The sequence below is a fragment of the Mycobacterium sp. ITM-2016-00318 genome, from assembly GCF_002968285.2.
GTDB lineage: Bacteria > Actinomycetota > Actinomycetes > Mycobacteriales > Mycobacteriaceae > Mycobacterium.
Map to the genome: position 1 here is coordinate 3,872,573 of NZ_CP134400.1, position 455,712 is coordinate 4,328,284.

Annotated in this window: 428 protein-coding genes, 3 tRNA genes, 3 rRNA genes and 16 pseudogenes (1 of these 450 running past the window's edge); 184 read left to right on the forward strand and 266 right to left on the reverse strand. The window is 66.0% G+C overall.

Annotated features, from left to right (window positions below; all coding sequences use genetic code 11):
- Both C6A82_RS18915 and C6A82_RS18920 read right to left on the reverse strand, forming a co-directional pair.
- Nucleotides 1-200, reverse strand: the 5' portion of a protein-coding gene (locus tag C6A82_RS18915) for an AMP-binding protein (RefSeq protein WP_396836824.1). It extends 1,408 nt beyond the left edge of the window; the window shows 200 of its 1,608 coding nt (coding positions 1-200); it begins with the start codon at nucleotides 198-200; its stop codon lies off the left edge, out of view.
- The gene (locus C6A82_RS18920; protein ID WP_105349434.1) at nucleotides 193-1,308 is read right to left on the reverse strand and encodes an aromatic ring-hydroxylating dioxygenase subunit alpha; all 1,116 of its coding nucleotides are present in this window, start codon (nucleotides 1,306-1,308) and stop codon (nucleotides 193-195) included. Before C6A82_RS18920 ends, C6A82_RS18915 begins: the two co-directional genes overlap by 8 nt.
- Before the next feature lie 104 nt (nucleotides 1,309-1,412).
- Between C6A82_RS18920 and C6A82_RS18925 the strand changes: the two genes are divergently transcribed.
- Nucleotides 1,413-2,651, forward strand: coding sequence for a cytochrome P450 (locus C6A82_RS18925; RefSeq protein ID WP_105349420.1), 1,239 nt, complete (start codon nucleotides 1,413-1,415; stop codon nucleotides 2,649-2,651).
- Between the two features lie 97 nt (nucleotides 2,652-2,748).
- Here C6A82_RS18925 and C6A82_RS18930 read toward each other — a convergent pair whose 3' ends face one another.
- The gene (locus tag C6A82_RS18930) at nucleotides 2,749-5,082 is read right to left on the reverse strand and encodes a CoA transferase (protein ID WP_105349419.1); all 2,334 of its coding nucleotides are present in this window, start codon (nucleotides 5,080-5,082) and stop codon (nucleotides 2,749-2,751) included.
- A gap of 74 nt (nucleotides 5,083-5,156) precedes the next feature.
- Between C6A82_RS18930 and C6A82_RS18935 the strand changes: the two genes are divergently transcribed.
- On the forward strand, nucleotides 5,157-5,966 hold the full coding sequence (locus C6A82_RS18935) for a FadR/GntR family transcriptional regulator (RefSeq protein ID WP_105349418.1): 810 nt from the start codon (nucleotides 5,157-5,159) through the stop codon (nucleotides 5,964-5,966).
- Nucleotides 5,967-5,976: 10 nt separating this feature from the next.
- Nucleotides 5,977-6,696, forward strand: coding sequence for an SDR family oxidoreductase (locus C6A82_RS18940; protein ID WP_105349417.1), 720 nt, complete (start codon nucleotides 5,977-5,979; stop codon nucleotides 6,694-6,696).
- 48 nt (nucleotides 6,697-6,744) lie between these two features.
- On the opposite strand, the gene C6A82_RS18945 is transcribed toward C6A82_RS18940, so the two are convergent.
- From C6A82_RS18945 to C6A82_RS18955, 3 genes are all read right to left on the reverse strand, one after another.
- Nucleotides 6,745-7,875, reverse strand: a complete 1,131-nt coding sequence (locus tag C6A82_RS18945; protein ID WP_105349416.1) for an amidohydrolase family protein — start codon at nucleotides 7,873-7,875, stop codon at nucleotides 6,745-6,747.
- Entirely contained in the window at nucleotides 7,872-8,927 is a 1,056-nt protein-coding gene (locus C6A82_RS18950) for an amidohydrolase family protein (protein WP_105349415.1), read from the reverse strand. The genes C6A82_RS18945 and C6A82_RS18950 overlap by 4 nt, the downstream gene beginning before the upstream one ends.
- 61 nt (nucleotides 8,928-8,988) lie before the next feature.
- Nucleotides 8,989-9,345: a Rieske (2Fe-2S) protein gene (locus C6A82_RS18955; protein WP_105349414.1), complete on the reverse strand. Its 357-nt coding sequence runs from the start codon at nucleotides 9,343-9,345 to the stop codon at nucleotides 8,989-8,991.
- A 90-nt stretch (nucleotides 9,346-9,435) separates the two neighbouring features.
- On the opposite strand from C6A82_RS18955, the gene C6A82_RS18960 reads away from it, so the two are divergent.
- Both C6A82_RS18960 and C6A82_RS18965 read left to right on the forward strand, forming a co-directional pair.
- Entirely contained in the window at nucleotides 9,436-10,641 is a 1,206-nt protein-coding gene (locus C6A82_RS18960) for a cytochrome P450 (protein ID WP_105349413.1), read from the forward strand.
- Nucleotides 10,638-11,792 carry an NDMA-dependent alcohol dehydrogenase gene (locus tag C6A82_RS18965; RefSeq protein WP_105349412.1) on the forward strand — a complete coding sequence of 385 codons (1,155 nt, stop codon included), beginning with the start codon at nucleotides 10,638-10,640 and terminating at the stop codon, nucleotides 11,790-11,792. Before C6A82_RS18960 ends, C6A82_RS18965 begins: the two co-directional genes overlap by 4 nt.
- On the opposite strand, the gene C6A82_RS18970 is transcribed toward C6A82_RS18965, so the two are convergent.
- The 8 genes from C6A82_RS18970 to C6A82_RS19005 all read right to left on the reverse strand — a co-directional run bounded on the left by C6A82_RS18970 (nucleotide 11,773) and on the right by C6A82_RS19005 (nucleotide 19,264).
- A complete protein-coding gene (locus tag C6A82_RS18970; RefSeq protein ID WP_105349411.1) occupies nucleotides 11,773-13,329 on the reverse strand; it encodes an adenylate/guanylate cyclase domain-containing protein in 1,557 nt (518 codons plus the stop codon). The two genes, C6A82_RS18965 and C6A82_RS18970, sit on opposite strands and share 20 nt — an antisense overlap.
- Nucleotides 13,330-13,431: 102 nt before the next feature.
- Nucleotides 13,432-14,967: an acyl-CoA synthetase gene (locus C6A82_RS18975; protein WP_105349410.1), complete on the reverse strand. Its 1,536-nt coding sequence runs from the start codon at nucleotides 14,965-14,967 to the stop codon at nucleotides 13,432-13,434.
- Nucleotides 14,968-15,837, reverse strand: a complete 870-nt coding sequence (locus C6A82_RS18980; RefSeq protein WP_105349409.1) for an enoyl-CoA hydratase-related protein — start codon at nucleotides 15,835-15,837, stop codon at nucleotides 14,968-14,970.
- A 16-nt stretch (nucleotides 15,838-15,853) separates the two neighbouring features.
- Nucleotides 15,854-16,090: a biotin/lipoyl-containing protein gene (locus C6A82_RS18985; protein WP_105349433.1), complete on the reverse strand. Its 237-nt coding sequence runs from the start codon at nucleotides 16,088-16,090 to the stop codon at nucleotides 15,854-15,856.
- On the reverse strand, nucleotides 16,083-17,081 hold the full coding sequence (locus tag C6A82_RS18990) for an alpha-ketoacid dehydrogenase subunit beta (protein ID WP_105349408.1): 999 nt from the start codon (nucleotides 17,079-17,081) through the stop codon (nucleotides 16,083-16,085). Before C6A82_RS18990 ends, C6A82_RS18985 begins: the two co-directional genes overlap by 8 nt.
- A gap of 8 nt (nucleotides 17,082-17,089) precedes the next feature.
- Nucleotides 17,090-18,070: a thiamine pyrophosphate-dependent dehydrogenase E1 component subunit alpha gene (locus C6A82_RS18995; RefSeq protein WP_105349407.1), complete on the reverse strand. Its 981-nt coding sequence runs from the start codon at nucleotides 18,068-18,070 to the stop codon at nucleotides 17,090-17,092.
- Nucleotides 18,067-18,387, reverse strand: a complete 321-nt coding sequence (locus C6A82_RS19000; RefSeq protein WP_105349406.1) for a DUF4286 family protein — start codon at nucleotides 18,385-18,387, stop codon at nucleotides 18,067-18,069. The genes C6A82_RS18995 and C6A82_RS19000 overlap by 4 nt, the downstream gene beginning before the upstream one ends.
- A gap of 10 nt (nucleotides 18,388-18,397) precedes the next feature.
- Complete coding sequence (locus C6A82_RS19005) at nucleotides 18,398-19,264, reverse strand: mycofactocin-coupled SDR family oxidoreductase (protein WP_105349405.1); 867 nt, start codon at nucleotides 19,262-19,264, stop codon at nucleotides 18,398-18,400.
- Between the two features lie 124 nt (nucleotides 19,265-19,388).
- On the opposite strand from C6A82_RS19005, the gene C6A82_RS19010 reads away from it, so the two are divergent.
- Genes C6A82_RS19010 through C6A82_RS19025 form a run of 4 tightly spaced genes read left to right on the forward strand, consistent with a single transcriptional unit; the run spans nucleotide 19,389 to nucleotide 23,704 of the window.
- Nucleotides 19,389-20,546, forward strand: a complete 1,158-nt coding sequence (locus C6A82_RS19010; protein ID WP_105349404.1) for an acyl-CoA dehydrogenase family protein — start codon at nucleotides 19,389-19,391, stop codon at nucleotides 20,544-20,546.
- Complete coding sequence (locus C6A82_RS19015; RefSeq protein ID WP_105349403.1) at nucleotides 20,543-21,631, forward strand: acyl-CoA dehydrogenase family protein; 1,089 nt, start codon at nucleotides 20,543-20,545, stop codon at nucleotides 21,629-21,631. Before C6A82_RS19010 ends, C6A82_RS19015 begins: the two co-directional genes overlap by 4 nt.
- On the forward strand, nucleotides 21,628-22,848 hold the full coding sequence (locus tag C6A82_RS19020) for a CaiB/BaiF CoA-transferase family protein (protein WP_105349402.1): 1,221 nt from the start codon (nucleotides 21,628-21,630) through the stop codon (nucleotides 22,846-22,848). The genes C6A82_RS19015 and C6A82_RS19020 overlap by 4 nt, the downstream gene beginning before the upstream one ends.
- 13 nt (nucleotides 22,849-22,861) lie before the next feature.
- Nucleotides 22,862-23,704 carry an enoyl-CoA hydratase/isomerase family protein gene (locus C6A82_RS19025; protein WP_199193995.1) on the forward strand — a complete coding sequence of 281 codons (843 nt, stop codon included), beginning with the start codon at nucleotides 22,862-22,864 and terminating at the stop codon, nucleotides 23,702-23,704.
- Here C6A82_RS19025 and C6A82_RS19030 read toward each other — a convergent pair.
- The 3 genes from C6A82_RS19030 to C6A82_RS19040 form a co-directional block, all read right to left on the reverse strand.
- Nucleotides 23,701-25,359, reverse strand: a complete 1,659-nt coding sequence (locus C6A82_RS19030) for an FAD-binding protein (RefSeq protein WP_105349401.1) — start codon at nucleotides 25,357-25,359, stop codon at nucleotides 23,701-23,703. The genes C6A82_RS19025 and C6A82_RS19030 overlap by 4 nt on opposite strands.
- On the reverse strand, nucleotides 25,356-26,717 hold the full coding sequence (locus C6A82_RS19035; RefSeq protein WP_105349431.1) for a Rieske 2Fe-2S domain-containing protein: 1,362 nt from the start codon (nucleotides 26,715-26,717) through the stop codon (nucleotides 25,356-25,358). The genes C6A82_RS19030 and C6A82_RS19035 overlap by 4 nt, the downstream gene beginning before the upstream one ends.
- A 106-nt stretch (nucleotides 26,718-26,823) precedes the next feature.
- A complete protein-coding gene (locus C6A82_RS19040; protein ID WP_105349400.1) occupies nucleotides 26,824-27,888 on the reverse strand; it encodes an amidohydrolase family protein in 1,065 nt (354 codons plus the stop codon).
- A gap of 46 nt (nucleotides 27,889-27,934) precedes the next feature.
- Here C6A82_RS19040 and yaaA point away from each other — a divergent pair.
- Nucleotides 27,935-28,678, forward strand: a pseudogene (yaaA, locus tag C6A82_RS19045) (peroxide stress protein YaaA).
- A 4-nt stretch (nucleotides 28,679-28,682) separates the two neighbouring features.
- Here yaaA and C6A82_RS19050 read toward each other — a convergent pair.
- Nucleotides 28,683-29,948, reverse strand: coding sequence for an amidohydrolase family protein (locus tag C6A82_RS19050; RefSeq protein ID WP_105349399.1), 1,266 nt, complete (start codon nucleotides 29,946-29,948; stop codon nucleotides 28,683-28,685).
- A 24-nt stretch (nucleotides 29,949-29,972) separates the two neighbouring features.
- On the opposite strand from C6A82_RS19050, the gene C6A82_RS19055 reads away from it, so the two are divergent.
- Nucleotides 29,973-30,839 carry a helix-turn-helix transcriptional regulator gene (locus tag C6A82_RS19055; protein ID WP_105349398.1) on the forward strand — a complete coding sequence of 289 codons (867 nt, stop codon included), beginning with the start codon at nucleotides 29,973-29,975 and terminating at the stop codon, nucleotides 30,837-30,839.
- Nucleotides 30,840-30,842: 3 nt separating this feature from the next.
- Here C6A82_RS19055 and C6A82_RS19060 read toward each other — a convergent pair whose 3' ends face one another.
- Nucleotides 30,843-31,466: a TetR/AcrR family transcriptional regulator gene (locus tag C6A82_RS19060; RefSeq protein WP_255419283.1), complete on the reverse strand. Its 624-nt coding sequence runs from the start codon at nucleotides 31,464-31,466 to the stop codon at nucleotides 30,843-30,845.
- Between the two features lie 132 nt (nucleotides 31,467-31,598).
- Here C6A82_RS19060 and C6A82_RS19065 point away from each other — a divergent pair, with 132 nt between their 5' ends.
- From C6A82_RS19065 to C6A82_RS19075, 3 genes are all read left to right on the forward strand, one after another.
- Complete coding sequence (locus C6A82_RS19065) at nucleotides 31,599-31,868, forward strand: WhiB family transcriptional regulator (protein ID WP_142406069.1); 270 nt, start codon at nucleotides 31,599-31,601, stop codon at nucleotides 31,866-31,868.
- A 112-nt stretch (nucleotides 31,869-31,980) separates the two neighbouring features.
- Nucleotides 31,981-32,214, forward strand: a complete 234-nt coding sequence (locus C6A82_RS19070; RefSeq protein WP_105349397.1) for a hypothetical protein — start codon at nucleotides 31,981-31,983, stop codon at nucleotides 32,212-32,214.
- 3 nt (nucleotides 32,215-32,217) lie between these two features.
- Nucleotides 32,218-32,541 carry a putative quinol monooxygenase gene (locus tag C6A82_RS19075; protein WP_105349396.1) on the forward strand — a complete coding sequence of 108 codons (324 nt, stop codon included), beginning with the start codon at nucleotides 32,218-32,220 and terminating at the stop codon, nucleotides 32,539-32,541.
- On the opposite strand, the gene C6A82_RS19080 is transcribed toward C6A82_RS19075, so the two are convergent.
- From C6A82_RS19080 to C6A82_RS19095, 4 genes are all read right to left on the reverse strand, one after another.
- Entirely contained in the window at nucleotides 32,538-33,965 is a 1,428-nt protein-coding gene (locus C6A82_RS19080) for a wax ester/triacylglycerol synthase family O-acyltransferase (RefSeq protein ID WP_105349428.1), read from the reverse strand. The two genes, C6A82_RS19075 and C6A82_RS19080, sit on opposite strands and share 4 nt — an antisense overlap.
- A gap of 10 nt (nucleotides 33,966-33,975) precedes the next feature.
- Nucleotides 33,976-35,199: an alpha/beta hydrolase gene (locus tag C6A82_RS19085; RefSeq protein ID WP_105349395.1), complete on the reverse strand. Its 1,224-nt coding sequence runs from the start codon at nucleotides 35,197-35,199 to the stop codon at nucleotides 33,976-33,978.
- A gap of 82 nt (nucleotides 35,200-35,281) precedes the next feature.
- On the reverse strand, nucleotides 35,282-35,506 hold the full coding sequence (locus C6A82_RS19090; RefSeq protein ID WP_105349394.1) for a hypothetical protein: 225 nt from the start codon (nucleotides 35,504-35,506) through the stop codon (nucleotides 35,282-35,284).
- 132 nt (nucleotides 35,507-35,638) lie between these two features.
- Nucleotides 35,639-35,720, reverse strand: a tRNA-Leu gene (locus C6A82_RS19095).
- 36 nt (nucleotides 35,721-35,756) lie between these two features.
- Between C6A82_RS19095 and C6A82_RS19100 the strand changes: the two genes are divergently transcribed.
- From C6A82_RS19100 to C6A82_RS19110, 3 genes and pseudogenes are all read left to right on the forward strand, one after another.
- Nucleotides 35,757-36,119 carry a hypothetical protein gene (locus C6A82_RS19100; protein WP_105349427.1) on the forward strand — a complete coding sequence of 121 codons (363 nt, stop codon included), beginning with the start codon at nucleotides 35,757-35,759 and terminating at the stop codon, nucleotides 36,117-36,119.
- Nucleotides 36,120-36,184: 65 nt separating this feature from the next.
- Nucleotides 36,185-36,454 (forward strand): DUF3817 domain-containing protein, encoded by a 270-nt coding sequence (locus C6A82_RS19105; protein ID WP_105349426.1) that lies wholly within the window; start codon nucleotides 36,185-36,187, stop codon nucleotides 36,452-36,454.
- 95 nt (nucleotides 36,455-36,549) lie between these two features.
- Nucleotides 36,550-37,560: pseudogene (locus C6A82_RS19110) on the forward strand (acyltransferase family protein); the annotation flags it as partial.
- A 14-nt stretch (nucleotides 37,561-37,574) separates the two neighbouring features.
- Here C6A82_RS19110 and rdgB read toward each other — a convergent pair.
- The 11 genes from rdgB to clpS form a co-directional block, all read right to left on the reverse strand.
- Nucleotides 37,575-38,174 carry an RdgB/HAM1 family non-canonical purine NTP pyrophosphatase gene (gene rdgB, locus C6A82_RS19115; RefSeq protein WP_105349393.1) on the reverse strand — a complete coding sequence of 200 codons (600 nt, stop codon included), beginning with the start codon at nucleotides 38,172-38,174 and terminating at the stop codon, nucleotides 37,575-37,577.
- Nucleotides 38,171-38,953 (reverse strand): ribonuclease PH, encoded by a 783-nt coding sequence (rph, locus tag C6A82_RS19120; RefSeq protein WP_105349392.1) that lies wholly within the window; start codon nucleotides 38,951-38,953, stop codon nucleotides 38,171-38,173. The genes rdgB and rph overlap by 4 nt, the downstream gene beginning before the upstream one ends.
- Nucleotides 38,954-38,981: 28 nt before the next feature.
- Nucleotides 38,982-39,755, reverse strand: a complete 774-nt coding sequence (locus tag C6A82_RS19125; RefSeq protein WP_105349391.1) for a cyclic nucleotide-degrading phosphodiesterase — start codon at nucleotides 39,753-39,755, stop codon at nucleotides 38,982-38,984.
- Between the two features lie 61 nt (nucleotides 39,756-39,816).
- Entirely contained in the window at nucleotides 39,817-40,638 is an 822-nt protein-coding gene (gene murI / locus C6A82_RS19130) for a glutamate racemase (RefSeq protein ID WP_105349390.1), read from the reverse strand.
- Nucleotides 40,635-41,318, reverse strand: coding sequence for a rhomboid family intramembrane serine protease (locus C6A82_RS19135; protein WP_105349389.1), 684 nt, complete (start codon nucleotides 41,316-41,318; stop codon nucleotides 40,635-40,637). Before C6A82_RS19135 ends, murI begins: the two co-directional genes overlap by 4 nt.
- On the reverse strand, nucleotides 41,309-42,280 hold the full coding sequence (locus tag C6A82_RS19140) for a cysteine synthase (protein ID WP_105349388.1): 972 nt from the start codon (nucleotides 42,278-42,280) through the stop codon (nucleotides 41,309-41,311). The genes C6A82_RS19135 and C6A82_RS19140 overlap by 10 nt, the downstream gene beginning before the upstream one ends.
- A gap of 2 nt (nucleotides 42,281-42,282) precedes the next feature.
- A complete protein-coding gene (locus tag C6A82_RS19145) occupies nucleotides 42,283-42,555 on the reverse strand; it encodes a MoaD/ThiS family protein (protein WP_105349387.1) in 273 nt (90 codons plus the stop codon).
- Nucleotides 42,552-42,983 carry a Mov34/MPN/PAD-1 family protein gene (locus tag C6A82_RS19150; RefSeq protein ID WP_105349386.1) on the reverse strand — a complete coding sequence of 144 codons (432 nt, stop codon included), beginning with the start codon at nucleotides 42,981-42,983 and terminating at the stop codon, nucleotides 42,552-42,554. The genes C6A82_RS19145 and C6A82_RS19150 overlap by 4 nt, the downstream gene beginning before the upstream one ends.
- 19 nt (nucleotides 42,984-43,002) lie before the next feature.
- Nucleotides 43,003-44,034, reverse strand: coding sequence for a P1 family peptidase (locus C6A82_RS19155; protein WP_105349385.1), 1,032 nt, complete (start codon nucleotides 44,032-44,034; stop codon nucleotides 43,003-43,005).
- Nucleotides 44,035-44,062: 28 nt separating this feature from the next.
- Complete coding sequence (locus C6A82_RS19160; RefSeq protein WP_105349384.1) at nucleotides 44,063-44,644, reverse strand: DUF2017 domain-containing protein; 582 nt, start codon at nucleotides 44,642-44,644, stop codon at nucleotides 44,063-44,065.
- 21 nt (nucleotides 44,645-44,665) lie between these two features.
- Nucleotides 44,666-44,968, reverse strand: a complete 303-nt coding sequence (gene clpS / locus C6A82_RS19165) for an ATP-dependent Clp protease adapter ClpS (RefSeq protein ID WP_105349383.1) — start codon at nucleotides 44,966-44,968, stop codon at nucleotides 44,666-44,668.
- A 53-nt stretch (nucleotides 44,969-45,021) separates the two neighbouring features.
- On the opposite strand from clpS, the gene C6A82_RS19170 reads away from it, so the two are divergent.
- From C6A82_RS19170 to C6A82_RS19180, 3 genes are read left to right on the forward strand one after another with little or no spacing between them, the layout of a single operon-like run.
- Complete coding sequence (locus C6A82_RS19170) at nucleotides 45,022-46,326, forward strand: nicotinate phosphoribosyltransferase (RefSeq protein WP_105349382.1); 1,305 nt, start codon at nucleotides 45,022-45,024, stop codon at nucleotides 46,324-46,326.
- Complete coding sequence (locus tag C6A82_RS19175; protein ID WP_105349425.1) at nucleotides 46,323-48,329, forward strand: ATP-dependent DNA helicase; 2,007 nt, start codon at nucleotides 46,323-46,325, stop codon at nucleotides 48,327-48,329. Before C6A82_RS19170 ends, C6A82_RS19175 begins: the two co-directional genes overlap by 4 nt.
- 2 nt (nucleotides 48,330-48,331) lie before the next feature.
- Entirely contained in the window at nucleotides 48,332-49,792 is a 1,461-nt protein-coding gene (locus C6A82_RS19180; protein WP_105349424.1) for a neutral zinc metallopeptidase, read from the forward strand.
- Here C6A82_RS19180 and C6A82_RS19185 read toward each other — a convergent pair whose 3' ends face one another.
- Nucleotides 49,793-50,515: an MspA family porin gene (locus tag C6A82_RS19185; protein WP_199193993.1), complete on the reverse strand. Its 723-nt coding sequence runs from the start codon at nucleotides 50,513-50,515 to the stop codon at nucleotides 49,793-49,795.
- A gap of 59 nt (nucleotides 50,516-50,574) precedes the next feature.
- Nucleotides 50,575-53,196 carry an alpha-glucan family phosphorylase gene (gene glgP / locus C6A82_RS19190; RefSeq protein ID WP_105349422.1) on the reverse strand — a complete coding sequence of 874 codons (2,622 nt, stop codon included), beginning with the start codon at nucleotides 53,194-53,196 and terminating at the stop codon, nucleotides 50,575-50,577.
- Between the two features lie 181 nt (nucleotides 53,197-53,377).
- Here glgP and C6A82_RS19195 point away from each other — a divergent pair, with 181 nt between their 5' ends.
- Together C6A82_RS19195 and glgB are read left to right on the forward strand one after the other, a co-directional pair.
- The gene (locus C6A82_RS19195; protein ID WP_105349381.1) at nucleotides 53,378-55,462 is read left to right on the forward strand and encodes an alpha-1,4-glucan--maltose-1-phosphate maltosyltransferase; all 2,085 of its coding nucleotides are present in this window, start codon (nucleotides 53,378-53,380) and stop codon (nucleotides 55,460-55,462) included.
- A gap of 15 nt (nucleotides 55,463-55,477) precedes the next feature.
- Nucleotides 55,478-57,685 (forward strand): 1,4-alpha-glucan branching protein GlgB, encoded by a 2,208-nt coding sequence (gene glgB / locus C6A82_RS19200; RefSeq protein WP_105349380.1) that lies wholly within the window; start codon nucleotides 55,478-55,480, stop codon nucleotides 57,683-57,685.
- Nucleotide 57,686: 1 nt separating this feature from the next.
- Here the strand turns inward: glgB and C6A82_RS19205 are convergent, their stop codons facing one another.
- From C6A82_RS19205 to C6A82_RS19215, 3 genes are read right to left on the reverse strand one after another with little or no spacing between them, the layout of a single operon-like run.
- Nucleotides 57,687-58,595: a tetratricopeptide repeat protein gene (locus tag C6A82_RS19205; RefSeq protein ID WP_199193992.1), complete on the reverse strand. Its 909-nt coding sequence runs from the start codon at nucleotides 58,593-58,595 to the stop codon at nucleotides 57,687-57,689.
- Between the two features lie 13 nt (nucleotides 58,596-58,608).
- Nucleotides 58,609-58,992, reverse strand: coding sequence for a DUF3817 domain-containing protein (locus C6A82_RS19210; RefSeq protein ID WP_199193991.1), 384 nt, complete (start codon nucleotides 58,990-58,992; stop codon nucleotides 58,609-58,611).
- Nucleotides 58,993-59,036: 44 nt separating this feature from the next.
- On the reverse strand, nucleotides 59,037-60,218 hold the full coding sequence (locus C6A82_RS19215; RefSeq protein WP_105349378.1) for an acetyl-CoA C-acetyltransferase: 1,182 nt from the start codon (nucleotides 60,216-60,218) through the stop codon (nucleotides 59,037-59,039).
- An 83-nt stretch (nucleotides 60,219-60,301) separates the two neighbouring features.
- Here C6A82_RS19215 and mce point away from each other — a divergent pair, with 83 nt between their 5' ends.
- Nucleotides 60,302-60,763 (forward strand): methylmalonyl-CoA epimerase, encoded by a 462-nt coding sequence (mce, locus tag C6A82_RS19220; RefSeq protein WP_105342214.1) that lies wholly within the window; start codon nucleotides 60,302-60,304, stop codon nucleotides 60,761-60,763.
- A 38-nt stretch (nucleotides 60,764-60,801) separates the two neighbouring features.
- On the opposite strand, the gene C6A82_RS19225 is transcribed toward mce, so the two are convergent.
- Together C6A82_RS19225 and nucS are read right to left on the reverse strand one after the other, a co-directional pair.
- The gene (locus tag C6A82_RS19225; protein WP_105342212.1) at nucleotides 60,802-61,089 is read right to left on the reverse strand and encodes a hypothetical protein; all 288 of its coding nucleotides are present in this window, start codon (nucleotides 61,087-61,089) and stop codon (nucleotides 60,802-60,804) included.
- On the reverse strand, nucleotides 61,089-61,760 hold the full coding sequence (gene nucS, locus C6A82_RS19230) for an endonuclease NucS (protein WP_105342211.1): 672 nt from the start codon (nucleotides 61,758-61,760) through the stop codon (nucleotides 61,089-61,091). Before nucS ends, C6A82_RS19225 begins: the two co-directional genes overlap by 1 nt.
- Nucleotides 61,761-61,806: 46 nt before the next feature.
- Between nucS and C6A82_RS19235 the strand changes: the two genes are divergently transcribed.
- Nucleotides 61,807-63,411 (forward strand): adenylate/guanylate cyclase domain-containing protein, encoded by a 1,605-nt coding sequence (locus C6A82_RS19235; RefSeq protein WP_105342209.1) that lies wholly within the window; start codon nucleotides 61,807-61,809, stop codon nucleotides 63,409-63,411.
- Nucleotides 63,412-63,427: 16 nt separating this feature from the next.
- Nucleotides 63,428-64,381 carry a phosphotransferase gene (locus C6A82_RS19240; RefSeq protein WP_233216749.1) on the forward strand — a complete coding sequence of 318 codons (954 nt, stop codon included), beginning with the start codon at nucleotides 63,428-63,430 and terminating at the stop codon, nucleotides 64,379-64,381.
- On the opposite strand, the gene C6A82_RS19245 is transcribed toward C6A82_RS19240, so the two are convergent.
- The gene (locus C6A82_RS19245; RefSeq protein ID WP_105342217.1) at nucleotides 64,363-64,977 is read right to left on the reverse strand and encodes a dihydrofolate reductase family protein; all 615 of its coding nucleotides are present in this window, start codon (nucleotides 64,975-64,977) and stop codon (nucleotides 64,363-64,365) included. The two genes, C6A82_RS19240 and C6A82_RS19245, sit on opposite strands and share 19 nt — an antisense overlap.
- Nucleotides 64,978-65,137: 160 nt before the next feature.
- Between C6A82_RS19245 and C6A82_RS19250 the strand changes: the two genes are divergently transcribed.
- Both C6A82_RS19250 and C6A82_RS19255 read left to right on the forward strand, forming a co-directional pair.
- On the forward strand, nucleotides 65,138-66,655 hold the full coding sequence (locus C6A82_RS19250) for a DNA-3-methyladenine glycosylase 2 family protein (protein WP_105342207.1): 1,518 nt from the start codon (nucleotides 65,138-65,140) through the stop codon (nucleotides 66,653-66,655).
- The gene (locus C6A82_RS19255) at nucleotides 66,655-67,158 is read left to right on the forward strand and encodes a methylated-DNA--[protein]-cysteine S-methyltransferase (RefSeq protein WP_199193608.1); all 504 of its coding nucleotides are present in this window, start codon (nucleotides 66,655-66,657) and stop codon (nucleotides 67,156-67,158) included. The genes C6A82_RS19250 and C6A82_RS19255 overlap by 1 nt, the downstream gene beginning before the upstream one ends.
- Nucleotides 67,159-67,207: 49 nt before the next feature.
- Here C6A82_RS19255 and rrf read toward each other — a convergent pair.
- The 4 genes from rrf to murA all read right to left on the reverse strand — a co-directional run bounded on the left by rrf (nucleotide 67,208) and on the right by murA (nucleotide 73,999).
- Nucleotides 67,208-67,321, reverse strand: a 5S ribosomal RNA gene (gene rrf / locus C6A82_RS19260).
- Between the two features lie 86 nt (nucleotides 67,322-67,407).
- A 23S ribosomal RNA gene (locus C6A82_RS19265) occupies nucleotides 67,408-70,525 on the reverse strand.
- A gap of 373 nt (nucleotides 70,526-70,898) precedes the next feature.
- Nucleotides 70,899-72,420: ribosomal RNA gene (locus C6A82_RS19270) — 16S ribosomal RNA — on the reverse strand.
- Together the 16S, 23S and 5S rRNA genes form the textbook arrangement of a ribosomal RNA operon.
- Nucleotides 72,421-72,745: 325 nt before the next feature.
- A complete protein-coding gene (gene murA, locus C6A82_RS19275) occupies nucleotides 72,746-73,999 on the reverse strand; it encodes a UDP-N-acetylglucosamine 1-carboxyvinyltransferase (protein WP_105343206.1) in 1,254 nt (417 codons plus the stop codon).
- A 72-nt stretch (nucleotides 74,000-74,071) separates the two neighbouring features.
- Between murA and C6A82_RS19280 the strand changes: the two genes are divergently transcribed.
- Complete coding sequence (locus tag C6A82_RS19280) at nucleotides 74,072-74,647, forward strand: cob(I)yrinic acid a,c-diamide adenosyltransferase (RefSeq protein WP_105343204.1); 576 nt, start codon at nucleotides 74,072-74,074, stop codon at nucleotides 74,645-74,647.
- Here the strand turns inward: C6A82_RS19280 and C6A82_RS19285 are convergent.
- From C6A82_RS19285 to C6A82_RS19360, 16 genes and pseudogenes are all read right to left on the reverse strand, one after another.
- The gene (locus C6A82_RS19285) at nucleotides 74,644-75,090 is read right to left on the reverse strand and encodes a DUF2550 domain-containing protein (protein ID WP_199193654.1); all 447 of its coding nucleotides are present in this window, start codon (nucleotides 75,088-75,090) and stop codon (nucleotides 74,644-74,646) included. The genes C6A82_RS19280 and C6A82_RS19285 overlap by 4 nt on opposite strands.
- A gap of 8 nt (nucleotides 75,091-75,098) precedes the next feature.
- Nucleotides 75,099-75,464 carry a F0F1 ATP synthase subunit epsilon gene (locus C6A82_RS19290; protein WP_105343203.1) on the reverse strand — a complete coding sequence of 122 codons (366 nt, stop codon included), beginning with the start codon at nucleotides 75,462-75,464 and terminating at the stop codon, nucleotides 75,099-75,101.
- 197 nt (nucleotides 75,465-75,661) lie between these two features.
- Nucleotides 75,662-77,101, reverse strand: a pseudogene (gene atpD / locus C6A82_RS19295) (F0F1 ATP synthase subunit beta); the annotation flags it as partial.
- 20 nt (nucleotides 77,102-77,121) lie between these two features.
- A complete protein-coding gene (locus tag C6A82_RS19300; protein ID WP_105343201.1) occupies nucleotides 77,122-78,048 on the reverse strand; it encodes a F0F1 ATP synthase subunit gamma in 927 nt (308 codons plus the stop codon).
- 12 nt (nucleotides 78,049-78,060) lie between these two features.
- Nucleotides 78,061-79,707, reverse strand: a complete 1,647-nt coding sequence (gene atpA / locus C6A82_RS19305; RefSeq protein WP_105343200.1) for a F0F1 ATP synthase subunit alpha — start codon at nucleotides 79,705-79,707, stop codon at nucleotides 78,061-78,063.
- Nucleotides 79,708-79,750: 43 nt separating this feature from the next.
- Nucleotides 79,751-81,082 carry a F0F1 ATP synthase subunit B/delta gene (locus C6A82_RS19310; protein ID WP_105343198.1) on the reverse strand — a complete coding sequence of 444 codons (1,332 nt, stop codon included), beginning with the start codon at nucleotides 81,080-81,082 and terminating at the stop codon, nucleotides 79,751-79,753.
- A 5-nt stretch (nucleotides 81,083-81,087) separates the two neighbouring features.
- A complete protein-coding gene (locus C6A82_RS19315) occupies nucleotides 81,088-81,609 on the reverse strand; it encodes a F0F1 ATP synthase subunit B (protein WP_105343196.1) in 522 nt (173 codons plus the stop codon).
- Nucleotides 81,610-81,622: 13 nt separating this feature from the next.
- Nucleotides 81,623-81,868, reverse strand: coding sequence for a F0F1 ATP synthase subunit C (locus C6A82_RS19320; protein ID WP_105343194.1), 246 nt, complete (start codon nucleotides 81,866-81,868; stop codon nucleotides 81,623-81,625).
- Between the two features lie 64 nt (nucleotides 81,869-81,932).
- The gene (gene atpB / locus C6A82_RS19325; protein ID WP_105343192.1) at nucleotides 81,933-82,721 is read right to left on the reverse strand and encodes a F0F1 ATP synthase subunit A; all 789 of its coding nucleotides are present in this window, start codon (nucleotides 82,719-82,721) and stop codon (nucleotides 81,933-81,935) included.
- A complete protein-coding gene (locus C6A82_RS19330; protein ID WP_105343191.1) occupies nucleotides 82,718-83,164 on the reverse strand; it encodes an ATP synthase subunit I in 447 nt (148 codons plus the stop codon). Before C6A82_RS19330 ends, atpB begins: the two co-directional genes overlap by 4 nt.
- Before the next feature lie 236 nt (nucleotides 83,165-83,400).
- Entirely contained in the window at nucleotides 83,401-84,603 is a 1,203-nt protein-coding gene (locus tag C6A82_RS19335; protein WP_199193773.1) for a glycosyltransferase family 4 protein, read from the reverse strand.
- Between the two features lie 46 nt (nucleotides 84,604-84,649).
- A complete protein-coding gene (locus C6A82_RS19340) occupies nucleotides 84,650-85,309 on the reverse strand; it encodes an L-threonylcarbamoyladenylate synthase (RefSeq protein ID WP_105345314.1) in 660 nt (219 codons plus the stop codon).
- Nucleotides 85,302-86,189 (reverse strand): peptide chain release factor N(5)-glutamine methyltransferase, encoded by an 888-nt coding sequence (prmC, locus tag C6A82_RS19345; protein WP_105345312.1) that lies wholly within the window; start codon nucleotides 86,187-86,189, stop codon nucleotides 85,302-85,304. The genes C6A82_RS19340 and prmC overlap by 8 nt, the downstream gene beginning before the upstream one ends.
- Nucleotides 86,190-86,316: 127 nt before the next feature.
- Nucleotides 86,317-87,390, reverse strand: a complete 1,074-nt coding sequence (gene prfA / locus C6A82_RS19350; protein ID WP_105345310.1) for a peptide chain release factor 1 — start codon at nucleotides 87,388-87,390, stop codon at nucleotides 86,317-86,319.
- A 113-nt stretch (nucleotides 87,391-87,503) separates the two neighbouring features.
- Nucleotides 87,504-87,743: a 50S ribosomal protein L31 gene (gene rpmE, locus C6A82_RS19355; RefSeq protein WP_105345317.1), complete on the reverse strand. Its 240-nt coding sequence runs from the start codon at nucleotides 87,741-87,743 to the stop codon at nucleotides 87,504-87,506.
- A gap of 136 nt (nucleotides 87,744-87,879) precedes the next feature.
- Nucleotides 87,880-88,467, reverse strand: coding sequence for a maleylpyruvate isomerase family mycothiol-dependent enzyme (locus tag C6A82_RS19360; protein WP_105345309.1), 588 nt, complete (start codon nucleotides 88,465-88,467; stop codon nucleotides 87,880-87,882).
- A 76-nt stretch (nucleotides 88,468-88,543) separates the two neighbouring features.
- On the opposite strand from C6A82_RS19360, the gene C6A82_RS19365 reads away from it, so the two are divergent.
- Nucleotides 88,544-88,978: a MarR family winged helix-turn-helix transcriptional regulator gene (locus C6A82_RS19365; RefSeq protein WP_105345307.1), complete on the forward strand. Its 435-nt coding sequence runs from the start codon at nucleotides 88,544-88,546 to the stop codon at nucleotides 88,976-88,978.
- On the opposite strand, the gene fadD1 is transcribed toward C6A82_RS19365, so the two are convergent.
- Complete coding sequence (gene fadD1 / locus C6A82_RS19370; RefSeq protein WP_105345306.1) at nucleotides 88,918-90,525, reverse strand: fatty-acid--CoA ligase FadD1; 1,608 nt, start codon at nucleotides 90,523-90,525, stop codon at nucleotides 88,918-88,920. The genes C6A82_RS19365 and fadD1 overlap by 61 nt on opposite strands.
- A gap of 144 nt (nucleotides 90,526-90,669) precedes the next feature.
- Here fadD1 and C6A82_RS19375 point away from each other — a divergent pair, with 144 nt between their 5' ends.
- On the forward strand, nucleotides 90,670-91,281 hold the full coding sequence (locus C6A82_RS19375; protein ID WP_105345304.1) for a TetR/AcrR family transcriptional regulator: 612 nt from the start codon (nucleotides 90,670-90,672) through the stop codon (nucleotides 91,279-91,281).
- On the opposite strand, the gene rho is transcribed toward C6A82_RS19375, so the two are convergent.
- From rho to argS, 6 genes are all read right to left on the reverse strand, one after another.
- Nucleotides 91,282-93,198, reverse strand: coding sequence for a transcription termination factor Rho (rho, locus tag C6A82_RS19380; protein ID WP_105345303.1), 1,917 nt, complete (start codon nucleotides 93,196-93,198; stop codon nucleotides 91,282-91,284). It lies immediately after the preceding gene.
- A 276-nt stretch (nucleotides 93,199-93,474) separates the two neighbouring features.
- Nucleotides 93,475-94,419 carry a homoserine kinase gene (thrB, locus tag C6A82_RS19385; protein WP_105345301.1) on the reverse strand — a complete coding sequence of 315 codons (945 nt, stop codon included), beginning with the start codon at nucleotides 94,417-94,419 and terminating at the stop codon, nucleotides 93,475-93,477.
- A 6-nt stretch (nucleotides 94,420-94,425) separates the two neighbouring features.
- Nucleotides 94,426-95,511 (reverse strand): threonine synthase, encoded by a 1,086-nt coding sequence (gene thrC, locus C6A82_RS19390; RefSeq protein ID WP_105345300.1) that lies wholly within the window; start codon nucleotides 95,509-95,511, stop codon nucleotides 94,426-94,428.
- Entirely contained in the window at nucleotides 95,508-96,827 is a 1,320-nt protein-coding gene (locus tag C6A82_RS19395) for a homoserine dehydrogenase (RefSeq protein ID WP_105345298.1), read from the reverse strand. The genes thrC and C6A82_RS19395 overlap by 4 nt, the downstream gene beginning before the upstream one ends.
- 5 nt (nucleotides 96,828-96,832) lie before the next feature.
- On the reverse strand, nucleotides 96,833-98,248 hold the full coding sequence (gene lysA / locus C6A82_RS19400) for a diaminopimelate decarboxylase (protein WP_105345296.1): 1,416 nt from the start codon (nucleotides 98,246-98,248) through the stop codon (nucleotides 96,833-96,835).
- Nucleotides 98,248-99,900: an arginine--tRNA ligase gene (gene argS, locus C6A82_RS19405; RefSeq protein ID WP_105345294.1), complete on the reverse strand. Its 1,653-nt coding sequence runs from the start codon at nucleotides 99,898-99,900 to the stop codon at nucleotides 98,248-98,250. The genes lysA and argS overlap by 1 nt, the downstream gene beginning before the upstream one ends.
- Nucleotides 99,901-100,005: 105 nt before the next feature.
- On the opposite strand from argS, the gene C6A82_RS19410 reads away from it, so the two are divergent.
- Nucleotides 100,006-100,078: transfer RNA gene (locus C6A82_RS19410), tRNA-Arg, on the forward strand.
- 43 nt (nucleotides 100,079-100,121) lie between these two features.
- Here C6A82_RS19410 and C6A82_RS19415 read toward each other — a convergent pair.
- Nucleotides 100,122-101,312: an IS481 family transposase gene (locus C6A82_RS19415; protein WP_105345293.1), complete on the reverse strand. Its 1,191-nt coding sequence runs from the start codon at nucleotides 101,310-101,312 to the stop codon at nucleotides 100,122-100,124.
- Between the two features lie 798 nt (nucleotides 101,313-102,110).
- Here C6A82_RS19415 and C6A82_RS19420 point away from each other — a divergent pair.
- Nucleotides 102,111-104,879, forward strand: coding sequence for a hypothetical protein (locus C6A82_RS19420; protein WP_311101413.1), 2,769 nt, complete (start codon nucleotides 102,111-102,113; stop codon nucleotides 104,877-104,879).
- Between the two features lie 17 nt (nucleotides 104,880-104,896).
- Here C6A82_RS19420 and C6A82_RS19425 read toward each other — a convergent pair whose 3' ends face one another.
- The 3 genes from C6A82_RS19425 to C6A82_RS19435 form a co-directional block, all read right to left on the reverse strand.
- The gene (locus C6A82_RS19425; RefSeq protein WP_105342995.1) at nucleotides 104,897-105,775 is read right to left on the reverse strand and encodes a class I SAM-dependent methyltransferase; all 879 of its coding nucleotides are present in this window, start codon (nucleotides 105,773-105,775) and stop codon (nucleotides 104,897-104,899) included.
- A 241-nt stretch (nucleotides 105,776-106,016) separates the two neighbouring features.
- Nucleotides 106,017-107,486, reverse strand: coding sequence for an amidase (locus C6A82_RS19430; RefSeq protein ID WP_105342997.1), 1,470 nt, complete (start codon nucleotides 107,484-107,486; stop codon nucleotides 106,017-106,019).
- A gap of 47 nt (nucleotides 107,487-107,533) precedes the next feature.
- Nucleotides 107,534-109,000, reverse strand: a complete 1,467-nt coding sequence (locus tag C6A82_RS19435) for a peptide MFS transporter (RefSeq protein WP_105342999.1) — start codon at nucleotides 108,998-109,000, stop codon at nucleotides 107,534-107,536.
- On the opposite strand from C6A82_RS19435, the gene C6A82_RS19440 reads away from it, so the two are divergent.
- On the forward strand, nucleotides 108,999-109,184 hold the full coding sequence (locus C6A82_RS19440) for a hypothetical protein (RefSeq protein WP_142405894.1): 186 nt from the start codon (nucleotides 108,999-109,001) through the stop codon (nucleotides 109,182-109,184). The genes C6A82_RS19435 and C6A82_RS19440 overlap by 2 nt on opposite strands.
- Here C6A82_RS19440 and C6A82_RS19445 read toward each other — a convergent pair.
- Complete coding sequence (locus tag C6A82_RS19445; RefSeq protein ID WP_105343001.1) at nucleotides 109,181-109,396, reverse strand: hypothetical protein; 216 nt, start codon at nucleotides 109,394-109,396, stop codon at nucleotides 109,181-109,183. The genes C6A82_RS19440 and C6A82_RS19445 overlap by 4 nt on opposite strands.
- 195 nt (nucleotides 109,397-109,591) lie before the next feature.
- Nucleotides 109,592-110,263 carry a DUF899 domain-containing protein gene (locus C6A82_RS19450; protein WP_105343002.1) on the reverse strand — a complete coding sequence of 224 codons (672 nt, stop codon included), beginning with the start codon at nucleotides 110,261-110,263 and terminating at the stop codon, nucleotides 109,592-109,594.
- Between the two features lie 46 nt (nucleotides 110,264-110,309).
- On the opposite strand from C6A82_RS19450, the gene C6A82_RS19455 reads away from it, so the two are divergent.
- Entirely contained in the window at nucleotides 110,310-110,768 is a 459-nt protein-coding gene (locus C6A82_RS19455) for a hypothetical protein (RefSeq protein WP_105343004.1), read from the forward strand.
- Here the strand turns inward: C6A82_RS19455 and C6A82_RS19460 are convergent.
- A complete protein-coding gene (locus tag C6A82_RS19460; RefSeq protein WP_105343006.1) occupies nucleotides 110,752-111,633 on the reverse strand; it encodes an LLM class flavin-dependent oxidoreductase in 882 nt (293 codons plus the stop codon). The genes C6A82_RS19455 and C6A82_RS19460 overlap by 17 nt on opposite strands.
- A gap of 104 nt (nucleotides 111,634-111,737) precedes the next feature.
- Between C6A82_RS19460 and C6A82_RS19465 the strand changes: the two genes are divergently transcribed.
- From C6A82_RS19465 to C6A82_RS19480, 4 genes are all read left to right on the forward strand, one after another.
- Nucleotides 111,738-112,151, forward strand: a complete 414-nt coding sequence (locus tag C6A82_RS19465; RefSeq protein WP_105343008.1) for a VOC family protein — start codon at nucleotides 111,738-111,740, stop codon at nucleotides 112,149-112,151.
- Nucleotides 112,152-112,283: 132 nt separating this feature from the next.
- Nucleotides 112,284-113,606, forward strand: coding sequence for a histidine kinase (locus C6A82_RS19470; protein ID WP_311101414.1), 1,323 nt, complete (start codon nucleotides 112,284-112,286; stop codon nucleotides 113,604-113,606).
- Complete coding sequence (locus tag C6A82_RS19475; protein WP_105342511.1) at nucleotides 113,594-114,238, forward strand: response regulator transcription factor; 645 nt, start codon at nucleotides 113,594-113,596, stop codon at nucleotides 114,236-114,238. The genes C6A82_RS19470 and C6A82_RS19475 overlap by 13 nt, the downstream gene beginning before the upstream one ends.
- A 21-nt stretch (nucleotides 114,239-114,259) precedes the next feature.
- Nucleotides 114,260-115,159, forward strand: a complete 900-nt coding sequence (locus C6A82_RS19480; RefSeq protein ID WP_105342509.1) for a DUF4097 family beta strand repeat-containing protein — start codon at nucleotides 114,260-114,262, stop codon at nucleotides 115,157-115,159.
- A 21-nt stretch (nucleotides 115,160-115,180) separates the two neighbouring features.
- Here the strand turns inward: C6A82_RS19480 and C6A82_RS19485 are convergent, their stop codons facing one another.
- Both C6A82_RS19485 and C6A82_RS19490 read right to left on the reverse strand, forming a co-directional pair.
- On the reverse strand, nucleotides 115,181-116,200 hold the full coding sequence (locus tag C6A82_RS19485; protein WP_105342514.1) for a nitronate monooxygenase: 1,020 nt from the start codon (nucleotides 116,198-116,200) through the stop codon (nucleotides 115,181-115,183).
- Between the two features lie 53 nt (nucleotides 116,201-116,253).
- Nucleotides 116,254-116,637, reverse strand: a complete 384-nt coding sequence (locus C6A82_RS19490; RefSeq protein ID WP_311101415.1) for a GNAT family N-acetyltransferase — start codon at nucleotides 116,635-116,637, stop codon at nucleotides 116,254-116,256.
- 88 nt (nucleotides 116,638-116,725) lie between these two features.
- Between C6A82_RS19490 and C6A82_RS19495 the strand changes: the two genes are divergently transcribed.
- Nucleotides 116,726-117,115 (forward strand): VOC family protein, encoded by a 390-nt coding sequence (locus C6A82_RS19495; protein ID WP_105342512.1) that lies wholly within the window; start codon nucleotides 116,726-116,728, stop codon nucleotides 117,113-117,115.
- Here the strand turns inward: C6A82_RS19495 and C6A82_RS19500 are convergent.
- Both C6A82_RS19500 and C6A82_RS19505 read right to left on the reverse strand, forming a co-directional pair.
- Entirely contained in the window at nucleotides 117,087-117,743 is a 657-nt protein-coding gene (locus C6A82_RS19500) for a maleylpyruvate isomerase family mycothiol-dependent enzyme (protein WP_105342505.1), read from the reverse strand. The genes C6A82_RS19495 and C6A82_RS19500 overlap by 29 nt on opposite strands.
- Entirely contained in the window at nucleotides 117,730-118,791 is a 1,062-nt protein-coding gene (locus C6A82_RS19505) for an alpha/beta hydrolase (RefSeq protein ID WP_142405877.1), read from the reverse strand. Before C6A82_RS19505 ends, C6A82_RS19500 begins: the two co-directional genes overlap by 14 nt.
- Between C6A82_RS19505 and C6A82_RS19510 the strand changes: the two genes are divergently transcribed.
- A complete protein-coding gene (locus C6A82_RS19510; RefSeq protein WP_105342501.1) occupies nucleotides 118,709-119,326 on the forward strand; it encodes a TetR/AcrR family transcriptional regulator in 618 nt (205 codons plus the stop codon). The genes C6A82_RS19505 and C6A82_RS19510 overlap by 83 nt on opposite strands.
- On the opposite strand, the gene C6A82_RS19515 is transcribed toward C6A82_RS19510, so the two are convergent.
- Nucleotides 119,323-119,832 (reverse strand): RrF2 family transcriptional regulator, encoded by a 510-nt coding sequence (locus C6A82_RS19515; RefSeq protein WP_105342499.1) that lies wholly within the window; start codon nucleotides 119,830-119,832, stop codon nucleotides 119,323-119,325. The two genes, C6A82_RS19510 and C6A82_RS19515, sit on opposite strands and share 4 nt — an antisense overlap.
- A 60-nt stretch (nucleotides 119,833-119,892) precedes the next feature.
- Between C6A82_RS19515 and C6A82_RS19520 the strand changes: the two genes are divergently transcribed.
- Nucleotides 119,893-120,720, forward strand: a complete 828-nt coding sequence (locus tag C6A82_RS19520) for a nitrilase-related carbon-nitrogen hydrolase (protein ID WP_199193624.1) — start codon at nucleotides 119,893-119,895, stop codon at nucleotides 120,718-120,720.
- On the opposite strand, the gene C6A82_RS19525 is transcribed toward C6A82_RS19520, so the two are convergent.
- The 5 genes from C6A82_RS19525 to cysD all read right to left on the reverse strand — a co-directional run bounded on the left by C6A82_RS19525 (nucleotide 120,709) and on the right by cysD (nucleotide 125,661).
- The gene (locus C6A82_RS19525) at nucleotides 120,709-121,368 is read right to left on the reverse strand and encodes a pyridoxamine 5'-phosphate oxidase family protein (RefSeq protein WP_105342496.1); all 660 of its coding nucleotides are present in this window, start codon (nucleotides 121,366-121,368) and stop codon (nucleotides 120,709-120,711) included. The genes C6A82_RS19520 and C6A82_RS19525 overlap by 12 nt on opposite strands.
- 11 nt (nucleotides 121,369-121,379) lie before the next feature.
- The gene (locus C6A82_RS19530) at nucleotides 121,380-121,979 is read right to left on the reverse strand and encodes a cysteine hydrolase family protein (protein ID WP_311101416.1); all 600 of its coding nucleotides are present in this window, start codon (nucleotides 121,977-121,979) and stop codon (nucleotides 121,380-121,382) included.
- 174 nt (nucleotides 121,980-122,153) lie between these two features.
- A complete protein-coding gene (locus C6A82_RS19535; protein ID WP_105341271.1) occupies nucleotides 122,154-122,891 on the reverse strand; it encodes a 3'(2'),5'-bisphosphate nucleotidase CysQ in 738 nt (245 codons plus the stop codon).
- On the reverse strand, nucleotides 122,888-124,732 hold the full coding sequence (gene cysN / locus C6A82_RS19540; RefSeq protein ID WP_311101417.1) for a sulfate adenylyltransferase subunit CysN: 1,845 nt from the start codon (nucleotides 124,730-124,732) through the stop codon (nucleotides 122,888-122,890). The genes C6A82_RS19535 and cysN overlap by 4 nt, the downstream gene beginning before the upstream one ends.
- Nucleotides 124,732-125,661 carry a sulfate adenylyltransferase subunit CysD gene (gene cysD / locus C6A82_RS19545; protein ID WP_105341610.1) on the reverse strand — a complete coding sequence of 310 codons (930 nt, stop codon included), beginning with the start codon at nucleotides 125,659-125,661 and terminating at the stop codon, nucleotides 124,732-124,734. Before cysD ends, cysN begins: the two co-directional genes overlap by 1 nt.
- Before the next feature lie 233 nt (nucleotides 125,662-125,894).
- On the opposite strand from cysD, the pseudogene C6A82_RS19550 reads away from it, so the two are divergent.
- Nucleotides 125,895-126,316 (forward strand): annotated as a pseudogene (locus C6A82_RS19550) (PaaI family thioesterase).
- Nucleotides 126,317-126,439: 123 nt separating this feature from the next.
- On the opposite strand, the gene C6A82_RS19555 reads toward C6A82_RS19550, so the two are convergent.
- From C6A82_RS19555 to C6A82_RS19570, 4 genes and pseudogenes are all read right to left on the reverse strand, one after another.
- The gene (locus C6A82_RS19555) at nucleotides 126,440-126,931 is read right to left on the reverse strand and encodes a carbonic anhydrase (protein WP_105341612.1); all 492 of its coding nucleotides are present in this window, start codon (nucleotides 126,929-126,931) and stop codon (nucleotides 126,440-126,442) included.
- A gap of 105 nt (nucleotides 126,932-127,036) precedes the next feature.
- Nucleotides 127,037-127,410 (reverse strand): annotated as a pseudogene (locus C6A82_RS19560) (glycosyl transferase); the annotation flags it as partial.
- A 14-nt stretch (nucleotides 127,411-127,424) separates the two neighbouring features.
- Nucleotides 127,425-129,050, reverse strand: a complete 1,626-nt coding sequence (locus C6A82_RS19565; protein WP_311101419.1) for a HAMP domain-containing sensor histidine kinase — start codon at nucleotides 129,048-129,050, stop codon at nucleotides 127,425-127,427.
- Nucleotides 129,028-129,732 carry a response regulator transcription factor gene (locus tag C6A82_RS19570; protein ID WP_105343822.1) on the reverse strand — a complete coding sequence of 235 codons (705 nt, stop codon included), beginning with the start codon at nucleotides 129,730-129,732 and terminating at the stop codon, nucleotides 129,028-129,030. The genes C6A82_RS19565 and C6A82_RS19570 overlap by 23 nt, the downstream gene beginning before the upstream one ends.
- A 477-nt stretch (nucleotides 129,733-130,209) precedes the next feature.
- Between C6A82_RS19570 and C6A82_RS19575 the strand changes: the two genes are divergently transcribed.
- Nucleotides 130,210-130,431, forward strand: coding sequence for a hypothetical protein (locus C6A82_RS19575; RefSeq protein ID WP_105343803.1), 222 nt, complete (start codon nucleotides 130,210-130,212; stop codon nucleotides 130,429-130,431).
- A gap of 17 nt (nucleotides 130,432-130,448) precedes the next feature.
- Here C6A82_RS19575 and C6A82_RS19580 read toward each other — a convergent pair whose 3' ends face one another.
- The gene (locus C6A82_RS19580) at nucleotides 130,449-130,631 is read right to left on the reverse strand and encodes a hypothetical protein (RefSeq protein WP_233216851.1); all 183 of its coding nucleotides are present in this window, start codon (nucleotides 130,629-130,631) and stop codon (nucleotides 130,449-130,451) included.
- A 211-nt stretch (nucleotides 130,632-130,842) separates the two neighbouring features.
- Nucleotides 130,843-131,085: a hypothetical protein gene (locus C6A82_RS19585; RefSeq protein ID WP_105343808.1), complete on the reverse strand. Its 243-nt coding sequence runs from the start codon at nucleotides 131,083-131,085 to the stop codon at nucleotides 130,843-130,845.
- 209 nt (nucleotides 131,086-131,294) lie between these two features.
- Between C6A82_RS19585 and C6A82_RS19590 the strand changes: the two genes are divergently transcribed.
- Genes C6A82_RS19590 through C6A82_RS19605 form a run of 4 tightly spaced genes read left to right on the forward strand, consistent with a single transcriptional unit; the run spans nucleotide 131,295 to nucleotide 136,711 of the window.
- A complete protein-coding gene (locus C6A82_RS19590; RefSeq protein WP_105343810.1) occupies nucleotides 131,295-132,272 on the forward strand; it encodes an ABC transporter permease in 978 nt (325 codons plus the stop codon).
- Nucleotides 132,269-133,198, forward strand: a complete 930-nt coding sequence (locus C6A82_RS19595) for an ABC transporter permease (RefSeq protein ID WP_199193680.1) — start codon at nucleotides 132,269-132,271, stop codon at nucleotides 133,196-133,198. The genes C6A82_RS19590 and C6A82_RS19595 overlap by 4 nt, the downstream gene beginning before the upstream one ends.
- Nucleotides 133,195-135,033 (forward strand): ABC transporter ATP-binding protein, encoded by a 1,839-nt coding sequence (locus C6A82_RS19600; protein WP_105343812.1) that lies wholly within the window; start codon nucleotides 133,195-133,197, stop codon nucleotides 135,031-135,033. Before C6A82_RS19595 ends, C6A82_RS19600 begins: the two co-directional genes overlap by 4 nt.
- A 10-nt stretch (nucleotides 135,034-135,043) precedes the next feature.
- Entirely contained in the window at nucleotides 135,044-136,711 is a 1,668-nt protein-coding gene (locus C6A82_RS19605; protein WP_105343814.1) for an ABC transporter family substrate-binding protein, read from the forward strand.
- A 16-nt stretch (nucleotides 136,712-136,727) separates the two neighbouring features.
- On the opposite strand, the gene C6A82_RS19610 is transcribed toward C6A82_RS19605, so the two are convergent.
- The 3 genes from C6A82_RS19610 to C6A82_RS19620 form a co-directional block, all read right to left on the reverse strand.
- Nucleotides 136,728-138,086, reverse strand: coding sequence for a hypothetical protein (locus C6A82_RS19610; protein ID WP_105343816.1), 1,359 nt, complete (start codon nucleotides 138,084-138,086; stop codon nucleotides 136,728-136,730).
- Nucleotides 138,083-138,697, reverse strand: coding sequence for a hypothetical protein (locus C6A82_RS19615; protein ID WP_142405912.1), 615 nt, complete (start codon nucleotides 138,695-138,697; stop codon nucleotides 138,083-138,085). The genes C6A82_RS19610 and C6A82_RS19615 overlap by 4 nt, the downstream gene beginning before the upstream one ends.
- 63 nt (nucleotides 138,698-138,760) lie before the next feature.
- A complete protein-coding gene (locus C6A82_RS19620) occupies nucleotides 138,761-140,014 on the reverse strand; it encodes an alpha/beta fold hydrolase (protein WP_105343820.1) in 1,254 nt (417 codons plus the stop codon).
- A 73-nt stretch (nucleotides 140,015-140,087) separates the two neighbouring features.
- Between C6A82_RS19620 and C6A82_RS19625 the strand changes: the two genes are divergently transcribed.
- Nucleotides 140,088-140,492 (forward strand): DUF1622 domain-containing protein, encoded by a 405-nt coding sequence (locus C6A82_RS19625; RefSeq protein ID WP_311101420.1) that lies wholly within the window; start codon nucleotides 140,088-140,090, stop codon nucleotides 140,490-140,492.
- Between the two features lie 14 nt (nucleotides 140,493-140,506).
- On the opposite strand, the pseudogene C6A82_RS19630 reads toward C6A82_RS19625, so the two are convergent.
- Nucleotides 140,507-141,895 (reverse strand): annotated as a pseudogene (locus C6A82_RS19630) (GMC family oxidoreductase); the annotation flags it as partial.
- Nucleotides 141,894-143,480, reverse strand: a complete 1,587-nt coding sequence (locus tag C6A82_RS19635) for an MFS transporter (protein ID WP_105348648.1) — start codon at nucleotides 143,478-143,480, stop codon at nucleotides 141,894-141,896. The pseudogene C6A82_RS19630 and the gene C6A82_RS19635, both read right to left, overlap by 2 nt.
- Nucleotides 143,481-143,557: 77 nt before the next feature.
- Between C6A82_RS19635 and C6A82_RS19640 the strand changes: the two genes are divergently transcribed.
- Complete coding sequence (locus tag C6A82_RS19640; RefSeq protein WP_105348647.1) at nucleotides 143,558-144,226, forward strand: helix-turn-helix domain-containing protein; 669 nt, start codon at nucleotides 143,558-143,560, stop codon at nucleotides 144,224-144,226.
- Here the strand turns inward: C6A82_RS19640 and C6A82_RS19645 are convergent.
- Together C6A82_RS19645 and C6A82_RS19650 are read right to left on the reverse strand one after the other, a co-directional pair.
- Nucleotides 144,223-146,850: an ATP-binding protein gene (locus C6A82_RS19645; RefSeq protein ID WP_105348645.1), complete on the reverse strand. Its 2,628-nt coding sequence runs from the start codon at nucleotides 146,848-146,850 to the stop codon at nucleotides 144,223-144,225. The two genes, C6A82_RS19640 and C6A82_RS19645, sit on opposite strands and share 4 nt — an antisense overlap.
- Nucleotides 146,847-148,004, reverse strand: coding sequence for an exonuclease SbcCD subunit D (locus C6A82_RS19650; protein ID WP_105348644.1), 1,158 nt, complete (start codon nucleotides 148,002-148,004; stop codon nucleotides 146,847-146,849). Before C6A82_RS19650 ends, C6A82_RS19645 begins: the two co-directional genes overlap by 4 nt.
- A 250-nt stretch (nucleotides 148,005-148,254) precedes the next feature.
- On the opposite strand from C6A82_RS19650, the gene C6A82_RS19655 reads away from it, so the two are divergent.
- Nucleotides 148,255-148,731, forward strand: coding sequence for a SixA phosphatase family protein (locus C6A82_RS19655; protein ID WP_396836825.1), 477 nt, complete (start codon nucleotides 148,255-148,257; stop codon nucleotides 148,729-148,731).
- Here C6A82_RS19655 and C6A82_RS19660 read toward each other — a convergent pair.
- Nucleotides 148,728-149,285 carry a DUF3558 domain-containing protein gene (locus C6A82_RS19660; RefSeq protein WP_105348640.1) on the reverse strand — a complete coding sequence of 186 codons (558 nt, stop codon included), beginning with the start codon at nucleotides 149,283-149,285 and terminating at the stop codon, nucleotides 148,728-148,730. The two genes, C6A82_RS19655 and C6A82_RS19660, sit on opposite strands and share 4 nt — an antisense overlap.
- Nucleotides 149,282-149,797 carry a DUF3558 domain-containing protein gene (locus C6A82_RS19665; protein WP_105348659.1) on the reverse strand — a complete coding sequence of 172 codons (516 nt, stop codon included), beginning with the start codon at nucleotides 149,795-149,797 and terminating at the stop codon, nucleotides 149,282-149,284. Before C6A82_RS19665 ends, C6A82_RS19660 begins: the two co-directional genes overlap by 4 nt.
- A 160-nt stretch (nucleotides 149,798-149,957) precedes the next feature.
- Between C6A82_RS19665 and C6A82_RS19670 the strand changes: the two genes are divergently transcribed.
- From C6A82_RS19670 to C6A82_RS19685, 4 genes are all read left to right on the forward strand, one after another.
- Nucleotides 149,958-151,700: an ABC transporter ATP-binding protein gene (locus C6A82_RS19670; protein WP_105348639.1), complete on the forward strand. Its 1,743-nt coding sequence runs from the start codon at nucleotides 149,958-149,960 to the stop codon at nucleotides 151,698-151,700.
- Nucleotides 151,701-151,708: 8 nt separating this feature from the next.
- Nucleotides 151,709-153,634, forward strand: coding sequence for an ABC transporter ATP-binding protein (locus tag C6A82_RS19675; protein WP_105348637.1), 1,926 nt, complete (start codon nucleotides 151,709-151,711; stop codon nucleotides 153,632-153,634).
- A 124-nt stretch (nucleotides 153,635-153,758) separates the two neighbouring features.
- Entirely contained in the window at nucleotides 153,759-155,924 is a 2,166-nt protein-coding gene (locus C6A82_RS19680) for a molybdopterin-dependent oxidoreductase (protein WP_105348635.1), read from the forward strand.
- A 94-nt stretch (nucleotides 155,925-156,018) separates the two neighbouring features.
- Nucleotides 156,019-157,545: an adenylate/guanylate cyclase domain-containing protein gene (locus C6A82_RS19685; RefSeq protein WP_105348634.1), complete on the forward strand. Its 1,527-nt coding sequence runs from the start codon at nucleotides 156,019-156,021 to the stop codon at nucleotides 157,543-157,545.
- 39 nt (nucleotides 157,546-157,584) lie between these two features.
- Here the strand turns inward: C6A82_RS19685 and C6A82_RS19690 are convergent, their stop codons facing one another.
- The gene (locus C6A82_RS19690) at nucleotides 157,585-158,154 is read right to left on the reverse strand and encodes a hypothetical protein (RefSeq protein ID WP_105348632.1); all 570 of its coding nucleotides are present in this window, start codon (nucleotides 158,152-158,154) and stop codon (nucleotides 157,585-157,587) included.
- Between the two features lie 180 nt (nucleotides 158,155-158,334).
- The gene (locus C6A82_RS19695; protein WP_105348631.1) at nucleotides 158,335-158,535 is read right to left on the reverse strand and encodes a hypothetical protein; all 201 of its coding nucleotides are present in this window, start codon (nucleotides 158,533-158,535) and stop codon (nucleotides 158,335-158,337) included.
- A gap of 71 nt (nucleotides 158,536-158,606) precedes the next feature.
- Between C6A82_RS19695 and C6A82_RS19700 the strand changes: the two genes are divergently transcribed.
- The gene (locus C6A82_RS19700) at nucleotides 158,607-159,515 is read left to right on the forward strand and encodes an AIM24 family protein (protein WP_105348629.1); all 909 of its coding nucleotides are present in this window, start codon (nucleotides 158,607-158,609) and stop codon (nucleotides 159,513-159,515) included.
- A 1-nt stretch (nucleotide 159,516) separates the two neighbouring features.
- Here the strand turns inward: C6A82_RS19700 and dtd are convergent, their stop codons facing one another.
- Entirely contained in the window at nucleotides 159,517-159,948 is a 432-nt protein-coding gene (gene dtd, locus C6A82_RS19705) for a D-aminoacyl-tRNA deacylase (protein ID WP_105348627.1), read from the reverse strand.
- A 10-nt stretch (nucleotides 159,949-159,958) separates the two neighbouring features.
- On the reverse strand, nucleotides 159,959-160,603 hold the full coding sequence (locus C6A82_RS19710) for a DUF305 domain-containing protein (protein ID WP_105348626.1): 645 nt from the start codon (nucleotides 160,601-160,603) through the stop codon (nucleotides 159,959-159,961).
- 63 nt (nucleotides 160,604-160,666) lie between these two features.
- On the opposite strand from C6A82_RS19710, the gene C6A82_RS19715 reads away from it, so the two are divergent.
- Nucleotides 160,667-162,910, forward strand: coding sequence for a cation-translocating P-type ATPase (locus tag C6A82_RS19715; protein WP_199193952.1), 2,244 nt, complete (start codon nucleotides 160,667-160,669; stop codon nucleotides 162,908-162,910).
- A 316-nt stretch (nucleotides 162,911-163,226) separates the two neighbouring features.
- Here the strand turns inward: C6A82_RS19715 and C6A82_RS19720 are convergent, their stop codons facing one another.
- Complete coding sequence (locus C6A82_RS19720) at nucleotides 163,227-164,351, reverse strand: adenylate/guanylate cyclase domain-containing protein (RefSeq protein ID WP_105348624.1); 1,125 nt, start codon at nucleotides 164,349-164,351, stop codon at nucleotides 163,227-163,229.
- A gap of 23 nt (nucleotides 164,352-164,374) precedes the next feature.
- Between C6A82_RS19720 and C6A82_RS19725 the strand changes: the two genes are divergently transcribed.
- On the forward strand, nucleotides 164,375-164,866 hold the full coding sequence (locus tag C6A82_RS19725; protein WP_233217147.1) for a DNA-deoxyinosine glycosylase: 492 nt from the start codon (nucleotides 164,375-164,377) through the stop codon (nucleotides 164,864-164,866).
- Here C6A82_RS19725 and C6A82_RS19730 read toward each other — a convergent pair.
- Both C6A82_RS19730 and C6A82_RS19735 read right to left on the reverse strand, forming a co-directional pair.
- Nucleotides 164,863-166,254, reverse strand: a complete 1,392-nt coding sequence (locus C6A82_RS19730; RefSeq protein ID WP_105348621.1) for an amidase — start codon at nucleotides 166,252-166,254, stop codon at nucleotides 164,863-164,865. The genes C6A82_RS19725 and C6A82_RS19730 overlap by 4 nt on opposite strands.
- 17 nt (nucleotides 166,255-166,271) lie before the next feature.
- Nucleotides 166,272-166,391: pseudogene (locus C6A82_RS19735) on the reverse strand (AraC family transcriptional regulator); the annotation flags it as partial.
- A 133-nt stretch (nucleotides 166,392-166,524) separates the two neighbouring features.
- Here C6A82_RS19735 and C6A82_RS19740 point away from each other — a divergent pair.
- Nucleotides 166,525-167,025: a hypothetical protein gene (locus C6A82_RS19740; protein ID WP_105348619.1), complete on the forward strand. Its 501-nt coding sequence runs from the start codon at nucleotides 166,525-166,527 to the stop codon at nucleotides 167,023-167,025.
- Nucleotides 167,026-167,080: 55 nt separating this feature from the next.
- Here C6A82_RS19740 and C6A82_RS19745 read toward each other — a convergent pair whose 3' ends face one another.
- Entirely contained in the window at nucleotides 167,081-167,239 is a 159-nt protein-coding gene (locus C6A82_RS19745) for a hypothetical protein (protein WP_199193951.1), read from the reverse strand.
- Between the two features lie 135 nt (nucleotides 167,240-167,374).
- Here C6A82_RS19745 and C6A82_RS19750 point away from each other — a divergent pair, with 135 nt between their 5' ends.
- Both C6A82_RS19750 and C6A82_RS19755 read left to right on the forward strand, forming a co-directional pair.
- The gene (locus C6A82_RS19750) at nucleotides 167,375-167,806 is read left to right on the forward strand and encodes an SRPBCC family protein (RefSeq protein ID WP_105348617.1); all 432 of its coding nucleotides are present in this window, start codon (nucleotides 167,375-167,377) and stop codon (nucleotides 167,804-167,806) included.
- A 68-nt stretch (nucleotides 167,807-167,874) separates the two neighbouring features.
- On the forward strand, nucleotides 167,875-168,342 hold the full coding sequence (locus C6A82_RS19755) for a glyoxalase/bleomycin resistance/extradiol dioxygenase family protein (protein ID WP_105348656.1): 468 nt from the start codon (nucleotides 167,875-167,877) through the stop codon (nucleotides 168,340-168,342).
- Nucleotides 168,343-168,361: 19 nt separating this feature from the next.
- On the opposite strand, the pseudogene C6A82_RS19760 reads toward C6A82_RS19755, so the two are convergent.
- Nucleotides 168,362-169,806: pseudogene (locus tag C6A82_RS19760) on the reverse strand (S1C family serine protease).
- Between the two features lie 151 nt (nucleotides 169,807-169,957).
- Between C6A82_RS19760 and C6A82_RS19765 the strand changes: the two are divergent.
- Both C6A82_RS19765 and C6A82_RS19770 read left to right on the forward strand, forming a co-directional pair.
- A complete protein-coding gene (locus tag C6A82_RS19765) occupies nucleotides 169,958-170,404 on the forward strand; it encodes an HIT family protein (RefSeq protein WP_105348652.1) in 447 nt (148 codons plus the stop codon).
- Nucleotides 170,401-170,835, forward strand: coding sequence for a nitroreductase family deazaflavin-dependent oxidoreductase (locus C6A82_RS19770; RefSeq protein ID WP_105348615.1), 435 nt, complete (start codon nucleotides 170,401-170,403; stop codon nucleotides 170,833-170,835). The genes C6A82_RS19765 and C6A82_RS19770 overlap by 4 nt, the downstream gene beginning before the upstream one ends.
- Here C6A82_RS19770 and C6A82_RS19775 read toward each other — a convergent pair whose 3' ends face one another.
- Both C6A82_RS19775 and C6A82_RS19780 read right to left on the reverse strand, forming a co-directional pair.
- Nucleotides 170,836-171,873 (reverse strand): LLM class flavin-dependent oxidoreductase, encoded by a 1,038-nt coding sequence (locus C6A82_RS19775; RefSeq protein ID WP_105348613.1) that lies wholly within the window; start codon nucleotides 171,871-171,873, stop codon nucleotides 170,836-170,838.
- Between the two features lie 85 nt (nucleotides 171,874-171,958).
- Nucleotides 171,959-172,795 carry a uracil-DNA glycosylase gene (locus C6A82_RS19780; protein ID WP_105348612.1) on the reverse strand — a complete coding sequence of 279 codons (837 nt, stop codon included), beginning with the start codon at nucleotides 172,793-172,795 and terminating at the stop codon, nucleotides 171,959-171,961.
- 76 nt (nucleotides 172,796-172,871) lie between these two features.
- Here C6A82_RS19780 and C6A82_RS19785 point away from each other — a divergent pair, with 76 nt between their 5' ends.
- The 5 genes and pseudogenes from C6A82_RS19785 to C6A82_RS19805 all read left to right on the forward strand — a co-directional run bounded on the left by C6A82_RS19785 (nucleotide 172,872) and on the right by C6A82_RS19805 (nucleotide 178,325).
- Nucleotides 172,872-174,107 (forward strand): MFS transporter, encoded by a 1,236-nt coding sequence (locus tag C6A82_RS19785; RefSeq protein ID WP_105348610.1) that lies wholly within the window; start codon nucleotides 172,872-172,874, stop codon nucleotides 174,105-174,107.
- A 75-nt stretch (nucleotides 174,108-174,182) separates the two neighbouring features.
- Nucleotides 174,183-175,035: pseudogene (locus C6A82_RS19790) on the forward strand (L-lactate permease).
- Between the two features lie 88 nt (nucleotides 175,036-175,123).
- Nucleotides 175,124-176,443, forward strand: coding sequence for an FAD-binding oxidoreductase (locus C6A82_RS19795; protein ID WP_105348650.1), 1,320 nt, complete (start codon nucleotides 175,124-175,126; stop codon nucleotides 176,441-176,443).
- Between the two features lie 56 nt (nucleotides 176,444-176,499).
- Nucleotides 176,500-177,741, forward strand: coding sequence for a cytochrome P450 (locus C6A82_RS19800; RefSeq protein ID WP_105348608.1), 1,242 nt, complete (start codon nucleotides 176,500-176,502; stop codon nucleotides 177,739-177,741).
- The gene (locus tag C6A82_RS19805) at nucleotides 177,741-178,325 is read left to right on the forward strand and encodes a TetR/AcrR family transcriptional regulator (RefSeq protein WP_105348606.1); all 585 of its coding nucleotides are present in this window, start codon (nucleotides 177,741-177,743) and stop codon (nucleotides 178,323-178,325) included. The genes C6A82_RS19800 and C6A82_RS19805 overlap by 1 nt, the downstream gene beginning before the upstream one ends.
- Before the next feature lie 7 nt (nucleotides 178,326-178,332).
- Here the strand turns inward: C6A82_RS19805 and C6A82_RS19810 are convergent, their stop codons facing one another.
- The 4 genes from C6A82_RS19810 to C6A82_RS19825 all read right to left on the reverse strand — a co-directional run bounded on the left by C6A82_RS19810 (nucleotide 178,333) and on the right by C6A82_RS19825 (nucleotide 184,520).
- Nucleotides 178,333-180,738, reverse strand: coding sequence for an arylsulfatase (locus C6A82_RS19810; RefSeq protein ID WP_311101422.1), 2,406 nt, complete (start codon nucleotides 180,736-180,738; stop codon nucleotides 178,333-178,335).
- A gap of 117 nt (nucleotides 180,739-180,855) precedes the next feature.
- Nucleotides 180,856-181,572 carry a siderophore-interacting protein gene (locus C6A82_RS19815; protein ID WP_105344163.1) on the reverse strand — a complete coding sequence of 239 codons (717 nt, stop codon included), beginning with the start codon at nucleotides 181,570-181,572 and terminating at the stop codon, nucleotides 180,856-180,858.
- A 117-nt stretch (nucleotides 181,573-181,689) separates the two neighbouring features.
- The gene (locus C6A82_RS19820; protein ID WP_105344162.1) at nucleotides 181,690-182,841 is read right to left on the reverse strand and encodes an acyltransferase; all 1,152 of its coding nucleotides are present in this window, start codon (nucleotides 182,839-182,841) and stop codon (nucleotides 181,690-181,692) included.
- Nucleotides 182,838-184,520 (reverse strand): DEAD/DEAH box helicase, encoded by a 1,683-nt coding sequence (locus C6A82_RS19825; RefSeq protein WP_105344161.1) that lies wholly within the window; start codon nucleotides 184,518-184,520, stop codon nucleotides 182,838-182,840. Before C6A82_RS19825 ends, C6A82_RS19820 begins: the two co-directional genes overlap by 4 nt.
- 130 nt (nucleotides 184,521-184,650) lie before the next feature.
- Between C6A82_RS19825 and C6A82_RS19830 the strand changes: the two genes are divergently transcribed.
- The 4 genes from C6A82_RS19830 to C6A82_RS19845 all read left to right on the forward strand — a co-directional run bounded on the left by C6A82_RS19830 (nucleotide 184,651) and on the right by C6A82_RS19845 (nucleotide 190,989).
- Complete coding sequence (locus C6A82_RS19830; RefSeq protein ID WP_105344164.1) at nucleotides 184,651-185,196, forward strand: LppP/LprE family lipoprotein; 546 nt, start codon at nucleotides 184,651-184,653, stop codon at nucleotides 185,194-185,196.
- A 93-nt stretch (nucleotides 185,197-185,289) separates the two neighbouring features.
- Nucleotides 185,290-186,108, forward strand: a complete 819-nt coding sequence (locus C6A82_RS19835; protein ID WP_233216873.1) for a mechanosensitive ion channel family protein — start codon at nucleotides 185,290-185,292, stop codon at nucleotides 186,106-186,108.
- Between the two features lie 115 nt (nucleotides 186,109-186,223).
- On the forward strand, nucleotides 186,224-189,634 hold the full coding sequence (locus C6A82_RS19840; protein ID WP_105344159.1) for a TM0106 family RecB-like putative nuclease: 3,411 nt from the start codon (nucleotides 186,224-186,226) through the stop codon (nucleotides 189,632-189,634).
- Nucleotides 189,631-190,989, forward strand: a complete 1,359-nt coding sequence (locus tag C6A82_RS19845) for an FAD-binding oxidoreductase (RefSeq protein ID WP_105344158.1) — start codon at nucleotides 189,631-189,633, stop codon at nucleotides 190,987-190,989. The genes C6A82_RS19840 and C6A82_RS19845 overlap by 4 nt, the downstream gene beginning before the upstream one ends.
- Here the strand turns inward: C6A82_RS19845 and C6A82_RS19850 are convergent.
- Together C6A82_RS19850 and C6A82_RS19855 are read right to left on the reverse strand one after the other, a co-directional pair.
- Nucleotides 190,986-193,253: an MFS transporter gene (locus C6A82_RS19850; RefSeq protein ID WP_105344156.1), complete on the reverse strand. Its 2,268-nt coding sequence runs from the start codon at nucleotides 193,251-193,253 to the stop codon at nucleotides 190,986-190,988. The two genes, C6A82_RS19845 and C6A82_RS19850, sit on opposite strands and share 4 nt — an antisense overlap.
- 197 nt (nucleotides 193,254-193,450) lie before the next feature.
- Nucleotides 193,451-194,704 (reverse strand): multidrug effflux MFS transporter, encoded by a 1,254-nt coding sequence (locus C6A82_RS19855; RefSeq protein ID WP_105341380.1) that lies wholly within the window; start codon nucleotides 194,702-194,704, stop codon nucleotides 193,451-193,453.
- 158 nt (nucleotides 194,705-194,862) lie between these two features.
- Here C6A82_RS19855 and C6A82_RS19860 point away from each other — a divergent pair, with 158 nt between their 5' ends.
- The 4 genes from C6A82_RS19860 to C6A82_RS19875 all read left to right on the forward strand — a co-directional run bounded on the left by C6A82_RS19860 (nucleotide 194,863) and on the right by C6A82_RS19875 (nucleotide 201,796).
- Nucleotides 194,863-195,627, forward strand: a complete 765-nt coding sequence (locus tag C6A82_RS19860; protein ID WP_105341378.1) for a hypothetical protein — start codon at nucleotides 194,863-194,865, stop codon at nucleotides 195,625-195,627.
- 195 nt (nucleotides 195,628-195,822) lie between these two features.
- Entirely contained in the window at nucleotides 195,823-199,626 is a 3,804-nt protein-coding gene (locus tag C6A82_RS19865; protein WP_396836826.1) for a multifunctional oxoglutarate decarboxylase/oxoglutarate dehydrogenase thiamine pyrophosphate-binding subunit/dihydrolipoyllysine-residue succinyltransferase subunit, read from the forward strand.
- 117 nt (nucleotides 199,627-199,743) lie between these two features.
- Nucleotides 199,744-200,889 (forward strand): LLM class flavin-dependent oxidoreductase, encoded by a 1,146-nt coding sequence (locus C6A82_RS19870; RefSeq protein ID WP_105342693.1) that lies wholly within the window; start codon nucleotides 199,744-199,746, stop codon nucleotides 200,887-200,889.
- Between the two features lie 70 nt (nucleotides 200,890-200,959).
- Nucleotides 200,960-201,796, forward strand: a complete 837-nt coding sequence (locus C6A82_RS19875) for an SDR family oxidoreductase (protein ID WP_105342695.1) — start codon at nucleotides 200,960-200,962, stop codon at nucleotides 201,794-201,796.
- A gap of 18 nt (nucleotides 201,797-201,814) precedes the next feature.
- On the opposite strand, the gene C6A82_RS19880 is transcribed toward C6A82_RS19875, so the two are convergent.
- Genes C6A82_RS19880 through C6A82_RS19890 form a run of 3 tightly spaced genes read right to left on the reverse strand, consistent with a single transcriptional unit; the run spans nucleotide 201,815 to nucleotide 204,877 of the window.
- On the reverse strand, nucleotides 201,815-202,660 hold the full coding sequence (locus tag C6A82_RS19880; protein WP_105342697.1) for a glycine betaine ABC transporter substrate-binding protein: 846 nt from the start codon (nucleotides 202,658-202,660) through the stop codon (nucleotides 201,815-201,817).
- Nucleotides 202,661-202,668: 8 nt separating this feature from the next.
- Entirely contained in the window at nucleotides 202,669-203,850 is a 1,182-nt protein-coding gene (locus C6A82_RS19885; RefSeq protein ID WP_105342698.1) for an NADP-dependent malic enzyme, read from the reverse strand.
- Between the two features lie 37 nt (nucleotides 203,851-203,887).
- Nucleotides 203,888-204,877 (reverse strand): malate dehydrogenase, encoded by a 990-nt coding sequence (locus tag C6A82_RS19890; RefSeq protein WP_105342700.1) that lies wholly within the window; start codon nucleotides 204,875-204,877, stop codon nucleotides 203,888-203,890.
- Between the two features lie 145 nt (nucleotides 204,878-205,022).
- On the opposite strand from C6A82_RS19890, the gene corA reads away from it, so the two are divergent.
- Complete coding sequence (gene corA / locus C6A82_RS19895; RefSeq protein WP_105349289.1) at nucleotides 205,023-206,123, forward strand: magnesium/cobalt transporter CorA; 1,101 nt, start codon at nucleotides 205,023-205,025, stop codon at nucleotides 206,121-206,123.
- A 72-nt stretch (nucleotides 206,124-206,195) separates the two neighbouring features.
- On the opposite strand, the gene C6A82_RS19900 is transcribed toward corA, so the two are convergent.
- From C6A82_RS19900 to C6A82_RS19925, 6 genes are all read right to left on the reverse strand, one after another.
- Nucleotides 206,196-206,777, reverse strand: coding sequence for a suppressor of fused domain protein (locus C6A82_RS19900; RefSeq protein WP_105349288.1), 582 nt, complete (start codon nucleotides 206,775-206,777; stop codon nucleotides 206,196-206,198).
- Nucleotides 206,774-208,045, reverse strand: a complete 1,272-nt coding sequence (locus C6A82_RS19905) for an ABC transporter ATP-binding protein (RefSeq protein WP_105349287.1) — start codon at nucleotides 208,043-208,045, stop codon at nucleotides 206,774-206,776. Before C6A82_RS19905 ends, C6A82_RS19900 begins: the two co-directional genes overlap by 4 nt.
- A gap of 4 nt (nucleotides 208,046-208,049) precedes the next feature.
- Complete coding sequence (locus C6A82_RS19910) at nucleotides 208,050-208,886, reverse strand: carbohydrate ABC transporter permease (protein ID WP_105349286.1); 837 nt, start codon at nucleotides 208,884-208,886, stop codon at nucleotides 208,050-208,052.
- A 1-nt stretch (nucleotide 208,887) separates the two neighbouring features.
- Nucleotides 208,888-209,829 carry a carbohydrate ABC transporter permease gene (locus C6A82_RS19915; protein WP_105349285.1) on the reverse strand — a complete coding sequence of 314 codons (942 nt, stop codon included), beginning with the start codon at nucleotides 209,827-209,829 and terminating at the stop codon, nucleotides 208,888-208,890.
- A complete protein-coding gene (locus C6A82_RS19920) occupies nucleotides 209,826-211,223 on the reverse strand; it encodes an ABC transporter substrate-binding protein (RefSeq protein WP_105349284.1) in 1,398 nt (465 codons plus the stop codon). Before C6A82_RS19920 ends, C6A82_RS19915 begins: the two co-directional genes overlap by 4 nt.
- Nucleotides 211,224-211,388: 165 nt before the next feature.
- Nucleotides 211,389-211,916, reverse strand: a complete 528-nt coding sequence (locus C6A82_RS19925; RefSeq protein WP_105349283.1) for a general stress protein — start codon at nucleotides 211,914-211,916, stop codon at nucleotides 211,389-211,391.
- 108 nt (nucleotides 211,917-212,024) lie between these two features.
- Between C6A82_RS19925 and C6A82_RS19930 the strand changes: the two genes are divergently transcribed.
- Both C6A82_RS19930 and C6A82_RS19935 read left to right on the forward strand, forming a co-directional pair.
- On the forward strand, nucleotides 212,025-212,837 hold the full coding sequence (locus tag C6A82_RS19930; protein WP_396836382.1) for a DUF4190 domain-containing protein: 813 nt from the start codon (nucleotides 212,025-212,027) through the stop codon (nucleotides 212,835-212,837).
- 1 nt (nucleotide 212,838) lies between these two features.
- Complete coding sequence (locus C6A82_RS19935) at nucleotides 212,839-213,291, forward strand: DUF4190 domain-containing protein (RefSeq protein WP_105349281.1); 453 nt, start codon at nucleotides 212,839-212,841, stop codon at nucleotides 213,289-213,291.
- A gap of 10 nt (nucleotides 213,292-213,301) precedes the next feature.
- On the opposite strand, the gene C6A82_RS19940 is transcribed toward C6A82_RS19935, so the two are convergent.
- On the reverse strand, nucleotides 213,302-214,258 hold the full coding sequence (locus C6A82_RS19940; protein WP_105349280.1) for a CoA ester lyase: 957 nt from the start codon (nucleotides 214,256-214,258) through the stop codon (nucleotides 213,302-213,304).
- Between the two features lie 25 nt (nucleotides 214,259-214,283).
- Here C6A82_RS19940 and C6A82_RS19945 point away from each other — a divergent pair, with 25 nt between their 5' ends.
- The 5 genes from C6A82_RS19945 (at nucleotide 214,284) to C6A82_RS19965 (ending at nucleotide 219,739) form a co-directional block, all read left to right on the forward strand.
- Nucleotides 214,284-215,573: a magnesium transporter MgtE N-terminal domain-containing protein gene (locus C6A82_RS19945; protein ID WP_105349279.1), complete on the forward strand. Its 1,290-nt coding sequence runs from the start codon at nucleotides 214,284-214,286 to the stop codon at nucleotides 215,571-215,573.
- A complete protein-coding gene (locus tag C6A82_RS19950; protein WP_105349278.1) occupies nucleotides 215,570-216,124 on the forward strand; it encodes a DUF1003 domain-containing protein in 555 nt (184 codons plus the stop codon). Before C6A82_RS19945 ends, C6A82_RS19950 begins: the two co-directional genes overlap by 4 nt.
- A gap of 145 nt (nucleotides 216,125-216,269) precedes the next feature.
- Nucleotides 216,270-217,607: a lytic transglycosylase domain-containing protein gene (locus tag C6A82_RS19955; protein ID WP_105349277.1), complete on the forward strand. Its 1,338-nt coding sequence runs from the start codon at nucleotides 216,270-216,272 to the stop codon at nucleotides 217,605-217,607.
- A gap of 51 nt (nucleotides 217,608-217,658) precedes the next feature.
- Nucleotides 217,659-218,801, forward strand: coding sequence for an Mrp/NBP35 family ATP-binding protein (locus C6A82_RS19960; RefSeq protein ID WP_199193981.1), 1,143 nt, complete (start codon nucleotides 217,659-217,661; stop codon nucleotides 218,799-218,801).
- A gap of 86 nt (nucleotides 218,802-218,887) precedes the next feature.
- Nucleotides 218,888-219,739, forward strand: a complete 852-nt coding sequence (locus C6A82_RS19965; RefSeq protein ID WP_105349275.1) for a hypothetical protein — start codon at nucleotides 218,888-218,890, stop codon at nucleotides 219,737-219,739.
- Here C6A82_RS19965 and tatB read toward each other — a convergent pair.
- From tatB to sigE, 4 genes are all read right to left on the reverse strand, one after another.
- Nucleotides 219,736-220,128 (reverse strand): Sec-independent protein translocase protein TatB, encoded by a 393-nt coding sequence (gene tatB, locus C6A82_RS19970; RefSeq protein ID WP_105349274.1) that lies wholly within the window; start codon nucleotides 220,126-220,128, stop codon nucleotides 219,736-219,738. The genes C6A82_RS19965 and tatB overlap by 4 nt on opposite strands.
- The gene (locus tag C6A82_RS19975; RefSeq protein ID WP_233217186.1) at nucleotides 220,128-221,618 is read right to left on the reverse strand and encodes a S1C family serine protease; all 1,491 of its coding nucleotides are present in this window, start codon (nucleotides 221,616-221,618) and stop codon (nucleotides 220,128-220,130) included. Before C6A82_RS19975 ends, tatB begins: the two co-directional genes overlap by 1 nt.
- A 70-nt stretch (nucleotides 221,619-221,688) precedes the next feature.
- Nucleotides 221,689-222,084 (reverse strand): anti-sigma E factor RseA, encoded by a 396-nt coding sequence (gene rseA / locus C6A82_RS19980; protein ID WP_105349273.1) that lies wholly within the window; start codon nucleotides 222,082-222,084, stop codon nucleotides 221,689-221,691.
- 89 nt (nucleotides 222,085-222,173) lie between these two features.
- Nucleotides 222,174-222,938, reverse strand: coding sequence for an RNA polymerase sigma factor SigE (gene sigE / locus C6A82_RS19985; protein WP_105349272.1), 765 nt, complete (start codon nucleotides 222,936-222,938; stop codon nucleotides 222,174-222,176).
- A gap of 190 nt (nucleotides 222,939-223,128) precedes the next feature.
- Here sigE and C6A82_RS19990 point away from each other — a divergent pair, with 190 nt between their 5' ends.
- The 6 genes from C6A82_RS19990 to C6A82_RS20015 all read left to right on the forward strand — a co-directional run bounded on the left by C6A82_RS19990 (nucleotide 223,129) and on the right by C6A82_RS20015 (nucleotide 228,501).
- Complete coding sequence (locus C6A82_RS19990) at nucleotides 223,129-223,809, forward strand: O-methyltransferase (RefSeq protein ID WP_105349292.1); 681 nt, start codon at nucleotides 223,129-223,131, stop codon at nucleotides 223,807-223,809.
- A 108-nt stretch (nucleotides 223,810-223,917) separates the two neighbouring features.
- A complete protein-coding gene (locus C6A82_RS19995; protein ID WP_105349271.1) occupies nucleotides 223,918-224,604 on the forward strand; it encodes a TetR/AcrR family transcriptional regulator in 687 nt (228 codons plus the stop codon).
- Nucleotides 224,576-225,514 (forward strand): ABC transporter ATP-binding protein, encoded by a 939-nt coding sequence (locus C6A82_RS20000; RefSeq protein ID WP_105349270.1) that lies wholly within the window; start codon nucleotides 224,576-224,578, stop codon nucleotides 225,512-225,514. Before C6A82_RS19995 ends, C6A82_RS20000 begins: the two co-directional genes overlap by 29 nt.
- Nucleotides 225,511-227,133 (forward strand): ABC transporter permease, encoded by a 1,623-nt coding sequence (locus tag C6A82_RS20005; RefSeq protein ID WP_105349269.1) that lies wholly within the window; start codon nucleotides 225,511-225,513, stop codon nucleotides 227,131-227,133. Before C6A82_RS20000 ends, C6A82_RS20005 begins: the two co-directional genes overlap by 4 nt.
- Nucleotides 227,134-227,149: 16 nt before the next feature.
- Nucleotides 227,150-227,824 (forward strand): isoprenylcysteine carboxylmethyltransferase family protein, encoded by a 675-nt coding sequence (locus C6A82_RS20010; RefSeq protein ID WP_199193979.1) that lies wholly within the window; start codon nucleotides 227,150-227,152, stop codon nucleotides 227,822-227,824.
- Between the two features lie 2 nt (nucleotides 227,825-227,826).
- On the forward strand, nucleotides 227,827-228,501 hold the full coding sequence (locus tag C6A82_RS20015; RefSeq protein WP_105349268.1) for an isoprenylcysteine carboxylmethyltransferase family protein: 675 nt from the start codon (nucleotides 227,827-227,829) through the stop codon (nucleotides 228,499-228,501).
- Here the strand turns inward: C6A82_RS20015 and C6A82_RS20020 are convergent.
- Nucleotides 228,489-228,878 (reverse strand): hypothetical protein, encoded by a 390-nt coding sequence (locus C6A82_RS20020; protein ID WP_105349267.1) that lies wholly within the window; start codon nucleotides 228,876-228,878, stop codon nucleotides 228,489-228,491. The two genes, C6A82_RS20015 and C6A82_RS20020, sit on opposite strands and share 13 nt — an antisense overlap.
- A 136-nt stretch (nucleotides 228,879-229,014) precedes the next feature.
- Between C6A82_RS20020 and C6A82_RS20025 the strand changes: the two are divergent.
- From C6A82_RS20025 to C6A82_RS27005, 3 genes and pseudogenes are all read left to right on the forward strand, one after another.
- A pseudogene (locus C6A82_RS20025) lies at nucleotides 229,015-229,104 on the forward strand (RNA polymerase subunit sigma-70); the annotation flags it as partial.
- Between the two features lie 32 nt (nucleotides 229,105-229,136).
- Entirely contained in the window at nucleotides 229,137-229,460 is a 324-nt protein-coding gene (locus tag C6A82_RS20030; protein ID WP_311101944.1) for a hypothetical protein, read from the forward strand.
- A gap of 20 nt (nucleotides 229,461-229,480) precedes the next feature.
- A pseudogene (locus C6A82_RS27005) lies at nucleotides 229,481-229,651 on the forward strand (DUF4126 family protein); the annotation flags it as partial.
- Nucleotides 229,652-229,735: 84 nt separating this feature from the next.
- Here the strand turns inward: C6A82_RS27005 and glgC are convergent.
- The gene (glgC, locus tag C6A82_RS20040; RefSeq protein ID WP_105349265.1) at nucleotides 229,736-230,950 is read right to left on the reverse strand and encodes a glucose-1-phosphate adenylyltransferase; all 1,215 of its coding nucleotides are present in this window, start codon (nucleotides 230,948-230,950) and stop codon (nucleotides 229,736-229,738) included.
- Nucleotides 230,951-231,099: 149 nt separating this feature from the next.
- Between glgC and glgA the strand changes: the two genes are divergently transcribed.
- Nucleotides 231,100-232,269: a glycogen synthase gene (glgA, locus tag C6A82_RS20045; protein WP_105349264.1), complete on the forward strand. Its 1,170-nt coding sequence runs from the start codon at nucleotides 231,100-231,102 to the stop codon at nucleotides 232,267-232,269.
- On the opposite strand, the gene C6A82_RS20050 is transcribed toward glgA, so the two are convergent.
- The 7 genes from C6A82_RS20050 to C6A82_RS20080 all read right to left on the reverse strand — a co-directional run bounded on the left by C6A82_RS20050 (nucleotide 232,266) and on the right by C6A82_RS20080 (nucleotide 237,891).
- A complete protein-coding gene (locus tag C6A82_RS20050) occupies nucleotides 232,266-232,433 on the reverse strand; it encodes a DUF3117 domain-containing protein (protein WP_199193978.1) in 168 nt (55 codons plus the stop codon). The two genes, glgA and C6A82_RS20050, sit on opposite strands and share 4 nt — an antisense overlap.
- A gap of 139 nt (nucleotides 232,434-232,572) precedes the next feature.
- A complete protein-coding gene (locus tag C6A82_RS20055; RefSeq protein WP_105349263.1) occupies nucleotides 232,573-233,163 on the reverse strand; it encodes a DNA-3-methyladenine glycosylase I in 591 nt (196 codons plus the stop codon).
- Entirely contained in the window at nucleotides 233,160-233,531 is a 372-nt protein-coding gene (locus C6A82_RS20060; protein ID WP_105349262.1) for a DivIVA domain-containing protein, read from the reverse strand. Before C6A82_RS20060 ends, C6A82_RS20055 begins: the two co-directional genes overlap by 4 nt.
- Before the next feature lie 46 nt (nucleotides 233,532-233,577).
- Nucleotides 233,578-234,522 carry a glucosyl-3-phosphoglycerate synthase gene (locus tag C6A82_RS20065; RefSeq protein WP_105349261.1) on the reverse strand — a complete coding sequence of 315 codons (945 nt, stop codon included), beginning with the start codon at nucleotides 234,520-234,522 and terminating at the stop codon, nucleotides 233,578-233,580.
- Nucleotides 234,519-235,343, reverse strand: a complete 825-nt coding sequence (gene folP / locus C6A82_RS20070) for a dihydropteroate synthase (protein WP_233217188.1) — start codon at nucleotides 235,341-235,343, stop codon at nucleotides 234,519-234,521. The genes C6A82_RS20065 and folP overlap by 4 nt, the downstream gene beginning before the upstream one ends.
- 121 nt (nucleotides 235,344-235,464) lie before the next feature.
- Nucleotides 235,465-237,273: a long-chain-acyl-CoA synthetase FadD6 gene (gene fadD6, locus C6A82_RS20075; protein ID WP_105349259.1), complete on the reverse strand. Its 1,809-nt coding sequence runs from the start codon at nucleotides 237,271-237,273 to the stop codon at nucleotides 235,465-235,467.
- 57 nt (nucleotides 237,274-237,330) lie between these two features.
- Nucleotides 237,331-237,891 carry a TIGR00730 family Rossman fold protein gene (locus C6A82_RS20080; protein WP_105349258.1) on the reverse strand — a complete coding sequence of 187 codons (561 nt, stop codon included), beginning with the start codon at nucleotides 237,889-237,891 and terminating at the stop codon, nucleotides 237,331-237,333.
- 58 nt (nucleotides 237,892-237,949) lie between these two features.
- Between C6A82_RS20080 and C6A82_RS20085 the strand changes: the two genes are divergently transcribed.
- The gene (locus C6A82_RS20085; protein ID WP_105349257.1) at nucleotides 237,950-240,031 is read left to right on the forward strand and encodes an AAA family ATPase; all 2,082 of its coding nucleotides are present in this window, start codon (nucleotides 237,950-237,952) and stop codon (nucleotides 240,029-240,031) included.
- Nucleotides 240,032-240,102: 71 nt separating this feature from the next.
- On the opposite strand, the pseudogene C6A82_RS20090 reads toward C6A82_RS20085, so the two are convergent.
- The 3 genes and pseudogenes from C6A82_RS20090 to dapE form a co-directional block, all read right to left on the reverse strand.
- Nucleotides 240,103-241,697, reverse strand: a pseudogene (locus C6A82_RS20090) (ABC-F family ATP-binding cassette domain-containing protein).
- A gap of 127 nt (nucleotides 241,698-241,824) precedes the next feature.
- Nucleotides 241,825-242,109 carry a hypothetical protein gene (locus tag C6A82_RS20095; RefSeq protein ID WP_105349256.1) on the reverse strand — a complete coding sequence of 95 codons (285 nt, stop codon included), beginning with the start codon at nucleotides 242,107-242,109 and terminating at the stop codon, nucleotides 241,825-241,827.
- A gap of 204 nt (nucleotides 242,110-242,313) precedes the next feature.
- Nucleotides 242,314-243,387: a succinyl-diaminopimelate desuccinylase gene (gene dapE, locus C6A82_RS20100; RefSeq protein WP_105349255.1), complete on the reverse strand. Its 1,074-nt coding sequence runs from the start codon at nucleotides 243,385-243,387 to the stop codon at nucleotides 242,314-242,316.
- A 34-nt stretch (nucleotides 243,388-243,421) separates the two neighbouring features.
- On the opposite strand from dapE, the gene dapD reads away from it, so the two are divergent.
- On the forward strand, nucleotides 243,422-244,366 hold the full coding sequence (gene dapD / locus C6A82_RS20105; protein ID WP_105349254.1) for a 2,3,4,5-tetrahydropyridine-2,6-dicarboxylate N-succinyltransferase: 945 nt from the start codon (nucleotides 243,422-243,424) through the stop codon (nucleotides 244,364-244,366).
- A 13-nt stretch (nucleotides 244,367-244,379) separates the two neighbouring features.
- Here dapD and C6A82_RS20110 read toward each other — a convergent pair whose 3' ends face one another.
- The 5 genes from C6A82_RS20110 to C6A82_RS20130 all read right to left on the reverse strand — a co-directional run bounded on the left by C6A82_RS20110 (nucleotide 244,380) and on the right by C6A82_RS20130 (nucleotide 250,682).
- Nucleotides 244,380-245,465, reverse strand: coding sequence for an L-serine ammonia-lyase, iron-sulfur-dependent, subunit alpha (locus C6A82_RS20110; RefSeq protein WP_105349253.1), 1,086 nt, complete (start codon nucleotides 245,463-245,465; stop codon nucleotides 244,380-244,382).
- A gap of 1 nt (nucleotide 245,466) precedes the next feature.
- A complete protein-coding gene (locus tag C6A82_RS20115; RefSeq protein WP_233217185.1) occupies nucleotides 245,467-247,923 on the reverse strand; it encodes an FAD-dependent oxidoreductase in 2,457 nt (818 codons plus the stop codon).
- The gene (locus C6A82_RS20120; RefSeq protein ID WP_105349251.1) at nucleotides 247,923-248,846 is read right to left on the reverse strand and encodes a choline kinase family protein; all 924 of its coding nucleotides are present in this window, start codon (nucleotides 248,844-248,846) and stop codon (nucleotides 247,923-247,925) included. Before C6A82_RS20120 ends, C6A82_RS20115 begins: the two co-directional genes overlap by 1 nt.
- Nucleotides 248,847-248,934: 88 nt before the next feature.
- A complete protein-coding gene (locus C6A82_RS20125; RefSeq protein WP_105349250.1) occupies nucleotides 248,935-249,285 on the reverse strand; it encodes a VOC family protein in 351 nt (116 codons plus the stop codon).
- Entirely contained in the window at nucleotides 249,282-250,682 is a 1,401-nt protein-coding gene (locus C6A82_RS20130; RefSeq protein WP_311101425.1) for an acyl-CoA synthetase, read from the reverse strand. Before C6A82_RS20130 ends, C6A82_RS20125 begins: the two co-directional genes overlap by 4 nt.
- A gap of 91 nt (nucleotides 250,683-250,773) precedes the next feature.
- On the opposite strand from C6A82_RS20130, the gene C6A82_RS20135 reads away from it, so the two are divergent.
- The 3 genes from C6A82_RS20135 to C6A82_RS20145 all read left to right on the forward strand — a co-directional run bounded on the left by C6A82_RS20135 (nucleotide 250,774) and on the right by C6A82_RS20145 (nucleotide 252,373).
- Entirely contained in the window at nucleotides 250,774-251,256 is a 483-nt protein-coding gene (locus C6A82_RS20135) for an NUDIX domain-containing protein (RefSeq protein WP_396836827.1), read from the forward strand.
- A 163-nt stretch (nucleotides 251,257-251,419) separates the two neighbouring features.
- Nucleotides 251,420-251,824 (forward strand): nuclear transport factor 2 family protein, encoded by a 405-nt coding sequence (locus C6A82_RS20140; protein ID WP_105344702.1) that lies wholly within the window; start codon nucleotides 251,420-251,422, stop codon nucleotides 251,822-251,824.
- 66 nt (nucleotides 251,825-251,890) lie between these two features.
- Nucleotides 251,891-252,373: a hypothetical protein gene (locus tag C6A82_RS20145; RefSeq protein WP_396836828.1), complete on the forward strand. Its 483-nt coding sequence runs from the start codon at nucleotides 251,891-251,893 to the stop codon at nucleotides 252,371-252,373.
- A 68-nt stretch (nucleotides 252,374-252,441) separates the two neighbouring features.
- On the opposite strand, the gene C6A82_RS20150 is transcribed toward C6A82_RS20145, so the two are convergent.
- Nucleotides 252,442-253,407, reverse strand: a complete 966-nt coding sequence (locus C6A82_RS20150) for a proline dehydrogenase family protein (RefSeq protein ID WP_105344703.1) — start codon at nucleotides 253,405-253,407, stop codon at nucleotides 252,442-252,444.
- Nucleotide 253,408: 1 nt separating this feature from the next.
- Entirely contained in the window at nucleotides 253,409-255,037 is a 1,629-nt protein-coding gene (gene pruA, locus C6A82_RS20155; RefSeq protein ID WP_105344705.1) for an L-glutamate gamma-semialdehyde dehydrogenase, read from the reverse strand.
- Nucleotides 255,038-255,131: 94 nt separating this feature from the next.
- Here pruA and C6A82_RS20160 point away from each other — a divergent pair, with 94 nt between their 5' ends.
- Nucleotides 255,132-256,751, forward strand: coding sequence for a CdaR family transcriptional regulator (locus C6A82_RS20160; RefSeq protein WP_105344706.1), 1,620 nt, complete (start codon nucleotides 255,132-255,134; stop codon nucleotides 256,749-256,751).
- Here C6A82_RS20160 and C6A82_RS20165 read toward each other — a convergent pair.
- Nucleotides 256,748-258,520 (reverse strand): acyl-CoA dehydrogenase family protein, encoded by a 1,773-nt coding sequence (locus C6A82_RS20165; RefSeq protein ID WP_105344708.1) that lies wholly within the window; start codon nucleotides 258,518-258,520, stop codon nucleotides 256,748-256,750. The genes C6A82_RS20160 and C6A82_RS20165 overlap by 4 nt on opposite strands.
- A 271-nt stretch (nucleotides 258,521-258,791) precedes the next feature.
- Between C6A82_RS20165 and C6A82_RS20170 the strand changes: the two genes are divergently transcribed.
- Entirely contained in the window at nucleotides 258,792-259,094 is a 303-nt protein-coding gene (locus C6A82_RS20170) for a hypothetical protein (protein ID WP_142405938.1), read from the forward strand.
- Nucleotides 259,095-259,169: 75 nt separating this feature from the next.
- Here C6A82_RS20170 and dapC read toward each other — a convergent pair whose 3' ends face one another.
- Together dapC and fdxA are read right to left on the reverse strand one after the other, a co-directional pair.
- Nucleotides 259,170-260,258, reverse strand: a complete 1,089-nt coding sequence (gene dapC / locus C6A82_RS20175; protein ID WP_105344724.1) for a succinyldiaminopimelate transaminase — start codon at nucleotides 260,256-260,258, stop codon at nucleotides 259,170-259,172.
- A 32-nt stretch (nucleotides 260,259-260,290) separates the two neighbouring features.
- Complete coding sequence (gene fdxA / locus C6A82_RS20180) at nucleotides 260,291-260,614, reverse strand: ferredoxin (protein WP_105344711.1); 324 nt, start codon at nucleotides 260,612-260,614, stop codon at nucleotides 260,291-260,293.
- Nucleotides 260,615-260,880: 266 nt separating this feature from the next.
- On the opposite strand from fdxA, the gene C6A82_RS20185 reads away from it, so the two are divergent.
- Together C6A82_RS20185 and C6A82_RS20190 are read left to right on the forward strand one after the other, a co-directional pair.
- Nucleotides 260,881-261,438, forward strand: coding sequence for a PadR family transcriptional regulator (locus C6A82_RS20185; RefSeq protein WP_105344712.1), 558 nt, complete (start codon nucleotides 260,881-260,883; stop codon nucleotides 261,436-261,438).
- Nucleotides 261,435-263,450: an NADPH-dependent 2,4-dienoyl-CoA reductase gene (locus C6A82_RS20190; RefSeq protein WP_105344714.1), complete on the forward strand. Its 2,016-nt coding sequence runs from the start codon at nucleotides 261,435-261,437 to the stop codon at nucleotides 263,448-263,450. The genes C6A82_RS20185 and C6A82_RS20190 overlap by 4 nt, the downstream gene beginning before the upstream one ends.
- A 71-nt stretch (nucleotides 263,451-263,521) precedes the next feature.
- Here the strand turns inward: C6A82_RS20190 and C6A82_RS20195 are convergent, their stop codons facing one another.
- From C6A82_RS20195 to C6A82_RS20205, 3 genes are all read right to left on the reverse strand, one after another.
- On the reverse strand, nucleotides 263,522-264,073 hold the full coding sequence (locus tag C6A82_RS20195) for a YceI family protein (protein ID WP_105344716.1): 552 nt from the start codon (nucleotides 264,071-264,073) through the stop codon (nucleotides 263,522-263,524).
- A 69-nt stretch (nucleotides 264,074-264,142) separates the two neighbouring features.
- Nucleotides 264,143-264,604 (reverse strand): DUF2231 domain-containing protein, encoded by a 462-nt coding sequence (locus tag C6A82_RS20200; protein ID WP_105344717.1) that lies wholly within the window; start codon nucleotides 264,602-264,604, stop codon nucleotides 264,143-264,145.
- Between the two features lie 111 nt (nucleotides 264,605-264,715).
- Nucleotides 264,716-267,295 (reverse strand): bifunctional FO biosynthesis protein CofGH, encoded by a 2,580-nt coding sequence (locus C6A82_RS20205; protein ID WP_311101426.1) that lies wholly within the window; start codon nucleotides 267,293-267,295, stop codon nucleotides 264,716-264,718.
- Between the two features lie 230 nt (nucleotides 267,296-267,525).
- On the opposite strand from C6A82_RS20205, the gene C6A82_RS20210 reads away from it, so the two are divergent.
- Complete coding sequence (locus C6A82_RS20210) at nucleotides 267,526-268,764, forward strand: hypothetical protein (protein WP_142406022.1); 1,239 nt, start codon at nucleotides 267,526-267,528, stop codon at nucleotides 268,762-268,764.
- A 12-nt stretch (nucleotides 268,765-268,776) separates the two neighbouring features.
- Here the strand turns inward: C6A82_RS20210 and C6A82_RS20215 are convergent, their stop codons facing one another.
- Nucleotides 268,777-269,187: a hypothetical protein gene (locus tag C6A82_RS20215; RefSeq protein WP_105347396.1), complete on the reverse strand. Its 411-nt coding sequence runs from the start codon at nucleotides 269,185-269,187 to the stop codon at nucleotides 268,777-268,779.
- A 113-nt stretch (nucleotides 269,188-269,300) separates the two neighbouring features.
- Entirely contained in the window at nucleotides 269,301-270,182 is an 882-nt protein-coding gene (gene mshB / locus C6A82_RS20220) for an N-acetyl-1-D-myo-inositol-2-amino-2-deoxy-alpha-D-glucopyranoside deacetylase (protein ID WP_105347395.1), read from the reverse strand.
- Here mshB and C6A82_RS20225 point away from each other — a divergent pair.
- On the forward strand, nucleotides 270,147-271,064 hold the full coding sequence (locus C6A82_RS20225) for a glutaminyl-peptide cyclotransferase (RefSeq protein ID WP_105347393.1): 918 nt from the start codon (nucleotides 270,147-270,149) through the stop codon (nucleotides 271,062-271,064). The genes mshB and C6A82_RS20225 overlap by 36 nt on opposite strands.
- A 416-nt stretch (nucleotides 271,065-271,480) precedes the next feature.
- Here the strand turns inward: C6A82_RS20225 and C6A82_RS20230 are convergent.
- Nucleotides 271,481-271,814 (reverse strand): annotated as a pseudogene (locus C6A82_RS20230) (PIG-L family deacetylase); the annotation flags it as partial.
- A gap of 587 nt (nucleotides 271,815-272,401) precedes the next feature.
- Here C6A82_RS20230 and C6A82_RS20235 point away from each other — a divergent pair.
- Both C6A82_RS20235 and C6A82_RS20240 read left to right on the forward strand, forming a co-directional pair.
- Nucleotides 272,402-273,658, forward strand: a complete 1,257-nt coding sequence (locus C6A82_RS20235; protein WP_142406021.1) for a hypothetical protein — start codon at nucleotides 272,402-272,404, stop codon at nucleotides 273,656-273,658.
- 151 nt (nucleotides 273,659-273,809) lie between these two features.
- The gene (locus C6A82_RS20240) at nucleotides 273,810-275,084 is read left to right on the forward strand and encodes a chloride channel protein (RefSeq protein ID WP_105347409.1); all 1,275 of its coding nucleotides are present in this window, start codon (nucleotides 273,810-273,812) and stop codon (nucleotides 275,082-275,084) included.
- 240 nt (nucleotides 275,085-275,324) lie between these two features.
- On the opposite strand, the gene C6A82_RS20245 is transcribed toward C6A82_RS20240, so the two are convergent.
- Nucleotides 275,325-277,184 carry an ABC transporter family substrate-binding protein gene (locus C6A82_RS20245; protein WP_396836829.1) on the reverse strand — a complete coding sequence of 620 codons (1,860 nt, stop codon included), beginning with the start codon at nucleotides 277,182-277,184 and terminating at the stop codon, nucleotides 275,325-275,327.
- Between the two features lie 475 nt (nucleotides 277,185-277,659).
- On the opposite strand from C6A82_RS20245, the gene C6A82_RS20250 reads away from it, so the two are divergent.
- Nucleotides 277,660-278,820 (forward strand): hypothetical protein, encoded by a 1,161-nt coding sequence (locus C6A82_RS20250; RefSeq protein ID WP_142406020.1) that lies wholly within the window; start codon nucleotides 277,660-277,662, stop codon nucleotides 278,818-278,820.
- 57 nt (nucleotides 278,821-278,877) lie between these two features.
- Here the strand turns inward: C6A82_RS20250 and typA are convergent, their stop codons facing one another.
- Nucleotides 278,878-280,767, reverse strand: coding sequence for a translational GTPase TypA (gene typA / locus C6A82_RS20255; RefSeq protein ID WP_105347385.1), 1,890 nt, complete (start codon nucleotides 280,765-280,767; stop codon nucleotides 278,878-278,880).
- Between the two features lie 285 nt (nucleotides 280,768-281,052).
- Here typA and C6A82_RS20260 point away from each other — a divergent pair, with 285 nt between their 5' ends.
- A complete protein-coding gene (locus C6A82_RS20260; RefSeq protein WP_105347408.1) occupies nucleotides 281,053-281,325 on the forward strand; it encodes a hypothetical protein in 273 nt (90 codons plus the stop codon).
- Between the two features lie 126 nt (nucleotides 281,326-281,451).
- Here the strand turns inward: C6A82_RS20260 and C6A82_RS20265 are convergent, their stop codons facing one another.
- On the reverse strand, nucleotides 281,452-281,847 hold the full coding sequence (locus tag C6A82_RS20265; RefSeq protein WP_105347383.1) for a (deoxy)nucleoside triphosphate pyrophosphohydrolase: 396 nt from the start codon (nucleotides 281,845-281,847) through the stop codon (nucleotides 281,452-281,454).
- Between the two features lie 183 nt (nucleotides 281,848-282,030).
- Between C6A82_RS20265 and C6A82_RS20270 the strand changes: the two genes are divergently transcribed.
- The gene (locus tag C6A82_RS20270) at nucleotides 282,031-282,315 is read left to right on the forward strand and encodes a 4a-hydroxytetrahydrobiopterin dehydratase (protein WP_105347381.1); all 285 of its coding nucleotides are present in this window, start codon (nucleotides 282,031-282,033) and stop codon (nucleotides 282,313-282,315) included.
- Here the strand turns inward: C6A82_RS20270 and C6A82_RS20275 are convergent.
- Nucleotides 282,284-283,555 carry a mannosyltransferase gene (locus tag C6A82_RS20275; protein ID WP_105347406.1) on the reverse strand — a complete coding sequence of 424 codons (1,272 nt, stop codon included), beginning with the start codon at nucleotides 283,553-283,555 and terminating at the stop codon, nucleotides 282,284-282,286. The genes C6A82_RS20270 and C6A82_RS20275 overlap by 32 nt on opposite strands.
- Nucleotides 283,556-283,668: 113 nt before the next feature.
- On the opposite strand from C6A82_RS20275, the gene C6A82_RS20280 reads away from it, so the two are divergent.
- Nucleotides 283,669-284,286, forward strand: coding sequence for a hypothetical protein (locus C6A82_RS20280; RefSeq protein ID WP_233217075.1), 618 nt, complete (start codon nucleotides 283,669-283,671; stop codon nucleotides 284,284-284,286).
- A 40-nt stretch (nucleotides 284,287-284,326) separates the two neighbouring features.
- Nucleotides 284,327-285,280: a hypothetical protein gene (locus tag C6A82_RS20285; protein WP_105347378.1), complete on the forward strand. Its 954-nt coding sequence runs from the start codon at nucleotides 284,327-284,329 to the stop codon at nucleotides 285,278-285,280.
- A gap of 13 nt (nucleotides 285,281-285,293) precedes the next feature.
- On the opposite strand, the gene C6A82_RS20290 is transcribed toward C6A82_RS20285, so the two are convergent.
- Nucleotides 285,294-285,440 carry a DUF1059 domain-containing protein gene (locus C6A82_RS20290; RefSeq protein ID WP_105347376.1) on the reverse strand — a complete coding sequence of 49 codons (147 nt, stop codon included), beginning with the start codon at nucleotides 285,438-285,440 and terminating at the stop codon, nucleotides 285,294-285,296.
- A gap of 32 nt (nucleotides 285,441-285,472) precedes the next feature.
- On the opposite strand from C6A82_RS20290, the gene C6A82_RS20295 reads away from it, so the two are divergent.
- Nucleotides 285,473-286,132: a nitroreductase family protein gene (locus C6A82_RS20295; RefSeq protein WP_105347374.1), complete on the forward strand. Its 660-nt coding sequence runs from the start codon at nucleotides 285,473-285,475 to the stop codon at nucleotides 286,130-286,132.
- A 4-nt stretch (nucleotides 286,133-286,136) separates the two neighbouring features.
- On the opposite strand, the gene C6A82_RS20300 is transcribed toward C6A82_RS20295, so the two are convergent.
- Nucleotides 286,137-286,715 carry an HhH-GPD-type base excision DNA repair protein gene (locus C6A82_RS20300; RefSeq protein WP_105347373.1) on the reverse strand — a complete coding sequence of 193 codons (579 nt, stop codon included), beginning with the start codon at nucleotides 286,713-286,715 and terminating at the stop codon, nucleotides 286,137-286,139.
- 195 nt (nucleotides 286,716-286,910) lie between these two features.
- Between C6A82_RS20300 and C6A82_RS20305 the strand changes: the two genes are divergently transcribed.
- The 3 genes from C6A82_RS20305 to C6A82_RS20315 are packed head-to-tail and all read left to right on the forward strand — an operon-like array spanning nucleotide 286,911 to nucleotide 290,140.
- Entirely contained in the window at nucleotides 286,911-287,267 is a 357-nt protein-coding gene (locus C6A82_RS20305; protein ID WP_105347405.1) for a DUF485 domain-containing protein, read from the forward strand.
- Complete coding sequence (locus C6A82_RS20310; protein ID WP_199193893.1) at nucleotides 287,264-288,904, forward strand: cation acetate symporter; 1,641 nt, start codon at nucleotides 287,264-287,266, stop codon at nucleotides 288,902-288,904. Before C6A82_RS20305 ends, C6A82_RS20310 begins: the two co-directional genes overlap by 4 nt.
- Nucleotides 288,905-288,946: 42 nt before the next feature.
- A complete protein-coding gene (locus C6A82_RS20315) occupies nucleotides 288,947-290,140 on the forward strand; it encodes an MFS transporter (protein ID WP_105347401.1) in 1,194 nt (397 codons plus the stop codon).
- 101 nt (nucleotides 290,141-290,241) lie between these two features.
- Here the strand turns inward: C6A82_RS20315 and C6A82_RS20320 are convergent, their stop codons facing one another.
- Nucleotides 290,242-290,409 carry a DUF5302 domain-containing protein gene (locus C6A82_RS20320; protein ID WP_105347371.1) on the reverse strand — a complete coding sequence of 56 codons (168 nt, stop codon included), beginning with the start codon at nucleotides 290,407-290,409 and terminating at the stop codon, nucleotides 290,242-290,244.
- A 65-nt stretch (nucleotides 290,410-290,474) separates the two neighbouring features.
- Nucleotides 290,475-290,918 carry a PPOX class F420-dependent oxidoreductase gene (locus C6A82_RS20325; protein WP_105347369.1) on the reverse strand — a complete coding sequence of 148 codons (444 nt, stop codon included), beginning with the start codon at nucleotides 290,916-290,918 and terminating at the stop codon, nucleotides 290,475-290,477.
- A 67-nt stretch (nucleotides 290,919-290,985) separates the two neighbouring features.
- On the opposite strand from C6A82_RS20325, the gene C6A82_RS20330 reads away from it, so the two are divergent.
- The 3 genes from C6A82_RS20330 to C6A82_RS20340 are packed head-to-tail and all read left to right on the forward strand — an operon-like array spanning nucleotide 290,986 to nucleotide 293,157.
- A complete protein-coding gene (locus C6A82_RS20330) occupies nucleotides 290,986-291,804 on the forward strand; it encodes a class I SAM-dependent methyltransferase (RefSeq protein ID WP_105347368.1) in 819 nt (272 codons plus the stop codon).
- Nucleotides 291,801-292,322: a DUF1697 domain-containing protein gene (locus C6A82_RS20335; protein ID WP_105347366.1), complete on the forward strand. Its 522-nt coding sequence runs from the start codon at nucleotides 291,801-291,803 to the stop codon at nucleotides 292,320-292,322. Before C6A82_RS20330 ends, C6A82_RS20335 begins: the two co-directional genes overlap by 4 nt.
- A gap of 10 nt (nucleotides 292,323-292,332) precedes the next feature.
- The gene (locus tag C6A82_RS20340) at nucleotides 292,333-293,157 is read left to right on the forward strand and encodes a class I SAM-dependent methyltransferase (RefSeq protein WP_105347364.1); all 825 of its coding nucleotides are present in this window, start codon (nucleotides 292,333-292,335) and stop codon (nucleotides 293,155-293,157) included.
- On the opposite strand, the gene C6A82_RS20345 is transcribed toward C6A82_RS20340, so the two are convergent.
- Complete coding sequence (locus C6A82_RS20345; RefSeq protein WP_105347400.1) at nucleotides 293,154-293,519, reverse strand: GntR family transcriptional regulator; 366 nt, start codon at nucleotides 293,517-293,519, stop codon at nucleotides 293,154-293,156. The genes C6A82_RS20340 and C6A82_RS20345 overlap by 4 nt on opposite strands.
- A 36-nt stretch (nucleotides 293,520-293,555) precedes the next feature.
- On the opposite strand from C6A82_RS20345, the gene C6A82_RS20350 reads away from it, so the two are divergent.
- Nucleotides 293,556-294,269 (forward strand): NAD-dependent deacylase, encoded by a 714-nt coding sequence (locus tag C6A82_RS20350; RefSeq protein WP_105347362.1) that lies wholly within the window; start codon nucleotides 293,556-293,558, stop codon nucleotides 294,267-294,269.
- Between the two features lie 66 nt (nucleotides 294,270-294,335).
- Here C6A82_RS20350 and C6A82_RS20355 read toward each other — a convergent pair whose 3' ends face one another.
- The 3 genes from C6A82_RS20355 to C6A82_RS20365 are packed head-to-tail and all read right to left on the reverse strand — an operon-like array spanning nucleotide 294,336 to nucleotide 297,963.
- Nucleotides 294,336-294,986 carry a class I SAM-dependent methyltransferase gene (locus C6A82_RS20355; RefSeq protein WP_105347361.1) on the reverse strand — a complete coding sequence of 217 codons (651 nt, stop codon included), beginning with the start codon at nucleotides 294,984-294,986 and terminating at the stop codon, nucleotides 294,336-294,338.
- The gene (locus C6A82_RS20360; RefSeq protein WP_105347359.1) at nucleotides 294,983-295,678 is read right to left on the reverse strand and encodes a TetR/AcrR family transcriptional regulator; all 696 of its coding nucleotides are present in this window, start codon (nucleotides 295,676-295,678) and stop codon (nucleotides 294,983-294,985) included. The genes C6A82_RS20355 and C6A82_RS20360 overlap by 4 nt, the downstream gene beginning before the upstream one ends.
- Before the next feature lie 2 nt (nucleotides 295,679-295,680).
- A complete protein-coding gene (locus tag C6A82_RS20365) occupies nucleotides 295,681-297,963 on the reverse strand; it encodes an MMPL family transporter (protein ID WP_311101428.1) in 2,283 nt (760 codons plus the stop codon).
- Between the two features lie 206 nt (nucleotides 297,964-298,169).
- Between C6A82_RS20365 and C6A82_RS20370 the strand changes: the two genes are divergently transcribed.
- On the forward strand, nucleotides 298,170-298,700 hold the full coding sequence (locus C6A82_RS20370) for a DoxX family protein (RefSeq protein WP_105341423.1): 531 nt from the start codon (nucleotides 298,170-298,172) through the stop codon (nucleotides 298,698-298,700).
- Between the two features lie 114 nt (nucleotides 298,701-298,814).
- Nucleotides 298,815-298,946 carry a hypothetical protein gene (locus C6A82_RS20375; protein ID WP_105341424.1) on the forward strand — a complete coding sequence of 44 codons (132 nt, stop codon included), beginning with the start codon at nucleotides 298,815-298,817 and terminating at the stop codon, nucleotides 298,944-298,946.
- Nucleotides 298,947-299,039: 93 nt separating this feature from the next.
- On the opposite strand, the gene C6A82_RS20380 is transcribed toward C6A82_RS20375, so the two are convergent.
- The 3 genes from C6A82_RS20380 to C6A82_RS20390 all read right to left on the reverse strand — a co-directional run bounded on the left by C6A82_RS20380 (nucleotide 299,040) and on the right by C6A82_RS20390 (nucleotide 301,999).
- Nucleotides 299,040-300,038, reverse strand: a complete 999-nt coding sequence (locus tag C6A82_RS20380) for a nitronate monooxygenase family protein (RefSeq protein WP_105341421.1) — start codon at nucleotides 300,036-300,038, stop codon at nucleotides 299,040-299,042.
- A complete protein-coding gene (locus C6A82_RS20385; protein ID WP_105341419.1) occupies nucleotides 300,035-300,787 on the reverse strand; it encodes a 3-hydroxyacyl-CoA dehydrogenase in 753 nt (250 codons plus the stop codon). Before C6A82_RS20385 ends, C6A82_RS20380 begins: the two co-directional genes overlap by 4 nt.
- 120 nt (nucleotides 300,788-300,907) lie before the next feature.
- Nucleotides 300,908-301,999, reverse strand: coding sequence for a CaiB/BaiF CoA-transferase family protein (locus C6A82_RS20390; protein ID WP_105341529.1), 1,092 nt, complete (start codon nucleotides 301,997-301,999; stop codon nucleotides 300,908-300,910).
- Nucleotides 302,000-302,122: 123 nt separating this feature from the next.
- On the opposite strand from C6A82_RS20390, the gene C6A82_RS20395 reads away from it, so the two are divergent.
- Both C6A82_RS20395 and tet(V) read left to right on the forward strand, forming a co-directional pair.
- Nucleotides 302,123-302,935 (forward strand): enoyl-CoA hydratase, encoded by an 813-nt coding sequence (locus C6A82_RS20395; protein ID WP_105341527.1) that lies wholly within the window; start codon nucleotides 302,123-302,125, stop codon nucleotides 302,933-302,935.
- A 140-nt stretch (nucleotides 302,936-303,075) separates the two neighbouring features.
- A complete protein-coding gene (tet(V), locus tag C6A82_RS20400) occupies nucleotides 303,076-304,338 on the forward strand; it encodes a tetracycline efflux MFS transporter Tet(V) (RefSeq protein WP_199193570.1) in 1,263 nt (420 codons plus the stop codon).
- On the opposite strand, the gene C6A82_RS20405 is transcribed toward tet(V), so the two are convergent.
- The 4 genes from C6A82_RS20405 to C6A82_RS20420 are packed head-to-tail and all read right to left on the reverse strand — an operon-like array spanning nucleotide 304,335 to nucleotide 307,920.
- On the reverse strand, nucleotides 304,335-305,420 hold the full coding sequence (locus C6A82_RS20405) for an IS630 family transposase (protein WP_311101430.1): 1,086 nt from the start codon (nucleotides 305,418-305,420) through the stop codon (nucleotides 304,335-304,337). The two genes, tet(V) and C6A82_RS20405, sit on opposite strands and share 4 nt — an antisense overlap.
- Nucleotides 305,421-305,463: 43 nt before the next feature.
- Entirely contained in the window at nucleotides 305,464-306,186 is a 723-nt protein-coding gene (locus tag C6A82_RS20410) for a lysostaphin resistance A-like protein (protein ID WP_396836830.1), read from the reverse strand.
- An 11-nt stretch (nucleotides 306,187-306,197) separates the two neighbouring features.
- Entirely contained in the window at nucleotides 306,198-307,343 is a 1,146-nt protein-coding gene (locus C6A82_RS20415; protein WP_311101431.1) for an NAD(P)H-binding protein, read from the reverse strand.
- 43 nt (nucleotides 307,344-307,386) lie between these two features.
- The gene (locus C6A82_RS20420; RefSeq protein ID WP_105341536.1) at nucleotides 307,387-307,920 is read right to left on the reverse strand and encodes a gamma carbonic anhydrase family protein; all 534 of its coding nucleotides are present in this window, start codon (nucleotides 307,918-307,920) and stop codon (nucleotides 307,387-307,389) included.
- 95 nt (nucleotides 307,921-308,015) lie between these two features.
- Here C6A82_RS20420 and C6A82_RS20425 point away from each other — a divergent pair.
- Nucleotides 308,016-308,248, forward strand: a pseudogene (locus C6A82_RS20425) (MFS transporter); the annotation flags it as partial.
- 81 nt (nucleotides 308,249-308,329) lie between these two features.
- Entirely contained in the window at nucleotides 308,330-309,064 is a 735-nt protein-coding gene (locus C6A82_RS20430; protein WP_105341534.1) for a fasciclin domain-containing protein, read from the forward strand.
- Here the strand turns inward: C6A82_RS20430 and C6A82_RS20435 are convergent.
- From C6A82_RS20435 to C6A82_RS20450, 4 genes are all read right to left on the reverse strand, one after another.
- Complete coding sequence (locus tag C6A82_RS20435; protein ID WP_105341532.1) at nucleotides 309,061-309,855, reverse strand: crotonase/enoyl-CoA hydratase family protein; 795 nt, start codon at nucleotides 309,853-309,855, stop codon at nucleotides 309,061-309,063. The genes C6A82_RS20430 and C6A82_RS20435 overlap by 4 nt on opposite strands.
- Nucleotides 309,852-310,997 carry a thiolase family protein gene (locus tag C6A82_RS20440; protein ID WP_311101432.1) on the reverse strand — a complete coding sequence of 382 codons (1,146 nt, stop codon included), beginning with the start codon at nucleotides 310,995-310,997 and terminating at the stop codon, nucleotides 309,852-309,854. Before C6A82_RS20440 ends, C6A82_RS20435 begins: the two co-directional genes overlap by 4 nt.
- A 97-nt stretch (nucleotides 310,998-311,094) precedes the next feature.
- A complete protein-coding gene (locus tag C6A82_RS20445; protein ID WP_105342073.1) occupies nucleotides 311,095-314,244 on the reverse strand; it encodes an AAA family ATPase in 3,150 nt (1,049 codons plus the stop codon).
- 27 nt (nucleotides 314,245-314,271) lie between these two features.
- On the reverse strand, nucleotides 314,272-315,039 hold the full coding sequence (locus tag C6A82_RS20450) for a class I SAM-dependent methyltransferase (RefSeq protein ID WP_105342077.1): 768 nt from the start codon (nucleotides 315,037-315,039) through the stop codon (nucleotides 314,272-314,274).
- 191 nt (nucleotides 315,040-315,230) lie between these two features.
- Here C6A82_RS20450 and C6A82_RS20455 point away from each other — a divergent pair, with 191 nt between their 5' ends.
- Nucleotides 315,231-316,028 (forward strand): FadR/GntR family transcriptional regulator, encoded by a 798-nt coding sequence (locus C6A82_RS20455; RefSeq protein WP_105342079.1) that lies wholly within the window; start codon nucleotides 315,231-315,233, stop codon nucleotides 316,026-316,028.
- 26 nt (nucleotides 316,029-316,054) lie between these two features.
- Here the strand turns inward: C6A82_RS20455 and C6A82_RS20460 are convergent, their stop codons facing one another.
- The 5 genes from C6A82_RS20460 to C6A82_RS20480 all read right to left on the reverse strand — a co-directional run bounded on the left by C6A82_RS20460 (nucleotide 316,055) and on the right by C6A82_RS20480 (nucleotide 321,457).
- Nucleotides 316,055-317,827: a DUF3556 domain-containing protein gene (locus C6A82_RS20460; protein WP_311101433.1), complete on the reverse strand. Its 1,773-nt coding sequence runs from the start codon at nucleotides 317,825-317,827 to the stop codon at nucleotides 316,055-316,057.
- A 158-nt stretch (nucleotides 317,828-317,985) separates the two neighbouring features.
- Nucleotides 317,986-319,248 (reverse strand): WS/DGAT domain-containing protein, encoded by a 1,263-nt coding sequence (locus C6A82_RS20465; RefSeq protein WP_105344944.1) that lies wholly within the window; start codon nucleotides 319,246-319,248, stop codon nucleotides 317,986-317,988.
- A 9-nt stretch (nucleotides 319,249-319,257) separates the two neighbouring features.
- A complete protein-coding gene (locus C6A82_RS20470; RefSeq protein ID WP_105344942.1) occupies nucleotides 319,258-320,163 on the reverse strand; it encodes an alpha/beta fold hydrolase in 906 nt (301 codons plus the stop codon).
- A gap of 8 nt (nucleotides 320,164-320,171) precedes the next feature.
- Nucleotides 320,172-320,825, reverse strand: coding sequence for a hypothetical protein (locus tag C6A82_RS20475; protein WP_233216914.1), 654 nt, complete (start codon nucleotides 320,823-320,825; stop codon nucleotides 320,172-320,174).
- Entirely contained in the window at nucleotides 320,822-321,457 is a 636-nt protein-coding gene (locus C6A82_RS20480) for an Mce protein (protein ID WP_105344941.1), read from the reverse strand. The genes C6A82_RS20475 and C6A82_RS20480 overlap by 4 nt, the downstream gene beginning before the upstream one ends.
- Nucleotides 321,458-321,644: 187 nt before the next feature.
- On the opposite strand from C6A82_RS20480, the gene C6A82_RS20485 reads away from it, so the two are divergent.
- The gene (locus C6A82_RS20485) at nucleotides 321,645-322,223 is read left to right on the forward strand and encodes a TetR/AcrR family transcriptional regulator (protein WP_105344939.1); all 579 of its coding nucleotides are present in this window, start codon (nucleotides 321,645-321,647) and stop codon (nucleotides 322,221-322,223) included.
- 6 nt (nucleotides 322,224-322,229) lie between these two features.
- Here C6A82_RS20485 and C6A82_RS20490 read toward each other — a convergent pair whose 3' ends face one another.
- Both C6A82_RS20490 and C6A82_RS20495 read right to left on the reverse strand, forming a co-directional pair.
- Entirely contained in the window at nucleotides 322,230-322,703 is a 474-nt protein-coding gene (locus C6A82_RS20490; RefSeq protein ID WP_105344938.1) for a VOC family protein, read from the reverse strand.
- Nucleotides 322,704-322,768: 65 nt separating this feature from the next.
- Nucleotides 322,769-323,374 (reverse strand): TetR/AcrR family transcriptional regulator, encoded by a 606-nt coding sequence (locus C6A82_RS20495; RefSeq protein WP_199193760.1) that lies wholly within the window; start codon nucleotides 323,372-323,374, stop codon nucleotides 322,769-322,771.
- Between the two features lie 106 nt (nucleotides 323,375-323,480).
- Between C6A82_RS20495 and C6A82_RS20500 the strand changes: the two genes are divergently transcribed.
- Entirely contained in the window at nucleotides 323,481-324,341 is an 861-nt protein-coding gene (locus tag C6A82_RS20500) for an alpha/beta fold hydrolase (RefSeq protein WP_105344950.1), read from the forward strand.
- On the forward strand, nucleotides 324,338-327,292 hold the full coding sequence (locus tag C6A82_RS20505) for an aminotransferase (protein WP_105344936.1): 2,955 nt from the start codon (nucleotides 324,338-324,340) through the stop codon (nucleotides 327,290-327,292). Before C6A82_RS20500 ends, C6A82_RS20505 begins: the two co-directional genes overlap by 4 nt.
- Here C6A82_RS20505 and C6A82_RS20510 read toward each other — a convergent pair.
- The 3 genes from C6A82_RS20510 to C6A82_RS20520 form a co-directional block, all read right to left on the reverse strand.
- A complete protein-coding gene (locus tag C6A82_RS20510; protein WP_105344934.1) occupies nucleotides 327,276-328,013 on the reverse strand; it encodes a TMEM165/GDT1 family protein in 738 nt (245 codons plus the stop codon). The genes C6A82_RS20505 and C6A82_RS20510 overlap by 17 nt on opposite strands.
- A gap of 341 nt (nucleotides 328,014-328,354) precedes the next feature.
- Entirely contained in the window at nucleotides 328,355-330,973 is a 2,619-nt protein-coding gene (locus C6A82_RS20515; protein WP_105344933.1) for a LuxR C-terminal-related transcriptional regulator, read from the reverse strand.
- A 224-nt stretch (nucleotides 330,974-331,197) separates the two neighbouring features.
- Nucleotides 331,198-332,151, reverse strand: a complete 954-nt coding sequence (locus C6A82_RS20520) for a hypothetical protein (protein WP_105344931.1) — start codon at nucleotides 332,149-332,151, stop codon at nucleotides 331,198-331,200.
- Nucleotides 332,152-332,185: 34 nt separating this feature from the next.
- On the opposite strand from C6A82_RS20520, the gene C6A82_RS20525 reads away from it, so the two are divergent.
- Nucleotides 332,186-332,959, forward strand: coding sequence for an adenylate/guanylate cyclase domain-containing protein (locus C6A82_RS20525; RefSeq protein WP_105344946.1), 774 nt, complete (start codon nucleotides 332,186-332,188; stop codon nucleotides 332,957-332,959).
- Here C6A82_RS20525 and C6A82_RS20530 read toward each other — a convergent pair.
- Entirely contained in the window at nucleotides 332,956-333,126 is a 171-nt protein-coding gene (locus C6A82_RS20530) for a hypothetical protein (RefSeq protein WP_105344948.1), read from the reverse strand. The two genes, C6A82_RS20525 and C6A82_RS20530, sit on opposite strands and share 4 nt — an antisense overlap.
- 27 nt (nucleotides 333,127-333,153) lie before the next feature.
- Here C6A82_RS20530 and C6A82_RS20535 point away from each other — a divergent pair, with 27 nt between their 5' ends.
- Both C6A82_RS20535 and C6A82_RS20540 read left to right on the forward strand, forming a co-directional pair.
- Entirely contained in the window at nucleotides 333,154-333,846 is a 693-nt protein-coding gene (locus tag C6A82_RS20535; RefSeq protein ID WP_105344929.1) for a guanylate cyclase, read from the forward strand.
- Nucleotides 333,847-333,880: 34 nt separating this feature from the next.
- A complete protein-coding gene (locus C6A82_RS20540) occupies nucleotides 333,881-334,285 on the forward strand; it encodes a hypothetical protein (protein WP_105344928.1) in 405 nt (134 codons plus the stop codon).
- A gap of 230 nt (nucleotides 334,286-334,515) precedes the next feature.
- Here C6A82_RS20540 and C6A82_RS20550 read toward each other — a convergent pair whose 3' ends face one another.
- A complete protein-coding gene (locus C6A82_RS20550; protein ID WP_311101914.1) occupies nucleotides 334,516-335,589 on the reverse strand; it encodes a DUF2993 domain-containing protein in 1,074 nt (357 codons plus the stop codon).
- Nucleotides 335,590-335,900: 311 nt separating this feature from the next.
- Here C6A82_RS20550 and C6A82_RS20555 point away from each other — a divergent pair, with 311 nt between their 5' ends.
- On the forward strand, nucleotides 335,901-336,254 hold the full coding sequence (locus C6A82_RS20555) for an HNH endonuclease (protein WP_105341405.1): 354 nt from the start codon (nucleotides 335,901-335,903) through the stop codon (nucleotides 336,252-336,254).
- Nucleotides 336,255-336,579: 325 nt separating this feature from the next.
- Here C6A82_RS20555 and C6A82_RS20560 read toward each other — a convergent pair whose 3' ends face one another.
- The 4 genes and pseudogenes from C6A82_RS20560 to C6A82_RS20575 all read right to left on the reverse strand — a co-directional run bounded on the left by C6A82_RS20560 (nucleotide 336,580) and on the right by C6A82_RS20575 (nucleotide 338,660).
- Complete coding sequence (locus C6A82_RS20560) at nucleotides 336,580-337,326, reverse strand: class I SAM-dependent methyltransferase (protein WP_105341409.1); 747 nt, start codon at nucleotides 337,324-337,326, stop codon at nucleotides 336,580-336,582.
- Nucleotides 337,327-337,406: 80 nt separating this feature from the next.
- Nucleotides 337,407-337,568, reverse strand: a pseudogene (locus tag C6A82_RS20565) (ester cyclase); the annotation flags it as partial.
- 61 nt (nucleotides 337,569-337,629) lie between these two features.
- On the reverse strand, nucleotides 337,630-338,064 hold the full coding sequence (locus tag C6A82_RS20570) for a VOC family protein (RefSeq protein ID WP_105341412.1): 435 nt from the start codon (nucleotides 338,062-338,064) through the stop codon (nucleotides 337,630-337,632).
- A 200-nt stretch (nucleotides 338,065-338,264) separates the two neighbouring features.
- A complete protein-coding gene (locus C6A82_RS20575; protein ID WP_311101435.1) occupies nucleotides 338,265-338,660 on the reverse strand; it encodes a hypothetical protein in 396 nt (131 codons plus the stop codon).
- Nucleotides 338,661-338,941: 281 nt separating this feature from the next.
- On the opposite strand from C6A82_RS20575, the gene C6A82_RS20580 reads away from it, so the two are divergent.
- Nucleotides 338,942-340,477, forward strand: a complete 1,536-nt coding sequence (locus C6A82_RS20580; protein WP_199193576.1) for an MFS transporter — start codon at nucleotides 338,942-338,944, stop codon at nucleotides 340,475-340,477.
- A 159-nt stretch (nucleotides 340,478-340,636) separates the two neighbouring features.
- Nucleotides 340,637-340,966, forward strand: a complete 330-nt coding sequence (locus tag C6A82_RS20585) for a carboxymuconolactone decarboxylase family protein (protein ID WP_199193577.1) — start codon at nucleotides 340,637-340,639, stop codon at nucleotides 340,964-340,966.
- A gap of 118 nt (nucleotides 340,967-341,084) precedes the next feature.
- On the opposite strand, the gene C6A82_RS20590 is transcribed toward C6A82_RS20585, so the two are convergent.
- Nucleotides 341,085-341,462, reverse strand: coding sequence for a hypothetical protein (locus C6A82_RS20590; protein ID WP_142405833.1), 378 nt, complete (start codon nucleotides 341,460-341,462; stop codon nucleotides 341,085-341,087).
- Nucleotides 341,463-341,672: 210 nt separating this feature from the next.
- The gene (ychF, locus tag C6A82_RS20595; protein WP_105341712.1) at nucleotides 341,673-342,752 is read right to left on the reverse strand and encodes a redox-regulated ATPase YchF; all 1,080 of its coding nucleotides are present in this window, start codon (nucleotides 342,750-342,752) and stop codon (nucleotides 341,673-341,675) included.
- A gap of 131 nt (nucleotides 342,753-342,883) precedes the next feature.
- Between ychF and C6A82_RS20600 the strand changes: the two genes are divergently transcribed.
- Nucleotides 342,884-343,933, forward strand: coding sequence for a DUF6542 domain-containing protein (locus tag C6A82_RS20600; RefSeq protein ID WP_311101438.1), 1,050 nt, complete (start codon nucleotides 342,884-342,886; stop codon nucleotides 343,931-343,933).
- Nucleotides 343,934-343,939: 6 nt separating this feature from the next.
- On the opposite strand, the gene C6A82_RS20605 is transcribed toward C6A82_RS20600, so the two are convergent.
- The gene (locus tag C6A82_RS20605) at nucleotides 343,940-344,941 is read right to left on the reverse strand and encodes a 4-hydroxy-3-methylbut-2-enyl diphosphate reductase (protein ID WP_105341941.1); all 1,002 of its coding nucleotides are present in this window, start codon (nucleotides 344,939-344,941) and stop codon (nucleotides 343,940-343,942) included.
- 54 nt (nucleotides 344,942-344,995) lie between these two features.
- On the opposite strand from C6A82_RS20605, the gene C6A82_RS20610 reads away from it, so the two are divergent.
- From C6A82_RS20610 to C6A82_RS20625, 4 genes are read left to right on the forward strand one after another with little or no spacing between them, the layout of a single operon-like run.
- On the forward strand, nucleotides 344,996-345,550 hold the full coding sequence (locus C6A82_RS20610) for a lipid droplet-associated protein (protein WP_105341939.1): 555 nt from the start codon (nucleotides 344,996-344,998) through the stop codon (nucleotides 345,548-345,550).
- A 21-nt stretch (nucleotides 345,551-345,571) separates the two neighbouring features.
- Nucleotides 345,572-346,807, forward strand: a complete 1,236-nt coding sequence (gene xseA, locus C6A82_RS20615) for an exodeoxyribonuclease VII large subunit (protein WP_105341938.1) — start codon at nucleotides 345,572-345,574, stop codon at nucleotides 346,805-346,807.
- Entirely contained in the window at nucleotides 346,804-347,025 is a 222-nt protein-coding gene (locus C6A82_RS20620) for an exodeoxyribonuclease VII small subunit (RefSeq protein ID WP_105341936.1), read from the forward strand. The genes xseA and C6A82_RS20620 overlap by 4 nt, the downstream gene beginning before the upstream one ends.
- A gap of 51 nt (nucleotides 347,026-347,076) precedes the next feature.
- Nucleotides 347,077-348,201: an NAD-dependent epimerase/dehydratase family protein gene (locus tag C6A82_RS20625; protein ID WP_105341934.1), complete on the forward strand. Its 1,125-nt coding sequence runs from the start codon at nucleotides 347,077-347,079 to the stop codon at nucleotides 348,199-348,201.
- On the opposite strand, the gene C6A82_RS20630 is transcribed toward C6A82_RS20625, so the two are convergent.
- Nucleotides 348,198-348,575 (reverse strand): dsRBD fold-containing protein, encoded by a 378-nt coding sequence (locus C6A82_RS20630; RefSeq protein ID WP_311101439.1) that lies wholly within the window; start codon nucleotides 348,573-348,575, stop codon nucleotides 348,198-348,200. The two genes, C6A82_RS20625 and C6A82_RS20630, sit on opposite strands and share 4 nt — an antisense overlap.
- A gap of 161 nt (nucleotides 348,576-348,736) precedes the next feature.
- Here C6A82_RS20630 and C6A82_RS20635 point away from each other — a divergent pair, with 161 nt between their 5' ends.
- The 3 genes from C6A82_RS20635 (at nucleotide 348,737) to C6A82_RS20645 (ending at nucleotide 352,167) form a co-directional block, all read left to right on the forward strand.
- Entirely contained in the window at nucleotides 348,737-350,281 is a 1,545-nt protein-coding gene (locus tag C6A82_RS20635) for an arylsulfatase (RefSeq protein WP_311101440.1), read from the forward strand.
- Nucleotides 350,282-350,283: 2 nt separating this feature from the next.
- Complete coding sequence (locus tag C6A82_RS20640) at nucleotides 350,284-351,213, forward strand: HAD family phosphatase (RefSeq protein ID WP_105342409.1); 930 nt, start codon at nucleotides 350,284-350,286, stop codon at nucleotides 351,211-351,213.
- A gap of 69 nt (nucleotides 351,214-351,282) precedes the next feature.
- The gene (locus C6A82_RS20645) at nucleotides 351,283-352,167 is read left to right on the forward strand and encodes a formylglycine-generating enzyme family protein (protein ID WP_105342411.1); all 885 of its coding nucleotides are present in this window, start codon (nucleotides 351,283-351,285) and stop codon (nucleotides 352,165-352,167) included.
- Between the two features lie 40 nt (nucleotides 352,168-352,207).
- On the opposite strand, the gene C6A82_RS20650 is transcribed toward C6A82_RS20645, so the two are convergent.
- Nucleotides 352,208-352,657 carry an SRPBCC family protein gene (locus tag C6A82_RS20650; RefSeq protein WP_199193618.1) on the reverse strand — a complete coding sequence of 150 codons (450 nt, stop codon included), beginning with the start codon at nucleotides 352,655-352,657 and terminating at the stop codon, nucleotides 352,208-352,210.
- Nucleotides 352,658-352,734: 77 nt separating this feature from the next.
- Here C6A82_RS20650 and C6A82_RS20655 point away from each other — a divergent pair, with 77 nt between their 5' ends.
- From C6A82_RS20655 to C6A82_RS20665, 3 genes are read left to right on the forward strand one after another with little or no spacing between them, the layout of a single operon-like run.
- Nucleotides 352,735-353,508 carry an SDR family NAD(P)-dependent oxidoreductase gene (locus C6A82_RS20655; protein ID WP_105342403.1) on the forward strand — a complete coding sequence of 258 codons (774 nt, stop codon included), beginning with the start codon at nucleotides 352,735-352,737 and terminating at the stop codon, nucleotides 353,506-353,508.
- A 25-nt stretch (nucleotides 353,509-353,533) separates the two neighbouring features.
- Complete coding sequence (locus tag C6A82_RS20660; RefSeq protein WP_105342405.1) at nucleotides 353,534-354,367, forward strand: SDR family oxidoreductase; 834 nt, start codon at nucleotides 353,534-353,536, stop codon at nucleotides 354,365-354,367.
- 51 nt (nucleotides 354,368-354,418) lie between these two features.
- Nucleotides 354,419-355,672, forward strand: coding sequence for an AI-2E family transporter (locus C6A82_RS20665; protein WP_105342414.1), 1,254 nt, complete (start codon nucleotides 354,419-354,421; stop codon nucleotides 355,670-355,672).
- Here C6A82_RS20665 and C6A82_RS20670 read toward each other — a convergent pair.
- Nucleotides 355,653-356,480: a dienelactone hydrolase family protein gene (locus C6A82_RS20670; protein ID WP_105342407.1), complete on the reverse strand. Its 828-nt coding sequence runs from the start codon at nucleotides 356,478-356,480 to the stop codon at nucleotides 355,653-355,655. The genes C6A82_RS20665 and C6A82_RS20670 overlap by 20 nt on opposite strands.
- A 35-nt stretch (nucleotides 356,481-356,515) precedes the next feature.
- Nucleotides 356,516-357,148: a DUF4245 domain-containing protein gene (locus tag C6A82_RS20675; protein WP_311101442.1), complete on the reverse strand. Its 633-nt coding sequence runs from the start codon at nucleotides 357,146-357,148 to the stop codon at nucleotides 356,516-356,518.
- 54 nt (nucleotides 357,149-357,202) lie between these two features.
- Between C6A82_RS20675 and glpX the strand changes: the two genes are divergently transcribed.
- From glpX to C6A82_RS20695, 4 genes are all read left to right on the forward strand, one after another.
- The gene (gene glpX / locus C6A82_RS20680; RefSeq protein WP_105341555.1) at nucleotides 357,203-358,231 is read left to right on the forward strand and encodes a class II fructose-bisphosphatase; all 1,029 of its coding nucleotides are present in this window, start codon (nucleotides 357,203-357,205) and stop codon (nucleotides 358,229-358,231) included.
- Nucleotides 358,232-358,254: 23 nt separating this feature from the next.
- Nucleotides 358,255-359,667 (forward strand): class II fumarate hydratase, encoded by a 1,413-nt coding sequence (locus C6A82_RS20685; protein WP_105341557.1) that lies wholly within the window; start codon nucleotides 358,255-358,257, stop codon nucleotides 359,665-359,667.
- Between the two features lie 162 nt (nucleotides 359,668-359,829).
- Entirely contained in the window at nucleotides 359,830-360,696 is an 867-nt protein-coding gene (locus tag C6A82_RS20690) for a universal stress protein (RefSeq protein ID WP_311101443.1), read from the forward strand.
- A 41-nt stretch (nucleotides 360,697-360,737) separates the two neighbouring features.
- The gene (locus C6A82_RS20695) at nucleotides 360,738-361,718 is read left to right on the forward strand and encodes an Acg family FMN-binding oxidoreductase (protein WP_105341255.1); all 981 of its coding nucleotides are present in this window, start codon (nucleotides 360,738-360,740) and stop codon (nucleotides 361,716-361,718) included.
- A gap of 25 nt (nucleotides 361,719-361,743) precedes the next feature.
- Here the strand turns inward: C6A82_RS20695 and C6A82_RS20700 are convergent, their stop codons facing one another.
- The 6 genes from C6A82_RS20700 to C6A82_RS20725 all read right to left on the reverse strand — a co-directional run bounded on the left by C6A82_RS20700 (nucleotide 361,744) and on the right by C6A82_RS20725 (nucleotide 368,304).
- A complete protein-coding gene (locus C6A82_RS20700; RefSeq protein ID WP_311101444.1) occupies nucleotides 361,744-362,625 on the reverse strand; it encodes a polysaccharide deacetylase family protein in 882 nt (293 codons plus the stop codon).
- A 48-nt stretch (nucleotides 362,626-362,673) separates the two neighbouring features.
- Nucleotides 362,674-363,090: a PaaI family thioesterase gene (locus tag C6A82_RS20705; RefSeq protein WP_105341195.1), complete on the reverse strand. Its 417-nt coding sequence runs from the start codon at nucleotides 363,088-363,090 to the stop codon at nucleotides 362,674-362,676.
- A 77-nt stretch (nucleotides 363,091-363,167) separates the two neighbouring features.
- The gene (locus tag C6A82_RS20710) at nucleotides 363,168-364,481 is read right to left on the reverse strand and encodes a PhoH family protein (RefSeq protein WP_311101445.1); all 1,314 of its coding nucleotides are present in this window, start codon (nucleotides 364,479-364,481) and stop codon (nucleotides 363,168-363,170) included.
- Between the two features lie 207 nt (nucleotides 364,482-364,688).
- Nucleotides 364,689-365,516: an acyl-ACP desaturase gene (locus C6A82_RS20715; protein ID WP_105341915.1), complete on the reverse strand. Its 828-nt coding sequence runs from the start codon at nucleotides 365,514-365,516 to the stop codon at nucleotides 364,689-364,691.
- Nucleotides 365,517-365,574: 58 nt separating this feature from the next.
- Nucleotides 365,575-367,050: a glycine hydroxymethyltransferase gene (locus C6A82_RS20720; protein WP_105341917.1), complete on the reverse strand. Its 1,476-nt coding sequence runs from the start codon at nucleotides 367,048-367,050 to the stop codon at nucleotides 365,575-365,577.
- 24 nt (nucleotides 367,051-367,074) lie between these two features.
- Entirely contained in the window at nucleotides 367,075-368,304 is a 1,230-nt protein-coding gene (locus C6A82_RS20725; RefSeq protein WP_105341919.1) for a DUF885 domain-containing protein, read from the reverse strand.
- A gap of 30 nt (nucleotides 368,305-368,334) precedes the next feature.
- Here C6A82_RS20725 and coaA point away from each other — a divergent pair, with 30 nt between their 5' ends.
- Nucleotides 368,335-369,273, forward strand: a complete 939-nt coding sequence (coaA, locus tag C6A82_RS20730) for a type I pantothenate kinase (protein ID WP_311101446.1) — start codon at nucleotides 368,335-368,337, stop codon at nucleotides 369,271-369,273.
- A gap of 71 nt (nucleotides 369,274-369,344) precedes the next feature.
- On the opposite strand, the gene C6A82_RS20735 is transcribed toward coaA, so the two are convergent.
- The 5 genes from C6A82_RS20735 to C6A82_RS20755 form a co-directional block, all read right to left on the reverse strand.
- Nucleotides 369,345-369,758 (reverse strand): hypothetical protein, encoded by a 414-nt coding sequence (locus C6A82_RS20735; RefSeq protein ID WP_105344796.1) that lies wholly within the window; start codon nucleotides 369,756-369,758, stop codon nucleotides 369,345-369,347.
- The gene (locus C6A82_RS20740) at nucleotides 369,755-370,168 is read right to left on the reverse strand and encodes a hypothetical protein (protein WP_105344798.1); all 414 of its coding nucleotides are present in this window, start codon (nucleotides 370,166-370,168) and stop codon (nucleotides 369,755-369,757) included. The genes C6A82_RS20735 and C6A82_RS20740 overlap by 4 nt, the downstream gene beginning before the upstream one ends.
- Before the next feature lie 176 nt (nucleotides 370,169-370,344).
- Complete coding sequence (locus C6A82_RS20745) at nucleotides 370,345-370,752, reverse strand: hypothetical protein (protein WP_105344800.1); 408 nt, start codon at nucleotides 370,750-370,752, stop codon at nucleotides 370,345-370,347.
- 79 nt (nucleotides 370,753-370,831) lie between these two features.
- The gene (locus tag C6A82_RS20750) at nucleotides 370,832-372,187 is read right to left on the reverse strand and encodes a hypothetical protein (protein WP_105344801.1); all 1,356 of its coding nucleotides are present in this window, start codon (nucleotides 372,185-372,187) and stop codon (nucleotides 370,832-370,834) included.
- Between the two features lie 46 nt (nucleotides 372,188-372,233).
- Nucleotides 372,234-373,031, reverse strand: coding sequence for a (2Z,6E)-farnesyl diphosphate synthase (locus C6A82_RS20755; RefSeq protein WP_105344803.1), 798 nt, complete (start codon nucleotides 373,029-373,031; stop codon nucleotides 372,234-372,236).
- A 55-nt stretch (nucleotides 373,032-373,086) separates the two neighbouring features.
- Here C6A82_RS20755 and C6A82_RS20760 point away from each other — a divergent pair, with 55 nt between their 5' ends.
- The gene (locus tag C6A82_RS20760) at nucleotides 373,087-373,833 is read left to right on the forward strand and encodes a hemolysin III family protein (protein WP_233216908.1); all 747 of its coding nucleotides are present in this window, start codon (nucleotides 373,087-373,089) and stop codon (nucleotides 373,831-373,833) included.
- A 53-nt stretch (nucleotides 373,834-373,886) separates the two neighbouring features.
- Here C6A82_RS20760 and C6A82_RS20765 read toward each other — a convergent pair whose 3' ends face one another.
- From C6A82_RS20765 to mca, 4 genes are read right to left on the reverse strand one after another with little or no spacing between them, the layout of a single operon-like run.
- On the reverse strand, nucleotides 373,887-374,258 hold the full coding sequence (locus C6A82_RS20765; protein ID WP_105344806.1) for a nuclear transport factor 2 family protein: 372 nt from the start codon (nucleotides 374,256-374,258) through the stop codon (nucleotides 373,887-373,889).
- A gap of 10 nt (nucleotides 374,259-374,268) precedes the next feature.
- Nucleotides 374,269-376,269: a thioredoxin domain-containing protein gene (locus C6A82_RS20770; RefSeq protein WP_105344807.1), complete on the reverse strand. Its 2,001-nt coding sequence runs from the start codon at nucleotides 376,267-376,269 to the stop codon at nucleotides 374,269-374,271.
- The gene (locus C6A82_RS20775; protein ID WP_105344809.1) at nucleotides 376,269-376,553 is read right to left on the reverse strand and encodes a hypothetical protein; all 285 of its coding nucleotides are present in this window, start codon (nucleotides 376,551-376,553) and stop codon (nucleotides 376,269-376,271) included. Before C6A82_RS20775 ends, C6A82_RS20770 begins: the two co-directional genes overlap by 1 nt.
- Nucleotides 376,546-377,424, reverse strand: a complete 879-nt coding sequence (mca, locus tag C6A82_RS20780; protein WP_105344819.1) for a mycothiol conjugate amidase Mca — start codon at nucleotides 377,422-377,424, stop codon at nucleotides 376,546-376,548. Before mca ends, C6A82_RS20775 begins: the two co-directional genes overlap by 8 nt.
- Before the next feature lie 99 nt (nucleotides 377,425-377,523).
- Here mca and C6A82_RS20785 point away from each other — a divergent pair, with 99 nt between their 5' ends.
- The 3 genes from C6A82_RS20785 (at nucleotide 377,524) to C6A82_RS20795 (ending at nucleotide 379,370) form a co-directional block, all read left to right on the forward strand.
- Complete coding sequence (locus tag C6A82_RS20785) at nucleotides 377,524-377,946, forward strand: DUF4307 domain-containing protein (protein WP_105344820.1); 423 nt, start codon at nucleotides 377,524-377,526, stop codon at nucleotides 377,944-377,946.
- 229 nt (nucleotides 377,947-378,175) lie between these two features.
- On the forward strand, nucleotides 378,176-378,670 hold the full coding sequence (gene greA / locus C6A82_RS20790) for a transcription elongation factor GreA (protein WP_067072922.1): 495 nt from the start codon (nucleotides 378,176-378,178) through the stop codon (nucleotides 378,668-378,670).
- Between the two features lie 37 nt (nucleotides 378,671-378,707).
- A complete protein-coding gene (locus C6A82_RS20795; RefSeq protein ID WP_105344810.1) occupies nucleotides 378,708-379,370 on the forward strand; it encodes a GPP34 family phosphoprotein in 663 nt (220 codons plus the stop codon).
- On the opposite strand, the gene C6A82_RS20800 is transcribed toward C6A82_RS20795, so the two are convergent.
- Nucleotides 379,362-380,516: a cystathionine gamma-synthase gene (locus C6A82_RS20800; protein ID WP_105344812.1), complete on the reverse strand. Its 1,155-nt coding sequence runs from the start codon at nucleotides 380,514-380,516 to the stop codon at nucleotides 379,362-379,364. The genes C6A82_RS20795 and C6A82_RS20800 overlap by 9 nt on opposite strands.
- Nucleotides 380,517-380,571: 55 nt before the next feature.
- Between C6A82_RS20800 and C6A82_RS20805 the strand changes: the two genes are divergently transcribed.
- Entirely contained in the window at nucleotides 380,572-381,411 is an 840-nt protein-coding gene (locus tag C6A82_RS20805) for an alpha/beta fold hydrolase (RefSeq protein WP_105344814.1), read from the forward strand.
- Here C6A82_RS20805 and C6A82_RS20810 read toward each other — a convergent pair.
- Nucleotides 381,373-382,842, reverse strand: a complete 1,470-nt coding sequence (locus C6A82_RS20810) for an FAD-dependent oxidoreductase (RefSeq protein WP_105344822.1) — start codon at nucleotides 382,840-382,842, stop codon at nucleotides 381,373-381,375. The genes C6A82_RS20805 and C6A82_RS20810 overlap by 39 nt on opposite strands.
- Before the next feature lie 133 nt (nucleotides 382,843-382,975).
- Between C6A82_RS20810 and C6A82_RS20815 the strand changes: the two genes are divergently transcribed.
- The gene (locus C6A82_RS20815; RefSeq protein WP_105344815.1) at nucleotides 382,976-384,148 is read left to right on the forward strand and encodes an acyl-CoA dehydrogenase family protein; all 1,173 of its coding nucleotides are present in this window, start codon (nucleotides 382,976-382,978) and stop codon (nucleotides 384,146-384,148) included.
- 6 nt (nucleotides 384,149-384,154) lie between these two features.
- On the opposite strand, the gene C6A82_RS20820 is transcribed toward C6A82_RS20815, so the two are convergent.
- The 4 genes from C6A82_RS20820 to C6A82_RS20835 all read right to left on the reverse strand — a co-directional run bounded on the left by C6A82_RS20820 (nucleotide 384,155) and on the right by C6A82_RS20835 (nucleotide 388,503).
- A complete protein-coding gene (locus tag C6A82_RS20820) occupies nucleotides 384,155-385,174 on the reverse strand; it encodes a hypothetical protein (protein WP_105344817.1) in 1,020 nt (339 codons plus the stop codon).
- On the reverse strand, nucleotides 385,171-385,869 hold the full coding sequence (locus C6A82_RS20825; protein ID WP_311101448.1) for an RDD family protein: 699 nt from the start codon (nucleotides 385,867-385,869) through the stop codon (nucleotides 385,171-385,173). The genes C6A82_RS20820 and C6A82_RS20825 overlap by 4 nt, the downstream gene beginning before the upstream one ends.
- Nucleotides 385,870-386,005: 136 nt before the next feature.
- Nucleotides 386,006-387,412 carry a cystathionine beta-synthase gene (locus tag C6A82_RS20830; RefSeq protein WP_105342197.1) on the reverse strand — a complete coding sequence of 469 codons (1,407 nt, stop codon included), beginning with the start codon at nucleotides 387,410-387,412 and terminating at the stop codon, nucleotides 386,006-386,008.
- Between the two features lie 29 nt (nucleotides 387,413-387,441).
- Nucleotides 387,442-388,503 carry an alpha/beta hydrolase gene (locus C6A82_RS20835; RefSeq protein ID WP_105342205.1) on the reverse strand — a complete coding sequence of 354 codons (1,062 nt, stop codon included), beginning with the start codon at nucleotides 388,501-388,503 and terminating at the stop codon, nucleotides 387,442-387,444.
- A 195-nt stretch (nucleotides 388,504-388,698) separates the two neighbouring features.
- Between C6A82_RS20835 and C6A82_RS20840 the strand changes: the two genes are divergently transcribed.
- Nucleotides 388,699-389,658: an SGNH/GDSL hydrolase family protein gene (locus tag C6A82_RS20840; RefSeq protein ID WP_105342198.1), complete on the forward strand. Its 960-nt coding sequence runs from the start codon at nucleotides 388,699-388,701 to the stop codon at nucleotides 389,656-389,658.
- Nucleotides 389,659-389,692: 34 nt separating this feature from the next.
- Nucleotides 389,693-390,910: an acetyl-CoA C-acetyltransferase gene (locus tag C6A82_RS20845; protein ID WP_105342200.1), complete on the forward strand. Its 1,218-nt coding sequence runs from the start codon at nucleotides 389,693-389,695 to the stop codon at nucleotides 390,908-390,910.
- A 51-nt stretch (nucleotides 390,911-390,961) separates the two neighbouring features.
- Here C6A82_RS20845 and C6A82_RS20850 read toward each other — a convergent pair whose 3' ends face one another.
- The gene (locus tag C6A82_RS20850) at nucleotides 390,962-391,831 is read right to left on the reverse strand and encodes an endonuclease domain-containing protein (RefSeq protein WP_105342202.1); all 870 of its coding nucleotides are present in this window, start codon (nucleotides 391,829-391,831) and stop codon (nucleotides 390,962-390,964) included.
- Nucleotides 391,832-391,976: 145 nt separating this feature from the next.
- On the reverse strand, nucleotides 391,977-392,831 hold the full coding sequence (locus tag C6A82_RS20855; protein ID WP_105342204.1) for a Bax inhibitor-1/YccA family protein: 855 nt from the start codon (nucleotides 392,829-392,831) through the stop codon (nucleotides 391,977-391,979).
- Between the two features lie 155 nt (nucleotides 392,832-392,986).
- On the opposite strand from C6A82_RS20855, the gene C6A82_RS20860 reads away from it, so the two are divergent.
- From C6A82_RS20860 to C6A82_RS20870, 3 genes are all read left to right on the forward strand, one after another.
- Nucleotides 392,987-394,060, forward strand: coding sequence for an enoyl-CoA hydratase/isomerase family protein (locus C6A82_RS20860; RefSeq protein ID WP_105342481.1), 1,074 nt, complete (start codon nucleotides 392,987-392,989; stop codon nucleotides 394,058-394,060).
- Between the two features lie 97 nt (nucleotides 394,061-394,157).
- Nucleotides 394,158-394,937, forward strand: coding sequence for an enoyl-CoA hydratase (locus C6A82_RS20865; protein ID WP_105342479.1), 780 nt, complete (start codon nucleotides 394,158-394,160; stop codon nucleotides 394,935-394,937).
- 9 nt (nucleotides 394,938-394,946) lie between these two features.
- The gene (locus C6A82_RS20870; protein ID WP_105342477.1) at nucleotides 394,947-396,647 is read left to right on the forward strand and encodes an alpha/beta-hydrolase family protein; all 1,701 of its coding nucleotides are present in this window, start codon (nucleotides 394,947-394,949) and stop codon (nucleotides 396,645-396,647) included.
- Between the two features lie 2 nt (nucleotides 396,648-396,649).
- Here the strand turns inward: C6A82_RS20870 and C6A82_RS20875 are convergent, their stop codons facing one another.
- A complete protein-coding gene (locus C6A82_RS20875; RefSeq protein ID WP_105342476.1) occupies nucleotides 396,650-397,033 on the reverse strand; it encodes a rhodanese-like domain-containing protein in 384 nt (127 codons plus the stop codon).
- A 7-nt stretch (nucleotides 397,034-397,040) separates the two neighbouring features.
- Nucleotides 397,041-397,586, reverse strand: coding sequence for a cysteine dioxygenase family protein (locus C6A82_RS20880; RefSeq protein ID WP_105342474.1), 546 nt, complete (start codon nucleotides 397,584-397,586; stop codon nucleotides 397,041-397,043).
- Nucleotides 397,587-397,714: 128 nt separating this feature from the next.
- Between C6A82_RS20880 and lpqV the strand changes: the two genes are divergently transcribed.
- Nucleotides 397,715-398,140, forward strand: a complete 426-nt coding sequence (lpqV, locus tag C6A82_RS20885) for a lipoprotein LpqV (RefSeq protein WP_105342472.1) — start codon at nucleotides 397,715-397,717, stop codon at nucleotides 398,138-398,140.
- A gap of 28 nt (nucleotides 398,141-398,168) precedes the next feature.
- On the opposite strand, the gene C6A82_RS20890 is transcribed toward lpqV, so the two are convergent.
- Nucleotides 398,169-399,857: a SulP family inorganic anion transporter gene (locus tag C6A82_RS20890; protein WP_233216773.1), complete on the reverse strand. Its 1,689-nt coding sequence runs from the start codon at nucleotides 399,855-399,857 to the stop codon at nucleotides 398,169-398,171.
- 48 nt (nucleotides 399,858-399,905) lie between these two features.
- On the opposite strand from C6A82_RS20890, the gene C6A82_RS20895 reads away from it, so the two are divergent.
- Nucleotides 399,906-400,877, forward strand: a complete 972-nt coding sequence (locus tag C6A82_RS20895) for a patatin-like phospholipase family protein (protein WP_105342471.1) — start codon at nucleotides 399,906-399,908, stop codon at nucleotides 400,875-400,877.
- Between the two features lie 61 nt (nucleotides 400,878-400,938).
- Here C6A82_RS20895 and C6A82_RS20900 read toward each other — a convergent pair whose 3' ends face one another.
- Complete coding sequence (locus C6A82_RS20900) at nucleotides 400,939-401,625, reverse strand: hypothetical protein (protein WP_311101449.1); 687 nt, start codon at nucleotides 401,623-401,625, stop codon at nucleotides 400,939-400,941.
- A 147-nt stretch (nucleotides 401,626-401,772) separates the two neighbouring features.
- The gene (locus C6A82_RS20905; RefSeq protein WP_105343998.1) at nucleotides 401,773-402,630 is read right to left on the reverse strand and encodes a patatin-like phospholipase family protein; all 858 of its coding nucleotides are present in this window, start codon (nucleotides 402,628-402,630) and stop codon (nucleotides 401,773-401,775) included.
- A 64-nt stretch (nucleotides 402,631-402,694) separates the two neighbouring features.
- Between C6A82_RS20905 and C6A82_RS20910 the strand changes: the two genes are divergently transcribed.
- Nucleotides 402,695-403,801, forward strand: a complete 1,107-nt coding sequence (locus C6A82_RS20910; RefSeq protein ID WP_105343995.1) for an NDMA-dependent alcohol dehydrogenase — start codon at nucleotides 402,695-402,697, stop codon at nucleotides 403,799-403,801.
- A gap of 2 nt (nucleotides 403,802-403,803) precedes the next feature.
- A complete protein-coding gene (locus C6A82_RS20915) occupies nucleotides 403,804-404,523 on the forward strand; it encodes an HAD family acid phosphatase (RefSeq protein WP_105343992.1) in 720 nt (239 codons plus the stop codon).
- Nucleotides 404,524-404,594: 71 nt separating this feature from the next.
- Here C6A82_RS20915 and C6A82_RS20920 read toward each other — a convergent pair whose 3' ends face one another.
- On the reverse strand, nucleotides 404,595-405,068 hold the full coding sequence (locus tag C6A82_RS20920; protein ID WP_105343990.1) for an SRPBCC family protein: 474 nt from the start codon (nucleotides 405,066-405,068) through the stop codon (nucleotides 404,595-404,597).
- A gap of 10 nt (nucleotides 405,069-405,078) precedes the next feature.
- Nucleotides 405,079-406,131: a dihydrodipicolinate reductase gene (locus tag C6A82_RS20925; protein ID WP_105343988.1), complete on the reverse strand. Its 1,053-nt coding sequence runs from the start codon at nucleotides 406,129-406,131 to the stop codon at nucleotides 405,079-405,081.
- 187 nt (nucleotides 406,132-406,318) lie between these two features.
- On the opposite strand from C6A82_RS20925, the gene C6A82_RS20930 reads away from it, so the two are divergent.
- Nucleotides 406,319-407,509, forward strand: coding sequence for a lipid-transfer protein (locus C6A82_RS20930; protein WP_105343986.1), 1,191 nt, complete (start codon nucleotides 406,319-406,321; stop codon nucleotides 407,507-407,509).
- A gap of 76 nt (nucleotides 407,510-407,585) precedes the next feature.
- Here C6A82_RS20930 and C6A82_RS20935 read toward each other — a convergent pair whose 3' ends face one another.
- Together C6A82_RS20935 and C6A82_RS20940 are read right to left on the reverse strand one after the other, a co-directional pair.
- Nucleotides 407,586-409,217 (reverse strand): long-chain fatty acid--CoA ligase, encoded by a 1,632-nt coding sequence (locus C6A82_RS20935; RefSeq protein WP_105343984.1) that lies wholly within the window; start codon nucleotides 409,215-409,217, stop codon nucleotides 407,586-407,588.
- Nucleotides 409,218-409,275: 58 nt separating this feature from the next.
- The gene (locus tag C6A82_RS20940; protein WP_311101450.1) at nucleotides 409,276-410,424 is read right to left on the reverse strand and encodes an alpha/beta fold hydrolase; all 1,149 of its coding nucleotides are present in this window, start codon (nucleotides 410,422-410,424) and stop codon (nucleotides 409,276-409,278) included.
- Nucleotides 410,425-410,629: 205 nt separating this feature from the next.
- Here C6A82_RS20940 and C6A82_RS20945 point away from each other — a divergent pair, with 205 nt between their 5' ends.
- Entirely contained in the window at nucleotides 410,630-410,956 is a 327-nt protein-coding gene (locus C6A82_RS20945) for a hypothetical protein (protein WP_105343980.1), read from the forward strand.
- A 57-nt stretch (nucleotides 410,957-411,013) separates the two neighbouring features.
- Here C6A82_RS20945 and C6A82_RS20950 read toward each other — a convergent pair whose 3' ends face one another.
- Complete coding sequence (locus C6A82_RS20950; protein WP_105343977.1) at nucleotides 411,014-412,387, reverse strand: cation:dicarboxylate symporter family transporter; 1,374 nt, start codon at nucleotides 412,385-412,387, stop codon at nucleotides 411,014-411,016.
- Between the two features lie 105 nt (nucleotides 412,388-412,492).
- Here C6A82_RS20950 and C6A82_RS20955 point away from each other — a divergent pair, with 105 nt between their 5' ends.
- From C6A82_RS20955 to C6A82_RS20970, 4 genes are read left to right on the forward strand one after another with little or no spacing between them, the layout of a single operon-like run.
- Complete coding sequence (locus C6A82_RS20955; RefSeq protein ID WP_158261620.1) at nucleotides 412,493-412,654, forward strand: hypothetical protein; 162 nt, start codon at nucleotides 412,493-412,495, stop codon at nucleotides 412,652-412,654.
- Nucleotides 412,651-413,559 (forward strand): alpha/beta fold hydrolase, encoded by a 909-nt coding sequence (locus C6A82_RS20960; RefSeq protein ID WP_105343975.1) that lies wholly within the window; start codon nucleotides 412,651-412,653, stop codon nucleotides 413,557-413,559. The genes C6A82_RS20955 and C6A82_RS20960 overlap by 4 nt, the downstream gene beginning before the upstream one ends.
- Complete coding sequence (locus C6A82_RS20965; RefSeq protein ID WP_311101452.1) at nucleotides 413,556-415,112, forward strand: sensor histidine kinase; 1,557 nt, start codon at nucleotides 413,556-413,558, stop codon at nucleotides 415,110-415,112. The genes C6A82_RS20960 and C6A82_RS20965 overlap by 4 nt, the downstream gene beginning before the upstream one ends.
- Complete coding sequence (locus C6A82_RS20970) at nucleotides 415,109-415,798, forward strand: response regulator (protein WP_105347725.1); 690 nt, start codon at nucleotides 415,109-415,111, stop codon at nucleotides 415,796-415,798. Before C6A82_RS20965 ends, C6A82_RS20970 begins: the two co-directional genes overlap by 4 nt.
- Here the strand turns inward: C6A82_RS20970 and C6A82_RS20975 are convergent.
- Together C6A82_RS20975 and C6A82_RS20980 are read right to left on the reverse strand one after the other, a co-directional pair.
- Nucleotides 415,795-416,841, reverse strand: coding sequence for a YncE family protein (locus tag C6A82_RS20975; RefSeq protein ID WP_105347726.1), 1,047 nt, complete (start codon nucleotides 416,839-416,841; stop codon nucleotides 415,795-415,797). The genes C6A82_RS20970 and C6A82_RS20975 overlap by 4 nt on opposite strands.
- A 520-nt stretch (nucleotides 416,842-417,361) precedes the next feature.
- The gene (locus tag C6A82_RS20980; RefSeq protein ID WP_142406028.1) at nucleotides 417,362-419,113 is read right to left on the reverse strand and encodes a PE-PPE domain-containing protein; all 1,752 of its coding nucleotides are present in this window, start codon (nucleotides 419,111-419,113) and stop codon (nucleotides 417,362-417,364) included.
- Nucleotides 419,114-419,371: 258 nt separating this feature from the next.
- On the opposite strand from C6A82_RS20980, the gene C6A82_RS20985 reads away from it, so the two are divergent.
- Nucleotides 419,372-420,391 (forward strand): NADP-dependent oxidoreductase, encoded by a 1,020-nt coding sequence (locus tag C6A82_RS20985; RefSeq protein WP_105347731.1) that lies wholly within the window; start codon nucleotides 419,372-419,374, stop codon nucleotides 420,389-420,391.
- Between the two features lie 10 nt (nucleotides 420,392-420,401).
- Nucleotides 420,402-421,157: a trypsin-like peptidase domain-containing protein gene (locus C6A82_RS20990; RefSeq protein ID WP_311101453.1), complete on the forward strand. Its 756-nt coding sequence runs from the start codon at nucleotides 420,402-420,404 to the stop codon at nucleotides 421,155-421,157.
- Between the two features lie 36 nt (nucleotides 421,158-421,193).
- Here C6A82_RS20990 and C6A82_RS20995 read toward each other — a convergent pair whose 3' ends face one another.
- From C6A82_RS20995 to sodC, 5 genes are all read right to left on the reverse strand, one after another.
- Nucleotides 421,194-422,042 (reverse strand): peptidoglycan-binding domain-containing protein, encoded by an 849-nt coding sequence (locus C6A82_RS20995; protein WP_105347735.1) that lies wholly within the window; start codon nucleotides 422,040-422,042, stop codon nucleotides 421,194-421,196.
- 207 nt (nucleotides 422,043-422,249) lie between these two features.
- A complete protein-coding gene (locus C6A82_RS21000; protein ID WP_105347766.1) occupies nucleotides 422,250-423,182 on the reverse strand; it encodes an esterase family protein in 933 nt (310 codons plus the stop codon).
- 191 nt (nucleotides 423,183-423,373) lie between these two features.
- Complete coding sequence (locus C6A82_RS21005) at nucleotides 423,374-423,673, reverse strand: hypothetical protein (protein ID WP_105347736.1); 300 nt, start codon at nucleotides 423,671-423,673, stop codon at nucleotides 423,374-423,376.
- A 322-nt stretch (nucleotides 423,674-423,995) separates the two neighbouring features.
- The gene (locus C6A82_RS21010; RefSeq protein WP_105347738.1) at nucleotides 423,996-424,580 is read right to left on the reverse strand and encodes a carboxymuconolactone decarboxylase family protein; all 585 of its coding nucleotides are present in this window, start codon (nucleotides 424,578-424,580) and stop codon (nucleotides 423,996-423,998) included.
- Between the two features lie 292 nt (nucleotides 424,581-424,872).
- Nucleotides 424,873-425,709 (reverse strand): superoxide dismutase[Cu-Zn], encoded by an 837-nt coding sequence (gene sodC / locus C6A82_RS21015; RefSeq protein ID WP_105347739.1) that lies wholly within the window; start codon nucleotides 425,707-425,709, stop codon nucleotides 424,873-424,875.
- Nucleotides 425,710-426,028: 319 nt separating this feature from the next.
- Here sodC and C6A82_RS21020 point away from each other — a divergent pair, with 319 nt between their 5' ends.
- A complete protein-coding gene (locus C6A82_RS21020) occupies nucleotides 426,029-426,322 on the forward strand; it encodes a DUF4193 domain-containing protein (protein WP_105347741.1) in 294 nt (97 codons plus the stop codon).
- 51 nt (nucleotides 426,323-426,373) lie between these two features.
- Here C6A82_RS21020 and C6A82_RS21025 read toward each other — a convergent pair whose 3' ends face one another.
- From C6A82_RS21025 to fucP, 10 genes are all read right to left on the reverse strand, one after another.
- A complete protein-coding gene (locus C6A82_RS21025) occupies nucleotides 426,374-426,796 on the reverse strand; it encodes a nitroreductase family deazaflavin-dependent oxidoreductase (protein WP_105347767.1) in 423 nt (140 codons plus the stop codon).
- Between the two features lie 55 nt (nucleotides 426,797-426,851).
- A complete protein-coding gene (locus C6A82_RS21030) occupies nucleotides 426,852-428,069 on the reverse strand; it encodes an ABC transporter permease (protein WP_233217091.1) in 1,218 nt (405 codons plus the stop codon).
- On the reverse strand, nucleotides 428,066-428,680 hold the full coding sequence (locus tag C6A82_RS21035) for an ATP-binding cassette domain-containing protein (protein ID WP_233217092.1): 615 nt from the start codon (nucleotides 428,678-428,680) through the stop codon (nucleotides 428,066-428,068). The genes C6A82_RS21030 and C6A82_RS21035 overlap by 4 nt, the downstream gene beginning before the upstream one ends.
- A 12-nt stretch (nucleotides 428,681-428,692) precedes the next feature.
- A complete protein-coding gene (locus C6A82_RS21040) occupies nucleotides 428,693-429,601 on the reverse strand; it encodes a phosphatidate cytidylyltransferase (RefSeq protein ID WP_105347742.1) in 909 nt (302 codons plus the stop codon).
- Nucleotides 429,602-429,616: 15 nt separating this feature from the next.
- The gene (locus tag C6A82_RS21045; RefSeq protein WP_105347744.1) at nucleotides 429,617-430,246 is read right to left on the reverse strand and encodes a 1-acyl-sn-glycerol-3-phosphate acyltransferase; all 630 of its coding nucleotides are present in this window, start codon (nucleotides 430,244-430,246) and stop codon (nucleotides 429,617-429,619) included.
- Nucleotides 430,243-431,088 carry a CDP-alcohol phosphatidyltransferase family protein gene (locus tag C6A82_RS21050; RefSeq protein WP_233217093.1) on the reverse strand — a complete coding sequence of 282 codons (846 nt, stop codon included), beginning with the start codon at nucleotides 431,086-431,088 and terminating at the stop codon, nucleotides 430,243-430,245. The genes C6A82_RS21045 and C6A82_RS21050 overlap by 4 nt, the downstream gene beginning before the upstream one ends.
- A gap of 362 nt (nucleotides 431,089-431,450) precedes the next feature.
- Nucleotides 431,451-432,941 (reverse strand): mannitol dehydrogenase family protein, encoded by a 1,491-nt coding sequence (locus C6A82_RS21055; RefSeq protein ID WP_105347745.1) that lies wholly within the window; start codon nucleotides 432,939-432,941, stop codon nucleotides 431,451-431,453.
- Between the two features lie 22 nt (nucleotides 432,942-432,963).
- A complete protein-coding gene (locus tag C6A82_RS21060) occupies nucleotides 432,964-433,281 on the reverse strand; it encodes a putative quinol monooxygenase (protein ID WP_199193906.1) in 318 nt (105 codons plus the stop codon).
- Complete coding sequence (locus C6A82_RS21065) at nucleotides 433,268-434,539, reverse strand: ABC transporter substrate-binding protein (RefSeq protein WP_105347749.1); 1,272 nt, start codon at nucleotides 434,537-434,539, stop codon at nucleotides 433,268-433,270. Before C6A82_RS21065 ends, C6A82_RS21060 begins: the two co-directional genes overlap by 14 nt.
- Nucleotides 434,536-435,867 carry an L-fucose:H+ symporter permease gene (gene fucP / locus C6A82_RS21070; RefSeq protein ID WP_105347751.1) on the reverse strand — a complete coding sequence of 444 codons (1,332 nt, stop codon included), beginning with the start codon at nucleotides 435,865-435,867 and terminating at the stop codon, nucleotides 434,536-434,538. Before fucP ends, C6A82_RS21065 begins: the two co-directional genes overlap by 4 nt.
- A 645-nt stretch (nucleotides 435,868-436,512) precedes the next feature.
- Between fucP and C6A82_RS21075 the strand changes: the two genes are divergently transcribed.
- Nucleotides 436,513-437,400, forward strand: a complete 888-nt coding sequence (locus C6A82_RS21075) for an Ig-like domain-containing protein (RefSeq protein WP_105347753.1) — start codon at nucleotides 436,513-436,515, stop codon at nucleotides 437,398-437,400.
- Nucleotides 437,401-437,517: 117 nt separating this feature from the next.
- Nucleotides 437,518-438,156 carry a cutinase family protein gene (locus tag C6A82_RS21080; protein WP_105347754.1) on the forward strand — a complete coding sequence of 213 codons (639 nt, stop codon included), beginning with the start codon at nucleotides 437,518-437,520 and terminating at the stop codon, nucleotides 438,154-438,156.
- 183 nt (nucleotides 438,157-438,339) lie between these two features.
- Here C6A82_RS21080 and C6A82_RS21085 read toward each other — a convergent pair.
- Nucleotides 438,340-438,413 (reverse strand) — tRNA-Leu (locus tag C6A82_RS21085).
- 142 nt (nucleotides 438,414-438,555) lie between these two features.
- Here C6A82_RS21085 and C6A82_RS21090 point away from each other — a divergent pair.
- Both C6A82_RS21090 and C6A82_RS21095 read left to right on the forward strand, forming a co-directional pair.
- Nucleotides 438,556-439,233, forward strand: a complete 678-nt coding sequence (locus tag C6A82_RS21090; RefSeq protein WP_199193907.1) for a hypothetical protein — start codon at nucleotides 438,556-438,558, stop codon at nucleotides 439,231-439,233.
- A gap of 192 nt (nucleotides 439,234-439,425) precedes the next feature.
- Nucleotides 439,426-440,433: a diphosphate--fructose-6-phosphate 1-phosphotransferase gene (locus tag C6A82_RS21095; protein ID WP_105347756.1), complete on the forward strand. Its 1,008-nt coding sequence runs from the start codon at nucleotides 439,426-439,428 to the stop codon at nucleotides 440,431-440,433.
- 122 nt (nucleotides 440,434-440,555) lie between these two features.
- Here the strand turns inward: C6A82_RS21095 and C6A82_RS21100 are convergent, their stop codons facing one another.
- From C6A82_RS21100 to C6A82_RS21115, 4 genes are read right to left on the reverse strand one after another with little or no spacing between them, the layout of a single operon-like run.
- Nucleotides 440,556-441,413, reverse strand: coding sequence for an alpha/beta fold hydrolase (locus tag C6A82_RS21100; RefSeq protein WP_105347757.1), 858 nt, complete (start codon nucleotides 441,411-441,413; stop codon nucleotides 440,556-440,558).
- A 14-nt stretch (nucleotides 441,414-441,427) separates the two neighbouring features.
- The gene (locus tag C6A82_RS21105) at nucleotides 441,428-443,041 is read right to left on the reverse strand and encodes an ATP-dependent DNA helicase RecQ (protein WP_105347759.1); all 1,614 of its coding nucleotides are present in this window, start codon (nucleotides 443,039-443,041) and stop codon (nucleotides 441,428-441,430) included.
- 20 nt (nucleotides 443,042-443,061) lie between these two features.
- Nucleotides 443,062-444,654: an NAD(P)/FAD-dependent oxidoreductase gene (locus C6A82_RS21110; protein ID WP_105347761.1), complete on the reverse strand. Its 1,593-nt coding sequence runs from the start codon at nucleotides 444,652-444,654 to the stop codon at nucleotides 443,062-443,064.
- Entirely contained in the window at nucleotides 444,651-445,436 is a 786-nt protein-coding gene (locus tag C6A82_RS21115; RefSeq protein ID WP_105347762.1) for an SDR family oxidoreductase, read from the reverse strand. The genes C6A82_RS21110 and C6A82_RS21115 overlap by 4 nt, the downstream gene beginning before the upstream one ends.
- Before the next feature lie 60 nt (nucleotides 445,437-445,496).
- On the opposite strand from C6A82_RS21115, the gene C6A82_RS21120 reads away from it, so the two are divergent.
- The 5 genes and pseudogenes from C6A82_RS21120 (at nucleotide 445,497) to C6A82_RS21140 (ending at nucleotide 451,370) form a co-directional block, all read left to right on the forward strand.
- Nucleotides 445,497-447,389, forward strand: coding sequence for a propionyl-CoA synthetase (locus tag C6A82_RS21120; protein ID WP_311101916.1), 1,893 nt, complete (start codon nucleotides 445,497-445,499; stop codon nucleotides 447,387-447,389).
- Between the two features lie 109 nt (nucleotides 447,390-447,498).
- Nucleotides 447,499-448,843, forward strand: a pseudogene (locus C6A82_RS21125) (hemolysin family protein).
- The gene (locus tag C6A82_RS21130) at nucleotides 448,836-449,852 is read left to right on the forward strand and encodes a hemolysin family protein (RefSeq protein ID WP_105347715.1); all 1,017 of its coding nucleotides are present in this window, start codon (nucleotides 448,836-448,838) and stop codon (nucleotides 449,850-449,852) included. Before C6A82_RS21125 ends, C6A82_RS21130 begins: the two are co-directional and overlap by 8 nt.
- Before the next feature lie 475 nt (nucleotides 449,853-450,327).
- Complete coding sequence (locus tag C6A82_RS21135; protein WP_105347711.1) at nucleotides 450,328-450,810, forward strand: DUF4383 domain-containing protein; 483 nt, start codon at nucleotides 450,328-450,330, stop codon at nucleotides 450,808-450,810.
- Nucleotides 450,811-450,908: 98 nt separating this feature from the next.
- The gene (locus C6A82_RS21140; protein WP_105347709.1) at nucleotides 450,909-451,370 is read left to right on the forward strand and encodes a DUF4383 domain-containing protein; all 462 of its coding nucleotides are present in this window, start codon (nucleotides 450,909-450,911) and stop codon (nucleotides 451,368-451,370) included.
- On the opposite strand, the gene C6A82_RS21145 is transcribed toward C6A82_RS21140, so the two are convergent.
- The 5 genes from C6A82_RS21145 to C6A82_RS21165 form a co-directional block, all read right to left on the reverse strand.
- Nucleotides 451,367-452,329: an exopolyphosphatase gene (locus C6A82_RS21145; protein ID WP_396836448.1), complete on the reverse strand. Its 963-nt coding sequence runs from the start codon at nucleotides 452,327-452,329 to the stop codon at nucleotides 451,367-451,369. The genes C6A82_RS21140 and C6A82_RS21145 overlap by 4 nt on opposite strands.
- Nucleotides 452,326-452,820: a DUF501 domain-containing protein gene (locus tag C6A82_RS21150; protein WP_105347706.1), complete on the reverse strand. Its 495-nt coding sequence runs from the start codon at nucleotides 452,818-452,820 to the stop codon at nucleotides 452,326-452,328. Before C6A82_RS21150 ends, C6A82_RS21145 begins: the two co-directional genes overlap by 4 nt.
- Entirely contained in the window at nucleotides 452,813-453,508 is a 696-nt protein-coding gene (locus C6A82_RS21155) for a septum formation initiator family protein (RefSeq protein ID WP_105347704.1), read from the reverse strand. Before C6A82_RS21155 ends, C6A82_RS21150 begins: the two co-directional genes overlap by 8 nt.
- Nucleotides 453,509-453,511: 3 nt before the next feature.
- A complete protein-coding gene (gene eno, locus C6A82_RS21160; protein ID WP_105347702.1) occupies nucleotides 453,512-454,831 on the reverse strand; it encodes a phosphopyruvate hydratase in 1,320 nt (439 codons plus the stop codon).
- Between the two features lie 67 nt (nucleotides 454,832-454,898).
- Nucleotides 454,899-455,630: a lytic transglycosylase domain-containing protein gene (locus C6A82_RS21165; RefSeq protein ID WP_105347701.1), complete on the reverse strand. Its 732-nt coding sequence runs from the start codon at nucleotides 455,628-455,630 to the stop codon at nucleotides 454,899-454,901.
- Nucleotides 455,631-455,712: the final 82 nt, after the last annotated feature.

A 455,712-nucleotide genomic window follows, 5' to 3' on the forward strand; every position in this document is an offset into this window, starting at 1 on the left:
CCGTTGTCTGCCAACACATGCGCCGCCGCACACGATCGGTCACGCATCTGCGCGAATGTCACCGGCGTCCCGGCGATGGACATCATCATGCGGTCACCGAACTGCTCAGCGCGCAGGTCGAGCACGTCCGGGATCGTGAAGCGCTCGACACCGAACTGCGACGGGCCGATCGGCCCGTCGCGCCTACGCCCTTCAGGCACCCGCCGCCGCCGGGTCGGGTTCACCGGTGGCGGTGTACCCGAAGTCGATCGGCGACGGCTCCTCACCTGGATAGAACCGATGCGCCCACCGCCGTAGGGCCGCGTAGTCGCGGGCTTCCTCGGGGGCCAGGTTGGGCTTCTCCAGATACTTCATATTCTCCCACGTGAAGAAGTCCTGTTTGATGACCTCCTGCTGCAGCGCAAGGAATTTCGCCGCGCGGCCTGCCGGCTTGTCGCCGGTGTCGCCGGGCTCGCGAACCGAGGCCTGCGTGTAGAAGTAGTCGGTGTAGTCCTCGTCGACCGGAGTCTGGCCCGTGACCTCGATGGTCGCGACGAGCTCCTCGGGGAACCGCACGATGCCGAGCCCGAGCGAGTAGTTGTCGTAGATGATGTTGGCGTCGACGGGGCCGTCGGGCGTGAGCCATGTCGACGCGCGGCCGCCGCCGAAGTTGGCCGTCACGGTCGCATGCAGGTGGTATCCGTCGGCGTTGAACGACGTGGTGTTGGCGGCGCTGTCGGCCTTGTGCACGAACTGCACGTGGTACGGGTCGGCGGCGTTCTCGATGATCATCTGCGCATGCACCTTCACCCGGTTGAGCATCCGGGAATGCGGGTGCAGCGGGTAGTAGTCGTCGGTTTCCAACTCGGGCAGCACCGGCGGCTGCCAGTACGGTGCCCGGCCATGGCGCTCGTGCCACACGAGGATGAAGCCGTACCACTCCCGCGCCGGGTAGCTCTTGATCTTCACGTTCTGCTTGCAGCCGATCTTGCTGTACGGGATCAGCGCGTTGGTGCCGTCGCCGCGCCACTCCCAGCCGTGCCACGGGCAGACGATGTGTTCGCCCTCGACGGTGCCTCCGACACCCATGTTCGCGCCGAGGTGCAGGCAGTACGCGTCGAGCACGTTCACCGTGCCGGATGTGGTGCGGAAGATGACCAATTCCTCGCCGAAGTAGTGCGCCCGCTTGACCTGGCCGGCTTCCAATTCAGACGCGAAGCCGACGATGAACCAACCGGTCGGGAAACGGTACTTCGAGAGGCTGATACCGCTAGGGCCGAATTCACGTTCCGACGGATCGATGGTGGGATCGTCGATCGTGTTCGTCATGCCGTCTCCGTCCACACAATATCTGGCCAGGTCAGACCCTGTCCGTCGTCTATTGTTACTATTTTAAACATTCTAGGTCAAGGACAGCCGAACCAGGAGCCTGCATGCCCACGACCACGCCAGTCGATCTGTCGGATTCCACGTTGTGGCGGAACGGATTTCCCGACGAGTTGTTCGCCGACCTGCGGCGGGATCGGCCGCTGTTTCACCACGAACTGACCGACGGCGTGGCCAAGACCGTCAAGCGGGACTTCTGGATGGCCACCAAGCACCGCCACGCCCAACGCATTCACCGCGACACCGACTCCTTCACCGCGACCGACGGCCCGCTCATCCAGGGCGTCGGAGTCATCGGATCGGCGCCGACCATCATCAACATGGACCCTCCCGAACTGCTCAAGCGACGCCGGGTGTTGTCGCACGCGTTCACGCCGAAGGCCATCGGCAAACTCGAGGACGGCATCCGCAGGCGCGCCGCCGTCATGGTCGACGGACTGCTCTCGGCGGGCGGCGGTGACTGGATCGACGATGTCGCCGACGTGCTGCCGATGTCGGTCATCGGCGACATCATCGGCATTCCCGAGGACGATCGGCCCGAAGTCTTCGACACGCTCGACCGCATCCTCAAGGTCGCCTCATCAGAAGACGAGGTAGCCCAGCAGAACGCGATGGAGTTGTTCGGCAAGATCTTCACCTACGCGCTCGAACTCACCGCGGAGAAGCGGCGCGATCCCACCGACGACATCTGGAGCACACTCACGACCGCCAGCGTCACCGACGAGAACGGCGAAAAGCTGTCGATCCCGACGAACGAGTTGGAGATCTTCTTCTTCGTCATCGCGTTCGCAGGCAGTGACACCACCAAGAATGCTCTCGCATCCGGACTTCAGGCGTTCGTCGCCAATCCCGAGCAGATCGATCGGTACCGCGAGGACGAGGCCGTCCGGTCGAGCGCCGTCGAAGAGGTGCTGCGCTGGTCGTCGCCGGTGACATTCTGGACGCGCAGCACGAAGGTCGACGTGGAGATGGACGGGATCACGATCCCGAAGGGCGAACGGGTGGTGGCGATGTTGCGCTCGGCCAATCGCGACGAGGAGGTCTTCGACGACCCGTTCGCCTTCGATATCGGCAGGGCGGAGAACCCGCATGTGACGTTCGGCGGCGGCGGCCCGCACCATTGCCTCGGCGCGATGCTTGCGCGCGCCGAGATCCGCGCCGTCCTCGACGAATTGCTCTGCCGCGCAAGCGATATCACCCTCGGCGCGCCGGAGGTCACCTATCCGAACCTGACGAACAACATGACGATCTTCGACGGGATGCCGATATCGCTGACGCGGCGCTGACCGCCCCTCAAAACCCGCCAACCAAGCAACGCCGAAACCAACATTTGGGCGCGAATTTGGGCTGTTTTCGCGCCCAAACCGACAAATGGGCGCGTAGTTACAGGCCTTTGGGACGGGTGCCGATGACGCCGTCGGTGGCGAGCCGGTCCAGTTCGGTCGCGGTCAGCCCGCACAAATCCGTCAGCACTTCCTCGTTGTGCTGCCCGAGCGTCGGCGGAGTGCGCCGCAGCCACCTTGCCATCCCGTCGAGGCGGGTGAACGGAGGACACGGATACAGTCCTTCGCCGGTGCGCGGATGCTCGAGCCGTTCGAAGAAGCCGCGGTGGATCAGTTGCTGGTTTCCGGTCACCAGTGACGGCGAGACGACCACCGCGGCCGGAATACCGGCTTGGGCAAGCCTTTCCGCGGCCACTTGGGGGTCTTGACCGGCTAGCCACTGTTCGAGGCCGACGTCATGGCCGCCGATGAGTTCGGCCAGCGCCGCGCGGTGTTCGTCGCTTCCTACGCTCACCGCGACCCACTCGTCTTCGCCCGCGCACCGGTAGACGTCCTGATCCGCCGTGGTGTGGCCCCGATTTCCGTGACGCTCCATGACCGTTCCGAAAACCTCGAATTCGATTGTCTGGATGGCTGTGACGTTGAGTACCGTCTCGATCATCGGCACCTCGACGAGCTGGCCTCGGCCCGTCCGGTCGGCGAACTCGAGCGCCGTCAGCGTCGCGAACGCCGCATGGGCGCCGGCGAGCGGATCGCACGCACCCCGCGGCGCGACGGGAGGACCGTCGGGCAGACCGGTCACCCATGCCAGCCCGGCGATCTGTTCCATCGTCGGCGCGAACCCCACGCGATCGCGCCACGGACCGGACAAGCCGAACGCGGGCATGCGCACGACGACAGCGGTCGGGTTGATTTCGAGCAGCGCGTCCGAGCCGAGGCCGAACTGATCCATCACCCGCGGTGAGAAGTTCTCGATGACGACGTCGGCCTGCCGCACCAGTTCCCGGACCAGTCGAAGGCCGTCCTCGGACTGAAGATCGAGGGTGACCGACCACTTGTTGGTGTTCATCGCGTGGAAGACCCAGCCGTACTCCCACCAGTCGTCGACGTCTTTGCGCATACCGCCGGAGTAGCGGATGCCGTCCGGACGCTGAATCGACTCGATCTTGATGACGTCGGCGCCGAACGCCGCAAGCGCGTTGGACGCGGCGGGACCGGCCCAGAACGCCGTGAAATCCAGCACTCGCACACCCGCAAGTGGCGCTGCAGCAGGCGTGGTCTGGGTTCCGGATTCCCTTGGCTCCCAGACGCGGACGTCGTCGGCCTCCCCTACCCCTGGAGCGGCGCGAACCGGCGCCTGGGCGGCGAGCGACATGAGCCATGGTGCGCGTGGTTGCCGGAAGCCCGCCGGGTTGTGGATGTAGACACCCCTGGCTCGCAGGTGGTCCATGTCGGGGATGGTCGAGCCGTTGCCGAGCGGAGCCAGTGGCAGCCGGAAGAGCTGGCCGAGTTCGACGACTTCGTCGACGGTGCGCTCGCGCAGCCACGGGTCGATTCGCTCGCGGATCCAGTCGCGGTAGTCCCACCGGCCGATCTGGAACCGAAGCTGTTCGATCTCGGTGAACTCCTGGCAGTCGACCATCGCCGCGAAGTCCAGCCACTGCTGGCCGGTCACCATGCTGATGCCGACGTAGCCGTCCTTGGCCGGTTCGATCGACGGCACCTCGACCGAACGCCGCACGGGCGGGCGTTGCAGCAGCTGCGAGTGCAGCCATTCGCTGCTCTGCATCAACGTGATCGCTTCGAGCATGGACATGTCGAGGTGGCCGCCCGGTCCGCCGGCTGCGACGCGGCGGCGCAGCGTCATTGCGCCGTAGGCGGCCCACGTTCCGCCCATGTACTCGCCCAGCTCGCCGCCGATCGAGATCGGTGGACCTGCCGGGTCGCCCCGGAAGCCGGTCAGCCCGGATGCAGCCTGCAGGGTGAACTCGGTGGCGGGCCGATGCGACCACGGACCGGTCCAGCCGAAATCGGAGATCGTCACCACGATGCACCCCGGCCTGGCCTCGGCCAACCGTGTCGGATCGATTCCCAGAGCGGCGGCAGCGGCGCGGCCCGCGGTCACGACCACGATGTCGGCCCAGGCCAGCAGCTCGCCGGAAACGGCTGTCACGCTGCGCTTCCCGGCCGACAGATAGCTGAAGAGCGGCGATTCCGAGCCTTCGGCGAGCTCTCCTGCGGTTGCGGTGTAGCGGCGCAACGGATCTCCCGACACGGGCTCGACCTTCACCACATCGGCCCCTGCGTCGACAAGCAGCTTGCCGCAGTAACCGCCCGCGATACGGTCGCTGACCTCGACGACGCGCAGGTCATCGAGAGGAGTGGACGCTCCGTCGCTCACGCGCACAACCTCCCGCGGCCGTTTCTTTGTCATCTTAGTAACTTTTGTCAGATAGCCGGTCGGTACACCCCAGGTAGCACGCCTATCGCTGTTAACATTGCCATGCAATGACAACACTGGGAATCGGCCCTGAAGCGCGGCGCCGGCTGGGGGCCCGCAGGACGGCCGAGATCGTCGCCGACGAGCTCCGTCGTCAGATCATCGACGGAGAGCTGTCCGACGGCGACCTACTGCCGCGCCAGGAAGTGCTCGTCGAGCAGTTCAACGTCAGCCTGGTGTCGCTGCGGGAAGCCCTGCGAATCCTCGAGACAGAGGGCCTGGTCTCGGTGCGCCGTGGTAACCGCGGCGGCGCTGTGGTGCACGCTCCGGCCAAGGCGAGCGCCGCCTACATGCTGGGTCTGCTGCTGCAGAGCGACACCGTGCCGCTGGCCGACCTCGCAACCGCGTTACAGGAGCTCGACCCCATGTGTACCGCGCTCGCCGCGAAGCGACCGGATCGCGTGGAGACGCTGGTGCCCAGGCTCAAAGAGATCAATGACTTGATGGCCGAGCACATCGAGGACGGCGCGAAGTTCACCGAGATCGGCGGCCAGTTCCACGATGAGATCATTCGGGGCTGCGGAAATCACACGATGATCGCCGTGGTCGGCAGCCTCGAGACGCTGTGGTCCGGCCACCTGAACATGTGGGCCAAGGAAACCGCCGCACGCGGCGAGTATCCGTCGATGAGCAAGCGCCGCATCGCATTGTCTATCCACACCAAACTGACGGATGCGATCGAAGCCGGTGACGCCGATCGCGCGCGCAAGATCGCCGCCCGCCACATCGCTGACACGCAGACCTACTTCAGCGCAGGCGATCCCGAGCAGCGGATCGTGGCCCTGTCGCCTCAGGCGCTCGCCCGCCGCCAGCGCTGAAAGGTGCTGTGTGCGTACGGCGTTGATCACCGGTGGCAGCGGCGGTATCGGCAAGGAATGCGGACGCAAGCTCGCTGAACTCGGCTACGACGTCGTGCTGACCGCCCGGCGCGAGGAGCCACTGCGCGCCGCCGCCACCGAGATGGGTGCGCGTTACGCCGTCGCCGATGCCAGCGATCCGGAGAAGTTCGTGCCCGCGGTCGAGGCGGCGGGAGATATCGACCTGCTCGTGCACGCCTCGGGGGTGCTCGGCGGGACTTATGCCCGCAAGCAGACTTTCGAGCAGTGGCGAGAGACCATGGCAGCCAACCTCGACTCCTGTTTCGTCGTCACTTCGACGGCGCTACCGCGGATGAAGTCGGGTTCGCGGTTCGTGTTCATCTCGTCGTCGGCCGCGCACGAACCGATGATGGCCAGGACGGCGTACTCCGCGTCGAAGGCGGGCATGAACGCGTTCGCCGGCGCGCTGGCACAGGAGGTCGACCGCGACGGCATCAACGTCCACATCGTGACACCGGGGCCGGTGGAAACCGAGATGTTGCAGGATGTTCCGTTCGAGATGTGGGCGATCCGCGCTAGCGACGTCGCCGACGCCGTCGCCTGGCTGGACACCCTCGACCCGTCGGTCGACATCCCGGAGATCAGGCTGCACGCAATCACGCGCGGTCCGTCAGCGCGGGCGCCGATCGTGCCTCTCGGCGCCGAGCGTCGCGCGGCCCGCACCAAGTGATTTCGGCGCGCTAACCGACGCTGAGCGCACGTCAGCGCGCCGAAATCGCTAAAGCGACTTGACCATCGACGGAAGCCCGTAAAGCGCGGTCGCATTCCCGCGCATGATTCGCTCGCGCTGATCGGCGGGAAACCGGCGGATCGCCCAGTCCGGTGCGTCGTAGCTCCAATGCGGATAATCCGTCGAGAACATGATGTTGTCGCCGAGGTCCATCATCTCGATGTACTCGCGGTACTCCGTGACGTTGACCTCCTCGAGCGGTTGGGTGGTGAACCGCACGTGCTCGCGGACATAGTCGGACGGCTTGCGCCGCACATGCGGGAGATCGGACTTGCGGTGCTCCCAGATCCGGTCCATTCGCGACATCACTCCCATCGCCCAGGTGAAGCCGCCCTCGACGAACACCACCCTCAGGTCGGGGTGCCGGTCGAATGCGCCGTCGAACACCAGGCTCATGAGATGTGAGACGTAGAGCAGCGGCCAGGCGGCGAAGAAGTCGTGCCAGTGCGCGGGGTTGCCGACGGGGAATATCGGTATCAACTCGTACGGCGTCTGCCCCATCAGGTGGGTCGCGACCGGCAGTCCGTTACGCGACGCAGCCTCGTACATCGGGTCGAAATGCGGGCTGCCGAAGGGTATTCCGCGGGTCTGTGGCGTGATCAGCACCTCGGCCATATAGGGATGGCCCGCCCACCGCTCGATCTCCCGCGCAGCCTGGATCGGGTCCTGCGCGGTCACGCTGACAGCGCCGCGCCAGCGTCCGTGCCAGTTGTTGTCGCCGAGCCACACGTCGGCCAACCAGTCGTTGTAGGTCGACTTGAGCACGTGCTCGGCCTGCGGCAGCTGCGCATCGCACATCGGCTCCAGCACCGCGATGCTGACCCCGGCTTCGACGAGCAGTTGCTGGGCGGCGAAGTCCGGATCGCTGCCTGCGGCGCCCCCGCTGGGCGGTGACGCGTCGACGCGCAGCGAACTCGTCTTGTACGCATCGGGCGTGTCGTAGAAGTACGACAGCGGCGATACGGCGTTGCCCGTCGGCCAGAGCTTGTCCTTCCACTCCGGCGGCGCATAGGACTTCAGCACCTCCGCCGACACCGGCAGCGGGTGCACATCGGTGTCGACGATGGTCACCGCGATGTCCTTGCCGACAGCTTCGTCAACGCGTTCGACGATCGTCATGTGAAGCTTCCTTCCAGAGTGGCCGCGATCCCGTAGAGGTCGCTTCCATTGCGCCACAACAGCTTTTCCCGCTTGCCGGCTGACAGTCCCGCTGCGGCGGCGGCCGGACCGGTTGCCGACCAGTGCGGGTAGGCGGACCCGTACATCAACAGGTCCGCCTTGTCGGTGAAGTCCATCCACCGCTCGGCCTGCCTCTCGTCCGTCGGCCCGTCGAGGGCGGAGGTGCAGTAGCGCACGTGGTCGGGCAGGTACTCGCTCGGATATCTGTCGACCCACGGCGTCTGGTCGCGCATCGACATCCAGAACGTGTCGAGCCGCCACATCAACGGGGTGAGTAGGTCGTAGCCGCCGTCGGCGAAGACGAATCGCAGATCGGGATGCCTGCCGAAAACGCCCTCGATGATCAGCGTCGCGAGATGGACGAAGGAGTTCAGCGGCATGAACGCCGCATACCCGGGGTAGGTGAAGGCGTGGCCCGCGAACGTCGGCGCGTAGTCGACGCCGTTGCCCCCGTTGATGTGGACCGCGACCGGCAACCCGTGGGCGGCGGCGGCTTCCCAGATCGGCTCGAACACCGGCTTGCCGTAGGGCTCGCGCGACTGCAGCGGAACACCGACCTGCACCATCTTAGGATGGCCGGCCAGCCGTTCGATCTCGGCGACCGCACCGTTCACGTCCTCGGGGTTCACCCGGATCGTGCCGTAGAAGCGGTTGGTGGCGTCGGGTTCGAGCCAGCGGTCGATCAACCAGTCGTTGACCGCCGCACAGATCCGGCTGTTGAGCAGGTAGTCGGCGATGTTGCCACGCGTCGGCGGATTGAGGATCGCGTAGTCGACGCCACCCTCCGCGAACAAGTGGCGGGTCACGGTGTCGGGATCCGAGCCCGGATACCCGTCGCCGTACAGGTCCCGGCGGTAGTCGCCGCCGGGCGCCTGGTACCACTGCAGTTCGACATCCGGAATGGCCCGCAGCTTGTGTGCGGGCGAGATGTAGCGCCGGATCTCGGCGTTGTAGCGGAAATTCGGCTGCACATTGGCGTCGATGACACTCATGCGCCGACCTCGCAGGCTCCGCCGGCGCATTCTGTCCCGTTGATTCGCTCGCAAGCTTCGCTCATGCGGTGAGATACACCTGCCCCTCGGCCACATCCACCTCGTACGTGCGGACCCGCTTGCTCGGGTCAGCGAGGTTCGCACCCGTAGTGATGTCGAACTCCCAGTTGTGCCACGGGCAGCGCGCGATCTGCCCTTCGCGCACGTACCGCACCCCGCCCGGTGCGTCCGGCGCGAACTCCGTGGTGCCGCCCACGTAACCGGCGCACAGCGGTGCGCCTTCGTGCGAGCAGTAATTGGCGATCGCGTACAGCGAGCCGTCGATGTTGTAGACGCCCACGCCGAATGCGCCCGCCTCGACCAGCTTCATCGTTCCGGGAGGCAGGTCCTCGATCGCACACACCGGACGGCGCTGCATCTACGTCCCCTTCAGATTTCCTTGACCTAGAATACTAAAATAGTAAAGATAGAGCGAACGACTAGCTAGACGCTGCTGTCTGGAGGCACTGTGACGCTCAGCACGGAACCGCACGACCAGCCAGCCCCCGACATCGAGACCGACCCTTACGGCTTCTTCCAACACATGCGCAAGACAGCGCCGGTTTGGCGCGGGACGCTCATGGAGAGCGACCTGATGCCGGAAGAGCTGAAGAATCCGGAAAACTGGACGCTGTTCGACTTCGAGAGTGTCTTCACTGCCTTCCGCGAGGACACAGTGTTCGCCTCGGAGATGTACAACCAGACAATCGGACTGGTCTTTGGGCCGACGATTCTCGGCATGGCGGGCAAGCAGCATCACGACCACCGCAGCCTGGTGAGCAAGGCGTTCAAGCAGAGCACGCTGGCGGCTTGGGAACCCGAGGTGATCGACCCGATCTGCGATCAGCTCGTCGATGAGTTCAAGCACGCGGGGGAAGTCGATCTGGTCAAGGCGGTGACGTTCGAGTTCCCGACCCGCGTGACCGCTGCACTGCTCGGCCTGCCGCAGGAGGATCTGGAGATGTTCCGGCGGCTGTCGCTGGACCTGATTTCGATCACCCAGGACATCGAGGCAGGACTGAACGCGTCGGTCGAGCTGGGCACCTACTTTCAAGAGCAGGTGGACCAGCGCCGCAGCGCGATGACCAAGGATGTCATCGGCGATCTGGTGGCCGCAGAGGTCGACGGCGAGAAACTCAGCGACGAAGCAATCATCTCGTTTCTGCGCCTGCTGCTGCCGGCCGGATTGGAGACCACCTACCGATCGTCGGGGAATCTGCTCTACTTGCTCCTCACCCACCCTGAACAGCTCGCGGCGGTGCAGCGAGACCGCGACCTCATTCCCGCAGCGATCGAGGAGGGGATCCGCTTCGAGACGCCGCTGGTCCTGGTGGCGCGCAACACGACTCGCGATGTCGAGATGCACGGTATGACGATCCCAGAGGGCGCGTCGATCACGCTCTGTATGGGTTCGGCCAACCGCGACGAAAAGCGTTGGGAGAATCCGGATGTGTTCGACATCCACCGACCGCGCCGCGCGCACATCTCGTTCGCGGGCGGCATCCACAGCTGCCTCGGCATGCACCTGGCCAGGGTGGAGACGACGGCGATGCTCAACAGCCTCTTTGATCGAGTGACCGATCTGCAGCTCCTCGAGGACGAGGACGCCAAGATCGTCGGTATGCCCTTTCGCTCGCCGAAGCACTTGCCGGTGACCTTCCGGTCCATCGCATGAAGACTCGCGCGGCCATCCTGCACGACATGGGTCAGCAGTGGTCGGTCGAGGAGTTCGAGCTTGATCCGCCGAAGGCCGGTGAGGTGCTCGTCGAGATGGCCGCCGCCGGGCTGTGCCACTCCGACGAGCACATCCGCAACGGCGACATGTCTGTGCCCAATGAGGTGATGGAGTCCTACGGACTTCCGGGCATGTTCCCGATGATCGGCGGCCACGAAGGCGCAGGCGTGGTGCTCGACGTGGGTGAGGGCGTCACCGAGTTCGGGCCGGGCGATCACGTGGTGACGTCCTTCGTCGCGGTGTGCGGCACGTGTCGGTGGTGCAGCTCGGGTATGGAGTACATCTGCGACATGGGTGCGCAGGTGATGATCCCCGGAATGCCGACCGACGGCACCTTCCGCCATCACACCGCCGACGGCCGCAACCTCGGCCACTTGTCGAAGGTCGGCGCATTCTCGAAACACACTGTGGTGTCCACGGACTCGATCGTCAAGATCGACTCGCATCTGCCGTTGTTGCCGATGGCCCTGTTGTCGTGCGGGATTCCGACCGGCTACGGCTCCGCGGAGAACAGGGCGAAGGTCAAGACGGGCGACACGGTCGTCGTCATCGGCGTCGGCGGCATCGGTACCGGCGCGCTGCAAGGTGCGCGCATCAACGGCGCCGCGCAGATCATCGCCGTCGACCCGGTCGAGTTCAAGCAGAAGTCAGCCCTGGGATTCGGTGCCACACACAGTGTTTCGAATACCGAAGAAGCCGCCGAGCTGGTCCGCGACCTGACGCACGGTGTGATGGCCGACAGCGTCGTGGTGTCACCGTCGTTGATCACCGGAGACGACGTGCAGGCCGCCCTGAGCCTGACACGCAAGGGTGGGACCTGTGTGCTGACCGGCATGACGGCCACCACGACGAACTCCATCGCGATCAACCTGCAGGAGTTCATCCTGTGGAACAAGAGCCTGGTGGGTACGGTGCTCGGCTCGTGCAATCCGCGGGTCGACGTCGCGAGATTCGCCAAGCTCTACGAGGCGGGTCTATTGCAGCTCGACGAGATGATCACCCGGCGCTACCGGCTCGACGACATCAACGAGGGTTACCGCGATCAGCTCAACGGCGAGATCATCCGCGGCGTCATCGATTTCGGGCTGTGATCTCGTTCCGAGTCAGACGAGCCATGCCGCGAAGCATCCACGGCGCCCGCCTGGCCACCACCTCGACGGCACAGTCGGACCGTCGCATTGCCGTCCGCGGGCCGGGGGTGGGCGTTGACGCAAGTTCCGCCTCGGGCGATCCGGTGTGTGCACCCGCCCGATCGACCGCCAGGAGCTCCCACGTTCCGGGCACGCCACGCAAATCGACTATGCCGCGATCCTTGAAACCCGTACCCGATCCGACAACCAGATCCCGAACCGTGCTCGACACGAGGATTTCGCCTGGGCCGGCCTGGCCGAGAATCCGCGCGGCGATGTGCACGGCTATCCCCCCGATGTCGGCCTCCAGCAATTCGCATTCACCCGTGTGGATGCCTTGGCGGATCTCGATTCCCAGCTTCTCGGCGTCATCGCGCAGTGCCTCGGCGCAGCGGATAGCCTGCGTCGGGCCGTCGAACGTGACGAGGTGGCCGTCCCCGGTGCTCTTCACCACCGCGCCGCCGAATCGTTCGACGAGATCGGCCGTGATTTCGCCGAGACGCACCAGGACGGCCCGCCAGCGCTCATCGCCTGAATCCGCGGCGCGTTGCGTCGACTCAACCATGTCGGTGAACAAGACAGTGCGCAGGGCGCGATGCGACTGCGATGGTGCCGCATGGCTACCCGTGAGGAACTCCTCGATCCGGTTCAGAATCGCATCGGGGTCGGTGAACCAGGGCGCGTGGTCGGTGCCGTCCACCTCGAGCATCTGCGCGCCGGGAATGTGGTCGGCCAGGTATCGACCACCCGCCTTCAGCGGAATGCCGACGTCGTTACGGGCATGGATCACGAGCGTGGGCATGCTGATTGTCGGCAGGATCGACCGGACGTCGATCCGGAACATCGCTTCGAGTGTCGCGCGCGCCATCCCGGGGCTCGCACTCATGCGCTCCAACATGCCCAGCTGACGGGTTGACCGGACTGACGGAATCAGTAGCTTGAGCGCGGCGCCGCTGCCCCACTCCGAGCGGACGGACTCGGCAAGCTTCTGCAGGCGCGCGATCTGCTCGATTGAGGGCGTGTATTGCTCACCCAGCTCGGACAGGAAGCGGGCCCGAAGCTCGCCCGGGTCGCGGCGGACTTCGTCCCAGCCGGCCGCTCCCACATAGGCGAACGTGCTGGCCAGGATCAATGCGCGCGTCCGATGCGGTCGGGTAGCGGCAAAGACGATCGCGGCCGGTCCGCCCTCGCTGAGCGCGAGGATCGCGGCACTGGAAAACCCGGCGGCGTCCATGACGGCCTCGATCTCGGCCGCCCGATCATCGAGGTTACGGACTTGCGGGACCGGGTCCGACAGCCCGACACCGGCCTTGTCGAAGAGCGCAATGCGACAGAAGGTGCGGAGCTGATCGAAGAACGCCTTGAACTCGGGTTGGGTCCAGAACAGCTCGACGTGGCTGGCGAACGGCCCGGCGACGACCAACTCGACAGGCCCGTCGCCCACCACCTGGTACGCCAGACTGAGATCGCCGCAGGATGCGTAAGACGTCTCCGCCACCGCCCGAGCGTACCGACGCCCGGCAGCACGGCGCCCAGATCGACGAAATGGCGCGATCTACCCGCACTTTTTCGCCCAAGTGTCGGTTTGGGCGAAAGAGAATCACAGTATGCGGGATTCGCGGCCCTGCCAGTAGCGGTCGCGGATACGCCGCTTGTAGAGCTTTCCGTTCGGGTCCCTCGGCAGTTCGGCATCGAATTCGACGGTGCGGGGGCATTTGTAGTTGGCGAGGTTCGCACGGCAGTACTCGATGAGTTCGGCCTCCAGATCGGGTCCGGTGGCCACCCCGTCGACCGGTTGCACGACGGCCTTGACCTCCTCGCCGAATTCGTCGTTCGGTACCCCGAACACCGCCGCGTCGACAAGCTTCGGATGCATGACGAGAAGGTTCTCGGCCTCCTGCGGATAGATGTTGACACCGCCCGAGACGATCATGAACGTGGAGCGGTCGGTGAGGTACAGGTAGCCGTCCTTGTCGACGTAACCCATGTCTCCCAGCGAGCGCCAGCCGCGGTCGTTGGACACCGATGCCGTCTTCGCGGGGTCCTTGAAGTACTCGAACGCCGGGCCGCCCTCGAAGTACAACTCGCCGGGCTCCCCTGCAGGCAGTTCGGCGCCGTCCTCGCCGACGACGTGCACCGGGCTGAAGGGCTTGCCGACGGAACCCGGATGCGCGAGCCACTCGTCGGGGCCGATGATCGTGCCCGCGAATCCCTCCGTGCCTCCGTAATATTCGTGGATGATAGGGCCGAACCAGTCCATCATTCGACGTTTGACGTCGACCGGGCACGGCGCCGCCGCGTGGATGACGCACCGCAGGCTCGACACGTCATACTTCTCGCGCACGGCCGCGGGCAGCTTGAGCATTCGCACGAACATGGTCGGCACGAACTGCGCGTGCGTGACGCGATGCTCTGCGATCATCCGCAACACGGTTTCGGCGTCGAACTTCGCCATCATGACCGAGGCGGCCCCGACCCGGTGCACGGCCATCGTGTAGTTGATTCCCGCGGCGTGGTAGAGCGGAGCAGGCGAGAGGTACACGCTCTCAGGTGTCATGTCGTACCGCTGGCCGAGCGAGTACTCCAGCACCTTCTGTGCCCACGAACCCTGACCGTCCTCGGGTAACGGTCGCCGAACAGCCTTGGGTCGCCCGGTGGTTCCCGACGAGTAGAGCATCTCCGATCCGTCCGAGATCTCGGGTGCAGCGCCGGTCTCGGCCAGGACGTTCTCGTACCGCCGCCACCCCGCTAGTGCTCCGCCGACGACGATGTGGACCTCGACACCGCCGTTGACTTCGGCGATCCGGCTCCCGAGTTCTGCCATCGACGCGTCGATGAATACGGCCTTGGCGTCGGAGTCGTCGACAACGTAGGCCACGTCGTGCGGCGTGAAGTGGGTGTTCACCGCGCTGTAGTACAGGCCGGAAAGTTGGCAGCCCCAGGTGATCTCGAAGAACTCGGGGCGATTCGGTAGCACCAGGGCGACGCCGTCACCACGTCGCAACCCCGCCGAGTGCAGCAGGGCCGCGACGCGCTGACTCCGTCCGTACAACTCGCCGTAGGTGATCGTCGGGCCGTCGGCGACGATCAGGGCGGGTGCGCCCGGATTTCCGTCCGCGTGGTCTGCGACGTTCACCTACGTGGCAGAACCATTCTCGGATGCGGACGCGGCCGCTTGGCGCTTGGCCATCTCGGACGGCAGCACCTTGTCCTTGAACACCCGCTGGATCAGTTCCTGCACGTCTTTGCTGATCGATGCTAGCGCAACGAGGTCGTTGGAGCTCTGCCAGTGCACCCGCATGCCCATCAGCTCCCACGCCCGCTTGAGATTGGCCTTGGTGAGCATCAGCGTCGTCAACGGGGCTTGCGCAATGTGACGGGCGATCGCGTCGACGCGCGCGTCGAGATCCTCGCGCTTGACCACCTCGTTGACGAGGCCCACTTCGAGGGCCTTCTTGGCGTCGATCACCTCGGCGGTGAAGAGATAGTAGGCGGCGCGGCGCCAGTTCATGAACACCCATGGCTCGATGGAACATTCGCCCGACGGCATACCGAAGCCCTGCAGTGGTGGGTAGGAGAAGTACGCATCATCAGAAGCGATCACGATGTCGGTGGTCAGCCCCATATGTGTGCCGCCGCCCACGCAGTAGCCGTGCACCTGCGCGATGGTCGGTTTGGAGAACTCCCACAGGTTCAGCGTCGGCTTGACGAACAAATCCGACTGCGCCTTCCATGGGTGCCCGGTGACCATGGCGTTCTCCACGAACGCCGGGTAGTCGGTCGCGTTGTCGCCGATGGCATGTCCCGAGCAGAACCCCTTGCCGTTGGCCTTGAGAACCAGCACCTTGATGTCGTAATCCCGATCCGCGTCCAGCAGCGCCGCGTCGACCTCCTCGGCGAGCTTCTGGTCTTGCGCGTTTGCCTTCTCAGGCCAGTTCAACGTGATCTTCGCGATAGGCCCATCCTTCTGGTAGATGATTCTTTCGCGGGTCTCGTTGAGATCCATCCGTCGTCCTCCTTGGTTATGACGTGATGACGCCGATTTCGGCGCCGATGTCGTAGGTGGTCCCGACCGTGCCCGTCCACTGCACGGTGCCCGACGCGCCGGCTTCGATTTCCTGTTCCACCTTCTCCGTGGCGATCGTGTAGATCGGGGTGCCCTCCTGCACATGCTCGCCCGCTTGGACCAGGAATTCGGTCAGTTCGGCCTCCGAGACGGCGACAGAAACCCGCGGAATGCGGATGATGAAGTCAGCCACCGGCATCCGCCCTGTCGAACGCACGCTGTGTGGCGTCGACGATGCGCGCCGCCGACGGATAGATCTGGGCTTCCAGGGCTGCCGCGGCCGGAGTCGGTATGAACCTCGCCGCCACACGTTCGATCGGAGCGGCGAGATCACCGAAGCATTCGGCCTGCAGGACGGCAACGATCTCGGCGCCGGGCCCCGCGAATTGGACGGCGTCGTGCACGACCACCGCGCGCCCGGTGCGTCGCACCGACTCGACCATGGTGTCCACGTCGAGCGGCACAAGCGTGCGCAGGTCGATGACTTCCGCGCTGATGCCCTGTTCCTCCAGTGTCTTCGCGGCGGCGAGCGACTCCAGCACACTGCGGCCGTAGCTGATCAGCGTGACGTCCGAGCCGGGGCGCTTGACGTCGGCCTGGCCGAGCGGGATCCGGAAGCCGGGATCGGTTGGCACCAAACCCTTCTGGGCTTGCAGCCGGATCGTCTCGACGAACAGGCACGGATCCTCGTCGAAGATCGCCGACGCCAACAGGCCCTTACCGTCGCGGGGGGTGGACGGCACGATCACCTTCATTCCCGGGATGTGCATGAACCAGGCTTCCAGCGTCTGCGAGTGCGTCGCACCTGTCGCCAGACCGCCGTAGACCTGGGTGCGCACGGTAATGGGCGCGGTCGTGCGGCCCGCGGTCATGAATCGCAGCTTGGCGGCGTTGTTGATCAGCTGGTCGGCGGCGATACCGATGAAGTCCATGATCATGATCTCGGCTACCGGCAGCATCCCGTCGATCGCGGCGCCGATCGCAGCGCCGACGATGGCCGCTTCGGAGATCGGAGTGTCCAGCACGCGGTCGTGGCCGTACTTCGTCGACAGCCCGGCGGTGGGGCCGGAAGCGCCGGGATCGGCGATGTCCTCGCCGAGCAGAAAGACCCGGTCGTCGGCGGCCATCGCCTGATCGAGCGCGAGGTTGAGCGCTTCGCGCATCGACATTTCTTTCTCGTCCATGGCCTTCCTCAGACGGGGAACTTGATCGGGGTGGCGTACACGTCCTTTTCGAGCTCGTCGAGGTTCGGCGGCGGCGCGGCGAGGACCTTACGCAACGCCTCCTCGACCGCGGTCAATGCACCCTCGTCGATGCCATTGAGCTCGTCATCGGAGGCCACGCCGCCGTCGATGAGGCTGCGGCGGAACGCGGGCACCGGATCGGCGGCCATCGCCGCCTCCAGCTGCTCTTTCGGGATATACGGCATCCGATCGCCGAAGTAGTGACCGCGAAAACGGAACGTCACACATTCGATGAAGGTCGGCCCAGCGCCGCTGCGCGCCTTGCCAATCGCCTCGGCGAGCGCGTCGACGACCGCCAGCGGATCGTTGCCGTCGACGCGGACGCCGGGCATTCCGTAGCCGGCCGCCCGGTCGGCGACCTGCTCGAGTTTCATGGTGTCGGCGGTGGGGGTCATCTCGGCGTACAGATTGTTCTGGCAGAGAAAGACGATCGGAAGGTCCCACAGCGCGGCCATGTTCGCCGCCTCGTGAAACGATCCGGTGTTAGTCGCGCCGTCGCCGAAGCTGACCACCGTGACCCGGTCCAACCCCTTGCGCTTGGCGGACATCGCGAGCCCGACGCCGACCGGCGGGCCCGCGCCGACGATGCCCGTCGACAGCATCACGCCCTTGTCCGGTTTGGCGATGTGCATGGTGCCGCCCTTGCCGCGGCTGGCGCCCACGGTGCGGCCCATCATCTCGCCGTAGATCTCCTCCAGCGGAACGCCTTTGCCGATCAGATCGTGTAGTCCGCGATAGGTGGTCACCAGCTGGTCGTCATCGCGCAGGGTCACACCCATCGCCGCGGCGATGGCCTCCTGCCCCCGCGACGGCCAGTACACACACATGAACTCCCCGGTGCCGATGCCCTTCGACAGCCGGTCGTCGGCGGCCTTCATCAAGACCATCAACTCATAGATGCGTTTCTTGGTCGCGGGCGACGGGGTCATTTCGGGTATGACCCGATCTCGCGGTAGACCTTCGGAACCGGAGGCGTCTCCATGTTGAGCAGTTCCAACGACGACATCTTGCCGCTCCTGCCGAGCTCGCCGAGGCGATCGACGACCGCGTCGAGGTCGTCGCACTCGAGTTCGTAGATGGCGATGAACGGTCCCTCGCCGTTGGTCGGTGCGAACCGGCGAGCGGAGATGATGCCGTCGACCGAACAGATCTCAGCGAGGTGAGTGTCGTTGTACCACTTGTGATAGTCGTCCTCGCGGTCCGGTGACACCGGCCTGGTTTCCAGGTAGATGATTCCTCTGGCCATGTCCGCCCCCCTAAACGCCTGCCCACGGCTTGATCTTGAGGAAGCCTCCGGCGTCAACGCGCAACTGTTGTCCGGTCACGTAGCGCGCCGCGTCGCTGGCGAGAAACAAAACCGCCTCACTGATGTCTTCGGGCTCGACGTACGGAATCGGGAAGCCCTGGATCACCGGGAAGACGACTTCCGCGTCCTCGCGGGTCGGGTTCTGCAGGTCGGGCCGGAACGCGCGATACATCGGCGGACTGTGCAGCATGTCGGTGTTCACGTTGGTCGGATGAATGGCATTGACTCGGATCTGCTCGCGGCCGAGCGCATTCGCGAGATCGTTGACGTAGTGTGCGACAACCTGTTTGGCGAACGCGTAGCCCGCCCCACCGGGACCACCGTCCATTCCCGCGGTGTTGACCGCGGTGGCCATGAACGCGGCGACCGAACCGGTCGCGATGATGGACGCGCCCGCGGTCAGATGCTTCATGCTGGCGTGCACCAGGTTCATGACCCCGACGAGGTCGACATCCACGGCGTCGACGAACGCCTGCGGCGGCAGTCCGGCGGTCAGCGGGCAGATGCCCGCGTTGGCGACGACGATGTCGAGCTTTCCGAAGTCGGTGACGCCGCGGTCGATCGCGGCAGAAAGCGCCACGCGGTCGCGGACGTCGGCGATCTCGGCGTGAACCCGCCTGCCTTCCTTCTCCACCAACCGCACGGTCTCGTCGAGGTCCTCCGGCCTCGCGAGCGGATACTCGTTCGTCTCGATGTCCTCGCAGATGTCGACGGCGATGATGTCGGCACCTTCAGCGGCGAGCAGCTGCGCATGCGATCGGCCCTGACCCCTGGCGGCTCCGCTGATCAGCGCCACCTTGCCGTCGACTCTGCCCATCGCCGCCCTCCTTCTCGACCGGCACCGCACGCGAGCCCGCCGGATCCCTCGAGTCACTTAACGGAAATCGCTATACTACCTAAAATTATAAAGATGCCAATCGGCCCGATCTGGACAGGACAGCGTGGACTTCTCATATCCGGCGGAGGTGGAGCAGTTCCGCAAGGAGCTGCGCACGTGGCTGTCGGCCAATATGACCGAGGACGTGAAGGAGGCCGACCGGCACCGCGGACGTGACCCCGACGCCTTCGACACGCTGCGCGCGTGGGACGCCGCGGTGGCCGACGCGGGCTGGGGTGCGGTGTCCTGGCCGGACGAATACGGCGGCCGCGGCGCGACGGTCCTCGAGCAACTTGTCTACGCCGAGGAAACGACACGCGCGCGAGCTCCTATGCCGCTCAACGTGATCGGCATGAACAACATCGCGCCCGCGATCATGCACTACGGCACCGATACGCAGAAGCGCACGCTGCTCCCGCGCATGGTGCGTGCCGACGACATCTGGTGCCAAGGCATGTCGGAGCCCGAGGCCGGCTCCGATCTGGCGTCACTGCGCACGCGCGCAATTCGCGACGGCGACGATTTCGTGGTCAACGGTCAGAAGATCTGGACGTCACTCGGACACCGCGCCGATTGGTGTCAGCTGTATGTGCGCACCGACGCCGAGGCACCCAAGCACAAAGGCATCTCCTGCCTCATCGTGGACATGCGGCTGCCCGGCATCGAAGCTCGCCCGCTGGTCACGCTCAACGGCGCGGCCGATTTCGCCGAGGTGTTCTTCAACGATGTGCGAGTGCCCGCCGACGCCCTGCTCGGTCCGCTCGACGCGGGATGGCAGGTCGCCACCACCACGCTCAGCCATGAACGCGCGGGTGCGGCGCGGCTGTACGCGCAGGTCGAGGTCCAGTTGACCGACCTCGTCGCCGATCTCGCGGGACACGCCGTCGACGGCAGGCCGGTACTGGAGGACCGCGCCACCTTGCGCAGGCTCGGCGAGCTCGCAGTCCGGATCAACTATCTCGAGCTCCTGTGCAAGCGATCCATCTCGGCGACCCTGCACGGCGGCGACGCGCTCGGGTCGGCGAGCCTGGCCAAGAGCGTTTGGGCCGAGCTCGGTCAGGATCTCGCGGCGCTGGCGTACGACGTCCTCGGCTCGGATCCCTCTGGTCAGCGATGGATCGACCGTCGGCTGTCGTCCCGCTCGTTGACGATCGCGGGCGGCACGACGCAGATCAACAAGGGCATCACCGCCACCCGCGTCCTCGGGTTGCCGCGCAAATGAATCTCGAACTCACCGACGAGCAGCTCGCGCTGCGCGACACCGTGCGGCAGTACCTCGCCGAGAAGGCAAGTGTGCCAGGACATGTACGCCCCATGCTCGATGACCCGACGGGCAGCACCGACGATGTCTGGCACGGGCTGGCGAGGCTGGGCGCGACGGGTGTGCTCGTCCCCCACGAGCACGGGGGCGCGGGCATGACGATGGTGGACGCCGGCGTCGTCGCCGAGGAGCTGGGCGCGGCGCTGTACCCCGGGCCGTGGTTGTCGAGTGCCGTCGCCGCAACCCGTGCGCTGACGCGGACCGGCGCCGGCGGCGAGCTGCTGGCCGGAATCGCCGACGGTACAGTCGTCGCCACGGTCGGCGGGGTGACCGGGTCGCGGCCTTCTGCCGATCGTAGGACTCTGCACGGCGAGCTGACTGCCGTGCCTGATGTCGCCGCGGCGACGGTCTTGTTGGTGTTCGCAGACGGGGCGGACGGCCCCGCACTCTATTCCGTCGACCCCGCCTCGCGCGGTGTCACCGTGTCGGCACGAGCCCACGTCGACCCGACGCGAAAGCTGTTCGACGTCACGCTCGACGGCGTGGCCGCGCGCCGGTTGGCCGATGCACCCGCCGATGCGGTCGAAGCGCTCGTCGACGACATCCTCATCGCCCTGGCCGCCGATGCGGTCGGTGTCGCGAACGCGGTGATGCAGCTGGCCGTCGATTACGCAAAGGTGCGAAAGCAATTCGACCAGCCGATCGGCAGCTTTCAGGCCGTCCAGCATCTGTGCGTCGACATGTACGAGTCGGTCGAACTCGCTCGCAGCGGCGTCATCCACGCGTTGTGGGCGGCCGACTGCGCCGAGCCGGCCGAGCGACACCTCGCCGCGATACGCGCCAAAGCCTTCGCGGGCCGGCTGGCCGCCGTCGGAGACACCGCGATCCAGGTGTTCGGCGGCATCGGCTTCACCTGGGAGCACGACGCCCACCTGTATCTCAAGCGCCTGCTCGGCTGGAGCGCTTTGTTCGGCCCACCCGACCGCTACCTGGAAGAGGTCGGCGCGATTCTCGCCAGTCAACTCGACCGAAAGGTATTGCTATGAGCCAGGTTCTGAGCGGCGTACGTGTCGTCGAGCTCGCCTCGTGGACCTACGTGCCGTCTGCGGGTGCCGCGCTGGCCGATTGGGGCGCCGACGTCATCAAGGTGGAGGACGTCAACGCGGGTGACCCGGGACGCGCACTGGTGATCGGCGGCTTCACCCGCCAGAACGCCCGCGCCGACGTCGACTTCATTCTCGAGATCGGCAACCGCGGCAAACGCAGCGTCGGCATCGACATCAAGACCGACACGGGCCGCGAGCTGTTCGGTCGGCTGCTGGCCACCGCCGATGTGTTCCTGACCAACTGGCGTCCCGGCGCGCTGGAGCGGGCACGGCTGACGGTCGACGACATCCGCTCGTTCAATCCGAACATCATCATCGCCCGCGGCACCGGCGCCGGTGTACGCGGACCGGACCGCGAGAAGGGCGGCTTCGACGCCGCGACCTACCTGTCGCGCGGCGGAGTGTCCTACACCATGACACCGTTCGGCACCGAGACGCCCGCCGTGCAGGGGCCGGGGTTCGGCGACCTGCAGGGCGGGATCACACTCGCAGGCGGTGTCTGCGCCGCACTGTTCCGCCGCGAACGCACCGGCGAGCCGTCCGTCGTCGATTCGTCATTGCTGGCCCAGGCGATGTGGACGATCGCCCCGTCGATCTCGGTCGCCGACCTGTTCGGCATCGACGGGATCCCCGGTGCACCACCGGGACTGGCGATCAACCCGCTGGTGAATCGCTACAAGACCCGCGATGGCAGGTGGCTGCAGATGGTGTTCCTGCAGCCGGACCGGTTCTGGGCGGGATTCTGCGAGCGGATCGGCCTGCCCGAGCTGGCCACCGACGAGCGCTTCGTCCCGTCGAGCAATCTCATCGCCAATGCCGAGGAGGCGTGCAAGCTCGTCGGCGAGAGGCTCGCCAGCGAGGATCTCGATTACTGGCGCGAGGCACTTGCCGACGAGCCGGGGGTGTGGGCGGCGCTGGCGACGCCGAAGGAGACGCTCAACGACCCGCAGGTGATTCCGAACGGCTACGTCATCCCCAACGTCGACGACCACGGTGTCGAGTATCAGATCGTCGCCGCACCAGTACAATTCGACGAGACACCTCCGCGTGCGGCCCGTGCTCCAGAACATGGACAGCACACCGAGGAGATCCTGCTGGAGCTCGACCTCGACTGGGATGACATCTCGGCGGCCAAGGACAGCGGCGCGATTCTGTAGAGGAGGTACGCCAATGACGTTGGAGCGGCGCGAGCTGGAGTCGGTGATCTATGAGCGTGAGCCGCCGATCGCCCGGATCATCCTCAACCGTCCGGACAAGGCGAACACGAAGGATGCCAGTCTGGTGCAGGAAGTCGACGCCTGCCTTCGTGAAGCCGACCGCGACAAAGGAATCAAGGTCGTGATTCTCAAGGCGAACGGCAAGGGCTTCTGCGGCGGTCACGTCGCCAGGTGGGGACCCGACGAGAATCCCTACCCCGACTTCGGCGACACGTTCGAGGATCTGTACAAGGGCACGGCCGACCTGTTCCTGTGGCCGACGTTGTACCTGTGGGAGTTCCCCAAGCCGACAATCAGCCAGATCCACGGCTATTGCATGGGCGGTGGAATCTATCTCGGGCTCCTGACGGATTTCTGCGTCGCGTCCGAGGATGCGTACTTCCAAATGCCGCTTGCGCAGAGCCTCGGCGAGCCCGGCGGACACACGATGATCGAACCGTGGTTGCTGATGAACTGGCACCGCACGATGGACTGGCTGCTCCTGGCCCCGACGCTGTCCGCACAGGAGGCGCTGGAATGGGGTCTGCTCAACAAGGTCGTGCCGCGCGATGAGCTCGAGGACACCGTCGAGGAGATGGCACGAAAGGTCTCCCAGATCCCGCTCACCACGCTGATGGCGGTGAAGAGCAACGTCAAGCGTGCCTATGAGCTGATGGGTATGCGCGTGCACCTGCAGATGAGCCACGTCATGACGAACATGGTCGGGGCGGCGTCGGATGTTCAGGAGCGGCGAGCCGAGCTCATCCAGTCAGGCTTGAAGCCAAAGGATTTCATCGAGCGCGAGCAGGAAACCTAGCGAGCCGCGGCGTGCAGCGCGGCCACATAGCCGAACACCATTGTGTTGGCGATGCTGCCACCCGCGCCCAGATAGTTACGTCCCATCACGGTCGCGGTGATGTTGCCCGTCGCATAAAGGCCGTCGATCACCTCGTCGCGTTCGTTGAGCACCTGAGCGTGCTCATTGGTGATCAGCCCACCGCAGGTGCCGACATCGGCGGGAAACACGCGCGTCGCGTAGTACGGCGCCTTGTCGAGCGGACCGACCGCCGCATTGGGCTTGAACCCAGGATCGCCAAGGCAGTGGTTGTAGGCCGACTGACCCCGGCCGAAATCGGGATCCTGTCCCTGCAACGCAAACTCGTTGAAACGCTTGACCGTTTCCTCCAGCGCATCGGGTGAGACATCGATCTGTCGCGCGAGGTCGGCAACCGTCTCGGCACGCTTGACGGCACCCTGCTCGATCAGCGCCGGAGACAGCGTGCGCTTCTTCAGCGGGTTGGCACCCGAGACGTACCGGCTCACGTAACCCTCGTCGAAGACCTGCCAGCACGGCACCGCCTTGTTCGCATACATCGCCTTGCCGACCTCGACGTAGGAATTCGACTCGTTGCAAAACCGCTTGCCCGACCCGTCGACGTAGATCGCACCCGGGCGCTGCCGTCCCGAACCGAGTGAGGCGGCGCCGGGGTCCGCGAGGAAAACCATCGGCAGCCACCACGCCTCGTCCAGCAGGTCGGTCTTGGCGCCCAGGTTCATCGCAGTCTGCAGCACCTCCCCTGTGTCGCCGGCGTTTGCTATCGACCAGCTCCCGTCGTTGGGCTGGTCACCGCTGTACCGGCGACGCATATCGGCGTTACGGCTGAAGCCGCCCGCCGCAAGCAGAACTCCTTTGCGCGCCTGCACATTCACCGGCGAGCCGTTGTGGGTGATCCGGGCACCCGCCACCCGGCCGTTCTCGACGATGAGGTCCTCCATCGCGGCGTTCGTCCACACCGGCGGTTCGCCCGTTGCATCGATCAGCACCTCGAGGATCTGGCCGATCATGGACGCACCGTTGGTCATCAGGTCGCGTCGCCGGAGCTTGGCGAGGTGGGTCCGCAGGAACACCCGCATCGCCACGGCGAACGCGCGCGGCGACCGGTTGAAGTACTGCACCGAGCGCAGCTCGTTGGTCTTGACCACGAACCCGTAGTTCTTGGCCATCGAGGGTTGGACTTTGTCGCTCCACACACCGAGCGCAGCCGAGTCCCATGGAATTCCCTCTACGGATCTGCCTGCCGAGTTGCCGCCCTTGTGGTCCGGGTAGTAGTCGCTCCAGCCCGGGCAGCGAACCATCCGAACACCTTCACGCAGCAGGAAGTCGATCATCTGGTAGCCGGCGGTGAGGAAGGTCTCGCGCCGGGCGGGCGACGATGCCTCACCGATGTCACCGACGACGGCGTCGAAGTAGGCCAGCCCGTCCTCGTGTGAATCCGCAATGCCGTCAGCGCGCATCAGCGGGTTGTCCGGTAGCCACACCATGCCGCCCGACATTCCGGTGGAACCGCCTAGCAGGTCCTGCTTTTCGACAACCAGCGGCTCGATTCCGGCGTCGACGGCGGCCAGCGCGGCGACCATTCCGCCGCCGCCGCTGCCCGCGATCAGCAGGTCGACAGATTTGTCCCAGTTCATGAGGCGGGAACCGTCTCGGTAAGACCGAGGTCGGCGACGGGTACGTCGATGGTCGTGTTCGTCTTCTGAATCGCAGGCACCAGCCGCTCATACGGCAGACCGGCGAGAAAGCCGTCGATGACCCGCTCGTAATTGGAGATCAGCCCTTCGATGCGGTCGGAAAGCCGCATGTATTCGAAGCCCTTGGCGTGCAGCCCTTTCTGCTGCTTGGGCAGATTCGAGAAGTCCTGCGCAGGAATCATCGGCCAACTCGGGTCATCAGGTGCCAGCGGCTCCGGCGCGGTCGGCTTACCTTGCGATTGGTCGTTCGGGTAGCGGGTCAGTGACCACACCTCGAACAACGTCTGCTCGGGCCCGAGCGGGCGGATCCGGTAGGAGGACGCGCTGCTGTACTGGGGCAGAAGGAAGTAGTGCGGGAAGCAGAAGCCGATGGGCTCGAGCACACCGCGCCGCTCGAGGTCGTTGAGGTCGGGAAAGTCGCAGCCTCGCGCACGGTGCCACGTGGTGACGGCATCGTTGACCGCGCACCGCCAGATTCCCATCGCCTCGGTCGGATCGTTCGGCAGCGACATGTTCTGCAGCCCCTCGGCGATGCGCACATCGTTCTCGTGGGTCATGCCGGCCATTCCGGAGCCGAGGGTCCGCATGAAGTACAGGCTCGTCTCGATCAGCGGGTGCACCCCCGAAGCTTCCGGGTGGTGCGACGAGGGAAGCAGTTGCGGATGAGTCTGGGGCACGTGGTAGCCCTCCATGAACGCCGCCGTCGCCAGCTTCCAGTTCACCGGCAGCAGGCAGGATTTCCACCACTCCACGCGCAGGGCCGAGACTTTCCATTCGTCGTGTTTGGAGGCGAAGGGTTCGACGCAGTCGCGCAGCGGCGGAGCATCGTCATCGAGGTTGATCCATGCGCAGCCGCCCCACAGCTCGCATCGCACCGAAGCAAGCGCGAGATCCTCCGCACCCAAATTGCTTTCGTCGAACTCCTCGGACCGCAGGACGAATGTGCTCCTACCGTCGAGGCCCCAGCACCATCCGTGGAACGGGCACACCAGATTACGCCGAGACCCGCTGCCTTCCACCAGTTTCATGCCGCGGTGGCGACAGGAGTTGTAATAGGCGCGCACAGTGGATGCGTCGACCCGGACCACGACGACCGACTGATCGAGAATCTCGTACTCGACGAAGTCGCCGGGTTTCGGGATCTCCTCCAACCGGCATGCCATCTGCCAGACGCGGGGCCAGAAGAGCTCTGACTCCAGCGCATAGAACTCCGGGTCGTAGTAGCGCTGCTTCGGGATCCTGTCCACGGACTGAACCGCCCACGGCACCGGAAGTGGCGTCCAGTCCGTCTTGGCCAATCTGCTCACCCCTCATCGGCAGTCCGGCCTCTAAAATAGCAAAAATAGCGAGACGGGCGAAGGGGGGCGGCATCCAGGCATGCTCGGGGTGCCGGTCACGTGGTGACTAGTTGAGGCCGTAGAAGCGTTGCGCGTTCAGCCCGCCGATCTTCGCGCGCGTGTCCTCGGTGATGTCGGGTCGCGTTCGCAGATGCTTCGTGCTCTCCGGCCATTCGCCGTCCCAGTGCGGATAGTCGCTGGCGAACATGATGAAGTCGTCGCCAAGGACGTCGATGACGCCCGGGAGAATGGGTTCCTCGGGCTCGCACGTCGCCCAGATGTTGCCCGCCTCCAGATACTCCTGCGGATCGCGTTGCCAGCCGCCTTCGATCCAGTCGCCACGCTTCTCGAAGTGCTCATGCAGCCGGTCGATGAAGAACGGCACCCAGCCCACACCCGCTTCGAGGAACGCCACCCGGAGTTCGGGGTGGCGATCGAAAACACCCCCTGATACCAGTGCGGTCATCGCCGTCATCTGGTCGAACGGAAAGCTGATGCAGTGCACCTGAATGTAGTTGGTAAACCGGTCGACGCCGATTTTCGGTAGATGCACGCCCGGTGCGCCGTGGATCCCGAGCGGCATTTCCAGTTCGACCGCCGCCGCATAAAACGGGTCGAGGTCAGGATGGTCGAGGTTGCGCATTCTCAGTGCGGGTGGGACGTGGGTGGCGACCAGCCCGAGATCCTTGGCCTCACGCATGATGTCGACAGCCACTTCGCCGTGCTCGATCGGGGTGACGGCTATACCGTGCAGACGGCCGCCCGATGATCCGCAGTAGTCCGCGATCCACTCGTTGTAGAGCCGCGCGAAGCCCGCGGCGAACTCGGGGTCTTCGAGCGTCGGCGTGCAGAGCCCGAGGCTTGGATAGAGCACCATCGTGTCGATCTGGTCGCGGTCGGCGTCGCCAAGGACACCCTCGGCCGACCGGCAGTTGATGCCCTCCGCAGCGGAGATGCCGTGTTGTGTCGGGCAGCCCGCGCCGGGCCCGCTGGATTCCGGATAGTTGCGGCCCTCGATCACCAGGCCGGGCGAGTCGGTCCGCACGACTATGTGGTTCGGCCAGCGCCGCAAAGCCTCGAGCGCCAACGATGCCCCTTCGGCGACGTGTCCGTCAGCGTCGATGATCCGCATCTTTGTAAAGATACGACCCGGGCGGTTACCGCTAGCCTTTTCGCTCGTGATCGTGTTGCTGCCGCCGTCGGAGACCAAGCGAGCCGGAGGCGAGGGGCCGCCGCTGAGGCTTGACACTCTGAGTTTCGCCGAGCTGAATCCGGTCCGCGCCGCGCTCGTCGACTAATTGGTCGCCCTGGCCGGCGATCCCCCGGCATGCAGGCGCGCGCTCGGGATCTCGGCGTCGCAGGATCACGAGATCGAGCGCAACACGGCCCTCAACGACGCGCCGACGCTGCCGGCGATCAACCGGTATACGGGAGTGCTGTACGACGCGCTCGACGTCGAATCTCTCACTTACACAGCATATTCTCGTGCCCGCGCGCGACTGGCGGTGGGATCGGCACTGTTCGGGCTGCTGCGCGCCGACGACCCCATCCCCGCCTACCGACTTTCGGCGTCGTCGAAGCTGCCAGGCAGGGGAACGCTCGCCGCGCGCTGGCGCCCCGGCCTCGAGGCGGTGCTGGCCGATATCGCCGAGGAACTCGTCGTAGATCTGCGGTCGGGTTCCTACGCGGCTTTGGGCAGGCTGCCCGCCGCGGTGGACGTGGACGTCGTCTCCGAGAACGCCGACGGTGAGCGCACAGTGGTCAGCCACTTCAACAAGGCGCACAAGGGCAGGCTCGCGCGGGCGCTCGTCACCAGCAGGGCTGAACCCGACAGCGCGGCGAAGGTCGCAGCGGTCGCTCGCAAAGCGGGCATGCGGGTCGAGCGCGACGGCAACGCGCTGACCGTCGTCATCGACGCCTAGCCGATCACGTGGTGTTGGCGAGCTGCTTCTGCGCGTAAAGCCGCGCCCACTCCTTGCGGGGCCGGATCGAGACGTCGACGTCGGCAGCCTTGGCGCGCAGCGCGCCCGTCGTCGCCTGCTCCTTCGGGGTCAGCTTGAACGGATCCCAACCGAAGAACCGGCACGAGTTCTGCCAGGTGATCTTGTTGATGTCGGTGTCGTCGGCACCCGCGGCGGTCAACTCGGCCAGCACCTGTTCGGGCGCATCGGGCCAGAAGCAGTCGGAGTGCGGATAGTCGCACTCCCACGCGATGATGTCGATGCCGATCTCATGGCGCAGCTTCAACGACGTCTTGTCGGTGACATAGCAGGCCAGCGAGTGCTCGCGGAACACGTCGCTCGGCAGCTTGTCGCCGAAGTCTCGCCGCAACCACTTCTGGTTCGTGTAATGCCGGTCGCTGCGGTCGAGGTAGAACGGAATCCAGCCGATGCCCCCCTCGGAGAACGCGAACTTCAGATCCGGATAGTTGCGCATCGCCGGTCCCCACAGCAGATCCTGTGCGCACATCGCCGACACCTGGGTGGCGAGGATGATCAGGTTGTCGATCGGTGCGTTGGGCGCCATGCTGATCGCCCCGAAGCCGGTGCCGATGTGCAGGCACATCACCACGTTCTCCTCGGACAGGGTACGAAACACCGGTCCCCAGTATTCGTCGTCGTGATAGCTGGGAAGGCCTTCCAGGTGAGGCAGTTCCGGCATCGTGACGGCACGGCAGCCCTTGGCGGCGACGCGGCGGATCTCGGTGCACATCGCCTCGGGGTTCCATGTCGGCAGCACCGCGATCGGGATGAATCGGTCGGGGTAGCTGCCCGCCCACTCGTCGATGTGCCAGTCGTTGTAGGCCGACACCATCACCAGCGTGACGTCCTCGCGGTGCATGTTGAGATGACGCGCGGAGAATCCGGTGAACGTCGGGAAGCACATCGACGCGAGGATGCCGTTGCGGTTCATGTCGCGGACACGCTCGTGGACGTCGTAGACGCCCGGCCGCATCTCGGCGAAGCCGGCGGGGTCGCGGCCCCACTCCTCTGCCGGCCATGACACCACGGCGTTGAGGCCGCTGACGCCCTGTGGCCTGCCCTGATACATCCACTGGTCGACGCCCTTGTCGTCGGTAACGACGATCGGCGCCTCTGCTTTGTACTTGGCAGGCACATGGTTGAGGAACATGTCGGGCGGTTCGACGACGTGGTCGTCGATGCTCACCAGGATCAGGTCATCGGTCCGCATAACCTAGTAGTACCGTCTACGGGCATGACCGGCTCTGCGCTTTCGGACAGAGATTTGCCCGGAACGGCCAACAGCGATCTGGGCACCGTAACGGCCAACCGCCCCGGACGGGTCATCGAGCTGCGTCGCGGGGGGCGGGCGCTCGGCGGAAGCTACCTGTATCAGGGCGAAGGCCTGATCACCGGCTGGCATTCGCACGAAGTGCACCAGATCGAGTACGCGATCGGCGGTGTCGTCGAGGTCGAGACCGCCTCGGCGCACTACCTCCTGCCACCCCAGCAGGCGGCCTGGATCCCCGCCGGGCTCGAACACCAGGCGACGATGTCTCCCGATGTGCGGACCATCGCGGTGATGTTCGACGGTCAGATGATCCCGACCGGCCGCGACCGCGCCCGAATACTCGCGGTCTCGCCGCTCATCCGCGAGATGATGATCTATGCGCTGCGCTGGCCGATCGATCGCCCACACGGTGACGACATCTCCGACGCCTTCTTCCGGACCCTTGCCGACCTGGTGACCGAGGCGCTGGACCATGAAGCGCCGCTGAGCCTTCCGACGTCCGAGCATCCCATCGTCGCCGCGGCGATGAACTACACCAAGAAGCACCTGCAGTCGGCGACAGCGGATCAGGTGAGCCGCGCGGTCGCGGTGTCCGAACGCACTCTCCGCCGCCTCTTCCACGATCAACTCGGGCTCTCATGGCGCACCTACCTGCTGCACGCCCGCATGCTGCGCGCGATGGCACTCCTGGCCTCACCAGGGCAGGCGGTGCAGGAGACGTCGACTGCGGTCGGTTTCGACAGCCTGAGCTCGTTCACCCGCGCGTTCACCCAGTTCAGCGGTGAGACGCCGTCGACATACCGGAAACGGATTGTCGGCGAGCGGGTTTGACGACTACTCGGGGCGACGGAACAACCCTTCGCGCAGCAGCATGGTGACCGAAGCATGCCACCGTTGCAATTGAGCGGGACTGGTCAGCGGCTCGGGCAGATTGCGTTCGATGTGGCCGCGCAGGATGAAAGTGCCGAGAGCCAGCACGAGTGAGTTGACCGCAGCCCACGTCAGATCGAGATCTGGTCGGGTCTCGCCGCGTTCGCCGCGTTGATTCCAGCGAGCGGTGCCGGAATTCAGCAGGGCGTCGAAGATCGTGTAGCCGACTGGTCGGCCGTCGATCAACGCACGTCCGACATAGTCGACGATGTCCGGCAGCTCGGAGATCATCCGGGTCACTCGATCGCCGATTTCGGCGACAGAGTCCGATGTGCTGGCCGGTATCTCCTGTGTGATCTGGGTTATCACCACGGTGAGGACGTAGTCGTCCACCGCCTTGATCAAACCCTCTTTCGTGGCGAAATGGTGTTGCACCAAACCAAGTGACACACCGGCTGCCGACGCAACCGCGCGCAGGGATGTGTTGGTGAAGCCATGTGTCGCGAAGCTCTTCATCGCCGCATTGCGGATTCGTTCTGCGGGAGAGGTACCCGGGCGGACGCGCTGGGCGTCCGGAAGCACGGTCACGGTCCCTCATTCTCGGTGGTCACAGGCCCAACAGTAGACAATACAACCGTATGGTGTCTACAGTACGGTCATATTGCAACCGCAATACACCCGTATTGTGGGCCACAGCCCGAGGGGAAGGCGAAGAAGTCCATGCACCCCATGCTTTTGGAAGACGAGTCGACGTTCGCCTGCACGAGCGACCCCGACCGTTGGACGACAATCGCCGACGACGGCGCCAAAGCGCTCTGCCGTGCGTGCCCGCGCCGATGGGCATGCGCTCGGGAGGCTTGCAAGACGCCAGGAGCCGAGGGCCTCTGGGCAGGCATCTTCGTGCCCGAGGCCGGCCGCGGCCGCCGCCACGCCCTCAAGCAGCTACGCGAGTTGGCTGAACAGCATGGATTTCCTGTGCACGACAAGTGACGAGCCGGGTGCAGTGACAGCGAACCTGCCTCTGGACTGTTAGGTTTCGATGCCGCCGATACGGGGCAAATCAGTGCCGTCCCGATCGTTGGTCATTAGCTAGGAGATCGTCATGGGTGAGCGCCCTGCATCCGCCGACGCGCCCGTGTCCGAGGCACTTGCCACCACCGGACTGTTCTTGAACCTGGCCTCGGTTATCGCAATCGCGGTATGCCTCGCGAGTTGGGGTGCGTCGGATGCCGTGTGGCCGGCCGCCGCAGGCGTCGCGGCGCTGTTGACGTTCGCAGCCAGTCTCGTGTGCTTCAGCAAGCAGGCCGAGGACCGCGAGGTTCAGCAGATCGCCTGACCGATGATCTTCATCGTCGTCAAGTTCAAGCCGAAGCCCGAATACATCGAGAGCTTCCTGGACAGGGTGGCCGGGTTCACCGCAGCCACCCGTAACGAGGCGGGCAATCTGTTCTTCGACTGGTCACGCAGCGTCGAGGATCCCTCGGAATACGTTCTCGTGGAGGGCTTCCGCGACGGCGACGCCGGCAACCAGCACGTCACGAGCGAGCACTTCGAGAATTTCGTCGCCGAGGCGCCCGCGCTCCTGACGTCGACGCCTCTCATCATCAGTCATGAGATCGACGCGAACGGTTGGGGCGAGATGGGTGAGATAACGGTCGACTAGCCGGACGACGGCGCCGCGAGTTCCATGGCGGTGGGCACCGAAGTCAGAGTGGGCGAAAAGCCTGCGGCCCGGCGGATCTCACCGAATGAGCGGACCAGTGCGTCGGTGACTTCATGGGGATCGCGCACGGTTCGGTCGTCGGCGAGCACAGAGATGTTGAACTGGTCGACATAGCTCCACACGGTGATGTTGAGTCCACAGCCGGCTGTCAGCGGTCCGACCGAATACAGCTCGTTGAGCACGATGTCGCCGAACCGCCCGCGTTCGCGCGGTCCAGGCACGTTCGAGACAGGCACGTTGAACACCCGCAGCTTTGCCTCTCGCCGCGCGGATCTGGCGAACACCGCAGGTGCCAGCGCCGGCGGCAGGAACTCCATCCACCTCGCGGAGAACTCCGGGCCGAGCAGACGGTAATTCTCCTTGGCCACGTCGGCTGCGAGTCTCGTCAGCCGCGTGCGCTCGAGGGTATCGTCCACCTGAACCGGCAGCGTCACCACCATGCCGCCGAGTTCGTTGCCTGCGTAGCGATCCGGAGACAGGTCCAGGCTCGACGGCACGGAGGCGACGATCGGTTCGTCCGCGTGTCCGTCGTAGCGCAACAGCAGCTCCCGAAGCGCGCCCGCCGCCACCGCGAGAACGAGTGTGTTGATGGTGATGCCGAGTGCCTTGCCGGCCTCCTTCACGTCGGCCAGCGACAGGGTCGCGCTGGCGTACTCCCGCTGAGGAGAAACCACGTGGTTCATGAAGGTATCGGGCGCGTTCAAGCCGCTGGTGATCGATGGATGTCGATTGCGGCTCAGGGACCTTCGAATCACTCTCGTCATGCCAGTTGCGGTATAGCCGATGAGGGCCGGCAGTCGGCCGATCTGTCCGATGTGGTCACGCGCCGCCGCACCGATCAACTCACGCGGCGTCGGCATCGGATCCGGGCTTGCTACCGGCACAGACTCGCCGGGCGCGTATGCCATCGCCCGTGCCATGAGGTTCGCCGACGCGACGCCGTCGGCGAGCGAATGATGCACCTTCCCCACGACGGCGATGCGATTGTCTTGCAGCCCTTCGACGAAGTGGAATTCCCATAGCGGGCGGTTGCGGTCCAGCGCCGTGCTGGCGATGTCGCCGATCACCCCGGCGAGGCTGCGCCTGCCGCCGTCCCCTGGCACCTGCCTGCGTCGCAGGTGGTAGTCCAGCTCGACATCACAATTCTCCAGCCACATCGGATGGTGGAGTTTTCGGGAGATGTCGATCATCCGGTAGCGCAGCGGATCCATCAGCGGAAGGCGTTGCCGCACCAGTTCACGGAAGGTGTCGAAGGCCAGGCCGGACGGCCCGCCGTCGATGACGGCGATCTTCATGGTGTGCGTGTGCACCTCAGGCGTCTCGCTGTACAAGAGCATGGCGTCGTAGCCGCTCAGGCGCTTCACAACGATCAGCTCACGAGACAGCGGCAAGCGTGCGACGTCGATGAATCTCGTTGAGGAACAGACCGATCGAGGTGCAGGCGGGGCCCGTACAGCTCCCGTCGATGAGATCGAAGCCGTGCTGAGCTCCCGGCAGCTCGAGGTATCCGACCGTCTCTCGTGAGGTGGCGCGGAGTTGGTCGACGAACGTTCTCGCCTGTGCCACTGGGATGACGAAGTCTGAGCTTCCGTGGACGACGAAGAACGGTGGTGCGCCGTCGGTCGTGCGCGCGATCGGAGACGCATCGAGGTAGATGTCTTGGTGGCGTTCGTAGCTGCGTTGAACCACGATGTTCTCGAGGAAGTCGACGAACCCGTCACGCTCGGGAGTGGACCGATCGTGCCAGTCGTAGCGCCCGTAGATCGAGACGGCGGCGTTCACCGTCGTGTTCGAACCGGTCTCCAATTCGCCCTCGAAGCAGGAGTCGCCCGGGGTCAACGCGGCCAGAGATGCCAGATGGCCGCCGGCCGAGCACCCCGCGATGGTGACGAAGTCGCGGTCACCGCCGTAGCGGTCGACGTTGGCGCGGGCCCAGGCGATCGCGGCCTTGACGTCCATCACGTGTCGAGGCCAGCGGTTCCGAGGCGATACCCGATAGTCGATCGCCAGACACACCCACCCCGCAGCAGCGAGATGGGACATCAGCGCCGAACCCTGGAAGGTGCGACTGCCGTGCACCCATGCGCCACCGGGAACGAAGATCACAACGGGCGCGGGGGCTTTCGGAAGTTCGGGCAGGCGCCACACATCCAGCAGGTGACCGTCGTGCGGGCCATAGCGCACGGCGGTCTTGTGCACATAGCGGCGTCGCTGCTCGACCATGCGAAACGCGGGCGCCAAGCGCTGCGGCAACGGCCACGAAACACCGTCGAGGTCGCCGATGATGCCCTTCAGAGAAGCACTGCAGACCTCCGCGAGGAGGGGCACCGGCGCCGGCGGTTCGTCGACCGTCGGTTCTTCGGCGGTCGCCGGTTGTTCCCGCTGCTGCCGGATCTCGCCGACCGCGCGCGGCACCATGCGCGACCCCCACGCTCCGATGGCGGCCATGGTGACCAGTGGTCCGAGTCGACTACCGATCAACGGCAAGGCCGTGAGCGATTCGGCCAACGCGATCGCCGACTGCACCGGCCTGCCACGAGCAAGCAGCTTTGCCGCCGAACACGGTGTCGACGCTGGTTTGTCGCCTTGGGGCGTCATTGCGCGAATGTACCGCCGCGAAGCTCCGATGCCGGTCACATTTCGCGTGGGAGGGAGAACTTTGCTTGCGCCGGCCGCGGTGCTAGAAGGGCCGGCAGTCCATGATCGTCGGATCCCACCAGCCCGTGGGGAGACAGTCCTTCATCGGAGCACCGGTGGGACGGCACACGTTGGCGATGGGATCCCACCATTCTGTGCCCAGGGCACAGTCCGCGTGGCTGACGGCGGGCGAGATCACAGTGACGAACGCCAGCGGCGCCAAGCCGGCCGCGGCGACGGACGCGATGCGACGAACGAAAGTTTTCATGCGTTTGATCTTGCCCGGAGTGGGCCTTCTCAAACGCCGGAGAAAGGTCGGCGGTGGCACACCGAGTTCTGCGACAGGGCTGTCACGTGAGGCCGTTCACGACCGTGATGCAGATTTCGCCGGTATGTCGCGTGCGCGAGGGGGGACTCGAACCCCCACGTCCGAAGACACGGGCACCTAAAGCCCGGGCGTCTGCCAATTTCGCCACTCGCGCGTGAGCCCATCAACACTAGCGCGGTACCGTTGGATGGTGTCCACTACACGGCGTAGGAGACCGGCACTCATCGTGCTGGTCGTCATCGCCGCCGCAGGTTGCCTGGCTCTGGCCTGGTGGCAGTGGACCCGCTTCGAGTCCGCGTCCGGCACCTTCCAGAACCTCGGCTACGCGCTGCAATGGCCTGCGTTCGCCGGCTTCTGCGTCTACGGCTACTACAAGTTCGTCCGCCTCGAAGACGCCCCTTCCGAGCCGGTTCACCGTGATGCGACCACCGAGCTCCCTGCGGGCCTGCTGCCCGATCGACCCAAGCCCGTGAGACCTACCGACGACGACCCCGCGCTGCGGGAGTACAACGCCTACCTTGCCGACCTGGCCGAGAAAGACAAGGAATTGTGACCGACACACCCGCCCCGACCGTCCCCGTCGAGAACCTCCGCAAGGCGCTGCTCGGCTATCGCGTGATGGCCTGGACCACCGGTTTGTGGCTCATCCTGCTCTGCTACGAGATGGTCGCGAAGTACGTCTACAACGTCGAGGGCCTGAACTGGATCGCGGTCGTCCACGGCTGGGTCTATTTCGTCTACCTGCTCTTCACCGCCAACCTCGCGGTCAAGGTGCGCTGGCCGATCGCCAAGACCATCGGCGTGCTGCTGGCAGGCACCATCCCGCTGGTCGGCATCATCGTCGAGCATTTCCAGACCAGAGACATCAAGGCCAAGTACGGGATCTAGCTACACTCGACGCAGTGTCAGCCAGCCTGCAGGCGTGCGGCCACCGCGCGCAGCAGCGCAGCGCCCCGCGAACTCATGTCCCCGCGCTCACCGGCATGCGAGCCGTTGCGGCGCTTCTCGTGGTCGCCACACATGCCGCCTTCGCCACCGGTGAACTAACCAACGGCTACCTCGGCGCGATCTACGCACGCTTCGACATCGGCGTCGCCATGTTCTTCGCGCTCTCGGGCTTCCTGCTGTTCCGACCGTGGGCGGCTGCGGCGGCCACCGCCTCCCCGTCACCCTCGCTCGGCCGCTATGCCCGGCATCGGCTGCGCCGGATCATGCCCGCCTATTCGGTGGTCGTGTTGGCGACCTTCGCCGTGTTCACCGTCTTCGCCCCCGGCCCCAACCCCGGCCAGACGTGGCACGGGTTGCTTCGTTATCTCACGCTGACCCAGATCTACACCGACGACTACCTTTTCACCTACCTGCACCCAGGGCTGTCGCAGATGTGGAGCCTGGCAGTCGAGATCGCTTTCTACGCCGCCCTCCCCGCTCTGGCCTATCTGCTGTTGCGGCAACGCCCCAACAGACCCGCCGCGGTGCTGACCAGGTTGGCCGCTTTGACGGCCGTCACCCCTGCCTGGCTGGTCGTCGCCAACACCACCGAGCTGCTACCGAACTCGGCCGGCATATGGTTGCCCGCTCATCTCGCCTGCTTCACCGGCGGCATGGCGTCGGCCGTGCTCGCTGTTCGGGGTGTGCGGTGGAATTCCCGCGCGACACTGCCTTTGGCCGTCGCCCTGTTCCTAACCGTCGCCACGCCGATCGGCGGTGTCATCGTCGGCACGGATCCGACCTGGGTTCCCATCACCAAGTCGCTTTTCTACGCCGCGATCTCGACACTTGTGGTCGGCACGGTCGTGGTCGGCTCCCGCGGGATCTATACCCGGATACTCGGCAGCCGACCGATGGTGTGGCTCGGCGAGATCTCCTATGAGATCTTCCTCGTGCACGTGGTCGTGATGGCTGTCGTGATGAATGTGGTGCTGCGGTGGCCGCTGTTCACCGGATCACTCGCCGGTCTCTACGCCGCGACGCTCGCGGCGACGATCCCGTTGGCTTACCTGCTGCATCACTACACGAGGTCGCGCAGCGCGGGCACCAACAGCGACAGCGCCCGACCGCGATGTGACGCCGCATCCTTCTCCTCCGGCGTCAACTCCGCGGCCGTCCGGGTCGACCCGTCTGGAATGAACACCGGGTCATAGCCGAATCCGCTGTCGCCCCGGGGTTCTCGTCCGATGCTGCCCCGCCAGGTGCCGCGCACGACCATCTCCCCTGACGAAGACACCAGCGCACACGCCGAGACGAACGCGCCTCCGCGCCGCTCGTCGGGCACATCGCGAATCTGCGCCAGCAGCAGCGCGGTGTTCGCGGCGTCGTCCCCGTGTACTCCGGCCCACCGCGCTGACAACACACCGGGCATGCCGTTGAGCGCGTCGACCTCCAACCCGGAATCGTCGGCGACGCTCGCCAGCCCAGTCGCCCGAAATGTGTCGCGCGCCTTCGCCAAGGCATTCTCTTCGAACGTCGCACCGGTTTCGGGCGCCTCGTCGAAGGGGGCGACATCATCGAGCGACAACAATGTCAGTCCTGAGACCCCCGCGGCATCGAGCACGCGCCGCAACTCCGCGAGCTTCTTGGCGTTGCGACTCGCCACCAACAGCTGGGTCAGCTTCCGAACGCCTTCTTCGCGGGGGTATCGGACTCGGGAAGTTCGCCCGGATACGGCTTCTCAAGCGCCTCCCGCTGAATCGCGAACAACTGCTCGCACGCGGCGAGCGCCGCGTCGAGCAGCTTGTCCAACGTCGAGCGCGGGAACGTGGCGCCTTCGCCCGTCCCTTGGATCTCGACGAGCGTGCCGGTGTCGGTGGCGACGACGTTCATGTCCACCTCGGCGCGGGAGTCCTCGGTGTAGGGCAGGTCGGTGCGGACGCGTCCGTCCACCACACCGACGCTCACCGCGGCGATCGCGCACGACAGCGGCCGCGGGTCGGCGAGCTTGCCACCCGCCGCCAACCACGTCACTGCGTCGGCCAGCGCCACATACGCACCGGTGATGGCGGCCGTCCGGGTTCCGCCGTCGGCCTGGAGCACATCGCAGTCGATGGCAATGGTGTTCTCGCCGAGCGCCGCCAGGTCGATGCACGCGCGCAGCGACCGTCCGATCAAGCGGCTGATCTCCTGAGTGCGACCCCCGACGCGACCCTTGACAGATTCACGGTCGGACCGATCGTGGGTGGCCGCGGGCAGCATCGCGTACTCCGCAGTCAGCCAGCCCTGTCCCGAGCCCTTGCGCCAGCGCGGCACGCCTTCGGTGACGCTCGCCGTGCACATGACCCGCGTCTGACCGAACTCCACGAGTACCGATCCGGCCGGGTGAGAGGTGAAGCCGCGGGTGATGACCACCGGACGCAGCTCGTCGTCGAGCCGGCCGTCTTCTCGTCTGGACACGGGCCAACCCTAGCCGGTGCCCCTGTCATCAATGCCGACTGACAGGGAAGGACTCTCCGCACACCACCGCGTGCACGGGCCCGTCGAACTCGGCTTTCGCCTCGCTGATCACGTCCTCACGCGACGTCCACGGCGGAATGTGGGTCAGCAACAGCTCGGCGACACCCGCGCGCGCCGCGGCCTGACCGGCCTCCGCGCCGGACAGGTGAAGGTTCGGCGGCCGCGACGGATCATGCGTCCAGGACGCCTCGCACAGGAAAACGTCGGCACCGCGCGCCAGGTCCACGAGCGCGTCGCACGCACCGGTGTCGCCGCTGTAGACGAACGTCGCGCCCGACGGATCGGTGATCCGCATCCCGTAGGACTCCGTCGGGTGACACACCAGCCGCGGCTCGACGGTCAAGGAACCGATCTGCACGGCCTGCCTGTCGACCCAGTGCCGGATGTCGAAAATATCGCTGAAATCGTCGATCTCGGCCCCTTCGGGTGACGACGCCGCACCGAGGCGCGCCCACGTCTTCTTGGGGCCGAACATGAGGCCGCGCTCCGGCGCAGGCGACGGGTGGTAGCGACGCCACACGAACAGGCCGGGCAGATCGAGGCAGTGGTCGGCGTGGAGGTGCGACAGCAACACGTGAACCGAGTTGGGGTCCGCGTGGCGCTGCAGCGCGCCCAGTACGCCGCCGCCGAAATCGATGACCAACGGAGGAGCGTCAGGAGAAGTCAACAGATACCCGGACGCTGGCGAATCAGGCCCGACAACACTGCCGGAGCAACCGAGTACGGTGATTCGCACGCCCACTAGCTTGCCATGCCCACTATCCCGATGACGAAAACATGACCGCTTTAGTGACGGAACGTCATCATTGCGCTTCGCCGTGACGCTGAACAGGTCGAACACCGTCGAGAGTCGGACCAAGGAATCGGGCCGCCAGAGTGGTGAAGGCCTCAGGGTCACCGGTCGCCTCGAACTGTCGTTGCGACCGCGGCGCGTCATGCGGGCGAAGTAAATCGAGTTCGGTCAGCACACGCAGCAAGTCCTTCGCCGTCTCCTCGGCGCTCGACACCAAAGTGACCGCCTCGCCCATCGCCAGTTGGATGAGTCCCGACAACATCGGATAGTGAGTGCAGCCCAGAACCAACGTGTCGACGTCGGCGCGCTGCAGCGGTTCGAGGTAGCCCTCCGCAAGGCCTAGAACCTGTCTCCCGCTGGTGACGCCGCGCTCGACGAAGTCGACGAACCGCGGGCACGCCACGCCCGTCACCTCGATGTCGCGGGCGGCGGCGAACGCGTCTTGATACGCGCCCGATGCGATCGTCGCCTGCGTGCCGATCACCCCGATGCGGCCGTTGCGCGTCGTCGCCACCGCGCGGCGCGCCGCGGGCAGGATCACCTCGACGACGGGCACCGGCGCGTACCGCTCGCGGGCATCCCGCAGGCATGCCGACGATGCGCTGTTGCAGGCGATCACCAGCGCCTTGACGCCACGCTCCACCAGATCATCACCGATGGACAACGCATGGGCCCGGATCTGCGGAATGGTCAGCGGGCCGTAGGGTCCGTTGCCGGTGTCCCCGACATAGATGATGTCCTCGTCGGGCAGTTGGTCGATGATCGCGCGCGCGACGGTCAGCCCGCCGACGCCGGAATCGAAGATCCCGACCGGCGACAATGCCGACGTCACGTTCCGTAGCTCGGCAACTGCGTGCCGCGCTTGCGGGCTTCGCGGGCCTTCCGCTCAGGCCCTGACAGCAGGTACGCGGCGATCACCCCGGCGATCGCGCCGCACAGATGGCCCTGCCACGAAACTCCCGGGGTGCCTGGCAGCACGCCGAGCAGGACGCCGCCGTAGACGAACAAGACGACGACGCCGACGACGATCTCCCACACCTTACGGGTGAAGAAACCGAACACGATCAAGAAAGCCAGCCAGCCGAAGATCAGACCGGAGGCGCCGATGTGGTTGGCCTCGCAGCGGGCGCCGACATAGGGGCAGTGCATCCCGATGTTGCCGATCAGCCAGGTGCCAAGGCCGCCAAGGATCCACACGATGGCCGTCGCGAAGATGAAGCGGGACATGCCCGCAAGCGTCATCAAGAACCCGAGGATCAACGCCGGAATGGTGTTGGCGATCAAGTGGTCCCAGTTCGAATGCAGCAGCGGTGCGAAAACGATGCCCATCAAGCCGTCGGTCTCCAGCGGCCGGATCCCGTTCTGGTCGAGGCGATGGTCGGACAGCGAGTCGAACAATTCGATGACGTAGAGCAGCGCGATGAAGCTGACGATCGAGACACCGCCGACCACCCATGCAGGCCGTTTCTTGGGCGTCGCAGGCGGGGTGTAGCCGGGTCCTGTCAAGCCCATAATTGCCCTTCCAAAGCGTCTTCCGCTTCGTCAAGGCTACCGGCGTACGCGCCGGTCGACAGATACTTCCATCCGGCGTCGGCGACGACGAACGCGATGTCGGCGCGCTCGCCCGCCTTGACCGCCTTGGCCGCCATACCGAGCGCGGCATGCAGCACGGCACCGGTCGAGATGCCCGCGAAGATGCCCTCGATCTGAACGAGTTCGCGGGTGCGCTTGACCGCGTCGAACGACCCGACCGAGTACCTCGTCGTCAGGACGTGCGGGTCATACAGCTCGGGGATGAAGCCCTCGTCGATGTTGCGCAACGCGTAGACGCCCTCGCCGTAGCGGGGCTCGGCGGCGACGATCGTGACATCGGGAACGTGCTCGCGCAGATAGCGACCGGTGCCCATCAGAGTTCCGGTGGTGCCCAACCCCGCGACGAAGTGGGTGATCTCGGGCAGGTCGGCCAGCAACTCGGGACCCGTGCCTTCATAGTGCGAGTCGGTGTTGGCTGGGTTGCCGTACTGGTAGAGCATCACCCAGTCGGGGTTCTTCGCGGCCAGGTCCTTGGCATGCGCCACAGCCGTGTTCGACCCGCCCTCGGCGGGCGAGAAGATGATGCGCGCGCCGTACAACTCGAGCAACTGGCGACGCTCGATCGACGTGTTCTCCGGCATTACGCAGATCATCTTGTAGCCCTTGAGCAATGCGGCCATTGCCAGCGAGATACCGGTGTTGCCGCTCGTCGGCTCGAGGATCGTGGCACCCGGTTCGAGCAACCCGTCGCGCTCGGCGGCCTCGATCATCCGGAGCGCGGGGCGGTCCTTGATGGAGCCCGTCGGGTTGCGGTCCTCGAGTTTGGCCCACAGGCGCACATGCGGCTCGCCGTCGACGTCGTCCCAGCGCGGCGACAGCCGGCGCAGACCGACCAGCGGTGTGTTGCCGAGCGCCTCGAGCAGCGAGTCGTACCTCGTCAAAGTCAGCCGCCTGCGACGGCGGGCAAGATCGTGACCGAGTCGCCGTCTGAGATTGCCGTGTCGAGACCACCGGAGAACCGCACATCCTCGTCGTTGACGTAGATGTTGACGAAGCGGTGCAGCTTGTCACCGTCGACGATGCGCTCGCTGATCCCCGAGTAGTTGGACTCCAGATCGCTGATCACCGCCTGCAGGGTGTCACCGGATGCGGTGACGCGCTTCTCCCCGCCCGTGTGGGTGCGCAGGATGGTAGGGACGGAAACTGTGACTGTCATGTCAGCGGGCCTTTCTCATACTGCTCGACGATCTTGACGGGTTCCTCGGTGACGACGCCGTCGACGATGCGGTAGCTGCGCAGCTCGTGCTCGTCAGGGTCGCGCGTGGACACCAGGACATAGTGCGAATCGGGCTCCGAGGCGTAGGAGATGTCGGTGCGGCTCGGGTAGGCCTCGGTCGCGGTGTGCGAGTGATAGATGACAATCGGAGCGTCTCCTGCCTCTTCTAATGCTCGCCACACCTTGAGCTGCTCCATCGAATCAAAGCGGTAGAAGGTCGGCGACCTTTCGGCGTTCAGCATCGCGACGTGGCGTTCCGGGCGGTCGGACCCTTCCAGGCCCGCGAGCACCCCGCACGCCTCGTCGGGATGGTCGGCGCGGGCGTGCGCGACCATGGCGTCGACGAGGTCGGCGCGTATCTCCAGCACAGCCGCTCTCCCTTCTTTCTCAAGCCGGCCCTGCGAACGCTCCGGGCAACATGTCCCGGTACGTCGGTATTCCGGCCACCGACTCTGCCGCAAGGACGCCGACGAGCACCGCTCGGGCCAGCACATCCGCCGCGGCGGCCCCGACAGCGGTGATCAACGGCAGCTCCGGACTCATCGAAGCGGGCGTCTTGGGATCCGGAGGGACCTCGACGGCGCCCGTGGCCAGCGCGAACACCGTGTCGCCATCGAGCGGTGTGTGGCACGGCCGGATCGTGCGGGCAAGCCCGTCGTGGGCGGCGACCGCGACCCGGCGGCATCCGGCCGAGCTCATCGCGGCGTCGGTCGCGATCACCGCAATGGTGGTGTTGAGGGGGCTGAGCTCGGTGTGCCGCCCGGCGTGGGCGGCGATCTGGTCCGCAGGTGGCGCCATCAGACCGAACTCGGCGATCTGGTCGGCCTGCCACGGCAGCCCGGTCCTCGGGTCGACCGCGTCACCCGCAGCGTTGACCACCACGAGCGCCCCGACGGTGACGCCGATGTCGGTGAGGGTGATCGACGCGGTGCCGACGCCGCCCTTGAGCACGCCGACACGCGCGCCGACGCCTGCACCGACGGTGCCGACGGCGACCTCTTCAGATCCGCTCTCCGCTGCGGCGTAACCGAACTCCGCGGTCGGTCTGCAGTCCCAGCCGCCGACCGGCAGGTCGAAGACCACCGCGGCGGGCACGATCGGTACGACTCCCCCGTCCATCGCGACTCCGCGGCCCTGTTCCTCCAGCCACGCCATCACACCGTCGGCAGCCGCGAGGCCGTATGCGCTGCCGCCGGTGACGACCACCGCGTCGACGTGGCGGACCGAGTTGATGGGGTCGAGCAGATCGGTCTCGCGTGTGCCGGGCGCACCGCCGCGGCCGTCCACGGCGCCGATGGTGCCCGGCGGCGTCAAGACCACCGTGGTTCCGCTGGCCCAGCCGGCGCCCAAGGTCACGTCGGGGTCGATTCGGTGGTGTTGGCCGACGCGGATACCGCCGACATCGGTGATAGCGCTCATCGTCCTCTGTTCTTCGCGCAAGCGCTCATCACCGCTTGTCCATGAGCCCGAGAACCAGATACTCCTGCAGAACCGTCAGCCACTGATAGACGTCGAAATGGCCCGCCATCGGATGGTCGGGCGACACCCGGTCGGGGCCCTCCGGGCCGATGTCGAGCATCGTCCCCAGTGCGAGGCGAACGTCGTTGACCGCGGCCGCCCACGCGTGCGCGTCGGCCTCGGTCAGCTCGAACCGGCCGCCGCCGTTGGGCACCGTATCCAACACCCGTTGAGCGGCATCGCGTTTGGCGGCGATGATCTCGGGCTCGTGCAGGCTGCGCAGCGCGCTGTTCAAGCTCTCCGCGGTGCCCGACCCGGCGGGGTGGTCGTGCTGCGGCCGGAAGAAGTCTGGCAGCAGTCGCTTCATCGTCTCGTCCTCTGGCGGACGCGAGTTGCCGGTCTTCAAGCCGGTGATCTGTTCGAGTTCATCTGCGGGCGAGGATGATTCGCGCTCCTCGAGCATGGACACCATCGACGTCACCAGGCTTTCGAGCAGGGCCGCCTCATGCGAGGCCAGCGAAGAACGAAAGCGCGGGCCGTCAGAGGTGTCGACCCGTTTCCACTTGCGCACTATTGCGTCCCGGCTCCGTACTCAGCGGTCGTGTTGCATCGTCGCCCACAGCCCTGCCGCATGCAGCTTCGAGACGTCGACTTCCATCGACTCGCGGCTGCCCGCCGACACCACCGCCTTGCCTTCGTTGTGCACCTGCAGCATCAGCTTGGTGGCGTGCGGCTCGCTGTAGCCGAACAACTTCTGGAAGACGTAGGTCACGTAGGTCATCAGGTTGACGGGATCATCCCAGACGACAGTCACCCACGGGGACTCGGTGTCGGAGGCCGTGTCGGTGTGCTGTTCCTCGCGAGTTCCCGGGCGGGTCTTCGCCGGAGTGACCATGTGCCCAGAATAGCCGGGGCCTAAGTGGGCCGGAGAACGGTTACGGTTGACCGGTGACAGCGGCTCTGCTGACTGACAAATACGAGCTGACCATGCTCGCGGCGGCGCTGCGGGACGGGACGGCCCACCGGCGCACCACCTTCGAGTTGTTCGCCCGCCGGCTGCCCGAGGGCAGACGCTACGGCGTCGTCGCGGGCACCGCCCGGTTCGTGGAGGCGTTGGCGGACTTCACGTTCGATGACACCGCGCTGGAGTCGGTTTCGGACTTCCTCGACGGTGAGACGCTGGCCTATTTGGCCGACTACCGGTTCCGCGGCGACGTGGACGGATACGCCGAGGGCGAGCTGTACTTTCCCGGCTCCCCCGTGCTGGCGGTACACGGAACGTTCGGCGAATGTGTGGTGCTGGAGACGCTGGCGCTCTCGATGTTCAATCACGACACGGCGATCGCTTCGGCCGCGGCGCGGATGGTCAGCGCCGCTGAGGGTCGCAGCCTCATCGAGATGGGCTCGCGGCGCACCCACGAGCAGGCCGCCGTCGCCGCAGCACGGGCCGCCTACCTCGCCGGTTTCGCCGGTTCGTCCAACCTCGAGGCGCAGCGCCGATACGGCGTGCCCGCGATGGGCACCAGCGCGCACGCGTTTACGCTTGTGCACACCAGCGCGAACGGCCCCGACGAGAAGGCGGCGTTTCGGGCACAGGTCGATGCGCTCGGAGTCGGCACCACCCTGCTCGTCGACACCTACGACATCACCCAGGGCGTCGTGAACGCCGTCGAGGCCGCAGGGCCGGAACTGGGCGCGGTCCGCATCGACTCCGGCGACCTCGGTGTGCTGGCCCGGCAGGTACGGGCACAGCTCGACGGACTCGGTGCGACGAAGACCCGGATCGTGGTTTCGGGTGATCTGGACGAGTTCGCGATCGCCGGGCTGCGCGCCGAACCCGTCGACATCTACGGCGTCGGCACGTCGGTGGTGACCGGCTCGGGCGCGCCCACCGCGAGCATGGTCTACAAGCTGGTCGAGGTCGACGACATGCCGGTGGAGAAGCGCAGCCTGCACAAGGAGTCGCACGGCGGCCGGAAGAAGGCCACCCGGTTGGCGAAAGCGTCGGGGACGATCGTCGAGGAGGTTGTTCACCCCGCCGCACGGGCCGCCCCGCAGTCCGACCTCGTCGCACGGGATCTCACGGTCTGCTTCGTCGAGGAGGGCGAGCCGGTAGCCGATCTGCGGCTGAACGCGGCGCGCGACAGGGTGGCGGCCGGGCTGCACAGCCTGCCGTGGGACGGCTTGAAACTGTCGCGCGGCGAACCCGCTGTCCCGACCCGGATGGTGCCGCCCGCAGGCCAGAGCGCATAGGAGGAGCCACGCCAACCGCAGCTCCCGTCACCGAACTGCTTGCCACCGCGGTCGCCGCGCTCGGCGGCAGTGAGCGCAGCGGCCAAGTCCAGATGGCCGAGGCGGTGGCCCGCGCCTTCGACACCGGCGAGCATCTTGCCGTGCAGGCAGGAACCGGTACTGGCAAGTCACTGGCCTACTTGGTTCCTGCCATCGCGCGGGCGGTCGCCACCGAAGAGCCCGTTGTGGTGTCGACGGCGACCATCGCGCTGCAGCGTCAACTCGTCGACCGCGACCTTCCCGCACTCGCCGACTCGCTGGTCGGCGCCCTGCCAAGGAGGCCGAAGTTCGCCTTACTCAAGGGTCGCGGAAATTACGTGTGCCTGAACAAGATTCACAACGGGTCGGCAGCCGAGCCGGATGATGTTCCGCAGGAGGAACTGTTCGACGCGGCGGCCACGACCGCGCTCGGACGCGACGTCCAGCGTCTCGTCAAATGGTCATCGAGCACCGAAACCGGCGACCGGGACGAGCTGACCCCCGGCGTCGGAGACCGGTCGTGGTCGCAGGTCAGCGTCTCGGCCAGGGAGTGCATCGGCGCCTCGCGGTGCCCGTTCGGAACCGACTGCTTCGCGGAGAAAGCCCGCGACACGGCCGGCCACGCCGATGTCGTCGTCACCAACCATGCGCTGTTGGCCATCGACGCCATCTCCGATGCCGCCGTGCTTCCCGAGCACCGCCTGCTCGTGGTCGACGAGGCCCATGAACTGGCCGACCGGGTCACCGGTGTGGCCACCGCCGAATTGTCCAACGCCGTGCTTAGCGCCGCCCTCCGCCGCGCCGCGCGGCTCGTGGAACCAGAACTGGCACAGCGGCTGGACGCCGCGACGGCGACATTCGTCTCCGCGATCCACGACGGCACGCCCGGGCGCATCGACCGCCTCGACGACGACATGACGACGTATCTGACCGCGCTGCGGGACGCCGCGAGCAGGGCACGTTCGGCGATCGACACCTCGCCGTCGGACCCCAGGGCCGCATCGGCGCGTGCCGAGGCGGTGACGGCGCTGTCGGACATCAGCGATACCGCGACGCGCATCGTGGCGTCGTTCGTGCCCAAGATCCCGAACCGCGACGATGTGGTGTGGCTGGACCATGAGGAGAACCGCGGAAGTGTCCGCGCCGTGCTGCGGGTCGCGCCGCTGTCAGTGGCGGGCCTGCTGCGCGGCAGGCTGTTCGACCAGACCACTGCGGTGCTGACGTCGGCGACCTTGACGGTCGGCGGTTCGTTCGACGCGATGGGCGCGGCATGGGGCTTGACGGCCGGAGAGCAGAAGCCGGCGTGGCGGGGCATCGACGTCGGCTCCCCTTTCGAACACGCCAAGTCCGGAATCCTCTATGTCGCAGCGCATCTGCCTCCGCCGGGACGCGACGGCACCGGCTCCGCGGAACAACTCGACGAGATCGAGTCGCTGATCGGTGCCGCGGGCGGTCGCACGCTGGGGCTGTTCTCCTCGATGCGGGCCGCGCGGGCCGCCGCCGAGGTCATGCGCGAGCGACTGTCAATTCCGGTGCTGTGTCAGGGCGACGACACCACGTCTGCGCTGGTCAGGCTATTCGCCGACGATCCGTCGACGTCGTTGTTCGGGACGCTGTCGCTGTGGCAGGGCGTCGACGTGCCGGGGCCATCCCTGTCGCTGGTGCTGATCGACCGCATCCCGTTCCCCCGACCCGACGACCCGCTGCTGTCAGCACGCCAGCGGGCGGTCGCCGCCAGGGGCGGCAACGGGTTCATGGAAGTCGCGGCCAGCCACGCCGCTCTGCTGCTCGCCCAGGGTGCGGGCAGGCTGTTGCGGCGCACCGACGACCGAGGGGTGGTCGCGGTGCTGGATTCGCGGATGGCCACCGCACGCTACTCCGGTTTTCTGCGGGCATCCCTGCCGCCGTTCTGGGCCACCACGGACACCGCCCGGGTCCGACAAGCGCTGGAACGGCTCCGCACGGCCAACGCCGCACTATCGTGACGCTGGTGAGCCGACGCACTGCCGCCGCGGCGCTCGCCGTCTGCGTCGCATTCCTCGTAGCGTCCTGCTCGACGACTGTGACGGGCACCGCCGTCTCGGTTTTCGACGACCCGTTCAACGTGGCTGGGATGCCCGCTGTGGACGGGCCGACCGGCCTGCGGCCGGGCGCCAAGGACTCCACGCGCGACGTCGAGAACGGCGACGGCGGTGAAATCGACGCACTCGCCGCCTCCTCGGTCAGCGACATCGAAGACTTCTGGAATAACGCCTACCCCGAGACATTCGATGAGAGCTTCACCCCCGTCAAGGAACTGATCTCCTGGGATTCTGGCGAATTCGAACGCCAGAAGTTCTGCGGGCAGGACACCGTGGGGCTGGAGAATGCGGGCTACTGCTTTCTCGACCACACCATCGGGTGGGACCGCGGCGAACTACTACCGCAATTGAAGGACAACTTCAGCGATATCGCCGTCACCAATGTGCTTGCCCACGAGTACGGCCACGCGATACAGCACCAGGCCGGGCTGAAGAAGCAGGGTACCGACAAGCTCGTCGCTGAGCAGCAAGCGGACTGCTTCGCCGGCTCCTACATGCGCTGGGTGGCAGAAGGCAACTCCGATCGCTTCACGTTGAGCACCGGAGACGGCCTCAACAGCCTTCTGGCGGCGGTGATCTCGTTTCGGGACCCTCTGCTCAGCGAGGACGAGGCCGATTTCGATCCGGGCGCCAACGTGCACGGCTCGGCGTTCGAGCGGGTCAGCGCCTTCCAGTTCGGGTTCACCGATGGGACTGCGTCGTGCGCGGCGATCGACGACAAGGAGATCGAGCAGCGGCGCGGCGATCTTCCTGTCGCGCTGCAGCAGGGCCAAAGCGGCGATTGGCCGGTCAGCGAGGAGTCGGTAAAGGCGATCGTCGAAGCCCTCGGCACACTGTTCTCGCCCGCGGACCCGCCGAAGCTGCGCCTCGACGCCGAAGGCGCGCAGGATTGCCCGGACGCGCGCCCCAGCCCGCCGGTCTCCTACTGTCCGGCGACCAACACGATCGCCGTCGACATGGTCGAACTGGAGAAGGTCGGCACGCCGTCAGGTCAAGAGGAGACCGACAAATACGGCATCGTGTCAGGGGACAACACGGCGTACTCGATCCTCGTCTCGCGATACATGCTGGCGCTGCAGCACGAGCGCGGCGGCCTCTCCCTGGACACCGCGGAGGCCGCTCTGCGCACCGCATGCCTTACCGGGGTCGCGACCACCAAGATGACCGAGGCGGTGACCACATCGGGCGACAATACGGTGGCGCTGAGCGCAGGCGATCTCGACGAGGCGGTATCCGGCCTGCTCACCAACGGGCTCGCAGCCGGTGACGTCAACGGAGAGACGGTGCCGTCCGGGTTCTCCCGGATGGACGCGTTCCGCAACGGCGTGCTCGGCGACGAGGACCGCTGCTTCAAGCGCTTCCCTTGATCAGACCTTCTTGGTCACCCCGTAGTAACCGATGATCGCGTCGGACACCTTGGTCGACCGGGTCAAAAACGCGTAGGAGCGAATGAAGGACTCACCGACGCAGCCGTCGATCTTGACGCGGAATCCGGTGATCTGCACCCAGGGCTCGGCGCCCTGGAAATCCTTCTTCGTGACCGGGATGACGTTGATGATGCCCGGCTTGAGCGCGACGGCCAGGCTGCCGCTGATGGGTGCGATTCCCGTCGGAATGCCCGTTATCGCGGCGGTGCCGAGACCCCCGAGACCCAGGCCCGGTGAGAAGCCGAGGCTGCCGCTCATCACCACGCCGTTCGATGTGCTCATGTCGATGCCGCAGCCGATCTGATAACCGACCTCGAATGTGCCTTCGGGGGGCTCGGCCTCGTCCGGCCCCTCCATCTTCGCGTTGAACACCCCGCCAACCTCGTACTCACGAGTCGAGATCGCGGTGGTCAGCGGCTGGATCACCCGCTGCGTCTCGTCCTTGGCCGAGACCGTCAACGTCCAGCCGTCGGGCGACTTCGTCGTGGCGGGCGGCGACGACTCGACCAGGTCGACGGGTCCCTCTGGCGGGACGCCTTGCGGGGCAGGCGCCGTCTCCGCGGCCTCGACCACGGGTTCGACCTCCGGATCGGCCGACGCCGACGGGGCCATCAGGGCGGACGCCACCGCGCAGGTGGCCAGCAACGTGACGCAACGGAACATCAACGGAACTTACAACGGCGGGGGATCCCGACGAGCCCGAGTTCGCCGAAAAGTCCGATCTAGGCGAAGGTGACCAGGCCGAGCTCGGTGTCGGACACCAGCAGCGGATGGTGCGGCAGCACGCGCACCGTGTAGCCGACCGGCCCGGCGACCGGCAGCGGCGTCGTCGTCGCGAACGTCTCGGTGCCGCCCTCACCGGTCCCGGTGTGCACCATCGCCACGGTGACCGGGTTCACCAGTGCGTCGGCGGTGTCCACGCGACCGAGCACCGCCTGCACGGATACCTCGTCCGGACGCAGCCCGGCGAGCTGCACACTCGCCGAGAGCGTCAGTTCCGAGCCGAGCAGCGGCGTGTCCGGCAGCCCCGTGCTGTCGACGTCGGTGACCTGGATCTTCGGCCACGCCTCGTGGGCGCGCTGGCGATAAGCGGCCAAATCTCCCGCGGCGCCGAACGGTACGTCGCCTTCCTCACGCGGCTCGACGGTTCTGCGGAGTGACTGCGCGGCCGGCGCGTAGTACCTCTCCGTGTAGTCGCGCACCATTCGCGACGCCAGCACCTTGGGTCCGAGCACCTCGAGGGTGTGCCGGACCATCTCGACCCAGCGCACCGGCACGCCGCGCTCGTCGCGGTCATAGAACTTCGGCGCCACCGACCGCTCGACCAGGCTGTACAGCGCCGCGGCCTCCAAGTCGTCGCGGCGGCCGTCGTCGGCCAGCCCGTCGGCAGTCGGTATCTCCCAACCGTTTTCGCCGTCGTACCACTCGTCCCACCATCCGTCGCGGATTGACAGGTTTAGGCCGCCGTTAAGCGCGCTTTTCATTCCGGAGGTGCCGCACGCCTCCAGTGGCCGCAGCGGGTTGTTCAACCAGACATCGCAGCCGTAGTAGAGCGGGCGCGCCATCGACATGTCATAGTCCGGCAGGAAGGCGATGCGGTGACGCACCTCGGGCCGATCAGCGAAGCGCACAACCTGCTGGATCAGCGCCTTGCCGCCCTCGTCCGCCGGATGCGACTTGCCCGCCACGATGAGCTGAATGGGCTGTTTCTCGTCGAGCAGCAACTTCTCCAGCCGATCCGGATCGCGCAGCATCAGCGTCAGCCGCTTGTAGGTCGGAACCCGGCGCGCGAACCCAACCGTCAGCACGTTGGGATCGAAAGCCGTTGCGATCCAACCTAGTTCGGCGTCCGAAGCGCCACGCTCGTGCCAGGATCGGCGCAGCCGCGCCCGGACATCGTCGACCAACGCCTCGCGCAGCTGCGACCGGATCCACCAGAGATGTCCCGGGTCCACCTGCTGGAGCCGCTCCCACAGCGCCGGCTCCCACACCGCAGGCGCATTCGGCAGGTCTCCACCCGACAACTCCCTGCCCAGCTCGAGCCATTGCGGCGCCGCCCAGGTCGGCGCGTGCACCCCGTTGGTGATCGAACCGATCGGCACCTCCACCGGGTCGAAGCCCGGCCACAGCTCGTTGAACATCTCGCGGCTGACGCGGCCGTGCAACAGCGACACACCGTTGGCGCGCTGCGCAAGCCGTAGGCCCATATGCGCCATGTTGAATTTCGAGGGATCGTCCTCGGCTCCGAACGCAATGACCCGGTCAAGCGGGACACCTGGCAGCAATCGGGAGCTGCCGCCCGACGGACTTCCCTCTCCGCTGCCGAAATAGCGCTTCACCATCTCCACCGGGAAGCGGTCGATACCGGCGGCGACCGGGGTGTGCGTGGTGAAAACCGTCGACGACCGCACAACGGTCAGCGCGGTGTCGAAGTCAAGCCCGGACTCGATCAACTCGCGGATCCGCTCGACGCCGAGGAAACCCGCATGGCCCTCGTTCATGTGGAACACCTCGGGCGTGGGCAGGCCTTCGATCTCGGTGAACGCGCGAATTGCCCGCACTCCGCCGACGCCGGCAAGGATCTCCTGCTTGATTCGATGCTCCTGATCGCCGCCGTACAGCCGGTCGGTAACGCCGCGAAGCTCGTGCTCGTTCTCGGGAATGTCGGAATCCAGAAGCAGCAACGGAATTCGGCCCACTTGGGCAACCCAGACGCGAGCCCTCAGCTGCGCCGTATCCGGCATCGCCAGCTCGACGAGCGCAGGATCACCCTGGTGGGTGGTCAGCAAGCGAAACGGCAGACCCTGGGGGTCGAGCGACGGATAGTTCTCCCGCTGCCAACCGTCAGCGGTCAGCGACTGACGGAAATAACCGGACCGGTAATACAGGCCCACCGCGATCAGCGGCAGCCCGAGGTCCGACGCCGACTTGAGATGGTCGCCCGCAAGGATCCCAAGGCCACCGGAATAGTTCGGCAGCACCTCGGCGACACCGAACTCCATAGAGAAATAGGCGATGCCGTTGGGCATCTGGGCACCCTCTGCGGCGCGTTCCTGGTACCACAGCGGGCGGGCCAGGTAGTCGTCGAGCTGACCGACGATGTGATCCAGCCTGCCGACGAACGATTCGTCGGCGGCGAGTTCGTCCAGCCGCTTGGGCGAGACCTGGCCGAGCAGCGCCACTGGATCGCACCCGACCTGCTTCCACAACTCAGGATCGATGGATTTGAACAGTTCCTGAGTCGGCTTGTCCCATGACCAGCGCAGGTTGACCGAGAGCGCTTCCACCGCGACCAGTCGCTCGGGAAGATGCGCGCGGACGGTGAACCGACGGAGGGCTTTCACGCGACCCAACCTTACTGATGATCGGCGAGGCTGCAGTGCCGTCGACGCGAACGTTCACCAGCGTGTGGTTCGGCCGGACACTACGGTGGGTATAGGGCGCCGAGAGAGGTTTCAAGAGGCTTCAAGCGAAATCCAGACGACAGCGGCCCGACCGCGGGCCGCGCCATGAAGGAGTGTGTAGGTGGCCGGTCGTATCGGGATCGATGACGTCGCACCCGTGGTGTCCGCAGGGCGGTACCCCGCCAAGGCTGTCGTGGGCGAAGTGGTGCCCGTACGGGCCACGGTGTGGCGCGAGGGCCACGACGTCGTCGCGGCGACCCTGGTGGTGCGTTATCACGGGACGACCTATCCGCAGCTGAACGGGGGGCCGGTGCAGGAACCGCCCGCAAAGCCTGTGCCGATCGAGGCTGTGGTCAAGCCGGGCGCACGGATCAAACCGCAGGCCATCCCGATGGCCACCAGGCGAACACCGGATGTGTTCCACGGCGTGTTCTGCCCCGACAGAGTCGGTCTGTGGACGTTCCGGGTCGACGGGTGGGGCGATCCGATCGCGACGTGGCGGCATGCCATCACCGCCAAACTCGACGCCGGTCAGAGCGAAACCGAGCTGTCGAACGACTTGATCGTCGGTGCGCGACTCCTCGAGAGAGCGGCCACCGGATTAACCCGAGCGCGTCGTGACCCGCTCATCGAGGCCGCCGAGATCCTCCGCAAGCCGGGTGATCCGTTCACCCGGGCAGGTGCCGCGCTGTCCGACGAGGTCACAGAACTGCTCGCGCAGTATCCGCTGCGCGACCAGATCACCCGAGGAGATCAGTACGGCGTCTGGGTGGATCGGCCCGAGGCACGCTTCAGCGCCTGGTACGAGTTGTTCCCCCGATCGACGGGCGGTTGGGACAAGAAGGGCACACCGGTTCACGGCACGTTCGCCACCGCGGCGAAAGCGCTGCCGCGCATCGCGAAGATGGGCTTCGACGTCGTGTATCTGCCGCCGATCCACCCGATCGGCAAGGTGCACCGCAAGGGTCGCAACAACTCGGTCACCGCCGCACCGAAGGACGTCGGTTCACCGTGGGCGATCGGTAGCGAGGAGGGCGGCCACGACTCCGTGCATCCCCAGCTGGGCACGATTGACGACTTCGACGACTTCGTCACCGCGGCGCGCGACCAGGGTCTGGAGGTGGCACTCGACCTGGCACTGCAGGCCGCGCCCGACCATCCGTGGGCCAAGGAGCATCCCGAATGGTTCACAGTGCTGCCCGACGGCACCATCGCCTATGCGGAGAACCCGCCTAAGAAGTATCAGGACATCTACCCCATCAATTTCGACAACGACCCGGCGGGCATCTACCACGAGGTGCTACGGGTGGTGCGGCAATGGATCAGCCACGGAGTCAAGATCTTCCGCGTCGACAATCCGCACACCAAGCCACCGAACTTCTGGGCCTGGCTGATCGGACAGGTCAAGGCGGCCGACCCTGACGTGTTGTTCCTCTCCGAGGCGTTCACCCGGCCCGCCCGCCTGTACGGCCTGGCGAAACTCGGATTCACCCAGTCCTACAGCTACTTCACCTGGCGCACCGCCAAGTGGGAGCTGATCGAGTTCGGGGAACAGATCGTCGAGCACGCCGACTACGCCCGCCCCAACCTCTTCGTCAACACTCCGGACATCCTTCACGAGAGCCTGCAGCACGGGGGCCCGGGGATGTTCGCCATCCGTGCGGTGCTCGCGTCGACCTTCAGCCCGGCGTGGGGGGTGTATTCCGGATACGAACTGTTCGAGCACCGGGCGGTGCGCGAGGGCAGTGAGGAGTACCTGGACTCGGAGAAGTACGAGTTGCGGCCGCGCGACTTCGAGGCCGCCCTGGCCAGGGGCGAGTCTCTGGAACCTTTCCTGAGTCGGCTCAACGAGATTCGCCGGTTGCATCCCGCACTGCGTGAACTCCGCACGCTGAAGTTCCACCACGTCGACAACGACGCGCTGCTGGCCTACAGCAAGTTCGACCCGGTTACCGGAGATTGTGTGCTTGTCGTGGTGACGCTCAATCCGTTCGGCGCCGAAGAGGCGACGGCGTGGCTGGACATGAGCGCGTTGGGGATGGAGCCTTACGACCGCTTCTGGGTGCGCGACGAAATCGGCGGTGACGAATATCAGTGGGGACAGTCGAACTACGTTCGGCTCGATCCGGGCAGGGCGGTCGCCCACGTCTTCAACATGCCGCGGATCCCACCTGAACAACGACAGAACCTGCTGCGCAGGGAATGAGGGAGTGACGGACAGATGACTCGCACGAACGAAATCACGAGCCCGCATCTGCGGCCAGATCAGAGCGATCTGAATCGGCTGTTCACGGGACAACATCACAACCCGCATTCGATACTGGGCGCCCACGAGTACGGCGACCACACCGTGATCCGCGCGTATCGGCCGCACGCAGTGGAGGTGGCTGCACTCGTCGGTGCCAAGCGATATGTCTTCGAGCACATAGAATCCGGGCTTTTCGGGGTCGCGCTGCCATTCACCGACCTCGTCGACTACCGGTTGCAGATCGGCTATGACGGCGATGGCGGGTCGCCGTACACCGTCGCCGACGCCTATAGATTCCTGCCCACGCTCGGGGAATTGGACCTCCATCTGTTCTCCGAGGGCCGCCACGAGAGACTCTGGGACATTCTCGGCGCCCATCCGCGCAGCTACCGCACCTCCGACGGGGTGGTCGAGGGCGTGTCTTTCGCCGTGTGGGCGCCGAATGCCAAGGGCGTCAGCCTGACCGGCGACTTCAACCACTGGGACGGCGACGAGGCACCCTTGCGTGTGCTCGGGTCCACCGGTGTGTGGGAGCTGTTCTGGCCCGGGTTCGCGGTCGGCGGTAACTACAAGTTCCGCGTACACGGCGCCGACGGGTCGGTGACCGAACGCGCCGATCCGATGGCTTTCGCCACCGAGGTGCCACCGCAGACGGCGTCACGGGTGACCAAGAGCGACTACTCCTGGTCAGACACCGAATGGATGACTCGTCGCGCGCAACAGAACCCGGTGTTCGAGCCGATGAGCACCTACGAGGTGCACCTGATGTCGTGGCGGCCGGGCCTGTCGTACCGCGATCTCGCCGAGCAGCTGACAGAATACGTTGTGTCGCAAGGTTTCACGCATGTCGAGCTGATGCCAGTTGCAGAGCACCCGTTCGGCGGCTCGTGGGGCTACCAAGTGACGTCCTACTACGCGCCAACCTCGCGGCTCGGCACCCCCGATGAATTCCGCCACGTCGTCGACACACTGCACCAGGCGGGCATCGGCGTGATCATGGACTGGGTGCCTGCCCACTTCCCCAAGGACGCCTGGGCGCTAGGCCGGTTCGACGGCACGCCGCTGTATGAGCACTCCGACCCGCGCCGTGGTGAGCAGCTGGACTGGGGCACCTACGTTTTCGACTTCGGCCGCCAGGAGGTGCGCAACTTTTTGGTAGCCAACGCCTTGTACTGGCTGCAGGAGTTCCACATCGACGGACTACGTGTCGACGCCGTGGCGTCGATGTTGTACCTCGACTACTCGCGACCGGCGGACGGCTGGACCCCCAACATCTACGGCGGACGGGAGAACTTGGAGGCGGTGCAATTCCTGCAGGAGATGAACGCCACCGTGCACAAGGTCGAACCGGGAATCGTCACCATCGCCGAGGAATCGACCTCGTGGCCCGGCGTCACGCGGCCGACAAACCTCGGCGGACTCGGCTTCTCGATGAAATGGAACATGGGCTGGATGAACGACACGTTGGAGTTCATCAAGCGCGATCCCATTCACCGCACTTACCACCACGGCGAGATCACGTTCTCGATGCTCTATGCCTACAGCGAGAACTATGTGCTTCCGATCAGCCATGACGAAGTGGTGCACGGAAAGGGCACCTTGTGGGGCAGGATGCCGGGTAACGATCACACCAAGGCGGCCGGCGTACGCAACCTGATGGCCTACCAGTGGGCCCACCCGGGTAAGCAGTTGCTGTTCATGGGCCAGGAGTTCGGCCAGCGCGCGGAGTGGTCAGAGGAGCGCGGGCTCGACTGGTACCAGTTGGACGAGAACAGCTTCTCCGGCGGGATTCAGCGCATGATGCGCGATATCAACGAGATCTACCGGACGAGGCGGGCGCTGTGGTCGCTGGACACCCGCCCCGAAGGCTATTCGTGGATCGACGCGAACGACTCGGCCAACAACGTGCTCAGCTTCCTGCGCTTCGGCGACGACGGCACCGCCATGGCCTGCGTCTTCAACTTCTCCGGTGCCGAACACAGCTCGTATCGACTCGGGCTCCCGCATGCGGGCACCTGGCGCGAAGTGCTCAACACCGACGCGGATATCTACAACGGTTCGGGCATCGGTAATTACGGAGCAGTCGAGGCGACCGACGACCCGTGGCACGGGCGCCCCGCGTCGGCCTTGATGGTGCTGCCGCCGCTGGCCGCCCTGTGGTTCGAGCCCGAGCGGGACTGAGTCAGTACAGCGCGTTGGCGAGCTTGCGCCGACCCGCGATCACCTCAGGATCGGCTGGGTCGAAGAGGTCGAACAATTCGATGAGCCGCGTCCGCACCGACGTGCGTTCGTCGCCTGCGGTGCGCCCAACGAGGCGTATCAGGCGGTCGAACGCCGCCCCGATGTTCTGTTGAAGCACCTCGACATCGGCTGCCGCGAACGCGGCTTCGATGTCGTCGGGCGCGGCGTCAGCCGTCGCGATGGCCTGCGGTGACTGTGCGGATGCGCGGGTCAGGAAAGCGATCTGGCGCACTGCGCCTCTTGCCTCTTCGTGCGCGGGGTCGGCGTCGAGGATCTTCTGGTATGCGCTCAGCGCGGCGTCGAAGTCACCGCCGTCCAAATGCGAACGCGCCTGGGCTAATTCGGGGTCGACCCGTTCCGGCTCGTCGCCGGCCTCTGCCCCGCCGCTGAGCTTTCCGGCGGTGGCGTTCAACAGCGAGTCGAGCCACCCGCGCAGTTGATCCGGCGGTTGCGGCCCCTGGAAGCTCGACAGGGGCTGCCCAGCAGCAAGCGCCACCACGGTCGGCACCGCTTGCACCCCGAATATCTGCGCGACCCGCGGGGTGGAATCGACGTTCACGGTGGCCAGTGACCACTTGCCGCCGTCCTCGGCAGCGAGGCTCCCGAGAGTGTCGCCCAACTGCACGCTCGCGTCGCTGCGCGGCGACCACAGCAGCACCACTACCGGCACCTGGTTGGACTTCTGCAATACCTCGGCTTCGAAATTCGCCTCGGTCACTTCCACACCGGGAGGCGGGGCAGAACCCTGTCTGGACTCACCCGACGGCGTCGGACGCTGTTTGAGAGCGGAGAGGTCGACCGCGCCGGCGATCGAGGGCCCTGGACCGGCGGAAGGACGGGGACGTGTCACGTCTCCAAGTCTGTCACGTCGTTTCCGATATCGATCGGGCTGGTTCGGCGACCTCGACGGGCATCGTCTCGGCGCCCATTCGGCCGCTGCGATCTGCCCATATGAGGAAGATCACACTGCACATGGGGACAACGCTCGCCAGCAACGCCAGCAACCACGTGCCGATCGTCCATCGAGCGCCGATTCCCACGAGCAGTCCCGCGGCCACGAAGGCGATGAAGATCAGCCCGTGGGCCATCCCGAAGACCTTCACTCCGATTTCGGTGCGGGGCGTGCCCAGATACTTGAAGTACATCCCGACCAGCAGGCCCACCCAGCTCACGGCCTCGGCCAGGGCGACAACGCGAAACCAGCCGGCACGCGTGCGGAGATCGAAGGCGCTTGTCATAGGCGCCATTGTGCCGGAAACAGAGCTTGATTACTACAACGCGTCGTAGACGTTCATCGCGCCCGAAGGATCAGCGCGTCACCCTGGCCGCCCGCGCCGCAGAGCGCCGCCACCCCGTAGCCGGAGCCCCGTCGTGCCAGCTCGAGGGCGACGTGCAGGGCGATACGGGCACCCGACATCCCGATCGGGTGACCGATGGCGATCGCGCCGCCGTTGACGTTCACCTTGTCGGGGTCGATGCCGAGCTCCTTCGTCGATGCCAGCGCGACCGCGGAGAACGCCTCGTTGATCTCGATGACGTCGAGCTCGTCGACGGTGATGCCCTCGCGGGCAACGGCTTTCTTGATGGCGTTGGCCGGCTGGCTCTGCAGGGTGGAGTCAGGGCCCGCGACCACGCCGTGGGCGCCGATCTCCACCAGCCACTCCAGGCCGAGCTCTTCGGCCTTGGCCTTGTTCATCACGACGACGGCAGCGGCGCCGTCGGAGATCTGCGATGCCGAGCCCGCGGTGATGGTGCCGTCCTTGCGGAAGGCGGGTTTCAGCCCGGCGAGCGAGTCAGCGGTGGTGTTGGCGCGGATCCCCTCGTCCTCGGTGAACTCCAGCGGGTCGCCCTTGCGCTGTGGAATCTTCACCGGCACGACCTCGTCGGCGTACACGCCGTCTTTCCATGCCGCGGCGGCCTTTTGGTGCGAACCGGCGGCGAACTCGTCCTGCTCGACGCGGGAGAACTTGTCCTCGTCGTTGCGCTGCTCGGTCAGTGCACCCATCGGCTGGTCGGTGAACACGTCGTGCAGGCCGTCGTAGGCCATGTGGTCGAGCACCGTCACGTCGCCGTACTTGTAACCCGACCGGCTGTTCATCAGCAGATGCGGCGCCTGGGTCATCGACTCCTGGCCACCGGCTACCACAACGTCGAACTCGCCGGCACGGATCAGCTGATCGGCCAGTGCGATGGCGTCGATCCCGGACAGGCACATCTTGTTGATCGTCAGGGCGGGTACGTCCCAGCCGATGCCCGCCGCCACCGCGGCCTGCCTAGCGGGCATTTGCCCTGCGCCTGCGGTGAGAACCTGACCCATGATCACGTATTCGACGGCCGACGCCGGGACCTTGGCCTTCTCGAGGGCTCCCCTGATCGCGATGGCCCCGAGGTCACTGCCGGAGAAGTCCTTCAGCGAACCCATCAGTTTGCCAACGGGGGTGCGGGCTCCAGCAACGATCACCGACGTCGTCATTTACATCCTCCATAGATTGGGTACACAAGGTTGTGGCCCATGACACATTCCGCAAACATCTGTCTCAAGGTTACCGTTACGTTATGAGCACCGAACACGTAGACGCACGTCCCGCGCTCGCGAGCGCGCTCGTGACGGCGATCGATCACGTGGGGATGGCAGTGCCCGACCTCGACGCCGCCATCAAGTGGTACCACGACCACCTCGGCATGATCGTGCTGCACGAGGAGATCAACGAAGAGCAGGGTGTCCGCGAGGCCATGCTGTCGGTGCGTGGCGCGCCCGTCGGCAGCGCCCAGATCCAGTTGATGTCGCCCCTCGACGAGACCTCGACGATCGCCAAGTTCATCGACAAGCGCGGCCCGGGCCTGCAGCAGCTGGCCTACCGGGTCAGCGACATCGACGCGCTGACCGAGCGGTTGCGCGAACAGGGTGTGCGGCTGCTCTACGACGAGCCACGCCGCGGCACCGCGGATTCGCGGATCAACTTCGTCCATCCCAAGGATGCGGGCGGCGTGCTCATCGAGCTGGTTCAGCCCGCCTAGGCTTGCCTGCTCCTCGCGTGCGCACCGGTCACTGACCGTCACGACCACCGACGCGTCGGACCTCGTGTCGCGCGGTTCTGCCAGCACGGCGTGTGCCAGTGCCGTCGGTCATCCATCGCCGTCGCGCCCAAATCGGTCTGCCACACCACGAGATGGGCTGTGCCAGGCCTGATCTCGTGGTCGCATCCCGGGCAGCGATACGTCTTGGTGGCCCGCGAACCCGCGACCGGTCTCACCTCGTAGTCGTAGCCGTCCGGTCCAATCTCGACACGACGAGGTGCAGGCAACGGGCTGCGCGGAGGCTGCGGGCGGCGCCTGCGAGCCATCAGAAGAGCCGGAACTCGTCGCTGTCCATACCGCGCATCCGGTCGTAGTCCAATGTGAGACACCGGATGCCGCGGTCGGTGGCCAGCGTCTTGGCCTGAGGCTTGATCTGTTGAGCCGCAAAGACTCCCGTGACCGGTGCGATGAGGGTGTCGCGGTTCAATAGCTCGAGGTAGCGGGTGAGCTGTTCGACGCCGTCGATCTCCCCGCGCCGCTTGATCTCGACCGCAACCGTCGCACCGTTCTCGTCACGGCACAGCAGATCGACGGGTCCGATGGGCGTCATGTACTCGCGACGCACCAGGGTGTAGCCGGCGCCGAGCAGTTCGACGTGTTCGGCCAGCAGTGCCTGCAGATGTGCCTCGACGCCGTCCTTGACCAGCCCCGGGTCCACGCCCAGCTCGTGGGTGGAGTCGTGCTCGATCTGCTCGACGGTGATGCGCAGCTGCTCGCCTGCCTTGTTCTCGACCACCCAGATCGGCGTCGGCCGGTTGTTGTCCTCAGCGAGCCAGCAGGGCGGACTCATCCAGTTCAACGGCTTGTAGGCACGGTCGTCGGCATGCACGCTGACCGATCCGTCCGCCTTGATCAGAAGCAGGCGGCGGGCGGATGGCAGGTGGGCGGTCAGCCGACCGACGTAGTCGACGGTGCACTGGGCAATGACGAGACGCACCGGTCAACCTTATGGCCAGGGCACCGGCAAATTAGGCTGACACCGGATGAACTCGAAAAAGGGTGTCGCGCACAAGCTGGGCCGGGTCCTGGAAACAGTGACTCGGCAGAGCGGTCGGCTGTCCACGACGCCCGATTACGGCTCCTGGTTGCTGGGCCGGGAGACCGAGAGTCAGCTGCGCCGAAGGGTGCGGATTCAGGTCATCCTGACGTTCTTCATCCTGTTCACGAACATGATGGGCATCGTCGTCGCGACGATGCTGGTGGCGTTTGCCTTTCCCGTGCCGAGCGTCTTCTCCGACGTCCCGGCATGGCTGACGTTCGGGGTCGCTCCTGCCTACATAGTGCTGGCGTTGGGGCTGGGCACCTTCTGGGTCACCCGGCGAATCGTGAACTCGCTGCGGTGGTCAATCGAGGAACGAAAACCGAACCGCACCGATCACCGCAACACTTTCGTGGCGCCGTGGCGGGTGGCCAGGATGGTCCTCGTGCTGTGGGGTATCGGCACGGCGCTGCTGACTGTCCTGTATGGCCTGCACGACGCGGACTTCATCCCACGCTTCCTGTTTGCGATCAGCTTCCCCGGTGTGTTGGTGGCCACCGGCTGCTACATGATCACCGAGTTCGCGCTTCGCCCAGTCGCCGCCCAGGCACTGGAAGCCGGCCCCCCACCTCACCGGCTCCTCGACGGAATCATGGGACGGACGATGCTCGTGTGGCTTTCGGGTTCCGGCGTGCCAGTGCTCGGCATCGCGGTGACCGCAATCTTCGCTTTGTCGCTGGAGAACCTCACGGAAACCCAATTCGCTTACGCCGTCCTGGGCATCGCTGCCGCGACTCTCTTCTTCGGCGCCATTCTGATGTGGCTGTTGTCATGGCTTACCGCCACCCCCGTACGCGCCGTACGCTCTGCGCTCAAGCACGTCGAGAACGGTGATTTGAATTGCAGCCTCGTGGTATTCGACGGCACCGAGTTGGGCGAGCTGCAGCGCGGATTCAACTCGATGGTCGAGGGGCTGAAGGAGCGTGAACGCGTCCGCGATCTGTTCGGCAGGCACGTCGGACGCGAAGTCGCCGCGGCAGCCGAACAACAACAAGTCAAGTTGGGCGGCGAGGAACGCCATGTCGCGATGATCTTCGTCGATATCATCGGCTCTACCCAGCTGGTCACCGGTCGGCCGGCGACTGAAGTCGTCGACCTGTTGAATCGCTTCTTCGCGGTGATCGTCGAGGAGGTCGACCGCCACAACGGATTCGTCAACAAATTCGAGGGTGATGCGGCACTGGCGGTATTCGGAGCGCCGATCCGTCTCGACAATCCGGAGTCCGAGGCGCTGGCCGCGGCCCGCGCCATCGCTCGGCGCATCAGCGAGGAGGTGCCGGAGTGCGAGGCGGGCATCGGAGTCGCCTCCGGCGAGGCGGTGGCAGGAAACCTCGGCGCAAAGGAACGCTTCGAATACACGGTCATAGGCGAACCGGTGAACGAGGCCGCTCGCCTCTGCGAGCTGGCCAAGGACGCGCCGGGCCGCCTGCTCGCGTCCTCCGATGCGGTGGAAACCGCTACCGAGGAGGAGCGCGCGCAATGGACGCTCGGCGACACTGTCACGCTTCGAGGTCACGACGACCCGACGAGGCTCGCGCTGCCGGTGTGACCTGCAAGTGAAGACCATGACCGGCGAGCAATTGGCCGACCGCACCAGGGGTGCCACCACGGCGGCTGTCGCCGCGGCGGAAGAGTTGGGCCTGCGGGTTCAGCGCGCAGCGGTCCTGCATGACGTGTTCTCCGTCGTGGTCCACCTTGCGCCGCAACCGGTGGTCGCACGCATCCCCGTAGTCCTGACCGCCGGGACGGCACCGAATGAGCAGTGGGCTCGCCAACAGCGCGAACTCGACGTCGTAGCGTGGCTCGACGAGCAGGGCGTGCCGGTGGTGCCGCCGTCGCCTCTCGTACCGCGTGTGCCGGTCCGGCGCGACGGGTTCCCGATGACGTTCTGGAAACTCGCCGACGTCGCCGACGACCACGAGCCCTGCCACGGCGTCGACATAGCGTGGAGCGCCGAGCTGCATGCGCGGCTCGCGGGATATCCGGGACCCCTGCCGTTTTTGGCACCGTTCAACCACGGTCTTCCCGAGATGCTAGCCGCGCTCGAAGATGTCGACCTCCTGCCCCCCGCGGAGATCGACAGGGCGCATGCCGAGTACGACACGCTGCGGTCCGTCTTGTCCGACCGGGCGGGGTTCCAGGCGGCGTTCCCGGGCATCGGCGTGCAAGCCGTCCAAGGAGATAGCCCGTCACACAATGTAATTCGGACCAAGAGCGGTATCCGGTTCTCCGATTTCGAGGATGTGACAATAGGTCCGGTCGAATGGGATCTCACGTTGATGGGACCGGATGCGACCGCGGATTACAACATCGCGGCCAGGGAACGCGGGCTGCGAGAGACCGACCCACACGTCCACGGGTGGTGGACGGCGCCCGCCGTCTTCAGTTCGTCGCCTGTCTCTCCCTCATACCGCAGCTGCCGCTGCTCGCCAAGGGTCTGCAAGAGCCGTTGGCCGACTGGCGCGCCGTCCCGCTGGTGCTGTGACGTCAGCCGACGGGGTCATCTGACGACGCGGTAGCGCAGATGAACCACACCGGGTGCTTCGAGCACCCGGGCCAGCTCGAGTGTGGGCTTGCCCGCCTCGAACCCGTCGAACAGGCGCTCACCAGAACCGAGTATCACCGGGCTGACCTGAAGATCGATCTCGTCAACGAAGCCTGCCGCGATTGCCTGCCGGGCGCAGAAGGCCCCTCCGGCGATCGAGATGGCGCGCCCACCCGCAGCCGCCTCAGCCTGGACGTAGGCCGACGCGATCCCGTCGGTGACGAAGTGAAAGGTGGTCCCACCCTCCATCTCGATCGGGTCGTGTGGGTAGTGAGTCAGGACGAACACAGGGCAGTGGTAGGGCGGGACGGCGCCCCACCAGCCGTTCCAATCCGAGTGCCCCCACTCGCCGCGAATGGGGCCGAACATGTTGCGGCCCATGATCGTCGCTCCCATGCCGTCCATCATGTCGGAGACCACCTGCTGGTTGACGGGATGGTTCTTGCATGGGCCCAGGTGCCAGTGATGAAGCGCCTCGCCGCCGACGCCGAGCGGCTCCGCCTCGCACTGGCCTGGCCCGGCAACGTAGCCGTCGGCAGAGACCGACATCGAAAGATTGGTTCTGGTCACATGTCCTCCACGCAGCTGTGGTGAGTTCGGCTTCATCTGAGGAGACTGAGGTGGCCCCGAAAACTCATCGGTTTGGGTATCCGGTCATGTTCCCGGCCGTTCGACGACGATGTCGGTTTTCCGCCAGTGATGTCGGTGGCGTCGTGTAATTGTCATAGACGTGCACGAAGATTTCGAACGCTGCTACCGAGCCGTCCAGTCCAAGGACGCCCGGTTCGACGGCTGGTTCGTCACCGCCGTGCTGACCACCAAGATCTACTGCAGGCCCAGTTGCCCCGTTCGGCCGCCTTTCGCCCGCAATGTGCGGTTCTATCCGACCGCGGCGGCCGCCCAGTGTGCGGGCTTCCGGGCCTGCAAGCGGTGCCGCCCGGACGCGTCACCGGGCTCTCCGGAATGGAATGTGCGCGGCGACGTAGTCGCGAGGGCGATGCGCCTGATCGCCGACGGCACCGTCGACCGCGACGGGGTCACCGGCCTCGCCGCCCGCGTCGGCTACACCACCCGTCAACTCGAGCGAATGCTGCAGGCGGAGGTGGGGGCAAACCCGCTGGCGCTCGCGCGTGCGCAACGGACACAGACCGCGCGGGTGCTGATCGAGACGACGGATCTGCCGTTCGGCGATGTCGCCTTCGCGGCGGGGTTCTCGTCGATCCGGCAGTTCAACGACACGGTGCGCACGGTGTGTGCCCGCACCCCAACGGAGTTGCGTAGTCGGGCACGGTCCAAGTTCGGCCGCAGCGAAGCCGCCTCGGCCGGAACACTGTCGCTGCGGCTACCGGTTCGTACTCCGTTCTCGTACGAAGGATTGTTCGGCCACCTCGCGGCGTGCGCGGTCCCGGGCGTGGAAGAGGTTCGCGATGGAGCATACCGGCGGACTCTGCGCTTGCCCGCAGGGAACGGGATCGCCAGCCTCACACCCGAACCCGACCATGTGCGCTGCACGCTCACGCTGGACGACTTCAGGGATCTGGCCACTGCGATCGCCCGCTGCAGGCGTCTACTGGATCTCGACGCCGATCCCGAGGCCGTGGTCGACGCGCTCGGCGCCGACCCGGATCTCGGTGCACTGGTCGCCAAGGCGCCGGGACAACGGATCCCGCGAACTGTCGACGAGCGCGAACTCGCGCTGCGCGTCGTGCTTGGCCAGCAGGTGTCGGTCAAGGCGGCCCGCACTCACGCCGCCAGGATCGTCGCCGCCTATGGACAGCCACTGACCGATGCCGGCGGCGGGCTCACCCATGTCTTCCCGGCGATCGATGATCTGGCCGATATCGATCCGGTTCATCTCGCATTTCCCAAATCCCGTCAAGGATCGCTGGTTTCCCTCGTCAAGGCGCTGGCTGACGGCAGTGTCGTGCTCGACGCAGGCTGCGACTGGAACCGCGCCCGCCAGCAACTGCTTGCGCTGCCGGGGATCGGACCGTGGACCGCGGAGGTCATAGCCATGCGCGGCCTCGGCGACCCGGACGCGTTTCCCGCCACCGACCTCGGGGTTCTCGTTGCCGCCAAACAGCTTGGTCTTCCGGAGGATACGCGTGCGCTCACCGCGCACAGTAGTCGCTGGCGGCCATGGAGATCCTATGCCGCCCAACATCTCTGGACAGCACTCGATCATGCGGTCAATCAGTGGCCGCCGAAGAACGCCCGCGCGAAGCAGATGACCACGAAGGAGAAGTGATGTCAGCCATCCGATTCCGCTCTGTCGACAGCCCGGTTGGACTGCTCACCCTCGCCGGCCGCGACGGTCGCCTGAGGCATCTTCGGATGGTCGACCAGACATACGAGCCGAGCCATGACGGGTGGGAATCCGACGACACGGCGTTTCCCGAGGCTGTTGAACAACTCGAATCCTACTTCGCCGGGGAGCTTTTCGACTTCGAGCTCGATCTCGACATGGTGGGCACGCAGTTCCAGCGCAACGTGTGGGCGGCACTGCTGACAATCCCGTACGGACAGACGCGGTCGTACGGCGAGATCGCGGCGCAGATCGGTTCACCCGGCGCCTCGCGTGCGGTCGGATTAGCCAACGGCCACAATCCAATCGGCATCATCGTGCCCTGCCACCGGGTGATCGGCACCAACGGCAGCCTCACCGGGTACGGCGGCGGATTGGACCGGAAGCGAGCGCTGCTGGCTCTGGAGCGAAGTAGAAATCCAGTGACGCCAACGCTTTTCGACTGAACAAAAGGAATCGCCCCCCACGCGAGCGTGGGGGGCGATCCTAATGTGTGTTCGGCGGTGTCCTACTTTTCCACCCGGGTTGGGTAGTATCATCGGCGCTGGCAGGCTTAGCTTCCGGGTTCGGGATGGGTCCGGGCGTTTCCCTGTCGCTATTTCCGCCGTAACTTTGTTCACTTGTGGGTGAAGTTGTGTTTGGTGGTGGGGTGGGGTTGTTTGACCTGGTGTGGTTTGTGGTTGCGGGTTTTGGTTGTGTGTAAGTTTTCGGCCGGTTAGTGCCAGTTCCCTTTGTCCATTGCTGGGTGTGCAGGTCTGGTCTATTGATCCCGTGGTCTGCGGGGGGCCTTATCCCACTTGATGGGTGAGAAGCCTGGTCTTGGAGGGGGTTTCCCGCTTAGATGCTTTCAGCGGTTATCCTGTCCGAACGTGGCGATCCAGCGGTGCCCCTGGTGGGACAACTGGTAGACCAGAGGTTCGTCCGTCCCGGTCCTCTCGTACTAGGGACAGGTTTCCTCAAGCTTCTGACGCGCGCGGCGGATAGAGACCGAACTGTCTCACGACGTTCTAAACCCAGCTCGCGTGCCGCTTTAATGGGCGAACAGCCCAACCCTTGGGACCTGCTCCAGCCCCAGGATGCGACGAGCCGACATCGAGGTGCCAAACCATCCCGTCGATATGGACTCTTGGGGAAGATCAGCCTGTTATCCCCGGGGTACCTTTTATCCGTTGAGCGACACCCCTTCCACTCGGGGGTGCCGGATCACTAGTCCCGACTTTCGTCCCTGCTTGACGTGTCAGTCTCGCAGTCAAGCTCCCTTGTGCACTTACACTCAACACCTGATTGCCGTCCAGGTTGAGGGAACCTTTGGGCGCCTCCGTTACATTTTAGGAGGCAACCGCCCCAGTTAAACTACCCACCAGGCACTGTTCCTGAACCGGATAGACGGTTCGAGGTTAGAGGCCCAATACGGTCAGAGTGGTATTTCAACAGCGACTCCACCATCACTGGCGTGATGGCTTCATAGTCTCCCACCTATCCTACACAAACCGTATCGAGCACCAATACCAAGTTGTAGTGAAGGTCCCGGGGTCTTTTCGTCCTGCCGCGCGTAACGAGCATCTTTACTCGTAGTGCAATTTCGCCGAGTCTATGGTTGAGACAGCTGAGAAGTCGTTACGCCATTCGTGCAGGTCGGAACTTACCCGACAAGGAATTTCGCTACCTTAGGATGGTTATAGTTACCACCGCCGTTTACTGGGGCTTAAATTCTCCGCTTCACCCCGAGGGGGTTAACGGGTCCTCTTAACCTTCCAGCACCGGGCAGGCGTCAGTCCGTATACATCGTCTTGCGACTTCGCACGGACCTGTGTTTTTAGTAAACAGTCGCTTCTCACTGGTTTGTGCCACCCACTCCCGCTGCCCCGGGCAAGCCGGTTGACGGTGTGTGGGTCCCCCTTCTCCCGAAGTTACGGGGGCATTTTGCCGAGTTCCTTAACCATAGTTCACTCGTACGCCTCGGTATTCTCTACCTGACCACCTGTGTCGGTTTGGGGTACGGGCCGTGTGTGTACTCACTAGAGGCTTTTCTTGGCAGCATAGGATCACCGAATTCGCCTCACTCGGCTATGCATCACCTCTCAGGATTAGTGAACGACGGATTTGCCTATCGTTCTCCCTACAGGTTTACCCCAGTATTACCACTGACTGGTACGGCTACCTTCCTGCGTCACCCCATCGCTTGACTACTACCAGAGAAGGTTCCACGCAGCCGATAAACCCCATTGACCCGAAGGTCGCTGGTGGTCCATCTTTTGGGTGGTTAGTACCTCTGATTCGTCAGGGACGCGCACACACGGGTACGGGAATATCAACCCGTTGTCCATCGACTACGCCTGTCGGCCTCGCCTTAGGTCCCGACTCACCCTGGGCGGACTGGCCTGGCCCAGGAACCCTTGGTCTTTCGGCGGGCAAGGTTCTCACTTGCCTTATCGCTACTCATGCCTGCATTCTCACTCCCACACCCTCCACCACTCGATCACTCGGTGGCTTCACCGGATGCAGGACGCTCCCCTACCCAGCCTTGCGGCTGCCGCGGCTTCGGCGGTGTGCTTGAGCCCCGCTACATTATCGGCGCACAATCACTTGACCAGTGAGCTATTACGCACTCTTTCAAGGGTGGCTGCTTCTAAGCCAACCTCCTGGTTGTCTTTGCGACTGCACATCCTTTTCCACTTAGCACACGCTTAGGGGCCTTAGCCGGCGATCTGGGCTGTTTCCCTCTCGACGCACGGAGCTTATCCCCCGCCGTCTCACTGCCACGCTATTGACTTACCGGCATTCGGAGTTTGGCTGACGTCAGTAACCTAGTAGGGCCCATCGGCCATCCAGTAGCTCTACCTCCGGCAAGAAACACGCAACGCTGCACCTAAATGCATTTCGGGGAGAACCAGCTATCACGGAGTTTGATTGGCCTTTCACCCCTACCCACAGCTCATCCCCTCAGTCTTCAACCTAAGTGGGTTCGGGCCTCCACGACGTCTTACCGTCGCTTCACCCTGGCCATGGGTAGATCACTCCGCTTCGGGTCCAGAACACACCACTACACCCCTACCGGGGATACGCCCTATTCAGACTCGCTTTCGCTGCGGCTACCCCTCAACGGGTTAACCTCGCGACATGTCCCTGACTCGCAGGCTCATTCTTCAAAAGGCACGCCATCACCCCACCACGAGGTGGAGGGCTCTGACGGCTTGTAGGCACACGGTTTCAGGTACTCTTTCACTCCCCTCCCGGGGTACTTTTCACCATTCCCTCACGGTACTAATCCGCTATCGGTCACTGAGAAGTATTCAGGCTTACCGGGTGGTCCCGGCAGATTCACAGCAGATTCCACGGGCCCGCTGCTACTCGGGGACAGTTCCACGAAAGCCGCGATGTTTTCGGTTACGGGGCTCTCACCCTCTCCGGACAGGCCATCCCAGGCCACTTCACCTAACACCACGGTTTATCACTTTCGCCCTCATCGGCGGATGAGAGAAGAAACGCCCCACAACACCGCACACACAACCCCCGCCGGGTATCACATGCATCCGGTTTAGCCATCCTCCGCTTTCGCTCGCCACTACTCACGGAATCACAATTGTTTTCTCTTCCTACGGGTACTGAGATGTTTCACTTCCCCGCGTTACCTCCCAACTGGCTATATATTCACCAGCAGGTGACACGACATCACTCGCGCCGGGTTTCCCCATTCGGACATCCTCGGATCCACGCTCGGTTGACAGCTCCCCGAGGCATATCGCAGCCTCCCACGTCCTTCATCGGCTCTCAGTGCCAAGGCATCCACCATGCGCCCTTAAACACTTACAACACAAAAAACCAAAAATCATATGAGTTAAAAAACTCTGAAATTGCACATCAACACACAAACAACGTCTGCGTGTTAGATGCTCGCAACCACTATCCACAAATCAAACACCACACCCCACCACCAAAGCAGGGCGACAACCTAAACCCTATCCCCGGTTTCCCACCCTCGGGACGAAGAGATAGCGGGCCTGTTGCCTCAAAGCCCAATAGTGTGTCTGGTGATCCCTCACCGGCGTTCGATCACTCGAAACCCGAACCGGCTCAACGTTTGTCGTGCACCCACCGGCAACCCACTACAGGCGCCGGCACTGATATCCCAACCGCGAACCCCTCACACATGTGAGGCACGGGGGAATGAATTGGTGCTCCTTAGAAAGGAGGTGATCCAGCCGCACCTTCCGGTACGGCTACCTTGTTACGACTTCGTCCCAATCGCCGATCCCACCTTCGACGGCTCCCTCCCCAAGGGGTTAGGCCACCGGCTTCGGGTGTTACCGACTTTCATGACGTGACGGGCGGTGTGTACAAGGCCCGGGAACGTATTCACCGCAGCGTTGCTGATCTGCGATTACTAGCGACTCCGACTTCACGGGGTCGAGTTGCAGACCCCGATCCGAACTGAGACCGGCTTTAACAAGGATTCGCTCCACCTCACGGCATCGCAGCCCTTTGTACCGGCCATTGTAGCATGTGTGAAGCCCTGGACATAAGGGGCATGATGACTTGACGTCATCCCCACCTTCCTCCGAGTTGACCCCGGCAGTCTCTCACGAGTCCCCGGCATTACCCGCTGGCAACATGAGACAAGGGTTGCGCTCGTTGCGGGACTTAACCCAACATCTCACGACACGAGCTGACGACAGCCATGCACCACCTGCACACAGGCCACAAGGGAACCGACATCTCTGCCGGCGTCCTGTGCATGTCAAACCCAGGTAAGGTTCTTCGCGTTGCATCGAATTAATCCACATGCTCCGCCGCTTGTGCGGGCCCCCGTCAATTCCTTTGAGTTTTAGCCTTGCGGCCGTACTCCCCAGGCGGGGTACTTAATGCGTTAGCTACGGCACGGATCCCAAGGAAGGAAACCCACACCTAGTACCCACCGTTTACGGCGTGGACTACCAGGGTATCTAATCCTGTTCGCTCCCCACGCTTTCGCTCCTCAGCGTCAGTTACTGCCCAGAGACCCGCCTTCGCCACCGGTGTTCCTCCTGATATCTGCGCATTCCACCGCTACACCAGGAATTCCAGTCTCCCCTGCAGTACTCCAGTCTGCCCGTATCGCCCGCACGCCCACAATTGAGTTGTGAGTTTTCACGAACAACGCGACAAACCACCTACGAGCTCTTTACGCCCAGTAATTCCGGACAACGCTCGCACCCTACGTATTACCGCGGCTGCTGGCACGTAGTTGGCCGGTGCTTCTTCTACGCCTACCGTCACTTACGCTTCGTCGGCGTTGAAAGAGGTTTACAACCCGAAGGCCGTCATCCCTCACGCGGCGTCGCTGCATCAGGCTTGCGCCCATTGTGCAATATTCCCCACTGCTGCCTCCCGTAGGAGTCTGGGCCGTATCTCAGTCCCAGTGTGGCCGGACACCCTCTCAGGCCGGCTACCCGTCGTCGCCTTGGTAGGCCATCACCCCACCAACAAGCTGATAGGCCGCGGGCCCATCCCACACCGCAAAAGCTTTCCACCACACGACATGCATCGCGTAGTCCTATTCGGTATTAGACCCAGTTTCCCAGGCTTATCCCAAAGTGCAGGGCAGATCACCCACGTGTTACTCACCCGTTCGCCACTCGTGTACCCCCGAAAGGGCCTTACCGTTCGACTTGCATGTGTTAAGCACGCCGCCAGCGTTCGTCCTGAGCCAGGATCAAACTCTCCAAACAAAAACCCCTCAAACACAACGAGGCAGAATTCGAATCAGAACAATCCGATCAAAGCAACCAGTCAAAACTGGCAAAAAACAGACCACACCCACACACGGGGAGTGTTCGGCATGGCCACAAACAAAAACAACAAACAAAAACCACCAAACACACTATTGAGTTCTCAAACAACAGCACCCGTTTAAAGGCAACCCTGCCATAGTACTCGACCTGGTCAGAGACGTCAAACCCCGTCCGCCAGTGCAAATCTGGGGACGTGGGTTACTTGGAACAGACTACTCCTTTAGGCACGGGAGTCCCAAATGGGGTCCGGACATGGGCCGGGCTAAGCCACTCGTTCGATCTCGGCACCCAGGTTGACCAGGTTTTCCACGAATAGCGGGTAGCCCCGGTCGATGTGGAAGACGTCGTGCACCTCGGTGTCTCCGTCGGCGACCAGGCCGGCGAGCACCAGACCGGCGCCCGCGCGGATGTCCGAGGACCAGACCGGCGCACTCGACAGCTGCGGAAGGCCGCGGACCACGGCGTGATGGCCATCGGTCCTGGCATCGGCACCCAGCCGGATCATTTCCTCGACGAACCTGAACCGCGCCTCGAATACGTTCTCGGTGATCATCGACGTTCCGTCGGCGATGGAGGCCAGAGCGATCGCCATCGGCTGTAGATCGGTCGGAAAGCCCGGAAACGGCAGGGTCGCGACGTTGATCGCCTTCGGCCGCTCGTACTGCACTATGCGAAAGCCGTCGTCACTCTGGGTCACGGTCGCGCCCGCGTCGTGCAGCTTGTGCAGCACCAACTGAAGATGTTGCGGGTCGACGCCGGTGACCGAGATGTCGCCCCTGGTCATCGCGGCCGCGATACCCCAGGTGGCGGCGACGATCCGGTCGCCGATCACGCGATGCTCTGTGGGATGGAGCCGGTCGACACCGGTGATCGTCATCGTCGACGAGCCGGCACCCTCGATCTGCGCGCCCATCTGATTGAGCATCGTGCACAGATCGACGACGTCGGGTTCACGTGCGGCGTTGTGGATTGTGGTGACGCCCTCGGCGACCACCGCGGCCATCAGGATGTTCTCCGTGGCGCCGACAGACGGAAATTCGAGCTGAATCTCCGCTCCGCGCAGGTGCTCTGCTTCGGCGACCACGCACCCATGCTCGATGTTGCAGGTGGCGCCTAGCTGCCGAAGGCCCGCCTGGTGCATATCCAGGGGCCGCGAGCCGATCGCATCGCCGCCGGGCAGGGCGACCTTGGCCCGCTTGCAGCGGCCGACCAGCGGCCCCAGCACACAGACGGAGGCCCGAAACTGCCGGACGGCGGCGAAATCGGCGTCGTATTTGGGTTCGTCGGGGGAAGTGATGCGGACCGTGTCCCCGTCGAGCTCCACGTTGGCCCCGAGCCCGCGAAGCACCTCTGCCATCAAGGGCACGTCGAGAATGTCCGGACAGTTCGTGATCGTGCTGGTTCCCTCGGCGAGCAACGTGGCCGCCATCAGCTTCAGCACACTGTTCTTGGCCCCCCCGACGCCAACTTCGCCTGACAACCGGTTACCACCGGTGACCACGAAACGCTCGCTCACGCCGGTTAGTTTAGACAGCGGCGGGGGTGGTGTCCGAATCCGCGGCGGCGCGGCCGGCGGTACCGTTTGACCATGGCTGTGCACCTCACTCGCATCTACACCCGTACCGGCGACGACGGGACCACCGGATTGAGCGACTTCAGCCGCGTTTCCAAGAACGACGCGCGTCTTGCCGCCTACGCCGACTGCGATGAGACCAACGCCGCGATCGGCGTCGCCGTCTCCATGGGTGACCCAGACGAGCAAATGCGCAAGGTGCTACGCCAAATCCAGAACGATCTCTTCGACGCAGGCGCTGACCTGTCGACTCCGGTTGTCGAGAAGCCCGAGCATCCGCCGCTGCGCATCGACCAGAGCTACGTCGACCGGCTCGAGGGCTGGTGTGATGAATTCAACGCTCCCCTTCCGGCGCTGAATTCCTTTGTGCTGCCGGGTGGTACACCGCTGTCGGCGTTACTGCACGTGGCCCGCACTGTGGCGCGCAGGGCTGAGCGGTCCGCGTGGCGCGCGATAGAAGCTCATCCGGAAAGCGTGAATGTCTTGCCGGCCAAGTACTTGAACCGGCTGTCCGATCTGCTGTTCATTCTGTGCAGAGTCGCAAATCCCGGCGGCGACGTGTTGTGGCAACCCGGCGGCGCGACGGATTAGGCAGTTCTGCGGCGGGCCCGTGACGAGGGACGTGACTCCAACCACGACTGAAACGCCGTCAAGGCACCCCGATCGAGGGCGACCTCGTACCCACGGCGGCGTTCCGGGCTCGTGTCACGCAGCTCCAGAATGACGATCGCGTCGGTCATGATGTCGAACTCGTCGCCCCGCGGTGACCGCCGCGACACGATCTCCAGGCCCCGGCGGCTCAGCGTGCGGTCGGGCCACCACCGCAGACTGGACAGCCGGTAGAAACCGGCTTCGCCGCCCCGATACCGCATCACACCGTGCCGCCAACCCTGGCCGCCCACAGCCGGATAGTCGCGCAGGATGGCTGCGGTTCCGCCGACCTGCCGCAGCTTCCACAGCCGATAGGACAACGCGACGACGACAAGAAGGAGCACACCCACCAGCGCGACCATGATCAGCATGGACGCGCTCATCGGCCGCCCTAGTCGATCTGGCCCAGGGCGCGCAGCCTGGCACGGCCTCTGGCGGCGGTCGCTTCGTCGTCGGACTCGGAATCGCGCTTCGCTGCCTCTGCGTCTATCTCGGACTCGAGTTCGGCCGACTCGGCGAGGATGATCACGCCTTCGTCGGTGACCGACATGAAGCCGCCGTCGATAGCGACACGGAGATCCTCTTCGCCCTCACGCTCCACACGCACCATGGCATCGTCGACGAGCTGCGCCACCAACGGGATGTGGCGCGGCAGGATGCCGATTTCTCCCGAGGTGGTGCGGGTGAACACGAAGGTGGCCTTGCCAGACCAGATCTCGCGCTCTACCGCAACAATGTCGACTTCGAGTTCAGCCATGACTATTCGCTCTTGTCTTCGCCATCGTCCTTGGCGTCGTTCTTGGGCTGGACCTTGGCGCTGTCTTTGTCCTCGTCCTTGTCGTCGGCTTCGGCCTTGTCCTTGGCCTCGGACTTGTCGTCTTCGGCCTTGTCCTTGCCGTCGTCATCCTCGTTGTCGTCATCAGACGCCGGCGCACCGTCACTGGCGTTGTCATCCATCTTGGCGCCGAGGCTTTCGGCCTTCTTCTGCAAATCCTCGAGACCGCCGATGAGGAAGAACGCCTGCTCGGGCAGGTGATCGAAGTCGCCCTTGCTCAGCTTGTCGAACGCCTCGATCGTCTCCTTCAGCGGAACAGTGGAACCCGGCTGACCGGTGAACTGCTCGGCAGCCATCATGTTTTGCGACAGGAAGCGCTCGATACGGCGGGCCCGCTGCACCAGCTGCTTGTCCTCCTCAGCGAGCTCGTCGATACCGAGAATCGCGATGATGTCCTGAAGGTCCTTGTAGCGCTGCAGGATACGAATGACTTCCTGGGCGACTCGATAGTGCTCGTCGCCGACGACACTCGGATCAAGGATCGTCGAGCTGGAAGCCAACGGATCCACCGCCGGGAAGATGCCCTTGGAGAACACATTCCTGGAGAGCTCCGTGGTGGCGTCGAGGTGGGCGAACGTGGTCGCAGGCGCCGGGTCTGTGTAGTCGTCGGCGGGCACGTACACCGCCTGCATCGAGGTGATGGACCTGCCGCGGGTCGACGTGATGCGTTCCTGCAGCTCGCCCATCTCGTCGGCCAGCGTCGGCTGATAGCCCACCGCGGACGGCATGCGGCCCAGCAGCGTGGACACCTCAGAACCGGCCTGGGTGAACCGGAAGATGTTGTCGATGAACAGCAGCACGTCCTGCTCCTGCTCGTCGCGGAAGTACTCGGCCATCGTGAGGGCCGACAGCGCGACGCGCATACGGGTGCCGGGCGGCTCGTCCATCTGCCCGAACACCAGCGCGGTGTCCTTCAGCACGTCGGCGTCGCCCAGCTCGACCCACAGGTCGTTGCCCTCACGGGTCCGCTCTCCAACACCGGCGAACACCGACGTGCCGCCGAAGTTCCGGGCGATGCGGTTGATCATCTCCTGGATCAGCACCGTCTTGCCAACGCCTGCGCCGCCGAACAGCGCGATCTTGCCGCCGCGGACGTACGGGGTGAGCAGGTCGACGACCTTCAGGCCCGTCTCCAGCATCTCGGTGCGCGGCTCGAGCTCGTTGAAGGGCGGTGGCTTGCGGTGGATCGACCACTTGTCGAAGTCCTTGCCGTAGCCCGGCTCGTCCAGACAGTCACCGAGCGCATTGAAGACGTGGCCCTTGACGCCGTCGCCGACCGGCACGGAGATGGACGCTCCGGTGTCGTTCACGTCGACGCCGCGCACCAAACCATCGGTTGGCTGCAGCGAAATGCACCGCACGAGATTATCGCCGAGATGTTGGGCGACCTCCAGCGTCAGCGTCTTCGCCAGATCCTTGTACGAGATCTCAGCGTGAAGCGCATTGAACAGTTCGGGCACCGAGCCGCGGGGGAACTCGACGTCGACGACCGGGCCGGTGACCCGGACGACGCGGCCAGCGGTGTCTTTACTGGTTTTCTTTTCTGCAGTAGCAGTCATGTCTCTTCGCTTCCTACGGGCTACTTCTTGGCGGCGTCCGCAAGCGCGTTCGCGCCACCGACGATTTCGCTGATTTCCTGGGTGATCTGAGATTGCCGTTCGCGGTTGGCCATCAGGGTCAGGTCCTTGATGAGGTCGTCGGCGTTGTCCGACGCCGACTTCATGGCGCGCCGCCGCGACGCCGACTCCGAAGCCGCAGCTTCGAGCAGCGAGGCGAAGATGCGGGTGGAGACGTAGCGCGGAAGCAGCGCACCGAACAGCGTTTCGGCGTCCGGTTCGAATGAGAACAACGTCTGAGGTCCCTGCTCCTCGTCGCTGTACTCGATCACCATCGGAGCGATCCGGCGGGCGATCGCCGCCTGCGACATCATCGACCTGAACTCGTTGAACACGATGTGCAGTTCGTCGACGCCGAGGACGTTGTCCTCTCCCGGGTCGTCACCCTCGTCATCCATGCCCGCCGAGAACGCCTCGACGAGCGTCGACGCAATCTCCTGCGCATTCTCATATTCGGGCCGCTCCGAGAATCCCGTCCACGACTCGACCACGTCCCAGTTGCGGAAACTGTAGTAGCTGAGCGCTTTTCGGCCCACGACATAGAGAATGGGCTCCTTGCCCTCCGAGCGAAGTAGCGAGAACAGCTCCTCCGAGCGCCGGAACACGTTGGCGTTGTATGCGCCGCAGAGTCCGCGGTCAGAGGACACCACCAACACGGCCGCTCGTCGCGGGCTCTCCCGTTCAACCAGCAACGGGTGGTCCAGCGCGCTGGCGTCGGCCAGATTCGTCAGCATGTGCGTGATTTCGCGGTCGTACGGCCGAGCCGCCTGGACTCGGGCCTGCGCCTTGGCGATTCGCGACGTCGCGATCATCTCCTGCGCCTTGGTGATCTTCTTGATCGACCCGGCGGATCGGATGCGGCCGCGCAGTTCGCGCAGTGTGGCAGCCATTAGCTCTCCGGCCTACTTCTTCTTCGGTGCGGGCTTGTGAACCTTCACCGATTCCTTCTCGACGTCTCCTTCGTCCATCGCGTCGACATGCTCGTCGGGTACGACGGAGCTGCCGTCGGTGGTGGCGAAGCCCTTCTTGAAGTCGTTGACCGCCTTCTCCAGCGTCTCCTCCAGCTCCTCGGAGAGCTTCTTGCTCTCCCGGATCTCCTTGAGGATGTTCTCGTGCGATGACTTCACGTGCTCGAGGAACTCACGCTCGAACTTCTGCACATCCTCGACGGGCACGGAGTCCAGATGGCCCCTCGTGCCGAGGAAGATGGCGACTACCTGCTCCTCGACCGGCATCGGGCTGTTCTGCGGCTGCTTGAGCAGCTCGACGAGCCGGGCACCGCGGTCCAGCTGGTTCTTCGAGGCTTCGTCGAGGTCCGAGGCGAAGGCCGCGAACGATTCGAGTTCACGGTACTGCGACAGGTCCAGTCGCAGCGACCCAGCCACCTCTTTCATCGCTTTGATCTGAGCGGCGCCACCGACGCGGGAGACCGATGCACCGACGTTGATCGCCGGTCGTACACCCTGGTTGAACAGGTCGGTCTCCAGGAAGCACTGGCCGTCGGTGATCGAAATGACGTTAGTCGGAATGTAAGCCGAGATGTCATTCGCCTTGGTCTCGATGATCGGCAGGCCGGTCAGCGATCCGCTACCCAGTTCGTCGGAGAGCTTGGCACAGCGCTCCAGCAGGCGCGAGTGCAGGTAGAAGACGTCGCCGGGGAACGCCTCACGGCCGGGCGGGCGGCGCAGCAGCAGCGAGATAGCGCGGTAGGCCTCGGCGTGTTTGGTGAGGTCGTCGAACACGATCAGCACATGCTTGCCCTGATACATCCAGTGCTGAGCGATTGACGAACCCGTATACGGCGCAAGCCATTTGAAGCCGGCCGAGTCCGAAGCAGGCGCCGCGACGATTGTGGTGTACTCCATCGCTCCGCCCTCTTCGAGGGTGTGCTTCACGCTGGCGATCGTGGTGCCCTTCTGGCCGATGGCCACGTATACGCAACGCACCTGCAGCTTCTCGTCACCGCTCTCCCAGTTCTGGCGCTGGTTGAGGATGGTGTCCACACAGACCGCGGTCTTGCCAGTCTTGCGGTCGCCGATGATCAGCTGTCGCTGGCCGCGGCCGATGGGGGTCTGCGAGTCGATCGCTTTGATGCCTGTCTGCAGCGGCTCGCTGACACCCTGCCGCTGAACCACCGAGGGAGCCTGCAACTCCAGAGCGCGACGTTCCTCGGTCTCGATCTCGCCTTGACCGTCGATCGGCTGGCCCAATGGGTTGACGACGCGTCCGAGGAAGCCGTCGCCGACAGGTACCGACAGCACGTCGCCGGTGCGCTTGACCTGTTGGCCTTCTTCGATCTTCTGGAAGTCACCGAGGATCACCGCGCCGATGCTGTGCTCGTCGAGGTTGAGCGCGACACCCAGCACGCCGCCGGGGAATTCGAGCAACTCCTGCGTCATCACCGACGGGAGGCCCTCGACGTGCGCGATGCCGTCGCCTGCATCGATGACCGTACCGATCTCTTCCCGCTCGGTTTCGGCCTCGAATCCGGCGACGTACTCCTCGATTGCGCCCTGAATCTCGTCTGCCGAGATCGTCAACTCTGCCATGGTTCGTCTTCCTACTTCGTGTGTGGTTCTCGGTGTGGTCGGGTCAGTCGGGTAAGCGGTTCTCGGCCGACGCCAGCTTTGATGCCAGTGATCCGTCGATCACCTCATCACCGACTTCGATCGACAGCCCGCCGATCAGCGTCGGATCGACGTCGAACTGAACGGAGACGGGATGGCCGTAGATACGGGTGAGTACCTCGGTCAGCCGGTTGCTTTGAGCCTCGCTGAGCTCGCTTGCGGCGTGAACGTGTGCGACAACCTCACCTCGCCGCGACACTGCGAGCGACGCCAGTTCCCGGACGGCCTCGTCGGCGCGTTCGCCGTGCAGGAGTTCGATCGTCTGGCGCAACACATCCGCCGCGTTCCGGCTAGCACGGCCCTGAAGCACATTGGTGAGCAACGCCATTCGGCCATCCACAGGGGTGGAGTGCTCACTGAGCAGGGTGATCAACCTCGGCTCGGCGTCGAGAATTCTGCTGAACCTGAACAGCTGGTCCTCGACATCGTCGATCTGGCCCTCACGCTCGGCGCGCACCAGCAGAGCCAGGCTGGCGATGTGCCGTATTCCGTAGATCAGATCGGAGGTCGACGACCAGCGCTGCGAGGCGGCATTCTTGAGCACCGAAAGCGCCGGGTCGGAGACTTTTCCTGACAGCAACCGCTCGACGAGCTGCACTCGCGTGTCGGTACTGCTGGAGGGATCGGACAGATGCCTCGCCAGAAGTGATTCCCGGCGAACCAGTTTGACCACCGACCCCAGATCGTTGGCCAATGTCGTCAGCGCGTCGACATCGAGATCGGCGACGTCTGCGTCGAGCTGCCTGACGATCTGCGCCACCGACTCACGGCTGGCAGACCGCAACTTCGCGGTGACGGCATCCTCGAAGACCTTGTTCGACGGCGCCATCTCTTCCAGCTCGGCCAGAAAGCGGTCGATCGTCGCCGACTGCTCCTCGGGGTTGGATACGAATTCGCGCACCATATCCCCTGCGCGATGCACGGACTCGGCACCCAGACTCTGTCGAAGCTCACGGATCATTTGTTGACGCAACAGCTGAACCTGTTGTGCACCTTGGACCTTGATCCGTTCCAGCTCGGAGTCGGCATGGGCGCGTAGCTGCTCGGCGATCTTGTCCGCGTCGTGCCGGGCATCTTCGATCATTTTCGCCGCATCGGCCTTGGCCTCCTCCAAAGCCTTGGTGTGCTCGGTGTCGGCGTCGGCGACCTTCTGCCCGGCCTCTGCATGGTCCCGCAACTGATTGCGGACGGTCTCCTGCTGGTTCTTCATCATGGTGCGAACTGGCGGGACAACGTATCGCCACACCAGGAAGACGATGACCGCGAACCCGACGAGCTGTCCGATGAAGGTTGACACTGCAGTTACCGCCCCTGTCCTGTAGTGGCCGAAACCGTACGAGTGGTCACTTCGACTCCCAGCACACGGCTGGCGAGATTGGTGGCCAGGTTCTCCACCGACGTCTGCAATTCGGCCGTCACCGCCCGGGATTGATCTGTCAGTTCCTCGGTGGCCTGTTGCAGTACGGACGAAACCTCGACGTTGGCACGGGCCCGCGCGTCGTCGACGATCTTGCGACCGTCGGCGCGGGCCTGCTCACGGACGTTCGTGGCTTCGCGGCGCGCGTCGTTCATGACTTTCCGGTAGTCGGCATCGGCAGCCGCCCGCAGCTGCGCTGTGCGTCGGTTGTCCTCTGCCGTCTTCTGCACCATGACTTCGCGCTCGTGCAGAACCTTGGAGATCGGCGGCACAACCCACTTGGCGATCACACCAAGCACGATCAAGAAGATCAGCAGCACGAAGAAGAACGTGCCGTTGGGAATCAGGAAGTTACTCTGACCGCCGCCTTCTCCTGCCGCCAGGATCGTCAAGTCGAGGTCGCCCATGACCGTGGCTTACCTACTTAACCGGGGTGGCGAACACGAACAGCGCCATGAACGCCAGGTTGATGAAGTACGCCGCCTCGACCAGACCCACCGTGATGAAGAACGGGGTGAACAGCCGGCCTTGCGCCTCGGGCTGACGAGCGATACCTGCGATCAATGCGTTACCGGCGATACCGTCACCGATGCCTGCACCGATTGCGCCGCCGGCCATGATGAGTCCACCGCCGATGAGTGCGCCGGCGCCGATCATGGGATCCATCTATTTCCTCCTTGCTAGCTGGTAGGTGTACCTACCAGAACGTGGGTCGAGCATGGTGTGCGAGCTAGTGATGGTCCTCATCGAGTTCCATCGACTGGCTGAAATACAAAATCGTCAGCAGAGCGAAGATGAACGCCTGGATGGCGCCCACGAACAGGTCGAAGCTTTTCCAGATCGCGTTGGGCGCCCACATGATCCACGGCGGGAACAAGGCGATCAGGGCGACCAGGATGCCGCCGGCGAAGATGTTGCCGAAAAGTCGGAGGGACAGCGAGATCGGCTTGGCGATCTCCTCGACGATGTTGATCGGCGCCATGAGTGCGACGTGGCCCTTCAGCAGCTTGACCGGGTGGCCCAGCGGACCACGTCGCCAAACGCCCGCGGCGTGATAGCAGATGAACACGAACAGTGCGAGGGCCAGCACGAAGTTGATGTCGGACGCGGGCGGCTTGATCAGTTCGTGGATCGCCCCGCTGGAATCCGTGTACTGCACGGGGAGCACCGAAAGCCAGTTGGCGATGAGGATGAACACGAACAGTGTGACGGCCAGTGGTAGGACGAACGGGGCGATCTTCATGCCGACCGCGGCCTCGATCTGGTTGCGCAGCTGAACCGTGATCGCCTCCCAGAACAGCTGTACGCCGTTGGGAACGCCGGTCGACGTCACTTTGGCGCGCAGGAAGAATGCGAGCCCCAGCACGATCACCGCGGCGATCGCGGTGCCAAGCACCGTGTCGACGTTCACGGTGAGCCCGAACCAGTGGGCCTCCGTGTGATGGCCGACCTGGATACCCGACTCAGCGGCCAGGACGGTCACCGGAGTCGATTCGTCGACGACATTGAACCCGGTCATAGCTGCGTGGCCTCCCCTTCGGCTCCATCAGCGGCACCCGCCCGCAGTTTCCTCATGACGGGCAAAGCCGTGGAAACCACTAGCAGTACCTGGAAAAGCGCCATACCAAACACCACACCGAGACCTTGCGGTCGGAAGATGAACGCGATCGTCAGACCGACCACCGTCATCGCCAACAGTCGGGCGGCGGAGTTGACGGCCATTTTGCGCTTGAGCGGATGGTCCGCGGCGGTGATCGACTCCACCGAGCGCTGCACCAGAATCGCGTTGAGCAAACCGAGTCCGAGACCGACGCCGAAGAAAAGTCCGACCATCGGATGTCCCAGCAGCGCCGCCGCCAGCGTCACGAGTCCCGCGAACACAACGCAGATCGCGGACAGTCGTAACGGTCGGAAAGCAACGGACGGAAACACCAACGGCGCGTCTTGCGCTGGCGTCGTCACGGCGTCACCTCAATCCCGCGGTCACGAGGGCTAACCCAATGATTCTGTGCGTGGCGCACCGAGCGTATCGGAGTGCGCGGGACGCGCTGGAATCACCCAAGGAGTAGCTCCCTTTGTCGGTCGTTTTTCCGTGCCGATCGGTGTTCAACCGGGCGGCGCGGGGGCCGGCAACCCGCGAGGTTTTTCGGGTTCTGCCTGCACCGTACCACATGGTAGGCAGCCCTAAACCGGGTCTACTACTTTTGGTCGTACAGCCCTTCGACGGGCTCGTCGCGGCGCCGGAGAAGTGGGATCAGCGTGACGACGATCGCGACCAGAATCGCCGCGAACATCACCCCGCCGGTGTAGCGGGGGTCGAAGAATATCGTGCTCGCGGCGCCGAACGCGACGATGCCCACCCAGAGATAGATGAGCAGCACCACGCGCCGGTGTGAGTGGCCGATCTGCAGCAACCGATGGTGCAGATGCATCTTGTCGGGACTGAAAGGGCTACGGCCCGCACGGGTGCGCCGGACGATGGCAAGCAGCATGTCGAGCGCGGGCACGAACATGACAGCAACCACCAGGAGGAACGGCGACAGCAGAGCGAACACGTCGCGTGCGCCGTAGGCACTTTGCGAAATCGGGCCCGCGGCGGTCGTGGAAGCTGCGCCGAGCATCAGCCCGATAAGCATCGAACCGGAGTCGCCCATGAAGATGCGCGCGCGGTGGAAGTTGTGTGGCAGAAATCCCAGGCACGCCCCTGCCAGCACCACCGAGATCACCGCGGGCGGATAGAACAGCACGTCGCCGCCGTGGTCGCGCAGCAGGCCGATCGAGAAGATGGTGATCGCCAATGCGGTGATCAACCCCAGCCCTGCGGCCAGACCGTCGAGGCCGTCGACGAAGTTCATCGCATTGACGATCGCGACCGTCAGCGCGAGCGTCAGCAGGATCGACGCGACCTGGTCGAGCACGATGGTGCCGACGCCACCGAACGGGATGTACAGCACGCTCCATGCCACGCCCATCGTGACCAGCACGCTGGCGGCGGTGATCTGGCCCGCGAACTTGGTGAGTGCGTCGAGACCCCACTTGTCGTCGATCAGGCCGATGGCCATGATCAGCCCGCCCGCCACGACGGTTGCCGGCAGACCGGAGGAGTAGACGAAACCACGCGTCAACGCGGGAAGCTGGGAAGCGAGCAGCACAGCCGCCAGCACGCCGACATACATCGCCAGACCGCCCATTCGCGGCGTCGGCTGCGAGTGGACATCGCGTTCCCTTGGATAGGCGACCGCACCCACTCTGGTGGCCAGCGCACGAACCCAACCGGTCGCGAAATACGTGATGATCGCCGCGGTGAGGCCGACGAGAGCCAACTCGCGCAGCGGCACACCCGCCCCTCGCTCGGAGAGCGCAAGCAGCCCACTGGCCACCACGTGTACTTCGCTCACCACCGAATGAACCGTACTGGACGAGATTGAGAGGCCGCTTGGCCAGTTCTCACGACGTTGCCGTCAACGTATCCACTTCGACGTCAAGCACTTTTGCGATCGCGTCGGCGGTCACCGGGCCCTGGCGCAGGATGCGCGGGTGCGCGCCGGTGAGGTCGACGATCGTGGACGCCGCCTGCTGCTCGGACGGACCGGCGTCGAGGTAGACCGCGACGAGATCACCCAGCTGATTGCGGGCATCCTCGGCGGTCACCGCGGCGGGTTGGCCCGAGATGTTCGCGCTGGACACGGCCATCGGCCCGACCTCGCGCAGGAGCTCGATCGCGACCGGATGCAGCGGCATCCGCAGCATCACGGTGCCCGCGGCGTCGCCGAGATCCCACTGCAGCGACGGCGCCTGTTGCACGACGAGGCTCAGCGCGCCGGGCCAGAACGCGCGAATGAGTTCGCGCGCCGAATTGGGCACCGTGTACACCAGGCCTTCGATCGTGTGCCACGACCCGACGAGCACCGGTACCGGCATATCGCGGCCGCGGCCCTTTGCGGCGAGCAATGCGGCGACCGCCAGGTTGTCGAATGCGTCGGCGCCGATGCCGTACACGGTGTCGGTGGGCAGCACGACCAGGCGTCCACCCTTGACCGCGCTGATGGCCGAGGCGATGCCTGTCGCGCGCGCCTCGGCGTCTGTGCAGTCGAAGAGCTCAGCCATGTGAACCCACCTTCTCACGTGTCGCCGTCACGAAGCGTGGCCGTTCTGCCAGATCGCGGTTGGCCGTTATGTCGACGAATCCGCCTGCTGCGGCGAACGCGTCGACGGTGGCGTCCGAGGTGGTGTCGTCGTGCTCGACGGCGCACCAGCCACCAGGCTTCAGCCAACGCGCCGCCAGCTCGACGATCGCGTGGATAACGACCATCCCGTCCGGGCCGCCGAACAGTGCTTGCGGCGGATCATGCTGCGCCACTTCGGGTTCCAGCGCCGCGCCGTCGGGGATGTAGGGCGGGTTGGCGACCAGGAGGTCGACCTGTCCGTCGAGTGCAGGCAGCAGCCGGGTTTCGGTGACGTCGGCACGCACCAGTTCCACCGCCGAGCCCGCCACGTTCCGGTGCGCGTAGGCCAGGGCTTCGTCGGAGTCGTCGACGGCGATGATGCGCGCGTCGGGCCAGAATTTCGACAGGGCCAGCGCCAGCGCTGCCGAGCCGGTGCACAGGTCGACGAGCACCGGTTGCGACGGCATCGGCTGCGCCGACGCCCATTCCAGCAATCCCTCGGTTTCCGGCCGCGGAATGAAGACACCCGGCCCCACCGAGACTGTCACGGGCCCCAGGGGTGCTGTTCCGACGATGTGCTGCAACGGGATTCGGTGCTCACGAGCCGCAATCAGATCCGCAAAGCGACCGCAGAAGTCGTCGTCGACTTCGCCGAGTACCGGCAGTCGACCCCGACTGGTAGCGGCGGCGAACGCGGCCAACTCCTCGGCGTCGGCCCGCGGCGAAGCGACCCCTGCCGCAGCGAGCACAGCCGCCGCGCGCTCGATCTCGCGTCGCAGCCGCGCGGTCACGCGGTTGCCTCGCTGGCTCGGCTCCCGCATGTGGGGCCGATGGTTCGCTCGCAAGCTTCGCTCGTTGTCTCGCCTCCCGCTCGTCCCCTGCCCTGCGGGCGTGGGCCCACCGGTCCTCGCTTCGCTGCGATCCTCACTCGCGCTCGCCTTCGAGTGCTCACGCCTGCTGTAGCCGCGATTGTTTGTCGGCGGCGGCCAGCGCGTCGAATAGTGCGTCGAGGTCCCCGTCCAGAACCTGGTCGAGGTTATGCGACTTGAAGTTGATCCGGTGATCGGCGATGCGGTTCTCCGGAAAGTTGTATGTTCGGATCCGCTCACTGCGGTCGACGGTGCGGATCTGGCTGGCCCTGTCGGCCGAGGCGTCGGCCGACGCCTGCTCCTCGGCCAGTGCCTGCAGTCGTGCTGCCAGCACCTGCATCGCCCGGATCTTGTTCTGCAGCTGGCTGCGTTCGTTCTGGCAGGTGACGACGATGCCGGTGGGCAGATGCGTGATGCGCACCGCCGAGTCCGTCGTGTTCACGCCTTGGCCGCCCTTGCCCGACGACCGGTAGACGTCGATACGCAGATCGGATTCGTCGATCTGCACTGCCTCGACCTCTTCTGGTTCCGGATAGACGAGGACGCCTGCGGCGGAGGTGTGAACCCGGCCCTGCGATTCGGTGACCGGAACGCGCTGCACGCGATGCACGCCGCCCTCGAACTTCAGCCGGGACCAGACGCCGTCGGCCGAATTGCCCTTGCTCCTGATCGACAGCGTGGCGTCCTTGTAGCCGCCGAGATCCGAGGTCGTCTCGTCGAGCATCGTCACAGACCAGCCGTGTCGCTCGGCATAACGGATGTACATCCGGGCCAAGTCCGCGGCGAAGAGCGCGGACTCCTCACCACCCTCGCCGGACTTCACCTCGAGCACGATGTCGTCGGCGTCGTGCGGATCACGGGGCGCCAGCAGGTCGGTCAGGTGGGTGTCGAGGTCGTTGACCGTCGTCGTCAGCTCCTCGACTTCGGAGGCGAACGAGTCGTCGTCGGCTACCAGTTCGCGGGCGGCCTCGAGGTCGCCGCGGGCCGTTTCCAGCTTGCGATAGGTCGACACGATCGGCGCCAGCTGGGCGAACCGCCTGCCCACTTTGCGGGCCTTGCCGGCATCGGAATGCAGGTCGGGATCCGACAGCTGGCGCTCGAGGTCGGCATGCTCAGCGAGGATGGCGTCGATCGCAGGCGCGGTGCCCGTCATATCGCCTCTCTTCCCCGAAATGTCCGCCGAACGTGAAGCGACGCCCGGCCTGCGCTTATCGCGGCAGATCGGGCCTGCGCACGCGAGGAGCAAGACGGGCGTCGTTCAGGCAGCTACTTGTCGGCTGCGCCCTTGTCGGCGCCGGCCTTGCGCTTGCCGTAGCGCTTCTCGAAGCGGGCCACGCGGCCGCCGCTGTCCAGAATCTTCTGCTTGCCGGTGTAGAACGGATGGCACTGCGAGCAGACCTCGACATGGATCTGTCCGCTCTTCTTGGTGCTGCGCGTCGTGAACGTGGCACCGCAACCGCAGTGCACTGTGGTCTCGACGTAGTCAGGGTGAATACCCGATTTCATGGTGTCCTCTTCATTCGTTGGCCGCCGGGTCGCCCGCGCCATTACCTGGAGCGCTCGGACGTGAACCGGAACCGAAGGTCAGCGGACCATTATGCCAGGTCAACCGCTAGCATCCTAAACGCGTCGACCGGGCGCGCTATTCCACGGGCAGATCGGCCCGACGGCCGGACAGCGTCATGAGGATGTCCTGGATCGGAGCCCGGACTTCTTCGCCGCTGCCCACGCTGAAATCGGCGTCTGTCGCGGTGAACGCGACGTTGGAGAATCGCTTGCGCGCGTTGAACGGGAAACCCATCTTCCATACGCGCTCCGCGGCGATGACCGCGGCGGGGATGGGCATGGCGCGGCGGACGCCGAGTGGCACAGCGATGTCCTGGCCATGCACCAGCACGTCCATCAGCGGATCAGCCGTCGCCGTGCCCGGCGGTTTGCGCCGACCTCCGACCATCGCCCGCAATGCCGCGGTGACATGCCGGGGCGCGCGCCGGTCGTCGCGGGCCATCCGCAGCGTCACCGCGTTGAACCGGAAACCCGAGCGCGCCAGCTCGAACGTCAGCCTCCCCCAGTTCGTCGTCGACTGCGTGATGTGGACAGCGACATCGCGAACCGTCCACCCGGGGCACAGCGACGCTGTCTCCCATTGTTCGGCGGTGAGCGTGTCCAGGAAGTCGGCGAGGTCGGCACGTTGCTCATCGATGTAGGCCCAGATCTGCGCGTCGTCCATGTCGGCCTTCCCGATTAGTCAGTTCCCCTGACGAATATAGACAGGGAGCCGTACTAATTCAACCTATACTCGGACCGTGACCGGCGAACCGAACTCCGCGCTTCTGATGTTCGTTGCGCATCGCGCCGCCGAGGCTCGCGTGATCGAGGCCGTGCGGGCCGCCGGCTTCGACGATCTGACGCTGGCCCAGAGCCGCATCGGCCAGCGCCTCAACCGCGAGGGCATCCGCGTCACCGATCTCGCCGAGCAGGCCGGGGTGACCAAGCAGACGGCGGGCGCGCTCGTCGATGAGTTGGAGGCGGGTGGCTATGTCACGCGGAAACCCGATCCGGCCGACGCCAGGGCCCGCCTGGTGGTGCTCACCGACCGCGGAGAAAAGCTTTGCGCCACAGCCGCCGCCGAGATGGTCCGGCTTGAGGCGGATTGGCGGGCGCACCTTGGCGCGCACGCCTACGACGAAATGCGTTCGGCGCTGTTGTCACTGCGCGAAATCACCGATCCGTATCGGTGACCGTCACGCTTCCACAACAGGCCGCCCTGCGGTGTGGTGCCGTAGGAGACCAACTCCCGCTTGAGGATCTTGTTGGTCGCGGTCGACGGCAGATCCTCGGCGATCCACACGTAGCGCGGCCAGGCCTTCGGCGACAGATCCGCCTGACGGGCCAGAAACTCGCCGAGTGACTCAGGTGTCAGCGATGCGCCGTCGCGCAAGACGACGGCCGCCATCACCTGATCGCCGACAGACTCGTCGGGCACCGGGTACACCGCCACGCGGCTGACCTCCGGCAGCCTGATCAACACCCGTTCGATCGGCGCGGCGGCGAGGTTCTCGCCGTCGACCCGCATCCAGTCCGCGGTGCGGCCCGCGAAGTAGATCCAGCCGTCAGCGTCGCGGTAGGCCAGATCCCCCGACCAGTACATGCCGTGGCGCAACCGGTGATCGGTCGCACCGGCGTCCTTGTAGTAACCGCGGAAGAGGCCGCCGCCGGAAGTGTTCACCAGCTCCCCGACCGCCGCTTCGCGGTTGAGCAGATCACCGTTCTCGTCGAACTCCGCGACCGCGCACTCCTGCAGTGTTTCGGGGTCGTAGATGGCCACTCCCGGAAAGCCCTTGCCCAGCGAGCCCTCCGGACAGCCGTCCTCACGGGTGATGATGACCGCGTTCTCCGTCGACCCGAACCCGTCCCAGACCGTGCAGTCGAAGCGTCGGGAGAATTCGGCGATGTCCCGATCGCTGGCCTCGTTCCCGAAGGCCACCCGCAGCGGGTTGTCCCGATCGTCCGGCTTTTCGGGAGTCGACAGAATGTAGGCGAGCGGCTTGCCGACGTAGTTCATGAACGTGGCGCCGTAGCGTCGGACGTCGTCGAGAAAGCGCGACGTCGAGAAGACCGCCGGCACGATCGCCGCCCCGGTCACCATCGCGACACCCCAGCCCGCGTAGATCGAGTTCGAGTGGAACAACGGCATCGACACGTAGCAGACGTCCGACGTCGTGACCGAATAGCGTTGCGCCAAAGCACCTCCCGCGAAGATCGGCATCATGTGCTGCACCTGCACAGCCTTCGGGTCGCCACTGGTTCCCGAGGTGAAGATCATCACGAACGTGTCGTCGGGCCCGACTTCGCGGTGTGGCGTGAAGTCGCCCCGCCGGGAGGTGAGCGCGACCCACTCGTCGCTCGATGTGTCGAGCACCCGAACCCCTGGCAGATCGAGGCCGTCGAGCAGGTGGCGGTGCGCAGCATCGGTGATCAGGATCTGACAGTCGACGAGAGCGATGTCGCGGGCCAGGCCCTCGCCTCGCCGAGTGTTGTTGATGCAGCACAGGACATAGCCGCCTAGTGCGGCGCCCGCCATCGCCCTCAGCATCTCGGGTCCATTGGCCAGCAGCACCCCGACGTGCAGAAGGCGGTTGGGATCGGCGATGTCGATCAAGGCGGCGGCCTGCGCCTCGGCTTCGGCTACGTGTTCGCGCCACGTCCATGTGCGGTCGCCGTACCTGACCGCGACGGTGTCCTGTTCGGCCCGTTCACGAAACAACTGCTGGAGTGTGTCCGCCATGGGCCCACCTTCCTCCGACGCGCTGGGTGAACAGATTCGCAAATCTGTCTACCATCTCTGGTCTGGCCGGTAGTATCCGCCTGCCATTGACAGAATGCTCTCTGATCGCGCTCGCAGCCGCGATCGAATGACGAGGAGTGATCGGTGCCGAGCAGCACGGCCGCCAACAGCGTCCGCGATCGGTTGATCGACGCTGCCGAATTATGTCTCCGTGCCAAGGGAATCCGCGCGACCACCGTGTCCGAGGTGGCCGAGGTGGCGCAGGTATCGCGGGGTTGGCTGTACCGGCATTTCCCGGACAAGGTGTCGCTGCTCGGCACGGCCATCGTCCGGCTCAACGAGGCTTACTGGTCGGAGGCGCGGACATTGCTGGATCGCTGCGAAGGCCTCGACGAGCAGATGGCCGCAGGCGTGGTGAACGCGCGGGCGGCCTACGACGACCCGGGTGCGGTGCTGATGCGCCTACGGATGGAAGAGCCCGAGGAATTCGCTGCCTGTGCAGGCGCGGGCGTCGCGGGTCTGGTGCCGGATCTGGCCGATTTCTGGCTGCCGTATCTGGTGGCCGCGCAGGAACGCGGCGAAGTCCACGCCGATATCCACATTGGGGAGGCCTCCGAGTGGGTGGCGCGTGTGCTCATCTCGCTGGCGACCGTGCCCGGCGACACCTTGGACCCGACCGACCGGGCCCTGGTGCGCGCGCATGTGCGGCGCTACGTGATGCCGGGCCTACAAGCAGACCCGGCCCAATCCGTCTGACTAGTCGACGTCGTCCGGCGAGCCGGGAGCGGTCTTGGAGACCTGCACCAGGAACTCGTAGTTGGTCTTGGTCTTCCGCAGCTGGCTCATCAGCAGATCGATGGCCTGATGCGAATCCAGACCCGACAGCACGCGGCGCAGCTTATGCACGACGGAGAACTCATCCGGCGAAAGCAGCAGCTCGTCCTTGCGGGTGCCCGACGGGTTCACGTCCACCGCCGGGAAGACGCGGCGCTCGGAGATCTTGCGGTCGAGTTTCAACTCGGCGTTACCGGTGCCCTTGAACTCCTCGAAGATCACCGTGTCACCGGTGGAGCCGGTCTCCACCATGGCGGTGGCGATGATCGTCAGCGAGCCACCGTCCTCGATGTTGCGGGCCGCGCCGAGGAAGCGCTTCGGCGGATACAGCGCGGTCGAGTCGACGCCACCGGACAGGATCCGGCCCGACGCGGGCGACGCGTTGTTGTAGGCGCGGCCGAGACGGGTGATCGAGTCGAGGAGCACCACGACGTCCTTGCCCTGTTCGACAAGGCGCTTGGCCCGCTCGATGGCCAACTCCGCGGCCTGGGTGTGGTCTGACGGCGGCCGGTCGAAGGTCGAGGCGATGACCTCACCCTTCACCGAGCGCTGCATGTCGGTGACCTCTTCAGGGCGCTCGTCGACGAGCACGACCATCAGATGGCATTCGGGGTTGTTGCGGGTGATCGCGTTCGCGATGTCCTGCAGGATGGTCGTCTTACCGGCCTTGGGCGGCGACACGATCAGGGCACGCTGCCCCTTGCCGATGGGCATGATGAGGTCTATGACGCGGGTGGTCAGCTTGTCTCCCGACGTCTCCAAGCGAAGGCGCTGATTCGGGTACAGCGGCGTCAGCTTGCCGAACTCCGGGCGCTTCTTGGCGTCTTCGACCGAACCGCCGTTGACGGTGTCGAGGCGGACCAGCGGGTTGAACTTCTGCCGCTGATTGGGCTGCTCGCCGTCCTTGGGCAGACGCACGGCTCCGGTCACCGCGTCTCCGCGGCGCAGGCCGTTCTTGCGCACCATGTTCATCGACACGTAGACGTCGTTCTGCCCAGCGAGGTACCCCGACGTGCGAACGAAGGCGTAGTTGTCGAGCACGTCGAGAATGCCTGCGACGGGCTGGACGACATCGTCCTCGCGCAGTTCGGTGTCGGCGTTGCCCTCAGCGCCCCCGCGCTCGCCGCGACGCCTTCGGTCGCGGAACCGTCGGCCACGCCGACCGCCGCGCCCGTCGCCGTCGTCGTCCCCGCCGCCGCGGTTCTGGTTGTTCTGATCGCCCTGCTGGTCCCCGCCGTCCTGCTTGTCCGGCTTTGAGTCCTGCTGGTTCCTGTTCCGGTCGGCGTTCCTGCCGGACTTGTCGTTCCGGTCCGACGTGCCTGAGTCGGCGCCGTCCTTGGCGTCCTGGCCGCCGTCCTGCTTGTTCTTCTCGCCGGGCGAGCCGGAATCGCGGGAGGCGCCGCGGCGCTCACGGCGCTGCTTGGCTTGCTCGCCCACGTCGGCTGAGGTCCCGCTCTCGGGGGTGGAGTTGTCGGCGGGCGCCGCACCGCCGTCATCGGCGACGTTGTCCGCCTTGTCGGCCTTGTCGTCGGTTTTCGGAGCGTCGGGCGGGTTGCCGACCGTCTCTCCTCGGCTCTCGCGGATAGCGGCGATGAGCTCGCTCTTACGCATGCCGGAAGCGCCCTTGACGCCGACGGAGTTGGCCAGAGCGCGCAGTTCCGGCAGCACCATGGTCGACAGGGAGCCCTTCGAGGCGTCCGTCGTTACGTCAGCCTTGGGCGCTGGGTCCGCGGCCGGCGCGTCAGCGGCCGCTGAAGATGAGTCTTGTGTGGTCACGGTGTTCGGCAGCTCAGCCTGTTCGGGGCTGCCCCCAGCCGTGACGAGGTCCGTTTCAGTCACGGATTTCCTTTCCTTCCCCCGGTGATCAGTTCACACGAGGGTTCGTTGCAGTCAGCCAAATGCTGGCTGCGAAGCTGCCACCGTCGCGCGTCTGCAACGGTGATGGCCGGGATTCGCGTCGATATGGCGAACCGTCAATCCACGAGTGGAAGTCCAAAGGTTGAGTGGTGTCCTAGTGCCGGCGCAGGTGAGAGCCATGCGATTGCTGGACGAGAGCGAGAATAACCCGCTTCCCTGCAGGAAGCAAGAAACACTCTGTTGAGTGTGTGACAGCTGTCAACCTCGAACTGGAACGCCTGACGTCCACCGAACGCCATCGCCGACGGACATCTCGCTGACGGTGAATCCATTCGCAGTGCCGTATTCGAGGGCCTCTGCTGGAAGTTCTTGCTGTGTACTCAGCCCTAGAACTGCAGGTCCAGCCCCTGATACCACGGCTGCAATGTTGCAACGCCGCAGGATCTGCAGGTATTCCGCCGAGGCCCGCATCGCCATGGCCCGGTGCGGTTGATGCAGCACGTCCTCGGTGGCATCCATCAGCAGGTCTGGCCGCTCGGTGAGGGCCACAACGAGCAGTGCGGCCCGGCTCACGTTGAAACGGGCGTCGCCATGGCTGACGGAGCGCGGCAGCAGCACCCGCGTCTCGGCTGTCAGAGATCGCTGCTCGGGTATCGCGCTGAACAGATGGATATCGGGATGGATCTGCAACCGGGCGCCGGCGTAACGAGGGCCGGTCGAACCGCTCGACGTCCACGACACCACACCGCCACCCAGTACCGCGGCTGCCGCGTTGTCTGGATGGCCTTCGAACTCCGATGACCGTTGAATCAGTTCAGTCTCCGACATCGGCTTCGAACCGGTCTGCGCCACAAGGCCATTGACCGCTGCGAGTCCACCGACGACAGCGGCCGCCGACGAGCCGAGTCCGCGCGACTGCGGAATGGCGTTGCGGCACCGAATATTCAGGCCACCGACAGACGCACCGACAGCGCGGAGACCATGCTGCACCGCCCGCACCACAAGGTGCGTCGAATCCAATGGCACCTGTCCCGCGCCTTCACCCTCGACTTCGACGTTCAGCCCGGCTTCGGTTGTCTCGACGACGATCTCGTCGTACAGGCTCAACGCGAGACCGAGGCTGTCGAAGCCCGGCCCCAGGTTGGCGCTCGAGGCCGCGACGACACTGGTCGCCGTCAGCCCCGCCGGCAGGGTTTGAGTCACCGAATATCAGCCCAAGTCCAGCTGGGCGACGACTGCGCCGGGGTCGACGGGGACCGGCGTAACCGTCGGCATGTCCGCCAGAGCGGTGTCGGGATCCTTCAGACCGTTACCGGTCACGGTGCACACGACAGTGGACCCGGGCTTGACCCAGCCGTCGTCGACCGATTTGAGCAGCCCGGCGATGCTGGCCGCCGACGCAGGCTCGACGAACACCCCCTCACTGGCCGCGACCAGGTGATAGGCCTCGAGAATCTCCTCGTCGGTGGCGGCCAGGAAGCGGCCGTTGGACTGCTGCTGGGCCTCGACGGCCGACGTCCACGACGCGGGCGCGCCGATGCGAATGGCGGTGGCGATGGTCTCCGGCTCCTTGACGGGTTCGCCCGTCACGAGCGGCGCGGCGCCTGCGGCCTGGGTGCCCAGCATTCGCGGCAACCGGTCGATCAGTCCGTCGCGGTGGTATTCGGTGTAGCCCTTCCAGTACGCGGTGATGTTGCCCGCGTTGCCGACAGGCAGCGAATGCACGTCAGGTGCCACGCCGAGCGCGTCGACGATCTCGAATGCCGCGGTCTTCTGACCTTCGATGCGGTACGGGTTCACCGAGTTCACCAAGGCAATCGTCGGGTAGTCGGTGGTCAGCTTGCGGGCCAATTCCAGGCAGTCGTCGAAGTTGCCATCGATCTGCAGGATCTTGGCGCCGTGCATCACCGCCTGGGCCAGCTTGCCCATCGCGATCTTGCCCTGCGGAATCAGCACCGCGCAGGTGATGCCGGCCTGCGCGGCGTAAGCCGCCGCCGACGCCGAGGTGTTTCCGGTCGACGCGCAGAGCACGGCCTGCTGGCCGCGAGCCAGCGACTCGGTGACCGCCACGGTCATGCCGCGGTCCTTGAACGAGCCGGTCGGGTTGAGTCCTTCGACCTTCAAATGCACTGTGCAGCCCGTGCGTTGCGATAACCGCTTGGCGTGAATCAGCGGCGTGCCGCCCTCCAGAAGGGTGATCGGCGTCCATGTGTCCTCGACCGGTAACCGGTCGCGATACGCCGCGATCAGACCGGGCCAGGGCCTGTACACGGGTTCGGCGCGGGTCGCGCTCATTCGGTTGTGCCCTCCAGTCGAAGCACGCTGGTCACGTCCTGCACGACGTCGAGGTCGGCGAGTGCGGCAACCGTGTCGGACAGCGCGGCATCGGTCGCCTCGTGTGTGACGACGACGATCCGTGCCCCGCACCGCTGGCCGCCTTCGTCCACGACACCTTCCTGCCTGACTTCGGCGATGCTCACCTCTCGCTTGCCGAATTCGGCTGCGACAGCGGACAATACGCCGGGCCGGTCGGCGACGTTCATGCTGACGTAGTAACGGGTGGGAATGAAACCGATCGGCGAGATGGGCAGCTTGGCGTATTTCGACTCGCGGGGGCCACGGCCGCCCTGTACCCGGTTGCGCGCAGCCATCACCAGATCGCCCATCACCGCCGACGCCGTCGGGGCGCCGCCTGCACCCTGGCCATAGAACATCAGCCGCCCAGCCGCCTCAGCCTCGACGACCACCGCGTTGAACGCCCCGTTGACCGAAGCGAGGGGGTGGCTCAACGGCACGAGCGCCGGGTAGACGCGAGCCGAAATCCGCTCCTGTCCTTCGTCATTGGTGAGGCGCTCACAGATCGACAGGAGCTTGATGGTGCAGCCGAGCGCACGTGCGGTCTTGAAGTCCGCCGGCGTGACTTTCGTGATTCCCTCGCGGTAGACGTCGTCGGCGGTGACGCGAGTGTGGAACGCGATCGACGCGAGGATCGCGGCCTTGGCCGCCGCGTCGTAACCCTCGACGTCGGCGGTGGGATCGGCTTCGGCGTAGCCGAGCGCGCTCGCATCAGCCAACGCGGCCGAGTAATCGGCGCCGGTGCTGTCCATCTCCGAGAGGATGTAATTGGTGGTGCCGTTGACGATGCCGGCCACCCGCAGCACGGTGTCGCCGGCCAGCGACTGGGTGAGCGGCCGGATCACCGGGATGGCGCCGGCGACCGCCGCCTCGAAGTAGAGGTCGACGTGTGCGTGCTCGGCGGCTTGGGCCAGCTCGCCGGTGGACTGCGCCATCAGCGCCTTGTTGGCGGTGACAACGGACTTGCCTTTTTCCAGGGCGGACAGGATCGCCTTGCGTGCGGGTTCAACTGGGCCCATCACCTCGACGACGACGTCGACATCGTCGCGCGAGACGAGTTCCTCGATGTCGCTGGTGAGCATGTCCTCCGGGACGCCGCGATCTTCGGCGACCCGCCGCACACCGACACCGCGCAGCACAAGCGGCGCACCGATGCGCGCAGTAAGGTCCTCGGCGCTCTCCTCGATGATGCGCACGACCTGGCTGCCGACGTTGCCGAGGCCCAATACCGCCACCCCGATGGGTTTTTCGTTCATAGTTGTTACCTCACTTCCAGACTGAGCAGATCGTCGACCGTTTCCCGGCGCAGGATCAGGCGGGCCCGCCCGTCGCGCACGGCCACCACTGCGGGGCGGCCGATCAGGTTGTAACGGCTCGACATGGAATAGCAGTACGCGCCGGTGGCCGCCACACCCAGCAGATCACCGGGCTCGACGTCGTCGGACACCCATGCGTCGCGAACAACGATGTCGCCGCTTTCACAATGCTTTCCGACGATACGGCCGAGCGTCGGAGCGGCGTCGCTGGTTCGGGAGATCAGGCGTACGTCGTACTCGGCGCCGTAGAGCGAGGTCCTGATGTTGTCACTCATGCCGCCGTCGACGCTGACGTAGCGCCGGTGAGCGGTCGGGCTGACGGCAACGTCTTTGACGGTGCCGACCCGGTACAGCGTGATGGTGCCGGGACCCGCGATGGCGCGTCCCGGTTCGACGACGAGGCGCGGGGTGGGTAGGCCGACGGCCGCCGACTCGTGGCGCACGATCGCGCCGAGCTTCGCGGCGAGGTCTTCGACCGGCGGCGGATCGTCCTGCGGCAGATAGGAAATGCCGAGCCCGCCGCCGAGGTCGACGGCGGCGATCTGCGCGGTCTTGTCGACGCCGAACTCGGCGACCACGTCGCGCAGCAGCCCGATGACCCGGTGTGCGGCGAGCTCGAATCCGGCTACATCGAAGATCTGCGAACCGATGTGGCTGTGCAGCCCGACCAGTCGCAGGTGGTCGGTGTCGAACACTCGGCGCACCGCGGCCATGGCCGCTCCGCTCGCCAGCGACAGCCCGAACTTCTGGTCTTCGTGGGCGGTGGAGATGAACTCGTGGGTATGGGCCTCGACACCGACCGTGACCCGCACCAGCACGTCTTGCACGACGCCTGCGGCGCCGGCGATCTCATCGAGGCGCTCGATCTCGATCATCGAGTCGAGCACGATGTGCCCGACTCCGGCCTTGACCGCCGCGGTGAGCTCGTCGACGGATTTGTTGTTGCCGTGCAGAGCGATACGTTCGGCCGGAAAGTCGGCGTGCAGCGCGACGGCGAGTTCGCCACCGCTGGCCACGTCCAACGACAACCCTTCTTCGTCGACCCAGCGCGCAACCTCGGTGCACAGAAACGCCTTGGCCGCGTACCGCACTTTGTCGCCGCCACCGAACGCCGCAGCGATCTCGCGACAGCGCGATCGGAAGTCGTCTTCGTCGATGACGAAGACCGGCGTGCCGAACTCCTCGGCGATGTGGATGACCGTCACGCCTGCGATCGACACCACACCGTCAGCCCCGCGAACCGCGTTGCGCGGCCACACATTAGACGCCAGCGTCAGCAGCTGGCCAGGCGACTGCGGGCGCTGGGGTGTGCCGACGTGGTGGATCTCCTCGGCGTGGCGAGGACCGGCGGGATGGGCCATTACATTCGCTCCGGGGCGGTGACGCCGAGAATGCCGAGACCGTTGCCGATGACCTGGCGGGTGGCCTGGCAGAGCGCGAGTCGGGCGGTGTGCAGGTCGTTCGGCTCTTCGTCGCCGATCGGCAGCACGCGGCAGGAGTCGTAGAACCGATGATAGTCACCGGCGAGGTCTTCGAGGTAGCGCGACACCCGGTGCGGCTCGCGCAGCGCGGCTGCGGTCTTCAGCACGCGCGGGAACTCGCCGATGTTGCGGATCAGCGTGCCCTCTTTCTCGTGCGTGAGCAGCTCGAGATGCGAGGTGTCGGCGGTGAGCCCCAGCTCGGCCGCGTTTCGCGCCAGCGCCGAGAGCCGTGCGTGGGCGTATTGCACGTAGTAGACCGGGTTTTCGTTGGACGCCGATGACCACAACGCCAGGTCGATGTCGATCGGTGAATCGACCGACGAGCGGATCAGCGAGTACCGCGCGGCGTCGACGCCAATCGCCTCGACGAGGTCGTCGAGCGTGATGACCGTGCCCGCCCGCTTGCTCATCCGCACGGGTTGCCCGTCGCGGACCAGGTTCACCATCTGCCCGATCAAGACTTCGACGGTGGCCGGGTCCTCCCCCAGCGACGACGCGATGGCCTTGAGCCGGGCGATGTAGCCGTGGTGGTCGGCACCGAGCATGTAGATGCACAGATAGGCGCCGCGCTCGCGCTTATCGAGGTAGTAGGCGATGTCGGCCGCGACATAGGCCGGCTTGCCGTCACTCTTGATGACGACACGGTCCTTGTCATCGCCGAAGTCGGTGGTGCGCAACCAGGTTGCGCCGTCCTTCTCGTAGATCTTGCCGACATCGCGGAGCCTGGTGATGGCCTCGTCGACCCGGCCGCTGGTGTGCATCGAGTCTTCGTGGGTGTAGACGTCGAAGTCGGTGCCGAATTCGTGCAGAGACTCCTTGATGTGGGTGAACATCAGGTCGACCCCGATAGCGCGGAACGTCTCGTGCATTTCGGCGTCTGGCTGGTTCAGTGCGTCGGGCTCCTTGGCGATCACCTGGGCCGCGATGTCACCGATGTAGTCGCCCGCATAGCCGTCGTCGGGGGTTGGTTCCCCCTTGGCCGCCGCGATCAGCGAGTTGGTGAACCGGTCGATCTGTGCGCCGTGGTCATTGAAGTAGTACTCCCGGACCACCTCAGCGCCCTGTGTGGACAGCAGCCGGCCGAGCGCATCGCCGACAGCGGCCCAGCGGGTCCCGCCGATGTGGATGGGGCCCGTCGGGTTCGCCGAGACGAACTCGAGGTTGACGTTGGTGCCCTTGAGCTCGTCGGAGTGACCGTAGTTCTTGCCCGCCCCGATGACGTTGTCGACGATCATGTTCTGCGCACTGGCGTTGAGCCGGAGGTTGACGAAGCCGGGCCCTGCCACGTCGGCCGACGAGATGCCGCCGACGGCTGCGAGCGCCGTCGCCAGCCATCCGGCCAGCTCACGCGGGTTTGCGCCGACCTTCTTGCCGAGCTGAAGTGCCAGGTTGGTGGCGTAATCGCCGTGCTCGGGATTGCGGGGACGCTCGACAGTGACGGTCGCCGGCAGCGCCGAGGTATCCAGGTCATGCTCGGTCAACACCGCGGCGGCGGTGGTCTTGAGCAGCTCAGCCAGGTCGGCGGGGGTCACGAGGGTCCATCCTATGGTCTCCGGTGGTCAGGCCCCGAATCGATAAACCAGCCGCTCGATGCGCTAATCTGTGCACGCCCATTGGCGCAGCCAGTACTCCCATGCGCCCCCGTAGCTCAGGGGATAGAGCGTCTGCCTCCGGAGCAGAAGGCCGCAGGTTCGAATCCTGCCGGGGGCACCCATGTGATGTCTCAGGACATAGGAATAGTCCGAACCCTCGTTTAGGGTTCGGGCTTTTTCTTTGGGCGGCCGCAGGGCACGCCGCGGGGTTGGTAGTCCCTGGTCGGGTCCAAGGTTAGCTGGCGGATGAGTTGGCCGGTGGCGGCGTTGATGATGCGGATGTCGAGGGCTTGGACGAGCAAAAGGACGCGGGTGCCGGCGTGGGTTCGGCCGATGCCGATGTGGTGGAGGCGGCCGGCGACGCGCAGGGTGATGGTGCCGCTGGTGTCGACTCGGTCGGTGCGTACTCGGTTGTGGGTGTCGAGGCGTTCGCCGGGGGCGGCTTTGGGTCGGGCGGTGTATGCGGTGGCCGGGGTGGCGCGGTGGGGTAGTTCACGGTGTGGCCGGCGGTGGTTGTATTCGTCGACGAAGGCGTCGAGTTGGGTTTGTAGCTCGATGAGGGTGGCTGCTGCGGGTTGGTGGATGATCCACTTTTTGAGGGTTTGGTGGAAGCGTTCTACCTTGCCGCAGGTCGTCGGGTGTCCGGGGGTGGAGTTGATTTGGATGATGCCCAGACGGTGCAGTTCGTTTTCCAATGCGTTGCGGCCACCTTTGCCGCCTGATAGGCGGGTGGTGAAAACCATGCCGTTGTCGGTGAGTGTTGACACCGGAATCCCGTGTGCTTCACAGGCTTTCTTGAAGCTGGTCACGACAATGGGTCCGGTGACTCGACGGTGGGCGGTGACCGAGAGCGCATAGCGGGCGTGGTCGTCGATCCAGTTGAGGATTTCCACATGGGTGTCGTCGGCGAGCCACCAGTGAGTGAAGTCGGCCTGCCAGCGTTCGTTGGGTTGCTCGGCGGCGAATCGGATGAACGACGACTTGGGCCGCTTCTGCGGTGCCGGGTCGATCAGCCCGGCCGCGCGCAGGTGGCGATGGATCGTCGCTGGCGATACCCGTAATCGGTGGTGGGTTTCCAAGTGCCAGGCGATGGTGTGCGGCCCGTGATCGAGCCCTTTGCCCGCCAGTGTGGCTCGCAACTCGACGATCAGATCGATCGTCGATTGCGGCAACCGGCTCGGGTGAGTGTGCGGGCGACGTGGCCGCGGCTGGAATGCGGCCTCGCCCTCGAGCTGGTAGCGCTTGACCAGCCGGCTGATCCAGCCCTGCGAGACGCCGTACCTCCGGGCGACTTCAGATTGGCTGCGGCCCTCAACGATGACAGCGGTAATGACTAGACGAGCCTTCGACACCCACCGACAGTCACGCCAACGCCTATTCGCATGTCTTGAGACACGCTATTCGCATGTCCTGAAACCAGACACTGCCGGGGGCACCCATGTCGCTTCGGACGGAACGCATCGTTCGAACCGTGGGCGCACTTGGCTTCGCCTGCGGTGTCAGCCTTCACCGAATCCTGCACATGATCGAATCAATTCAAATGATATTGATGTGCAAGGCTTTTCGATTCGAGAATTTAATAGGAGGGAGCGGCTTGTCGCGTTTGTAGCTGTTTACGCCTGGGTAAATAGCTTTCAAGTTCGGCCCCTTAGAGGATCGAGAGCGCGATGAGTACAGCGTCGTCCAGTCGGCATTCTTGTAATCGGGCGGCTCGCCGTCGCGCTCGGCACCGCCGGGGTCGGGTCCCTGTCGGCTATGAAGTCAGTGTTCGAGACGGACGATTGGTGCGAAGCCAGAGCGCCGGGCAGGCGCGCACAGTACGAGATTCAGTCGCACTTGTCCCCATGCGGCAACGCCGCCGACACGGTGTTCACAGACGTTCGGCAAATCGTGGTTACGTCACTGCGGGAGTTGCAGCGCTTGGAGCGAGCGCACTGGTCGGCTCTCTGGTGTCGCCGGTCCCAGACGACACTGGATCCACGGAAGTTCAGCTCACCGTGGCAGCAGCGCGCACGCCGATGCCCAATGAGCTGGTGGCAGCCCTCGTTGCGCGGGATGGCGTGAGTACAGCGATTCCGGGCGCCTCAACACTGCGCAGTGCTTTGACCATGAGTGTATCGAGCACTGGTCAGGCGGTACGAGCCATCGCAGTGCAGGTCGAGAGAATCGCTGCTGCGATTAACACCGGCATCATCGACCCTGCGACCGGCGACCTCTCGGACGCGGATCTCGATTCAGCGGTTCTGGCCCTCGCCGCAGCGGTCGGCGGCTTGGCGTCAGGAGCTGAGATCGCTTTCGTTTTATGGGACACATTCCATATCGTCTTTGACACCCTGGTTACCGGCGTCGGCCTGTCGGGTGCCGAAGTAGCCGCAGGGCTCTTCAACGTACTTACCGGCACACTGCTGGATAGCATGAACGCGCTCGCTGCGAGCGGCGTGATCCCGGTTCCGGCAGCTGCGGCCGCTACGGCAATGCTCGGGTTGTTCTCCACTGTGGTCAACACCGGCATCGCAGGCATCGGCACCGCGGTCGCGTTAGAGGCGAGCATTGACCTCGCTCTTGCCTTCGCCGTATCTACGTTGGGCAGAGGCGTCGTTGACACGCTGGCCGGTTTGGCAGGCGGTGAGTTCCCTGACCTGAGTTTGGCCGCCTTAGTGACGCTCCTTAACGACGTGCTGGCCCCATTCCCGGACTTCCCGGGCTTCCCGGGCGGCGAGTTCCCGACCCTCGACCTCGCGGCCCTGGTGGCACTGCTGCGCAATGCGCTGCCCGACTTCCCGGGCGGCGAGTTCCCGACCCTCGACCTCGCGGCCCTGGTGGCACTGCTGCGCAACGCGCTGCCCGACTTCCCGGGCTTGCCGGGTGGCGAGTTCCCGACCCTCGACCTCGCGGCCCTGGTGGCACTGCTGCGCAACGCGCTGCCCGACTTCCCGGGCTTGCCGGGTGGCGAGTTCCCGACCCTCGACCTCGCGGCCCTGGTGGCACTGCTGCGCAACGCGCTGCCCGACTTCCCGGGCTTGCCGGGTGGCGAGCTCCCGACCCTCGACCTCGCGGCCCTGGTGGCACTGCTGCGCAACGCCCTGCCCGACTTCCCGGGCTTGCCGGGTGGCGAGTTCCCGACCCTCGACCTCGCGGCCCTGGTGGCACCGCTGCGCAACGCCCTGCCCGACTTCCCGGGCTTGCCGGGTGGCGAGTTCCCGACCCTCGACCTCGCGGCCCTGGTGGCACTGCTGCGCAACGCCCTGCCCGACTTCCCGGGCTTGCCGGGTGGCGAGTTCCCGACCCTCGACCTCGCCGCCCTGGTGGCACTACTGCACAACGCACTGCCCGACTTCCCGGGCTTGCCGGGTGGCGAGTTCCCGACCCTCGACCTCGCCGCCCTGGTGGCACTACTGCACAACGCGCTGCCCGACTTCCCGGGCTTGCCGGGTGGCGAGCTCCCGACCCTCAACCTCGCCGCCCTGGTGGCACTACTGCACAACGCGCTGCCCGACTTCCCGGGCTTGCCGGGTGGCGAGCTCCCGACCCTCAACCTCGCCGCCCTGGTAGCACTACTGCACAACGCGCTGCCCGACTTCCCGGGCTTGCCGGGTGGCGAGCTCCCGACCCTCGACCTCGCCGCCCTGGTAGCACTACTGCACAACGCGCTGCCCGACCTCCCCGACGGCGACTTCCCGACCCTCAACCTCGCCGCCCTGGTAGCACTGCTGCACAACGCGCTGCCCGACCTCCCCGACGGCGACTTCCCGACCCTCAACCTCGCCGCCCTGGTAGCACTGCTGCGCAACGCGCTGCCCGACTTCCCGGGCTTGCCGGGTGGCGAGCTCCCGATCCTCAACCTCGCCGCCCTGGTAGCACTACTGCACAACGCCCTGCCCGACCTCCCCGACGGCGACTTCCCGACCCTCAACCTCGCCGCCCTGGTAGCACTACTGCACAACGCGCTGCCCGACATCCCCGACGGCGACTTCCCGACCCTCAACCTCGGCGAACTGCTCGCCCACCTAAGCGGACAGCTCCCCGACCATTCGGACATCGGGCTCGCGGGACTACTGGCCCATTTGAAATCGCAGTTGCCCGAGCTAACCGATCATTCGGACACACATCTGGAAGCGGTAATCGCACATTTGCGCAAGAATTTGCCGGACCTACCCGGCCAGGCAGACGGGGACCTCGGGGCAGTCCTGACGTATCTGCGGGAGAAGTTGCCGGAGCTACCCGACCACCTGGATGGCGGTCTCGCAGCTTTGGTAACCCATCTCCAAGTGAAGGCGCCCGACCTACCTACCACCGCAGGCGGAGATCTGGCGGCCATCCTCGCCCATCTCCGAGGCAAGTTACCGGGGCTTCCGGACCACCCCGAGGACATGCTCGCGGGGGCGCGAAGCGACATAGCGGGGTCGTCCGGACAAGGCCTGGTTGAGGACCTTCCCGACGCGCCACTTGCCGACACGGATCTTCAAACAGTGCCTGAGCCGGTCGAGGCGCCACCCGCCGCCAAGCACGCACGACCGGATTGGCAGCAGGCGAGCGATACGGTCGCACCCAGCGATGCCCTCTCGGCGGATTCGCCGGCCGACGTCGCGAACAGGCCAAGGCATGCGCTGCCGGATTGGCATGAGCCCGAGGATTCACAGGGCCCCCGACATGCCCTCGAGGCGGACTCATCGGTTGACGCAGCGGCTGCGCCGAAGCATGCGCTGCCGGAGGAGTCGCAACGCCCCACGCCGCGGAGGCATTCGCTTCCGAATGCGGGCGTGGCGAGCCAGTCGGCACACACCCCGCGGAGTGGGTCGGCGGACGGTGCGGACAAGCGGGATTCCACTTCGCCGCGCAACGGCTCGAACTCGGCTTCACAGCACGACAACGAAGGAGCGTCGGCATCGAATTCGAATGGAAATGACGGCAGCCGGTAAGCGAGATGCTCAGGGGCCTACCACGTGGCTTTCTCCATCGTAAACTGGTTGACGTCTAATTTCCTCTCGCAGAACAGGTCTCGACATCCGGTGAGGTACTTATCGAATCGCTCGTAGGCGTCCAGACCTTGCAACTCGATGGTCTCGCTCTTGTGATCGTGCAACGCTGTGGCCCAATCTTGGAGGGTGCGCGCGTAGTGCGGTTGCAGAGATTGTGTGCAGGTGATGTTCCAGCCGGACTTCGGTGCCAGCTCGCGAATCATCCTCTCCGACGGCAATTGCCCACCGGGGAAGATCTCGGTGATGATGAACTTGATGAACCGCATCAGCTCGAAAGTCAGCGGGATACCGAGGCGTAGGTAGTCGTCGGGGTGGTAGGCGCAGATGGTGTGCAGCAGAACGATGCCGTCATCAGGCACCGTGTCGTAGCAAAAGTCGAAGTATGCCTCGTACTTCTCATGGCGGAAGTGCTCGAAGGATCCGATCGCGAGGATGCGGTCGACCTTCCCTTCGAACTCCTCCCAGCCCTGTACCCGGACCTCCCAGTTGCCGTGCCTGCCGTGCGGCATGACATGCGAAAGTCGCATCTCGGCGGCCGCCTGTTGCGCCTTGCTCAGCGTGAGGCCGATGACGTCGATATCATAGTTCTCCAGAGCACGCTGCATGCCTGCGCCCCAGCCGCAGCCGACGTCGAGCAGGGTCATGCCCGGCTCGAGTTTCAGCTTGTCCTGCGCTAGGTCGAACTTAGCGAGCTGCGCTTCGTCGCGCGTGGAGTTGGACTCTTTGTAATAACCGCACGTGTAGCCCATGGTAGGGCCGAGGAAGAGTTCGTAGAACTCGGTCGGGATATCGTAGATAGACTGCAACAGTTCATAATTCGGTTCCAATTTGGCCATCGAGGATCCTGAGTTTGCTTATCATCGAGCGGGCAAACGGATTACGCCTCCGACTGTACCTGCGCGCTTGCGCAGTCGTAAATACCGACTCGCCGAATCGACCTCACTTTCCCCCGTCAACGCGGAGCGACTCAGCACCGGCGGGACCATGCGCTGCGTCATCGACCGCTACAACAGCGTCACAGAAGTTCCGCGAGGTGTGAATCGGCCGAATGTCTTCGCGAAAACCCATGGCCGCGACCTAACGCCGGAACGGAACCCACGCGGGCGGATGACGGTCGGCCCACGGCGCCGCCGCCTCGAGCTGGGCCGCGAGTTGCAGCAGGATCGCCTCGTCGGGCGCGATCAGTTGCACGCCGATCGGCTGCCCGTCGGCGGTGCTGGCGAGCGGTAGAGAGATCGCGGCCCAGCCGGTGACGTTCGCCAATGACGTCCATCCCGTCGTAGCGAATTCAACGTCGAAGAACGCGCGCGTGCTTTCACGGGGCTGGTCCAACAGCGCGTAGGACGGCGGGGACGTCAGCAAGGTCGGTACAAGGAGAACGTCGTATCCGGCCATGCTTGCCGCGAAGCGCCGCGTCTGGGCATGCACATCTGCGATGGCGCCCGCATATTGCGCCCCGGTCGTGGTGAAGCCTTCCCTCACCATCATCCATGTGCTCGGCTCGAATTCGTCTTCTTCCGGCTCGCGACCCAGGTGTTCGGTCGCCAGTGCGTGAAGCGCGACGTTGCTGACCGTGTGCAGGGTCGCGATCGCATCGGCGACTACGTCGGGATCGATCGTCGGAGCACCCTGTTCGACGTTGTGTCCCAGGTCGGCAAGCAACCCGCCGGCCGCCTGGACCGCGCTGACGACCGCGGGGGCTGTCGGCGGAGCCGAGAATGGCGAATTCGTCGCCATCAGGATGCGTTGCGCAGCAGGATCTTCGCCGATGGCGTCCAGGTAGGCGGTAGTGGGCGGCGCGGCGGAATACGGATCGCCGGGTGCGGTGCCCGCGATGACGTCGAGCAACGCGGCGCTGTCCCGCACGGTGCGGGTGAGCGCATGCGCGACGGCCAGCCCTTCCAGCGAGTGCCCCGCGTCCGGCGCGAACGAGCTACGGCCACGCCGTGGTTTCAGGCCGACGAGTCCGCAGCACGATGAGGGCACCCGGATGGAGCCCGTGCCGTCGCCGCCCGACGCCGCAGGCACGACACCGGCGGCGACCGCAGCAGCCGATCCCCCGCTCGATCCACCCGGCGTGATCGAGGGTGACCAGGGGTTCATCGTCGGACCGAAAAGCGACGGCTCGGTGGTGCAGTGGTTGCCCCACTCCGGCGTGTTGGTCTTGCCGAAAACGACCAGGTCCGCTGTCAGGTAGCGGTCGACGGTCCACGAGTTCTCCCTCGCGACATAGGTGCGCAGCGCGCGGGATCCCATTGCCTCCGGCGCACCGGCAAGCGACGCGCCGAGATCCTTGAGCAGGAACGGCACTGCAGCCAACGGACCCGACTCACCGCTCCTGGCACGGCCCGATGAGTCTAGTTGGGCCGCCTGTTCCCGCCCCCGGTCGAACAGGTCGAGGATGACCGCGTTCAGATCCCGCGCCTGCTCGAGCCTGATGATGGCGGCTTCGAGCAGTTCGAGCGCCGAGAGTTGACCGGTTGCGACGAGCGCGGCCTGGCCGATCGCATCGACGTCGGCCAGTTCGAAAGCTTGCGAGGAGTCCATCGATACAGAATCTTCCCTGTGCTCCCGACCGGCAACCGCGGCAGGCGCTAGTGCACGCCCTCCATCTCGCGGCTGATCCATGGCGCAAGGGCGAACACGATCACGCCTGCGACGATCGCCACCGCGCCGATGATCCCGAAGTAGGCGAACTCCCGGCTCGCGTCGTAGTACTTGGCGAGCACCCCCGACATCGATGTGCCAAGACCGACCGAGAAGAAGTACAGTGCCATCATCTGCGCCCGAAACGCTTCCGGCGCAAGCTTTGTCGTCACCGACAACCCGATCGGCGAGAGCAACAGCTCCGAGACCGCGAACACGGCGAGGACAGCGGCGACAAACAGAGCCGGGACCGTCTTGCCCTCCGTGCCTGCCATCGGCAGGAACAGCAGGAATGCGAGACCCATACCGATCACCCCGTACGCGAACTTGCGCGGTGTCGTCGGTGCGCGGTTGCCGAGCCTGGTCCACAAGATCGCGAACAGCGGCGAGAGCAGGATGATCCACACCGGTTCGACGGAACCGATCCAGCTCGACGGTGCGGTCCATCCGAAGATCGACCAGTTCATCCGCTCGTCGGAGTAAACCGCGAGCACGGTGAAGATCTGCTGGAACAGCGACCAGAACACCGCGTTGGCGATGAAAAGCGGAATGAAGGCGCGCACGCGCGTCCGCTCGACGGGTTCCACCTTCGAGCTGCTGAGCATCACCGCGAAGTAGGCGATCGACGCCACGATGATCACCCCTGTGGTGACCTGCGAGAGGTTCGCCAACTTGACAAGACCGGTGACGAACGCGACGACCACCACCACGACGACAACGATCACGGCCCCGACGATGACTTTGATTCCGCTGCGCGGCAACGGGTTCGGCACATGACGGCCGTGATCGCCGAGGTTCTTGCGGAAGAAGACGTACTGCGCGAGGCCGACTGCCATGCCGACCGCGGCGGCGCCGAAGCCCCAGTGGAAGCCGATTCGGGTCTGCAGCAGACCGGTGATCAGCGGCCCGATGAACGCGCCGAGGTTGATGCCGAGATAGAACAGCGTGAATCCGCCGTCACAGCGGGGGTCGCCTTTCTCGTAGAGCGTGCCGAGCAGCGACGACGCATTCGCCTTCAAGGCGCCCGAGCCGAGCGCGACCAACACGAGGCCCACGGCGACGCCGGCCAAGTCGGGAATGACCGCGAGCGCGATGTGGCCACACATCACCACCACACCGCCGTAGAACACGGTGCGCTCCATGCCGAGCACCCGGTCGGCTACCCAGCCGCCCAGCACGGTGGACAGGTACACCAGTCCGCCGTAGGCGCCGACGATGCCCGTCGCGGTGGCTTTCGGCAGCTCGAGGCCGCCCTCGGTGACGGTGTAGTAGAGGTAGTAGCCGAGGATGGTGAGCATCCCGTAAAACGAAAAGCGCTCCCACAACTCGACGCCGAAGAGGTTGGCGAGACCGATCGGATGTCCGAACAGCGTGCGTCCGGGCGGCTTCTCGTCGGTCTGTCCCACGGTTGTCATGTGGGCCAGCTTTACCACCCCCAACCGCGCGCCGGAAGGTGTTTCTGAGGCATCGCAGGTAGGCCGTCCGACGCTGTCGCCCCGTCGTGGAAGGCTGGCGGCCATGGCGTTCAAGGTGCATTTCCGTGGGCAGGCGCAGCCGCAGGAGTTCGGCGACGACGATTACGAAACCGACGAAGACTAGTTCGACCGCCGCTTCCGCCGCTTGCGATGGCTGGCGACGAACTCGGCATCGTAGAAGGGTGACGAGGTCGGCGCTTCGGCTCTGGCGCGCTTCTGGGTGCGGCGCTGCAGCAGTTCGATCAGCTCAACGGGCTTGACCCACTCCACCGGCTCGGCCGGGGAGACTGCCCGATTCTCGTCGGTCGTCGAATCGCGTTCGTGGTCGCTAGTCATACTCGACGCCGCGCGGCGGCTGGGCGGTCAGACCGACGCCAGATAACAAATCAACACAACGCTTGCCGGCGATGCGGAAGAACCTTGTCCAACGCAAACTTCCTGATCAACCTCTCTGCATGACCGTCGTGGCGAACCGACTAGCTAATCATAATTGACACCTGCGAAGATTTCTAATTCTCCGGATGGATGTGGTCAGTACGAGTCGTGCAGCCGCATCCACTCGTATGGCGGTTGCTGCGGCCAACCCTCGGGTGAGTCCTCCCAAATCTCCTGGCGCCCGTACGGGGTGAGGTCGAGCAGGTCGAACACCAGCATGAACGGCTCCTCACCTCGCGCGGACGTCGACCAGGTGTGAAAAAGGCGCTCACCGTCGCGAAGGAACACGCTGATTACCTGCCGCTCGTCGCCGTCCACAGTCGCCCGAAAGTCCTCGTTGAACGTCGGCTTCGACGACACCCACGGCAGCGTCCACCCCATCCGATCGCGGAAGGTCAGCAGCTTGCGCAGCGGCGCCCGCGAAATCAGCACGAACGACGTGTCTTTCGCGTTGAGGTGCGACAGCGGAGGGATGGAGTCGGCCATCATCGAACAACCGTCACAGCCCTCCTCCCAATCGGGTCCGAACATGAAGTGCTGAACGATGAGTTGCCTGCGGCCCTCGAACAGTTCGAGCAGCGACTTCGGCCCCTCCTCCGAATCGAAGAAGTACTGCTGCGTGATCTCAACCATCGGCAGCCGTCGACGCGCCGCGCTTACCGCGTCCTTCAGTCGGGTGAGTGCCTTCTCCTTCACTAGCAGTTCCGCGCGCGCCTTCTCCCATTCGGTGCGCGACACGATCGGCGGCATGCAGGCGTCATCGGTCATGTCTGCAGCCTGCCATTCGGACGTCAGCCGCTGATACGTTCAGGCCGTGCGAACCAGGTTCGACTTCGACTTCGTGACAACCGCGACCCCAGATCAGGTCGTCGAGTTGATGACGGATTTCTCCGCCGACCGGCCGCTGCGCTGGCCAGCGTCATCGGAGGCGGCGTTCGAGGTGTATCGCGTCGGTGACACGGATGCGGAAATCCGTGAAGGGCAGGACTTTCCGAAGCTATGGGCACGATGGCACTACGACTGGGCGCAACCCGGGACAGTCACGCTGACGATCGTGGAGGCCGAAGCCTTGCATCCCGGCGGCTTCATGTCCTTGACGGCGACGCCGCGGTCCGAGGGTGGCAGCGCCGTGCACGCGGTGTGGGATCAGTCGTCGAGGAACCTTCGCGGGCTGGTGGCGGTGGCGACGATGCGCCTGATCGGTCGCCGCTTTCTGTCGTCGTACTACAGGAGGGTGTACGACAACTACACCGCACCTAGCGCAAGTCCTTGATGACGTCGGCGACCCTTCGCACCTGTTCGACGTCGGAGGTCGTCGGGATGAGGTGAACCTCGTCGGTGCCGATGTCGTCGAATTTCTTCAGCACGGCCAGCAACTCGTCCTCGTCGCCCGCCCACCCGGTAGTGGGCGCCATGGCGTCGACGTACTCGGCCGGTATCCAGTTCATGTAGCGGCGAAGGTGCCGGTGAACCTGCGCGCGGGCTTCTTCACCGTCGCCGAGTGCGAACCAGAACGACGTCGCCAGAAGCGGCTTGGGCTTCCCGGCCTGCGCCCAGGCGCTCCGGGCCACGTCGTACAGCTCGTTCTGTTTGGCGGTGTCGAGGTCGAGGGTCGTGCCCGCGAGGCCGTCTGCCCAGGACGCCGCCGACTGCACGGTCTTCGGGCCCATCGTCCCGACGAGCAGCGGCGGCCCCGGCCTCTGCACCGGTGAAGGCCCGACCGGTATCACCGAATCAGCCACCTTCTCACCTGCCCAGACACGCTTCATCACCGCAACCAGGTGTGCCATCCCCCGCATCGTCTGAGTCGCCGGGTCAGCGCCGACCGCGTCGTAATCCTCGCGGCGGCCGCCGATTCCAAGGCCGAGGGTGAGCCTGCCACCGCTGAGCATGTCGCCGGTCGCGATCGCTTTCGCCAGCATCACCGGGTCGTGCAACTGCGGCACGATCACCGTCGTCACCAGTCGAACGCGGTCGGTCCAGGCTGCCAGCGCGCCGAGCAGGGTGATCGCCTCCGGGTTGTCGAACGCGATCCGCTCGCCCCAGCACAGCGACGAGAACGGCCCGTCGTCGATGGTCCTGGCCCACGTCTCGAGGAAACCGGCGTCGAGATCGGGCTCCATCACCGGCATCGTCATCCCTACCTGCACGACGGCGATTGTGACACGTCTCGCACGCCGCCGGGTTCGCGCACGAGCTCCGGCATTCGGAACGCTTCTCCGTGTGCTGGCAGCATGGGGTCATGGCAATAAACACGACGTCCATCCAGCACGTCAGGCTGACCGTCACCGACATCGCGCGATCACGCAAGTTCTACGACAGCGTCTTCGGCTGGCCCGTCATGCTGGAGGTGCCCGACGATGCCGACGCCGAAACGCTGGAGAAGCTGTGGTTCCTGTTCGGCGGCGTCATCTACCGCACGGGCGACATCTTGATCGGCCTGCGGCCGGTGGGAGACGGCAGCTTCGACGAGGACCGCGTCGGCCTCGACCACCTGGCCTTCGGATTGAACACCAAGGACGAACTAGAAGCGGCCGCAGCGCATCTCGACGATCTCGGTATTCCCCACGAGCGGATCAAGGACATCGGCATCTCACACATCCTCGAGTTCCGCGATCCTGACAACATCGCGCTGGAACTCATCGCCCTCAAATAGCGGTTTAGGCGCGTTTGGTCACGCTGAGCGTGACTGCGCGCGCCGAAATCGCCCGGTGTGGGGGTTATCCCCCGCGATGGTCTCGGGAAAACGCCATGTTGCTCGGCGCGCGATCTCCCTAGGTTGGTAGACATGGTTGCAGTCACCTCCCCTCCAGCGCCGCCAACCACGGTCGATGTGCCGGATACGGCCGTCACCGCCCCGAGACCGGCCCGACACATCGGCGTGGTCCCGACGGCGTCGATGATCACCGGCGCCGCGATCGCGGTGGTGTGGCTGTGGATCCCGTTGACGATTCTTGTCGTCGGCATCTCGTCCATCCCGTCCGTCGTCGGCTTCGCGATCGCCGTCGTCGTGTTCGTCTACCTGATGCGCGGGGTGGAGTGGCTGGAACGGCTTCGCAGTGAAGCCGTGTTCGGCATGGGGATCTCCGTCCCGCACCGCAACATGTCGCACTACACCGGTTTTCAGCGGTGGCTACTCCAACTGTGGTTGGACGTCAGCAGCGCCAGGTTCTGGAAGGGGGCCGGGCACCACCTTCTGCGGGCAATCTACGACGCCGCGGCGACCGGTCTCGCGTTCGCGCTGATGGTCTTCGCGTTCATCGGACCTGCCGCGGCGATCGCGGTCCGGCAGAGTGACGACGACGCCGGGCTGACGTTCCTCTCGCCGCCGCTCGCCTTCGCGCTCGCGGTGATCGCACTGCTCGCGGCGGCGGCGATCCTGGTGCTCGCGCCCGCGCTGGACGCCGCCATTGACCGATGGCTGCTTTCGCCGTCTCCGACGGCAGCGCTGAAATTCCAGGTCAGCGCCCTATCCCAGGCACGCCAGGGCGCGGTGTCGTCCGCGCAGACCGAGCGGCACCGGATCGAGCGGGATCTGCATGACAGCGTGCAGCCGCGGCTGGTGTCGCTGGCGATGACCATCGGTCTCGCGCAGACCAAGCTCGACGGCGATCTGCCGCAGGCCAAGAAGCTGATCGCCGAAGCGCACGAGGACGCCAAGAGCGCACTCGTCGAGCTTCGCAACGTGGTGCGGGGCATCGCACCCACCATCCTCGCCGACCGCGGACTCGACGCCGCCCTGTCATCGGTGGTCCAGCGAGCCGAAACCCTCGGCGTGCCGGCCACTCTCGATATTCACCTGCCGCACCGGCTGCCCGATGAGACGGAGTCGGTCGCCTACTTCGTCGTCGCCGAGGCGCTGACGAACGTCGCCAAGCACGCGCAGGCCACACAGGCCATCGTCACCGTGCGACTCGACGAGGCCGCCGGCCAGTTGCACGTCTCGGTGTTCGACAACGGCCGAGGCGGCGCGGCGATCGCGACGAACGAGGACGCAACCGGCCTGCGCGGGCTCGAGGAGCGGGTGCGGGCAGCCGGCGGCAGCTTCTCCGTCGCCAGCCCCGCGACCGGTCCCACCATCGTGACGGCGGTTCTGCCATGCGCATCGTGATCGCCGAAGACTCCGCGCTGCTGCGCGCGGGCATCGAGCGCATCCTCACCGATGCCGGCCACGACGTCATCGCCGGTGTGCCCGACGCGACCAATCTTCTTCGGCTGGTCAACGACAGCAGGCCGGATCTGGCTATCGTGGACGTGCGGATGCCGCCGATATTCACCGACGAAGGCATCCGCGCCGCCGCGCTGTTGCGCAGCCAGAACCCCGAATCCCCGGTGTTGGTGCTCTCGCACTACGTCGAGGAGCGCTATGCCGCTGACTTGATCGCTTCCGACACAAAGGGATTCGGCTATCTGCTGAAGGATCGCGTGGCCGACGTGCCCGCCTTCCTCGACGCGGTCGCCGTCGTCGGCGGCGGTGGCACCGTCCTCGATCCCGAGGTGGTGTCACAGATCCTGGTGCGTTCCCATCGACGGGCGGTACTCGACCAGCTCACGCCACGCGAACACGAGGTGCTGCAGCTGATGGCGGAGGGTAAGACCAACTCCGCGATCGCCGCTGCCCTGCACATGTCGACGGGCTCCGCTGAGAAACACATCGCCTCGATTTTCACCAAGTTGGATCTCGCCCCCGACGAAAGCGAGAACCGCCGAGTGCTCGCGGTTCTGCGCTACCTCGAATCCTGATCCAGCAGAAAGGTTTTCACCGTGACGACCATCGCTCCTCCTCCTGCGCCGCCGGTCACCCCACAGCCCGCGTCACCGCCGCCGCTTTCCGCAGGCGGGCGCACGGCGATCAGGGTGCTGCTCATCGGCGCCGCCGCCGTGCTCGTGCTGGGCAGTCTCGGCACTCTTTCAGTCGCGGCGCTGGGGCTGTCGACGTTCCGTGTGATCACCGACAGCAAGAGTCTGCCGTCGGCGATGCGCTCGTTGGTCATCGACACAGGCCGGCTGCCGATGGCGGTCCGCATCACGACCGACCGTGCTGCCACTGAACCCCGCGCCGATATGCGCATGATCAATTCGACACGGGCGGGAGAACATCCGCTCACCGTGACCGCTGACGGTGCAGACACCCGCATCGCCATCAGCGGCGAGCCCTCACCGTTCCTGCAGTGGGGGCGGGCCGGCGAGATCAAGGTGGTGCTCCCGCCCGAGCTTGCGCGCAGGCTCGCTGTCACCAGCCGCCAGGAGAACGGGGTGCTGATGGCCCAGGCCGACATCGACCAGTTGACCGCGCATACGGAGAACGGGGCGATACTGCTCAGCGGGTCGGCCCGCCGTGTCGAGGCGCACACCGACAACGGCGACGTGATCACGCGGTCCGCGATCGCGGTCACCGATTCGTTCAGCGCGACGACCGACAACGGCGACGTGGAAGTGGACTTCACGGATGCCGCGCCGCGGACAGTGGAGGCGACCTCCGACAACGGCGACATTCGGATCGGGCTGCCGCCGCGCGGGCCCTACCTGGTCAACGCCAACACCGGGAACGAGCGGGGTTCGACGGTCGTGCGGGTTCCTCGAACGACGAACAGCGAAGCCGCGGCCGCGGTGATCACGGCGCGAACGGGAAACGGCGACATCGTCGTCGACGATCTCCGCTAGGTGATTTCGGCGCGTTACCCGCTAGGTGAGCGATCCCATGAGCTCGGCCACCGAACCGGTCCGGATCGATTTGAAGCCGGTTCCGGCCCACACGTTGGTGGCGTGCGGATCACCTGCGCGCACCGACCCGGCGCGCAACGGCCCGGTGAGGTAGTGGATCTCTGGATAGCCGAACGGCGCCTGTGCTTCGTGGTCATCGATGAAGCGGTTGCGGAGCCCGCGGGCGTAGCGGCCGGAGAAGGATCTGGTCACAGCGGTTTCGGTGAATTGCGAATCCTGCAGAGCCTTGCGATGCACCCGGCTGCTACCTGCCTCCTCGGCGAGCAGGAAGGCGGTACCCAGTTGCGCGGCGACCGCACCTGCGTCGATGACCGCGCTGACGTCCTCGGCGCTAATCAGGCCACCGGCTGCGATGACGGGCCCGCCGAACCGCCCGATGACGGCGGCGAGCAGGTCGTTCAACGGCTGCGGATTCGGTTCGGCCACCGGGTCGAAGGTGCCGCGGTGCCCGCCCGCTGCCGGGCCCTGCACCGCGATCGCATCCACCCCGCAGTCGATCGCGGCCTCCGCTTCACCGACTGACGTCACGGTGCCGACCGTGGCGATGCCCGCCTCACGCAGGCGCCTGCATTCCTCGCCGCTCGGCAGCCCGAACGTGAACGAGGCCACCTCGGGCCGAAGGTCGAGCAGCACCTCCACCTTGGCCGCCCAGTCGTCGTCGGTGTACACCGGATCGCCCAGCGTGACCCCGTATCGCTCGGCATCCGGTGCCAGCGCCGCGGCGTACGCTTCGATCGCTTCAGACGTGGCCGCGCTGGGTTGCGGCACGAACAGGTTGATTCCGAGCGGTCCCGTCGTCAGATCGCGCGCGGCGACGACCCGTTCTGCGAGCGCATCGGCGCTCAGGTAGCCGGCCGCGACGAAGCCGAGTCCTCCAGCGTTGCCAGCGGCGGCGGCCAGTTCGGGCGTCGACGGGCCGCCCGCCATCGGTGCGACGATCACCGGGACCGCAAGGTCCCGAGTGTCAAAGCGGTTCGACATCATCGCCTCCGATCATTCGAGGGATCATTCGTATCACGCCGAACTGCCGCCGGTCAGGAGACGACCGCCTGGCCGAACTGCAGGACATCTTGCGGTTCTCTGCCCAGATTCGGAAACACGGTATGCCGCACCAACCTTCCCTCCAACGACAATCCCGCCCGTGACAGCACCCGCGCCGACCGCGTGTTGTCGACATGGCAAATCGCTGATAGCCGGCGCACCATCGGATCGCTCGTCATTTCGGCGAGCAGCAGGTCTACCACCTCGGCGATCAGCCGCTGCCCCCCACCGGCGGGCCAGTACATAGCCGAACTCCGGCGCGTCTCCTCGACGTCGGGATGCAGAGTCCAGGTGACGTAGCGCGTGACCTCGGGGTCCGAGGCGACGGAGGCGAACAATTCCTCGGCGTCGTCTAGCCGCGGCGCGCGCAGTGTCACTCGCGGTCCCTCCATGACTCCGACGTCGAAAATGACGCCGATCTTCCATGAGGCCGTGGATCGAACGAAAGTGGTTTACTGGCAATACATGAGCGTCAAGTTGAACCACACCATCGTCGCCGCGAAGAACAAGAAGCAGTCGGCGACCTTTCTCACCGAGCTGTTCGACCTTCCCGATGCGCAGCCCTTCGGCCACTTTCTCGTGGTGAACGTCGCCAACGACGTCAGCCTCGACTACGCCGAGGTGTCCGACGGCGAGGAGATCCGCCCACAGCATTACGCGTTCCTGGTGTCGGAGGACGAGTTCGACTCGATCTACCGCAAGATCAGCCGCCGCGGCATCGAGCACTGGGCCGACCCACGAGGGAGCAGACCCGGCGAGATCAACCACAACGACGGCGGCCGCGGCGTCTACTTCCGGGACCCTGCAGGCCACTACCTGGAGATCATCACCCGCCCGTACGGGTCGGGCGGCTGAGCCTGGACTCGAGGACAACAACCCCCTCGCCCCGTAGCCGTTCCAGCATGTGTGGCCGACTGCCCAGGACGGATACCAGCTCCGCGGCGCGACCTTCCACGACGGGTCCGTGCTCGCCATGACGCCAGGCGGCATCTGTCGTTCGTAACCGCAGACCCCTCGCGTTACCAAAGGCCGGTACGAACGGATTGGGCACACTCACTTGGGTATTGAGAACCGCGATAAGGGCGTCGTGCGCGATGTCGGGATTCCGGCCCAGCGCGAAGATGATATCGAGCTCGTGAGTGACGTGATCGCCGAGAAACAACCGCGACGGAAAGTAGCGGCCGAGACCCCTTGGGCGTCGGCTCAGCCGCTCGAAATCATCGAGCAGGTCGGCCGCCGACCGGCGAGCGGCCATCGCTATCGCCATCTCGGCGTTCGCATTGTCGAATATGCCTCGATGGTGCACAAGGGCGGCGGCCATGTTTCCCGGCGCTGCGCTCAGACCGACCACCAGATGAGCGAGCACCTCCTGGTTGGTCCAGGCGTCACACAGGCTCGGACGGGTCCAGTCGTCGGCGCTGAGAACGCGCGCGTGCGCGCAGAACCTCTCGTCGTTGTATCGAAGCAGCTCACGCACCGACATCGAGATGCTCCCGCAGGAAGGCGGTCTGATCGGCGAGGACCTGCTCGACCAGCGGCGGATGATAGATCTCGAAATGGTCGGAGTCGTAGTGACGCGCGATGCCGCGGGGTGCCCTGCGCGCCGTCTCCTCAACGTATTTCGGGTCGATGAGCGTCTCACGGTCGCAGACGCAGACCAGTAGCGGCGCGGTGATCGTGGCCGCGTGCCGCAGCGCTGACGCGACGACGAGACCGAGGACGTCGGCGGCGGCAACCCTGTTCTCGAAGTGACCGCCGGCAGGCACAGTCGAATTCCAGCCCTGCTGGGCGCCGGCGATCGTCACCATCGCCGTACTTCCCGGCGGCCCGACTATCGGCACATACCAACGGCCCCGACGCGCCAGGGCCCGTGCCGCGTCAACGGCGATGTGCGGTGTGAGGCGCAGCGCGGGTGCAACGCCGAGCCTGCGTACGGCCGCGGGCCCGTGGACCATCGGACATTGGACGATCGCAGCCGCGACATCGTCGCGCTTCGCCGCGACGCGCAGCACGCTCATCCCACCGAGACTGGTTCCCCACAGGGCTACGCGTGCTTTGTCGATCACCGGGTGAGCTCCGATGAAATCCAGCGCGGCGTCCACATCGTCACGTTGAGCCCGCAACGAAATATGTTGGCGTGGTCTGCCATCCGACTCGCCGGTGTTGCGGTAGTCGAACGCCAGCGTCGCAATGCCGGATGCGGCGAAGCGCTGCTCGTACTGCGCGAGCATCATCTCATGTGTTGCTCCGAAACCGTGCACGAGCACGACGGCCGAGTGCGGTGCGTCGCCCGGCGGCAACGTCAGCCAGGCGGCGCATCTGGTGCCGCTGGACGAAAAATCGACGCGTTGGGTGGGAATGGTGGCAGGCATGTCGAACTCCTTATAAGTACGGTGTACGTATCGCTTACACTCCTTCACGTACGCTGTACTTGTCAAGAGGAGCGAGATGCGGGCACGATTCACCACCGATGAGATCGCCGCTGCGGCGCTACGGATCGTCGACACCTCGGGAGTGGCGGCACTGAGCATGCGGTCGCTGGCGGCGACGCTCGGAACAGGGCCGATGACGCTCTACAACTACGTCGCGGACAAGGAGGGCCTCGAAGAACTCGTCGTTGCAGCGATCGTTGCCGAGGTGAGCCTGCCTGCGGCGACAGCCGATTGGCAGCACGACGCGCACGCCGTCGCCACCGCGATGTGGCGGGGCATCCGCGCCCATCCGGCGGCGATTCCCCTGGTGTTGACGCGCCGAATGGCCTCATCGACCGGCTTCGGGGCGGCCGACGCGCTCATCTCGGCGTTGGACAGGGCCGACCTGGCCGATCAAGATCGCCTGGCGGCATTCCACTCACTGCTGGCCCTGGTGACCGGCTCGGCGCAGGCCGATCTCGCGGGACCGTTGGTCGCTGCCCGCATCGGGTCGGTGGCGGGCGCGGACTACCCCAATGTGGAGGCGTTGTCGAAGGTCGCGGTGGAGTCAACCGCCGAGGACGACTTCGACCGTGGACTGCGAATGTTGCTCGACGGCATCGCATCTCGACGACGAACGCGCCGCCGTGGCTAGCGGACGGTGCGCGGTTTGATGTCGCCGGCCTTGCGGCTCCGGTGGCCACGGTCCTTCTCCTGACCGCGGTAGTCGTCGGCGAAGGTCGCCACATGAGGCGGAAGCGCGCTGTTCGCCACGTCGGCCAGGCTGGTTTCCTCCAGCACCGATCGCATGCTCGCCCGCAGCGCCCGCCAGACATCGGTCAGGGACGCCGTCGGCCCGGAGTACGGCAGGTCGCCGAGACCGATGTCGCGCACGCTGGCCAGCGGGCCGTCGATGCACCGCAAGACGTCGGCGATGCTGATCTCGGCCGCGGGCCGGGCCAGTTCATAGCCGCCCTCACGGCCGCGGCGGCTGCGCACCAGGCGGTCGGTGCGCAGGTCAGACAGGATGTCGACCAGAAACTGCGGTGGAATCGACTGCGCCTTGGCCAGGTCGTCGGTCTTGACCACCGAACCCTCTTCGGCTGCGGCCAACTGGACCATCGCCCGGACGGCGTACTCCGCCTTGGCCGACATCCGCATGAATTGAATTCTGCCATCGACAGGGGTGCAAACCGGGCACTAATGCACGACCATCAACGAATGACCACCCGCGTCGCCTGCGCTCAAATACCGCTCTGCATCGGAGATGCCGCAGGAAGCCGCACGACCTGCAGCGCTGCCGTCGAATCGGCCGCCCGCGACGGCGCGCAGATCGTCGTATTACCCGAACTGGCGTCGTCGGGTTACGTCTTCGCCGACCGCGGCGAGCTGTCCTCGCTGGCTGAACACCGCGACGGACCTGCCATCTCGGAGTGGGCCGATCTGGCCCTGGCGTTCGGGCTCACCATCGTCGGCGGATTCCCCGAGGCAGCTGGCGACGCGATCTACAACAGCGCCGCCGTCGTCGATGGAAGCGGGCTGAGAGGCGTCTACCGCAAAGCTCACCTGTGGGACAGCGAGAACGCCGTATTCGACCGCGGCGACGATCTTCCCCTCGTGGTCGACACCGATCACGGGCGCGTTGGAGTCATGCTCTGTTACGACGTCGAGTTCCCGGAATGGGTTCGCGCCGTTGCTCTTTCGGGCGCTGACCTGTTATGCGCCCCGGTGAACTGGCCACTGCTGCCGCGGCCGGAGGGCGAGCGGCCGACCGAGATGGTGCGTGCGCTGGCAGGAGCGGGCATGAACCGGATGCCGATTGCGGTGTGCGACCGTGTCGGCACCGAACGCGGCCAGGACTGGATCGGTGGCAGCGTGATCACCGACGCAGACGGTTATCCGATCGCCATGGCCCAATTCGGAAAGGCGGATCTGGTCATCGCCGACGTCGACCTCGCGGCGTCGCGGACCAAGCGGATCAACAGCCACAACGACGTGCACGGCGACCGCCGCACGGACCTCTACCGCCGCACCGCGTTACTGGACTGACGGCGGCGCACCCGTCATCGCCCGCACCGACTCCGGCACCGGGATGCCGGACCGCAGGTCGGGTGCGGGAAGCGGCGCACCGTAGGCCACCGACATCGGCACGACGCCCGCCCAGGCGCCGCCCGCGATGTCCTCCTCGGGATCATCCGGCCAGCCGTCGCTGACCTTCAGCGACCAGTTGTCCGTCCCGATCGCCAGCCGCAGCGGCAACGTCGCCGCGAGTTCCTTGCGGGTGCTGGCCCGTAGCTCGGCGGTCCGGCCGGGAATGAACGCCTCGGTCAGCCGGTCCAAATAATGGCCCTTCTCGGTATCTCCTACCGGCTCGAACACCCCGAAGACAACGGCGCTGCGATAGCGGAACGAGGACTCGAAACCGCTGCGCGCCACGACGATCCCGTCCAAGCCTGTGACCGAGACGGCCGCCGACGCGCCCGCGGCAAGCGCACGCATCCACGGCGAGCCCGTCGAGCCGTGGATCACGAGTGCGTCATCCACCCTGGCGAAGCCGGTGGGGAAGATCACCGGGTGTCCTTCGCGGACGAGCGCCACGCTGGCAAGCGGTGTGCTGTCGAGGAGGTCGTCGAGCTGATTTCGCGAGGTGGTCTGTTTCTCGCTGAGCCTGCTGACCTTCGTCGATGGTGTCGTCATCTCTGCTTCGCTCAGTTCGGGATCTTCGAGGCGTCGGGCACGACGACAGCGAACAGGTCGGCGATCGCGGCCAGACTCGCAGAATGCAGCACCGAGGCGGGCACCGGGTCGCCACCGACTCCCGGCAGCGCCCTGGTGGCCGTCGCGGCGGCCACCACCGTCGGCGCATAGCCCAGGTTGAAGGCTCCGCGGGCCGTCGAGTTGACGCACATGTGCGTCATGAATCCGGCAAGAACGAGATTCGATGCGTTCGCGGCCTTCAGACGCTCATCCAGATCGGTCTGTACGAACGAGTTCGGATAATTTTTGACCACCACCGGTTCGCCCTCTCGCGGCGCGACACGGTCGACGATCGCGCCGCTTTCACCGTCGATGTCGTACAGCGAACCGGGTCCGTCGGAGTGCTGTATGTGAATGATCGGGATGCCAGCCGACCGCGCCCGGTCGAGCAGGGCGGCTGCCTCGTCGAGCGCCGTCTGGACGCCCTCGAGTTCCATCACGCCGCGGGTATAGGTGTTCTGGCAGTCGATCATGATGAGCGTGGAGTCGGCCAGGCCGGCGGGCGACTGAGGCAGGTCGGCCAGGGCACGCAGGGTTTGTGGTTCGGGCACGCGCCGAGCGTAAGCACAGTGCCGCCGTCTCGGAAGCGTACTGCGCAACACCGCCAAATCCGTTGCGCCTGCGCCTACGGCACACCGTTGATGCCCGGGTGCCGGCCCGGCGGCACGTTGGGGGCCAGGATCGACGTGACACCCGAGGTTGCCCCTGTCGGGTTGACGTCTGCGCTATCGGGTAACGCTCAGAACGGCCTCGGCGAGCTCGGGTCGGCACACGATGAGATCCGGCAGCAGCGGATCGCGCCTGTTGTACTCGAGCGGTGCGCCATCGAGGCGAGACGTGTGCAGCCCGGCGGCGCGAGCCACCGCGACCGGTGCAGCCGAGTCCCATTCATACTGTCCACCGGCATGCACGTAGACGTCGGAGAGACCCTGCACGACGGACGCGACTTTGGCTCCGGCCGAGCCCATCTCGACGAGCACACCGTCGAGGGCGTCACTGACTTCCAGAGCGATTGCGGGAGGCCGGGTCCTCGAGACCACGATGCGGGGCGTGGCCGGTGCCTGCGGCGGTGCGGCGACGTCCGGAGTGGCGAGCGTGATGCCCTGCGCCGGTAAAGCCACCGCGCCGGCGATCAGTTCGCCGTTGCGCCAGAGCGCGACATGCACCGCCCAGTCGTCGCGGCCGAGTTCGGAGAACTCGCGGGTGCCGTCGAGCGGATCGACGATCCACACCCGGTCGGAGCTCAACCTGACGGGGTCGTCAGCGCCCTCCTCGGACAGCACCGCGTCAGCGGGTCGGTCGGATGTCAGCGCCTCCATGAGGAAGTCATGAGACCGCTTGTCCCCCGCCGCTTTACGTTCGGCGGCACTCGCGTCGGCGAGCTCCTCGCGCACACCGAGAAGCAGCTTGCCGGCCTCGGTGGCCAGCCGAGCGGCGACTTCGTCGTCGCTGCGGTCGGTCACGGACGGCTCTCCAGCAGCTCGACGACGAGATCGGCGAGTTCCTCGGGCGAGCGGTCGGGCGTCAGCCGCAGGTCGGGCTTCTTCGGGCGCTGGTAGGGGCTGTCGATGCCGGTGAAGTGAGTGATCTCACCGGCGCGGGCTTTCGCGTACAACCCCTTCGGGTCGCGGCGTTCACAGTCCTCGAGCGGGGTATCGCAGAACACCTCGAAGAACTCGAGGCCTGAATCGTTGGTGACCTTGCGCGCCAGCGCCCGATGCTCCTCGAGCGGGCTGATGGCAGGCACCAGGACGATCTGACCGGAGTCGGCGAGGATCGCGGCGATGTGGGCCAGCCTGCGCTGGTTCTCGGCCCGGTCGGCCATCGAGAAGCCGAGGTCGGCGTTCAAACCGTGGCGCAGGTTGTCACCGTCGAGAACATAAGCGGGACGGCCCTTCTCGAGAAGCTTCTGCTCGACGAGCATCGCCACCGATGACTTGCCCGATCCGGACAGCCCGGTGAACCAGACCGTGCGGCCCTTGGACAGCCGATCCTCGGAGGTGCACAGTGACTCGTGGCGCACGGTGTTCGGGCTCGCCGTGCGCGCGGTGACGTAGGGCAGAATCATGCCCGCTGCGACGGTGCCGTTGGTGTTCGGGTCGATCAGGATGAACGAACCGGTTGCCGCGTTGCGGCTGTACTCGTCGAGCAGCAGCGGCACCTGCGAGCGCAGCGAGATGCGGCCCAGCTCATTGAGTTTGAGCGCGGTTGCAGTTTTGTCGCGGTGCAGCGTGTTGACATCGAGGCGGTAGTCGAGCGCGCTCACCCTTACCCGTGTGGTGCGGGTGGTGTGCTTGATGATGTAGTCACGACCCGGTTCCAGGGCGGCTTCGTCGGCCATCCAGCACACCGTGGCGTCGAAGTCCTGCGCCACCCGCGGCTGGTTGTTCGGCCGCGCGATCAGGTCGCCGCGCGAAATGTCGATGTCGTCGGCGAGGCTGATCGAGACGGCCATCGGAGGGAACGCCTCGGAGACGGGCCCTGTCGGTCCCTCGATCGACGTGATGCGGCTCGCCTTGCCGGTGGGCAGCACGACGATCTCGTCGCCGGGACGCATGACGCCGCTGGCGACGGTGCCCGCGTAGCTGCGGTGGTCGGCGTGGTCGTGGGTCTGCGGCCGGATCACGTACTGGACCGGGAAGCGCACGTCGACCAGGTTGCGGTCGCCCGCGATGTAGACCTCTTCGAGATGGGACAGCAGCGACGGCCCGTCGTACCACGGGGTGTTCTCCGACTTCGTCACCACGTTGTCGCCCTGCAGAGCCGACAGTGGAATCGTCGTCACGTCCTGCACGTCGAGGCGGGCGGCGAACTCGTAAAAGTCGTCACGGATCTTCTCGAATTGCTCGCGGTCCCAGTTGACCAGGTCCATCTTGTTGACGGCGAGCACGATATGCCGGATGCCCAACAGCGACGCAAGAAAGGCATGCCTGCGCGACTGTTCGAGAAGCCCGTGGCGTGCGTCGACCAGGACGATCGCCAGCTGCGCGGTCGAGGTGCCCGTGACCATGTTGCGCGTGTACTGGATGTGGCCCGGCGTGTCGGCGATGATGAATTTCCGCTTGGCCGTTGCGAAGTAGCGGTATGCGACATCGATGGTGATGCCCTGCTCGCGTTCGGCCCGCAGGCCGTCGGTCACCAGGGCCAGATCGGTGTAGTCGTGCCCGCGTTCCTTGGAGGTGCGCTCGACGGCGGCAAGCTGGTCCTCCATCACGGCCTTGCTGTCGAAGAGCAGGCGGCCGATCAGCGTCGACTTGCCGTCGTCCACCGAGCCCGCGGTCGCGATGCGAAGCAACGTCGCCATCAGAAGTAGCCCTCTCGCTTGCGGTCTTCCATGCCTGCCTCGGAGATCCGGTCGTCGGCGCGGGTGGCGCCGCGTTCGGTGAGCCGCGACACCGCGGTCTCGGCGATCACCTCGGAGACCGTGCCTGCAAGCGACTCCACGCAGCCGGTGCAGGTGACGTCACCGACGGTGCGGAAGCGCACCGTCTTCTCGATCACCTTCTCGTCCTTGCGCGGCTGCAGGTACTTGTGCACGGCCAGCAGCATGCCGTCACGCTCGAAGACCTGACGCTGATGTGCGTAGTAGATCAACGGAAGCTTGATCTTCTCGGCGCCGATATAGGACCAGATGTCGAACTCGGTCCAGTTGGACAGCGGGAAGACGCGGATGTGCTCGCCCTTGTGGTGACGGCCGTTGTACAGGTTCCACAGTTCGGGCCGCTGCGCCTTGGGGTCCCACTGCCCGAACTCGTCACGAAAGCTGAACACCCGCTCCTTCGCGCGCGCCTTCTCCTCGTCGCGGCGGGCACCGCCGAATGCGGCGTCGAACTTGTTCTCGCGGATGGCCCGCAACAGCGTGAAGGTCTGCATGGGGTTGCGCGACGGGATGGTCTCGACCACACGTCCGGCGTCGATGTCGTCCTGCACCTTGGCGACGACCAACCTGACACCGAACTGTGCGACGAGTTCGTCGCGGGTCTGCAGGACCTCGTCGAAGTTGTGGCCGGTGTCGACGTGCATGACCGGGAACGGCAGCCGTCCCGGCGCAAACGCCTTGATCGCCAGGTGCAGCATGACGATGGAGTCCTTGCCGCCGGAGAACAGCAGCACCGGCCGCTCGAATTCGGCGGCCACCTCGCGGATGATGTGGATCGCCTCGGCTTCGAGCGCCCGCAGATGGCTCAACTCGTAGCGCCCGGCAGCCTGCTTGGGCTTGTGCGCGGTCGTCATCCATTCCTCTTTAAGTTGGTAGGTTTGACCATATTAATGAGTATAGTTGTCTATGAAACCAGGCCTGGGCAGGCGATGTCAACGCTCGATGCACCGCGCCGAACGCAGACCGCCGACGTACGCGGCGTGTCGGACGCAGCACGGTCGCTCGCCGCGCGAAGGCCCTACCTGCGCAGGGGAGGGGCTACCTCGGGGGTAATTGATCTGCCGTCGGCGGTGCCGATACTGAATGCATGTCACTTGCTGATGCGCGGACCGGAACCGACGTCATGGCGCAATTCATCCCGGCCTGTCCCCTGGCGGCCAAGCTCGGCATCGTCGCCGAGGAACTCTCGGGCGACGAGATCCGGTTGCGGATGCCGTTCGACCCCACCAACACCACGCTCGGCGACACGGTGCACGGCGGGGCGATCGCCACGCTCGCCGACATGACGGTGATGGCCGCCGCATGGGTGGGCGCCGAGGTTCCCGACGCTCTGCGTGGCGTCCCACGTCGCTGTCGATGCAGTTTCTCGCGCCGGCGCAGGGCACCGACCTGATCGGCATCGGCAGGGTACTGCGACGCGGCAGGACCCTGGTCAACTGCGATGTCGACGTCGTCACGCCCGATGGAGTGGCGGTGGCGAAGGCGATCGCCACCTACAAGGTCGGGTAGGCCGCATCCCACCAGTCGAGCACTCGCGTCCATGGCTGCCCGCCGGGTCGCCTCGGGGCCTTCGAAGTCGAAGCCGGCGGGAAAAATGGCGTCGGCGACCATGGCCCCGACTTCAGCCAGGCGTCAGGTCGTGACCTCGTTCAGCTTGCCCGTGGCTACGTCGAAAACGAAGCCGCGCAACGACTCGTGCTTGGTGACGAAGGGGCTCGCCTCGATCCGGCGGATCGACTGACGCACGTCCTCGTCGATATCGGGAAACGCTTCGGCGGCCCACTCCGGCTTGATCCCGGTCTCGTCCTGGATGGCTTTCTTGAAGTCGTCGTCGGTGAACGTCAGCATCCCGCAGTCGGTGTGGTGGATGAGGATGATCTCCTTGGTGCCCAGCAGCCGTTGACTGATAGCCAGCGAGCGGATCTCGTCATCGGTCACCACGCCGCCCGCGTTGCGGATGACGTGCGCCTCGCCCTCATTCAGGCCGAGGACCCGGTACACGTCGAGCCGGGCGTCCATGCAGGCCACCACTGCGACGTGCTTGGCGGGCGGCAGCGGCAACGGACCCGAGAAGTTCTTCGCATACTCCTCGTTGTTCTTTAGGTACTCGTCCGTCACGGTCATATCGACCTCCTTGTCGGCTCGCAAGCGAGAACACGATAACAACACGGCGCCGAGCCGCCACGAGTCAGAATCACCGCGATTCCTCCGCGCGTGTTGAGGTCAGGTGGCGGGCACGCCTTCGAGCGCCTGCGGGGCAAGCACGCTCCACGAGTTGAGCCCGAAGAAGCGCACCAAACGTCCATCACCCATAGCGCCGCGGGCGTCTTGTCCACGGTGATCGCGTTCGCGGCATCGCTCGAGCCGAACAGCATCGCCGTCCAGTTGTCCGCACCGGCCTGCTCGGCAGCCGAGTAGAAGCTGTTCGCCCATCCGCTCGCCGACAGTTTCCACAGATACAGCGCGGCGGTGCCGACCAGCAGGGCGCTCAGTCCTGCCCGCGAGAAGACGGAAAAGTACCCACGTTCGGCCGTTTTGGGGCACTTTTGCGTCTGCTCAGCAGAAGAAGGCGCGGCAGGGAGAACGAGGGTCACCGACGCGATCGTCGGCTGCCCGGTTAGGTCCCGGTTTTGGCCTCGCTGTGGCTTGACTGTGAATTGAGGGGCAGTTTCACCACGAATTCGGTCCTACCGGGCACGCTCTGCACGTCGATGGTGCCGTTGTGCGCCCTGACCACCGCGGCGACGATGGCAAGTCCGAGTCCGGTGCTGCCCTCTCGGCGCGACCGTGACGAGTCGCCGCGGGCGAACCGCTCGAAGACCTCCGGCTGCAACCACACCGGGATGCCGGGACCGTCGTCGGTCACGGTGAGGATCGCGTGCCCGCCGTCGACCGCCAGCGCGGTGGTCACCGATGTCCCCGCCGGGGTGTGGGTCCGCGCGTTGGCCAGCAGATTGGCCAGCACCTGATGCAGCCGCGCCTCGTCGCCCCTAACCACGACCGGTTCCTCCGGCAGGTCGAGCGACCACGTGTGGTCCGGCCCCGCGATGTGAGCGTCGCTGGCGGCGTCGACCACAAGGCGGGTCAGATCCACCTGTTCGCGCTGCAGCGGTCGCCCGGTATCGAGGCGCGCCAGCAACAGCATGTCCTCGACCAGGTGGGTCATCCTCTCGGTCTCGGACTCCACCCGGTTCATCGCGTGCGCGACGTCGTCGGGCAGGACGTCCTGTTTACGTTGTGCCAGTTCGGTGTAGCCGCGAATCGCCGCGAGGGGGGTGCGCAGTTCATGGCTGGCGTCGGCGACGAACTGGCGGACCCGCATCTCGCTGGCATGCCGCGCGGACAGTGCGCCGGAGATGCGGTCGAGCATGCGGTTCAGCGCCGAGCCGAGCTGGCCGATCTCGGTGTGCGCGCTCGCCGGGTCGACCTTGACGATGGGCGTGGGCAGTCGAACCTCTCCGCGGTCGAGCTCGAGGTCGGCCACCTGCCGGGCTGCGGCGGAAACCGTTGACAGCGGGCGGAATTGACGCCTGATGATCAGGATGCCCGCCGTCGTCGCTGCAATGAGCGCGATGACGCCGACGATGCAGAACATCACCAGTACCCACAGCAGAGTGTCGTCGACATCGGAGGTCGGCAGACCGACGACGATTGTCTCCTCCGGGCCACGGGAGTGGTTGCCCACCACACGATAGCGGCCGAGACCGTCCAGGTCGACCGTCGTCGGGGAGCGGTTCGGCGCGATCTGTGCGAGCTGTTTCGTTGCGGCGGAGCTGAATTCGGCCCGGGCGCCGTCGGCGGTGATCATCCCGGCGTCGACCGGTACGCCCTCGGCGATGACGGCGCCGACCATTCGGGCGGCCTGACCCGGGGCATTCAGAAACTCAGGTCCCGGACCTTCGTCTTCCCGGATGATGATCCGCCGCATACGGTCTCGAGGCGGCGGCTCCCTTGGCCCAGCGAACGGTGGCCCGTGCATCGGTCTCGGCGGGCCGAATCCCGGTGGCGGCGGTCCGAACGCGGAGATGGCTGCCGACCGGCGGCCCGCTTCGATCAGTTGCTGATCCAGCTGATGTGTCAGGAAGCGTTGCAGCGCGAACTCGGTTGCGATGCCGATGCCCGCGCACACCACCGCGAGCAGCGCCACCTGAGTGACCAGCAGGCGCGCCCGTAGCGACCATGTTCGCGGAGACCGGATCCGAGTCAGCGCTCCTGGTGGGTCAACGCGCGGGCTTGAGGACATACCCCGCCCCGCGCAGCGTGTGGATCATCGGTTCGCGGCCGGTGTCGATCTTCTTTCGGAGATACGACACGTACAGCTCAACGATGTTGGACCGCCCACCGAAGTCGTAACTCCACACCCGGTCGAGGATCTGCGCCTTGGACAACACCCGCTTCGAGTTCCGCATCATGAAGCGAAGAAGTTCGAACTCGGTTGCGGTCAAGGAGATCGGCTCGCCTGCGCGCGTTACCTCGTGGCTGTCCTCGTCGAGGGCCAGGTCGCCGACGACGATCTTGGCGCCCCCTGCCTCGCTCGTCACGCCGGTACGCCGCAGGAGCGCGCGCAGCCGCAGCACCACCTCTTCGAGGCTGAACGGTTTGGTCACATAGTCGTCGCCGCCCGCGGTCAGCCCGGCGATGCGGTCCTCGACAGAATCCTTGGCGGTCAACAGCAGCAGCGGCAGATGCGGGATCCGCTCACGCAGCTTGCGCAGAACATCGAGGCCGCTCATGTCCGGCAGCATCACGTCGAGCACCACGACATCGGGCGGATTCTCTTTGGCGAGCGAGATCGCTGTCGCGCCGTCACCAGCGGTTTGAATCTCCCAGCCCTCGTACCGAAGCGCCATCGACACGAGTTCGGCGAGCACGGGCTCGTCGTCGACGACGAGCACGTTGATGGGTTTGCCGTCGGCGCGACGCATCACGGTGCGTTCAGGGTCGTTGGCGTTAGCGCTCACACAGATCCATTCGGGTACGCACGACGTCCATTATTCGCCGGTGGCGTTAGCGGACGCTGTGCCGCTTCTGTGTGCGCACTGTGAACGTCGATCCACCCATGCGGTACCGACGGCGCCCTCAGCCGGTTCGCATCTAGGCGCTGCACAGTGGCCCCGTGACGTCCGACGATGCAGAACAGCCGACACCACGGCGCTGGGCCGGGCGTCAGGCGCTCGCGGCGGTCGCGGTTGCAGGGGTCATCGGAGGGCTGGGAGGGGCCGCAATCTATGCGGCGACCCAGGGGTCGCCTCACGCGCCGGCCAGCGGGCCGCGGGGCCCGGCGCATTCGCCGCCGCCGCGACCCGACGCGATTCCACCTGCACAAACCCCAACTGACGCTGCGGGCGTACTGCACAGCGAGTACGTGGGTCTCCGACGGACACGGCGGCTATACCACGAAAATGACGCAGACGGGCGTCGTCGACGAACTCACGTTGTCTCAGATCGTGATCCGCAGCGACGACAGGTTCACGCAGATCTACGAGTTTCCCTCAGCGTCGGTCGTGCCCGACAAGTCCGTCGCCGCCAAGGACACGGTCACCGTCGAAGCCACCCGCACCGGGCCGACGCCGACGCTGACCCTCGACCGAATCGGAGAGGGTCGACCGCCGACCGGGAACTGACCGGCGCCACTTCGGGATTACGGACCAAAGCCCTCAGGCGGCTCGGCAACCACCTCGGGGACCGCGACCGATGTCTCGACCTCGGTAGCAGCCTTTTCGATCGTGCTCGTCTCGCCGAGCGTCATCTGGGTGCTGGACACGACGGTCGCTGATCCGGGTTCCTCGCTCAGCCCCGCTGTCAACGCGCCCATGGCGACCACAGCACTCGCACCTACAGTCGCCGAAGCCAGTTTCATCTTCCGCGAAATCATCTTCTGACCACTCCAATTCAGTTACTGGTCAGCCGTCCCATCCAGCCAGGACGGCCGGTCGAACTGTTCTTCGAGAGGTCCGCGACGACCCCTCCGGCACGTTGGGTAACCGGAAGGGTGAAAGGTGAAACGTTGCCCGGATGACAGCCGAGGACGGGCGTTAGTCGGCGGGTAGCGGCGCCGGGCCCTTGATCACCGGCACGGCCATCGACGTGGCCTCGACGGTGTCGTCCTTGCCCGAGGCGGTCGTTGTCGCCGCCATGGTCATCTTGCCGACGGCGACGTTCTCCGCGCCCATCGTGTGCTGATGAACGCTCATCGCCAGCGCACCCATCGTCACCACTGCGCTCCCGCCGATCGCCGCGGCCAGCAGTTTCACCGTGCCCGTCTTCTTTGAATCCATTGTCGTATTCCCTTTCATGGCCGTTGCCGACTCAACCCCTGCGGCGCGGCGAACCGGGAAAAGTGCAGGTGACAACCAGTGAACTCGCGTTTTCTGAAGCCTCGCTTAAGACCGGGTGGGAATTGGCTAGCCGCGCCGCAGCCAGGGGTATCGGCCTCACAGCCCGCGATCTCCTACCCTGTGCGCATGCCTGCTGCCGGACGTCGCCGATGACGCGGTTTCTCGCGCGGCGGCTGCTCAACTACGTCCTGCTACTTATCCTCGCGTCATTCCTCACGTTCACGCTGACCTCCACGTCGTTCAGGCCGCTGGACAGCCTCGAGTCACGCAATCCGAGGCCGCCGCAGACGGTCATCGACGCGAAGGCCGCCGAGTTGAACCTGGACCGCCCGATCCCCATCCGGTACGCACGCTGGGCATCGGGCGCCGTGACCGGCGACTTCGGCACGACGATCACGGGCCAGCCGATCTCTGCTGAGCTGGGCCGCCGCGTCGGGGTCAGCTTGCGGCTGCTGGTCATCGGCGCGCTGCTCGGCACGTTCATCGGTGTCGTGGTCGGCGCCTGGGGTGCGATCCGGCAGTACCACCTGAGCGACCGCGTCATCACTGCGGTGTCCCTGCTGTTGTTGAGCACACCGGTGTTCGTCACCGCCTATCTGCTGATCCTCGCCGCGAACGGGGCCAACTCGGTTGTCGGAGTGCAATTGTTCGAGTACATCGGAGAGACGTCGCCCGAGGCCGTCAGCGGTGGGTGGAACCAGTTCGTCGACCGGGTCCAGCATCTTGTGCTGCCGACATTCACGCTCGCCCTGCTGGGCACCGCCGGCTACAGCCGGTACCAGCGCAACGCGATGTTGGATGTGCTCGGGCAGGACTTCATCCGCACCGCGCGCGCCAAGGGACTGACCCGGCGGCAGGCACTGTTCAAGCATGGCCTGCGCACCGCGCTGATACCGATGGCGACGCTGTTCGCCTACGGCATAAGCGGTTTGGTCACTGGAGCGGTGTTCACCGAGAAGATTTTCGGCTGGCACGGCATGGGCGAATGGGTGGTGCAGGGCATCGCCACCCAGGACACCAACATCATCGCCGCGGTAACGGTGTTCACCGGTGCCGCCGTACTTTTCGCCGGTCTGCTCTCCGACGTCATCTATGCTGCGCTGGATCCGAGGGTGCGTGTGGCATGAGTGAGCCGGTGACGACGGAGACGGCGACGACCGCGCAGTCGGGTCTCGATGCGCACCGGTTCGCCTCGCGGCGGACACTCGTCCGGCGCAGATTCTTACGCAACAAGCCCGCCGTCGTCTCCCTTGTTCTGCTCGTACTGTTCTTCGTCGGCTGTTATGCGCTGCCTCCGCTGCTGCCCTACAGCTATACCGATCTGGACTACTACGCGTTGCAGCAGCCACCCAGCGCCGACCACTGGTTCGGCACGAATGCACTCGGGCAGGATCTGTTCGCGCTGACGCTTCGCGGAATGCAGAAGTCGATGCTGATCGGCGTCTGCGTAGCTCTCATCTCGACGATCCTGGCCGCAACGGTCGGGGCGATCGCCGGTTACTTCGGCGGATGGCGCGATCGCCGCCTGATGTGGCTGGTCGACCTGTTGCTCGTGGTGCCGAGCTTCATCGTGATCGCGATCGTCACACCGCGACTGGGGTCAGCCGATCGTGTCTTCTGGTTGATCCTCTTGTTCTCTGTGTTCGGCTGGATGATCAGCTCACGCATCGTCCGCGGTATGACGATGAGTCTCCGCGAACGCGAATACGTCGTGGCCGCACGGTACATGGGGGTGCCGAATTGGCGGATCATCGTTCGCCACATCCTGCCCAATGTGGCGTCCCTGCTGATCATCGACACCACGCTCAACGTCGGTACTGCGATCATCGGCGAAACCGGATTGAGCTTCCTCGGTTTCGGTATCCAGCCGCCCGACGTGTCGCTCGGCACCCTCATCGCCGACGGCTCCAGTTCCGCCACGATATTTCCGTGGGTCTTCCTGTTCCCCGCGGGTATCCTGGTGCTGATCGTGTTGTGCACCAACCTCATCGGTGACGGTCTACGCGACGCGCTCGATCCCGGCTCGAGGCCGCTGCGGAGGCGACGCAGATGAGTCTGCTCGAGGTGCGTGGCCTCACCGTGAACTTCCCGACGGAATCCGAACGCGTCGCAGCCGTTCGCGGGATGAACTATCACGTCGATTCCGGTGAGGTCGTCGCGCTGGTCGGCGAATCCGGCGCGGGCAAGTCGGCGAGCGCGATGGCCGTGGTCGGATTGCTTCCGGAGTACGCCGAGGTGACGGGGTCCGTCCGCATGCACGGTGACGAACTGCTCGGGCGCTCCGACCAGGGCATGTCCCGGGTGCGGGGAAAGTCCATCGGGACGGTGTTCCAGGATCCGATGTCGGCCCTGACGCCCGTGTACACCATCGGCGACCAGATCGCCGAGGCGATCGAGGTGCACAACAGCGACGTCACCCGCAAGGCAGCGCGCGCCCGCGCCGTCGAACTACTGGAATTGGTGGGCATAGCGCAGCCCGAAAGGCGTGCGAGGGCATTCCCGCACGAGCTGTCCGGTGGCGAACGCCAGCGCGTCGTCATCGCCATCGCCATCGCCAACGACCCCGATCTGCTGATCTGCGACGAGCCGACCACCGCGCTGGATGTGACCGTGCAGGCGCAGATCCTCGAAGTGCTGAAGACTGCGCGCGACGTCACCGGTGCCGGTGTGCTGATCATCACCCACGACCTCGGCGTCGTCGCCGAGTTCGCCGACCGCGCCCTCGTCATGTACGCGGGGCGTGCCGTCGAGGTCGCATCGGTCGGCCAGCTCTACCGCGATCGCCGGATGCCCTACACCGCAGGCCTTCTCGGTTCGGTGCCGCGACTCGACGCGCCGCAGGGTGCGCGGCTTGTGCCCATTCCCGGTGCACCGCCGTCACTGGCGTCGCTGCCGCAGGGCTGTACGTTCGCACCACGGTGCCCGCTTGCCATCGACGACTGCCGTGCCGCAGAACCGGAGCTGATCACCGTCGGCACCGGCCACAGCGCAGCCTGCATCCGAACCGAGGAGGTCGCAGGCCGCAGCGCCGCCGACATCTACGGCATCTCGACCGAACCGGATACGGCCGACCGCATTGACGCAGACGGCCCCGTCGTCCTGCGTGTCGAAAACCTCGCCAAGACATACAAACTCACCAAGGGAGTGGTGTTGCGGCGCACGATCGGCGAGGTACGTGCCGTCGACGGCGTCAGCTTCGAACTGCAGCAGGGTCGCACATTGGGCATCGTCGGAGAGTCCGGATCGGGCAAATCGACGACGTTGCATCAAATCTTGGACCTGACCGCGCCGCAGGCAGGCTCCATCGAAGTGCTCGGCGCCGACGTCGCGTCCTTGGACGCGAAGGGCCGACGGGCACTGCGGGGCGATCTGCAGGTGGTGTTTCAGGATCCGGTGGCCTCCCTGGATCCACGGCTCCCGGTCTTCGAGGTGCTCGCCGAACCGTTGACCGCCAACGGTTTCGACAAGAAGCGCATTGACGACCGGATCTCCGAACTGTTGGAGATCGTGGGCATGCGCAGGGTCGACGCCGATCGCTACCCGGCCGAATTCTCCGGCGGCCAGAAGCAGCGCATCGGTATCGCACGCGCGTTGGCGCTGCAACCGAAGATCCTTGCGCTCGACGAACCGGTGTCTGCGCTCGACGTCTCGATTCAGGCCGGCATCATCAACCTGCTGCTCGACCTGCAGGACAGGTTCGGCCTCGCCTATCTGTTCGTCTCTCACGACCTGTCGGTGGTGAAGCACCTCGCGCATCACGTGGCGGTGATGTGCAAGGGCAGGATTGTCGAGCACGGCGAGGCTGATCAGGTCTTCGCCAACCCCACCGCCGAATACACAGCCAAGTTGCTGGCCGCGGTTCCTCAACCCGAGCCGGACCGCGGCTAGAGTCGTTCGGATGAAGCTCCGACGCTTAGCTGCGGCCCTGTTGGTCGCCGGTCTCACGATCACCGGCTGTTCGGGCGGCGACAAGGAGGCACCGCCTGCCGGAGGCAACGCCGAGGTCGGCAAGACCAGCGACATCAACCCGCAGGACCCGGCCACATTGCGCCAAGGCGGCAATCTGCGACTGGCGTTGAGCGGTTACCCCTCGAACTTCAACAGCCTTCACATCGACGGCAACGAAGCCGACACCGGCTCGATGCTGCGGACCACCATGCCGCGCGCCTTCCGCGTCGCCTCCGATGGCACGACGACGGTCAACACCGACTACTTCACCGACGTCAAGCTGACCAGTGAAAACCCGCAGGTCGCCACATACACGATCAACCCCAAAGCGGTCTGGAGCGACGGCGCCCCGATCACCTGGGAAGACATCGCGTCCCAAATCAACGCGACCAGCGGCAAGAACAAAGAGTTCCGCGTCGCCAGTCCCAACGGTGCCGACCGCGTAGAAAAAGTGACCCGCGGCGTTGACGACCGGCAAGCGGTCGTCACCTTCGCAAAGCCGTTCTCGGAGTGGCGAGGAATGTTCGCAGGCAACACGATGCTGCTACCCAGAAGCATGACCGCCGACCCGGAGGTGTTCAACAAAGGACAACTCGACCGGCCCGGCCCATCCGCGGGACCGTTCATCGTCACCGATCTCGACCGCACCTCGCAGCGAATCACGTTGAAACGCAACCCGGAATGGTGGGGCACACCGCCGCTGCTCGACAGCATCACATATCTGGTGCTCGACGACAAAGCGCGTATTCCCGCTCTGCAGAACAACACCATCGATGCCACCGCTGTCGCCTCGCTGCCCGAGTTGACCACGGCGCGCAACACCGCCGGCATCTCGATTCGGCGAGCACCCGGCGCCAGCTGGTATCACTTCACGTTCAACGGCGCACCCGGATCGATCCTCTCCGACAAGGCGCTGCGCCTCGCGGTGGCCAAGGGCATCGACAGGCAGGCCATCGCCAACGTCAGCCAGCGCGGCCTCGTCGACAAGCCGACACCGCTGAACAACCACATCTTCGTAGCGGGCCAGGATGGCTACCAGGACAACAGCGGACCCGTCGCCTACGACCCCGAAAAGGCCAAGCAGGAACTCGACGCCCTCGGCTGGCGGATGAACGGCCAATTCCGAGAGAAGGACGGCCGCCAGCTGGTGATCCGCGATGTGCTCTTCGACGCCGACACGACGAAGCAGATCGGCCAGATCGCCCAGAACAGCCTGGCTCAGATCGGGGTGAAGCTCGAGCTCGACACCAAGGGCGGCACCGGGTTCTTCAGCAACTACATCATCCCGGGCGACTTCGACATCGCACAGTTCAGCTGGGTCGGTGACGCATTCTCGCTCTGCTGCCTCAACCAGATCTACACGACCAACGCGGAGAGCAACTTCGGCAAGATCAGCAGCCAGGAGATCGACGCGAAAGCCGAGGCGACCTTCGACGAACTCGACCCCGCCAAGGCCCGCAAGCTGGCCAACGACCTCGACAAGATGATCTTCGACATCGGCTTCAGCCTGCCGCTGTTTCAATCGGCAGGCAACGTCGCAGTGCGAAGCAGCTTGGCGAACTTCGGTCCGGCCGGCATCGGCGACCTGGACTACACCAAGATCGGCTTCGTGAAGTAACCCGTCGCGGATTACCTCACTGCGGCTTCGGGCCCAGCGTGCGGGCGCGTTGCACCCATGGGTCGGCAAGCATCGCGGTGAAGAAGTTCACGATCTCTGCACGAGGGCTGCGGTAGGTGTCCAGCCGCCGCACGACGATCTCGATGCGCTGCAGAAACCCGCGGAATGCGTCTGCGGCATCCTCGGCGTAGGCGGCGGTTTCCTCGTTGCGGTGCACCACGTCTGTGCCGTCTTTCGCTTCGTCGCACAGGTAGATCGCGTGCTCGTGCACAACCCGCGCCAACGTCTGCATGATGTCGACATCGACCGGGATATCGTCGTCGCCTTCATCGGCCATGCCGACTTCCAGCATGTAGTCGATCTGGTGCAGCGCGTTGAGTGCATTCTCGATATGTGCTGTCTCCGAACGAAAGTCAAGCGGAGGAACCGGCATCGACAACGTGCGCGTCGCGCGCGCCTGTGCCTTTCGGACAGCCTCGTCGGCAGTCGCGTAGGCACGCGCCACCTCGGCCTCCGCCGCCTCCCGCACGGCTGCCGCCTCGCCCGCGGCCCACCCGCGCGCCGCGGCGATCTCGGCGTCGGCCTCGGCGCGCAGCCGCTTGAGCTCACCGCGGAGCTGCTGTGCCGTCTGCTCGGCGGCTTCCGTTGCCGCCGTGCGCTCTGCGGCTCGCTGCTGGGCACGGGCCTCGGCAGCCGTCGCCCGCTCACGGGCCGCGGTGACCACGGCATCGGAATCGGCGCGGACCTGTTCCAGCTCGGCGCGCACATGCTGAACCGTTTTTTCGGCCGCCTCGCTGGCGGCTGTGCGCTCGCTGGTGCGCTGCTCGGCACGAGATTCCGCGGCGGCCGCCTTCTCATGCGCCGCCGCGATGTCGGCTGCAGCATCGGCGCGAACATTCTCGAGCTCGACGCGCACCTGCTGCAGCGCGCGTTCGTGCGCCTCCGTGGCGGCCGCCCGCTCGGCCGCCCGTTCCATGTCCTTCTCGGCGACGTGCTGCTGCGCCGTGCGCAACTGCGCACGCGCGGCGTCGGCTGTACGGGACGACTCGTCGGCCTCGACTCGCGCCGCCGCCGCGGCGGCCTCGGCATCCAGCTTGTCCTGATGTGCAGTCTGTGCGCGCTCCTCGGCGATCCGGCGCAGGTGATCGGCCTCGACCAGCGCCATGACCGGCGAAAGCCGTTGTCTGGCCGGGCCGTTGCGCGTGCGACGGTCGAGGAGCTGGTCCTCGGTCATCGTGGCGACCGCAACCAGCGCCGCAGGTGGCGTCTTCCCGCGGCGCTTCGCGGCCTCAACGGCCTCTGCCGCGGTGCGACGGGTCAGCGAGGCCCACTCGTCAACCCCGAGGTCGGAGATATGGCTCTGTAGCGACGTCATCGTCGGTGTCGCCGTCCGTCGCCGGCCATTTCGGTGGCCGCCGTCGCGGTGTCGTCGGGTGCGGGCGTCTTGTCCGGCTGGTCTTCCGCGGCCCTGGCAGCCGGCTGCTCCTTGGCGGCCGCCTGCGGCTTGCGCGTTCTTTCTTTCTGCGGCGGCGGGGGTGTGCGTCCCGCGAGCTCGGCAAGCGGGCCACCCTGCTGGGCCAAAACCAGAGCCAACTGATTCTGGTAAGCGGTCACGGCGTCGGCGAGGGTTTCGTCCTCGAGCCGCTCGGCATCGCGAAGCAGGCCTCGAAGGGTCGCCATGGCCAGTTCAGGGCCGAGGCCGAGGGTCGCCCCCTCACCGGCCGCGGGTTCGACGCCTGCCGTGTCCACCAGCCACGTGAACGTCTGCCAGCACTGCGCAGAACTCTTCGCTTGCTGCTCGGCGTCGCGCGCCGCCTGGTGGTGTCGCTCGCGCTGCTCGAGGTCCTTATCGTGCCGTTTGCCCGCCCGCCGGATCGAGAAGAGAACAGCACAGAGCACGATGAACGCCGCGACCACTGCCGCCACGCCGACGAAACCGGGCGAGACGAGGAAATCACGCAGCGGCACCATTGCCTCCCATCGCATGCGGATAAGCCGTCATCCGCACCATTCTGCCGTATGGGCCAACTCGGCCACCGCACGATCCGGTTACGAAGTCACCCGTCGAATTGCACGCGGAATCGCAGCGGGCAACGCGGATTCGACGACTGCGGCAGCACCGAGCGCCCCCACCAACAGCCGGATACCCAAACTCGCCGGCACCGCATCCAGTTCTTTCCCGCGCGTGGAAAGCGGTGAGATGTCGCCGTCGTAGACCGCTTCGACGATATCGAGCGCGGTGCGTTCACGGGCGTCGATGACGCTGTGGCCAGCGGTCGGCAGGTCGACGAGAACGGAATCGGGGACGAGCGCAACGATCTCCTCGGCGACCGCCCGCGGCGTGATCAGATCGCGTCCACCCGAGATGACGATCGTCGGCCAACCGAATGTCGGCATCAGCGCAGCGAGGTCGTACGGCTCGGTCTCGAAATCCTCATGCGCAGCGGCCAATTCCTGGAAGGCGGCGGCCGGATCCAACGGTCTGCCGTCCGGCGCCGCACCATAGTTGAGTTCTCGAAAACCGATGCGCCCGACCAGATCCGGTTCGTTGCGATACGGCGCCTTGCGTTCGAACAGATACCGCGACGCCTGATCCAGCACGGTCCACAGGCCGCGCCTGTCCTGCAACAGCAGGTCGAGTTGACGCATCAGCACCGCGGGCCCCGCGAGTCCGTAGACGGCTGCTGTGAGCTGTCCGTCAGCGGGTGTCAGCACCCCCTCGTCGACGAGCTTTCGCACCTTGGGCGCAAGCGTGGCGGTGTCGGGATCGTCACCGTCCCACAGCACCCGACGTGTTTCGTCGCGCGCGGCGTCGATGTCGTCGGCCGACAGCAACGGCGAGTCGAGCACCATGGCATGCACACGATCGGGGTGGCGCACACCGACTCCCGCAGCGACATACGTGCCGTACGAGGTGCCGTAGATGACCGCCTTGCCGACCTTGGCGTCGTCGAGAACCGCGGCGATGTCGTTGACCGCCTGGTCGATGGTGAGCGCCTCGGGCGGCAGGTCAGCGCCCTGGTCGTCGTGGCGCGACATTCCGACCCCGCGGTGGTCGACCATGATCACGTCGAGACCCCTTGCCGCCGCGTGTCTGCGCAGACCGCGGTACAGCGCGATCGAAGCCGCACCCGGCCCGCCGGGGATGATCACCAGTGGGGTCGTCGACTTCTTGCCGGTGCGGACGTAGAAGAGGTCGAACTCGCCGTCGCCGTCGGGTGTCACCGGCCGCCGCACAGGACGCACGCCCGGCATCGCGGCCAGCTTGTCGTGCGCACGCCGACGTTTGGCGTTCATCGTCATCGCCAACCATTCTGCCTCCGGCGGAAATCCGGCGGTAATAGAGTCGCAGGACGTATCGACGACGGGGACGCGGGTGGTGTTGGAACAGTTCTTCGAACGGGCCACGCAGGCGTTCGAGGTGTTGGGCGTCTCATCGATGGTGTTGGGCACCGGCTACGCCATCGGCCTCGCCCTGGTGACATGGCGGCGAACCGACGGCGCACGCGCCTTCAAGACGCTGCGCAACGCGATCGGCGGCGCGATACTTCTCGGCCTCGAATTGCTCGTCGCCGCCGACATCGTCAAGACCGTCACGTCCAAGCCGTCGCTGGAAGACGCTGCGATCCTCGGGTTGATCGTGCTGATCCGCACGGTGCTGAGCTTCACCATCGAGGTCGAGATCGACGGCGTCGCACCGTGGCGAAAGGCCTTGAGGTCTGGTCCCGAAGTGCTGGCCAGAACAACGCGCGAGGCGCGACCGCAGCCAAACGAACCCTGACGGACGTTCCTTTTTCAGCGGGCCCGGATGAGATCAGCGGCCTTCTCCCCGATCAGCACGCTCGGGGCGTGGGTGTGACCACGCACGATGGCAGGCATCACCGATGCGTCGGCTACCCGCAGCCCCTCGACGCCGCGCACCCGCAGCTGCGGATCGACCACGCTCGCCTCATCGCTGCCCATCCGGCAGGTTCCCACCGGGTGATACAGCGTCTGCGAGCACTCGTTGATCGCCCGCTCGAAGGTCTCGCCGTCGAGCCTCGTCGCACCGACCGGGCGGGCGATTCCGCCGAACAGCCCACTCAATGCGGGCGATTGAGCGATCCGCGCGGTCATCTGCAATCCCGAGATCAAAGCGGCGCGGTCGGCGCCCGCATCGTCGCTGAGGTACTGCGGATCAATGATCGGCTTGTCCAGCGGATCGGATGACTTCAAGGTGACGTGGCCACGGCTGCGCGGCTTCACCAGGATCGGCCCCGTCGCCACCGCGTGCCTCTCGTAGGGCTCGCCGATGCCCTCCTCGAAGAACGGCGCGGGAGCGAATATCAGCTCCAGATCAGGGACTTCGAGCTCCGGCCTGCTGCGGACGAACCCGTATGCCTCGCCGACATTCGATGTGAGCATGCCCCTGCGGCGGAACAGGTAGTTCAGCAACTGCAGCGGCTTCTCGGCGCCCAACAGCGAATCGCTTGGCACGTCGAAGCCGAGCGGCACCGCGAGGTGGTCCATCATGTTCTTGCCCACCTCGGGCGCATCGGCCACCACATCGATGCCGTGGCTGGACAGCTGTTCGCGGTCTCCGATACCGGACAGCATCAACAGCTGCGGACTGTTCACCGCGCCGCCCGACAGCACCACCTCACGGCGCGCCCGCACGACGCGGCGCTGACCGAGCTGGTTGTACTCGACTCCGACCGCACGCCTGCCCTCGAACAGCACCCTGGTGGCCGTGGCCTCGGTCTGCAAGGTCAGGTTCGACCTGCGCAGTGCGGGTTTGAGGTATGCATCCGCCGCACTCCACCGTGCACCCTTGCGCTGAGTGACGACGGTTTGACAGAACCCTTCGGGCGCATCGCAATTGGGATCTTCGACGTCATAGCCGCATTCGCGCACGGCCGTGAGCCAGGCCGCCGTCGAGCTCCGCGGGCTGCGTTGCGGCGAGACGACCAGCGGTCCGGCTTCGATCTTCGCGAAGTACTCCGCCACGTGCGCGAAGTCCCACTCCTCGCCTGCGAGGGCACCCCATTCGTCGTAATCGGCCGCGAAACCACGTACCCACATCATCGCGTTCATCGACGAACAACCGCCGAGCATTTTGCCGCGGGGCCAGTAGATTTCACGCCCGTCGAGCTGCTTCTGCGGTTCCGTCAAATAATTCCAGTCGACCTCGATCCGCCGGAGTTTAAGAGGTGGGGCCGTCCTTCGTAGCGAGTTCTCCCTCCCGCGCAGGCGACGAGGCTGCGGTCAGGTCCTCGCGTGCGGGAAGCAGGACGGCCACCACGGCCGCTGCGCCGAGCGCGATTCCCGCACACACGAGGGAGCCGACCTGAAGCCCGTCCAGGAAGGCGCTATCGACGGCGTCGCGAACCGAGGGAATCGAGCCGGCCGACAGTTCCGCGACAACCTGCTGAGCTGCCGCCATAGAGCGCTCCATCGTGGCGCCCAGTTCATCGGGCAGCGCCGCAATCACGGGATCGGCCGCGAGCCGACTCGAGTACATCGACGCGAACACGCTCCCGACGATCGCGACCCCCAGCGTGCCGCCGAGTTCGCGCGTGGTGTCGTTGATGGCCGAGCCGACGCCTGCCTTATCCGGCGGCAGGGCACCCATGATCGCCTCGGTGGCCGGCGCGGTGGTCAGGCCAAGCCCCCCGCCGAGCAGAACCATCTGCGCCGCGATCACCAGGTACGGCGTGGCGGCGTCCACGGTGGACGCCCATGCAAGTCCCGCGGAGAACATCACAAGACCTCCGCTGACGACAACGGTGGTGCCGATCCGCTCGACGATGCGGGGCCCGAAGCCGCTGCCGACAGCGATCGAAACGGCGACCGGGAGCAACCGCACGCCTGTCTCGAATGCGCTGTAGGACTTGATGAATTGGAAATACTGGGTGATTACGAAGATGAAGCCGAACAAGGTGAGAAAGCCAGCGGTGACCGCGAGGCTACCGCCGGAGAAACGACGGTTGGCGAACACTGATACATCCAGCATCGGATGGGCGCGCTGGCGTTCCCACACCCCGAACACCCCCAGAACGGCCGCGGCCACGGCGAACCCGACGACGGACTTCACGGTGTCCCACCCCCAGTTCGGCGCTTCGATGACGGTGTAGACCAGGACGGTCACCCCGAGCGAGGAGAGGATCAAACCGCCGACGTCGACCGGAGGGGTGGCCGGGTCGCGGGACGTCGGAACGAAGAGGTATCCGCCGATGATCGCCACGGCGACGACAGGAACGTTGACCCAGAAGATCGCACCCCATGCGAAGTGCTCGAGCAGCCAGCCACCGGTGATCGGGCCGACCGCCACACCGACGCCAACCATCGCGGCCCACAGTCCGATGGCCTTGGCGCGGGCGACGGGATCGCCGAAGATGTTGGTGATGAGGGCCAGCGTTGTGGGGAAGATGACGGCGGCCCCGACACCCATTGCGGCACGCGCGGCGATCAAACCGTCGGCCGTGCTGGTCTGGGCCGCGACGGCGGACGTGAGAGCGAACATGATCAGGCCGGCCGCGAGCCATCCGCGTCTGCCGTAGCGATCGCTCAGGCTGCCCGCCGACAGCAGCAAGCCGGCCATGACCAGGGTGTAGGCGTCGACTATCCATTGCAGCTGCGCGGTGTCGGCGTCGAGCTCCCGCGACAGCGCGGGTATCGCGACGTTGACGATTGTGGCGTCGACGCTGATGACGAAGACGCTCAGGCAGATGACGAGCAACGCGGCGGCTGGACGGTTGCGGAAAAGGGGGAAGCGAGGTGACTCAGGCATGCACAAGAAACTAAACCTACTAGACAGATTTTTCAAGCAGTTAGACGCTTTTCGCGTGTAACTGCTAGAGTGGCGTCGTGGCCGCCCGGAAGAGCTACAACCAGAATTGCCCGATCGCACGGGGTGTCGATGTGATCGGCGAACGATGGACTCTGCTCGTACTGCGCGAGCTGATCGGCGGTGCGCGCCGGTACAGCGACCTGCGCGCTGCGCTGCCTGGAATCGCCACCAACCTGCTTGCCGACCGACTCCGTGAACTGGAAGACGCAGGTCTGGTGGACCGCACCGAACTGCCCGCGCCGATCGCGCGCACCGTGTACACACTGAGTCAGACCGGATGGCGCAAAGTTCCGCCCGTCATTCAGGCAGTGGCCAGATTCGGCCTCGACCTCGTCGTCCAGGATGACAGTGCGCTGACACCGTTGAACGGCTTCCTCGCAGGCATCCTGTTGGCGTTCGACCCTGCTCGCGCCGACGCGTTGGACGCGACCTACCGCGTCGATATCGACGGTCGCCGTTTCGATTTCGCGGTCAAGAACGGAACTCTCAGCGCTGGCAATACCGAACCCGCGGTCACAGTGACGGCTGCAGCGCGCGATGTGATCACAGCCCGCATCGGATCGACTGCCGCACAACGCAAAGCGGCATTGCGACGGTTGACGTTCGTCGGTGACGGCGGCGACGTTGCTGCGATGCGAACCGCTTTTCACCTTGCGGGCGACCCGCAGCTCGCTGTCAGCGGCTAAGCGGACAGTTCGATGTGGTGGGCGGCACCGACGCTCTCGTATCGCTGCGGACTGCAGGTGAGCACGATGACCTGGCCGTCGCCACCGACGGCGTCGAACACCGCGCCCATCTTGACCAATCGCGCCGCGTCGGTGAAGCCGAGCGCATCGTCGATGACGACGGGGACGCTGTCCTCCTTGGCCACCAGCGCCGCGCCGGCCAGCCTCGCGACGATGCCCAGCTGCTCCTTGGCACCGCCGGACAACGACTCGTAGGGAACCGTGCGCCCGGACAGCGTGCGGCTGCAGATTCGCAGCTGGCTGTCGATCTCGACTTCGAACGTCTCTCCGAAGACGATGCGGCCCAGCCGCTCGACCTGGCCACGGAACGGATCGACATAGCGCAACCGGGTGGCGTCCCGGTGCCGAGCCATCACCGACCGGAGCAGCTCGGCAGCCCTGGCCCGCCGGTGCACCCGCAGGTACTCGGCCTCGGCGTGCTCGCGCTCGGTTTCGGCGGCGTCGAGCCGGCACTTGCGTCCCTCGGTGCCGTACACCTTCAACTGCGCCGTCACCAGGCGAAGGGCATCGGAGGTCCCGTCATGACGGTCCCTCAACGCATCGACGTGCCGCATCACCTCATCGAGCGCGGCGGCGACGGCGCTGGGAGCGCAGCGCGCCAGCTCGCCATCCAGATCGGCGACGAGCCCGGTGGCGCGCCGCGCCTTCTCCTTGTCGGCTTCGGCCTTGACGAGAAGTTCGTCGTCGGTCACGGTGGCGCGCTGTTGGGCGAGGCGATCCCGCCCCACCGTCAGCTCGGCGAGGCACGCGGTCAGCTTTTCCTGGGCGACGCTGGCCTGTGTCGCCCTCTCCCCGAGGCGTTTCACAGCGACCTCGGCGACCTTGCGGTGCGTCTCGCATTCCGCGATGGCCTTCTCCTGCGCGGCGGTCGCTTCGGTGAGTTCGGTACGAGCACTTGCCGAGTCCGCCGAGCCGGTCGCCTCGGCGGTGTTCGGGTTTGCAGTGTCGGACAGTTCGGCGAGTCGAACACGAAGCGCGTCGACCTCGTCCTCGCCGAGCAGGCCGTTGACGGTCGCAGTCGACCTGTCGCGACCGGCCACCAGCTCCCGACGCCGCTGATCCAGGACACGCGCGCTCGCGACATCGCCGACCTTGGCGGCCGACAAGGCGTGCGCGAGAACCCGTTGTGCGGCATCGAGTTCGTCTTGCGTATCGGAGGCGGGGGCGCCGGGAACGATCCGCGCGGTCAACACGCCCGGCACATCGATCTCGGTGGCCGTGGTGGCGTTCGTCGACCATTCGCCGCCCGCTGTGAGCCGGACGAATTCGCCGCCCACCAGAAGCTCGATATCGCGCGCGGCGGTGAGCTCGATGTGCGCCGATACCAACTCGGCCTGACCCGCCGCGCGTTCCACGGCGGAAGCGGCCGTTTCGATGTCGCGCATCAGGGCATCGGTGAGCGCGATCGGCGCGAGTTCACGCTCCGCGTCCCCGAGCTCGGCGAGCGCCGCGTCGATTCTGGCCAGCCTGCCCGAAAGCCGTTGCGCCTCATCTCGATCCGACTGCCGGTCGAGGGCGCGGCGGGCCGCCTCCACGCGGACCTGGCTGCTCTGTACCGCAACGCGCGCCTCGTCGGCGGCCGCCTCCGCCGCCTCCTGCACTTCGCGGGCGGTGAGCTCGTCCTCGTGCGCCCGCGCGGCGGCCTTCTCCAACTCGGCGACCGCACCGGCCCGATCCGTGACGTCGGCCGCCAGCCTGCGCCGCTCGGTCAGCGCCGAGAGCGACGCCTCGAGCGTGGCATCAGCGGCGGTTGCGACCACCTCGGCCTGTTTGAGCTGCTCGCGCAGAACGGCCACCTCTTCTGCCGCGGTGCGCGCGGTCGCCAGCCGTTTGGCCGCTTCGGCGCACTCGCCGGAGAGCCGCTCGAGTTCGGCGGCGAGAGTCGCGTGAGTGCGTACGGCATTGTCGACCTCGGCGACCGCGGCCGCACACCGGGCCACCTCGTCGTCGGCGTCGCGCATGCGCTTGTTTGCGGCGGCCCACTCGCCGGTCGGCCTGCCGGTGGGCGTGAAGTACCGGAGGTACTCGGCGTCGATACGGTCGATCAGTAGCGGCTCGGCGCCCGACAACTGCACGGCCTCACCCGCAGCGACGTCGAGCGCTCGAGAGAGCGCATCGCACCCCGAGAGGTCCACCGCCGCCGTCGACGTGGACTGCAGCACCCGTTGCGCCCGCCAGAGCTGTACGTCGACGGTCTCGTCGAGGATCGCCCGCACCCGGTCGTGAGCCTCGTCGCCGGTGAGCTGCTCGCGACGTGGCGCCAGCACCGTCAGAGCGGTCTCGGCCCGCTTGTGGAAACGCTTGCGATAGACGAACCGGTAAGGGCCCGTGCTGATCTCGGCGGTGATCTCGGCGCCGACGTCGGCGTGCGTCGGCTTGACCTGTTTGACTTCCTTCTTCGTCGACCGGTCCTTGGACTCCAGCAGCAGGTCGAGAGCCTCGATCATCGACGACTTGCCGATCTCGTTGGCGCCGCAGACGACGACCACGCCGTTGTCGGGAAACTCGATCTCGCGATGAGTGATGCCGCGGTAGTTGGTGAGCACCAACCTGTGTAACTTCACGCGATCCCCCTGTCGCCCTTGTCGACCAACCGCAGGAGCAGAGACAAGGCGGTCCTTGCATCGTCGGCGTCGTCACCGTCGGAACGGGCCGTGGCAACCAGTTCGTCGACAGCGGCGGCGGCGAACCCGCCGATACCGAGGTCGTCGAACTCTCCGTCGGCGGGAATGACCGCGATCTCGGACCGCCGTTCCCACAGCCCGAGCGCCGCGAACACCCGCGCGTACTTGTCGAGGCAGGCGTCCAGTGCGGCCTTGTCGGTGACGGTCAGCGATCCGGTGAGCGCCAACCGAATGACGGTGCGTTCTTTGTCGGACAGCAGGTCGAGGTTGATGTCGAGATCGGCGATGTCGCGACTGGTGTCAACGCCGTGGTGCAGCGTCACGAAGCGCCAGCGACCCACTTGGCGCGGCTCGACGTTCACCGCCCTGCTGTTGTCGGTCTCATCCAGATCGACCACGAGCACGTGGCCGGGATCGGGTTCGATGTCGTCGTAGTTGGTGACCTCGGGCGAGCCGGAGTACCAGATCCGGCCGGACGCGCCGACCTGCATGCGAGAGTGCTTGTCGCCCAAGGCCACATAGTGCACCGCGCCGCGGGCGATCGCCGCCTCCACCTCCTCGAGCTGTATCAGCGAAGGCCGGTCCTTGTCCGGGACGAAGATGTCCACCGCGCCGTGACCCACCACGATGCGGGTCGTCCCGTCGGCGGGTAGATCGTCGATGACCCGCGCGACGAGGTCGGTGGTGGGCGCCTTCGACGTCCATGGTGCGGCGACGATCTCCAACCCCGGCCGTACCTCGTGAACACCGGCGCCGTCGAGAACCCTGACGTTGTCCGGACATTCGGCGGTGAACAGGGCGCTGGTGTACACCGACGACGCGTCGAGCGGATCGTGATTGCCCGGCAGCAGATAAACCGGAACGCCGACTGCCCGCATCGCCTCGAGCGACTGGCTGACCACGCGTGGCATCAGCTGGTTGTGCTCGAACACGTCGCCCGCCACCACAACGAACTCCGCCCCTGTCTCATCGGCCAGGGCGCCAAGCCCCGCCACCGCGTCGCGTCGCGCAGCCGAATACCGGGCCTGGGCCTCACCGTTGAGGAAGTACCGGGTCATTCCGAGCTGCCAGTCGGCGGTGTGCACGAATCGCATTTCGACCCTCCTTCCTTGCCATGTTTGCCAGGTGTGGCGAGTGTAGGACCGGTCGCCGACAAGTCGTCGGACCTCGTCCGGCATGTGGGCCCCCAAACCACGTCGGGTCGGCCCGCGTCGTGCCGCGATCGGTGAGTCGCGCAGACGCTCTGCAGTATCGGCAGCGGGGTTCACCGCCGAACGCTACTTCGCCGGTCTTCGCTGCCCTAGCGTGGGAGCGGTGACGAACCAATTCCGGACGCTGCTGCTGATGCGGCACGCCAAGTCGGACTATCCCACCGGCGTGCCCGACCATCAGCGTCCACTGGCGCCGCGTGGACAACGGGAGGCAGGCCTGGCCGGAGACTGGTTACGCGCGCACACGCCGTCGGTCGATGCGGTGCTGTGCTCCACCGCAACCCGCACCCGCGAGACGCTGGCCCGGACCAGGATAGAAGCGCCCGTCAGCTACACCGACCGGTTGTACGACGCGACGACGGGCGCGGTGATCGGCGAGATCAACGGCGTCGACTCCGACGTGGCGACGCTGTTGGTGATTGGCCACGAGCCCGCGATGTCATCGGTGGCGCTCGGCCTCGCAACTGGAGACGGCAGCAACAAGACTGCGGCCGATCACATCTCGACGAAGTTCCCGACCTCGGCCATCGCGGTGTTGCGGACCGCGGAGCCGTGGGAGGCGCTGACGCTCAGCAGCGCCGCGCTGGTCACCTTCCACGTGCCGCGTTAGGAGCTGGTGGCCAGCGTCAGCTCCATCAGTTTGATCGCCATCCCGCAGGCGTCGATGCCCGGCTGCTGCGGATTGACCCACCAACCGACCACACCGCCCGCATCGCTGGCGACACCGCACGCCCCGTTGGGGTCGTTGGGACGCATGACGATCGACGGAACGCCGGCGATCGCGCGGCTCTCCACCTTGTACTCGAGTTGATCGGCGGTCTTTCGTTCGTTGTCCAGGCTGCCCTGCTCGAACCAGAAGCGGGTGATGTCGACGAGCCCGGCCGGGTTGGCGGCCTGCCAACGGCACACCGCTCCGACGAACGTGCTCTGGATGTCCAGCGGATCGGCTCCGACGGTCTTGGCCAGGATGTCCTCGGTGAGGACGTCGCACTCTTTGAGCAGGTTCGGATACTGCTTCTCGGAGTTGTCGTTGCGTGGCACATCACCGGATCCGGCCTTGGCCGCCGTGCCTTCGACGGTCCGCGAGCAGCCCACCGACATCGTCACCGCCGCCAACACGGCGACGATTGCCGCACCGACCCGGTGTACAGAACCGCCGGTCATTTCGCGTTCACAATCGTCTGACGGGTCAACTCCTTGGCGATGTCACAAGGATCGGGGAACGGCTTCTCCGCGAAGCTGATCGACCACTCGATGAAGTCGTCGTCGTACTGGATGCCGATCTCGCACAGGTTGTTGCCGAGCGTCGGGTCCTCGCCGACCGCGATGAAGCCGTCGTGACCCTCGATGTTGATGTCCTCGACGCTGGCGCGCGACAGTTCCTCGGTCTTGCGTTCGCGTCCGATCGGGCTGCCGCGATACAGGGTGATCGAGAAGTGCGGGCCGAGGATGCCGCCTCCGGCCAGCCACTGGCATCCGACGGAGTTCTTGGCCGTGTTGACCAGTCCGGACACTCGGGTCTGCTCGGCCATCGTCTCGTCGGTGACGCCGCCGCACTGAGGGAAGAACGGCCCGTGCTTGATGCCCTGTGCGGTCGGCGGGGCCGACGGGTCGTCGGTCGACGTCGAATCGGAGCCCGAGGAACACGCCGCCAACACCGGAATCAGGACGACCATGGCGACGGCCAGCCGTTTCAGGTTGCTGGGGATCACAGCGCACACTGTAGCGGCAGCCGCCCAAGGCGAACCTGAGAGACACGCTGACCTGCTCTTTCATTGCGTGAAACGGGCGTCGGTCAATCCGCTGTCCTACAGGTCGGTATGCGAAAGTAGCGAGATGCTCCTGGCCCTGCTGCGTTGGTACGTGCGGCCGTATCGTGGGCCGCTCGCTGCCGTCGCGGTGCTTCAGGTCATCAGCAACATGGCTTCGCTGTACCTGCCGACGGTCAACGCGGCGATCATCGACGACGGCGTGGCCAAGGGCGATATCGGGACCATCGTCGAACTCGGCATGGTCATGCTGGCCGTCACCGGGCTGCAGGTGCTGTGTGCCGTCGGTGCGGTGTACTACGGTTCGCGCGCCGCGACGGGCGTCGGGCGCGATCTGCGGTCGGCGATCTTCCACCACGTGACCGGCTTCTCGGCCGCGGAAACGGCGCGCTTCGGGGCACCGTCCCTGCTGACTCGCACCACCAACGACGTCCAGCAGGTCCAGTTGCTGGTCCAGTTGACCGCCACCATGCTGATCACCGCACCGATCATGTCGATCGGCGGCATCTTCATGGCGGTGCACCAGGACGCCGGCCTGTCGTGGCTGCTGCTGGTCAGCGTGCCTGTGCTGGCACTCGCCAACTACTGGATCGTGCGGCACCTGCTGCCGATCTTCCGCGTCGTGCAGCGGCTCATCGACGGCATCAACAGGGTGATGCGCGAGCAGCTGTCAGGCATCCGCGTCATTCGGGCGTTCGCCCGGGAGCCATTCGAGCGCAACCGGTTCGCCGAGGCCAACCAGGCGCTGTCGGATACCGCGCTGACGGCGGGCCGCTGGCAGGCCCTGATGCTGCCGGTGACCACGCTGGTGATCAACGTCTCCAGCGTCGCGTTGATCTGGTTCGGTGGAATGCGTATCGATGCCGGCCAGATGCAGGTGGGTTCGCTCATCGCGTTCCTGTCCTATTTCATGCAGATCCTGATGGCGGTGCTGCTCGCGACGTTCATCCTCGTCCTCATTCCCCGGGCGACCGCGTGCGCCGAGCGGATCACCGAGGTGCTGTCCACCGAGCCGGCGATCACCAGCCCGGCCGAACCCGTGCGGCCAGAGTCGGTCGACGGTGCGATCGCCCTGCGCGAGGCAACGTTCTGCTACCCCGGCGCTGAACGACCGGTGCTCCAAAATGTTTCGCTGACGGCGAAGCCGGGGACCACCACCGCGATCGTCGGGTCCACGGGATCGGGCAAGTCGACATTGGTTTCGCTGATCTGCCGGATGTACGACGTCACGTCCGGAGTCGTGCAGGTCGACGACATCGACGTGCGGGACTACGACACCGAGCAGCTGTGGTCGGAGGTCGGCCTTGTGCCGCAACGGGGTTACCTGTTCTCCGGCACCGTCGCCGACAACCTGCGCTACGGCAAGGCCGATGCGACGGAAGACGAGATGTGGGAGGCCTTGCGGGTGGCGTCGGCGGACGGTTTCGTGCGCTCGCACGGCGATGGCCTCGACATGCGCGTCGCCCAGGGCGGCATCAACTTCTCGGGTGGGCAGCGTCAGCGCCTGGCCATCGCACGCGCCGTCATCCGCAAGCCGGCGATCTATCTGTTCGACGACGCCTTTTCGGCGCTCGATGTGCACACCGACGCCAGGGTGCGCGCCGCACTGGGCGAGGTGTCCGCCGGCGCCACGGTTGTCATCGTCTCGCAACGGATTTCAACGGTTTCCACGGCGGACCAGATCGTCGTGATCGATGACGGCAGGATGGTCGGCACCGGGACCCACGAGTCGCTGCTGGCCGACTGCCCCACCTATGCCGAGTTCGCCGATTCGCAGTCCGTCGGTGCAGGCGTCGGGGGTGACCGGTGACCCAACCAATGGAACGTCCGATCCGCGGCATCGTCCAGGCGCCGACGGAGCGCTCCAGGGACTTCAAGGGCGCCGCGATCCGCCTCGTGAGGCGATTGACGCCGCAGCGCGGGCCGACCGCCGCGGTGATTGCGATCGGGATCGCCGGCATCGCGATCGGCGTGATCGGCCCGCGAATCCTCGGGCACGCCACAGATCTGTTGTTCAACGGAGTGATCGGCCGCGAGTTGCCCGCAGGGCTGACCAAGGACCAGGCCATCGCTGCCGCCCGGGCTCGCGGCGACACAACCTTCGCGGACCTGCTGTCGGGGATGAACGTCGTTCCGGGCCGCGGAGTCGACTTCGCGGCGGTCGGGCGCACGCTTCTGCTCGCACTCGGCCTGTATCTGATTGCCGCTCTGTTGATCTGGCTGCAAGCCCGGTTGCTGAACGTGGTCGTGCAAAGGACGATGGTGTCACTGCGGTCGGACGTCGAGGACAAGCTGCACCGCCTGCCGCTGGCGTACTTCGACACCCGACAGCGCGGTGAGGTGCTCAGCCGCGTCACCAACGACATCGACAACATCTCGACGTCGGTGTCGATGACGATCAGCCAGCTGTTGACATCCCTGCTGACGGTTTTCGCCGTCCTGGTGATGATGCTGACGATTTCGCCGCTGCTGACTCTGCTCACGGTCGTCACCGTGCCGCTGTCGCTGTACGTGACCCGGGCGATCGCGCGTCGTTCGCAGCGGCTCTTCGTTGCGCAGTGGACCAACACCGGACGGCTCAACGCCCATATCGAGGAGACCTACAGCGGCTTCACCCTGGTCAAGACGTTCGGCCACCGCGAGCTCGCCGAGGAGCAGTTCCGCGAACGCAACGCCGACGTCTACCACGCCAGCCGCGGCGCGCAGTTCTTCTCCGGGCTGGTCGGACCCGCCACCACATTCATCGGGAACCTCAGCTACGTCGCGGTGGCAGTGGTCGGCGGCATCCAGGTGGCCACCGGGCAGATCACCCTCGGCAGCATCCAGGCCTTCATCCAATACGTGCGCCAGTTCAACCAGCCGCTGACCCAGGTCGCGGGCATGTACAACACGCTGCAGTCGGGGGTGGCCAGCGCGGAGCGGGTCTTCGACCTGCTCGACGCGGACGAAGAGCCGGCCGACCCCTCACAAACGTTCCTTACCGCACGAGAGACAGCGGAGAAGTCGAGCGGTGGGGAGCGTTCGCGTGGCGTGCGGGTCGAGTTCGAGCGCGTGAACTTCGCCTACCGGGAGGACACCCCGGTGATCGAGGACCTGTCGCTGGACGCGCAGCCCGGCAGCACCGTGGCGATCGTCGGCCCGACGGGCGCGGGTAAGACCACCCTGGTCAACCTGCTGATGCGGTTCTACGACGTGGATTCAGGGCGAATCCTCGTCGACGGCGTCGACATCGCGACGATCAGCAGGGAGTCGCTGCGGTCGCGGGTCGGCATGGTGCTGCAGGATACCTGGCTGTTCGGCGGCACCATCTTCGACAACATCGCCTACGGCAGACCCGACGCGCACGAGGACGAGGTCATCGAGGCGGCCCGGGCGGCCTACGTCGACCGCTTCGTGCACACGCTGCCCGACGGCTATGACACCCGCGTGAGCGACGACGGCGGCAACATCAGCGCAGGCGAGAAGCAGTTGATCACCATCGCGCGGGCATTCCTCGCCCGCCCGCAGCTGCTGATCCTCGACGAGGCGACAAGTTCGGTGGACACCCGAACCGAACTGCTGATCCAACACGCGATGGTGGAACTGCGCCGCGACCGGACCAGCTTCATCATCGCCCACCGGCTCTCGACGATCCGCGAAGCCGACCAGATCCTGGTGCTGGAGGAAGGCAGAATCGTCGAGCGCGGCAGCCACGCCGAACTGCTGGCGCGGCGGGGTGAGTACTGGGCGATGGCGCAGGCGTAGAAAGCGCGAGCAGACGCAAAAGTGCCCTGAAGCGGCTTTCTGGGTACTTTTGCGTCTGCTCGCGGGAGAAAAGCGTTGTGCTTAACGACGTCGGGGACGGGTCCTGGTCGGGCACTATGTCCACATGGAGGCCAGAACGGTGTACACGTTCTGCCGATACTGCTCGGCGGCGTGCGGCATCGAAGTGACCGTCGAGGGCAATCGCGCGACGAAAATCTCGGCCGACAAGGAGAATCCGCACAGCTGGCACGACTTCTGCGCCAAGGGCCGTACCGCCAACCAACTCGTCGAACATCCGCGCCGAATCGTGAACCCGATGCGACGCGTCGGCGACACCTATGTGGAGGCCACCTGGGACGAGGCCATCACCGACATCGCCGCCCGGATGAACGCGCTGATCGCAGCCGATGGACCCGACGCGGTCGGGCTGTATTACGGGAATCCAACTGGCTTCTCGGCCTCCAATGTCCTGTTCATGATGGCCTGGCTGGATGCCGTAGGCACCCAGAACCGATACGCCGTCGGGTCGGTCGATCAGAACGCGATGCACGTCGTCGCCGACGCGATGTACGGATCGATCGTGATGGCGCCAGTATCCGACGTCGACAACTGTGATTATTTCCTGCTGGTCGGCGCGAATCCGGCCATCAGCGCATGGAATTGGCTTGAGACCGTGCCGGGTGGATGGCGACGCGCACTCGATCGGCAGAAGGACGGCGCGACGATCGTCGTCGTCGACCCGCTGCGCACGGAGACTGCCGACAAGGCGGATGTGCACCTCGCCGTGCGCCCCGGCCAGGATTGGGCCCTGTTGCTCGCGATGGTCAAGGTCATCCTCGACGAGGGGCTGGAGCACAAGCAGGACTGCGCCGAGCTCGCGACGGGCATACCCGAACTGCGGACGCTCGTCGCCGAAGCAGACCTCGACGATCTCGCATCCCGCTGCGATGTGTCGCGTGAGCAGATCGCAAGGGTCGCACATGATTTCGCAGCTGCACGGCGGGCGATGGTGGTCACGCGCACAGGCGTGTCGTTGCATGTGACAGGCACGATCGGCGAATGGTTGGGGCACGTGCTCAACGTGGTTACCGGCCGGATGGACCGTCCCGGTGGCCGCAGGTTCGAACCCGGCTACGTCGATGTGTTGAAACTGTCGGGCCTGGCCAAACCGCCAGCGCACACCAGTCGGATTCAGAAGCGGGAACTGGTGGCGGGCGCTCATGCGCTTGCCGAGCTGCCGGATGAGATCACCACACCCGGGCCCGGGCAGATCCGCGGAATGGTGATCAACTGCGGCAATCCGGTGGTGTCGGGGCCCGATGGAGTCAAGCTCGACAAGGCGCTCGCCGAGCTGGACCTGTTGGTGGCGATCGATCTGGTGCAGCGCGAGAGCCATCGGCATGCACATTGGCTGCTGCCCGCCGTGCACTGGTTGGAGCGCGACGATCTGCTGGCGTTGACGAGCAACCTGCACGACGAACCGTATGTCCAGTACGGACGGCGGGCCGTAGATCCGCCTTCGGGGGCGCGCGAGGAGTGGCGCATCTTCGTAGACCTGGCGATTGCAATGCGCAGGCCGCTGTTTGGCGCCACTGGCATCAACGGGTTCGTCAGGGCCACCAGGGCGATGGCGCGCATTACCGGTAGACCTGCTCTCGAGTTCAGCCCCCGCTGGCTGAATCGGCTTCTGATCGCCACCAGCCGTAAAGTGAACGGTCACAAGGTGACTTGGCGTGAACTCATGGCCAACCCGCACGGCTTGGTGTTGGGACCGCGGCAGTTCGGCCACTTCAAGGACGCGCTGCGGACCGACGACAAGAAGGTGCACGCCGCGCCACCCGAGTTCGTCCAGCGCACGCACGAGTTGCTCGCCGAACCGCATCCGGTCGCGCCGGACGGTTACCCGTTTCAGCTGGCGAACCGGCGGCACCGACACTCGATGAACTCGTGGCTCAACGAACTGCCCGGTCTGCATCCGTCGGGCAAGAAGAACGAGGTCCTGATCAACCCTGACGACGCAGCAGGTCTGGGCATCGGCGACGGTGACCGGGTGAGGGTGTTCTCCCCCGTCGGGGAAATCGAGCTGCCCGCGGCGATCGACAAGGTAACGCGGCCCGGCGTGATCGTCGTCGATCACGGTTGGGGCTCAAGAATTTTCGATCCCCGCGGCGGTCAGGCACCTGAGTCGTTCGGCGTCAACCGGAATCTCCTCGTCGACGGCGGTCCAGTCGATCCGCTGTCGCAGACCTCGGCGCTGAGCTCGTCCTACGTCGGCATCGAACGCATCTAGCACCACGTCAGCAAAGACACAGCGCGTTACTGCCAGGCAGGCGCGCAGTGGGGAAATCGGCACGTCGGCGGACCGGTCGTACTACGGTTGGCGGATGGGGGCGCCTGACACCCGCTATGCCAAGAAGGGCGAGATCAGCATCGCCTATCAGGTCGTCGGCGACGGCCCGATCAACCTTGTCCTCGTCAATGGGATCGTCTCGCACATGGCCCTGATGTGGAGCGACCCGCAAGCCAACGCGATGCTGCGGCGCCTCACGTCTTTCGCCCGACTGATCATGTTCGACAAGCCCGGAACCGGCTTGTCGGACCCGGTCGCCGGGCCGCCGTCGGTCGAGCAGCGGGTCGAGGACATCACCGCCGTGATGGATGCCGTGGGCGTCGAACGGGCCTGGCTGCTCGGCTACTCCGAGGGGGGCACACCATCTGTGCTCTTTGCGGCAATCCATCCACAGCGATGTGACGGACTTGTCCTGATGGAAACCGCCGCAAAGTGGCTGTCGGAGCCGGACTACCTCCCCGAGTACAGCAGTCTCTTTCAAGGTATGTGGACTCAAATGCTCGGCGAGGCAACGGAATGGGGCGCCGGCAAAGTGTTTGCGCTCTGGGCTCCTAGCGCAGTTTCCGTTCCGGGATCGACGCAGGTTTTTGGAAGCGCCGAGCGAATCTGCGCCAGCCCGGGGATGGCCATCGCTCTGCTGAAATCGACGACGCACATGGACGTTCGGTCGGTTCTGCCAAGGATTTCGGCGCCGACTCTCGTCGTGAACCGCGAAGACAGTTTCGTGCGGGTGGAATTAGGCCGGTACCTGGCCGAGCAGATACCGCGGGCTAGGCACGCCGTTTTTCCGGGTGCCGATCATCTCGTCTGGGTCGGCGACTGGGAGCCCATCGTCGACGAGATCGAGGAGTTCCTGACAGGCGCTCGCCATCGGTCTGATCCCGACCGCGCGCTGGTGACGATCTTGTTCACGGACATCGTGTCGTCCACCGAGCACACATCCGAGATGGGTGACGAGCGCTGGCGCGCCCTCGTCGAGCGCCACGACGACGTCGTCCGGGCGGAGATCGCACGGTACGGAGGTCGGACGGTCAAAACGCTCGGCGACGGGATACTCGCCGTGTTCGACGGGCCCGCGAAGGCAATCCGTGCCGCACGCGCCATGAACGAGGCCGTTCGTGGTCTGGGGATCGAGATAAGAGCCGGCGTCCATACCGGTGAGTGCGATCGTCGTGGTGAGGATCTCGCCGGCATCGCCGTGAATGTCGCGGCCCGGATCGTCTCATACGCCGGCGCGGGCGAGATCTTCGCGTCGAGCACGGTCAGGGAGCTTGTACTCGGGTCGGGCCTCGAGTTCGTCGAGCGCGGCACCTACACGCTGAAGGGCGTGCCGGACGAATGGCACCTCTTCGCCGTGACCGGCGATGGACGAACCGACTCCCGTCCGGTGAATGAGGTCGATCCGTCGGTTGCCGCCCTCACCCCCGGCCCGATGCAGACGCTTCGCCCCCGCGACCGTCTCTTGCTCACAGCGGCACATCGCGTCCCCGGCGTGTTGCGCAAAGCAGGCCGCCCGCTGCTCTACCCCAAACGCCCGTGGACACGGTCGAAACTCAGCTGAGCGCGCTCGTCCTACGTCGGCATCGAGCGCGTCGGCTGATCAGACCTGCGGGCCCTCCGACCTGAGGTCGTCGACATTGCGCATTGCGTCGCGGAGTTTCGTGAGCCACTCCTCGGTGTGCTCACCGACCAACTTGACCGACCACGCAAGCGCGTCCGACCGCGACCGAGCGACGCCGGCGTCGACGAGGGTGTCGAGTACCTGACGCTCGGGTTGGCGCAGCCGTGTCATCACCGGAACGGCGATGTGGGTGAACAGGATTCGCTCCGTCGAATCGGCGCCGGCGGCCCCGATTTCCACGCCCCACGACACCTTGCGGCCGTATTTGTCCTGCGCCTCGTCGGCGATCCGCATGCGCTCCTGTCTGGTCTCCTCCCGGAACCGGGAGGCGCGGCCGGATGCCCGGGCCTCGCTCTCGCCTTCGGGGTCGGGCAGCCTTCCGATGACGGTGATCTCCTCGCGGTCGACCACGACTTCCGGGTCGCCGTCGAACCAGTCGGGCAAGCGGCCGGCGAACCATTCGGCTGCGTCGCCTGCGTCGGGTTGATTGGCCTGCTGCCAGCCGCCTGGGCGGCCCGCGCGTCGGCCGTGTGCGTGATGATATCTCATGATTACATAATTACACCGTTGCACGGCAGATGAGGCGGCGTTCTCCCACGGCGAACAGGTGAAGCCTTCTCGAAGCGTCGAGCGAGATCTGCGCGTCGAGAATGCGCTGACGGTGACGCTTACTCGAACTTCTTCGCCACTACCGCAGTCTCAGCGGAGCCCGCGCACGGCCCGGCGCTATCAGCGTTTCATCAACACGGCGGCTCCCCCGCCGAGCACCATCCCGATCAGCAGGAGCGCGGCCCAGCCGACGCCGAAGAACCACCACACCCCAGCCAGCGCTATGACGGCGGGCGACACGGCGAACAGCACCATGCCGGGGTGCTGCCTGATGACCCAGAGGGCGCTCTGCGCACGCACTCGATCGATTTCCTTTGCCATCTAATAAGCATGCCAGCGTCGCGCGAACCACGGCATAGTGTCTTCGAAAGCCCGACGCAGAGGAGCGAATCGTGACCGGACCTCAAGCCGGCAGTTGGCAACCAGATCCCGAGGGCCGCTACGAGTACCGCTGGTGGGATGGGCAACGCTGGACGGATCAGGTGTCGCAGCGGGGTCAGGTCAGCCGCGCGCCGATGGGCGGCGCACCCGCACCGGGCGGCGCGCCGAGCCCGCCAGGCGGACAGCCGCAGGCGCAGGTTCAGCAGGGCGGGCCGCCGCAGGGCGGCCATGCCCCGGCCGGCGACGGGTTCGCGGGCATCACCGGCGAGCTCGTCGACGGACGGTTCAGCGAGAAAGAAGCCAAGCCGATCGCGAACCAGAACTCGAAACTTCTGCGCGTGCGCCTCGGCGAACCGTTCATGGCGCGTCAGGGCGCCATGGTTGCCTATCAGGGCAACGTGGACTTCGCGTTCGAGGGCGGCGGCGCCGGGCGCTTCATCAAGAAGGCCCTGACCGGTGAGGGGCTGCCGCTGATGCGCTGCCAGGGTCAGGGCGATGTATTTCTGGCCGAGCGGGCCTACGACGTCCATCTGTTGAACATCAACGACTCCGGACTGTCGATCAGCGGCAAGAACGTGCTGGCCTTCTCGTCGAGCCTGGACTGGAACATCGAGCGGGTGAAGGGTGGCAGCATCGCGACTGGCGGGCTGTTCAACACGACGTTGCGCGGCACCGGGTGGGTGGCGTTGACGACCGACGGCCCGCCGGTGGTGCTCAACGCCGCGGAGGCGCCGACGTTCGCGGACACCAACGCTGTGGTGGCGTGGTCGGCGAACCTGCAGACGCAGCTGAAGACGAGCTTCAAGGCGGGTGCGCTGATCGGGCGCGGGTCCGGCGAGGCGGTCCAGGTGTCGTTCCACGGGCAGGGCTTCGTCATCGTTCAGCCTTCGGAGGGCTTCCCGGTCACCCCGGCCGCATAAATCAGAGCTCCAACTGAACGGTCACCGGCCCGTCGTTGACGAGCGCGACCTGCATGTCGGCGCCGAATACGCCGGTTTCGACACTCGCCCCCAGCTGACGCAGGGCTTCGGCGAACGCCGTCACAAGCGGTTCCGCTACGGCGCCGGGTGCCGCGGCGCTCCACGTCGGACGCCTGCCCTTCACCGTGTTGGCGTACAACGTGAACTGGCTGACGACGAGGATCGGGGCCCCGACATCGGCTGCCGACTTCTCGTCATCGAGAATTCGCAACTGCCATAGCTTTTCGGCCAACCGCTGCGCCTTGTTCTCGTCGTCGTCATGCGTGACGCCGACGAACGCGAGCAGACCCTGACCTTCCGGTGCGATGGCGCCGACGGTCTCACCGTCGACGGTCACCGACGCCGAGGCGACCCGCTGCACGAGGATGCGCACGGCGATGAGGCTACAGCGTCTCGAGGATGCCCTTCATCGTGTCGATCTCTTCTTTTTGGGTCTTGACGATCGTGCGCGCCATCTCGATTGCAGGCGCGAACGTGCCGTCCTCGATTTCGTTCTGCGCCATGTCGATTGCGCCTTCATGGTGGGTGATCATGCCCGTCAGGAAAAGCCTGTTCGCCTCGCTACCCTGAGCGTTCTTCAACGCCGTCATCTGCTCGTCGGACATCATTCCCATCGCGTCGCCGGACATGCCTTCCATGTCGTGACCGCCCTCGGTCGCATTCATGGGCGGCATCGGCGGGTTGCCCCACTGGTCGAGCCAGCCCTGCATCTGCTTGATCTCGGGACCCTGTGCGGCCTTGATCGCCTTGGCGAGCTCGGTGATTCGCGGGTCGACTCCTTGCTTCGCCAGCACGACGTCGCTCATCTCAACCGCCTGCCGGTGATGCGGGATCATGTGCTGCGCGAACATGACATCTGCGTCGTTGCGATCGCCCGCGCTCGGCGCTGCGGTCGCCGACGTAGCCGAGGAGCCATGGGCTTCCGAGTGCCCACTGCTCGAATCGCTGCCGCTGTCGGTGCCACCGCATCCGGCGATCAGGAGCGCCGCGATGGCGCCTGCACTGACCAGAACCGCCCGTTTCAACATCTCACCCTCCAGTTAGTTCGTCGTCATCTTTACCTATACCCCCTACGGGTATAGGATGGCAACATGCCGTCCGCTCCCGACACCACCGACCGACGCGAGGTCGCCCTGACGATCGGCGGGATGTCGTGCGCGTCGTGTGCGGCGCGGATCGAGAAGAAGCTGAACCAGGTGGATGGCGTCATCGCAACCGTCAACTTCGCCACCGAGCAGGCTTTTGTCGACTTCCCGAACAGCATCTCCCCCGGTGAACTGGTCGCCGCGGTCGAGGAAACCGGTTACACCGCGACGCTACCCCGGTCGGCGGGGCAGTCCGCTTCTGAGTCCGGCCCCGATGAGACGGCTTCGTGGCGCCGCCGACTGTTGATCTCGGCGACGCTGAGCATTCCGGTGGTGCTGCTGTCGATGGTGCCCGCGCTGCAGTTCGACTACTGGCAGTGGGTGGCGCTTGCCCTCGCCACGCCTGTCGCGGCGTGGGGTGCGTGGCCGTTCCATCGCGCGGCGCTCACCAACCTCCGCCACCGAGCGGCGACCATGGACACCCTCATCTCCGTGGGCGTCGCGGCGGCCTACCTGTGGTCGGTGTGGGCGCTGCTGTTCACCCACGCGGGCGAACCAGGTATGACGATGAGACTCAGCCTCGTCGCCGGCAAGGACGGCGCACCGCATCTCTATCTCGAGGTCGCGGCGGCCGTCACGACCTTCATCCTCGCGGGACGCTATTTCGAATCGCGCGCCAAGCGCAGTTCCGGCGCGGCGCTGCGGGCGCTGCTCGACATGGGCGCCAAGGACGTCGCCGTGTTGCGCGACGGATCGACCGAAACATGGCTCCCGATAGAGCAACTCGTCGTCGGCGACATTTTCGTCGCGCGCCCGGGCGAGAAGATCGCGACCGACGGCGTCGTGGTTTCCGGGACATCCGCGATCGATGCATCGATGCTGACCGGCGAGCCCGTTCCCGTCGAAGTAGGGCCAGGCGACGACGTCGTTGGAGCGACTGTCAACGTCGGGGGACGGCTCGAAATCCGCGCCACCCGCGTGGGCTCAGACACCCAACTCGCCCAGATCGCCAGGCTGGTCGCCGATGCACAGAGCGGCAAGGCCGACGTGCAGCGGCTGGCCGACCGCATATCGGCGGTCTTCGTGCCCATCGTCATCGGCCTTTCGCTTGCGACACTGGCGGTGTGGCTTGTCGTCGGCGCTTCCGCGACCGCCGCGTTCACCGCCGCGGTCGCGGTGCTCATCATCGCCTGTCCATGCGCGCTCGGGCTCGCGACCCCGACCGCCCTGCTGGTCGGAACCGGACGCGGCGCGCAGCTTGGCCTTCTGATCAAGGGGCCGCAGGTGCTGGAGTCCACTCGCCGGATCGACACCGTCGTGCTCGACAAGACCGGCACGATCACCACGGGAACGATGACGGTCATCTCCGTGCATGCGGCCGACGACGCCGATGACGCCGAAATGCTGCGGTTGTCAGGCGCACTCGAGCATGCCTCGGAGCATCCGATCGGCAGGGCCATCGCAGCGCGCGCCGCCGAAGGCGGCCCACTGCCGCAGGTGGCCGACTTCGAAAACCACGGCGGCAGAGGCGTCACCGGCACCGTGGAGGGCCTTTCGCTTGCCGCCGGACGATACAGCTGGGTGCGCGAGGCCGGGGCACTGGACCCGCCCGCCGAGCTTCTTCAGGCGGCCGATGACGCCGAAGCCGGTGGCATGACCCCGATCTGGCTGGCCGTCGACGGTCGCCTCCGTGCGGTGGTCGTCGTCTCGGACACCATCAAGGAGACATCGCAGTCCGCGATCAACGACATGCGGGGCCTTGGCCTGACGCCCGTGCTGGTCACCGGCGACAACCGGCGCGCGGCCGATGCCGTAGCGGCCCAGCTCGGCATCGACGAGGTGATCGCGGAGGTGCTGCCCGCCGGGAAGGTCGATGAGATCAAGCGGCTGCAGGATGAGGGCAAGGTCGTCGCGATGGTCGGCGACGGGGTGAACGACGCGGCCGCGCTCGCACAGGCCGACCTCGGGCTGGCGATGGGCACCGGCACCGACGTGGCCATCGCCGCCTCGGACCTCACCCTCGTGCGCGGCGATCTACGGGCGGCCCCCGATGCCATCCGGCTGTCCCGTGCCACCCTGCGAACGATCAAGGGCAATCTGTTCTGGGCCTTCGCCTACAACATCGCCGCCCTGCCCCTGGCCGCGATGGGGCTGCTGAACCCGCTGATAGCTGGTGCCGCGATGGCTTTCAGCTCGGTGTTCGTCGTCACGAACAGCCTGCGGCTGCGCCGTTTCGCGCCGTCTCGATGAACCGTCTCAGCTAGCCTGCGGCATCATCGGCTTGCAGTAGGCGCACAAGCCCATGCCAAGGGCCGGATATCCACACGCGGGGCAAATCGACGACAGGGTAAGCAGTTCCGACGCCGCAGTGATCGGTGAGCGGGGCTCCCGAGGTGCGGTGGTGCTTGATATGTCCATTTCCCGACCCTTTCCCCTGACCGCGATGGGCTACCCCGTGATCTTGTTATTAACACCCCTGTCACTAAGATTTTCTGCGTCGAGGCCCATAGTTGAGTCGGGAGTGACTCGAGTGATTTACGGGACGGCCCGGCGCCCTTCGGGCGTACTATTCGTCGTCCGCTGAGCGGGCACGAAACAGCTTCACTTCGCCCTTGATCCCCTTGATGTGCCGCCCCCCGGCGAACGACCAGCCGAACTCGTCGCCCTCACCGATCGCGTCGCGTGCCGACTCGGCGACGAGCACGGTGCCCGGACGAGCCACCGACGTCACCCTGCTCGCCAGATTCACCGGGCTGCCGAACCAGTCGCCCGCCCGCTGGACCGCGCCGCCGGAGGCCAATCCGACGCGCAGTGGGGGCAGATCCTCTTTCTCAGCGGTGGCGAGCAACTGCAGAGCGGCCCGCAGAAGCGCCGCAGCATCGGTGGCGACGAACATCACCGCATCGCCGATCGTCTTGATGAAGTGCACGGGCGGCGCCGCGACGTCGCGCGCAAGGCCGGACAGCCGGTTCGCGAGGTTCTCCAGCTCCTCGGGTGGCACGCCCTCGCCGAGCCGGGTGAACCCGACGAGATCGGCGAAGCAGACCGTCACCTCGCGTGCGCCAGGCAACTTTCCGGCCGCGCGCTCGGCAGCGTTGATCGCCTCGGTCTCCATCCCGTGGCGCAGCTGCAGCCGCAGCACATCCTCGGCCAGCGGGCCCAACATCGGCGAAACCCGTTGCACCACTTCGCTGTAGGCCTTGGCGGTCTGCAGTTCGGTGGCCCCGGGCTTGATGACCCTTTCGAGCACGGCCTGTCGCATGACCTCGGCCGTCTGCGCCATCCCCTGACCGAGCACGCGCGCCACGGCGATGACTTGATCGCGGGTGAACCCCACGTCGAGGAACGCCTGCGCCCGCGCTGCCGCCTCGGCGTCTGCACGGAGATGCACCGGTGCGTCGGGATCGTCGATTCGAGGCAGTCCGAGGGCGCGCTGCATGGCCTCGAGGAGTTCCAGGTCGACACCGGTCGTCTCACAGATCTCGCGGGCTGACACGTGCACGCCGTCGTCGCCCATGATGCGACCCGCCTGCATCTGCATCGGTGCGATGTCAGTTCGGATGTGCTCGACGGTGAAGCCCTCGCCGAGCAGCCATTCGATCAGCTCGGCGCGCTCGGCCCGGGCCTGCCCCTCGAGGCCGTCGAGAAGCCCCGATGCCTCGATCGCTTCGGTACTCCTGTCGTCGGACACCGCCTCAACGTATACCTGTAGTCGTGACGGGACCGCTGCTGGAGGGTTTGCCACCGATCGCCGACGACGACGCGCAGATCCTCATCCTCGGCAACATGCCGAGCGTACTGTCGCTGGCGGCACAGCAGTACTACGGCAATCCGCGCAACGGTTTCTGGCGAATCACCGGCGACATCTTCGGTTTCGCCCCTGACTGCGACTACCGGCATCGCACCGCTGCCCTGCGCGGCTGCGGCGTCGCCGTCTGGGACGTGCTGCGACTGTGCCGACGCGAGGGCAGCCTCGACTCGGCGATCGAACCGGACAGCATGGTGGCCAACGACTTCGAATCGTTCTTCGACACGCACCCCGCAATCGACCGGGTGTTCTTCAACGGCGCCGCAGCCGAGAAGAACTACATCCGTCTGGCCCGTGTCGACCGCCCACTGCGCTACCGCAGACTGCCGTCCACGAGCCCGGCCCAGACGATGCGCTACGAGGACAAGTTGGCGGCGTGGCGGTCGGCGCTTCGTTAGGAGATCGGCGGCCTGCGATGCGCCCACGGCCGCGCCTTCTCGATCTGCGCGGCCAGTGACAACAGCGTGGCTTCGTCGAAAGGCCTGCCCACCATCTGGATCGATGTCGGCAGTCCGTCCGCGTCGACGTCCCACGGCACGACTGCCGCCGGCTGGCCGGTGCCGTTGAACATCGCCTGGAACGGCACACGCTGGGCGACGAGGGCTAGCGTCGCCACGGCGCCGCGTCGCTGGTAGGCCCCGATCCGCGATGGCCCGCCGGCGGTGCCCGGCGTGATCACGACGTCGACGTCGTCAAAGATCGACAGAACACGTTGCGACAGTTTGCTTTCCGCTCCCCGAATCGCGGCCATCCGCCGGTCGGAGATCAACCCGCCGAGCCGGGCGAAGGTGCGGGTGCGCTTCTCCAGACGGTCCTTGCGGGGAAGCGTCTGCACATCGTCGTAGACACCTCGGAAGTACCGAGGCAGCAACTGACCGTAGACCGCGCGTGCCGGATAGTCGGGATCGCGGACCACCACCTCGTGGCCGAGTTCGCGCAGGAGCACCCCGGCCTCGTCGACGGCCGCGCGCTGCGCCCGACCGACCCGCGCCGTCAGTGGCGGCGGCACCTTGGTGCTCAGCGCAATCCGCAATCGCCCCGGTTCGCGAGCTGCCGCGTCGACGAAACCGCCCGTGGCGGCGGGCGTTGTCGACGTCGCGTCCAAAAACAGTGCCGCATCCTCGACGGTCCGCGCCATCGGGCCGTTGACCGACAAGCCGTTCCACGCGCCGTCGTGCGGCGCCAATGGGACCCGGTCGCGCTGGGGTTTGATCCCGAACAGCCCGCACCACGTCGACGGAATCCGAATGGATCCCATCCCGTCGGAGCCCAGCGCCATCGCGGCCAGACCCGCGGCAACCGCAGCGCCACTGCCGCCGCTGCTGCCGCCAGGAGTTCGGTTGGTGTCCCACGGGTTTCGCGTCGCGCCGAACTGAAGGGTCTCGGTGAACGACCACAGCATCATCTCGGGCACCCTCGTCTTGCCCAGGATGACGGCGCCCGCCGCACGCAGCCTGCGCACCACCTCCGCATCGTCGGCCTTGGCAGCTCCGTACGCATCGGTGCCGTAGGTCGTCACCTCCCCGGCGACGTCGACGTCGTCCTTGATCGCGATCGGTACCCCGAGTAGCGGCAACCGCTCGCCGCCGTCGAGGCGCGCCTGCGCGGCGGCGGCCTCGGCGCGTGCCGCACGGCCGAGCACGACGCGGTAGGACCCGAGTGTCGGATCGAGCCGGGCGATGCGGTCGAGATACAGGTCAAGCAGCGCCGGTGCGGTGATGGCGCCCGCGGCAAGGAGCCGCGCCTGTTCCGCGGCGCCCGCGAAGGCGAGTTCGGTGGACTCCACGCGCGGAGCGTATCCGCCTAGCCGCCGTGCGCGTCGGCGTATTCACCGGGCGTGACGCCCGGCATGGCGCGGAAGTCGTTGATGAAGTGCGCCTGGTCGTACCAGCCGAGTCGGACCGCGAGATCGGCGAAGTCGAGGTCGAACATCGACGTAGATGCGGAGCGGCCGACGACACCGCGCACCGGGGCGGCCTGCGATTCGTCCTGGTGGGCGGCCACGCATTCAGGAAACCATGGCCCTAGCGGCCACCCTGACCTAATCTCTATCGCTATGTCACGCGCATTCTTGGCGATCCCCGTGGTCGCCCTCGGATTTGTCCTGTCCCCCGCGGTCGCCAACGGAGCCGTCGATTGCCCTGCCGGCTGGGAGTTCGGGCCGTCGCTGAAACTGCTGCAGAGCGACGGTTGGAACGTCACGGTCGCAACGGCCGGCCGTACCGTCGGCGGAAACGCGGTCGCCGTGCCGCCCAACCAGGGCGCGCTGTGGCGCGGGACCGGTGAGGGCGGCAGCGACGGCATGACCGTTGCCTTCGGCGTCGGCTTCGACAACGGCACCGTGCTGCACTACACGGGCGTCATCGACCAGGCGACGGGCGCGGTGACCGGCGAGCGCCCCGACGGGGTCACCTGGAAAGCCACGGCCAACATGCGGTGCCCCGGCGCACCGGATGCCGCGGCCACCTCGCCGGACACGGTGAACGCCCCTCCTGGCGATTTGAACGCACCGGGGGCGCCAGGTACCCCGGGGGCGCCGGGGGCGCCGGGGCCCTAGTGACGACGAAAAGGAGGGCACTCGATCGAGGTGCCCTCCCTTGGTCGTGCTGCGGTTAGCTCGCGGTCATGTCCACCTGCGGCACGTTCACCTGCTGCTGGATTTCATGAACCCAGCGGTGGTGGATGATGTCGGCCTGGGCCGGGGCGGCGAAGCCGAGGATCGCGGCGGCTAGACCGGTTGCGGCGATGGATGCGAATCCGAACTTCTTCATCTTGGTGCCTTCTTCGTTTGTCTGTGGGCTCTTCTTGTGCCCTCTGATCTTCTAAACACGGAGGTCAGAGGGTTAATTCCGCTGGCAGCAATTGGTCGGCGGTTGGCAGCAATCGCTACCCAATACGATTCGCAGATGGCCAAACTGGAGCTTTCCCGCAGCCTCTCGATGACACCGGAAGACGCGTGGGCGCACGCGTCGAACTTTTCGACGCTCGGCGATTGGCTCGCCATGCACGAAGGCTGGCGGTCCGACCTACCCGACGAGCTCGAAGTCGGAACGACACTCGTCGGCGTCGCCGGCGTCAAGGGCATGCGCAATCGGGTCACCTGGACGGTGAAGGCGCTCGAGGCGCCGTCGCTGTTGGCGGTCACCGGCAAGGGGGTGGGCGGCACCAAGTACGGGCTCAAGATGACGGTCGAGCCGACAGCGTCAGGCTGCGACTTCACCGTCAAGATCGACCTCGGCGGTGCTCCGCTGTTCGGGCCCATCGGCGCCACGGCAGCCCGCTTGGTCAAAGGCGACATCGAACGGTCGATCGAGCGGTTCGAGGAGCTCTACAGCTGAAGGACGTCGCGCTGCGGCTGGCGCGAATTTCCAATCCTCCCGCGGTGCAGACTCGCGAAGCTGGCGGTGTGAGTGTGCAACCGATTCCGGAGGGCTACACCAGCCTGACCCCGTTTCTGTGCATCGACGGTGCTGCTGCCGCGATCGACTTCTACACCTCGGTTTTCGGCGCTGAGCTCGTCGACCGGATGGACGGGCCCGGCGGCACGGTCGCCCATGCCGAACTCGACTTCGGCAACGGGCGCCTGCAGCTGTCGGACCCGAACCCGGACTATCAGATCGCCGCGCCCGACCCGAAGGCATTCGCGACGCATTCAGTGGCGCTGTACTGCGCGGACACCGATGCCGTCGTCGCGCGCGCCGAGAAGGCCGGGGCGACGATCCGGGAACCGGCTCAGACCTTCGTGACCGGCGACCGGTTCGCGTCGATCCTCGACCCGTTCGGTCAGCGCTGGACGGTGATGACGCGCGTCGAGGACGTCTCAGGAGACGAGCGCGACCGCCGCTTGGCGGAGTGGGCCGAACAGAACTCCTGACCCACTGCCGCCGGCGCGCCTAGGTCTGCGCCAGGCCCAGCGTGACCTGCACGGTCTGCGAGGCGTGGGAGGCGTCGGTGTAGGTCAGCGTCACATCGTCGCCGGGTGCCTTGGAATGCACCGCGGCCACCAGCGCGTCGGCGTCCTCGATCGGCCGGTCGTCGACCTTGGTGATCACAACGCCACTCGGCAGACCCGCGGCCGCAGCAGGGCCGCCTGCGACCACATCGGCGACCGCAGCCCCAGGAGCGCCCGCCTCCTGCGACAGCCGGACACCCAACGATGCGTGCGAGACGCTGCCGTGGGAGACCAGTTGGTCGGCGATGCGCTTGGCCTGATCCGACGGGATCGCGAAGCCGAGCCCGATCGAGCCGCTCTGCGCGCCTTGAGCGCCCGGTCCGCCGCCCATCGAGGCGATCGCCGAGTTCACGCCCACGAGTTCACCGTTCATGTTCACAAGCGCGCCGCCGGAGTTACCCGGGTTGATCGCCGCGTCTGTCTGGATGGCGTTCATCACCGAGTGCTGGCCGGTGCTCTCGTCGCCGGTGCCGACGGGACGATCCAGCGCGCTGATGATGCCCGTCGTCACCGTGCCGTCGAGCCCGAGCGGCGAGCCGATCGCCACCACCTTCTGGCCGACCTTCAGGTCCTTCGACGATCCGATCGCTATCGGGGTGAGCCCGCTGACTCCCTGCGCCTTGACGACCGCGAGATCGTCGGCCGGGTCGGTGCCGACGACGGTGAACGGCACTGTCCGACCGTCCGACAACGACACCGTGGCCTGCGCGTCCTGGCCCGTTGAGCCCCGACCGAAGGGTGACGGCTGACCACCGGGCATACCGAGGCCCGGCAGACCCGGGAAGTTCGGATCGTCCTGCCCGCCGAACGGGTTCGCCGATGCCTGGTCGGTCGTAGGGCCGCCCACCGCGCGACCACGTGGTTGTTCGTCAGGATCAGTCCGTCAGAGCTCAGCACGACGCCAGACCCCTCCTCCTTGCCCTGACCCATGCTGATCTGCAGCTCCACCACACTGGGCAAAACCTTCGCGGCGACCTGCTCGACGGAGCTGTCCCGCGGAGCGGCGAGAGGCGGCTGCGGAGCCGGCGCGGCCGCAGTGGCTGCGGTGGCGGCGCTGTTGGCCGCCGAAGGGTCGGGCTGGTTGGCGAGCACCGCCGCACCGACGCCGCCGGACACCACGGCGACCGCCGCGGCGCCGACGACCGCGATCCGAGCCCGAGAGGGCTTACGCTGCAATCGAATTGGGGTAGCCGGCGTCGAATCAGTCTGCTGTGCAGCGGCGTACGCGTCATACGGCGGCTGCGGCTGTTGTGTGGAGTAACGCCAGTCGTGGGGCTGTTCATAGCCGCTATGCGGAGTGAATGCTGAATTGTGTTGATCGGCAGGCACGCCGGGTGTCGAACCGGTGCGTTTTCGTCGCAGCGAGTATCGCGATTGCTTTTTCATGAAGTGGGTCTTCCCTAACAGTGGGGAACGAAATGGTTAGCTTCACTGTGCAGCCGTTCACTGAGACCGGGCTGAGAGAAGGATCTATACAGTCAAAGACATTGCCGACAAGCTAGCCTGGCGGCTTATGACCGGACGAAAGGAGGACGATATGGAGCAATGTGTGTTCTGCGCCATAGTCGCGGGCCAAGCCCCGGCGATCCGCATATATGAGGACGACGGCTACCTGGCGATCCTCGACATCCGGCCCTTCACTCGCGGTCACACGCTCGTCATCCCGAAGCGCCACACCGTCGACCTGACCGACACCCCTCCCGAAACCTGTGCCGATCTGGTTCGTATCGGGCAGCGAATCGCCAAGGCGGCACGACGATCCGGACTGCACGCCGACGGCAACAACGTCGTCATCAACGACGGCAAGGCGGCATTCCAGACCGTATTGCACATACACCTGCACGTGCTGCCCCGTCAGTCCGGCGACAAGCTGTCGTTCGCGAAGGGCATGTTGCTGCGTCGCGACCCCGATCGCGAGGAGACCGGCAGGATACTGCGCGACGCGCTGGCCGCGCTCGACGCTGCACCGCAGGAGGGGCCATGAACCTTCTCCAGAAGGCGTCCGTTCAGCTTTTCCAGTTGCACGACAAGGTCTATCGACACAGCAACGGGTGGATCGGCCACCGGCTACTGATACTGCCCAGCCTGCTACTGCACACAGTCGGCGCGAAAACCGGTATGCAACGCACCAATTCGCTGACCTACGCCCGCGATAGCGGCGACTATCTGATCGTCGCGTCCAACGGCGGTTCGCCGCGGTCGCCGGGTTGGTACCACAATCTGAAGGCTGACCCGAACGTTGAAATCAACGTCGGGCCAAGGCGCTTCGCCGTGACCGCCCAGCCGGTACTGCCCGGCGATCCCGACCGCGAGCGGCTGTGGAAGATCGTCACCAAGTACAACAAGGCGTACCCGGAGTACCAGAAGAAGACCAGCCGCCCGATCCCGATCGTCAGGCTGACCCCGAAAGCCTGATCAGAACAGCTCTTTCGCGAGCAGCTCCAGCGTCTTGATGCGCGCGGGCGAGGTCGACGGATCGGTATCATGCCGCGCGGAGGCCACCGGGTGCACCATCACCTCGTCGACGTCGAATTCCCGGGCCAGCGCGCGGACCTGGTCGGCGGCCTCGGTCGGATCGCCGACGACGGCTCGACGCAACCCCGAGTCGACGACAGCCTTCTCCTGCGGAGTCAGCGGCTTACGCTCGGCATCCTCCACCAGGTCGACCGGGCCGAGCGGTTGTCCCGTGCGCAGCCGCGCCATCATCTGCAGGTTCGGCAGCAGCAATGCCATTGCCTCGTCGCGTGTTTCGGCGACCACCGCGTTGACTGTCAGGAACGTCACGGGTTCAGCGGCGACCTCGCTTGGCCGGAACTCCGAACGGTAGGCGGCCAGCGCCTCGGCGGTGCCCTGCCCGGAGAAGTGGTGGGCGAACACATACGGCAACCCCTTGGCGGCGGCCAGATGCGCGGAGTAAATCGACGAGCCGAGCAACCACATCCGCGGCTCGCTCGTCGCCGACGGCGTCGCCTTGAGGATGTAGTCCTGCTGCGGGATCGAGACGCGGACCCCGTCGGCGCTCATCATCGCGACGACGTGGTCGAGGTATTCGGGAAACTTGTCGATGTCCTTGTCGTCGCGTCCGGCCGCGTTTCGCAACAGATACGACGTCAGGGGGTCTGAGCCGGGCGCCCGCCCGATGCCGAGATCGATGCGGCCGGGGTGGGCTGCCTCGAGTAGCGCGAACTGTTCGGCCACCGCCAGGGGCGCGTGGTTGGGCAGCATGACGCCGCCGGAGCCGACCCGGATCTGGCTGGTGTTCGCGGCAAGGTGGGCGATCAGCACCGACGGGCTGGTGGCCGCCACCGACGGCATGTTGTGGTGTTCGGCGAGCCAGTAGCGGGTGTAACCCAGCCGGTCGGCGGTCTGCGCGAGCTGCGTGGACGCCGCAAGCGCATCGGACGTCGACTGATCGGTGCGGACCGGGACGAGGTCGAGTACGGAGAGTCGCATACGAGGGTCAACGCCAGCCATCAACCGCTCGTTCCCGCGATTTCGGCGCGGTAACCGACGCTGAGCGCACGCCAGCGCGCCGAAATCACTGGAGGCCGGCCAGTTCAGCGGCCCGGCCGAAGACGTCGTCGAGCATCGGCGGGGTGAGCTTGCCGGTGAACGTGTTCTGCTGGCTCGGGTGGTAGACGCCCATCAACGTCACCTCGCCGTGCGGCGTCTGCAGCGTGGCCGTCGCCCCGTGCCCGAACTTGGGCACCGGGCGGGCATGCGAACCCCCTGCGACGCGCACCATGTCCAGCACCGCGCGCCACGCGAAACCGCCGAGCGCGATGATCACCCGCACATCTGCGCCTGCGAGCCGCCATTCGGCGTCAAGCCACGGCGCGCACGTCGCACGTTCCGCCGGTGTCGGCGCGTTCGCCGGGGGTGCGCACCGCACGGCCGGGATGATGCGAAGGCCGTTGAGCGCCAAGCCATCTGCGGCGTCCACACACAGCTCCTGGTTGGCCAGTCCAGCGCGGTGCAGAGCGGCGAAAAGGAAGTCACCTGACCGGTCGCCGGTGAACACCCGGCCGGTCCGGTTGGCGCCGTGCGCGGCAGGCGCCAGCCCGATCACCATGACCCGCGGCCGTGCCGACCCGAAGCCCGTCGAGGGCCTACCCCAGTACGGCTCGCTCGCGAAGGACTTCCGCTTCTCGACCGCTACCCGTTCCCGCCACTCGACCAGCCGCGGACAGGCCCGGCATACCGACACCTCGGCGTCGATCTGTTCGACCGACTGCGCCGCCTCGGCCATGGACGTCACCTCCGCCGCCGTCTGCGCCACTGCCGTGGCCCGCGTCGCAGGATCGCCCGGCCAACCCGAGCCCGCGGGCACCGGTGAGTCGAACTTCTTGCCGGTGCGAGGATGGGCGAGCTTCACCGTTCCACTGTGCCTGCGCACGCAAATCCATCGCCGTCCGGGCCCGGCCGCTGTTAGATTCCGCTGGAGATAACCCATGACCAACAGCAAGCGCGGACCGCTCTTCGTCATCCTGTTCGCCGCGCTGATGGCCGGCGCGGGCAACGGCATCTCGATCGTCGCATTCCCGTGGCTGGTGCTGCAGCGCACCGGATCCGCCCTCGACGCGTCGATCGTCGCGATGGCGGGCACCATTCCCCTTCTCGTGGCGACGTTGATCGCCGGTGCGGCGGTGGATTACCTCGGACGCAAACGGGTTTCGATGATCTCCGATGCGCTGTCGGCGCTGTCGGTGGCCGCGGTTCCGGTGCTCGCGCTGACGTTCGGCGTGCATTCCGTCAACGTCGCCGTGCTAGCCGGGCTCGCCGCGCTCGGCGCCCTGTTCGACCCCGCAGGTATGACCGCGCGCGAGACGATGTTGCCCGAGGCGTCGCAACGCGCCGGTTGGACGCTGGATCGCGCCAACAGCGTGTACGAGGCGGTGTTCAACCTGTCCTACATCGTCGGGCCAGGTGTCGGCGGCCTGCTGATCGCCACACTCGGCGGCGTGAACACCATGTGGGTGACGGCCTGCGCGTTCGTGTTGTCCATTCTGGCCATCGCGACGCTGCGACTGGAGGGGGCGGGCACTCCGGACCGCGCTGCACTGCCGGAGGGGGTCTGGGCAGGCGTCGTCGAGGGCCTGTCATTCGTGTGGCACAACAAGGTGCTGCGCACCCTTGCGATCGTCGACCTCGCCGCGACCGGCCTCTATGTGCCCATGGAGTCGGTTCTCTTCCCCAAGTACTTCACCGATCGCAACGAGCCGGCTCAGTTGGGCTGGGTCTTGATGGCACTGAGTGTCGGCGGGCTCGTCGGCGCGCTCGGTTATGCGGTGCTGTCGAAGTATTCGCGCCGACGCACGATCATGCTCACCGCGGTGCTGACGCTCGGCGTCGCGATGACGATCATCGCGTTCCTGCCCCCGCTGCCGCTGATCCTGGTGCTGTGCGCCATCGTCGGGTTCGTCTACGGCCCCATCGCGCCCATCTACAACTACGCCATGCAGACCCGTGCGCCCCAGCACCTTCGCGGGCGCGTCGTCGGCGTGATGGGCTCGCTCGCCTACGCCGCGGGACCGCTCGGTCTGGTGCTGGCGGGTCCCCTGGCCGACGCTGCCGGCTTGCACGCGACGTTCCTGGCATTGTCCCTGCCGATGCTGCTGCTCGGCGTCGCCTCCGTTTTTCTGCCTGCGCTCCGCGAACTGGACAGCGAGCCAACGCATACCCCGTAGAACCGGTCATTTAAGGGCCGTTGATCTTGGGTACACCTGTGACGCAAAACCACAATTCGACCATCGGGTTCGCTCGTGTACCAGCAAGTGCTCGATCCGGTTGCCCAATCCCTCGCCTTGAGTTCGCTTGTCGCGGCGATACCCCTGCTGCTGTTGTTCGTTCTCCTCGGTGTCCTCAGAGTCACCGCGTGGGTGGCGTCGCTGATCTCCCTCGCGGTCGCCATCGCAATCGCCGTCCTGGTGTACGGGATGCCGATCGGCCAGACGATTCTCGCCGGTACTGAGGGCGCCGCCTTCGGGTTCTTCCCCATTCTGTGGATCGTCATCAACGCGATCTGGGTCTATCAGCAGACGGTCGAGACAGGGCACTTCGATGTGCTGCGGCGGTCCTTCAGCCGGGTAAGCGACGATCAGCGCATCGAGGCCGTGCTCATCGCGTTCTCGTTCGGCGCGCTGCTCGAGGCGCTCGCCGGCTTCGGCACGCCGGTGGCGGTGACATCGGTGATGTTGATGGCGCTGGGGTTCAAGCCGATGAAGGCAGCGGTGCTCGCGCACACTCGGCACCTGGATGGCCGCCGCGGGCGAAGCCTTTGCGCTGTTGTCGCCGATCCTCGGCTGGCTCGGTGTCGCGGTGACCGGCTCGGACAAATCGGCCAACTCGCTGTTCGGCGCGTTGCAGGTGACCGCGGCCAACCAGGCCGGCCTGTCCGATGTGCTGATGGCGGCGTCGAACAGCTCGGGCGGCGTGCTCGGCAAGATGATCTCGCCGCAGAATCTCGCGACCGTGGCGGACGCCGTCGGCATGGACGGCAAGGAGGGGGACATATTCCGCCGGGTCGTGGGGTGGAGCCTGCTGTTCCTGTTGCTGATGTGCATCCTGTCCGCGCTGCAGGCCTCGCCGGTGTTGTCCTGGATGGTGGCTCAGTGATGTTCGTGCTCCTCGCGTCCGCAGCGACGACTCGTAACATCGAATCGTGAGCGTTCTCGAGAGCCTGGTCGCCGATCTGCCCGAGGGCATGGTCGTCACCGACCCGGCCATCACCGAGGGTTATCGGCAGGACCGTGCGCTCGACCCGTCGGCGGGTAAACCGCTGGCGGTTTTGCGGCCACTGACCACCGAACACGTGCAGATCGTCATGCGATGGGCCAATGCTCATCGCATTGCCGTGGTGCCGCGAGGGGCGGGCAGCGGGCTGTCCGGCGGTGCCACCGCGCTCGACGACGGCATCGTGCTGTCGACGGAGAAGATGCGCGACATCACCGTCGACCCTGTCACCCGCACCGCGGTCTGTCAGCCGGGCTTGTTCAATGCCGAGGTCAAAAGGGCTGTTGCGCAACACGATCTGTGGTATCCGCCGGACCCGTCGTCGTTCGAGATCTGTAGCATCGGCGGCAACATCGCAACCAACGCGGGCGGGCTGTGCTGCGTCAAATACGGAGTCACCACCGACTACGTGATGGGACTGCAGGTGGTGCTGGCTGACGGCACGGCGGTGCGCGTCGGCGGCCCGAGGGTGAAAGATGTTGCGGGGTTGAGTCTTACGAAGCTCTTCGTCGGCAGCGAGGGCACCCTCGGTATCGTCACCGAGATCACGCTGCGGCTACTGCCCAAACAAAACCGGTCTTCCACCGTCGTCGCCAACTTCGCCACAGTTTCGGCCGCCACCGACGCCGTACTCGGGGTGGCCTGCCAGATGCGGCCGTCGATGCTCGAGTTCATGGACGCCGTGGCCATCAACGCCGTCGAGGACAAGCTGAAGATGGGATTGGATCGCGATGCCGCCGCGCTGCTGCTGGCCGGGTCCGACGAACGCGGCCGGTCGGCGGCCGAGGACGCTGAGCGAATCGCCGCCGTCTTCGAGGAGAACGGCGCGTCGGACGTCTTTTCGACCGACGACCCCGAGGAGGGCGAGGCGTTCGTCGCCGCCAGGCGGTTCGCGATCCCCGCGGTAGAAGCCAGGGGCACGCTGCTGCTCGAGGATGTCGGCGTGCCGCTGCCCCGGATCGGCGATCTGGTGAGCGGTGTAGCGCGGATCGCCACCGAACGTGACGTGATGATCTCGGTGATCGCCCACGCCGGCGACGGCAACACCCATCCCCTGATCGTGTATGACCCCGCCGACGACGCGATGGCACAGCGGGCCGAGCGCGCCTTCGGCGAGATCATGGACCTGGCTATCGGGCTCGGCGGCACGATCACCGGCGAGCACGGCGTCGGCAGGCTGAAACGGCCTTGGCTGGAAGACCAGGTAGGGCCCGAGGTGATGGAGCTCAACCGTCGCATCAAGGCAGCGCTCGATCCGGAGAACATCCTGAACCCCGGCGCCGCCATTTGATGACGATCGGCTGTGTCCTGTTGACACGGTATGCGGTTGTGTCGTACCCATAAGACATGACCGCCGCAGTGTCTCACCGCACGCCTGCCCGTTTCGAGCTCGCCACGGCCGACACCTGGGCCAACCCATGGCCGATGTACCAGGCGCTGCGCGACAAGGATCCTGTTCACCACGTCGTGCCCGAGTCTCGGCCCGACCACGACTACTGGGTGCTGTCGCGGCACGCCGACGTCTGGAACGCCGCCCGCGACAACGCGACGTTCTCGTCGGCCAAGGGCCTCACCGTCAACTACGGCGAGCTCGAGATGATCGGCCTGGCCGACAACCCCCCGTTCGTCATGCAGGATCCGCCGACGCACACCGAGTTCCGCAAGCTCGTGGCACGAGGGTTCACGCCACGACAGGTCGAGGCCGTGGAACCCGCCGTGCGGCAGTTCGTCATCGACCGCATCGAACGACTGCGCGCGGCGGGTGGCGGCGACATCGTCGCCGAACTGTTCAAGCCGCTGCCCTCGATGGTCGTCGCGCACTACCTCGGTGTGCCCGAAGAGGACCGCGCCCAATTCGACGGCTGGACCGATGCGATCGTCGCCGCCCAGACGCAGGAAGGCGGAATCGTCGCCGCGGGCGAGTCCGCGGGTGAGGCGGTCGCATCGATGATGGCGTATTTCACCGGGCTCATCGAGCGGCGCCGCCACCAGCCCGAGGACGACACGGTGTCGCACCTCGTCGCTGCGGGTATCGGCGCTGACGGCGACATGGCCGGAATGCTGTCGATTCTGGCGTTCACCTTCACGATGGTCACGGGCGGCAACGACACCACCACGGGCATGCTGGGCGGCGCGGTCCAACTGCTGCACCAGCGGCCCGATCAGCGCAAGCTGCTGATCAACCATCCCGAGCTGATCACCGACGCGGTCGACGAGCTCCTACGGCTCACGTCGCCCGTCCAGGGCCTCGCCCGCACCACGACCCAGGATGTGCGGGTGGGCAACACGACGATTCCCGCCGGCCGCAAGGTGCTGTTGCTCTACGGGTCGGCCAACCGCGACGAACGCGAATACGGTGCCGATGCAGGCGAACTCGAAGTGCGCAGGCGTCCGCGCAACATCATGACCTTCAGCCACGGCGCACACTTCTGCCTCGGCGCCGCCGCGGCGCGGATGCAGTCACGCATCGCGCTCACCGAACTGCTGGCGCGATGCCCGCACTTCGAGGTCGATCTGTCCGCAGTCGAGTGGGCCGGCGGAAGCTATGTGCGCAGACCCCTCTCGGTTCCGTTCCGGGTGACCGGCTGATGGCGGGCAACGATTGGCTCGGCGACCGCCGCACCGAGGTGGCGGCTGACCGCATCCTCGACGCTGCGGACGCGCTGTTCGCCCAGCAGGACGCCGCGACCGTCGGGATGCACGAAATCGCCAGGGCCGCAGGGTGTTCCCGTGCGACCCTGTACCGGTACTTCGAAAACCGCGAAGCGCTTTACACCGCGTACGTGCACCGCGAAAGCTATCGGCTGTTTCACCGGATGACCGACCAGCTGACCGGTGTCGAGGAACCGCGTGAGCGACTGATCGAGGGCATGGTGTCCTCATTGCGCAACGTCAGGCAGAGCCCGGCGCTGTCCTCGTGGTTCGCCACGGCACAGCGGCCGATCGGCGCCGAGATCGCCGAGCAGTCGCAGGTCATCAAGGCGCTGACCGAGGCGTTCCTGATCTCGATGGCGCCCGACGAACCCGAGGTCGTCGAACGCAAGGCGCGCTGGCTGGTGCGGGTGATGACGTCGCTGCTGATCTTTCCCGGTCACGACGAAGCCGACGAACGGGCGATGATCGAGCAGTTCGTCGTCCCGATGGTGGTGCCGACGACGTCCGACGCGGGTTAGCGGTCGGCTACTGCCGGGCCATTGCGATCCGGAAACGTTCGTCCGGCTCGATGTAGTGGTCGGCCTCCGTCGCGTCGTCTCCGAGATCGATGCGAATCCAGTCGATCGTGCCGCTGAACTTGCTGGTGTGCGCGGTGTAGTCCGGACTGACCGTAGTGCCGGATTCGTAGCCGATGTCGGTGGTCTCGTCCGCCGAGAAAATGAATCCCTGCGTTTGATCGACCCGACCCGCGCCGACCTCCTTACCGTCGTAATAGAGAGTGACATCTCCGCCCTTACCCATGCCGCCGCCGTCATAGGCGAACTCCATCCGCACCTGGGTCGTGCCGGCTGAGATGGGTTCGGTGGCCTCCACGTTGAACGACTTGATGCCCAGCACGTTGTAGTGGAACTTGGCCCGACCGTCCTTCGCGTACAGGGTCCAGCCGCCGAATCGACCGCCCTGCGCGATGATCACACCCTCGGCTCCATCGGGCGGCACCTCGACCTCTGACGTGACAGCGAACGACTTGTTCTTGATGTCGACCACACTGTTTTCCGACAGCCGGCCCATCCCCGGGAACAACAACTGACTGCTGCCCTTGATCAGTGACGGCCGGCCCGCCGAGGTTGGGTTGATCCGCTCGATCTGACGATCATCGAGCGGAAGCACGTTGTACTTCACCGCCTCGATCAGCCAAAGCCGCTGCAGCTCATGCAATTTCTCCGGATTCTCCTTCGAAAGATCCCTGGACTGCGTCCAGTCGGTATTGCCGTCGTACAGTTCCCAGACGTCATCGTCGAAGGCAGGCATGACTGCTCCGCCCATCTCCCACGGCGTGCGGTGCTTGGTCACCGCGCTCCAACCCTTGTGGTAAATGCCGCGGTTGCAGAACATTTCGAAGTACTGGGTTTCGTGGCGCTCCGGCGCGTCGGCGTCGTTGAAGCTGTACAGCAGGCTGGCGCCCTCGTACGGGCTCTGCATCACCCCGTTGACCGTCGTCGGCGCCTGAATGCCCGCGGCCTCCAGAACTGTGGGAGCCAGGTCGATGACATGGGTGAACTGGTTACGCACGCCGCCTTTGTCAGCAATACCCTTAGGCCAGTGCACAATCGTGCCGTTACGAGTACCGCCCCAGTGCGACGCCACCTGCTTGGTCCACTGGTAGGGCGTATCCATCGCCCACGCCCAACCGACCGCATAGTGGCCGTAGGAGCCTTCGCCCCCGAACTCGTCGAGCTTGGATGCCAGGAATTCCGGCGTCTCGAGATCGGCCATGCCGTTGAAGTTGGCCAACTCGTTGAACGCGCCCTGCAGCGTGCCCTCTGCTGATGCGCCGTTGTCGCCGATGATGACGTAAACCAGGGTGTCGTCCAGGATCGGACCCATCGCCTCGATCAACCGGCCGACGTGATGATCCGTGTGCTCCAAAAAGGCGGCATACACCTCCATCTCGCGCTCCAGCGCCGGCTTGAGCGCGGGATCCATCTCGTCCCAGGCCGGGATCTCCGCGTGCCGAGGCGTCAGCACCGCGTCGGATCCGATGACGCCCAGTTCCTTCTGCCGCTCGAAAGTGAGCTCGCGCTGGCGGTCCCAGCCGTGCGCGAACTTGCCCTTGTATTTGTCGATCCACTCCTTGGGCACGTGGTGGGGGGCGTGGGTGGCACCAGGCGCGAAGTACATGAAGAAGGGTTTGTCGGGCAGCAGCGCCTTCTGCTGGCGTACCCAGTTGATCGCCTTATCGGCCAGATCTTCGGTCAGGTGGTAACCCTCGGCCGGTGTCTTCGGCGGCTCGATCGGGGTTGTGCCCTCGTACAGGGCCGGATCCCACTGGTTGTTCTCGCCGCCGATGAAGCCGTAGAAGTACTCGAAACCACCGCCGCCCGTCGGCCATGCGGTAAAGGGGCCCGCCGGACTGGTCTGCCATACCGGAACCTCGTGGCACTTGCCGAACTGTGCGGTCGAGTACCCGTTCAGCTTCAACGTCAACGCAAGCGGTGCCTTGGTGTTCGGCAACACCGAGGTGTAGCCCGGCGCCGCCGTAGCGGTCTCGGTGATGTTTCCCATCCCGACCGAGTGGTGATTGCGGCCGGTGAGCAGCGCCTGACGCGTCGGCGAGCACAACGCGGTGGTGTGCAGGCGCGTGTACTTCAAGCCCCTCGAGGCCAGCTTCTCGAAATTCGGCGTCTGGCACGGCCCGCCGAATGCGCTACTAGCGCCGAAGCCGACATCGTCGATCAGGATGACGAGCACGTTGGGCGCGCTCGCCGGCGGGCGGACATCCTTGATCGGCGGATAGCTGGTGTCGGGATCCTTTGCGTCGTATGTGGTGAGTCCAATGTGCGCGACGTCGGGGATAGGAAGGATGTCCCGTCGAACGTCACGCCCCGCGTCGTCCCTCTGGCCGTTGTTGCGCGCTGACGAGCTGGGCATGAGGTTCCTCTCGGCGTTCTCGGGCCACACTTCTTGGGTCCGAAACCGCCACACTATGCGGCCGAGTAGACCAGCGGAGTGTTTTGACGCGCGCGGCCTAAACGCTTCATCGACCGGTCATGAGACCCAATATGCCTGTGCCTTAATGGACTTGCGCGGGATCCTGTAGTCCTCGCGGAGGATCTTCGACACCGCACGCGTCGTGCGGTTGTCGCAGGCGACCCAGCCGAAATGGTCCGGGGCGTCGAACGCCGACGAGCTGACGGCCTCCACCAACGCCTCGCCGGCGTTCTTGCGGTCCACCCACACCACGTCGGTGTCGCGCACGATGGGAATGTCGCGGTCGTCGTCGTGCGCCGATTCGACGAACACCCGTGCGGGCGCGTCACCGATCGCGTCGAGCAGCGAGTTGATCGCGGGCAGCGATGCGGAGTCGCCGACGATGACGTAGCCCGCCGGCGCAGGCTCGGGAAGCGAGAAGTTGCTGCCGAGCACGGTGACCTCGAGGACGTCGCCGGGCTCGGCCTGCTGCGCCCACCGGGTCGCGAGGCCGTCGTGCATGGCGAAGTCGATCGACACCGTGCCCGTCATCGGGTCGGGGTCGACCAGCGTGTAGCCGCGCATGTGCGACTTCTGCCCGTCGGGAAACCAGCCGCGGATCCACATCGTCGGATGCAGCTCGCGGTCGGAGAGCATGTCCTTCGCCTCGAAGTGCAGACGGAGGTAGTTCGGGGTGATTTGGGTGCGTCCGGTAACGGTGATCGCATAGTCCCCGCCGCGCCACAGTTTGCAGAGCACTCCCTCGAAGCCCCGCGACGTCTTCTGGTCAGCCATTAGGGAAGGGTAACCTAACCATTGGCGCGCCGTGGACCCTCCACGACCTTCCGCGAAATGGCATTCCGGCAGCGAAACTGCGAGTGGCGACCTGCCGGAACGCAATATCGCGAAAGGTTAGGAGGGGCGGACGCGGGTGAAGCGGTGCAGCAGCCAGGCCAACGGCACCGTCACGATCAACGTCACCACGAAGAGCATCGGCATGGATCCGGTGTAGATGTGGAAGTGCAGGATCTCGACCATCACGAGTTCCATCGTCAGCAGATGAATCAGGAAGATCTCGTAGGAGATTTCGCCGAGGAAGACCATCGGACGGCTGGCCAACCCACGCGCGTACCAGCCTCGGTCACCCAGCGCGAGCGGCGCGACGACAAGCGTCGCGATCACGGCGTAGAACACCGCCTTCCAGATCGCAGGGGCCAAGGCATAGGGCGACGTGGTCGGCTCCCCCGCGATCGGTGTCGAGGCGATGAAGTAACTCGCCACCGCAACGGGCAGCACTGCGAACGCATAACAGCGCACACCAATCACGGACAGCGCCGCGAGCAGCATGCCCCCGACGAACCAGATCAGGTATGTCGGCAGCCACAAGCGCGCCCCGTCGGGCAACCCGTTGACGGTGTGGACGAAGATCAACCACGCCGGTGTCACCGCGGTCAAGAGCGCGAGACCGACAAGCAACAGCAGCGGGCGCCACCGGCGCCGACACAGAACCGTCAGCAACAGCCAGGCCAACAGCGGCAGCACCGCATAGAACGCGACTTCGACCGCCAGACTCCACATCTGGGTCAGCGCCTGGTGCAGATAGGAGTACATGTACTGGTCGGTGTAGATCTGCGTCAGCGTGAGATTGCGAAACAGTCCGATCCACGTGTGGCCGGGATTGGGCCCCGCCGTGCGGAAGTGATACACGAGATAGGCCGCAAGCACGGTGACGACGTAGGCAGGCATGATGCGCCGCACCCGGTGCCAGGCGTAGCGACGCGCCGACGGCCAATCACCCTCGCCCGCAGCCGCTTTCACCCATGGCCGGAAGAGCAGATAACCGGACAGGACGAAGAAGATCGGTACCCCGATCTCCATGCGCGCATAAACCAGGCCGGCGTATCCGTGCGTGTACTTGCCGGTGGTGTACGCGGCGTGCGTGGCCAGCACCAGAATAGCTGCGACGGCGCGGATTCCGGTGAGCGATGCCACCCGCTCAGGGGCCGCGACGGACTCGAGACCGCCCTGCGCCTCCGAGCCGGCGACACCCTTGGAGGCGGTCATTTGGCTTTGCGGTGCGGCTTCTTCGGACCCCGATCGGGTTGCAGGTCGATCGGCTGACCCTGAATCCGGGTCTTGGCAAGGGCTTTCATCGTCTGCTTGGACAGCTTGGCGGGCAGTTCGACCAACGAGTAGTCCTGCCGGATGCTGATATGCCCGAAATCGCTGCGGTGCAGGCCCCCCTCGTTCGCGATCGCGCCGACGATCGCGCCGGGCATCACCTTGTGCCGCTTGCCGACGGCGATGCGATAGGTCGTCAGGTCGTCGCGGACCTCACGCCGTTTACGCGGCGCCCCGTCGTCGCGTGAGCCGCGGTCGGGACGCTCACGGCGCTTCTCCGGAGGGGGTTCCGTCATCAGGAACTCCTCCCCGTCGCGGCTCTGCAGCGCCAAGGCGGCGGCGATGTCGGCCATCGGCACATCGTGGTCGCGCTCGTACCCCTCGATCAGCCTGCGGAACAGGTCGATCCCAGGGGATGCCAACGCGTTGGTGATCGAGCCGCGGAACTTCTCCACCCGCTGCGCGTTGACGTCGTCCACAGACGGCAGCTCGGATTCGACGAGCTTCTGCCGGGTCACCCGCTCGATCGACTTGAGCAGATGACGTTCGCGGGGCGTGACGAACAACAGCGCGGTTCCCGACCGTCCGGCCCGGCCAGTGCGACCGATCCGGTGCACATAGGACTCCGGGTCGTGCGGAATGTCGTAGTTGAGTACGTGGGAGATGCGCTCGACGTCCAAGCCGCGTGCGGCGACGTCCGTTGCGACAAGGACGTCGATGGTGCCGTCCTTGAGCGCCGCGATGGTGCGCTCGCGCACTGCCTGCGGGATGTCGCCGTTGATGGCGGCCGCGGCGAACCCGCGCGCCTTCAACCGTTCGGCGACTTCCTCGGTGGCCTGCTTCGTGCGGACGAACACGATCATCCCGTCGCCCTGCTCGACCTCGAGCAGCCGGGTGAGCGCATCCATCTTCCGTGGGCCGTGCACCTGGATATAGCGCTGTGTGATGTTCTCCGCGGTCTGCGTCTTCGACTTGACGGTCACCTCGACGGGGTCGTGCAGGTACTTGCTGGTGATCTTGCGGATCGCGGGCGGCATGGTCGCCGAGAAGAGCGCAACCTGCTTGTACTCGGGAGTGTCGGCGAGGATGCGTTCGACGTCCTCGGCGAAGCCCATCTGAAGCATCTCGTCGGCCTCGTCGAGCACGAGGTAGTCGAGGTGTGTGAGGTCGAGGCTGCCCTTCTCCAGGTGGTCGATGACCCGGCCCGGCGTGCCGACGACGACTTGCGCACCGCGTTTGAGCCCGCCCAGCTGAGGCCCGTAGGCGGCGCCGCCGTAGATCGGCAGCACGTTCACGGGCAGGTGTGCGCCGTAGCGGCTGAACGCCTCGGCGACCTGCAGGGCGAGTTCCCGCGTCGGCGCAAGCACCAATGCCTGGGTGATACGGCTCGACGTGTCGATCTTCGACAGAATCGGGATGGCGAAGGCGGCGGTCTTCCCGGTGCCGGTCTGCGCGAGCCCGACGACATCGGTCCCGGCCATCATCGGCGGAATGGTCGCCGCCTGGATCGCCGAGGGCGTCTCGTAGCCGACGTCGGACACGGCCTGCAGCACCGCGGGGTGAATCTGCAGGTCGGCGAAGGTTGGCTGCGCAGAAGGCGCGTCCGGATCAGGCGTCGTCATGGGGTTGCCAGTCTAGTGGTCGAGCCCCTTCCGACCCGCCGTGCCGCCTGCCGGGTCGTCGAGGAGCTAGGCGGTAGGTTGCGCAACTGTGCATCGGGTCACCAAGCTGCTCGGCCCGCGACATCCCGCGATCGCCGCTGCCGCGGTCGGCGTCGCCCTGCTGGCGGGTTGCGGCTCGAGCGACTCGACCGTGTCGAAGACCCCGGAGGCGGCGACAACCACCGCAGCCACCGCCGCGCAGGCACCGGCGACCGTGCTGCCACCACGTCCCCCCGCTCCGAGCGCCCCGGCGCCCGACCCCTGCGCGGTGAATCTGGCGGCCCCCGAGATCGCCAAGACCGTCTCCGAGTTGCCCCGCGACCCCCGCAGCGGGCAGGCGTGGAGTTCCGAACCGCTGGCGGGCACCTACAACGAGTGCGCCCAGCTGTCGGCGATCATCGTCAAGGCCAACACCAACGCCGAAAACCCCAACACCCGCGCAGTGCTGTTCCACCTCGGCAAGTACATCCCGACCGGGGTGCCGGACACCTACGGCTTCAACGGCATCGAACCGACGGAAAGCACCGGTGACACCGTCGCGCTGGTGTACTCCAGCGGCACGTCGGGGTTGGAGAGCGTGGTGAAGTTCCGCTGGAACGGTGCGGGCGTCGAGTTGATCGGCAACACGCCCGGCTGACGTCTCGATCGCCGCCGTTTAATCCACCCCCCAACGGGTATGACGCCAGCGTCAATGCCAAGCGGCTACTGCCGTCACCGAGGAAGTGGGACTGTGGAAGATGCCTTGAGGGACATGTGGCGCTCGATCGCCACCTTCGCCCCTAAACTCGTTGTATTCGTTTTGATCTTGGTGATCGGCTGGATCGTCGCACGTGTCGTCGCGAAGGTGATCGACAAAGTACTCGAGCGGGTCGGATTCGACCGGGCCGTCGAACGTGGAGGCATTCGAAGGGCCTTGCAGAACAGCAGATACGACGCATCGACGATCGTGAGCAAGATCGTCTACTACGCGCTCCTGCTGTTCGTCTTGCAGCTTGCGTTCGGCGTATTCGGCCCGAATCCGGTCAGCGCACTGCTGAGCGGCGTCATCGCGTTCCTGCCGAAACTGCTCGTGGCTCTGGTGATCATCGTTGTCGCAGCGGCGATCGCGGCGGCCGTGCGCGATATCGTGTCCAACGCGCTCAGCGGTCTCTCGTACGGCAGGCCCCTGGCCACCGCCGCCAGTGTCGCGATCCTCGCGCTCGGCATCATTGCGGCCCTCAACCAGGTGGGTATCGCGCTTACCGTGACACTGCCTGTCCTCATCGCCGTGCTCGGCACGGTGGGCGGCATACTCATCGTCGGCGTAGGCGGAGGCCTGATCAAGCCGATGCAGCAGCGGTGGGATGACTACCTCTCCCGGGCCGAGCGCGAAGGACGCGAGTTCCGCGACCGCAGGGCCGGGCGACCCGCAGACACAACGGTCGTCCCCGCAGGTGCCGTGCCCTCATCCGAGCCGTCGAGTCGCGCTATGGCCGGGCCGAACCCGTCCACGCCAATCGCGGGTTCCACTGCGCAGACGTCGCGTCCGGAGGGCCGGCCGCTGAGCTGACCTCTCGCCGAAACGGACAATTGGGCGACGACACGCCGCGACATCGCGCCCAATTGTCCGTTTCGGCGTAGTTCGATGGCCATTTGTGTCCGGGGGCGGGCATACAGTTGGGCACGTGTTCGTCGTCGACGATCGAGTGATCTACAGCGCCTCCGACCTCGCAGCCGCGGCTCGCTGCGAGTACGCGCTGCTGCGCTCTTTCGACGCACGCCTCGACTGGGGGCCGCCGGTCGCCGTCGAGGACGAATTGCTCGCGCGCACCGCAGAACTCGGCGGTGACCACGAGCAGCGGCACCTCGGGGAGCTCCGCCTGCTGTCGCCGGACAACGTCGCGATCATCGGGCGGCCCGGCTATACCGTCGGTGGCCTCACCGCCGCCGCACAGGCGACCATGGACGCGGTCGAGCGGCGCGCGCCGCTCATCTATCAGGCGGCGATGTTCGACGGCCGTTTCGTGGGGTTCGCCGACTTTCTCCTGCTCCACGGGCAGCGCTACCGGCTGCGCGATACGAAGCTCGCGCGCTCGGTGAAGGTGGAGGCCCTGCTGCAGCTCGCCGCCTACGCCGACACGCTGTCGAAGGCGGGCGTTCCGGTGGCGCCGGAGGTCGAGCTGGTGCTCGGCGACGGCGTCACCGCCAGCTACCGCGTCGACGAACTGCTGCCGGTGTACGGACCACGCCGCGCCGCCCTGCAGCAGCTGCTCGACGATCACCTGGCCTGCGGCAAGCCGGTGACTTGGGAGGACGAAGATGTCCGTGCGTGCTTCCGGTGTCCGGAGTGCGCGATTCAGGTTCGCGAACACGATGACCTGCTTCTGGTCGCAGGTATGCGCGCCAGCCAGCGCGCTCGCCTGATCGACGCGGGCATCACCACCATCAGCGGGCTGGCCGAGCACGACGGCTCTGTGCCCGAGCTGTCGGACCGCACCGTCACATCGCTGTCGGCGCAGGCCCGGCTGCAGCTCGCGCCACGCGTCGACGGCAAGCCGCCCTATGAAGTCGCCGACGCGCAACCCCTGATGGTGCTGCCCGAGCCCGACAAGGGCGACCTGTTCTTCGATTTCGAGGGCGACCCGCTGTGGACGGCCGACGGTCGCGAGTGGGGATTGGAGTATCTGTTCGGCGTGCTCGACATCGCCGATGAGTTCCGGCCGCTGTGGGCGCACGACCGTGCCGACGAGCGAAAAGCGCTGCGCGACTTCCTGACGATGGTGCGCAAACGCCGCAAGCGGTATCCGAGCATGCACATCTATCACTACGCGCCGTACGAGAAGACGGCGCTGCTGCGGCTCGCCGGACGCTACGGAGTCGGCGAGGACGAGGTGGACGATCTGCTGCGTAACGGCGTACTCGTCGACCTCTATCCGCTGGTGCGCAAGAGCATCAGGGTCGGCACCGAGAACTACAGCCTGAAGTCGCTCGAACCGCTGTACATGGGCGGTCAGCTGCGCACCGGCGACGTGACGACGGCGACCGATTCGATCACCCAGTACGCGAAATACTGCGAGCTGCGCGCCACCGGACGCGACGACGAGGCGGCGGTCATGTTGAAGGAGATCGAGGAATACAACCGGTACGACTGCACGTCGACGCGCAAGCTGCGGGACTGGCTGATCTGCCGGGCTATCGACTCCGCGGTGCCGCCCGTCGGCGCGCTGGCCGTCCAGGATGGCGTGGCCATCGAAGACGACGACGAGCTGGCCCGCAGACTGGCGAAGTTCGTCGGCGACGACCCGGCCGGTCGCCGGCCGGAACAGACTGCGGTGGCGATGCTTTCGGCTGCACGCGGTTATCACCGCCGCGAGGACAAGCCGTTCTGGTGGGGCCACTTCGACCGGCTGAACAATCCGGTCGACGAATGGGGGGACTGCACCGACGTCTTCATCGCCGAGCACGCCGAGGTCGACACCGAATGGAACATGCCGCCGAAGGCGCGCAAGCTGCAACGTCGGGTGCGCCTCGCCGGAACCATCGCAGCGGGTGAGCTGAGCAGGTCGATGTATGCGCTCTACGAGCCACCCTCCCCCGCGGGATTGACCGATGACACCGAACGAAGGGCGTTCGGGGCGGTCTCCGTCGTCGACTGCGACGACCCCGCCGCGCCGACCGAGGTCACCGTCGTCGAACGGGAACCCAAGAACGGCGGACCCTTTCATCAACTGCCCTTCGCGCTGACACCGGGACCGCCGATTCCGACCGGTCCCCTGCGCGATGCCATCGAGGCGACGGCAACCGACATCGCAGCGGGTCTGCCGCATCTGCCGCCGAGCCCGGTCATCGACATTCTGCTGCGCCACCCACCGCGCATCCGCAGCGGCCGACCGCTGCCACGTGGTGCCGATGTCGCCGAGTCGATCACGGCGGCGCTGCTCGATCTCGACTCGTCCTACCTTGCCGTGCACGGCCCGCCCGGCACTGGTAAGACCTTCACCGCGGCCGCCGTCATCCATCGGCTCGTCACCGAAAGCCGTTGGCGCATCGGCGTCGTCGCCCAGTCCCACGCCGTCGTCGAAAATCTGTTCCGCGACGTGATCGGTGCAGGAGTCGATCCGTCGCTGGTGGCCAAGAAGAAGCACGGCGCCGGGGCGAATTGGCAGGAGATCGACGAGAAGGAGTATCCGGGGTTCATCGCAGACCATGACGGCTGCGTCGTCGGCGGCACCTCGTGGGACTTCGCCAACGCCGGCCGGGTGCCGCGCGGCAGCCTGGACCTCCTCGTCGTCGAAGAGGCCGGCCAGTTCTGCCTGGCGAACACCATCGCGGTGGCGTCGGCCGCGACGAACCTTCTCCTGCTCGGTGATCCCCAACAGCTGCCGCAGGTTAGCCAGGGCACCCATCCGGAACCGGTTGATACGTCTGCGCTGGGCTGGTTGATCGACGGCAGGCACACGCTGCCGCCCGAACTCGGATACTTCCTCGACCTGTCCTATCGCATGCACCCCGATCTATGCGCGGCGGTGTCGCGACTGTCCTACGACGACCGGCTGCGCTCCGTCGACGAGGTCACCGCGGCGCGCAGGCTCGACGGGCACCAGCCGGGGGTGCGGGTGCTGACCGTAGAACATGACGGCAACTCGACCGACAGTCCTGAAGAGGCGGACGCCATCGTCACCGAGATCGGCGGGCTGATCGGCGCGTCGTGGACAGACGAGCACGGCACTCGGACACTGACACAGGACGACGTTTTGATCGTCACCCCGTACAACGCTCAGGTTGTGTTGCTGCGCGAACGACTCGTCGCGGCCGGACTCCACTCCGTCCGCGCCGGCACCGTGGACAAGTTCCAGGGCCAGCAGGCGCCGGTGGTCTTCGTGTCGATGACCGCGTCGTCCATCGATGACGTCCCACGTGGAATCGCGTTCCTGCTCAACCGCAATCGGCTCAACGTCGCCGTGAGCCGGGCAAAGTACCTGTGCGTCATCGTACGCTCGCCGCTGCTGACCGAGTACCTGCCCGCCACACCGGATCGGCTGATCGAATTGGGTGCGTTCCTGTCGCTCGCGTCGTGTGGTCACCCTCTCCGATGACCGAACCGCTGAGCGACCGCCTCGCTGAGATCGTCGGCGCGACGCACGTGAGCGCCGATCCCGATGTGCTCGACAGTCGCATCGTCGACCACACCGGCCGGTACCGCGGGCAGGCCAGCGTTCTCGTCAGACCCGGCAGCGCCGAAGAGATCGCCGCTGTACTCGGCGTCTGCCGGACGGCTGGTGTGCACGTCACCGTGCAAGGCGGCCGCACCTCCTTGGTCGCGGGAACGGTTCCCGAACACGACGACGTACTGCTGTCCACCGAGCGGCTGACCGATATAGGTGAGGTCGACGCGGTCGAACGGCGCATTCAAGTGGGCGCGGGCGTCACCCTGGCGGCAGTCCAGCGGGCAGCGATCAAGGCCGGCCTGGTGTTCGGCGTCGACATCGCCGCGCGCGACTCCGCCACCGTCGGCGGCATGGCGTCGACCAACGCCGGCGGACTGCGCACCGTGCGTTACGGCAACATGGGCGAGCAGGTGATCGGCCTCGATGTGGTGCTTCCCGACGGATCGATCGTGGCGCGGCACAGCCACGTTCGGCAGGACAACACCGGCTACGACCTCGCATCGCTGTTCGTCGGCGCCGAAGGCACGCTCGGCGTGATCACCGGATTGGATCTGCGCCTGCACCCGACCCCGACGAACAGGGTGACCGCGGTCTGCGGTTTCGCCGACCTCGACGATCTCGTCGCCGCAGGCCGTGAGTTCCGCGATATGGACGGCATCGCCGCTCTGGAGTTGATCGACTCCCGCGCAAGCGATCTGACCGCCGAGCACTTGGGTGTCGCCGCGCCGGTCGAAGGTGCCTGGCAGTTGTTGATCGAACTCGCCGCGGACACCGACCAGACCGAGCAGTTGGCCGATGCGCTGGAACATGCGCGGCTCACCGGGGAGCCCGCGGTGGGCGTCGACGTCAACTCCCAGCAGCGCCTGTGGCAGGTGCGCGAATCCGTCGCAGAGGTTCTCGGCCTCTACGGGCCGCCGCTGAAATTCGATGTGTCGTTGCCGTTGTCGGCCATCGCGACGTTCGCGCGCGAGTCCGGTGAGCTGATCGCCGAACACGCACCCGATGCCATCCCTGTGCTGTTCGGCCACATCGGCGAGGGCAACCTACACCTCAATGTGCTGCGTTGCGCCCTCGACGGCGATCGTGAGGCCGCGCTGTATTCCGCGATGATGACGCTGATCGCCCGGCGCGGCGGCAACGTCAGCTCCGAACACGGCGTCGGCAGCCGCAAACGCAATTACATGAGTATGTCGCGCACGGACGCCGACATCGCGGCGATGCGCGCGGTCAAGAAAGCGTTCGACCCCGCCGGATATCTCAACCCCGCCGTACTGTTCGACTAGTCACCGGGGCGCCAGTGCCGCCCGCGCCGTCCGTAGCTCGGCGCGTCGTCGGCCTCTGCGCGCGAATGCCTGCCGTTGGACGTGGTCTCGTCGTCGACGAAAGCGTGCCGCGACGGCGGCTCGAATTCGGAACCAGCCTCGTCGGGGCTTTCGAAGTGGGCGTGGCTGCCGATGTCCAACGGGTAGTCGGGGCTGAGGATGTCCGGCTCGGGGCCCGCCGCCCGCGGTTCCTCCTCGCGCGGAGTGAAACGGCTGAGCGGCTGGAAGCGCTCCTCCTGGTCGGTGTGAAAGCCGTTGTGAGCGAAGCCGATCGGTTCCAACGATGGCGACGGCGGAGGCACATCGGAGAGAAATTCGTGCAGACTGCGCACCGGCTCGCGTCGATGATCGGGCGGTGGCAGCGGATCGGACACGGGTGTCGTCGACTCGGCTGGAGCGGGTTCGGGCTCGACGGGTGACGCGCCGTCCGTTGCCCGCGCGGGCTCGACGCCGTCGGGCGCCAGCAGCGAGTGCCACCGCTCGACCGGTTCGTCACGCCAGGTGTCGGCAGGCGGCGTCAGAACGGGCTCGCGTCGCGCCGCCATCGGCTCCGTGTCGCTGTCATCCTCGACCGGCACGACGACGGGATCGGCCACGATCGGAGCGAACGACGCCGGTGTGCGCGTCGGCGTCTCGGCAGCCGAAACCTCGGCGGGCTCGTCGTGCACCACAGTGAACTCGACATAGTGGTCGTCGTCGATGTCCTCGTCGTCGTCCCAGTATTCGTCGGTCTGCTCGGCCTGCGGGGTCGCGGGGGCGGGGGAACTGGCGAAGCCGAGCAGGAACATCGCGGCCACCACACCGAACAGCGCGATGAACGCGGACAACAGCAGCGACTGCGACATCGCTGCGGCGAACGGCTCGTGCAGGAAGCCGGGCAGTTGGGTGACCGATCCCTCCCCGCTCGGCCCGTCGGCGGCGAGCGGCATCTCGGCGCTGATCCGTGTCGTCATGAACGCCGCCATGCTGGCGCTGCCCAGCACCGACCCGACCTGCCTTGTGGCGTTGTACACACCCGAGCCTGCGCCCGCCACGGTTGGTGCCAGGTTGCGCGTCGCCGTCGCGGCCAGCGGCGACCAGATGAACGCCATGCCGACGCCGGTTGCCGTCAGCGGCAACACGATTCGCCAGATCGGGGTGGTCGAGGTCATCTCGACCGACAACCAGGTCAGTGCGACGGCCAACAGCGAGAAGCCGAAACCGATGATCGGCCGGGGGTGGTGGCGATCGACGATCTTGCCGACCCACGGCGCGAGCACACCGGTCGCGATCGCCATCGGCGCGGTGAGAAGCGCTGAGCGCGTCGGTGAAAGGCCGCACACCGCCTGGGCGTAGAACATCACCGGCAAGAACATCCCGGTGACGACGAAACCGATCGTGGCGACGCCCAGGGTGGACAGGCTGAAGTCGCGGTCGCGGAAGATGGCGAGCGGGATCAACGGCTCGCCGCGGTTGGCCTGCTGCCAGAACACGAAGGCCGCCATCACGCCGAGGCCGCCCGCGAGCGTGCCCCATATCCACGGCGCCCAATGGTGCGCCTGCCCCTCCTGCAGGGCGAAGACGACCATGAACATGCCGACGCCCGACAAGACGACACCGATCAGGTCGAAGCCGCGCTTCTCGGTCGGCAGGTTCGGCACCAGCCAGAAGGCCAGCCCCAGCCCGATGATCCCGATCGGCACGTTGACGAAGAAGATCCACTGCCAGCCGAGCTGGTCGACGAGGACGCCGCCGGCCAGCGGACCCACCAGTGTGGCGACGCCTGCGGTGGTGCCCCAGACGCTCATCGCGACGCCGCGCCGCTCCGCGGGGAAGATGCGGGTGATAGTCGACAGTGTCTGAGGGGTGAGCAGCGCTGCGCCGACGCCCTGGACCACGCGAGCGGCGATCAGCATGCCGATGGTGCCGGACAGCCCGCACCACAGCGATGCGCCGGTGAAGACGAGCAGGCCGAGCAGGTAGAGGTTCTTCGGCCCGTAGCGATCGCCGAGCCGGCCTGCCAGCAGCAGCGGCACCGCGAAACCGAGGAGATAGGCACTGGTCACCCAGATGACGGCGTCGTAGCCGGTGCCCAGCTGCTCCATGATCGACGGGTTGGCGACCGACACGATCGTCGCGTCGACGAGGATCATGAAGAAGCCGACCATCATGGCCCACAGGGCATGCCACGGGTCGGCGACCGACGCGGCTCCCGCCGCGGGTCGGCGTCGCAGCGCCGTGGTCATATCCCCACCTCGTCTCGGGTTCTATCGATGGTGTCGGCTTACCGTGCCCGTCGCCACCGCATTCGGCCTGTTCTTAGGGACTTCGCAGTCACCAGGCCCGCGTTGCCGCAGGCCGACGAAGAACAGCCCTACCGCCGACTACCCCAGTTCGTGAAGTGATTCGCCCCGACGCTACGGGCCGTTAACAAGCGCGACAACTACGCCGGCTCGGCCAGCGCCTCCTGGGAGACCGCTTCAAGGGCGTCGACGCTGGTCGAAACCCCGACAGCTAAAAGTGCAAGCAGTGCCACCAGCGCACTGACGGCCATCACCGCGGCCAGCGCCAGCTCGTTGTTGCCGAGCACGCCGACCAGTGGGGCCACCGCGGCACCAAGGCCGAACTGCGCGGCGCCGAGCAGCGCGGCAGCGGTTCCTGCGGCCTCGGGGTGGCGGGACAACGCGATTGCCGGCGCATTCGGGATGACAAGGCCCATCGCGGCGAGGATCGCCCACACCGGTGCCACGAACCCGGCCAGACCGCCGACGCCAGCCACGGCAAGACCGACGAAGACGCCGCCGGCGAGCAGTGCCGCGGCGAGGGCCCACAAGGTGATGGCCTGCGGCGAGAACCGCTTGAGCAGCACCACGTTGAACTGGGTCGCGCCGATCAACGCGACGGCGCCCGCACCGAACACCAGCGCGAAAGCCTGCTGGTCGAGCCCATAGGTGCCCTGCAGCACGAACGAAGCCCCCGCGATGTAGGCGAACAATCCCGACATGCCGAGCGCGGCGACCAGCACCAGGATGACGAACCTCCTGTCGCGCAGCAGCTCTGCGTAGGTCGCAGCGATACCGCCGATTCGCAGTGGCCTGCGGTGCGAGGGCGGCAATGTCTCGGGCAGCGCGAAAACCGCCACCAGGAGCAGGGCGCCCGCCATGACCACCAGCGCGGTGAAGACCCAGTGCCATGAGCCGTGCAGCAACACGGCCGCGCCGAGCGACGGCGCGACGACCGGCGCGACACCCAGCACCAGCATCAGCCGCGACAGCACCGTCGCGGCGGCGCTGTCGGAGAAGAGGTCACCGACGACGGCGATCGCCACCACCATGCCCGCCGCCGCCCCGACGCCCTGGAGGACGCGGGCCAGGCCGAGCACGACGAGGTTCGGCGCGAGCATGCAGATGACCGACGCCACCATGTGCAACACGATCCCGGCCATCAGCGGGCGCCGCCTGCCCAGCGAGTCCGACAGCGGGCCGACGATCAACTGTCCGAGCGCCAACCCGGCCAGCGTTCCCGTCAGGGTCAGCTGGACGACCGACGACGACACCGAGAGATCGTCGGCGATCTTGGGAAGCGCGGGCAGATACATGTCGATGGTCAGCGGACCGAGAGCGACCATGACACCCAGCACGACGATCATGCGCCAGCGGGAAGGTGTCTTGACGTCCACAGTGGGCGATGTTGCCATGCAAGTGGTTAGCACGCTAAATCAATAATTTCTTCCCCGGTCAATCGGTGATGGTCGTCACCGCTGCTGACGCCAGCACCGGAAACCACGGGCACCGGCCGTTCGTTTGACCAACCGTTAGCCTGAAGGAACGGTTACGTCCACACCAGGAGGCCGCTATGAGGGCTCGGTCCAAGGCCAAGAGCCAGGTGCCGGCAACGGTCGACGAAAATCCCGGTGCCGCCGCGCGTGTGCTGTCGGAGATCATCGAGCGCGGCGCACGCGTGCAGGGCCCCGCGGTGAGGGCATACGTCCAGCGGCTTCGCGACGGCAGCCCGGATGCCACGCCCGCCGAGATCGTCACCAAGTTGGAGAAGCAGTATCTGGCGGCGGTGATGGCCAGCGGCGCTGCCGTCGGCTCCGCGGCGGCAGTTCCCGGCATCGGCACGCTCGCGGCGCTCTCCGCGGTGGCGGGCGAAACCGTGGTGTTCCTCGAGGCGACGGCGGTGTTCTCCCTCGCCGTTGCCGAGGTGCACGGCATACCGGCCGAGCATCGAGAACGCAGGCGCGCACTTGTTCTCGCGGTGCTCGTCGGCGAGGACAGCAAGCATGCCGTCGCCGATCTCCTCGGTCCCGGGCGGACCAAGGGCGCGTGGCTCAGCGAGGGCGCTGCGACATTGCCGCTGCCCGCGGTGTCTCAGCTCAATTCGCGGCTGCTGCGCTACTTCGTCAAGCGCTATGCCCTCAGACGCGGAGCGATCGCGTTCGGCAAGCTGCTGCCCGTGGGCGTCGGGGCGGTCGTCGGCGGCGTCGGCAACCGCATGATGGGTAAACGGATCATCGAGAACGCGCGAATGGCGTACGGCGCTCCGCCGCCACGCTGGCCGTCGAAAATCCATGTGCTGCCCGCGCCTCCTGGCACGAAAACGTCACCTGCGGATTAGCACTCTTGTGGCGTGCGCTTCTGCGCGTAAGCGCTAGCCTTTAGGCGGCGTAGATGCGGGGTAACCGCAGTCTGGAACGAAAGCAGACGGGCAGGCGTCCGTTCGGACTTCTGCCGAAAGAAGGAATCGAGGCGAGTAGCTGCCGTGAGCAGTTCAACTTCACCATTCGGTCAGAACGAGTGGCTGGTCGAGGAGATGTACCGCAAGTTCCGCGAGGATCCTTCCTCCGTGGATTCGAGCTGGCACGAGTTCCTCGTCGACTACTCCCCCGAATCGTCGGCAGCCACCTCGACCGGGTCCGGCAACGGCCCCGCGTCCACGTCGGCCCCGACCGCGCCCCGCGAGCCAGGTCCCGCCCCCGCACCGAAACCCGCCACGCAGGGCAACGGCGCCCCGACCGCCAAGGCCGAGCCGGCACCCGCCAAGGCCGAGCCCGAGCCGGCACCCGCGAAAGCCGAGCCCGAGCCGGCACCCGCGAAAGCCGAGGCGGCCCCGGCGAAGAAGGAAGCGCCGCCCGCCGTCACCCCGCCGCCGGCAGCCAAGACCGATGTCGCTTCTGCCAAGCCCAAGGCCGACTCGAAGCCCGACGAGAAATCCGCGCCGACCGCCGACGGGGACGAGGCCCAGGTGCTCCGCGGCGCGGCCGCCGCGGTCGTGAAGAACATGTCCGCGTCGCTGGACGTGCCGACTGCCACCAGCGTCCGTGCCATTCCCGCCAAGCTGATGATCGACAACCGCATCGTCATCAACAACCACCTCAAGCGGACCCGCGGCGGCAAGATCTCCTTCACCCACCTGATCGGGTACGCGATCGTGGCCGCGGTCAAGAAGTTCCCGAACATGAATCGCCACTTCAGCGAGGTGGACGGTAAGCCCAACGCGATCACACCGGCGCACACCAACCTCGGATTGGCGATCGACCTGCAGGGCAAGGGCGGCTCCCGCCAGCTGGTGGTCGCCGCCATCAAAGGTGCCGAGGCCATGCGGTTCGGCCAGTTCATCGCCGCCTACGAGGACATCGTGCGGCGCGCCCGCGACGGCAAGCTGACCGCAGAAGACTTCTCGGGGGTGACGATTTCGCTGACCAACCCCGGCACCATCGGCACCGTGCACTCCGTGCCGAGGCTGATGCGCGGCCAGGGCGCGATCATCGGCGTCGGTGCGATGGAGTACCCGGCCGAGTTCCAGGGCGCCAGCGAAGAACGCATCGCCGACCTGGGAATCGGCAAGCTGATCACGCTCACTTCGACCTACGACCACCGCATCATCCAGGGTGCGGAGTCCGGTGACTTCCTGCGCACCGTGCACGAGCTGCTGCTCTCCGACGACTTCTTCGACGACATCTTCCGCGAGCTCGGCATCCCCTACGAGCCGGTGCGCTGGCGCACCGACAACCCCGATTCGATCGAGGACAAGAACGCGCGCGTCATCGAGCTGATCGCGGCCTACCGCAACCGCGGGCACCTGATGGCCGACATCGATCCGCTGCGACTTGACAAGAGTCGGTTCCGCAACCACCCCGACCTGGACGTCACCACCCATGGGCTGACGCTGTGGGACCTGGACCGCGTCTTCAAGGTCAACGGCTTCGCCGGTGGCGAGCAGAGGAAGCTCCGCGACGTGCTCGGCCTGCTGCGCGACTCCTACTGTCGGCACGTCGGCGTCGAGTACACCCACATCCTCGAACCCGACCAGCAGAAGTGGCTCGAGGATCGCGTCGAGGTCAAGCACGAGAAGCCGACCGTCGCACAGCAGAAGTACATCCTGTCCAAGCTGAACGCCGCCGAAGCGTTCGAGACCTTCCTGCAGACCAAATACGTCGGCCAGAAGCGGTTCTCGCTCGAGGGCGCGGAGACCGTCATCCCGATGATGGACGCTGTCATCGACCAGGCCGCTGAGCACGCGCTCGACGAGGTCGTCATCGGAATGCCGCACCGCGGCAGGCTCAACGTGCTCGCCAACATCGTCGGCAAGCCGTATTCGCAGATCTTCAGCGAGTTCGAGGGCAACCTGAACCCGTCACAGGCCCATGGCTCCGGCGACGTCAAGTACCACCTCGGCGCCAACGGCACGTACATACAGATGTTCGGCGACAACGACATTGCGGTTTCGCTTGTGGCCAACCCGTCTCACCTCGAGGCGGTCGATCCCGTTCTCGAGGGCATCGTGCGCGCCAAGCAGGACCTGCTGGACAAGGGCGACGGGCCTGACGGCTTCACCGTCGTGCCGCTGATGCTGCACGGCGATGCGGCGTTCGCCGGCCAGGGCGTGGTCGCCGAGACGCTGAACCTGGCACTGCTGCGCGGCTACCGGACCGGCGGCACGATCCACATCATCGTCAACAACCAGATCGGTTTCACCACTTCGCCCGCCGACGCCAAGTCGTCGGAGTACTGCACCGACGTCGCCAAGATGATCGGCGCGCCGATCTTCCACGTCAACGGCGACGACCCGGAAGCGGCGGTGTGGGTGGCGAAACTGGCGATGGACTTCCGGCAGAAGTTCAAGAAGGACGTCGTCATCGACATGCTGTGCTACCGCCGACGCGGGCACAACGAGGGCGACGACCCGTCGATGACCCAGCCGTCGATGTACGACGCGATCGACACCAAGCGTGGCGCCCGTAAGACCTACACCGAGGCGTTGATCGGCCGCGGCGACATCTCGATGAAGGAAGCCGAGGACGCCCTGCGCGATTATCAGGGCCAGTTGGAGCAGGTCTTCAACGAGGTCCGTGAACTCGAGAAGCATGAGATCGAGCCCAGCGAGTCGGTGGAGAGCGACCAGATGCTCCCGGCGGGCATGGACACCGCCGTCGACAAGTCTCTGCTCGCGCAGATCGGCGACGCGCATCTCGCGGCGCCGGACGGCTTCACCGTGCACTCCAGGGTCAAGCCCGTGCTGGAGAAGCGCCGCGAGATGGCCTACGAGGGCAAGGTCGACTGGGCCTTCGCCGAACTGCTGGCGCTCGGCTCACTGATCGCCGAGGGCAAGCTGATCCGGTTCTCCGGCCAGGACACCAGGCGTGGCACGTTCACGCAGCGGCACTCGGTGATCATCGACCGCAAGACCGGTGCAGAGTTCACCCCATTGCAACTGCTGGCCACCAACGGCGACGGACAACCGACCGGCGGCAAGCTGATGATCTACGACTCGGCGCTGTCCGAATACGCCGCGGTGGGCTTCGAGTACGGATATTCGGTGGGCAACCCAGAAGCGGTTGTGCTGTGGGAGGCGCAGTTCGGTGACTTCGTCAACGGTGCGCAGTCGATCATCGACGAGTTCATCAGCTCGGGCGAGGCCAAATGGGGTCAGCTCTCCGACGTTGTCCTGTTGTTGCCGCACGGCCACGAAGGCCAGGGTCCCGACCACACATCGGGCCGCATCGAACGGTTCTTGCTGCTGTGGGCCGAAGGCTCGATGACGATCGCGATGCCGTCGACGCCGGCGAACTACTTTCACCTGTTGCGGCGCCACGCGCTGGACGGCATTCACCGGCCGCTCATCGTGTTCACGCCGAAGTCGATGCTGCGAAACAAGGCGGCCGTCAGCGACATTCGCGATTTCACCGAACAGAAGTTCCGTTCGGTGATGGAGGAGCCGGCCTACACCGACGGCGACGGCGACCGCGGCAAGGTGAAGCGGATCCTGATGACCAGCGGCAAGATCTACTACGAGCTGGTGGCGCGCAAGGCCAAGGAGAAGCGCGATGACGTCGCGATCGTGCGCATCGAACAGCTCGCGCCGCTGCCGAGGCGGCGACTCAACGAGACACTCGACAGCTATCCCAGCGCCGAGCAGTTCTTCTGGGTGCAGGAAGAGCCTGCGAACCAGGGTGCGTGGCCCACGTTCGGCCTGACGCTGCCCGAGCTGCTGCCCGAAAAGCTGACGGGGCTCAAGCGGATCTCGCGACGGGCGATGTCGGCGCCGTCGTCGGGTTCGTCGAAGGTTCATGCCGTCGAGCAGCAGGAGATCATCGACGAGGCGTTCGCCGAGTAACACATTCGCGGAGTTCGCGGGCCGATTCAATCATCGCGCATTGCAGTAGTCGACTACTTACCCTGGCCCCGGCCCCGCCGTCGCACAATCATGTTCGACGAGCGAAGGCGGTGAGCTATGGCGAGACTCGACATCGGTGTCGTAGAAATGCTGGTCAACAGCCGGTTGGGGCCCACTCCCATGGTGCGGAACAGCCTGATGACAGCTCAGGCGGCACAGGCCGATTCGCTATGGGTGATCGATCATCTGAATTCGTTGTTCCCCCGTTCGATCATGAAGAAGCCGTATCTGGGTGCGGCAGCGATGTTGCCGACACCCGATGCATGCCTCGAGCCGTGGACAATGCTCGGACACATTGCCGCCAGAAATCGATTCCGACGGTTGAAGCTGGGAACGGCCGTGACAGACACAGGCCGACGGAACCCCGCGGTGACCGCTCAGGCGGCGGCGACGCTGCACCTGCTGACGAAGGGGCGGGCAATACTCGGCATCGGAACCGGCGAGCGAGAGGGCAACGAGCCCTACGGGGTGGATTGGTCCAAACCCGTGGGCCGCTTCATCGAGGCGATGGCGACGATCCGGGCGCTATGGGATTCCAAGGGTGCCCCCATCACGCGCGACTCGGAGTTCTTCCCGTTGCACAACGCCACCTTCGACCTTCCTCCGTATAAGGGAACGTGGCCGGAGATCTGGATCGCCTCACACGGCCCGCGCATGCTCCGCGCCACCGGGCGGTACGCCGACGGGTGGTTTCCCGGCGCGATATTCAATCGCCCGGATTACAAGGCCTCCCTCGACGTGGTTCGCACCGCCGCTTCGGACGCTGGACGGAATCCGGCGTCGATCCGCGCCGCGAAGTTCTGCTTCGTCGTTCCCGGCCGAAGCCGCGACGAGGTGGACGCAGCGCTCGAATCGGTCGCGATGAAAACCTTCGGGCTTCTGATCCCAGCCGCGGACTGGCAGCGGCACGGCCAGCGCCACCCGATGGGCGACGACTTCAACGGGTTCCAGGACATCGTTCCGCAGATACTCGACGAGCAGACGGTGCTCTCCTATACCGCAGACGTCCCCGTATCTCTGCTCAGGGACTGCATGCTCACCGGCACACCCGACGAGATAGTCGATCAGGTGGCCGAGTGGCGGGGCTTCGGCCTCGAGTACGGAGTCTTCGCCAACGCCGGCTTCATGCAACCCAGTCTGAAGAACAGTCTGGCTTCGGGGCCCTCATTCATACAGGTCCTCCGGCGGCTCAGGAAGCTGTAGCCCGCTGTACTCGCTACCGGCGGTACCGACTAGCCTCTTTGCGAGTCAGTCCAATCCTGGGGGTGCGTACATGAAGGGCTTCGACGGGAAAGTCGCCGTCGTCACCGGCGCGGGGTCGGGCATCGGTCAGGCGCTGGCGATCGAACTCGGCCGCGCCGGCGCCAAGCTGGCCATCAGCGACATCGACACCGATGGTCTCGCGTCGACCGAGGAGCGGCTGAACGCCATCGGCGCGCCGCTGAAGACCGATCGGCTCGACGTCACCGAGCGCGAGGCGTTCGAGCTGTACGCCGATGAAGTCAAGGGCCACTTCGGCACCGTCAACCAGATTTACAACAACGCAGGCATCACGTTCCTGGGCAGCATCGAGGCCAGCCAGTTCAAGGACATCGAACGGGTCATGGACGTCGACTACTGGGGCGTGGTGAACGGCACCAAAGTGTTTCTGCCGCATCTGATCGCGTCGGGTGACGGACATGTCATCAACGTGTCGAGTGTCTTCGGACTGCTTGCGGTGCCGGGGCAGGGTGCCTACAACGCAGCCAAGTTCGCCGTGCGCGGGTTCACCGAGGCGCTGCGCCAGGAGATGATCGTCGCGGGCCATCCGGTGAAGGTGACCTGTGTGCATCCCGGCGGCATCAAGACGGCGATCGCCCGCAACTCCGCGGCCGCCGAGGGTATCGACCAGCAAGAGCTCGCGAAGTTCTTCGACAAGAAGCTCGCCACCACGTCCGCCCAGAAAGCGGCGCGGGTCATCCTCGACGGTGTCCGCAGAAACAAGGCCCGCGTGCTCGTCGGCAACGACGCCAAGGGTCTTGATCTGCTCGCGCGGGTCACCGGTTCGGGTTATCAACGGGTGGTCGCCGCGGTGACCTCGCGGCAGGGACCCACCAGCACGCTCGCCTGACCGCGCTGTCGAGTACCCCTAGCGGCTGGTTGCGCCGAGCGGGTGTTCGGCGAAGAATTCGTCGGCGACGTGTGCAGGATCGCTTCCCGCCTCGACCTGACGGCGCATCTGCACCAGTCCCGCCGTGTCCAGCACCCCCGCCACTTCGTTGAGCGCGAGCACCTGCATCTCGGACAGCTCGTTGCGACGGTACAACGGCACGACGTTCTCGGCGCGAATCAACGCCGTGCGGTCCGTCAGGACTATCGTGTCGGCCGGGATGTCCGGATCGGCCGTCGACGTCCACGCCGCGTTGATCCGCCCGATCCGCAACGCCTCGAAAAGCTCTGCCGCCCTGGGATAGTCATTCGCTTTGACCGTGCAGGTGCCGACGGTGGTCTGCGGCGGAGCGTCGGCGACGTGCCCGACCTCGAGCTTGTCGCAGTTGCGCACCGCCGCCGTCACGTCCCGTCCACGCCATGCTTCGGCGGTGGCTTCGGTGACGGCGAGCGCGGGTTTGTCCTCCGCGGCCTCGGCGAAGTCACCCGCGGCCACGCCCTCGGGAAGCGCCGAGACCATGTCGCGGTACACCTGAGTCGCGGCCCGTGCTTTGGCGCCTGGCGCGAAGGTGTTGAGCAGCCTGCCGGTGAAGCCCGCCACGACGGTGACGTCGCCCGAGTCCAGTCCCGTAAACGGGTCGGGCAGGACCTCGACGTGCGCGGGCGTTCCGTAGCTGCGCAGAGCCGCGGCGTACAGCGACGCCAGCAGTCTCGACTGGGCGTCTTTGCGGGCGCCGACGGCCATTGACGGGCCGGTCGTCGTTGCCGCGCAGCCGGCAACCAGAAGCGCAGCGAGCACCGCGACGACGAGTCTTCGTGCCGCCATCGCTGCGGTCAGTCCGTCCAATCTGAGGCGGCCGCGACCGCCGCGGCCACGGCAGGCCCGACACGCGGGTCCAGCGGGCTCGGAACGATGAAATCGGGCGCCAGGTCGCCGCCCACCACGCTGAAGATCGCCTCGGCGGCGGCGACCTTCATCTTCTCGGTGATGCGGCGCGCACCTGCGTCCAGCGCCCCACGGAACACTCCGGGGAATGCCAGCACGTTGTTGATCTGGTTGAAGAAGTCACTGCGCCCCGTCGCCACCACGGCGGCGTACTTCGCGGCCACCTCGGGGTGGACTTCGGGGTCGGGGTTGGACAGTGCGAACACGATGCCGTTGGGCGCCATCGTCGCAATCAACTCCTCGGGCACGACACCGCCCGAGAGTCCCAGGAACATGTCGGCGCCCTTGAGCGCCTCGATCATGCCGCCGGACCGGCCATCGGGGTTGGTGCGCTTGGCCAGATCGGCCTTGACCGGGGTCAGGTCTTCGCGCTGGCTGTGCAGGATGCCGCGCGAGTCCAGCAGCGTCATTTCCGAAATACCCGCGGCGAGAAGGATGTTCGCGCACGCCACACCCGCCGCGCCGACGCCGGAGATCACCACCCGCAGCGACGACAGGTCACGGTCGAGCACCTTCGTCGCGCCCAACATCGCCGCGAGCACGACAATCGCGGTGCCGTGCTGATCGTCGTGCATCACCGGGCAGTCCAGAGCCTCGATGAGGCGACTTTCGATGTCGAAGCAGCGCGGCGCCGAGATGTCTTCGAGGTTCACCGCACCGTACGTCGGCCGCAGCCGGATCAGGGTCTCGACGATCTCGTCGGGATCCTTCGTGTCCAGGACGATCGGGATGGCGTCCAGGTCGCCGTACGCCTTGAACAGCCCGCATTTGCCTTCCATCACCGGCAGCGACGCGGCCGGTCCGATGTCGCCGAGGCCAAGTACCGCGCTGCCGTCGCTGACCACGGCGACCAGCCGGTTGGCCCAGGTGTAGCGGGCGGCCAACGTGTGGTCGGCGGCGATCGCCCGACTCACCTGCGCCACACCCGGGGTGTAGGCGATCGACAGGGCGCGCTGAGTATCCAAGGGCGCCTTCAACTCCACCGAGAGCTTGCCTGCTACGTGCGCCTCGAAGATCTCCTCGTCAGTGACGATGAGCTGCGGGTTTTCCGGTTGATCAGGCACAACCAAAAAGGGTAACGACGAACTGGTAGGTAACCTAATCGCCTCAGATGAGGCCGAGTTCCTTGACGGTGTTGCGCTCGTCGGCCAGTTCGGCCGTCGACTTGTCGATCTTGCCGCGGGAGAAGTCGTCGATCTCCAGCCCCTCGACGATCGACCAGTTGCCGTCCTTGGTCGTCACTGGGAACGACGAGATCAGACCCTCGGGAACGTCGTAGCTGCCGTCGGAGACCACTGCCATCGAGACCCAATTGTCCTTCGGGCTGCCGAGCAGCCAGTCGCGGGCGGCGTCGACGGTGGCCGACGCGGCCGAGGCCGCCGACGAGGCGCCGCGCGCATCGATGATCGCCGCGCCGCGCTTGGCGACGGTCGGGATGAAGTCGTTCTCGATCCAGTCCTGGTCTTTGACGACCTCGGCGGCGTTCTTGCCGCCGACCTCGGCGTGGAACACGTCGGGGTACTGGGTGGCGGAGTGATTGCCCCAGATCGTCATCTTCTTGATGTCGGTGACCTTCGCGCCGGTCTTGCGGGCCAGTTGCGAGATCGCCCGGTTGTGGTCAAGGCGGGTCAGCGCGGAGAACCGCTCCTGCGGAATGTCGGGCGCGTTGGCCATCGCGATCAACGCGTTGGTGTTGGCGGGGTTACCGGTCACCCCGATACGGACGTCATCGGCGGCCACCGAGTTGAGCGCCTTGCCCTGCGCCGTGAAGATCGCGCCGTTGGCCTCGAGGAGATCGCCGCGCTCCATGCCGGGGCCGCGCGGCCGTGCGCCGACCAGCAGGGCGAGGTTCACGCCGTCGAAGATTTTGTTGGCGTCCGCGCCGATCTCGACGCCGGACAGCAGCGGGAACGCGCAGTCGTCGAGCTCCATCACGACACCCTCTAGCGCCTTCAGTGCAGGCTCGATCTCGAGCAGACGCAGCTCGACCGGGCGGTCAGGCCCGAGCAACGAGCCGCTCGCCAAGCGGAACAGCAGGCTGTAGCAGATCTGGCCGGCGGCTCCGGTGACCGCGACCTTGAGGGGAGATGTGCTCACGTCTTCAGGCTCCTTGGGCAGAGAGGTTTTCCGTGGTCGAAACTAGCGCACCGGCGAGTTCCCGAATCGGGCGGTCCGCAACCGTCCGCGCGTAGCATTGTCCGGGGCCGAATCGGGCCTGCGCTGCGACAGGAGGTCACCGGAGATGCCTTCGTTCCGCGGCGCTCTGCCTCCCGCCCTTCGGCCTGCGCGAAGCAGGCACAGCCACGACGCGAAGTCCACCCACGTGCCGGTCGCACGGGCGATGGTCGACTGCGCCATCTACGTCGACGGTAAGCGGCTACCCGGCAAGTACACCCATGCCGCGGCGCTGAACAAGGTCCACGAGTTGGGATCCGAGGGCAGGAACGCATTCGTGTGGATCGGCCTGCACGAACCCGACGAACACCAGATGCAGGCCGTCGGGGACGTGTTCGGGTTGCACGAACTGGCCGTCGAGGATGCGGTGCACGCACACCAGCGGCCGAAGCTGGAGCGCTACGACAAGACCCTGTTCATGGTTCTCAAGACGGTGAACTACATCGAGCACGAATCGGTGGCCAAGGCCAGGGAGATCGTCGAGACCGGCGAGATCATGGTGTTCGTCGGCGCCGACTTCGTGGTGACGGTCCGCCACGGCGAACACGGCGAACTCGCCGGGGTGCGACGCAACCTCGAAGCCTCACCCGCTCTGCTCAAGCTGGGGCCCTACGCGATCATGCACGCGATCTCCGACCATGTGGTGGACGGCTATCTCGACGTCACCGATCTGATCGAGACGGACATCGACACGATGGAAGAGGACATCTTCTCGCCCGTCACCCACACCAACATCGAGTGCATCTACCTGCTCAAGCGGGAAGTCGTCGAACTGCGCAGGGCCGTCAACCCGTTGACCCTGGCGCTGCAGCGACTCCACACCGACCACAACGACCTCATCTCGGTCGAGGTGCGGCGCTATATGCGCGACGTGCTCGACCACAACATCCAGGCCTCCGACCGCATCACGAGCTACGACGAAATGCTCAGCTCGCTGGTGCAGGCCGCCCTCGGCAAGGTCGCCATGCAACAGAACGTCGACATGCGCAAGATCTCGGCGTGGGTGGCGATCGCGGCTGTGCCCACGGCGCTGGCGGGCATCTACGGGATGAACTTCGAGCACATGCCCGAGCTGCAATGGACCTGGGGCTACCCGGCCGTGCTCACGGTGATGTTCTGTGTGTGCTTCCTGCTGTATCGCACCTTCCGGCACAGCCACTGGCTCTAGATCAACCGCGAATTTGCGTTCCTGCAGGCCCTCTCTCGCACTTCCTCTGCCGGAATGCAATTTCGCGAGAATCTAACTGGGCGCTGAGGCCTTGCGGTTCGGGTCGAGCACGTCGACGCCGTCGCTGCGCCACGCCTCGCGCATGGCCTCGGCCCCTTTGAGCCGCACCCACGCTGCCTCCGTCGGCGTGATCGGAATGGCCGAAAGCACGACCACCGGATCGTGGGGGGCGGGCAGCTCGACATCGCCGATGTCGCTGCGGCCCAACAGGAATGCGGTGAAGGCAGCACCATCCCACAGCGCAGACCCGAGGTCGACCAGCGCATCGGGAGCCAGCACCAACCCCTCGACGGCGGGTGCGGCCGCCAGCACCGCCACGCTGCGCGCCAGGCCCGTCGGCGTCGGGACGCGCAATGCGACGGCCACCTCCGCGCGGGGTCCGCGCACCGTTCTTCCGGCGGTGGCGAACTCGGCGGGATCGGTCATCGGCTCGCGCGAACAGCCCAGCGAGACATAGTGGATGACGCCGTCGGCATCGGGTCCGAACCGCAGCACGTCGAACGACTGCGTGCCCAGAAACGTCACGGTCGCGGTGTCGGGCTCGGAAGCGAAGTGTGCGAGCAGGCGAGCGCGAACATCCGCAAGGACTGTCACCCGGTCGGCGGCGACGTCTGCTCGTCGGGCGTGAAGGTCCGCTCCTCCTGCGGCGCGGGCGGCGACGCAGGTGGCGACGACGCGGCGTGCTCGCGCGCTCCCGGCGGCGGGATGGAGAGGTTGGCTCCGGTGTCGGCGTCGAAGATGAGCAGCTTGGTGGTGTCGAAGGCGAGTTCCACCGTGCCTCCCGCCGTCACCTTCGACTCGGTCGAAACCCGTGCCACGAACTCGTTCTCGCCAACGCCCGACTCTGCGGCGAGCTCTGCCAGCTGTGCGGCCCGCGCACCGGCACCCTCGGATCTGAAGTGCACGTACTTGTCCGCACCGAGCGATTCGACGAACTCGACCGTCACCTCTGCGGTCAACGCCCGGATCCGCGCGTACGTGTCGATCAGCGAGGCGTCCTCGATGTGTTCGGGCCGGATCCCGACGATCGCGTTGTTGGGCCTCTTGTGCTGGGCAAGCACGTCGTGCACCTCCTGGGTGAGCGTCACCTCGCCGAACGGCAGCCTCACCCCGACATCGGTCAACGTCGCCGGGAAGAAGTTCATCGCGGGCGATCCGATGAAACCGGCGACGAACAGGTTCGCCGGCCTCGAGTAGAGCTCCTCGGGTGTGCCGATCTGCTGAGCGATCCCCGCGCGCATGACGACGACGCGGTCGCCGAGCGTCATCGCCTCAGTCTGGTCGTGGGTCACGTAAACCGTTGTGGTGCCGAGCCGGTTCTGCAGCCGGGCGATCTCCGAACGCATCTGCACGCGCAACTTGGCGTCGAGGTTGGACAGCGGCTCGTCCATCAGGAACGCCTTCGGGTTGCGCACGATCGCACGTCCCATCGCCACCCGCTGGCGCTGGCCACCCGACAGCTGTGCCGGCTTGCGATCCAGAAGCGCCGTCAGGTCGAGGATTTTCGCCGTCTCTTCGACCTTGGTGGCTATATCGGCCTTTTTCACCTTCGCCAACGTCAGCGGAAAAGCGATGTTCTGGCGCACGGTCATGTGCGGGTAGAGCGCATAGGACTGAAAGACCATCGCGATATCGCGGTCCTTGGGCGCCTTGTCGTTCACCCGCTCGCCGCCGATGCGCATCTCGCCCGACGAGATCTCCTCCAGGCCAGCGATCATGTTGAGCGTGGTGGACTTTCCGCAGCCGGACGGGCCGACGAGGATGATGAACTCGCCGTCGGCGATCGTGACCGAGAGATCCTTCACGGCCGTGGCGCCGTCGGGGTAACTCTTGGTCACCCGATCCAACACAATCTCGGCCATCGAACTACCCCTTCACCGCACCGGACGTCAATCCAGCGACGATCCGTCGTTGGAAGATGAGAACAAAGATGATGATCGGAACCGTGATCACCATTGCGCCCGCGGCAATGGATCCCGTCGGCTCCTCGAATTGCGAACTGCCCGTGAAGTTCGCGATCGCCACCGGCGCGGTGATCGCGCGTTCGGTGGCCGTCAACGACAGCGCGAGCAGTAGGTCGTTCCACGCGAAGATGAACACCAGGATCGCCGCGGTGACGATGCCGGGCGCCGCCAGCGGCGCGATCACCTTACGGAACGCCTGCGACGGTGTGGCGCCGTCCATCTTGGCAGCCTTCTCCAGATCCCAGGGGATCTCCCGGAAGAACGCCGACAGCGTGTAGATCGCCAACGGCAGCGCGAACGTGATGTACGGGATGATCAGGCCGGGCCACGTGTCGAAAAGCCCGATGCTGCGCCACATGTTGAAAATCGGTGTCACCAAGGAGATCTGCGGGAACATCGCGATCAGCAGTGCGACGCCGACCAGCAGACGCTTACCCGGAAAGGACAGCCGCGCCACCGCGTAGGCCGCCATACCGCCGACGACGACGGCGATCACCGTGGTGATAAGCCCGATACCGATCGAGTTGATCAGCGCCGAGCTGAACGCATTCCCGGAGAAGATGCCCTTGTAGTTGTCGAAGGTGATCTCGCTGGGAATCAGCTTGCCGTCCTTCACCGTTGAGGTCGGCTTCAAAGACAGCGAAAGGATCCACAGCACCGGGAACAGCGCGTAGATCACCACGAGGATGTTGACAACGGTCCATCCCGTTGCCCGGCCCGCGCCGACACGCTCAGCCACGTCAGCGCCTCTCCTCGTCGGACCCGGGCGCCGACGCGCCGAAGAGCGTGATGTAGATGAACGCGATGATCGCCACCGACAGGAAGATCAGCACGCTGATCGCCGACCCGAGGCCGAGGTTGAAGGCCTTGAACAGGTTGTCGTAGCCCAGGATCGACACCGACCCGGTGTTGTTGGCCCCGCCGGTGAGCACGTAGATGTTGTCGAAGATGCGGAACGCGTCAAGCGTACGGAACAACAGCGCCACCAGAATCGCCGGCTTGATAAGCGGCAGAGTGACTTTGAACAGCCTCTTCCACGCGCCTGCGCCGTCGACCTGCGCGGCGTTGAGCAGGTCCTGCGGCACCAAAGCAAGGCCGGCGAGCAACAGCAGTGCCATGAACGGCGTTGTCTTCCACACCTCGGCGAGCACGACGATGGCCAGCGACGGGAGCTGCTCGGTCAGCGGCGCGCTGCCCTCCGGCAACAGGTTGGCCAGATAACCGGTGCCCGGTGTCCATGCGTAGTACCAGCTGTAGGACGCGGCGACGGTGACGATGCCGTACGGGATGAGGATCGCGGTGCGCACGACACCCTTGCCGAAGATGGTCCGGTGCATCACCATGGCCAGCGCCATGCCGAGCACGAACTCGATGGCGACCGAGACGACGGTGATGACAAGGGTGATGACGAACGCCGTCCACCAGTACCGGTCGGTGAGAACGGTCTGGTAGTTCGACAACCCGACGAACGCGGTGTCGTCCGGCGCTGCCAGGTTGTAGCGCTGCAGGCTCAGCCACACCGCGTAGCCGATGGGGTAGGCGGTGACGGCCAGCATCAGGATGACCGCGGGCGCGATCAACAAGTACGCCAGCCTGCGGTCGGACTTCTTGTCGTCGCCTGCGCCCCCCGCAGACGGTGCCGGGGTCTTGGATGCGTCGTGGTCTTCCAAGGTGGCCGTCATGGAATCAGCCCCTTACCGTCGATGGCCTTCTGAACCGCTTCGGTCAGCTCGTCGGCGGTCCGCTCGGGGTCTATTTCGGTGATCGGCGCGAGCGTCGCGGAGATCCTGGTCGAGACCGCCTGGTAGACGGGCGTGGCCGGGCGAACCGCGGCGCTGGTGAGCTGTTCGCGGATGATCGCGTACTGCGGATATTTCTTTTGGAACGCCGGGTCGTCATACAGCGAGGTGCGCACCGCGGGCAGGCCACCCTCGACCGACGTATAGCGCTGATTTTCGACACTGCGCAGGCACCGGATCGCTTCGAACGCCTCGGCACGGTGCTGGGTGGTGCGGGCAACCGCGAGGTTCAGGCCGCCCAGCGTCACCTTCGCCTGCTCGCCCGGCTGCACACCCGGATAGGGCGCGAACCCGAACACCTTCTTGCTCGCGTCGTACGCCGCGTCGAATTGGGCGTCGTCGGGTGAGAAGGTGCCTTCGTCGTTGATGCTGCCCGCCAGCGCGGGGTCCTTGTCGAGGGGAAGGAAACTCACCCCGCCCTTGACGGCGTTCTCCAACATCGAGGGCAGCACGAACGGCCAGTTCACCTCGAGCGCGGCCTTGCCCTGTTCGAGAGCGAGTCGTGCGGTGCCTTCGTCGGTCTGGGTGATGGACGGGTCGGCGCCTGGCGCGGTGGCCACCGCCTTCATGATCTGCAGCGCCTTGACCGTCGCCGCTCGATGCTCGGGGGTGTCGACCAGCGTGACGGATTTCCCGTCATCGGAAAGCACTTGACCGCCAGCGCTTTCCAGCAAGGTGTTGAACCACACCACCAGACCTTCGTACTGCTTTGCCTGTAGCGCAATCCAACTTGGCTTGCCTGCGGCGTGCAGTCTGGTCGCCTCGGCCACCATGCCGTCCCAGGTGTTCGGTGGCTTGTTCATCAGATCCGCGCGGTACCAGAGCAATTGGGTGTTGGTCGTGACCGGCGCGGCATAGAGCTTGTCCTGCCACTTGGCTGTTTCCAAGGGCCCCGGCAGCGTGTTGGTGGTGGCGTCGGCCTCGGCCTGCCCGGACGGATCGTCGGACAGCGGCAACGCCCAACCGGCCTCGGCGAATTCGGCGGTCCACACGACGTCGAGCGCCATCAGGTCAAGCGTCTTGTCGTTGCCTGTGAGCCGCCGTGCCAACTGCAGGCGCTGCGCGTCGGCCTCTTTGGGCAGGCTGATCTGCTGGATGGTGAAGCGGCCCGCCAGTTCGTCGTTGCAGCGCTTGGCCACGGCGGTGAACGTCGCCATCTCGCTTGCCGGCGTGTAGTAGTTGATGACGAGCCCGCCACCGCCGGAACCACATGCCGTCACCACGGATGCCGTAGTCGCAGCCGCCAACGCCGCTGCACACAGTCGACGTGCGCGCACGTCGAGCCTCCTGTCCGCGTCCGATGTCGCCGCCGGAGCGGCTCCGGCGGGGAAGTCCCGCGCCAGAACCGTAGAGCTAGCTGTGCGTGATTTGCAACACTTCGCAGCGGCGCGTCGATAGCCGCAGCATGATCGTGACCTGCGACGGCGCGCTGTTCGTCAGGCTCAGATGGCCAAGCGCGCCAGCAGTTCCCGGCCCTTCTCGGCGTTCTGCGGGTCGCAGAGCACGTCATAGCGGCCCGCAACGAGCTGCATCGTGGAACTGAAATCTCTTGTGCCGCGAGCCATCGCGTACGGGATCGCCGACGTGATCAGGCCGAAGAAGACACCCGCGACCAGGCCGGTGATCAGCGACGCCCACGGGTTCTCGCTGAAGAAGCCGAGAATCAGCCCGATGAACAGGCCGAGCCATGCGCCCGTGAGCACGCCGCCGCCGAGGACCTTGGGCCAGGTCAGCCGGCCGGTGACCCGTTCGACCTGCATCAGGTCGACGCCGACGATCGTCACCTGCTGGACAGGGAACTCCGCATCGGACAGATGGTCCACCGCGCGCTGCGCCTCGGCGTAGGTCGGATACGAACCGATCGGCCAGCCCTTCGGCGGCGTCGGCAAGGCGGCAGGTCCGCGGGCCGGAGTCGTCGGCGCTCCCGGTGTCGTGCCGGGGGTTTGCCCGGGCTGGAAGGGGCTGGTCATGGATCCTCATTCTCCCTTATTCGAACCGAGAATTCTCGACGCCGTCAAAGCTCAACGTTCGGCGGCGGGCGTTGGTGCCCCACCTCGGGTACCAGCGCATACGCTAGGTTGAACAGCATGACAAATCCGGGTGGGGACTCCTCCGAAACGCCAACATCCGACACCGGTTCAAGCTCGTCGGAGCCGACATCGGGCGCGTACGAAGCGCCGTCGATCGAGCAGTCGCAGCAGCGGGACGACGAGTCGGCGCCGCAGCCCGCCACCGAACACTTCACCCCGCCTGCCGAGCAGCACGTCCCGCCTGCGCAGCCGGCAGGCGAACAGTCCACTCCGGGACACGCCGCGTCGTCGGCTTTCGACACACCGCCGACCGGTTATCCGCCTGCTCCGGATCCCGGCCAGGGCGGTTACCCGCCGCCCTACCCGCAGGCACCGCCCTACCCGCAATCACCGCCCTACCCGCCGTCACCGGCCTACCCGCCGCCTCCGCCCGGTTTCCCGCAAGCCGGTGCACAGCAGCCGGGCTATCCGCCGCCTTACCCCGACCCGTCGGGGTTCGGTGGGCAGCCCGGATACGGCGCACAGTCCTACCCGCCGCCCCCGTACGGCGCCGCACCGACCGGCTATCCGCCGCCGCCCTCGTCGTATCCGGCACAGGGGTATGCCGGCGGGTACGGCGGTGGCTACGGGCAGCCGCAGCCGGAAACCAACCAGCTGGCGATCTGGTCGCTGGTGGCCTCGCTGATCGGGATCCTCTGCACCCTTGGCTCGCTCGTCGGGATCGGCCTCGGGTTCGTCGCGCTGAACCAGATCAAGGAGAACCGTCAGGGCGGCCACGGGTTGGCGATCGCCGGCATCGCCGTCGGCATCGCGACGTTGATCATCAGCATCATCTGGACCGTGTTCGCGCTCAGCGCCTGACATGAGCAGTCCGCACGAGCCGTACCGCGGCGGCGAGTACCCGCCGTTGGAACAGTCTGCGCCGCAACAGGACCCGTACGCCGCTGTGGATTACCCGACCGGGTATCCGCAGCTGCCACCGCCCGTCTACCCGCAGGGCGGCGGGTATCCGCCCCCGTATCCGGGCTATCCGCCGTACGACCCCTACCAACAGGGCAGGCCGCTCGGCACCAACGGCAAGGCGATCGCGTCGCTGGTCGCCGCATTGGCCGGACTGGTGTTCTGTGGCCTGCCGTCAATCGCCGGCCTCATCCTCGGCATCATCGCGATGCGGGAATGCAAGCGCACCGGCCAGGACGGCTACGGTCTCGCGCTCGCCGGAACCATCGTCGGTGCACTCGTCACCGCGCTGGTCGTGCTCTACTTCGTCTTCGTCATCGGCATCGCAGCGAGCGGATGGCAATGGGCGCCATGAGGTTTGACGGCTAGCTCGGCGGCTGGAACGGTTCGGCCTCGCGCATCATGCCTGCCGCGCGACCCTTGCCGGCGATCACCAGAGCCATCTTGCGGCTGGCCTCGTCGATCATCTCGTCGCCGAGCATCACCGCACCGCGCGCGCCCCCGGCCTGCGAAGTGTGCCATTCGTAGGCCTCGAGGATCCGCTCTGCGTGGTCGTAGTCGGTTTGTCGTGGGCTGAAAAGCTCGTTGCCTGCCGCGATCTGGTCCGGATGCAGCACCCACTTGCCGTCGTAACCCAGCGCTGCCGACCGACCCGCAACGCGGCGGAACGCATCGACATCGCGCACCTTCAGATACGGGCCGTCGATCGCGAGCACGCCGTGGGTCCGCGCGGCGATCAGGATGCGCATCAGCACGTGGTGGTGGGCGTCGCCGATGTCGTAGCCCTCTGGCTGCTCACCGACCTCGAGCGTGCGCATATTGAGGCTGGCCGCCATATCGGCCGGGCCCAGCACCAGCGCCTGCACCCGCGGCCCCGCCGCGATCGCGTCGATGTTGGTCAGCCCGTTGGCGTTCTCGATCTGCGCCTCGACGCCGATCCGGCCGACGGGTAGGCCGTGGGTGGTCTCCAACTGGGTCAGCAGCAGATCGAGCGCGGTGATGTGGGAGACGTCGGTCACCTTGGGCAGCACGATGACGTCCAGCGACGCGCCCGCGGTGGACACCACTTCGATGGTGTCGGCATACGTCCACGGAGTGGTCCAGTCGTTGACGCGCACGCCGCGCAGCTGTCCCGCCCAGCCCGATTCGGCCAGCGCCGTCGCGACCTGCGTACGGGCCTCGGTCTTGGCGTCCGGCGCGACCGCGTCCTCCAGATCTAGGAACACCTCGTCGGCGGGCAGAGTCTTGGCCTTTTCGATCATCTTGGCGCTGCTGCCCGGGACGGAAAGGATCGTCCGACGGGGTCGATACCGGTTTTCCACAACCACACTCTCTACCCTTTGAGTCATGGCGGCGGTGAACAGGGTCTATGCGGCCCGACTCGCGGGAATGGTGGTCTTGGGCCCCGACGGCGAGTCCATCGGCCGTGTCCGCGACGTGGTGATCAGCATCAGCATCGTCCGCCACCAACCACGGGTGCTCGGCCTGGTCGTCGAACTGCTCACCCGACGACGCATCTTCGTGCCGATCGGCCGGGTAACGGCGATCGACCCCAGCGCCGTCACGCTGACCACCGCCAACGTCTCGCTGCGGAAGTTCTCGCAGCGGCCGGGCGAGGTGCTGGTCCTCGGTCAGGTGATCGAGACCCGCGTGCGCGTCGATGATCCCGAACTGCCCGAGCTCGCCGGGGTGGACGTCGTCGTCATCGATCTCGGCGTCGAGCAGAGCAGGACCCGTGACTGGCTGGTCACCAAGGTCGCCGTGCGGCCCCTCGGGCGCCGGCTCGGCCGCCGCCGCAACATCGACATCGTCGACTGGCAGCGCGTGCATGGACTGACGCCGTCGGGCCTTGCCATGCCCGGTCAGGGCGTCGCGCAGCTACTCGAGCAGTTCTCGGGGCAGCGCCCGATCGAGGTCGCCGAGGCGATCCGCGAGCTGCCCGAGAAGCGCCGCTTCGAAGTGGTGAGGGCGCTGGACGACGAACGACTCGCCGACGTGCTTCAGGAGCTGCCGGAAGACGAACAGGCCAACGTGTTGCGCCAGTTGGAGCCTGAACGCGCGGCCGACGTGCTGGAGGCGATGGATCCCGACGACGCCGCCGACCTTCTCGGCACCATGACCCCTGCCGACGCTGAGCTGTTCCTGCGCCGGATGGACCCCGAGGACTCCGAGGACGTGCGCCGCCTGCTGGCGCACTCGCCGGACACCGCGGGCGGGTTGATGACGTCGGAACCGGTGGCGATCGCACCCGACACCACGGTCGCCGAGGCGCTGGCCCGCGTTCGCGACCCGGACCTGACCCCCGCGCTGGCGTCGCTGGTGTTCGTGGTGCGCCCGCCGACCTCCACTCCGACCGGCCGATATCTGGGGTGCGCGCACCTGCAGCGGCTGCTGCGGGAGCCGCCTGCGTCGCTCGTCGGCGGCATCCTCGACACCGACCTGCCGAGTCTGCGGCCCGAGGATCCGCTGACGGCCGTCACCCGATATTTCGCTGCCTACAATCTGGTCTGCGGTCCGGTTGTCGACGAAGAAGGCCACCTGCTCGGCGCGGTGTCCGTCGATGACGTTCTCGACCATCTGCTGCCCGACGACTGGCGCGAGCGCGAGGAACCGGAACTGGCCGAGGGGGTGACATGAGCGATCTGACGGCGCGTCAGCGGCTCGATACCCCCGGCACCTCACGGCGTCGATTTTCCTTCACCGTCGACGCGGAGACGGTAGGACAATTCAGCGAGTCGATCGCCCGGTTCCTCGGCACCGGCCGCTTCCTCATGTGGCAGACGATCCTCGTCGCCGTCTGGATCGCCCTGAACCTGTTCGCGGTCAAGCTGCGCTGGGATCCGTACCCGTTCATCCTGCTCAACCTGGCTTTTTCGACGCAGGCCGCCTATGCGGCACCGTTGATCCTGCTGGCTCAGAACCGCCAGGAGAACCGCGACCGGGTCTCGCTCGAAGAGGACCGCCGCCGCGCCGAACAGACCAAGGCCGACACCGAGTACCTGGCCCGCGAGCTCGCCGCGTTGCGACTGGCCGTCGGCGAGGTCGCCACCCGCGACTACCTGCGCCGCGAGCTCGACGAGCTGCGGGACATGTTGCACGACATGCGGCCTTCGCAGTCCTCCGACGGCAGCAAGGATGGGCCGGGCAAAACCCATAGCGGCGAGCGTCGATCCAAAAAGTCGAATTGAACCAGGTCAGGCATTGTTGTCACGCGGCCCGCGATGACTAGGTATGGTGACTTGGTTCACAAGGCAGGCGCAAACTTAGGACGGTCGAGTGCACATAGGGGGAGGAGCCGCGCTGGAAGCAGTGCGGAATTGCGCAGCGCGGGCCATGCGCTCACCCGTTTTGGGCATTGCGGCCATCACCCCGATCGTCTTCGCAGGCGCAGTCGCGGCCTCGCCCGGCACGATCTCGCCCATCCGCGATTCCGCTGTCACACCGCTTGCGGCCGTCGCCCCATCGCCCATCAACCCTGACGGCGCCTCTGTCGTCGCAGCCACCAAGACGCCGACCCCGTTCCATATCGCCTCGGCCGCAGGGATCTCCGGCCCGCCGCCCTCGGCAGTGGTGAGTTCGCCTGGCACACTTCGCATTCCGATGATCGCGCTGAACGCCTACCAAAACGCCGAACGGATGATGGCGGCGTCCTTCCCGGGCTGCGGCATCAGCTGGAACCTGCTCGCCGGCATCGGGCGCATCGAGTCGATGCATGCCAACGGCGGCGCCACCGACGTATCCGGGTCAGCCGCCCGGCCCATCTACGGCCCCTCGTTGGACGGCACCCTGCCCGGCAACGAAGTCATCGAATTGAGCCGCAACGCCAACCGGGTGACCTATGCCCGCGCGCTTGGTCCGATGCAGTTCCTGCCCGGCACCTGGTCGCGTTACGCGTCGGACGGCAACGGAGACGGCAAAGCCGATGTGCAGAACGTGTTCGACGCCAGCCTGGCCGCGGCCCGCTATCTGTGCAGCGGCGGGCTGAACCTGCGCGATCAGTCGCAGGTGATCACGGCCATCCTCCGCTACAACAACTCGATGGCCTACGCCCAGAACGTGCTCGGCTGGGCGGCCGCGTACGCCACGGGCGTGGTGCCGATCGATCTGCCGCCGATCACCGGGCCGATCCCGCCGATCGCCGACACGCACCTGGATAAGTACCAGGGCCTTGGCCCCGGGTCGCCGCTGAACGTTCTCGGTCTGCCCGCCAACGACCCGCTGGCGATGGTCCCGCTGATGGATCAGACCCGCACCGACGTGGCCAGTCAGCTCAACGGCCAATTCGGTCCGCTGCCCGGACCTGCGCAGGAGGGCGCGCCGATGATGGCGCAGCCCGGTCCCGCGCAAAACGTTCCGTCGTGGATGCCGCCGTGGATGCAGGCCGCTCAGCAACAGCAGCAAGTGCCCCAGCAGCAAGTGCCCCAGCAGCCGCCGCAGCAGAACTGTGCGGTGTTCTGCATCGGCACGAACGCACCCGCGCCGGTGCAGCCGCAGCTGCCGCCGGAAGCGCTGCCCCCAGGCGTCGCACCGGCCGCCGCGCCGCTCGACATCGCGCCTCCCCCGATGGCCGGACCGCCACCCCCGGCCCCTGGCGAAGCGCCACCACCTGCACCTGGGCCGACCGCCGAGCCGCCGATTGTCGGACCGGCGCCGGGCCCGCCACCGGCCTGACCGAGCCCGGGCGCGGATCCGCCCGATCGGCTCCGCCTACACTCGGCGGTGATGTCAGAACGCCGTACTGAGCTGGAATCCGCGATCCGCACCGGCCTCGCCAAGGTGATCGACCCCGAGTTACGCAGGCCGATCACCGAGCTCGGCATGGTCAAGAGCGTCGATGTGGAAGCCGACCGCGGCGTGCACGTCGGGATCTACCTGACCACCGAGGCGTGCCCGAAGAAGGCCGAGATCTCCGAGCGGGTGGCCGCAGCGGTCGCCGATGTGCCCGGCACCGGCGCGGTGAAGGTCAGCCTCGATGTCATGAACGACGAGCAGCGCACCGAGCTGCGTAAGCAATTGCGTGGCGACGCCCGCGAACCCGTGATCCCGTTCGCCCAGCCCGGTTCGCTGACGCGGGTGTATGCGATCGCATCCGGCAAGGGCGGAGTCGGCAAGTCCAGCATCACGGTCAACCTCGCCGCGGCGATGGCGACCCGCGGGCTGACGGTCGGCGTGCTCGACGCGGACATCTACGGGCATTCGGTTCCGCGGATGATGGGCACCACCGATCGGCCCACCCAGGTGGAGTCGATGATCCTTCCGCCGATCGCCCACGACGTGCGGGTGATTTCGATAGCGCAGTTCACCCAGGGCAATACGCCGGTGGTGTGGCGCGGCCCCATGCTGCACCGCGCGCTTCAGCAGTTCCTCGCCGACGTGTACTGGGGCGATCTGGACGTGCTGCTGCTCGACCTTCCGCCGGGCACCGGCGACGTCGCGATATCGGTGGCGCAGTTGATCCCCGGTGCCGAGATCCTGGTGGTGACAACGCCGCAACTGGCCGCAGCCGAGGTCGCCGAACGCGCTGGTGCGATTGCGCTGCAGACCCGTCAGCGCATCGTCGGGGTGGTCGAGAACATGTCCGGGCTCGTACTGCCCGACGGCACCACGATGGCTGTGTTCGGCGAAGGCGGCGGCCGTCAGGTCGCTGAGAGGCTGACGACCGCGGTCGGCGCGGATGTTCCGCTGCTCGGACAGGTGCCGCTGGATCCCGCGCTCGTTTCCGCGGGCGACTCCGGCGTGCCGCTGGTGCTCAGCGCGCCGGATTCGGCCGCGGGCAAGGAGTTACGCGGCATCGCCGACGCGCTGTCGTCCCGCAAGCGCGGGCTTGCGGGGATGTCGCTGGGCCTCGACCCCAGCGGCCGCTAGGTACTTCGCCGCGAGACTGCCCTCCTGCAGGCCTCTACTCGAAGTTTTCCTGCCGGAATGCCGTTTCGCGGCCACACTGAGGCTCGATGGACTCCGAACAGATCATCCGCATCGCGCTGACGGTCATCACCCCGATCCTGACGGCGGGCATCGGCATCGCCGCGCTGGTGATCGGCGACTGGCGCGAGCGCCGAACCAAGCACGGGCTTCGCAAGCTCTCTTTCGAGGACGCCAGCAGGCAGGTGGAATTCGCCGCCGGCTGGTTCAAGGCCAGTAAGGAGATCGCACCCGGGCAGGAACAGCAGGCGGCCGCGCGAGCGCAGGCGTGGCTCGACGAGGCCTCGGGCTTGGTCGCCGATACCAAACCGCCGCCGCCCGACGAAGAGAAGCAGTCGGTCACCGCACGCCGACTGCTACTCGCCTATCCGATGCACCGCCGAGGCGCGCGGGTTCTTCGCGGCTTCTACTACTTCTTCCTCGGCGTGGCCGCTCTTCAGGTTTCCGGGGCGCTGGCGTCGGCCTTTGGCAGAACGGACACCCTTGGTGTGCCCAACTATTTCTCCAGCGGTCTGATCTACGCCGACCTAATTGGGATATCTCTGTACACCGTGGTCGCGATGGGGTTCCGCCTGTGGGCAGTGCGCGTCGAGCACGCGCAGCACACCGACGCGCCGCAGCGGCGACTGACGATGCGCAACGCGTTTCTGCTGTACCGGTTCACCGGTATTCGCGCGCGCATGGTGCGAGTCGTGTACTGGCTCTGGCTGGCTTTCCTCGCGCTGGTCATCGTTGTCATCGCAGTCAGCGCCTTCGAAGACCCACGAGTGCTGCCGTCGAACGTCGTTGCGCTCGTCGCGTGGGTGGGGTGGGGAGTCGGCCTGCGCTACTGGGCCGAATCGCACAATGACCGGGCCGTGCGCGCGCGGGCCGCAGCCTAGGTGGCGTCGCTGTCGAACGGGGTCACACCGGGTTGCCGGGTTGTCGGCGTCGACGGTGTCGTCGGGTCCACGGTGGGCTGCACCGCAGGGTTGTCGTCGAACTTGCCGGTGAAGATCGAATCGTCGCCGTCCAGAAGGTGTTTCGTCAGCGCGGCGCGCGGCGTCATCCCGCGCAGCTTCTGCAGCTCGCTCAGGGGCTCGCGTAGATCGTCGAACTCGGGCCCGAGGTCGTCGCGCAGCTGCTTGGTCGCACCGCTGACGTAGTCGCGGGCCTGGCGCAGTGCATCCGACGTCCATCGGATGGCGCCGGGCAGCCGCTCCGGCCCGAGAATCACCAGCCCGGCGATCACCAGGAGCAGCATCTCGCCCCAGCCGACGTTGGCGAACATTACGCGCTGTTGTCGGAACCGGGATTGACGGTGAGCGTGACACGGCGGCCGTCGCGGACCACTTCGATGGTCGCGTCCTGGCCGACCTTCAACAGCCGCACCGCAACGACGAACTCGTCGGCATCGGCGACCGTGCGGTCACCCACCTTCACCACGACATCGTTTTCCAGGATCCCGGCTTTCTCCGCGGGACCGCCCGCCTTGACGTTGGCCACCTGCGCGCCCGAGGCGAGATCGTTGCTCACCGACCGCGCCGTCAGCCCCAGCGTCGGGTGCGCGATCTTGCCGTCCTTGATCAACGCCTCGACGACGTTCTTCACCTCGTTGACCGGGATCGCGAAGCCGAGCCCAGTGGCCCCGTCCCCCAACTTGCCGGCCGTGTTGATGCCGATGACGTCGGAGTTCATGTTGATCAGCGGGCCGCCCGAATTGCCGTGGTTGATGGGCGCGTCGATCTGGATGCCGTCGATGACGGTGTCGGTGTCGGAACCTTCGCCGGAGAGCGGGACGGGCCGATGCAGCGCGCTGACAATGCCCATCGTGACGGTGCTGCGCAGGCCAAGCGGGGCGCCGGCGGCGATGACCTCGTCGCCTACGTGCAGCCTGTCCGAGTCGCCGAGGCGCGCGACGCTGAGGTTGTCGACGTTGTCGACCTTCAGCACGGCCAGATCGGTCTTCGGGTCGCGGCCGACGAGGTTGGCAGGCACGTCCTTCCCGTCGTTGAACACCACCGACAGCTTGTACTGGCTGGGATTGGTTGCCGCTTCGGAGATCACGTGGTTATTGGTGACGACGTAGCCGCGCGGATCGACGACGACACCGGAGCCCTGCGCACCTTCGTTGTCGCCGGCCGCTTCGATGGTGACCACCGAATCGGCAATCGACGCAGCCACTTTCGCGAACCGGCCCTCCGGTTGTTCGGCGCCGCTGTCGGTGGACAGCGTCACCTTCGACGTGGTGAACGCCTGCACGACTTCTGCCGTCTTGCGGCCCACCCAGCCGCCTGCCAAGCCGATCACCAGCGCGATGATGGCCAGCACGGCCAGCGCGACGTAGGACACCCGGCCACCGAAGAGCACGTCGCGCACACCGAGCTTGCCGACATGTGCGGCTGCAGGTGCCGGTGGGGGCGTCTGCACGGCGGGTGTGCCGAGTGCGGCAGCGGCGTTGGGATCGCGCCATGGATCGTCGGGTTCCTGCGGCTTCTGCCTCTCGCGCTCGGCCTCCAGCGCGCCGATATCGGCGGGATGGCGCTGCAACGAGTCGCCCCTGCCGTTCGGAGGTCCGAAAGCTTCCCGAAGGACGGGATCGGGCGATTGATTGGTGGGCGTGAACTCGCCCTGGTCGCCCTGCTTGCCCTCGCCGACGAACGAGCCGTTCACACCGTCGGGCCTGCCGAACGCCCGGGTGGTCGACGGGTCGACGGGCGGCCGCGAGACAGGGCGCGGCGGAACGCGGTGGCTGCCTTCGATCTGGTCCTGCTTGGTCACCGGTGGTTTCACTCTCTTTTTGGTCGCCGCTGTTCGCCGGCGCGCGCCGATGCTTGGTTTGTCGTCCAGCCTACCGGCGCTTGCGCCGGCCGCGGATGGTGTCGTCAGCAAACTGGTTTGGGTGGTCGTCGCTGGGCGACACCTGCGCGGTGTCCTGCGGAATCTGCGACAACAGGCCCAGAAGCGAGTTAGGTATGGCTATCGGCCGGGAGTCCCGCAACGCGGCCCGGGCCTGTCGCTGCGCCTCCACCTCGCCTGCGCATTCCGGACACAGCGACAAATGATGGGCGGCCCGCAGATGCGCGGTCATTCGCAGCTCACCGTCGACGAAGGCGGCGATGGCCTCGGTGGACAAATGCTCGGTGGAGCCGAACTGACGCGGCCCTACCGGCGCATCACTCTGCGAGGCGAACTGAGTGGGCAGCCAGGAGAACGCGCGGCGAAACACATGCCCCGGGTCGGCCATCACCCCGCTCCTCTCGGCCCATCACCCTCGCGATAGACGGTTCACACTTGAATGTAGCGCGGGAGCCGCCCCCCGACACCCGGGAACGGTCAGGCGGACCTGGCTGTGTCGGCCGAATGCCGGGCCAGATGGTCCCGCAGCGCCTGCCGACCGCGGTGGATGCGGCTGCGTACGGTGCCGAGCTTCACGCCGAGCGTCGCCCCGATCTCCTCGTAGGAAAGACCTTCGATATCGCACAGCACGACCGCGGCACGGAATTCCGGCGGCAGCGAGTCGAGCGCGGCCTGCAGGTCCGGGCCGAGCCGCGAGTCGTGGTAGATCTCCTCGGGGTTCGGCTCGTCGGCAGGCACCCGGTCGTAGTCCTCGGGCAGCGCCTCCATGCGAATGCGGCTGCGCCTGCGGACCATGTCGAGGAAGAGGTTGGTGGTGATGCGGTGCAGCCAGCCTTCGAAGGTGCCCGGCTGGTAGTTCTGCACCGACCGGAAGACGCGGATGAAGGTCTCCTGCGTCAGATCCTCTGCGTCGTGCTGGTTACCCGACAGCCGGTAGGCCAGCCGGTACACCCGGTCGGCGTGCTGACGAACCAGCTCATCCCATGACGGCATGGTGGCGTGGTCGCCGGTGGCGTCGAACACCGCCGTGCCCTGTGGCTCATCGGAAGGCTCAACCCATTCGCCGTCGGTGTACCGCTCGAGGTGGGACATCGAAACAGGGGCCAGGTGGGGGGCCGTTGTGGTTGTGGTCGTCGGATCCTCCAGATCACAGCGTTCACCGCTTATCGGCAACGCGACATCGGCAGCAACGCGAGGGTCGACACGGTTATTCCCAGAGCGCCAGCGTCCGCCGTGTTCCATGCGGCTTACCGTTCCCGACCGTGGTGTGGCTGGCATATGAGCGAACTGAACTTTCCCTGAGAAACCTGATTGTTACCAACATCACCCATGCCTCACCTGGGCAAACTGCGAAACTCGCGAACTCAGTTGACCGGGCCGGCGCGGGCGTGTCGCAGTGGTACCCGATTCGGCACCCCTCTACGCTGCGGGCATGGCCGATGCCCCGGCGAGCCAGCCGCAACCCAGCCGCGCCGAGTCGATCGTCAACCATGCCGAACAGTCGATATCCGAGGACGCCATCGTCGCCGCGGCGCGCGACCGCGCCGTCGAGACCGGTGCGGGCGCGGTCAGCCCCGCCGTTGGGGCGCTCCTGAGCGTGCTGGCCAAGATCAGCGGCGCCAAGGCCGTCGTCGAAGTAGGCACCGGGGCAGGCGTCAGCGGGCTGTGGCTGCTCTCCGGAATGCGGGACGACGGTGTGCTCACCACGATCGACGTCGAACCCGAACATCAGCGCCTTGCCAAGCAGGCGTTCAGCGAGGCGGGCATCGGGCCGTCGCGGACCCGACTGATCGGCGGACGTGCCCAGGACGTCCTGACCCGGCTCGCCGACGAGTCCTACGACCTGGTGTTCGTCGACGCGGAACCGGCCGACCAACCGGATTTCGTCTCCGAAGGCATTCGGCTGCTGCGACCGGGTGGGGCGATCGTCGTGCACCGCGCGGCGCTCGGCGGACGGGCGGGCGATGCCAAAGCTCACGACGCCGAGGTCACCGCTGTGCGGGAGGCCGCCCGGTTGATCGCCGAGGACGAACGCCTGACGCCGGTACTCGTACCTCTGGGCGACGGCTTACTGGCCGCGGCCCGCGACTGGCCCTCCCGCGACGAGGACTGACTCGCTTCGCGCGGTGTGCGCGCCGATGCGATAGCTGTCGCGATTTTACGGAGTTTTGACTGTAATGCCCATTGACTCCGCGCTGAACGCGCGTTTAAGATACTAAACATGCGTTCAGCGGACGATTTGACGGCCCTCGCCCGAATTCGCGACGCCGCGATCGAGCAGGTGGGTCAGCACGGCTTCAGCGTCGGACTGCGCGCCATCGCCCAGGCGGCAGGCGTGAGCGCCGCGCTGGTCATCCACCACTTCGGCTCGAAGGACGGTCTGCTGCGGGCGTGCGACGAATACATCCTCGAAGAAATCCGCGCGTCCAAGTCGGAGTCACTCAAGTCCGCGGACGCCACGTCGTGGTTCGCGCAGATGGCCGAAATCGAGTCGTATGCGCCGATGATGGCCTACCTGGTGCGCAGCATGCAGTCCGGCAGCGCGCTGGCCAAAAACTTCTGGCAGCGCATGATCAACAACGCCGAGGAGTACCTCGAAGAGGGCGTTCGCGCGGGCACACTGAAGCCCAGCCGAGACCCGAAGGCCAGGGCCAAGTTCCTCGGCATCAACAATGGCGGCGGCTTCCTGCTGTACCTGCAGATGCACGACAACCCCACCGACCTACGTGCCGTCCTTCGCGATTACGCCGAAGACATGGTGCTGCCCGCGCTCGAGCTCTACTCCAACGGCCTGATGGCCGACTCGGCCATGTACGAGGCATTTCTCGCCCAGCGCGAACAAGGAATTCCGTTCAGCACTTCAACTGAAGGAGATCACGATGACGGCGACGTCACTGCAACGGTCTGACACGAACGAGGGCTCTCGGGCGGCGGTCGAAATCCGCGGGCTCGACAAGTCTTTCGGTCGCACCAAGGCACTCGACGGGCTGGATCTGACCGTCGCGCCGGGTGACATCACCGGGTTCCTCGGACCCAACGGCGCGGGCAAATCCACCACCATCCGCGTGCTGCTCGGCCTGCTACGCGCCGACGGCGGCACTGTGCGACTGCTCGGTGGCGACCCATGGCGCGATGCCGTGTCGCTGCATCACCGCATCGCCTACGTCCCAGGCGATGTGACGCTGTGGCCCAACCTGACCGGTCTGCAGGCCATCGACTTCCTCGCGCGGTTGCGTGGCGACGGCGCGGTCGACACACGTCGGCGCGACCAGCTCATCGAGCGGTTCGAGCTCGACCCCCACAAGAGGGCGCGCACCTACTCGAAGGGAAACAGACAGAAGGTCGCGATCGTCGCGGCGTTCTCGACCAACGCCGAGCTCTACATCCTCGACGAGCCGACATCGGGCCTTGACCCGTTGATGGAGAAGGCCTTTCAGACCTGTGTGCAGGAGGTGGCCCAACGCGGAGCTGCGGTGCTCCTTTCGAGCCACATCCTCGCCGAGGTCGAGAAACTGTGCAACAAGGTGACGATCATCCGCGCGGGCCGTGCGGCGAAGACCGGCACGCTGGACGAGTTGCGGCACCTGATGCGGACCACGGTCACCGTGCGCACCCAACACGACGGGCGACGGCTCCAAGAGGCCCCCTTCGTCCACGACTTCTCGATCGCCGACGGCCACTACGTCTTCTCGGTCGACCGCACCAATCTCGACGGCGCGATGGCGCTGCTGACTGAATTGGGAATCATCGACCTGACCGTCACGCCGGCATCCCTCGAGGACTTGTTCCTTCGCGAGTACCAGGGCGCGGGCCGATGACGGCGACCGCCGTCGCGCCGCACGCCGGCCGACACGAGTCACCGCCTCCGGCTTCCCCCTTCACCGGCGTCGGCAAATTGATCAGGCTCGCGCTACGCCGCGACCGCGTCCGGCTCAGCGTCTGGATCGCCTCGTTGACGCTGATGATGGTGTACGCACCGAATGCCATCAAGCTGGCTTACCCCGAGGAAGCGCAGCGCGCGGCGCGCGTGAACCTTCTCAAGACACCGGCCGGAATGATCCTCGGCGGCCCTATGTTCGGCGTCAAGGAGACCGACCTCGGCGTGATGATGGCCAACGAGCTCATGCTGACACTCATCATCGCCGCATCGATCATGTCGATTCTCACGGTCATTCGGCACACCCGTGCCGAGGAGGAAAGCGGCGCAGCAGAATTGATGCTGTCATCGGTTGTGAGCCGCCACGCCAGGACCTACGCGGCGCTGATCCTCGTCGGCGCCGTCAACGCGGTGCTGGCGGTGACCATGACGGCGGCGATGGCCGCAACCGGCTTCGGCGTCGTCGACACCGCCGCGATGTGCCTCGGTGTCACGGCGGTGTCGATGGTCTTCGGTGCCGTCGCGGCGGTCACCGCTCAACTCTGGCGGCAGGCCCGCGCCGCCACCGGAGCGGCAATGGGACTGCTCGCGCTGGCCGCACTGGTGCGCGGCGTCGGCGACGTCATCGACAACTCCGGCAGCGCGCTGTCCTGGTTCTCCCCCATCGCCTGGGCGCAGCAGATGCGCGCGTTCGTCGACGTGCGGTGGTGGCCGCTGGCGTTGCTCGTCGTGCTCGCCGTCGGCCTCATCGCACTGGCCGCGGCGCTGGAGAGGAGCAGGCAGTACGACGACGGTGTGCTGCCGTCCTCCGGCGAGCATCCGAACGCGCGGCCGATCGGAGGCGTGCTCGGCCTGCATCTGACGCTGCAGCGGGGCCAGACGATCGGTTGGGCAGTCGGGTTTTTCTTGTCCGGCCTGGCTTTCGGGTCGATGACGAAGTCGCTGCTGGACGCGGCAGCTGACAACGAACTGCTGCAGCGGGTGCTCGCGCAGCAGGGCACCGACGGCGTTTACACCACCCTGACGCAGTTCCTTGCCGCCGCAGCCACCGCCTATGTCGTGTCCGCGGTATTGCGGGTGCGGGCCGACGAGGAGTCCGGCCTCGGCGAGGTCCTGCTCGCCGGCGCGGTGTCGCGGTGGCGGTGGCTGGTCAGCGCCGTCATCGCGGCGATCCTCGGATCCACCGTGCTGATGGTGTCGGCCGGTCTGGGAATGGGTCTCGGAGCGGGCCTCACGATCGGCGAACCGCAGACGATCTGGCGACTCACGCTCGCCGGCCTGGCCTTCGTCCCCGCGATGGCGGCGATGGCCGCGGTTGCGGCCCTCGCCGTTGCGCTGCGATCCGCTTGGATCGGTTGGCTGGCAGTCAGTTTCGTGATCATCTCGCTCTACCTCGGCGCGTTGCTGCGACTCCCGCAGTGGCTGCTCGACGTATCGCCGGTGGGCCAGACCGGGGCGCCGACCGAATATTCCGCCGTCGCGCTCATCGCCATCGCGATCACGGCCATGGCCCTGACCCTTGCCGCGGGCACGATTTACCGACGCCGCGACGCCGTCTGAACCGACAGGAGGAATCGTGAAGCTCACTCTTCAGATGATGTGGTACACCGCCTTCAGCATCCTCTTCTTCGCTGTGCTGTTGTTCTGGCCCGCAGGGACATTCGATTACTGGCAGGCATGGGTCTTCATCGCCGTGTTCCTCGTCGGGGCCATGGTGCCGATGGTCTACCTTGCGGTGAAGTACCCCGACGCGTTTCGGCGGCGCACCCACTCCGGGCCCTTCGCGGAGACGCGGATGGCGCAGAGACTCATCAATATCGGCATCATCGCGACGGCCGTCGCCGCGGCAGTGCTCAGCGCGCTCGACCACCGGTTCGGCTGGTCGAGCGTGCCGACGGCGGTTGTCGTCATCGGCAACGTGCTCGTCCTCGCCGGACTCGCGGTGGCCGAACTCGTCGTCATCCAGAACAACTATGCGGCGGCGACGATCACCGTTGAAGCGGATCAGCCCGCCGTGTCCACCGGACTGTACGGCGTCGTCCGCCACCCGATGTACGTCGGCGCGCTGATCATGATCGCGGGCATGCCGCTCGCATTGGCGTCGTACTGGGGCTTGCTGACGATCATCCCTGGCGTGTTCGTCTTCGCCGCCCGAATCACCGACGAGGAGAAGGCGTTACGCCAGGACCTCGACGGTTATGACGCCTACACCCAGAAGATGCACTACCGATTGGGGCCCGGGCTGTGGTGAGTATGAAAACCGTTGTCCGAGCGACGATCACATCTGTTGTCGGCGCCGCCCTGTTCGGCCTGCTCGTGTTCCCACCCGCCGGCACGGTCGCGTACTGGCGGGGCTGGGCGTTCATCGCGGTATTCGCCGGCGCGACGTTGATTCCCAGCGCGTACCTGGCGGTGAAGAATCCCGACGCCCTGCGGCGACGCATGCAGGCAGGTCCAGGCGCGGAGACGCGACCGCTGCAGAAGGTCATCATCGCCTTCGCGTTCCTGTCGATGGGCGCCATGATCGTCGTCAGCGCGCTGGACTTCCGCCTCGGTTGGTCGAGGGTGCCGGACGCGGTGTCGGTTCTCGGGCTCGTCCTCGTCGGCGCGGGGCTCACCATCGCCATGCTGGTGACGATTCAAAATGGTTATGCCGCAGCCAATGTCAAGGTCGAGTCAGGCCAGCAGCTGTCGTCGACGGGTTGGTACGGTTTCGTCCGGCACCCGATGTATTTCGGCAACGTCGTCCTGATGGTAGGCATCCCGCTCGCCCTCGGTTCATACTGGGGTCTGCTGATCGTCGTCACCGGCGTTGCGGTGCTGGCGTTTCGCATCACCGACGAGGAGTCGCTGCTGACGCAGCAGTTGGCCGGCTATCGCGAGTACATGCAGAAGGTGCACTACCGGTTGGTGCCCTACGTGTGGTGACGGCGAGCCGCCCGCCAGACCAGAAGGAAAACCGCCACCACCGTGAATCGCAGCACGGCATTGCCGATCAGCGTGCCGTTGGTCTCGGTCAAGCCCAGGTAGACGAGAACGAGGATGCCGCTGGCTCCGTGCAGCACCGCAAAGGTCGTCACGACCAGGCCCAGCGCCGCTGGATCGGTCAGCCGGGTCGCGCCGAAAGACAACACCGCGACGGCGAGCTCGGCCCCGGCGACGAGATAGACGAGCAGGTAATCGGGTCGCGCGAGGGTGATACCCACCGCCGACGGGATCGCGGTCGGAAACGCCGTCAACACGATGGCGCCCGCAAGGGTGATCAGGCCGTGCACGAACAGCACGATGCGTAGTGGGCGGTACATGTCGGTGGTCCTTTTCTGTCATGGAACTGCCACTGCAGATCGTCACGTGTATGACGATGAAATGTCGCCGGATATGACAGGAGGGCCGATGGACTTCGAAGCGCACCGCGAGCACCTGCATGCCGTCGCCTTCCGCATGCTCGGTACACGCAGCGAGGCCGACGATGCAGTGCAGGAGACGTGGCTGCGGATGAACCGGCGATGCCCGGCCGACGTGGCCAACCCGCGAGGCTGGCTCACCACGGTGATCGCCCGGATATGCCTGGACATGTTGCGGGCACGGAGCGCCTCGTGCTGCTGCACCCCGACGTCGAATTGCGCGCCGACGCCGTCGCCGGGGGCGGCCGCCCGGTGGTCGTACGGGGACGCGTCGACGTGGCGTCGCGGGCCTCGATGTTCGCGGCCAACTCGGTACACGCGGACGTCGCGCTCATCGACGGTGAACCCGGTGTCGTCGTCGCCCCCGAGGGCAGGTTGACGCTGGTGCTGCGCTTCGACGTCGGCGCCGACAGGATCGTCCACATCGACATCGAGGCCGACCCGCACCGGCTGTGCGACCTCGAGTTGGCCGTCCTGGATTGATCCACACCCATGCTTGACCCGTGGAACTGCTGACGGGCCTCGGGCTGGCCACGGCATCGGGTCTGAACGCCTACATCCCGCTCCTGGCGCTCGGCCTGCTGTCCGGGTTCACCGACCTGGTTTCGTTGCCGCACGGCGTCAGCGTCGCGTTGGTGTTCTTCGCGATCCTGCTACCAGTCGTGGTGCTGGCCGTGCTCGCGCTGCTGGTGTGGGGTTTCGTCAAGCTGTGGCGGCGCAGGCGACGGCAAAAGGCCCTCGCCCAGGCAGGAGGCAGGTTAGATCCACACACCCTTACCGACGGCCACCACGCCGCCCGCGCTGATCGCGAAGCGCTCCCGGTCCTTCTCCAGGTCGACACCCACCATCTCACCGGGCCCGACCACGACGTTCTTGTCGAGGATCGCATGGCGCACCACCGCACCGCGGCCCACCCGGACACCGGGCATCAGCACGCTGCCCTCCACGATCGCTCCGTCGTCGACGACGACGTTGGACGACAACACCGAATTGCGCACGGAGGCCGCGGAGATGATGCTGCCCGCGCCGACAACGGACTCCTGCGCGGAGCCGCCGTTGACGAACTTGGCGGGTGCCAGGTTCTCCGACTCGCCCCTGATCGGCCAACGCTTGTTGTAGAGGTTGAACACCGGGTGCACCGACACCAGGTCCATGTGGGCGTCGTAGAACGCGTCCAGCGTCCCGACGTCACGCCAATAGCCGTGATCGCGCTCGGTGGCCCCGGGTACCTCGTTGCCGTTGAAGTCGTACACCGAGGCCATCCCGTCGCCCACCAGCCGCGGGATGATGTCGCCGCCCATGTCGTGGTCGGAGTCGTCGTCGTCGGCGTCGGCGCGGATCGCGTCGATGAGCACCTTGGTGGTGAAGATGTAGTTGCCCATCGACGCGAATGTCTGCTCGGGATCGTCGGGGGTGCCGGGCGGGTCCGGCGGCTTTTCGACGAACTCGCGGATGCGGCCGGACTCGTCGGCGTCGATGCAGCCGAACGCGGTGGCTTCGGCCCGCGGCACCCGGATGCCCGCGACCGTCGCACCCGCCCCGCTCTCGATGTGGAACTGCACCATCTGCTCCGGGTCCATCCGGTACACGTGGTCGGCACCGAACACGACGATGTAGTCGGGGTCCTCGTCGTAGATGAGGTTCAGCGACTGGTATATCGCGTCTGCCGAGCCGGTGTACCACCGCGGACCGAGCCGCTGCTGCGCTGGAACCGGGGTGATGTATTCGCCAGCGAGGCCCGACAGCCGCCAATTCTGTGAGATATGGCGGTCCAGCGAGTGCGACTTGTATTGCGTCAGAACGCAGATGCGCAGGTATCGGGCGTTGACGAGATTTGACAGGACGAAATCGATGAGCCGGTACGCACCGCCGAAGGGAACTGCCGGCTTTGCTCTGTCCGCGGTCAACGGATAGAGCCGCTTGCCCTCCCCGCCGGCCAGGACGATGCCGAGGACGTGTGGCAACTCCCTCATGACTCAAACCTATCTGCGAGTTCTCACCATGACCAGGCATTCGCGCTTTTGAGCCCACGCGAACGTCGGTCAAAGTAATTGGCTAGTACCCACAATTCGGCCCCTTTACATGGCTGCATTGCGCGGCGGCGGACACTACGGTCAAAGGCATGCGGGTGGCGATGATGACGCGTGAGTATCCACCCGAGGTGTACGGCGGCGCAGGTGTGCACGTCACCGAACTCGTCGCCCAGTTACGCCACCTCTGCGAGGTCGACGTGCACTGCATGGGCGCGCCTCGCGAAGGCGCGTTCGTCCACCAGCCCGACCGGGCGCTCAAGGGCGCCAACCCGGCGCTGGCGACTCTGTCGGCCGACCTGGTGATGGCCAACGCCGCCGACAGCGCGACGGTGGTGCACTCGCACACCTGGTACACCGGGCTGGCCGGGCACCTGGCCGCGCTGCTCTACGGGATCCCGCACGTACTGACCGCCCACTCGCTGGAGCCGATGCGGCCGTGGAAGGCCGAACAGCTCGGCGGCGGCTACCGCATCTCGTCCTGGGTGGAGCGCACCGCGGTCGAGGGGGCCGATGCCGTCATCGCCGTCAGTTCCGGCATGCGCGACGACGTGCTGCACACCTATCCCGCCCTCGATCCCAACCGGGTGCACGTGGTGCGCAACGGCATCGACACCGACGTTTGGTATCCCGTCACCGGAGAAGGCTCCGACGGGTCGGTGCTGACCGAGCTCGGCGTCGATGCGAACCGGCCGATCGTCGCGTTCGTCGGCCGGATCACCAGGCAGAAAGGCGTCGCACACCTCGTCGCGGCGGCTCACCGGTTCTCCCCCGAGGTGCAGCTGGTGCTGTGCGCAGGCGCCCCCGACACCCCTGAGATCGCCGCGGAGGTGACGGCCGCGGTGCAGGAGCTGTCGCGGGCCCGCACTGGCGTGTTCTGGGTGCGCGAGATGCTGCCGATCGGCAAGATTCGCGAAATTCTTTCAGCAGCAAGAGTTTTCGTCTGTCCGTCGGTCTATGAACCGTTGGGCATCGTGAACCTTGAGGCCATGGCGTGCGCGACGGCGGTGGTCGCTTCGGACGTCGGCGGTATCCCTGAGGTGGTCTCGGATCGACAGACCGGGCTGCTGGTGCACTACGACCCGGCCGACCGGGAGTTCTTCGAAAGCCGGCTGGCCGATGCGGTCAACTCGTTGGTGGCCGATCCGGCGCGGGCGCGTCAGTACGGAGAGGCCGGCAGGCAGCGCTGCATCGACGAATTTTCCTGGGCACACATTGCCGAGCAGACCCTGGAGATCTACCGCAAGGTGTCGTCCGGCTAGGTGGTGACGCCCTTGAGCTCGTCGCCGAGGGCAGCCGCCTCGTCAGGTGTGAGTTCGACGACCAGTCTGCCGCCGCCTTCCAGTGGTACCCGCATCACGATGCCGCGCCCCTCCTTGGTTGCTTCCAGAGGACCGTCGCCGGTCCGGGGCTTCATCGCCGCCATCGAGTGCCTCCTCCACATGAGCCGGCTGCCCACCCGTTGACAGCTCCCGGCGTCGAACTGCTACTGAACTTCCCCCATTGTTCCCTATTCGGGCGGCCCGGTGTGCAAAGACCCGGTCAAGATCGTCTGGATGGGCAGATCAGGCCGGTGCAGGCACCCAGCATGCGGCCTCGTGGTCATCGACCATTCCAGTGGCCTGCATCAGTGCGTAGGCCGTCGTCGGGCCGACGAATTTGAACCCCCGCCGCTTCAACTCCTTGGCCATCGCCGTGGACTCCGGGGTCACCGCGGGCACATCGGCCAAGGCGGCTGGGCGCGGGCGCCTCGCCGGCGCGAACGACCACAGCAACTCGCCCAGCTCGACGTCCAGGTCGGCGACCACCCGCGCGTTGGCGATGGTGGCCTCGATCTTGGCGCGGTTGCGCACGATCCCCGCGTCGTTCATCAGCCGCTCGACATCGCGGTCGGTGTATGCCGCGACCTTGTCGATCTCGAACCGGTGAAAGGCGCGCCGGAAATTCTCCCGCTTACGCAGGATGATCAGCCACGACAGCCCGCTCTGGAACGCCTCGAGGCTGACCCGCTCGAACAGCGCTTTGGAGTCGCGCAGCGGCTTGCCCCACTCGGTGTCGTGGTAGTCGCGGTACAGGACGAAATCTGCTGGCGCCAAACGGGATTGATCGATCCAACCGCAGCGGACGCAGTCGTCGCCGTCAGGCCCGGCAGTCACGACTCGGCCCTGTCCTCCGCCGGCAGCGCATGCGCACCGCCCTCAACGGGATCGGCGTCAGCGGGGTCAGCGACCCGCGCCTGCGTCGCCTGTACCGCCGCCAGCTCTCCGCGGAGCTGGTCGAGCTCGGCGCCGAGGCGGTCGAGCACCCAGTCCACTTCACTGGTCTTGTAGCCGCGCAGCGTCTGGGTGAACTTGACCACCTCGACGTCGGCTCCAGTCACACCGGAGGCGGGCAACGCCGTCGCGGTGGTGGCGCGCGGTAGCGGCGGCAGCACCTCACCGCGCCCGAACAGCACGCTGCCCACCCCGAACAGCACGACGGCCACGAGGATGAGGACCACGAGATACACCAGGATCAGTGTCACGGTGTCGATACTGCCTCACGCCTCCGACGAGGAGGCGACCCACTGGCTACGGTCGCAGCGTGTTCATCGGCGGCCGGTCATCGAGCCGCACCTCCGACGTGCGGGGTGTGTAGTCGTAGCCGTCGGCGAAGAACTGGGTCAGGCCGACGGCGGAGTCAGGGATGCCGCAACGGGACAGCAACGTCGCGATGACCTGCCTGCTCATTGCGGCGAGCTCGGTCAACGGGCGGTTGCGGTGCTCCCGCACGCCGAGGTTGACCTGCGCGATCGCGTCAAGGCCGAGCCGGTCGTACGTGTCGATCAGTAGGCCGATCTCCACGCCGTAGCCCGGTGCGAACGGCACCGAGGTGAGCAGTTCGCGGGTGCCGGCATATTCGCCACCAAGCGGTTGCATCACATACATCAGCTCCGGCCGGAGTGCGGCGAGTAGCGGCCGCGCCACCAGTTCGGTGACCCGGCCGCCGCCGTTGGCGTCCTCGCTGCCGCTGACCTTGAGCGGACGCCGGTAGAAGCCCTTGACCAGGTGCACTCCCTCGGTCATCAGCAGCGGCCCGACCAGCTTGGGCACGAACATCGGATCGGGGTCGATCAAGTCGGAGTCGACGAAGACCACGATGTCGCCGGTGGCCACCGCCAACGAGCGCCACAGCACCTCACCCTTGCCGGGTTGCGGCGGCACCTCGGGCAGTGCGACCTCACGGCTGATCACCCGCGCACCGGCAGCCAGCGCTCGGATCTCGGTGTCGTCGGTGGAGCCGGAGTCCAGCACGATCAGCTCGTCGACCAACCCGCCGAGCAGCGGCGTGATGGTTTCGATGACCGAGCCGACGGTCTCTTCCTCGTTGAGTGCCGGCAACACCACCGAAATGGTGCGGGTGCCCTTGGCCGCCTCGAGCTCGGAAACAGTCCACATGGGTCGGCTCCAGCTGTGATCGGTCAACCATCTGCCGGCGACGACGTCTGTGCCGGGAAGCTCTGGAGTGAGTGTCATGCCAGTCCCCTTACCGTGCGCGTGGGCGAACGCACGCCCTGGATCGACGCGACCATTTCCAGTACGCGCCGTGTGGGCCCGACTTCATGCACCCGGAACATCGCGGCTCCCTCGGCGGCGGCGAGAGCCGTCGCCGCCAGGGTGCCCTCCAGGCGCTCCGTCAGATCCACACCCAGAGTTTCCCCGACGAAGTCCTTGTTGCTCAGCGCCATCAGCACCGGCCATCCAGTTTTTACAAGGTCTTTCACATGGCGCAACAAACTAAGGCCGTGGTAAGTGTTTTTGCCGAAATCGTGAGTCGGGTCTATTAAGACCGCGTCTCGGGCGACCCCTGCGGCCACGGCCCGTTCGGCAGCGGCGGTCACCTCGGCGATGACATCGTCGACCACGCCGCGCTCGGATAGCCCGTAATTGACCCGGAACGGGCGCGTGCGGGGTGTCGCACCGCCGGTGTGTGAACACACCAGGCCCGCGCCGAACTCCGCGGCGACCTCGGCCAGCCCGGGGTCGTGCCCGCCCCAGGTGTCGTTGATCAGATCGGCCCCTGCTCCGCAGGCCTGCTTGGCGACGGCCGAGCGCCAGGTGTCGACGCTGATCACCAAATCGGGGTAGCTGTCGCGCAGCCACTCGATGAACGGCACCACCCGAGCGACTTCATCGTCGACGCCGACGTTCTCGCCCGGGCCGGCCTTGACCCCGCCGACGTCCACGACGTCGGCGCCGTCGGCGATCACCCGGTGGGCCGCGGACTTGGCGGCCTCATCGGTGAAATTGGCTCCGCGGTCGTAGAACGAGTCCGGGGTGCGGTTCACGATCGCCATGATCAGCGCTCGGTCACCCGCCACCGGACGGCCGCAGAAGGTCGACTGCACCCTTCAAGGCTACGGACGGCGGTTTCGGCGCGCTGGCGTGCGCTCAGCGTCGATCAACGCACCGAAATCACTACTTGGGCTTCTTGCCGTCCTTCACCTCGGCGAGGTACTCGTCGTAGAACTCGACGTAGCCCTCGTCGGGGCCCGACAGCACGTAGATCGGGTCCTCGATGTCGTTGGCTTCCTCGTCCCCCTCGCCGGAGTTCCCGCCGAAGCCCTCCTTACGGAGGTCCACCTTCTGGCTCTTGAACGTCGAGGTGTGCGCCAGTTCCTTGACGACCCGGACGAACAGCGGAACCGCATATGAGGGCAGGTGGTCGTAGACGGATTTCGCCAGCGCCTTGCCGTCGAAGTCCTTGCCATCTTTGAGCTGGATGGCGGCCATGCCCGCCTTGCCGCCCACATCGGGCACCTCGACGCCGAACACCGTCGCCTCCTCGACCTGCGGGTCCGTCGACACCGCTGCCTCCACCTCAGTGGTGGCGACGTTCTCACCCTTCCAGCGGAAGGTGTCGCCGAGCCGGTCGGTGAACGCGGCGTGCCCGAAGCCCTGCGAGCGCATCAGGTCGCCGGTGTTGAACCACACGTCGCCTTCCTTGAAGGCGTCGCGCACCAACTTCTTCTCGGACTCTTCCTCGTCGGTGTAGCCGTCGAACGGCTGGAAGCTGCTGACCTTCGACAGCAACAGCCCCGGCTCGCCGTTCTTGACCTTGCGGACGCGGCCCTTGTCGTCACGTTTGGGGTCGCCGGTCTCCTCGTCGTACTCCACGAACGCGACGGGCGTCGGGCAGATCCCGGTGGTCTTGTCGACGTTCAGCACGTTGACGAACGCCGTGTTGCCCTCGCTGGCGGCGTAGAACTCACACACCCGGTCGATGCCGAAGCGCTTGGTGAACTCGTCCCAGATCGACGGCCGAAGCCCGTTGCCCGCGATCACCCGTACCTTGTGCTTGCGGTCAGTGTCCTTCTCCGGCTGGTTCAGCAGATACGAGCACACCTCGCCGATGTAGACGAATGCTGTTGCGTCGTAGCGGATCACATCGTCCCAGAACTTCGACGCCGAGAACGACTTGCCCAGCGCCAGCGTCGCCCCCGAGCTGAGGACCGCCGACAGCGCGACCGTCAACGCGTTGTTGTGGTACAGCGGCAGGCAGCAGTACAGGGTGTCCTTGTTGTTGAGTCGCATGCCGAGGCCGCCGAAGCCGGCCAGCGCCCTCAGCCACCGGTAGTGCGTCATGATGCTGGCCTTCGGCATGCCGGTGGTGCCCGAAGTGAAGATGTAGAACGCCTTGTCCTTGGCGAGCACGGCAGAGGTGGTGGCCGGGTTGTTGGTCGGCGCGGTCTCGGCAAGTTTCTTGAACTCGTCGAGGGTGACCAGACCGTCGGTGTCAGCGCCGCATTCCTTGATCGGGTCGACGAAGTCGGGGTCGGCGATGAGCACCTTGGCCGACAGCAAGCCCAGACTGTGGGCGAGGACGTCGCCGCGCTGGTTGTAGTTCAGCATCCCGGAGATCGCGCCGCACTTGACCGCCGCGAGCATGAGCAGCACCGGGTCGGGAGAGTTGGGAAGCATGATGCCCACCACGTCGCCCTTGCCGACCCCGCGCGCCGCCAGCACCGCGGCATAGCGGTTGACGGTCTTGTTGGCCTCTTTGTAGGTGATCTCCTGGTCCTCGAACTTGAGGAAGACCTTGTCGGCGTTCTGCGCTGCGCGGACTTGGAACACCTTGCCGATGGAGGTCTTGGCCGAAGGGCGGGCGCCGAACCCGGTGATCACACCGCGCACGATGGTCGGCGCGTCGGCGATGAGGCCGGGTACTCGACTGGCGATGTCGAGCAGCCCGACGCTGCTGCGTGTCCCCGATTTTTCGTCAGTCATGCGACGCTCCCCTCCGGTGTCATTTGACCGACACCCTATCCAGGCGGGTGAGCGCCATCACGTGGCCGGTGTGCAAGCCGCCAAAGCATCGTCGATGTCGTCCACCACAACAAGCCGATCCAATGCCGCCCGGCTGACGTAGCCTCCGTCGATCAGACCATGCAGCCAGGCGAGCAGCCCGTCGTAATGTCCGAACGGATCGAGCATCACCACCGGCTTTTCGTGCATACCCAGATAGCCCGCTGTCCACGCTTCGAAGAACTCCTCGAGCGTGCCGATGCCGCCGGGCAGCGCGATGAACGCGTCGGCGCGGTCCTCCATCACCTGCTTGCGTTCCCGCATGGTTTCGGTGACGACGAGCTCGTCGGCGTCGACGTCGGCGAGCTCGCGGTGCACCAGCGCCTTCGGTATCACCCCGACGGTGCGGCCGCCGCGCGCCCTCGCGCCTTCGGCAACGGCGCCCATGGCCGAGACGTTGCCTCCGCCGGAGACCAGCGTCCAGCCGCGCACGGCGACCGCCGCGCCGACTTTGCCGGCCAGATCGAGCAGTTCGGGATGCCTCGGCCCCGACGCGCAGTAGACGCAGACCGCCCATTCTTGGTCGGGATCGCGGGACACACCGACAAGGTAGACGAGTACGGCACGGCCACCGCGACCACACCCTAAACTCCGGCGGGTGCCCGTCGAGTGGAAGACCGCGCCGCCTGAGCCGGCGATCGAACAGGTCGCGTCGGCGGTCGCAGACCGTGGCGGGGCGGTGCTCGTCGCGCCGGTCGGCGCGGGTAAGACGACGGTGGCGCGGGCGGCGGCCGAGCGCATCGGCGGCCCGTCTGCGTGGGTGACCGGGACGGAGTCGGATCGGGTCGTGCCGTTCGCGGCCGTGCGCGACCTGATCGGCGCTCCGGACGAAGGGAAGACTGCGGCGGTGTTGTCGGCCGCGCGCGAGTCGGTGGCGGACGGGCTGCTCTTGGTCGTCGACGATGCGCATCTGCTCGATCACCTGTCCGCGACACTGGTCTATCAGCTTGCGGTCAGCGGTGCGGCCCGGCTGATCGTCACCGTCGACCCCGACGAGGCTGCGCCGGACTCGATCAGGGCGCTGCAACTGGACAACATCCTGCCGCGGATCGAACTGGCCGCGCCTGGAACGGACCGTAAGCGACTGGACGCGTCGGTTCGCGAGTTCGTCTCCTCGCTTCCCGCCGATGTGCGCTCGGTGCTGGATTTCCTCGCCGTGGCCGCTCCGATACCGCGGGCCGACCTGACGGCGCTGGCAGGCGAGGACGCGGTGCGGGCGGCAGCGGATGCCGGCGTGACTGCCGTATCGGATGACAAGGTGCTTGCAGCACATCCTTTGTATGCGCACTGGGCGCTGGAACAGATGTCGCTCGACCAGTTGCAGGCGCGGCGTGCCGAGCTGTACGAACGGCTGTCGGCGCAGCAGCCGCGCGACGTCGTCGACCGACTGCGGCTCGCGGTGCTGGCACTGGACAGCGGTGAGACGCAACCCGTTTCGGTGGTGGTGGCCGCGGCGGCGGACGCGCTGCGGCTCGGCGACCTGCCGCTGAGCGAGCGGCTCGGCGAGGCGGTGCTCAAACGCGACCCCGATCTGGACGCTCGGTTGACGTTGGCTCAGGCGCTGGCGTGGCAGGGCCGCGGCCGGGAGGCCGACGAGGTTCTGGCCGCCGTCGACCCGGCCACGCTGTCGGACACCGAACTGATGGCGTGGGCGCTGCCGCGAGCGGCGAATCAGTTCTGGATGCTGTCGCAGCCGGAGCGGGCGACGGCGTTTCTGCAGACCACCCGCAACCACGTCACGTCGCCTGCGGCGCGCACGACGGTGGACGCGCTGTCGGCGACCTTCGCGATGAACGCGGGGCGGCCGGGCCGGGCGATGGAGCTCGCCGAGGAGGTGCTGGCCTCGCCGGACGCCGACGACACCGCGGTCGGCTGGTCGGCGGCCGCGGCGGCGCTGAGCTGTGCGCGGATGGGCCGGTTCGCCGATGTCGACGGGCTCGCCGACCGGGCGATGGAGGCCCAGCATCCGGGGCTGCTGCGGTTCACCAGCGGGTACGGGCAGACCACGGCGCTGATGATGGCCGGCCAGTTGGACCGCGCCCAGGAGCTGGCGCAGCGGCTGACCGATTTCGCGCAGATGCAGCAGCCGGGGCGTGCGATCGGCGAAGTTCTTGTTGCCGATGTGTTGATCGCGAGGGGTGACTCGGCGGACGCGGTGAAGCTGTTGCGCGGCGCGGCCGAGGCGCTCGCGCCGACGGGCTATTCGTGGGGTCCGCTGGCGTGGATGCTGCTGGCGCAGGCGTTGGGCCGCGAAGGCGAGATGGGCGAGGCCGCGAAGGCGTTGTCGCGGGCGGAGTCCCGGCACGGCTTGAAGTCGATGCTGTTCGCACCGGAGCTGCTTTTGGCCAAGGCGTGGACGACGGCGGCGCGCCGCGATCCGACGGGTGCGCGGTCTGCGGCTCGCGATGCGGGACGCGCGGCGGAGCGCGGCGGCCAATCCGCAGTCGCGGTGCGCGCGTTCCACGACGCGGTACGGCTCGGCGACATCCGTGCCGTCGACGCGATCGCCCGGCTCACCGCCGATGTCGACTGTGTCGTCGGGGATTTGGCGTTGCGGCACGCCCGCGCGTTCGTTGCGGGCGATGCCGACGCGTTGACGGCGGTATCGGCCGAGTTCGCCGATATCGGCATGAAGGCATCGGCGGCCGACGTCGCCGCGCAGGCTAAAGCCGCCCGCTGATTTCCCGCGAAATGGCATTCCAGCAGTGGAATTGCGAGTGAGCGTCTGCCGGGATGCAATGTCGCGAGCAGTCAGGGCAGGCGGATGGTCCGGTCAACGGCGATGTCCGCCAGGAAACGCGCATCGTGGCTGACGACGACGAACGCGCCCCGGTAGGCGTTCAACGCCGATTCGAGCTGCCCGATGCTGACGAGATCGAGGTTGTTGGTCGGCTCGTCGAGAAGTAACAGCTGCGGTGCGGGATCGGCGTACAGCACGCACACCAGCGTGGCGCGCAGCCTCTCGCCGCCGGACAATGCCCCGACGGGCAAGTGGATCATCGCGCCCTTGAACAGAAACTGCGCCAGCAGATGCATCCGCCGCGTCTCGCTAAGCGTCGGTGCGCAGGCGATGAGATTCTCGCGCACCGTGCGGCCTGTATCGAGAAGGTCGAGCCGCTGCGACAGATAGGCGATCCGACCGTCGACCCTTTGGATCACTCCGTCGTCCGGTTCGAGCTCTCCGGAGATGATGCGCAGCAGCGTCGTCTTACCCGCCCCGTTCGGGCCGACCAGCGCGATCCGCTCCGGCCCGCGGATGGAGAGGTCGGTGCCGTCGCCGAACAAGGCGCGGCCACCGCGGCTCATCCGTATCCCGTTGCCGACGAAGAGGTTGCGTCCGGCGGGCACCTCCGTCTCGGGCAGGTCCACCACGATCGACGGGTCGTCGCGCAGTGCGCGTTCGGCGTCGTCGAGACGTGCTCTGGCGTCGCCGACCCGCGCCGCGTTCACACCGTCGATGCGGCCTGCGCTCTCCTGCGCCTTGCGCTTCATCGCGCCGGCGATGATCTTCGGCAGACCGGCGTCGGAGATGTTGCGCGCCGCGGTGCTCGACCGGCGCGCGGCGCGTTCGCGCGCCTGCTGCATCTGCCGCTTCTCGCGTTTCAGCTGTTGCTCGGCGTTACGGACATTGCTTTCGGCGACGCGTTGGCCCTCGGTCACCGACTCTTCGTATGCGGTGAAATTACCGCCGTAAAAGCACATTTCGCCTCGGTGAAGTTCGGCGATGCGATCCATCCGATCCAGCAGCATGCGGTCGTGGCTGACCAGCAGCAGAGACCCCTTGTAGTCGTCGAGCACGTCGTAGAGCTTGGCGCGGGCGTCGGCGTCGAGGTTGTTGGTCGGCTCGTCGAGCAGCAGCACGTCAGGCCGCTTCAACAGCTCGGCAGCCAGTCCGATCGACACGGCCTCGCCTCCGCTCAGCGATCCCAGCCGGCGATCGAGCGCGATGTGCCCGAGACCGAGCCGGTCGAGTTGGGCGCGGGTGCGTTCCTCGACGTCCCAGTCGTCGCCGATCGCGGCGAACACCGCTCGCTCGCATCGCCCCCGGCGAGCGCGTCGAGCGCGTCGAGCACGGGTGCGACACCGAGCACCTCGGCCACGCTTCGCGCGGCGTCGAACGGCAAGGTCTGCGGCAGGTAGCCGAGTGTGCTGTCGACGCTCACCGATCCGGCCGTCGGCCGGTACTCGCCTGCGATCAGCCGCAGAAGCGTGCTCTTGCCCGCGCCGTTCGGCGCGACAAGGCCGGTGTGGCCTTCGCCGACAGTGAAGGACAACTCCTCCAACAGCGGGGTTTCGCCCGGCCACGAGAAGGACAGATTCGAACAGATAATGGCGGTTTCAGACATGGGTGAGCTCTTCGTGATTGCACGGAAACGGACGACGGACTCGATCCGGAATCACCCGGAGATGTCGTCAGAACTCACATGCCTCCAGGGTAGGCGTCGCGTCAAGCAGTTCAATATCGCCGCGGCGTCACGGACGGCAGTCAAGAGAAACCGTGATCGACTTGCTGCGCACCACAGTCTCGACCTTACGGTTGGTGTTGTGCCCAGTGACGATTGTCTGGGTGATGGTCCGCGGATTGCGGACGTCGACCACTGCGCAGTCGCTGAGAGCCGCTGTGCCGACGCGATCGATGACCACGTCGTAACCTTGGGACTCGAGTTCTTGAACGGTTTGCTGAGCATCGCCGGAGGGGCTGGCCGCCGCAGACGCCATGACCGACGGTGTCAATGGAATCGCGAACAACACGGCCATTGTCGAGATGCTCCTCTGCGCGCGCACAACAATCCGATCTCTCAATGGCGTCTGTGATGTTAACCAGAGAATCGCACCCGAGGTGTCAGTTGAGCGGTGCCTTGTCGGGGTCGCTGATCAGCGAGCGTCAGTCGCGCGATCGCCTCGGAGGCTGATTCTTCTGTTTCGCCATTTTACCTAAAGCAGGCCGATCTTGACGGACACCTAGCTCGAGCTCATCAGGTAGCGCCGCAACATCTCGGTCGCCGCGGTGATCTTCTCGACCTCGACGCGTTCGTCGACCCGATGGGCGAGGTTGGGGTCTCCGGGGCCGAAGTTGACGGCGGGCACACCGAGCGCGGCGAATCTCGCCACGTCCGTCCAGCCGTACTTCGCGCGCACCTGCCCGCCCGCGGCCTCCACAAGCGCGGCGGCGGCGGGCTTGGTCAGACCGGGCAGCGCGCCTGCGGCGGCGTCGGTCTGCTCGATCGCCACGTCGAGGCCGTCGAGCACCTCGCGCACGTGTTGGCCCGCCTGCTCGACGCTGCGGTCGGGCGCGAAGCGGAAGTTGATGGTGACCGACGCGGCGTCGGGGATGACGTTGCCCGCCACACCACCGTCGATGCGCACGGCCGACAGGCCCTCGCGGTACACGCACCCGTCGATGTCGACACTGCGGGCCTCATAGGCGGTCAGTCGATCGAGAACCGCGCCCAGCTTATGAATTGCGTTGTCGCCCAACCATGACCGCGCCGAGTGTGCACGAGTGCCTTCGGCGGTGGCGACGACCCGCAGCGTGCCCTGACAGCCCGCCTCGATGAAACCGCCCGACGGTTCACCGAGGATCGCGACGTCGGCCGTCAGCCATTCCGGCAGTTCACGTTCGATGCGGCCGAGGCTGTTGGCGGACGCCTCGATCTCCTCGCAGTCGTACATGACCAGCGTGATGTCATGTGCCGGATCGTCGACGGTGGCGGCCAGGTGCAGGAACACGGCGTCGCCGGACTTCATGTCCGAGGTGCCGCAGCCGTGCAATTCTCCGCCGCTACGCCGGCTCGGCACGTTGTCGGCGATGGGGACCGTGTCGAGGTGTCCGGCCAGGATCACCCGTGACGGCAGACCGTGGGCGGTACGGGCCAAAACGGTGTTGCCGGTGCGGACGATCTCGAAGCTGGAGGTCTGTTCCCGAAGCGCGGCCTCGACCTCGTCGGCGATGCGCTGCTCATCGCGCGACACGCTGGGGATGTCCACCAACGCCGCGGTCAGCGCGATCGGGTCGCCACGCAAATCCAGGCCCACAACCGTTGAGGCTAGTCGAGTAGCCTTTTGCTCCGTGACTTCTGCTTCTGGCGTCGGGGTGGCGACGGTCGCCGCCGACGGGACCGTCCTGGACACCTGGTTCCCCGCTCCCGAGTTGGCGGGCGCCGGCCCCTCGGGCACGGTGCGGCTGTCGGTGGCCGAGGTTCCGCCCGAGTTGGCCGAGTTGGCGGGCCGCGACAAGGACCGTGACGTCGACATCGTGGTGGTGCGCACGGTGATCGCGTCGCTGGAGGACAAGCCCGCCGACACCTACGACGCCTACCTGCGGTTACATCTACTCTCGCATCGGCTTATCCCGCCGCACGGCGCCAGCGTCGACGGTATCTTCGGCGTGTTGGCCAACGTGGTGTGGACCAGCTTCGGGCCGTGTGCGGTCGAGGGCTTCGAAACGGTGCGGGCTCGGCTGCGGCGGCGCGGCATGGTGGCCGTCTATGGCATCGACAAGTTCCCGCGGATGGTCGACTACGTCACGCCGACCGGCGTCCGCATCGCCGACGCGGACCGGGTGCGGCTCGGGGCCCATCTCGCCTCGGGTACGACGGTCATGCACGAGGGCTTCGTCAACTTCAACGCAGGCACGCTGGGTAACTCGATGGTGGAGGGGCGCATCTCGGCGGGTGTGGTCGTCGACGACGGCTCCGATATCGGTGGCGGCGCGTCGATCATGGGCACACTGTCCGGCGGCGGCACCGAGATTATCGCGGTGGGCAAGCGCTGCCTACTCGGCGCGAACTCCGGTCTCGGCATCTCGCTGGGCGACGACTGCGTCGTCGAGGCGGGCCTGTATGTCACCGCGGGCACGAAGGTGCAGACGGCCGACGGTCAGACGGTGAAGGCGCGCGAGCTCTCGGGTGCGAACAACCTTCTGTTTCGGCGCAATTCGCTGAGCGGCGCCGTCGAGGTAGTCAAGCGCGACGGTACGGGCATCACGCTCAACAAGGCGCTGCACGCCAACTGATCGCCGGCATCGGTCAGCACTCGACGACGTTGAGCGCGAGGCCGCCGCGCGCGGTCTCCTTGTACTTGTCCTTCATGTCGGCGCCGGTCTCGCGCATCGTCTTGACGGCCTTGTCGAGCGACACCTGATGCGTGCCGTCGCCGCTGAGTGAGATCCGCGCCGCATTGATTGCCTTGACCGCACCGACGGCGTTGCGCTCGATACACGGAATCTGCACGAGGCCGCCGACCGGGTCGCAGGTCAGTCCGAGGTTGTGTTCGATACCGATCTCCGCGGCGTTCTCCACCTGCAGAGCCGTTCCGCCGAGCAGTTCGGCCAACCCCGCCGCCGCCATGGAGCACGCCGAGCCGACCTCACCTTGACAGCCCACTTCGGCGCCGCTGATCGAGGCGTTTTCCTTGATGATGCTGCCGATGCCCGCCGCGACGAGGAGGAACCGCACGGTGCAGTCGTCATCGGCGCCTGCGACGAAGTCGTGGAAGTACTGCAGCACGGCGGGGATGATCATGTCGCTGATGCGCAACCCTGTCTCGGCCGCATGAGTCAGTAGCTCGTCGCCGGTGCTGAACGGGTATCGCACCGGCGTCTCGTCGGCGACGATGACGGGCTGGTCATCGTCGGAGACCTGTGAATCGTCGATGACGAAACCGCCGCCGATGGAGTAGAACGTCCGCTCCGCCAGCACCGTGTCGCTGCCGTCGTAGGCACGAAAGATCATGGCGTTGGAATGAAACCGGGCCTGTTTGTTGCGGTGCAGGACGATGTCGTCGGCGAGGCTGAACGCAATTGGATGTCCGGCCAGCAGCGACAGTTGGCCGGATTGGGTGATCACGGCGATGCGGTCGGGTGTGAGCGCGGGGTCGACGACATCCGGCCGCTCCCCCATCAAGCCGAGTGCGACGGCGGGGATGCTGCCGTGGCCCTTACCGGTCGCGCCGAGCGATCCGAACAGTTCGACTCCGACGCGCCGGACGGTAGCGAGCGTCCCTTCTTCGGCGAGCCCGCGAGCGAACCTGTCGGCGGCGATCATCGGGCCGACGGTGTGTGAACTCGACGGTCCGATGCCGATCTTGAACAGATCGAAGACGCTCAGTGCCATATCAGGGTCGTATCTTGCTGTTGGTTGGATCATAGATCGGTCGCAGCGACACCGATATGGGGTGAAGCTCGCCACCGACGTTGACCTGGTAGTCGCCGTTCCTGACCCAGTCGGCGTTGATGACGGAGTTGTCCGCCGCGCGCACATAGGCCAAACCCACGCAGCCGCCGACTGTTTCGCCCCACGCCGCCGACGTCACCTGGCCGGTGACGACGCCGTCACGCAGGACCAGTTCGCCGCCCCACAACATGGCTTCCGGCGCCTCGACGCTGAACCCGACGAGTTTGCGGCGGGCACCCTCGGCCTTGGCCTTCTCGACGGCGGCGCGGCCGAGGAATTCGATGTCGGACTTCAACTTGCACGCGAACAGCAGCCCGGCCTCGACGGGATTCTCGCTCGGCGTCAGCTCGCGACCGAATGCGCGATATCCCTTCTCCAGCCGCATCGACTCGATCGTGTAATAGCCGCCGCGCCCGACCCCGAATCGCTCACCCGATTCGATCAGGTCCTCATACACGCCGACGGCGAACTCGGCGGGCACGTAGAGTTCCCAGCCCAATTCGCCGACGTAGGTTATTCGGGTCGCCCGCACGGTCGCGTAGCCCAGCGCGATCTGCCGGCTTGTGCCGAACGGAAACGCCTCGTCGGAGAGGTCCGCCGACGTCAAGGCCGACAGCAGGTGCCGCGAGTTCGGGCCCATCACGCCGAAGACCGCGTAGGCCGATGTCACGTCGACCAGCGACGCGCGGGCACCGGGTGGCAGGTTCCTGCGGATGTGGTCCTTGTCGCGTTCGGTGGTGGCCGCGCTGCTGACGATGAAGTATTCGTCTGCGCCAGTCCTGGTGACGGTGACATCGGATTCGTAGGTGCCGCGCTCGTTGAGCATTCCGGTGTAGACGGCCTTGCCGACCTCGACGCCGACGTCCGCGGTGCACAGCCACTGCAGCGCCGGTTCGGCGTCCGCGCCGACCACCAGATACTTGGAGAACGAGGTCTGGTCGAACACCGTGACCGCGTCACGGGTGTTCGACTGTTCGGCCGCCGACCATGTCAGCCATTTCGGTTTGCCCCACGTGTATTCGATTGTGGCGTCGGTTCCCGCTGGGGCGAAGAAGTTGGCACGTTCCCAGCCGTTTCGGCTGCCGAAGTTGGCGTTGGCGGTGACGAGCAGGTGATGCACCGGCGAACGCCGGAACGGGCGGGCCGTCTTCATTTCCCGGTTGGGCCAAGGGATCCCGTAATGCAGCCCGAGCACCTCGGCGACGCGGTCGTGCAGCCAGCGGTTGTTGCCGTTGAACGGTGCGAAGCGGCGGATGTCGACACCGGTGAGGTCGCTGGTGGGCGCGCCGTTGACGATCCATTCGGCGAGCGCCCGGCCCGCGCCTCCCGCGGTGGCGATGCCAACGGAGTTGAATCCGGCGCCGACGAAGAAGTTGTCGAGTTCTGGCGCTTCGCCGAGGATGAACTGGTTGTCGGGTGTGAAGCTCTCGGGGCCGTTGTAGAACTTCTTGATACCGGTCACCTCGAGTGCGGGTATGCGCAGCAAGGCGTTGTTCATCAGGATCCCGAAGTGATCCCAATCCTCTTCCAACAACTGAAATTCGAACGGATACGGGATGGCGTCCGGCGACACCCACGGCTTGGCTTCGGGTTCGAAGCCGCCGATGACGAGGCCACCGACCTCTTCCTTGAAGTAGGTGTATCCGTCGGGGTCGCGCAGGATCGGCAGGTCGGTGTGTACGCCGTCGATGCGTTCGGTCACCACATAGAAGTGCTCAGCCGAATGCAGCGGCACGTTGACCCCTGCCATGGCGCCGACCTGCTTGGCCCACTGGCCTGCGCAGTTGACGACGATCTCGGCTTCGATGTCACCCTTGTCGGTGCGCACACCCGTGGCTCGCCCGTCGCTGGCGAGAACGCCGGTGACCCTGGTCTTCTCGACGACACGGGTGCCGCGCATCCGCGCGCCCTTGGCAAGGGCGAACGTCAGGTCCGTCGGGTTGGCCTTGCCGTCGGCGGGCAGCCAGATGGCGCCGACCAGATCGTCGACCCGCATGACGGGATAGTGCTGCAGCGCTTCCTCGGGGCTCAGCAGTTCGCACTCCATGTCGAACGCCGCGGCGTTGGCGGCCGTACGTCGCAGCTGAACCATTCGGTCCTCCGTGCGGGCGACGGTCACACCCCCGCACTGTTTGTACCCGGCCGACAACCCCGTCTCGTCCTCGAGTTCTGCGTAGAGCTGGGTGGAATACCGCACCAATCGCGTCGCGCTCTCCGACGCCCGCAGCTGCCCGACCAGCCCGGCGGCGTGCCAGGTGGTGCCGCTGGACAGCCGGCCCTGCTCCAGCAGCACGACGTCGGTGAGGCCGAGTTTGGCCAGGTGGTAGGCGACGCTGGTGCCGATCACCCCGCCGCCGACGATCACCACGCGAGCACGGTCGGGCAGTTCAGCCGCCACTAGTCGGCCGCCTGCACATCGTCGAGCAGCCGGGGCAGATCTGGCCCCTTGAACGCCGCCACCGCGCCTTCGTAGCGTTCCATTGCCCATTCCCAGAAGTCGAAATCGATTGTGCTGGATCCATTCTGGATGCACCCCCACAGGGTCCAGCCATACTTGCCGACGATTCCCTGCAGCTGGGCGCGGGCGATCTTGTGACGCAGCCTTCGCCCGTAGTACGCCGTGACGAACTCGTCGAGTTGTTCGGTGGACAGCCGGCACTCGGCCCAGGTGTTACCGAGCTCAAAACACGGATCGTTGTTGCCGGAGTACTCGTAGTCGATCAGCCACATCTTGTCGCCGTCTTCGATGAAGTTCCCCGCCAGCAGATCGTTGTTGCACGGCACCGTGGTCTGGTCCGTCGCGGTCAACACCTTGGCGATCCCGGTGAATACGTCGGCGTAATCGAGATAGTCACCGGGGAGACGGAACCCGTTGTCCAGAATGGTCTTCAGGTACGCGGGCTGCCGTTCGAACATGTCGAAGCGGCCCTGAAACCGCGGGCCGGCATGGAGTGTCCGAACGGCGCCTGCTGCCTTGGCGATGATCTCCGGCCGCTGGAAGTCGGCATTGGTCAGCGTCTGCCCATCGAGATAGCTCAGCAACAGGATCCCGAGGTCGGGCCGGTAGTCGATCACCTGCGCGCCGACGCCTGCCTCCGCGGCGGCCTTGGTGTTGAAGAACTCGCTCTCGCGGTCGATGCCGAGGAAGTTGCTGCCCATGTCGCAGCACCTGGCGACATAGACGGCGTCCGGCGTGGTGATCTTGACGTTGCGATTGGTCAGACCGCCGGATAGTTCGTGCAGCTCCCGCGGCCGCCCCGCCAGGACGGGGATCTCCTCGAACAGCGTGTTGAGCTGCGCGTCGGTGAGCGGTGGCGACACCGGCTCACTCTATGCCGCGGCAGCCCATGCGCACCGGAGAATATGGGGACGCCCATACACCCTGAGCACCTCGGGCTCATGCGTCGCGTCAGTCGTGGGGCGCCAGAATGCAGAACTCGTTGCCCTCGGGGTCGGCCAGCACCACCCACGTCTGCTCGCCTTGGCCGATGTCGACGTGGCGGGCGCCCATGCCGATCACCCGGTCGACCTCGGCCTGCTGATCGTCGGGCCGGAAGTCCAGATGAATGCGGTTCTTCACGACCTTCTCGTCGGACACCGCGATGAAGATCCAGTCGGGTCCGGCACCGGGCGGCGGATGCAGCCGCACGTCGCCGTCGTCGTCGATGCCGTGCGGCCAGCCCAGCACCTGTGCCCACCACTCGCCGAGTGCGGTGGCGTCGCGGGCGTCGATGCAGATCTCGTCGAATATGAGGCTCAGGTCATCAACTCCTTCTTCAGCACCTTGCCCATCGCATTGCGCGGCAGACTGTCGACCACGCGTACCTCGCGCGGGCGCTTGTGCATCGAAAGCTGTTCTGCGACATAGCTGATCAGTATTTCTGGATCGGCGTCGCCGACGACGAACGCGACGATGCGCTGACCAAGGTCGTCATCGGGCACGCCGACCACCGCCGCCTCGGCCACGCCGGAATGCCCGAGCAGCACCGTCTCGATTTCACCCGCACCGACCCGGTAACCGCCGGTCTTGATCAGGTCCACAGATTCGCGCCCGACGATGCGGTGCATACCATCGGCGTCGATGACGGCCGCGTCGCCGGACCGGTACCAGCCGTCGGCGTCGAACGCGTTCGCCGTGGCTTCCGGCAGATTCAAATACCCGTCGAACATCGTCGGCGTCTGAACCTGCAGCGCCCCAATGGTTTCGCCGTCATGCGGGGACGGCGCACCGTCGTCGTCCACCACCCGGGTCCGCACACCGGTCAGCGGCAGGCCGACCCAGCCGGGCCGACGCTCGCCCGCTGCCCGGGTACTGACGGTGATCAGGGTTTCGCTTGCGCCGTACCTCTCCACCGGGGGGTGCCCGGTCAGTTCGGCGAGCCTGTCGAACACCGGCACCGGCAGTGCCGCGCTGCCCGACACCAGCAGGCGCGCCGAGGACAGCGCTCGCGCGGCGTCGGCATCGTCGACGACGCGCGACCACACCGTCGGCACCCCGAAGTACAGCGAACCGGAGGCCTCGGCATAGCTCACTGGCGTCGGTTTCCCGGTGTGCACGAAGCGGTTTCCGATCCGCAGCGAGCCGAGCAGTCCGAGCACCAGCCCGTGGATGTGGAACAGCGGAAGGCCGTGCACCAAGGTGTCGTCTGCGGTCCACTGCCAAGCCTCGGCCAGCGCATCGATGTCGACGGCGATCGCCCGCCTGCTGACCAGCACACCTTTCGGCGGACCCGTCGTTCCCGAGGTGTACATGATCAGTGCGGTGGCCTCCGGCGGCGGTTCCGCGTAGCGGTGCCATGACCGCGCGTGCAGCCGCACCGGCATGTGCGGCAGGCCTTCGGGTTCGTCGGGCTGCTCGCCCAGCCACAGTTGCGCGCCGGAGTCGGACAGAATGTGCCGCCGCTCTGCCGCGCCGACGTCGGCGGGCACCGGAACCACGGGTACCCCGGCGATGAGGCAACCGGTGACGGCAAGCACGGTGGTGGCGGTCGGCCTGGCAAGGACCGCGACCCGCTGCGCGCCGCCGACCCGTTCGGCCACCGACGTCGCGGCGCCGACGAGGTCGCTACGGCTCAGCACGGCGCCGCCGATGCGCACCGCGTCGCCGATGTCGGCGCCGCCCGCGACGGCCGCGGGGTTCAGCGAAGCCAGCAGCACGCCGCCGAGGCTACCCGTATGCGCTCGGCATACTTGGCCCGTGGACGAGATCCGGCGCATTGCTTCTCGCGAGGTGTACCGCAACGACTGGATGAGGGTGCGCGAGGACGAGGTGCGCCGCCCCGACGGGTCCGACGGCATCTACGGCGTCATCGACAAACCGGACTATGCGCTGATCATCGCCCGTGACGGCGACCGGTTCCGGCTGGTCGAGCAGTTCCGCTATCCGCTCGGCCTGCGCCGCTGGGAGTTCCCGCAGGGCACCGCACCTGGACGGGCCGATCTCGATCCGACCGCGCTGGCCCACCGCGAACTGCGCGAGGAAACCGGTCTGCGTGCCGAATCGATGGTGTCGATAGGTCTGCTCGACGTCGCAGGGGGGATGAGCAGCCAGCGCGGCAGGGTCTTCGTCGCCACCGGCATCACCGAGGGCGAGCACGACCGCGAGCACACCGAACAGGACATGCACAGCGAGTGGTTCGGCCGTGCTGTCGTCGAAGCGATGATGCGAGACGGGGAAATCACCGACGCCCAGACGCTCGCGGCCTGGACACTGTTCCTGTTGAGCGAGTGAGCGCGGGCGTCGGGGGCGACTGTGCGCCTGCTGACGACAGTCGCCGCAGAACCGTCAGCGGACGCACACTCGCGATGAGTCCGGCAGTCGAAGGCGGTCTATATCGACATGTCCATCACCCGCACACCCTGGCTCACACCACCAAATACGACCTGGAGACAATATGAGTGACGAACAGGCCATCCGCGACGTGTTCACCGGATGGGTCGACGCGATCCGGACGCAGAACCTGAACGCCGTTGTCGCCAATCACGATAAGGGCATCGTGATGTTCGATGTGCCACCGCCCTACGACGGCATCCGCGGCATCGACGATTACCGCGATTCGTGGCCGCCGTTCTTCGATTTCCTCGCCACCGGCGCCGAATTCACGGTAGTCGAGCTCGACGTCGTGGCAGGTGCCGACGTGGCGTTTGCGTATGCGTTGTTGCGCTGCGGTACCCGTGACCAGTTCGCCGAGAACCCCGACAACCGGCTGCGGGTAACCGTCGGGCTGCGCAAGGTCGACGGCCGCTGGCTCATTGCGCACGAACATCATTCGTTCCCGATGACCGACACGGAGTCGTAATCCGCGGGTCCGCCCGCTCAGGGCGCTACGGTGCCCCTCGTGAGAACAGCGCTGCGCCGAGTGGGTATGGCTTGGCTGGCCGCCACTTCCGCAGCCGCAGGCGTGTGCGCGATGTCCGCCGCCCAAGCCGCCCCCCACGTCTGGAACGGCAAGTACTCGCTGATGCGCTACGCGGGTGAGAAGACGGGCACCAGCCTGGCGGCCCGCCAACCCGAACCGGACTTCAGCGACGTCTACACCTTCGTCACCGACTGCTCCAGCGGCTCATGCGTAGCGACCGTCGTCGACGGGCCCAAACCCGCCAACCCGACACTCCCGCTGCCGCCGCGGTACACGTGGAACGGTTCCACCTGGGTGCACATCTACGAGTGGCAGTGGGACTGCTATCTGGGCGAGGGCATTCCGAAGGCATGGAACCCGGCGCGGTCCGTCGCGTACTACACGCCGCAAGCCGACGGCACACTGCGCGGAAGTTGGCGCACAGATATCTCCGGCGGACCCTGTGCCGGCTCGGTGATCATGAGTGTCGCCGCATTTCCGTCCGGCTAGACCGCCGAGCCTGCTGCCAGATCGCGATCTGAGGCAGATTCGCCGATCTGTATGCAGTCTCGAGGTCGTCAGTGGTGCCGCTCGGCGAGCGCGCGCAGGAAGAACGTCAGGTTCGCGGGCCGCTCGGCGAGCCTACGCACGAAGTAGCCGTACCACTGCGTGCCGAAAGGGACGTAGACCCGGACGTGGTTGCCCCCGTCGGCCAACCGGCACTGTTCGGCGTCGCGGATGCCGAACAGCATCTGGTATTCGAAGCGGTCGGCAGCGCGGCCGTTTTCCCGAACCAGCGCAGGCACCGCTTCGATGATCGTCGGGTCGTGGGAGGCCACCATCGGATAACCCGATCCCGCCATCAACACGCGCAGGCAACGCATGTAGGAGTCGTTGACGTCGTCGCGGTCGCGGAACGCAACCGACGCCGGTTCGTCATAGGCGCCCTTGCACAGTCGGATTCGCGCGCCCGAGGCGGCGAACTCCTTGCAGTCGCCTTCCGTGCGCTTGAGGTATGCCTGTAGAACCGTGCCGAGCCAGGGGAATTCGTTACGCAGATCGCGCACGATCGACAACGTCGAGTCCGTCATCGTGTGGTCCTCGGCGTCCACGGTCACCCAGGCGCCGACCCGCTGCGCCCTTTCGCAAATAGTATGGGCGTTGTCGCGGGCGATCTTCTCCCCGTCGCGCGGCAGCGCCTGGCCGAGTGCGGACAACTTCAACGACACTTCGAGCGGCCGCACCGTGATTCCCGCGGCTTCCTCGCGTGTGCCCAGCGCATCGAGCAGTTCCAGATAGGCCCGCACCGTCTTGTCGGCGTCCTCGACCTCGGTGGTGTCCTCGCCAAGGTAATCGATGCTGACCATTCTGTGGCTATCCCGCAGTTGCGCAACGGAGTTCAGTACCTCGGCAACCGTTTCGCCGGGCACGAAGCGGTGCACCACATCTCGGGTCACCGGTAACCGCTCAGCCGTGCGCCGCAGTCCGTCTGACCTGCTGGCCGCGAGAATCGCCGGGCGCCCGACCCGATCGAAGAAGCCCATCTCAAGCCTCCATGTGCGGGTAGTTGTGATCGGTCGACGGTACGAACGTCTCCTTGATGGACCGGGCCGACGTCCACCGCAGCAGGTTGAGCGCGGAGCCCGCCTTGTCGTTGGTGCCCGATCCGCGCGAGCCGCCGAACGGCTGCTGCCCGACGACGGCGCCGGTCGGCTTGTCGTTGACATAGAAGTTGCCCGCGGCGAACCGCAACCGGTCCTGTGCCTGCAGCACTGCCTGCCGGTCGTCGGCGATGATCGCTCCGGTCAGCGCGTACTTCGCGCCGTGGTCGACGACGTCCAACATCTGCTCGTAGTCGGAGTCGGGATACACGTACACCGACAGGATGGGCCCGAAGTACTCGGTGGAGAACGATTCGTCGCCCGGATCGTCGGACATCAACACGGTTGGCCGGACGAAATAGCCCTCGCTGTCGTCGTATTCGCCGCCGACGGCGACCGTCACGCCCGCCGCGCCCTTGGCGCGTTCGATGGCCTTGACGTTCTTGGCGAACGAGCGCTCGTCGATGAGGGCGCCGCCGAAGTTTGTCAGGTCGGTGACGTCGCCGTAGCGCAGCGCCTCGGTGGCGCCGAGGAAGTCGTCGCCCATCGACTGCCAGACCGAACGCGGAATGAACGCCCGCGAGGCCGCCGAGCACTTCTGTCCCTGGAAGTCGAAGGCGCCGCGGATCAGCGCGGTGCGCAACACGTCGGGACGCGCCGACGGATGCGCGAGCACGAAGTCTTTGCCGCCGGTCTCGCCCACCAGTCGCGGATAGGTGTGGTAGCGGTCGATGTTCGCGCCGACCTCGCGCCACAAATGCTGGAACGTCGCGGTGGAGCCGGTGAAGTGGATGCCGGCCAGCCGTGGGTCGGCCAGTACCACATCCGAAACCGCGATTCCGTCGCCTGCGAGCAGGTTGATGACGCCAGGCGGAAGTCCGGCGGCCTCCATCAGTTGCATCGTCAGGTACGCGGCGAACGCCTGCGTCGGCGACGGCTTCCACACCACGGTGTTGCCCATCAGCGCTGCCGCGCTCGGCAGGTTGCCCGCGATCGCGGTGAAGTTGAACGGCGTGATGGCGTAGACGAAACCCTCGAGCGGACGATAGTCGGTGCGGTTCCACACCCCGCGCGAGCTGATCGGCTGCTGCGCCATGATCTCTCGCGCGAAGCCGACATTGAACCGCCAGAAGTCGATGAGCTCGCATGCTGCGTCGATCTCGGCCTGATAGGCGGACTTGGACTGACCGAGCATCGTTGCCGCGCAGAGCTTTTCGCGCCACGGTCCCGCCAGCAGATCCGCGGCACGCAGGAACACCGCGGCGCGCTCGTCGAACGGCGTGTTCGCCCATTCGTCCTTGGCGGCCATGGCCGCGTCGACGGCGGCGGTTGCATCGGAGTGCTCGGCGTTGGTGAGGGTGCCCAGTGTGGCGGCGTGGCGATGCGGCTGAACGACGTCGATGCGTTCGCCGCCGCCCATCCGGTGGGTTCCGCCGATCACATGGGGCAGGTCGATGGGGTCGTCGGCCAGTTCGGTGAGCGCGGTGACGAGGCGCGCGCGTTCGGGACTGTTCGGTGCGTATTCAAAGACCGGCTCGTTGGCGGGCGCGGGAACCTGGGTGACGGCATCCATGCAGTAAGGATCCCCCTTCGACCCATTCCTAACCGATGGTCGATCGGACAAGACCACAGAGGGCTTATAGTCGGATCGGACAAAGGAGTGGGCGATGGCTGAGCGGGAAGGGCTTTCCCTCGGTCAGCTGCTGCTCGCGCTGGACCGCACGATGGTGACGCTGGTCGAAGCCCCGCGCGGGCTCGACATGACGGTCGGCTCGGTCGCGCTGGTGGACGTCGACGACATCCGGCTGGGACTGGCCGTCGGCGCAGGCTCCGCCGATTTGTTCTTCCTGCTCGGCGTGTCCGACGCCGAAGCGGTCGGCTGGATCGCCGACCAGGTTCGCGGCGCCGGCTCTCGTCCGCTGGCGCCGGCCGCGCGGCCCCCCGCGCCGGCCGCCATCTTCGTCAAGGAGCCGTCGCCGGCGGCGGTGGAACAGGCCGTCGCGCTCGGCACCGCCGTCGTCGCCGTCGAACCGCGCGCCCGCTGGGAGTCGCTCTACAAGTTGGTCAACCACGCTTTCGAGCATCACGGTGACCGCGACGACCCGCGCAGCGACTCCGGCACCGACCTGTTCGGGCTCGCCCAGTCGATCGCCGAGCGCACCCACGCGATGATCAGCATCGAGGACGACCAATCGCACGTACTGGCCTATTCGGCGTCCAACGAGGAGGCCGACGAACTGCGCAGGCTGACGATCCTCGGCCGCGCGGGCCCGCCCGAGCATCTTGAGTGGATCGGCCAGTGGGGAATCTTCGACGCCCTGCAGGCCAGCGGTGACGTGGTCCGTGTCGCCGAGCGCCCTGAACTCGGTCTGCGACCAAGGCTCGCGGTGGCCATCCCGCTGCCCGCGACGGATGCCGGGCGACCGCCGGGGTTCGCGGGCACGATCTGGCTGCAGCAGGGTTCTGCACCGCTGGCCGACGACGTCGAGGAGGTGCTGCGCGGTGGCGCTGTGCTCGCGGCACGCATCATGTCGCGGCTGTCAGCGGCGCCTGCGACGCACACCGTACTGGTGCGAAACTTGCTCGGGCTCGGCGAGGACGCTGCCGACGTCGGCGCCATCGCCCAGGAGCTGGGGATCGCCTCCGATGCTCGCGCGGCGCTGGTCGGCTTCCGCGGTGAAGGAAGCTCGGTGCCGGCCAACGTGATCGCATTGAGCGCGAGTGCATTTCGAGCCGACGCTCAGGTCGCCTCGACCGGTGAGCGCGTCTACGTGCTCTTACCGAAGATCGGGGCGACGTCGACGCTGACGTCGTGGGTCCGCGGCATCGTCGCCGCGCTGCGCCGCGAGATGGGCTTGACGATGCGAGCGGTGATCGCCGCGCCGTTGACCGGCCTCACGGGTGCGGCCCCCGCCCGCGCCGAGGTGGACCGGGTCTTCGACAGCGCCGAGCGGCATCCGGGAGCCATCGGCCAGATCACGTCGCTGGACGAGGCGCACACCACGGTGCTGCTCGACGAGATCGTCGCGCATGTCGCCGGCCAGACCCGGCTCGTCGATCCGCGCGTGCGCGATCTGCGGGAGCGCGATCCGATGCTGGCCGACACCCTCGCTGCCTATCTCGACGGCTTCGGCGACATCGCCACGGTCGCACAGCGGCTGCACGTGCATCCCAACACGGTGCGCTACCGCATCCGCCGCATCGAGAAGCTCTTGTCGACGTCGCTGGACGACCCGGACGACCGGCTCGTACTGGCTCTGGGGCTGCGGGCGACCGAGCGGCGCTAGGGCGCGAAGGCGCCGGCAACGAGTTCGTCGAAGCGTTCGATGGCATCGTCACCGTCGGCGTCCAGCCCGCGCAGCGGTCCGCGGTCGGCGAGATACCGCTGCGCGTACAGGCGCGCGACGAAGCCCTTTCGGTCCGTTCCGGTTTCGGCACGCTCCCATGCGGCCTGCTCGGACAACAGCGCACCGGCATAGACGTCGCCCATGAACTGGGCGAGCGGGAACAGGCGGGCCTCGGCAACCGCACCGTCGAGCTTGCTCCACGCGGTGATGGCCGCATCGAGATCATCGACGCGGCGGGCGACAAGGGCGGTCATGTCGTCGGCGTCGGACACCGACACGGCGTCGTGGAGGCGTTGCAGCAGCGACTCGTGCGCCTGGGCACGCTCGATACCGCGCCGCACGTCCAGGCACAGGATGTTGTCGGGCCCTTCCCAGATGGTGTTCACCTGCGCGTCGCGCAATATCCTTGCCACCGGCCAAGTCTCGATATAGCCGTTGCCGCCGTGGATCTCGATCGCGTCGGAGGCCATCGTGATGCCGAGCCTGCAGACCTTGAGCTTGGTGACGGGCACCGCGATGCGCTGGCGGACCGGCCGCGGCTGGCGCCTGTTGGTCGCGCCGGTGCCGTCGAACACCAGCGCCTGCGCGGCTTCGACGTCGACGATCATCTCGGCCAGCTTGCGGCGCATCAGCGGCTTGTCGATCAGCGCGTCCCCGAATGCCTGCCGACGTCCGGCGTAGCACAGCGACTCGACGAGGGCGCGCCGCGCATTGCCGAGCGCGAACAGCGCAATGCCAAGGCGCGCAGCGTTTGTCAGCTCCATCATCCGGCCGAGTCCCTTGCCGTCAGACGGGCCGGCGTCCGCGCTGGCCTCGCCGGACAGCAGGAACGCCTCGGCGTCGACGAACTCGATCTCGCCGGAGGCGACCGAGCGGGTGCCGAGCTTGTCCTTGAGCCGTCGCACCCGCACCCCGTTGCGTGAGCCGTCGCGCCGGGTCCGCAGAACGAGGAAATTCGCGACACCCTTGCTCGAGTCTGGCGCACCTTCAGGCTTTGCGAGCACCACGAACGCCTCGCCGTTGCAATTTGATGCGAACCACTTGAAACCGTTGAGCAGCCACGCATCTCCGTTGCGGGTCGCCGTCGTCTCCAGCGCGCCGAGATCGGATCCGCCGGTCCGCTCGGTCAGCAGCTGAGCGGTTTCGCCCTCCCATTCACCCGACTCGAACTTCGCGAGCACGTGCTCGCGCACGTCGGACGGCGCGTACGCGGCGACCAACGCCTTCACCATGCCGCCCCCGGTGCCGAGCGCACAACCCATGCCGATGTCGGCCTGGTTGAGCAGATAGTTCGAAGCGAACAACGGCAGCGCCGAGCTCATGCCGGCGCTGCGAAGGTCCTTGCGCAGCGCCTGCTGCGCGTCGAGCACCGTGCGACGGGATTCGATGAATGACGTCGGCATGACGACGCGGCTGACGTCGTGACCCCAGCGGTCGTAACGCTCGAGCCGTGGTGGGTTGCGGTCGGTCTCCTCGGCCCACCGCGACACCGGGCCCGCCATCAGGTCGCCGATGCGTCTCAGATGCGGTTCGGCGACGGCGAGCTGCTCGGGGTGCAGGTAGTAGGCCATGGTGGCCTGCAGGGTCGGGTCGGTGGCATACCAGTTCAGGCCGACCGCCCCCTGGTAGTCCTCGGTGCGGTAGCGCGCCGACTTCTCCGGCGTCGTGAAGGGCAGTCTGTCGACGGCCTCCACGTCGTAATCGCTCATGACGCGACGGTATTGCACATTCGACGGCGGAGTGAAGTAGTTCGACAGAGGATCGCTCGCGTGTCCTGACCGCAAGGCACCCACCAACGACCGGGCATTACATTGAACGGTGGATCTCGCTCGACCAAGCCCGTGATGAATCGACCATTGTGCTTTGCTCTATTTCGCTTGGCACAGTGATTCATTCGATCATGAATGGTTCGGTCTGCTGACATTCGCCGAGAATTTGCGCAGTTGCGTCATACGTCGTGAAAGATGTTAAGGTCCCGATATGGGGAGGCCAAAAGGGCTGCCCACGCACTGTACGGTCGAGGGGTGCGACCGCGAATACAGGGCGCGCGGGCTTTGTTCCATGCATTATTACCGCTGGAGAGCAGGACGGCCACTGGCCGGCGACGAACGGGCCGAGGGCGAAAAGCACGGCAACTCAAAGCTCACCGCTGACAATGTCAAGGAATTGCGCTCGCTTTATGCCGCTGGCGCCACGTTGCGGCAACTCGCGGAGAAATTCGGTGTGTCGAACGTGTCGATCTACAACGCCGTGTCGGGCAAGACCTGGCGCCACCTCGACTAGGGTCGATCGATCCGACGCAGATGCTTGCGCTTGTGGTCCATTCCGGCACCGAGCCGGTGGGCCAGTACCCGCGAGTCAGCCCCTGAGTCGCTCGACGGCGGCGGCGATACGTTCGTCGGTGGCGGTCAAGGCGAAACGAACGTGCTGTGCTCCACGCGGTCCGTAGAACTCGCCCGGCGCGACGAGGATCCCGCGCTGCGCGAGCCATCGCACGGTGTCGCGACACGGTTCGCCCCGGCTGGCCCAGATATAGAGCCCGGCCTCGGAGTGGTCGACGGCGAATCCCGCCGCCTCCACCGCGGGCAACAGCATCCGTCGGCGTCTCTCGTAGCGCTCCCGCTGCTCACGTTCGTGCGCATCGTCGTCCAGTGCAGCCACCATCGCGCCCTGTACCGGGCTGGGCATCATCATCCCGGCATGCTTGCGCACCGCGAGCAGTTCAGCGATCAAGGCGCGGTCGCCGGCGACGAAACCAGCGCGGTAGCCGGCCAGCGAGGACGTCTTCGACAGCGAGTGGATGGCCAGCAGTCCGGTGTGGTCGCCATCGCACACCGACGGATGCAGCAGCGAGACGGGTTCCGCATCCCACCCGAGGCCCAGGTAGCACTCATCGGATGCGACGACCGCGCCGCGCTCGCGCGCCCAGCCCACCACCTTGCGCAGATGGTCGACGCCGAGGACGGCACCCGTTGGATTGCTAGGCGAATTGAGGTACACCAACGCGGGCGACTGGGGGCCCAACTGGGTCAGTGAGTCGGCGACAAGCACCTGTGCACCCGCCAGGCGGCCGCCGACTTCGTAGGTGGGATATGCCAATTCGGGCACGACGACGACGTCTGTGGGGCCCAGCCCGAGCAGCGTCGGCAGCCAAGCGATGAGCTCCTTGGTGCCGATCGCCGGTAACACGGCGTCCTGGTCGAGGCCGGTGACCCCGTAGCGACGGTGAAGGGCCGCCACCGCCGACTCGCGAAGCGCCTGTGTGCCTGCCGTGGTCGGGTAGCCCGGTGCGGCGCTGGCTGCAGCGAGGGCTTCGCGGATCAGCGGCGCGACGGGGTCGACCGGGGTGCCGACGGACAGATCCACGATCCCGTCGGGATGTGCCCGTGCCTGCGCCGTCGCGTCGGCGAGGGTGTCCCAGGGAAAAACCGGCAGCCCCGCAGAGATGCCGCGGCGAGCCACCTCGGATCCGGCCGTTATCAATCGTGGGCTTGCGGCGCTAAATCCTTGACCGACTGCGGATCATTCTCGGTCATTCCGACCTTGGAGGCGCCGCCCGGCGATCCCAGCTCCGAGAAGAAGTCGGCGTTGATCTGGGTGTAGGAGCTCCACTGGTCGGGCACATCGTCTTCGTAATAGATGGCCTCGACGGGGCAGACCGGTTCGCACGCGCCGCAGTCCACACATTCGTCGGGGTGGATGTACAGCATGCGTGCGCCCTCGTAAATGCAGTCGACAGGGCACTCTTCGATGCAGGCCTTGTCTTTGAGGTCGACGCAGGGTTCGGCAATCGTGTACGTCACTGAATGCTCCTCGAGTCCTCTCGATCAAATCTGATCAATGGGGGCTGCCCGTGTGTTGGGGCCTGCCGAAATTCGCTCCAGTATCCGATGTGGATGCCGGGAGGTCTGTGTCAGCCTGCCCTAACTTTCTGCGCCCACCCGCAGGCGGACGCGTAGTTACTGATACTAGACGTTGCATATACAAGTGCCTAGCCGGCATACCCCTATGCGCACCGGTGCAGTGCAACAAGTTGCATAGAACAGTCATCTGCTCATACCCTGCTCACGTGGCCCTCCCCCACGCGATCCTGGTGTCGCTGTCCGAGCAGTCCGGGTCGGGCTATGAGTTGGCGCGCCGCTTCGACCGTTCCATCGGGTTCTTCTGGAGTGCGACTCACCAGCAGATCTACCGCACCCTGCGGGTGATGGAGGACGACGGCTGGGTGCACGCGACGCCCGTCGTGCAGCACGGCAGACCCGACAAGAAGGTGTACACGGTGGCCGACGCCGGTCGCGCCGAACTGGCTCGCTGGATCGCCGAGCCGTTGACCGGTCGCGGCAGTTCGGTGACCGACACCCGCACCCGTGACCTGGCCGTGAAGATCCGCGCGGCCGCGCAGGGGGATGTCGCAGCCCTACGCGAGCAGGTCAGCGCGCTGCGGTTCGAACGCGCCGAACTGCTCGACACCTATCGCGGATTCGAGAAGCGCCACTTCCCCGACCCGAGCGCGCTCACCGGCAGCGCACTGCACCAGTACCTGGTGCTACGGGGCGGCATCAGAGCCGAAGAAGGCGCCATCGAATGGCTCGACGAGGTGGCCGCCGCCCTGAAGGAGAGCCCGTGATCGAGAGATACCCGAACCTGTTGTCGCCGTTGAACCTTGGGTTCACGACGCTGCGCAACCGGGTGGTGATGGGCTCGATGCACACCGGCCTGGAGGACCGGGCGGCTGACACCGACAAGCTCGCCGCGTACTTCGCCGAGCGGGCGCGCGGCGGTGTCGGCCTGATCATCACCGGCGGGTATGCGCCCAACCGCACCGGATGGCTGCTGCCGTTCGCCTCACAGCTGGTTTCCGCCGCAGAGGCGCGCAGGCACCGTCGCATCACCGACGCCGTGCACGGCGAGGACGGCAAGATCCTCCTGCAGATCCTGCACGCGGGACGCTATGCCTACCACCCGTTCTCGGCGAGCGCGTCGGCGATCAAGGCTCCCATCAACCCATTCAGACCGCGCGCGCTCAGGAACGTCGATGGTACCGTCGGCGACTTCGTCCGCTGCGCCGAACTGGCCCGCGAAGCCGGCTATGACGGTGTGGAGATCATGGGCAGCGAGGGCTATCTGGTGAACCAGTTCCTCGCGCCATGCACCAATAAGCGCAACGACTCGTGGGGCGGCTCGCCCGAGAAGCGCAGGCGATTCCCCGTCGAGATCGTGCGTCGTAGCCGCGTGGCGGTCGGGCCCGACTTCATCATCTGCTACCGCATGTCGATGGCCGACTATGTGCAGAAGGGTCAGAGCTGGGACGAGATCATCGCTCTGGCAACCGAAGTCGAGGCTGCCGGGGCGACGATGATCAACTCCGGCTTCGGCTGGCACGAGGCACGGGTGCCGACGATCGTCACCTCGGTGCCCAACAGCGCATTCGTCGACATCAGCAGCGCGGTCGGCGAACACGTCGATATCCCGGTGGTGGCGTCGAATCGAATCAACATGCCGCAGGCCGCCGAGCAGATCCTCGCCGACACCCATGTGCAGCTGATCTCGATGGCACGGCCGCTGCTCTCAGACCCGGACTGGGTCGCCAAGGCGCAGGCCGATGCCGCCGATGAGATCAACACGTGCATCTCATGCAACCAGGCGTGCCTCGACCATGCGTTCGTGCACAAGAAGGTGTCATGCCTGCTCAACCCGCGCGCCGGTCGGGAGACCGATCTGGCGCTGTCACCAACCCGCAGCACCCGCCGTGTGGCGGTCGTCGGCGCCGGACCGGCGGGGTTGGCCACCGCGGTGGCTGCCGCACAGCGCGGCCACGACGTGACGTTGTTCGAGGCGGGCAACATCATCGGCGGGCAATTCGACATGGCGAGAAGGATTCCGGGCAAGGAAGAGTTCAGCGAGACCATCAGGTACTACACGCGGATGCTCGACAAACACGGCGTCGACGTCCGCGTGAACACCCGCGCAGGCCTCGCGGAGTTGGCCGCATTCGACGAGGTGGTACTGGCCACCGGCGTCGTACCGCGGATGCCCGACATTCCCGGCATCAATCATCCGATGGTGATGTCCTACGCCGAGGCGATCATGGGCAAGGCGGTCGGAAAGACGGTGGCCGTCGTCGGCGCGGGCGGAATCGGTTTCGACGTGAGTGAGTTCCTGGTCACCGATCAGTCGCCGACGCTGAACCTCAAGGAATGGAAGGCGGAATGGGGTGCGGCCGACCCGCAAGAGGCGCGCGGGGCGTTGACGACGCCGATCCCCGCGCAGCCCGCCCGCAAGGTCTATCTGTTGCAGCGCACCAAAGGCCCGCAGGGCAGGCGGCTCGGCAAGACGTCGGGGTGGGTGCACCGGGCATCGCTGAAGGCCAAAGGTGTCACGCAGCTGTCAGGCGTGAATTACGAGCGCATCGATGATGACGGGCTGCACATCAGCTTCGGTGCCAACCACGAGCGCAAGCAGCTCCTCGAGGTCGACAACGTGGTGATCTGCGCGGGTCAGGAGTCGGTACGCGACCTGGAAGAGGGATTGCGCTGCAACGGAATCGAGCCGCACATCATTGGCGGGGCCGCGATCGCAGCCGAGCTTGACGCCAAGCACGCCATCAAGCAGGGCACCGAACTCGCCGCCCGGCTGTAGGTCTGCGCCGAACGTGAAACCACTGCGAGATTCGAGCGCATTTCTCGCAGTGGATTCACGTTCGTGGTTGCTCAGGCCTGCTTGAGCGCCTCGATCTCGAGGGTGATGGTCACCTGGTCGCCGACGACGGCGCCGCCGGTCTCCAGCGGCATGTCGATGTCGATGCCGAAGTCCTTGCGGTTGAGGACGACCGATGCGGTGAACCCGGCAACCTCACCGTGGCCCATGCCAGGGTTGGTGCCGTTGAATTCCAGGTCGAGGCTGATCGGCTTGGCGATGCCCTTCAGGGTGAAAACGCCGTCGAAGACGTAGTTTTCGCCAGCCTCGCGCAGGCCGGTCGATGTGAAGGTCGCGGTCGGGAACTGCTCGACGTCGAAGAAGTCGGCCGCCTTGAGGTGCGCGTCGCGCTGCTCGTTGCGGGTGTCGACGGAGTCGACGGCGATCTCGGCGGTGACCGACGGCGTGCCGTCCGCACCGACCACCACGGTGCCCGAGAACGTGTTGAACTGGCCGCGGACCTTGCTGACCACGAGATGACGTACCGAGAAGGCGATCGACGAATGAATGGGGTCGATGGCCCACGTTCCCGCGCTGAGTCCGGTGGTTGTGGTGGCTGCGGTCATGAAATCTCCTCGAACTGTGTGTCGGCCTTTCCGACACCGTCAAGAAGTTAAGCGGACCCCGGTCCGGTTCTATTCCCGGGTTCCCCACACCGCTTGCGCGCCGGCGTCGCCGATCATCACGACGCCGAACGTTGCCCACACCCCGACCCCGACGGCGATCACCGCGACGATCACGGTCAGCGCCTTCTTCGGCTCCGCGGCGCGCGACTCGATGCGATGCTGGACCGCCTGCACAACGGCGACGACCAGCAGACCGATCGCGAAGTAGATCGCCCACTCCGCGCGCTCCTCATGCGTCTCGAGGATGGGCGAGTGCTCAGTCTGCTGGTTGAACAGCCACTCGCCCGCCGAGACGGTCAGCGGTGTCAGGACCACCACTGTCGCGGCGAGCGCCAGGTTGAGCCACACCAGCCGTCGTCGCGCGGCGGGCCACACGGCGCAAAGGATCTCGAGGAACGCGAGCAGCGGCGCGAGCACCACGATGGTGTGGTTGAGCAGAGCATGGGCGGGCAGGCCGAAAAGGGTTGTCAAGGCGCGCTCCTGGGCTGGGGACGGCGACAGTCACTTTCGTATACGTGATGAGCCTGACATTCGGTTCACCGATACGCCGGGATTGCGGCTGCAACAGCCCGGCGAGTCGCGTCAGGCAGCCAGCGGAGCGTAGGTGGTGGTGCGCTGCCGGGCGGGCCTGCCGATTCCCTCGGCGATCGCGGTCAGCTCGTCGACGCTCATGGCGGACCCGAACTCGGAGCCGGCCATCCGCGAGATCGTCTCCTCCATCAGCGTGCCGCCCAAGTCGTTGGCACCGCCGTTGAGCATCACCTGCGTGCGCTCCACACCGAGCTTGACCCAGCTGGTCTGGATGTGAGAAATCCTGCCGTGCAGCATGATCCGCGCCAGCGCGTGGACAGCGCGATTGTCGCGGTGCGTCGGTCCCGGCCGCGCGCCGCCCGCAAGGTAGAGCGGCGACGACTGGTGCACGAACGGCAGTGGCACGAATTCGGTGAAACCGCCTGTTCTGTCCTGAATGTCGCTCAGCACGCGTAGATGGCCGACCCAGTGCTTCGGCGTGTCGACGTGGCCGTACATCATCGTCGAACTCGAACGCAGTCCCACTTCGTGTGCGGTGCTGACTACTTCGATCCACATCGATGTCGGGAGCTTGCCTTTGGTCAGCACCCAACGGACTTCGTCGTCGAGGATTTCGGCTGCGGTGCCCGGGATGGTGTCGAGCCCGGCCTCGCGCAGGCCGATCAGCCATTCGCGGATGGACAGCCCACTCTTGGTGACGCCGTTGGCGATCTCCATCGGCGAGAAGGCGTGCACGTGCATCGACGGCACGCGCTGTTTCACGGCACGGACCAAGTCGGCGTAGCCGGTGACCGGCAGCTCGGGATCGATTCCACCCTGCATGCAGACCTCGGTCGCGCCCGCGACGTGCGCCTCCCACGCCCGGTCGGCGACCTCGCCGGTGGACAACGAGTAGGCGTCAGCGTCGCCTTTTCGTTGGGCGAAAGCGCAGAATCGGCAGCCGGTGTAGCAGATGTTCGTGAAGTTGATGTTGCGGTTGACGACGAAGGTCACGTCATCGCCGACGGTGTCGCGTCGCAACGAATCAGCTAGTGCGGCAACAGCATCCAGTGCAGGACCTTCTGCGGTGGCGAGCGCGAGGTACTCGTCGTCGCTGCAACCCGCCGGGTCCCGTTCGGCCGAGCGCAGCGCGGCGGCCACGTCGGTGTCGATGCGTTCGGGTGCGCGTGCGGCGAGCTCGCTGACCTTCTCGCGAATCGATTCCCAGTCGCCGAACGCGCTGTTCAAATCGCTTCTGGTGGTAGTTAGCCGTCCCTCCGAGTCGATCGCCTCGTGCAGGTCGATGCGGCCGAGCGACTCGGACGCTTCGTCAGGCTCCTGCCACGGGTGCCCGACGGGGTTGATGTCCAATGCGAATCCGGTATCGGCGTCGGCCAGCGCGGCGACGTGGCCCTGCACACGCGGATCGATCCACGCCGCGCCGGCCTGAACATACGGCGGCTGCGCGGTCAGCCGCTGCACCAGGTCATAACCCGCCTCTGCGGTGACGGCGGCGAGTTCATCCAAGGCCGGCCAGGGTCGTTCGGGATTGACGTGGTCGGGTGTCAGCGGTGAAACGCCGCCCCAGTCGTCGACGCCCGCACCGATCAGGGCGAGGCATTCGTCGCGCGACACCAGGTTCGGCGGGGCCTGGATGCGCATCTTGGGCCCGAGCACCAATCTGCTGACCGCGATCGTCGCCAGGAAGTCCTCGATACCCGCATCGGGCATCGAGGCCATCGCGGTGTGGTCCTTGGCCCGGAAGTTCTGCACGATCACTTCCTGCACATGGCCGAATGCTTTGTGCGACTTACGAATCGCATGCATGGTCTCGGCGCGTTCAGTGAGCGTCTCGCCGATGCCGACCAACAGGCCGGTGGTGAAGGGAATGGACAGCCGGCCCGCGTCGTCAAGCGTGCGCAGTCGGATGTCAGGATCCTTGTCCGGGCTCCCGTAGTGCGCCAAGCCTTTGGTCTCGAAGAGTCGGCGCGACGTGGTCTCCAGCATCATGCCCATCGACGGGGCGACCGGCTTGAGGCGCGAGAGCTCCGACCACGACATCACCCCCGGATTGAGGTGCGGCAGAAGCCCTGTCTCCTCGAGCACGCGGATCGCCATCGCCCGCACATAGTCCAGCGTCGAGTCGTAGCCGCGCTCATCGAGCCACTGCCGCGCCTCGTCCCATCGCGCCTCCGGCCTGTCGCCGAGCGTGAAAAGTGCTTCCTTGCAACCGAGTTCGGCCCCGCGGCGGGCGACCTCGAGGATTTCGTCGGGCTCCATGAACATCCCGCGGCCCGTCGCGCGCAGCTTGCCCGGCACGGTGACGAACGTGCAGTAATGGCAAGTGTCGCGGCACAGGTGGGTGACGGGAATGAACACCTTGCGCGAGTAGCTGACCGGTAAGCGGCCGTTGGGTCCACGCCGGTTCGACGAGGTCAGACCGGCATCGCGGACTCGTGCGGCGCTGGCGCAGAGGTCGGCGAGGTCGTCGCCGCGGGCCGTCATGGCGATGGCAGCCTCGTCGACGTTCAGTGAGACGCCGTCGCGGGCACGACGGAGTACGCGCCGCAAAGCAGACGAGCTGGGGGCGCCGGACTGGGCTGGGACCACCGGGCTGGGCAGATCGGTGCCGTGCTGCGGGTTCAGGACCACTCCCGTGTAACCCCGCGAAGGTCGATGATCATCCGCACGTCTCACATTCTGAAACACCGGTGCCTGACATATGGTCACAGTAGTCCGCTCAGTGCGAGCTGTGGAGCGCCCTGTCATCCCTCACGAGAAAATGACGTCACGATTATCGGCCCCGGATTAGCTAACGCTTATGTCAACAACTAGCGTAAGTTCATCTACGGGACGGGGGTCTTTGCCATAGAGGGGCCATTATGACTATTTCCGCACGTGCGGCCCTGATGGCCGGTGTCGCGACGATCACGGCAACCGCGATGATTGCGCCTTCGGTGCAGCCTCCTCCGCCTCCGGAGCCCACGATCCAGCTGGCGGCCTCCAGTCAAACGCTTCAGCAGCAGGCCGTTCTGCAGCAGCTCGAGTCGTCCGGTGAAGTGTTGGAATTCCTGAGGGGGATCCTTCTCGCGCCGGGCATCGGGACACCGCCGCCAGAACCCCCAACTATTCCGCCTATGCCCGTACCGGGTTCGGTGACCTCGGTCATCGAGAGCGCCTACCTGGCCATCGAGCCGTGGGTCGCCTACGGGTTCGAGGTCGGCGCGTGGGCGTTCGGTTGGGTTCCGTATATCGGCTGGCTCGCCCCGCAGATCTGGCCTATCGGGTACCAATTCGGCGAACGTCTTGTCCGAGCCATCGTCTTCAACGTCATTGACTGGCTTCAGGGCGACGGCAGCTTCATCGACAACGTGGTGGATTGGGGCGCCGCGTCCATCAACGCCTTGATCGACTTCGGGATCGATCAATGGTACTTCTGGATCGGCTTCCCGTTGCCGCCGCTTCCGGGCATCTTCACTGCCGCTGCACCCGCTACAACTCTGGCGGGGCTGACGGAAATGCCGGGGGCCGGTGCCGGAAACGCCGGCATCTTGCGCGGCCTACTCGATCGTGTTCTCAATCCTGTCAGCTCCGGCGGAGGCCTCGGCGGCGCTTCGCTGGGCTCCCTGTTCAAGAACGGGCTCGGAGGATTCGGTGACCTGCTAAGCGATCCGTTGGCGCCGCCCGATGAGGCGAAGATCTCCGACGTCAGCACAATCCCGTCGATCGTGAAAACCCCGTTCACGCCGCTCAAGGGCTTGCGAGGCAACGTTGACGCTGCTGGTCAAACCGGAGCGGGCCCCCTGGCCGCGGTGACGAAGACGGTGCGAAACGTCCGCAGCGAGATTCGGACCGGCTTCAACGCCACTAACGACGCGACCGACGCCGGCAACAACGTCGTCCGTGCCCAAGGCGCGCGCGGACCGGTGGGCAGAGCAGTCACCGAGGCAGCGGACGCCCTGCGCGGCGGCAAGCCGAACAGGAACGCTGACGACTCCACCACGACGAAATCCGTGGCCAAGAGCGTTGGCGATACCGCGCGCAAGGTCGTCAAGGACGTCCGCCAGGCGGACCCACGTAACGCGGCGAAGGATCGACCCGCGGCCTCGGCCGACAAGTAGTCGCTAACGCCGTCAGTTACGCCGATAGAGCAGAAGGGCGGGCGGCAGCGCACCCGCCACGATCAGCAGCAGTAACTGCCACTGCGCGCTGAACACTGCGTCGTCACCGGGACCGGGAAAGGTCAGCACGCCGACGGTCGCCAGCCATGTCCAGAGCGGTAGGGCGGCCAGCCGCGACGAGGTCGTCCACTGCATGGCGACCCATACCAGGGCGACGTTGAGCATGCCGCTGATCAGCGCGCTGATCGGAAACGGAATTGCGCCGACGCGAAGCGGAAGAAAGAAGGCGGCGAGTATCGCTGAGAGGATGCCGTCAACGGCGAGAACCGTGAGGGCGACGGCGCGCAGAGCCCTGGTGTCGTCGGGCGACCGGCTCAGGTCGGGATGCTGTCGAGCAGCGACACGAAGGAGCCGAGCACCCACTGGTAGCTGTCCAGGCGGTCCTGCCAGTGCTGCAGGTTGGGATCGAGATCCTGGTCCATGACTGTCCTTTGTGTTTGCGGCCACTCGGTCGAAGCTTAACCCGTATTTGCCGGTTATCCGACAGTCAATCCGGCAAGAAGGTCGTTTTCCCAGCCGCGGTGGTCTCGGTCGCCGGGCTCTCCGGAGACGAGGATGTAGTGCTCTTCGGCCGCGAGGGGCAACGCGATGTTGTTGGACAACGCGAAAGAGCGGCCGTCGGGAGCCACGGTGACCTGGGTGGCGTGTGCGCGCATCGCAGCGATCTTGGCGGGCAGGTGCTCGCCCGCGTCGATGACGGCGTCGATCTTGTCGTCGGGATAGCCGAACGGGACCATGTCGATGGTCACCCGCACCCAGTCGGCGGGGACGCCGTCGAGGTTCTCTAGAGCCGCGCCCATCGCGCTTTTGGCGATGACGGTCCAGTAGAACTTGGGGACGTGCCACGGCTCGCCCGGATAGTCGCGTCCTGCTGATGCGGCAACGGCTTCGGTTGTGACACGGTGGGCTTGGATGTGGTCGGGATGGCCGTAGCCGCCGTCAGGGTCATAGGTGACGACAACGTGCGGCCTTACTTGGCGGATGATGGCGACGAGTTCGCCGACGGCCTCGCGCATGTCGGCGTCGGCGAACCGCTGACGGTGTCGCGATGCCGTGCCTTCCATGCCGGAGTCCCGCCAATGACCGGGCCCGCCAAGGAAATTCGGCTCTTCGACGCCGAGGGCGTTGAGTGCTTTGGTCAGTTCACTGATGCGATACCCGCCGAGTTGGTCTGCGACGTCGACGGCAAGCTGGGCGTACTTGTCGCCGATGACCTCGCCCTCTTCGCCAAGGGTGCAGGTGACGACGTGAACGTCAGCGCCTTGGGCGATGTAGTGCGCGATGGTGGCGCCCGTCGTCAACGTCTCATCGTCCGGATGCGCATGGACGAAGAGCAGGCGGGGCGTTTCGGTTGGCATCGTTCAGACACCTTAGCTGGCGGGGTTCGCTTCGCTACTGTGGATGAGGTGGGCGAATCTGAGCGGGCGATTCGCGCGCCTCATTGGTTGATCGTCTGCGTCGCAACGGTAGTGACAGCTGGAGCGGGTTGCGGAAATGCGGCGGTCAGCGATGAGGGCGAAGGCACAAACCCTTCTGAGCCCGGGACGACGGCTGTGGCCAGCTTGGTGCCGGCCATCATCGCAGAGACCCCGCACGACGCCACCGCCTTCACCGAAGGCTTGGTTTTCGATGGCCCACGGCTGTACGAGAGCACGGGAAACTTCGGTACGTCTCAATTGCGGGAAATCGACCCGGCGACCGGGGCGACGCTTCGCTCGGCTGACCTACCCCCGGACTTCTATGGCGAAGGGATTGCCGTGGTTGGCGATCGCATCTGGCAGCTGACGTGGAGGAACGGCGTCGCTATCGAATGGGACAAGCCGAGCATGAAACCGCTACGGCAAGTTCGCGTAGACGGTGAGAGCTGGGGGCTCTGCTACGACGGAGAGCGTCTCATTCGGAGCGACGGCACCGACCGGCTCCACTTTCATGATCCTGCCGCGTTCACCGAGACCGGATCGGTCGCGGTCACCTTTGAAGGTAACCCGCTGCGTCAACTCAACGAACTGGAATGTGTTGACGGCCAGGTGTGGGGAAACGTCTTCATGACCGATCGAATTGTTCGGATTGATCCGCGAACAGGCGATGTCACCGCGATGGTCGATGCCCGCCGTCTCGTCGACGACAAGCGAAGGGGTAGAGAGGAAGTGCTCAATGGCATCGCGTTCGCAGGAAGCGGCGAGTTCCTGCTCACTGGCAAGTACTGGCCGACCATGTTCCGTGTTCGCCTAGACGGGTGAAAGCGCTTCCGCGGGAGAAGCGCCTCGCCTCACTTGCACAGGTCGGCGATTTTCTTTCGGTCCTGCTCTGCGTTCGCAAGGCGCGGCGCTTGTTCCGAGTTCGAGTTTGGGATTCCGGCCAACGCGTTCATGCCGATCGCTTGCAGATTGGCGGCGAAGGAACGAACCGAGTCAGCTAATTCCGACGGAGTGTCCGGGCGGACGCTACTCAGCAGATAGTCGCCGCCACCGAACATTGCCAGACGCGAATTGCCGGCAACGGCTGCCTGCGCGACGGGCTCTGCGCCGAGGTCGTTGTGCGTCTGCATGGCGACGGCTGCTGTAATCGTCTTGAATGTGGTGCGGACGGCGGGCCTTGGGGTCGTCCTCGTCCGTGCCGGCCGTCGGTTCTGGAGCAGCGGTTGATTTTCCCACCAGCGCCCATGTCGCGGTGCCATGTCTTCCTTGCCGAAGTCGCGCCAATAACCCGGCCCGCCAAGAAAATTAGGCTCTTCGACGCCGAGGGCATTGAGTGCTTTCGTCAGTTCACTGATGCGATATCCGCCCAGTTGGTCTGCGGCGTCGACGGCAAGCTGGGCGTACTTGTTCCCGATTACTTCACCCTCCTCGGAGGGTGCAGGTGACGACTGCGACCTTGACGCCGCGGGCGACATAGTGCGCGATCGTGCCACCGGTCGTCAGCGTCTCGTCGTCCGGACAGGCGTGTACGAACAGCAAGCCAGGGCTTCGCGGATCGGCATCGCGCTGCACATACCCTCGCGGCGGAATCGGCCCCCTGCACCCTTGCGGTCGAGTCACGTCCCACAGAGCGGGCACAATGCCCGCCAGCACGCGGCGCGTCGCGCAACAGAGCGGCAAATCATCAAATTGTTTAACTTATTTACGAGAGCGTTAGTTAACAGCCGGCGCTGGATTTCGACAGGCTCGCCTCAATTTGCCAGATCACGACGATGGGCTCGCAATCTGCGGTCAGCGGATTCCGAGGGCATCGCTCAAACGCTGGTTTCTGGAGTGCGCACACCGGGCCATATTCGGAGTGGATACTGGATAAAAGCCGAGATGAGCGCACTCCGTCGGCCGGTCACAAACCTGCGTGCGGACTCAGCAAATCCGCGGGACGGGCGCAAAACTATCGGGCTCGACGGCGCTCTGCGCTCGAGGTTTGCCATGGTGTTAGCCTAACGACATTTGCTCGTAATCAGCTATCTCCAGGACATAAGGGAGATTATTGCGATCGCAATCAATTCATGTTGACCCGAGCAAACCTGAGAATTAACTGAAATCTCTGGCATACATTCCTGAGTGCTGCATATCACAGCCACGCCAGGAGGACCCCGATGCAACTGTCACTACGCCCATACGTAACCGCCGGTATGGCGATAGCCGGAGCGAGCGTCATCGCCCTAGCTCCGATCCAACCGAGGTCGACCGATATTCAGATTCCCAACCCTGCGGTCGTTCGCGACGTACAGCTTGCTGGGGTCGTCGACGAGGCGATCAACGAATTGCTCTTCACCCTCGTTGCTTCGCCGACCGTTCAAATCAGTGAAGCCCTCTTGGTGCCGTTGGCAGAAGCCCTCGGGATCGATCCAGCGCTAGCGGCGTCGCTCCCCCTTGCGTCCTTGGGCCTCGTTGGTCCGGTCATCAGCGGCGGAGGAGCGACCGGGGTGGCTCTCCAGAGCCTCATCGACGCTTTCGACGCCGATAATCCCTTGGAAGCGCTTGCTGTCGCGCTTATCGCCACCGGTCCCGCAACCATCATCGATGGCGTAGTCAACGGCGGATACGGACCCAACCTGTCCGAACTGGTGATTCCTCTGCTACCGCCACTCCCGCGGGTGGGCGTTTTCCCTGTGGGCTGTAACCCGACGAGCGCAACGTGCGTGTCCGTTCAACCAACGTACGGAACCCAGATCTTCGCGCCGGGGCTTATCACGCCGGCGGGCATCGTGACGCAAATTCTCCCGGGTATCCCTCCGAGCCCATTGCCCAGGATCGTCATCACCCCCACTCTGCCGGGCACATTCCCAGTGCTCCAGACGCTGACCGAGGCGCTCTTCGGTGCGCTTGGTGATGCGCCTGGTCTGGGTGATCTTCCTGGTTTGGGTGATCTTCCTGGTCTGGGTGATCTTCCCGGTCTTGGGGGTTTCCTTGGCAACTCCTCGACCGCAAACTTGGCGAGCGCGAAGGTTGTCGACCCAGCGGCGAAGAATGTTGTCACGCTGGACGCGTCACCCAACAAGGACCAGGACACCGCGCCGGACCCCGAACTGGCGGGACCCCCGGAGGGCCTGCCTGGTCAGGCGGGAGGCCCCGCAAAGCGGGTTCGCGCGGTCCTCGACGCCGCTACCCAGCCGGGTAAGGAACTCGGCGCGAATATCGCCGCTGCGGCCAAGCCGCCGGGCGGCACAACGGCCATGCGTGGTCCCGTCGTATTCGACCCGCCAACCACGCCCGGAGACAAGTCCGAGGACGCCAAGAACGGCGTCCGCCCCGGTGCCGGAATCAGCGCGGTTGCCAAGAAAATTGGCGACACCGTGCGGAACACACTCGGCGGCGGAACGCCAAAGACGAGCAGCGCCGACGACGAGTAGAGCTAGCTGCACAACTGAACGAGTCAGCCCTCTTCCCAGCGAAGGGGGCTGACTCTGTTGAACCGCACGGTGAAGGCTTCACCCACCGCCACGCATCGCCGCCGATGACCACCACCGACCCAAACGGGTCTCGGTGGCATACATTCAGCCCGTGAGTCGGCGCACGCTCGAATTTGGCTGCGGCATCATCCTCGTCGGGCTCCTCGCCGGAGTCGCCGGTCTCTGCACCACACTGCTGCTGCGCTTCGTTGAGCACCTGACGTATCACTACGCGTTCGGCACCCTGCTCTCCGGCGTCACCGGAAGCAGTCCCGTACGGCGCGCGGTGGGACCGATGATCGGTGGAGCGCTCGCCGGTTTGGGCTGGTGGATGCTTCGTCGACGAACCGAGGTGCCGCCGCTGGCCGACACCATCGCCAACCACCGACGCATCCCGCGGTTGCCTCTGACCATCGACGCGGCACTGCAGGTATTGATCGTCGGCTCGGGAGCATCACTTGGCCGCGAAGGCGCGCCACGTCAATTCGCCGCAGCCCTCAGCGATCTCGGCACCTCTCGGTGGTCACTGACGGAGCGGGACCGCGAGATCCTGCTGTCTTGCGCCGCCGGCGCAGGCCTGGCAGCCGTCTACAGCGTTCCGATCGGCGGCGCCCTATTCGCGACCGCAATCCTGCTCAAGACGTGGCATCCTCGAGCCGTCGGTACTGCCTTGATCACCTCGAGCCTTGCGGTCGCGGTGGCATCACCAGTCACGCATGAGGCCACGCCCCTGGAATGGCCGAATCCCCAATTGTCTTATCTGCTCGCGGCATCCGCGATCGTGCTGGCACCACTTGCTCTCGGTGTCGGCTTAGGGTTCAACCACATCATGGCGCGAGCGCGGCCGGCGACGCTCATGAAATCTTGGGTGCTGATACCCTCGATCGCCGCTGCAGGCCTCCTCATCGGTCTCTGTTCGATCCAATACCCAGAGCTACCCGGGAACGGCAAGAGCATCCTGACGATCAGCCTGAACAGTGGGCTCACCTTGGGCGCTGCCGCACTACTTCTGTTCCTCAAACCGCTCCTCACCGCGGTTTTCCTTCGCGCAGGCGCAGTCGGCGGAATGCTTACTCCCGCACTGGCCACGGGCGCGGCATTGGGATCGGTTGTCGCGCTGTCGATCAACATGTGGACCGAACACCACGTCAGCGTGCCCGCGGTCTCGTTGACGTGCGCAGCCGGTGTACTCGCGATTACGCAACGGGCGCCGATCTGGGCGGCGATCTTCGTGTGGGAGCTCGCGCGCCCGCCGTGGTGGCTGCTCGCCCCGTTCCTGGTTGCGGCAGTATCAGCCCACCTACTTCAGGTTGCTGTCAAGGGGCGTCGGAATGCTCACTCGGATAGCCCTTCCGGCGGAGGTGCTGTGGCGGTTACTACCGAGTAACCCAGGTTGGGAACCGAGCCTTCTTCGGTTCGCCAGTCGCTATCTGATCCACAGCCAATCGATCGGTAGGTAATCCGATGCAAAGCTGACGCAGAAGGCTTTCGAATGGTCTTTACGACGCGCACTGCGCAACGGAATCCAGAGTCCGGCTCCCGGCGGCAGCTAGAGCAATCAACAAATCCCAGTAACCGCTCAAGGATCGGCCCCCTCCCGCCCGCCAGGGGGCTGATCTCTTTGGGCCTATTGCGGCTTCTTGGCCCACATGCCGGCGTCGCCGACGATGCCCACGGGCACCGCTCCCGACAGGCTCACGTTCTGCACCCGCGGGCCGGCCGCCACGATCGTCGTGTCCTGCAGGATCGGCAAGACCGTCGACATGTTCCACAGCCGAGGCTCGACCGCATCGATCACCTCGCCGATGTTCTCCGTCCCGCGCAATGCGGCGTCGATCTTCGGCTGAATGCTTCGGTCGCAGATGCCCGTGAGGTTACTTGGGGCCTGGATCAGTGCATCTGACTCCGGTGCGGGGCTGGGCGTTGTGGTGGTCGCCGTCGTCGTGACGGTAGTCGAAGTCGGTTTCGACGTACTGGACGTCGTGGACGACGTCGTCGCCGGTGGTGCGCCGGCGGTCGTCGTCGACACCGCCGTCGCCTCCAACGCACGGCAGCCGTAACGCGATGACAGCGCAGTCGCCAGATCACCGCCGGCCTGGTGCCAACCGACGATCGCATCGACCCGGTTCTGCGCGATTGCATCCCCATACAGCACAACAGGATCCAGTCCGAGCACCGATGCCTCGATACCGACGTTGCGCAGTTGGTCTGCCACCGTGTTGGCGACCGCCACCGATGTCGGATCGTTGGTCGCCACGCCGATCACCAACGACAACGGCACGCCGTCCTTGGTGATACGGCCACGGTTATCGTCGGGCACGGGTGTGCCCGGCGTCGGCGTTGGCGGTGTATCGACCGGCACGAGTTGGTATCCGCTGTTCCCCAAGAGTCGAAGCGCGGCTTCCTTGGTCAACGCCGGCGGCGCTGTCGGCGTGTAGCCGGGATCCGAGGGCGATCGCACCTGCGCCTGCGCGAGGGTCACTGTGTTATCGCTACCGGCACCTACCGCAGCAAGTAGATCAACGTCGAGCAGTCCCAAGATGGCTTTGCGCACTTGCGAATCCGCGAGCTTGGGCTGCTGCCCTCGCATCGTCAGTTGCATGACTCGCGGGGTTACGATCCGCGACGTTCGCACATCGGGGATGGCCGATAATTGTGCGAAAGCCGCCGCGCCCCCATGCACTTGTGCGACCTGCGTATCGCCGTTACGGATCGAATCCGCCAGTGCCGCAGTCGCACCCGCTCGCCGAAACAAGATCTGATCGGGTTTGGCGGGCACTGCCCAATAGCGGTCGTTACGCGCCAACAGGATCTCTTCGCGCTGCGGATCGATGTTGTCCACCCGGAACTGGCCGCCCGTCACGGGAAGCGCCCGCGTCAGGCCAGAGGCGAAACCTCCGGGGATGTCCTTCACGATGTGCGCCGGCAGGATGTCGTTGAACAGTTCACGCCACGCCGGGTAGGGCTGCGAGAACGTCACCACCGCCGTCTTGCCGCCCTCGATCGACTGGACACCCGTGATGAGGTCGTAGCCGGCCGGATCGACGACGCCCGGCTGGCTGACCATCTGCCGCCAGAGATACCAGTAGTCGTCCGCGGCGATCGGCGCGTTGTCGGTCCAGCTGGCCTCGGGGCGGATCTTGTAGGCGACGGTGAACGGGTTGTTATCCGTCACCTCAGCCGACACCAACAGCGTCGGGTCCATCTCCCAGCGCGAACCCGTTGACGACGCCGGGTCAGGTATCGGTCGGAAAGAACTCGGCAGGACCAGCGAGCTGATCGCCGCGTTAACCGGCGACTGGTCCGACAGCAGGTGCGAGTTGAATCCAGGACCGATCGTGTCAATGGCCATGATGATTTGAGTCGCCTTCGGCGGCGGCGGAGTCGTGGTTTCGGTGGTGTCGGTGCTCTGCGGCGCAGGTGGTGGGCTCACAGTGCAGCTGCCGACGAGAACGATCGATGCGATGAGTACAACGCCCCGCACGATCTGATCATGAAGGCGGGCTGACGGCACGCCCAACAGGGTATCGACAGCGCACCGTTCCGCCGATTCGTGAACGGGTCGCCGAGCGCGGCTATCCAACTTACGAAGCCATCAGAGCAAACATCATTTGCTGGCTCAGCTTAAAAATCCAGCGTGCGGGTTCCTGCCAGGCCATACGTGCTGGTATGGAGGTTCCAGCGAAGCCACCGGCTTGGTTTCTTAAGAGGTTAGGGGCCAGAAGCATCGCTTCTACCGGGAATCCTGTGCGATATCTACACAGATTTACAATCTTCTCAGGTGAGCGCTAAACTCCGGAACCGTGCCATTTGGCGGTTTAGACGCGACGTCAACGCCTCGCCAACCGCGCGACGTGCGAATATAAAAAACTTGCTCAGCAAACTTGTTCTGAATCGATTCATGCCTTACGCTTCCGGGCAGGGTCGGATCAGATCTGAAACCAATTCCTGAGGGGGAAATCATGACAACACGTGTCCAATGCGGCGTTTCGGCCGGTTTGGCGATCGTCGGAGCGAGTGTTCTGGCGGTTGCGCCGCTCACGCTTCCAATGCCGTCTCAAGCTGCACCGGTGACGGCGGAAATCGAACTGACGGCCACGCCGTTGGAGCAAGCCGCGATCCTGGTGCAGGGTTTCGCCGACAGCGGGTTCAGGGCTGGCAGTAGTGCTGCGCTGACGCCACTTAGCCCCGTGCTCGCCGGTGCTGCGCTCGCGTACGGAGATGAGGACCGGGCGTACTCGGTCATCAGGCAGAGCCTCGACGCCCCGCTCTGGACCGCAGATCCCACCATCGACGCCTTCGCAACCGTCCTGCCGCGCGAGCTTGGCGGCGGCACCGACGGTGTTCACGAATCCGACAACGGCACTGATGGCGCCCTCATCAACTTCCGCGATGACGTTCTGTGGGCGACGACTAATGCAGTACGCACGCAAATCCGCGATGCTATCGGCGCCGACGATTCGCAGGTCAACCAGAACTACGCCGCAGTCGTTGGGGCGGGCCTCTTGGCATCGGGTGAGCGCTTTGTGACAAGTGCAGCTGGTGCGCCGCTGGGCCTCATTCCGATCGCACAGGCCATTGCGAGCGGCAGCGAGGAAGAGCTCTACATCGCAATCCGCCAGTACATCGATGCGCCTCTGTACATCGCCGATCCCACCATTGATGCACTTGCAGTCGCGTTGCCTCAGCCGCTCGGAGGCACCGATCTGAACCATGAAACCCCTTCACCTGCAGACGGACAGCTCGCTCAGTTCCGCGACAACGTCCTGTGGCGCACCACGGCCGCGGTCCGCGCACCAATCGCAAATGTTCTTGGCGTGGATCCAAATCTCGACAAGGACAACCTGCCTTCTGCGAGCAACGTGACCAACACGCAGGCGTTCGGTGCCACGAACGTGGCCAAGACTGGCGCGTCCTCCAATGCAGCGGTCCTTACGGGTTCCGGCAAGGGTGCCGGCACGACCACCGGCTCGACCGCCACCCACCGCCCGATCAGCACCGCCGTCAAGGCAATCAACAACCAGCTGAAGGAATCGGCTGACCGGCTCGACGGGACCGTCAAGAAAATCACGGGGACCGGCCAGAAGACCACCAGCTCCAACACCGACGCTGCAACCAACTGACAGTCCAAACGAAAAGCCGGCCGCGCGATGCGTGGCCGGCTTCTTCGTCGTGCAGATCTATCCGCGCGCTTTCGCCCGCGCCCGGTTACGGCCGCGGGTGGTCGCGTTCAGTTCCGCCTTGCGTACCCGCACTACCTCGGGCGTGACTTCCACGCACTCGTCCTCCGCGCAGAACTCCATCGCCTGCTCGAGTCCGAGGTCCAGCGGACGGGCAAGTGTCTCCATGACATCGGCGGTCGATGACCGCATGTTGGTCAGCTTCTTCTCACGCGTCACGTTGACGTCGAGATCCTCGGCACGCGGATTGATGCCGACGACCTGACCCTCGTAGGTGTCCTCGCCCGGCTCGACGAAGAACTGCCCGCGGTCGGCCAACTGGATCATCGCGAACGGTGTGATGGAGCCCGACCGGTCGGACACCAGCGATCCCGTGTGCCTCGCCCGGATCTCCCCCGCCCACGGGCGGTACCCGTCGAACACCGCGTTCGCGATACCCGTGCCGCGGGTCAACGTCAGGAAGTCGGTGCGGAAGCCGATCAGCCCGCGGCTCGGCACGATGAAGTCCATTCGCACCCAACCCGCCGCGTGGTTCGTCATCTCCTCCATCCGGCCCTTGCGCGCCGCCATCAACTGCGTGATCGCGCCGACGAACTCCTCCGGGCAGTCGATGGTCATCGCTTCGAACGGCTCGTGCAGCTTGCCGTCGATCGTGCGCGTGACGACCTGTGGCTTACCGACCGTCAGCTCGAAGCCCTCGCGACGCATCTGTTCGACAAGGACGGCCAGCGCCAGCTCTCCGCGGCCCTGCACCTCCCAGGCGTCGGGCCGGTCGATGTCGACGACCTTTATCGACACATTGCCGACGAGCTCACTGTCCAAGCGCGACTTCACCATTCGGGCGGTCAGCTTGTGTCCCTTCACCTTGCCCGCGAGCGGCGAGGTGTTGGTGCCGATCGTGACGGAGATCGCGGGCTCGTCGACAGTGATCCGCGGAAGCGCGTGCGCGTGTTCGGGATCGGCCAGGGTGTCGCCGATCATGATTTCCGGCAGGCCGGCGACGGCGACGATGTCACCGGCGATGGCCTCGTCGGTCGACGTCCGGTCCACACCCTCGGTGACGAGCAGTTCGGTGATCTTGGCGTTCGTGATGACCGGGTGGCCATCCACCTCGCGCATCCACGCGACCTGCTGACCCTTGCGTATCCGGCCCTTGTAGATGCGGATCAGCGCGAGCCTGCCGAGGAACGCCGACGCGTCGAGGTTGGTCACCAGCGCCTGAAGCGGCGCCTCGGGGTCGCCCTCCGGCGGCGGGATGTGCTCCAGCAGAACGTCGAACAGCGGATCGAGGTTCTCGCCGTCGGGATTCTCCCCGTTGGCGGGTTCGGTTGTGCTCGCGATCCCGGCCCGGCCCGACGCGTACAGCGTCGGCAATCCGAGCGCGTTCTCCGCCGCCTTCTGAGCCTCCTCGTCCAGATCGGATGCGACGTCGAGCAGCAGATCGTGACTTTCCGACACGACGTCGGCGATGCGGGCGTCGGGTCGGTCGGTCTTGTTGACCACCAGGATCACCGGAAGGTGCGCGCCCAGCGCCTTGCGCAGCACGAAGCGAGTCTGCGGCAGCGGCCCCTCGGACGCGTCGACCAGCAGCAGCACGCCGTCGACCATCGACAGCCCGCGTTCGACCTCGCCGCCGAAGTCGGCGTGCCCCGGGGTGTCTATGACGTTGATGACCGTCATGCTGCCGTCGGGGTTTTTGCGATGCACGGCGGTGTTCTTCGCCAGGATCGTGATGCCCTTTTCCTTCTCCAGGTCACCGGAGTCCATCAGGCGTTCGATCGCGTCATCACCCCGATGCGTCAGCGCGCCCGACTGCCGCAGCATCGCGTCGACGAGGGTCGTCTTCCCATGGTCGACGTGTGCCACGATGGCGACGTTGCGAAATTCCACGCTGGGATTGTCTCAGTGCAATCGGTCGATTACGAAAACGAGAGACTCCCGTCACTTGAAACCCAGCGACCTGGCCGACATCAAACCGAAGAAAAAGTGCTGCCGGAGCAAGCCGCGCTGCAAGAAATGCCCGGTCGTCGTGCATAAAGTGCGAAAAGCCGAGCGCACCGGCATCCGCGGCAAGCAGTTGGTGAAGGTTTTCAAGCGGGCCCGAAGATCCTGATCGTCCCAGCTTCGCGGCGTACCGTGATTTTTGTCCGGCAGCCGAGTGTGAAGGTGGCGAATATGTCGGTTTACGAAGTTCTGACGATCGTTCTGATCGCCGTGATCGGCCTGGCGACGACGGCGGCCATTTATCTCGGGCTGCTGAATTGGATTGGCGCCTTCTACGTGGTCCGGTGCGCTGCGTGTCACCACTTGGCGTTTTCATCGGCGAACGCGGCGCAGCAGTCCTGCCCACACTGCCGTCACCCGGTACTCACACATCCCCTCTACTCCTTGCACCACCACCGCCCCCCGTCTGAGGTCCGCGTGGTGGGCGACCGGCTGCGCTACTGAGCCGGCCGTCGCCGGGAGTGCCGGCGCAGCCGCGATCGTCATGTGTCGACAGCACATTCGACATGTGCCGGTAGGTGCTGTCGTTCCTCGCACCGCGGATAGCTCAGCAGCTGCTCGGGCCACCGGTTATGCCGAATCGCCAAGCGCGAGAATCAAATCGCCGAGCCACGCCCGGTCTGCGGGGACCCAGGGCAGACCCTCGAGTTCGTCTGCCGTCACCCATCGCAACGCTCGGTGGTCATGGGGCCGCAGCGCGCCACCGGTCTGGGTGACCCGATAAGCGCGCAGCGTCATCGCCTCATTCAGTGCGACGTCGTCGCCCAGACGCGCACCGACCGTCACCTCGACGCCGAGTTCCTCTAGCAGTTCGCGCGCCAATCCGGCGGCGTCACTCTCCCCCGGCGCGACCTTGCCGCCAGGAAGTTCCCACAGACCCGCGAGCTCCGGCGGGCGTTCCCGCTGCGCCACCAGCAGTGTCGCGCCGGCGATCAGCGCACCCGCGACGACGATCTGGTTCGGCATCGCGGCTGACGGTACAGGGCCTAGATCGACACCGCGCCGACGATGGTGGTGGCGCGGTGGCCGGCTAGTTACTTGTCTTTGTTGCGGCCTGGCCGCGGCGGTGGTGGCGGCTTCGCCTTGGTGGCCGGCTCGATGACACGTCTATCTGGTTTGCCGTCACCGCTGACGGTATACCTAACAGTCATGGCTGTGTTATCGGACGAACAAGTAGACGCCGCACTGCCCGACCTCAACGGCTGGGAGCGCAAGGACGGAGCGCTGCGTCGGTCGATCAAGTTCCCCGCGTTCCTGGACGGCATCGACGCCGTGCGCCGCGTTGGCGAACGGGCCGAGCAGGCAGACCACCATCCCGACATTGATATCCGCTGGCGGACAGTGACTTTCGCTCTCGTCACGCATTCTGAGGGCGGCATCACGGACAAGGATGTGGAGATGGCTAAGGAGATCGACGGAATCGTGGGCCAGTAGCCGCGACCCAGGCCAGCGTTGCCAGCGTCGCCACGATGTAGAACAACCCGGCCCACGCGAGGTACCAGGGCCTGCTGATCACCCAGATCGTGGGCTGAGCGAAGCTGAGCAGCCACGGCACGCCGACGATCGTCAGTACCAGCCAGCCCCAGCCGAGGATCCGCGCGCCGCGCAGTCTCCGCAGCGGGCCGTGCAGCAGCCAAATCATCAGCGGCAGCACCCACACCCAGTGATGGGTCCACGAGATCGGCGACAGCAGCAGCCCGAACAGCGAGACCACCACGATCCCGCCGAGCCGGTCGTCGCTGCCCAGCGCCCGCCACGCCAGAAACGCCACCGCCGCGGTGACGACCATCGCCGCCACCACCACCGGACCGTAGCCCGCGTCGTGGCCGAGGATTCGCGAGATGCCGCCCCGCCACGACTGGTTGAACGATGTTCCGATCGGACCGACACGACTCGCGTCGCCGAGCAATTCGGTGAAGTAGTAACGGGTTTGGTCGCCGACCACGAACGTCGAGACGCCGATTGTCGCGAAGAACACGACTGCCGAGAACACCACCGTTCCCCAGCGGCGCTTGCCCAGGAAGTAGAGCCCGCTGACCGCGGGTGTCAGCTTCACCCCGGCGGCCAGCCCGACCAGCAGACCCGACACCCACCATCGTGTGCTGTAGACGGCGTACAGCACGGCGAGCACCAGCAGCACGTTGATCTGGCCGTAGTCGAATGTGCTGCGCAGCGGTTCCAGCCAGATGCCGACGGCGGTCCACGCCATCGCCACCCGCCGACCTCTCGCGAGTTCCTCGTCGGTGACGAGCAGCCGTTGGCTGATCCGCACGACGCCGTACAGCGCGGCGATGATGCCCAATTGCCACGCGAGGGCGACGAGCCAGAACGGCACAAGGTGCAGCGGGTAGAACACGACGGCCGCGAACGGCGGGTAGGTGAACGGGAGCGGGAAGTCCGGCGTCTGGTCGGCGTAGACGAAGTCGTACAGCGTGCCAGGCTCGTCCAAGGCGCCTGCGCCGCCGACGTAGACGTGCAGGTCGACGAAGTTCGCGCCATTGGGCACCACATAGGTCCACGCCAGCCGCGCGGCGACGCTGACCAGGAGCAGCCACGGCGCCGCGGCCGCCAGTCGCGTCGGCAGCCGCGGGTTCGTCTTCGCTATGGCGTCTATCCGACCGACTCTAGCGATCCGGTCACCGTAGAACGTCGCCTCAGTAACGGTTGCATAAATGCCACACGTGTCACTTGAGTCACACCAGTAACTCACTAGCTTCGGGTTCAGGCCTTCGCTAACCAACGATTGGGAGAACCATGAACCGCCTTCGGAATTTGTTTGTGCCGACCATGATCGCCGCCGCGGGCGCGGTCACGGCGCTGTCGCTGAGCGCGACGGCGTCCGCCGATCCGGTGCCGGCCCCGCCGAACCCCGGTGCACAGCTGCTCACCCAGCTGTCGACCGTCGGTGCCGCTGCGCCGCAACTGATGCAGACCCTCGCGAGTTCGATGTCGGGCGCGTCGGCCCCTGCCGCGACGCCCGCGACGCCCGCGACGCCGCCTCCCGGCGCCACCGCATCGCTGACACTGCCGCAGACGCCCACGCTGCCTACGGCTCCGGCCGCTCCGGCCGCTCCGGCCGCTCTGGCCGCTCCCGCGGCACCCGCCGCTCCGGCCGCCGCGTCGGCCCCGGGCAACGCCATTTCGTCCCTCACCTCGGCGCTGCCCGCCCCGCTGTCGAATGCCGGTGGGCTGGCCGCTTTGCTTCCGAGCGGCCTGTCCGTACCCGGACTGACGGCACCCGCGGCGACGGCGCAGGCGGCAACGGCGCAGGCGGCACCCCTCGCAACGGCACCCGCCCTGGCCCTGGCACCCGTTGCACCGATCGCCGCCGCACCTGCTGCCGCGGCACCGGCAGCAGCTGTCCTCCCCGGCGTTCCGGCCGGGGTCCTCAGCGCCCTGCCGTGACGCTCAAGAGACCGCCACACCTTCGAGCCTAGGGAGAACCATGTCATCGACCCGCAAGTTGTTCGCCAACGGCGCCATCGCAGTCGGCTCGTCGGCAGCAATGCTGCTGGGTATGACGGGTACCGCCAACGCCGAGCCGGCCGCTCCACTGCCTATCGATGCCATTCAGGCACCGGGACTGCAGGCAGTGGAGGGGCTGAGCCCGGCAGTTCAGAAGGCGGCCGCCGATCCGTACAACGCTGTGTCGACGTTGATGGCGGCGGCAGCGGCGTTCACGGGCAACTCGACGGCACCACCGGACTCGAAGAATGTGGCGACTGCGGTCAACAGCTTCGTCGCGGAACCGGCGGCCGCGCATGTGCCCGCCCCTGGCGCGGTGCCGGGCGCCGAGGCTCACTTGCCCGCGGGTGTCGACCCCGCCCACGCCGTCGGACCAGCGACGGAGGCTCTTGCCGCTCCTGCCCCCGAAGCGGCCGCGATCCCCGAAGCGGCCGCGACACCCGAGGCGGCACCTGCACCTGCACCGGCTCCCAACGGCGCGGCGCCTGCTTCCCAGGCCGCGGCCAATATGCAGTTCGGCGACGACGCGCCGCCGACGCAGGACTTCATGTATCCGTCGATCAGCAACGGGTGCCTGAAGGACGGCGGGACCGTGCTCGCGACCGCAATCTCGGTCGCCGGCCCCGCCAGGATCCCCGCGCCGGGACCCGCCGCGGGCCAGACCGCCTACGTGTTCACCGCGATCGGCACGCCCGGCCCGGCGGCAGAGCAGAAGCTGCCGCTCAACGTCACCTGGGTCAACCTGACCAACGGTAAGTCGGGCAGCGCCGCGCTCAAGCCGCGTTCAGACATCAACCCGGAGGGCCCGACGACCCTGTCGGCGATCGTCGACACCGGCTCGGGCAGCATCATGTCGACGATCTTCGGCCAGGTGACCACCACCGAGAAGCAGTGTCAGTTCATGCCCACCATCGGCTCGACGGTGGTGCCGTAGCCCGCGAGCTACCTCAGTAGGCCATGAAGAGGATGGCGTCCCGGTCGTATTCACGGCCGGGATGCTGCTCGGAAAGGTGCTTCTGCGCCTTCTCGACGAGGTCGTCCTCATCCGAGCCGGTGATCGCCTCGCCGCACGGACAGTTCAGATGGGTCTTCATGCTTCTAGAATCCCACAGTCAGGATGTAGCGCATGGACTTATACGACGTCATGCGCACGATGGGGGCGGTGCGCCGGTTCACCGATGATCCGCTGCCCGACGACGTGCTCGAACGCATCCTCGACAACGCCCGGTTCGCGCCGAGCGGCGGCAATCGGCAGGGCGCCCACGTGATCGTGGTCCGCGACAGGGCGACGCGCGAGGCGATCGTGGACCTGAGCGTGACGGGTGCGCGACGCTACCTCGCGCAGACGAAGAACGGCGAGGGGCCCTGGAACCCGCTGCAGCCCATGAGGGTTTCCGCTGAAGAGGTGGCCGCGACCGAGGTTCCGCCGTATCTGGGCGCCCCTGTGCTCACGGCAGGAGCCGTGCTGGTGGTGTGCGTCGACCTCAACGTGTGCGCGGCCTTCGACCAGCACCTCGACCGCATCGGAGTGATCCCCGGCGCCTCGGTCTACCCGTTGGTCTGGAACATCCTGCTGGCAGCCCGCAATGAGGGCTACGGCGGCGTGCTCACCACGATGGCCGTCGCCGAGGAGCCTCGCGTCAAAGAACTGCTCGGGATTCCGGAGGACTACGCGATCGCCGCGCTGCTGCCGATCGGCAAGCCGGTGAAGCAGATCAAGAAGCTCACGCGCAAACCCGTTTCGGAGTTCGCGACCAGGGAGCGCTTCGACGGCGAACCGCTGTAGCGCTCTACTTCTTGGCCGCCTTGGCTGCCGCCTTCATCTGCTTCTTGTACGACCGCACCTTCTCAAGCGACCCGGCGTCGACGATGTCGGCGACCGACAGATGCGACCCCGCCTTGCCGTAGTCGCCGGCCGCCTCGCGCCAGCCCTTCGGCGTCACCCCGTACTGTTTGCCCAACAGCGCCAGGAAGATTCGGGCCTTCTGCTCGCCGAAGCCAGGCAGCTCCTTCAGTCGCGCCAGCACTTCCGCGCCGTCGGGATCGCCCGCCGCCCAGACCGCGGCGGCATCACCGCCGTAGCGGTCGACGACGATCTGCGACAACGCCTGGATGCGCTTGGCCATCGATCCGGGGAAGCGATGAACGGCAGGTCGCTCCCCGCACAACGCAGCGAACTTCTCCGGGTCGTAGTCGGCTATTTCGCGGGCGTCCACACCGCCCATGCGATCGGCGATCTTCTTCGGGCCCGCGAACGCGACCTCGAGTGGGATTTGCTGGTCGAGCAGCATGCCGATTAGCAACGCAAAGGGGTTCGACTCCAGCAGAGCGTCGGCCTCGGGATCTTGGACCAGCTGCAGGTTTGGCACAGCGACAGTTTAGATCCCCGAATCGCGCCTCGAGTGGCCAGTTATCTGCTCCTCGACACGCTCAGCCGCTATACAACTGGCCACTCGGCGACGCTTATGCGGTTTGACGTCGCCGAACGTCGGGAACCCCCGCCTCAGCCAGGTCTCAGTATGCTGTGGACCGCACAATTTCACATCGAGGTCAGGGAGTCCGCATTGTCCGATACCGACCTTCCGCCCGCAGCGCCCGAGTCGTCTGCCAGCGGTCAGCGATTCGTCGAAGTCCAGGCGAGTCCGGAGTTCCGAGAACTGCGAAGTAGACTGCGCCGCTTCGTATTTCCGATGACTGCCGTCTTCCTCCTGTGGTATTTCGCCTACGTACTCCTCGGCGCCTTCGCCCACGACTTCATGGCCACCAAGGTGTGGGGCGACATCAACGTCGGCATCGTGATCGGGCTCGGCCAGTTCGTCACCACCTTCCTGATCACCTTCATCTACGTGCGATTCGCCAACCGTGAACTCGACCCGCGTGCCGAAGCCATCCGCGACGAGTTGGAAGGCCGCCCCGCGTGACCGCCCACATCCTTGCCGCTGACGGCGAAGCGATAGGCAACCCCGCCGCCAACATCGGGATCTTCCTGTTGTTCGTCGCGGTGACGCTGTTCTTCGTGATTCGGGCCAGCAAGAAAAACGCGACAGCAGCCGAGTTCTTCACCGCAGGGCGTTCGTTCACCGGCCCGCAGAACGGCATCGCGATCTCAGGTGACTATCTGTCGGCTGCCAGCTTTCTCGGCATCGCGGGCGCCATCGCGGTCTATGGCTACGACGGGTTCCTCTACTCCATCGGCTTCCTGGTGGCCTGGCTGGTCGCGCTGCTGCTGGTCGCCGAATTGCTGCGTAACGCAGGCAAATTCACGATGGCCGATGTGCTGAGCTTCCGGCTCAGACAACGCCCGGTGCGTATGGCCGCAGCCCTCACCACGCTTGCAGTCTGCTTGTTCTATCTACTGGCCCAGATGGCGGGCGCCGGCGGGCTGGTGGCACTGCTGCTCAACATCACCAGCGATATCGGCCAAGCCCTCGTGATCGCGGTCGTCGGCGTGTTGATGATCCTCTACGTCCTCATCGGCGGTATGAAGGGCACCACCTGGGTGCAGATCATCAAAGCGGTCCTGCTGATCGGCGGCGCCGCGCTGATGACGGTCTGGGTGCTGGCCAAGTTCGGCCTCAACTTCTCCGAGATGCTCGGCTCCGCGCAGTCGGCCGTTTCGAGTGCGACGACCGAGGGCGTCGCCAAGCGCGACGTGCTCGCGCCGGGTGCCCAGTACGGTGCCAGCCTGACGTCGCAGATCAACTTCGTGTCGCTGGCCTTGGCGCTGGTCCTCGGCACCGCCGGACTGCCGCACGTGCTGATGCGCTTCTACACAGTGCCGACGGCCAAGGAAGCACGCCGCTCGGTGGTCTGGGCGATCGTCCTTATCGGCGCCTTCTACCTGTTCACGCTGGCGCTGGGCTACGGTGCGGCGGCACTCGTCGGGCCAGACGCGATACTCGCAGCGCCAGGCGCGCAGAATTCCGCGGCGCCGCTGCTGGCGTTCGAACTCGGCGGTGTGGTCCTGCTCGGCATCATCTCCGCGGTCGCGTTCGCGACGATCCTCGCGGTCGTCGCCGGGCTGACCATCACCGCGGCGACGTCGTTCGCGCACGACATCTATGCCAGCGTGCTGAAGAACCACGACGTCAACGAGGGCGAGCAGGTCCGGGTATCCCGTATCACCGTCGTGGTGATCGGCATCTTCGCGATCCTGCTCGGCATCCTCGCCGCCGAGCAGAACATCGCGTTCCTGGTAGCGCTGGCCTTCGCGGTCGCCGCCGCCGCCAATCTGCCGACCATCCTGTATTCGCTGTACTGGCAACGGTTCAACACGCGCGGTGCGCTGTGGAGTATGTACGGCGGGATGATCTCGACGATCGTGCTGATCATCTTCTCCCCCGCGGTGTCGGGCGCGAAGACGGCGATGATGCCGGGCGTGGACTTCGCCTGGTTCCCACTCGCGAATCCGGGCATCGTGTCGATTCCGCTCGCGTTCCTCCTCGGCATCGTCGGCACACTGACGTCGTCGGATCGCGGCGATCCGGAGTTGAATGCGGAGTTCGAGGTGCGGGCCCTGACCGGCGTCGGCGCCGAGAAAGCGGTCACACCGCACTGATCTGGTGGAATAGAGCAGGTGGCTAAGCCGCTGAACAACCACATGCTCGAAACCTCGCCCCGCCGCCGCTATGCGTTCGCGTTGCTGGCGTACGCCTTCGCGGCGATCATGGTCGGCACCACACTGCCGACGCCGATGTATGCGCTCTACGCGGAGCGAATGCACTTCGACGTGCTGACGACCACGGTGATCTACGCGACGTACGCGTTCGGCGTTCTCTTCGCGCTGCTGGCGTTCGGCCGTTGGTCGGACGCCATCGGACGGCGGCCGCTTCTGCTGGCGGGCACCGCGGCGGCACTCGCGAGCGCCATGGTGTTCTTGGCCGCCGATTCAGTGCCGCTGCTGTTGGTAGGACGAGTTCTCTCCGGGTTGTCGGCGGGCATCTTCACAGGCACCGCGACCGCTGCGGTCATCGAAGCGGCACCGCCCAAGTGGCACACCCGAGCGGCGGCGGTCGCTACGGCCGCCAACGTCGGCGGACTTGGCGGAGGGCCTCTCCTTGCGGGAGTCTTGGTTCAGTACGCGCCTCATCCACTGCACCTGACATTTGTCGTGCACATCGGAATGACTCTGCTGGCCGCCATAGCGGTGCTCGTCGTGCCGGAAACGTCCGAACGTACAGGAACCCTTGGTATACAACGTCTTGCGGTGCCGCCCGAGGTTCGTGGTGTCTTCGCCATCGCAGCGATCGGCGCGTTCGCCGGCTTCGCCGTCACCGGTCTGTTCGCGTCGGTCGCACCGGCATTTCTCTCTGGCGTCATCGGCGTGGAGAACCACGCTGTCGCGGGCGCCGTCGCATCCACCGTCTTCGTCGCCTCGGCGGCAACACAACTCTTCGCGGGCCGAATCGAGCCGAAGCGGGCGTTGGTCGTCGGCTGCGCCATCCTGGTCGTCGGGATGGTCATCCTCACCGCCGCGCTGGAACTCTCGTCGCTCTGGGGCCTGATCGCCGCCGCGATCGTCGGCGGTGTCGGACAAGGCATCTGCTTCAGCCGCGGACTGGCGGCGATATCCGAGCTGACACCCGCGGATCGACGAGCTGAGATCAGTTCCGCCTACTTCGTCGTCGCGTACGTGGCGATATCGCTTCCGGTGATCGGCGAGGGATTCGCCGCGCGGCTGTGGGGACTGCAGACCGCAGGATCCGCGTTCGCGGCGGCGGTGGCCGTGCTGGCGGTGTTCTGCCTGGTGGCCATTGTCGTTCGGGAGAGACGCAAGGCCGCTGTTCTCGCCTGAGCCCGGGTTTGAGCACTTTACTCAGACTTCCGTTGCAGGACAGACCTACCTGCAGGGTAGTTACAGCACGCCCGCACCCGGTGTCGCCAGTGGCCCTAGCGCTAGCCGCTCTTGCGGCGGAACTCGCGCCTGCTCTCGAGCGGGCCGTGCGCCCTGGGCTGCTTGTTTCCGGCGTCCTTGTGATCGGCTCCGCCGCCGGCTTTCGCCTTCTTCTTCTCCAGCGCCTCCCGGAACTTCCGTTTCGTGTCGTCTTCCGGTGAATCAGCCATAGCGGCAGCCTAGCGCGGCCGCCGTGGCGTCGCCGCAACCTTTTCCTGCCGACTGTTCGGCCGCGTCAGCGCTTGCCGGGCGGCATGCCATACAGGTGCGAGATCTGCAGCGTCATCACGACCCGCCGGTCGTCGACCATGGCTCGCCGGTAGTCGTCCCAGTCGGGATGCTCGCCCCTGATGTTGCGGTACAGCGCGATCAGCGCCTCGACGGTGTCGTCGTGTTCGTCGGCAGCGGGAGGGGTGAGGCCCGCGTTGCCCTCGGCGACGGCGTAGGACCATCCGTCGTCAGAGCTGACGTGCAGCGACGCCCTCTCGTCGCGGCGCAGATTGCGTGTCTTCGCCCGCGGTTCGGTGATCGACGCCTGGATGGTCAGCGTTCGCGGGTCGAAGTGATACGACACGTTGGACAGTTGCGGCCTGCCGTCGCGCTTGATGGTGGCCAGCACGCCGAGCGAGTTGTTGCTGATCACCGCGAGCAGCTTGTCGTCGAACACCTGGCGGGTCATGCCCCGAGCCTACGTCGGGCGCAGGCGGGGCCGACTGCTATTGGCAGCGCGTACCTACTATGGCCGCATGGCAGTAATCAGCGGCGACACCCTGGAAGGCGTTTCGGCGACGACGTTGTGGACGCTGCACTTCCGCGCCACGGAAGCGAAACGGTCCGACGGGGTCATCCGGGATCCGTGGGCCATCACCCTGTGCGACTCGATCTCCTACGACTACCTCAAGTTCGGCAAGCCCAACCAGTCGCATGCACTGCGGGCCGCGGCCTTCGACCGCGAGATGCAGGAGTACCTGGGATCGCATCCGAAGGCGTCGGTCGTTGCGCTGGCCGAGGGCCTGCAGACCAGCTTCTGGCGACTGGAGGCCGAGGGCTACGCCGACGAGTTGACCTGGTACTCCATCGATCTGCCGCCCGTCATGGCCCTGCGCGCGCAACTGCTTCCGCACGACGACCGGATCGTTCCGCTCGCACAGTCCGCGCTCGATAACAGCTGGATGGACAGGGTCGACCAGTCGAACGGTGTCTTCATCACCGCCGAGGGATTGTTGATGTACCTGAACCCCGACGACGCACTCGGGCTTATTCGCGAATGCGCCGCACGGTTCCCCGGCGGCCGGATGATGTTCGACAACATCCCGCCGTTCTTCAGTCGCAAGACGCTCAAGGGTGTCAAATTGTCCGACCGCTACACCGCTCCGCCGATGCCGTTCGCGATGACGCCCGAGGAGGGAATGGCGTTGGCCGATAGCATCCCCGGCATCCGCAGCGCCCGCGACATCAAATACCCGCCGGGCCGCGGCGTGTACAAGGTCTTCGGGTGGCCGCTCTTCGATCGAGGTCTGAGCCGGTACCGGCCGAGCATCACGCTGCTGGAGTTCGACCGGTGACCCGGTATGCCGCGTTCCTGCGCGGTGTCAACGTCGGCGGGGTGAACCTCAAGATGGTGGAGGTCGTCGCGACCCTGGAGAACGCCGGGTTCACAGGTGTCAAGACCGTGCTGGCCACCGGTAACGTGTTGTTGGAGAGCAGGTCTGGCGTCGACGCCGTCCGCAAGAAGGCCGAGAAGGTGCTGCGCGACGAGTTCGGCTACGACGCTTGGGTCCTGGCCTACGACATCGACACCGTGAAGGCGATATCGGACAAGTTCCCGTTCGAGCGCGAGGTCGACGGGTACCACAGCTACGTCACGTTCGTCACCGATGCCGACGTGCTCGACGAACTGGCCGCGCTCGCGAAGGACGCGGGCAAGGACGAGAAGATCAAGCGCGGCGAGGGCGTCATCTATTGGCAGGTGCCGAACAAGGGGACGCTGGACACCACGATCGGCAAGACGATGGGCAAGAAGCGCTACAAGTCGTCGACGACGACTCGCAACCTACGGACGATCGACAAGGTACTGAAATGAGCGCTAGCTGATGAGTAAGGCTGACGGTTCTGCGCTTACCGGCGTCTCCGAGACGGCGCTGCTGACGCTGTTGGTGCGGGCTACCGAGGCACGGCGACCGGACTCCATCATCGAGGACCCGATGGCGATCAAGCTGGTCGACGACATCGACTTCGACTTCGCCAAGTTCGGTTTCACCCGCCGCCAGGACATGGCGCTTCGAGCGCTCGCGTTCGACAAGTACACCCGCCGCTACCTCGTCGACCACCCGTCGGCGACCGTTGTCGCGCTCGCGGAGGGTTTGCAGACCAGCTTCTACCGATTGGACGCGTCGGGTGTCGGCGACCAGTTCCGTTGGCTCACCGTTGATCTGCCACCGATTATCGAACTGCGCGAGAGACTGCTGCCGCCGTCGGACCGGGTGACGACGATCGCGCAGTCCGCGCTGGACTACAGCTGGATGAATCGGGTGGACGCCGCCGACGGCGTGTTCATCACCACCGAGGGCCTACTGATGTACCTGCAGCCGGAGGAGGCCCTCGGCCTGATCGCCGAATGTGCCAAGCGATTTCCCGGCGGACAGATGATGTTCGACCTGCCGCCTGCGTTGTTCGCCGCGTGGGTACGGCGAGGCTTCCGAGCGTCGCTGCGCTACCGGGTCCCGCCGATGCCGTTCACGCTGTCGCCGTCGGATATCGCAAATCTCGCCAACACCATCCCCGGCGTGCGAGCCGTGCACGATCTGCCGATGGTGCCCGCTCGCGGCAAAGTGCTGAACGGGTTGATGTGGACTCTTCAGCGAATACCGCTACTCGATTCCGTTCGGCCGGTTTACACCCTGCTCGAGTTCGGTTAGCCGAACGCCGCCTCGACATATTTGAGCGCCTCGTCCTTGTCGACGCCGAGCGCCTTGGCCGCCGTCGCATAGGTGTGCGCAGCGGTCGCCATCGCGGCGTCCGCCGGATCGGTTCGGGCGACGAATGTGCCGAAACGGCCGCGTGTTTCGAGGATTCCGGCAGACTCCAGCTCGCGATACGCACGGGCCACGGTGTTGACGGCCATGCTCAGCTTTCCCGCGAGTTCGCGCACCGTCGGCAACCGCGTGCCCGGTGGCAGCCGACCGCTTCGAATCCCGTCGATGATCTGCCCTCTGAGCTGATCGAACAACGGCTGGCTGGCGTGCGGATCGGCTTGAACCCATTCCCCCAAATCGGTCACGTGCTCAGTATCGCGCATAGGCGTTAGTTTGGAGAGGTGCAATTGACGGTGCTCAGCGGAGCGGGTATCTCCGCCGAGAGCGGGGTTCCGACGTTTCGCGACGTCGAGACGGGTTTGTGGGCGAAAGTCGACCCCTACGAAATTTCCAGCGCCGAGGGTTGGCAGCGACATCCGGAGAAGGTCTGGGCCTGGTACCTGTGGCGTCACTACATGATGCAGGGTGTCGAGCCGAACAACGGTCACAGGGCCGTCGCGGCCTGGGAGGACCACGCCGAGGTGCACGTCGTCACCCAGAACGTCGATAACCTGCACGAACGCGCGGGCAGCGAGCGGGTCTACCACCTGCACGGCAGCCTCTTCGAATTCCGTTGCGACCGTTGCCAAGGCGAGTTTCGAGGTGAACTACCCGCCATGCCGGAACCAGTCGAGACGGTGACGCCGCCGCAGTGCCGGTGCGGCGGGCTGATCAGGCCGAATGTCGTGTGGTTCGGCGAGGCGCTGCCCGACTCGGCATGGCAGAAATCAGTCGAGGCGGTCAGCAATCCCGATCTCGTCGTCGTGGTGGGGACGTCGTCGATCGTCTACCCCGCCGCGGGCCTGCCCGAACTGGCGCTGGCCAACGGCATCCCCGTGATCGAGGTCAACCCCGAGCCGACACCGCTGTCGAATGCGGCGACGGCCACCGTGCGGGAGTCCGCCGCGAGCGCGCTGCCGACGCTGCTGCAGCGCCTCCCGTCACTCCTCGGCTGAGTGCGGTTTCGGCGCGCCTGGTCACGCTGAGGATGACTGCGCGCGCCCAAATCGCTAACCGGCGGGCTAAGCGGGCTTGAGGGCACGGCCGATCGTGTACTCGGCCACCGGCGTGGGGAACCAGGCGGGCATGGCGGCCTCGCGGCGGGCGCCGGCCACCTCGAACCCGGCGCCGACGATCGACGACTCGGTGTCGCGGTGGGTGTGGCAGTTGCCCATCAGCCGGGGCCATACGGTCGCGTCGGCGACCTTCTGCAACCGACCACGGAAGCCGCCGCTGCCGACGTGTTCGAGGAAGCGCAGCTCACCACCGGGGCGGACAAGTGAAAACAGTTGCCGCAGAACACTGTCCGGGTCATCGACCGAGCAGAGCACCAGCGAGCACACCACCGCGTCGAACGGCGTGCCGTCGGCATCGCTCAAGTATCTCTCGACGGTGCCTGCACTCACGGTCACCGGTATCGGCGCCTTCTCGGCGGCCGCCTGGGCCTGCGGAGCCAGTCGCACCTCGGGTTCGACGGCGACGACCTCGGTCACGGTCTCCGGGTAATACGCGAAGTTCGTTCCGGTACCCGCGCCGACCTCGAGCACACGGCCGGACAGGCCCGCCAGGTTCTCGGTCCGCAGCCGCCGGATCTCCTCGGTCTCGTGGTTCGACAGGAATGTCCAGAGCTTGGCGAAGAACGGGTTGTCCGTGGTGTCGCCTGTATTTGTCACGACTTCCCTTCCTGCGGCCGGTTTTTCAGCAGCCACTCGATGGTCTGCGCAGGGGTGGCGTCGTCGTCATCGACGAGTCCCAGCACGATATGGCCCAGGCACGCCGCCGACAGCGTCTGATCGGCGAACTCCTCGGCATCGCCCCAGGGCAGATACGGCTTGGAGATCAACAGCGCGGCGACGCCGTGCACAGCGGTCAACAGCTGCAGCGCGGCGATGGTGGGATCCTTCGACGGATAGATGCCCTCTTCGATCAATCCCTCGACCGAATGGCGCAGGTGCTGGAACGCCGAGCTGTTCAACGTCATGTCGACGTCGCTGCCCTCGCGCCCCTCGCCCATGGTCGCGATGCGATACAGCTCGGGGGTTTGCATCGCGAAGCGGACATAGGCCAGCCCCTGCGCGCGCAATACCTCGATCGTCGACGGCTGATCGGCGCTGACCCGCTGCATCTCCTCGTCGAGCTTCTCGAAGTACCGCGCACACACCGCGTCGAGCAGCGCGTCCTTGTCGGCGAAGTGTAGGTAGATCGACGGCGGGGTGACCCCGACACGCTGGGCCACCGACCGGATCGATACGGCCTTGGCGTGTCCGGTCTCCAACAGCAATTCGGTGGTCGCGTCGAGTATCTCGTCTCTCAGCTGCTCACCGGAGCCGCGCGGAGCACGCCGTCGCTTGAGTGGCAGGGACATCGTCACCCGCTCTCCGTCACCGTGGCCGCCGCCCGCTCGCGTTTCTCGGCAGGCGGTATCAAGTCGTCCGCCGACTCGCTGATGCCGATGCGTTCGTGCAGCCGGACCAGCGGCTTGGGCGCCCACCAGTTCCAGCGGCCGAGCACATGCATGAAGGCAGGCACCAGCAGCATGCGCACAAGGGTGGCGTCGACGAGGATCGCCAGCGTCAGGCCGAGACCGAACATCCGCATGAACGACACCTGCGCCGCGATCAACGCCGCGAACGATATCGACATCACCACTGCCGCTGCGGTGACGACGCGGCCGGTGCGGGCCAGCCCGAGCGCGACGGCCTCGTCGTTGTCGGCGCGCGTCTTACCCGGCAGGGACAGCCAGTACTCCCTGATGCGGCTGATCAGGAAGACTTCGTAGTCCATCGACAGCCCGAACGCGATGCAGAACAGCAGCACCGGCATGTTCGCGACAAGCGTCCCTGTGGGGGTGGTCCCGAATGCACCGAGGTGCCCCTCCTGGAATATCCACACCAGGGCGCCGAACGCCGCGGTCAACGACAAGACGTTGAGTAGCAGCGCTTTCAACGGGAGCACGACGCTGCCCGTCAGCAGGAACAGCAACACGAAGGTGATGGCGGCGATCACGCCGAGCACCAATGGCAATCGATCCGTGATGCCCGTCGAGATGTCCTCGTTCTGCTGGGCCACACCCGTGATCTCGACCGGTTTTCCGGCGGGCGTGATCACGGCTCGCACCTCGTCGAGCTGTCTTCCGGATGCTTCCGAGAACAACGGCGCGCTGCTGACGACCGTCAGGAAGGCACTGCCGTCCTTCGAACCCGCTGCAGCCGATGGCGGTCCGGCAGGTGCCCCGTCGACGAACGCGCCCGTCGGCGATGACACGGATGTCACGCCCGGCACGGCGGACAGTTCCTGGGCGTAGCGACTGAGATCCTGGGGCGGCACCCCGGCGGCGTCGGGAATCACGATCGTGATGTTTCTCGCCGAGTCGACGGCGAAGTCGTTGCGCATCTGGTCGCCGACATCGCGGGCCGACAACGAGCTGGGTAGCACACGGTCGTCGGGGAAGCCCCACTTGGCGCCGAGGAAGGGCGCCCCGAGCAGAAGGAGCAAAGCGACGATCACGATACCTATCGGAATAGCCCGACGCATGACGAGTTTGGTGCAGCGATACCAGAAGGTCTCGTCCACCGGCTTGGCAGCAGGCTCGGGTCTGCCGAGGATGCGACGGAGAAGGCGGCGCACGTCGTATGAGTCGAGCCGATCGCCCAGCAGCACGATCGCCGCTGGGGTCACGACGATCGCGGCGAACGCGGCGAACGCCACCACGGCGACGCCCGCGTACGCGAACGACTTCAGGAAGTACATCGGGAACAGCACCATCGCCACCGTCGACAGCGCCACCGTCATCGCCGAGAACAGAACGGTCCGGCCTGCGGTGGCCATGGTGCGGACCAAGGCTTCCTCGCGGCCAGACCCTGACGCGAGTTCATCGCGGTATCGGCTGACGATCAACAGCGTGTAGTCGATGGCCAGGGCAAGACCCAGGGCCACAGAAAGGTTCAGCGCGAAGACCGACACGTCGGTGACGAAGGTGACGGCGTGCAGCACCGCCATCGATCCCAGGATCGCGAATCCGCCGACGGCCAACGGCAGAGCCGCCGTCAGCAGCCCGCCGAACACCCACACCAGGACGATGAAGCTCAGTGGGATCGCGATGGATTCCATGAGCAGCAGATCCCGTTCGCTCTGGCCGTTGATCTGCACGTAGATCATCGCCTCGCCGCCGGCCTTCACGGTGACGCCGTCGCGGTCATGAACCAGTCGGCCGGTGAGCTCTTTGGTGTACTTCTGTGCGTCGCTCTCACCGCCGGAGATGCCCGCGACGATCAGCCCGGTCTTGCCGTCCTTGCTGAGAAGCGCCGGGGCGGCTGGTGGCGGCGCGGTCCATGCCGACGTCACGTCAGCCACGTGTGGTGAGTCCGACAGCTGGGAGGCGATATCGGTGCCGACCGATCTAGCTTCGGGGGTCTGCGCTCCTTGCTCCGACGTCACGCTGATGACGAGCTGCATGTCGCCCTGGCCGAATTTGTCGACGAGCAACTGCTTGGCCTTGGCGGATTGCGAGGTCGGGTCCTGGAATCCGCCGGCTGACAGGCTCTTGGTGACCGGGATACCGAAGATGCCGGTTGCCACCATCACCAGCAGCGCAATGGCGATGATCCGTTTCGGGGCGCGGATGGCCAACCGGGCGATCTGTTGCAGCACATCGAATCCCTTCGAAGCAGTATGCGGCTACCACCGGTAAGTTACCAACGGTAACTTACCAACGTCAACGCGTCCTTTCCTTGATAACCACGTCCGGGGACGCAGAAGCGTTCATCGGTGCAACGTGCACGATTAATTCAGCGGCCATCATTGGTCAGTACTGCATGACATCCACAGGATCCTCACAGGCCCATAGGCTCGATGGCATGGACGCCACCGACACCACGCGACTGTCCACGTCCCCGGCCGACGTCGGCCTGCTGATTCTTCGCATCGGCGTCGGCGCCGCCATGCTTCAGGCGGGGCTTATCAAAGCGCTCGACTTCGGCACGACAGTGGGCTTCATGGACTCCGGCGGCTGGAGCCTGCCGACGGTTGGGGCGTTGATGGTGACGATCGCTGAGACCGCGGGCGGTATCGGGCTCGTCCTCGGGCTGTTGACGCCGCTGTCTGCATGTGCGGTCGTCGGCGCCATGATCTGCGCTTGGGCTGTCAACGTTTCGCGGGGCGCGTTCTGGTCGGAACCCTTCAACGTGCCGTTCCTGTTGTTCATCGGTGCCGCCACGCTGCTGTTCACCGGCGCCGGCGAGTATTCGGTGGACGCCCAGGTCCTGGGCAGGCGCCGATGGTCGGTGAAGATCGCGACCGGATTACTCGTTCTGGCGTTCGCCATGGCGATCCTCACGTGGATCGTGTTGAACGGCACAAATCCCATTCATTTCAGCTCACCGGCGTAATCGCAGGTCAGCTACTCGCCAGTAACCCGCGACCCTACCCGGCGGTAAGAATTGCCACGATATTGCGAATCGTGACTCAAAGATTCCTTAATGGTGACCCATACGCTCTGTGTCATGTGGATCGACGACACCAGTGCTGATGTCATCAAGGTTGACTTCGAGGCGCTCTACCACGGCGATGTTCTCGTCGAGGGCGACACCTCCGAGCAGCTCGACGATATCCAGCAGCTGCCCTACGCAGTCTGAGGCAACGCGCTCGCACCGAGCGCGTTGACCCGTCAGACAGTTTGCCCCGTTCGAGGCCCTCGTTGATCTTTTGTTTGGCTCAAAAAGTCCGCCCTATGCGACGTTTACTTCCGCGGACACGTCGACCATGCCGGACAACTTCTCCGTGATGAGTTCCTCGGCGTCGGACACGATGCGCGACACGAGCTCATCGCACGTCGGAATGTCGTTGATCAAACCCATCGCCGTGCCGACCGACCAGATGCCCGCGTCCACGTCACCAATTTCATAGACCTTGACCCCGCGCGAACCCGCGACCAGGTCTTTCACGTCCTCGAACTGGCCCCCGTTGTTGAGGATCTGCACCACCTCGCGCGACACCGCATTGCTTGCGACGCGAGCGGTGTTGCGCAGCGGCCGGAAGATCATCTCCGTGTCGAGCTCGGTGCCCGCCACGATGGCTTCCTTGACCTTCTGATGGATCGCCGACTCGGCCGTGCACATGAACCGCGAGCCCATATTGATGCCGTCGGCACCCAGTGCAAGCGCGGCCACCAGTCCCCGCCCGTCGGCGAAGCCGCCGGAGGCGATCATCGGGATGTCGATCTTGGCCGCCGCCGCGGGAATCAACACCAGGCCCGGGATGTCGTCCTCGCCGGGATGCCCGGCACATTCGAATCCGTCGATGCTGATGCCGTCGACGCCGAGGCTCTGGGCCTTGACCGCATGGCGCACCGAGGTGCACTTGTGCAGCACCTTGATCCCGTTGTCGTGGAACATCGGCAGATGCGGCGCGGGGTTGGATCCCGCGGTCTCCACGATCTTGATGCCTTCGTCGACGATGACCTGCCGGTACTCGTCATACGGCGGCGGGTTGATGGTCGGCAGGATCGTCAGGTTGACGCCGAACGGCTTGTCGGTCAAATCCCGGCACTTCGCGATCTCGCGGGCCAGGTCCGCAGGCGTCGGCTGCGTCAGCGCGGTGATGAATCCCAGCGCACCGGCATTCGCGACGGCCGCCACGAGTTCCGCGCGACCCACCCACTGCATACCGCCCTGCACGACGGGGTGCTCGACCCCGAACGTCTCGGTGAACTTCGTCCTTATCGTCATCGCGGAGCCATCCTGATCGCGCCGTCCAGGCGAATCACTTCGCCGTTCAGCATCGGGTTCTCGACGATGTGCACGGCCAGCGCGCCGTACTCGTCAGGGTCGCCGAGGCGGGCCGGGTGGGGCACCTGCTTGCCCAGCGAGGCCTGCGCCTCCTCGGGAAGCGAGCCGAGCAACGGGGTCTTGAACAACCCCGGCGCGATGGTCACCACGCGGATGAACTCCCGCGACAGGTCGCGGGCGATCGGCAGGGTCATGCCGACGACCCCGCCCTTGGACGCGGAGTACGCCGCCTGGCCGATCTGGCCCTCGAACGCCGCGACCGATGCGGTGTTGATGATGACGCCGCGCTCACCGTTCACCGGTTCGGTCTTGGCGATGCGCTCGGCGGCCAACCGCAGCACGTTGAAGGTGCCGATGAGGTTCACCTCGATGACCTTCTTGAAGCCGTCGAGCGGAAACGGGCCGTCCTTGCCCAGCGTCTTGATCGCGTTGCCGATGCCCGCACAGTTGACGTTGATGCGCAGCGGGCCCATCTTCTCGGCGACGTCCAGAGCCGCGCTGACCGCGTCCGGGTCGGTCACGTTGGTCTCGACGAACTGGGCGCGCTCGCCGAGTTCCGACACGCCCTCCTCACCTTTGAGGTCGATGACGACCACCGATGCGCCCCTGTCGAGCAGCCGCTTGGTGGTGGCCAGGCCGAGACCGGAGGCGCCTCCGGTGACGACGGCTACGGAGTCTTTGATCTCCACTTAGTGCGTTCCTTTCATTTCGAGCGAGCGGGTCGTCTCTATCGCCGAGCAGACGCAAAAGTTCCCTCTCCACGGCGTGTCGCGGCACATTTGCGTCTGTTCGCGCGAAGAAGTCCTTACCTAATTCCAGTCGCGCAGAACGGTTTCGATGTCGGTACCCGGCTCGCCCAACGGCTTGGGAGTAGGCGGCACGCTGCGGGAGAACCGCGGCGCGGGCGAGGGCAGCAGGATGTCGCCGTCGAGATAGAAGGTGTCGCGCTCGGTGATGTGCGGTTCGCTCTGCACCTCGGCGAACGACAGCACGGGGGTGGCGCAGGCGTCGTTGCCGGAGAACACCTCGGCCCAGTGGTCGCGGTCCTTCGATTTGAAGACCTCGGCGATCCGGGCCCGCAGCTCGGGCCAACGGCTGACGTCCTGCTGGGCGGGGAGATCCTCACCGTCGAGGCCCAGACCCTTGAGCAGTTCCGCGTAGAACTGCGGCTCGATCGAGCCGATCGACATGTAGCGGCCGTCCGCGCACTCGTAGGTGTCGTAGTACGGCGCGCCGCTGTCGAGCATGTTGGTACCGCGCTCGTCGGACCAGAGTCCGCCCGCGCGCATGCCCCACATCATCGCCATCAGAATGTTGGAGCCGTCGATCATGGCCGCGTCGACGACCTGTCCCTTGCCGGAGGTCTGTCGTTCCCAAAGCGCGGCGAGGACGCCGACGATCAGGAACATGGAGCCGCCACCGAAGTCGCCGGTCAGGTTCAGCGGTGGAACGGGCCGCTCGTCCTTGTGGCCGATGGAGTGCAGCAAGCCGTTGAGCGAGATGTAGTTGATGTCGTGGCCGGCCTGCTGGCTGCGGGGGCCGGTCTGGCCCCAGCCCGTCATCCGCGCGTACACCAACCGCTCGTTGACCTTCGCGCAGTCATCGGGCCCGAGGCCGAGCCGCTCGGTGACGCCGGGCCGGTACCCCTCGATCAGCACATCTGCCTTCGCGACCAGCGCGAGTACCTGCTCGCGGCCTTCGTCGGACTTCAGGTTGGCCGCCACCGCGCGGCGGTTGCGGTTCATGGCCTCGTGGCTGCCCTTCGGCACTCCGCCGGTCCCGCCGGGGCGCTCGACGCGCACCACGTCGGCGCCGAGATCGGCGAGGATCATCGCCGCGTGCGGGCCGGGGCCGATGCCCGCCAATTCGACGATTCGCAAACCCTGCAGTGGTCCCGCCATTGAAAAGAACCCGCCTCCCGTAGTTGACCGCGACATAGCTTACTTGTATAACCAAGTGGACTCATCGTCGGCTCGGTAGGACCTCGTGCTCCTCTCGTCCGCGCCCGAATCTAAGGTTCACCCATGACTTCCATCGACTCCGGCACGGGAGCGTATGTGAGCGTCGACGGGCTCGAGGTGAGCGTCGCCGACGGCGTGCTGTCGTTGACGCTGAACCGCCCGGACAGCCTCAACTCCCTGACCGCGACGATGCTCGACGGCATCGCCGACGCGCTGGCCGCCGCCGCCGCCGACCCGCAGGTCAAGGTGGTGCGTCTGGCGGGTGCCGGTCGCGGGTTCAGCTCCGGTGCGGGTATCAGCGCAGACGATCAGACCAAGAAGGCCGGCGGCCTGACGGTGCTCGACGCCGCGAACCGGGCGATCCGGTCCATCGTGGCGCTGCCCCGGCCCGTGGTCGCCGTCGTGCAGGGGCCCGCAGCGGGCGTCGGCGCGTCGCTGGCGCTGGCATGTGACATCGTGATCGCCTCGGACAAGGGCTATTTCATGCTCGCCTTCACCAAGATCGGGTTGATGCCCGACGGCGGCGCCTCGGCTTTGGTGGCGGCGGCCGTCGGCCGTGTCCGGGCGATGCGGATGGCATTGCTGGCGGACAAGATTCACGCGGAGGAGGCATTTCAGGCGGGCCTGGTGACCGCGGTGTATCCGGCCGATCAACTCGACGCCGAAGTCGACAAGGTGATCGCGACGCTGGTCCGCGGTCCGGTGGTCGCGCTGGCGAAGACCAAGGACGCGATCAACTCCACGACGCTGGCCGAACTCGAAGCCGCCCTGGAACGCGAACACTCCGGGCAGGCCGCGCTGCTGCGCGGCACCGACTACCGCGAAGGCATCAAGGCCTTCCAGGAACGGCGCGCGGCCACCTTCACCGATACCTGATTCACTCTGCCGCCCAAACCAACGCTCGGGCGCAAAAGTGCGAGTACAGAGCGCCATTACGTCGATCTCGGCGAACAAAATTCGGTGGACGCGGCGATCACCCGTCAGCGACCATCGTCTGCGTGAGCACGCAATACGACATCCCGGTGGCCGACGCCGGTCGATGGCGTGTGCTCGTACCGTTTCGCTCCCGCGAGTACCGCCTGCTGATCGCCGCGGTGTCGTTGTCGATCTTCGCCGACGGCATGTTCGCGGTGGTGTTGGCCCTGCAGGTGATCGAACTCGACAACAACCCGGTGTCGTTGTCGATCGTGACGACGTGCTGGGGCGCAGCGTTCGTCGCGTTCGTCCTGGTCGGCGGAATCACCGCGGACAGGATCAAACAGCGCACGATCATCATCGCCACCGAGTCGGTCAACGTGCTCGCATCGTCGGCCATAGCGGTGCTGGGACTCGTTGGCGCGCTGCATGTCTGGCATCTTGCGGTGGCTTCAGCGGCGATGGGCACCGCGGCGGCGTTCTTCTTTCCCGCATACAGCGCGATCCTGCCGAGGATCCTGCCCGCCGACCAGCTCCTAGCGGCCAACGGGGTCGAAGGCGTTGTGCGCCCGGTCTTCCAGCGCGCAGTCGGCCCTGCGGTCGCCGGAATCGTGGTGGGTGCGACGTTCCCCGCGCTGGGCGCCACCACCGTAGCGGTCTTGTTCGCCATCGGACTCGTGCTGCTGGTGGCCACTCGGCCCGCGACGAAAGCGTCTGTCGCAAAACATGATCACGTGCAACCACACGTGCTGCGCGACCTACGCGACGGCTTCGGCTTCATGCTGCGCACGCCGTGGCTGCTGTGGACGCTGCTGTTCGCGAGCATGTTCGTGTTGGTGGTGCTTGGCCCGATCGAGGTCTTGCTCCCGTTCATCGCCGCCGACCGGTTCCACGACGGGGCGAGGTCCTATGGCTTCGTCCTCGCTTTCTTCGGGATGGGCAGCGCCTTGGGCGCGCTCGCGGTGTCGTCGAGGCGGCTACCGCGCCGCTACCTCTCGGTGATGATGGCGATGTGGAGCCTTGGCTCCATTCCGCTCGTGGTGGTCGGCTTCACGTCGTCGTTCCCCCTGATGGCCGTCGCCACGTTCATCATCGGCGTCACCGACGGCGCTGGGATGGTCATCTGGGGCACGCTCCTGCAGCGGCGGGTGCCAACGGAGATGCTGGGCCGGGTCTCGAGCCTGGACTTCTTCGTCTCGCTCGCCTTCATGCCAGTGTCGTTCGCGATCGTCGGACCGCTGTCGAAGGTCGTCTCGATGGAGACCATTTTCCTGGTCGCCGGCGTCGCACCGGTTGTGTTCGCGGCCATCGCGATGCGCGCGGCGCGGATGCGTGACGACGAGCTGGCGAGCCCGCTGCGCTAGTGTCCTGAGTCGTTAATTCGTTGGCAGTAGTTGCCGATGCTGGCGAGGATTTGGTCGGCGGTTTTGGTCCAGACGTAGGGCCGGGGGTTGTCGTTCCAGGTGTCGATCCAAGCCCTGATGTCGGTGTTGAGTTGGCGCACCGAGGTGTGGGTGCCGCGACGCAGTTTCTTGGTGGTCAGTTCGGCGAACCACCGTTCGACCAGGTTGAGCCATGACGAGCTGGTCGGGGTGAAGTGCAGGACGAACCGCGGGTGCGCCAACAGCCAGCGCTGGACTGCCGGCGTCTTGTGGGTGGAGGCGTTGTCGAGCACCAGGTGCACGTCCAGGTCGGTGGGTACGGAGGCGTCGATGGTCTTCAAGAAGGCCAGGAACTCGGTGGCCCGGTGGCGTGTGTGCAGCGCACCGATCACCTTTCCGGTGCTGAGATCCAGTGCGGCATAGAGGCTTGAGGTGCCGTGGCGGACGTAGTCGTGGCTGGCTCGCGCGGGGATTCCGGGCAACATCGGAAACACCGGCGCAGTGCGATTGAGCGCCTGAATCTGGGTCTTCTCATCAACACACAACACCATGGCCCGTTCCGGTGGGTTCAGATACAGTCCGACGACGTCGCGGACCTTGGCCACGAACAACGGATCCTTGGACAGCTTCCAGGAATCCTGTTTATGCGGTGCCAGGCCGAATGCCCGCCACACCCGCGACACCATCGACTGCGACAGTCCCAGGTGCTCGGCCATCGACCGGGTCGACCACTGAGTGGCGTTTCGGGGGGCCGTCTCCAGCGTGGCAGTGATCAGCTCCTCGATGCGGGCATCCTCCACGACGCGGGGCCGGCCCGGCCGCGGTTCATCGAGCAAGCCGTCGAGGCGATCAACGGCGAACCGGTTGCGCCATTTGGTCACCATCCCGCGGGTCACGCCCAGCTCCCGGGAGATCTGCGTATTACTCGAATCACCTTCACAGGCAAGAACTATGCGAGAACGCAGGGCCAGCGCCTGAGCGCTCTTAGGTCGACGCGCCCAGGCCTGCAACTGCTCACGCTCATCGTCGCTCAACACAACGCTCATCGCTACTGGACTCGGCATGATCCCAGTCTAGCGGCTGAGCGCGGATTAACGACTCAGGACACTAGACGCCGAAGATCGGCGGGAGTACAAGCACCATGATCAGTCCCCACACCATGTGGGTCAGTATCGATGCGAGCACTCCCCCGGTCGCGCGGCGCTCGAACGCGCACACCGCGCCGAGGACGGCCGCGGCGAACGTCAGCATGGGGTTCAGCGTCGACACTCCGATGACGATGACGTAGACGACTGTGGAAATGATTGCCGGATGGTGCTTTTCGAGTGCTGAATACAGCGCACCGCGGAAGAAGATCTCTTCTGCCAGCCCGTTGATCACGGTGATGAAGACGACCAGCGGCAAGCTGCCCTGAGTGGCGAACTCCAGGACCTGGGCTGCATAGTCGCGCAGCGCCGGAACCTCGCGGACGATGAAACCGCCCAGAATGAAGACGCCGCCCAGCACCAGCCCGATGACCGTGCCGCTGATGACCGGCCGCTGATTGCGCCCGAAGAACCGCACGTGTCCGAGATGCAACGGACGCGCGAGCAGCGCGCCGAGCGCCCACACCCCGGCCAGCGCCAGGGTGAGCCCGTAGAACGAATCATCGCCGGGATCGCGCGCGAGCGAGTAGCCGAGCAGCGTCGCGCCGACCACCACTATGACGGCGACGATGATGCGTCGTCGCCGCACCACCGCGGGCGGTTCGTGGTACGGAACGGCAACCCGGGTCAGGTTCTCCTTCAACTCTTGGAAGAAGGGAGGATGCGGCGTCGGGTGCTCGCTGATGATCGGCTCTGTCATGCCGGAGGTTCTTTCGGTACGAGGTTGATGAGACTGTCGAGCCCGGTCCGCAACGCTGCGGCGACGGGTCCTGGTACGACGTTGAGGAGGCCGAGGGCGGGGCGGGCGATCGGCGGGGTGATCGTCCTTGCGACCTGCTTGATGCGATGCGCGTCGCCTCCCGCCCACACCGGATCGGTGTCGGCGAGGTGGTGTGGGTCTTCGAGTTCGTTCACCGGCCGCGCACGGCCGTTGGATAACGACCGGTTGATGGCGTCGTCGATCGCGACCAGACCGCCAGGCGGATCGGCGACGAGCTCACGAAGTCCGTCGGACGCTTTCATCGGATGATCAAGCGACTCAACGAGATCGGCGGCCAATCCGCCCGGTACCGGCAGTACGACCGGAGCCACCATCGACACCACGCCGGTACCAACGCCACGAATCGGCACACTAGCCCGCCACTTGCCGGTCGCGCGACCGTATGCGGCCAACAGGTCGCGGTACGTCGTCGACTCCGGTCCGGCGATGTCGTAGGCGCCCGCGGGCACGGTGTCGCCATCCGCCGCGGCAACGAGGTAGTAGAGGACGTCGTGAATCGAGATCGGATCCATCGGGTTGGTCATCCAGGCCGGTGACGGGATCAGCAGGAAGCGGTCTCCGACGTAGCGCAGCATCTCGAATGAGGTCGAGCCCGCGCCGATGATCATCGCCGCACCGAGCCAGACCACCTCGGGTCCGCCGTCGATGGAAAGCGATTCGGCGACTTCGGCGCGGCTGGTCAGGTGTTCGGACAGCTCGCCTTCCTCGGGCACGAAGCCACCGAGGTAGACGATGCGCCGCACGCCGGCTTCCTTTGCGGCCACGGCGACGTTGGTCGCCGCGGCGTTGTCGGCGTCGCGAAAGTCCGGTTGGCCGATGCCGTGCACCAGGTAGTAGATGACGTCTACCGGCCCCGCCTCCGCGAACGCTTTCCGCGCGGACGTCGGATCGTGAGCGTCTAGCGAGACCGCCGAGACCTCGTCCGACCAGCCGAAATCGGCGAGCCGTTCGGCCTTTCGTGAGGTGGCGACGACGTGGTGGCCTCGGGACAGCAGTTCGGTGACGAGCCGGGAGCCGACGTACCCGGTGGCGCCGGTGACCAGAGTTCGCATTGAATTCACCGTAGCCAGATACCCAGCGGCGGCTGACGGGAACCCGACGCACTCAGTCCAGCGCCGCCCGGTGAAGCTCGATGAGCCGCTGATAGACCTGCGCGTTGTGGCGGTTGTTGGCGATCTCGGCATCGCTGAGTTCGCGCCGCACCGCTCCCGGCACGCCGGTCACCAGTGATCGGGCAGGCACCACGACGCCCTGCGGCACCAGTGCTCCGGCCGCTATCAACGAGCCCTGTCCGATGTGCGCGCCGTTGAGGATGACCGCGCCTATGCCGATGAGCGCGTCGTCGGAGACCTCGCAGCCATGCAGCACGGCGTTGTGCCCGACGCTGACGCCCGCGCCCACTCTGACGGGGAACTCGGTGTCGACGTGGATGGTGACACCGTCCTGGATGTTGGTGCCGAACCCGATCTCGATCGGTTCGGCCTCGGCGCGAAGCGTCGCGCCGTACCAGACGCTCGCCCTGGCCGCGAGTACGACCTGACCGATCAGGGTCGCGTTCGGCGCGACCCAACTCTCGGCGTGCATCTCGGGCGCGCGACCGCGAATGGGGACGATCAGCGGCTCGGCCATGCGCGCCATCGTTGCGCGAACGTTCCTCCCCGTTCGAGAAATCGCCGAAATTTCGACTGGTATGTGAAGGTTCGCGACGACGGTCAGGCGCCCTGGTACACCTTGCGGCCGTGTTGTGCCGCAACTACTTCGGCGCTCGTACGCCGGTGGTGTTCGGCCGGGTGTTCGCGTCGCACCAGCTCGGCGCTGCGATTGCGGCCGCAGGGGCCGGGAAATTGCGCGATCTGCAGGGCGCGAGTACAACCTTGCGTTCTACCTCGCGGCAGTTCTCTGCATCGTTGCAGCGGGACTCTGTGCGAATGTCCGGAAAGCGCAGGTCAGCGCACCTGTGACATGAGCTCTGGGTGATCTTGACTTTGGCATTGGTCGATCAGTCCACCTAACATGCGTATCGACTGACGAGCTGAGGAGCACCAACGTGAAGACTCGCACCAGCAAGACCTTGGGTGCAGCGGCGGCAATCGCCGCGATCGGGGCATCGATCCCGCTGGCGGTGACCGCATATGCCGATCCGGAGCCCTCGCCCACGCCGAAGGCACAGGTCGAGATTCCCGATCCCCAGGGCAACTGCGACCCGTTCAAGAAGGCCGTGCCCAACTGGAAAGCGCTCAACGACGTACCGGTCAGCAAGGCGCTGGCCAGCATCCCGGACATCAGCACCTTCAACTCCGCGATCTCCGGTGGGCTGAATCCCGAGGTCAACATCGCGTCGGTGTTGGACAACGGGCCCTACGTGGTCTTCGCCCCGACCAACGACGCGTTCGCCGCTCTCGAGCCCGGCCAGGTGGACGCCCTGAAGGCCGATCCGGCGGCGTTGACCCGGCTCGACTACTACCACGTGTTCCTCGGCCTGCTGGGCCCTGAAGACGTACACGGGCAGCGTCCCACCCAGGAGGGCGCCGAGATCAAGGTCGACGGCAAGAACGGCGACATCAAGGTCAATGACACCGCCAAGTTGATCTGCGGCGGCATACAGGCGCAGAACGCGCGGATCTACATCATCGACAAGGTGCTGGACCCCGCGTCACCACCCGAGGCCATCCAGGCGTTGGCGAGTGGCTCGTCGAGCACCACGACGACGACCACGACCACCCCGACGACCCCGACGCCGAACGCCGAGGTCGTGCCCGGCGCTGAAGCGCCCGCGGGCTAGCGCGCTTTCCAGACGGGCTGACGCTTCTCGGCGAAGGCGAGTGGACCCTCTTTGGCGTCCTCGGACCGCATCAGCGTGCCGATTTCGCGCATGGTCCTGCCCCAGCCGCGTTCGTCACCCGTGATGACGCCGTCGTCGACGCCCATCGCCACCCGCTTGCTCGCCCAGACTGCGAGCGGCGCGTTGGCGGTGATCCGTTCGGCGAGCGCCAGCGCGCCATCAACCGCGGTGCCGTCGGCGACCACCTGGTTGATCAGTCCCCATTTGAGCGCGTCGGCTGAACTCATCGGCTCGCCGGTGAAGATCAACTCCATCGCGACCTTGCGTGGCAGGTGATCGACGATGCGGAACACGCCCCCGGCAGCGGCGATGAGGCCGCGCTTGACCTCGGGCAGCCCGAACTTCGCGCGCTCCTCCGCCACCACCAGATCGCTGGCGAGCGCGAGCTCGGAGCCGCCGCCGAGCGCGGTGCCGTTGACCGCGGCGATCGTCGGCTTGTCGATGTAGTGGTGGACGTAGCCCGCGAAACCCCAGTCGCCGCGTTCGGGGTGAAACAGGTTCTCCCGCCGCGAAATGGCCTTGAGATCAGCTCCAGCGCAGAAGGATTCACCTGCACCGGTGATGACCACGGCACGTACCTCCTGGTCGTCCTGCGCTTCCTGCAGCGCGTCTCCGACGGCCATGCTCACCGCACTGTTGACCGCGTTGCGCGCCTCAGGCCGGTTCAGCGTGATGACCATGACGTTGCCCCGCCGCTCGGTGAGAGCGGCGGGTGCCACGGCATCTGTCACAACAGCTCGATGATGGTGGCGTTGGCCTGTCCGCCGCCCTCACACATGGTCTGCAGCCCGTACTGAATTCCCTTGTCCCGCATGTGGTACAGCATCGTGGTCATGATGCGGGCACCGGAACCGCCGAGCGGGTGGCCGAGCGCGATAGCGCCGCCGTTGGGGTTGAGCTTCTTCTCGTCGGCGCCGATGTCATTCAGCCACGCCAGCGGCACAGGCGCGAACGCCTCGTTGACCTCGAACACACCGATTTCCTCGAGCCTCAGGCCCGAGCGCTTCAGCGCCTTCTGCGTGGCGGGAATCGGGGCGGTCAGCATGATCACCGGGTCCGCGCCGGCGAGCGTCGCGGTGTGCACCTTGGCAAGCGGCTTGAGGCCCAACGACTTCGCCTTCTCGGCGGACATGAACAGCAGTGCCGCTGCGCCGTCGGAGATCTGCGACGAGTTGCCCGCGTGGATGACGCCGTCCTCCTTGAACGCCGGCTTCAGCGTGGCCATCTTCTCGAGAGTGGTGCCGCGACGGATGCCTTCGTCCTTGAGTACCGGGTTCCCGTCCTGATCCTTGATGGCGACGATCTGGTCGTCGAAGGCGCCGGAATCCTGTGCAGCGGCGGCTTTCTCGTGTGACCCGAGCGAGAACTCGTCGACGGCGGTCCGGTCGAGGCCCCACTGCTCGGCGATCATCTCGGCGCCGATGCCCTGGTTCGGGGTCTTCTTGTAGCGATCCTTGAAGCCCTGCGGATACGGGTTCCCACCGTTGGCCAACGATGCGCCCATCGGGGTGCGCGACATCGACTCGACACCACCGGCGACGACGGCGTCGTAGTGCCCGGCCACCACACCGGCGGCGGCGAAATGGATCGACTGCTGGCTCGACCCGCATTGCCGGTCGATGGTCACACCGGCGACGCTCTCCGGCCAGCCCGCGGTGAGCAATGCGGTGCGACCGATGTCGAGGGCCTGCTCGCCCGCCTGCATCACGCAGCCCCAGATGACGTCGTCGACGATGCCGGGGTCGATACCGGTTCGCTCGGCGAGGCCGTTGAGAACCTGGGCCGAGAGTTCGGCAGGGTGCACGCCCGAGAGTCCGCCATTGCGCTTGCCGACCGGCGACCGCACAGCCTCGACGATTACGGCTTCAGCCATCACATTTCTCCTTCGAAAGTTCGGTGAGTTCTCGCACAGAGGTCCACTTTGACGGTAGAGGAACTAGGTTTACTAGGTCAACCTACTGGTTGGTGGGTCACACCATGCCGGCCGACCAGGCGATATGGCCCTCAAAGCCGAGGTCATTGGCCATCTTGTGGTACCGGTCGCGGTACTCGCGATAGCCCTGCTCATCGCCCTCGGTCTGTGCCAACAACGCGTGCAACCGCAGCAGCCAGATCTGGTTGAGGACGCAACCGGGTTCGGTCGGCACCGCCGCAAGCTCTGAGATAGCGGCCCGTGCTTCGGACACATCGGCGTGACGACCACGCCGCAGCAGCGCCTCGACGAGCGTCGCGGTTGTCACCGCCAACCACAAGAACTCACCACGCCGCCGGTAACTTTCTAACACTCCACGTACCAACTCGATCGCGCCGTCGCAGTCTCCTCTGCGTGCGCGTTCACGCGCGAGATGTATGTCAACCACGGGCAAGTTGCCCGGGATGCTGTAAAGACCCCGCCGACCGGCGTCGTGTGACTCTTGAAGGAGTCTGAACCCGATGTCGAGGTCAGGACCCCCTCGATGGACGAGCGTAATGCCGCGTGCGGTCCGTGCCATGTCGACGGGGATCTGTTCACCGAAGCGATCCGCGGCCGCTGCGATTCTGGTGATTGTGTCTTCGATGTTCTCGTCTGGGCGCAACACACCGTTCGGTATCGCGTGAAGGTAAACGATCCAAAAGGTCCCGGAACGAAACTCCGGGGCGATCGCTGCCGCCGCTTTGAAGGTTTCGGCGAAGTCCTCTCGCCACCCTGGGAGGCCCATCGCCCACCGTGCTGAACCCCTTATGGCCATGGCGTTCGCGGCGGGAGATACCGAGATGAAAGGTGCCCCGTCGGCTCGGTGCTCAGCAACTTCGATGACGCGACTGGCCAATTCGAGCGTCTCACCGAATTGACCCGAGTCCAGCTTGATGTTCAGGTAGGCGACAGAAAGCGCCAGAGTCAGGGTCGGGTCGTTGATCGAATCGAGCAGCTGCACCAGTTGAGAAGCGAGCGTGGCCGCTTCGCCGAAGCGCCCCTCGAGCTGGTCTGCCAATGCGATACCGGCAAGACCGATCGCCAGAGAGCGCTTGTCCCCCGCGGCCGTACACAGCTCGTTGAGCTCGGTGAACGACTGGTCTGCGTGGCCGCTTCGGATGCGGTACTCGTTGGCGCAGAGGAGAGCGCGCGGTGCAATACGCATCGACACCCTGTCGGGATCATCCTCAGGCAGCAGATCCGCGACTTGACGTGCTCGCATCCAACTTGACTGTGCGGCAGCGAAATTGCGGAAGGTCGACCATGTCGCGGCACGCAAGTGCCAGCCGAAGGCCGCATGGAATTCCCCCGCCGCCTCGAGATGCTGCGCGATCATCGCCGCCTTCTCATCCGTGCCGCCACTCCCTTCGATCGCGGCGGCGAGTCGGCGATGGAGCGCAGCGCGATCGGATTTCAGCTGCGACTCGTATGCGACTGCGCGAGTCAATGGGTGCCGAAACGCGTATTCCGCCGGATCGATGAATGCCACTTGGTCGACGATCTCGGCCGTCACCAGTGGACCGATGTCCGCATCATCGACGAGCTCACTCAATAGCTCGGCGTCGAACCGCAAGCCGATCACCGCTGCCCCGTTGAGGGTCCGCTTGGCAGCCGCGGGCAGACGGTCGATGCGGGCACTGATGGCCGATTGCAGGTTGGCCGGCACGTCGACGTCCTCGACCGATTCAACGACTCTGTAAGCACCTGGTTCGCCGGCCAGCACGCCGCGTTCGGACAGGTCACGCACAATCTCCTCTGCGAAGAACGGGTTTCCGGCGGCACGCCGGGCAACGCGATCGACCAGCTCCGAAACCGACGAGTCACCGCCGACCAACTCCGAGGTCAATGCCGTCGTGTGCGCATCACTCAACGGCCGCAACGCAATGGTCTGCGCACCGGGCACCGCGCTCAACGCCCCGCGGTACTCCGGGCGGTAGGTGATCAGCATCAGCGACGGCACTTGCGCGCTAACGGCCATGAAGTCCGCGAGCATCGATTCACTCGCCGCGTCGATCCAATGCGCATCCTCGATAACGACCACCCTGGGATCACGCTGGGCGAGAGCGGCGTCGTTGACGAGCGCCGTCAACCGCCTGCGCCGCGCATCGGGCCCGACGTCGGGCAGCAGGGTGTTCGGAGCAGCGATACCGAGCAGGTCGTCGACGAGCAGCACGTCTTCGGCGTTGGCCTGCGGCAAAATGGCTCGAATACGCTCCCGCGCCAGGTGGCTGCTCAGCCCGCCGATGCCGGTGGTCGCCCGCAGCAGTCGAGCGATCACGTTGAAAGGGATGTCGGTGGTGTGGGATTCGCAGTACGTGGTGAACACCGGCACCCCGCGGCCCGACGCTTTGGCGACTGTCTCGCGAACGAGGCGGCTCTTGCCGATTCCCGGCGGACCGACGACGGCCACCACGCTTCCCCCACCGTCGACGGCTTCGTCGAGCAGCGCGCTGACGGCGTTGAGCTCCCAGGTCCGTCCCACGAGAGGAGTGTCATTGCGCCGCCGCGCCTCGTGTTCGCCGATGGCGAGCAGCCGTCTGGCAGGCACCGGTTTGTCGACGCCCCTGATGCAAACGGATTCGGGCTCGTCTAGCACGACGATGTTCTCGACCAGGTGTGCGGTTGACTCACTCAGCATCACTCCGCTGGGAGGTGCCGCCGCCTCCATACGCTGTGCGAGCCCGACCTGCTGACCGATCGCCGTGTAACCAGTCCTGCTGGAGCCGATTTCGCCGGCTATCACCTGACCGGAGTTCAACCCGACCCGTAGCCTCAACTCGATACCGTCACGATCGCCGACCTCGGTGGCCAGCTCTCCGGTGCCGCTCTGGATCTCCAGCGCGGCCATGCATGCGCGGAGAGCGTGGTCCTCCAACGCGATAGGGGCGCCGAAGACCGCCATGAGCCCGTCGCCTGTGAACTTGTCGACTGTCCCCCCGAGACGCTTCACCACCGCGGTGGACCGATCGAGCAGTTCGGCCATGATCTCGCGCAATCGCTCAGGCCCAACCGAAGCGGCGATGTCCATTGAACGCGCCACGTCGGCGAACAACACGGTCACCTGCTTGTACTCGGCAAGCTGCGCCGTCGACGACGTCGCCGTCCCGCATTCGCTGCAGAACTTGGCAGTGGGCGACAATTCTGTGCCGCAGGCCGTGCACGCCACACGCGTATGGTTACATCCCTAGCCTGGCTACGCTGGGAGTTTGTCGGTTACCGCGACGAGATAATGGCCGCGGTAACGCAGCCTTCCGTCGTCGGCCTCGTTGACGTCATCGACCCAACGCGCATATGTCTCGCGAACCAACTCGTCGCCAAGCTCGGCCCGCATGGCGATCAATGGCGGAAAGCTGGTCAGCATGAAATCGGCGTAGCTCTGAGGCGACGGCTCGTCGAACTCGACGTCGTGCCGCTCGAATTGAACAGGCTCACCCAACATTTCGCGCACATGTGCTTCGGTTCCCCACAGCAGTGGGGACTGAAAGCCCTCCGGCGGTGGCGGTGATATCTCGCCGAGTCGCTGGAACATTGCGCCGATACTGCCCTCCGGCGTCCAGCAGGCAATCGCGATGCGCCCACCCTTTCGGCATACACGGCGCAACTCGTCAGCTGTCCGCGTGTGATCAGGCGCGAACATGTGCCCGATCGCAGAGATCACGCGGTGGAAGGAGTCATCGTCGAATGGAAGCGACTGCGCATCGCCCTCGAGCCACTCGACCTCGACATTCGCCTCGAGTCCGCGTTCGCGCGCTATTGCGATCAGACCCGGCGAGAAATCCAGGCCGGTGACTCTCGCACCCAGTTGTGCCGCTGCGATGGATGCGTTGCCCGTCCCGCATGCGACGTCGAGGACTGTCGTTCCGGGTTCGATTTCTGCACGCACCACGAGAACGTCGGCGATCGGCGTCACTTTCTCCGCCACCGCCTTGTAGTCGCCGGTCCCCCACATGTCGTCGGTCATGCCGTCAAGGCTTCGCCACTTTCCGACGGCGGTGCCCAATTCCGCAATCTTCCGCTCGAGAGACTGGCCGAATCGCACGTGCGGCTCGCCGGAGCCCTGAGTGCAAGTACCGTTAGTCCGGATATGCAACATGGTTTACTGAGTTGTACACCTGGCACACCGGCCGGTATCGACGTCTCATGGGAGTGGTGGTGGCCCGTAGCACGCCGTTGGCGCCGATGATCGGCCCCGACGCGGTCCCGTCTGCCGCAGGCGCGCCGATCCGCTCGCCCAAGACCGCGGAACTGGTCGCAGGGACACTGCGCCGCATGGTCGTCGACGGCCAGCTGAAGGAGGGCGACTACCTGCCCAACGAGGCCGAGTTGATGGCGCATTTCGGCGTCAGCAGGCCGACGCTGCGCGAGGCCGTCCGAGTACTCGAGTCCGAGCGGCTGGTCGAGGTACGGCGCGGCTCGCGCACCGGCGCCCGTGTGCGGGTGCCCGGCCCCGAGATCGTCGCCCGCCCCGCCGGTCTGCTGCTCGAACTGTCGGGCGCGACCATCTCCGATGTGATGACCGCCCGCTCCGGCATCGAGCCGATGGCGGTGCGCCTGCTCACCGAGGCTGGCTCCACTGAGGCGTTCGACGAACTCGACCGCATGCTCGACGAGGGCATCCCCGCCGGATGGCAGTCGGGCCGCCTTGCCGAGACGACGGGCGAGTTTCACCGCAGGCTGGTCGAGCTGTCCGGCAATGCGACGCTCGGCATGATGGCAGGCATGCTGCACGAGATACAGGTGCGGCACATGGCTTTCGTGTTCAAGGAACGCAGACCCGTGTCGAAGCCCGACTACGACAAGGTGATGCGGTCCTATCACCGGCTGATGGAGTTCATGCGCTCAGGCGACGGCGCCGCCGCGGAAGCGCACTGGCGCAAACACCTCGACACGACCCGCAACCTGCTGTTGAAAGGACTCGAGAGCGTCAAGGTCCGCGACGTGGTCGGCTAAGTCCTCGATTCTGCGGGGAGATCGCGTTATTGCGTCGAGTTGCGATCTGTCCGCAGACTCGACGCATCCTCCGAGGACCATTCGACGTGCACGGGGATGTCGTCGGTCCACGGTTGACCCGTCACCATATCGGCGACGTTGACATAGCCTCGCTCGAATTCTCCTGTGGCGGCGTCGACCAACCGGTATCTCTGCCGCTGTTGATGGATCGGCTGGGCGTCCAGCAGGATGACGCGCACCTCTCCCGGTTCGAAGTGGCAGCGCTCGTGCATCGCATCGATCAACTGCTCGTTGTGCATGTGCCCGTCGCCGAAGTTCCATCCGACCGCGGTGCTGCACAGTCGCTCGCCCTCGGTGATGACGTAGTCATCCTCGTTGCGGCCCGCCAGCGCGTTGTGCACCAGCGTAAGCAACGCCTTGCCGTGAGAGTTGAACCCGCGGAACGCATAACCCTTGTAGAGGTAGATCATCGCCTGCTCCTCGCTCCCGTAGAACTTCTGGAGCTGAGAGGCGGGCATACTCGCGATCGCGACCAGGCCGCGCTCGATCTTCTCGTTCGCCGACGGCTTGATGCACCACCACGACGTATCCCAGTTACCGGCGTAGTACCGCATCCCCGGCAGGAAGGAGATCTTGCGGGGGAACACGTTTCCGAGCGCCACGATCGTCGCGAGCACGGCGAACAGCACGACCGGAAGCGGCGTCGTCAAATCTGACAGACCGACTTCGGCGTGGCCGACGAAAAGCGCTATCACCGAGAACATCATGAAGACGTTCCACTCCAGCGGCACGCCCATCGGAATCGCCGACAGGATGCCGAAGTGGAAGCACAGCATCACGAATGCGGCGATCGCCGTCGGCCAGCCGCCGTGCGAGAACAGCAGCGCCAGCGGCACCAGCATCTCGACCGCGGTACTGAAGTGCGCGATGAAGCGCGACACCCGGCCCGGTCGCAGGTCGTCGGGGAAGTTCTCGAAGAACCTGCGCTTGAGCCACTTGGTGCGGATCAGCGGATTGTTCGACATCATCGTCGAGATCACAAACGGAAAGTGTTTGTTGAGCTTTGACGTCGCCGCGCCCATCCAGATCGCGACGCACACCAGCTTGCACGCAATGATCATGTCGACCCCGTAGCCGGCGAGCAGGAATGCGACGGTGAACGATCCATACACCTCGCCGCGGGCAGCCAGGAAGATCACCTTGTCCCGCAGACCCGCCACCGCGAGCAGCCCCAGAACCGCCCAGATCTGCCACATCGGCAGCACACCGATCTCGGTACCCAGCGCGGGAAGAGGACCGGTTCCGTCAGAGAACAGCGCGATGACAAGCACCACCAGCAGCGCCCCGTACAGCGCGACGTCGATGGGCGAGCGGGCGGTGCCCTTGGTCAAGGGCACCCGGTCGGGCCACGGAGGCAGCCGAATGGTCCTGGGCCGCAACCAATAGAGGATCGATCCCAGTGGTGGGAAAAACCTGTTGTTCAGCGGCCCGAAGCCGCAGCCCAGGCCCACGACTTCGAACAGCATCGTGTAGAGCACGACCTTCTCGAACACGATCGGCTCGGTCCACCACTGGCCGACCTCGGTGAAGCCGTCGACGCCCTTGGTGGCGAGGGCGAACATCCAGCCACCGAGTATGTAGAGCAGGATCTTGACGACATAGAACAGGTGCATCACGACCGGCGTGCCGAAGCCGACCTCGGCCCAGTGCCGTGCCATCGGACGGATCTTCTCCGAGCGGCTGCCCTTGACCCATTCCGCGAAGTCGACGACGGGCATATCGGGCTTCAGGAATCCCATGGCCTCACAGACTAGAACGTGTTCTAGCCTCGCGCGTCGATTCGGTCATCGCCGGTGCCACTGAACGGCCGCCCAGCCGCCGTCCACGCTGAGCACCGCACCGTGGAGGTTCGCGGCGTCGTCGCCGGTCAGGAAGGCGACAGAGTCGGGCACGGCGTTCATCCTGGCAGCGCGGCATCGAGTCGCGCCACATAGTCGTCGACGTCGCCGACCGCCGACTCCGCGGCATGCACGCTTACGGCGATGGTGTCACCGATTCCGTGCACGCCGTGCCCGAGGCCCATCATCGGCGACAACGCCGGGTATCCGGCGGTCATCGCGACCGGTGCTCCGCCGAAGTGCAGATCCGCCGCTCCCCTGTTGACGCTGGACACGACGGTGTTGCCGGTGACGACAGGCGAACGCAGGCCCGGATCGAATTGCGCCACACCCCAGCGCAGCACCGGCGCGGGGACCGCCGCGAACGCTCGGCTGGCGGCCCGCATCGCGGGGTGTTGCGCACGGCGACGGCGATCAGCGAGGTCGGCGGCGATTCGTGTCGCGCGCTCGTGGAGGCTCAGCTCGGGATACAGCCCGACACCGACATTGCCGTAGTGGTTGTTCGCCTCTCGTGCAGTGGTTTTCGCCATCGGCACCTCGACCCCCAGCGTCGACGGGTCGTCGCCCAGGTCCCGCAGCTGAGCCGACAGCGCCGTGGACACCGCGCACAGCACGCCGACGGTCACGGTCGGGCCGGACAGTCGGTCACGGCGCCTGATGAGGGTGCGCACGCTGCGCAGACCCGCAGGCCGTGCATTGCTGCGCAGAGCGGGCCTTGTAGGCGCCTGCGGAGGCACCAGGCCCGCGTCGGTATCGCGGACCAGCTGACGGTGTGCGCGGGCAGCGACGAGGCTTCGCCAGGGCAGCGTGACGCCGCGCAGCCGCGGTGTGGGCACCGGCGCGATGTCGACCTCTCGACCGAACAGTCGCGCCGCCAGCGCTGATGACCTGACGCCGTCGGCGAAGGCGTGCGACATCTGCACGACGGCCACCGTGCCCGGTCCCGCGACGGTGGGTACGCCGTCGACAGGGGTGAAGACGTGGACTCGCCAGGGCGACGCCCGCGGGTCGAGTTTATGGTCGGCGAGGCTGCTGACGGCCGCCAGGCAGGCCGCCCAGCTGTTATCCCCGAGCGCATGCACCGTGATCCGGTCTGCGTCGATGGAGCCGCCGACCCATGCCGGATAGGTCAGCGCGCTGCCCTCGTGTATGTGCAGACGAAGCTCCGCACAGTCGGCGGCCCGGGCGCGAATGACTTCGATGGCCTGTTCGAGATCGGCTGGCACTCCGGCGAATCCGTACAGCAGGAACGCGTCGTTGGGTACCTTCGCTGACATCCAGTACGACTGGGCATCGACCGCGGCAAGCCGGCGCACCGTCATGACCTGCGGTCAGACTCGCCCGATGAAGTCGACGATGTGGCCCGCGACCACATCCGGCTGCTCCAGCTGCAGGAAGTGCCCCGCTCCCTCGACCACGAAAGCGTCTCCGTCGGGAGGAAGTATCCGCTCGACCCAGGCGATGTAATCCGGCGCCATACAGCCGTCGTCGTCCCCGTGCAGGTACAGGAAGGGCACCATCGGCTGCTTCATGAACAGCGAATGGAATTCCGCGTATTCGTCGGGCGGCTTGGTGCGGCGGAAGTTCTGCCGGTACATGGTGATTGCGGCACGCCAGTTCTCCGGCGCGCCGATCGCATCCTCGACGAGCCGCGCGTCCTCGTCGACCTCGTCGTAGCCCGGCGACCACTGACGCCACAGAATCGGCACCACGTGGGATGCCGAAAGCTCGGGGAGCCAAGGGAGTTGGAAGTACATGATGTACCAGCTGCGAAGCAGTTGCCTGGGTATCTGGGCCACCAGCCTGATTTGGTCGGGCGCCCGGCCCCACGGCTGGAATGCGGCGAACGGCGGCACCGACATGATCACCGACTTGGTGAACGGGCTGTCGGGCAGTGCGGCGAGGCCGGCGGCGGCCATCGCGCCCCAGTCGTGTCCGATGACGACGTCGCGGGCGGTGGGGCCGGCCGCTTCCAGCACCTGTAACGCATCGTCCATCAGTGCTCCGACGTGATAGCTGCCGTCGGCAGGTATCGACGACGGCGCATATCCGCGCATGTACGGGGCCACCACCCGCCAGCCCGCGTCGACGAGCTGCGGAACCACTTTTCGCCAGCCACGGGCAGTATCAGGAAAGCCATGCAGGCACAACGCGATCGGCGCGTCTGTCGGCCCCCACGTCAACGCGCGCAGTTGGACCGAGGGAGTCGCAACGTCGATCCATCCGGGCTCGTCCATGACGGCGGCTACACCGGTTCGAACTGTGAGATCAGCCAGCGATCGCCCGTTCTGTCCAGCGTGATGCGGACACTCGACGCGGTGTCGGTTGGCGTGCCGTCGCCGACGGTCACGGTCTGGTTGACGAACAGCAGCACGACCGCGTGGCCGGGATTGGCCGATACCGACGCCGCGGCGGGCACGGTGGCCACCGCGGCGATCTGCTTCTCCTTGGCGCCGGGAATCACGACGTTGGTGATCAGGTCGGTGTACTGATTCCGAAATTCACCGGTGACCCTGTCCCGCGCGGACGTCAACTGCTGCTCGACGGTGTCGGGCTCGTAAGAGAGCAACGCAACGGTGCTGTCCTTCGCGGCCTGTATCGCTTGCTCGCTAGCGGCGTTGCTGTCGCGCACACCCGAGTCCACGAACTTCAGCACACCGGCGCAGATCGCGAGCAGCAACGCGACCGCGGGCAGCAGACCGAAGGCGACGATCCGTGACCAGTCGCGTTCGCGCCCGGGCTCGGCGAACGTGGCGACCGCGGCCTCGTCCTCGGCGGTGAGAACGGGTGCGTCGGCCGCCGCGTGCCTGCCCCGCACTTCGGCTGCGTCGTCGTCGGTGGCCAGCCGAGCCGCGGAGTCCTCGACCGTCTCTTCGGTCGCGTGCTTGTCATCGGTCACGATACGAACCTCACGTTGGCCACCTTCGCTTCGTCGCCGACCTTCTGCACCGTGATCCGCATCCGCCAGGCGCGTGGCTCCTGTTCGGCCGCACCGGCGTTGGAGGTCCTCACGGTTACCGCGACGAGCACCTCTGCCCCGTCCTCGTTCTCGGTTTCCACCCCCGCTTCGGCGATGGTGCCGACGGATTTCGACTTCGCCTGCTTGACCACCTCCTTGAACGGCTGTGCCCGCGCCTCGAAATCGTCGTAGAACGTGCCTGTTGATGAGTCCAGCACCCGCTGCACGTCCTCGTCGGCATGTTCGAAGTCGATCGTGGTCAGGTTCAACGCCGCCTGCCGGCCGACCTGGAGATACAGGTTGCGCTCCTGCGCGGCCGTGTACGACTGGTAGGTGCGAAACCCGAGCCATCCGCACAGTGCCGCCAGCGCGACCACGGCAGCCAGCCCGAGAGTCGTGGCGAGCCGCACATGCGACATCGGAGTCTTGGCGGGCGCTACGTCGTCCACCCCATCGGCGGCGGCATCGTCCTCGGTCTCGGTCTTAGCGCCGTCGTCGTCGGCATCGGCCCTGTCGCTCGCCGCCGACGCCTCCTCGCTCAGTCGCCCGTCAGGGGCAGCATCGTCTGCCATGTTCGCTCCTCCGTGGCGCGACGGGCCGTCGCGGCCTGCGTCTTCGCGCGCTAGTCGGGTCCAAACTACGTGCCGGAAGCTGGAAAGTTCCCGGCGGCCACGCCCGCAGACGAGAAATCGAACAACCTCGGGTGATTCCTCTAGAACAAAGTTCCAGGAATCGAGTGGACTGCGCTAGCTTGTTTCCATGACGACGCCGACGCGGCGTTGGGCCAGGACCGACGCCACGCAGCAGCGCATCCTCGACGCCGCGACCGAGGTCTTCCGCACCCGGGGTTTCTCGGCGGCGACGATGGCCGACATCGTCGAGCGGTCCGGGGCGAGCATCGGCAGCATCTACCACCACTTCGGCGGCAAGAGAGAGTTGTTCCTGGCGATCTACGACCGCCTGTCAACCGACGTCGAGCTCCGCTTGGCCGAGGCCGCGTCAACGGCTGACGACCTCGACAGCCAGGAGGCGTTCGCCGTACATGTGCGCGCCTACCTCACCGCGATCTGGGAGAACCGGCAGGCGGCGATGATGATGGCCTCCGGCGATGTCCCCGTCGACTTCGAACACCTGCGGCGAAAGAACACGCTCACGTTTTTCGATCGATGGATGGGCGTGCTCGATGTCGACTCGACGAAGCGCGGCCAGCTGCTGTCCCGCGTACTGATCGCGATCCTGTCGGAGGCGTCGTTGATGGTGGCCGCATGCGACAAGGTCGCCGACGTCGAGCCGATCAGCGACGCCACCGTCGAGTGGATCGCACGACTGCGGACCTGACCGGTTTCAGAGGTTGGCGACAGCCGATTCCAGGTCGGCGATGACGATCTTGCGCATGCCCTGCATCGCCTTGTCGGCGGCCGCCGCGCGCGCCGGGTCAGGATCGGAAGTCAACTCGAGCAGCCGGTCCGGGCAGATCTGCCAGCTCAGCCCGAAGCGGTCCTTGAGCCAGCCGCACTGTGACTCCTCGCCGCCGTCGACGAGCCGGTCCCAGTAGTAGTCGACCTCGGCCTGATCCTTGCAGTGCACCATGAACGACACCGCTTCGTCGAAGTGGAAGTGGGGACCACCGTTGATGCCCATGAACCGCGTGCCGTCCAGCTCGAAGTAGCCCCATAGCACCTCACCCGGATCGCCGCCGCCCTCATCGGTGCCCCTGTAGAACTCGCCGACCGAGGAGTTCGGGAAAATCGCAGCGTAGAACGCGGCGGCCTCGGTGAGATTGTTGTCGAACCACAGACAGGGGGTGATGGCGGGCATGCGGGCGTCCTCTCCAACGGCGATCAGCTACACACAGGCAGACTCCGCCACCCGCCGAAACTCATCTAGCGGGCGCCGGCCGCACCCAACGCCCGTAACGCGAAGTCGAGCACCCGCGCGCGGGCGCGCTGCAGATCCTCGTCGCTGCCGGCTCCCGAGATCGTCAGTTCCCGACTGACGATCGCGCTGATCGCGACCGCATCTGTATGCGGTCGCGCCAGCGGGAAGGAGCCGTCGTCGCGTCCGCGCGCGAGGACCCGTTCCAGCGACCGTTCCCGGTCGGCGTGCAGGCGCTCGCGCATGTCCCGGTAGCCCTTGGCGGCGCGCACCTCGTCGGAGTCGATAACGGTGAGGTGCATACGCAGCTCGGGATCGTGGGCCAGGACGAACATCATCTCGACCCACGCCGTCAGCTGCTTGACCGGATCGCCGGGCAGTTCCTCGGCGATGCGGTCAAGCCGATCGGTGAGCGCATCGGCCTCCTGCCGCAGCATCGCCAGGAACAGCTCGTCCTTCGAGGCGAAATGGCGGTAGAACGCCCGGGTGGAGAGCCCGGCGCGCTCGAGAATCGCCGCGACCGGGATGGGGCCGCTGTGCGCTTCAGACAGGCAGCGGTACGCGGCGTCGATGATGCCCTGGCGGTCATCGAGGTTCGGCGAATCGGGCTGCACGTTCGCAAATTGTAGGGACGGCCATCCGGCGACATTTCTCACCATCGGTGAAAGGGACAATTTTCCGCTGGGTAACGTGAGCGCGGGGTTTGTCGAAGGGACGTCGGTGAGCACTGGACACAGCGGATCACAAACGGTGAAGTTTCGGGGTGCCGACGACCTCACCCTGATCGCAGACGAATGGAATCGCGGACCGGCGGCGGCTGATCGGCCGTCTGTTCTGTTCCTGCACGGCGGTGGACAGAACCGGTACTCGTGGAAAAGCACCTGCCAGATCCTGGCCGACGACGGCTTACACGTGATCGCGCTCGATTCGCGCGGTCACGGCGACAGCGACCGCGCACCCGATGCCAACTACTCCGTCGACGCGCTGTGCGCCGACACGCACTCGGTGCTCGACCAGATCGGACGGCCGACGATTCTGATCGGGGCGAGCATGGGCGGGATGACGGCCATGCCCGTCGCGCACGAAGCGGGACCGGAGAAGGTGACGAAGCTGGTCCTCGTCGACGTCGTGCCGCGATACGAGAAGGACGGCAGCGCCCGCATCCGCGAGTTCATGGCGAGCGGTCTGAACGGGTTCGAGTCACTCGACGAGGCCGCCGACGCCGTCGCCTCGTATCTTCCGTACCGGACAAAGCCGCGCAGTCCGGAGGGACTGAAGAAGAACCTGCGGTTGCGCGACGGGCGCTGGTTCTGGCATTGGGATCCGGCCTTTCTAACTGTGCCTGCCGACGACAAATTCGTCCGGGTCGCGAAGCTGGAGCAGGCTGTCATGTCGTTGACCATCCCGATCCTGTTGATCAGGGGCAGGCTGTCGGATGTGGTCAGCGAGGCAGGCGTCGATGACTTCCTGGCCAAGGTCCCCGATGCCGAGTTCGTCGAGCTGTCGGATGCCGGTCACACCGCCGCCGGCGACGACAACGACGCGTTCAGCGACGTCGTCGTGGAGTTCGTCAACCGGTGAGCACGTCGCGCCGCACGGTCGGCTTCAACTTTCTCGAAGAGCCGGAGCTGCCGGGCCCCCAACTGTCCGAGGCGCAGGCGGAGCAGATCGTCGAGAAGCACTACGGGATATCGGCACGAGCGAAATTGCTCGGCAGCAACCAGGACTGCAACTTCGTCATCCACGGCACCGGCGACGTCATCGGCATCCTGAAGATCGCCAACCCGGCCTTCAACGCAACGGAATTGGACGCCCAGGATGCCGCGGCCGACCTGATCGCCGAAACCGAGCCGTCGCTGCGGATCGCCGTGCCGATGCCGAACCTGGCCGGTGAGAAGTGCACAGCGATCACGGGTCTGCTCGACACGACCGCGTATGCCCGCCTGCTGCAATACCTGCCGGGTGGAACCCTGTACGAATCGGGCTACCTGCCTCCGGCGGCCGTCGCGGGCCTCGGCGAGGTGGCGGGCCGGGTGAGTCGCGCGCTGGCCGGATTCGACCATCCCGGACTCGACCGCGCCCTGCAGTGGGATCTGCGCTACGGCGCAGATGTCGTCACCCAACTGCTTTCCCACGTCAGTGATCCGGGGCGAAGGGCGGCAGTCGAGCAGGCGGTTGCGGTCGCCTGGTCGCGGATCGCTCCACTCGCCGACAGTCTGCCGCGGCAGGCGACTCACCTGGACCTGACCGATGCCAACGTCGTCGTGACCCGCGGGTCGGGTGGGGCCGCATGCCCCGACGGCGTCATCGACTTCGGCGACCTGTCGCACACCTGGGCGGTGTCCGAACTGGCGATCACCGTGTCGTCGGTCCTCGGTCACGCCGGTAGCGATCCGACCTCGATCCTGCCCGGCGTGAGGGCCTTTCACGCGATCCGGCCGCTGAGCGCAGACGAGGCCGAGGCGCTGTGGCCGCTCTTGGTGCTGCGCACCGCCGTGCTGATCGTCAGCGGCGCACAACAGGCCGTCCTCGACCCCGACAACGCGTACGTCACCGAGCAGACCGAGGGCGAGATCCGGATGTTCGAGCAGGCCACCTCAATTCCGGTCGATGTGATGACCGCACTGATCAAGGCGGACCTCGGGCTCGCGGACGAGCCGGAGCCCGTGTCGGTGGACGCGCCCCTCATCGAGGGACTCAACCTCGACGCGGTGGTGACGTTGGACCTGTCTCCACAGTCGGATGCGTACGACTTCGCTTTCGAAGCCGGTGGGTGGCTCCGGCCAACTGTCGAAGATGAATTGGCAAGGGAGGCAGTCGATAACGGCGCCGCACTCGTTGTCACCCGCTTCGGTCAGCCTCGAATGAGGTACGCGCCGCCGCTGAGTCAGGACAGTCCCAACGTCGTGCCGACGGGCATCAGCATGTGGTCTGCAGCGGACACCCGTCTGGTGGCGCCATGGGACGGCGAGGTCGTCGACACTCCTTGGCACGGCGTCGCGCTGCGCGGCGGCGACTACGAGCTGCTGCTGTCCGGCGTCGCCCCGGTCGCGACTGCCGGCGCCCGAGTGCGCGCAGGCAATCCTCTCGCCGGACTCTCCGCTGGCCGGTGGGCCAAGGCGCGTGTCCAGCCCGTCGATGTTTCCGCCGCGCCGCGTCTGACGACTGCTGAACTCGCGACCGGATGGCTGGCGCTGTGCCGCGACCCGCGTCAGGTGTTGGGGCTTCCCGCCCTGCCCGGCACGCCCCGCGACGACGACTTGCTGGCCCGGCGCGACGAAAGCTTCGCACCCGTGCAGGAGCACTACTACGCCAGGCCGCCGCGGATCGAGCGCGGCTGGAGGCACTTCCTCGTGTCGACGGCAGGCCGTTCCTACCTCGACATGGTCAACAACGTCACGGTTCTCGGCCACGCCCACCCGAGAGTCGCCGACACCGCGGCACGTCAACTGCGGAAGCTGAACACCAACTCGCGATTCAACTACGGGGCTGTGGTGGACTTCAGCGAGCGGCTCGCCGCCATGTTGCCCGAACCACTGGACACGGTGTTCCTGGTGAACTCCGGTTCGGAGGCAAGTGATTTGGCGCTGCGGCTCGCGATGGCCGCCACCGGAAGATGTGACGTCGTCGCGGTGCGCGAGGCGTACCACGGGTGGACCTACGGCACCGATGCCGTGTCGACGTCGGTGGCTGACAACCCGAACGCGCTTGCGACCCGGCCGGATTGGGTGCACACCGTGGAATCGCCGAACAGTTTCCGCGGCAAGTACCGCGGCGCTGACGCCGACCGTTATGCGGTCGACGCGGTAGCCCAGATCGAGGGCATGATCGCCGATGGGCGTGCACCGGCGGGCTTCATCGCCGAATCGGTGTACGGCAACGCGGGCGGCATGGCGCTGCCGGACCGCTACCTCGAGCAGGTGTACGCCGCGGTGAGGGCCGGAGGTGGACTTGCCATCGCCGACGAGGTTCAGGTCGCCTACGGCCGGTTGGGTAACTGGTTCTGGGGATTCCAACAACAGAACGTCGTGCCCGACATCGTCTCCGTCGCGAAGTCGACCGGCAACGGCTCGCCGCTCGGGGCGGTGATCACCAGCCGCGACATCGCCGAGAGGTTCCGCAGCCAGGGTTACTTCTTCTCGTCAACCGGCGGGAGCCCGTTGTCGTGTGCGATCGGTATCACCGTCCTCGACACGCTGCGCGACGAGGGTCTGCAGCAGAACGCCGCGGAGGTCGGCGCACACCTGAAGGCGAGACTGCAAGGGCTGCAGGACAAATACCCGATCATCGGCACCGTGCACGGTATCGGGCTGTACCTGGGTGTCGAGATGGTCCGCGACAGGGACACCCTGGAGCCGGCCGTCGAGGAGACCGCGGCGATCTGCAACCGCATGTTGGAGCTCGGTGTGGTGATTCAGCCGACCGGCGACCACATGAACATTCTCAAGACCAAGCCGCCGTTGTGCATCGACGTCGAAGCCGCCGACTTCTATGCCGACACCCTTGAGCTGGTGCTCACCGAGGGGTTCTAGCGGCTGCCTGCGCTTCTTCGTCCAGCGTCGGCTCAAACGGCGCGGGCCGCATCACCGCCGGCCGCCTCCGCTCCGGCAGTGAGCGCAGAAGCGCTCCGAGGACCGATACGACACCGATCGAGATCACGATCATGGCCGCGGCCGGCAAACCGGGCACGAGGCCGTCGAGCAGCATGAAGACGCCGAAGACGACGAACAACGCAGCGGCTACGAGCTGGATGAGCCGCTCGGGGAGGTGCTTACCTGCGATGGCACCGACCAGAATGGCCAGAGCGTCGGCGACCACCATCCCCAGCGTCGAGCCGATCCAGACGCCCACCCAGTCGTTGTCGGCGGCGAGTGTGATCGTCGCGAGCATCGTCTTGTCGCCGAGCTCGGCGAGCACGAAGGCGGACGTGACCGCGAAGAACGCCGGTGCGGTCGACCGCTGCGCGCGCGTCGCCTCGTCGTCGGAAAGGCTGTCGCCCCTCAGCGTCCACACCCCGAACAGGACGAACGCCACCCCGGCGAGGATGCCGAGCAGGTGCGTCGGCAGCGCCGCGCCCAGATAGTGGCCGACCGCGACCGAGATCAGGTGAACAGCCGTGGTCGCGACCGTGATGCCGCCAAGAACCACCCACCAGCGGTGACGTAGTGCGAACGTCATGGCCATCAACTGGGATTTGTCACCCAGTTCGGCGACGAATATGACGGCGAAGCTCAGCAGCAGAGCTGCGAACACCTGTTCTCCTCGGTCGGAGGCTGTGGATCGGAGGATTGTGGGGATGCCTCCGGCCGACAACCTGAAACGGTTCACGGCCGAAGGTCTCGCCCACCGGCCTCTCGGCCGGTTCGGGAACCGGGTCCAGCAGGACCAGTGTGTCGATCACCCGATTGGGGGCTACTCCCCTTCGCTGAAAACGATGTTACCGAAACCCCCGCCGCCTCCGCAACTCGGCGTCATCGAAAAACCCTCTGTCGCAATAAGTTTGAACAGCCCGTTTACGATTATTCGGGTACCCGTAAATCCGCGGCAGTGTTGCCGGAGTTAGTAGCTCGCCCGTCCTGTCCGGCCGCGGGGACTCAGTCCGTGGCTGCCGGACCTCTGCGGATGATGGCGGCAAGCTCCTCGCGCGAATTGGCGCCGACGCGCTGGCACGCGCGATACAGATGACCCTCGACACTGCGGACCGACATGATGAGCCGTTTCGCGATGTCCTTGTTGGACAATCCGGCGACGGCCAACTCGACGATCTCGCGTTGCCGCTCGGTCAGCGGATGACCGGTCGGGCTCCGCAGCGCAGGCGTGCTCAGCCCGCCGCATTCATCGGAGAGCCCCTGCGCGATCGCCGCGGCGTAAAGCCGACGTCGACGCAGCTGACTGTGCGAGAACGCGACCGCCGCCTGCGCCGCGGCATCGGCGGCGGCAGCCTTGTCACCGAGCGCCTGATACTCGTTCGAAGCTGCCAGCAGTCCCTCGCCATCCCTGGCTGCCAGCGCCTCCACATGCCGCGCGACGGCATCGGCCAGCGGCAGCGACAACTCACCCGCGAGTTCGCGCGCCCGGTCCACCGTGGAGGCATCGCCCCACTGGGCCGCCACCTGGACACATACCAACTCGTGGGTCGGCTGACCGCGCTCGCGGGCCTTCGCGGCCGCGTCAAGGACCGTCGTCACCGCATCGGACAGGTATCCGCCCGCCGCAAGCGACCAGCCGGTCGCGACCGCCAGCGCGGTGTGCATGTAAACGTAGGTGTCGGGCACGTTGGCGCGGGCCTCTTCGAGTGCCGCATTCGCCTCGGCCGACTGGCCCAGTTTGGCGTGCGCCTCGGTCAGCGCGAAACAGGTCGCCGGACGCAAACCCGTTGTGATTCCGTGATGTTCGACGCCGGCAAGTGCTTCGTGCAGCAGCTTGACCGCACCCGCCAGATTTCCGCGCATGAGATCGGACTGGCCCAAAAGGAACACCAGGTTCGCGTAGGCGAGCCCTGGCACGTCGTTGACGGAGTCGGCCATCTGCTTGGCGAGCTTCGCGCAGTCGTCGATGCGGCCGGTCAGCCTGCAGGCGCGGGCGTAGACGCCACCGAACCAGAAGCGCAGATGTGCGGTCTGAAATGACGTCGACGCCCTCTCGAGGGCCCGGTCGGCGACGGCGGTGAGTTCGTCTCCTCGACCCAGTGCGCCAAGCGCCATCGCCAATGCGAACGACGCCATCATTGCGTGGAAGTCGCCGAGCTGTTGGGATTCCAGTGCCGCGGTCGCCTTTTCGGCGGCGCGCTCGCACTGGCCGTAGACGGCGTCGACGCAGGCCTCCACTGCAATTCGAGATGCCTGTTCGGTCGGTGTCTCCGCATCTGCGGTCAGCCCTTCGAGGATGGCTGCGGCGTCAGCAGGCCTGCCAAGAGTCCAGATCAGGTTGGCGGCACGCACAGTCGACCATCGGTGGGCGTCCTCCTTGCCCTCGGCGGTGATCTCCTTGAGAAACTTCTCGGCATCGTCGCCTCGACCGCGCAGCACCAGGTTCATGGCCTGAACGCCCGGTGCTTCCGTGGCGCCCGCCGACACCGCGGCTGAGGCGAATCGCTCCGCCAGGTCGAGATCGAGCAGCGTCATCGCAAAACGTGCCGCGTCGACGAAGAGGTCGGGATCGGGCGGCAGATCGGACTCGAGCGTGAGAAGTGCGCGCCGCACCGTGGATTGCATGTCCGCGTCGGGCTTTTCGCTTAGCCCAGCGGCGAGCTTGCCGCGAATCCGCGACAGGTACATCTCGCCCGCGCCCGCCCGCCGGAGTTCACCGTAGAGCGGGTGCGCCAACCGCGCCATCAGTTCATTGCCCGAGCGCTCCACGTTGACCAGCCGCATCTGCTCGGCGGTCTCCAGGTCGGTGCGTTCAGCCACCGTGGACAGCACGTCGACGGCCAACGGCTCACACTGCGACAGCGTGTCGACGACCAGAGCCACCCCGTCGGAGAGCTCGCCCAGTTGCCGACCCACCATGTCGGTGATGTTCTGCGACACCGCAACTCGCTCGTCCCACATCCATACCCCCGCGACCTGGCGCATCCTGCCCGCGGCCACCTGGTCGCTGAGAAGTTGGCGCAGGAACAGGGCGTTGCCCCCGGTGAGCTTGCGGAACCGTTGCGCGCTGCGGGCGTCGACCGGGCCGTCGAGGGTCGTCTCGATCAGGCTGCGGGTCCCCGTCTCCGACAGCGGCGCAAGGTCGAGGCGCGCCAGCAGACCGTCCTTCCACAACGCCGTGACGGCGTCGGGTTCGGCTTCGCCGGTGCGCACGGTGACGATCAGTCGCGGCCCACGCGTCTGGGCGAGTTGGTGCACGACGTGTGCGGACAGTCCGTCCAGCAGATGAGCGTCGTCGACACCGATCAGAACTTTGCCCTGACGCTGGTGCGCGACAAACGAATTGATCAGACGACCGATATCGGGCATGGAATGGGATGCCGCTTCGATGATGGATCCCGTGAAGGCGCCCAGCGGTAGAGGGCGGGCGGACTCCGTTCCGGTGATCCAGTTCGTCCGTTCACCTGCGGCCTGCGCGCGGGTCAGCACCTCGCGGGCCAGCCGCGTCTTGCCGACTCCGGCCGCACCGTAGATCACGACGCCGCAGTGATTGCCCGCCCCACTCAGCGCGCGACGAATCGTCCCCAGTTCGCTATCGCGCCCCGTCAGCAGATCGCCGGTCATGTCACCGCCTCCGCCCAGCCATGCGCCCCTCCCCCGGTCATGGACTGTTTTACGCGCTAAGCATAGGTCTCCCGGGTTGCCGACGCAGCTAATTGACGACGCAATCAATGCTTCGCTGCGTCCGGAAGGCCGATGCCCCAGGCGAGACGCCCTTCTATGGGCCGAGCAGACGGAAAAGTTCCTCGAAAAGGCCCTTTCCGGGTACTTATGCGTCTGCTCGCGCGCTAGGCCAACAACGGAACGGACGGATCACGGATGTCGGTGAGGATCTCGAACATCGCGCGCCTCGTGGCGGTCAGTTCGGTTGCCGCAATTCCGCTGCCGGACAGATGGATACGGCACGTCGCGAGTGCGGAGTTGTAGCAGTACTTCGACTCGGCGTCGGTGTCGGTGTACGTCAGCCCGATGACATCACCCGGCTGCGCGGTGATCTCACCGTCGACGGTGACACCGTCGACGCGGGCGCCGAACGACCAGCGCCACGGTCGGTACCGGCCGCGGGTGTGGCGGGTCGCGAGCACCGAACGCACGGCAAGCTCCCGCCCGTCATGGCGCAACACCAGAAGGGTGGCGGCAGGCAGCGACACGGGGCCGATAGCCGCGTGTGCGGTCACGACCTCCAAGCTCGATCCTGGCGCGCCGTCGAAGCCGCAGACCTGGCCGAACGCGTAGGCGGGCGTGTGGCGTCGGCCCCAGTTGTGGTTGACGCTTCCGGTCCAGCCGGCCACCTCGAAGTGGACGTGGTCGAGATCCACGCTGCCGTCGAAGCGTGCGAGCGGGTGGCGAACCATCGTCTTGGCCGTCGGAAACTTGGCTTTGTAGCCCCGCTCGGTCAGCAGTTTGACCGGCGCCTCGGAGCCGGGAGCAATGCGCAGGTCCCATCTCGCCGATCGGTCCGCGGTCGACAGCGACCCGAGCGCCGACTGGTCGTCGATGGACGTCGCTCCGATGCGGGCGCTCCACGGGTCGTACCGATAGTCGGACTGGTCGAGGGGATGCGGCTGCTTGAGCGCATGGTTCCCCGACCCGTCGGGGTCGAAGAGCATCACCCACGAGTCGGCGACGGGCGCGCCTGCCGTGGGCAGCAACACCGTCCAACGCATCCACAGCGCACGGGCCTGCTTCGGGTCGTTCGCCCGGATGAACCGGCTCTCATAGTAGGGCGCCTGCTGCTGCATGAAACCAGCATCCAATACTTGACCGGTGAACGGGATGCAGATCGCCGCCTACGTCCTTGCGGCCGTCGCCGTCGCAGAAGCCGTCGCGCTTGTCGTGCTGTGGGTGCAGTTCACCCGCACCCGCCGTGTGGCCGAAGAGCTGCGCGGCCGGGTGGACGCCCGCAACATGCTGCTCTCCGGCGGGCGCGAGGCCGTCAAGAACCTGTGGCAGACGGCGAACATCATCCGGCAAGAGGGGTTCGGTGCAGCGGTCCGCTCCTCGATCGAGGACCTCGCCGACTGGGCCGAGGTGGAGCGGCCCGACCTGGCCCGGCTGGCGCCCGACGGAAAAGTGGCGATCCTGTTCTCCGACATCGAGGAGTCGACGGCGCTCAACGAGCGCATCGGTGACCGCGCCTGGGTCCGGCTGATCGGCCGCCACGACAAAATGATCCGGCGGTGTGTGCACAGCCATCACGGACACGTCGTGAAAAGCCAAGGTGACGGGTTCATGGTCGCCTTCGCCGATTCGACGCAGGCGGTGCGGTGCAGCATCGACGTTCAGCGCGCACTCCGCAAGCGCCCCAACGGGATACGGGTACGCATCGGTATCCATGCGGGCAAATCGGTGCGCCGCGGCGACGACCTGTTCGGCAGGAACGTGGCGATGGCGGCGAGGGTGGCCGCCTCGGCCGACGGCGGTCAGACCTTGGTCAGCGAGTCGGTGCGGGAATCAGTCGACGGCCAGGACGGCATCGGCTTCGACGACGGCCGGGAGGTCGAACTGAAGGGCTTCGCAGGCAAGCACCGCCTGTACGCGGTCGCTTAGCTCTTCTCCGTGCTCTTCTCCGTCTCGGCCAGTCGCTGGTGCAGGCGCGCCCGGATGTCATCGGGCGTATAGGAGTTCCTGCGTCGCTGATCACGCGCCACCAATGCCCCACCAGCGACGACGCCGGCGACACCGGCCAGGCCAACCCACTTCCAGATGCTCCGCATGCCCGTCAGTGTGCCTAAGCTGCCCACGTGGATGCGAACACGGTCACCCTCGAGCGCGCCCTCAACGAGACCCGCACGGGCGACATCTGGCTGTTCCGCGGCGACTCGAAGCCTGACCGCGCGATTCAGACCATGACGAACGCGCCGGTGAACCACGTCGGCATGACCGTCGCAGTGGACGACCTGCCGCCCCTGATGTGGCATGCCGAACTCGGCGACAAGCTGCAGGACATGTGGACGGGCACCAACCATCGCGGGGTCCAGCTGAACGACGCCAGAGCTGCCGTCGAGCGCTGGATCAACAACTACGGGCAGCGGTGCTGGCTGCGTCAGCTGACCCCGTACGCCACCCGCGAGCAGGAAGACCAGGTGCTGCGCGTCATCGCGCGAATGGACGGCACACCGTTCCCCAGCACTGCGCGTCTGACCGGTCGGTGGTTCCGCGGGCGGGTGCCGACAGCCAGCGATTGGACAAGGGGAATCCCATTTGTGGACAAGCGAGTTCGCGAGTCCGCTCGACGCAGACGAGCCGACGAGCGGGTGGCGCTAGAGACCGCATACTGCGCCGAGACCGTCGCCATCACCTACGAGGAATTGGGTCTGCTGACCACCGAGAAACACACCAGCTGGTTCGACCCCGGCAAGTTCTGGAGCGGCGATTCGCTGCCGCTGAACGAGGGATACCGGTTGGGCGACGAGATCGCCGTCGTCCTCGGTTAGACCATGCCAGGAGCCTATGCGATAGCTTCGTGAGATGCGCCTGACGAACGCCTTCTTCGCCAACAACGCCGAAGTGGTCGACGACATGCTCAATGTGACCGGCGGGTGCTGGACATCGACGACGGTGGCGGACGGAGCGACGGCGTTCGCGACTCGCTGCGTCATATTCTGCGAGGTCAGCAGGCAGGACCGCGGTAAGCAGTTCGGATTGCACATCGACGCGGCCGGACCGTCGGGCCAGCAGTGGACGCCTGCGCGGTCGTCCTACTTCACCGTGCCGAGCCGGATCGCGTTCATGGTGACACCGCCGATCGCACTACCCATCGAACCGAGCGGCGGGTTGCACTCCTACACGGTTCGCCTCGAGGACCACGACGAGCGGATCACCCTGCCCCTACACGTTCAGGTAGTGGCGGGCAGCGCCTTTCCCAGTCGCTGAATTGTCGCAAACCTCGCTTCGGCCGCCGCAACTACAACCTGAAGGCCAACCCGCAGTGCGAGTTCGGCGACGACCCGTTCATCGCGACCGAGGTCACCGATGCCGACGAGCACGCCAGCCTCTACGGCTTGGCGGAGAAGGTGTACGCCGGGTGGAGCGATTACCTCGACAAGACAGCCGCATCCGGCCGACGGATACCCGTCTTCCGCCTCGTCGCCCGTTAGCGCCGGTTACAGCCGCGCGAAGCAGGGATCGGTGTCTTCCTTCGGAATCGACGCGTCCTGACTGGAGAACTTGCCGACGACTCCGGTATCGGTCACCTCGACGCTGTCGGCGTGGATTCCGAGTGGATAGTTGTCGTTGAGTTTCTTGGTCAGGTCATTGAGAGCCGACTGCACACCGTCTTTCGGCAGCGGACCGGTGACGTCGAGGACCTCGAGGTTGAGATCGCCATCGGTGACGACGGGTTTCGCGGTGACGCTGTTATCGCCGGCATCCACCACGATCGTGCCCGCGGCGGGATCTGTGCGAACACCGGTGATCAGGCTTCCGACGGCAGGCAGGTTGGCTGCCAGCGTCTCCTTGATGCCCGCGGACTTCCAGTCAAGTGTCGCGGTCAGCGATCCGATGGTGCCCTTGGAGTCGCCGGTTTCGCGCAGCCGCACGTCGGAGACGGTCACGTCGGCCGTCATCCCGTCGGCTTCCTGCACATTTCGCCCCGCGGTGGTGACGGAGATGTTGGTGTAGTGGCCGGTGATGTGCTGCCACAGGAACGGCGGATTGACGCCGTACGAGATCGTTACGCCATCTTGCACAACGCATTCCGCCACGTCTACGAGCACGGCGTCTGCGCGGTGGCGCGCGTAGAGCTCGGCACCGGCCAGACCGCCGGCGATGAGGGCGACGACGATGACGGCGATCAGGATGATCGACTGCTTGTTGAGGAATCCGCTGCCGCGGCGCTTCTTGGCGACCGGGACTTTCGCGTCGGTGCGCGGTGACGGCATCGGTGGAGGCGGCGGCGGTGGTGGCGCCGCACCAGGGGGTGGCGCCGCGCCTGGGCGTGGTGCGGGCGGGATCCCACCGGGCGGCGGGGGCGGTGGCGGCGGCGCGCCGCGGGGCGGTGGTGGCGGCCGTAGCTTTTCTGTCGGCGCCGCGTCGGGCGGCTGCCTGCGGGCCCGGATCTGTTCGGTCGGGGGTTCCGGCGGTCGCGGCGGGCGCTGAATCCGACGCGTTGCCGGGTCCTGACGGGGGTCTCCCCTGCCCTGCCGACCGGGCTGCCCTGGCGGTTGCGGCGGCGGCATGGTCACCCGCGCGATTCTGCCTCATCGGGCTGATTAGCTCCCGGTAATCGAATTCGCCGCCCACTTGTACTGCATTACTGGCGCTGCTGACCGAAGATGACCGGCGATCCGGTGGTCGACCTGAGACTGGCCGAGCAACCTGAGGCCGATGCCGCGCCATCTCCACGACCCTGCCGACGTGGATGCTCCGCACAGCCTGTACGTCGCAAGGACGAGATAAATGTGAAACGCATCGATCGGGAATGGGGACTGAGAGCCGACACGCCGCTGAGCAGCCAATGAGAGCTGTGGCCCGGCGCTAACCTCATTCGGTGCCGACCCGAAGGCCCACTCGCGCAACCAGGTACGCTCGTCGTCGCAGGCAGCGCATCGCCGCGAAGATCCACGATCTCACCGATTCGCAGTGGGACGCATTGAAAGTGGCGTGGGGCGGCTGTGCATACTGCGGAGCGGCCGGCACCCCGTTGCAGAAGGATTGCGTGTTGGCCATCTCCCGCGGCGGCCGTTACGAACTGGCGAATGTGGTGCCGTGCTGCCGATCGTGCAATACAAGCAAGTGCAACAGCGAAGTGACGAACTGGATGCGACGCAAGAAGCTCGACGAGGGACGTTTTCTAGTGCGGCAGGCCGAAATAAACAGGACGTTGGCGGCCGAAGCCGGCTGAGTGCTCGCAGTGTCAGGCGGGGCAGGGGCATGCGTCCACAACGCGTCACCGATTGATGACACGTCACGGACGGCACTCAGGTGTGTCCCGCATGTGACCTCGCCGCGACCATGACCGGACATGCTGACCGGTATGCCGACGCTCGAATTGATCTGTCTGCTCGTCGTATCGATGTCAGTGGCCTATTACCTGGGCCGCCGCAGCGCCAGATCCGCTCCGGGGTGGTACGGGCGTCGTCGGTCGCGGCTCACCAGGCAGGCGATCGGCTTGATGGCGCTTGGAGCGGAAACCAAGGTCAGACGGTCGCTGCGGCGGCGGTTCGCGGTCACACCGTCCCGCGCGCAGCCCATGCGGTTGCGGTCACGGTGAAGGGGCCGGCGCCCAATCGTTCGCGAGCCACTGATTCGACGCGAGCCCGACCGTTGGCATCGAGGCGCTTGACGTAGTCGCCGGCAGGTCCGACACCGTATGTGTACGGCTCCCACCACTCCTCGAACGTCGGATGAACGACATCCACCGCAATCGCGTTCTCGTGCACATCGGACAGGCCGGCTTCGCGAAACAGTTCGGTCAAGTGCCCCTTGTGCGCACCGGAAAGCAGCGCTTCGTCTTCTGCATCCGGGTCGATCGCGTGTACCGCATCCCAGAAGGGCGCCAGCGCGCCGGTCGGCCCGTCCCATACACATGCCGCAACGACACCGGCACTCCGGGTCACACGCGCCATCTGTCTGAGCCCGGCGACGGGATCCGCCATGAAGTGCACGACCAATTGCGCCAGCGCAGCATCGAAAGAGTTTGCCCCGTAGGGCAATTCCTCTACGGTGCCCTGCAGTGCCTCGATGGCCGGGAAGCGTTCATGGATCGCCTCCACGAACGGCGGCGAAGGATCGATCGCCGCGACGCGGGATCCGATCGAGAGCAAGTGCGCCGTCAGCGCCCCAGGCCCACAGCCCACGTCGAGCACGGTGTCGCCCGCGCCGATTCCGGCGAAAGTCGCGAAGACCTCCGCAAGAGGCTCGGCGTACCGGCCCATGAAGCGGGAGTAGGCCTCCGGCGAGACGGCGAAGCTCACCAGAAAAGGCTACGCCGCGTTCCCCGCTCGATCTGCAGTTCTGCGGTCGATGCGGGACTCGGGTCGCCGGCATGGCGGGCCTATGGGGATAGTTGTTCGCGAACAGCTTCCCGATCGATCAGCGACCAGACCTCGATGATCCGACGGTCCTCAAATCTATAGAAAACGTGTCCCATGAACGAGATTGGTTCACCTGTCGGCTCAAAGCCCAGAAAGGTGTGCTGCGGCGTGCACTCGAAGGCGAGCCTGCAGGCATCCGTTTGGCGTAGTCGCGGTAGAGCCCGAGCAAATCGCCGTCGTCCATCAGTCGAGACAGAACTCGTTGCCCTCGACGTCCTGCATCACGATGCAGGACTCCTCGCCGTCGGCAGCAGGCAGCAGTCGCACGCGGGTCGCACCGAGTTCGAGAAGGCGTGCGCATTCATCTTCGAGTGCGGTGAGACGATCGGCGCCCGTCAGCCCGGTGCCGACCCTGACGTCGAGATGCACCCGGTTCTTGACGGTTTTTCCTTCAGGGACTCGCTGGAAGTACAGCCGCGGCCCGAGACCTGCAGGGTCGACGCAGGCGTACGCGGAGCCCTGTTTTTCGGCGGGCAGCGCTTGGTCGAAGTCGTTCCAGTCCGCGAACCCTTCGGGCGGAGGGGGGACGACGTAGCCCAGCACGTCGCACCAGAAGCGAGCCACGCGTTCGGGTACTGCGCAATCGAACGTCACCTGGAACTGCCGCGCCGCCACCACTTCTCCACCATAGCGGCGCAGGTTGGCTGGACGCCGACATCGAGTCTGTGGTGAGGGCATGATGTCGCGAGAATTCGCGCCCTCACCGCAGAATCAACGGATCCGATGCGCCGCTGCACGGCCCGCGCCCGAGCGGCCCTAGACGATGAAGCGGAATTCGGCGACGTCGCCGTCGGCCATCACGTAGTCAGACGAACGAATCAGGAACTGTGGATGGCAATCGCCGAGATGCGGCGGCCGAGTGGCCCGTCGGTGATGATGTAGGTGATTGTCGGCCGGCCGATCTCACTGCCATCAGTCCGCCGACGCGAGAAAGTCCCCTCATAGACAGCGAACGTGGGATTCAGGACTCGTACGTCGGAATCGAGAATCTCGCTGCGGTCATATGCCGCCGCACGCAAGCCATCGATCTGTTGCTGTATCGCTGTGACAACCTGATCTTGGGTGATCAGCCCGGAGTATCCCGCGTCAGTACTAAGCATTAGCGGAACCCCGTAGAATTCGACGAGCGATTCCGTTTCTCTTTCGCTCCGGCCGCACGCCGCGAACGAGTCAAGGTACTCCTCGAACCACTGGCTCAGGCTCCGAGGCTGCATGGCGTTAAGTATGCAACCTGGTGGGGTCGACTGTGCATCCACAGTTCGCGGCCTAGCGAGCTGCTTGCTGACGTGGAAGACGTCGCTCTAAACCGGCGCTCGTCTCCCGACGCAAGATACGTGCAGTAGCCGTTGGTCAATTCCTTGGCAACTTGGAAGTCCACCGTCGGCAAGTCGCTACTTCTTCGGCTGCCCTAGACGTTGACCCGGAACTCGACACCAAGGCGGTCCGCCTCGACTGACTATTTGGAATACCCCCCTGGGGTATACCGTTGTCACCCGTGCCTGCCGCTGCGGCGTCATGCCTGGCGGGCACGACCACGTGGGGCCCAGCGCCCGGCTCCATGCCGTACGCGGAGAAGGAGAAGAAGATGAATGCGTCGACGAAGGCCCGAGCCGGGCTCGTGGCCCTGCTGGCGATCGCGACCGCGCAGTTGATGCTCGTGCTCGACGACTCGATCGTCAACATCGCCCTGCCGAGCATCCAGGCTGATCTGAATGTGGAGCCGGTGCACCTGCCGTGGGTTGTCAATGCCTACATCCTCGCTTTCGGCGCGCTGCTGCTGCTCGGCGGACGGACCGGTGACCTGTGGGGTCGCAAGCGCACACTGCAGGTCGGCATCGCCGTCTTCATCCTCGCCTCGCTCGTCGGCGGGCTCGGGCAGAGCACCGCGATGCTAATCGTCGCCCGCGCCATGCAAGGAGTCGGGGCGGCAATGGCCGCACCGAACGCGCTGGCGCTCATCGCGACGACGTTCGACAGCCGGAAGATGCGCGACGCCGCCCTGTCGCTCTACGGCGCGATGTCCGGCATTGGCATCGTCATCGGACTGGTGCTTGGCGGCGTGCTCACCGACCTGCTCGACTGGCGATGGGTCTTCTTCATCAACGTCCCCATCGGCCTGCTCGTGCTGGCGGGCAGCCGCACACTGGTCGCCGCCGAGCGCCACACCGGCCGACTGGGGACCTTCGGTGCTGTTCTCGGCACCGGCGGCATGGTCGCGCTCGTCTACGCGATCACCCGATTCGGCGAGCAGGGCTTCGCCGACCCCATCGCCTACACCCTGATCGCCGCGGCCGCCGCACTGCTCGTCGTGTTCGTCCTCACCCAGCGCACAAGCCGGAGCGCCTTGGTGCCGCTGAGCCTGTTCGCCGACCGCAACCGGGCGGGCGCGTATCTGACCATGCTGGGGCTCGCGATCGGGCCGATGGGCACCTTCTACGTCATCACTCTCTACCTCCAGCAGGTTAGGGAGTACAGCCCGCTGGCCACCGGCCTGTCCTGGCTGCCCTTCGCCGCGGGCATCATCCTGGGTGCTGGCATCGCGCCGAAGCTGCTGCTGACAGTCGCGCCCCGCTGGATCGCCGCCCTCGGCGCGATCCTCGGCGCGGCCGGCGCGTTCTGGTTCTCCAGGATCACCGTCGACACGGGCTACTGGACCGGCCTCGCCCCTGCGATGCTCGTCATCGCCCTCGGCTTCGGGCTCGGCGTCATCGCGCTCACCCAGGCCGCGGTCTACCGGGTCGACCCGGACAAGGCAGGCATCGCCTCGGCGCTGCTCAACTCCGCCCAGCAGATCGGCGTCGCGCTCGGTCTGGCAGTGCTCGCCGGGGTTGCGGCCGCTGTAACGGCAGGAAGCGCGAGCCCGGCACCGCAGGCGCTCGTGGACGGCTACAGCACCGCGCTGGTGGTAGGCACCGGGATCCTGCTCGCGGCGGCGGTCCTGGCGCTGCTCACCCTCAGCGGGCGCGTGAACGCCGAAGAGCTGGCCGCAAACGCGCCGGGACTCAACGAAAGCAGGGACGTCCAGTCCTGATCAGCAACGGGGAGACGCACATCGACCACCCATGCTGGAACGAGGACCGCGGCCCGCCCCGGCCTGCCCACCGCCTTCCGTAGACCGGGGCACGACCAGAAAGCGCTGCCTCATCCTGCGCCGCCTGAGCAGCAACAACGGACGACCAAAGGATCAGCAATGCACCTGCGCAACGACGAAGCAAAGTTCATGGCCGACATCAAGGACGCCGCACCCGAGATGGTCTCGGCGTTCTTCGGATTCGACAAGGCCGTGTTCAACAAGAACACCGGCAACCTCGATCTGGCCACCAGGGAGCTGATCGCAGTCGGCGTCGCAGTGACCACGCAGTGCCCGTTCTGCATCGAGGACCACGCCAAGCGCGCCGTCAAAGCCGGCGCTTCCAAGGCCGATGTCGCCGAAGCAGTCATGGTTGCCGCCGCCCTGCGCGCCGGTGGCGGCGTCACCCACGGTTGGAAGGCCATGAAGAGCATCGCCGAAGACCAGTAGTCCGCCTCTGCTCGTAAAAGGGGGAAGTGAGGCTCGGAACATCAGGACAGCGATTCGACCGGGACGTCTCGGTCGAAGGTCACTCACTCGATTCCGAATTCACCCCGCGACATGACCGTCAGTACTTGTTAGCCGACTTGCCGCCAGACGTTGTTCCAGAACGGAACTCGACAATGTCGCCCTTCGTTCGGACTAACTTCTGCACTTCCAATAGATGGGCGTAGGGATCCGCCTCGGCACCGACGGATTCCGGCATCGGATAGTAGGTCTTGATGAGCAGATTTCCATCGTCGTCCCATGCGAACGTTTCAATGCTGTAGGCCATCTGCACCTTCGGCTCAGCGCCGAAGTGGTTCTCGCACACCCAGGCCATCTCGTTGCCGTTGACCTGAACCGTCATCATCTTGATCTTGAGAATCGACTGAATCATGTCGTAGGCATCCGACGTCGCAGCTTCGAAGCCGCGCTTCTCCTCCGTGCCGACAGGGTCGAACATTCGGACCTCCCCGGGGCAGATAGTGCGCCACGACGCCACCCATTCGTCCTTCTTCCCTGCGTTCCACAACTCCGCGTGCTTGGCCGCGTGCGCTAAGCGAGCCTGACGGCTTGGAACCTTGCTCATGTCGACCGGTGTCCGTTCCTTCGGCTGGTGATCACCGTGGACACGATAGCTGGACAGGTGTCCAGCCAGAAGGACTGCTTTGTCCTACACGTTGAATCGGAACTCGACGACGTCGCCGTCGGCCATCACGTAGTCCTTGCCTTCCATCCGCACCTTGCCCGCGGACTTCGCCGCCGCCATCGAACCGGCCGACATCAGGTCGTCGTAGGAGACGACCTCAGCCTTGATGAAGCCCTTCTCGAAGTCGGTGTGAATGACCCCGGCCGCCTTCGGCGCGGTGTCGCCTTGATGAATCGTCCACGCCCGCGACTCTTTCGGGCCAGCGGTGAGGAACGTCTGCAGCCGCAGCGTGTGGAAGCCGGCCCGCGCCAGCGCGTCGAGCCCGCGCTCGGTCTGGCCGATCGACTCGAGAAGCTCGGCGGCCGACTCGTCGTCGAGCTCCTGTAATTCGGCTTCGATCTTCGCGTCGAGGAACACCGCGTCGGCCGGGGCGACCATATCCCGCAGCGCGGCCACCCGCGCCTCGTCGGTGAGCACCTCCTCGTCGGCGTTGAAGACATAGAGGAACGGTTTGGTCGTCAACAGGTTCAGCTCGCGCAGCAATGTTAGGTCGACGGATTGCCCGGCCGCGAAGAGCGTCTTGTCGTCGTTGAGGATTTCCTGCGCGGCCACCGCCGCCTCGTGCGCGGGCCTGCGGTCCTTGTGCGTGCGCGCTTCCTTCTCCAGCCGCGGTATTGCCCGCTCCAGAGTTTGCAGGTCGGCGAGGATGAGCTCCGTTTCGATCACCTCGATGTCGGACCTGGGGTCGATGCGGCCGTCGACGTGAGCCACGTCGTCATCGGTGAAGACCCGCACTACTTGGCAGATCGCATCGCTCTCGCGGATGTTGGCAAGGAACTTGTTGCCCAGACCTGCGCCTTCGGACGCGCCTTTGACAATCCCGGCGATGTCGACGAACGTGACCGGCGCATGCACAATCTTTTCCGATTCAAACATTTTCGCGAGCTCGTCCAGTCGCGGATCCGGCAGCGCCACTACCCCCTCGTTCGGCTCGATCGTCGCGAAGGGGTAATTGGCGGCCAACACGTTGTTGCGCGTCAGCGCGTTGAAGAGCGTTGACTTCCCGACATTCGGCAGGCCCACGATTCCCAGATTCAAGCTCACAGGGAGCCAAGTCTAGGAGACAACCGCAGGCGCGCCCGCGTGCGCTGGCAGCCACATCCAGCGAGAGCCGGTACGGTCGACGTGTGTCGGGACAGCGTGCCAGGTCTGCGGTAGCGGCCGAGCATCGATCCGTGATCCCCACCATCGCTGGTGTTCCGTCATGGGGTGCGGTGCTCATTGCGGTCACATTGACCACGATCGGCTTCGCCTTGGACGCCGGCTCCGGCGCCAGAGAACTGACCTTCGCCTTTGCTGCCGCCTACGCGATCGGGTGCATCGCCGCCGCGCTGGCCGTGCGTCAGTCGGGCGTCTTCACCGCGGTCATCCAGCCTCCGCTGATCCTGTTCGTCGCGGTTCCCGGTGCGTACTTCCTCTTCCACGGCGCCGCGATGGACGGCCTGAAGGACCTCTTGATCAACTGCGGTTATCCGCTGATCGAGCGCTTCCCGTTGATGTTCTTCACCTCGGCGATCGTGCTGCTGGTCGGGCTGGTCCGGTGGAACCTGGGGATGTCGCATCGCCGCACGGCGCCCCGCGAGGCAGCAGAGCCGTCCGAGGGCCGGTTCTCGGCGCTGACCGCCAAGATCTCCGGGCTGCTGGCGCGCGACGACGAGGACGCGATCGACGAGGCGCCGGCGCCGCGACGCAGCAGGCAGCATTCGATAGACCGCAGCGCGCGGGCGGACAGGCCGGCGTCGGGAACCTCGAGGACGCGCAACGGACGCCCGACCAAGCGCACGTCACCGTCGCGCTCACGGCACACCCGCCCGCCGGAGACCGAGATCATCGAGCCCGTGACCGAGCGTCCGCGTCGGCCACGCCCCGCCCGCAGCACCGACTCGACGCTCCCCCCGCCCGAACCGCGCCGCAGGCAGCGTTCGTCGTCGACTCGATCGTCGTCGACCCGGTCGTCATCCACGCGCGAACCCCGCAAGCAGCCGCCGCCCAGCGAGCGCCGGTCCCCCTATCAACGGCCCGATCGGCACAGCAAGTTCGACGGCTTCGAGCCCTTCGAGCCGCACGGCACGAACGGGTCCAACGGCAACGGCGGCAACGGTTCTCATCACCCGATCTCGCGGGTGCGCTACCGCGGCGCCGACGAAGGCGATCAGCGTCAGCAGTACCGGGACCGGCCGCGCGCAGCCAAGCATCGGGCCGAGGCCTGGGAGTACGACGTCTAGAACGGCCTAGCCGCGAGCCGGGCGGATCTCGCGGGGCAGCGCGAAGACCAACGTCTCGTTGGCGGTCGTCACCGGCTGCACCGTGCCGAAGCCGAGCTCGGCAAGGCGCTCCAGCACGCCGCGGACCAGGATCTCGGGAACCGAAGCGCCGGAGGTGACGCCGACGGTGCTGACGCCGTCGAGCCAGGCCGGCTCTATGTCGTCGGCGTAGTCGACGAGGTAGGCGGCGTCGGATCCGGCGCCCAGCGCCACCTCGACCAGCCGCACCGAGTTCGAAGAATTGCGCGAGCCGACGACGATCACCAGCTGGCACTCCGGCGCCATCGCCTTGACCGCGACTTGGCGGTTCTGGGTGGCGTAGCAGATGTCGTCGCTTGGCGGGTCCTGCAGTGTGGGGAACTTCTCCCGCAACCGGCGCACCGTCTCCATCGTCTCGTCGACCGACAGCGTGGTCTGCGACAGCCAGATCACCTTGTTCGGGTCGCGGACAGTCACGCCGTCGACCGCGTCGGGGTTGTCGACGACCTGCACGTGGTCGGGCGCCTCCCCGGCGGTCCCGACGACCTCTTCGTGGCCTTCGTGGCCGATCAGCAGGATGTCGTAGTCGTCGCGGGCGAACCGCTTCGCCTCGTTGTGCACCTTCGTGACCAGCGGGCAGGTCGCGTCGATGACCTTCAGGTCGCGTTCCTTGGCGTTGACGTGCACCGTCGGTGCAACGCCGTGCGCCGAGAACACCACGATCGAGCCTTCGGGGACCTCGTCGGTCTCGTCGACGAAGATCGCACCGGACTTGGCCAGTGTCTCCACCACGTGGACGTTGTGGACGATCTCGTGACGGACGTACACCGGCGCGCCGTGCTTTTCCAGCGCCCGCTCGACCGTCTCGACGGCGCGGTCAACGCCCGCGCAGTAGCCGCGGGGCTCGGCAAGCAGTACGCGCTTGCCCGCCACACCGCTGGACGCCGAGCTGGAGGCACCCGGAATCCCCATGTTGATAGTCGAGGGCATGGTTCCCAGGGTACTGACCCGCGCCGCCTGAGGGCCAGCCGTAGGCTGTGGCCCATGGCTACCGCACCGTACGGGGTCCGTCTGCTGGTAGGAGCTGCGGTCACCGCTATAGAGGAAACACGCAAGCTTCCGCAGACCATCCTGATGTACCCGATGACCGTCGCAAGCCAGATCGCGCATCTCGTGATGAAGATGCAGCAGGACGTGGCCGACCTGGTGAACCGGGGCGACGAGACACTGGAAGGGCTGTTCCCGCCCAAGGACGAGCAGCCCGAGTGGGCGACGTTCGACGAGGATCTGACCGACGAGGCGCCCGCGCCGTCGGCTCCGGACGGTGAACGGCTGACCGAGGGCAGGTTCGCCCTCTTCACCGGCGGCGAGCCCGAGACGCTGACGGACGATGAGGCAGGGTCTGCCACAGACGACCAGCCCGACATCGTCAAGAAACTGGACTACGAGACGTTGACATTGGCCCAGTTGCGGGCGCGACTGTCCACATTGCGGGTCGCCGATCTCGAGGACCTGCTGGCCTACGAGGAGTCGACGAAGTCCCGTGCGCCGTTCCAGACCCTGCTGGCCAACAGGATCACCCGCGCGTCCGCCAAGTGAGCACCCGAGCGGGCTCGGACAATGACTGACGACGAGCGAGGCCAATCCGCGGAGAACCCGTTTCCCGTCCGCACCGTCGCGATCATGGTCAAGGATTGGATCGAGAAGCTCGGCACGGTCTGGATCGAGGGTGAAGTAGCCCAGCTGTCGATGCGGCCCAACACGAGTACCGCGTTCATCACCCTGCGGGACCCCGCCGCCGACATGTCGCTGTCGGTGACGTGCCCGCGTGACCTGGTGATGAACGCGCCGGTCAAGCTGACTGAGGGTACCCGCGTGATCATGCTCGGCCGGCCGAACTTCTTCGTCGGCCGCGGCACATTCTCCTTGCGCGTCAACCAGATTCGCGCGGTCGGCGTCGGCGAGCTGCTCGCCCGGATCGACCGGCTACGCAAATTGCTGGCCGCCGAGGGCCTCTTCGACCCCCGGCTGAAGCGGCCGATTCCGTTCCTGCCCGACACCATTGGGCTGATCACCGGGCGGGCAAGCGCTGCCGAACATGATGTGGTTTCGGTCGCCGAAGATCGCTGGCCTGCAGCGAGTTTCGCGATTCGCAACACCGCCGTGCAGGGCACGAATACCGTGCCGCAGGTCGTCGCGGCGCTGCGCGAACTCGACGCCGACCCCGCCGTCGACGTCATTGTCATCGCGCGCGGCGGCGGCAGCGTCGAAGACCTGCTGCCGTTCTCCGACGAGACGCTGTGCCGCGCAATCTCGGCATGCACGACGCCGGTCGTCAGCGCGATCGGCCACGAGCCAGACAACCCGCTGTGCGATCTGGTCGCCGATCTGCGGGCCGCCACCCCGACCGATGCCGCCAAGCGCATCGTCCCCGACACGGCCGCCGAAACGGCGCGGCTGGCCGATCTGCGCCAGCGCAGTGCGCGGGCGCTGCGCAACTGGGTTCGCCGCGAGGAGCACGGCATCAGTCAGCTGCGCAGCCGACCGGTGCTGGCACAGCCGGTCGCCGCCCTCACCTCGCGGGCTGAGGAAGTCGACCGCTGCCGGACCGCCGCCCGACGTGACGTCACGCGCTTGGTGGCCACCGAAACGGAACGGGTTGGCCATCTGTCGGCGCGACTGACGACGCTGGGACCCGCCGCGACGCTGGCCCGCGGCTACGCGGTGGTGCAGGCGGTGACGGCCTCGGGAGAGGCGACGGTGCTCCAGACGGCGGCCGATGCGCCTGCGGGCACGCGGCTGCGGGTACGGGTATCCGACGGAGCGGTAATGGCGGTCAGCGAGGGAAGTCAATGAAGCCTATTAGTGAATTGGGCTACGAAGAGGCCCGCGACGAATTGATCGAGGTCGTACGCCAGCTGGAGCAGGGCGGGCTCGACCTGGATGCCTCGCTCACGCTCTGGGAAAGAGGCGAAGAGCTGGCAAAACACTGTGATCAGCACTTGGCGGGAGCCCGCAAGCGCATCGAGGATGCGCTGGCCGCGCGCGGCGACGGCGACACCGCCGAAGCTTGAATATTCAAATAAACTTCGCCTGCGGGCTCGAAACTGCAACACGTTTCATTTATGCTCTGCGGCATGGGTGATGCAACGCTGCAGACTGACCTTGGCCGTGTGCTCGTCACCGGAGGCTCCGGTTTCGTCGGAGCCAACCTGGTGGCCGCGCTGCTCGAGCGGGGCCACGAGGTGAGCTCGTTCGACCGCGCGCCGTCTCCGCTGCCCGAGAAGCCGCGGCTGCAGGTCATCCAGGGTGACATCTGCGACAAGGACACCGTTGCGGCCGCCGTCGACGGGGTCGACACCGTCTTCCACACCGCAGCGATCATCGACCTGATGGGCGGATCCTCGGTGACCGACGAATACCGGCAGCGCAGCTTCGCCGTCAACGTCGGCGGCACGGAGAATCTGGTGATGGCCGCGCAGGAAGCCGGCGTCAAGCGGTTCGTCTACACCGCGTCCAACAGCGTGGTGATGGGCGGGCAAAGAATCTCAGGCGGCGACGAAACGCTGCCCTACACCGAGCGATTCAACGACCTCTACACCGAGACGAAGGTCGCCGCCGAGCGATTCGTGCTGTCACAGAACGGTATCCGCGGCATGTTGACCTGCTCCATCCGCCCCAGCGGCATCTGGGGCCGCGGCGACCAGACGATGTTTCGCAGGCTGTTCGAGAGCGTGCTCGCCGGACACGTCAAGGTCCTGGTCGGCAGCAAGAATGCCAAACTCGACAACTCCTACGTGCACAACCTGATTCACGGGTTCATCCTGGCCGCTCAGCACCTGGTGCCCGGAGGTACCGCGCCTGGACAGGCGTATTTCATCAACGACGGCGAGCCGATCAACATGTTCGAGTTCTCCCGCCCGGTCGTCGAGGCGTGCGGACAACGCTGGCCCAGGTTCCGCATCTCGGGTGCATTCGTGCGCTTCATCATGACCATCTGGCAGTGGCTGCACTTCCGTATCGGACTGCCGAAGCCGCCGTTCGAGCCGCTCGCCGTCGAACGCCTCTACCTCGACAACTACTTCTCTATCGCCAAGGCCCAACGCGATCTCGGCTACCGGCCGCTGTTCACCACGGACGCGGCGATGCGTGACTGCCTGCCGTATTACCTGGAGCTGTTCGAGCAGATGAAGACCCAGTCGCGCGGCGGGGGGCCGGTGAAGGCCGTCGCGCCCAGTCCAGCCGGCTAGTTGATCAGGTGAACCGGATGGCGCGTGACCGCCTCGATGCGGGCGCCCGCGCGGTGAAGTAGGTCGGTGCCCAGCGCGATCAGCGCGCGGGCAGCGGCAATCTCTTCGCCGATCATCGGCTGGCTGATGTCGGTCGGGTTGCGGAAGGCATCCCCGATGGCGGTCATCTCTCCGTCGTCACCAAGCCGGGCCCGGACGGTCGCATGCGTATGCGTCTCGTCCTCGTCGAACTTGATGTCGATATGCCAGTCGTTGTCCAGAACTCTGTCGTACATGCTCGCCGCCTCTCCCCCATAGGGTGCGCCCTTCGGCCCGGTGAACGCGCCGGATTCGCGAATTCTGAATTTTTCCTGACAGCCCCCCGATGCGGCCACGTCCAGTAACGCATCCCCATAGTGTCGAACCGCACGGTCGAGTAAACGCGTGCATGCGAAGGATCACGCTCGAGGAGTTCCCCCTCCTGCGCTCACGGCCAGCTTCAGCATCGACCCGATCATCAGAAAGCTCGACGACTTGCTAGCAAAGGATTGATCGAATGCCTGATTCCACACCGAACATCCTCGTCATCTGGGGCGACGACATCGGCATCTCGAACCTCAGCTGCTACAGCCGGGGCATGATGGGCTACTTCACGCCCAACATCGACCGGATCGCCGATGAGGGAATGCTTTTCACCGATTCCTACGGCGAGCAGAGCTGTACGGCAGGCCGCTCGTCGTTCATCACCGGCCAAAGTGTGTACCGCACCGGCATGAGCAAGGTCGGTATGCCCGGCGTCGACATCGGTCTGCAGAAGGAGGACCCGACGATCGCCGAGCTACTCAAACCGCTCGGGTACGCGACGGGACAATTCGGTAAGAACCATCTCGGAGACCTCAACAAGTATTTGCCCACCGCGCACGGGTTCGACGAGTTCTTCGGCAACCTGTATCACCTGAATGCCGAGGAGGAGCCGGAGAACGCCGACTATCCCACCGAGGAGGAAGCACCGATCCTCCGCCGGGCGTTGTTGCCGCGTGGCGTGATCCATTCCTGGGCCACCGACGAGGACAGCGGCGAGGTCGACGACCGCTACGGTCCCGTCGGTAAGCAACGCGTCGAGGACACCGGACCGCTGACCAAGAAGCGGATGGAGACCATCGACGACGAAACCACCGGCGCCTGCATCGACTTCATTCGACGTCAGCGCGAAGCGGACACGCCGTTCTTCGTGTGGATGAACATGACGCACATGCACTTCCGGACACACACCAAGCCGGAGAGCCTGGGCCAATCAGGACGATGGCAGTCCCCCTACCACGACACGATGATCGACCACGATCGCAACGTGGGCCAGCTGCTGGATCTGCTCGACGAACTCGGCATCGCCGAGGACACCATCGTCATCTACTCGACCGACAACGGCCCGCACGCCAACAGCTGGCCCGACGGTGCGACCACGCCGTTCCGCAGCGAGAAGGCCACCAACTGGGAGGGCGCGTTCCGGATACCCGAGATGATCCGGTGGCCGGGAAAGATCAAGCCTCGCTCGGTATCCAACGAGATTGTGCAGCATCATGATTGGCTACCGACGTTCCTTGCCGCCGCCGGTGAGCCGGAAATCATCGATAAGTTGAAGAAGGGGCATGAAGCCGGCGACATGACCTACAAGGTCCATATCGACGGCTTCAACCTGTTGCCGTACCTGACCGGCGAGGTCGACAAGAGCCCACGGCGCGGAATGATCTACTTCTCCGACGACTGCGACGTACTCGGCATCCGCGCCGAGAACTGGAAGGTCGTGTTTCAGGAGCAGCGCTGCCGGGGCACGCTGCAGATCTGGTTCGAGCCGTTCACTGCGCTACGGGCGCCGAAACTGTTCAACCTCCGCACCGACCCGTTCGAACGGGCCGACATCACGTCGAACACCTACTGGGACTGGGTGATCGACCGAATCTACCTTGTCCTCTATGGCTCGGCGATCGCCACGCAGTTCCTCGAGACATTTAAAGAGTTCCCGCCCCGCCAGGAGCCGGCCTCGTTCACGATCAACCACGCAGTCGAGGAGTTGAACAAGTTCCTCGCCACTAGGGGCGGGTGACGGTGGCGGAGCTGGCCTCCTGGACCGACGGTGCCACCAAGTCCGCGATCGTCGACTTCGTCGGCCGCGTCACAGTCGAGGGCGGTCCGGACTTCGTCGCGCTCGACGCCCGTGTCGCGGTGTTCGACAACGACGGCACGCTGTGGTGCGAGAAGCCGATGTACATACAGCTGGACTTCATCGTGCGCAGGCTGTCCGAGAAGGCTGCGGCCGACTCGGCGCTGGCTGACCAGCAGCCCTACCAGGCCGCCTCGAACGGTGACCTGAACTGGTTCGGCGACGCGATCACCAAGCACTACCAGGGTGACGACAGTGACCTGCAAGTGCTCACGGGTGCGGTCTTGTCGCTGCATGAGTCGATGACCGTCGAAGACCACGCCGCATTGATCAGCACCTTCTACTCGGAGGCCAAGCATCCGACGCTCGGGCGCCCATACCAGGCCTGCACGTATGCACCGATGGTGGAGTTGTTGCGGTACCTCGAGGCGAACGGCTTCACGTGCTACATAGTCTCCGGAGGCGGCCGCGACTTCATGCGGCCGATCACCAGCACCATCTACGGGATACCGCCCGAGCGGGTGGTCGGCAGCGCCCAGGGGTTGAAGTTCGACGGAGCAGAAGGCCACGGGGATCTGTTGATTCAGCCGGCGCTCGACATCTTCGACGATGGACCGGAGAAGCCGGTGCGCATCTGGAGCCGGGTCGGGCGACGTCCGATCCTCTCGGCGGGCAACTCCAACGGTGACGACGAGATGCTGCAGTATTCGGGACGCCCAGGAGCGGCTTCGCTGCGACTGCTGGTCTTACACGACGACGCGGACCGCGAATTCGACTACACCGCGGGCGCAGAGCGCGCACTCGACCACGCCAAGCAGTTCGGCTGGACAGTGATCAGTATGAAGAACGACTGGGCGACCGTCTTCGGTGACTGATTCCCTCCTCGAGACTGCGCAGAGATCGCGTTGACGCACAAAACCGCGATCTCTGCGCAGTCTCGGCGTCTGGTGCGCATTCCGGCGCAGACCGCTGTCGTCGGGTCTGATCGGCACTACGCCGAAGAGGCGCCCGCGAACTCCGTCACCGTCGAAGAGTTCTGGATCATGCCCCATCAGGTGACCAATGCCGAGTTCGCCGAATTCGTCGACGCCACAGGCTATGTCACCGTCGCGGAGCGACCGCTGGACGCGGTGGACTACCCCGACGCGCCCGAGGAGAACCTGCAGCCGGGCTCCATGGTGTTTCGCCGCACGCACGGCCCCGTCGATCTCAAACACCTCAGCCAGTGGTGGGTTTGGACCCCCGGCGCGTCGTGGCGCCATCCCGTCGGACCGCACTCGTCCATCGACAAACGTACCGACCATCCAGTCGTTCACGTCGCCTATGAGGACGCCAAGACCTATGCGACGTGGGCGGGTCTGGCGCTGCCGACGGAGACGGAATGGGAGGTCGCGGCCCGCGGGGGTTTGGACGCCACGACCTACACCTGGGGCGATGACCCCGAACAGCCCGGTCAGGGGCTGGCGAACTATTGGCACGGCGACTTCCCGTGGCGCCCGGAACCCGGGTACGGCCGCACGGCGCCGGTCGGCAGTTTTGCGCCCAACGCCTACGGCTTGTTCGACATGGCGGGCAACGTCTGGGAGTGGACTTCGGACTGGTATGCCGACACCCGGGTGGGCGACGCATGCTGCGAGGCCGGCAGCTACGACCCGCGTCAACCTCAGTTCGAGGTGCCGCGAAAGGTCATCAAGGGTGGTTCGTTCCTGTGCGCCGACAACTACTGCCTGCGCTACCGGCCCGCCGCCCGCAGGCCGCAGATGATCGACACCGGCATGAGCCATATCGGGTTTCGGTGCATTACGCGGGTGCGACCTGAGAAGCTGTGAGCGTGGACCACAGCCACGGACGCCTGTGCGCGCGCGACGCCTACGCGGCCTCGGCGGCCTTCTTGATCGCGCTGAGCGTGGCGGGAATGCCACTGCGCGCCGCATCGTGGCGCTTCTCGATCTCGGCCTGGGCCTGGTCGCCGTAGCGCTCGTGAAATCCCGCGATGCCCGCGGGCAGGAACTCCCAGCGCTCGGTGAGCCTGGTGCTGTCGCCGTCGGGTTCGAACGAGTACTCCCAGTGCACCCACCCGTTGTTGACCTGCCAGGCGAAGATTCGTCCCGGGTCGGCGGCGACGACCTGGCTGCGGGTCTCCCATGTCCGCTCCGGCGTCTCGTTGCGACCGGTGAACCACGCCCCTACCCGCGGGCCGTGGCCTTCGTCCCACCAGCAGCCCCGACAGATCGGACTCCACTCGCCCATCCTGGTCACATCGGAAACCAGCGCGTACAGATCGTCGGGCGACACCTCCACATGAATCGACTCCGACATCTTCAATTCAGCCACAGCCCGAGTGTCTCAAAGCGCTAAGTTAGAACGCGTTCCACCGCCGTCGAAAGGCCAACCGGATGAGCAACAGTGGCGATCGGATCGCCGTCGTCATCGGCGCCGCGTCCGGGATCGGCTGGGCGACCGCCCGCGCCCTTGCCGCCGAGGGCTACCGCGTGACGCTCGCCGACCGCAACGGTGACGGCGCACGCGCCAAGGCCGACGAACTCGGCGACCCGCACACCGCCGCGGAGGTCGACGTCGCCGACGAGGGCTCGGTACAGCGCGTCTTCGACCAGATCGGACCGCTCGACGTCGTCGTGAACTGCGCGGGGTTCGGCAGCCTCGGGCTGATCACCGATTTGGCGGTCGAGGAGTTCCGCTCCGTCATCGACGTCTGCCTCACCGGATCGTTCATCGTCGCCAAGTACGCGGGCCAGAAGCTGCGCGAGGGCGGCTCACTGGTGATGGTCAGCTCGCTGAACGGCAGGCAGGCCGCCGTCGGTATGAGCGCCTACTGCTCGGCGAAGGCCGGCGTGTCGATGCTCACCCAGGTCGCCGCGCTGGAGATGGGACCGCGTGGTATCCGCGTCAACGCCGTCTCGCCCGGCTTCGTCGACACCCCGCTCACCGAGGGCTCGTATCTGGTGCCCGGTCTCGTCGAGGACTACGTCGAGAACACTGCACTGGGCCGCGCGGGCAAGCCGGAGGAGATCGCCGACGCGGTGGTGTTCCTGTGCTCGCCGAAGTCGGCGTGGCTGACCGGCGAGGTGCTCGACCTGAACGGCGGCGCGCACCTGAAGCGCTATCCCGATGTGCTCGGCCACGTCATGAAACTCGCGGAAACGCAGTGACGAGCCCTCGGGCGAGGAACCGACAATGACGAATTTCAGCGGCAGGCAGGCCATCGTCACCGGTGCCGGTTCGGGCATCGGCGCGGCGTTGTGTCAGGCGCTCGATGCCGCGGGCGCCGACGTCGTCTGCACCGACATCGACGGCGACGCCGCCGAACGCACCTCGTCGTCGCTCGGGGTGCGCGCCAGCGCCGCTCGCCTCGACGTCACCGACCCCGCTGCAGTGCAGGCCGCGGTGGACGACGTGGTCGACCGCACCGGCCGGCTGGACCTGATGTTCAACAACGCGGGGATCGTCTGGGGCGGCGACACCGAACTACTGACTCTCGACCAGTGGAACGCCATCATCGACGTCAACATCCGCGGTGTGGTCCACGGCGTCACGGCGGCCTACCCGCAGATGATCAAGCAGGGCCACGGCCACATCATCAACACCGCGTCGATGGCCGGGCTCACTGCGGCCGGGCAGATCACCAGTTACGTGATGACAAAACACGCGATCGTCGGTCTGTCGCTGGCGCTGCGCTCCGAAGCCGCCGCGCGCGGCGTCGGCGTGCTCGCGGTGTGCCCGTCGGCGATCGAGACGCCGCTTCTCGACAAGGGCGCGGTCGGCGGGTTCGACGGTCGCAACTACTTCCTGCAGGGAGCGCGCTCGAAGGCGGCCTACCCGGCAGACCGGTTGGCGCAGGACACGCTCAAGGCCATCGAGCGCAACAAGGCGCTGCTGGTCAAGCCGCGCAGCGCGCACGGCCAGTGGCTGTTCGCGCGGCTGGCGCCCGGCCTGATGCAACGCGCGTCGATCGGCTTCATCAAGAGCCAGCGATCCCATCAGGCCGCCGCACGCACGGACTTTCCCTGAGCAAATCGGGTCTACCGCGGCGCGACTGGCTACGGTAGGCCAGTGGCCGCCATGAGGACCGAGTTCACGCTCACTCAGAAGCGTGCGCTGGCGGTCGCAACAGTCATCGCCGTCCTGTTCGGCGCGTACTTCCTGCGCCAGTACTTCATCCTCATCGTGGTCGCCGCCGTCGTCGCCTTCCTCTTCGGTCCGCTCTACAACCGGCTCAACAAGCGAATGGGCACCGGCCTTTCGGCGACGCTGACCCTGCTGGCGGCCTTCGCCAGCGTGATCGTTCCGATCGGGTTGATCGTGCTGATCGCCGTCGTCCAGATCACCGAGATGGTGAAGAGCGTTGCCGACTGGGTCGAGAAGACCGACATGTCCACACTCGGCGACAAGACGCTGAAGTTCGTCAACGAATTGTTGGCGCGCGTGCCGTTCGCAGACGTCACGGTGACCCCGGACATGCTCAGGAAGGGAATGACGACCGTCGCGCAGAACGGCGGGCAGTGGCTGCTGCACACCCTTCAGGGCGCCGCAGGCGGGCTCATCGGGGGCATCACCGCGGCAATCCTCTTCATCTACGTGTTCATTTCGCTGCTGACCAACAAAGAGCCCGTGCAGCGGTTGATCCGGCAGCTGAACCCGCTGGGCGAAGAGGTCACCGACCTCTACCTCGTCAAGATGGGTGCGATGGTCAACGGCACGGTCAGGGGCCAGTTCATCATCGCCGTCTGCCAGGGTGTCGCAGGCGCCATCTCGATCTACATCGCGGGCTTCCACGACGGGTTCTTCATCTTCGCAATCCTGTTGAGCGCGCTGTCGGTGATCCCGTTGGGCAGCGGTATCATCTCGATTCCCTTCGGGATCGGAATGATGTTGTTCGGCAATGTGTTCGGCGGCATCTTCGTGATCCTGTTTCACATCATCGTGGTGACGAACATCGACAACATCCTGCGGCCGATTCTGGTGCCGCGCGAGGCTCGCCTCGACTCCGCGCTGATGCTGCTGTCGGTGTTCGCAGGCATCACCATGTTCGGCGCGTTCGGCATCGTGATCGGACCGGTGCTGATGATCGTCATCGTCACGACGATCAGCGTCTATCTCGCTGTGTACAAAGGTGTTCCGCTCGAGCAACACGATGACGACGAAACCGAGAAGTCGAAAAAGCGCAAGCGTTGGATGGGCTGGTTGACGCGCCGAGCCAGGAAGTCGGATTCCGAAGCGTCCGAGACCGGCCCGAAGCCCGAGTCCGAGACCGACGAGGCTGACGGCGTGGCGCCTGACGCAGCCGAACCGACCGCTAAGCCAGCCGCTCCGTGAGGAATTCGACCACGCGTTTGCGCGCCTCGTAGGCAGGATGGCCGTCCTGCTCACGGACCTCTAGCGTCAGCACCGAGTGCGCCATCTTGCCGAAGCCGTGCTCGTTGCCCTTCTTCGAGTCGATCTCGATGACCACGAACGCGTCGCCGAGCCGGTCCTTGAGCGCCTTGAACCGTGCACCCGGTGACAGCCGGTCCTCACTGAACCGCAGAGCCAGCGCGCAAAGCCCCTCGTCGGCTGCCCGCTTTTCGACGACCTTGAGCTCTGCTTCCGACAGCCCGGGATCTCGGCGGTGCTTGGCCGTCAACCCGATCGGCAACGATGGCTGGCTCAGCACCGGGGCGATGACGCTGTCGTCCACCGCGGCCGCGAGCGCGAACCCACCGCTCCAACATTCACCGATCACCCCGACACCCCTACCCGGCGTCTTCTCGTTGAGGTCGCGCGCCAGGGCACGCAGATAGTGTGCGACCGGTCGGTCGGCGTTCGTCGCAAACGCCGCGAATTCTCTTGCCACGCAACCTCGGAGCATCACCGGCACGGCACCGGGACGCACGCCGGGCGCCCCGGGCGTTCCGTACAGCGACGGGCAGGCGACGGTGAACCCGTTGTCCACCAGGTGATTGCCCAGCGCCAGCACGCCGGGATGGATGCCGGGCATTTCCGGTATCAGCACGACACCGGGCCCCTCGCCCTTGCGGTAGACGTCGTGCGTGTACCCGGCGGCGGTGAACGGCTCGGCGGTCCATCCGGTGAGGTCGGCTTCTGGAGCCATCAGGCCGGCGATATTGGGGTCCGGTGCGGTCATCGCGTCTCCATCGGTCGGGCGACGGCCGCGTTGCGCTACTTCGCGGCCAGTGGCGGTTGCTTCTGCACCGCAGAGGCAAGCGTACGGTACTCGTCGGTACCGCCAGCCCCCTTGATCGCGATCTGTGCCGGTCCGGTCGGGCCTTTCAATCGCGTCGTCCACACTGGCTCGGCGTCGCCCTCGCCTTCGTAGACCACCCAGCGGGCGCCGTCGACGTCCTGCGTTCCGGTCGGCACCATGTCCGGATCGATGGAGGCGACGAGCTTCTCCTCTTTGGCGTTGCTCTGGATCAACGCCAGATACATGCCGCTGGGCGTCAAGTAGCCGACCGTCGCGGACACCGCGCGGGCCGGTTGCCCGGACGGATCGGTCCGGCCCGCCTCGATACCGGCGCGGCTGCCGGAATTCGCACGCCAGCCCTCGGGCAACGCGGGGACCCGAATGGGGATGCGGAGCGCGTCGGCGTGGGCCTGCAACGCCGCGGGGGCGTCATAGTCGGGCTCCGGTCCCGGGGCGGGCCCGTTCGGCGAAAACGAGCACATCCCGAGGATGCCCGCCAGCACGATACAAGCCGCTACCAGCGGCGCGAGGGACCAGAACATGTCGCGTCCGTCCTGCAGCAACCGCGGCTTCGCGGGTCTGGGCGCGGGTTCCGGCTCGGAGGTCACAAGCGCCAGTATCCCAGCTCCCACAGACGGACCTACGAATGGGAGAATCGCACCATGACTCCAGCACGAGGCGAAGCCCCCGACCGCAACCTCGCCCTCGAGCTCGTTCGAGTCACCGAAGCGGGTGCGATGGCGGCAGGTCGCTGGGTCGGTCGTGGCGATAAGGAGGGCGGTGACGGCGCGGCCGTCGACGCCATGCGCGAACTGGTCAATTCGGTCTCCATGCGCGGGGTGGTGGTGATCGGCGAGGGCGAGAAGGACAACGCCCCGATGCTCTACAACGGCGAAGAGGTCGGCAACGGCGACGGTCCGGAATGCGATTTCGCGGTCGACCCGGTGGACGGCACCACGCTGATGAGTAAGGGCATGCCCAACGCGATCTCGGTTCTCGCGGTCGCCGAACGCGGTGCGATGTTCGACCCCTCAGCGGTGTTCTACATGAACAAGATCGCCGTGGGGCCAGACGCCGCCGACGTCATCGACATCACCGCGCCGATCGCCGAGAACATCAACCGCGTGGCCAAGGTGAAGAACTCCAGTGTCGCGGACCTGACGGTGTGCATCCTGGACCGGCCGCGGCATCAACAGCTGATGGCCGATGTGCGGGCCGCCGGCGCACGGATCCGGTTGATCTCCGACGGCGATGTCGCAGGCGCCATCTCGGCGTGCAGGCCCAACTCCGGCACCGACATGCTCGTCGGGGTCGGCGGCACACCGGAGGGCATCATCGCCGCGGCCGCCATCCGCTGTATGGGAGGCGCGATCCAGGGGCGGCTGGCCCCGACCGATGACGAGGAACGCCAGAAGGCGATCGACCGCGGCTACGACCTGGATCAGGTCCTGACCACCGAGGACCTCGTGTCCGGCGAGAACGTCTTCTTCTGTGCGACCGGTGTCACCGACGGCGATCTCCTGCAGGGGGTGCGCTACTCCGGCGGGGGTTGCACCACGCAGTCGATCGTCATGCGTAGCAAGTCCGGCACCGTGCGGATGATCGAGGCCTACCACCGATTGTCGAAGCTCAACGAGTACTCCGCAATCGATTTCACCGGCGACAGCAACGCGGTCTACCCGCTGCCGTAACCCACTCACCGAAAAGGAACTGCATGAGCGTGGACAACGACGTCGAGTACCGCATCGAGCACGACACCATGGGCGAGGTGCGGGTGCCGGTCAACGCGCTGTGGCGCGCACAGACACAGCGGGCGGTGGAGAACTTTCCGATTTCGGGCCGGGGCCTGGAGCGCACCCAGATCCGCGCACTCGGCCTCCTCAAAGGCGCCTGCGCACAGGTCAACAAGGACCTCGGGCTGCTCGCTCCCGAGAGGGCCGACGCGATCATCGCCGCGGCAGCGGAGATCGCCGACGGCAATCACGACGACCAGTTCCCCATCGACGTGTTCCAAACCGGCTCCGGTACCAGCTCGAACATGAACACCAACGAGGTGATAGCCGGTATCGCCGCGCAGAACGGCGTAGCGGTGCACCCCAACGACGACGTGAACATGTCACAGTCGTCCAACGACACCTTCCCGACGGCAACACACATCGCCGCCACCGAAGCCGCTGTCGGCCATCTCATTCCGGCCCTTGAGGTGCTGCACGAGTCGCTGGCGGGGAAGGCACGGCAGTGGCGCGTCGTGGTGAAGTCCGGCCGTACGCACCTGATGGACGCCGTGCCTGTGACACTGGGCCAGGAGTTCAGCGGCTACGCGCGCCAGGTCGAGGCAGGCATCGAGCGGGTCAAGGCCGCGCTGCCGCGCCTCGGTGAGCTGGCGATCGGCGGCACCGCCGTCGGCACTGGCCTCAACGCGCCAGAGGACTTCGATGTGCGCGTGGTCGAGGTCTTGAAGGAGCAGACCGGCCTGGCCGAATTACGTGTCGCGACAAACCATTTCGAGGCCCAAGCTGCGCGCGATGGACTGGTCGAGGCCTCCGGCGCGCTGCGCACCGTCGCCGTTTCGCTGACCAAGATCGCCAACGACATCCGGTGGATGGGCTCCGGCCCGCTGACCGGCCTCGGCGAGATCCAGCTGCCCGATCTGCAGCCCGGCAGTTCGATCATGCCCGGAAAGGTCAATCCCGTCCTCCCCGAAGCCGTTACGCAGGTCGCCGCGCAGGTGATCGGGAACGACGCCGCCATCACATGGGGCGGCGGCAACGGCGCGTTCGAGCTCAATGTGTACATCCCGATGATGGCCCGCAACATCCTCGAGTCGTTCAAGATCCTGACCAACGTCTCGAAGCTGTTCGCCGAACGCTGCATCGACGGCCTCGTCGCGCACGAGGAGCGGCTGCGTGAGTTGGCCGAGTCCTCGCCGTCGATCGTGACGCCGCTGAACTCGGCGATCGGCTACGAGGAGGCCGCTGCCGTCGCCAAGCAGGCGCTCAAGGAGAAGAAGACCATCCGGCAGACGGTCATCGACCGCGGGCTGATCGGCGACAAGCTGTCCGAGGAGGAACTCGACAAGCGCCTCGACGTGCTGGCGATGGCGAAGGTCAAAGACGGCGCCAGCTAGACCGTCTCAACCAGCGCCTCATACCACGCATCGACAAGTTCGATCTCGGTGTGGATTTCTGCGGTGATTCAGCGCCATCGCCGTCTTAATAGGGACCAATGGCCCTGCCGAAGGAAGGCTCTCGCCTGACACGCTCAAGAGCGAAGAGAGCGAGGCAATGAGATGACTGCATCGTCGAAGTACGGAATCCTGGCCGCGGTCGACGGATCATCGGAATCCGATGCGGCACTGCGGTGGGCGATCGCGGAAGCCGCGTCGCGTGTCACGCCGATCACCCTGATGCACGTCATCGCCCCGGTGGTGGTCACGTGGCCTGTCAGAAACCTGCAGGGTAGCTACAACCGATGGCAGGAGGACAACGCCGCGCACGTCGTCGAATTGGCCAAGAAGGTGGTGCAAGCCGCCGAAGCAAACCTGATGGTCCAGACCAAAGTGCTGCACGGCGGCGTCGCCACCGAACTGGTCGACGCGTCGCGCGGCGCGACGATGACGGTCGTGGGTAGTCGCGGGCTCGGTGCGATCGGTGGGTCGGTGTTGGGTTCGATCAGCCGCGCCCTACTGCATTACGGACACGGCCCGGTGGCGGTCGTCCGAGCTGATGGCGGTGAGGTCGACCGGAGCGCTCCGGTGCTGCTCGGCATCGACGGTTCATCGGCATCGGAAGCTGCGACCGGGCTGGCCTTCGACGAGGCCTCGCGTCGCGGCGTCGGCCTTGTGGCCTTGCATGCGTGGAGCGATGTGGGCGTGTTCCCGGCGTTGGGCGAGGACTGGCGCGCATACGAGCAGGAAGGTCACGAAGTCATCGGCGAGCGGCTTGCCGGCTGGCAGGAGCAGTACCCCGACGTCCCTGTGACGCGGCGGATCGTCTGCGACCGACCGGCCCATTGGTTGCTCGAAGGGGCCGCAGAGGCTCAGTTGGTCGTGCTCGGAAGTCGTGGCCGCGGCGGGTTCTCGAGAATGCTGCTCGGCTCGGTGAGCACCGCAGTCGCCGAAGGCTCGATGACACCGGTCATCGTCGTCCGCAGCTAGCAGGCAGCACCGAAAACTGTTGATCGGAAACGAGGTTCGTCATGCGTGACACCGTGGTAGAGCAGAAGATCATTCACGACGCCGTCGAGCTGGCCTGCCGTGCGCCATCGCTGCACAACAGCCAGCCGTGGCGGTGGCGCGCTGACGGTGACGTCGTGGAGTTACACGTCGATCCCGATCGGGCGCCCCGGCGCGCTGACCCATCGGGTCGAGAGGCCCTCATCGCCTGCGGCGCGGCGCTCGACCATTTTCGGGTGGCCATGGCGGCCGCCGGATGGACGGCGAACATCGATCGATTCCCGAACCCCAACGACTTCCTTCATCTTGCGTCGGTCGACTTCACCCCGATGGAATTCGTCACCGACGCACATCGACGCCTGGCCGATGCGATCATTGCGCGACGCACCGATCGGCTGCCGTTCTCGGCGCCCCCGAACTGGGACCCGATCGAACTCGGGTTGCGCAAGGCGATCGACTCCGACAAGATCTTCCTGGACGTGATCGCTGATGATCTGCGCCAGGAGCTCGCCGAGGCGTCCCAACTGGCTGAGACATTCCGTCTATACGACTCCGGCTATCATTCCGAATTAGTGGGTTGGACAGCGGATTTCAAGCTACACGACGGTATACCGCAAAGTTCTCTGATCTCGGCGAGCGAAAGCGATCGAGTCGACGTTGGGCGCAATTTCCCGGTTACCCACGGCTCGGACCGTCGTCCGCAGGTAGACCAGGATCATGCCAAGGTTGTCGTCCTGTCGAGTGACGACAGCACGCATGACGACGTTCTGCGTTGCGGCGAAGCGCTGTCGGCGGTGCTCCTGGAAGCGACGTTGGCGGGATTGGCGACCTGCACGCTGACGCACCTGACGGAAGTTCTGGCGAGCCGGATGGTCGTCGCCACCTTGATCGGAAGGTCCACCACGCCGCAGGTTTTAATTCGGGTCGGCCTGACCCCCAGTATCGGGGAGTCGATCCCGCCGACGCCGCGGCGTCCGCTCAGCGAGGTTTTGTACGGGGCTTGAGCAGACCGGCCTCGCGGGCCGAAATTTAGGCGCCGTTGTTGGGTCCGCCCGAGTTCGCACCGGGAATGTCGGTGATCGGGATGTTCGGCATCGGCGGCGGCGACGGTGTATTCGGCAGTGACGGGATCTGGTCGACGGCGATGTCGTGAAGGTCGTTGGCGGGCGGGCCGTTGTCGCGGGAGCCGTAGGCACTACCGGGTTCACGCGGACCGAGGAGTTGGCTGACCGTCACCAGGTGGTAGCCGTTGGTCTTCAGCACGGGGATGAACTGGTACACCAAATCGACTGTGCTGGAGTAGGTGTCGTGGAACAACACGACTGAGCCGGGCTTGATCTGAGTCATCAGCATGTAGCGCGTGGCGGCGATGTTGGAGTCGTTGATCCAGTCAAAAGGGATGACGTCCCAGTTGATGTCGGCCAGTCCCTGCTTCTTGGCCTCCGCGAGCACCTGGTCGTTGACGAGCCCGCCCGCGGTGCGGACCAAATTCGGTCGCTGACCCGTCGCCGCCTCGATGGCGTCGTTGGCCCTGCTGAACTGCGCGGGGATGTCCTGCGGCGGGATCGCGGTCATATTGGGGTGTTCCCACGTGTGACTGCCGATTTCCATGCCGGCCTCCGCGATGCGCTTGGCGCCTGCGGTATCAGCGGCGACCTTGTTGCCGATCAGGAAGAACGTCGCCTTGGCGTCGTTCTCCTTCAAGATCTGCAGGAGCCGGTCGGTGTACGGGCCGGGTCCGTCGTCGAACGTCAGTGCCACACACTTCTCCGTGGCGCAGTCCACCTCGTCGGGCGTCTCCCGCTTGGCGTGCCCGGTCAGCAGCGCGACCACCACCACGACGACTGCGGCCGCGACGGCGAGAACCACGAGGCCGTACTGCCAGGCCCTGCTGTCGCGTCGCTTCGGCACGGCCGCAGCTTACCGGCCAGACCTGTAGCGATTCAGCGTGCGCCGGGGCTACATCGGATTAGGGTTGGGCACAAGCATGAACGTCGCAGTCGTACGGATCAGCACGCGACCTTCGACGTCGGTCACCGAGCAGTCCGTGCTCAGCAACCTGCGGCCACCATGCACGAGCCTGGCCTCCGCAACCAGTGGCCCGCCCTTGGGCTGCCGGTAGTACCGGACGTGGATGTCGGTCGTGACGGTGAATTGCGTATCGAAGTCGTATGAGCTGGCGAGGCAGGAGGCCGACGCGGCATCAGCGAGGGTAGCCAACATGCCGCCGTGGACGCTGCCTTCGAAGTACCCGCGAACATCCTCGCTGAGCGGCATCGAGATGATCGCCAGGCCCGGCTCCACGCGGTCGACGTTCATCTGCATGCGCTTGTGGACGGGCGACATGTGTAGTCGCTCGGTGGTCAAGGCGACCATTGCCCCTCCTCCGCAGTTGAGACTGCTGTAAGGGCGAAGATATGCCTGAAATTGCGCCCTGTGCGCAGTCTCGACAATTAGGGCAGGGCGCCGGGGCTGATCTCCTCCAGCATCTCGGTCACCAGCGCGGCGATCGGCGAGCGCTCGCTGCGCAGCAGTGTAATGTGGGCGAACAGCGGGTGGCCCTTGAGCTTCTCGATCACCGCCGCAACACCGTCGTGCCTGCCGACGCGCAGATTGTCGCGCTGCGCCACATCGTGGGTCAGCACCACCCGCGAGCCCGCGCCGAGGCGCGACAGCACCGTCAACAGCACGTTGCGTTCCAGCGACTGCGCCTCGTCGACGATGACGAACGAGTCGTGCAGCGACCGCCCGCGAATGTGTGTGAGCGGCAGCACCTCCAGCATGCCGCGCGACAGCACCTCTTCGAGCACCGCCGGGCTCGCCAGGCCTTCGAGGGTGTCGAAGACGGCCTGCGCCCACGGCCCCATCTTCTCGCTTTCGCTGCCGGGCAGGTAGCCGAGATCCTGACCGCCGACCGCGTACAGCGGCCGGAAGACGACGACCTTGCGCTGCGTGCGCCGCTCGAGCACCGCCTCAAGACCCGCACACAGCGCCAGCGCCGACTTGCCGGTGCCCGCCTTGCCGCCGAGGGACACGATGCCGACCGACTCGTCGAGCAGCAGGTCGAGCGCCACTCGCTGTTCGGCGGAGCGGCCGCGCAATCCGAACACCTCGCGATCGCCGCGCACCAGTTGCACCCGTTTGTCGGGATTCACGCGGCCGAGGGCATGAGAGTTGGTCCCCAGCAGGCGGATTCCGGTGTGGCAGGGAAGATCCCTGGCTTCCTCGAGGTCGATCTCCCCCTCGGCGAACAAGCTGTCGATAACCTCGCTGGACACGTCGATCTCGTCCATCCCGGTCCAGCCCGACGTGACGACGTCCTGGGCGTGGTACTCGTCGGCGGGCAGACCGACTGCGCCCGCCTTGACGCGCAGCGGAATGTCCTTGCTCACCAACGTCACTCGCTTGCCTTCGGCGGCGAGGTTCGCCGCGCATATCAGGATGCGAGAGTCGTTCGTGTCATTCCGGAATCCTGCGGGCAGCACCGACGGGTCACTGTGGTTCAGCTCGACGTGCAGCGTCCCGCCTTGTGTGCCAACGGGAATCGGCTGATCCAGGCGGCCGTGCTCGAGCCGCAGGTCGTCGAACAGGCGCAGCGCCTGACGGGCGAACCAACCCAATTCATGATGATGGCGTTTGGCCTCCAGCTCGCTGATGACGACCAGCGGGACCACCACTTCGTGCTCGGCAAATCGCGTACACGCCCATGGGTCGGACAGCAACACCGATGTGTCGAGAACGTAGGTGCGAATGGAGGAATCGGTCACTTAGCGCTCCTCGAGGCGAGGTTGTCCATGCGGTCCCGCACGAACATGTCGGCGGATACTGCGGCATCAGGACCGGGACCGGCCCTTTCGAGTCCAGTCGACCGGTGCCGCCCGGATAGCAGAGCATGTCGCTAGCCATCGGAAACGACGCTACTCCCGTGATGGCGAGCGTGGCGTGCAGGCGCGCCGGGTTAACCGGCCAGCAACTCAGCCGTTGACCAGCGGACGCAATCGAGGCTCGTCGGCCAGCCTCCACGCGGCGATCCGATCGGCGATCACCTGGCGCAGCGCGGCTTCGTCGAAGATGCCGGCGTCGGCGACAACCTTCCGCTTGTCGGCGTAGGCGTCGATGTCCGCACCCACGACGTCGAGGTCGGCGGCGCGCCGCGCAATCGCCTCGATCGTCTCGTCGCGACGGGTCTCCAGCAGGTGCGCGACGAGGTTGTGGAAGAACTCCTCGTGACGCTCCTCGTCGCGGGCGATCCGCCCGACCAGACCGTTCAGCACCGGCTCGGTGATCTGTGCTTCGAGGTTGCGGGTGTAAACCGCGTACGCACGCTCGTAGAACGCCATGAACACCAGCCGCTCGATCTGGCTGTAGGTGTCGGCGCGGTAGCCCTTCATGACGTGCTCGACGCGCACATCCTCGTTGGCGGCCGGGTCGACCTCGCGGGTGACGACCAGGTAATTGCGCAGCGCGATCGCGTGCAGGTGCTCCTCGGCGGTCCACCGGCCCAGCCAGCGGCCCCACTTCTCCTCGAGGATGAAGCTGAAGACGAACTCGCGGTGATAGCCGGCGAGATTGTCCTTCTCGATGAGCAGGATCTCCAGCGCATCGGTGATGTGCTTGGGCAGGGTGACGTCCGAGGCGTCCCAGTCGCGTCCGCCGAGGAACGCGAAGTTCTCGCCCTGCTCGAAAGGCACGTAGTCGTGGGCGAACCAGATGTCCTCGGACTCGAGATGCCGGTTCAGGTTCTCCGCGACGACCGGCTCGAGCTCAGCGGTCAGTGCGGTAGGGACAGGTTTCTGTGCCATGAAAGTAACTGTAACCCACATTCACACCTTCCTTGAAATCGGGCGAACGTGTCCTTTCTTACAGCGTGAGGCCCGGATACAGCGGGTTGGCGGCGAGCATCTCGGCGGCCGCGGCGTGCACGCGCTGGGCGGTTCCGTCGGCCAGCTTGTACTTGGCCTTCGACGGCCCCGACGAGGCCGCGGTGGGCTCGGTGTTGGTGAGCACGTCGACCACCAGCTCGGCCACCCGGTCGAATTCGGCCGCGCCGAAGCCGCGGGTGGTCAGTGCAGGTGTGCCGAACCGGATGCCGCTGGAGTACCACGCGCCGTTCGGGTCGTTCGGGATGGCGTTGCGGTTGGTGACGATGCCGGAGTCAAGCAGAGCCGACTCGGCCTGGCGTCCGGTCAGCCCGAACGACTGCACGTCGAGCAGCACGATGTGGTTGTCGGTGCCACCGGTGACCAGCGTGGCCCCCCGCTTCAGGAAGCCGTCGGCCAGCGCCTTGGCGTTGTCGGCGATGGCCTGCGCGTACTCGCGGAATGTGGGCTGGCGGGCCTCGGCGAGTGCGACCGCCTTGGCCGCCATCACATGCGACAGCGGACCACCGAGAACCATCGGGCAGCCCTTGTCGACGGCAGGCGCGAACTCCTCGGTCGCCAGCACCAGACCGCCCCGCGGCCCGCGCAACGACTTGTGCGTCGTCGTCGTGGTGACGTGCGCGTGCGGCACCGGGTCCTCGTCGCCGGTGAACACCTTGCCCGCGACCAGCCCCGCGAAGTGGGCCATGTCGACCATCAGCGTCGCGCCGACCTCGTCGGCGATCTCACGCATCTTGGCGAAGTTGATCCGGCGCGGGTACGCGGAGTAGCCGGCGACCAGGATCAGCGGCTTGAACTCACGCGCGGCCGCGGCGACCGCGTCGTAGTCGATGAGCCCCGTCTGCGGGTCGGTGCCGTAGCTGCGCTGGTGGAACATCTTTCCCGAGATGTTCGGCCGGAACCCGTGCGTGAGGTGACCGCCGGTGTCGAGCGACATGCCAAGCAGCCGCTGGTTGCCCAGCTTGCCCCGCAGCTGCTCCCAGTCCGCCTCCGACAGGTCGTTGACGTGCTTGGCGCCGAACTCCGCCAACCCGGGGCCCTCGATCCGGGTGGCCAGGATGGCCCAGAAGGCGACCAGGTTGGCGTCGATGCCGGAGTGCGGTTGCGCGTATGCGTACGGCGCGCCGAACAGCTCGCGGGCGTGCTCGGCGGCCAGCGCCTCGACGGTGTCGACGTTCTGACACGCTGCGTAGAAGCGGTGACCGATGGTGCCCTCGGCGTACTTGTCGGAGAACCAGGTACCCATGGTCAGCAGCACGGCAGGTGATGCATAGTTCTCGCTTGCGATCAACTTGAGTGAATCCCGCTGATCGGCAAGCTCTTTGCGCGTCGCTGCGGCGATGCGCGGTTCGACGGACTCGATGACCTCAAGTGCCGACCGGTACGCGGCGCTTGCGGTGTCGGCGTACTCGGCGCCGAGGCCTGCGGACGAGTTGGTGACGGGCTCAGCAGTCATGGTGTCGAGCCTATCCCCCGATGCTCAGGCCGCCCGCAATGCCGATGGGATCAGCGGCTCGTCGAGCAGCCTGCGGAACCGTTCGGTGAGGGTGACCTCGGCGGGCCGATCGTCCAGCCAGTCCCGCAGCAGCCGGTAACCCTCGACGTACGTGCTGGTGTAGGCGCGCCACAGCGGCGAGGACAGGAACCGCAGCGACTGCCTGGCCCGTTCGTCGCTGACCAGCAGCCAGCGCCGCAGGAACGCCGCCACCTCGTCGGCGTCGCGGTGCTCGTCGTGCAGCATCAGCGCGGCGTCCTGGCGGACGTCGGCCAGCGCCGCGGTGGCCGCGGACACCTCTTCGGCGCGTTCCCCGTCGAAGCGAAGCCCGAGGTCGGCGTAGATTTCGGCGGCCCACGCGCCCCACTTCGGGCCGATCGCCGCATACAGCGCGAGGTCTGCCAGACCCTCGGCCATCAGGCACTGCGGGGTGTTGACCAGAAACAGCGTCTGCTCCTGCTGGTCACGCTCGGCCACGAGGCCCGCCTCCTTGCGGCAGTGCTCGGTGTGGTGGCCCGGATACGACTCGTGGGCCACCAGCCGCGGCAGGTTGGCCATCTGGTGCTTGAGATCGGCGTTGACGGCCACGGTCGAGCGGTAATCGCCGAGGTAGTAGTTGAACCCCGACCACGGTTTGTCGGTCACCACCTCGTAGTTGATCGTCTCGCTGTCGCGCAACGGGAACTCGGCGCGCACCGTGTCACGAAGCGCGCTGGAGAACGCGTGGATGCACTCTTCAAGGCGTTCGGGCGGGATCTCCTCGGCGCTGCGGTAGGCAGCCATGCGCTCGGCCAGCGGACCCGTGCCGCCGAGCGCCTCGTCGAGACGGGTATGCGCCTCGCGGTAGCGGTCGGGGTCACCCTTGCTGATCTGCACGTCGAAATAGGCGTCGACCTCGTCGACGAAGCCGACGGGCTCGCCGGCGAACTTCCGTCCGGCACACGCCAGCGCCCGCAGATGGGCGCCGATGTAGTCGGCGCGCGCGTCATCGAAAGCCGACGGGCCCGATGGCCCGTTGGTGCGGGGCACATTCGGGATCTCGGCGAACAGCCGGTCGGCCTGGCGGGCCAGGTCAGCGGGGTCGGGAGCCGGTTCGGACGCGACGGCCTCCCGCAGCGCGGGGTCACCGGTGAATGAGTCGACGTAGCCTTCCTCGATCAGGTCGAACCGCAGGCCGAGCAGCAGATATTCGCGGATCAGGGTGCCGGGGTCCATAGCGAACACGCTAACTGGAAGACTGAGGACATGCCGCGGCTGAGCGAGCCGAGCCCCTACGTGGAGTTCGACCGGAGTCAGTGGCGCGCGCTCCGCATGTCGACCCCCTTGAAGCTCAGCGAAGACGAGCTCATCAAGCTGCGTGGCATCGGCGAGAAGATCGACCTGCTGGAAGTCGAAGAGGTCTACCTGCCGCTCGCCCGGTTGATCCACCTGCAGGTCGCGGCGCGGCAGCGGCTGTTCGCCACGACCTCCGAATTCCTCGGTGAGCCTCAACAGAACCCGGACCGGCCGGTGCCGTTCATCATCGGCGTCGCGGGCAGTGTGGCGGTGGGCAAGTCGACGACGGCCCGTGTGCTGCAGGCGCTGCTGGCCCGCTGGGAACACCACCCGCGGGTTGACCTCGTCACCACCGACGGATTCCTGTATCCGAACGCGGAGCTCGTCCGTCGGAACTTGATGCACCGCAAGGGTTTTCCGGAAAGCTACGACCGCAGGGCACTGATGCGCTTCGTCACCGCGGTGAAGTCAGGGTCCGACTATGCCTGTGCGCCGGTGTATTCCCATCTGCTCTACGACATCGTCCCGCACGAGAAGCAGATCATCCGGCATCCGGACATCCTGATCCTCGAGGGCCTCAATGTCCTGCAAACCGGTCCTGCGCTGATGGTTTCGGATCTGTTCGACTTCTCGGTCTACGTCGACGCCCGCATCGAGGACATCGAACAGTGGTACATCTCCCGGTTCCTGTCGATGCGTGCAGGCGCGTTCGCGGATCCGGCCTCGCACTTCCACCACTACTCCACCCTTAACGACGACCAGGCTGTCTTCGCGGCGAGCGACATCTGGCATTCGATCAACCGTCCCAACCTGATCGAGAACATCTTGCCGACGCGCCCGCGGGCGACGCTCGTGCTGCGCAAGGACGCCGATCACTCCATCAACCGACTGCGACTGCGCAAGCTGTAACCGCGAGAAGACGCAAAAGTACCCTTCGCCAGAGCGTTTCGGGTACTTCTGCGTCTTCTCGGCGACAGAGTTCAGCGCTTCTTCAGGCGCCGAAGGCCCTGGTACTGCAGCTCTGCGAACACCAAGGTGTACACACCGGTGGCGAGCGTGCCAACCACGCCGATTGTCGTCAGCGGCATCCAGTCGGAGACGACGAACACCACGGCGCCGAGCGTGTACAGCAGGTTGGCCGCGATCACGGCGATGCCCGGCTTTCGCAGTTCAGACAGTTGGGCGAGCGCAAGCACTACGAGGCCGTAGGCGATGAAGAAGGCACTCAGCGAATACTCGAAGTTCACAGTGGTGCCGGACTTTTCGGCCATCCACCCCGCAAGAGGAATTCCTGCGATGCCCGCGAGGCCGGTGAGCACAGCGTCGAGCCGCAGCGCGAAGCGCAACAACGAGTCCGTCGACTCCTTGAGATGCGGCGTGATGATGACGGTCATCGGTTTACCCCCAGCCGGCGCAGGCCGATGTACTGCACTGTCCCGATGACGGCGGTGTACAGCGCGCCGCCGAGAAGGAGCGCGATGCCCCATGTGGTCAGCGGCCAGATCCCGGCCGCCTCCGCCGCCACGAAGCCGATTGTGAACAGTGCGTTGGCGGTGATGGTGGCGATCGCGCCTGGGCGGACCCGGTCGAGGCCCGCGAGCCAGTAGACGACCACGCCGTAGACCAGGAAGAACACCCCGAGCGCATATTCGACGGCCACGGGGACCCCGGTCAGCGACGCAAGCCGGCCCGCGGCGGCAACGAACGGTACGCCGACGATGCCGACGAGCACCGCGTCGAGGCGCATCGCGAAGCGAAGCAACCCGTCGCGGGCACCGGTTGTGGAATCGGTGATTGCGGTCATGCGTTTTCCTTCGGTTGAATTGACGTTACGACGCGCGGTGCACGCCGAGGTACTGCAGGCCCCCGATGACGGCGGTGGGAGCGAGGGACCGTTCCGGAGCCGACGCCGCAACCTCTGCACGGTTGGTTGTCGCTCCTCGCGTGCGCGACGCCAGCTCCGGACCAGTCATGAGGGGGTCACGCCAGGCGGCGCACCCCGAGGTATTGGGCGTAGGCGAAGGCGACCGTGACGACGATGAACGCGATCGTCGACGCCACACCGAGTGCGGTAAGCGGCAGCCAGCCCGCGATCAGCACAACGGCGACCAGGACCGCGAACGCGACGTTGCCCATGAACACGGCGACGCCGACGCGGCGCACGTTCGGCACCCCTGCCGCGAGGTACAGCGCGACGCCGTATCCGACCAGTGCGGCACCCGCGATCCATTCCGATGTCGCCGACAACCCCGACAGCTTCGACAGCGGGTCGGCGGCCATGGCGACGAACAACCCCAGCGCCGCGCACAAGGTGGCGTCGGCACGAAGAGCGAAACGCAACAGTGAGTCTGTGCTCTCCCGGACGGGCCGGGTGGTGATGGCGGTCATGGGAATGATGTTGCGCAGATCTCACTGCCAGATCGACGCCAGACGCTGCCAGCTACTGCCAACCGCAGGTCAAAGCGTGTTATGCGTCCTGGGTGGCGACGATGTTTCCGCGCAGATCCGCGGCGATCAGCCGCGCCGCGGCGTTCTGCCAGTTGTGCAGGGACCGCTGCGGCACCTCGGTGACCATCCACTGCCACGCCTGGCGCGCGACCGGATCGAGGCCTGCCGCGGTCGCGTTCTGCGCGTACGCGCGCACGCCGACGACGTAGGGGAAGTACAGCGCGTTGTAGTGCCGCCACTGCTCGGTGGTGCCGAACTCACCGCCGTCGCGGGGCTTGAGCCGGGCGATGCGGTCGGCCAGTAGGGCCTTCAGTTCGTTGGCGCGTTCGAGGGGCTGGTCGGGCGCTCCGCGGGCGGCGAGGCGTTCGTCGATGATCGGCAAGGCGGTCAGCGGGCTGGCGACGAGCTTCGACAGGTCGCCGTAGTGGCCGAGTGCGCGCCGGGTGAGCCGGGCGAAGGTCTCGTCGTCGACGTGCTCGAGCGGGTTGGCCGATCGCAGCGGCAGCGCCGCCTCGGTGCGCCGCAGCGTCGCGCGGTCGGCGCGCAGTCCGGGCGAGCGGGAGAACGCCAGCCGGTCGAGCAGGCCCGCCAGCGGATCGGCAAGCACGTTGATCGCGATCGCGATGCCGATGCTGGTGAACAACAGCACGGTCAGCGCAGTGCGCTCCGCCGTCAGGGCCATCCCGATCAACGCCTGGCCGCCGAACAGCACCACCACCACACCGGTCGCGACGAATGAGCGGAGCATGTCGCTTCGCAGTGCCTGACCCTCGTCGAAGGCGTCCCACATCGCGACGGCAACACCGAGTAGGACGACGTCGAACCCGGTGGACGCCAACGCAAGCCAGCTCGGCACCAGCCCGAGCGGGATCACCAGGATGGCGTTGCCGAGCGCAAAGAACAGCGTCGCAACGACGAGGTAGCCCACCACGGGCCGCGGCTGCCACGGTCCGAACACCGCTCGCAACATCGCGCCGAGCGACGACAGCGAGATGACGGCGAACATCACCCAGTGGCCCACCCGCAGCGGGCCGTCGACCGTGCCCGCCATCGCCGCCCCGATCCACGCGCCGGCCGCGACCGCGGCGACGGCCGTCAACTCGGCGGCACGACTGCGCGACGTGTCGTGCGGTCGCGAGAGCTCCAGCAGCACCGCGAACCACGCGATGCCCGGCACGGCGACCAGATAGATCTCGATACCGCTCAGCCAATTCAGACCGCTGGTCACCCGCACGGCGTCGAGCGCAACCACGGTCGCGAAACTCGTCAGGCCGACGGCTGCCAGCACCAGAACCGGCTTACGCGGATCGCGGGCCAACAGGTAGAGGCCCAGCCACCAGCTGAGCGAGAAGACCAACGCTGAGAGCGCCGCCATAAGCCAAGTGTGACATGACGGATCGCGGGCCGGCCGCGCAGAACCGTCAGCGGCCGTACCGGCGGTGCCGCGCGGTGTAGTCGCGCAGCGCGCGCAGGAAGTCCACGCGCCGGAACTCCGGCCAGTAGGCCTCCGTGAACCACATCTCCGAATACGCGCTCTGCCACAACAGGAAGCCGGACAGCCGCTGCTCTCCCGAGGTGCGAATCACCAAATCGGGATCGGGCTGACCGGAGGTGTAGAGGTTCTCCGAGATCGCTTCGGCGGTGACGGCCTCGATCAGCTGGTCACCGGAGGCGCTGTTGGCGAGTTGCTTGCCGAGCAGCTGCCGCACCGCGTCGACGATCTCCTGCCGCCCGCCATAGCCGACGGCGACGTTCACGTGAAAGGTTTCGGTTGCCGCTTCGGCCTGTGTCGACTCGACGGCGTCACGCAGGCGTCGGGCCGGCTCCTCACCCAGCAGCTCGAGGTCGCCCACCGTGCGCACGCTCCACTTCTTGGCCGGCGCGCAGATCTCCTCCACCACGTCGGTGATGATCTCGATCAGCGACGCCAGCTCTTCGGGGTCGCGTTGAAGGTTCTCCGTCGAAAGCAGGTAGACGGTGGCCATCTCGATGCCGGCCTCCTGGCACCAGCGGAGCATTTCTGCGATCTTCGCCGCACCGACCCGGTAGCCGTAACTCACGTCATCGTGACCGGCGTCACGGGCCCACCGCCGGTTCCCATCGCAAAGAACCGCGATATGGCGGGGCAGTTCGGATTTCGAGGCCGCGAGACCCTGCCGCAACCGCATCTCGTAGACCCGGTACATCGGCTCCTTGAGACGAGCGGGAATGATCTCCACGAAAATCCACAGTACTGTGGCGGTCGGGAATCACCGAGTAGCCAGAGGAGGTGACGTGAGCGCCTCAATCGACACCGAAGAGCCGGATCGCACGCAGCGTCGGGGGGAAGGCGCCGAAGACTTTCCCGAGGCCGTCGTCGACCGCGTCGCACAAGCCATCGGCAAGCCGAGGGCGCGCGGCTGGATCCATGTCTATGCGGCCGTCGTCGCGCTGATCTGTGGGGCCACGCTCGTGTCGGTCTCCTGGGCGATGGAGGGCACCAGGGCCGGCCTCGCGACGCTGCTCTACACGTTCACGATCGTGGCGATGTTCGCCGTAAGCGGCACGTATCACCGGGTGAACTGGAAGTCGGAAACGGCGCGCAAATGGATGACGCGCGCCGACCACTCGATGATCTTCGTGTTCATCGCGGGCAGTTACACTCCGTTCGCCTTGCTGGCGCTTCCGTCGAACGAGGGCATGGTGCTGTTCTGGATCGTCTGGGCGGGCGCCATTGCGGGCGTGCTGCTCAAGATGTTCTGGCCGTCGGCGCCGCGCTGGCTCGGCGTACCGCTCTACATACTGCTGGGCTGGGTGGCCGCCTGGTTCGTCGGCCCGATCATGGACGGCGCGGGTGTCGCGGCCCTGGTGCTGCTGATCGTCGGCGGCGCGCTCTACAGCATCGGCGGCGTGCTCTACGCGCTCAAATGGCCCAACCCGTGGCCCACGACATTCGGTCACCACGAGTTCTTCCACGCCTGCACGGCGGTGGCGGCGATCCTGCACTACATCGCGATGTGGTTCGCCGTCTTCTCGTCGTGATTTCGGCGCGTTCGCGTGCGGTTAGCGTCGATTAGCGCGCCGAAATCACTCGGCTAGGCGGGCTTCATGTCCTCCGGGCCCCAGTAGGCCTTCATCGACGCGATCTTGCCGTCGCCGTTGAAGGTCATCGTGCTGATGATCTCGATCCGCAATCGGTTGCCGCCGATCTCTACGGTGAGCGCCCAGTAGAAGGCCGCCTCGTTGCCGAGCGCCCGCAGCGTGAACAATTCGGTCGCATTGTCGCCCTTTGGGATCATCGCGTAGAACCCGCGGATCGCCTCGCTGCCGATGTGCACCTCGCCGCCGACCGGATCCTCGACGGTGCCGTCCTCGGCGTAGAGGTCGACGATCTCGTCGACCTTGCCCGCTGCGGCGAGGTCGAGATAGCGCTTGACGGTCGTGGCGTTGTCTTCGGGCGTCGACATGCGCCGAACGCTACACGGGCGCGCCGAGCGCCGACGCGAGGTCCCCGACGGTCGTGACGGGCAGATCGCAGACCCGGCCCCGGCACACGTAAGCGGCGTCGGCGCCACCGATCCGGCCCCTTTCGGCCAGCAGCTCCGACGAGTTCATCGCTCCACCGACCACCACCGCGCCTCCCGGCGCCAGCGCTCGTGCGGCGGTGAGCAGCGCCGAATCGGGATCGTCTGTGGAGACGGCGATTTGAATGGGGCCACGAACGGCGGCCTCAGCAACAGCCAACCAGTGTCCTCCTGATCGCGGCAGCTTCGCCAGCACCGGTGTCGCGGTCGCCAACGATTCTGCGGCGGCCGTTGCGTACCGGTCGGTCCGCGGCGCGGGCACCAAATGCGCTGCGGTGAGCAAGGCTTCGGCGATAGACGACGCGCCCGACGGCGTCGCACCGTCGAGCGGATCAGCGGGGCGCACCAGCAGTTGCTCGGCGTCGTCGGCGGTGTCGAACCACCGGCCCGGCTTCTCCTGGTCGGCGAAGTGTGCCAGCGCAATGTCCAGTAACCCCGTAGCGGCATCCAGCCACCGCGCCTCGCCGGTGAGTTGATGGAGTGTCAGCAGCGCGGTGGCCAGCGTCGCATGGTCCTCGAGGATCGCGGCGCTTTCGCCGACCTGGCCGCCGAGGCTGGCCCGTCGAAGCCGGCCGTCGACGAGGTGCAGGTTCAGCAGCGCATTGGCGCATTGCCTTGCGGCGTCGAGGTATTCGGGCTCATCGAGGGCGACGGCGGTCTCCGCTAGCGCGGTGATCGCCCAGCCGTTCCACGAGGTGACGACCTTGTCGTCGCGGCCGGGCTGCGGCCGGGTGGACCGCGCCGCCAACAGGGCGGCCCTGACCCGGTCGAACCGGTTCTGATCGTCGGGGTCGGCGGGCAACTGCAGCACCGAGCTGCCATGCTCGAAGGTGCCTGCCTCGGTGACACCGAAAAGCGCTGCAGCCCATGCTCCGTCCTCGGCGCCGAGTACTTCGGCGAGTTGCGCAGGCGTCCACGCGTAGGTCAGCCCCTCGTGGCCGTCTGCGTCGGCATCCAGTGACGAGATGAACATGCCACCGGCGCTCAGCTCGTCGATGATGAACCGTGCGGTCTCGGCTGCAACCCGCCGCGCCAACGGATTTCCCGTGCGTCGCGCCCAGTGGGCGTAGGCGCGAAGCAGCAGGGCGTTGTCGTAGAGCATCTTCTCGAAATGCGGCACCACCCAGGCGTCGTCGACGCTGTAGCGGGCGAACCCCCCGGCCAGCTGGTCGTAGATGCCGCCGCGGGCCATCGCGGTCGCGGTGCGTTCGACGGTCGCCAGCGGCGCGGGTGCGCCGGTGCGTTCGTGGTTGCGCAGCAACGCATCCAGCAAGGCCGACGGCGGAAACTTCGGCGCGCCGCCGAAGCCGCCCCTGGCCGTGTCCTCGTCGCCGAGGACCGCCGCGACGGCGTGGTCGCACAGTGCCGGCGTCATCTCGGGTCCGCCGCCGGGCAGACCGGATGCCATCGAGCGCAGCTCGCCGATGATCTGGTCGGAGGCCTGCTCTACTTCGTCGCGCCGCTGCTGCCAGGTATCGGTGATTGCCGCGAGCAGTTGCAAAAAGTTCGGCTTCGGGTAGTAGGTGCCGCAGAAGAACGGTCTGCCGTCAGGGGTGAGGAAGCAGGTCATCGGCCAACCGCCCTGGCCCGTGAGCGCGACGGTGGCGTTCATGTACACCGAGTCGATGTCGGGGCGCTCCTCGCGATCCACCTTGATGCAGACGAAGTCGGCATTCATCGCCGCCGCCGCCTGGTCGTCCTCGAACGACTCGTGGGCCATCACGTGACACCAGTGGCAGGCGGCGTAGCCGATCGACAGCAGGATCGGTACGTCGCGCTGTGCCGCCTCGGCCAGTGCTTCGGCGTTCCACTGCCGCCAGTGCACCGGGTTGTCGGCGTGCTGGCGCAGGTACGGGCTGGTCGCCTCGACGAGGGTATTGCCCGGATAAGCCATCAGGGCGCCTTGCGGTCCGTGTCCTCGGCTACGACGTCGGAGACCACGACGTCGGAGACGGTGCCCTCGTCGGCGGCCTGATCCGGCTGCGGATTCGTGCGGTCGAACGACTCCGGCAGCTTTTTGAGGTGCCGATTCATCGACCTCACCAGCAGGAAGGTGCCGATCAGCAGCAGCACGACGATCAAAAGGCCGAACGGGCTGGCCTTGCCGAAATCGGGCCCGGTGTCCTTGGGCGCCTCGTCGGCCAGCAGGCCGGCGATCATCACCAGCGTGTCAGTCATCGCCCGGCTCGATTCCTGCGAACAGATCGGTCTCGGGCAGGCTGACCGGCACGCGCGACCGGGCCAACTCGAACTCCTCGGTCGGCCACAGCCGCTGCTGCCACTCGATGGGTGCGGCGAAGAAGTCGCCGCTCGGGTCGATCTGGGTGGCATGGGCGCGCAGCGCGTCGTCGCGCTGGGAGAAGTACTCCGAGCACTCGATGCGCGTCGTCACGCGGGCCGCGAACACGTCGATCTCCGGATCCCAGTGCCTGAGCCACTTCTCGAAAGGCCCCGTCTGCCCATGCTTGGCGAACTCCTCCTGCAGCAACTGCATGCGCTGACGCAGGAAGCCGTGGTTGTAGTACAGCTTGCTGACGCTCCACGGCTCCCCGGGGGCATCGGGGTACAGCCGGAAGTCGGCGGCCGCCTCATATGCGGCGACCGACACCTGGTGGCAGCGGATGTGGTCGGGATGCGGGTAGCCGCCGTTCTCGTCGTAGGTCGTCATCACGTGCGGTTTGAACTCGCGGATCACCTTCACCAGCGCCTCGGTGGGCCGCTCGAGCGGTTCGAGCGCAAAGCAGCCTTCCGGCAGCGGCGGCGGTGGGTCACCCTCGGGCAGGCCGGAGTCGACGAACCCCAACCAGTGGTGCTCGACCCCGAGGATCTCGGCGGCCTTGCGCATCTCGTCGATCCGTATCTCGTGGATCCGACCGTGTACTTCCGGCAGGTCCATCGCCGGGTTGAGAATGTCGCCGCGCTCGCCGCCGGTCAGGGTCACCACCATCACCCGCGCGCCTTCTGCGGCGTAGCGGGCTGTGGTGGCGGCACCCTTGCTGGACTCGTCGTCCGGGTGGGCATGCACCGCCATCAACCGCAGTTGCTTCAAGTGGTTCCTCATCACGTCGACACGTTTCAACCAATTCGCGTACCCCTATAGTTCCAGTCCTAGTAGATGTATCCGACCGACGGGGCACCGAAAACACCGATGATTGATCGTCCCGCAGCACGCTACGGGCGGCAGCGCATGTCGCGCAGGTCACGTCGCTGGTGGGCGGTCGGTCTGACCGCGACGGTCCTCCTCGCCGGTGTGATCGTCGCGATCGTCGCGTCGCAGAAGCTGGGCAGCGGTGACGTCGAGGGCGAGCTGGGCGGCTACCAGCTGGTCGACGACGAGACGCTATCGGTGACGGTCAAGGTCACCCGGTCGGATCCGTCACGGCCGGTGGTCTGCATCGTTCGGGCCCGCGCCATCGACGGCAGCGAGACCGGCCGCCGGGAAGTGTTGGTGCCGCCGTCGTCGCAGGACACCGTCAACATCACGGTGACCGTCAAGTCCACCCGGCCACCGGTCGTCGGCGACGTCTACGGGTGTGGAACGGACGTACCGGGCTATTTGGTGGCCTCCTGATAGCGTCGTCGAACCGGGCGGGCAACAAACGGCGAACAGCCAATACGCGAAAACCCGCTGATCCACCGGTGGTAGCATTGGCCGATACACGGTTCCTGCAGGGGCCGTGTATTGCTGCTTTTGCGCGCTGATTGAGCGCTGGCCGACGTGGCAATACATACGGGGCTCCCAGCAGACGAAACAGACTTCTCACGCGGAAAGCGCAAGACGAAGACAGGAGCGCGACGACATGACCGACACCCAGGTCACCTGGCTGACCCAGGAGGCACACGACCGACTGAAGGCAGAGCTGGACCAGCTCATCGCCAACCGGCCGATCATCGCCGCGGAGATCAATGACCGTCGCGAAGAGGGCGACCTGCGGGAGAACGGTGGCTACCACGCCGCGCGTGAAGAGCAGGGCCAGCAGGAAGCCCGGATCCGTCAGCTGCAGGAGCTATTGAACAACGCCAAGGTCGGCGAAGCCCCCAAGCAGTCGGGTGTGGCGCTGCCAGGCTCCGTGGTCACCGTGTTCTACGGCGACGACAAGTCGGACAAGGAGACCTTCCTGATCGCCACCCGCCAGGAGGGCGTCAGCGACGGCAAGCTCGAGGTGTACTCGCCGGCGTCGCCGCTGGGGAGTGCGCTCATCGACGCCAAGGAAGGCGAAAGCCGCACCTATACCGTGCCGAACGGCAACACCGTCAAGGTCACGCTGGTCAAGGCCGAGCCCTACCACTCCTGACCCAAGCCGGCCGAAGCAAGCACGTTAAAGTCCGTCCGTGGCGCAGATCGCAGAGGACTTGTTCTTGCTGCTGCTGGACAACGCCGAGTCGCAGCCCGGTCTGGACCGGTCGCGACGCAATCGCGTGCTTTCTGGAGCAGTACTTCTGGATCTGGCGCTGCTGTGCCGTGTCCGGCCTGCCATGAACGGCGAACCCGTCGCACCCGGTCGGCTGGTCGCGTTGGAAGGTCCGATGCCACTTGATCCGATCATGGACCCGGCGTTCGAACTGCTGGCCCGTCGCCCGCTGACGCCGACCGCGGCGGTGTCCAAGCTGCGCCGTGGCGTGCAGGACAACATCGCCGGCTTCCTCGAGCAGACCGGCCAGATCCGACGTGTCCGGTTGCACGACAACCGATTCAGCCATTTGTCGTCATGGCCGGTGGTAAACCGGGAGCGGGTCTCTCAGGCCCGGGCTGCGCTGTTGTCGGCGCTGTTCGACCGGGAACCGCCGACTGCGCCGACCGCCGCGATCGTGTCGCTGCTGCACGCCGTCGACGGCCTCGGTGCGCTGCTGAGCCTCAACGACCGCGGATGGCGATGGGTACACATGCGCGCAAGCGAAATCGCAAGCGGCAGTTGGGTCGACGAGTATGAGACGGCGCTGCCTGAGATGAACCTCGCGGTGACGGCGTCGGCGATGCGGCAGGCGCTAGCCTAGGGCCTGCTCCAGATCGGCCAGCAGGTCGGCGGAATCCTCGATGCCCACCGAAAGCCGGACCAGGTCGTCGGGCACCTCGAGTTGCGAACCCGCCGTCGACGCGTGCGTCATCGCGCCGGGATGCTCGATCAGCGACTCCACCCCGCCCAGCGACTCGGCGAGGATGAAAACCTCTGTCCGCGAACAGAAATCGCGGGCGGCCTGCACGCCGCCGCGAAGGCGGGCCGACACCATGCCGCCGAACGCGCTCATCTGCTTGGCCGCGACTTCGTGGCCGGGGTGACTCGGAAGGCCCGGATACAGCACCTTCTCGATCGCGGGGTGGTTCTCCAGGAACTCGGCGACCAGAGCGGCGTTGTCGCTGTGGCGCTGCATGCGCAGCACCAGCGTCTTGAGACCGCGCATCGTCAGATAAGCGTCGAACGGGCCCGGGACCGCACCCGCCCCGTTCTGCAGGAAGCCGAACGCCTCGTCGAGTTCGCCGTCGCTGGTCAGCAGAGCGCCGCCGACGACATCTGAATGGCCACCGATGTATTTCGTCGTCGAGTGCAGCACGATGTCGGCACCCAGCACCAGCGGCTGCTGCAAGGCGGGTGAGGCGAACGTGTTGTCCACCAACACCTTTGTGTTCGACGGTGCCGCGATCGCGGCGATGCCGCTGATGTCGGCGATCGACAGCAGCGGGTTGGTGGGTGTTTCGACCACGATCAGCTTGGTTTGCGGCGTGATAGCCGCGCGCACCGCGTCGAGGTCGGCCAGCGACACTGCGGTGTACTCGATGCCCCACTTCGTGAAGACCTTGTCGATCAGCCGGAAGGTACCGCCGTACGCATCGTCGGGCATCACCACGTGATCGCCGGGACGCAGCACCGCCCGCAGCGCGCAGTCGGTGGCCGCCATCCCCGAGCTGAACGCGCGCCCGTAGACCGCCTCCTCGACCGCCGCCAGCGACGCCTCGAGCGCCGCGCGCGTCGGATTGCCGGTACGGGCATACTCGAATCCTCCGCGCAGCCCGCCGACGCCGTCCTGCGCGAAGGTCGAACTGGCGTAGATCGGGGCGTTGACGGCACCGGTCTGCGGGTCGGGACGGAATCCGGCGTGGATCGCTTTGGTGGATAGGCCCTGCCACCTGCTGTGCTCACTCACAGCGCCCAGCGTAACGAGGTGGGAGCGGCCGAATGTGGAGGGATAAGGTCAGCCGATGGAACAGTTCCGCCGCGGCGACCTTGTGTTCGACGTGATCGACGCCGGACCCACCGACGGCCCGGTGGTCGTCCTGCTACACGGCTTCCCGGAGCTCAACTCGATGTACCAGCCGGTCATCGACCGCCTGACCGCGCAGGGGTACCGCTGTCTGGCGCCTATGCAGCGCGGCTACTCCGCTGGCGCACGGCCGAAGCGGAGGCGTGACTACCGCGGCGACGACCTCGTCGGCGATGTGCTCACGCTGATCGATAGCAGCGGTGCGCAGCGGGTGCACCTCGTCGGGCACGACTGGGGCGCGGCGGTGGCCTGGTATGTCGCGCAGGCCGCTCCCGACCGCCTGCACACGCTGACGGCGCTTTCGGTCCCGCATCCCGCCGCGTTCCTGAAGGCCGTTGCGACCAGCCGCCAAGCGCTGTCGTCGTGGTACATGCTGTTCTTCCAACTGCCGTGGCTTCCTGAGCGCTTTTTGCTGAACAGGCGCGCGGTGCGAGGGTTCATCGAGTCGAAGCCGCCCCAAACGCGTGCACTGGCGCAAGCCGAGATGGACCTGATGCGGGAGCCCGGTGCGTTGACCGCCGCCCTCAACTGGTACCGCGCGATGCCGTTCAGCAGTCCGCGCAGGACCGTCCAAAAGGTCACCGTGCCGACGATGTACCTCTGGACCGACGACGACGTCGCGCTGAAGGAGAAGTGCGCGCGACTGTGCGCCGACTACGTGGTGGGCGACTATCGCTACGAGCAGTTCGAGGGTGTCTCACACTGGGTCGTCGACGAGCGACCCAACGAGGTGAGTGACCTACTGCTCGACTGGTTCACGGCCCACGCCGGCGCCTGACTCCAGCAGGCCGCAGCGGACATCGAACCGTTCCCGCACGGTGTCGAGGATGCGGCGGGCGCGCTCGCCGTCGCGTCGGTGAGTGAGCATGAACTTGACCACACCGGGCAGCCGCCGCGGCAGCGGGTACCACGCGTCGAAGTCGAGTCTGTTGTCGCTGAACACGCGACGCGGAACGTTGTCGTAGATGAGGCTCAGATTGTGCTGAACCAGCGCGAACAGAGCGTACGGGTGCGCGGTGGGAGATTTCCGTCGCAAATCGAGCATGTCGAGCTCGTACAGCGGAAGCTCTCTCAGCTTGTCGAGGAACAGCAGCTGGGTGAGGTAGTACCCGTGGAACGCGGGGAGGTGCAGAACCCAGGACCGCGGATTGATGGAGACCACCGCCCCACTCGCGGATACGTAGGGCTCGTACGGCAGATTGCTGTCGCCGCCGAGGTATCCCGTGCAGTTGATCAGCCAGCTGCCGGGTTGGATCGCCTTCCTCGACCCGCTGCGGAACACCAACTCGGTTTCGCCGTTACGGTCGACCGCGTCGTCGAAGTAGTCCATCACGATGTGACGAAGGCCCTCGGCGATCGTCTTGTTCTCGGCCTCCGACAGCAAGCCGGCAAAGTAGTTCTCGGCCTCCGGCGTCGGGTGGGTGCAGTAGGCCGCGCGGAACCACTTTTGCACCTCGACCTCGTTGGCCCCGTTGTACCGGCGACCCAATTGTTCGCTTATCGTGGCGAACTGGGTTCCCGCCCACCACTTGCTCGCCCCGGCTGGGAACAGGCGGTCGCGTTTGGCGAAGAAGGTCCCCCGGCCCGCGATCAAGTTCACTTCACGCCAGGGGCACGCTGTGATCAGCGCATGTGCCGTGTCCATCGCGGTCTTGCCGCCGCCGATGATCCACACCGGCGCGTTGCTGTCTCGGATCTCACCTGACCGAACGTCGCAGTAGTCGGGCGACACGGACTCGACGCGCCGACTGGAGACGTCGAGCGGCTCGTTGGGCGTGACGGCAAGTCCGTAGCCCTTGATCAGCCGCTTGGCTTCGACGACATGCACACGGCCGTCCGCGGCTCGACACGTCACCCGAACGATTCCGTCGACCTCTTCATGCGACTCCATCGTCGCGCCGAACAGTTCGTCGACGCGCACTCGCTGCTTGACGACGTCGAGACAGTGCGCGAAGTGGTCGAGCACTTCGCCTTTCGTCGCCAGATACGCGCGATCCTTGCCGAGCGTCCATTCGATGTCCCCCGCGGTGAACATGGGATGGGGTTGGTGGAGCCGGACATACGGGTAGGTGTCGACCCACATGCCGCCGACGCCCGGCCTCCTGTCGACGAGCACGATCTTCTGGTCCTGCGACAGGTACCGGCTGGCCACGTAGAGCGCGTTCATGCCGGCGATACCCGCCCCGACGATGCAGACGTCGCAGCGCATCACTGCCGCCTCCGGCGTAGCGGCAGATACAAGGTCGGGCACGAGAACAGTGTCCGCCGAAGCGGTGGGCTGGGCAGCGTAATCGACTACGCCAACCGATCGGCACCTGCTCGGCGAGGTGTAGACATGGATCATGAGCGCTACCGCCCGAATCGATGACCTGCTCGACCTCGATGCGCAGCTGACGCCGGAAGACAAAGAGTTGCGCGAGACCGTCCGCCGCTTCGGCGAGCAGCGACTGCGGCCGCACATCGCCGAATGGTTCGAGGCCGGCGAGGTGCCGGTCCGCGAGCTGGCCTCCGACCTGGGCAAACTGGGTGTGCTGGGGATGCATTTGGAGGGCTACGGGTGCGGCGGATCGACCGCCACCGCGTACGGCCTGGTCTGCCAGGAACTCGAGGCGGTGGACAGCGGCTTACGCAGCCTCGTCTCGGTGCAGGGCTCGCTGGCGATGTTCGCCATCCACCGGCACGGTAGCGAGGAGCAGCGCAAACAGTGGCTGCCCGATATGGCCACCGGCGACGCCATCGGATGCTTCGGGCTGACCGAACCGGACTTCGGTTCCAACCCCGGCGGCATGCGCACCACGGCCCGTCGCGACGGCTCGGACTGGATCCTCAACGGTTCGAAGATGTGGATCACCAACGGTTCGGTCGCCGACGTCGCGGTGGTGTGGGCGCGGGCCGAGGAGGGCGTGCTCGGCTTCCTTGTGCCAGCGGGCACGACGGGGTTCGAAGCGACCGACATGAAGCGCAAGCTGTCGTTGCGCGCATCGGTGACGTCCGAGTTGCATCTCGACGACGTGCGCCTGCCCGCCGAGGCGCAGCTGCCCGAGGCGCGGGGTCTGTCGGGTCCGCTGGCCTGCCTGTCGGAGGCGAGGTTCGGCATCGTGTTCGGCACCGTGGGCGCCGCGCGGGACTGTTTGGAAACGGCGATCGACTATGTCGGGACCCGCCAGGTGTTCGACAAGCCGCTGGCGGGTTACCAGCTGACGCAGGCCAAGATCGCCGACATGGCCGTCGAATTGGGCAAGGCGCAACTGCTTGCGCTGCACCTCGGCCGGTTGAAGGACGAGGGGCGGATCCGGCCGGAACAGGTGAGCTTCGGCAAGCTGAACAATTGCCGCGAAGCCATCAAGATCGCGCGCCAGTGTCGAACTCTATTGGGCGCGAACGGAATCACCTTGGAATATCCGGTGCTGCGGCACGCGAACAACCTGGAGTCGGTGCTGACCTACGAAGGCACGTCGGAGGTACACCAGATGGTCATCGGAGAGGCGCTGACGGGCGTCAGCGCCTTCCGATGACTCGAACTACGGTGTGAGCGGTGCGATCTGGCCGCCGGTGATCCTGCGCCACGCGAAGACGAGGAACAACGCCGCGACCGGTACCGCGACCAGGAGGCCCACGCCGCAGAGAATCGCGCCGGCGACGATGAGCGCGACCCCGACCAGCCAGGTCAAAAACGCACTGCCGAAATTGGCTTTGCTGGTTTCGAAGCTGGTCTTGACCGCGTCGACCGCTGGCAGGTTGCGGTCGAGCAGGGCGACCACGGTGAAGACCAGCAGAATGCTGGCGAGCAGACCGGGAATGACGCACAGGAAGAACCCGATCGTGGTGATGACACCGACGATCAGTCCCGCGATGATCACCTGACCGATGTGGCGCGGCCGGAAGAACGAACCGACCGACACCTGCTGCCCGTTGGCGATGTCGAGCACGCCGCTGAGGAATCCGGATTGGATTGCCGCGCCGACGATCAGCGACACGAACCAGCCCACGATCGCAATGAGGATCCCGCCGACACCCATGGACGTGGTGCTCCATGAATACGAGAAACCGTTCGCGTCAGACGTGTAGTCGCTCACGCCCGGACTCACCGCCGCCTGCAGCAGATTGATGATCACCTGCAGCACGATGACGATCAGGCCGTAGACGAGCGTCGCGATGATCAGCGGGGCCGCGTTCTTGCTGAACTTGTTCCACGCCCACGAAAACGCCTCGCCGACGCTGAATGGTTGTGCCCCACCGTAACCCGGCGGTCCTGCGGGCGGATAACCCGCCGGTGAATAGCCCTGCTGCGGTGGCGGCGGATAGCCGCCCTGCTGGGGTGGCGGCGGATAGCCGCTCGGTGGGGGAGGCGGTGGATAGCCGCCCTGCTGTGGCGGTGGGTACCCACCTTGTCCTGGCGGCGGGTAGCCACCTTGTCCTGGCGGCGGGTAGCCACCTTGTCCTGGCGGCGGGTAGCCACCTTGTCCTGGTGGTGGATAGCCACCCTCTCCCGGAGGCGGATAGCCGCCGCCCGGCGGAGGTGGAGTTGGTGGATTGGTCATAGAAGTCCTTTACCCAAGGGTACGGCGATGGTGGAGATGATCTTGTCCACGAGCGTCTGCCGCTTCACATCCCACAGCGGGAAGAGCACCGCGATGAGCCAGACGATGCCGCAGAGGCCGGCAGCCACCAGGTAGATCAGTTCTCGGACGACCGACATGCCGAATCCGATTGGCTGACCGGTCTTTTCGCTGACAATCTTGAACTTCATGATGCCCTTGCCGATGCTGGAGCCCGTTTTGCCTTGGCGATATCCGAGGTTCCAGATGATGTAGGCAAGCGCGATCAGACCTGTGAGGAAGACCGCGATCTGGCCGGTGGTGGACGCCCCCGTGGCGCAGAACTCACCGAGGTCGTACTCCGATGTGTCGGTGACACAGGCGGTTTCGCGGGTACTAATCAACAACAACCAGCCGATGCCCTCGAGAATGAGAACAGGAATGTAGTCGATGATGTACGCCAACGCACGCGTACCCCACGGTGTGTACGCCTCTTTCGGCAACGCCCCACCTGGCCCGGTGGCCGCCGGGAATCCGCCACCCTGCGACGGCGGGTAGCCCTGACCCTGCGGCGGCGGGTAGCCCTGACCCTGCGGCGGCGGCGGAAATCCGCCACTCTGCGGCGGTGGTGGCGGCGGGTAGTTGCCCGGCGGCGGGGGCGGATAATTGCCAGGGGGAGGTGGCGGTTGATCGGTCATGGACGCCTTCCAGGTCATCAGCTGGGATCAAGCGCTGCTTAATGTACCTGAGAAGATGCTCACAGCAGGGTCTTCGGCAAGAACCGCGCCGCGACTTGTCAAGCCGAAATCAACGCTGATTCGGCGGACCGGCGGGCTACCGTCTCGAGTTTCCGTCGGAGAGGAATCCGAGCAGATCGTGGCGGGTCAGAACGCCTACCGGCTTACCTTCCTCGACCACCATGACGGCATCGCAGTCGCGCAGCGCCTTCGCGGCGTGGCTGACCAACTCCCCCGCTCCGATCAGCGGCAGCGGCGGAAGCATGTGCTGAGATACCGCGTCGGCCAACTTCGCCCGACCTTCGAAGACCGCGGACAGCAGTTCGCGCTCGGACACGCTTCCGGCCACCTCGCCCGCCATCACGGGCGGTTCGGCTCCGACGACCGGCATCTGGGACACCCCGTACTCGCGGAGGATGCCGATCGCGTCGCGCACCGTTTCCGACGGGTGCGTATGCACGAGGTCGGGCAGCGCACCGGACTTGCCGCGCAACACCTCGCCGACGGTGGCCTGCTCCAGCGAGCCGTCGAGCCGGTTGCGCAGGAAACCGTACGAGGACATCCACGCATCGTTGAAAACCTTTGACATGTAACCGCGTCCGCCGTCGGGCAACAACACGACAACAACGGAATCCGGTCCGGCCTTCACGGCGGCCTCGATCGCCGCGACGACGGCCATGCCACAGGATCCGCCGACCAACAGCGCCTCTTCGCGGGCCAGCCTGCGCGTCATGTCGAAGGAGTCGGCGTCGGAGACGGCGATGATTTCGTCGGGCACCGACGGGTCGTAGGCCGACGGCCAGAAGTCCTCGCCGACGCCTTCGACCAGGTAGGGCCTGCCCGTACCGCCGGAGTACACCGACCCTTCCGGGTCCGCGCCGACGATGCGCACGGGTCCGCCCGGGCTGCCGTCGGAGACCTCTTTCAAATACTTCCCGGCGCCGCTGATGGTGCCGCCGGTGCCGACACCCGCGACGAAGTGGGTCACCGTCCCGTCGGTGTCATTCCAGATCTCCGGGCCCGTCGTCTCGTAATGGCTCGCCGGCCCCATCGGATTCGAGTACTGGTCGGGTTTCCATGCGCCGTCGATCTCATCGACGAGGCGATTGGACACACTGTAGTAGCTGTCCGGATGGTCCGGCGGCACCGCCGTCGGGCACACCACGACGTCAGCGCCGTAGGCGCGCAACACATTCCGCTTGTCCTCGCTGACCTTGTCCGGGCACACGAAGACACACTTGTAGCCGCGCTGCTGGGCGACGAGCGCCAGCCCGACACCGGTGTTGCCGGAGGTGGGTTCGACGATGGTTCCGCCCGGCTTGAGCTCGCCGCTGGCTTCCGCGGCGTCGATCATCTTCACCGCGATGCGGTCCTTGGAGCTGCCGCCGGGGTTGAGGTATTCGATCTTGGCGACGACCTTGCCCGCGCCTTCGGGGACGACTGAGTTCAGCGCAACCAGAGGGGTATTGCCGATGAGCTCACTGACGTGCCGGGCGATCCGCATACGTCCATGGTCTCAGGCCGCGGGAATGCTTACCAGGTGGCCTCTCGGATGTAGTCGCCCACCTGCTTCAGCGACCGCTTGGCCTCTTTCACCGCCGTTCCGGCGATCTGGAACACGTGCATCTGCCCCGGCCAGACCCGCACCTCAACCGGCACGCCCGCGGCGGCCAGCATGTGCGCCGCCTTGCGGGCGTCGTTCAGCAGAACCTCGGACCCGGAGACATGAATCAGCGTGCGCGGAAGTCCCGGCTCGATATGGTCGAGCGGTTCGAAGACCTCCTCTGCAACGCCGTCGACGACGTTGCGCTTAGCGGCGGCCTCCACCAATTCCACCAGCGCGTTGAACGCCTTGGGCGGGAACATCGCGTCGGAGTGGATGTTGGGGTGGTTGGCCCGCGCCTGGTTGTCGATCTCGAACAGCGGCGACAGCGTGACGATGGCTGCGGGCGACTCGCTCGCCAGGCCTTCGAGCTGCAGTTTCTCCGCCAGCGCGAGGGCAAGATAGCCGCCTGCCGAGTCCCCCGCGAGCACGATCTGGTCGGGGTCGTACCCCTTCAGTCGCAGCCACTTGTAGGCGTCGTAGCAGTCGTCGAGCGCCATGCCGACGGAGTGCTTCGGAATCATCCGGTAGTTGACCACCAGCACCGGGCTGTCGGCGAAGTTCGACAACGTCTCGACCAGGCGGCCATGGCTGTGAACGCCGCAGGTCAGAAACGCTCCGCCGTGCATATAGAGAACGATGCGGCGTTTGCCGTCGGCCGGAAGCACGCCCGCTGCGCGGACCAGCTGGGCGTTGCAGTTCGGCAGTGAGATCGTGGCACGAACCGTGCCCGGGGCCGGCTTCAGCACGCGGCACGCGAAATCCACAACCCCGAACGGCCACGGCATACGTGGTGCGTAGCTACCGATAGCCAGCGTCGGCCTTATAGTGAGCATTGCGGCCAGCGAAAGCAGCCGGCCACCGAGACTCGGACCGTCCTCGACGACCTCTACAGGCGCGCCGTCACTGACAGGAAACTTACGCGGTTTGTGCCCTCGAGCTGCGCTGATGGCAGCATTACGGGTGCTAGGAACCTTGCTCGGTGCCGTCATCGCCACCACTTCCTACGAAGCTGTAATGCCATTGGGTGGCGCTTTGCTCGGCCAACCTCGGTAACTTAGCTTGACATTGGTAACCCGTACAACACCCAACGAAACTTATTCGATACCGGACTTGATACCGCACCGTGACCGTCGAACAGGACTCGCCACGCGGATAGTGCGCGATCGCGCTAATAAACTGGTCACGTGAAGATTTGTGCATCGCGCAGGTCGACCGCCGTTGCGGCAGCGGCCACGCTCGCATCGACAGGCTCCGCCTATGTCGGAGCTCGCACCTTTCTGAGCGGCCAGGCAGAGCAGGCCCGACGCGTCATTCCGAAGGCATGGGACACCCCGCCGCGCGCCGACGGCGTTTACACCCCTGGCGGAGGTCCGGTCGAGCGCTGGCACCGCGGCGTGCCGTTCGACCTGCACCTGATGGTCTTCGGCGACTCGACGGCCACCGGATACGGTGCCCGCAACGCCGAGGAGGTGCCCGGCGTGATGATCGCCCGCAACCTGGCCGAGATCTCGGGCCGGCGGATCCGGCTGAGCACCAAGGCCATCGTCGGCGCCACGTCGAAGGGCCTGTCGGGCCAGATCGACGCCATGTTCGTCGCGGGCCCGCCGCCGGATGCGGCCGTGATCATGATCGGGGCCAACGACATCACCAAACTGCACGGCATCGGCCCGTCGGCCCGTCGGCTGGGTGCGGCGGTGCGGCGACTGCGGGCCAGCGGCGCGGTCGTCGTGGTCGGCACCTGCCCGGACTTCGGCGTCATCACCGCGATTCCGCAGCCGTTGCGCACGGTGGCACGCACGCGCGGTTTGCGACTGGCGCGCGCGCAGGCGGCGGCGGTGAGGACCTCGGGAGGCCTGCCGGTTCCGTTGGCCGACCTGATGACGACCAACTTCCGGCGGGCGCCGGAGCTGATGTTCTCGTCGGACATGTTCCATCCGTCGGGGGCCGGATATGCGCTGGCCGCCAACCAGCTGCTGCCTGCGCTGTGTAATGCGTTGGGCGGCTTCGCCACAACGGAGGAGCCGGAGTCACCGTTGGAGACCCGCACCGACGTCAGCACGCTGCTGTCGCGCCTCGGCGGGGTGAGCCGGCTGTGGCGCCGCTCGACTGGGGTCCCTGCACCGATAGTGGTGCCCGCCAGCTAGGTTCTCCCAGTAAGCCACTACTCCAGGAGCCGTCATGAGTGAAGCCGTCATTGTCGCGACCGCACGTTCGCCGATCGGCCGCGCAGGCAAGGGATCGCTGGTCGACATGCGACCCGACGACCTGGCCGCGCAGATAGTGCGCGCCGCGCTCGACAAGGTGCCTTCGCTCGACCCGAAGGACATCGACGACCTGATGATGGGCTGCGGGCAGCCCGGCGGTGAGGCCGGTTTCAACATCGGCCGTGCGGTCGCCGTCGAGCTCGGATACGACTTCCTGCCCGGCACCACGGTGAATCGGTATTGCTCGTCGTCGCTGCAGACGACGCGGATGGCGTTCCACGCGATCAAGGCGGGCGAGGGCAGTGCGTTCATCTCCGCGGGCGTGGAGACCGTGTCGCGGTTCCCGAAGGGCACCTCCGACGGCTGGCCCGACTCGCACAACCCGCTGTTCGCCGACGCCGAGGAGCGGTCGGTGAGCGCGTCGGCAGGCGCCGAGGAGTGGCATGACCCGCGTCAGGAGGGCCTGCTTCCCGACGTGTACATCGCGATGGGCCAGACCGCCGAGAACGTCGCGAACTTCACCGGCATCAGTCGCGAGGACCAGGACCACTGGGGTGTGCGCAGCCAGAACCGCGCAGAGGAGGCGATCAACAGCGGCTTCTTCGCACGCGAGATCTCCCCGGTGACGCTGCCCGACGGGTCGCAGGTCAGCACCGACGACGGGCCGCGTGCAGGCACGACGTACGAGAAGATCAGCCAGCTCAAGCCGGTGTTCCGGCCGAACGGCACGGTCACCGCCGGCAATGCCTGCCCGCTGAACGACGGCGCGGCGGCGGTAATCGTGATGAGCGATGAGAAGGCCAAGGAGCTGGGGCTGACGCCGCTGGCGCGCATTGTCGCGACAGGCGTGAGCGGGTTGTCGCCGGAGATCATGGGGCTGGGTCCCATCGAGGCGACGCGCAAGGCTCTTGCCAACGCGGGCATGACGATCGACGACATCGACCTCTACGAGATCAACGAGGCGTTCGCCGTGCAGGTGCTCGGCTCCGCGCGCGAACTGGGCATGGACCACGACAAGCTCAACGTGTCGGGCGGCGCGATCGCGCTGGGCCACCCGTTCGGTATGACGGGTGCGCGCATCACGGCCACCCTGCTGAACAACCTGCAGACGCACGACAAGACCTTCGGCCTCGAGACGATGTGCGTCGGCGGCGGCCAGGGCATGGCGATGATCATCGAGCGGCTGTCTTGACGACCCACTGACTCTGCCGAGGCGCTTCGAGTCTGCTGACAGATCGCCATTTCAAAAGTTCTCGCGATCTGGCCGCAGTCTGGAGCGCCAGGCGCGCGCGAGACGGCGCAGAATGTCGGCACTGGTATTGGTTTTGACGACTCTCAGCCGCGTCCAACCCAGCTCGTACAGATCTTCAGAGCGCTGAATGTCGTACCGATACTGATCCGGGTTGAGGCGATGGTGCTCTCCGTCGTACTCGAGGGCGAGCATCAGATCGTCCCACCCCATGTCGAGGTAATACCGGCGGCGGCCGTCGGCGCTCGTCACTGGAATCTGGGTCCGCGGTCGCGGGTAGTCATTTCGAATCACCAACAGCCGCAACCATGTTTCCTTCGGCGACGCTGCGCCAGGGTCGTAGAGGTCGAGGACCTTCGCGAGTTGGCGCAGCCCGCGTGAGCCGCGGTGCTCCCGGGCGATTCGCAGTATGTCCGGAGTTTGCAGTCCCGTGGCATTACCGAGCGCGTCGAGGTTTGCGATTGCCGCATCGAGCGGCCTTCGGCGGACGATGTCGAATCCTGTACGGGCTACCGTGGTGATGCGCATGCCATCGAATTCGCCCAATTCGTCTGTGCGGAACGGGTAGTCGTAGGTCCGCAGCCCCCTGGCCGGGCGGGCGTTCGGCCATATCAGCTCGACGGGCGCAGCGTCGTCGACCCACTTGGCGCCATGCAGCGCCGACGCCGTGAGGCCCGCGATGACACCTTGTCGATGAGACCACAGCCAGCCCGCCTTGGCTCGTTGATGCAACGTCGGAACGGCGTCTTTCTCCAGGTATACGTCTGGGAAGACCGCGAAGTACCGCGACCGCAGTTCATGCTTGCGAATCGCTCCGGCGACTACTGCCTCACTGCCGACGAACGGCGCGTCGAACCTTGCCATGGCTCGACTTTGGCGCGTTCACCTCGCCGAGTCTGCGGGCAGATCGCGATCTGTGGACGAAACGCGATCTGTGAGCAGTTTCGGCGAATAGTGAGCGCAAGAAGAAAGCCCCCGGCGTGCCGGGGGCTTTCGTCGTAGATGGTCGTCAATCGCTTTGCAAGATGGACAGCAGACGCAGGATCTCGATGTAGAGCCAGACCAGCGTGACGGTCAGGCCCAGTGCGACACCCCATGCCGCCTTCTCCGGCGCGCCTGCACGGATCATCTGGTCGGCGGCGTCGAAGTCGAGCAGGAAGCTGAACGCTGCCAGACCGATGCACACCAGCGAGAAGATGATCGCGATCGGGCCGTTGCCGCGAAGGCCGAGACCCTCACCGCCGCCGACACCGAACATCGCCAGCACGAAGTTGCCGAGCGCGAGCACCAACACACCGAAGATGCCGGCGATGATCATGCGAGTGAACTTCGGGGTGACGCGGATGGCGCCGGTCTTGTAGACGACGAGCATGCCGATGAACACGCCGATGGTGGCGAGGATGGCCTGCCCGATGAGGGCACCGGCGCTGGCACCGGAGACATAGAGGTTGGCGAGCAGGAACGAGATCGCGCCGAGGAACAGGCCCTCGAGGGCCGCGTAGGTCAGCACGATCGCGGGGTTGTCCTGCTTGCGGCCGAACGTGGCGATCAGCACCACTACCAGCCCGCCGAGGCCGCCGACCAGGGCGAACGGCATCGCCAGCGCAAGGTTGCCTGCGACAAGGAAGTACGAGACGACCGCAACGGCGCTGAGCACCGCCAGCGTGACGCCCGTCTTCGTGACGACGTCGTCGATGGTCATCGGACGCGAAACCCCGGTCTGCTGCCGGTCGGGGTACTGCGTCACATACGGGTCGGCATGTACTGCCGCAGCACCGGCGCCTGCGGCTCCGGTACCGAACTGCGCGTATCCGCCCTGCGTCTTCGGCAGGGAACGAAATACCGGGTTGCTGCTCTCGCGCACCGTCGGTTCCTCTCCTGTGCTGTCGTTCGCCTATTGACGAACACTTTCTCAACGATCGGCCACCTGGTCTGGTTCCCGAAGAAACCTCCCAGGTCTTTCACAGGAAAGCCTACCCGTAGCGGGGCCCCGCAGCGGCACGTTCTACATTGCATGACGTGGGCGAAAACGAGGATGTCCTAGTAACGGTCGCCGGCGGAATAGGGCTGATCAGCCTCAACCGGCCCAAGGCGATCAACTCGCTGACCCACCCCATGGTCTCAGCCATCTCTCAGGCACTGACCGAATGGCGGGATGACGACGCAGTACACGCCATCGTGTTGTCCGGCGAGGGCGAACGCGGCCTGTGCGCGGGCGGGGACATCGTCGAGGTTTACAACAGCGCTCGCGGCGACCACGGCGTGGCCAGTTCCTTCTGGTGGGACGAATATCGGATGAACGCCTACATCGCGCGCTATCCCAAGCCGTTCGTCTCGCTGATGGACGGCATCGTGATGGGCGGCGGCGTCGGCGTCAGCGCGCACGGCAGTCATCGTGTCGTCACCGACACCACGAAAATGGCCATGCCCGAGGTGGGTATCGGCTTCATCCCCGACGTCGGGGGGACGTACATCCTTTCGCGCGCGCCGGGGTTGCTGGGGTATCACGCCGCGCTGACGGGAGCGCCGTTCGCCGCCGGTGACGCGATCGCGATGGGCTTTGCCGACCACTTCGTGCCGCACGACGAACTCGCCGAGTTCAAGGCAGCGATCATCGCCGACGGTATCGACGCCGCCCTGGCCTCGTACGCGACGGATCCGCCGGCGAGTGAGCTACTGGCACAACGGCAATGGATCGACGAGTGCTACGCGGGGGAGACCGTCGAGGACATCGTCGCCGCGCTGCGCGGTCAGGACGCAGGCCCCGCCGGGCACACTGGCGGCACCGCCGCCGTCGACGCGGCCAACCTCATCATGACCCGCTCCCCCGTATCGCTCTCGGTCGCGCTGGAAGCGGTGCGCCGCGCGGCCAAGCTCGAAACCCTGGAAGACGTCCTGCGCCAGGAATATCGGACATCATGCGGGTCGCTGCGCAGCCACGACCTCGTCGAAGGCATTCGCGCACAGGTGATCGACAAGGACCGCAAGCCGAAGTGGTCGCCCCCATCAGTCGCGGCGGTCACCAAGGACGACATCGACGCGTACTTCACACCGCAGGGTCCCGACCTGACCTTCCCCGAGGAGAAGCAATGACCGACCGAAGACGACCGCGAGCGAGGATCGCTGGGCCCACGCCCGCAGGGCAGGGGACGAGGAACGAGCGGAGACCGAAACGAGTGGGAGTCGAGCAATGACCCAGAGCTACGAGACCATCCTCGTCGAGCGCGACGAGCGCGTCGGCACCATCACGCTGAACCGGCCGAAGGCGCTCAACGCCCTCAACAGCCAGGTGATGCACGAAGTGACCACCGCCGCAGCCGAATTCGACAATGACCCCGGCATCGGCGCCATCCTCATCACCGGCAACGAAAAGGCGTTCGCGGCGGGTGCCGACATCAAGGAGATGTCGGAACTGTCCTTCGGAGACGTGTTCGGACAGGACTTCTTCGCGCCGTGGGCCAAGCTGGCGGCGGTGCGCACCCCGCTGATCGCCGCGGTGGCGGGTTACGCGCTCGGCGGCGGCTGCGAGCTGGCGATGATGTGCGATCTGATGATCGCTGCCGACACCGCGAAATTCGGCCAGCCCGAGATCAAGCTCGGCGTGTTGCCCGGCATGGGCGGCTCTCAGCGGCTGACCCGCGCGATCGGTAAGGCGAAGGCGATGGACCTCATTCTCACCGGTCGCACCATCGACGCCGAGGAAGCCGATCGCAGCGGCCTCGTCTCGCGGGTAGTGCCCGCCGACGAGCTGATCCGTGAGGCAAAGGCGGTGGCCACCACCATCTCTCAGATGTCGCTGTCGGCGTCGCGGATGGCGAAGGAGGCCGTCAACCGTGCCTTCGAGTCGTCGCTGACGGAGGGCTTGCTTTACGAGCGCAGGCTGTTCCACGCGGCGTTCGCCACCGCCGACCAGACCGAAGGCATGAACGCCTTCAGCGAGAAGCGCCCACCGAACTTCACGCACAGCTAATCTGCCTGGGTGACTGACACCGCGGAGGCGACGGAAGAAGCAGCTCCGCAACAGGACCCGCCGCAGCACAAGCCGACCTGGTGGCAACGGCACTACACGTTCACCGGGACCGTCCTCGCGCTGGTGTTCCTGTGGTTGTCGCTGACCCCGTCGTTGCTGCCCCGCGGCCCGGTGTTCCAAGGGCTCGTCAGCGGGGCGGCAGGCGCGATCGGCTACGGCATCGGGGTCTTCCTCGTGTGGCTGGTGCAGTTCATGCTCTCGAGGGACGCCAGCCCGCATGCGCCGGGTTGGGCGTGGCTCGCGGTGGTCGTCGTCGGGGTCATCGGCCAGATTCTGATGATCATCTACTTCCACATCTGGCAGGACGAGGTACGCGACCTCAACGACGTTCCGCGAATGACATTCTGGGAGCATCCCCTGACCGCGGTGCTCGCCATCGTCGTGCTTTTCGTCTTCGTCGAAGTCGGCCAGCTGATCGGCAGGCTGGTCAAGTTCCTGGTCAGGCAGTTGAATCACATTGCACCGCCACGTGTCTCGGCGGTTGTCGTGGTCGTTTTGTTGTTCGCGCTTGCCATCGCGCTCCTCAACGGTGTCGTCGTCCGAGTGGGAATGGACTACATCAACAAGACCTTCAGCGCGGTCAACGACGAGACCGATCCCGACATCCCCGCGCCGACGTCGACGCTGCGGTCCGGTGGCCCCGATTCACTGGTCACCTGGGAGTCGCTCGGCCACCAGGGTCGGGTCTTCGTGTCAGGGGGCCCCAGCATCGGCGACCTGACGACATTCAACGGCAAGCCCGCCATCGAGCCGATCCGCGCCTACGCGGGCCTGAATTCCGCCGACGGCATCAAGGCGACCGCAGCGCTGGCCGCCGAGGAGCTGCGGGCCAAAGGCGGTCTCGACCGCGACGTGATTGCTGTGGCGACGACGACAGGCACCGGCTGGATCAACGAGGCCGAGGCGGGCGCACTGGAGTACATGTACAACGGCAACACCGCGATCGTGAGCATGCAGTATTCGTTCCTGCCGAGCTGGCTGTCCTTTCTCGTCGACAAGGAGAACGCGCGCCAGTCCGGTCAGGCGTTGTTCGAGGCCGTCGACGCGATGATCCGCGAAATGCCCGAGGCGCAACGACCCAAGCTGGTGGTCTTCGGTGAGAGCCTGGGCTCGTTCGGCGGTGAGGCGCCGTTCCTGGCGCTGAACAACGTCATCGCCCGCACCGACGGCGCGCTGTATTCCGGACCGACGTTCAACAACACGATCTGGAAAGACCTCACCCACAACCGCGACAAGGATTCGCCGGAGTGGCTGCCGATCTACGACAAGGGCGAGAACGTCAGATTCGTCGCGCGGCCGGACAACCTGCACCGCCCCGACGACCCGTGGGGTAGGCCGCGTGCGGTCTACCTACAGCACGCATCGGACCCGATCGCATGGTGGAACCCCGATCTGCTCTTCGCTGAACCGGATTGGCTGCGCGAGCCTCGCGGCTACGACCTGTCCGGACGCATGCAGTGGATCCCGGTGGTGACGTTCCTCCAAGTGTCCGCAGACATGGCCGTCGCCATCGACGTGCCCGACGGGCACGGCCACGTATACATCCGTGACGTCGCGAACGCTTGGGCCGCCATCTTGCAGCCGCCGGGATGGACACCGGCGAAGACGGAGGAGCTGCGGCCGATGTTGTTGCGGGGTTACTCCAGCTGACGTCAGTTGAGCTCCGCCAGAACCCCTTCAGCCTTCAAGGCGTGATAGCCGCCGATCACATCGGTCGACTTGTGCAGCCCGAGGTCGATCAACGATGCGGCGGCAAGGCTCGAGGTGTATCCCTCCGAGCACAGCACCACCCATTCCACGTCGTCGTCGACGGCCTCGGGAATCTTGGCGTCGCTGGTGGGATCGCAGCGCCACTCCAACACATTGCGTTCGATCACCAACGCTGCAGGAACGTGACCCTCGCGGTCGCGCTGCGCCTGCGGGCGGATGTCTACGAGCACCGCGCCGCGTTCGAGCGCACCGGCCACTGCGTCGGCGGGCATCCGCGCGAGCCGCGCGCGGGCGGCATCGAGCACCTTGTCGATACGGCTGGACATTGATTCGCTATCCTTCCGGGCCGTCGGTGAGTTCGGTTCGATTGCGGCGCAGTGTGTTGCGCCTCGTCACTTCGTAATACGACATCGCGGTCAGCGGCGGGGAGTAAGCGTGCACGCTCAGCGTAGGGCCCGCGACGGTGATGCTGGACGTCGGCGCCCAGATGACATCGTGCACCCAGCCGAGCGGGAATGCCGCCTGATCACCCGCTTCAAGCCTGCGGCGACGCAATGTCTCGCCGTCCCAACGGAATTCGTCGAGCGCACCGGACAGCAGCGTCAGCGCGCCGAGTGAGCCGCCGTGGTCGTGCAGCTCGGTCGCGTGATCCTTGACCCAGCTGATCAACCAGATGTCCAGCTCGTCGTCGCCGTGGATGCGCGTGTACCACCGCTCGTCGGCGGGCAGTCCGCCGGCCGGCAGCAGGTGGTTGTAGCGGCCGCTGAGGACACCGTCGGCGGCTTCGTCGACCGCGTTGAGCAGATCCGGCACGCGCAGCCGGGTGGGCGCGGAGCGGACGGGCGCGGCAAGAGATGGTACGGACAGGGCGGAAACCATGGGAGCTCCAGAAGAGACGACGGGCAGGGGTCGGCTGTCAGGCCGTACAACACTCCCCAGCACGCGGGTGGGCCCACGCCACTCCGGTCCGCTCCATCACGTCGGCGAGTGTTGCATAGATTGGCTGCATGCGCCTCTACTCCCTTTGCGTCGCGGTGTCCGCGACGACGTTTGCGATCACCGGTTGTTCCTCGGGAGGCGACAGTGGCGAGCCCACGTCGGCGCCGCCGACGACGACCGCGGCCAGCTCGGAAACGCACACCCCGGCCCCTGGCGCCGTCGAGGTCTCGCCGGGAGGCGTGACCACCGCGGTCGGGTCGGACGCCGAGTCGACCGAAGAGGAGTACTCGCAGGCCTGCCAGGCCGCGAAGGTGTGGATCGACCAGCAGGGCGGCGATCGGAAGTCGCAGGTCGAGGCCTACCTCAAGCAGATCCAGGATCCCAACACACCGCCGGGTCCGGCCACGTACGGCACCCCGTGGGCGCAACTGTCCCCCGCTCGGCAGGCGGCTGCCATCGTCGCGGTCCAAGCGGGCGCCGACTCGCTCTGCTGAGTTCAAATCACGTGTGCGAGAAAGTCCGCTAGCGCCGGCCCGCGATCCATTCTCGGCCACGGGCGACGGCGTCATCGAGCGCGCCGAACACCCGGTCGGTAGCGGGCACGATGCCGTCGGGCCCGAGCACATCGACCAGCCCTCCCCGTTCCAGGATCCGGTGCGCGGCAGGCGTCACACCTGCGACGATCAGGCGCCCACCGTGGCTCTCCAGTTGGCCCGCCCACCGCCGCAACGCCTTGATCGCGACCGACGACGGTACATCGGGCAGCATTCGCATGCTCAGTACGACGACGGCGTTCGTCGAGCCCGCCGGCCTTGGCCACTCCTCGTCGATGCGGGCCACCTCGGCGAAGAGCCCGACGCCTGCGTAGTGCAGGACGGTCACCTCGTTGCTCGGGCACTCCTCGGGGACGGGGATCACTTGGTAGTCGCCGTCGTCGGTCTGCTTCAAGGCCATCAGCTGCGCGGATTGCGTGGCCTTGACGCAGTACAGGACAAGCGAGGCGATCACCCCGATCAGGATCGCGGTGTGCAGCGGCAGCTGGGTGGTGGCAACGAAGGTGATCAGCATGGCGACTGCGGACATCGGTGCCACCCGCAACACCAGCTTGATGTCGGGCAGCCTGCCTGCGATGAGCTCGAAGCCGATGACCAGGATCAGGCCGCCGATGACCGGCATCGGGATGAGCTCGGCGGCAGAACCGGCGAGCAGGACAAGCACCGCGAGCCACATGCCTGCGAAGATTCCCGCCCAACGGGTCTGCGCGCCAGCGGATGTCGCGACACCGGTGCGGGAAAGCGAACCGCCCGCCGGCAATGCCCCGAAGAAGCCACCGACGAGGTTGCCCGCACCTTGCGCCGTGAAGTCGCCGGACATGTTGCTGCGCGTGCCGTCGGGATTCGGCACCGACGCCGAGATTCCTGCGGCCTGCGCCAGCGCGACCAGGGCCACCGCGATACCGCCGAGCAGCAGTTCGGGCATGGCCGCGAAATTCGGAATAGACAGGGGCGGAAGTGAATTCGTGATCGAAGCGATATCACCGACCGTCTCGACCTCGACGCGGGCGACGGCGACGACGACCGTCACCACCACGAGCGCCAGCAGAATGGCGAACGATTTCAGTGGCTTGATGAAGTGGAACACCACCCAGACCGCGACGGTGCCTGCCGCGACGGCAACGGCCAGCGGCTGCCACAGCCCGATATGGGCCAGCGCATCGACGAACTTACCAATAGTGTTGTTACTCTGCGGTTTATAACCGGTGGAGTCGCGCAGCACGCCCGCGATGATCTGCAGCGCGATGCCGGTGCTGAACCCGGTCATCACTGCGTTGGAGACGAAGTTCATGACTGACCCGAAGCGAAGCAGGCCGAAGATCAGCATCACGATTCCGACGACTAGCGCCAGCGCGGCGACATTGGCGGGGTCGGCCGGGTCGAGGCCCACTTCGGCCAGCACGCTGCGGGATGACAGCGCGATCGCGCTCGTGAGTGTGGTGACCATGAGCACGGTGCGCGCGAACAGCGAGGCGACGATGCCTGGAACTACCCCTGACCAGAGTCCGACGACAGGGTTGAAACCGCCGATGCTGGCGTAGGCCATTCCCTCGGGGATCGAGAACAACCCGGTGACTAGGCCGGCGAGTACGTCGCGCGGTTTGGGCCTGCCGAGTCGACGCACCGCAGACTTGACCTTGAAGTCGTGTGCGGGCACAGCCGATTGTGGCGCCGCCGACGCCGATTACGGCGCAAAATGGGTGCTATGTCTGGCAATCGAGTGGCGCTGGCGCTCGGCAGCGGGGGTGCGCGGGGATACGCCCACATCGGAGTGATCAACGAGCTGCAAGAGCAAGGCTACGAGATCGTCGGCATCGCGGGGTCGTCGATGGGTGCACTCGTCGGCGGGCTGCAGGCGGCCGGGAAGCTCGACGACTTCGCCGAATGGGCGAAAGCGCTGACACAGCGCGCGGTGCTTCGGCTGCTGGACCCGAAGATCACCGCCGCAGGAGTGCTCCGGGCCGCGAAGATCCTCGACGCGGTTCGCGACATCCTCGGTGAGGTCACGATCGAGGATCTGCCGATCCCGTATACGGCGGTGTCGACCGACCTGATCGCGGGCAAGTCGGTATGGCTGCAGCGGGGCCCGGTGGACGCGGCGATCCGGGCGTCGATCGCTATACCGGGTGTCATCACTCCGCACATCCTCGACGGACGCCTGCTCGCCGACGGCGGTATTCTCGACCCGCTGCCGATGGCGCCGATCGCGGCCGTCAACGCCGACCTCACCATCGCCGTGAGCCTGGCCGGCAACGAGACCGACGGTCGCTACGAGCCGACCGAAGCGGAGCCGCGCGCCACGACGGAGTGGTGGAACCGGATGTGGCGCAGCACTTCGTCGTTGTTCGAGTCGAGCACCATGCTCAACAGGTTCGGCCTTGCACCCGACGAAGCCGACGACGCGGAGTCGGTGATCGAGTCCGACAGCGACGAAGAACTCGTCGACAGCGCGAAGGAAACACCGGTCCCAAAGCTCGGCAGCTTCGAGGTGATGAACCGCACCATCGACATCGCGCAGGCCGCGCTGGCGCGGCACACGCTCGCGGCCTATCCACCCGACCTGCTGATCGAGGTGCCCAGAACCGCCTGTCGCAGCCTGGAATTCCACCGCGCGTCCGAGGTCATCGACGTCGGCCGCGAATTGACAGCGCAGGCCGTCAAGAGGCTGGAAGGCTGACAACGCGCTTCAGCCCAGGCTGGGAGATGGCCTGGGCTGAAGCTTGGAATGGCTTGTGCGGTTATCCGCACACACAACCGCCGTAATCGATTGGGTCGCCACCCGGGAAGCCGCCACCGGGCGCCGGGGCAGGCGCGGGTGCGGGCGCCGGGGCTGGGGCAGGAGCCGGGGCCGGGGCAGGAGCCGGAGCCGGGGCAGGAGCGGGGGCAGGAGCCGGAGCCGGGGCAGGAGCCGGGGCGGGCTTGGGCTCTTCCTTCTTGGGCTCTTCCTTCTTGGGCTCTTCCTTCTTGGGCTCTTCCTTCTTCTCCTCGACAGGCTTGGGAGAAGCGACCGGGCCGGGAGCGGCGACCGGGGCGGGAGCGACCGGGGCGTTGACCGTGCGCGGCGCCGAGGGGGTGACCACCCGCACCGGGGCGGGGTTGTTCACGATCACCGGGGCGGTGCCCGGATCGTTGTCGGCGCTCAGCGACGGGATCTCGATCGTGGAGGGAACGTTGAACACCGTCGAGGGCTGCGAGGCCGCGGCCTGCTCGGGTGCGCTGCTGGAGTTCATCAGATACATCCCACCGAAGGCAGCCGCACCCACGACCGCCAGGCCCGCGATCATCAGCAGACCCTTGCTCGCCGTGGCCGACTGCGCCACCGGCGCCATCTGCTGCACGGGCATCTGCTGCATCGGCATCGGCGCGTAGCCGTAGCCGTGGTGCTGGGGGCCGTAGTTCGGGTGCTGGGGGAAGGTGTTGTACATCACGTGTCCTCTGGTCTGAAGCTCGCTTGTGCGTCGCTTTCACAGGTAGGAGCGATCAACCCAGACCAGTCGCACACTTTTTCCCAAAGAAATTCGAGAAAACTCTTCACCAACCATCACCGCAGGTCAGCACTTTTCGCCGGGCGGTCAGCCGGCGAGGAAATCGGCGACTTCGGCGGCGACGCGGCGGCCCTGCGCGCGTCCGGCGCGCGCCGACGGCTCGCGGCACGCCGGGTCGAGCGGGTTCGGGCCGAACGCCGAGAGTGCATCGTCGTCGGCGAAGACGCCCAGTGATCGACCGGGAAACGCGTCGACCTCAACCGCCGGATCGGGGCCGAACGGCGACGGCGCACCCTTTCCCGAGGGCACCAGGACGACGACGGTGCCGCAATCGAAGGCCAGCTTGAGGTTCATGGTGCTGCCGACTCCGCCGTCCATGTAGCGGTGCTCGCCGATCGTCACGGGAGGCCACGCACCGGGCACGGCGCAGCTCGCCGCCACGGCGTCGACGAGTTCGACGCCCGATCCGCGGTCGAAGACGACCAGTTCACCGGTGCCGATGTCGATAGCGGTGATACGCAGATCGCGCTCCGGCCAGTCGTGCGACGGCAACCGCTGGGCGATGACGTCGCGTCGGACGGCTTCGGGCACGGTCGCCGTCGTCTGCGCGACCTGCCCGATCCGCTGCAGCTTCTGCGCGGTCGTCGCGTCGCGGTCCGAAAGGGCGCTGATGAACAGTTCGGTGATGCCCTCGATGTCGACGCCGGGCGTGATCTCCTTGGATGCACCCGTGATCTGGCGTTCGTACAACTCGTCGAGGCTGCGCCCGCTCCCCAATTGGGCGGCCACCGCCGAACCGGCCGACGTGCCGATCACCACGTCGGACGCCAGCAGCGCGGTCGCCGTCTCCGCCGACTCGTCTTCGATGCCCCGCAGGATGCCGATCTCCCAGGCGATACCCGCCAATCCCCCGCCGGCCAGCACCAGGCCACGTTTCGATGTCACAGGCGGAGTCTGCCAGGCTGGCGATAACCGCCCTTGACACACCAACCCCGAGGAGCAGACGTCGATGAAGACGAAAGCGGCCGTGCTATGGGGCCTGCACCAGAAGTGGGAGGTCGAAGAGGTCGACCTGGACGGCCCCGCGCACGGCGAGGTGATGGTCAAGATGACCGCGAGCGGGCTGTGCCACTCCGACGAGCACCTGGTCACCGGCGACCTACAGATGACCATGCCGGTGGTCGGCGGGCATGAAGGCGCGGGCGTCGTCGTGGAGGTCGGCGCCGGAGTCACCGATGTCGCCGAGGGCGATCACGTCGTGCTGAGCTTCATCCCCGCGTGCGGGCGGTGCGGGCCGTGTGTGCGCGGAATCAGCAATCTGTGCGAACTCGGGATGTATCTCCTCAAGGGCCCTCAGCTCGACGGCACTCATCGCTTCCATGCCCGCGGTCATGACGTCGGCCAGATGTGTCTGCTCGGAACGTTTTCGGAGTACACGGTGGTGCCGACCGCGTCGGTGGTGAAGGTCGACGACAGCGTCGCGTTGGATAAAGCTGCACTGGTCGGCTGCGGGGTGACCACCGGCTACGGCAGCGCGGTTCACACCGGCGAGGCCACCGCGGGAAGCACGGTTGTGGTGATGGGCGTCGGCGGAGTCGGCATCAACGCCGTGCAGGCGGCCAGGATCGTGGGCGCGCGACACATCGTCGCGCTGGATCCGGTCGAGTACAAGCGTTCCCGTGCAATGGAGTTCGGCGCCACCCACACCGCCGCGTCTGTCGAGGAGGCGGCCAAGCTGGTGATCGGGCTGACCCGCGGGCAGAAGGCCGACGTCTGCGTCGTCACCACCGACGTCGCAGAGGGCGCCTACGTCGCACAGGCACTCAGCCTGGTCGGCAAGCGCGGAAGGGTGGTGATGACGGCCATGGCGCATCCGGGCGAGGAACAAGTGAGCATGTCACTCGTCGACCTGACCCTGTTCGAAAAGCAGCTCCGGGGTTCGCTTTTCGGCTCATCAAACCCCCGCGTCGACATCTTCCGCATGCTGGACCTCTACGACTCCGGACAGTTGATGCTCGACGAACTCATCACCCGCGAATACACGCTCTCCGACATCAATTCCGGGTACGACGATCTCCGCACCGGCGTCAACCTGCGCGGGCTGATCAGGTTCTGACGGTGATCGCCCGCATCGCTGCCGCGGTGGCCGCCGCATCGATTGCCTTCGCTCCCACGGCCGTCGCCTCCCCGCCGGCACCCCCGTCGCCGATCATTCCGCCGCCGGTTCAGCCCGCCAACATCGGCGATCTGAAGACCGAGGCACGGGCCTACTACGGCAGCGGCGCCTATCTCACCGACCTCCAGCAGGCCGCCTGGCCCGCCATTCCGTGGATCATCGAGCGGGCCCCGCTGGTAGACCGGCCCGCGGTGGTCTTCGACATCGACGAAACCTCGTTGTCGAACTACGAAGCACTGAAGGCCAACGACTTCGGGCGTATCGTCGCCGGTCCGTGCGAGCTGCCTGGAGGTCCGTGCGGGTTGCAGGATTGGGATCTGCTCGCCGAGTCGACGCTGATACCGCCGACGATGGACGTGTTCAACACCGCGAAGGATCGCGGTGCGGCGATCTTCTTCATCACCGGCCGGCCCGAATCGCAGCGCGCTGCCACCGAACGCAACCTCGCCGACGTCGGATACACCGGCTATTCCCGGCTGATCATGAAACCGACCGGCGGCCATTTCGGCTCGGCTGCTGACTTCAAAGCCCCTGCACGGCAGTCGATCTCAGCCGATGGATACACCATCATCGCCAACATGGGTGACCAACCCTCAGACCTCGACGGCGGATTCGCCGAGCGCACGTTTCTGTTACCGAACCCGTTCTACCGCATTCCCTGAACGCCGAAACTCACGTTCTGGCGCATTTGTGCGAGTAGATCGCGCCATTTTGTCGATCTCGGGATTACCGGTCAGTGCACCAGCTGGCGTGACAGCTCGGCGAGCGACTGGCGGGCGTAGCCCTTCCACAGCCGCCCGAACACGGGCAGCAGCGGCGCCGTCAGCGCGCTGCGCGGATGAATCGTCCACCGCCACGTCACGTTGGTGCCGTTGCCGATCGGCTCGAAAGTCCACACGCCCTCAACATGGTCGACCAACGGCGACAGCGGGCCCTTGACGTCGGACAGCGTGTATCCGAACGAATGCGGCGCATCGAAGTGAGTGAGCTTCTCCTGCATGCTGCCGCCGCCGACGAGGACGACCGTGCGTGTTTGCCCGGCAGCATCCCAGTCACCGGTCTGATTCCTGGTTTCCTTGATCGGCGGGATCGGGCCGTACCACTTGGTGAACAGCTCGGACAGCGGCATCGGAACCATGTCCCGGAACACGTCCGCCTGGCCCATTGCAATTGTGCGGGACTGCTCCACCACCAACGGCTTCGTCATGACATGAAGACTAGCCACCCAGGCGGGGCGCCGCCTTGCCGCTGATCAGCGGGAGATCGAGCATCGTCAGGATGCCCGGCTCGGCCGCGCAGACGGCCGGAACCGAGTTCACACAGTGCGCGGCGGTGCCCACGACACCGAGGTCGGGCCCCTCGTCGCCGGTCTTGGCGTGAAAGCCGTGCACGACGATGTCGAGGTCGGGATTTCCCCTTACCTCCATCTCGTACCGCTGCCCCCCCGGTCCGAAATCCCATGCCGGCACGAGGTTTTCCTCCCCCATCAGCCAGTTCACCGTTACGCGTACGACCGGCTCGCCGTCAACGAGGGCTTCCCAGTGGAACTTGCGCCCCGCGACCTGGCCGGGCTCGATGACACCCAGCGGCGAGTCGATCGACGCCGTCGCCACGGCGGTCTCCTGGGTCGAACGAATCTTCGGGTCCGCGTTGAACCCCATCTCGGCGACGACCATCTTCACGGCCTGGATGAAGCCACTGTCGAGCATTTTCTGCGCAGGTCCCGTCAACGCCTTCTCCGGGAATTCACCGAAGCCCATGACGTGACGAAGTACGTCAGGCGCCTCGTACGAACGCAGATCGGAGAACTCCTCTGCGCGAACGAATGTCACGCCGGTGGAGAACGCCGAGAACAGCAGTGGGAATTTCTCGCTGATGCCGCCGGGTGCCAAGCCGGTGCCGTGCAACGTCACACCGCCCGCCAGCGCCGCTTCCCGCATCGGTGCGGCACTGCGCTCGCTGGGGTACAGCCAGCCGACGGGGGTGACGACGTTCTTGCCCGACCGCAGCAGCGCGGCCACCTCGTCGGGATTGGCCATCAGCGGCGCATAGATCACTGCGTCCGCGTCGAGGGCGACGATGTCGTCGATGCTGTTGGTGGCGGTCACGCCGAGCGGGGCGATTCCCGCCAGTTCGCCGACGTCGCGGCCCGCCTTGTCCGGCGAGTGCACCCAGCAGCCGACGAGATCGAGGTCCGGGTGCTCCAGCACGCCCCTGATCGCCGCAACGCCGACGCCGCCGGTGGCCCACTGAACGACCCGAAGGCCCATGTCATTCCTCCCGCCGTCGCAGAACTAGAACACGTTCTACTCAGGTGTACACCACGGGGCGCAAGGGCACGTCACAATTGCCCCTCAGCCCGCCGTATTCGTCGTCGACCTGTACCTAACTCCACAGCCGGGGCCACGCCGCGCTATGTTTCACCTCGACCGCGCAGTGCAGCGAAGGGACCAGAACATGCCGAACAAGGTTTTTGTCGTCGGGGTCGGGATGACCAAGTTCGAGAAGCCGGGCCGCCGCGAGGGGTGGGACTACCCCGATATGGCGCGCGAATCGGGCACTAAAGCGCTCGAGGACGCCGGCATCGACTATTCCGAGGTGCAGCAGGGTTTCGTCGGCTATTGCTCGGGTGACTCGACGTCGGGCAACCGTGCCCTTTACGAACTGGGCATGACGGGCATCCCGATGGCCAATGTCAACAACAACTGCTCGACGGGTTCGACGGCGCTCTTCCTGGCCGCACAGACGATTCGCGGCGGTCTCGTCGACTGTGCGATCGCGCTCGGCTTCGAGAAGATGCAGCCCGGCGCGCTGCAGGGCGGCGCAGAGGACCGCGAGTCGCCGCTGGGCCGTCACATCAAGGCGCTCGCCGAGGTCGACGAGTTCGCATTCCCGGTCGCACCGTGGATGTTCGCCGCGGCGGGGCGCGAGCACATGCGCCGATACGGCACCACCGCAGAGCATTTCGCGAAGATCGGCTACAAGAACCACAAGCACTCGGTGAACAACCCGTATGCGCAGTTCCAGGAGGAGTACACGCTCGACGACATCCTCGCTGCGAAGATGATCTCCGATCCGGTGACCAAGCTGCAGTGCTCGCCCACCTCCGACGGGTCGGGCGCGGCGATCCTGGCAAGCGAGGCGTTCGTCGACAAGCACGGACTCGCAGGCCAGGCCGTCGAGATCGTCGGCCAGGCGATGACCACCGACTTCGAGAGCACCTTCGACGGCAGCGCGCGCAACGTCATCGGTTACGACATGAACGTGCAGGCCGCTCAACAGGTTTACGGCCAGTCGGGGCTTGGCCCGGCCGACTTCCAGGTGATCGAGCTGCACGACTGCTTCTCGGCCAACGAACTGCTGCTGTATGAGGCCCTCGGCCTCTGCGCAGAGGGTGAGGCGCCGAAGCTGATCGACAACGGCGACACCACCTACGGCGGTCGCTGGGTGGTCAACCCGTCCGGCGGACTGATCTCGAAGGGCCACCCGCTCGGCGCGACGGGCCTTGCCCAGTGCGCGGAGCTGACCTGGCAGCTGCGGGGCGCAGCCGACAAGCGTCAGGTCGACAATGTGGCGGCGGCACTGCAGCACAACATCGGCCTCGGCGGCGCAGCGGTGGTGACGGCCTACCAGCGCGCCGAGCGGTAGGCACTCATCGAGACGGCACTGACGGCGGCGGCTACTCGAACTTCTCCGCCGTGTGTGCAGTGTCGACGCCAATAAGTCAGTCGCGCTGCTCGATGACGTCGTAGGCGTTGTCGGCGTAGCGGGCGCGGATCGTCTTCTTGTCGAACTTGCCGACGCTGGTCAGTGGCACCGCCTCGATGAACGCCCACCGCTCGGGAAGCCACCAACGAACGACCTTGTCGCCGAGAAACTCTCGTAGCTCCTTGGCGCACACCTTGGCGCCCTCGTTGACGACGACGACCGCTAGCGGCCGCTCCTGCCAGCGCTCGTCGGGCACCGCGACGACCGCGGCCTCGGAAACCGCGGGGTGGCCCATGAGGTGGTTCTCCAGTTCGACCGACGAGATCCATTCGCCGCCGGACTTGATGACGTCCTTGGCCCGGTCGGTCAGCGTGACGTAGCCGAAGGGGTCAATGCGGCCGACGTCACCGGTGTGCAGCCAACCGCCGTCGAACTTCGACTCGTCTTGGTTGAGATAGTACGAGCCGGTAACCCAGGGGCCGCGGACCTGCACCTCGCCGACCGCCTTGCCGTCGTGCGGAAGCGCATTGCCGTCGTCGTCGACGATCCGCGCCTCCACGCCGCACACCGGCCGACCCTGGGTGGAGCGAAACCCCCATTGCTGATCTTCGGGAACTCCGGGAAGCGGGCGCGCCACCGTGCCCAGCGGCGAAGTCTCGGTCATCCCCCACAGTTGCAGGATCCGGACGCCGTACCGCTCTTCGAATGTCTTCATTATCGATGTCGGCACGGCCGACCCCCCGCAGCCGACCAGCCGCAAAGACGAGAAGTCGTGATTCGGATCCTTCTCCAGGTAGTGCATCACGTCGTTCCAGATGGTCGGAACGGCGCCGGCCACAGTGGGCCGTTGCGTCTCGATCAGATCGATCAATGACTTCGGGTCCAGGAAGCGGTCCGTCAGCACCAGATCGGCACCCGCCATCAACGCGGCATAAGGCAACCCCCATGCGTTGGCGTGAAACATCGGCGGGATCGGAAGAACCTTGTCGGAGGAGCCCACCCCTATTGCGCTATTGGCGCACATCGCCATCGAATGCAGATAGCTCGAACGGTGGCTGTAGACAACGCCTTTCGGATGCCCTGTGGTGCCGCTGGTGTAGCACATCGCTGCCGCGGACCTCTCGTCGATAGCGGGCCAGTCGAAGGCGGGCGACTCCGCGGCAAGCACCTCGTCGTATCGGAGCACGGTCATGCCCGATGCGGTCAGGGGCTCGATGTCGCCCTCGCCGACCGCGATCACGGTGTGCACGGTTTCCAGCAGCGGGAGAACGGGTGCAAGCTGACCGACCAGCGAAACGTTGGCGAGGATCACCTGGTCTTCGGCCTGGTTGGCGATGAAGGCGATCTGCTCGGGCGACAGCCGGATGTTGAGCGTGTGCAGAACAGCACCCATCGACGGGATGGCCAGGTAGGCGGTCAGGTGTTCGGCGTTGTTCCACATGAACGTCGCCACTCGCTGGTCACCGGTGATACCGACGCGCCGCAACGCATTCGCTAGTCTGGCCGCCTGCTCGCCGAGCTCACGGTAGGTGAGGTGTCGAAATCCCTCCCCGGTTGCCGTCGTCACCTTGCGGTCGCCGTGCACATTGCACGCGTATCGCATGATGCCGGTGATCGTCAGCGGAAAGTCCTGCATCGTGCTGTCCATCGAGTTATCCCCCTCCGACTCCGGGCGCCATGCCCGACGCGGTCAGATAGAGGAGATGCTAATCGGCTGGCAAAGCGGCGTCGGCAGTTCCGCTCATTGACGTCCATGCAGGTTTACGGCGCCGGAAGAACCAGCGGATACGTCGCTCAACACCGCGGCTCGGCGTCCGATGCGCCTTGCGGAGCCGCTCCATCTCGACATGCTCGAGCGGCTCCTCGCCGACGGCCTCCAGCGGCGTGTCCGCCAGCGCCTTCAACGGCGAGTCCGGGGCCAGCAGCGCCTGCCAGCCGCCGGGCACGCCCACGATGCCGTGCCCCCGCGCGCTGTCACGGAGCGCGTCGCCGAGCTCGGCGTCGAGCAGCTGGCGCACCATGTCGGCCCCGTGCCTCGGATTGGCCAGCATCCACGAGTGGTACGCGCCGGGCACCCGGTACAGGGCGCCGTCGGTGCGCTCGGCCATGTCGAGCGCGCTGCGAAACGGGACTACAAGATCATGTTCGCCGTGCACGACGATGGTCGGCACGTTCTGCTCGCGCATCGCCTCCAGCATCGGCGTTGAATCGCCGGACGCGATGATGGCTCGCAGGGCGCCGGGCAGCCCGAGCGGCGTTCGCACGTTGCGTGCGAGCGCACCTGCCATCTGCCGCATGTAGCGCTTGCGTTCCGGCGCAGGCAGCCTGCTCGGATCACGCGGCGCGTCATAGGCCGCGTTCACCAACGCCTGCGCGGCCCGGCGCGGCGACCGAAGCGGTGCGCGGACGGACTCGTCGAACGGCGAGCCCGCGGCGGCATTCAGCAGCACCGCGGCCAGCACCCGCTCGGGGGCGACGGCGGCCAGCTGAACGGTCATCCGGCCACCCATCGAATGGCCGAGGAAGACAGCCTCGCGGACACCGAGTGCATCGAGTGCGCGCAGGGTCAGGTCGACCCGATCGCTCAAGTCGGCCGCGCTGCGGGGCAGGTCGGGCGTGACGCCGTGGCCGGCCGCGTCCAGCGCGACGACCAGGAACCCCATACCCGCCAACCGGCTCAACAGTCGCACGTAGGCCCGGCCGCTCAGGGCGATGCCGTGCAGGAACACCAGCGGCACACCCTGGCCGCCGACGGTCACTCCCACCTTGTGCCCGTCGTCGAGCGTCATGACGTGGTGGGAGAGCCGGACCCTGGTAGCCGTATCCGGTTGGCGAGCTACCGATGTCTGACTCACAGGGTCATGGTTAACCACTCTCACGGGCCTTGGCCACCTCCACCGGTGTGGAGTTGGTTACGGTCGCCGCGACCTGCGACGGACCTCACGGACACGCCAGTTCGTGTGCCTGGTCAGAGCCGGCGAGTCAGCTGGGAACGAAATGGCTGTCGCACGCGCTCTATTTGGGGGATCATTGATAATACAAATCACGAGAGGTGCGGTTATGCGCAAGAAAATGACGCTCGCTACCGCGGTGGTGGGTGCCTGCGCCGCGATGGCCGCGCCGGCAGGCATCGCCTCGGCCGACGAGCGAAGCGCGCAAGAGGTCATCAGTGACCTGCAGAGTAAGGGGTACACCGTCAACATCGACCGCAGCGGCAGTGCGCCGATGAGTGAATGTGTGGTAACCAACGTGCGCAACCCGAAGTCGGTGCAGCAGTGGGTGCCCTACATCGGCCCCGGCAACAACGGCTTCGGCGACGACCGCGCGCTGGTTCTGGAGACGGTCAGCCAGTCGATATCGGTGACGCTGGACTGCAACCGCCGCTAGACGACGGAAGAAGGCCCGGCCGGTGGCGGACCGGCCGGGCCTTCTTGTCTGTGCGGCCTACACCGGGGCGGGGACGCGTTCGTCGCGCGGCGTGTGGTCCTCGTCGACCATGGTCAGCTCGTCGAACGGATCGTCGCCGCGGAGCACAGTATCGACCTGGTCCTTGTCGACGGTATTGGTCCACGACCCGACGAGCAGCGTGGCGACGGCGTTGCCGGAGAAGTTCGTGACCGCGCGAGCTTCGGACATGAACCGGTCGATGCCGACGATCAGGCCGACTCCGTCGAGCAGGTCGGGACGGTGGCTCTGCAGGCCGCCAGCCAGCGTGGCCAGGCCTGCGCCGGTGACACCTGCCGCGCCCTTGGAGGCGACGATCATGAACACCAGCAGCCCGATCTGCTCGCCGACCGACAGCGGGCTGCCCATCGCATCGGCGATGAACAACGAGGCCATGGTCAGGTAGATCGCGGTGCCGTCCAGGTTGAACGAATAGCCGGTCGGTACGACAACTCCGACGGTGCTGCGATCCACCCCAAGGTGCTCCATCTTGGCGATGAGCCGAGGCAGCGCGGACTCCGAGGACGACGTCGAGAAGATCAGCAGGTATTCGCGGGCCAAGTAGCGCACCAGCTTGAAGATCGACACACCGGCCACCACGCGCAGCAGCGAACCCAGCACGCCGAAGACGAACAGCACGCAGGTGAGGTAGAAGCCGAGCATCAGCGTCAACAGTTGCGCCACGGCGGTCCAGCCCGTCTGCCCGACGACGTTGGCGATGGCACCGAATGCGCCGATCGGGGCCAGCCACAGGATCATCACGAGCACCTTGAACACCAGCTTCTGCAGATGCTCGATGCCACGAAGGACCGGCTCCCCCGCGCTGCCCATCGCCTGCAACGCGAACCCGACGAGGAGCGCGACGAACAGCGCCTGCAGCACACTGCCCGACGTCAGCGCCGAGAACAGACTGTCGGGAATGATGCCCTGGACGAAGTCCATCAGTCCGCCGGACTCGTGCGCCTTCTCGGCGAGTTCGGCGCCCTTACCCGCACCCTCCGTCAGGTTCATGCCGCTGCCGGGGTGGATCAGATTGCCGACGACGAGACCGATCGCGAGCGCGAACGTCGACATCACAAGGAAGTAGACGAACGCGAGGCCGCCGACCTTGCCGACGGTGGCCGCTTTACGGACCGACCCGATGCCGAGCACGATCGTGCAGAAGATGACCGGCGCGATCATCATCTTGATCAGCGCGACGAACATGGTGCCGAGTACGCCGACGCTCTTGCCGACCTCGGGAGCCAGTATGCCGACCGCGACACCGACGACCACCGCGGCGATCACCGCGATGTAGAGCCAGTGGGTGCGGTCCTTGCGACGCGGCGGATCCGCCGGATCGGATACCGGGGGCTGGTGGTCAATGACTGACATGTGCTGCTTACCTCCAAGGTCGACATCGAATGTGATGTGCACTCAGGTTCTGCCAGCCGGTGAGCCAGGTCACGTTTTAGTTCATTACGTTCAGCCGCCTGGGCCATGAGCGCAATGAAGGCCGCACCTGATCTGTACTCGGCGCACACCGGGCCGGCTCTCGCCAACGCGCACTATGTCAGCGAGCCAGATCGGGTGGGGAATCCCGGAACCGGGATGACCAATATGCACGCGCTGCGGGCTGCCGGGAATCACCATGTGCAATGACGCGAACTGCTTTCATTGACGATGTGACCGCTTCGGTGACGACCGCCGATGGTCGGCAGCTGGCGTATCTCGAAGTCGGAAATCCAGATGGGCCGCTGGTCATGCACAACCACGGCGGCCCCAGCAGCAGGCTCGAGGCGCGCCTGCTGGCGGCCGCCGCGGCGAAGAACGGGTTGCGACTGATCTGCGTGGACCGTCCCGGCATGGGTCAGTCCAGTACCCAGAAGGTGCGGACCTATTCCGGCTGGGCGGACGACCTGGTGGCAATCGCCGACGCGCTGGAATGTCAGACGTTCGGCGTGACGGGTTGGTCGGAGGGCGGGCCGTGGGCGCTGGCTGCGGCGGCCTACATCGACCCCGCCCGCCTTCACCACGTGAGCAGCATCGCTCCGGGCAGCTACGGCGCGTTCAGAGACAACTCGGCGGCGCAATACCTTTCGAAGGTCGACGCGTTCGGCGGCTCCCTGGCGTTGCGCTTCGAACCCGGCTTCCGGCTGATGTATGCCGCGCTCGGGGTGTCGGCCAGACGGTTCCAGAACAACTTCGTAAAGCAGATCCGAAACACCGTCAGCGAGTACGACCAACGGCTGCTGTCTGACCCGAAGATCGCCAAAGGCTTCGGCGACTCCTGTGCCGGATGCTTCGTCCAAGGGTCCGAGGGCCTTGTCCGCGACGCCGAACTGCTTTATCGGCGTCGGGCTTTCGATGTCGGTGCGATCGAGCGGCCGGTGCACCTGTGGCAGGGCATGGACGACGCTCTCGTGCCCGACCCGATCAACAGGGCGGTCGCCGACGCGATGCCCGGCGCCGTGTGGCATCCCGTCGAGGGGGCAGGTCATTTCGTCGCGATCGGTGCCGGCGAGGAGATCTTCGCTGTCGCCGCCAAGGAGTTGGGCGCATCGTGAGCAAGTGGTGGCCGCGGTCGCTGGCCGGACAGGCGATCGCCTTGCAGATCTTGGTGATCGCCGTCGTCGTTCTGGCCGGAAGCGGCCTGGCACTTCTGGACGCCCGCCAGGACGGCGATGCCGCCGCACGCCAGCAGGTCGTCGCCATCGCGACGGCGCTGGCCGACTCGCCATCGACGGCTGCGGCCATCGAATCCGGAAGGGCCACAGAGATTTTGCAGCCCGTCACAGAAGCGGTTCGCACCAACACCGACATCGCGTTCATCACGATCATGTCGCCCGACGGCACCCGCTTCACGCACACCGACCCCCAGCAGATCGGCGGACACTACCTCGGTTCCATCGAACCCGCGCTTCGCGGGGACACGTTCACCGAGGTGTACACCGGCACGCTGGGCCCGTCCATCCGGACGATCGTGCCTGTGCGCGACGACTCCGGCACGATCGTCGGCCTCGTGGCGGCAGGTATCACGCAGCAGACGCTGGCGGACCGCTGGCGATCGCAGTGGCTGACGATTGCGGTGGTGAGCGTTGCGGCGCTGGCGATCTCGCTTGTCGGAGTGTGGGCCATCCGGCGTCGTCTGCTCCGCCAGACCCATGGGCTGCGACCCGACGAGCTACGGGTGATGTACGAGCACCACGACGCGATACTGCATTCGGTGTCCGAGGGGCTCATCGTTCTCGACCGCACCGGCGTGGCATTGGTCAACGACGAGGCGCGCAGGCTGCTCGGGCTCCCGCCCGGTCCCGTCACCCGCTCGGATCTGCCCGAGTTCCTGCGCACCTACAACCCCGGCGCCCGTGACGAGGTGCACGTGACCGACGAACGCGTGCTGGTGGTGAACCGGTCCCAGGTCGACAATCGATCCCAGGACTCCGAAGTCGTCACCATCCGCGACCGCACCGAATTGCAAGGCGCCCTCGGCGAACTCAGCTCGCTGCAGGTGCTGACCGACTCACTGAGGTCGCAGGCGCACGAGGCAGCCAACAAGCTGCATACCGTGATCACCATGGTGGAAATGGGGCGCGCCGAGGAAGCCGTCACATTCGCGACCAACGAGCTCGAGCTCTCCCAGCGACTGGTGGACCGACTGTCGACCGACGTCGGCGAGCCTGCGCTTGTCGCACTGCTTCTCGGGAAGACGGCGCAGGCCGACGAACGCGGCATCGAGCTATCGGTCACCGAGGAGACCCACCTGCCGTTCAACGCCGACGACGTGCCGCTGTCCGGCCAGGAGATGGTGACCGTGCTGGGAAACTTGATCGACAACGCCATGGACGCGTGCGACCGCGAAGATCCGTGGGTCGAGGTGACCGTCAACCAGGTCGACAGCAGGTTGCTCATCCGGGTGGCCGACAGTGGTTCCGGCATGGACGCCGCAACCTTCGAAAAGGCGATGCAGCGCGGCTATTCGACGAAGTCGGGATCCGACGCCGAACAGCACGGCCTCGGGCTGGCCCTTGTGGCGCAGGTCGTCAAGCGTCACAACGGCACGCTGACCGCCGACGTGACCTACGGCTCGGTGGTCACGGTGACGGTGAGCGACTCGTGATCAAGGTGTTGATCGTCGAGGACGAGCCGTTGATCGCGGAGGCACATCAAAGTTATCTGCAACGGCTGGAGGGTTTTTCGGTGTCATCGGTGGCCCACACCGCTCGCGATGCGATGCGCGCCGCCACCGATGCGGCGGCCAACGAGACGCCTATCGATCTCGTGCTGCTCGACATCGGATTGCCCGACGCCAGCGGCATCGCCCTTGCCTCCGCCCTGTCGGGGCTGCGCCCAGCACCCGACATCATCGCGATTACTTCCGAGCGGGATCTGGAGATGGTGCGGGCCGCCGTCGGCCATGGTGCAATCGCCTATCTGCTCAAGCCGTTCACGTTCGCGGCGTTCCGCGACCGGCTGGAGCGATACCAACGCTACCGGGAAGCGTTGCCTGCGGGCACCGATGCGGCCAGCCAGGCAGAAGTCGACCGTGCTCTGGCCGAACTACGGATCGGCACCTACCGATCCGCCGCCCCGAAGGGTGCGGCCGCGGGCACGAATGACGAGATCGCCCGTGTGGTACGCGATTCCGCCGACGGAATCACCGCGGATGCGGTCGCAAAGGCAGTCGGCGTTTCACGAGTGACCGCGTGGCGCTACCTGGAACGCCTCGCCGACGAAGGCACAGTCACCCGGCACACCGATTACGGCAAGGCGGGCAGGCCGAAAACCCGCTATGAGTGGCGCTAGACGCCGACAGGCTGCGGGGCGCGCAACTGAGGTGCTGCACCCACATGCACGTTGATCAGCTGCTCGGTCGCGGCTTCGCTCGAATCCACCGAAACGGACATGACCGTGATGGCGCCCGTGTGGTCGGCGATGTAGAGGCGTGTGCCGTCGGGGCTGATCGCGACACCGGACGGCGCGTCGACCACGGTCAGCCGCTCGATGACCGAGTTGGTCTCGGTGCAGAGCACGGCGACGTGCTCGTAGTCGGCGATGTAGAGGCGGGCGCGGTCGGCACTGAGCGCCATCTGCATCGGCGCGCCACCGATCCCGACCTTGGCGGTGATCTCGTCGATCGCGGTGTCGATGACGTCGACGGAGCCGCCCCAGTGGGGGTCGAAGCTGGCGACGTACGCCAAGGCGCCGTCACGGCTGAGTACGACATCCCGGATCGGCGACGCGATGGGCACCTGGCGGATCGTGAGCCCCTTGGCGGCATCGACGACCAGCAGTCTGCCGCTGGTGGCATCGGAGGTGGCGACGTAGACGAAGCGGCCGTTGGGGCTGACGCGCACGGCGTCGACCGTGCGGCCTGCGCCGTCGGCGAGGTCAATGGTGTTCGTCCGACCGAAGGTGTTGACCACCGCGAGACCCAAGCGGTCTCCGGCGAGGCCGGCGAAGATGCGCGTGCCGTCGGGGCTCACCGCGACGTCGGTGGCGACACCGTCGACGGGGTAGTTGGCGATGACCTGCTTGTTCACCGTGTCGATCACCGCGACCGAGTCGTACTGGTGCCCGGAGATCGTGACGTAGGCGCGCCTCTCGGCGGCGGTCACCAGGTGCGGTTCCACCGCTGCCATCTCGATGTCGGCGTCGACGGTCAATGCGTAGGCGTCGATGAGCGAGACGCAGCCGTCGCCGTAGTGGGTAGCGATGACGGTGGTGCCGTCGGCGGTGACAGCGAGGTCGGCGATCGGGCCGCGTTCGACGTCGATCGAGCCGAGCATGGCGAAGTCCGGTTCTACCGTGGTCTCGGTCGCGTCCGCTGGGACAGTGTTCTTGTGCATGACAGTATTTGCCCTGTTCATCAGTGCTTGTGCCGGTTGTGGCTTCGTCCGGCAATGACATACGTCTTGCTACGCAATGTGTGCGCAGGCTCCGGTCGAGTGTAGCGACGAAAATTCACTCGCCGAGAAGCATTGTCCGGCGATTGTCGACGACTCCTTTAATTGTCTCAGGCCACGCTTAAGAAACTTTTCGTTATGAATTCGTGACCCTGCCCCAGCAAGGCCTATCAGCCCACTGAAGTGGTGTTATCCGGTCTCGGCAAGCCCGAAACGACAATGTGACGCATGAGGTTGAATAACGAATTCTTAGTTTTGGGCCGGAAAATGAGATGCAGAACACACCGCGCCGTTCCAGCAAACTCGTGTCGCGTCTCGCGATCGAATTCGCCGCTGTGCAGGACACCGCACATTTCGGGCGTCATGCCGTCATCGGCACACCGCGGAGGTTCGCTGGGACACCCGGGCGCGAGGCCGGACGAATCTTCCGAAGGTCAAATCGTCTCCTGATCCCTCGCGCGCGCTAGAACGGCAGCCGGATCCCTCCGAGGATCGCTCCGAAGTCCGGCATCGGCAGCGGTGGCGGCAGCGCGGGCATGGGCGGCGGCGCAGGCAGCACGGGCAGCTGCGGTGGAGGCGCTGCGGGCAGCACCGGCAGTTCCGGCAGCACCGGCGCCTGCACGGGCGGAGCCACCGGCGCGGCCGGCAACTCCGGCGGAACGAACGCCGGGACCGGGACGGCCGCCGGCTCCGGCAGGTCCGGAATCGGCGCCCGCACAGGCGGATCGATCTTCGGCGGCACGACCTTCGGCAGGATGTCGGCCCGCGGCAGGTCAGCCTTCGGCAGCTCGACGGGCTTGGGCAGCTCGACGGGCTTGGGCAGCTCGACCGGCTTGGGCAGATCGACCGGCTTGGGCAGGTCGGCGGGTGCGGGCTTCGGCATGTCCAACGGCGCGGGCTTCGCCGCCTCGACCGGGTCGGGCTTCGCCAGCGGGGCCGGCTTCCACCATCCCGCGGACGGTCCGGCGCCCGGTGTCGCGGGCGCCTTCTCCGTGATCGGCGACGGTGCGGTGAGCGGCGATGTCGGCGCGGTCGGCGCGGTCGGCGCGGTAAGCGGTGATGTCGGCGATGTCGGCGCGGTCGGGGCGGCCGCCGGCTGGGGTGCGGTCGGCAGCGACGGCCCCTGCTTCGGGGCGGCAAGGGCCGTGGTGTCGGGCACCGTGGCCGCCGCAGGCTCCGGCGCTGACGCCAGCGGCGTCCCGTTCGTGTCGAAGGAGCCGGCATTGACCGGCGGACCGCCCACGCCGTAGGGACTGCGCTGATCGATCGGCGCCGTTCCGAACGGACGGATGTTGACGGCCTCCTGGGCGCCGTCATCCATGCCGGTCGGGATCGCGATGATGAAGTTCATCCCTGTCGTCACCGGATTGGGGAAGTACAGGATGCTCGCCTGCGTCGGTGCGCCCGGGCTGATCGTCCGGTTGTATCCGGCTTCGACGAGCACCCGCGCCGGCGCATCGACCATCGTCACCAGCGGACTGGGCACCCCTGCCTCGGTGAGCGGCATCAGCAACGGAAGGCGCTGGCTCGGGATCATGTAGTAATCGGTGTCGCCGTAGGCACCCTGATACAGCGCGTCGCCGAGCCCGACACTCTGATAGTCGCCGTGCAGGTAGTGAATGCCCGCGACGGTGTTCGCCGTCGCAAACGGGTTGAGCGGGTTGTTGGGGAAGTCGGACCAGCCGTCGTACTGGCGAGTGATGTCGACGGTCTTGAAATCGGTGTTGGTGGGCGTGGCACCGTCGAATGTGATGCCCGCGAAAGGCACCGTGAGGCCCTCGAAGCGTTGCAGGATACCGCCGTTGGGCCGGTTCGGGTTTCCGATCAACACGAATGACGCCGGCAGCGTCGAACCCGCCGCCGCCAGGTTGCCCTTCTGGATCGACGCAATGCGTGCGCTCTGGGAGTAGCCGAACACCACAATCGACTCGCCCGCGGGCTGCGCATTCATCGCCTGGTCCAGATTGACGACACCCTGGCCGACGGATTGGTCGAACGGCATCACACCGGAGACGGGCATGAATTGCTCGGGTGTGCTCACGGCGGTGGGGGTGCAGGCGTCGCTACCGCAGAATCCGGTGAGCACGATGTAGTCGTTGTTGGCGTCGGTGGTGTAGCCGTCGATGAATTCCGGCGTGTCCAGCGGAGTGCTCAGCGGATGCCCGGTGCCACCCATGATCAGAGCGGTAGCGGTGAGCGCGACCAGCGCAGTCATCGTCTGCAGGCTTACCAGCACGACCGTGGAAGCAAGCGCGAATACGACCACAGCAACGGAGTAAAAGAGACGGCGCACAGCAGGCCCCCAGAGGCTTTAATTGCAGTTCCACGCCCCCGCGCGCCGAGCCAGTGATATGTGGCTCATGTGAATTCTGCGACTTAAACGGTTTGCTCGCAACTATTTGTCCAAATCCGCGCTGGCCACATTGACGCGTAGCCGCTCCCGACGGCCTTCAGGTTCGCTAGTTTCGGCGTCGTGGCCGACCTGACTAACCGCCAGATCCTGCTTCGCCGCCGCCCCGTCGGGCTGGTCAAACCCGAGGACACCGAGCAGGTCATTGCACCCGCACCCGAGCCTGGCGAGGGCGAGGCGCTGCTGCGCACCACTTATATCGGCATGGACGCAGCGGTCCGGACCTGGCTGGACGACCAGCCGGGCTACCTCCCGCCTGTCCAACTCGGTGAGGTGATCCGCGCGGCGGGAATTGGTGAGGTGGTGGCGTCGCGCTGCGCGGCCTACGCCGTGGGCGACGTCGTCACCACGCTGACCGGATTCCAGGATTACGTGATCATCCGCGACGACATCTTCGCGACGCCAGTCGAGGGCTACACGGACCAGCTCGCGGTCATGTCGGTCTACGGCCCGACCGGCGCCACGGCGTATTTCGGGATGACCGGCGTCGGCAGACCACAGCCCGGGGAGACGGTCGTCGTCTCAGCGGCGGCAGGTGCCACGGGTTCGGTCGCGGGTCAAATCGCGCGGATCGCCGGCGCCCGGGTGGTCGGGATTGCGGGTGGGCCGGAGAAATGCCGGGCGGTCGTCGAGGACTTCGGGTTCGACGCGTGCATCGACTACAAGAACGATGACTTGCGCGCAGCGCTCAAACAGCACTGCCCCGCAGGCGTGAACGTCTACTTCGACAATGTGGGTGGCCCGATCCTGGACGCGGTGCTGGGCCGGCTTGCGCCCAAAGCCCGTGTCGTGCTGTGCGGTGTCATCTCCAGCTATCTCACCGGCGAGCACCCGGGACCCGCAAACTACGTGAACCTGCTGGCGAAGACCGCGACGATGCAAGGGTTCAACGCGCTCGACGAGTGGGGTCGTTTCGAGGAAGCCTTCACCGCCCTGAGCGGCTGGGAGCAGCAGGGGCTGCTGGCGCACCGACAGACGGTTTTCGATGGCCTCGAGTCCTGCGTCGACGCGCTCAACGGCCTTTTCACCGGAGCCAACATCGGCAAGATGCTGGTGAAAGTCAGCGATCCGACGCCGATCTAGGAATGTGACAGTGGTGAAGCGGGCACGTGTCGCAGCGTCGATCGTGGCCCTGACGGCCCTGATCGGTGGTTGCAGCGGATTCGGCGAGACGCTGCACCGGTTGGCGCGCGAACGCTCCGCATCGGCGACTCCCACGTCGGCGGTCTCGTCGGACGAACTGGTCGCGAACGCCCGCCCCAGTGTGGTGAAAGTGCACGGGGAATCGGAAAGCTGCCTGAAGGTCAGCGAGGGAAGCGGTTTCGTGGTCGCCCCACACAAAGTGATGACAAATGCTCACGTGGTAGCAGGTGCCGAGGCATTCATGGTCGACACGACGACGGAAACACTCGAGGCACACGTCATCTCCTTCGATCCCCGGGCAGACATCGCGGTTCTCGACGTGCCGGAGTTGGCGGCTCGACCGCTGAAGTTCGCCGAATACACCGCGGGCGCCGGCGTTGACACGCTGGTGCTCGGCTTTCCCGGAGCCACGGCGTTCAAGGCCTCCCCTGCCACGATCCGGGAGGTCACCGATATCGAAGGCCCGGATATCTACCGGGCGACGACGATCACGCGGCAGGTGTACATCCTCATCGGCTCGTTTCCGGACGCGGGTTCTAGCGGTAGCGCCGTCGTCGACCTCAACGGCCAAGTTCTCGGTGTGTACTTCGGCGCGGAGACCACGGACACCACGACGGGATTCGCGATGACCGCCGCGCAGGTCGCGCCGCAGATGGCGAAAGCGGACGCGACGCAGGCGACGGATACCGGAGAGTGCGTCTACTGAGGCGCGGGCCTCCGGGCAACCGGCGCCTACGACGCCTCATCCGACGAGCAGTGCTGCGCCGGGCGGCAGCGCGTTCAGCCGCAAGGCGGCCGCGGTCGCCGGTCCGACGATGCCGTCGACCTTCAGTCCCGGTGTGCGCCGCTGAAAGGCCCTGACCGCGGCTTCGGTCTGCGGCCCGAAATCGCCGTCGACCGTGACACCCAGTTGACGCTGGAGTTCGGCGACCTGCGGCCCCTCCGAACCGCGGAAAAGCAGGACATCGGCGTACACGCCGACGGGGACCGGCGGCCGGGGTGTCGGCGCGGTATCCGACTGGGTTCCGATACGGGCCTGGATGTCGGCGCGCAAGATGTCCATATCGATCGCGCCGGGATCCCACTTCCCCTGCGCCCGACCGGCGTACTCCTTGTGTCCGATGGTGCGGGCCGACGTCTGCGACAGCCGGCGATTCAGGGCGGCGCAGGTGTTCACCAACGAAAAATATTGCGCGTCCGGCCAATTCGTGCGATGCCGAGCCGTCGGGCTGGTACCGCTGTTGGCGCATTCGATGCCGATCAAGTGCCAGTTACCCATGTTGGTCGGAAGCCACGGGTACATGCCGACGCCGGCATGCCACGCGACGCCGACCGCCACCACCGTGACCGTGCCGTCACGCGCGATGTGCAGCTGCGACAGCGGCCCCGCCAGATCTCGGCGACCGTTGGCGATCGACGCCGCGGTCGCATTGTCGGATCCGGTGTGGTGCACCATCACGCCGCGGATGTCCTTGAAGTTCCCGTGTCCGCGGTTCTGCCAGCCGGGGAACTCGACGAGCTTGACGCCCCCGGCGCGCAGCACGTCGGCTATCCACACGGGGTCACCGGTCCAGATCTGTGTCTGTGCCATAACAGGATGGTACGACGGCTAGCTGACAGTCACTTGCATTCGCCGACACCGCGAAAAACACTGGCGTGCAGCTTGTTTGCCGAACTTCGGCCAGTTGGTTCCGCTGGCAGGGACGTCGCGGGGGTATTCAGGCAGACGCCCGCTGTTCTCGCGTGCAGGCAACCGCTCCGTCATTAGCCACAGGATCGGCCACCCGATGGCTTGACGTCAGGCTTGCTGTTGGACCCCAAGGACGCGCAGCAGGTCGGGCTTCATCTCTTGCAACTGCGAGCCCCAGTAACCCCAACTGTGAGTGCCGTTTTCGGGGAATTTGAAGATCGCGTTGCGGCCACCCGCGGCGACGTACTTCTGCTCGAACTGCTTGTTCGTCTGCAGCGTGATGTTCTCCAGGTACTGGGCACTGAACTGGGTACCGAAGTTCCCGTCGTTCGCGTCGAGATCAGACACGCCGCCGTTACCGCAGTAGATCCACATGGCAGTCCGGTTGGCCACCAATGTGTTGATGTTGACCATCGGGTCGTTGCGGCGCCACGCCGGGTCGCTGGTGGGCCCCCACATGTTCTGTGCGTTGAAGCCACCGGCATCCTTCATCGACAGCCCGATCAGCGTCGGCCACAGGCCCGACGATGGATTGAGATAGCCCGAAAGCGAACCGGCGAAGATGAACTGAGCCGGGTGCCAGATCGCCAAAGTCAACGCCGCACTACCCGACATCGACAGGCCCACAACGGCATTGTTTGACGGATCCTGGCCCTTGTTCGCGGCCAGCCACATGGGCAGCTCCTGCGTCAGGAACGTCTCCCACTTGTATGTCTGCGTACCTGAGCTGCCGGTGGCCGGCTGATACCAGTCGGTATAGAAGCTGGACTGACCGCCGACCGGCATGACGACCGAGATTCCCGATTGATAGAACCATTCAAATGCGCCGGTGTTGACGTCCCAGCCGCTGGCATCCTCCTGCGCGCGCAGACCGTCCAGCAGATAGACCGCGTGCGGGCCACCGCCCTGGAATTGCACCTTGATGTCGTGCCCCATGGACCCCGACGGCACCTGGAGATACTCGACCGGAAGCCCTTCGCGCGAATACGACGCAGCGTTCGGCGCTTGAGTTAGGCCGATCGCCGAGACCAATAGCGTCATCGACGCCACTGCCACCGCATATGACCATGCCCGGAAGGATCTGCTTACCACGCGTTCCGCCACCACCGCCACACCTCATCCGTTTCGGGCTCGCCTTCGCGCAAGTTAGCAACGGCACACGACAGGCCCGGCGATGCAGCGCCGCGCGTGATCGGCTTGTTATGCACACGTTCTTAGATCGTGAGGTCGCCTCAGCGCGAGCAGTCGAGCGAGACCGTGACGGTGCGGTCGACCACCACGGGGATGAAGTCGCGGTCGCCGCGGTCGCCCACCCGCACGAGTTCGGTGCGCTCCCGCGGATTGCGGACGCCGGTGACCTCGCACTGGTTGAGCGGCGCGCTGCCGAGGCGATCGATCTTGACGTCGAAGCCCTGCGCCTCGAGTTGGCCGATGGTGATCGCGGCCGACTCGGCATTGGCCGTACCGGCCAGCGAGAGCGCCGCGACCGCGAGACCGGCGCCGATGAGGGCGGTGCTGGTGATCTTCTTCATGGGAAACCTTTGTTCGGGCGAGCCCACGCTCGCTCTTGGTTGACGACTTCATGCTGCTGCCAGCAGGCAGGTCAGCGCTTGGAGGTCGGATGGAGATTCCGTGGAGATTGCAGGTAGATCGCCCTCGCTTTGCGCGTCCGCCTGACCAACTCTGACTCGGCCGGTTCCAGTCGCATCGGTTTCGGTCAACGATCCTGCGAGATCCGCTGTCATCAAGACGAGTCCAGTAGGGAAAGACCCGAACGGCGCCGCTGGATAGACGAGGACTGCGTTCGACCCCAACACCGACGACTATTCGGTATCGGTGCTCGCGCGACGTTCCCTAGCCAGACGCGACGACGGAGTCAGCGCTCCAGGGCGCCAACGGCGTATCGCTCTCCCCGCGGAACACATCAGGCAGATCCTCGACAACGTGCCACGTCGCCGCGAGGCGGCCCAGCCCGACGCACAACGCACAGTGCATGCCCAGCGCGACGAGTTGGTCCTCACTGAAGTGATTCCGCAGGTCGTCGTACACCGCGTCGTCGATCGCAAGGTGATTGGTGGCGAACAGGTCGGCGAACCGCAGCGCCCCCCGTTCGGCGTCGGTCAGGCCCGGCGCCTCGGCAGGCCGCTCGAGCGAGCAGACCGCGTCTTCGCCGAGGCCGTCGTCGATGGCGCTCTGATACCGGATCGACATACAGCTGCGGCACTGGTTGTGGAACGCGATCCGCAGCCGAACCAGTTCCATCAACCGCGGCGACAGTGCTCCGCTCTCACGAACGGCGTTGGTGAGTCCCCCGACGGCGGCCGCGACGTCGGGCAGACGGGACATGATCCCTGCGACGCCGAGGTTGATGCGGTCGCCCTGCCCGAGGTCTGTCGTCGGTATCGCCGCGAAGGCATCGGACGCTTGGATGCGGGCCATGGGTCCTCCGATCGGCGAGTTCGATGCGAGGGTATACCCGTGGGCGTTCACCCTTCGAGCAGCTGCCGGGATGTTCCTGCAGAGCTCGGCGACTAGATCCGCATGAGTTTCTCGGCGTTCCGATAGGCGATCGCACTGCGCTCATCTGCGCTCATCCTCGGTTGAATCCGCCTGCTCGAGGAATTCGGACACATTGTCGCGGACGACGTAGGGAAAGTCCTGGGAGTGAATTATGTGCCCTGCACCCATTTCTGCCAGATGGAACACATCACGCTCTGCGGTATTTCGTGCGTTATCCGCCAGGGGCCGGGGCCGGTTCAGACGTCGTGGTGGTCGTCGATGTCGACGGAGTCGTGGTGGTGGTGGTGGTACTGGTCGATGACGGCGTCGACGTTGTGGTTGCACTGGTGGCGGGAGGCGGGGCGGGAACACCGGTTGTCTCCGTCACCGTCGACGTGCTGGTCGAAACGGAAGTCGAGGCCGCAGTGGTTGCGGGGGCGAGAACAGCACATGCTACCCGTGCACCGGAGTCACCGGTCGCCATGGTCTCGGCGTCGGGGCCTGGCACGCCGTCGTGCGTGTACCGCTGCGGGATGTTGGCGAAGTTGTCCGGACCCTCGTGGATGATCAGCGCACTTCCCTCGGGACCCTTCAATTCATCCGCGGTGAAGGCGTCTGTCGTGGCGACGACCCTGCCGGAGCCGTCGGAGCGGATGTTCAGAGGTGTCAGGTCGCCGCTCGCCGGATGTTCGGTGCGCCCTCCGACCTGTAAATGGCCGCCGGCCGAGTTGAAATCCCCGGCCGAACCGCCGGTCGGGGCGACCGAGTTCGCCTCGCACCTGCCCACGGAATGGATGTGCATTCCGTGGCTGCCCGGAGAAAGCTTGCTGTTTCCGGTCGTTTCGACCGTCACGGTCGCGAACCCGTCGGTGAAATCTATCGTGGCGTTGGCAACCGCCGTACCATCGCCTGTTTTCAACCCGGCCTTGATGGTCTGCGAGCCGGCTTTGGATGTCGTCGCCGATGATTCACTGGCCTGATCGTTGCCCGTCTGACTGTTGCTACACCCCGCCAAAACAGCGATTGGTGCAGCGAGCATGGCAACGGCGGCAGTTGTGCGGTTCAACATCACGGTCGGGTACCCTCAAATTTGGTACATATCCGCAGTGCGCCGCAGTGCGCAAGCCCCTCAACCCCCGAGCGCCGCAACGGCCATGTGAGCTGAATGGTCTGCGCGACTCCGGGTCCGGCAGATATTCGCTGCGGGCGTCATGGCGACATCCACGCTAGCGCCGGTACTCCGGCGCGGACTGACGTCGGCGCCTTCGAGAGCGAAAAGACGTCATCGTGAACAAATTGACGTTCATGGTTCAAATCGCGTCGTTCGGGGAACAGCGTGGGGACTCGCGGCGTTGCCTCTGCGACGGACCTGAAAGGGAGGACCCCTCATGGCTACGGACTATGACGCCCCACGCACCAAGAACGCCGACGACACGGCCGAAGAGTCGCTCGAGGAACTGACCGCCACGCGGCGGGCCGCGGTCGATACGGCGGTGATCGACGAGGACGAGGCGGTCGATTCATTCGACTTGCCCGACGCCGATATCGCCGAGGAGCTATCGGTCCGGGTGATTCCCCGGCAGGCAAACGAATTCACCTGCTCGTCGTGCTTCCTGGTGCAGCACCGCAACCGGATTGCGCTTCAGCGCGGTGACCAGCAGGTGTGCGTCGACTGCGTGTGACGGTGTGAGTGCACGGTCCGCTCATGCGGGGCGGACCGTAGATTTAGCGAACTACTCAACTACGAAGACTGGGATCAACCGATCCGTCTTGGTCTGATACTCCGCGTAGGGCGGGTAGGCCTCGACGGCCAATGCCCACCAATGGTCACGTTCGGCTCCGTCGAGCTCGCGAGCCGTCATGGGCGCGACCGTGTCGCCGTCCTGAACGGTGACCGCTGGATCGGCTTTGACGTTGTGGTACCACGCCGGGTGCTCAGGGTCGCCGCCCTTGGAGGCGACCATGGCGTACCTCCCGCCCTCCTCGACGCGCATCAGCGGCACATAGCGCTTCTTGCCGGACTTGGCGCCGGTGGTGGTGAACAGAACCACTGGGCGATCGAGGATTTCTACGCCATCGGTGGTGCCCTGCTCGAGAATGCGTTGCGTCTGGTCGCGGACCCAGTCGGTCGGGCTCAGCTGTGGTTGGTCAGTCACGACCGACCAAACGTCGGCCACCGAGACTTTATTCCGGATTGCAGCCGATTCGATTTCATCCGGTGAGTGGGATCGCTCGCCTCAACCGTCTGAGGCGCCACCGGGTGACGCCGGCGAAAAGCATGGCAAGCACTCCCAACATGGCCATGTTGACGAGCCAGGCCGACGTGGTGTGCTGCCAGTGCGAATCGTCCGCAATCCCCGCGACGAGGTTGGTCAGATCGGCCGTCGACGCAGATGCCGCGAAGCCCCATCGTCCCGGCGTGAGCCACGCAAGGACCTCCATCAGTGGTCGGTCCGTCACCGGGATGAAGCCGCCCGCGAGGACCAGTTGCGCCATCAGCGTCATCGCCAACAGCACGATGACCTGATCGCCGGTCCGCGCTAGAGCCGAAATCGCAAGCCCCAGAACGACCGCCACTACGCACGTCGCCGCGACACCGACGAACAATTCGAAGACCGGGCTGCCGAAAACCACTGCACCCGACGGCCCAGGCTTCCCGATCGCAGGCGCCGTGACGATCAGAACGAGAATCGCAGATTGCATCACCGCGACCGCGCTGAAGACGATCGTCTTCGCGAGCAGGTATGCCGACGCCGACAATCCCGCCGCCTGTTCGCGACGGAAGACAGCGCGTTCGCCGATCAGATCGCGAACGGTCAGTGTGGTTCCCATCAGGATCGCCGCGAAGCTCGTCAATGCGACGATGTGCTTTGCTTCGAATGGTGGTGCGCCAAGCGATGGCATGTGGCCAAGGCCTGCATGGCCGGTGACGGTCAGCGGCAGCAGCCCGACGATGAACGGCAACACGGCGAGGAAGGCGAGATAGCCGCGGTTGGCCATGAGCAGGCGGACTTGGCGACGTGCGACCGTCGACACCTGCCGCCACACGCCTGAACCTGTCGGTTCGACCGTCGGCGCAACGGGCGCGACACGGCGTACGCTGTCCGCGTCCTGGGAGCCTCGCCCCTGCATGAACCGTCGGTGCAGACCGTCTGGATCGGCGCACACCTTCGTGAAGATGTCAGCCCAATCCGATGCTTCCAGAGAGGAATTGAGCTCCTCGGGTGGTCCGCAGAAAACAGTCTTGCCGCCGGGTGCGAGCAACAGCACCTGGTCGCACACGTCCAGAAACGTCAACGAGTGCGTCACGACCACGATCACGCGGCCCGCGTCGGCCAGACGGCGCAGCATCTCCATCACGGAGCGGTCAAGCGCGGGATCCAGCCCCGTCGTCGGCTCGTCGAGCACCAACAGGGAAGGGCTGGTCAACAATCCATCGCCACCGACACGCGTTTGCGCTGGCCGCCCGACAACTTGTCGATGCGAGTGCCGGCATGAGGTGTCAGCTCGAGTTCCTCGAGCACCGTTGCGATCACCCGCCCGCGGTCGCTTGCGGTGGTGTCGGCGGGCATCCGGAGTTCCGCCGCGAACTGCAGTGCCCGAGCGACGGAGAGTCGGCTGTGCACGATATCGCCCTGAGGCACCATCCCGATCTGGCCGCGCACAAAGTGCACGCTCCGTGCCTCGAACGACACCGTCCCGCTGGTCGGCCGTTCGGCGCCGGCGACGACTTTGGCCAGCGTCGACTTGCCCGCACCCGAAGGACCGATCACCGCGGTCAACGTGCCGGGGCGCGCCGCGAACGAAACCCGTTCCAGCAGAATGTTTTCCTCGTCGACGACGAGGGTTACGTCTCGCACTTCCAGGCCACCGGTCCTCGCGGGCCGGGCGCGATCCGAACGTTCGACGGTCCGACCGATCGGAATCGACCCGAACGGCTCTGCTGGGAGTCGCCAACGGGCGCGCATAGTCGTGGCGTTCGACGCGTCGTCGGCCCGATGCTGCAGGGTGGTCGGCGCTGTGGGCTTGTCGTTGTTCATTTCAGATCTCTCTCATCCGAGGAAGTATGCGAGTGGGAGGACAACCAGCAGTGAGTCGATGCGGTCGAGTAGGCCGCCGAAGCCGGGCAGCCAGTCACCGGCGTCCTTGACCTGGGCCTGCCGCTTGAGCATGGACTCGAGCAGGTCACCGAACAGGCCGCCGATGGAGACAGCGATGAGCAGCCCGATCGAGATGGTACCCAGGAGACTGAGGATCAGGAACGCGCCGATGATAGCGCCGACAAGCCCGCCGATCGTCTTGTTGGGACTCAGCGGCGACAGCGGCCTGCGCGCCCATCGCATGCGGCGCAACCCTTTTCCGCCACACCAGGCCGCGACGTCGGTGGCCGCGACGGCGAAGCACAGCAGGTAGGCGTCCGGCCAGACCATGACGAGGTGGGAAAGCGACCAGCAGATCCAGACCGATCCGAACGCGGTGAACGCGGTGCGCTTGGCGCCGTTCTCGACGTCGCCCCCGAGCACCGAGGGCACCGCGCACAGCAGCGCGACGATCGGCGCGAACTGAAGAAGCGACGGGCGCAGCCACGCCGCGACCGGGTATGCCACGGCCAGTACCACAAGCACGTAGGTGTCGGCCCGGCCGAGCTTGACCAGTCGCGCGTACTCGATCACCGCGACGACGGCCAATGCCGCGGCCAACGCCGCGGACGTGCCGTGGCCGAGCCAGACAGGGAGCCCGACGGCGGGTGCGATCAGCACCCATGTGCGCCATTTCTGGACCAATTCCTGCTTGCGCGAGACCAGGACGGCGATGCCTGCGACCGCGAGGACCGCCACCGTGACCCACATCAGGAACACCGCACGCGAGTACATGTGAACGTGCAGCGGACCCACGTCGATGTTGAGCGACATCCGCCGATCGAGGTGAAGGAGCCACAGGTAGTGGTCGATGAGTGTCATTGCGGGCCAACGGTTTCACGACGCGAGCGCGTAGCGGTCATCGGCCACGACGCCGCCCCGCAGTGCCAGCACCTGCGCCCGCAGTTGCGGTGCGGAGGTGGTGTGGGGATCGACAGGCGCGCCGAGGCGGACCTCCATCGGGGCGGTTGAGAAGCGTCCGTCCTTCGGCAGCACGTCGGCAGTCCCCATGATCGCCACCGGAACGATCGGGACACCGCACTCACGGGCCAGACGCAGTGCACCGGAACGGAATTCGCCGATGGTGCCGTCTGTCGAGCGCGTTCCCTCGGGGTAGATGACGACGGTCCGTCCCGCGCGAAGCGCTCGGCCGGCGGCCGCGAGTAGCGCGTCGTAGTTGCTTTCGCCCGAGCGCCGCACCGGCAGTATTCCGATCAGCGAGGTCGCGATGAAGCGCCGCACCGGCACGTCGAACCAGTAGTCGGCCGCCGCGCCGAAGACACGACGGGCCGTGGACGGCAGCGCCGCCACCAGCACCGCGGTGTCGGCGTGCGAAGCGTGGTTGGCGACGACGATGCAGCCGCCTTCAACGTTCCAACGTCCGGTCACGGTCAGCCCGCCCGAGACGGCGCACACCGTCCGCCAGAGCCGGTGCCGAAGCACGCTCGCAATTCGATTGGTGGTCATGCCGCGATCTCCGCCATCGGCCGCGTGACGGCGTTGAACGGCTGGGTGACCGCGCTGATTCGCTGCGTGGCCGCGTCGTACGGTCCGGTGGCCGTGCTGAACCGCTGCGTGACGGCGTTGAAACGCTGGTGAGCCGCGGTGAACGGCTGCGTGATCGCATCGAACTGCTCGAACAGCGCGACCCGCTCGGTCGGTTCGATCTGCATGTCGCGTCCCAGCAGCTCCTGCGCGCGCTGCGCCTTCAGCTCGCGGTGCGCGGCCCGCAGTCGCAGGACAGTGGTTAGAAGGGAGCCGTTCACCAACTGCATCAGCAGGATGGGCATGATGACGGGGAATGCAGTGGCCAGTACCAGGAACAGGCAGCGTTCGGTCTTGCCGAGCGGTCCGCCGTTGCGACGCGTGAGGCCCGCCGCGGCGACGGCCAACGATGCGAATGTCGGCAGCGTCGCGGCGAGCGCGGCCAGTAAGACCTGAAGCACCGGCCAGGACAACCAATTCAGTCCGGGGCCGCCGTGCTGCCGCGCCGCCCAGACCGCCAGGCCTGCGAAGGCGAGCAGATCTGCGGTGCGGTCGCCGAGTTCGTTGACGATGAAGCCCCATGGCCTGCTCACCCCACGGGCCCGAGCGACCGCTCCGTCGAGGTTGGCGCCTGCCAGCCGGAGCACCATGAAGACCGCTGCCAGCGGCCACCATCCGAACGCGATGGCAGCGCCAGCAGCGCCGGCCGCGGCGACACCTGCGGCGGTGAAGACGTCGGGAGACACTCGCCGGGCCACAGCGGTGTCGATGATCGGAGCCAGCCTTCCGGTGAACCACGGCTTCAACGCGTAAAGGCCGGTCATGCGGGTTCCACGAGAAGTCGAAGGGACCGGGTGATAAGTAGCGACGTCCGTATTCATGGCTGGCTCCTTTCGTGTCGTGCCGAGCCTGTGGGACCCGCTTGGTGGCGGTGCGTGCGATGAGTACAGCGAGGCCGACCGGCTACCGATCCCAATTGACGGACAGCGACTTCGGCCCGACCGAGGTCGCGGTGAGCCGGCAGGAATTCACCGGCGACGGCTGATCATGTCAGGCAGCACGGCGCGCACGCTGTTGATCGGGCCCCACACGTTGACGACGAGTATCTACGCGGTCACCTCAGCCGATTCATCGGTGAATGCAACAAGGGTCACCTCGGCTGCCAGTCGCGGCACGCGCGCATGTGTCACCCTGCAGTGGCGTCCAATACGGCCTTCAGCATCGCGTTGGCGCCCTGCTCCGCGAGGCCCTTCCGGTAGTGCTCGAAGCAGGCGACGAAGTCTTCGTGTTCGGCTGCGCCGCTGGCCAGTAGCGGCTCGATAGCCAGCGCTTCACGCGGATCGCCCGATATCAGCAGCCGACGGGCGGCTTGATCGAGGCGCGGTTCGCTTACATCGAAGGTCTTGCCGTTGTCATCCTCGCCCTGCAGCACGCGGCTCCAGGCAGCGAGGATGAACGCCGGGATCTGGTGGTCTGCGCCGCGCGCCAACACCTGCTGAATAGTGTTCGTCAAGAACACCGTCACCTTGGATGCACTGTCGGAGGCGATGCGGGTCAGCTGATCATGCATCGCTTCATTGGAGAAGCGTTCGAGCACTGTGTTCTTGTAGTCGGCCAGGTTCACATCGCGCGGCGCCTCGAGCAACGGCAGCACGACCTTGTCCAGAAAACGGTCCAGCAGCACGGGTACCTGGGGGTCGCGCATGGCCTCGGCCACCTCGCGGCAGCCGAGCAGCAGGGCTGGGTAGGTCAGAGTGAGATGGCCCGCGTTGAGCACGCGGACCTTCACCTGCTCCCACAGCTTCACCTCGTCACTGAATTGCACACCCACCTCGTGCAGTGCCGGGCGGCCGTCGGTGAAGCGGTCCTCGATCACCCACTGGCTGAAATCTTCTGCCACGAGCGGGATCTGATCGGCCAGACCGCTCGCCGCGTTGAGACGCTCCGCGTCTTTCGCCGTTACCGACGGCGTGATGCGATCAACAAGCGAGTTCGGGAACATCACGTTGGAATCGATCCATCCGCCGAGTTCTTGGTCCAGTGCGCTGGCGAAACCGACGAACGCGGCGCGCGCGACCTCGCCGTTGTGGCGCAGGTTGTCACATGAGACCACAGTGAACGGCTTCGTCCCCGCGGAACGTCTCCGCGCCAACGCCTCGGTGACAAAGCCGAAGACCGTGCGCGGATCACCCTCGCCGGCCAGGTCGTGCGCAACGTCGGGATGGTCGGTGACGAAGACACCCGATTCCGGATCGACGTGATACCCGCCCTCGGTGATGGTCAGCGTCACGATCCGAAGGCCCGGGTCGGTCAGCAACGCGAGCACTTCGGCCGGCTGCTCTGGCGCGAGCAGGTAATCGAGCTGGGCGCCGATCACGCGCACACTCGTATCGCCCTTGGCCGGCACGATGGTCAGCGAGTACAGACAGTCCTGGGACCGGAACCGCTCGGCCTTCGTCCGGCCCCGTTCGCCGCCGGCAAGGCCGATACCGACTATGCCCCAATCACTTTGGTTCGGCAGGGCCAGACACCGATCGACGTAGAACGCCTGATGCGCGCGGTGGAAATTGCCCACACCGAAATGGGCGATGCCGCGTTTGAGTTGGTTTCGGTCATAAGGGGGCGTGGCGATATCGGACGGCAACGTTGGAAGCGTGCCCTCGTTGAGCTCGGTCATGGCGGACCCTTCAGAACAGTGCTTACTTCTCGCGAAGCAACCGAAGGTCGGACGGTTCGCGGAGCAGGTCTTCGAGAATTTTGTTGCCTTCGGTGTTGTAGGGCTGACGCATGTGTTCGTCCCACGCGGCACGCGAACGGAACATCTCGAGCATCATCCAGGTATCCGAATCATCTAGAGGCTGAAGGAAATGCATGAACACACAACCCGGCTCCGTCAGCGTGTCCTTGCGCATCGACTGCAGCTGGGCCTCGGCCTCTGCAAGGCGGTCGAGTCGCGGTTTGATGGTGACCACCAGGTACAGCGGTCCATCGTGCTCGTCGCGATCATCGTCCGACAATTGGCACCTCAATCGAGTTCTGCATTGTGTCGATGAACCCGTCCGCGTTCTTGCTGCTCGCATAGGACGCCACAGCGTCGTAGAGCGCCTGCTGGAAGTTCGTCGACATGACCTCACCATGGGTCATCGACAGCAGAATCTTGTCACTGAACAGCGACTTCGACGCCTGGCGCTGGTAGGGAGGCAACGATGCCACGTCAACGTCGTCGCGGATCGGGACCGACCCTTTGAGCTTGTTGAACTCCAACGATGTCTTCGGGTCGGCGATGGTCTCCAGAAACTTCATGGCATTCACTCCGTCCTCGGCGTCGGCCGACACGACGAAGGTGTCCACGATCGCGAGGTAGGAACCCGACGTTCCGGGATATGCGACGTAGCCGAAGTCCTCGCCTTCCACGGCCTGATTCGCAACGAGCTCGCCGTAGACGGAGTCGTTCATCGACAGGAAGGCGCACTGACCGGTGGCCATCTTTTTCGCGGCCTGGTCCCACGTGACACCGGGGGCATCCGGATCGGCTAGGGAGACGATGTCGCCGAACTGGGTCAGTGCCTGCCGCAGTTGGGCTCCGCGCCAGTCGAACGAATCGTCTCCAATCCGCGACCAGCCTTCGGTGCCGACGACACCCAGCAGGGTGTTCTCGAACAGCTCGGTCTTGGTGAACCGGTCCTTCCCGCCGAGGCACAACGCGGTTTTGCCGCTTGCCGCCACCTTCGCCAGATCTGCTTGGAAGGCCTCGGTTGTGTAGCCGGGCCCGGGCGCCCTCACGCCTGCGTCCCGCAGCATCCGCTGGTTGAACCACAACACGTTCCCGCGGTGTGACCCTGTCGGCACGCCCCATGCCTTGACCCTGTATGTCGCCGCGTCGAGCAACGCCTGAGGCATGGTCCGATCCAGACCTGAGCTTTCGTACACGCCGGACACGTCGACGATCCGGTCGGCGTTGACCCAGGCGCGCAACGAGCTTCCGAGGAATGTCTGCCACACATCGGGGGGGTCGCCGGCCTGCAGGCGCGCGGCAAGCGCGACCTGAACGTTGCTGCCACCGCCCCCGGCGATGGTGCCGTCGACGGTCTCCACGTCGGGATTCGCCGCCTTGAATGCGTTGAGCAGCACCTCGAAAGCGGGATGTTCGGAGGGCGACACCCACCACGACACGACCTCGAGCCGGTCGGTCGCCTCGGAGAAGTTTCCCTTTTGCCCGCCACCGCCGCATGCCGCGAGGACGACCACCAAGAGGATGATCCAGTAGCGCTTCATACTGCCTGCTCCTTAACCATGGTGGGCGCCGCCTTCAGGTCGTAGACGGCAAAACAGGCGACGACGGCGAAGCAGGCGGCGGGAACGATGAAGGAGATCGCCGGGCTCGTCGCGTCGAGCAGGAAGCCCTGAACCAGAGGCATGATCGCCCCGCCGACGATCGCCATCACGAGTCCCGCCGCGCCGAACTTCGTTGCCGGACCGAGCCCTTGCAGAGCCACGCCGTAGATCGTCGGGAACATCAGGGACAGGCAGAAGGACAGCGCGACGACGGCGGCCACCCCGGCCACATTGGGCGAGAACATCGCGAACACACACAGTGCGACAGCCAGCAAGGCGAGGACCGTGAGGACCTTCGTCGCGCGGATCTTCCCGATGAGCCACGTCATGAAGAACCGCGATATGAGGAACACGATCAGGCTCACCTGCAGGAGATAGCCTCCCAGTTCGAGCGATCCGTTCAGCGCCTGCTGCGAGTACTGGATCAGGAATGTCCACGTGCACACCTGCGCCGCGACATTGAAGAACTGAGCGATGACCCCAAACACGTAACGCTTGTTCGACATCAGGATCTTCAGCGGTGACTGGCCCTCCATGTCAGCGTCGGGAAACTCCTCGACGATGGGCGGGGACTTCTTGATCGCGATCACCAGCCCGATCGCGATGAGGACGAAGCCGAGGCCGAGATACGGACCCATCACCGCACCCAACTGGCCCGCGCGGACGGCTGACTCCTGGGCCGGAGTCACGTTGGCCATGTTCACCGGCTCGTCCAATTTCGGCAGGATGAGGGTGGCGGCCAACAGCACACCGATGTTCGTTCCGACCGGGTTGAACGCCTGCGCGAAGTTGAGCCGGCGGGTCGCGCTTTCTTCCGGGCCGAGCGAAAGGACGTAGGGATTGGCGGACGTCTCGAGAATCGAGCACCCGGCGGCGATCGCAAACAGAGCGACCAAGAAGGCCTCGTAAGTCATGATCTTGCTCGCCGGGTAGAACGCAATCGCGCCGGCCGCAGCGAGAAGCACACCGGAAAGGAGTCCGGCCTTGTAGCCGAACCGCTGATTGATCAGCGCTGCGGGGATTGCCAGCAGGAAGTACGCGCCGAAGTACGCCAACTGCACGAGCGAGGCCTGGAAGGTGTTCATCTCGAAGATGCGCTTGAAACCCGCGACCATCGGCGTGGTGAGGTCGGCGGCAACGCCCCATGCGGTGAAGCAACTGATGAGGACTACGAACAACAGCCCCATCCCCGGATAGATCAAACTGGCCTTCGCCGGGGCGGCGTCGGGTGCGTCGGCGGGTTGATCGGCGTGCTCAGTCGTCGTCATGGTCTTCAGCCTCTTGTCCGCCGGGAGCGCAGCCCCAAAACCGTACTGTGATCTGGATCACGCTACCCAGATGTCAGCCCCGATGAAGCGAATTCAGCATGTGGGTTGACGTGGCCCTTTGTTTCTTTGCCCCCGGTTCGCCGACCGTTTCGCCGACCAGGGGTCGGGGGTGGCGTCGGGCGGGATGTGCCCCAGCCGGACTTGCACCGACACTGTGCGGGTTTCAAGTGCCTACGAACCCATCCGCCGGCATCCGTGGATGTTCACTTTCGTTGTGCTGCAATATAATTCCCACGCACGTCCCCGGTAACCGTAAGTGTGGTGCATGAGTTGCGACACCAACGAGACGGCTCGGCAACTGAACCGATACGGCGCAAACCGGGCGTGCTGCCTGCGGGGATGGCGGGGGCCCGATTCTTGATGCTGTGCCCCGCAGTCGGATTCGAACCGATCGCTTGCAGGACACCCCATTTGCGCGTACCAGTACGGGTACGGCTCCGGTGCGGCTACAAATCGCCGCTGGTCGCGTACACGCCGCGTACAAGAGATGTTAGCTAGGGCTTGGCGAGGGCCAGGCGGCGGAAGAGTTAGTTGGCCTGGGCGCTATGCGAGACTGGTTCGAGAAAGTGACTGGAGGGATGTTTTATGTCGGGCTTTACGAAGAAAAGCCTCTCCACCGCTCTTAAGGCGGCCGGAGTGGCTTCGATATCGGGCTGGATGCTGGTGCTCAGCGCAGGTCCCGCGCTGGCGGATCCGGCTCCCGGCGACCCCGGGGTTGTCGCAGGTCCCGCCGCAGGGCAGGACCCGACACCGTTCACCGGCACGGCGCCATTCGGACCGCCGAGGATCGCCCCCACCAACGGCTCAACGGTGGGTGTGGCCCAGCCGATCATCATCGACTTCCCCGGACTGGTCGATGATGCCGGCGCAACCGAAAGCGCCATCCACGTCTCTTCGGTCCCGCCGGTTCCCGGCAAGTTCTACTGGAAGACGCCCACGCAGCTGCGCTGGCGCCCGCTGAGCTTCTGGCCCGCCCACACCGCGGTGACCGTCGATGCGGGCGGCACGGTGTCCAGCTTCCGTACGGGAGACACGCTGCTGGCCACGGCCGACGACGCCACACACCAACTGACCGTCACCCGCAACGGGACCGTGGAGAAGACCATCCCGATGTCGATGGGCATGTCGGCCGGCGGCCACCAAACCGCAAACGGCACCTACTACGTCCAAGAGAAGATGCCCTCGGTGGTGATGGATTCCTCGACCTACGGGGTGCCGGTCAACTCGGCGTACGGGCACAAGACGACCGTCGAACTAGCCGTCCGGTTCGACGACAGCGGCAACTTCGTACACAGCGCTCCATGGTCGGTGGGCGACCAGGGTAAGCGCAACGTCAGTCACGGCTGCATCAACATCAGCCCCGCCAACGCAAGGTGGTTCTACGACAACTTCGGCGCAGGTGATCCCATCGTCGTGAAGAATTCCACCGGCACCTACACCAGGAACGACGGCTCCAACGACTGGCAGAGCTGATCAAGGGGCGCGGCGCATAAGCCGCCGGCCTCTCGGACGTTGTGAACACGGCGGCGCGCCTGCGCCGCAGCTCCGGGCGCGACGTAACGTACGCCACAAGTAATCCGATATCGGGTCATGACGCCTGTCGCGATAACACAATGCGCGCGCCGTGTCCTCGGTCTGGCGGCCGCCGCGGCGCTCGCCGCCGCATTGGTGATTGCCCCGGCAGCGACGCCCTTTTCTAGCGCGCCGCTGATTCCGTCGGCATCGGCGGCATGCCCCGATGCCGAAGTGGTTTTCGCTCGCGGCCGACAAGAACCACCCGGCGTCGGCGCAGTCGGCGATGCACTCGTCAACTCGCTGCGCGCCAATACGAGGCTGTCGGTCGGTGTGTATGGAGTCAACTGGCCCGCCGACATAGCCGTTGCCCCCGGCGCCGACGATATGAGAGCCCACGTGCAATCCATGGCGGCAAGTTGCCCGAACACCCGAATGGTTCTCGGCGGCTATTCCCTGGGTGCCACGGCGGCTGATCTCGCAGCCAGGAGCATGCCGCCGAGTATGAATCGGCACATCGCAGCGGTCGCGTTGTTCGGTAACGGCGCCAAGCGACTCGGCCCGGCCCCCGCCTTTGCCGGTAAGACGATCGACCAGTGCGCGGACGGCGACCCCATCTGTGGGAGAGGCTTGAATTGGCCGTCGCATCTGCAGCCCTCATACCTCGGCTCCGGACTGGTGGAGCAGGCCGCCAGCTTCATCGCGGGCAAGCTCTAGCCGGGCCAGCGACCGCGCGACTCTTACGCAGGACTGCGAAACATAGAACTACCGCGATGGCTTCGGGGTTATCGCATGACCACTGGTGGTCGGCTGCCGTAGACCTCGATTCGGCCGCGCACGCGTTCGATGAAAGGTGTGTCCAAATGGTGCCCATGGAACGCAAAACACCCGCTGACCAGGTGCCCCCACTGGGACTCGAACCCAGACTGTGCGGATTTTAAGTCCGCTGCCTCTGCCAATTGGGCTATGGGGGCCGTCGTCGCACAGCACGCTACCGCGTTGCTGGCGGCCGTCGAACCCGGACTCGGGACCGGAAACGGCGCCGAATAGCGCCCGTGACCACTGACGTTCGGCGATCCCCCGTGCTGCTTAACCCCGTCAACTAAGTTACGTGAAGTGGAACCGCCCCACAGTTATCTGCAGGAGCCCTCGGCTTCAGTGGTACACCACGCGGATTATCTGAACGCCCGGGATGACCTCCCGCTGTGCGGTGTGGCGCTCGCCGATTCGACCGCTCTGCCCAAGCCGGACCCCGCCGACATGTTCTGTCCTGACTGTGAGGCGCGGGTGGTGGAGTACCACCTCAGATGGTGGCGCGAGAGAGCTGGGGAGGCGACCGCGGAACTCGAGAAACTGCGCATCGAGTACCGCGAGTTGCAGGAGCGCGCCGGGATCGAGCCGTTGGCCCCCGACCCGGCCCAAGCCGACGCGACCCCGAGTCAACAGGACGCCGACGACGCCGAAGCAGAGCTGACAACCTTCCTTCGCCAAGCGCGGCGGGAACTCACCGAACTCTGCAGGCAGTTCGACGGTGCAGTTCCTTATTTTCGCCTGAAGAAGGTCATGGGGGCATTCAGCGACAGCCTCGACGATGAGCAGCGAGTGGCCCTCGCAGAGGAACTCGGCGCCGATGGCTCGTTAATACGCTGGGCCACAGTTCAGATCGAAACGTTGGGATGGCAAGTCTCGAACAGTCCCGTTCAGGAAAACACCGAAATGATGTGGGAGGAGTGGCTCCAGGAGACGCCGCAGGCGCCCGCGAAAACCAAGCGGCGCTTCGGACGGTCCAAGTAGAGCGACGGCCGCTAGCCCGCCAAACCCGCCGCGGCTGACATCAGCGCCGGCTTCTGCGCCCGCCGAACGTGCGGCCACTGCGAGAATTCGCCTGAAATCTTGCACTGAGCGCACGTTCGGTGCAGCAACACTGCGCTGCCGATGGCGGAGTGGTTACCACCTTTCGCGGCCGCTGTGTCTTCTACTTGATGCATGGGGGATTTAGTCACGCCGGAAGACGCGGTCACCACATATCGCTACGTCCGCTTGGCCTTGGTGGCTCTGGTCATCTTCCTGGCGGCCTCGGTCATCAACACGTGGTGGCATGCCAGCGGATGGCAGAACTCGATCAGCGCTTATTTCTACACCAGCTCGCACAGCGTCTTCATCGCCTCCCTCTGTGCAGTGGGCATCTGCTTGATCGTGTATCAGGGCAGCACGACCACCGAGGATGCACTACTCAACTTTTCGGGCGTCCTGGCCATTGTGGTGGGGCTGGTACCGACAGAGCGCGAGGAGCTGCGCGGGCCTGGGCTGCCCGAGGACTTCGACGCGAAGGCATTCGTGGAGAACAACGTGAAGGCGCTTCTCATCGCTTGCGTCGCCGGCGCCGCCGTCTACCTGCTCATTCAAGCCGTCCGAAGCAGGTTGGCGACGCCTCCGCAAGCCGAGCTATCCTGCGAGACAACCAATTCGCCCCCTGGTGACGCGAAGCCGTTGCCACCAGTGCTCGCCGCCGTCGTTCGATTCCTGGGAAGCGTGTTATCCGCCGCGGCCCCAGCGCTCCGCTGGCTGGAACGGGTGCTCCCCCGCCTTCTCCTGGCAGCGCTCACCGCGGGTGCAGTGGTGTTCTTTGTCGACCTGCCGTCATTCGTCGAAAACTCTCACACCTTCGCGGCTTACGGCATGTTCGGGGGCATCACCGTGGTCGCCGTGCACTACGCGTGCTACGCCGCGATCCGGAAGGACCGTGGGCCGCGAACTCGTCTCGCATTCGTGATCGCCTATCTGATCATCGCCGCGCTGATGGTCGTGACCCTTCTCGTCGTGGGCCTTTTCCAGGTCACGGGCAATGGCCTCGGCCTGCTGGTCGTGGAGTTCATCGTCATTGGCGAGTTCGCGGCGTTCTGGCTCTTCCAGTCGATAGACCTATGGGAACTCGAGAAGTACCAGGTGCAATCTCTGAGCCAAGTGCTGACAGAGCTGGAAGAAAGCCGTTAAGGACCGACGCTTCGCCGTCAAGAAACCGTTAACGCCAGCGGCCTGACTTCTCCGCGCGAGCAGACGCAAAAGTACCCGGCGCGTCGCGGAAATAGGTACTTTTGCGTCTGCTCGCGGTAGAGCTAGGCCGTCTCCTCGGCGAGGGCAATCAGCTTCTTGCGCACCAGATCCGGCCGCTCGTCGACGACGAAATGCGTCGCGTCGACAGTCTCCAACGTGTAGTCGTCGGCGCTGGCGGTCTCGGGCGACACCATGGCCGGACGAACAACGGCGTCGCGGTCGCCGTACAACACCCGGATCGGAATAGTCGCGCGCCTGGTTTCGAGTTTGCGTGCAGCGCTGGGCAGTTCGCGCAGCAGGAAGGTCCGGTAGGTGTCGCGGCCCGCGCGGGCAGACACCGGATCGCGGAACGCGTCGGCGAACACGCGAGCGTCCGCGGGGTTGATGTCCGAGCCGACCTTGAACGCGAAGTTGACGAAGTTCGTATGGCGCTGCAGCCGATAGCCGAAAGCGGCGATCGGCACCTGGTAGTAGAGCCGCCACAGATGCGGCAGCGCGGTGCGCGGGGACTGCCAGGGATGGGGATAGTTCATCGGAAGGTATCCGTCGAAACGCTGCGGCTCGCGCAAGACCATCAACCATCCTGCGGCGGCGCCCCAATCGTGTGCCACTAGCAGGACACGGCCGAGGTCGAGCGCGTCCATCAGAGCCAGCACGTCGGTGGCGACGTCCTCCTTGGCCCATGTGTGTGGCGCGGGCCCCGACCAACCGTAGCCGGGCAGATCAGGTGCGATGATCCGCAGCCCGGGTGGCGGATCGGCCAGCAGGTCGCGGTATTCCCAGTGGTGCTGTGGCCAGCCGTGCAGCGCGAGAACGGGACGGCCATCGGGTGGACCGGCCTCGGTCACGTGAAATCGCACGCCGTTGGCTTCGACGAAGGACCTGCGCACGCCGTCGATCGGGGGCGGTTGATCAACCATGGTCGGACTATAGGTCAGGCGGAATCCTTGATCTCCAGCAGACCGTTCTCCTCGACCACGTCGATCAGCAAGGTGCGGTAGCCGTAATGGTCGAACATCACCGTCACCCGATCGGATTCCCCGTGCAGGACCACCCCGGAACCCCATTCGCGATGCTCGACAGGGGTCCCCAGTTCGATCGCCGACTCCTGCTCGGCTGCGGCGGCGCCCTTCTCGAAGCAGCGGTCGCAGTTTCCGCAGGCTCCGGCGGAGAACTCGCCGAAGTAGCCGAGCAGGAACTGGCGACGACAGTGCAGCGTCTCGGCGTACGACCGCATCATCTCGACCCGCGTTCGGTCGACGCGCTCGCCTACGGCGGCCATCTCCACTGCTCGCTCGACCGCTGCGTCGTCGCTCAGTCCCGTCGATACGAAGCCGCGCTTCTCCGAAACGACAGCGCCCGCCCGCTCGAGAAGGTTCACGGTCGCGGTCAGTTTTCTGCCCTGCATTCCGACGTCTGAGCGGAGTTCTCTGAGCCGCTTGGGTTTTCCGCCGAGGGCGCCATACACCGTCCGCAGCGCATCCTCGTCGGCGTGCCTGCTGGCGAACAGCTCACCGAGGGAGAGATCTTCGGAGCGGTAGAACAGGACCGCCTTCGCGCGCTCGCCGTCGCGACCCGCCCTGCCGATCTGCTGGTAGTAGGTGTCGACCGACTCCGGTATCGATGGGTGCAATACGAAGCGGACATTGGGCTTGTCGATACCCATTCCGAACGCGGATGTCGCTGCGACGACGTCGAATTCGTCGTCCTGAAACCGACGGTGCACGTCTTCGCGGGCGGATCTGTTCAGACCCGCGTGATACGTCGCGGCCGCGACTTCCCGTTCAGCGAGCCGCTCTGCGTACCACTGCGCGTCCTTGCGGGTGGCGCAGTAGAGCAGACCGGGGCCTTCCAACGCACCGACGGCCTCGAGCACGTCGTCGCGCTTCTCACTGTCGACTGTGTGATGGCGCGCCTCGAGTTCGATGTTGGGTCGGTCGAATCCTGCCGAGATCACCAGCGGGTCGCGCAACCCGAGAACTTCGACGATCTCCCGTCGCACCACCGCCGACGCCGTCGCGGTCAGCGCGGCGACAGGTGGCCTGCCGAGTGCGTCGATCGCATCGCGCACCCGTAGGTATGTCGGCCGGAACTCATGACCCCATGCCGACACGCAATGCGCCTCGTCGATTACGAGCAGTGCCGGACGGGCGTCTGCCAACCGGTGCAGCGTCTCGTCCTTGGTGAGTTGTTCGGGCCCGAGGAACACATATCGTGCGGACCCGTCGGCGATGGCAGACCATGCGCGTTCGGTCGCGGAGGTTTTCTGCCGTGAGTTGATGGCCACCGCGGTCGGCGCGTCGACACGCTCCAGTTGCGCAATCTGGTCGTGCTGCAACGCGATCAACGGAGAAACAACGATCACGGGGCGACCGAGCAGTACGGCCGGAACCTGATAGATCGCCGACTTTCCCGACCCGGTCGGCATGACCGCGAGCACATCGCGCCCGGCCAGGATCGCTTCCATCGCGTCGAGCTGTTCGGAACGCAATGACTTCCAGTGGAATATGCGCGCGGCGACGTCGTCGAGGTCGGTGCGATGACTCATCTGCGTCCGATACTCGGCGGCTACCGTGTCACCAGGGACTGCAGGGCGCTGCTGAGACGTCGCCGGGGCCATCCGCGCATCCCGGCGCCCGCGAGCGCCGCCTTCGCCGCGTTCCGGCCACAGATCCCGTGCACTCCACCGCCGGGCGCGGCGCCCGCACTTCCGAGGTACACATTCTGCACAGGAGTTTCGGCCCTACCGAACCCGGGCGCCGGACGGAAGATCAGCTGCTGGTACAGCTGCGAGGTGCCGCCGTTCACTGCACCGGCGTACAGGTTCGCGTCGCTGGCTTCGAGGTCCGACGGGCGCTGGATCGCCTTGCCGACGACGTGGTCGATGAAACCTGGCGCGTGCTCTTCGAGGACCAGATCGACAGCCTCCGACAGTCGATCGGCGGACTCGTCATCGGCCACGCCGCGCGGTAGATGCGTGTAGGCCCAGGCACTTTCGGTGCCTGCGGGTGAGCGGCTCGGGTCCGCCGTGGTCATCTGGCCGAAGAGCATGAACGGCCACCGGGGAATGGTCTTGGTGTTCAGGTCGGCCATCCATCGGACGAGGCCGTCCTGGTCGGCGCCGAGATGCACCGTGCCGGCTTCGTTGAGGCTCTTGGACTGCCACGGGATCGCCGCATCCAGGGCATAGTTGATCTTGAGAACCGGTGTGTCCCAGACGAAGCTGTTTAGCGATCTCAATAGGCCGTTCGGCACGGCGTGTGACGGCAGCAGGTGTCCGAAGAGCCTCGGTGCCGACGTGTCGGCCACCACGGCCCGGCGGACACGCACCGTAGAGCCGTCGGCGGTGTGCACCGCGACGGCGCGTCCGCCCTGTACCTCGATCGCGTCGACTTCGCGCTCGCACTCGATGTGCGCACCCGCCGATCGCGCGCGATTGACCAGCGCCTCGGCCAGCTTGCCCGCCCCGCCGACAGGGACCGGGAAGCCGCCGTCCTGCGCCATCATGATCAGCATGTAGCCCATGACTGCGCTGCCCGGCGCGTCGATGGGCACGTCGGCATGCATCGCGTTGCCCAACAACAGCAGCCGCGCAGCATCGCTGTCAAACAACGTCTCCGCCATCACCCCGGCGGGCATCAGCAGCATGTGAGCGAGCCGCAACGCTTCCGCGGTACCGAGTTCGCGAAGAAGCCGCACCGGGCCGCGTACCGGAGGAAAGGGCGAGAACAGCGTCGACAGCAGCGCCTCCTTGACGCGCAGCCACTGCTCGAACAGCTCGGCCCACCGATCGCCGTCTCCGCCGGCGCGCCGATTCAGGTCCTCGATTGTTCGGTCGACGTCGCGGTAGATCACCGGCGCGTCATCGTCGTCGGCGGATCGGGCATGGCCTACGACCGCAGGCGCATGCGTCCACTGCAGACCGTGGTCCTCGAGGTTCAGGGCCTTCAGTGCAGGCGACACCACCGACAGCGGATAGAACGCGCTGTAGAGGTCACTGACGAAGCCGGGAAACAGCTCGGCGCTCTTCACCGCTCCCCCGGGCTCGGCCTGCGCCTCGAGCACCATCACATCCCAGCCTGCGTCGGCGAGCATCGCGGCGGCTACCAATCCGTTGTGCCCCGCACCGATCACCACGGCGTCCGCCGTTTCCCGGATCATCGGACTGGCTGCGAGATCAGTCGGGTGGCAACGGCTTTGACCGAGTCCGGCAGAAAACGGTTGGCCAAGCCCATCGATTTGGACAGCAGTGACGATGCGACCACTTTCCGGTCTCCGCGCATCATCGCGTCGTACCCCTGCCTGGCGACCTTGCCCGGGTCGTCCTTGGGCATGCGGCCGACAACGGTGGAGGCCATGCCCGCTCGCGCGAAGAAATTGGTGTCCGTCGGGCCGGGCATCAGCGAGGTGACCGTCACACCCGTATTGCGCATCTCGTCGTGCAGCGCTTCGGCGAACGACTGTATGAACGACTTGGACGCCGCGTACATCGACTGGAGTGAGCCGGGCATCTGGGCTTCGACCGACGAGGTGTAGAGAACCTTGCCCGCTCCCCGCGCGGCCATGTCCCGCAGTACGAGTTTGGACAGATGCACGGTGGACCGGACATTGAGGTCGATGATGTTGAAGTCGCCTTGGAGATCGCCGTCCAAGAACGGACCGCCTCGGCCGGTGCCCGCATTGAGCGCCGCCGCCGACAAATGGCGGCCCCCCTCGGTGGCGGCGCGGTAGAGCCGTTCGACACCGTCGGGGTCACGGAGGTCGACCTGTACCGCTCGCACCTGCGCTCCGGTCGAGGCGAGTTTCTCGGCGCCGGCGTGAATGCCGTCGTCGTCCGCAGCGACGACCACCTCGTAGCCGCCGTCGGCGAACAATCTGGCCAGTTCGAATCCGATGCCACTGGACGCACCCGTCACGAGTGCGAGTTCCGCAGTTTCCGACATGCCCGGTGGCTACCCGAGGCTGCAGGACCCAAACGATGATGTCGGCCATGCGACGCAGCCATCGCGGCTACCGTTCGATATATGGCTGGGTATCGCGACCTCTTCAACGCCAGCATCTCCGACCCGACGACGTTCTGGGCCGACGCCGCACGCGCGGTGACCTGGACGCGGGAGCCGATGCAGGTGCTCGATGACTCGAACCCGCCGTTCTACCGCTGGTATCCCGACGGCGAACTCAACACGTGCGCCAACGCGCTGGACCGTCACGTCGAAGCCGGGCGCGGCGATCAGCCTGCGCTGATCTATGACTCACCGGTCACCGGTGCGAAGCGCACATACACCTATCGCGAACTGCTTGACGAGACGGCACGGTTTGCCGGCGGGCTGAGGGCCCTCGGTGTCGGTCGGGGCGACCGGGTCGTCATCTACATGCCGATGGTCCCCGAGGCGGTCATCGCGATGCTGGCGTGCGCGCGACTGGGCGCCGTGCACTCGGTGGTGTTCGGGGGCTTCGCGGCGCACGAACTGGCCACCCGCATCGACGACGCCCGTCCCGCCGCCATCGTCACGGCGTCGTGCGGTGTCGAACCCACGCGCATCGTCGAATACAAGCCGATGATCGACGCCGCCCTCGACATGGCTGAACACGCCCCTCCCGTCTGTGTCGTGGTGCAGCGGGAGCAGCGCCCGTGCGAACTGGTGGACGGCCGCGATATGGACTGGCACGTCCTGATGAGCACCGCGCCGCCGGTCGATGCCGTGCCGGTCGCGGCGACCGATCCGCTGTACGTGCTCTACACCTCAGGCACCACCGGCAAACCCAAGGGCATAGTGCGCGACAACGGCGGACACGCGGTCGCCCTCGTGTGGAGCATGCGCCACATCTATGACATCGCGCCGGGCGAGGTCTTCTGGGCCGCCTCCGACGTCGGCTGGGTGGTCGGCCACTCCTACATCGTCTACGGGCCGCTGCTGCTCGGCGCGACCACCGTGCTCTACGAGGGCAAGCCAGTCGGCACGCCAGACCCGGGCGCCTTCTGGCGGGTGGTGTCCGAACACGGAGTGAAAGCGCTTTTCACCGCGCCGACAGCACTGCGGGCGATCCGCAAGGAGGACCCCGACGGCGAGCACATCACTCGCTACGACCTGTCGTGTCTGCGCTATCTGTTCCAAGCCGGCGAACGGCTGGACCCCGACACCTACGCCTGGGCATCGGAGAAGCTGGGCATTCCGGTGGTCGACCACTGGTGGCAGACCGAGACCGGCTGGGCCATTGTGGCGAACCCGATGGGGTATGACCCGTTGCCGATCAAGGCGGGCTCACCATCTGTGCCGATGCCCGGCTACGACGTCCGGGTCCTGCACGTCGACGGGTCGGAATGCGCGCCGGGCGAAGAAGGTGCGATCTGCATCCAGCTGCCGCTACCGCCGGGAACCCTGCCGACGCTGTGGGGCGACGACGACCGCTACGAGGCCTCCTACCTGTGCGAGCATCCGGGTTACTACCTGACCGGCGACGGCGGGTATGTCGACGAGGACGGCTACCTCTTCGTGATGGGCCGCATCGACGACGTCATCAACGTCGCCGGGCATCGGTTGTCCACCGGATCGATCGAGGCGGTGCTCGCCGCCCACCCGGCGGTCGCCGAGTGCGCCGTCATCGGCGTCGCCGACGAAATCAAGGGCCAGGTGCCGCGCGGCTTCGTGGTTCTCAAGGCCGGCGCGTCCGGCGACGGCCTCGCCGAGGAACTCGTGCAGGCCGTGCGCGACGAGATCGGTGCAGTCGCGTGTTTGAAGCAGGTCGATGTCGTACCCGCGTTGCCGAAAACACGCTCGGGCAAGATCCTGCGCAAGACGATGCGGGGCATCGCGCACGGCCGGGAAGAGCCGGTGCCGTCGACGATCGAGGACCCGTCGGTGCTCGACAAGCTGAAGCCGATCCTGTTGCGTTGACTCTGCGCCAAGGGTGCATCGCCGCGCGATACCGCGCGCCTGCTCGCAGAGTCAACGCCTGCGGCTCGGCTATCGTGGCAATTGCCTGTTCGACGACGTAAGGGAGCAATTGACCGCGCTGGCCAATATCGGCCTCGGCGTGCTGGTGGTCGTGGTGATCACGGCGTTCACCGCCTATTTCGTCGCACAGGAGTTCGCCTACACGGCGGTCAACCGTGCCCGTCTCAAGGCGCATGCGCAAGCCGGTGATGCGGCGGCCGCCCGCGCGCTCGACGTCACCCGCCGCACCTCGTTCATGCTGTCCGGCGCGCAGCTGGGTATCACCGTCACCGGTCTGCTCGCGGGCTATGTCGCGGAGCCGCTGATCGGGTCGGGCCTTGCCGAGCTGCTCGGGTTGGCCAATGTCCCCACCGCGGTCGGGCTGGCCATCGGCACGGCGGTATCGCTGATCTTCTGCACGGTCACCCAGATGCTGTTCGGCGAGCTGTTCCCGAAGAACCTCGCGATCGCCATTCCGGAGTCGATGGCGCGGCGGCTCGCGATCTCAACCCGGTGGTATCTGCGGCTGTTCGGTTGGCTGATCTGGTTCATGGACCAGTCGTCGAACGTGTTGCTGCGCGCGGTGAAGATCGAACCGGTGCACGACGTCGAACAAGCGGCAACCGCACGCGATCTCGAACACATCGTCGCGGCTTCGTCGGCATCGGGTGAGATGCGGCGCGACCTCTCCACCTTGCTTGGCCGCGTGCTGGACTTCCCGACGAGCACCGCCGAGCACGCGATGATCCCCCCGGACCCGGGTCGACACCGTCCGCTTCAACGAGTCGATCGACGCGGTGCTCACCCGCATGGCCAACGGCCACACCCGCTACCCCGTCGTCGGCGAAACCACCGACGAGGTGCTCGGTGTCATCGACCTGCACGCCGTCCTCGACGCCGAACCGGCCGACACCGCCGGGTCGCGGTGCAGGGCGGCGGTCCTGGTTCCGACGTCGCTACCGCTACCCGCGACGCTCAACCGCCTCACCGAGGCCGGCGATGAGATGGCGATCGTGATCGACGAATACGGCGGGCTCGCAGGCATTGTCACGGTCGAGGACATCGCCGAGGAGTTGGTCGGCGAGATCGCCGACGAACACGACGCGGCCGAAGGCCGGGTCACCCGGCGCAACGACGGGTGGCTGCTGCCCGGGGAAATCCATCTCGACGAGGCACAGCGAGTGCTCGACGAACGACTTCCCGACGGCGACTACGAGACCATCGCGGGCCTGTTGATGCATCGGTTGGGCCGGCTACCCGCCGTCGGTGACAGCGTCGAGATCCCGCTGCCCGATGACCCCGCGGGGTGGTCAGCGAGGCGAAAGGTCTTGTCCGCCACGGTGCGATCCGTCGAACGCCGCGTACCCGCCGAGGTGTTCGTCGCCGTCCGCGACAAGGAGGACGGCGATGACTGACCCATGGGTGGTGCTCGCGGTCACCTCCGGCCTGATCGCGCTCAGCGCACTGTTTGTCGCCATCGAGTTCGCGTTGCTGACCGCGCGTCGTCATCGGCTCGAGGATGCCGCCGCCAAGAGTCGGTCGGCGCGCTCCGCCCTGCGCAGCACCTCGGAGCTGTCGCTGCTGCTCGCCGGCTCGCAGCTGGGTATCACCGCATGCACGCTCGCGCTCGGCGCGACGACGAAACCCGCTGTACATCACGGGCTCACCCCGCTGCTGCGGGCAATGGGTGCGCCGCTGTGGCTTGCCGACGCGGGGGGCTTCGTGTTGGCGCTCGCGATCGTCACCTTCCTGCACCTCGTGATCGGTGAGATGGCGCCGAAGTCATGGGCCATCGCGCATCCCGAACGCGCGGCCACCATCCTGGCGATACCGATGCGGATGTTCATGGCGCTCACCCGGCCGGTGCTGATCGCGCTCAACCGTGCGGCCAACTGGTGCGTACGCAAGGCCGGCGTCGACCCCATCGACGAACTCGGCGAGGGTCAGGACCCCGACACGCTGCGTCATCTCGTCGAGCACTCGGCCGCCGCAGGGGCGTTGGATCCGCGGTACTACCGAAACCTCGCGACCGCACTCGAGCTGGAGAGGCTCACCGTCGGCGATATCGTCTCGCACACTTCGTCATTGAGCACAGTGGCCGCCGACGCCGGCCCGGCCGCGATTCAGGCGATGTCCCGGTTGACGGGTCATCAGCGGATCCTCGTGCACGGCGGCGAACTCGTCCCGACGGGCGTGGTGCACGTGCGCGACAGCCTGCGGGCGGACTCGTCGATGACCGCGCGCGAACTGATGCGCCCGGTGTTGCGACTCGGGTCCGAGATACCGGTCTACCGCGCGCTGCATCTGATGCGGCAGACGCGAAATCACCTCGCGGTCATCGTCGACGCGGACCAGTTCGTCGGCCTCATCACGCTCACCGACGTGTTGCAGCGGCTGATGCCGTCGACCGGCGCCGCCGCATGATCCTCGGCGCACCGCGGCGTTGTTTCGGCCGATTCGAGAATGCATCCAGGGCGCAAAAGTCCGAGAAGGCCTCGCCGTGGGCGCATTCTCGATACGAGGTCAGACCCCAAAACCGGCCGCGTAACGACGCGATGACATTCCTTTGTTTCCTCGCTGGCAGGAACTATTGTGAAATCGGCATATGTTGATACGAACTCTGCTCCCGTCCGAACAGGGCGGTCAGAGCGACTAAGGAGTTGAACAGCATGCGAGTGTCAGAAATCAAGGCCGGCGGCTGCACGTGTCGGTGCAACGCGTGCGACGGCGGGCATCACTGCGGTAACCCGCCCAACTGCAACGTCAGGCGCTGACGATGGCGGCGTGAGCCGCCCTTCCAGACCGACCAACACCGCGACGGCGGTATCGCGTTTTAGTTGGTTTGCATGCGTTTTCCCTGGGTAGTTCCTTGAGGCCAATCTCAGGGAAGGGGAATCTCATGGCAACCAATCGACCGGCCGTCGCGGGGGCGAGATACGGCACGGCTCTGCAGAAGGCGGCGCTGGCTGTCGGAGCGGTGTTCCTGCTCGTGGGCATTCTGGGGTTCATCCCGGGCATCACCACCGGCTACGACACCATGTCGTTCGCGAGCCACCAATCGGGGGCTCTGCTGCTCGGCATCTTCAACGTTTCGATCCTGCACAACATCGTCCACTTGCTGTTCGGCGTCGCCGGGATCGCGATGGCTCGCACCTTTACGGGCGCGCGGACCTACCTGATCGGCGGCGGGGTCATCTACCTGGTGCTGTTCATCTACGGAATGGTCATCGACCACCAGAGTGCGGCGAACTTCGTGCCCGTCAACATGGCGGACAACTGGCTGCACCTCGCCCTGGCGATCGGCATGATCGCCCTAGGCGTCCTGCTGTCCCGCGCCAACTCCGGTACCCGGGCTCCGCGCGACACCCGACCGGCTGCCTGAGCACGAGATCGCCCGCGCACCCGATTAGCACTTCGGGCGCGCGGGTATCTCTTTGACCTACCGACCCGTCAATAGCGAGGTCGAAGGGAGACAGGGCAATGGCGAAGACTCCCCCACTGATGGCCGTGCAAGGCGCGGCCATCATCGTCGCGGGCGTCTTTCTCATTGTCGGCGTGCTGGGATTCATCCCCGGCGTGACCACCCACCACGATCTGTTGCAGTTCGCGGGCCATCACTCCGGCGCGAAACTGTTCGGTGTCTTCGCGGTGTCGATACTGCACAACCTCCTGCACATGGCCTTCGGTCTCGTCGGCCTCGTGATGGCGCGGACGTACGCGCTGGCCCGGGCCTACTTTCTCATCGGCGGCCTGGCCTACCTCGGGCTGTGGGTTTACGGAAGCCTGATCGATCACGCCAGTTCGGCGAACGTGATCCCACTGAACGGCGCCGACAACTGGCTGCACTTCGGACTCGGTGTCGGCATGGTGCTGCTCGGCCTGACACTTGCGGGCCAACACGATCCGACGAAATCGAGACGACGGGCGAAGGTCCGCACCTAGACGATCGACAGCGCGATGCCGTCGAGGATGTCGTGCTCGCTGACTACCAACTCGTCGATTCCGGCGCGCTTGCCCAGCGCGTCAGCCAACTCTTCGACGATGATGGCGCCGCCACCGATCACGTCCACCCTGCCCTCGTGCATGGGGCCAAGCGCCGCGCGCTGATCGTGGCTCATCCCGATGATCTCTTCACACACCGGCAGTAGCGCGTCGAACCCGACGCGGGACAGGTGGATTGCCGCCGGGTCGTAGGTCGTCATCCCCTGCGCCAGTGCGGCGAGAGTCGTCATGGTGCCCGCGACGCCAACCCATGTGCGCGCCCCGTCGACGGGCACCACGCGAAGCGCCTCCCCGAGTCGTTCCCGTACAACGTCGCGCGCCGAGGCCACCTGCGCAGCAGTGGGTGGATCGGAGTGCAGGCAGCGTTCGGTCAGTCGCACGCAGCCGACGTCGGCCGAATAGCCCGCTTCCACCTCGCGGTCCCCCAGCACCACCTCGGTGGATCCGCCGCCGAGGTCGACCACGACGAAAGGTGCGGCGGCGGTATCCATGTCGTAGACGGCGCCGTGGAATGACAGCCTGGCCTCCTCGTCACCGCTGATGACTTCCGCGACGGCGCCGGGCACGACGGCGCCGAGCACCTCGGACGTCATGGCGAAGAAGACGTCTCGGTTGGCGGCATCGCGGGTCGCCGACGTCGCCACCATCCGCACGGCCGAAACATCGTGGCGCGCCAGCAGTTCGGCGTAAGCGGTCAGCGCGCCCTTTGTCCGCTCAATCGCCTCAGGAGCGAACTGGCCGGTGGCGTCCACGCCCTGGCCGAGCCGAACGATGCGCATCTCGCGGTGCACATCGCGAAGTCCTCCGCCGGCTGAGCCGGCAATTGAGCCAGGGTCGACGGCATCGGCGATCAACAGCCTGATCGAGTTGGTACCGCAATCGATAGCACCGATTCTCACGAAGTCCACAGCTCCTTGTCGAGTATTCCCACCATGCCCGGCTCGTCGGCCAGCAGGCTCAGCGCCTCGTCGCCGAAGGGGTTGACCCCGGGCCCCTTCGCCAGCGAGTGTGCGATCAGCACATGCAGGCACTTCACCCGGTCCGGCATGCCGCCGCCGGAGAATGTGGTGCCCAAGGACTCGATCGCATCGCGTTCCGCCAGATACGACTCGTGCGCGCGGCGGTACGCGTCGGCCAGTTGCGGGTCCGTGCCGAGCCTTTCAGTCATCTCGCGCATCAAACCCGACGATTCGAGCCTGCTCGCCGCCGCCGTCAACGCGGGATGGGTCAGGTAGTACAGCGTCGGAAACGGCGTCCCGTCAGGCAATCTCGGTGCCGTCTTCACGACGCCGGGCTCGCCGTTGGGACATCGGTAGGCGATCTCGAGGACGCCCCGAGGCTCGCGACCCAACTGGCGCGCGACGGCGTCGAGATCCGAACGCTCAGCCACCGGGCGGCGGAGGTGCGGGCACCTCACCGGGCACCACGGGAGGGAGCGGAACCGGCGGAACGTTGGTCGGAATGTTGTGCGGCTCATCGGCGATCGTATGCCACAGCGACGTGTACCACGGCTGGCCCGCCCGAGTGGCCTCGGCTTCCTTGCCCGGCTCGCCCGGCACCACCGCTCCTGGCGGCAACTGCACCTCATACGGGATGTCGCCAGGCATGACGAACCCAAGCCGCTCACGAGCCTGGGCCGCAATGTAAACGGGATCACCGAGTTTCACCTTCTGCTGCTCGAGATCGGCGATCTCCGCGCGCAGCTTCTCCTCGCTGGCCGCCAACTGCCGCATCTCGGTACGCTGCCCGAAATACGTGCGAACGGGACCCGCGATCGTCAACGTGAGCACGCACACCACGGCGGCGAGGATGGCGGCCCGGCGCGCGGCCGAGCCCAACCGCTGTTCGGACTGCTGTTCGGCCGCATCGGCGATCGACTGCCGAATCGAGTCGGACTCCGCCTCCTCCTCAGGCTGCGGCTTGGGCCGTGACTCGGCTTTGCGCGGCTCGCGTCGCACCGGAGAGCCCGACTGCGGACGGCCACGGGCGGAGCCGCCCGGCTTACCCGACTTGGCTGACTTCGCCGGTCGGGATGCCGGGGACCGCCGCTTCGGGTCGGGCCGTTTCGCTTCGGGCACGGGCTATTTGGCCCCGCCGTTTGCTCTTCGCGCAAGCGGCTCATCGGCCGGAGCGAACCGTGGGAACGCGAGGTCGCCCGCGTAGCGTGCGGCGTCACCGAGCGTCTCCTCGATGCGAAGCAGCTGGTTGTACTTGGCGACGCGCTCGCTGCGTGCGGGGGCGCCGGTCTTGATCTGTCCGCTGCCGACGGCGACCGCCAGGTCGGCGATCGTGGTGTCCTCGGTCTCGCCGCTGCGGTGGCTCATCATCGTGCGGTATCCGCTGTTGTGCGCAAGCGATACGGCGTCGAGAGTCTCTGTCAGCGTGCCGATTTGGTTCACTTTGACCAGTAGGGCATTGGCAGCGCCCCGCTCGATGCCCTCCTCGAGCCGCTCCGGATTGGTGACGAAGAGGTCGTCGCCGACGATCTGGACGCGGTCGCCGATCGCAGTCGTCAGGTTCACCCAGCCGTCCCAGTCGTCCTCCGAGAGCGGGTCTTCGATCGAGACCAGCGGATAGGAGTCCAGCAGACCGGCGTAGAACTCGACCATCTGGTCCGCGCTGCGGGTCTCCTTCTCGAAGCTGTAACCCGTCTCACTGAAGAATTCGGTGGCGGCGACGTCCAGCGCGAGCGCCACATCGGTGCCGGCATTGAACCCCGTCGCTTCGATGGCCGACAGGATGAGGTCGAGCGCGGCCTTGGTGCCTGCGACGTCGGGCGCGAAACCGCCTTCGTCGCCGAGGCCGGTGGCCAGACCCTGCTTCTTCAGCACCGACTTCAGCGAGTGGTACACCTCCGCGCCCCAGCGCAGTGACTCCTTGAAGCTGGGCGCCCCGATCGGCGCGACCATGAACTCCTGCACATCGACGCCGGTATCGGCATGCGCGCCGCCGTTGAGGATGTTCATCATCGGCACCGGCAGCACGTGGGCGTTCGGGCCGCCGACATAGCGGAACAACGGCAGCCCGGCCGATTCGGCGGCCGCCTTCGCGACCGCGAGGGACACACCGAGGATCGCGTTGGCGCCGAGCCGGGACTTGTCGGGCGTGCCGTCGAGATCGAGCAGCGCCTGGTCCACCAGCCGCTGGTCGTCGGCGCTCAACCCGATGACGGCGGGTGCGATTTCGTCGAGAACGGCCTCGACGGCCTTGCCCACACCCTTGCCGCCGTAGCGGGAGCCCCCGTCGCGCAACTCCACCGCCTCGTGCTCACCCGTCGACGCGCCCGAGGGCACCGCCGCCCGTGCGAACGTGCCGTCGGTCAGGGCCAACTCGACCTCGACCGTGGGGTTGCCGCGGGAGTCAAGGATTTCGCGAGCTCCGACCTGCTCGATGATGGGCACTGGCGTTCTCCTTGGTCGGTCGGGGTTGGACTGTGGGGCTAGACGATGAGCCTAAAGCGTGCGCGGATCAAAGGGGGTGTCCGTCGGCATAGGCGGTCGCCCAGTCTCGCACCGTTCTGGCGTACTGGTCGGACAGGTTGTAGGCGGCCAGCGCGTTCATCCAGCCACGCGGCGTGGAGAGGTCCTTACCACGCCAGCACAGATAGCCCGCGGCCGACAGCGCCGCGTCGTCGAAGTTGTCCGGGCTGACCTTGCCGTCATTGTTGGCGTCGACCCCGTAGAGCCGCCACGTCTCCGGGATGAACTGCATGGGGCCCATGGCCCGGTCGAGGTCAGGGTCGCCGTCGAGGGCGCCCCTGTCGCTGTCGATGATTTCGAGGTTGCCCAACGTGCCGTCAAGGCGCACACCGCGAATGAACGGAGTGACGTCGCCGTTGCGCGCGATGTTTGCACCGCGATAGTTGCCGTGATGACTTTCGACCATCCCGATGCCTGCCAGCGTGGGCCAGGTCAGATGGCAGTCCGGGTTCTCGACCTCGGCGACCCGCGCCGCGTACGCGTAGGCCTCCAGCGCACCGGCCGGGATGCCCAACGCGGGAGCTCGTTCGGCCGCCCACTGCCGCAGTTGGCTGGCGGGCCTGCCCTTGGCGTGGGTGTCGATCGCGGGAACGGAAGCGCCCGCAGGGGGCGGAACGCCTTCGGGAATCGGGGTGCCGAGCTGCCACGAGCAGCTCGAGGCCATCAGCAGTGCTGTCGCCCCGATCACGGCGACAGCCCGCAGCCAAAGCACTGGCGACACCGGACTCCCTCAAACCACTTCAGTTCAAAACCATCGTCCCATGCCCCGAAGAGTGCTCCGGCGAACGGCACGAAACGCTGCC

Bases quoted from the DNA above. Each gene is read 5' to 3' on its own strand.
- C6A82_RS20150 (WP_105344703.1), bottom strand. From the start codon at position 253,407: ATGGGCTTCTTCGATCGGGTCGGGCGCCCGGCGATTCTCGCGGCCAGC.
- C6A82_RS20330 (WP_105347368.1), top strand. From the start codon at position 290,986: ATGGCAGTAATCAGCGGCGACACCCTGGAAGGCGTTTCGGCGACGACG.
- C6A82_RS19935 (WP_105349281.1), top strand. From the start codon at position 212,839: ATGAGCAGTCCGCACGAGCCGTACCGCGGCGGCGAGTACCCGCCGTTG.
- C6A82_RS19360 (WP_105345309.1), bottom strand. From the start codon at position 88,467: ATGGACGACGCGCAGATCTGGGCCTACATCGATGAGCAACGTGCCGAC.
- C6A82_RS20165 (WP_105344708.1), bottom strand. From the start codon at position 258,520: ATGAGCGATTACGACGTGGAGGCCGTCGACAGACTGCCCTTCACGACG.
- C6A82_RS18945 (WP_105349416.1), bottom strand. From the start codon at position 7,875: ATGACGATCGTCGAACGCGTTGACGAAGCTGTCGGCAAGGACATCGCG.
- C6A82_RS19185 (WP_199193993.1), bottom strand. From the start codon at position 50,515: ATGTTCCGTTGCGTCACGTTGCTGGCCACCTGCGCGGTGGCGTCCGCC.
- C6A82_RS19430 (WP_105342997.1), bottom strand. From the start codon at position 107,486: ATGGACTCCTCGCAAGCTTTCGAACTGGCCGACGTCGATGCGATCGGC.
- C6A82_RS20360 (WP_105347359.1), bottom strand. From the start codon at position 295,678: ATGTCCCTGCCACTCAAGCGACGGCGTGCTCCGCGCGGCTCCGGTGAG.
- C6A82_RS18955 (WP_105349414.1), bottom strand. From the start codon at position 9,345: ATGCAGCGCCGTCCGGTGTGTGCGATCGAGGACCTGCCTCCCGGAACG.
- C6A82_RS19595 (WP_199193680.1), top strand. From the start codon at position 132,269: ATGAGTGAGCCGGTGACGACGGAGACGGCGACGACCGCGCAGTCGGGT.
- C6A82_RS19665 (WP_105348659.1), bottom strand. From the start codon at position 149,797: ATGGTCGTCCTGATTCCGGTGTTGGCGGCGTGTTCCTCGGGCTCCGAT.
- C6A82_RS20850 (WP_105342202.1), bottom strand. From the start codon at position 391,831: ATGGCAAGGTTCGACGCGCCGTTCGTCGGCAGTGAGGCAGTAGTCGCC.
- cysD (WP_105341610.1), bottom strand. From the start codon at position 125,661: ATGACGACCGCGCACAAGCCCAAGCAGGCTGCCGGGCGCTACGAGTTG.
- C6A82_RS20655 (WP_105342403.1), top strand. From the start codon at position 352,735: ATGAGCAACAGTGGCGATCGGATCGCCGTCGTCATCGGCGCCGCGTCC.
- C6A82_RS20825 (WP_311101448.1), bottom strand. From the start codon at position 385,869: ATGACCGATCAACCGCCACCTCCCCCTGGCAATTATCCGCCCCCGCCG.
- C6A82_RS21095 (WP_105347756.1), top strand. From the start codon at position 439,426: ATGGGGGATTTAGTCACGCCGGAAGACGCGGTCACCACATATCGCTAC.
- C6A82_RS20720 (WP_105341917.1), bottom strand. From the start codon at position 367,050: ATGACTGCTGAGCCCGTCACCAACTCGTCCGCAGGCCTCGGCGCCGAG.
- C6A82_RS20975 (WP_105347726.1), bottom strand. From the start codon at position 416,841: ATGCACAAGAACACTGTCCCAGCGGACGCGACCGAGACCACGGTAGAA.
- C6A82_RS19710 (WP_105348626.1), bottom strand. From the start codon at position 160,603: ATGTTGAAACGGGCGGTTCTGGTCAGTGCAGGCGCCATCGCGGCGCTC.
- C6A82_RS20530 (WP_105344948.1), bottom strand. From the start codon at position 333,126: ATGCGGAGCATCTGGAAGTGGGTTGGCCTGGCCGGTGTCGCCGGCGTC.
- C6A82_RS19795 (WP_105348650.1), top strand. From the start codon at position 175,124: ATGGTCGTCACCGACCCGGCCATCACCGAGGGTTATCGGCAGGACCGT.
- C6A82_RS20525 (WP_105344946.1), top strand. From the start codon at position 332,186: ATGCAGATCGCCGCCTACGTCCTTGCGGCCGTCGCCGTCGCAGAAGCC.
- C6A82_RS20315 (WP_105347401.1), top strand. From the start codon at position 288,947: ATGCTCGAAACCTCGCCCCGCCGCCGCTATGCGTTCGCGTTGCTGGCG.
- C6A82_RS19485 (WP_105342514.1), bottom strand. From the start codon at position 116,200: ATGTCGAACCGCTTTGACACTCGGGACCTTGCGGTCCCGGTGATCGTC.
- C6A82_RS20485 (WP_105344939.1), top strand. From the start codon at position 321,645: ATGACGACGCCGACGCGGCGTTGGGCCAGGACCGACGCCACGCAGCAG.
- C6A82_RS20820 (WP_105344817.1), bottom strand. From the start codon at position 385,174: ATGACCAATCCACCAACTCCACCTCCGCCGGGCGGCGGCTATCCGCCT.
- C6A82_RS20735 (WP_105344796.1), bottom strand. From the start codon at position 369,758: ATGACCGTCATCATCACGCCGCATCTCAAGGAGTCGACGGACTCGTTG.
- atpB (WP_105343192.1), bottom strand. From the start codon at position 82,721: ATGACCGGGTTCAATGTCGTCGACGAATCGACTCCGGTGACCGTCCTG.
- fadD6 (WP_105349259.1), bottom strand. From the start codon at position 237,273: ATGACTGACGAAAAATCGGGGACACGCAGCAGCGTCGGGCTGCTCGAC.
- C6A82_RS19880 (WP_105342697.1), bottom strand. From the start codon at position 202,660: ATGGCGGCACGAAGACTCGTCGTCGCGGTGCTCGCTGCGCTTCTGGTT.
- C6A82_RS19440 (WP_142405894.1), top strand. From the start codon at position 108,999: ATGTGGGCCAGCTTTACCACCCCCAACCGCGCGCCGGAAGGTGTTTCT.
- C6A82_RS20950 (WP_105343977.1), bottom strand. From the start codon at position 412,387: ATGTCAGTCATTGACCACCAGCCCCCGGTATCCGATCCGGCGGATCCG.
- C6A82_RS19965 (WP_105349275.1), top strand. From the start codon at position 218,888: ATGGACTCCGAACAGATCATCCGCATCGCGCTGACGGTCATCACCCCG.
- C6A82_RS20765 (WP_105344806.1), bottom strand. From the start codon at position 374,258: ATGTCGACGCCCGAAGACAACGCCACGACCGTCAAGCGCTATCTCGAC.
- C6A82_RS20290 (WP_105347376.1), bottom strand. From the start codon at position 285,440: ATGAAGACCCATCTGAACTGTCCGTGCGGCGAGGCGATCACCGGCTCG.
- C6A82_RS20805 (WP_105344814.1), top strand. From the start codon at position 380,572: ATGGAACAGTTCCGCCGCGGCGACCTTGTGTTCGACGTGATCGACGCC.
- C6A82_RS20880 (WP_105342474.1), bottom strand. From the start codon at position 397,586: ATGGTTTCCGCCCTGTCCGTACCATCTCTTGCCGCGCCCGTCCGCTCC.
- C6A82_RS19395 (WP_105345298.1), bottom strand. From the start codon at position 96,827: ATGAACGAAAAACCCATCGGGGTGGCGGTATTGGGCCTCGGCAACGTC.
- C6A82_RS20715 (WP_105341915.1), bottom strand. From the start codon at position 365,516: ATGGCACAGAAACCTGTCCCTACCGCACTGACCGCTGAGCTCGAGCCG.
- C6A82_RS19425 (WP_105342995.1), bottom strand. From the start codon at position 105,775: ATGGCCAAATTGGAACCGAATTATGAACTGTTGCAGTCTATCTACGAT.
- C6A82_RS20375 (WP_105341424.1), top strand. From the start codon at position 298,815: ATGTGGATCGACGACACCAGTGCTGATGTCATCAAGGTTGACTTCGAG.
- C6A82_RS19800 (WP_105348608.1), top strand. From the start codon at position 176,500: ATGACCGCCGCAGTGTCTCACCGCACGCCTGCCCGTTTCGAGCTCGCC.
- C6A82_RS20370 (WP_105341423.1), top strand. From the start codon at position 298,170: ATGGACGCCACCGACACCACGCGACTGTCCACGTCCCCGGCCGACGTC.
- C6A82_RS20140 (WP_105344702.1), top strand. From the start codon at position 251,420: ATGAGTGACGAACAGGCCATCCGCGACGTGTTCACCGGATGGGTCGAC.
- C6A82_RS20685 (WP_105341557.1), top strand. From the start codon at position 358,255: ATGAGCGTGGACAACGACGTCGAGTACCGCATCGAGCACGACACCATG.
- prfA (WP_105345310.1), bottom strand. From the start codon at position 87,390: ATGACGGGCACCGCGCCTGCGATCGACGCCATCCTCGCTGAGCATGCC.
- C6A82_RS19740 (WP_105348619.1), top strand. From the start codon at position 166,525: ATGTCACGCGCATTCTTGGCGATCCCCGTGGTCGCCCTCGGATTTGTC.
- C6A82_RS20030 (WP_311101944.1), top strand. From the start codon at position 229,137: ATGCCTGGACATGTTGCGGGCACGGAGCGCCTCGTGCTGCTGCACCCC.
- C6A82_RS19820 (WP_105344162.1), bottom strand. From the start codon at position 182,841: ATGACCGCCTCCAAGGGTGTCGCCGGCTCGGAGGCGCAGGGCGGTCTC.
- C6A82_RS21105 (WP_105347759.1), bottom strand. From the start codon at position 443,041: ATGAGTCATCGCACCGACCTCGACGACGTCGCCGCGCGCATATTCCAC.
- glpX (WP_105341555.1), top strand. From the start codon at position 357,203: ATGACTCCAGCACGAGGCGAAGCCCCCGACCGCAACCTCGCCCTCGAG.
- glgA (WP_105349264.1), top strand. From the start codon at position 231,100: ATGCGGGTGGCGATGATGACGCGTGAGTATCCACCCGAGGTGTACGGC.
- C6A82_RS19210 (WP_199193991.1), bottom strand. From the start codon at position 58,992: ATGGCGCCTATGACAAGCGCCTTCGATCTCCGCACGCGTGCCGGCTGG.
- C6A82_RS19670 (WP_105348639.1), top strand. From the start codon at position 149,958: ATGCTCCTGGCCCTGCTGCGTTGGTACGTGCGGCCGTATCGTGGGCCG.
- C6A82_RS20590 (WP_142405833.1), bottom strand. From the start codon at position 341,462: ATGTTCGACCCTGTCGGCACGGAGGAGAAGCGCGGCTTCGAAGCTGCG.
- C6A82_RS21050 (WP_233217093.1), bottom strand. From the start codon at position 431,088: ATGACCGGCCTTTACGCGTTGAAGCCGTGGTTCACCGGAAGGCTGGCT.
- C6A82_RS20135 (WP_396836827.1), top strand. From the start codon at position 250,774: ATGAGGGTGCGCGAGGACGAGGTGCGCCGCCCCGACGGGTCCGACGGC.
- C6A82_RS20750 (WP_105344801.1), bottom strand. From the start codon at position 372,187: ATGGCGGCGCTCTCAGCGTTGGTCTTCTCGCTCAGCTGGTGGCTGGGC.
- C6A82_RS19590 (WP_105343810.1), top strand. From the start codon at position 131,295: ATGACGCGGTTTCTCGCGCGGCGGCTGCTCAACTACGTCCTGCTACTT.
- C6A82_RS19905 (WP_105349287.1), bottom strand. From the start codon at position 208,045: ATGGCCGAGATTGTGTTGGATCGGGTGACCAAGAGTTACCCCGACGGC.
- C6A82_RS19845 (WP_105344158.1), top strand. From the start codon at position 189,631: ATGACCGAACCGCTGAGCGACCGCCTCGCTGAGATCGTCGGCGCGACG.
- C6A82_RS19585 (WP_105343808.1), bottom strand. From the start codon at position 131,085: ATGGATTCAAAGAAGACGGGCACGGTGAAACTGCTGGCCGCGGCGATC.
- C6A82_RS19070 (WP_105349397.1), top strand. From the start codon at position 31,981: ATGGGTGAGCGCCCTGCATCCGCCGACGCGCCCGTGTCCGAGGCACTT.
- C6A82_RS18965 (WP_105349412.1), top strand. From the start codon at position 10,638: ATGAAGACTCGCGCGGCCATCCTGCACGACATGGGTCAGCAGTGGTCG.
- C6A82_RS20725 (WP_105341919.1), bottom strand. From the start codon at position 368,304: ATGGACCCCGGCACCCTGATCCGCGAATATCTGCTGCTCGGCCTGCGG.
- C6A82_RS20340 (WP_105347364.1), top strand. From the start codon at position 292,333: ATGAGTAAGGCTGACGGTTCTGCGCTTACCGGCGTCTCCGAGACGGCG.
- C6A82_RS20470 (WP_105344942.1), bottom strand. From the start codon at position 320,163: ATGGACGAGCCCGGATGGATCGACGTTGCGACTCCCTCGGTCCAACTG.
- C6A82_RS20450 (WP_105342077.1), bottom strand. From the start codon at position 315,039: ATGACCGACGACATGTGGGGGACCGGCGACTACAAGGCGGTGGCGGAG.
- C6A82_RS19255 (WP_199193608.1), top strand. From the start codon at position 66,655: ATGTCAGCCATCCGATTCCGCTCTGTCGACAGCCCGGTTGGACTGCTC.
- C6A82_RS19235 (WP_105342209.1), top strand. From the start codon at position 61,807: ATGAACTCGAAAAAGGGTGTCGCGCACAAGCTGGGCCGGGTCCTGGAA.
- C6A82_RS19135 (WP_105349389.1), bottom strand. From the start codon at position 41,318: ATGGGCTTGACAGGACCCGGCTACACCCCGCCTGCGACGCCCAAGAAA.
- C6A82_RS20270 (WP_105347381.1), top strand. From the start codon at position 282,031: ATGGCTGTGTTATCGGACGAACAAGTAGACGCCGCACTGCCCGACCTC.
- C6A82_RS20550 (WP_311101914.1), bottom strand. From the start codon at position 335,589: ATGCCGCCGCCGCAACCGCCAGGGCAGCCCGGTCGGCAGGGCAGGGGA.
- C6A82_RS20935 (WP_105343984.1), bottom strand. From the start codon at position 409,217: ATGGACAGCACGATGCAGGACTTTCCGCTGACGATCACCGGCATCATG.
- C6A82_RS20160 (WP_105344706.1), top strand. From the start codon at position 255,132: ATGGCTGAGCGGGAAGGGCTTTCCCTCGGTCAGCTGCTGCTCGCGCTG.
- mce (WP_105342214.1), top strand. From the start codon at position 60,302: ATGAGCACCGAACACGTAGACGCACGTCCCGCGCTCGCGAGCGCGCTC.
- C6A82_RS19950 (WP_105349278.1), top strand. From the start codon at position 215,570: ATGAGCGATCTGACGGCGCGTCAGCGGCTCGATACCCCCGGCACCTCA.
- C6A82_RS19450 (WP_105343002.1), bottom strand. From the start codon at position 110,263: ATGACCGATGACGCCTGCATGCCGCCGATCGTGTCGCGCACCGAATGG.
- C6A82_RS21045 (WP_105347744.1), bottom strand. From the start codon at position 430,246: ATGACCACCAATCGAATTGCGAGCGTGCTTCGGCACCGGCTCTGGCGG.
- C6A82_RS20745 (WP_105344800.1), bottom strand. From the start codon at position 370,752: ATGACCGCCATCACCACCCGGCCCGTCCGGGAGAGCACAGACTCACTG.
- C6A82_RS19065 (WP_142406069.1), top strand. From the start codon at position 31,599: ATGCACCCCATGCTTTTGGAAGACGAGTCGACGTTCGCCTGCACGAGC.
- cysN (WP_311101417.1), bottom strand. From the start codon at position 124,732: ATGGCGACGTTGCTTCGCATCGCGACCGCGGGCTCGGTGGACGACGGC.
- thrC (WP_105345300.1), bottom strand. From the start codon at position 95,511: ATGAGCGCGACCCGCGCCGAACCCGTGTACAGGCCCTGGCCCGGTCTG.
- C6A82_RS20865 (WP_105342479.1), top strand. From the start codon at position 394,158: ATGACCCAGAGCTACGAGACCATCCTCGTCGAGCGCGACGAGCGCGTC.
- C6A82_RS19075 (WP_105349396.1), top strand. From the start codon at position 32,218: ATGATCTTCATCGTCGTCAAGTTCAAGCCGAAGCCCGAATACATCGAG.
- xseA (WP_105341938.1), top strand. From the start codon at position 345,572: ATGACTGACGACGAGCGAGGCCAATCCGCGGAGAACCCGTTTCCCGTC.
- C6A82_RS19225 (WP_105342212.1), bottom strand. From the start codon at position 61,089: ATGGCTCGCAGGCGCCGCCCGCAGCCTCCGCGCAGCCCGTTGCCTGCA.
- C6A82_RS20325 (WP_105347369.1), bottom strand. From the start codon at position 290,918: ATGACCCGCCAGGTGTTCGACGACAAGCTGCTCGCGGTGATCAGCAAC.
- C6A82_RS20995 (WP_105347735.1), bottom strand. From the start codon at position 422,042: ATGGCACAGACACAGATCTGGACCGGTGACCCCGTGTGGATAGCCGAC.
- C6A82_RS20250 (WP_142406020.1), top strand. From the start codon at position 277,660: ATGACAACACGTGTCCAATGCGGCGTTTCGGCCGGTTTGGCGATCGTC.
- C6A82_RS20265 (WP_105347383.1), bottom strand. From the start codon at position 281,847: ATGCCGAACCAGATCGTCGTCGCGGGTGCGCTGATCGCCGGCGCGACA.
- C6A82_RS20945 (WP_105343980.1), top strand. From the start codon at position 410,630: ATGCGCAAGAAAATGACGCTCGCTACCGCGGTGGTGGGTGCCTGCGCC.
- C6A82_RS20785 (WP_105344820.1), top strand. From the start codon at position 377,524: ATGATTGATCGTCCCGCAGCACGCTACGGGCGGCAGCGCATGTCGCGC.
- C6A82_RS21115 (WP_105347762.1), bottom strand. From the start codon at position 445,436: ATGTCGGAAACTGCGGAACTCGCACTCGTGACGGGTGCGTCCAGTGGC.
- pruA (WP_105344705.1), bottom strand. From the start codon at position 255,037: ATGGATGCCGTCACCCAGGTTCCCGCGCCCGCCAACGAGCCGGTCTTT.
- lpqV (WP_105342472.1), top strand. From the start codon at position 397,715: ATGCGCCTCTACTCCCTTTGCGTCGCGGTGTCCGCGACGACGTTTGCG.
- C6A82_RS20065 (WP_105349261.1), bottom strand. From the start codon at position 234,522: ATGACACTCACTCCAGAGCTTCCCGGCACAGACGTCGTCGCCGGCAGA.
- C6A82_RS20695 (WP_105341255.1), top strand. From the start codon at position 360,738: ATGCGTGACACCGTGGTAGAGCAGAAGATCATTCACGACGCCGTCGAG.
- C6A82_RS20955 (WP_158261620.1), top strand. From the start codon at position 412,493: ATGAGCGCAATGAAGGCCGCACCTGATCTGTACTCGGCGCACACCGGG.
- fucP (WP_105347751.1), bottom strand. From the start codon at position 435,867: ATGACGACGACTGAGCACGCCGATCAACCCGCCGACGCACCCGACGCC.
- C6A82_RS20420 (WP_105341536.1), bottom strand. From the start codon at position 307,920: ATGGCGCGCATGGCCGAGCCGCTGATCGTCCCCATTCGCGGTCGCGCG.
- C6A82_RS19460 (WP_105343006.1), bottom strand. From the start codon at position 111,633: ATGACGATGCCGGTGATGGAGCCCGATCTCGACGCCGGTTTCCTCGAG.
- C6A82_RS21135 (WP_105347711.1), top strand. From the start codon at position 450,328: ATGGCAACCAATCGACCGGCCGTCGCGGGGGCGAGATACGGCACGGCT.
- C6A82_RS19875 (WP_105342695.1), top strand. From the start codon at position 200,960: ATGAAGGGCTTCGACGGGAAAGTCGCCGTCGTCACCGGCGCGGGGTCG.
- C6A82_RS20465 (WP_105344944.1), bottom strand. From the start codon at position 319,248: ATGACGGTGCGCCGGCTTGCCGCGGTCGATGCCCAGTCGTACTGGATG.
- C6A82_RS20620 (WP_105341936.1), top strand. From the start codon at position 346,804: ATGAAGCCTATTAGTGAATTGGGCTACGAAGAGGCCCGCGACGAATTG.
- C6A82_RS19850 (WP_105344156.1), bottom strand. From the start codon at position 193,253: ATGACCACGGCGCTGCGACGCCGACCCGCGGCGGGAGCCGCGTCGGTC.
- C6A82_RS21040 (WP_105347742.1), bottom strand. From the start codon at position 429,601: ATGACACTCATCGACCACTACCTGTGGCTCCTTCACCTCGATCGGCGG.
- C6A82_RS19240 (WP_233216749.1), top strand. From the start codon at position 63,428: ATGACCGGCGAGCAATTGGCCGACCGCACCAGGGGTGCCACCACGGCG.
- fadD1 (WP_105345306.1), bottom strand. From the start codon at position 90,525: ATGGCGGACACACTCCAGCAGTTGTTTCGTGAACGGGCCGAACAGGAC.
- C6A82_RS19005 (WP_105349405.1), bottom strand. From the start codon at position 19,264: ATGGGCAGAGTCGACGGCAAGGTGGCGCTGATCAGCGGAGCCGCCAGG.
- C6A82_RS20295 (WP_105347374.1), top strand. From the start codon at position 285,473: ATGGACTTATACGACGTCATGCGCACGATGGGGGCGGTGCGCCGGTTC.
- C6A82_RS20670 (WP_105342407.1), bottom strand. From the start codon at position 356,480: ATGACCGCACCGGACCCCAATATCGCCGGCCTGATGGCTCCAGAAGCC.
- tatB (WP_105349274.1), bottom strand. From the start codon at position 220,128: ATGTTCGCCAACGTCGGCTGGGGCGAGATGCTGCTCCTGGTGATCGCC.
- C6A82_RS21005 (WP_105347736.1), bottom strand. From the start codon at position 423,673: ATGAAGAAGATCACCAGCACCGCCCTCATCGGCGCCGGTCTCGCGGTC.
- C6A82_RS21100 (WP_105347757.1), bottom strand. From the start codon at position 441,413: ATGGTTGATCAACCGCCCCCGATCGACGGCGTGCGCAGGTCCTTCGTC.
- C6A82_RS20170 (WP_142405938.1), top strand. From the start codon at position 258,792: ATGGGGAGGCCAAAAGGGCTGCCCACGCACTGTACGGTCGAGGGGTGC.
- C6A82_RS20095 (WP_105349256.1), bottom strand. From the start codon at position 242,109: ATGGCCGTGTTGTTCGCGATTCCATTGACACCGTCGGTCATGGCGTCT.
- rseA (WP_105349273.1), bottom strand. From the start codon at position 222,084: ATGGCCGACCCGGGGCATGTGTTTCGCCGCGCGTTCTCCTGGCTGCCC.
- C6A82_RS19600 (WP_105343812.1), top strand. From the start codon at position 133,195: ATGAGTCTGCTCGAGGTGCGTGGCCTCACCGTGAACTTCCCGACGGAA.
- C6A82_RS20225 (WP_105347393.1), top strand. From the start codon at position 270,147: ATGGACGAAGAGCAGGCGGGGCGTTTCGGTTGGCATCGTTCAGACACC.
- C6A82_RS20930 (WP_105343986.1), top strand. From the start codon at position 406,319: ATGCCGAACAAGGTTTTTGTCGTCGGGGTCGGGATGACCAAGTTCGAG.
- C6A82_RS19775 (WP_105348613.1), bottom strand. From the start codon at position 171,873: ATGCGACTCTCCGTACTCGACCTCGTCCCGGTCCGCACCGATCAGTCG.
- C6A82_RS18950 (WP_105349415.1), bottom strand. From the start codon at position 8,927: ATGAGTGTCATCGACGCCAATGTGCAGCCGAATTTCCGCTACAACGCC.
- C6A82_RS20015 (WP_105349268.1), top strand. From the start codon at position 227,827: ATGAAAACCGTTGTCCGAGCGACGATCACATCTGTTGTCGGCGCCGCC.
- C6A82_RS19465 (WP_105343008.1), top strand. From the start codon at position 111,738: ATGGCAATAAACACGACGTCCATCCAGCACGTCAGGCTGACCGTCACC.
- C6A82_RS18995 (WP_105349407.1), bottom strand. From the start codon at position 18,070: ATGACCCCGTCGCCCGCGACCAAGAAACGCATCTATGAGTTGATGGTC.
- C6A82_RS20110 (WP_105349253.1), bottom strand. From the start codon at position 245,465: ATGGCACTGAGCGTCTTCGATCTGTTCAAGATCGGCATCGGACCGTCG.
- C6A82_RS19860 (WP_105341378.1), top strand. From the start codon at position 194,863: ATGAGGGCTCGGTCCAAGGCCAAGAGCCAGGTGCCGGCAACGGTCGAC.
- C6A82_RS20490 (WP_105344938.1), bottom strand. From the start codon at position 322,703: ATGCCCGCCATCACCCCCTGTCTGTGGTTCGACAACAATCTCACCGAG.
- C6A82_RS18925 (WP_105349420.1), top strand. From the start codon at position 1,413: ATGCCCACGACCACGCCAGTCGATCTGTCGGATTCCACGTTGTGGCGG.
- C6A82_RS19000 (WP_105349406.1), bottom strand. From the start codon at position 18,387: ATGGCCAGAGGAATCATCTACCTGGAAACCAGGCCGGTGTCACCGGAC.
- greA (WP_067072922.1), top strand. From the start codon at position 378,176: ATGACCGACACCCAGGTCACCTGGCTGACCCAGGAGGCACACGACCGA.
- C6A82_RS19090 (WP_105349394.1), bottom strand. From the start codon at position 35,506: ATGAAAACTTTCGTTCGTCGCATCGCGTCCGTCGCCGCGGCCGGCTTG.
- C6A82_RS21000 (WP_105347766.1), bottom strand. From the start codon at position 423,182: ATGACGCTATTGGTCTCGGCGATCGGCCTAACTCAAGCGCCGAACGCT.
- C6A82_RS19990 (WP_105349292.1), top strand. From the start codon at position 223,129: ATGGCCGATGCCCCGGCGAGCCAGCCGCAACCCAGCCGCGCCGAGTCG.
- C6A82_RS20625 (WP_105341934.1), top strand. From the start codon at position 347,077: ATGCTCTGCGGCATGGGTGATGCAACGCTGCAGACTGACCTTGGCCGT.
- C6A82_RS19290 (WP_105343203.1), bottom strand. From the start codon at position 75,464: ATGGCTGAACTCGAAGTCGACATTGTTGCGGTAGAGCGCGAGATCTGG.
- C6A82_RS19955 (WP_105349277.1), top strand. From the start codon at position 216,270: ATGCGCTCACCCGTTTTGGGCATTGCGGCCATCACCCCGATCGTCTTC.
- C6A82_RS19525 (WP_105342496.1), bottom strand. From the start codon at position 121,368: ATGACGACACCATCGACGAAGGTCAGCAGGCTCAGCGAGAAACAGACC.
- C6A82_RS19750 (WP_105348617.1), top strand. From the start codon at position 167,375: ATGGCCAAACTGGAGCTTTCCCGCAGCCTCTCGATGACACCGGAAGAC.
- prmC (WP_105345312.1), bottom strand. From the start codon at position 86,189: ATGCGGGAGCCGAGCCAGCGAGGCAACCGCGTGACCGCGCGGCTGCGA.
- C6A82_RS21055 (WP_105347745.1), bottom strand. From the start codon at position 432,941: ATGACCGAGCTCAACGAGGGCACGCTTCCAACGTTGCCGTCCGATATC.
- C6A82_RS20895 (WP_105342471.1), top strand. From the start codon at position 399,906: ATGTCTGGCAATCGAGTGGCGCTGGCGCTCGGCAGCGGGGGTGCGCGG.
- C6A82_RS19770 (WP_105348615.1), top strand. From the start codon at position 170,401: ATGAACCTTCTCCAGAAGGCGTCCGTTCAGCTTTTCCAGTTGCACGAC.
- C6A82_RS18935 (WP_105349418.1), top strand. From the start codon at position 5,157: ATGACAACACTGGGAATCGGCCCTGAAGCGCGGCGCCGGCTGGGGGCC.
- C6A82_RS19690 (WP_105348632.1), bottom strand. From the start codon at position 158,154: ATGAGATATCATCACGCACACGGCCGACGCGCGGGCCGCCCAGGCGGC.
- C6A82_RS19785 (WP_105348610.1), top strand. From the start codon at position 172,872: ATGACCAACAGCAAGCGCGGACCGCTCTTCGTCATCCTGTTCGCCGCG.
- C6A82_RS19315 (WP_105343196.1), bottom strand. From the start codon at position 81,609: ATGGGCGACCTCGACTTGACGATCCTGGCGGCAGGAGAAGGCGGCGGT.
- C6A82_RS21140 (WP_105347709.1), top strand. From the start codon at position 450,909: ATGGCGAAGACTCCCCCACTGATGGCCGTGCAAGGCGCGGCCATCATC.
- C6A82_RS19555 (WP_105341612.1), bottom strand. From the start codon at position 126,931: ATGACCGTGACGGACGAGTACCTAAAGAACAACGAGGAGTATGCGAAG.
- C6A82_RS19995 (WP_105349271.1), top strand. From the start codon at position 223,918: ATGCGTTCAGCGGACGATTTGACGGCCCTCGCCCGAATTCGCGACGCC.
- C6A82_RS20705 (WP_105341195.1), bottom strand. From the start codon at position 363,090: ATGGTCGCCTTGACCACCGAGCGACTACACATGTCGCCCGTCCACAAG.
- C6A82_RS20540 (WP_105344928.1), top strand. From the start codon at position 333,881: ATGCGCCTGACGAACGCCTTCTTCGCCAACAACGCCGAAGTGGTCGAC.
- C6A82_RS19675 (WP_105348637.1), top strand. From the start codon at position 151,709: ATGGAACGTCCGATCCGCGGCATCGTCCAGGCGCCGACGGAGCGCTCC.
- C6A82_RS19435 (WP_105342999.1), bottom strand. From the start codon at position 109,000: ATGACAACCGTGGGACAGACCGACGAGAAGCCGCCCGGACGCACGCTG.
- C6A82_RS19500 (WP_105342505.1), bottom strand. From the start codon at position 117,743: ATGTCGGTGCGTGAGCTGCTTCGATACAACGACGAGAGGTTCTGCGCG.
- C6A82_RS19815 (WP_105344163.1), bottom strand. From the start codon at position 181,572: ATGGCTGACCAGAAGACGTCGCGGGGCTTCGAGGGAGTGCTCTGCAAA.
- coaA (WP_311101446.1), top strand. From the start codon at position 368,335: ATGCCGCGGCTGAGCGAGCCGAGCCCCTACGTGGAGTTCGACCGGAGT.
- C6A82_RS20520 (WP_105344931.1), bottom strand. From the start codon at position 332,151: ATGCAGCAGCAGGCGCCCTACTATGAGAGCCGGTTCATCCGGGCGAAC.
- C6A82_RS20280 (WP_233217075.1), top strand. From the start codon at position 283,669: ATGATCGCCGCCGCGGGCGCGGTCACGGCGCTGTCGCTGAGCGCGACG.
- C6A82_RS20775 (WP_105344809.1), bottom strand. From the start codon at position 376,553: ATGACTGACACGCTGGTGATGATCGCCGGCCTGCTGGCCGACGAGGCG.
- C6A82_RS19960 (WP_199193981.1), top strand. From the start codon at position 217,659: ATGTCAGAACGCCGTACTGAGCTGGAATCCGCGATCCGCACCGGCCTC.
- C6A82_RS20195 (WP_105344716.1), bottom strand. From the start codon at position 264,073: ATGACCGCAGCCACCACAACCACCGGACTCAGCGCGGGAACGTGGGCC.
- C6A82_RS19475 (WP_105342511.1), top strand. From the start codon at position 113,594: ATGCGCATCGTGATCGCCGAAGACTCCGCGCTGCTGCGCGCGGGCATC.
- C6A82_RS20910 (WP_105343995.1), top strand. From the start codon at position 402,695: ATGAAGACGAAAGCGGCCGTGCTATGGGGCCTGCACCAGAAGTGGGAG.
- C6A82_RS19680 (WP_105348635.1), top strand. From the start codon at position 153,759: ATGGAGGCCAGAACGGTGTACACGTTCTGCCGATACTGCTCGGCGGCG.
- C6A82_RS20875 (WP_105342476.1), bottom strand. From the start codon at position 397,033: ATGTCCAGCCGTATCGACAAGGTGCTCGATGCCGCCCGCGCGCGGCTC.
- C6A82_RS20770 (WP_105344807.1), bottom strand. From the start codon at position 376,269: ATGGCTTATCCGGGCAATACCCTCGTCGAGGCGACCAGCCCGTACCTG.
- mshB (WP_105347395.1), bottom strand. From the start codon at position 270,182: ATGCCAACCGAAACGCCCCGCCTGCTCTTCGTCCATGCGCATCCGGAC.
- corA (WP_105349289.1), top strand. From the start codon at position 205,023: ATGCCTTCGTTCCGCGGCGCTCTGCCTCCCGCCCTTCGGCCTGCGCGA.
- C6A82_RS20900 (WP_311101449.1), bottom strand. From the start codon at position 401,625: ATGTACAACACCTTCCCCCAGCACCCGAACTACGGCCCCCAGCACCAC.
- C6A82_RS19945 (WP_105349279.1), top strand. From the start codon at position 214,284: ATGGCGGCGGTGAACAGGGTCTATGCGGCCCGACTCGCGGGAATGGTG.
- C6A82_RS20660 (WP_105342405.1), top strand. From the start codon at position 353,534: ATGACGAATTTCAGCGGCAGGCAGGCCATCGTCACCGGTGCCGGTTCG.
- C6A82_RS19605 (WP_105343814.1), top strand. From the start codon at position 135,044: ATGAAGCTCCGACGCTTAGCTGCGGCCCTGTTGGTCGCCGGTCTCACG.
- C6A82_RS20020 (WP_105349267.1), bottom strand. From the start codon at position 228,878: ATGTACCGCCCACTACGCATCGTGCTGTTCGTGCACGGCCTGATCACC.
- C6A82_RS19915 (WP_105349285.1), bottom strand. From the start codon at position 209,829: ATGACGGCCACCTTGGAAGACCACGACGCATCCAAGACCCCGGCACCG.
- sigE (WP_105349272.1), bottom strand. From the start codon at position 222,938: ATGGAACACGGCGGACGCTGGCGCTCTGGGAATAACCGTGTCGACCCT.
- folP (WP_233217188.1), bottom strand. From the start codon at position 235,343: ATGGCGATCGTGAACCGCACCCCGGACTCGTTCTACGACCGCGGAGCC.
- C6A82_RS18930 (WP_105349419.1), bottom strand. From the start codon at position 5,082: ATGACAAAGAAACGGCCGCGGGAGGTTGTGCGCGTGAGCGACGGAGCG.
- C6A82_RS21065 (WP_105347749.1), bottom strand. From the start codon at position 434,539: ATGAAGCGCTACTGGATCATCCTCTTGGTGGTCGTCCTCGCGGCATGC.
- C6A82_RS19340 (WP_105345314.1), bottom strand. From the start codon at position 85,309: ATGGCTGAGCTCTTCGACTGCACAGACGCCGAGGCGCGCGCGACAGGC.
- C6A82_RS19040 (WP_105349400.1), bottom strand. From the start codon at position 27,888: ATGCGGATCATCGACGCTGACGGACACGTCGCCGAAGGGGCATCGTTG.
- C6A82_RS19825 (WP_105344161.1), bottom strand. From the start codon at position 184,520: ATGACGACGCCTGATCCGGACGCGCCTTCTGCGCAGCCAACCTTCGCC.
- C6A82_RS20260 (WP_105347408.1), top strand. From the start codon at position 281,053: ATGTCGGTTTACGAAGTTCTGACGATCGTTCTGATCGCCGTGATCGGC.
- C6A82_RS20740 (WP_105344798.1), bottom strand. From the start codon at position 370,168: ATGACCGCAATCACCGATTCCACAACCGGTGCCCGCGACGGGTTGCTT.
- C6A82_RS19020 (WP_105349402.1), top strand. From the start codon at position 21,628: ATGAGCCAGGTTCTGAGCGGCGTACGTGTCGTCGAGCTCGCCTCGTGG.
- C6A82_RS18980 (WP_105349409.1), bottom strand. From the start codon at position 15,837: ATGGATCTCAACGAGACCCGCGAAAGAATCATCTACCAGAAGGATGGG.
- C6A82_RS20960 (WP_105343975.1), top strand. From the start codon at position 412,651: ATGACGCGAACTGCTTTCATTGACGATGTGACCGCTTCGGTGACGACC.
- glgB (WP_105349380.1), top strand. From the start codon at position 55,478: ATGACTCGCACGAACGAAATCACGAGCCCGCATCTGCGGCCAGATCAG.
- C6A82_RS21110 (WP_105347761.1), bottom strand. From the start codon at position 444,654: ATGATCCGGGAAACGGCGGACGCCGTGGTGATCGGTGCGGGGCACAAC.
- C6A82_RS20650 (WP_199193618.1), bottom strand. From the start codon at position 352,657: ATGTCGGAGTCGATTCATGTGGAGGTGTCGCCCGACGATCTGTACGCG.
- C6A82_RS20845 (WP_105342200.1), top strand. From the start codon at position 389,693: ATGAGTGAAGCCGTCATTGTCGCGACCGCACGTTCGCCGATCGGCCGC.
- C6A82_RS20000 (WP_105349270.1), top strand. From the start codon at position 224,576: ATGACGGCGACGTCACTGCAACGGTCTGACACGAACGAGGGCTCTCGG.
- C6A82_RS20395 (WP_105341527.1), top strand. From the start codon at position 302,123: ATGACTTCCATCGACTCCGGCACGGGAGCGTATGTGAGCGTCGACGGG.
- C6A82_RS20380 (WP_105341421.1), bottom strand. From the start codon at position 300,038: ATGACGATAAGGACGAAGTTCACCGAGACGTTCGGGGTCGAGCACCCC.
- C6A82_RS20480 (WP_105344941.1), bottom strand. From the start codon at position 321,457: ATGGCAGACGATGCTGCCCCTGACGGGCGACTGAGCGAGGAGGCGTCG.
- C6A82_RS20835 (WP_105342205.1), bottom strand. From the start codon at position 388,503: ATGACGGCACCGAGCAAGGTTCCTAGCACCCGTAATGCTGCCATCAGC.
- C6A82_RS20920 (WP_105343990.1), bottom strand. From the start codon at position 405,068: ATGACGAAGCCGTTGGTGGTGGAGCAGTCCCGCACAATTGCAATGGGC.
- lysA (WP_105345296.1), bottom strand. From the start codon at position 98,248: ATGGCCCATCCCGCCGGTCCTCGCCACGCCGAGGAGATCCACCACGTC.
- C6A82_RS20830 (WP_105342197.1), bottom strand. From the start codon at position 387,412: ATGCGGATCGCCCGGCACGTCAGTGAGCTCATCGGCAATACCCCTCTG.
- C6A82_RS20585 (WP_199193577.1), top strand. From the start codon at position 340,637: ATGCACCTGCGCAACGACGAAGCAAAGTTCATGGCCGACATCAAGGAC.
- C6A82_RS19050 (WP_105349399.1), bottom strand. From the start codon at position 29,948: ATGCGGACCGATGACCTGATCCTGGTGAGCATCGACGACCACGTCGTC.
- C6A82_RS19635 (WP_105348648.1), bottom strand. From the start codon at position 143,480: ATGCCTGAGTCACCTCGCTTCCCCCTTTTCCGCAACCGTCCAGCCGCC.
- C6A82_RS19715 (WP_199193952.1), top strand. From the start codon at position 160,667: ATGCCGTCCGCTCCCGACACCACCGACCGACGCGAGGTCGCCCTGACG.
- C6A82_RS19085 (WP_105349395.1), bottom strand. From the start codon at position 35,199: ATGACGCCCCAAGGCGACAAACCAGCGTCGACACCGTGTTCGGCGGCA.
- C6A82_RS19215 (WP_105349378.1), bottom strand. From the start codon at position 60,218: ATGACGACGTCGGTGATCGTTGCTGGAGCCCGCACCCCCGTTGGCAAA.
- C6A82_RS20390 (WP_105341529.1), bottom strand. From the start codon at position 301,999: ATGGCGGGACCACTGCAGGGTTTGCGAATCGTCGAATTGGCGGGCATC.
- atpA (WP_105343200.1), bottom strand. From the start codon at position 79,707: ATGGCAGAGTTGACGATCTCGGCAGACGAGATTCAGGGCGCAATCGAG.
- C6A82_RS19745 (WP_199193951.1), bottom strand. From the start codon at position 167,239: ATGAAGAAGTTCGGATTCGCATCCATCGCCGCAACCGGTCTAGCCGCC.
- C6A82_RS19610 (WP_105343816.1), bottom strand. From the start codon at position 138,086: ATGACGTCGCTACAGAGCCATATCTCCGACCTCGGGGTTGACGAGTGG.
- C6A82_RS19575 (WP_105343803.1), top strand. From the start codon at position 130,210: ATGACGCAGACGGGCGTCGTCGACGAACTCACGTTGTCTCAGATCGTG.
- C6A82_RS18990 (WP_105349408.1), bottom strand. From the start codon at position 17,081: ATGGACGAGAAAGAAATGTCGATGCGCGAAGCGCTCAACCTCGCGCTC.
- C6A82_RS20440 (WP_311101432.1), bottom strand. From the start codon at position 310,997: ATGGCTGAAGCCGTAATCGTCGAGGCTGTGCGGTCGCCGGTCGGCAAG.
- C6A82_RS21010 (WP_105347738.1), bottom strand. From the start codon at position 424,580: ATGGCCCGCATCCAAGCGTCCGATGCCTTCGCGGCGATACCGACGACA.
- C6A82_RS19300 (WP_105343201.1), bottom strand. From the start codon at position 78,048: ATGGCTGCCACACTGCGCGAACTGCGCGGCCGCATCCGATCCGCCGGG.
- C6A82_RS20145 (WP_396836828.1), top strand. From the start codon at position 251,891: ATGGCTTGGCTGGCCGCCACTTCCGCAGCCGCAGGCGTGTGCGCGATG.
- C6A82_RS19285 (WP_199193654.1), bottom strand. From the start codon at position 75,090: ATGAGCGCGTCCATGCTGATCATGGTCGCGCTGGTGGGTGTGCTCCTT.
- sodC (WP_105347739.1), bottom strand. From the start codon at position 425,709: ATGTTGAACCGCACAACTGCCGCCGTTGCCATGCTCGCTGCACCAATC.
- C6A82_RS20405 (WP_311101430.1), bottom strand. From the start codon at position 305,420: ATGCCGAGTCCAGTAGCGATGAGCGTTGTGTTGAGCGACGATGAGCGT.
- C6A82_RS20635 (WP_311101440.1), top strand. From the start codon at position 348,737: ATGCCTGATTCCACACCGAACATCCTCGTCATCTGGGGCGACGACATC.
- C6A82_RS19870 (WP_105342693.1), top strand. From the start codon at position 199,744: ATGGCGAGACTCGACATCGGTGTCGTAGAAATGCTGGTCAACAGCCGG.
- C6A82_RS19015 (WP_105349403.1), top strand. From the start codon at position 20,543: ATGAATCTCGAACTCACCGACGAGCAGCTCGCGCTGCGCGACACCGTG.
- C6A82_RS19280 (WP_105343204.1), top strand. From the start codon at position 74,072: ATGGCTGTGCACCTCACTCGCATCTACACCCGTACCGGCGACGACGGG.
- C6A82_RS19865 (WP_396836826.1), top strand. From the start codon at position 195,823: ATGTACCGCAAGTTCCGCGAGGATCCTTCCTCCGTGGATTCGAGCTGG.
- C6A82_RS19510 (WP_105342501.1), top strand. From the start codon at position 118,709: ATGCGGGCACGATTCACCACCGATGAGATCGCCGCTGCGGCGCTACGG.
- C6A82_RS20690 (WP_311101443.1), top strand. From the start codon at position 359,830: ATGACTGCATCGTCGAAGTACGGAATCCTGGCCGCGGTCGACGGATCA.
- C6A82_RS21080 (WP_105347754.1), top strand. From the start codon at position 437,518: ATGACGCCTGTCGCGATAACACAATGCGCGCGCCGTGTCCTCGGTCTG.
- C6A82_RS20925 (WP_105343988.1), bottom strand. From the start codon at position 406,131: ATGGGCCTTCGGGTCGTTCAGTGGGCCACCGGCGGCGTCGGCGTTGCG.
- C6A82_RS19565 (WP_311101419.1), bottom strand. From the start codon at position 129,050: ATGTCCTCAAGCCCGCGCGTTGACCCACCAGGAGCGCTGACTCGGATC.
- C6A82_RS20460 (WP_311101433.1), bottom strand. From the start codon at position 317,827: ATGGGATTCCTGAAGCCCGATATGCCCGTCGTCGACTTCGCGGAATGG.
- C6A82_RS19660 (WP_105348640.1), bottom strand. From the start codon at position 149,285: ATGACCGGCGGTTCTGTACACCGGGTCGGTGCGGCAATCGTCGCCGTG.
- C6A82_RS19055 (WP_105349398.1), top strand. From the start codon at position 29,973: ATGACCGGCTCTGCGCTTTCGGACAGAGATTTGCCCGGAACGGCCAAC.
- C6A82_RS19495 (WP_105342512.1), top strand. From the start codon at position 116,726: ATGAGCGTCAAGTTGAACCACACCATCGTCGCCGCGAAGAACAAGAAG.
- C6A82_RS21020 (WP_105347741.1), top strand. From the start codon at position 426,029: ATGGCTACGGACTATGACGCCCCACGCACCAAGAACGCCGACGACACG.
- C6A82_RS19445 (WP_105343001.1), bottom strand. From the start codon at position 109,396: ATGACTAGCGACCACGAACGCGATTCGACGACCGACGAGAATCGGGCA.
- C6A82_RS19320 (WP_105343194.1), bottom strand. From the start codon at position 81,868: ATGGATCCCATGATCGGCGCCGGCGCACTCATCGGCGGTGGACTCATC.
- C6A82_RS19925 (WP_105349283.1), bottom strand. From the start codon at position 211,916: ATGACCAGCCCCTTCCAGCCCGGGCAAACCCCCGGCACGACACCGGGA.
- C6A82_RS19515 (WP_105342499.1), bottom strand. From the start codon at position 119,832: ATGCGGATGTCGGCCAAGGCGGAGTACGCCGTCCGGGCGATGGTCCAG.
- glgC (WP_105349265.1), bottom strand. From the start codon at position 230,950: ATGAGGGAGTTGCCACACGTCCTCGGCATCGTCCTGGCCGGCGGGGAG.
- C6A82_RS20320 (WP_105347371.1), bottom strand. From the start codon at position 290,409: ATGGCTGATTCACCGGAAGACGACACGAAACGGAAGTTCCGGGAGGCG.
- C6A82_RS20210 (WP_142406022.1), top strand. From the start codon at position 267,526: ATGACTATTTCCGCACGTGCGGCCCTGATGGCCGGTGTCGCGACGATC.
- C6A82_RS19570 (WP_105343822.1), bottom strand. From the start codon at position 129,732: ATGCGTCGCGCCGACGGCAAACCCATCAACGTGCTCGTCGTCGACGAC.
- C6A82_RS20605 (WP_105341941.1), bottom strand. From the start codon at position 344,941: ATGCCCTCGACTATCAACATGGGGATTCCGGGTGCCTCCAGCTCGGCG.
- C6A82_RS20515 (WP_105344933.1), bottom strand. From the start codon at position 330,973: ATGACCGGCGATCTGCTGACGGGGCGCGATAGCGAACTGGGGACGATT.
- C6A82_RS19145 (WP_105349387.1), bottom strand. From the start codon at position 42,555: ATGACAGTCACAGTTTCCGTCCCTACCATCCTGCGCACCCACACGGGC.
- C6A82_RS20815 (WP_105344815.1), top strand. From the start codon at position 382,976: ATGAGCGCTACCGCCCGAATCGATGACCTGCTCGACCTCGATGCGCAG.
- C6A82_RS19615 (WP_142405912.1), bottom strand. From the start codon at position 138,697: ATGCGATGGGAGGCAATGGTGCCGCTGCGTGATTTCCTCGTCTCGCCC.
- C6A82_RS20005 (WP_105349269.1), top strand. From the start codon at position 225,511: ATGACGGCGACCGCCGTCGCGCCGCACGCCGGCCGACACGAGTCACCG.
- C6A82_RS21075 (WP_105347753.1), top strand. From the start codon at position 436,513: ATGTCGGGCTTTACGAAGAAAAGCCTCTCCACCGCTCTTAAGGCGGCC.
- C6A82_RS19105 (WP_105349426.1), top strand. From the start codon at position 36,185: ATGGCCTGGACCACCGGTTTGTGGCTCATCCTGCTCTGCTACGAGATG.
- C6A82_RS19855 (WP_105341380.1), bottom strand. From the start codon at position 194,704: ATGGCAACATCGCCCACTGTGGACGTCAAGACACCTTCCCGCTGGCGC.
- C6A82_RS19025 (WP_199193995.1), top strand. From the start codon at position 22,862: ATGACGTTGGAGCGGCGCGAGCTGGAGTCGGTGATCTATGAGCGTGAG.
- C6A82_RS19695 (WP_105348631.1), bottom strand. From the start codon at position 158,535: ATGGCAAAGGAAATCGATCGAGTGCGTGCGCAGAGCGCCCTCTGGGTC.
- C6A82_RS20980 (WP_142406028.1), bottom strand. From the start codon at position 419,113: ATGACTGCGCTGGTCGCGCTCACCGCTACCGCTCTGATCATGGGTGGC.
- rpmE (WP_105345317.1), bottom strand. From the start codon at position 87,743: ATGAAATCGGGTATTCACCCTGACTACGTCGAGACCACAGTGCACTGC.
- C6A82_RS20610 (WP_105341939.1), top strand. From the start codon at position 344,996: ATGGCTACCGCACCGTACGGGGTCCGTCTGCTGGTAGGAGCTGCGGTC.
- C6A82_RS20050 (WP_199193978.1), bottom strand. From the start codon at position 232,433: ATGGCGGCGATGAAGCCCCGGACCGGCGACGGTCCTCTGGAAGCAACC.
- C6A82_RS19620 (WP_105343820.1), bottom strand. From the start codon at position 140,014: ATGACGATGAACGCCAAACGTCGGCGTGCGCACGACAAGCTGGCCGCG.
- clpS (WP_105349383.1), bottom strand. From the start codon at position 44,968: ATGGTCACTCCGGCGAAGACCCGCCCGGGAACTCGCGAGGAACAGCAC.
- C6A82_RS21035 (WP_233217092.1), bottom strand. From the start codon at position 428,680: ATGAACAACGACAAGCCCACAGCGCCGACCACCCTGCAGCATCGGGCC.
- C6A82_RS19810 (WP_311101422.1), bottom strand. From the start codon at position 180,738: ATGCCCAGCTCGTCAGCGCGCAACAACGGCCAGAGGGACGACGCGGGG.
- C6A82_RS19505 (WP_142405877.1), bottom strand. From the start codon at position 118,791: ATGCTCAGTGCCGCCACTCCCGAGGTGTCGACGATCCGTAGCGCCGCA.
- C6A82_RS19030 (WP_105349401.1), bottom strand. From the start codon at position 25,359: ATGAACTGGGACAAATCTGTCGACCTGCTGATCGCGGGCAGCGGCGGC.
- C6A82_RS20285 (WP_105347378.1), top strand. From the start codon at position 284,327: ATGTCATCGACCCGCAAGTTGTTCGCCAACGGCGCCATCGCAGTCGGC.
- C6A82_RS21130 (WP_105347715.1), top strand. From the start codon at position 448,836: ATGACTGACCCATGGGTGGTGCTCGCGGTCACCTCCGGCCTGATCGCG.
- C6A82_RS19685 (WP_105348634.1), top strand. From the start codon at position 156,019: ATGGGGGCGCCTGACACCCGCTATGCCAAGAAGGGCGAGATCAGCATC.
- C6A82_RS19470 (WP_311101414.1), top strand. From the start codon at position 112,284: ATGGTTGCAGTCACCTCCCCTCCAGCGCCGCCAACCACGGTCGATGTG.
- C6A82_RS20810 (WP_105344822.1), bottom strand. From the start codon at position 382,842: ATGCGCTGCGACGTCTGCATCGTCGGGGCGGGTATCGCCGGCATGAAC.
- C6A82_RS20235 (WP_142406021.1), top strand. From the start codon at position 272,402: ATGCAACTGTCACTACGCCCATACGTAACCGCCGGTATGGCGATAGCC.
- C6A82_RS19520 (WP_199193624.1), top strand. From the start codon at position 119,893: ATGACCACCCGCGTCGCCTGCGCTCAAATACCGCTCTGCATCGGAGAT.
- C6A82_RS19655 (WP_396836825.1), top strand. From the start codon at position 148,255: ATGCGGCACGCCAAGTCGGACTATCCCACCGGCGTGCCCGACCATCAG.
- C6A82_RS20665 (WP_105342414.1), top strand. From the start codon at position 354,419: ATGAGGACCGAGTTCACGCTCACTCAGAAGCGTGCGCTGGCGGTCGCA.
- C6A82_RS18920 (WP_105349434.1), bottom strand. From the start codon at position 1,308: ATGACGAACACGATCGACGATCCCACCATCGATCCGTCGGAACGTGAA.
- C6A82_RS20575 (WP_311101435.1), bottom strand. From the start codon at position 338,660: ATGCAGCCTCGGAGCCTGAGCCAGTGGTTCGAGGAGTACCTTGACTCG.
- C6A82_RS19155 (WP_105349385.1), bottom strand. From the start codon at position 44,034: ATGAGCGCTATCACCGATGTCGGCGGTATCCGCGTCGGCCAACACCAC.
- C6A82_RS19805 (WP_105348606.1), top strand. From the start codon at position 177,741: ATGGCGGGCAACGATTGGCTCGGCGACCGCCGCACCGAGGTGGCGGCT.
- C6A82_RS19650 (WP_105348644.1), bottom strand. From the start codon at position 148,004: ATGCGATTCGTGCACACCGCCGACTGGCAGCTCGGAATGACCCGGTAC.
- C6A82_RS19765 (WP_105348652.1), top strand. From the start codon at position 169,958: ATGGAGCAATGTGTGTTCTGCGCCATAGTCGCGGGCCAAGCCCCGGCG.